A 399,327-nucleotide genomic window follows, 5' to 3' on the forward strand; every position below is an offset into this window, starting at 1 on the left:
CAGTGGTTCTCGGACCTGCGCGACCGGATCGTGGCGGCGTTCGAGGGGCTGGAGGACAGTCATACCGAAGGTCCGCTGTCCGAGCAGGCGCCGGGTCGCTTCGAAGTCACCCCGACCGAGCGCAAGGGCCCCGCGGGCGAGGACCACGGCGGCGGCAAGATGAGCGTGATGCGCGGCGGTCGCGTCTTCGAAAAGGTCGGCGTAAACATCTCCACCGTCTGGGGCGAACTGGCCCCCCGCGCGCAAAAGGCGATGGCCGCGCGCGGCGTGCCGGGGATGGAGGAAGACCCGCGCTTCTGGGCCGCAGGCATTTCGCTGGTCGCGCATATGCAGAACCCGCATTGCCCCGCCGTACACATGAATACCCGGATGTTCTGGACGCCCGGCGCGTGGTGGTTCGGCGGCGGCGCGGACCTCAATCCGTGTCTTGAGTATGACGAGGACACCGCACATTTCCACGCCGAGATGCAGGCCGCCTGCGACGCTCATGACAAGACCTATTACGACCATTTCAAAGCCTGGGCGGACGAGTATTTCTTCATCCCCCATCGCGGCCGCGCGCGTGGCGTCGGCGGCATCTTCTACGACGATCTGAACACCGATGAGTGGGAGGACGATTTCGCCTTCACCCAATCGGTGGGCGCGGCCTTCCTGCCCGCCTTCCAGCCGCTGATCGAGAAACGCCGCGTGCAGGACTGGTCCGAAGAGGACCGCGAAGCCCAGTTGCGTCATCGCGGGCTCTATGCCGAATATAACCTCGTCTATGATCGGGGCACGAAATTCGGGTTGGAAACCGGCCACAATGCGGATGCGGTCCTGATGAGCCTGCCGCCCGTCGCGAAGTGGTATTGAAGGGCTGATGGCCTCATGGGCGCGAGGTGGAGGGGCGCTGCCCCACCCGCGCGCAGGCACGTAAACGGAAAGAAAAGAGGGGCGCTGCCCCTCTTCGCTTACGCGAATTCACCCCGGGATATTTTTGCCAAGAGGACGAGATAGTTGCGCGCCCGAATACTCGGACGCGCGCGCTCGCGGTCGAAATCGCGTGTCAGCCGTTGCGGATCGTCTCGACCATCAGCGCCACGTTCTCCGGATCGGCATCGGGAGTGATCCCGTGACCGAGATTGAAGATATGCGGCCCCTTGCTGAAGGCCTGCACCACGTGGCGGGTCTCGTCGATCAGCGCCTGACCTCCGGTGACCATATGCGAGGATGCGAGGTTGCCCTGTACGCAGCCCGACACCTGGACATGCTCTGCACCCCATTCCGGTGTCACCGAATTGTCGAGAGCGACGCAATCGGCGCCGGTCTTCTGATGGAAGCCGATATAGCCCTCGCCCGCCTCGCGCGGGAAGGCGATGACCGGCAGACCCGGGAAACGCGCTTTCATCTCGGCGATGATCTTGCGCGCCGGTTCGACGGCGAAGTCCTCGAAATCCTGACCCTTGAGCGAGCCCGCCCAGCTATCGAAGATCTTCACGACCTCGGCCCCGGCCTCGACCTGTTTCGAAAGGTATTCGATGGTCGAGACGGTCAGCAGGTCGATGATTTTCACGAAGGTCTCGCGGTCTTCGGCCTTCAGCGCATGCGCCGGACCCTGATCCTTCGTTCCACGCCCCGCGATCATGTAGGTCGCGACGGTCCACGGTGCGCCGGCGAAACCGATCAGAGTGGTCTCTTTCGGCAGTTCTTCCGAGAGGATCGAGACCGTCTCATAGACCGGATTCAGCGTCTCGTGGATGTCATCCTTGGTCTTGAGCTTGGCGAAATCGTCGGCCCCGGTGATCGTCGAGAGGCGCGGGCCCTCGCCTGTCACGAACCACAAATCGGCGCCCAGAGCCTGCGGCAGAAGCAGGATGTCGGCGAACAGGATCGCCGCGTCGAAGCCGTAGCGGCGGATCGGCTGCAACGTCACTTCGGCGGCCAGTTCGGGGGTGTAGCACAGCGACAGGAAATCGCCCGCCTTCGCCCGCGTCGCGCGATATTCCGGCAGGTAGCGCCCCGCCTGCCGCATCATCCAGACCGGAGGGGTCGGCAGCACTTCGCCTTTCAAAGCTCGCAGGATCGTCTTGTCGGTCATTCTGGCGCCTCCTCTTTGCCCCCTTCGACGCGACCTGTGGCGTCATGTCAAGCGCGGGGCTTCTTGCAAGGTCCATCTGTCGCGGATATTCCGGGGCCATGACACAGATGCCCGATGCGAAATCCCCGCTCAAGATCGGCACCCGCGGCTCGCCGCTGGCGCTGGCGCAGGCCTATGAGACCCGTGACCGGCTGATGGCCGCGCATGGCCTGCCCGAAGACGCTTTCGAGGTCGTGGTGATCAAGACCACGGGCGACGACCGGGCGATGATCGCAGCGGACAAACCGCTCAAGGAGATCGGCAACAAGGGCCTGTTCACGAAGGAAATCGAAGAGGCGATGGTCGATGGCCGCATCGATATCGCCGTGCATTCGATGAAGGACATGCCGACCGAACAGCCCGAGGGGCTGGTGCTCGATTGCTATCTGCCGCGCGAAGACGTGCGCGATGCCTTCGTCAGCTTGGAATACGACTCGATCATGGCCCTGCCCGAAGGGGCGACGGTCGGCACCTCCAGCCTGCGTCGCCGGGCGCAGCTTGCCCACGTGCGACCCGATCTGAAACTGGTCGAGTTTCGCGGCAATGTGCAGACCCGGCTGAAGAAGCTGGCGGACGGTGTCGCGGCTGCGAGCTTCCTTGCCTATGCGGGGCTGCGGCGTCTGGGGATGGAGGACTCGGCGCGCGGGCCCATCGCCCCCGAAGAGATGCTGCCGGCTGTCGCACAGGGCGCGATCGGGATCGAGCGCCGGATGGCCGATGCTCGCGCCGAGGCGCTTCTGGCCCCGATCCATGATCTGGTGACCGAGCAGCGCCTGCTGGCGGAACGCGCCTTCCTCGCGACGCTGGACGGCTCCTGCGAGACACCGATCGCCGGGCTCGCACTGATCGAGGGCGACCGGCTCTGGCTGCGCGGTCAGATCCTACGTCCCGACGGCTCCGAGGCGCTCGCGGGCGAGCGCTGGGGCAATATCGACGAGGGCGCCGCTATGGGCGAACACCTCGCGCGCGATCTGCTGTCTCAGGCGGGCGAAGGCTTCTTCGACTGGCGCTGAGCGCCCCGGCACCGGGTTAGCACAGAAGGTGACCCGCCGCGCGGCGCTCGAGCGCCCGCTCCATCTCGGGGATTTCGCCATCGCCGAAGCCGCGCAAGGCGAGGCGTTCCAGCGGGCTAATATCGCACCAGAGGTTTTTCAGCACCTTGTCGCGGCGCTTGCGCGGCACCTCGGCCAGACGCATTTCATAGATCTCGTCGGCCGCCGCCAGAAGACGCGGATGCAGGTTCTCGAGCAGCGGTTCGAAAGCGATGCGGGCGGATTTGGCGTTGCGGAGCCGCAGGATCGCCCCCTCGCCGACGGTCATCGTCTGGATCAGAGTCCAGTCCAGCACATCGGCAGCCCGGTGCGGCGGGATCGGGGCGTGACCGCTAAGGCCATAGGTCAGACAGAGCACATCGCGCTCGTCCCGTGGCATCGCCAGCACGACGCGGGCGCAATCCTGTTCCAAGGCAGTTTCGGCATCCTCCAGCCGCCCGAGGCGCGGTGTCGACACCTGCGATGGCGGCACCTCCGCGCGGACGAAGATATTGCGGATCACATTATCGAACTTCAGTGCGATATGACGCGAGAGCATGACACTTCCTTTTACATATACAACCTCTCCGCCCTGTCTTCTGAACGAGCTTTGCGGCACCGCCGTTCCCTCCCGAGAGCGGTTTTCCGCCGGGCTTTTCGCTAAGTCTTTGTAGGTCCACGAGGAAGGCTTGACGCCTCCCTCTTGCACTTGGTCGCCCGAAAGCGCAAAGCGGCGCCATGCTGCGCCCGATCCGCCTTGTCCTGTCCGATCCCGCCCTGCGCCTCGCCGCCGTGCTGCTCGTGCTGTTCGGCGCCCATGCGGCGACGATGGGGCCCTATGTCTCGGCGCTGGCGATCAAGGTGTTCGGCCTGTCGGATCGCGCCTATTCGGGAGTGCTGATGGTCGCCTCGGTGCTGTCGGTCTCGGCCTCGGTCGGACTTGGCATCCTCGCCGATCAGCGCGCGAACCGCCGGGCCATCGCACTTGGCACCTCGGCGATGCTGATCGCGGGCTCTGGGCTGGTGCTGGCGGGCGACAACTGGGTGGTCTTCGTGATCGCCAACGCGCTGATCCTGCCGCTCTCGGCGTCGATCTTCGGGCAGCTTTTCGCGCTGTCCCGTCTGGCGGCCTCGACCCATCCGGCAGAGGACCGACCCGCGATCCTCTCGACCCTGCGGGCACTTTTCGCGCTGCCCTGGGTCGTGGTGCTGCCGATCTGGTCGGTGATCTTCGATCAGGGGGCGGAGCTGACCTCGATCTACCCGGTGACGCTGACCCTCGGGGCCACGATCCTCGCGCTGACCTTCCTCTTCTGGCCGCGTGACGGGGCGACGCGCTGGCCCGACCCGAAATCCGGGCTGACCTTCCGGCAATCCTTACGCGAGATGGCGAACCTGCCGATCCTCGCCCGCGTCGTGGCGCTTGGCACGATCAACGGGGCGGTGATGCTCTATCTCGTGGTGATGGGCTTGGTCTTCGAGGCGACGCCGGGCCGTGGGGCCGCCGATACCGCGCTCTATGCTGGCCTGATGGCGGGGCTGGAAGTGCCCTTCATGCTGGCGCTGCCGCTTGTTCTGGGACGGATCGAGCGGACGACGATGATCTGGGCGGGAGCCGCGCTTTACGCGACCCATCTGGGACTGATCCCGGTGCTGGCTGCAACGCCCTATGTCTGGTTTCTCGCCCTGCCCGGCGCGATCGGCGGCGCGGTCGTTCTGACCCAACCGATGGCCTATCTGCAGGACCTGCTGTCGAACCGGCCCGGCGCAGGAGCCTCGCTGATGGCGCTGCAAAAGTTGGCAGGCGATGGATTCTCCGCGGCAATCTTTGCCATCGGCACGGCTATTGCGGGTTATGAGCTGGCCGCGGCGGCAGGTGCGCTTCTGGGCGTTGCAGGCGCGGGCGCGCTTTGGGCGATGGACCGGCGCGCGGCGCGGTCCTGACCCCTTAGAAGGCCGGAACCTGCACGCGGTCCAGAAGGCTGCGTCCGCCGTCGACATTGATGATCTGCCCGGTGACGAAGCTCGCCCCCGAGGACGCCAGATACTGCACCGTCTCGGCCAGTTCCGACGGCGGTGCGATCCGGCCCAGCGGCGTGCCTTCGCAGATCGCCTCGCGCCAGTCGTCGTTTTCCTTCAGCGCATCCTGCAGCGAACGGCTCATCACCGAGGCGAAGCTGACACCGTTCACCCTAATCCGCTTGGGCGCGAGAGCCACGGCGAGCGAGCGGATCGCCTGATCTTGCGCAGCGCAGGCGATCGAATAGGCCATCAACTCGGGCTGGGTGCGGTTCGAGGCCAGCGTCGAGACATTGATGATCGAGCCGATCTCACCCTCGGTGCGACCCTCTTCCTCGGCCTGCTTGATCATCCGCTTCGCGGTCATCTGGCTGACCCGCAAAGCCGATTTCATGTTCTGCGACAGCATCGAGTCGAGTACGTCCACCGACGGTTCGAGCGGGTCGCAGGGCGCGAAGGTGCGTGCGCAATTCACCAGGATGTCGATCCGGTCGAACGCGTCCACCGTGGCCGAGAGCAGGTTTTTCACCGCCAGCTTCTCGCACAGGTCGCCCGAGAAATAGCGCACCGGCCCTTCGGTCTTGGCGGTATCGCCCAGTTCGGCGGCAAGCTTTTCTTCATCGATATCGGCGAACATCACCTGCGCGCCGCGATCGACGAAATGGCGCGCGATGGCCTGACCGATACCGTGGGCTGCGCCCGTGACGATGACGGTCTTGCCGGAAACAGAAAGGGACATTGGGTGTCTCCTTGTGGATGTTGAGGCAGGTTAGGCGAGCTTAGCGCCGCTTGCGAGGGGCAAGGGTACGTTTCGGCTCGGCTGTGGCGCGCATGCCCGCAGATTTCCCCGGGGTCTTTCCGGCCGGGATCGGCTTGGCTGCGCGGATGATACGAAAACGGGTGGAGGGGCCGCTGGGCGGCGTGATCTCTTCGATCTCGTGGAACGCGGCGGCGAGCGCGTCGGCATAGGGCAAATGGCGGTTCGCGACCATCCAGAGCGTGCCCGAAAGCGACAGCATACCACGCGCGGCCTGAATGAAGGCCAGCCCCAGCGCCGGATCTGCGCCGCGTGCAGCCCCGTGGAAGGGCGGGTTCATCACGACGGCAGTGTAGCGCTCTTCCGGCGCATGGCGCGTGGCATCCGCCCAAAGGAACTGTGCGCGCGGATCGGAAATGTTGCGTTTCGCGCAGTCCAGGGCGACCGCATCCGATTCCACCAGATCGAGACGCTCGACGCCCTTACGTGCAAGGATGTGCGCCGAGAGCCAGCCCCAGCCGGCGCCGAGATCGGCTACCTTCGCTGGCAGCGTCTCGGGCAGGCATTCGGCCAGAAGCGCTGAACCCTCGTCCACCGCATCCGCGGAAAACACACCCGGACGGGTCACGAAACCTTCGACAGGATGGATATCCTGCGCCGCCCAGTCGCTCAGCAGATCTGGGTCTGCCGCGAACCATGCGATCTTGCCATGGGCCTTCGCGATCGGCGCGGACAGGTCCACCCGTCCCCGCAATTCCTTGAGCAGCGAGTCGATCCCTTCGGTCTTCACCCCGTCGACATAGATCGGCCCGCCAGGAGCCACACGCTGGCACGCATCGGCGATCAGGGCGCGGGCCTCCGCCTTGGCGCGGGGCGCGAAGATGATCGCGGCGGCATAGCTGCCTTCGGCGCTCGGCGAGACGCGAACGCCGCGCTGTGCGAGAACGTCATGATCGGGTTTCTCGGGCTGGATCGCGACGAGGCGATCAACCGGCAGGCCGCCAAGGTCCAGCGTGCCCACGGGCGAAAACAGCGCAATGTCTCCCTCGGGCGGAAGCGCCTCGGGCATCTCGAGAGCGAGCGCAAGTCGCGGATGGCTCATGCAGGGAACCCTCTGAAAGAAACGAGCCCGCCAGATAGGCGGGCGCGACTGAATTTGCAAGGAACCGCTTTGGCGGCGTTTATTCCTTCTCCATCGTGCATTGCAGCGGGTGCTGGTGGCGGCGCGCGAAATCCATCACCTGCGCCACCTTCGTCTCGGCCACCTCGAAAGAGAACACGCCGACCACAGCGAGACCCTTCTTGTGCACGGTCAGCATGATCTCGAACGCCTGTGCGTGGTTCAGCCCAAAGAACCGCTCGAGGATATGCACGACGAATTCCATCGGCGTGTAATCGTCGTTGAGCAGCATCACCTTGTACATCGGCGGGCGCTGCGTCTTCGGCCGCGTCTTGGTCGCGAGGGACGCATCGTTATCGCTGTCGTCCTGGTCGTCGTCGGACATCATGTAAAGAGGCTCGGTCAAGGGCGCTCCGGCATCAGGATTCGTTGAGGGGCTCTGGCGGAATATAGGGTCTTCGTGACATATGAAAAGTCCCTCAACACCTCCAGCGAGAAAGGCGGGACGATGCAGCTGACGGCGATTGGCTTCGATGCGGATGACACGCTTTGGCACAACGAGCGTTTCTTCAAACTCACGCAGGGGCGCTTCACCGAATTGCTGCGCGAGCACGCCGAACCCGATCATCTGGCCGAGCGGCTGATCGCGGCGGAACGTCGCAACATCACGCATTATGGCTTTGGCGTCAAAGGCTTCACCCTGTCGATGATCGAAACCGCCATCGAGGTGAGCGAGGGTCGCGTGCCCGCCACGATCCTGTCGGAGATCCTCGCCGCCGGGCGCGAGATGCTCTCGCATCCGATCGAGTTGCTGCCGCACGCGCGCGAGACGATCGAGGCGCTGTCGGACGACTACCGCATCCTGCTGGTGACGAAGGGCGACCTGATTGACCAGGAGCGAAAGCTGGCGCAGTCGGGCCTCGGCGATCTGTTCGACGCGGTCGAGATCGTCTCGGACAAGAAGCCCCCGGTCTATGCCGAGATTTTCGCGCGCCACGCCGAAGGCGCGGAGCACGGGCTGATGGCGGGGAATTCGCTGAAATCCGACGTGATCCCGATGATCGAGGCAGGCGGCTGGGGCGTGCATGTGCCCCATGAATTGACATGGGCCTTCGAGCATGCGGAGGCTCCGTCAACGCATCCGCGCTTCGCGGAATTGCCGGACCTCGGCGCGCTGCCGGACCTGATCGCAAAAATCACGAATTGAGCCCTGCTTTGCGTGGCGTCACGCTCCGCTAACCTCACGCTTTCGTGCACCCACAACACCACAGATAGACGAATTTCCGCAAAGACCCCACCACATATTGTGGTATTGCATGAATGTCGCAGTGAAAGTGCTTGAAAATAGGGAGTTTTCAGCCTGAGAGAGCCGTGCTACGCTTCTCGCTAATATAAACCCCGGAAACCGGCCGAAGATCGGTACCACCACAAGGGGTCAAATTGAGGCAGTGAAATAGGTGAAGCCGTGACCACGCTGATGCGCTGGGTCCGTGATGGGCTATTCGTAATCCTTCTGACACTCATTGCGCCGATCGCTGCGCAGGCCGCCCCTTACGCGGCGATGGTCATGGACATGCGATCGGGCGAAGTTCTCTACTCCAAAAACGCCGATACGCCACTGCATCCAGCCTCTCTGACGAAGATGATGACGCTCTACATCACCTTCCAGGCTATCGAGCATGGCGAGTTCAGTCTCGACTCGATCGTTACCGTCACCAAGCACGCCGCCAGCCAGCCGCCCTCGCGACTCGGCCTGCGTCCCGGCCAGAAGATCGCCGTGCGCTACCTGATCCGCGCCGCCGCAATCAAATCGGCCAATGACGCCGCCGCAGCTCTCGGCGATTACATCGGCGGCTCGGAGGAAGGCTTCGCCGCGCGGATGAACCGCACCGCCCGGCAGCTGGGCATGAAGAACACCCATTTCGTCAACGCCAACGGCCTGACCCGCAAGGGCCATCTGTCCTCGGCGCATGACATGACGATCATGGGCCGCCACCTGTTCTTCGACTTCCCGCAATACTACAACATCTTCTCGCGCCGCTCGGCGGATGCGAAAGTGCGCACCGTCTATTCGACGAACCGCAAGTTCCTCGCTGCCTACAAGGGCGCGGACGGGATCAAGACCGGCTACACCTCGGCCTCGGGCTTCAACCTGACCGCCTCCGCGAAGCGTGGCGACAAGCGCATCATCGCGACCGTCTTCGGCGGCACTTCGACCGCGCAGCGCAACGCGAAAATGGCCGATCTGCTGGATCTGGGCTTCAAGCGCGCGCCGGCCCACGCGCGCACGATCCGCCCTGCGATCCCGCAATACATCGCGCCTGCGCAATCGCCGATGCTGATGGTGAATCTCGCGCCGAAGAAGAGCCCGCGTCCCGATATCCGTCCGACCGTGCCCAATGCGGATAGCGATGCAATCTCGACCGCGCTCGCCGCTGCGGTGCAGGCCGATCAGGTAGACGAAGTGACCGATATCCCCGAGGACGTGGCCGAAGGCGCTCAGGACGGCGTGGCAGACGCGGAGGACGTGGTCGTCGCCGATGCCGGCACGCTCGGGATCGGCGCGGAGATCACCGCAAGCCCCCGCCCGCAGCGCAACCCGCGCGACATCCAGATCGCGGACGTGACCAAGTCGCTGCCCGCCGAAGTGACCAAGGCCACGCCGCTGGCGCAGGCACAGGCGCATGACGCCGCTGTCGCTGCAGACAAGGCGGGCCAGGACGGCACCGAAAAGCCGAGCGACGTGCAGCTAGCCTCCTACGATCCCGGCGCGTCGGACGGTCCGAAATTCGTTCAGTCCACCAAACCGCAGCCCGAGACGGTCGAGCTGGCCGAGGCGCATACGCTCGACCTCGACGGGAACGGCAAGGCCAACGGCGCCAAGGCCCCGTCCAGCTTCGTGCAGTCGACGGATCCGCAGCCCGAGACCGCGCAGATGGCCGCAGCTCCCGAGAAGCGCAAGAGCGAGATCATCCTCGCCGCGCTCACCCCTCCGGCCCCCGGCCCGGCGCAGAAGCCGCGCGTGGTAGCGCGCGTGTCCAGCTCGGGCGGGCGCAACTGGGGCGTCAGCCTCGGGCTGTTTGGTTCGCGCTTCGCGGCGGAGCGTCACATGCTGACCACCGCGCTGATGGAAAGCGACACACTGGGCGAAGCACTGCGCAAGGTCGCGACGCGCAAGACCGGATACGAGGCGAATTTCGTGGGAATGACCCAGGACATGGCGCAACTGGCCTGTGCAAGGCTCGAAGCACGCGCTATGGACTGCAAAGTGGTCGGTCCCTGAGATTCTTCCTCCCTCGGGGACAAAGAGAGAAAGCCGCGCCTGGTCAGCGCGGCTTTTTCTTATCCGGGGGCCTCATGCGGTCCGCCGCGTGGAGCGCCACGGGGGAGCCTCCGGCGGGGATATTTGAACCAAGGCGAAGGGGGCGCAAGTCTGTCGGGATCACCCCTGCCCTTCTCCGAGCCCTTCGTGCACTCAATCCTGCTTCGGGCGGTCGTCGAACTCGTCGGACAGGATGCGCTCGGCATCGCCTTTCGGGTCGTCATACTGATTGGTCTTGAGCGACCAGAAAAACGCCCCGAGGCCAATCCCGCCGAGCAGTAGGGAAATCGGAATCGAATAGAGAAGAACCTCCATGCGGGGCTCCTTTCAGCGCAGGCGTAGTGAGTTGAGCGACACCGTGATCGAACTGGCCGACATGGCGAGCGCCGCCATCAGCGGCGTCGCAAGCCCGGTCAGCGCCAGCGGCACGGCGAAGATATTGTAGACGATGGAGATGCCGAAGTTCTGCTTGATCCGGCGACGCGCGCGCACCGAGATCGAGGCGGCGTCGGAAACCGGCGCGAGGTCCTTGCCCAGCAGCACGATATCCGAAGCCGTCCGCGCCGCGTCGAGCGCGGAGGCAGGCGAGACCGAGACATGGGCCGCGGCCAGCGCGGCGGTGTCGTTCAGCCCATCGCCCACCATCAGCACGCGGCGGCCCTGTTGGGTGAGATCGTTTACCAGCTGCGCTTTCTCGGCAGGCAAGGCGCCGGCGCGGTAGGCCTCGATCCCGAGGCGCGCGGCGAGATCGCTCACCGCCCCTTCGACATCGCCCGAGACCAGCCAGACCTGCTTGCCCTGCGCCTTCAGACCGGCCACGGCCTCTTCGGCGCCGGTGCGCAGCGTGTCGGCGAAGCGGATCGAGATCGGGGTCGCATCGCCGATCTTGAGATGGGTCGCGGTGGTCGTGCCGTCCTCGGCACCGACCCAGTTCGCACGGCCGAGCCGCACGCGCTGCCCCTGCCAGACGCCCTCGACGCCGTAGCCCGGAACTTCGCGCAGATCGGTGAGCGTGGCGGGGACGCCCCCCTGCCCTGCCGCGGCCTCGTGCAGCGCGCGGGCGAGCGGGTGGCTCGACCCTTCGGCCAGCGCCATCGCGACGGAGAGCGCCTCGGGCGACAGATTGGAGAGGTTCTGCGGACGCGGCGCGCCCATGGTCAGCGTACCGGTCTTGTCGAAGACGACCGTGTCGATCTCGGCCAAACGCTCCAGCGCGGTGCCGTCCTTGATCAGCAGCCCCTTGCGGAACAGCTTGCCCGATGCGGCGGTCACCACCGCAGGCACGGCGAGCCCCAGCGCACAGGGGCAGGTGATGATCAGCACGGCAGCGGCAATATTGACCGCCAGACGGAAGTCACCGCCGGTGATCCACGCCCAGGCGCAGAAGGCGGTGAAGGACAGGATATGCACGATCGGTGCATAGGCTCGCGCTGCCCGTTCGGCGAGCGAGGTGTATTTGGTCTTCGCACTCTCGGCCATCGCGACGAGATCGGCCATGCGGTGCAGCGAACTGTCGCGCCCGGCTGCCGTCACGCGCAGGGTCAGCGGCCCGGTCAGGTTCACTTCGCCGGCGGAGAGCGCCATTCCGGGCAGCACCTGAACGGGAAGGCTTTCACCCGTCAGGAGCGAGCGGTCGCTCTCGGATTGGCCGTCGGTCACTTCGCCATCGGCAGGGATGCGGCCACCGGGGCGCACCCGGATCAGGTCGCCCACAGCCAGTTCGCCCACGGGCACGATGACTTCCTCGCCGTCGCGCAGAACGGTCGCGCGCGGTACTTCCAGCGCGGCCAGTTCCTCGGCCGCCGAACGGGCCACGGCCCGCGTGCGGTAATCGAGATAGCGCCCTACGAGCAGGAAGAAGGTGAGCATCGTCGCCGCTTCGAAATAGGCATGCGCGCCGGAATGCATCGTCTCGAACAGCGAAATCCCGAGCGCGAGCAGGATCGCGAGCGAGATCGGCACATCCATTCCCAGACGCCCGCCGCGCAGGGAAGACCAGGCATTGGCGAAGAACGGCTGGCCCGCGAAGATCGTGGTGGGCAGCGCAATCGCCGCCGAAATCCAGTGGAAGAGGTCGCGCGTCGAATCCTCGGCCCCCGACCAGACCGCGATCGAGAGCATCATGATGTTCATCATCGCGAAACCCGACACGCCGATCCGCATCAGCAGGTCGCGCCCGCGCTTGTCGGCCTCGGTCGCAGACAGCATGCCGGGATCAAGCTCGTGCGCCTCATAGCCGATCTTGTCGAGCGCCGCGATCAGCCCCGCCGGTTCGACATCGCCCGCCGCATCGACGGAGGCGCGCTTCAGCGTCAGGTTGACCCGCGCCGACTTCACGCCCGGCTGTTTCATCAACTCGCGCTCGACATCGGTGATGCAGACCGCGCAATGCGCCGTGGGAAGCGAGAGCATGATCCGCGCGCCCTTGACGTCACCCGATTTCGCCATCTGCTCCGCCGAGGGGGCCGCGATGCAGGCCGGACAGGCCGAGGCCGAGACGCGCTCGTCTTCGAACGGTTCGTTGCGTGTGGGCGAAGCGGGCGACACCGACATCGGTTCAGCCTTTCACGAAGAGGTCGATCCGCTGACGGAACTCCGTGCCGTCTGCGGCTTTCGCGTCGAGATGCACCAGCCAGACGCCCGGAGCAAGGTCGACCTTGGAGGTGAAGATGCCACCGACATAGTCGAAATCGGGGGTCATGTCCTCGCGGACGTGGGTCGTCCGCCCGACCAGCGCCTTGAACTCGGCCACCCGCGCGGGCAACCCGTTCTCGTCGCGGATGACGAAGCTGAGCTTGCCGTCGGAATAGTCCGGCGACACAGTCCAGCCAAGCGCATCCTGCGCGCGTTTTTCTTCGTTGAAGGACTGCGAGGCGACATAGGAATTGTCGACCTCGAGGCCGGGAAACGTGCTGATCGCCTGCCACGCCATGACAAAGTTGACCGCGATGATCACCCCGAAGGAGCCCACCGCGATCATCAGCACTTTTCTTCCGGTCAGCGGTTTCGCCATCTCGGTCATTGTACCCTTCCGTTGAATACGGTCGTTTCCGACACGCGGTCAGTATTGGTCATGTCCTCGATCCACATCGTCAGTTCGGTGCGTTCGCTGGTGGCGATGGACGAACCGGGATCGGCGACAATATAGACCCTTTGGGTCATGGTTTCATCCGCGGGCACCGTCACGGTGGTCCCGTCCTGGCCTTCGAGCAACACGCTCAGCGTGCTCTGGTCGGCCGGATCGGGCGCCTTGACGGAGACCTTGAACTCGGTCGCCTCGCCCGCCTTGTTGCGCAGCCGCAGCGTGTAGATGTTCCGGATCGCGCCCGACGGTTCCACCACGAAGAGCGGATCGCGGTTCGGGGTCACGTTGAAATCGATGGGCGAGCGCATGAACAGCGCGACCACGAGGCCGACCCCGATCAGCGACCACATCGCGAAATAGAGGATGGTGCGCGGGCGCAGGATGTGCTTCCAGACATTGACGACCGGGTTGCCAGAACGCTCGTTCGCTTCGTCCTTCAGGGCCATGTAGCCGATCAGGCCGCGAGGTTTGCCGATCTTGTCCATGACCTCGTTGCAGGCGTCGATGCACAACCCGCAGGTGATGCATTCGAGCTGTTGGCCATCGCGGATATCGATGCCCATCGGGCAGACGTTGAAACAAGCCATGCAGTCGATGCAATCGCCCTGCGTCGGGTCGTGCTGTCCCTTCTTGAGCTTGCCGCGCGGCTCGCCCCGCCATTCGCGATAGGCGATCGTGATCGTGTCTTCGTCCATCATCGCGGCCTGAATGCGCGGCCACGGACAGGCGTAGATGCAAATCTGTTCGCGCGCGAAGCCGCCGAAAGCGAAGGTCGTGAGCGTTGCCACCGCGATCGTCGTGTAAGCGATCGGCGAGGCGCTGCCGGTGAACAGATCGTGCAGCAGCGCCGGCGCATCGGTGAAATAGAACACCCAGGCCCCGCCCGTCGCGACACCGATCAGAAGCCAGAGCACCCATTTGGTGATCCGCTTGCGGACCTTCTCGGCGTTCCATTTCTGGCGCAGCAGGCGGATACGTGCGTTGCGGTCGCCCTCGACCCAGCGCTCGACGAGGATGAACAGATCGGTCCAGACGGTCTGCGGGCAGGCATAGCCGCACCAGACGCGCCCCAGCGCCGAGGTGAACAGGAACAGCCCCAGACCGGCCATGATCAGCAGACCCGCGACGAAGTAGAATTCATGCGGCCAGATTTCGATCATGAAGAAGAAGAAGCGACGGTTCGCGAGGTCCAGAAGCACCGCTTGATCGGGCAGCTCCGGCCCACGATCCCAGCGAATCCACGGCGTGATGTAATAGATGCCGAGCATCACCGCCATCAACACCCATTTCAAGTTGCGGAACTGGCCATGCACACGGCGCGGGAAAATCGGCTCGCGGGCGGCGTAGAGCGGCGGGGGATCGACTGGTTCGGTGGAGCTCACGACTCTCTCCGTTCATAAATCATTCTGCGTCAACGGTTCTTCTGGTATGACACAGTCGTGAAGACTTTGACCTGCGTCAAAAAGACAGGTCTCCCATACAGGAAATCGTCACTGGTTGGTGTTTTCACTCGTCATCGGCATATGCTGCCTGCTTGAAAAGCCACGACATCAGGTGGCGTTGCGCCGGTCGCCTCACGCCCGGTCGCGTTCCCGTGTAATAGCGCTTTTGCGCGCTGTCTTCAAACGGAAGCCGCACCGCCCGGCCGCGACATTTCGTTCGCCCCGGACCAACGTGGTCGCACCCCCGCCGGCCTCCCCGGTCCGCCACCCAGCGCTTCGCGCAGAAGTATCCCGGGCATCGCGGCGAGGTCACAACGGCGTGCAACGGCTGGCACGGCGCTTGTTTTGCCCGGGAACGCCCCCCAACTTAGGCAGCAGGTAACCCTCGACAGACGAGAGGGCCCGCGAAGGGGCCCTCTGGAATTGGGCACCGGCACCCCCAGGAAACGCGCGAACAGGACGGGGTGCCGGTGCGGCCCGCCAGACCGAAGCCCCGCGGGATCTCTCTTGTTTTCGACCGTTACTGGCCGCCGCCCAAGCTGTGAACGTAGGCCGCGACGGCGCGGATATCCGCTTCCGAGAGACGCTCGTTCCAGTTCGGCATCACGCCGAAGCGGGCATTGGTAACCGTGTAGGTCAGCGTGTCGACGTCACCGCCATAGAGCCAGACGGCATCGGTGAGGTTCGGCGCACCCATGGTGTTGTCGCCTTTGCCATTCTCACCGTGACAGGCTGCGCAGTTATCCGCGAAGATCGTCTCGCCTTCCGCAGCCATCGCCTCGTCATGTTCCTGGTCCGAAATCTTGCGGACATATTGCACGACCTGATCGATCTGCTCGGGCTCGAGAAGACCATCTTTCCCGAAGGCCGGCATCTGCGAGAACCGCGCCTCGCCTTCCGGGTCCGTCTCGTTGCGGATGCCGTGGGTCACGGTGAAATGGATGTCCTCCATCGTGCCGCCCCACAGCCATGCGCTGTCGAGAAGGTTCGGATAGCCGTGCTTCGGGTTGCCGCCCGCGCCCGCACCGTGACATTGCGCGCACCAGGTGCGGAACACCGCGGCGCCCGCGTTCTGGGTGTAGTTCTTCAGCTCGGGATCGTTCGAAATCTCGTTGAGATCGACCGAGACGAGCTTCTCCTGGATCGGCTTGTTCGCCGCGGCGACCTTGTCGATCTCGGCCTGCACGTTCGCGCGGGTCGAGGAGCCCAGAATCCCCGGCGTCGCGCCGGATTTGAAGATCGGCCATGCCGGCATCGCGATCGAGTAACCGATCCCCCAGATGACGCAGGCATAGAAGGTCCACAGCCACCATTTGGGCAGCGGGTTGTTGTATTCCTCGATGCCGTCCCACGAGTGTCCCGTGGTCTCGACCTCGTGCTTTTGCTTGCTTGGTCTCTTGCTCATGTTTTCCACGCCTCCTTACAACGTGGCGCCGTCAGTCCTTGGAGGACCGGCTCTCGCCGGCCTCCGAGGCATTGGCGGGTTTGTCTTCGTACCGGAAGGGAATCTCGGACGTATCTTCGTAGGTCTTGCGCGCGCCGGGCCGGAAGACCCAGACGACGACGGCCAGGAAGAAGACGAACATGAAGATCAGAAACCAGCTGTCCGCGAATTCCCTGAAGATATGATAGTCCATTGATCAGCCCCCCTTACCGGCTGGCCACGGGTTCGAAGGTCGAGAAGTCGACCATGGTGCCGAGCACCTGCAGATAGGCCACCAGCGCGTCCATCTCGGAAATGCCCGGGCGACCGTCGAAGTTGCGGACGTTCACCGCGTTGGGATAGCGCTCCAGCAGACCGTCGGTGTCGCTGTTCGGATCGGCCTGGGCCGCGAAGTCCGCCTTGGCGTTCTCGATCATGTCCGACGTGTAGGGCACACCCACCATCGCATCGGTCGCGATCCGCTCGTCGATATGCTTGGAATCGACCATGCGATTGAGCAGGAAGCCGTATTTCGGCATCACCGATTCCGGCACGACCGACTGCGGGTTGGTCAGGTGATCCACATGCCAGGCGTCCGAGTAGCGGCCGCCGACGCGGGCGAGGTCAGGCCCCGTCCGCTTCGAACCCCACTGGAACGGGTGGTCGTATTGCGACTCCGCTGCCAGCGAGTAATGGCCGTAACGCTCCACTTCGTCGCGCATCGGGCGGATCATCTGCGAGTGGCAGACATAGCAGCCCTCACGGATGTAGATGTCGCGCCCGGTAAGCTCCAGCGGGGTGTAGGGACGCATGCCGTCCACGTCCTCGATGGTGTTTTCGAGGTAGAAGAGCGGCGCGATCTCCACGATGCCGCCGATCGTGACGACCAGGAAGGCAAAGATCAGCAGGAGCGTGGCGTTCTTTTCAAGGACGCCGTGTTTGTCGAGAAGTCCCATTGATCTCCTCCTTATTCAGCCGGCACGGCGGCAACCGAACGCGATTCCACGCGCGGCTGACGAGCGACGGTCATCCACAGATTGTAGGCCATGATGATGCCACCCGTGAGGTAGAGCACACCACCCAGACCACGGACCACGAACATCGGATGCATGGCGGCCACGGTGTCGGCGAAGGCGTTCACGAGGAAGCCCTGGCTGTCCGTTTCGCGCCACATCAGGCCCTGCATGATCCCGGCGACCCACATCGACGCGGCATAGAGCACGATCCCGATGGTGGAGAGCCAGAAGTGCCAGCTGACCAGTTTCAGCGAGTAGAGCCCTTCACGCGCCCACAGACGCGGCACGAGGAAGTAGAGCGTGCCGAAGGTGATCATGCCGTTCCAGCCGAGCGCGCCCGAGTGCACGTGACCGATCGTCCAGTCGGTGTAGTGCGACAGCGAGTTCACCGCCTTGATCGACATCATCGGGCCTTCGAAGGTCGACATGCCGTAGAAGCCGACCGACACCACCATCATTCGGATGATCGGATCGGTGCGCAGCTTGTCCCATGCGCCCGAGAGCGTCATCAGACCGTTGATCATGCCACCCCAGGAAGGCATCCACAGGATCACCGAGAAGGTCATGCCCAGCGTCGAAGCCCAGTCGGGCAGCGCCGTGTAGTGCAAGTGGTGCGGACCGGCCCAGATGTACAGGAAGATCAGCGCCCAGAAGTGCACGATCGACAGCTTGTAGGAATAGACCGGACGTTCAGCCTGCTTCGGGACGAAGTAATACATCATGCCGAGGAAGCCCGCGGTCAGGAAGAAACCCACCGCATTGTGGCCGTACCACCACTGCGTCATCGCGTCCTGCACGCCCGAGAAGACCTGCACCGACTTCGATCCGAAGAGCGAGACCGGGATCGACAGGTTGTTCACGATATGCAGCATCGCGATGGTCACGATGAAGGACAGGTAGAACCAGTTGGCGACGTAGATATGGGGTTCCTTGCGCTTGAAGATCGTGCCGAGGAAGACAACCAGATAGGCGACCCAGACGATCGTCAGCCAGATATCGACATACCATTCCGGCTCGGCATATTCCTTCGACTGCGTTGCGCCGAGGATGTAGCCGGACGCGGCGAGCACGATGAACAGGTTATAGCCCCAGAACACGAACCAGCCCAGCGCGTTGCCGCCGAACAGCCGCGCTGCCGAGGTGCGCTGCACCACGTAGAACGACGATGCGATCAGCGCGTTGCCACCGAAGGCGAAGATCACCGCCGAGGTGTGCAGCGGGCGCAGCTTGCCGAAGTTCAGGTAGCCCTGCGCCCATTCGAAGTTGAGCGCCGGATAGGCCAGCTGGAAAGCGATGATGACGGCGACCAGGAAGCCCACGACACCCCAGAAGGTCGTCGCGATCACCCCGGCGCGAACCACGCCGTCGAAATACTCGTTGTGAGCCACCGGCTGGCGGCTCCCCATGGTGCGAAGCACCCAGATGAACGCGATGGCCGCGGCCAGCATGACCTCGACAGCATTCACCTGATAGGCAAGATCGCGCGCGTAGCCGGCCGCAATGGCGGCCAGAACCGCCACAAGACCAAGCGCGATCAGCTTGATATAATCCCACATTTTGTGCGTCCCTTCGTCTGGTCTGCCCCTGCGGCACTCTCTTGAACCGAGAATCCTCCTGGGCCTGACTGGAGTCCTTGTGGTCCGAGGGTATGCACGATGCCTTGATCTGCATCAAATGCTCGCGATCGAACTGCGCCATTCGGTCGCAGTTCTGTGATCTGACAATCACGTCTCTTGATCCGAGTCAAAGTGCGGCCGATCTCTTCGGGTTAGGCTTTGGTCTCACATGCTTAATCGCTTATGGCGCAAGGACAGGACCCATGGCTTACAAGACACTTCTCACGATCGTCACGGATCCCAAGGCGGCCGCGACACAAATCGACACGGCCGTGGCCGTCGCCCGACGGCGCGACGCCCACCTAGACGTGCTCTGCCTCGGTGTGGATCGCACGCAAACCGGATATTACTACGCGGGGGCGACCGCCTTCGTACAACAGGAAACGATGGATCGCGCGCAAGACGACGCACGCAACGCGGAAGCCGCGGTGCGCGCGCGCCTCGAAGCCGAAGACATTCGCTGGGGCGTCGATGCGGTCGTCTCGCAGATCGGGGCGATGGCTACCGTCGTCGGGCAGCGCGCCCGCTTTGCCGATCTGGTCGTGATGGGCCGCCCCTATGGCGAGGGCCGCGGCCCGGAGATCGAGGCCGCAGTCGAAGCCGCGCTCTTCGAGGGCCAGGTTCCGGTCGCGATCGTACCCGACGGGTATAACGGCGACATGCCTGCCAAGCGCGTCGTGATCGCGTGGAACCAGTCGCACGAAGCGATGCGCGCCGTGCGGGCCGCCCTGCCCGTCCTGAAATCCGCCGATCTGGTCGACATCACCGTGATCGACCCGCCCGCGCATGGGCCCGAGCGCTCGGATCCGGGCGGCCAACTCAGCCAGATGCTCTCGCGTCACGGCGTCCACGCCGAGGTTTCGGTGCTCGCCAAGACGATGCCGCGCGTGTCGGACGTGCTCAACCGCCATATCAGCGACAGCGACGCCGATGCGGTGGTGATGGGGGCTTACGGCCATTCGCGATTCCGCGAAGCGATCCTGGGCGGCGCGACGCGCCACATGCTCGAGATGGCCGAGGTTCCGGTGATCATGGCGCATTGAGCGCGCCGCCTTTCAAGACTGTCGACGGCGCCTCTCGGGGCGCCGTTTTTCGTCACTCGGGACCGATCCCGACGCCCTTCCCGTTGCCCGCGCGGCGTCGGACTTGCTTTCGCGGATGTCGTGGAACAGACCCGAGCATTGCGCCATTCTCTGCAATACGGTTGGCAACACTCGGGCCCGGGGCGACAACGAGAAAGACACAAGTAAACGGGATACGCATAACCCTTCCCCGCTGCAGCCTCCTTCCGTTTACCTTACGACAATGTCCAAACCGCGACGGAACGCGTGCGAAATAACGACCTTCTCGCGACATCTGTGTCCGGCACGGAACTCCGGCCGCGCTGGCGGGTTGGCTGGCTGACGAAAGACCGGAGCCCACAATGACCCGCCATATTCTTCCCACCCTTCTCGCCAGCCTCGCCCTGCTGTCTGCCTGTCAGGAGATGACGCCGAAACAGGACGGGACGATGCCGAAGACACTGCCGGAGGGGATGGTCGGACGCTGGGGGCTGACAAAGGCCGATTGCGACGCCTCACGCGATGACAACAAAGGCCTGATGGTGGTGAAGCCGGACAGCCTGAAATTCTACGAGTCGCAAGCCAAGTTGGCAGAAATCGACAGCGCGACCGATCGCGTGGTTCGGGCCACGTGGAATTTCACCGGCGAAGGGCAGAAATGGCAGCGCGATATCGTGCTCACCCTTTCGAGCACCGGCATCTACCTTTCGCGTCAGGATATCTCGCAGAGCGGAATGAAGCCACTCACCTATCGGCAGTGCGTATCCCCCTGACCGGACGTATGCTCAGATAAGGAAACCGCCGTCGCTGTCATCGCCCGCCTCAAGCAGCAGCCGATCCATGTCCGGCACGGTGACGTGGCGCTTACCCTGCAGTTCGATCACCCCGTCGCGTTTCAGCGCGGACATCTGACGACTCACCGTCTCTAGCGTGAGGCCAAGGTAATCGGCCATCGCTTCGCGCGTCAGCGGCAGATCGAACACCATCTGCCGGGCGCTGGGGCTCATGTTGATCGAGGCATCACGCCGCGCCACGATCGACAGGAGCGAGGCGATCTTCTCGCGCGCGGTCTTGCGGCCCAGCAGCAGCATCCATTCGCGCGCGGCGTCCAGCTCGTCGAGCGTCATCTGCAACAGGCGCTGCGCGATATGGGGCGTGCGCTCCATCATTTCCTCGAAGGGCTTGCGGCGGAAACAGCACATCAGGATGTCGGTCGTCGCGGTCACGTTATACGCGGCACGGGTGCGCCCGGGGCGCCCCACGAAATCCGAGGGCAGCAACAGGCCCACCATCTGCGTACGTCCGTCTTCTAGCGTTTGCGTCAGCGTCGCGATCCCTGAGACGACCGAGGCCACGAAATCCATCTGGTCGCCCGCCCAGATGATCGTCTGCCCCGCTTCGAAGCTTCGGTAATATTTGATCTTCTCAAGCTGCTCGAGCTCCTCCGCGTCACATCGCGCACAGACCGCGCGATGTTGGATCGGGCAGTCTCCGCATGCGAGCGAAGCAGGCTGAACGTCATCATGTGCCATATGGATATTGCTTGATCTGGGTCAAATTCTGTCGCGCGTGTTATCTCTAAAGATACGCGCATGGAACAGGAATCGCAACTTACCCGACTCGGACTCTTCGACGCACGGGTGCCCCGCTATACGAGCTACCCCACCGCCCCCCATTTCGCGGGCGATGTCGGCCCCATGGAATTCGCGCATTGGATCGAGGCGATCCCCGAAGGCGCGTCGATTTCGCTCTACATGCACGTGCCGTTTTGTCGTCGGCTCTGCTGGTTCTGCGCCTGCCGCACGCAAGGCACGCAAAGCGAGGAACCGGTCCGCGCCTATGCCGAGACGCTGCTGGCCGAGCTGCGCCTCTTCAAGGAGCGCCTGGCGCCCGGCGTCACGCTGTCGCGTCTGCATTGGGGCGGCGGCACGCCGACGCTGATGCCCCCGGACATGATGCGCCGCCTCGCCGATGCGGTCTTCGACGTGGTACCGATGGGCGAAGGCGCGGAATTCTCGGTCGAGATCGACCCCAACGAAATCGACGCCGCCCGCCTCGACGCGCTCGCCGAGTCGGGTATGAACCGCGCCTCGATCGGGGTGCAGGATTTCGACCCGCAGATTCAGGGCGTGATCGGGCGCGACCAGAGCTATGAGGTAACCAAAGCTGCGGTCGACATGATTCGCGAACGCGATGTCGCGAGCCTCAACGCCGATATCCTCTACGGTCTGCCTTACCAGACACCGACGAAAATCGCGGCCTCGGTGCAAAAGCTGCTGTCGCTCGGCCCCGATCGCGTGGCGCTCTACGGCTACGCGCATGTGCCGTGGATGGCGCGCCGCCAAACGATGATCCCATCAGACCATCTGCCCACCCCGCAAGAGCGCCTGAAGCTGTTCGAGGTGGCGCGCGAGTTGTTCGTGGCCGATGGTTATGACGAGATCGGAATCGACCATTTCGCGCTGCCGACCGACGGGCTCTCGACCGCTCAGAAGGGAGGTCAGTTGCGGCGCAATTTCCAAGGCTATACCGACGATCAGGCCGAGGCGCTGGTCGGGCTCGGAGCGTCCTCGATCTCGCGCTTCCCGCAAGGCTATGCACAGAACGCGCCAGCTACTTCAGCCCATACAGCTGCGATCCGGGCGGATCGCTTCTCGACCTCGCGCGGGCACCGCTTCACTGCGGATGACAAGATGCGCGCGCGGCTGATCGAGGCGCTGATGTGCGATTTTGAAGTGAAAGCGGCAGAGCTGGTGCGGGATTACGGCGCCGATCCGAAGGAACTCGCCGCAATGTTCGCCGCCTGCGCGGAGCATTTCGGCGACATGGTTCAGGTGAACGCAGACGGGCTGCGCATTCCGGCGAAGGCGCGCCCGCTCACCCGCATGATCGCGCGCCATTTCGATGCTTACGATCTGTCGAAAGCCGGGCATAGTTCGGCGATCTGATCGCCGGGGAAGAGGGACGAGGGAGGGGTCGCCGCGCGCGGCCCCTTTTCCTTTGGCCGGCGGTCATCCGGCCACGCGTCCGCCGCGTATCGAATTGCATGAAGATGCGCCGCAAATCCGACCTGCCGACAAAGCTCTGCGCCAGCTGTGGCCGCCCCTTCGCGTGGCGCAAAAAGTGGGCCCGTGACTGGGAGAGCGTGCGCTACTGTTCCGATCGCTGCCGCCGCTCGGCAAAGGCCGCACTGGCGAGGGGGGACATTCGCGGCGGTTGATTTTACATACCGTATGGTATGTTAATTCTATATGACCGTTACTCCAGCCCCCGCGCGCCGCGGCCGCCCGCGCCGCAAGCCCGAGGATCAGGACGCCCGCAAGGCGCTGATCCAGGCAGGGCTCGCCCAATTGACCGAGCGCGGCTACGCAAGCGTCGCTCTCGAAGAGATCACCGCCGCTGCCGGTGTCACCAAGGGCAGCTTCTACCACTACTTCCCGACGAAAGCGGCGTTTGGCGCGGCGCTCATCGACGCCTATGACGCCTATTTCGAAGACAAGCTGCGCCGCGCCTTCAACCGCACGGACATCACCCCACTCTCCCGGCTCACCGCCTTCACCGAAGAAGCGGAGGCGGGCATGGCGCGGTTCGACTTCCGCCGTGGCTGCCTGATCGGCAATCTCGGTCAGGAGATGGGCAGCCTGCCCGAAGAGTTCCGCAGCCGCCTGATCGCGGTGTTCGAGCGCTGGCAAAACCTTACCGTATCGTGCCTGCGTGACGCGCAAATGGCGGGCGAAATCGGCGCCGATCACGACCCCGAAGCACTCGCAGAACTGTTCTGGACCGGCTGGGAAGGCGCGGTTCTGCGCACGAAACTTCAACGCAACCCCGAGCCGCTGCGCCGTTTCACCGACGGCTTCCTGCGACTCGCCCGAAGCTGAAAGGATACCCCATGGTCAAAGCCATCCTGATCGAGAAACCCGAAGAGACTCAGAGCGCCGCGCTCAAGGATATCGACCTGCCCGATCTGGCAGAGGGCGAGGTGGCGGTCGACGTCGCCTACTCGACGATGAACTACAAGGACGCACTGGCGATCACCGGCGCGGGCCCCGTGGTGCGCAGCTTCCCGATGGTGCCGGGCATCGACTGCTCCGGCATCGTCGCGACCAGCAAGCATCCCGATTTCGCCAAGGGCGACCGGGTCGTGCTCAACGGCTGGGGCGTGGGCGAGAAACACTGGGGCGGGCTGGCAGAGCGCGCCCATCTGAAAGGCGAGTGGCTGGTGAAACTGCCCGACGGCATCTCGTTGCGTCAGGCAATGGCGATCGGCACTGCGGGCTACACGGCGATGCTCTGCGTGATGGCGCTCGAGGCGCATGGCGTGATGCCCGAGAGCGGCGAGATCGTCGTTACCGGAGCGACCGGCGGCGTGGGTAGCGTCGCGATCGCTCTTCTGGGCAAGCTCGGCTATAAAGTGGCTGCCGTTACCGGGCGCCCGGAAGAGGAAGATTACCTCAAGCGCCTCGGCGCATCGTCGATCGTTCCGCGCGAGGACGTCTCTGGCAAGCCGCGCCCGCTGAACAAGGAACGCTGGGCCGGTGCGGTCGACGTGGTCGGCGGTGAGGTGTTGGCCAATGTTCTGTCGATGATGGCCTATCGCGGCACCGTCGCAGCCTGTGGTCTCGCGGGTTCGATGAACCTGCCGACCTCGGTCGCGCCCTTCATCCTGCGCGGCGTGACGCTCGCAGGCGTCGACAGCGTGATGTGCCCGATCGAGGATCGCGTCGAAGCATGGCGTCGTCTGGCTGCCGATCTCGACATGGAGAAGCTCGCCGCTATGGAGATGGAAGTCGCCTTGGACGAAGTGATTGCAACCGCGCCGAAATTCCTCGATGGAAAGGTTCGCGGGCGGATCGTCGTTCCGGTCGCACCTGACCTCGGCTGACTACGGTAAGAAATGCTATCCTTCCTGATCCTCGCGCTCGCCGGTCTCGCGGCGGGCGCTTTGAATGCGGTCGCGGGCGGCGGGACGTTCTTGTCCTTCCCCGCGCTTGTCTGGACCGGCGTGCCGCCGATCACCGCCAATGCCACCGCGACGCTGGCGGCCCTGCCCGGCTATCTGTCGAGCGCCTGGGCCTTCCGTCACGAGCTGCGCCACAAGGGGCCGATGGCGCTGCGCACGATCCTGATCGCCGCCGTCGCGGGCGGGTTCCTCGGCGCGCTCCTGCTGCTGATCACGCCCGAAAAACTGTTCGCCGGCGTGGTGCCGTGGCTTCTGCTGCTGGCGACGGCGGCGTTTGCCTTCGGGCCGATGCTGCTGAAGGCGCTGCAACGCTCTGGCCGCACGATGGGCGCCGTGTCCGCCTTCGCCCTGCTACTCGCGGTGACGGTCTACGGCGGCTATTTCAACGGCGGGCTCGGGATCATGCTGCTCGCCGCGCTCGGCCTGATTGGCTTCACCGATCTGCATGCGATGAACGGCCTGAAGAACCTCGTCTCGGCCGTGCTGTCGCTGGTCTCGGTCGTAACCTACGCGGTGGCGGGGCTGATCGACTGGCAGGCGGTTCTGGTGCTGGGCATCGCGAGCGCCGTCGGCGGCTACCTGGGCGCGCATCTGTCAAAGCGGATCACCAATATGGCGCTGCTGCGCGGCTTCATCATTGCGGTCGGGCTGGTGATGGCGGCGGTTTTCTTCGTACGCGGCTAACCCAGCCAGAGCGCCGAGCCGAACATCTTGCGCAACAGTCCCGTCTGACCGCTGACCCCGGCGCGGGCATAGATCTGCTTTGAGGTCGAGCGCGCGGTCTCCAGCGTCCAGCCAAGCCGCTCGGCCGCCTCGCGCAGGCTCGCCCCATCGCATAGAAGCGCCGCGAGCCGCGCCTCGGACCGGTTGAGATCTAGCGCCCCCGCGACACGCGCGACCGGCAGCGCCTCAGCCAGCGGCATGGCGCGCAGATGTCCGATCAGTGCAGGACTGCCCCGCCATCGCCCCGGCGCGAGTCGGAGCACGCCCTGCCCCTCAGGGCCAAGCGGGATCGGCCGGACGACCTCCCCGCCTTCCCCGAGTTTCGCGAGGCTCTGCCGAAAGCGCAGCGCGGCGTCGGGATCGGCGAATTCCGGGCGCGCGCCGATGCGCAGCCGCAGCCAACCTCCCGCATCGAATTCCGCCGCTACGCGCGGATCGAATTCCAGCACCGTACCCGCGGGCGTCAGGACCAACCACCCCGCGCCGAGCGCCGCCGTGGCCTCGGCATCGCGCGCGGCTCGCGCCCGCTCGCCGCCCAGCGCCTCGCGTATCATCACCGCCTGCCCCAGATGCGGCGCGAGCGTCGAGAGGGCCAACGCCTCCGCCGCGCGGAAATCCCGGTTCGGGCGCGCGATCATCAGCACCACGCGCCCCGCCCCCCCTGCCGCGACCTTCAGCGCCCGGAGCGGTTCGGGCCACGCCACTTCACCCGGCAGGTCGATCTGCGAATAGACACGATCCAGTCGCATCGGGTGGAGTCGCGCGGCGTCCGGCAAGGCGATCCTGCCGACCTGCCAGCCCGCGCCCTCCCACTCGGGCGCGAGAATCTGCACCGCCGCACCCTCGGCATGGGCGACCGAACAGAGCCGCTCGAGAAAGCGCACCCAGCCAGCCTTTCCCGCCTCGCTCGCCGCCGCGAAGAGCGCATTGATCAACAGTGTGTTCTCGGACTGCCCCAACATAAGCCGAATTTACCCCCCATTTGGGGGGTTATCCAGCAAAACCCGCCGCCTATATCTCGGAAAACCGCGATCAGACAGAGACCTCCCGCATGAACAAGACCCTGACTCACCTGCAGCGGCTCGAAGCCGAAAGCATTCACATCCTGCGCGAAGTCGTGGCCGAAGCCGACAATCCGGTCATGCTCTATTCCGTCGGCAAGGACAGCGCGGTGATGCTGCATCTCGCGAAGAAGGCCTTCTATCCGTCGCCGCCGCCCTTCCCGCTGATGCATGTCGACACGACGTGGAAATTCCAGGCGATGTACAACCTGCGCGACAAGGCCGCGAAGGATGCGGGGATGGAGCTGATCGTGCACCAGAACCCCGAGGCGAAGGCCAAGGGGATCAACCCGTTCGATCACGGCTCGCTGCATACCGACATGTGGAAGACAGAAGGTCTGAAACAGGCTCTGGACAAGCACGGCTTCGACGTGGCCTTCGGCGGCGCGCGCCGCGACGAGGAGAAATCCCGCGCGAAGGAACGCGTGTTCTCGTTCCGCTCGGCCAATCATCGCTGGGATCCGAAGAACCAGCGCCCCGAGCTCTGGCGTCTCTACAACGCCAAGAAAGCGAAGGGCGAGAGCGTCCGCGTCTTCCCGATCTCGAACTGGACCGAGCTGGACATCTGGCAATATATCCACCTCGAAGGGATCGAAATCGTCCCGCTCTATTTTTCGGCCCCGCGTCCGACGGTGGAACGCGACGGGCTGATCCTGATGGTCGACGACGACCGCTTCCCGCTGCGCGACGGCGAGGAGCCGGTGATGCGCTCGGTCCGCTTCCGCACTCTGGGCTGCTACCCGCTGACCGGCGCCGTCGAGAGCGAAGCGCAGACCCTTCCGGAAGTCATTCAGGAAATGCTGCTGACCACCACCTCCGAGCGTCAGGGCCGCGCGATCGACCACGATCAGAGCGCCTCGATGGAGAAGAAAAAGCAGGAAGGCTATTTCTGAGCCCTCCCCTCCCGAGCCGCACGCGCGCCTTCATTTCCACCCTATCAGGTGAGCCGACATGACGACCAACGATCCGATCTACAAGACCGACGCGCTGATTGCGCAGGATATCGACGCCTATCTCGAGGCGCATCAACACAAGACCATGCTGCGCTTCATCACCTGCGGCTCGGTCGATGACGGGAAATCGACGCTGATCGGGCGGCTGCTCTATGACAGCAAGATGATCTTCGAGGATCAGCTGGCCGCGCTGGAGGCCGACTCCAAGCGCGTCGGCACCCAAGGCCAGGAGATCGACTTCGCACTGCTGGTCGACGGGCTCGCTGCCGAGCGCGAACAGGGCATCACGATCGACGTGGCCTACCGCTTCTTCGCGACCGAGAAGCGCAAGTTCATCGTCGCGGACACCCCCGGCCACGAACAGTATACCCGCAACATGGTCACCGGTGCCTCGACCGCCGATCTGGCGGTGATCCTGATCGATGCGCGCAAGGGCGTACTGACCCAAACGCGGCGCCACTCCTACCTCGTTCACCAGCTCGGCATCCGCCATATCGTGCTGGCGGTGAACAAGATGGATCTGGTGGACTACGATCAGGCGACCTTCGACGAGATCGTGGCCGATTACCAAACCTTCGCCGACAGCATCGGCATCGAAGGCTTCACCGCGATCCCGATCTCGGGCTTCAAGGGCGACAACATCACCGGCCCGAGCGAGAATACCCCCTGGTACAAGGGGCCGTCGCTCCTACCCTATCTCGAAGCGGTCGAGGTGGACGTGACCTCCGATCAGGAGCGCCCCTTCCGGATGCCCGTGCAATGGGTGAACCGCCCCAACCTCGACTTCCGCGGCTTCTCGGGGCTGATCGCGTCGGGCACCGTGCGTCCGGGCGACGAGGTGCGCGTGCTGCCCTCGGGCAAAACCTCGAAAGTGGCGCGGATCGTCAGCTTGGAGGGCGACCGCGACATGGCGGTGGCGGGTGAATCCATCACGATCACGCTGGTCGACGAGATCGACTGCTCGCGCGGGCAGGTCATCGTCTCCGCGAAAGAACCGCTGGAAGTGGCCGACCAGTTCGAGACCACCATTGTCTGGATGGACGAGAACGAACTGCTGCCAGGCCGCGCCTATTGGCTTAAAATCGGCACGCAGACCGTCTCGGCGACCGTGCAGGAGCCGAAATACGAGGTGAACGTCAACACGCAGGAGCATCTGGCGACGAAGACGCTGGACCTGAACGCGATCGGCGTGGCCAACATCACCACCGACCGCGAGATCCCCTTCGCCCCCTATGCCGAGAACCGCGATCTGGGCGGGTTCATCCTGATCGACAAGATGACCAACCAGACTGCGGCTGCGGGCATGATCAACTTCGCGCTGCGCCGGGCCCAGAACATCCACTGGCAGGCGACCGATATCGGGCGCGAGCATCATGCCAACATGAAGCACCAGAAGCCGGCGGTGGTCTGGCTCACGGGCCTGTCGGGCTCGGGCAAATCCACGATCGCCAACATGGTCGAGAAGAAGCTGGCGCGGATGAACCGCCACACTTTCCTGCTCGATGGCGACAACGTGCGCCACGGCCTGAACAAGGATCTGGGCTTCACCGAGGCCGACCGCGTGGAAAACATCCGCCGCGTCGGCGAGGTCGCGAAGCTGATGACCGACGCGGGCCTCATAGTGGTCACGGCCTTCATCTCGCCCTTCCGCTCGGAGCGCGACATGGTGCGCGCAATGATGCAGCCGGGCGAATTCCTCGAAGTCTTCGTGGATACGCCGCTCGAAGTGGCCGAGGCGCGCGACGTGAAAGGGCTCTATGCCAAGGCGCGATCCGGCCAGCTGAAGAACTTCACCGGCATCGACTCGCCCTACGAGGCACCCGAGAACCCCGAGATGCGGATCGACACCACCGCGATCAGCCCCGAGGAAGCGGCGGAATTGATCCTCGCTCGGCTCATTCCGTAAGCGACGACAACGACTGCACCATTTCACGCGAACGTGCGGCCCTCCTGGGGGTTGCACGTTTTCGTTTTGGCCTTGACCTTGCTCGGGGGCGCGCCCCAACCTGCCCGAAATACCGCCAGCAGAAAGAAGCCCGAATGCCGATCGAAAACGTGCACTTCAGCGAACTCGAATTTTCCCGCCGGATCGCGCTCGTACGCGCGGCAATGGCGCAGCGCGAGATCGACATTCTCTTCATCACCAACCCGTCTAACCAGTTCTGGCTGACGGGCTATGACGGCTGGTCCTTCTACACCCATCAGGGCGTGATCCTGCCGATGGAGGGCGCCCCCTATTGGTGGGGCCGCTTCATGGATTCCAACGGCGCGCGCCGCACCGTCTGGATGGAGGAGGAAAACATCCTCCATTACAACGACGCGATGGTGCAATCCGACATCATGCACCCGATGGAAGACCTCGCCTCTCACCTGCGGATCATGGGCTACGGCAAGGCCCGGATCGGCGTCGAGATGGAGACCTATTTCTACACCGCGAAAGCGCATGCAGTCCTCTTCGAAGGGCTGCCCGAAGCGACGCTGCTCGATGCCTCTGTGCTGGTGAACTGGCAGCGCCTGATCAAATCCGACGAGGAGCTGCGTTTCATGCGCCGTGCCGCACGGATCTCCGAACTGGTGATCCAGCGTGCGGTGGAACTGGCCGAGCCGGGGCTGCGCAAGCATGATCTGGTCGGCGAATTGTACAAGACCGCCGTGCAGGGCGAGGAAGACAGCTGGGGCGATTATCCGGCCATCGTGCCGATGCTGCCCTCGGGCCCGGATGCCTCCGCGCCGCACCTGACATGGAACGGCGAGGCACTGAAAGCTGGCGAAGCGACCTTCGTCGAGCAATCCGGCTGCTACCGTCGCTATCACGCGCCGCTCTCGCGCACGATCTTTCTGGGCAAGCCCCCGCAGCATGTCCTAGATGCGAGCGAAGCGCTGACCGAAGGCCTCAACGCCGGGATCGAAGTCGCGCGTGCCGGGAACCGCGCCTGTGACATCGCCCGCGCACTGAACGTCGAGCTGGCCAAGGTCGGCATCGAACGCCCGAACCGCGCGGGTTACGCGGTGGGCTGCTCCTACCCGCCGGATTGGGGCGAGCATACCGTCTCGATCCGCGACACCGACGAGACGATCCTCGAGCCCGGCATGACCTTCCACTTCATGCCCGGCCTCTGGATGGATGACTGGGGGATGGAGACGACCGAGACCATCCTCATCACCGAGGACGGCCCCGCCGAGCCGCTGTGCAACATCGAGCGCAAACTGTTCGTCAAGGACTGAGCCGATGCGGATCGACACCACCCGCGCGATCCTCTCGGACCTGATCGCCTATCCGACGATATCGACCGACAGCAACCTGCCGATCATCCACTACATCGCGGACCGGCTGGAAACCGTCGGCGCGGCGGTAGAGGTCATGGTCGACGAGAGCGGCCACAAGGCGAACCTTTTCGCGACGCTGGGCGAGGCAGGCGATGGCGGGCTGGTGCTGTCGGGCCATTCGGACGTGGTACCGGTCACCGATCAGGACTGGACCAGCGATCCTTTCACCATGACCGAGCGCGACGGCAAGCTATACGGGCGCGGCGCCTGCGACATGAAAGGCTTCATCGCCGCCTGTCTCGGCTCGCTCGATCTGCTGGCCGAGGCCGCGAAAACCCGCCCGATCCATTTCGCCTTCACCCATGACGAGGAAGTCGGCTGTCTGGGCGCGCAGGAACTGGTGAAGCTGCTGGCGAAACGCCCGGTCAAACCGGCGCTGTGCATCATCGGAGAGCCGACTTCGATGCAGGTCTTCGACGGCAACAAGGGCTGCTGCGAATATACCGTGCGCTTCGAGGGGCTGCCGGGCCATAGCTCCGCGCCTGAGAAGGGCGTGAACGCGGTCGAATACGCTGTGCGCTACATCAACCGCCTATTCGAGCTGCGCGCTGAGCTGATCAAACGCTGCCCCGAAGGGTCGCGCTTCGATCCGCCGCAGACGACGCTCAACGTAGGCGCGCTGAAAGGCGGCATTTCTCATAACGTGATCGCGCCGCGCGCCGAACTGGCCTGGGAGATGCGCCCGATCAATGCCGCTGACATGGATTTCGTCAAAGCCGAGATCGCGAGCTACGTCGAAGACACGCTGCTGCCCGAGATGCGCGCCATCGCGCCGGAAGCCGCGATCTCCACCGAGACCATCGGCGAGGTCGTGGGGCTCGAGCCGATGGACGACAACGCCGCGCGCGATCTGGTCTTCGCGCTGACCGGGCAGAACCACGCAGGCTGCGTTGCTTTCAACACCGAGGCCGGGCTGTTCCAGTCGCTCGGAATGGACGCGGTGATCTGCGGGCCCGGCTCGATCGAGCAGGCCCATAAGGCCGACGAGTTCGTCTCGCTCGAGCAGATGGATCAGGCGCTGACGATGTTGGGCAAGCTCGCCAGCGCCCGGAACTGAGTGCGCCTGGCCGCCTCTCCGATCAGTTCAGGCGCTTGCCGGTTTTCGGATCAAAGAGATGCAGATCCTCGGCGTTCACCGACAGCCGCACCTGCCCCACCGCCTGCTTCTCCATATGCACGCCCGGCAGCGCTGCGGTCATCGGCTCGCCGCGCCCTTCCAGCGTTCCGTGCAGAAGCGTATTCGCCCCTAGCGGTTCGGACAGGGTAACATTCAGCGTCAGCGGGCCATTGTCATCGGGATGCAGGTGTTCGGGCCGAATCCCGAGGCTGACGGGGCGATCGGGCAGATCGGTCGGCCCGAGCGTCACATGGCCCAGCATCACCCGCCCGCCGCGCACCTCGGCATCGATGACGTTCATCGACGGGCTGCCGATGAACTGCGCCGCGAAGATGGTCACGGGGCGCTCATAGACTTCGAGCGGGGTGCCGATCTGCTCGGCCACGCCGCCGTTCATCACGATCATCCGGTCGGCCATGGTCATCGCCTCGACCTGATCATGGGTCACGTAAAGCGCGGTCACGCCGAGCTTGCGCTGCAGCTCGCGGATTTCGACGCGCATCTGCACCCGCAGCTTGGCATCGAGGTTGGACAGCGGTTCGTCGAACAGGAAGACCGACGGCTCGCGCACGATGGCGCGGCCCATCGCGACCCGCTGACGCTGCCCGCCGGACAGTTCGCGCGGCTTTCGCTCGAGATAGTCCGACAGCTGCAACAGCTTCGCGGCCTCATCGACGCGGCGCTTGATCTCGGACTTCGACATGCCCGCGATCTTCAGCCCGTAGCCCATGTTCTGGCGCACCGACATATGCGGGTAGAGCGCGTAGTTCTGGAACACCATCGCGATATCGCGATCCATCGGCTCGCGCTCGTTCACGCGGGCCTCGCCGATGCGAATCTCACCCTCTGAGATACTCTCCAGCCCCGCGACCATGCGCAACAGCGTCGATTTCCCGCAGCCGGAGGGACCGACGATGACGATGAATTCGCCGTCCTGGATGTCGATCGAGACCCCATGCAGCACCTCGGTCTTGCCGAAACGTTTCTTGATATTTTCGAGTTCAACGGTCGCCATTGTCTGCCCTTATTTCTCGCTGTCCACGAGACCGCGAATGAAGAGTTTCTGCATCGAGATCACCACGATCACCGGCGGGATCATCGCGAGGATGGAGGTCGCCATGATGACCGGCCAATCGGCGATATCGTCGCCCGACGGGAACATCTGCTTGAGCCCCATGACGATCGTGTTCATCTCGGGATTTGTGGTGATGAGGAGCGGCCAGAGATACTGGTTCCAGCCGTAGATGAAGAGGATCACGAAGAGCGCCGCGATATTCGTGCGGCTCATCGGCAGCAGGATATCGAAGAAGAAGCGCATCGGACGCGCGCCATCGACTCGGGCGGCCTCTGCCAGCTCGTCCGGCACCGTCAGGAAGAACTGCCGGAACAGGAAGGTCGCCGTCGCCGACGCGATCAGAGGCAGGATCAGGCCGGAATAGCTGTTGAGCATCCCGAAGCCCGCGACCACCTCGTAGGTCGGCACGATTCGCACCTCGACCGGCAGCATCAGCGTGATGAAGATCATCCAGAAGAAGAAGCGCCGTCCCGGAAAGCGGAAATAGACGATCGCGAAGGCCGACAGGAGCGAGATCGCGATCTTTCCGAGCGCGATCCCCAGCGCCATCACCAGCGAGTTCACCAGCATCGTCGCGACCGGCACATTCACCCCGGAGAACAGCGCATCCGAGTAGTTCTCGATCAGGTGCGAGCCCGGCATCACCGGCATCGGCGCCTGCGCGATCTCCTGCTGGGTATGGGTCGAGGCCACGAAGGCCAGCCAGATCGGGAAGAAGATCACCAGTACGCCCGCGATCATCAGCATATGGGTCAGCCACAGGCCGGAGCCGCGTTTTTCCACCATGCCCGGGGGCGGTTCGTTGTGCATGTCAGCCATCAGTAATGCACCCGCTTCTCGACGAATTTGAATTGCAGCACCGTCAGGAAGCCCACGACCACCAGCAGCACCACGGATTGCGCGGCAGAGCTTCCGAGATCCTGACCCACGAAGCCATCGGCGTAGACCTTGTAGACCAGGATCGTGGTCGCCTGTTGCGGCCCGCCGGAGGTGATCGTGTGGATCACGCCGAAGGTCTCGAAGAAGGCGTAGACGATATTGACGACCAGCAGAAAGAAGGTCGTGGGCGACAGGAGCGGCAGCACGATCGTGAAGAAGCGCCGCCAGAACCGCGCCCCGTCGATCGCCGCCGCCTCGATCACCGATTTCGGCACCGCTTGCAGCGCCGCGAAATAGAACAGGAAGTTATAGCTGATGCGGCCCCATGCCGACGCCACGACGACGAGGCCCATCGCCTCGTTCTCGTTGAGCACATGGTTCCAGTCATAACCCATCTGGTTGAGATAGAAGGCGACCACACCGATCCGCGTGTTGAACATGAAGAGCCATAGCACACCGGCCACCGCGGGCGCGACCGCGTAGGGCCAGATCAGAAGCGTGCGGTAAGTTCCCGCCCCTTTCACCAGCCGATCCGCCAGCACCGCGAGGAACAGCGCCGGGATCATCGAGACCAGTGTCACAAGGGTCGAGAACACCGCCGTCGTCACAAAAGACGCGCGATAATAGGGGTCGTTGAACAGGTATTCGAAATTGCCGAGGCCCACATATTGCATCGACAGGCCGAACGGATCGGGGATGAACAGCGATTGCCACACCGCCTCGCCCGCCGGGTAGAAGAAGAACACGGCCGAGATGATCAACTGCGGCGCGAGCAGCAGCATCGGCAAGAGCCAGCCCTTGAAGGTTACGCGTTTTTCCATATCGGGATCGGGGCCTTAGAATAGAAATAGCCGCGGGCAGGGTTCTCCCCGCCCGCGGCTGGATTTGGGTTAGCGGTTGGCTTGCTCGAAGCGGCGCAGCAGCTGGTTGCCACGCTCCACCGCGTTGTCGAGCGCGTCTTGCGCTGTCTTGTCACCGGCCCAGACAGCCTCCAGTTCCTCGTCGATGATGCCGCGGATCTGGTCGAAGTTGCCCAGACGGATGCCCTTCGAATTCTCGGTCGGCGCATTCGCGGTCATCTGCTTCACGGCCACGTCAGTGCCGGGGTTCTTCTCGTAGAAGCCCTGCTCACGGGTCAGCTCGGCCGCGGCCTTGGTGATCGGCAGGTAGCCGGTATCCTGGTGCCACTTCGCCTGCACTTCCGGCGACGAGAGGTAGTTCAGGAATTCAGCGACGCCCTTGTAGTGGTCGTCATCCTTGCCAGCCATGACCCAGAGCGAGGCGCCCCCGATGATGGTGTTCTGCGGCGCACCGTCGACGTCACCCCAATAGGGCAGCGGGTGCACTTCGAAGTTGAACTTGGCTTCGGACTTGATGCCCGCGTAACCGGCCGAGCTCTCGGTGAAGAGCGCGCAGGTGCCGGCACGGAAATCGGCACCGCCTTCGTTGCGGCGGCCCTTGTAGACGAACTCGCCCTTCTTGGCCCAGTCACCCAGCGTCTGGATGTGCTTGACCTGAACGGGGCCGTTGAACTCCAGCTTCGCGTCGAGACCGGCGAAGCCGTTCTCCTGGCTCGCGAAGGGCACGTTGTGATAGGCCGAGAGGTTCTCGAGCTGGATCCAGCTCTGCCAGGCGGTGGTCATCGGGCAATCGACGCCCGCTTCCTTCAGCTGGTCGAGCACTTTGCCGACATCTTCCCAGGTAGTCAGCGGCGCATCCTTGGCGACGCCTGCCTTGTCGAGCATGTCGCGGTTGACCCAGAGAACCGGCGTCGAGGAGTTGAAGGGCAGCGACAGCATCTTGCCGTCGGTGGTGGTGTAGTAGCCCTTCACCGCGCCGATGTAATCGTCGGGATTGAAGTCCACGCCGGCGTCTTCCATCACCTGGTAGACCGGCTTGATCGCGCCCTTGGCGGCCATCATCGTCGCCGTGCCGACCTCGAACACCATCAGGATGTCGGGCTGTTCCCCGGCGCGGAACGCGGCGATCCCGGCGTTCAGCGTTTCCGAGTAGTTGCCCTTGTTAGTCGCCACGACCTCATACTGGTCCTGGCTGGCATTGAAGTCCTTTACCTGCTGATCGACGAGCTCGCCGAGACGGCCGGTAAAGGCGTGCCAGAACTGGATTTCCGTTGCTGCATTGGCCGTGAAGGGCGCAATGAGCGAGGCCGACGCAAGCGCCGCACCGAGTGCAAAATTCTTCATGTCTTCCTCCCATATGTAGCGGGATTCATTGTTGGATGGATCTGAGGCCCCGTGCGAAGCCTCCGCGCTACGCGGCGTAGTGTGCGGATGTAACAGGAACAAAACAAGAGAGTGATTTCGGTTTCGCTTTGCCTCTCGGTCGCGCGATCCAGCGCGGTACGGCGGCTTCTCAGCCCTTTCCTGCTAAGCTTTTTCGAGATTCCTCGAAGTTTTGCATGACGCTAGATCACGACTTTGTGAAGCGCATTTTTGCGCGATTCGATCGAAACCGAACAAAAACCGACAGTCGCGCGAAACACACGATTACGATCAGCTTTCCTCGCGGCGCTTTCCCGAATCCCTTAGATTCGCCAAATCATTGAAATGGTTCAACTCGGTCCGGATCATCGTTCGCCGCCTGATCGACTGCCTCACCTTCTTCTACGAGATGCGCCTGAGGGAGATGGACCGTATCGCGCAGGCCAATCAACCGCCGTATCGAAAATCACGCACATGCGCGGGCATCTCGACACCGTCGAGATTGCGCGGATCGGGGATCGGGTCGCCCACCTCCATACGGATCGGGATTACCCCGGCCCAGATCGGCAGCGCGTAATCCTCCTCGTCGTCACTCGGCCCGCCGGTGCGGATCTTCGCCGCGCCCTCGGTGATCTCCATCCCCAGCACGGTCGTCGCCTTCAGATCCTGTTCGTGGTCTGGGCGCAGCGTCTCGTAGCGGCCCGGATAGAGATGGTTCACGAAATTTCCGAGCTTTTGCAGCTTCTCCGCCGGATCCTCCACCTTGAACGCAACGCCAAAGAGCATGACCGAGCGCGTGTTCAGCGAATGATGCATGCCAGAGCGCGCCAGAACCAAACCATCGAGGATCGAGACCGTCAGACAGACCTCTGTCTCCTTTTGACTGCGCAGCGCGCGGCTCGCGGAAGAGCCATGCCAATAGACGTGATCGCCTTCGCGCCATTGCATCGTCGGCGTCACGTAGGGCTTGCCGTCCCGGACATAGCCCACATGGCACATCGGCTGCGCGTCGAGGATCGTGTTGATGCTGTCGCGGTCGAAATGGCCGCGCTCATGCAGGCGGCGCAGGCGGGAACGGTCGGTTACAGGGAGGGTCTCGGTCATGGTCTGCCTCATGTCTGACTTGTGCCCTCAGCGATAGCGGCCTACTGGATCGGAAAACATGTCCAGTTTCGCAAAAATGCAGCAGTCCAATTTAAACACCGCCCTGTTTGGTCTCTCGCTGGATCGAAACTCCGGTCTGCCGCTGCATGCGCAACTGACCCATGTCCTGCGCGAGATGCTGCGCGCCGATCCCGCCGCAGCCGGAGAGCGCCTGCCGCCAAGCCGCGCATTGGCCGAGGAGCTGTCGGTCTCGCGCATGACAGTGACCACCGCCTATGATCAGCTGATCGCCGAGGGCTACCTGAGCACCCGCCCCGGCGGCGGCACCTATGTCGCCGAGGACCTGCCCCATCTCGTTCCTCCTACCCCGCGAAAAGCATCAAGGGCCGCGCAAGGGGCGCCTCCGCCAGCTTGGCTGCCCTTCCAGCCCGGCCTGCCCGATCAGGCGCTGTTCCCGCGCAGGCTTTGGGCGCGCCACCTCGAGCGCGCGTGGCGCACCCCCGATCCCACCCTTCTGGACCGGCCCGACCCGTTCGGCTGGCCGCCGCTGCGGCTGGCGATCCGCGACCACCTCGCGGCGTGGCGCGGCCTCGATTGCGCGCCGGAACAAGTGGTGATTACCGGCGGCGCATGGGACGGGTTCGACCTGATCGCGCGTAGTGCGATCGCCCCCGGCGGGCTGATCGCGACCGAGGATCCCGGCTGGGCGACGATGGGCCATGTGCTGGCCTCCAGCGGCCTCAACGAGCACCCGGTGCGGATCGACGCCGAAGGGCTGGACCCGGTACATCTGCCGCCCAGCACCCGCGCCGTCATCATCACCCCCTCGCGCCATTTCCCGACCGGGGCAGCGATGCCGCTCACGCGCAGGCTGACGCTTCTTGACTGGGCGCGTGACCATGATGCGCTGATCGTCGAGGATGATTATGACAGCGAATTCCGTTATCGCGGCCAGCCCCTGCCCGCGCTGGCGGGGCTCGACGGGCTGCAGCGCGTGATCTACATGGGCAGCTTCTCGAAACTGCTCAGCCCGGCGCTGCGGATCGGCTATATCGTGCTGCCCGAGCGGCTTGTCGGGCCGATGCGGGCGGCGATCGACGCGACGGGGCCGCGGGTTTCGATGGTACCGCAACCGGCGCTGGCGAGCTTCATGGCGAGCGGCGAATTCGCGACCCATCTACGGCGGATGCGGCGCCATTACGCGAAACGGCAGCGCCACCTTCTGAACGCGCTGACAGGGCTCGACGAGTACCTCCGGTTCCAGCCCGATCCGTCGGGAATGCATCTCTGCGCGGGTCTCGGTCCGGCGCTCGTGCCCGCCGGCGACCGCGCGATATCCGAGCGCGCGAAGGCGGCCGGTCTTACCCTGCGCGCTCTGTCGTCGCACGCCCGCCTGCCCGACCCGCCGCAAGGCGTCCTGCTTGGGTACGCGGGTTTCGACGAACCGACGCTAAGCGCCGCAGCAGAGAAGCTGCGGGCACTTCTGACGTCGCTTCCATGACCGCCGACCTCGCAACTCACAACAGGGTGACCTTACGTCGAGAAAGCACTCGCCCTCTTGGCAAGCCCGCGCCGTTTGCCAAAACTAACGCGCGAGTAAAAAACGGGCGCGTGACTTGATCCAAGCGCACGGGAGCGGAGGACAGGATGCGCGGATGGAAAGCGGTGCTCGGCGGGATTGGCCTGCTTGTCATGGCGGCTGTGATTTACGCGATCATCGTGCCTCCGGAACTGCTACGCGTCGGCGCGGGCTATAGCGCGAAGATTACCTGCTCGGCGCTGGTCCTGCAGGACCGCGACCCCGACGAGGTTCTCGAAACCGATGTGCAGGCGCCAGGCAATCCGCTGCTGCGCGCCTTCTGGGTCAGCCCCGATCGTCGGGCGGGCCGCGTCTGGGCGGCTTTCGCCGGGATCATCGCGCCCACGATAGCGGAGCAACGCATGGGCCTCGGTTGCGCGACCTTCCCCGACGGCGATCTGGCCGACGCCCCCGAACAGGCCGCCCCGCCCGCGCCGGGACCGAGCAAGAGCGTCGCTCTCTGGCCCGCGGGATCGAAGACCGAACTGACGGGGCAAGGCCGCTTTGCCGATGTCTTGCAAAACGATGCGCTGACCGGGCCGGGGATGCGCGCGGTGGTGGTGATCAAGGACGGTCATCTCGTGGCCGAGCGCTACGGCGATGGCTTCGATGCGAAGACACCGCTTCTGGGCTGGTCGATGACGAAGACCGTCACCGCCGCCCTTGTCGGCACCGCGATCGAGGCGGGCAAGCTGCGGATGGATCAAAGCGATCTACTGCCCGAATGGCAGGGCGACGACCGGGCGAAGATCACTGTCGCGCAGCTGATGTCGATGTCGAGCGGGCTGCATTTCAACGAGGATTACGGTGACGTCTCGGACGTGACGCGGATGCTCTACCTCGAGCCGGACATGGCGAAGTTCGCAGCGTCGCAGCCGCTCGATCATCCGCCCGGTACGCATTTCAGCTATTCCAGCGGCACTGCAGTCCTGCTGTCGCGCATCTGGCAAAACGCGGTGGGCGACACCTCCACCGCGCTCGCTTGGCCGCGCCGCAAGCTGTTCGGTCCGCTCGGTATGAACTCGGCCACGCTCGAGACCGACGCCTCCGGAACCTTCGTCGGTAGCTCCTACCTCTACGCGACCGCGCGGGACTGGGCGCGTTTCGGACAGTTCCTGCTTCAGGACGGCCAATGGGAGGGGCGGCAATTGCTGTCCGCCGCGTTCGTAAAGCGGATGCATGCGCCCGCGCCGACCGACGGGGTCTATGCGCAGGGCATGATCTGGCTCGCCGGGCCGAGCGATCAGCAGAAAGCGGGCGATGATGCGCGGTTCGGCCTGCCCGCCGACACCTATTGGCTCGAGGGGCATGACGGGCAGACTGTCACCGTGATCCCCTCGGCCGATATGGTCGTGGTGCGGATGGGGCTGACGCCGTCGGACCTGAACTACCGCCCGCAGAAGCTGGTGGCAGCATTGCTGGAGGCGGCAAAGACCACCACTCAGGCCTCGTCGAACATCCCTTCGAACAGCGCCGAAGACAGGTAACGCTCGCCCGAATCCGGCAGCACGACGACGATGGTCTTGCCCGCATTCTCCGGTTCGCGCGCAAGGCGCAGGGCTGCCGCAGCCGCCGCGCCGCAGGAGATCCCTGCCAATATGCCCTCTTCGCGCGCCAGCCGCCGGGCGGTCTCGACAGCCTCATCATTGCTGACCTGCTCGATCCGGTCCACCAGATCCATGTCGAGCACCTTTGGCACGAAGCCTGCGCCGATGCCCTGAATCTTGTGAGGACCGGGGTGCAGCGCCTCGCCCGCGCGGGCCTGCGTCAGAACCGGGCTCGCCTCGGGCTCGACCGCGACCGAGATCAGCGGCAGGCCCTTCTCCTGCTTCAGGTAGCGCGAGACACCAGTGATCGTGCCGCCCGTGCCGACGCCCGCGACGAAGATATCGACCACACCATCGGTATCCTCGAAGATCTCCGGGCCGGTAGTCTTCTCGTGAATCTCGGGGTTCGCGGGGTTGTTGAACTGCTGCAGCAACACGTAGCGGTCGGGATCGGAGGCCGCGATCTCCTCGGCCTTGGCGATCGCCCCCTTCATGCCCTGCGCGCCTTCGGTGAGCACCAGCTTCGCGCCATAGGCCAGCAGAAGCTTGCGCCGCTCGATGCTCATCGTGTCGGGCATGGTCAGCGTGATCGGGATACCGCGCGACGCGGCGACGAAGGCCAGCGCGATCCCCGTGTTGCCCGAGGTCGGCTCGACGATCTCCTTGCCGGGGCCGAGCACGCCGCGCTCCTCCGCGTCCCAGATCATGTTCGCCCCAACGCGACACTTCACCGACCACGCCGGGTTGCGCCCTTCGATCTTGGCCAGAACGGTCGCGCCCGCGCCCTCCGTCATGCGGTTGAGCCGCACCAGCGGCGTGTTTCCGATGCTGAGCGAGTTATCCTCGTAAATCCGTGCCATGCGCGCGCTCCCTTTCAGCCTGCTGCCGTCCCATCAGATAACCAAAGGCGGGCGAGGGAAAGGCGAAAGCGACGCGCGCGGACGACGTACCCTTTCACTGGAGAGCGCGCAGAGACGTCAGGACGTCGTAATTCGGGCAATCCGTCGGGATGGCCTGCGGCCCCTCACCTTTCTCGGCCAGAACAGCGAGGCAGAATTCGGTGCGCCCGCAGGTCGCACAGGTTGTGATCATCTCGGCAAAGTCAGCTTGTGTGAGAAAGCCGTCACGCATCGCTTCGGAAATGTTCACTCCGAGACGCCGCGCCATGCCGCGCGTCACCCAGAAGTTCAGATCGACATCGCTTTGCATTCCCATCATTCCACTCCTTCGGGTTCAGCCTCAATGGTCGCGCGCAGACGCGTCATCATCAGGCGGTTTTCGCAATAGGCGGGAGGTGCTTTCGCGGGGTTCATTTGCGGATCGTGCTCGGCCAGCCAGAGCAGGCAGGCCCCGGCTTCGCGGCACTTGGTGCAGCGGATCAGCGCGTCCTTCCACGCTTCGCCGCTGAGCCGCCCGGCGGCCATCTCCATGCTGAGATCGCCGCCCATCTGCTGGGCCATGCGGTTCATCATCGACGCATGGCGATTGAGGTGCTTGGCAGCGGTCATGGCAGCCTCCCTTGAAACACTCATCCCGGTGATGGGCCGACTCTGCCGCAGGGGCCGTCATTTCGATATGATTCAGATCAAGCGTCGCGTTCCGCTCTGTCGCTGTCGAGGTCATGGCCGACGTCACAGTCCAGATCGGGAGCAAAGCGCGCGGCCAGCGCCTGCGCTTCCTCCGCGATCACCGCGCGGTCGCGCCTCAAGGTCATCGCGGATTGCGAATGGGCGGCTGCGCGCAGCGCCTGATGGGCGGCGGGACGGCCGAAATGAGCGGGATGCATCTCGGCCAGAGCTTCCAGCACCTCCTGCTGGCGCAGCGCGACCTCCAGATGCCCGGCTCCGTCGCGCGCGATCGCGGCGAACGCGTCCTCGGTATACTGCTCGGGCGTCACCGCGCGCACATAGACGCGGTTGAAGACGCAATCGGGGCTCTTCGGTGGATGCCAATCGGCCAGCACACGCACCAGACGCCCGAGAATATCGATACCGGTTCCGGGGTCGTTGATCGCCGGCGAAAGCGCGCGCGAGGCAATCTCGGCCAGCGCGATCAGGCCGAATTGCGGATCCTGGTCGAAATCGCGCGCGTGGTCGATGGTGAAGGCGTCGCGCGCGGCCTCCTCGATCGTCTCGCGGGTCTCGGCGTCGCCCGGCAGCGCGTCGCATCGCACCAGATCGGATGCGCCGTGGACGAATTCGCCGGTCCGTCCGCAAAGCCAGATGTGGCAGTCATGCGTCTCGGCCACCTTTTGCAGCGCCCCCATGTCGACATGCTGCACATGGCCGGTCCGCGTCGACGTGATCCCGAAGACCCCGGGGGGCGGGTCTTCCCATTCCTTGCCGCCGAGCCACGGCCGCTCGCAGCGCGCTTTCAGCGCCGTGCTCGCAGCGTCCTCGACCCGGCTGATCACATCGCCGAGCCGTCCGAACTCGCTCAGATGCTGCACCCAGCGCAACAGCGATATCACCACCATCGCCACCACGCCGAGCGTGACGACCAGCAGGATGAATCGCCCGGAGTCGTCATAGACATCCGTCTCGAGCGCGATGATCCCGACCAGCGAAAAGACGAAAGAGCCGATGAAGCTCGCCAGCACGTTCTGGGTCACGCGGTCGGTCTGCATCAGCTTGATCGCGCGCGGCGTGGCTCCGGTCTGGGCCGAGCTGAACGCGGTGATCATGATCTGCAGCGAAAACGTCGTGACGGTCAGCATCGCGGTGGCGATGATCTTCAGGATCGGCTCCACCGAGCCCGCGCCCATCTTGTAGCCGATATCCGCGGGTACAAGGTAGCCGAAGCCCGCCGATCCCAGCGCGGTCGCGATCCCCAGCACGCCGAAGGCCGTCACCCGCACCCAGATCTCGCGCAGGACAACCCTCAGCCGCCAGCGCAGTCGCGAAAAGATTGTCATAGGTTCTTCGTCCCCGTCCCCTGTTCCCGCGTCCCGGACCCGCCTTTCCCGGCGGCCTCTCTCTCAAATCTCAAGCCCGCAGACCTTGGGCGGGTTCCTCAGCTGCCCGCCGGAATCTTGCCCGCGCGCAGTTGGGCAACGGTATTTCGCACCACGTCGAAGCGCAGCTGGTTGGGCGGGTGAGAACCCAGCATCTTGTCGCCCGGGTCCGGCAACCGCAGGAAGAACTGCGCACCCTTAAGCGGGTCGTAGCCCGCATCCCAGGTGATGATCGTACCGAGCCGGTCGGCCTCAAGCTCGTAATCCTTGGAATAGAGCCGCGAGCCGATTTCGGCCCCGATGCGCCGCGCGCGCTGGATCGTGAGCGGATCGGCGCCCTGTGCCTGCACCGCACGCCCCAGATAAGCCGCCCCCACCGCCGCATCGCGTTCGCGCGCCGCGATATGGCCCGCGATGTGATGCGCGGCCTCGTGGCCGATCACGAAGGCCAGCTCGTCGGCATTGCGCACCTCGGCGATCATCGCGAGTGTCACCCCAATCACCGGACGACCCGAACGATCCATGGTCTGGAAGGCGTTCGCGTCGAGATCGAGCCGGTCATCGACCACGAAAAGGTAGTCGCAATTGAGGTTCCGCGTGCGCTTGCGGCATTCCGACTCGATCTGCGGCTCCATGCGCTCGCCGACATCGACCAGCCGCGTCACCGCCACCTCGGCACGCTTCTTGGCTTCGGGCGAGAGCTCGCTCTCCGGGACGGGCTGCATCGGCGCCATGGTCGGCACGCAGCCCGACAGCAGCGTCGCGGCGAGCGAGAGGGTCACGAGAAGGAAACGGGCGGAAGGCATCGACGGGAAAACACCCCAGAGACAGGATTTGTCCCAGCTTAACGACTTGGCCCGGAGCCGCCTAGTGTCCTCCACGTACTCTCCCGCAAGCGGCGGCGTGATTTCGCTTTTTCGGATCGGCAAGCCGCGCTAGCATGAGGTCATGTTTACCATCGAACACGAATTCGACGCGACCGTGATCACCCTTGTCGACGAAGGGGCGAATCCGCGCGATTATTTGCAGGAGGACATCACGATCAGCTCTTTCGAGGATTGCGTGGTGGTCGAACAGCTCGACGAGCAGACCGAGCAGGTGCAGACGATCACCTTCAGCCATGCCCAGCTGCGGGAGCTGGCGGCGGCGCTCAACCTGCCCGAAGGCGTCTATCGCCTGAAGCAGACCGACAGCACCGCCGAGGACGGCTGAGGGGCCTGCCCAGCCCCGCGCGCCCGCTCAATCGAGACGGAACACCTTGTCGCGCGCGGTCTCGCCCCGGATCAGCGTCAGCCGCGACTTCGCCACACCTAGCGCCTTTGCCAGCAATTTGACGACCGCCGCATTGGCCTTGCCGTTCTCCGGAACGACCGTGACATAGGCCCGAAGCCCCTCTTCCCCGACCCGTATCTCGTTGCGCGACGCTTTTGGCGTCACGCGCAGGGCGATTTCGTTGCCAGGAATTGCGAGGTGGCTGAGATCCGTCATCGTCGCGCAGCATAGGCGCTGCACGATCGCATACAAGACAGTTGCCCATGCTGCGGTTGCAATCACATGCCGAGCGCCCGATATCTGGCGCAACAGACGGAGATTTTCATGACTGAACTGCCCGAAGTGAACCCGGCCGAGCGCAATGACGCGGCGATAGCTTTCCTTCTGACCCGCCGGTCGCGCCCGGCGAAAACCCTCAAGGCTCCTGCCCCCGGCGAGGCAGCGCTGCGCGAGATCCTGACGGCCGCGGCGCGCACTCCCGATCACGGCAAGCTGGAGCCGTGGCGCTTCATCACCATCACGCGCGAGGCCGCGCAGCGGCTGGGTGCCGAAGCCGAGGCGCGCGCCAAAGCACAGGGCCTTCCCGATGAGAAGATCGCGAAGGCCGGCAAGCAGTTCCATGACAGCCAACTTTGCGTCGCGGTAGTGTCCTCACCCAAGGAGAGCGAGAAGGTTCCGCAGGTCGAGCAACTCTATTCGGCGGGCGCGGTCTGCCTGTCGCTTCTGAACGCGGCACTCGCGGCGGGCTGGGGCGCGAACTGGCTGACCGGCTGGGCCGCGCATGACGAGGCCTTCGGGCGCGAGATGCTGGGCCTCAAGGACGGCGAAAGCGTCGCGGGCTTCATCCACTTGGGTACCGAAGGCGTGACGCCGCCCGAACGCCCCCGTCCCGACCTCGACGCGATCACCACGCGGATTTCGGAATGATCATTTCAAGCTATCTGAAAGCCTGGACCGACCTGCTGCGGCCCGGCGCGATGAAAGTCGTGGGCTTCGGCGTGGCGCTGTCGCTGGGCCTTCTCGTCGCGATCTATGTCGCGATGGTGATGCTGATCGGCTGGCTGATCCCCGACAGCTTTTCGCTGCCCTTCATCGGCGAGATCGGCCATATCGACACCGCGCTGTCAATCGTCTCGGCGGGGGTGATCCTCTTTGCATCGGTCTTCCTGATGGTGCCCGTGGCCTCCGCCTTCACCGGTTTCTTCCTCGAAGACGTGGCGGAGATGGTGGAGGACGTCCACTACCCGACGCTGCCGCCGGTGCGCAAACTCACCTTCGCGGAAGGGATGCGCGACACCGTACGCTTCTTCGGCGTGATCCTTGCGGCCAACATCATCGCGCTGATGATCTACCCCTTCGTGATCCCGCTTGCGCCGCTGATGTTCTTCGGGCTCAACGGCTACCTTCTGGGGCGTGAATACTTCCAGATGGCAGCTTTCCGGCGGATGGAACGCGAGGCGGCGCTCGAACTTTACGAACGCAACAAGGTCACGATCTGGGCCGCGGGCGCGCTGATGGCGGTGCCGCTGTCGATCCCGCTGGTGAACCTGTTCGTGCCGGTGCTGGGAGCCGCAGGCTTCACCCACCTCTTCCACGCGATCACCGGTCGCCGTGGATAAGGGGCGGCGCCGAGGCGCCGCTCACATCTCTTCCTTGATGCCCTTGCGGATCAGCAGCCAGTTCACCGGGTAGGCGGTCACGAAACCGGCCATCATCGCGATCTGCATGGCGAACCAGAATTCCGGGTCGGCGGCGTTGATCTCCGCGCCCCAGAGCCCTTTGAACACGGCGAAATGGAAGATCGCCATCATACCGTACATGCCGATCTGCCACGAGGTGAGCGAAGCCACATCGGCCTTCGCCGCCTCCTTGAGTCCCTCGCCAAGCCCGAGCCCGCGCATCGGGGCGATCGAGAAATACTGGAACACGATCCCGATCGCGAGGGCGAAGACGTAATCGAGCCCCCAGACCGCAAAGATCTTGTGCCCCCAGAAATCCGGCCAGCCGAACGCGACCAGAATCACTGGAACGGCGAGCGCGAGGTTCTCGGCCAGAATGTCACCCAAGGTGCAGCCCGCGCCGCAATGCAGTGTCCCCTTCGCGACCGAGACAGGGAAGGGCGCATTGCCATGGCCCGGAAAGCGACTGTGCAACCAGATTACTAGTGGTCCGCCAAACAGCCCGCAAATCGGCCAGACCCACGCCATGATGGCCATGTGAGGCGGGTTTCGACGCACCTGCACGAGAAGATAGATGAACGAGAGCACGCCTACAGCAAGCGATAACCAGCTCAGAACGGTAAACCAGTTTGGTGTCATGGGAGGCTCCTTTCAGCCCCCCAACCCGGCTGATCAGATACGGTTCCCGGCGCGGTCAGCGGCGCAACTGCCCGAAGAAGTCGATATCTTCCAAAGTGATGATCCCCGACAGCAGCACTGCCGCGATGACCGCCCATAGCACGATGGTGACAACGGTGGTGATCTTCACCTTCGCGCCCAGATGCGCCTCGTGCGGTGCGCCTGCGGGAGTGCCCGGCACGACCTCGTCCACATCGCCTTGCGTTTTCAGACGAACCGGCAGGACCATGAAGAAGATCATGAACCAGATCACCGCGAAGAGAATGATGCCGCCCGTGAGACTCATCAGACCTGCTCCAGTTCGATCAGGCAGCCGTTGAAATCTTTCGGGTGCAGGAACAGCACGGGCTTGCCATGCGCACCGATCTTCGGCTCACCGCTGCCCAGAACCCGCGCGCCGTCCGCCTTGAGCTTGTCGCGGGCCTCGAGGATGTCCTCCACCTCGAAACACATGTGATGGATGCCGCCCGCGGGGTTCTTTTCCAGAAAGCCGTTGATCGGACTGTCCTCGCCCAGCGGGTAGAGCAGTTCGATCTTGGTGTTGGGCAGCTCGATGAAGACGACCGTGACGCCGTGATCGGGCTCGTCCTGCGGCGCGCCAACATTGGCACCCAGCGTGTCGCGATACTTGGCCGAGGCCGCCTCGAGGTCAGGCACGGCAATAGCGACATGGTTCAGGCGTCCGATCATCTGGGTCTCCTCCGGTGATATGGATCAAGGGGTAGCGGGGCGCATCGGTTCGCGCAAGCCTGGATGCCCCTGTTCGCGTTAACACGGAGTTAGGCACTTTGCCCCTTACTGGAGAGGACCTGCCGAATCTCGAGAATCCGACGATTTCCATATCGACTGGGGGCCGCCATGAGCGACACGATACCGAACCCGACCCGCACTCCGACGCCGGAGCGTCCGCTGACCGGACTGACGGTGCTGTTGGTGGAGGACAGCCGCTTCGCCTCCGAAGCGGTGCGTCTCCTGTGTCTGCGCTCGGGCGCACGAATCCGTCGCGCCGATTGCCTCGCCTCGGCGGACCGCCACCTCAAGACCTACCGCCCTTCGATCGCGATCGTGGATATGGGCCTGCCCGACGGATCAGGCGGCGATCTCATCGCCGAAATCCGAGGGTTGCGCGGCCCGCATCCGGTGATCCTCGGCACCTCGGGCGATACCGCGCTGAAGGAGGCCGCTCTTGCCGCGGGGGCGAACGGGTTCCTCGACAAACCGATCGAGAGCCTTGCGCTATTTCAGGACACGATCCTCTCCGCCCTTCCCGAAGAGATGCGCCCGCTCGGGTGGCGCCCGCTCGCCGATCTCGTGGTCGAACCGGACCCGCTCGCGCTGCGTGACGACCTGCAACGCCTATCGAACCTCCTGCACGCGGTCGGGGTGGGCATGCCGCTCCCCGCCCTGCCCTATGCGGCGCATTTCCTGTCGAGCGTCGCCCGCTCGGCGCATGACGCGGCACTTGGAGACGCGGCGCAAAGGCTCGGCCGCCGCGGCGGCCCATCGCGCGACGACATGACCCGGGTCACGGAATTGCTCGACGAGCGGATCGCGGCGGCCGGGGCATTCTGACGCGGTCGAGGAACCGCCCGCAAGACTTCGCGTTGCCAAAACGAGTTGAAGCAACCGGAGGACCGCCAGATGAGCTCGATCTACGACGCCATCAAGCAAGATCACGAAAACCACCGCGCCCTGATGAAGAAGATCGCCGATACGTCCGGCGACAGCGCCGCGCGCACCGAAGCGTGGAAAGAGTTCTATTACGACATCAAGTCCCACGCAGCCGCCGAGGAAGAGACCTTCTATTCCAAGCTGATGACCAAGACCTGGGGCCAGGATTCCGCGCGCCACTCGGTCGAGGAACATGCCGAGCTCGACGATCTGCTCGAAGAGCTCAACGAAATGGACATGACGAGCCCCGGTTGGCTCAACAAGTTCCACAAGCTGGAGCATGACTACAACCACCACATGGACGAGGAAGAGGACGAAATCTTCGGCCGCGCAAAGGAAGTGATCGACGACAGCGAGATCGAGGATTACGGCGAGAAATTCGTCGCGCGTAAGAAGAAGGAGATGAAGCTGGTCGACGAAAAGCGGAACGACGACCCTGAAGGCTGATCGGGCTTCCACCTGAGGCTGGCACGGCACCCGCCGCAAAACATTCCGCTGCGGCTGCATCTTTCCTCCGACGCGAATAGAAAAAGGCCCCGCTCGATCCCGAGCGGGGCCTTTTTCTATTCGGACGATAGCGCCGGGATCAGTCTTCTTGAGGAAGAACCCGCAGGCGCAGCTCGCGCAGCTGTTCGTTCATCGGCTCCGACGGCGCGCCCATCATCAGGTCTTCTGCGCGCTGGTTCATCGGGAACATGATGACTTCGCGGATATTTGCGGTATCGGCGAGGATCATCACGATCCGGTCGATGCCGGCGGCGCAACCACCGTGCGGCGGGGCGCCGTATTTGAACGCCTTGACCATACCGCCGAAGCGCTTCTCGACCTCGGAGGCCGGGTAGCCCGCGATCTCGAACGCCTTGTACATCGTCTCGAGCTTGTGGTTCCGGATCGCGCCGGAAAGGATCTCGTAACCGTTGCAGGCGAGGTCATACTGGTAGCCTTTGACCTGCAGCGGGTCGCCTTCCAGCGCTTCCATGCCGCCCTGCGGCATCGAGAACGGGTTGTGCGAGAAGTCGATCTTGCCCTCGTCATCTTCCTCGTACATCGGGAAGTCGACGACCCAGGCGAACTTGAACTTGGTCTTGTCGGTCAGGCCCAGCTCTTCGCCGATTACGTTGCGCGCACGACCGGCGACGCCCTCGAAACTCGACGGCGCGCCGCCGAGGAAGAAGGCCGCATCGCCTTCGCCCAGACCCAGCTGCGCGCGGATCGCCTCGGTCCGCTCGGGGCCGATGTTCTTCGCCAGCGGGCCTGCGCCTTCGAGCGAGCCATCCTCTCCCTTGCGCCAGAAGATGTAGCCCATTCCCGGCAGGCCCTGCTCCTGCGCGAATTTGTTCATCCGGTCGCAGAACTTGCGCGAACCGCCCGTGGGGGCCGGGATCGCGCGGATCTCGGTGCCGTCCTGCTCCAGCAGCTTGGCGAAGATCGCGAAGCCCGAGTCGCGGAAGTGATCCGAGACCACCTGCATCTCGATCGGGTTGCGCAGGTCGGGCTTGTCCGAGCCGTATTTCAGCATCGCCTCGGCATAGGGGATGCGGGGCCAGTTCGGATCGACGGTGCGGTCGTCGCCGAATTCCTCGAACACGCCCTGGATCACCGGCTGCATCACGTTGAAGATGTCTTCCTGCTCGACGAAGCTCATCTCGACGTCCAGCTGGTAGAAGTCGGTGGGCGAACGGTCGGCGCGCGGGTCTTCGTCACGGAAGCACGGTGCGATCTGGAAATACTTGTCGAAGCCGCCGACCATGATCAGCTGCTTGAACTGCTGCGGCGCCTGCGGCAGCGCGTAGAACTTGCCCGGGTGCAGACGCGAGGGCACGAGGAAGTCGCGCGCGCCTTCGGGCGAGGAGGCGGTGATGATCGGCGTCTGGAACTCGTTGAAATCGGCGTCCCACATGCGTTTGCGCATGGATTTCACGACATTCGAGCGCAGGATCATCTTATCATGCAGGCTCTCGCGGCGCAGGTCGAGAAAGCGATAGGACAGACGGGTCTCTTCGGGATATTCCAGCTCGCCGAAGACCGGCAGCGGCAGTTCCTCGGCCTCACCCAGGATTTCGATGTCGCGAACATAGACCTCGATCTCGCCGGTCGGAATCTTCGGGTTGATCAGGCTCTCGTCGCGCAGTTTCACGGTGCCGTCGATGCGGATCACCCATTCCGAGCGCACTTTCTCCATCGTCTTGAACGCCGGGCTGTCGCCGTCGCACAAAACCTGCGTCATCCCGTAATGGTCGCGCAAATCGATGAAGAGCACGCCTCCGTGATCGCGCACGCGATGGACCCAGCCCGCAAGGCGGACGGTCTCACCGGCGTTGGCGGCGCTCAGATCGGCGCAGGTATGGCTGCGAAAGGCATGCATGGGAGGCTCCCGGATCGAGAATTGCGTATAGTCGCGCCGATACACCCGTTGAGAGCGCAAAAGTCAAGCTGTGCGGAGGAACACAGGCACGTCTCGAGCCGATCACGCGCGCGTGGCTCGAAAAAGAGTAAATTTTCGGTTAACTTCAGTGAGAACGGGAACTTTGGTAATTTCACAAAGGTTACCGTCGTGAAGACACACGCTGGAGCCTGCCAGCCCCGGCACGATCCGGAGAGACCGCATGAGAGCTTGGGACTCGCTTCTCGACCGTATGTTGCGCCACCTGATCCGCAGGGGCACACTCGAACTCGTCTATCCTGACGAAACCCTCATACGCTATGGCGACGGCACCGGGAATCCGGTCCGCGTTACCATGAGCAACCCGGAACTGACGAAGAAGATCGTGCTGCGGCCCGACCTCGGTGTCGGCGAAGGCTACATGAACGGCGACTATACGATTGCCGATGACGACCTGCGCGGATTTCTCGCGCTCGCAATCCGCAACCAGACCGGCTCAGGCATGCCATGGTTCGAGAAGCCGCGCGAGGCGAGCCGCTTTTTCGGGCGCCGTTTCGCGCAGTTCAATCCGGTCAACAAGGCCCGCACCAACGTGGCGCATCACTATGACCTGTCGGGCGAACTTTACGATCTCTTTCTCGACGAGGATCGGCAATATAGCTGCGCCTATTTCGAGCGTCCCGACATGACGCTGGAGGAGGCGCAGGAGGCCAAAAAACGCCATATCGCCAAGAAGCTGCTGATCGAACCGGGGATGACCATTCTTGACATCGGCTGCGGTTGGGGCGGCATGGCGATGACGCTGGCGCGCGATTTCGGCGCGAAAGTGGTGGGCGTGACGCTCTCGACCGAACAGCACGCGCTGGCCCGCAAGCGGGTGAAGGAGGCCGGGCTCGAAGACAAGATCGACATCCGTCTGACAGACTATCGCGACGTGACCGACAAGTTCGACCGCATCGTCTCGGTCGGCATGTTCGAGCATGTCGGCGTGCCCCATTACCGGGAATATTTCGCGAAGGTCCGCGAGTTGCTGAAACCGGGTGGTATCTCGCTGATCCATTTCATCGGACGTTCAGGCCCCGGCGGCGCGACGGCCGATTTCATCACCAAATACATCTTCCCCGGCGGCTATTGCCCCGCCATGTCCGAAGCGTCGAACGCGGTCGAACACGAAGGGCTCATCACCACCGATCTCGAAGTGTGGCGGCTGCATTACGCGGAAACGCTGCGCCACTGGTGCGATCGGTTCGAGGCGAATATCGACAAGGCGGTCGCACTCTATGACGAGCGGTTCTGCCGGATGTGGCGCTTCTACCTCGTGGCCTCGGAGATGGCCTTCCGCCATGGCGGACAGGTGGTGTTCCAGTACCAGCTGGCCCATGAGGTCGGCGACGTGCCGCTGACCCGCGATTACCTCTATCGGGACGACGAAGAACAGGAACACAGGCTGGCTGCCGAATAGGCGGGTATCCCCTCACCGGGCCGAAATCGGGTCGCGCCCTCGCCGCGCGCGGCCTTGGCGGGGTTGGGCCCGCGCCTTCGCGTCATCCCGCAACCCGGCTATCGCGTCCTGACCCTCTTGCGACGCCTGACCCTTTGCGTATAAAGCGCCTCAATTTGCGCAGCGACCAGAGGGGATTCCCATGCCGAAGAGAACAGACATCACGTCAATCCTCATTATCGGCGCCGGGCCCATTGTGATCGGGCAAGCCTGCGAGTTCGACTATTCGGGTGCCCAGGCCTGCAAAGCCCTCCGTGAAGAAGGCTACCGCGTCATCCTCGTCAACTCCAACCCCGCGACGATCATGACCGATCCGGGTCTGGCCGACGCCACCTATATCGAACCGATCACGCCGGAAGTCGTGGCCAAGATCATCGAGGCTGAGCGCCCCGACGCGGTGCTGCCGACGATGGGCGGGCAGACCGGCCTCAACACGGCGCTTGCTCTGGCCGATATGGGCGTGCTGGAGAAATTCGGCGTCGAGCTGATCGGTGCGAACCGTGACGCGATCGAGATGGCCGAAGACCGGAAGCTTTTCCGCGAGGCGATGGACCGGATCGGCCTCGAGAACCCGAAAGCGACCATCGTATCCTCGCCCAAGCGTGAGAACGGCACCTATGACGTCAACGAGGGTGTGCGTCAGGCGCTGGTCGAGCTGGAGCATATCGGCCTGCCCGCGATCATCCGCCCCGCCTTCACGCTGGGCGGCACCGGCGGCGGCGTGGCCTATAACCGCGAAGACTACGAGCGCATTTGCCGCTCGGGCCTCGACGCCTCTCCCGTCTCCCAGATCCTCGTCGACGAGTCGCTGCTGGGCTGGAAGGAATTCGAGATGGAGGTCGTGCGCGACCGCGCCGACAACGCCATCATCGTCTGCGCCATCGAGAACGTCGACCCGATGGGCGTCCATACCGGTGACTCGATCACCGTGGCGCCCGCGCTGACGCTGACCGACAAGGAATACCAGATCATGCGCAACGGCTCGATCGCCGTGCTGCGCGAGATCGGCGTCGAGACCGGCGGATCGAACGTGCAATGGGCAATCAACCCCGAAGATGGCCGCATGGTCGTGATCGAGATGAACCCGCGCGTATCGCGCTCCTCGGCGCTAGCCTCCAAGGCCACCGGCTTCCCGATCGCCAAGATCGCGGCGAAACTCGCCGTGGGCTACACGCTGGACGAGCTCGACAACGACATCACCAAGGTCACGCCCGCCAGCTTCGAGCCGACCATCGACTATGTCGTCACCAAGATCCCGCGCTTCGCCTTCGAGAAATTCGCAGGCTCCAAGCCGGAACTGACGACGGCGATGAAATCGGTGGGTGAGGCGATGGCGATCGGCCGGACCTTCCACGAATCCGTGCAGAAGGCGCTCGCCTCGATGGAGACGGGCCTCAGCGGCTTCGACGAGATCGAGATCGACGGCGCGCCGGAGAAGGCCGCCGTCATCAAGGCGATCTCGCAGCAGACGCCCGACCGGATGCGCCTGATCGCGCAGGCGATGCGCCACGGGCTGAGCAATGAGGAAATCCAGCACGCGACCGCGTTCGATCCGTGGTTCCTCGCCCGCATCCGCGAAATCGTCGAGGCCGAGAACGAGATTCGCAAGAAGGGCCTGCCGCTCGACGAAAAGGGTCTTCGCAATCTCAAGATGATGGGCTTCACGGACGCGCGTCTCGCCAAGCTGACTGGCCGCGACGAAGCGCAGGTCCGCCGCGCCCGCCGCAACCTTGGCGTCACCGCGGTCTTCAAGCGCATCGACACCTGCGCCGCCGAATTCGAGGCGCAGACGCCCTACATGTACTCGACCTACGAGGCCCCCGCGATGGGCGAGGTCGAATGCGAGGCGCGTCCCTCCGACCGCAAGAAAGTGGTCATCCTCGGTGGCGGTCCGAACCGGATCGGCCAGGGGATCGAGTTCGACTATTGCTGCTGCCACGCCTGTTTCGCGCTGACCGACGCGGGTTACGAGACCATCATGGTCAACTGTAACCCCGAGACCGTATCGACCGACTACGACACCTCGGATCGCCTGTATTTCGAGCCGCTGACGTTGGAGCACGTCCTCGAAATCCTGCGGGTGGAGCGTGACAACGGCACGCTGCACGGCGTGATCGTGCAATTCGGCGGCCAGACGCCCCTGAAACTCGCAAACGCGCTGGAGGCCGAAGGCATCCCGATCCTCGGCACCACGCCCGATGCGATCGACCTTGCCGAAGACCGCGAGCGGTTCCAGGACCTGCTCAACCGGCTGGGCCTGAAGCAACCGGTCAACGGCATTGCCAGCTCCGACGAGCAGGCCTTCGAGATTGCGGGCCGCGTCGGCTATCCGCTGGTGATCCGTCCCTCCTATGTGCTGGGCGGCCGCGCGATGGAAATCGTGCGCGACCTCGACCACCTCAAGCGCTACATCAAAGAGGCAGTGGTGGTCTCGGGCGACAACCCGGTGCTGCTCGACAGCTATCTGGCGGGCGCCATCGAGGTGGACGTCGATGCGCTCTGCGACGGCGAAAGCGTCCATGTTGCGGGCATCATGCAGCATATCGAGGAAGCCGGCGTCCACTCGGGCGACTCCGCCTGCTCGCTGCCGCCCTACTCGCTGAGCCCCGAGATCGTGGCCGAGCTGAAGGTGCAGACCGAGAAGATGGCCAAGGGCCTCAACGTGGTCGGCCTGATGAACGTGCAATTCGCGATCAAGGACGGCGAGATTTATGTGCTCGAAGTGAACCCGCGCGCCTCGCGCACCGTGCCCTTCGTCGCGAAAGCCACCGACTCGGCAATCGCCTCGATCGCGGCGCGCCTGATGGCGGGCGAGAAGCTGTCGGCCTTCCCGGCGCGCCCGCCCTACCCCGAAGGCGTCGGCCCCGACACGCCGCTGCCCTTCGCCGATCCGCTGACGCTGGCCGATCCGCAAACGCCGTGGTTCTCGGTCAAGGAAGCCGTGCTGCCCTTTGCCCGCTTCCCGGGTGTCGACACGCTTCTCGGCCCGGAAATGCGCTCCACCGGCGAGGTGATGGGCTGGGATCGCGACTTCCCGTCGGCCTTCTGGAAAGCCCAGCTCGGCGCGGGCACCGTGCTGCCTGAAAGCGGCCGCGTGTTCTTCTCGATCAAGGATTCCAACAAGACCGACGATCTGGCCGAGGCCGCCGCCACGCTGATCTCGATGGGCTTCACCATCGTCGCGACCGGCGGCACCGCTGCTTGGCTCGCCGAGCATGGCGTGGAAAGCGAGAAGGTGCTGAAGGTCTATGAGGGCCGCCCGAACATCGTCGACCGGCTGAAGAACGACGAGATCGACCTCGTCTTCAACACCACCGATGGCAGCCAGGCAATCTCGGACAGCCGCGACATCCGCGCGGTCGCGCTCTATGACAAGATCCCCTACTTCACCACCGCCGCCGCTTCGATCGCCGCCGTCGCAGCGATCAAGAGCCGCAAAGAGGGCGAAGTCCACGTCCGCTCGCTACAGTAAGCGACCGCGCCAGTTCAGAAAGACATGTGTCCTCCGAAGCACAAGCTTCGGAGGACATTCATTTCTCACATTCCGGATATTCTACACGCTCAATGACCGGATCGATTTCAACGCGAGCCTCGACAACTTCAACGTCTCGTACCTCAACACCAACCGCGTGTCATTCGGGATGGATTACCGTGTGAACGACGCCTTCACGCTGAACGGCACTGTCGGCCACCTCGACATGGGCTATGGCGGGGCTTCGGACTTCATCTCCATCGGCGCGAAATTCACCTTCGGTCCGAACAAAGGCGCGACATTCGAGCAGCGCGACCTCTTGCGCTATCTGCCTGGACAAGGCAACTCTGCTGCCTGACCGGTCGGACGGCTTATACTCATGACAAGGGCGGCTCCAAGTCGCCCTTTTTCATCCCCGCTGCCCGCGAGGTGCCCCCGTCACGCCCGCTGCGCCCGCCGGGCGAGCCAGCTTTGCCACGCGCCCGGAGACCCCGCGAAAGCGTTCATGTCCACCGTTCCGGGCACGCCTGGCACGACGCCCGTGCCGCTATATTGCCAGAAGCTCCAATCGGCGCCGGGGTAGCGCTCCATCGGGTGCGCGGTGACCGAGCGCAGCCACATCTCGTAGCCCGAGAAACGCGACAGGTCGTTGTCACGCCAGAAGTCGATCGTCGTGTAGATGACCGGTTTCGTGCCGTAATGACGCGTCAAAGCAGCGAGGAAGCGGTGCATCTCGGCGCGGGTGACGTGGGCCGCGGGGCGGCGCTGGCAGGTGCGCGAGGTATGGTTCCACTCGATATCCAGCACAGGCGGCAGATCCCCCCGCCGGCGCGGCACGTTGCGGATATACCAATCCGCCTGCTCTTCGGGGGAACGGCAGAAATAATAGAAGTGATACGCCCCCACCGGCACGCCCGCTGCCCGCGCGCGGGTCGCGTTGATGTGGAAACCGGGATCGGAGTGATCGCCGCCCTCGGTCGCCTTGAGCCACGCGAAGGACACGCCAGCCGCGCGCGCCCGTCGCCAATCGATCTCGCCCTGATAGCGCGCGGCGTCGATCCCGTGGACCGGCAACCGCGCTGGCGCCAGACCTTCCCAGTCATGCGGATCGGTATCGCCGAAGCGCGCGGGGATGCCGCTCGCCCGGTAGTTCGAGGCGGACAACACGGCCGGACGCATCAGCGTGGCCTGTTTGCCGCCCGGCCCGCCACCGCAGCCCGCCAAGGCCAAGGCCGCGCCCGAGACGAAGAACCTGCGTGAAATCCCCATGCTCACTCCCCCGTGATTTTTTCCCAGCCTCTCATGCAAACGCCCGCCTGTCATCGCTGACAAGCGGGCGTCTTTTGACATCGGCGAGGCTTCGCCTAAGGGGTCCGGGTCAGGTCCGTGGGCCGAAATCGGCGCTGGTCAGCACGCCGTCCCCGTTGCGATCGCGCATCGCGAACCACCGATCGGTACCGCCCACGAACTCCACGCGCGAGATTACCCCGTCACCATTCGCATCGAAGGCCCGCAGCCCTTCAGCGGCCGGGACATCCTGCCCCGAGCACATCGCACGGCCCTGACCCTGACGCTTGCCGGGCCCCTGCCCCATACCTTCTGGCATCTGATGCCCCGGACCCTTGCCGGCCGCGCGCTCCATTGCCTTATGCTCGTCGATCATGGCGATCTCCGCTGCGGAATAGGCGTCATCCTCGTTCTCGTCGAACATCGTGAAGATGTCGCCGCGCCGCTCGCGGGCTTCGGACAGCGTGACGCCGCCATCGCCATCGAGATCCCATTGCAGGAGGAATTCTTGCCCCGGCACCTGGGCAGTCTGCGCGAAGCCCGGAGCGGCACCGAGCAGGAGGGCCACGGCGAGGGGCGCGGCAAGAGGGGCGAACCGTTTCATCTGTCTGTCCTTTACAATGTGATGTCGAAAATAAAACGAAACGGCCCGCACCTTTCCGGCGCGGGCCTGACAACATGTCGCAGAGGGGAAGCCTCAGGCTTTCGCTGCGGCCAGCTCGTCCCAGCACGCCAGCGCGTGACCGGCATACATCACACCCGGGCCACCGCCCATCTGGATCGCCATGGCAAGCACGTCGCCCAGCTCCTCGCGCGTACCGCCCGCTTTCATCAACGCCTCTACATGGAACATGATGCAGGGCTCGCAACGCAGCACGACCGCCATGCCGAGGGCGATGAATTCCTTGGTCTTCACATCGAGCGGCCCGTTCTCCTTCACCGCTTTCGACAGCACACCAAAGCCGCCGACTGCGTCGGGGATCGTCTTGTTCATCACGCGTAGCTCGTTGCGCATCTCGTCGATTTTCGCCTTGTAGCTCATCGCAGGTCTCCTTCGCATTTCGTCCCTCGCGGCGTGACACGGGGCGCGGGCGAAATCCTTGACCTGCGTCAATACATTGGCGTGAGCGGGTAACGGCTGATAGCGAGGGGGCTCCGCCCCCGGCGCGGGACACGCGCCTCCCCCGGGATATTTCTCAAGCCCGAAGAGGCGCAAAGCGTCGTCCTCTTCGCCTTGGCGCAAATATCCCCGGGGGTAAATTCGCGCAGCGAAAAGGGGGGCAGCGCCCCCTTCTGCGATCTCCATCGAGAGACAGGCTCAGCCGTCGACGCGGATGCGTGCGTTAGTCGGATCGTGCGGGCTATCCTCGGTCACTTCCGCCGGATAATCGGCACCGAGGATGCGCACGCTCAGCTTGGTGCCCGGCTCGGCCAGATCGGGGCGCACATAGCCCATGCCGATCTGCTTGCCGAAGGCCACCGACCAGCCGCCCGAGGTCAGACGTCCGACCTTCTCGCCGTCCCGCTTGATGACTTCCTTGCCCCATGGATCGGCATCGTCCGGCCCGTCGATCAGAAGCGTCACGCATTTCGAGCGGATGCCGGTGTCGAGCATCGCCTGCTTGCCGGTAAACTCCTTCTCGAGGTCGATGAAGCGGTCGAGACCGGCTTCCTGCGGGGTCGCGTCGCGGCCCAGCTCGTTGCCGAAGGCGCGATAGCTCTTCTCCTGACGAAGCCAGTTCTGGGCGCGCGCGCCGACGAGCTTCATCCCGTGCTTCTCGCCCGCTTCGACCAGCAGATCCCAGAGGTAGCGGCCGAATTCGACGGGGTGATGCAGTTCCCACCCCAACTCGCCGGTATAGGCCACGCGCACGGCACGGACCGGACACATGCCCAGCTCGATATTGCGCATCGAAAGCCACGGGAAGCGCTTGTTCGAAAGAACCGTCTCCGGATAGGCGTCCTTGACGACCTCCTGCAGAATCTTGCGGGCATTGGGGCCTGCGAGCGCGAAGACGCCCCATTGGGTGGTCACGTCGTGGCAATCGACATAGTCGCCGCCCGCCGCGCGGAAATCCTCGATCGATTTGCGCAGGAAGTCGCCGTCGTAATCGGTCCAGGCACCGGCCGAGATCAGGTAGTATTCATCCTCGGCCAGCCGCACGATCGTGTATTCGGTGCGGGTCGTGCCCGCTTCGGTCAGGGCGTAGGTCAGGTTGATCCGACCCACTTTCGGCAACTTGTTGCAGGTGAAGGCATCGAGGAAGGCGGTCGCGCCGGGGCCGCGCACCAAGTGTTTGGTAAAGGCGGAGGCATCGATAAGGCCGGCGGTGTCGCGCAGCGCCTCGGCCTCGGCCTTGGCATATTGCCACCATTCGCCGCGCCGGAACGATCGGCTGTCATGGTCGAAGCTCGAAGGCGCATCCTTGGGCCCGTAGTAGTTCGGACGCTCCCAGCCGTTAGTCTGGCCCATCTGCGCGCCCGCCGCGATCTGGCGATCATAGGCGGGGGCGGTGCGCAGCGGGCGGCAGGCTTCGCGCTCTTCATCGGGGTGGTGCAGGATGAAGACGTGCTCATAGGCCTCTTCGTTCTTGCGCGCCGCGTATTCGGTGGTCATCCAGCTGCCGTAGCGCTTGGGGTCGAGCGAGGCCATGTCGATCTCGGCCTCGCCTTCGACCATCATTTGCGCGAGGTAATAGCCGGTGCCGCCCGCGGCGGTGATACCGAAGGAGAAGCCTTCCGCCAGCCACATGTTGCGCAGGCCCGGCGCCGGGCCGACCAGCGGGTTGCCATCGGGGGTGTAGCAGATCGGGCCGTTGAAATCGTCCTTCAGGCCGACTTCCTCGGAACTCGGCAAGCGATGGATCATCGACATGTATTCTTCTTCGATACGCTCCAGATCGAGCTGGAACAGATCGGCGCGGAAACTCTCCGGCACGTCGTAGAGGAAGCGCGCGGGCGCGTTGCGCTCATAGGGGCCCAAGATCCAGCCGCCGCGCTCTTCGCGGACATACCATTTCGCATCCGCATCTCGCAGCACCGGGTGCTCGGGGTTGCCCTCGGCGCGCCATTTGACGAGCGCCGGATCGGCATCGGTCACGATGAACTGGTGCTCGACGGGAATGGCGGGGATCTTGATGCCCAGCAGGCGCGCGGTGCGCTGCGCGTGGTTGCCGGTGCAGGTCACGACATGCTCGGCGCGGATCTCGATCTCTTCGCCGGAGCCGACAAGGTTGCCGCCCTTCTCGACCATCTTCTCGAGCGTCACGACCCATTCCGAACCGGTCCAGCGATAAGCGTTGACCTGCAGCTTGCGCGCGATCTCGGCACCGTGCTGGCGCGCGCCCTTGGCCATCGCCTGCGTCACGTCGGCGGGATTGATATAGCCGTCCTGCGGGTGGAACAGCGCACCCACGAGGTCTTCGGTGTTCAGAAGCGGCCAACGCTCCTTCATCTGCGCAGGCGTGAGGAACTCGTGATAGACGTCCGCGGTCTCGGCCACGGAAGAATAGAGCTTGTACTCGTCCATCCGTTCCTGCGTCTGCGCCATGCGCAGGTTGCCCACGATCGCAAAACCCGCATTCAGCCCGGTCTCGGCTTCGAGCGTCTTGTAGAAATCGACCGAGTATTTGTGGATGTGGGTCGTCGCGTAGCTCATGTTGAACAGCGGCAGCAGACCCGCGGCGTGCCAGGTTGAGCCCGAGGTCAGTTCGTCGCGCTCGATCAGCAGCGTGTCCCAGCCCGCCTTGGCGAGATGATAGGCGACACCGCACCCGACCGCGCCGCCACCGACGACCAGAGCTTTCACATGGGTTTTCATCGCGGGGCCTCCTTACCGATACGGACGTAGGGGCAGATTGACCCTCATATTCGCGAACGCAATCCGATCCGGGCGACATTCGCGCGACAAAAACGACAAAACCGCACACGCCACGCTTTGGGCGCGCGGCGCCAGCCCGCCATAGCCCGTTCATGAAAGCCCAAGCCTCGTTGGACGGCCCCGAACCGAGCGATGACATGGTCGTGATGCGAGTCGCGAATTCGTGTTTAGTTCCCGCAAAAAGTAAAAATTTTTCCCTTGCATGCACAGGAACTGTGCGCGGGTTCACCAGTTTTCAGTGCATCAGAGGCGGCGGTGACGGAAAGCAAAGCCGACCCGCCTCGCCTAATTCGAAAGGGAGACGAGATATGAAGAAGCTCATCACCACTACCGCAATCGGCCTGATGCTTGCCCTGCCCGCACATGCCGAAAACAAAGCGAATGCCAACGCCAAGGCGGAAGCCAACGCGAACGCTTCGGCCAGCATGTCGGGCGACATGTTCATGAAGTCGATTCCGGATTCCTTCAACGCCTCGGGCCTCATGGGCAAGCGCGTGTACATCTCGAAGGACAAGGTCGACGCCAAGACCGCGGTCAACGAGGCGCAGGACAACTGGGATGACGTCGGCGAAGTCAGCGACGTCGTGCTCGGCACCGATGGTAAGGTCGATGCCGTACTCGTCGACGTTGGCGGATTCCTCGGCATCGGCGAGAAGACCGTCGCGATCTCGATGGATTCGCTGAACCTGGTTCCCGATGGCGACACCGAAAATTCCTATTTCGTCGTCGCTCAGGGCAGCAAGGACCAGCTGGACCAAGCCCCGAAATACGACGCCGAAATGCAGACCGCGTTCAGCTCGGACACGAAGGGCGAGATGAACGGCAACGACAACGGCGAAGACATGCAGAACGCCGATGCGTCGCAGTCGCAAGATTCGGACATGGACGGCGACAAGATGGAAAACGCCGACGCGTCGCAGAAGATGGATAAGGCTGGCGACAACGCGGAAGCCGCTGCCACCGCGACCGCCGCTGCCGCTGGCGCCGCTGCGAACGAAGCTGCCGACAAGACCGCCAAAGCTGCCGATAACGCAGGCGAAGCGATGGACAACGCTGCCGAGAACACGGCCGACGCTGCTCAGAACGCCGCGCAGGACACCGAGCAGGCGATGAACAACGCCGCCGACAAGACCCAAGAGATGGCGAAAGACGCCGCTCAGAACACCAAGGAAGCAGCGAACGAAACCGGCCAAGCCGTCGAGAACGCTGCTGACAACGCTGGCGAAGCGACCAAGGAAGCCGCGAACGAAACCGGGAGCGCGATCGACGACGCCGTCGACAGCACCGCTGCCGCCGTGGGCACCATGGGGCAAGCCGACAAGGAGAGCGGCCAGAAGGTCGACGTGGCTTCGGTCGATCCCGACACGCTGCGTGGTGAAGGCGTCTATGGCCCGAACGACGACAAGGTCGGCGACGTGTCCGAACTGGTTCAGGGCAAGGACGGTAAAGTCTCGGGCGTCGTGATCGACGTGGGGGGCTTCCTCGGCATCGGCGCCAAGCCGGTCGAGATCAAGGCCAGCGAGCTGACCGTTCTGAAGAACGACACTTCGATCACCGTGCATACGGGTCTGACCGAAGAGCAACTGAAGAAGCTTCCGAAATACGAAGCGAAGTAATCTTCGGATGATGTGACGGAGAGCGGGGGCAGCCCCTGCTCCCAGCGAAGGCCCCGGGACTGTCCCGGGGCCTTTCGTCATTTCGGCCGCATTTCGACCTCGGGGTCGTCTGCCGCAAATGAAAAGGCCCCGGATCGCACTGACGCATTCCGCGTGGTGGGAGGTTTGATGAGATATCTCATCGGCGACAAGAGGAACCGAGCGCAGTAGAGCTCGTTGGCCATAGCAAGTATGCGGCGATTTCATCGTCGCCTACTTGCTATGGCGATGTCTCGAAAGCGTGTTGGGCAGGTCGGCTCACGACCAGTTTCATCTGCGGCTTCAGCCGAAGCGGCGGAAAAGACTGAACTGGAAGGACTGGCTTTTGCCCGAGGGAGTCTGATGCAGGTGGTGGCGATGCGCCACGAGTTCGAAGCTTTCTCCAAGCAACTGGGCGAGGTCGTTTGGACTATATCGGGCGACTGGGAGGCCACTACATTTCTCCGGCCCGTCTGGCGCAAAGGTGGCAATGATCGCATGGCCGCCGATGTTCACCGCGCGCGCGAGGTTTTCCAGATAGGCCGCCCGCTCCGCCGCATCGACGAGGAAGTGGAACACTGCCCTGTCGTGCCACAGGTCGTAATGGTGATCAGGGGCCCAAGTGGTGATGTCTGCTGACATCCATTTCACTGTTTCACCGGCTTGTCCCAGCCGGTCTCGGGCTACATCCAGGGCGACCTGCGATAGATCGAGGACTGTGATATCGCGAAGTCCCATCGCGACGAGAGCGCCCGCAAGGCGGGAGGTTCCTCCGCCAATGTCGATGATTGATGAATTCGCAGTTGCGCCAGCCATCTCGATCAGTTCGAGCGAGACCCGTGGATCATCCTGATGCCAACTCAACTGGGCCTCGGACTTCTCGCCATAGACGGTGTCCCAGTGTGCCTTTCTGTCGACCGTCATGTCTCCACGCCCTCCCAACTCATTGCGGCGAAAGCACCCTTCGAAAGACTGCTCCGCCGTCCATCTTCGACCGGAGTAGAAACCAACGCAGGTAACGCCCCAGACACTTCGACACCGGACCTTTGAAGGGCCCCATGAAGTCGTTGTAGCGGGAGTGTAATGCGTTCACATTCTGGGTGTGAAATGCTTTCTGCGTGGCCTGTTTGCCTGGCTTGTTCTTCTTGGTGAGGAGAACGGCGTGCGGCTTGAAGTCGATACGGATGCTCGTCCGCGGATTTTGCCGCATGCGAAGGGCAAGCTTGTGGCCGAGGGATATTGGCTGCATTCATGAAACCGGAAGCAGAAAGGTCTGAAATCACTGATTTTTCTTCATTCACGCAGGCGAATGATGCCGCCGAGAAAAAAGTCTCGGATTTACGACATCTTTTTCGGAACCTGACGCGGCATTTTCCTTAGAAATAATAAAGACCTGCCGTGAGTATCACGACAGGCCCGATCTTTTGGGCCTCCCACCACGCGGAATGCGTCAGGATCGCACCGGGGCCTTTTCTCTGCCACCTGGGGATCAGATCATCGACGGCACGACGAGATCCGGCGGCCGGTGACCGTCGGCGAAGGTCTTGATATTGACCAGTACCTTCTCGCCCATCTCAACACGTCCTTCGACCGTGGCCGAGCCCATATGGGGCAGCAGCACCACGTTCGGCAGCTCGCGCAGACGCGGATTGACGTCCGCGCCATGCTCGAACACGTCGAGCCCGGCCCCGGCCAGCTCGCCCGCCCGCAACGCCCGTGTCAGCGCGTTTTCGTCGATCACCTCGCCCCGCGACGTATTCACGATCACCGCCTCGCGCTTGAGCATCTTCAGCCGCCGCGCATTGAGCAGGTGGAAGGTAGACGGCGTGTGCGGACAGTTCACCGAGATCACATCCATCCGGCTCACCATCTGGTCGAGGCTGTCCCAATAGGTCGCTTCCAGCTCGGCCTCGATATCCGGGTGAACCTTGGTGCGGTTGTGGTAGTGAATCTGCATCCCGAACGCCTTGGCGCGCCGCGCCACCGCCTGACCGATCCGGCCCATGCCGAGAATGCCCAGCCGCTTTCCGCCAATCCGATGGCCCATGAAGGCGGTGGGGGCCCAGCCCTTCCAGTCGCCCGCCTGCATATGCGCGAGCCCCTCGGGAATGCGTCGTGTCACCGCCAGCATCAGCGCGATCGTCATATCCGCCGTATCATCGGTGACGACACCGGGCGTGTTCGACACCAGCACCCCGCGCTGACGCGCCGAGGACACGTCGATATGATCGACCCCGGCGCCGTAATTTGCGATCAGTTTCAGGCGCTCGCCAGCCTGCGAGATCATCGACGCATCGATCCGATCGGTCACGCAAGGCACGAGAACATCGGCGCGCTTCATCGCCTCGACAAGGTCCTCCCGGCTCATCTTGCGATCGTCGTGATTGAGCTCGACCTCGAACAATTCCTTCATCCGGGTCTCGACGACCTCGGGCAGGCGTCGCGTCACGACAACACTCAGGCGCGGTGCAGGCATCTCGGTCCTCTCCTCTCTTCCATCGCGGGGCGGTTGGATGCAAACTGCCCCTCAACGCGGGCAGGCACAAGGCCCGGCAAGAGCAGTAATGGCCGAAATCGACACGCGAGCGCAATTTTATTGCGCACCGGATGTCGCAGACCCGCGGATCAGCCGACGGGCGGGCCGGGATATGAGGCGGATGATGACGGGCAGCAAAATCCTCGCGGCGGTATCCTCAATTGCGATTCTGGTGGGTGCGGTCTGGAGCGTGTCGGGCAATGCCTCGGGCGCGCAATCGAAACCCGACGCGGCACCCTCTCAGACGGCTGCAAGCAGCCAGACCAACAAGCCCCAAGCGAAGCCCGCGGCCGAACCCGATGGCAATGGCCCCGACGTGCAACTGTCGAAACCGCAACATCGCGGCCCCGTCACCCACCTGCCGATCCCGCGCTACGTCTCGCTCAAGGGCTCGAAGGGAAATGTGCGCCGCGGCCCGTCCCTGTCGCACCGGATCGACTGGGTGTTCACCCACGCGGGCATGCCGCTGAAAGTCACCGCAGAATTCGGCCACTGGCGGCGCGTCGAGGATAACGAAGGGCAAGGCGGCTGGATTCACTACACGCTGATCTCGGGCGTCCGGAACGTGATCGTCATGCAGGACATGGTCTCGCTCCATGCCCGTCCCGATCCGAAATCCGCGGTCACTGCCAAGGCGCAGGCCGGAGCGATCGCGCAGCTGGGGGCCTGCACCCACGATTGGTGCGAAATCTCGGGTACGGGCGCGGATGGCTGGTTACCCAAGACGGAAATCTGGGGCGTCGACCCCGACGAGACCCGTGACTGAGACGCTCTCCTGCGCTAGAGCAACGGCGCAAAGGTAGAGGCGGCGGCGATGGCCTATAGCGAAAACGAACACCGGATGAACACCTCGGCGGGTCTGGCCTCGGTCGGCACCGCCGCGCTGCTCGTCGCGATAAAGGCCTGGGCGCTGTGGCAGACCGGGGCGCTCTCCGTGGGCGCCTCGCTGGCCGATAGCGCGGTGGACCTGCTGATCTCGGGCGCGGGGCTGCTGGCGATCCTCTATGCCGCGAAACCCGCCGATGACGATCACGCTTTCGGGCATAGCTCGGCCGAAGACCTCGCGGCCCTCGGTCAGGCGCTGATCGTGCTGGGCGCAGGCGCCACGATCGGCATCACCGGGATACGGCGGCTGATGGCGCCTTCGCCCCCGCCGCTCGCCGCAGAGGGGCTTGGGATCGCGGTGATGGTCGCCTCTGCGGTGATCACCTTCGGCCTGATCTGGTGGCAGGGCCGCGTGGCAAAGGCGACCGGCAACAAGGTCGTCGCCGCCGACCGGCTGCACTATGTGGGCGACCTGCTGCCGACACTGGGCGCGATCCTCGCGCTCTGGCTCTCGCATGCCTTTGGCTGGGGCGACGTGGACAGCATCGTCGCCCTGATCGCCGCCGCGATCATGCTAGCCGGCGCGGCGAAGATCTTCATTGGCGCATGGCACGCCCTGATGGACCGCGCAGCCCCTGACGACGTGATCGAAGGCATCGCCAAGATCGCCCGCGACTGGCCCGATGTGCGCGGCTTTCACGATCTTAAAACCCGCACCGCCGGCGCGCAGATCTTCGTAAACCTGCATATCGAACTCGACGGGGATCAGACGCTGGAGGAAGCGCACGACATCGGCGCCGCGCTCAAACGCGCCATTGTCGCGGCCTATCCGCAGGCCGACGTCATCATCCACAAGGATGTCTATCGGGGCTGAGCGCGGAGGGGGCGCTGCCCCCACGGCTTGCGCCGCCCCCCGGGATATTTTGGCCAAGAGGAAGGCAGATCGTCTTGCTTCCAACTGCCTCAAATATCCCCGCCGGAGGCTCCGACATCACCACTCGCTCAGGCGGCCGGATCAAGCAGCCCGCGACCCTTCAGCAGAGGCTCGACCCCCGGCATCTTGCCCCGGAACTCGGTATAAAGTTCTTCCGGCGGCCGCGAATTGCCCGCAGACAGAACGAAGCGTTCGAGTTTCGCCGCCGTTTCCGGGTCGAACACGTCGCCCGCTTCCTCGAAGGCCTCGAACGCATCGGCATCCATCACCTCGGACCACATGTAGCTGTAATAGCCCGCCGAATAGCCGTCGCCCGAGAAGACATGCGAGAAATGCGGCGTCGCGTGGCGCATCCGGATCGCGTGGGGCATGCCGATCTCGCGAAGCACCTCGGCTTGTTTCGCCATCGGATCTTCCGGGGCCGCACCCTCGTGGAAAGCCAGATCGACCAGCGCCGAACCGAGATATTCCACCGTCGAGAAGCCCTGATCGAAAGTGGCAGCACCCTTCAGCTTCTCGCGCAGCTCCGTCGGCATCGGCTCGCCCGTCTTGTAGTGGCGCGCGTGTTTTTCGAGCGTCTCGGGCACGTCGAGCCAATGCTCGTACAGCTGGCTCGGCAGCTCCACGAAATCGCGTGCGACCGAGGTGCCTGATAGGAACTGATAGGTCACGTTGGACAGCATCTGGTGCAGCGCATGGCCGAATTCGTGGAACAGCGTGCGTGCGTCGTCATGCGACAGAAGCGCCGGATCGCCCTTGGCGAAGTTGCACACGTTCACCACGATCGGCACCGGCGCGCCGCCCAGCTTGCGCTGCGAGCGCATCGCCGAGCACCACGCGCCAGACCGCTTCGAACCGCGCGCGAAATAGTCGCCGAGGAACACGGCCAGAACCTTGCCCCCGCGCGACACTTCCCAGCCACGCACGTCCGCATGATAGAACGGCCCGTCGATCTCCTTGAACTTCAGCCCGAAGAGCCGGTTCGCCGTATCGAAGGCCGCACCGATCATCGCGTCGAGCGAGAGATAGGGCTTGATCTGCCCCTCGTCGAAATCATGCTCTGCCACGCGGCGCTTCTCGGCATAGTAGCGCCAGTCCCACGGCTCCAGATCGCCATTGATCCCGTCGGCGTGCATCATCTCGGCCAGCTTCGCGGCATCGGCCTCGGCTGCGGCCTTCGCAGGTGCCCAGACCCGCATCAAAAGATCGCGCACCGCTTCGGGCGTCTTGGCCATCTCGGGCTCCAGCTTGTAGGCGGCGAAGCTCTCGTAACCCAGCAGCTTCGCGCGTTCCTCGCGCAGCTTGAGCACCTCGGCGGCGATCTCGCGATTGTCGGTCTCGCCGCCATTCGCGCCGCGCGCGGCCCAGGCCTCGTAGGCGATCCGGCGAAGCTCGCGATTGGGCGAGAATTGCAGGAAGGGCACGATCAGAGAGCGCGAGAGCGTCAGGACCGGACCGTCCTGCCCACGCTCCTTGCCCGCCGCGCGGGCGGTATCGACGACAAAATCGGGGAGCCCTTCCAGGTCATCCTCGGCCAGCGGGCGGAACCACCCGCTTTCATCGGCCAGCAGGTTCTGGCTGAACTGCGTGGTGATCGAGGCGAAGCGCTGCTTGATCTCGCGCATCCGCTCGGCCTCGGCCCCTTCCAGCGCCGCGCCGGAACGGGTGAACATCTGATAATATTGCTCCAGAAGCCGGTCCTGCTCCGGGTCAAGTCCGAGGCTCTCGCGGTCCTGCCAAAGCTGGTCGATCCGCGCAAACAGCGCCTTGTTCATCGTGATCTCGGAGGAAAACGCCGCGAGCTTCGGCGCCAGATCGCGCATCAACTCCTGCCGCGCGGGCGTCGCATCGGCACCGGCGAGGTTGTAGAACACGCCCGCGACCTTTTCGAGCGCCTCTTCAGCCAGTTCCATCGCCTCGATCGTATTGGCGAATGTCGGGGCGTCGGGCGAGTCCGCGATTGCCGCGATATTGGCGCGCGCCTCGGCCAGCGCAGCATCGAAAGCAGGCGCGAAATCGGCATCTGAAATCTCGGTGAAGGGCGGCAGTTCGTAGGGGCCGGTCCAGTCGGCGAGAAGCGGGTTGGTCATGGCGGGTCTCCTTTGCATCGCAAGCTAGGACGCACGCTCAGGATTGACCATCCCCCGCGCCGCGCCCTTCGCCGCAAACCGCGCAATCGGCGCGCCGCTTCACGCCGAACTGACGGCTCTCGCCCCAGAGGGCGTCGTAGATCATCAACCGTCCGCGCGCGGATTGCCCCGCGCCGGTGATCTCCTTGATCGCCTCGGTCGCCATCATCGAGCCCACAACGCCCGGCAACGCGCCGACCACCCCCGCTTCGGCGCAGGTGGGCGCAAGACCCGCCGCCGGCGCCTCGGGGAAAACACAGGCGTAACAGGGCGCACCCTTCGCTGGATCATAGAGTGAGAGCTGCCCTTCCCATTGCGTGATCGCGCCAGAAATCAACGGCGTGCCTGTCGCCACGCAGGCCGCGTTCACCAGATAGCGGGTGTCGAAATTGTCGGTCCCGTCTAGGACGAGGTCATATTCTGCAACCAGCCCTTCGGCGTCCTCGGCGCTCAGGCGGCGGTTATAGGGCAGCACCTCGATATGCGGGTTGAGCGCCAGCATCGCTTTCTGTGCGGAGAAGACCTTGGGCATCCCGAGATCGGCGTCGCGGTGGATCACCTGCCGCTGCAGGTTGGAATTCGAGACGACATCGTCATCCACGACACCTATCCGCCCCGCCCCGGCAGCGGCGAGATAGAGCAGCGCGGGCGAGCCCAGCCCCCCGGCGCCGACCACCAGAACCTTAGCCTGTTTGAGCCGCTTCTGCCCCGGCCCGCCGATCTCGCGCAGCATGATGTGGCGCGCGTAGCGGTCCAGTTCCGCCTCGGAAAAGCTGCCCGGTTTGGCGGCTGGCGACTGCGGCTCCTTCGCCTCGGCTCTCGTCCGGATCGCCCCGAGCATCCGGCGATAGATCAGCACCAGCGCGACCACGACACCGAGGCCAATCCACCCCGCAAGCGAACCGCCCAGAACACGCCCGATGGGAGAAAATCCCGGGATCGGCAGATGCGCGACCACCAGCGCCGCCCAGACCAGCACCAGCATCCCGAAGATCGCACGGGCAGACGCTTTCATCACCAGCCCGAGCCCGAGGATCGCCGCCATGAGAGTGAGTCCGAGCATGCCTCAGCCCTTGCCGGTCGAGCCGAAACCGCCTGCGCCGCGTGCGGTGTCACCCAAAGTGTCGGCGACCTCGAAGCGCGCCTGCACCACCGGCGCGACGATCGCCTGCGCGATGCGCGCCCCATGCTCGATCAGATAGGGCTCTTGGGCGAGGTTGATCAGCAGCACCCCCAGCGGCCCGCGATAATCGGCGTCGATCGTCCCGGGCGTGTTGGCCAGGCTGATCCCGTGTTTGTACGCAAGCCCCGAACGCGGACGGATCTGCATCTCGAACCCTTCGGGGATCTCGACTCGCAGCCCTGTCGGAATGATCGCGCGCTGCATCGGGCCGAGCATGACGCCGCGCGCGCGATCCTCGGGCGGGAGATTGGCGCGCAGGTCGGCCCCGGCGGCGCCGTGGGTCTCGTAGCGCGGCAGGGCAATCTCGTGATCGGCCCAGTCTTCGTGCAGAACCTTGATGATCGGTGTGCTCACGTGTCCCTCTCCTGCCCGATGTCGCGCGGGCGTCAATTGCAGATGCCTCCGGCGGGGATATTTGGACCAAGCCGAAAGAGGGGCGCTTCGCTTCGGCTTGGCATAAATATCCCCCGCGGAGCGTCCCTTACCCCGTCGCCGCGCCCAAGGCTGCCGCGATGCGCGCAGCCAACCGCCGCGCAACCTCGTCCTTGCCCGTCCGGTCCCAGCTTTCCGCGCCGGTCTCGTCGATGATCGTCACCGCGTTCTCGGTGCCGCCCATAATCCCGGTCGCGGGACTCACGTCATTGGCGACGATCCAGTCACAGCCCTTGCGGGCGCGTTTGTCCGCCGCAAAGCGCGCGACATCGTGGGTCTCGGCGGCGAAGCCAACCACGAGACCCGGGCGGCCCTCGCCCATCTTCGAAACTGTGGCGAGAATGTCCGGGTTCTCGGCAAATTCCAGCGCGGGCGGCGCGCCGGTGCCGTCCTTCTTCATCTTCCGCTCGGCCGCGTTCGCGACACGCCAATCCGCCACGGCGGCAGCAAAGATCGCGGCCTCGGCAGGCAGCGCGGTCTGCACCGCGTCGAGCATTTCGCGAGCGGTCTCGACCTTGATCACCTTCACGCCCGCAGGGGGCGCAACCGTCGCGGGACCGGTGACGAAGGTGACAGTCGCGCCGAGGTCGCGCAGGGCTGCGGCAATCGCCGTGCCCTGCGCGCCCGAGGAGCGGTTCGCGATATAGCGCACCGGGTCGATCGGCTCATGGGTGGGCCCCGAGGTCACGAGGATATGGCGGCCTTTCAGCGGACCGTCGGACAGCGCCGCACCGATCGCCGCGAGGATCGCCTCGGGCTCGATCATCCGGCCCTCGCCGAATTCGCCACAGGCCATGTCGCCCTCGGTCGGACCTGCGAAGATCACGCCGTCGGATTTGAGCGTCGCGATATTGCGCTGCGTTGCGGGATGCTCCCACATCCGCACGTTCATCGCGGGCGCGATCAGCACACGCTTGTCCGTCGCGAGCAGCAGGGTCGAGGCGAGGTCATTGGCCAGACCGTGCGCCATCTTCGCCATCAGGTCGGCGGTGGCCGCCACGACGACGACCAGATCGGCGGCGCGCGACAGCTGGATATGACCGATCTCGGCCTCATGCGTCAGATCGAAAAGGTCGGAATGCACGGCCTCGCCCGCAAGCGAGGACAGGGTCAGCGGCGTCACGAACTCGGCGCCGGCCTTGGTCAGGACCGGGCTCACCGAGGCTCCCGCACCCCGCAGCAGTCGGATCAGCTCGGGCGCCTTGAAGGCGGCGATGCCGCCGCCGACGATCAACAGGATGCGTTTGCCGGCAAGCATTTGCCTCTCCGTGAAACTCTCTCAGATGGTCTAAGCGCCGGGGCGCATTGGTGCAAGGATCACTTGAAAGCGGCGCAGGGATCGGCGCGCTCGGTCGGGGGCGTCACGATCCAGTCGTCATAGGGCTGTGGGCCGGGATCGGCACCCGGTTCGGCCTCGATCTGGCCGATCGCCACGACCTTCGCCTCCGGGTCCGCCTTGCGCAGAAGCGCGGGGACCGCGAGGTCGGTTCTGGCATGGCCCGAGCCGGTGACCACCGCGACCGGGCCGCCGGTTTCCTTCAGCGCCTTCAGAGCGACCCGGGCGAAGGCGGCGTCGCGGAAGCGTTGCGCGGCGACCATGCCGGGGAGCAGATCGACCGGAAGCGCGTTACAATGATCTTCCTGCGACTGAGCTTCCAGCTTGGCTTGCAACGCGTCGGGATAGGGTTGATCGAGCCCGTAACGCGCAGCGCCCTTGCCGAACACCTCCGGTAGCGGCTTGGTCATCGCGGCGCGCACTGTCTCGCGCGGCTGCGCGGCGCCATAGACTTTCGCATCGCCCAAAGCCTCGAAAATCGGATAGTAGATCGCGAAATCGGGCCAGCCCGAGTTATTCCAATCCAGCGCCTTTTCCAGCGCCCCCTCGTCCTTCAAAAGCGCCGGCGTGATCTTCGCGGCCTGCTCGGGCGTCAACTGCTCGAACACCACAGCGGCGGGCTTCAGCGCCTTGATCGCCCGCGCCTGATTGAGGTGATGGGTGGGGTTGTCGTGAATCTCGCCCAGAACGACAATATCGCCCGACAGCGTATCAAGCTGGTCGGGCGATATTTCCGCAGCTTGAGCGGAACCTGTCAGCGACAGCAGGCAGATCGCGGCGAGAAACTTCCTCATATGAAGAAGCTTTGCACCTCGCCCTGATGTGTTTCAAGCGATTTGCGCATCTTGCCGAAGGCCTGCGCTTCGAGCTGACGAATGCGCTCTTTCGAAAGACCCAATTCTTCACCGAGGCTTTCCAAAGTGCGCGGCTCGTCGATCAAGCGACGCTCGCGGACGATGTAGGCTTCGCGGTCGGTCAGTCGCTCCATCGCCTCGCCCAACCAGACTTTCATCGTCTGGCCGTCATGGGTGTCGGCCACGGTTTCCTCCGGGCTCGCGCCATCGTCTTCCAGTGTGTCGACCCATTCGCGGCCTTCGTCTTCGCTGGACTGCGTCGCGTTGAGCGAGAAGTCGGAGCCGGACAGGCGGCCCTCCATCATCTCGACGTCGGCAAGCGGCACGCCGATCACCTCGGCCACGCGCTGCCGCAGCTGCATCGCGTCGAGCTGCTCGCCCTCTTGCTGAGCCTCGCGGGTCAACTGAGCCTGAACGCGGCGCATGTTGAAGAACAGCGCTTTTTGCGACGAGGTGGACCCGGTGCGCACCATCGACCAGTTCCGCATTACGAATTCCTGGATCGAGGCCTTGATCCACCACACGGCATAGGTCGAGAAGCGCACGCCGCGTTCCGGATCGAACTTGTCGGCGGCCTTCATCAGACCAAGTGACGCTTCCTGAATGAGATCGTTCATCGGGGCGCCGTAGCGGCGGAACTTCGACGCCATCGAAATCGCTAGGCGCATGTAAGCGGTCACAAGACGATGGAGGGCCTGCTCATCCCGATGATCGCGCCACGCGCGCGCCAGTTCTGCTTCGGTGTCAGCGTCCAGGAACTCTGCCCGCATCGCTTGGCGTGGCAGGGTTTCATCGGTCATACCATCAAGTGCCATTTACAATCTCCCTGGGGTGTCCAGCCCAAACCGGCGCAACCTTGAATTGGGTGGCTGCTTTGCCCACCCAATGCGAATGACATGAATTAGTTCCTCACGGAAATGTTGAATTTTGCTTGAAACTTTGTGCGCGTGGCGCACTTGACGACGTTTTCAAGCGAAAAATGAAAGAAATTCATACCCCTACGGAAGGACCATCACTCCTTCTTGAGCACGACATATCATAAGCCTGCTCACGGACACTTGAGAAACTGTAACGCAACGCGTTGATCTTGTGCGCGAAATTGAAGCGAGCGCTGTGCGGATATGCAGAAAATGCAGGTTCTCGTGGAGATTTCGGCAGCTTTCCCCCAGGCGCCTTTCGCCCCTGAGTCGAGGTTCGGGTGCCGCCTCTCGGCCTCGGCGACCGTTAACCAATCCTAAACCATGATCGCGCTACCCATCGACGAGGAGGCGTGGGAGAACCGATGGTCAGCCAGAGCTACACGGTGGCGTTCGAGGGGGTGGAAGCCCGCCTCGTGGAGGTGCAATGCGCGCTCTCCGAAGGCATGCCCGGCTTCGCGGTCGTGGGTCTGCCCGACAAGGCGGTCTCCGAGGCGCGCGAGCGGGTGCGCGCGGCGCTCGGCGCGCTGGGGATCGCACTGCCGATGCAGAAGATCACCGTGAACCTTTCGCCCGCGGACCTGCCGAAAGAGGGCTCGCATTTCGACCTGCCCATCGCCCTGTCGCTGCTGGGCGCCATTGGCGTGGTGCCCCGCGACCGGATCGAGGCACTGGTCGCGGTGGGGGAACTATCGCTCGACGGACGACTGCTGCCGGTCGCGGGCGCCCTACCCGCGGCGATGGCGGCTGCCGCAGCGGACAAGGGGCTGATCTGCCCGAAAGGCTCCGGCGCAGAGGCCGCCTGGGTCGGCGCGACCGATGTAACGGCACCGGAGACGCTCGGCGGCGCAATCGACCATCTCAGCGGTCGCCTGCCGCTGGAGCCTGCGCGACCGGGTCTGATCGAAGCGACCGCGCATCCGCGCGACCTGCGTGACGTGAAGGGTCAGGAGCGGGCGAAACGCGCGCTGGAAATCGCCGCTGCCGGACGCCATCACCTGATGATGATCGGCACGCCCGGCTCGGGCAAATCCATGCTGGCCGCGCGGCTGGCCTCTATCCTCCCCGAGATGCGCCCCGAGGAGATGCTGGAAACCTCGATGATCCAGTCGCTTTCGGGCCTGCTGGCCGAGGGCGGCATCTCGCGCACCCGCCCCTTCCGCGAACCGCACCACACCGCGTCGATGGCGGCGATGATCGGAGGCGGGCGCGGCGCACGCCCCGGCGAGGTCAGCCTCGCCCATAACGGCGTCCTGTTCATGGACGAGTTCCCCGAATTCCCCCGCGCCGTGCTGGAGACTCTCCGCCAACCGATCGAAACCGGAGAAGTCGTCGTCTCGCGCGCCAACGCACATACGCGCTACCCCTGCCGCTTCCTGTTGATCGCCGCCGCGAACCCCTGCAAATGCGGCTATCTCGGCGATGCCGAACGCGCATGCCCCCGCGCGCCCGGCTGTGGTGACGACTATCTGGGCCGAATTTCAGGACCGCTGATGGATCGGTTCGATCTGCGCATCGAGGTGCCCCCGGTGCGCTATGCCGATCTCGACCTGCCCGCCACCGGCGACAGCTCCACAGAAGTGGCGGCGCGCGTCGCTGACGCACGCGAGCGGCAGGCCCAACGCTTCGCGGATCACCCGGAAATCCGCGTCAACGCCGAAGTCGAAGGACGGTTGCTCGAAGATATCGCAACGCCGGATACCGAGGGACGCGATCTTCTGGCGCGGATGGCGGAACGGGTCGGGCTCTCGGCGCGCGGCTACCACCGCGTCTTGCGGGTCGCACGCACGATCGCCGATCTCGATCACGCCGATAAGGTGCGCAAGTCACATATCGCGGAGGCGTTGAGCTATCGCCTCAGCGCTGTGGCAGGTTGAGCATCTTGCGCGCCGCGGCGGCCGCGTCTTCCAAAGCCTCGCGCGCCTCGGGAATCCGACCGTCGAAGAAATGCCAGACATGCGGCGTGTCGGGCCAGCTCTGCACGGTGACATCCGTGCCGAAATCGCGCAGCCTTTCGGCCATGCGCAGCGAGTCGTCACACAGGATCTCGGCCATCGAATGCTGGATCAGCACCGGTGGCGGATCGGGAAATTCCGCGAAAAGCGGCGAGAAGCGCGGATCGGTCGGGTCATGGCCGCGCAGAACCATTTCGCAGGTGTCGCCAAGACGCTCGACCGGCAGCATTGCATCTTTAGAAGCGTTGAGGCGGAGGCTCTCGCCCGAACAGGTCAAATCCGTCCAGGGGGACAAAGCGATCACCCCGGCAGGCGGCGTGCCGCGCTGGCATAGAGCGCTGAGAAGCGCCAACGCCAAGCCGCCCCCCGCGCTGTCGCCTGCGAGCACGATCGCGCTAGGGTCATACCCGGTTTCAACAAGCGCGTCGAAAGCCGCCGTCGCATCCTCGAGCGCGGCGCCCACCGGCGCTTCGGGCGCGAGGCGGTAATCCGGCACGATCACCTCGAGGCCGCTCAGCTTCGCCAAGCGCCCGGTGAGACCGCGATACATCCAAGGGGAGCCGGTGACGTAACCGCCGCCGTGAAGATAGAGAATGACGCGCCCGGCCGCGCATTGTCCCGCGCGCAACGACAGCGCATCACGCCCGGCCAGCCTGATTTGCAGACGACATATCTCCGTGGGCTCGCGCACGATCCAACTGGCCAATCTCTCGGTCCCGCGCCGCATTTGCGCAGGGCCGTGGAACCTGCGCACCATCGGTTTTGCGAAAGCGCGCAGCCAGAGATTGAGTAAAACCAGACGGATCGACATATCAGCTCCGTTTCGCTTCGATCGCCTCCCAGATCCGGGCGGTGATATTCACGCCGTCGAACCGTTCGAGCTCCTGAATCCCGGTGGGCGAAGTCACGTTGATTTCGGTCAGCCAATCGCCGATCACATCGATTCCGACGAAAATCTGACCCTTCTCGCGCAGATGCGGACCGATCCGCGCACAGATTTCTCGATCGCGCGCGGTCAGCTCGACCTTTTCGGGCCGGCCGCCGACATGCATGTTCGACCGCGTCTCACCTTCCGCAGGCACCCGATTGATCGCGCCCACGGGCTCGCCATCGACAAGAATGATCCGCTTGTCGCCCTTCGACACCGCGGGCAGGAATTTCTGCGCGATCAACGGCTCGTTGTTGATGCCGATGAAAAGCTCATGCAGCGACGACAGGTTGCGGTCGTTCGGATCGAGCCGAAACACCCCCGCCCCCCCGTTGCCATAAAGCGGCTTGAGGATGATATCGCCATGCTCGGCCTTGAAGGCCCGGATGGCCTCGAGGTCGCGCGCAATCAATGTCGGCGGCGTCAGGTCGGGGAAGTCGAGAACGAGTAGCTTCTCGGGCGAATTGCGAACCCAGAAAGGATCGTTCACCACAAGCGTCTCGGGATGAATCCGATCCAGCAGATGCGTCGTGGTGATGTAACCCATGTCAAAGGGTGGATCCTGCCGTAGCCAGACGACGTCCCAATCCCCCAGATCGATCTCGGCCTCTTCGCCCAACGAGAAGTGATTGCCCTTCTCGCGGCGCACCGTGAGCGGCCAACCACGTGCATAAACGCGACCCTCGCGATAAATCAGACGGCCCGGCGTGTAATAGAACAGCTCATGCCCACGAGCCTGCGCCTCTTCGGCGATCCGAAACGTGCTGTCAGCCTCGATATTGACCGCTTCGATCGGATCCATCTGGATCGCAACTTTCAAACCCATCCGCGCCCCCTGTTTCAGTGCAATCTTGATGCAATGTGGCGCGCCCGGATGCAACCTCAACCCATCGGCCGGTCACATTCCGAAATAGGCGTTCTCCAGAACCTTGATCTCCCCGATCTCGTTGACCAGCGCGAGATCGAACCGAACCTTGCGATTGCAGTTGGCCGGAGCCGGATGGCGCATCAGGTATTCTTCGACCGAAACGCAGATTCGGCGCATCTGACGTTGCGAAAGACGTTCGGCAGCACGGGCATGGCTGCGCGATTTCTTCACTTCGATGAAGATCAAGGTGTCGCCCTCGCGCGCGATCAAATCGATCTCGCCGCCATATTTGCCGCGCCAGCGATGTTCCGACACCGCGCGGCCTTCTCTCTCGTAATGCAGCATCACCTGTTCTTCGGCGGCGAGACCCGAATGATACGACAGCGATCCACTCATTTCTTCTTCTCCATAGCCAGAGCGGCCTGATAGACCTTGCGTCGCGGCAAACCGGTCGCGCCCACGACGGCATCGACCGCATCGCGAAGCGACTCCCGCTCGAGCGCGGCGCTCAACCGGCGCTCCAGTTCCGCATCATCGACTTCGACCGCGTGCGGCCTGTCGACCACCACCACGATCTCTCCCTTGATCGGCGCATCAGCCACGCCTGCCGCAAGCTCTTCCAGCGTGCCCCGGCGCACCTCTTCGAACCGCTTCGTCAGTTCCCGGCACAGCGCCGCTTGTCTCTCCTTTCCCAGACTATGGGCCGCGTCAGCTAACATTTCCCTAATGCGTTTGGGGCTTTCATAAAAAACCAGTGTCGCGGGAATTTCCTTGAACTCGGCGAGCCAATTCCGCCGCGCGCCTTTACTGTTCGGCGCGAACCCGGCGAAGAGGAAGCGATCCGTCGGCAGGCCCGAGAGCGTCAGCGCCGTCAGCACCGCCGAGGGGCCCGGCGCGCTGTAGAGCGGCAGCCCGGCCTCGATCACCGCGCGGCCGAGCTGATAGCCGGGGTCGGCGACCAGCGGCGTGCCCGCTTCGGAGGCATAAACCACCGACTTCCCGGCCTCGAGCGCGGCAAGGATTTTCGGCCGCATCGCGGCACCGTTATGGTCATGATAGGCGAGCACCTGGCGCCCGTTGAGCGGTACTCCGTGAATCTCCATCAGGTGCCGCAGGCTGCGGGTATCCTCGGCCGCCAGAACATCGGCGGCGCGCAACATATCTAGGGCGCGCAGCGTGATGTCGCGGGCCGCTCCGATCGGCGTGGCGATGAAATGAAGCCCCGGGCTTAACGGCGCAGGCACCCCCTTGGTTCCGCCATTTTGCGCGTTTGCATCAGATACAACACCCTCGCCCATCGCCCGCCTCATCACTTGTGTGGATCGTTTACTTCACGCCTGCTTGTGCGTAGTCTCGATCGCGTCATCCGATCGCGGTTCGCAGGCTTTGCTTCAGTGCCCGGACCGGACGCCAACGCCCAAAAGGACGTATCATGTTTAATCTCATTCGTAACCCCCGCGCCCTCGCTGCGCGAATCGCAGCCCTCCTTGCTCTGGTCTGGCTCGCGGCCTGTCAGCCGGGGCCGATGGGCAATTCCGGCCAGAAGATCGACAGCAGCGCACCGATCAAGGTCGCGCTTCTCGTCCCGTCGGGGTCGGGAAATGCAGGCGATGAGACTCTCGCACGGGCTCTGCAGAATGCGGCCAATCTCGCGATCCAGGACCTGAAGGGCACCCGCATTGACCTGCAGGTCTACAACACCGCGGGCAATCCGCAGCAGGCGGCCGCGATGGCGACCAAGGCTGCCGACGAGGGCGCGAAGGTCATCCTCGGCCCCGTCTATGCGCAATCGGCGAATGCGGCGGGGCTCGCGGTGGCCTCGCGCAACATCAACGTGCTTGCGTTTTCGAACAATACCAACGTCGCGGGCGGCAATGTCTTCGTGCTCGGCCCGACCTTCCAGAACACCGCCAACCGCCTCGTGAGCTTCGCCGCGCGTCAGGGCAAGCAGCGGATCATGGTCGTGCATGAACAGACCACGGCAGGCGAAATCGGCGCGCAGGCGATCCAGACGGCGATCGCACGGTCGGGCGCTTCGCTCGCGGGCGTGGCCTCCTACCCGTTCTCGCAGCAGGGCGTGGTCGATGCGACGCCGCAGATCGCAAGCCGCGTGAAGTCCGGCGACGTCGATGCGCTGTTCCTGACCGCCGATACCGCAGGCGCGCTCCCGCTGCTCACGCAGCTGATGGGCGAGCAGGGAGTGACCCCGCAGACCACGCAATATATCGGCCTGACCCGTTGGGATATCCCGCCGGCGACCCTGTCGCTTCCGGGCACCCAAGGTGGATGGTTCGCCGAGCCCGACCCGGCGCTGCAACAGCAGTTCGTGTCGCGCTACACCGCCGCTTACGGGCAAGCGCCCCACCCGATCGCGGGCCTCGCCTATGACGGGGTCGCGGCGATCGGCGCGCTGGTGAAATCGGGCAATCCGAACGCGCTGACCAAGCAGGGCCTGACCCAGCGTTCGGGCTTCGTGGGCGTCAACGGCGTCTTCCGGCTCCTGCCCGACGGCACCAACGAGCGCGCACTCGCCGTAGCTCAGGTCCGCAACGGGCAGGCGGTCGTGATCGATCCGGCGCCGCGCAACTTCGGCGGTTTCGGCTTCTGATCCGGAGCGCCGCTACAGGAAAGGGCCCGCAAAGGGACGAGATCGCGCAGTGACCAGCATGACAGACACCGCCCCGGCATCGACCGGGGCGCCCCTCCTTCTGGATCAGCAGCGTCTGTTCGACGCGCTTGACGCCGCAACCTCCGGTGCAAGCGATCCCAAGGACATCCGGACCGCGACGGTGAACTTCCTCACCGAGGAGCGCCGCGCCGCCACCGCTGCGATCGAGGCTGATTTCGAGAGGCACCCGCGCGCGGCGCGCGACACGGTCGAAGCCTATGCCCAGATGACGGACGGGATCGTCCGGTCGGTGCTGCGCATCGCGACGACGCGTCTGCATCCAAGCGGCATCCGCACCGAGGCAGAGCGTTTCGCGGTGCTCGCCGTGGGCGGCTATGGCCGCGCCGAGATGGCGCCGCATTCCGATGTCGATCTGCTTTTCCTCACCCCTTACAAGGTCACCCCCTGGGCCGAGAGCGTCATCGAGTCGATGCTCTACATGCTCTGGGATCTGAAGCTGAAGGTCGGTCATTCGTCTCGGACGCTCGACGATTGCATCCGGCTCGGGCGCGAGGACATCACGATCCGCACCGCACTTCTGGAGCATCGCTGCGTCGGCGGCGACGATAAGCTGGCCGAGGCGCTGTCGCTGCGCCTTCACCACGACCTTTTCGAGGGGACCGAGGCCGAGTTCATCGAGGCCAAGCTTGAGGAACGCTCGCAACGCCACCGCCGGCAGGGCGGGCAGCGCTACGTGCTCGAACCGAACGTGAAAGAGGGCAAGGGGGGCCTGCGCGACCTGCAGACCCTCTACTGGATCGGCAAATACATCCATCATGTGGGCCGCGCCCGCGAATTGATGGAGATCGGGGCATTTTCGCCCGAGGAATACGAGACCTTCCACGAGGCCGAGAATTACCTCTGGGCGGTGCGTTGTCACCTGCATCTGATCTCCGGCCGCGCTTCGGATCAGCTGACCTTCGACATGCAGGTCGAGGTGGCCGAGCGCATGGGCTATCGCGATCTGGCGGGCCGCCGCGCGGTAGAGGTCTTCATGCAGGATTACTTCCGCCACGCGACCGCCGTGGGCGACGTGACCCGGATCTTCCTGACCAAGCTCGAAGCGCAGCACGTCAAAAGCGCGCCGATGCTGACGCGGATTTTCCGCCGGCGACGCAAGCTGAAGGCCCCCTATTGCGAAGAGAACGGACGCATCAACGTGGCCGACGAGAAGGCCTTCCTCTCCGATCCGGTCAACCTGCTGCGCCTCTTCGAAGAGGGGCTGCGCTCGGGGATGCTGATCCACCCTGACGCGATGCGGCTCGTCTCGGCCAATCTCGACCTGATCGACGACAAGGTGCGCACCAATCGCGAGGCGCAGCGTATCTTCCTCGATCTGCTCCTGAAGCACGGCAACCCGGAACGCGCGCTGCGCCGGATGAACGAGCTGGGCGTGCTGGCCGCCTTCATCCCCGAATTCGAGCCGATTGTCGCGATGATGCAGTTCAACATGTATCACAGCTACACCGTGGATGAGCACACGATACAGGTCGTCTCGACGCTGGCACAGATCGAGCGCAAGGAGCTGGTGGAGGATCTGCCGCTCTCGTCGCATATTCTCGAAGAAGGCATCAATCGCAAGGTTCTCTATGTCGCGCTGCTGGTGCATGACATCGGCAAGGGACGCCCCGAAGATCACTCGATCCTCGGCGCGAAGATCGCCCGCAAGGTAGCGCCGCGGCTGGGGTTGAACCCAGAGGAATGCGACACCGTCGAATGGCTGGTGCGCCATCACCTTCTGATGTCCGACGTGGCGCAGAAACGCGACCTGTCGGACCCGCGCACGATCCGCGATTTCGCCAAGCGCGTGAAGTCGCGCAAGCGACTCGACCTGCTGACGGTGCTGACGGTCTGTGACATTCGCGGCGTCGGCCCGAACGTGTGGAACAACTGGAAAGCGACGCTGCTGCGCAAGCTGCATTCCGAGACCGCGATGGCGTTGGAGCACGGGCTGGAAGCGGTCAATCGCGAGCAGCGTACCGACGAGGCCAAACGTGCCCTGCGCGAAGTGCTGGAGGCGCAGGACGACTGGGACAAGACCCGCATCCGCGCCGAGCTCGCCCGCCATTACCCGCCCTACTGGCAGGCGCTCGCCACGGTCAATCACGAGATCTTCGCGCGGCTGCTGCGCGATCTGGGCGATAACGAGATCCGTATCGACCTGCATCCCGATGACGATCACGACGCGACCCGCGTCAGCTTCGCTCTCGCCGATCACCCCGGCATTTTCTCCCGGCTCTCCGGCGCGCTGGCGCTGGTCGGCGCGAACGTGGTCGATGCGCGCACCTATACCTCGAAGGACGGCTACGCGACCGCCGTCTTCTGGGTTCAGGATGCCGAGGGCCATCCCTACGAGGCCTCGAAACTGACCCGCCTGCGCGGGATGATCGAGAAGACGCTGAAAGGCGAGGTCGTCGCCCGCGAGGCGCTCAAGGATCGCGACAAGCTCAAGAAGCGTGAGCGCGAGTTCAAGTTCCCGACCCATATCACCATCGACAACGAGGGATCGGATATCTACACGATCATCGAAGTCGATACCCGCGACCGGCCCGGCCTTCTCTACGACCTGACCCGGGCGCTGGCATCGAACAATATCTCGATCTCCTCGGCGGTGATCGCCACCTATGGCGCGCAGGTCGTGGACAGCTTCTACGTGAAAGACATGTTCGGCCTGAAACTCCATTCCAAATCGCGCCAGGAAGCTCTCGAGAAGAAGCTGATGGACGCGATTGCCTCGGGCGCGAAACGGGCGGGCAACTAATATGAAACCAATCCGGCTGGTGCGCGGCTTCCTCACGGTGGGCGGCTGGACCATGGCGAGCCGCATCCTCGGCTTTGCGCGCGACATGATGATCGCGGCCTATCTCGGTGCAGGCCCGGTGGCGGAGGCCTTCCTCGTGGCCTTCTCGCTACCGAACCTGTTTCGCCGTTTCTTCGCGGAAGGCGCGTTCAACACCGCCTTCATCCCGATCTTCTCGAAGAAGCTGGAGGGCGGCGAGGACGCGCAGGGCTTCGCGCGCGAGGCAATGGGCGGCTTGGCCTCGGTGCTGATCGTGCTGACACTGGTGGCTTCGGCGGCAATGCCGTGGCTGGTGCTGGCGATGGCCTCGGGCTTCGCGGGCGATGAGCGGTTCGCCATCGCCACGAGCTATGGCCGGATCGCCTTCCCCTACATCCTCTTCATCTCGCTCAGCGCGCTTCTGTCGGGCGTGCTGAACGCCGCCGGTCACTTCGCCGCTGCCGCCGCGGCACCCGTGCTGCTGAACGTCACCTTCGTCATCGCGATGCTGATGGCCGATCAGGCCGGCTGGCCGGTGGGCGATGCGCTGGCCTGGGCCGTGCCCGTCGCGGGCGTGGCGCAACTGGCGCTGGTCTGGGCCGCGGCATGGCGGGCAGGCTACAAGATCGTGCCGAAACGCCCGCGCCTCTCTCCCGACATGAAACGCCTCGTTCGGATCGCGATCCCAGCGATGCTCGCGGGCGGCGTGGTGCAGGTGAACCTGCTGGTGGGCCGTCAGGTCGCCTCGCATTTCGACGGCGCGATCGCGTGGCTGAACTATGCCGATCGGCTCTATCAGTTGCCGCTGGGCGTCGTGGGCATCGCGATCGGCGTGGTTCTGCTGCCCGACCTGTCTCGTCGCTTGCGCGGCGGCGACACGGCCGGCAGCCGCTATTCCTTTTCGCGTGCGGGAGAGTTCGCGCTCCTCTTCACCGTCGGCCCCGCCGTAGCGCTGCTGGTGGCAGCCCAGCCCATCGTCTCGGTCCTGTTCGAGCGCGGCCAGTTCACCCACGAGGACACCATTGCCACGGCCTGGGCCACCGCGATCTACGGCCTCGGCCTGCCCGCCTTTGTGCTGCAAAAGGTTCTGCAGCCCTTGTATTTCGCCCGCGAGAACACGCGCACGCCGTTCAACTACGCGCTCGTCGCGATGGTGGTGAATGCGGTGCTGGCGATCGGGCTGTCCTTCGTGATCGGCTACCTTGCGGCGGCTGTCGGAACGACGCTCGCCGCGTGGGCGATGGTCGCGCAGCTTTGGCTCGGCGCACGCCCGATGGGGGAAGCCGCGAGCTTCGATCACCGTTTCTACCGCCGCCTGCCCCGCATCGTGATCGCGGCGCTGGTGATGGGCGCTGCGATCTGGGCGGTGACCTGGGCGGTGCCCGGCGCATTCACCGTGCCGGGCCTACGTGCGCTGGCGCTACTGGGGCTCGTGCTGTTCGGGATGGTCGTCTATTTCGGCACGGCCATCGCGATCGGTGCGATGCATATGGCCGATCTGAAAGGTGCGATGCGGCGCGGTCCGGGCGGGGCGTAAGGGCCGCGCCCGACCCTTGGGTGGCACTTTAATCCGTCTCTCGCTGGGCGCTTTATCTCTCATGCCCGAAGGTCGCCAATGCCTGCGCCGACTTCGCCAATGCGCCCTCCCGGTGGGAGGGTCGGGCGCGGCCCGGGGCTAGTCGCCCCTGGCCAGGAAGGCTCACCGACGCCGCAGCCGCTGCAACGTCCGCTGCATTCCGCCGGGCGCCACGAAGAAGCTCAGCACGAAGCCTGCCACGAACCCGACGATATCCGCGATCCAGTCGGGCCGCGCGCCGAAGATCATCGCAAACAGCAGCTGAATGCCCATCAGTGCGCCGATCAACGAGAAGGCCCGGAACTGGTTCGCATTTTCCTGCCCCAGTCGCGTCCACAGAATCCATGTGAACGCCCCGATCAGCCCGTAATCGCCGGGATAGCCGCCATAGAGCCCGATCTGCGTAAAGGGCAGCGCCGCATAGACAAGCGCGCCAAGGATCGTCGCCCCGAAGAAGACGATCGCCACGGCGAGGCCCGAGAACACCTCGCCCACCATCTTGCCCAGCGCCAAGAGGAACACGAGCACGAAGATCGCCTGAGTCACCGAAGCGTTGACGAACGGATAGGTCAGAATTCGCATCATCTGCTCGGGCGGATATTGCCCGGTCTCAACCATCGCGCGCATCACCTGCGGCGAGAAGGCGAATTTCTGCAGCGCGTCGAGCCGCCAGCCCGCCGCCTGCGCCCCGCCGATCAGCCCCGACTGGCCCATCGCGAAGAACAGCTCCGTCGCGATGATCGGCAGCGCCAGAAGCCAGACCACTGGCGGCAGCGGGTTCATCGGGTGTTCGTCATAGCCGTCGCGCATAATGGTCTCCTGCTCGCGGGCTCAGTTGCGCCCTTTGCGCTTTAGCGATAAGCGAGCGGAGAGCGGATTTCCACCCCGGGAGATCCTCAATGGCGGGCTTCCACCCCCCGCAGATCAGGAGCATCAGATGAGCGAGCAAGCGCAACCCCTCAACGCCAATTTCAAACCGCGGATCTTCTCCGGCATCCAGCCCTCGGGCGGGCTCACGCTGGGCAACTATCTGGGCGCGCTCAAGCGCTTCGCCCAGAAGCAGGACGAAGGAATCGAGACGATCTACTGCCTCGTCGACCTGCACGCGATCACGGTCTGGCAAGAGCCCGAGGCGCTGCGCCGCAACACCCGCGAGGCAGCTGCCGCCTTCATCGCCTCGGGCGTCGACCCGAAACGCTCGATCCTGTTCAACCAATCGCAAGTGTCGGCCCATGCCGAACTGGCCTGGGCGCTGAACTGCGTCGCGCGTCTGGGCTGGATGAACCGGATGACCCAGTTCAAGGACAAGGCGGGCAAGAATGCTGAGAAGGCCTCGCTGGGCCTCTATGCCTATCCCGCCCTGATGGCCGCCGACATCCTGCTATATCACGCGACGATGGTGCCGGTGGGCGAGGATCAGAAGCAGCACGTCGAATTGACCCGCGACATTGCGGCCAAGTTCAACCACGACTACGGGACCGAGTTCTTTCCCTCCCCCGAGCCGCTGATCGAAGGCGCCGCTACCCGGGTGATGTCCCTGCGCGACGGCACCAAGAAGATGTCGAAATCCGACCCCTCGGACGCGAGCCGCATCAACCTGACCGACGATGCCGACACGATCGCCAAGAAGATTCGCAAGGCCGTGACCGACCCCGAGCCCCTGCCCTCCGAGATCGAGGGGCTCAAGGACCGAGCCGAGGCGCGCAACCTCGTGAACATCTACGCCGCGCTGGCCGACATGACGCCGACCCAAGTGCTGGGCGAATATGGCGGCGAGGGCTTCGGCAAGTTCAAACCGGCGCTGGCGGAGCTCGCGGTCGCGAAGCTCGCCCCGATCTCGGACGAGATGACCCGGCTGATGAACGACCCTTCCGAGATCGACAATATCCTGGGCGATGGCGCGAACCGGGCCGACGAGATCGCACAGCCGATCCTGGGCCAGACGCTCGAGATCATGGGAATGATCCGCTCGCGTTAAGCGTCGAGAACGGGGGCTCTGCCCCGGGTCGCCGGAGAGCGACAAAACCAAAGGAAGAGGGGGCGCTGCCCCCTCGGGCTATCGCCCTCCCCCCGGGATATTTCGCCCAAGCCGAAACGGATCTTCCTCTTGATGGAAATATCCCGGGGGAGGCGCGCACGCGCCGGGGGCGGAGCCCCCTTCGCGCCTTCCGGTCGCGATCCGGCGAACCAGCAGCGCCCCCCTTGCCGCCGCTCACGGCCCGCACTACGCTTCGTCAACAAGAGCTTACGAGCGGACCTCCCATGCGTATCGGCATTCTCCAAACCGGCCAATCCCCCGACGTTCTGCGCGACAAGGCGGGCGATTATCCCGACATGTTCGAAGCCCTGCTCGCCGGGCGCGGCCTCGAATTCCAACGCTACGACGTCGAGCATATGCACTTCCCGAAAGACGTGCATGAATGCGACGGCTGGCTGATCACCGGCTCCCGTCACGGCGCCTACGAGGATCATCCCTTCATCAAGCCACTCGAGACGTTCATCCGCGACGCCCATGCCGAGAAGGTGCCGATGGTTGGCATCTGTTTCGGCCACCAAATCATCGCGCAGGCGCTTGGCGGCAAGGTCGAGAAATTCTCCGGCGGCTGGGCCGTAGGCCCGCAGGATTACGATTTCGGCGGCGAGGTGATCGCACTCAACGCGTGGCATCAGGATCAGGTGACCGAGCTGCCGCCGGGTGCGACACCGATCGCGGGCAATGATTTCTGCGCCTATCCAGCGCTTACCTATGGCGACACGATCTTCACCGTTCAGCCCCATCCCGAGTTTCGCGACGAATTCGTGGAAGGGTTGATGGACACACGCGGGCGCGGCGTCGTGCCCGACGAGTTGATGGAGGCGGCCCGCACGCGGCTGGGCCGGCCCAACGGCGCGCCCCGGATCGCCGAGCGCATCGCCGATTTCTTCCTCAAGACAAGGGTGCCCGCGCACCCGGAAAGCTGACCGATGAGCGACATGAAGGACTGGACCGACCGCATCCCGCAAGCCGCACGCGATTACATCGAGGGTCGGCGTCTCGACGAGGTTGAATGCATTGTCGCCGACATCGCGGGGGTCGCGCGCGGCAAGGCGATGCCCGCGTCGAAATTCAAGTTCCAGGATCGCTTCTTCCTGCCGAACTCGATCTTCCTGCAGACGATCACCGGCGAGTGGACTGACAACCCCTCGGGCGCCTTCACCGAGCCGGACATGATCCTGACGCCCGATTTCTCGACCGCGACGGCCGCGCCCTGGACGGCGGACTGGACCTTGCAGATCATCCACGACGTCGAGGACCAGCAGGGCAACCCGGTGCCGATCGCCCCACGCAACGTGCTCAAGCGCGTGCTTTCGCTCTACGAGGCCGAGGGTTGGGTGCCGGTCGTCGCCCCCGAAATGGAATTCTTCCTCGTTGCACGCAATGTGGATCCGAACCAGCCGATCATCCCGCCGATGGGGCGGTCTGGTCGTCGCGCGGCCGCCAAGCAGGCCTATTCGATGTCGGCGGTCGATGAATACGGCAAGGTCATCGACGATATCTACGACTTCGCCGAGCTTCAGGGTTTCGAGATCGACGGCATCTTGCAGGAAGGCGGTGCCGGGCAGATCGAGATCAACCTCGCCCATGGCGACCCGGTTGAACTCGCCGACCAGATCTTCTACTTCAAGCGGCTGATCCGCGAGGCCGCCCTGCGTCAGGATTGCTTTGCCACCTTTATGGCGAAGCCGATCGAGGGCGAGCCGGGCTCGGCCATGCATATCCACCAATCGGTGATCGACACCAAGACCGGCGAGAACATCTTCTCGGACGAGAGGGGCGGCGAGACGGAGGCCTTCCTGCATTGCATCGCGGGGCTTCAGACGCACCTGCCCGCGGTGATCGCGCTTCTGGCGCCCTACGTGAACAGCTATCGCCGCTACGTCCCGGATTTCGCGGCCCCGATCAATCTTGAATGGGGCCGTGACAACCGCACGACGGGCCTGCGCGTGCCGATCTCCGGCCCAGCGGCGCGGCGGATCGAAAACCGTCTCGCGGGAATGGACTGCAACCCCTATCTCGGGCTCGCGGCCTCGCTCGCTTGCGCTTATCTGGGCCTCAAGGAAAAGCAGATGCCGAAGCCCGAATGCCTGGGCGACGCCTATATGTCGGCCGAAGACGTGCCGGTGAATCTGGGCGATGCGCTCGATCTGTTCTCGGAAAGCGCCCCGATCCGCGACGTGCTGGGGCCGGAATTCTGCGCCGTCTACGAGGCCGTGAAGCGCAACGAATACAAAGAGTTCCTACAGGTGATCTCGCCGTGGGAGCGCGAGCACCTGTTGATGAACGTGTGATGCGATGAACCTGCTCTTCGCCAATGACCGCAAGGGCGAGCACGCGCCGAGCTATTACGCGGCGACCGCGCTGACCGACCGGCGCTGGCCCGCGTTGACGGGCCGCCACCGGGCGGATGTCTGCGTGGTGGGCGGCGGCTTCACCGGCCTCTCGGCGGCGCTGCATCTGGCGGAAAAGGGCTATTCTGTGCGGCTGCTCGAGGCCCATCGCGTAGGCTTCGGGGCGTCGGGACGCAATGGCGGGCAGGTGGGCTCGGGCCAGCGGCTGGAGCAGGACGATCTGGAGAAAGCCCACGGCCCCGAAATGGCGCGCAGGCTTTGGGATATCGGAGAGGACGCGAAAGCGCTGATCCGCGACCTGATCGCACGATACGAGATGGACGTGGACTTCCACCCCGGCATCGCCCATGCCTGCCGGACGCAATCCGAGGTCGCGCATTCCCACCACATGGCGGAGAAACTGGCCCGCGATTACGGCTACGATCAGGTGGAGCCGCTCTCCCGCGAGGCGCTGCACGCAATTCTGCCGTCGGAGGCCTATCTTGGCGGCGATATCGACCGGGGCGCAGGGCACCTGCATCCGCTGAACTTCGCCCAGTCCCTGGCGCTCGCTTGCGGCAAGGCCGGCGTGGAAATCCACGAGGGCTCGCTCGTCCATCATATCCGTCCCGGCGCGCCGGTGCGCGTGCAGACCGAGCATGGCCATATCGATGCCGATCATCTGATCTTCGCGGCCAATGGCTATCTTGGAAACCTCGCCCCGCGCGTGGCTTCGCATGTGATGCCGATCAACAATTTCATCGTCGCGACAGAGCCGCTGGGCCCGCGCGTGGCCCAAGTGCTGCGCGAGAATATCGCCGTGGCGGACACGAAATTCGTAGTGAATTACTGGCGGCTCTCTGACGATAACCGCCTGCTCTTCGGCGGCGGCGAGAGCTACGGCTACAGGTTCCCCGATATCGTGCAGACCGTGCGCAAGCCGATGCTGGAGGTCTACCCCTCCCTTGCCGATGTAAAGATCGACTACGCTTGGGGCGGCACGCTCGCCATCACCCGCACCCGGATGCCCTATTTCGCACGGCCTTTGAAAAACGCGCTCTCGGCCAGTGGCTTTTCCGGCCATGGCGTCGCGATGGGCACGATGGCGGGCAAGATCATGGCCGAGGCAGTCGCAGGTCAAGCCGAACGCTTCGACCTGATGGCCAGCCTCGACGTGCCGGGCTTCCCGGGCGGATCGCTCCTGCGCAGCCCGCTTCTGGTCGCCGCGATGACGTGGTTCTCGATGCGCGACAAACTGGGGATTTGAGCCGGTCTCGGTTTCGTCATGAAAAGGTCACTGGAGAATTCGCCCCCTGCAGTGTAAGCATTTCTGAAAGTCAGTTTCAGGATATCTTGCCATGCCGCGTGACGGACAGACCGCCCCGAATTGCTACGACGCCGAGGCCATTCCCGAGGCCGCCCGGGCCGAAATCGATCGCCTTCTGACAAGCGGGGACCTGTTCCGCTACACCTCGGAAGACGCGCCGGTCGCCAAGCTGGAAGCCGAATTCGCGGAGTTCATGGGCGTCAAATACGCCGTGGCGGTGTCATCCTGCTCGCAAGCCCTCTTCCTGTCGATGAAGGCGCTCGACCTGCCGCGCGGCGCGCGCGTGCTGGTCCCGGCCTTCACCTTCGCTGCCGTCCCTTCCGCCATCGTCCACGCCGATTGCGTCCCGATTCTGGTCGAAGTCGGCTCCAATTTCCGCATCGACCTCGACGATTTCCGCGCGAAATTCGACGACAGCATCGACGCGGTGCTAATCTCTCACATGCGCGGCCACACCTCCGATATGGACGTGATCATGGAACTGGCAGCCGAGAAGGACGTGCCGGTGATCGAGGACGCGGCGCACTCGCTCGGAACGCTCTGGAACGGCAAGAAGATCGGTACCATCGGCAAGATCGGCTGCCTCTCCTTCCAGTCCTACAAGCTGATCAACGCGGGCGAAGGCGGCATCCTGCTGACCGACGATCCGGAGCTCGCCGCCCGCGCGGTCATCATGTCGGGCGCCTATGAGCATAATTGGAAGAAGCATCCCGGCCTGCAGAACAGCTTCCATCACTGGCAGAACAAGCTGCCGCTATACAATTGCCGGATGCAGAACCTCTCCGCCGCCGTCATCCGCCCGCAGATCGCGGAAGTGGAGCGCCGCGTGAACGATGGTCGCGCCAACCACGACTATGTCGCGGAGCGGCTGAACACGAGCGACTGGCTCGACGTGCCGCCGCCCCTCGGCCCCGAAACCCGCGCCCCGGATTCGCTGCAGTTCAACCTCGCGGGCGACTGGTCCGACGGGGAAGCCCGCAAGATGCAATCGGAAGCGAAAGCGCGCGGCGTCAGCGTGCAGGTCTTCGGCCTCAGCCAAGACAATGCGCGCGCCTTCTGGAACTGGCAGTTCCTCGGAGATGTGCCGGAGCTTCCGAAAACCCGAGAGATGCTGATGCGCGCTTGCGATACGCGCTTGCCCGCGAGGCTCAAGCAGCCCGATCTCGATTACATCGCCGATGCGATTCTCGAGGCCGTCAAAGCCGTGAAGGGCTGATCCGGTCTTCTCCTTGATCGAAATATCCCGGGGGCAAGGCCGTCAGGCCGAGGGGGCAGAGCCCCCCTCGCCTTACGCGACCATCACGCGCGGATAATCGATCTTCGGGCACCGGTTCATCACGACTTTCACCCCCTGCCCTCGGGCTTTCTCGGCGGCAGCGTCATGCGACACGCCAAGCTGCATCCAGATCGTCTTGAGATCGGGCAGATGCGCCAGCGCCTCGTCCACGACCTCCGGCACCGCCTCGGAACGGCGGAACACGTCGACCATATCCACCGCGATCTCGTCGGGGATCGCGCCGAGATCGGCATAGACCATCTCGCCCAGCAGCTGTTGCCCCGCGAGCCCAGGATTGACCGGGATCACACGATACCCCTTGGATTGCAGAAACCGCGCCACTTCGTAAGAGGGGCGCTCCGGCTTGTGGGACATGCCGACCACGGCGATGATCTTGGTACTTTCCAGAATGTCGCGAATCTCGTCTTGCATCTGAAACCTCTCCTTTGTCGCAGCCCTCTAAGAAAAATGCGCCCAAGCCTTGAAGGCTGGGCGCAACAGTGGCGGAACGAGGGACAGTGAACTAGAGACGCAGCGGTTCCGAAGCTGCGCCTCAGACATCGAGATAGGAACGCATCCCGCCGCTTTTAAGGTCCACGCCCTCATGATCGCGATTTTGTGACCATTACCGACTTGCGGATGCATAAAGAGACACCGCGGCGGCATTCGACACGTTGAGCGAACCGAATTCGCCCGCAAAGGGGATTCGCACCAGACGGTCGCAGGTCTCGCGGGTCTTCTCGCGCAGGCCCGGTCCCTCGGCGCCCAAAACGAGCGCCACCGGCTCCATTCCCGCCTCGGACAGCCCGTCTTCGAGCGACATCTTCGCCTCGCCCGCAAGCCCGATCAGCCGGAAGCCCATCTGGCGAAGCTCCTCCATCGCGTCGGAGAGGTTCTTCACCCGCAGATAGGGCTGACGCTCGAGCGCGCCGGAGGCGGTTTTCGCGAGTGCGCCGGTCTCGGGCGCGGAATGGCGATGCGGCGCGATCACGGCGGCCGCGCCGAACACCTCGGCCGAGCGCAGGATGGCGCCGACGTTATGCGGATCGGTGACGCGGTCGAGCAGCACCACACGGCGCGCCCCGAAACAGACATCCTTCAGCGCGCCCCAATCGAGCGGCTTCACCTCGAGCGCCGCGCCCTGATGGACGGAGTCGGTCGAGATCGGCACGAACTTGTCGAACTTGCGGACATCGACGATCTCGGGCTCCATGCCCGACGCCCCGATCGCCTCGGCCAGTTTGTCGGCGGCGTTCTTCGAACAGACCAACCGCAGACGCTCGCGCATCGGGTTCTGCAGCGCATCGCGCACCGCATGCAGGCCGAAGAGCCACACGGTCTCGGCGGCCGCAGCGCGTTTGGCGCGTTCCTTATCGATCACCCAGGCTGGCTTTTTCATCGCGGGTCTCCTTTGGCCCCTACCTGCGCGGAATGACCTCGTTTGGCAAGCTCTGATCCGGAGCGCGATTTTTCGGCAAACTCTCTCTTGACGCCCCCCGCCCCCTTTTGTATCTCCCGCCCAGCGTCGGGTGACGTGCTGCAAGGTGCGGCAGCGGACTGTAACTCCGCCGGGGCGACCCACGCCTGGTTCGATTCCAGGGTCACCCACCACTTCCCCTTTCAGGAACTGGTGACACGCGGCTCCCACGGGGGCCGCTGTGTTGAATAACGCCCATTCGTTGCGCCATTTATTGCAGCACCGCCTTGCGGCTGAACCGTGCTTCTTCCGAACTGCCATCGTCATAAATCAGCTTCACCCGCACCTCGGAGACCGAGCCCTGCGGTTGGCTGACATAGACATTGTCGCCCGAGATCGCGTTGGGCTGGGCTGCGCCCTCGTGGCATTTCTCCATCTTGAACGATTTGGTGGGCGGCGCACCGTTGAAACCGTAGCGAATCTCGCTCAGCCCGCAGCGCCACGCCAGAAGATGGGTGAAGTAGACCAGATCCTTGCCACCGTATTCCCGGATCGCGACCCAGGAGTCGCGGGTCATGCCGAGAATCGGGCGCACTTCGGCAGCGGTGGTAAAATTCTGCGCGTTCGCGGGGCCGCTCAATGCGACACCACACAGCGCCAACGCGGCTAACTTGCTTATCCGTATCACCTTTTACCCCTGAACTTTCTCGCTATACTGCGCTCAAATCCTCCGACAGGCGGCAGTATGGCGGCGAACGACCGGACTTCACAACCCTACAACATCTTCTGTGTTGCACAGGCGGGACGGCTGGAATTCGAAGCGATTCTGTTCGTATTGAGTTTCCGCGCCGCCAATCCGGACTTCGCTGGGCGCTTGCTGATCGCCGAGCCGCAACCCGGCCCGCGCTGGTCCGAGGAGACGCGGATCTCCGGTCCGGTCCGGGCGCTGCTCGAAGAGGTCGGCGCCGAGATCGCGCCCTTCGAGTCGAAGGTCTTCGGCCAGACCTACCCCCATGGCAACAAGATCGAGGCGCTCGCCGCCCTGCCCGCGGGGATGCCCTTCGTATTCTTCGACACCGATACGGTTTTTACCGGGCCGCTGTCGCAGGTCGGTTTCGACTTCGACCGTCCATCAGCCTCGATGCGCCGCACCGGCACCTGGCCCGAGCCGCCGCTTTACGGTCCGGGCTATACCGGCATCTGGAAGTCGCTCTACGACAAATTCGGGCTGGACGGGTTCGAGGAGACGCTCGATCTGAGCCAGCCGGACGAATACTGGCGGCGCTACATGTATTTCAACGCAGGCTGGTTCTTCGGTCCCGACCCGGCGGAGTTCGGCGCCCGTTTCCTGCGCTACGCCCGCGACATCCGCGACGAGACGCCGGATGAGCTGGCCTGCCAATCGCTCGATCCGTGGCTCGATCAGGTTGCGCTGCCGCTGGTGATCCATTCCTTCGGCGGCGGGCGCCCGGGACCCGAGCTCGATGGGCTCGACGGCGATGTCAGCTGTCATTACCGCGCGCTGCCGTTGATGTACGCGCGCGAGAGCGACACCGTGATCGACACCGTCGAAGAACTGACGTCCCCGAACAGGGTCAAGAAAGTGCTGAAGGCTTACGAGCCTGCCAAGAAGCTGATTTATCAGGGTAAGGGCCGGAAGCTGCGCGGGATCATCGCGGAGGAAGGCATGCCACGGCACGAGAAGGCGCTGCGTAACCGGATCAAGCGCGCGAAGCTCTGGATGCGCTGAGCCGCGCGGTCCTTCTCTGGCCTCTTATCACCGAAAACGAATGTGTTTGTCGGCCTCTCCCGGTGCCGCTAACGTCTCGGCAAGAAAAGAGGAGCCCCGATATGTCCGACTACGCATTCGACACCCTGCAAATCCACGCCGCAGCCGATCCCGATCCCGCGACGGGCGCGGTTCAGGTGCCGATCTACCAGACCACATCCTACGCCTTCAAAGACGCCGACCACGCGGCGCGCCTGTTCAATCTCGAGGAAGTCGGTTTCATCTATTCGCGCCTGACCAACCCGACGGTGATGAAGCTGGCCGAACGTGTCGCGGCGCTTGAAGGCGCGGCAGGCGGCGTGACCTGTTCCTCGGGTCATGCGGCGCAGATCATGGCGCTCTTCCCGCTGATGGGGCCGGGGCTGAACATCGTGGCCTCGACGCGGCTCTATGGCGGCTCGATCACCCAGTTCAGCCACACGATCAAGCGCTTCGGCTGGTCCTGCACCTTCGTCGATTTCGACGATCTCGACGCGTTGGAAGCGGCTGTGGACGAGAACACCCGCGCGATCTTCTGCGAGTCGATCTCGAATCCGGGCGGCTACATCACCGACCTTCCGGCGGTGGCGAAACTGGCCGACAAGGTCGGCCTGCCGCTGATCGTCGACAACACGCTGGCCACTCCCTACCTGTGCCGCCCGATCGAGCATGGCGCGACCCTCGTCGTCCACTCGCTGACGAAATACATGACCGGCAACGGCACCGTCACCGGCGGCTGTGTCGTCGATAGCGGCAAGTTCGACTGGTCCGCCTCGGGCAAGTTCCCGTCGCTGAGCGAACCCGAGCCCGCCTATCACGGGCTGAAATTCCACGAGGCGCTGGGGCCCATGGCCTTCACCTTCCACTCGATCGCCGTGGGGCTGCGTGATCTCGGCATGACGATGAACCCGCAAGGCGCGCATTACACGCTGATGGGGATCGAGACGCTGAGCCTGCGGATGGACAAGCACAACGCCAACGCCAAAGCGATTGCCGAATGGCTCGAGAAGGACCAGCGCATCGACTACGTCACCTATGCGGGGCTGGAGAGCTCGCCGTGGCATGAGCGTATGAAGACCGTCTCGCCGAAGGGCGCGGGCGGGCTGTTCACCGTCGCGGTCAAAGGCGGATACGACGCCTGCGTGAAGCTGGTGAACAATCTCAAGCTGTTCAGCCATGTCGCCAACCTTGGCGATGCGCGCTCGCTGATCATCCACTCGGCTTCAACCACGCACCGCCAGCTGACCGAAGCGCAGCAGATCGCCGCAGGGGCCGCGCCGAACGTGGTGCGCCTGTCGATCGGGATCGAGAATGCGGACGACCTTATCGCCGATCTCGATCAGGCGCTGAGCGCCGCAACCAGCTGATAACACAGACGGCGCGCCGCAATGTCGGCGCGCCATCCATGACCGCGGATTGCATTTCCGACATTTCTTGCGTCGTTCCCCGCGTCTGCGCCGTTGAAACGGTGGAAAACCGGCAAATGCCCGCTCCGTCCCCGTCGCGGCGCTTTTCAGAAGATCGAATCTCCTTTACCAAGATGTGAACACTTGGACCGGACCGCCCCGAGGCGCGCGCAGCACCCATGAAACCCGATTTTGCATTGATCCTCTCGCATGATGGCATCGCTCTGGTGCACCGCGCGAAAGAGGGCTGGACGCTTCTGGGCGAGGCCGCGCTCGAAGGGGAGGACCCGATGGCCGAGGTCGCGGCCCTGCGCGACAAGGCCCGGGCGCAGGCTCCGCGCGGCTTCACTTCGAAGCTCGTGCTGCCGGATACGCAGATTCTCTATACCGCGATCTACGCGCCCGGTCCCAGCCCGGCGCAGCGCAAGAAACAGATCGAAGCGGCGCTGGAAGGCATGACGCCCTACCCCGTCAGCGAGCTGGTCTATGATTTCTCGGGCCCCGGCCAGACCGTGCAGGTCGCCGTGATCGCACGCGAGACATTGAAGGAAGCCGAGAGTTTCGCGCAGGAGAACGGCTTCAACCCGGTCAGTTTCGTGGCCGCCCCCGAACCCGGCGACTTCCCCGGCGAGCCGCAATTCGGGCTGACCTCGTCGGTCGCGCAGTACATTCCCGAAGGTGCGCATGTCGAGCCCGACAAATTCGCGCTGATCGTGGCTGTCGATCTGTCCGAGGAGGCAAGCGAGACGCCGGCGGAGGCCGTTCCGTCAGAAGCCACGGAGACGGAGGCCACCGAGGTGGAAACCGCCGCTGCGCAGAGCGAGATGGCGGAGCTCTCCGACGACAGCGCAGTCTCGGAAACCGAACTGGCAGAATTGAGCGCGCTGGATCAGCCGGCGAGAGCGGAGGCCACGGCGGAAGAGGCTGATCTCACGCTGCCGGACGAGCCGGGCGAATTCTCCGAGTTGCTCGATGCGACGAGAGCCGAGCCCGACGCGCAGCAAGGCGCGCCGAGCGAGGACACGCCCGCTGCGGCAAGCGCCGCCGCCAAGGCCGCCGAAGCGGTGGCGGCGGGCGAAATCGCACCCGAGGAAACCGAGGCTGCGGATGCGGTCGAATTTGCCGAGGGCGAGCCGGATGGCGCGCTCTCCGACGACGCGGAGGCGGACAGTGCCGAGGAAACCTCGGACGCAGCCCTCGCCGCTGCTGGCCTTGCGGCCGCACCGGCCTTGCCAACCGCCGCGGAGGCCGATGCCAAACCTGAGGAGGTGGCGCACGACGCGGAGAGCGACCAATCCGAGGCTCTCGAAAGCGACGAGGACGACGACGATCTGCCGAAATCCGACGCCAGCGTTATCGCCGCCGCCTTCGCTTCGCGCCGCGACCACGCGGCGACGGTGACCGTGAACGACACGCCACCGCGGCTCGGCGGGGCCACGCGGCTCAGCCCGATGCCCGATCGCAGCAAGATCGCATCGGGCGACGCCAAGATCACCGCGCCTACACTCGATTTCGACGAGCCCGATCCGCGTTTCACGCCGAAAGAACCGCAGAAAACCGGGGCGAAAGCAGGCAAGGCTACAGCCCCCTCGGCGCGCACGGGGATCGGCGGGACGACCGCGCTCGGCGCGAAATCCGCGACCTCGTTGCTGCGCGAGGAGGCGAAGGACGGGCCGGATGCGAGCACCGCCACCCCGGCCCCGATCGTCGAGCGTACGAGCGACAAGACTGTTTTCGGCGGCACCAAGCGGCCGACGACGGGCGGCAAGCCGCGCCATCTCGGGCTGATGCTCACTGGCGCGCTGGTGCTGGTACTGGCGATCATCGCGCTCTGGACCACACTGCTCGACGATCCCGCACCGGTCGATGCGCCGGTGGACGCCATCGCCGAAGCGCCCGCCCCGGCCGCGGGTGACGCGCGAGAGCAGACCGCCCTTGCCCCGGCCACTCCTGACGTGGCGGCCCCCGAGGCAACGCAATCCGACGCTCAGGCTCAGGCCAACCAATCCGCTCCTCAAGACGAGCAAGTCGCGGCGCTCGCCCCGGCTGATGCGCAACCCGCCCCGTCGGAACAAAGCGACGCGGTCACCACGGCCGCGCCCGACACCGCCGCGCCAGCGCAGGATCAGGCGCCCTCGCAGAACGGCGCCGACGCACAGCCCTCTGACACGCAGCCTGCCGATACGGCTGCGGCAGAGCCGCCCGCCGACGCGCAGGCGACCGCTTCGGACATCACGGCGTCCGACACGGGCGACACCGCCCCCGACACCATGCCCAATTCGCAGGCAGAGACTCCGGACGCCACGGCCGACACGCAAACAGACGTTGCGGCAAACGACACGACCGCCAGCGAAACCGCACAAAGCGACGCGACCGAAGCTCCCGCAACCGAGGCGCAGACCGCGTCGCCTGCGACGCCACCCGCAGAGCTTCCGGCCTTCACCGCGACGCCGCTCGCCCCGCCGAGCGCCGATACGCTGCAGAGCGACACGCAGCCCCCAGACACCCCGCCTGTCACGCCGACGGAGGACGGAGTGGAAATGCCGGGCGGCTTCACGCTTTACGCGGGCGCGCCCGCCGTCACTCCGGGCCCCCGCCCCGAAGCCGTCGCGCAGGCCTATGCCGCGACCCAACCGATCACGCCGGAAGGCACGCTCGGCGCGATCCCGTCGCTGTCGGGATTCCGTCCCGCGGACAAGCCCGCCGACCTCACCGGCGCAACCGCAGCGCCAAATGAGACCGATCCCGCCCCGCAGGCTGATCCGAACGATCAAGGCGCGCTCGATCCGGCGCTTCAGCCCAATCCCGAACTCCAGACGACGCGCCCGACGGCTCGCCCCGACGCGGTGACCAAGCTCGCCACAACGCAGGCGCCCGCCTCGGAATCCGCAGCGGTCGCGAACCCTGAACTCGCGGCACTGCGGCCACCGCGCCGTCCGGCATCGATCCAGGAGTCGGTCGCCGCCGCCGTGCAGGCGCAAGATGAAGCCGTCGCCGAGAACGCCGATCCCTTCGCCGGCGCGACCGCTCTGGCGGTGGCGCGCTCCGCCGTCCCGCCGACGAAACCGCGTAACTTCTCGCGTTCCGTCGAGAACGCCCTTGCCGCTGCGATCGCCGCCGAGCCCGCGCAAACCGTCGCCGCCGCCGCCGCCGCGCGCGCCCCGGTCGCCACGCCCGTCCCCGACCCGCGGCCCGCCGATCTCGACGAGCCGGAACCCACTGCCGCGCCGACGCGCCTGCCGACCTCTGCCTCCGTCGCCAGACAAGCGACCGAGAAGAACGTCATCAACCTGCGCAAGATCAACCTGATCGGGCTTTACGGCTCCTCGTCGAACCGCCGCGCCCTTGTGCGGCTCTCGAACGGGCGCTTCGTCAAAGTGGGGGTGGGCGACCGGCTGGATGGCGGGCGGGTGACGCAGATCGGCTCCAATGCGCTGACCTATAAGAAAGGCTCGCGCAGCCTGACGCTGAAGCTGCTGCAAGAGGGCTAAACGCGCGCGGCGTAATCATTCGCGACCTTGAACCCTTGCGCACGGTCTGCGCTGGATTACGCTGGGACGTAGACGCGTCGCGCCCCTCCCCCTCCCGCGCACCGCCCAAGGAAACAAGCCGCCGATGGAAAGCTTTCTCTTTCAAGCCACGTTGTACCTGCTCGCGATGGTGATCGCAGTGCCGCTGGCCACCCGTGCCGGCCTTGGCTCTGTGCTGGGCTACCTGATCGCGGGCATCCTGATCGGCCCGGTCACGGGGCTCTCCGGCGCCGAGATGACCGACCTGCAGCATTTCGCCGAGTTCGGCGTGGTGATGATGCTGTTCCTGATCGGACTGGAGCTGGAGCCGCGTGCGCTATGGGCGATGCGCGACAAGCTGGTAGGGCTCGGCGGGTTGCAGGTGCTCGTCACGATGATCCTCGTCACCGCGATCGTGATGGCGATGGGCGAGGATTTCCGTGTCTCGCTCGCGATCGGGATGACGCTGTCACTGTCCTCGACGGCGATCGTGTTGCAGACTCTCAACGAGAAGCGACTGATGCAGACGGCGGGCGGGCGGTCCTCCTTCGCGGTGCTGCTGACGCAGGATATCGCGGTAATCCCGATGCTGGCGCTGATGCCGCTTCTGGCCCTGCCCGGCGCGCGGGCGGTGGCCAAGGCTGGGCACGGCGATCACGTCGTGGCGCGCGTGATCGACTCGTTGCCCGCCTGGGGCGTCACGGTGATCACGCTGGCCGCGGTCGCCTTCACCGTGCTGATCGGGCATTACCTCGTGCGCCCGCTGTTCCGGTTCGTGCAAGGCGCAAGGCTGCGCGAGGTGAACACGGCGATGGCGCTGCTGATCGTGGTGGGCATCGCGAGCCTGATGAACCTCGTGGGCCTCTCGCCCGCGCTCGGGACTTTCCTCGCCGGGGTCGTGCTGGCCGACAGCGAGTTCAAACACGAGATGGAATCCGATATCGAGCCCTTCAAGGGCCTGCTGATGGGCCTGTTCTTCATCACCGTGGGCGCGGGCATCAATTTCGACGTCATCACCGCGCAGCCCGCGAATATCTTCGCGCTGGTCTTCCTGCTGGTCGCGCTGAAATCGGCGGTGCTTTACGGGCTGTCGGTGCTGTTCAAGATCCGCGGGCCGGACCGTTCGCTGTTCACGCTGAGTCTCGCACAGGCTGGCGAATTCGGCTTCGTGCTGGTCTCCTTCGCGGTCGGCCAACGGATTTTGCCGAATGCCTTGGCCGAGAAGCTTCTGGTGGTGATCGCACTGTCGATGCTCATCACGCCCTTGCTGTTCATCCTGCACGAGCAGATCGGCCTCAGGCTGCGCAAGCCGCCGGGCCCCGACCCGGACGCGATCGACGAGCAGCAGCCGATCATCATCGCAGGCGTGGGCCGTTTCGGGCAGGTGGTGAACCGTCTGGTGACGATGTCCGGCATGCGCACGACCGTTCTGGACGCCGATCTCAAGACGATCCAGCTGATGCGAACCTTCGGCTTCAAGGGCTATTTCGGGGATCCGACGCGCCCCGACCTGCTCGCCGCGGCCGGCATCAATCAGGCGCGGGTGCTGGTCGCAGCGCTCGACGGGCGCGAACAGACCACGAAGCTCGTGGCCTATGCGCGCCGCATCCGGCCCGACCTTCACATTGTCGCCCGCGCGCGCGACCGGACCCATGTGTTCGATCTGTATCGAGCCGGCGCGAATGACATCGTGCGCGAGATGTTCGACAGCTCCCTGCGCGCCGGGCGGTATGTGCTCGAGAACGCGGGACTGTCGGCCTTCGAAGCCTCGGAGCTGGAGAAACTGTTCTTCAAGCTCGACCGGGCCGCCGTGCGCGACCTGGCGCAGGTCTGGAAGCCGGGCGTGCCGGTCGAACAGAACGCCGAGTACATCGCGCGCACGAAGGAGCTCAACGCAGAACTGGAAGCCGCAATGATGGAGCAGTTCCGCCGCCGCGGCGAGCGCGACGAAAGCGATCGCGAGGCCCCGGGCAACGAAAAGACCGGGCCGGAAGCGTAATCGCGGGCAACGGCTCCCCTGCCCTTCGCCCATGAAAAAACGCGAGGCTCGCAAGCCTCGCGTTGGAAAAGTTCCGCGTGTGTCGCGATCAGGCGGCGCGGCCGACCAGAACCTCGTCTACGGTTTTCGCGGCACGCTCTTCGTCGGTGCCCGAAACGGCGGCCACTTCGCGGGTCAGACGCTCGAGCGCGGCTTCATAAAGCTGGCGCTCCGAGTAGGACTGCTCGCGCTGATCGTCGCTGCGGTGCAGGTCGCGCACCACTTCAGCGATCGCGAGCAGGTCGCCCGAATTGATTTTCTGTTCGTATTCCTGCGCACGGCGCGACCACATCGCCCGCTTGACCTTGGCCTTGCCCTTGAGGGTCTCGAGGGCCTTGGTCACCATGTCGGGCGAAGACAGGCTGCGCATCCCGACTTCGGTCGCCTTGTGCGTCGGCACGCGGAGGGTCATCTTGTCCTTCTCGAAGGAGATCACGAAAAGCTCGAGCTTGAGCCCGGCGATTTCCTGTTCTTCGATGGACATGATCTTCCCTACGCCATGCGCCGGGTAGACGACGAAATCGTTGGGGCGGAATTCGGTCTTCTTGGTTTTGGTCATGCGGTTCGTTTCCTTGCAGCCGGTCACGAACCCCGGTATCCAGCGAGCATACGACGCCCACGGGGCTCTCTAGCTCCGCGTTCGTCAGTCAGTCACGAGATCTCTTTTGCGGGCGAGCGGGCGACGCAAAAGGTGGGGTCGAACTCATTTGTGACAGTAATATAGCAAGAATCGCATGAATTTCAAAGCGCGTAACTGTCGCGCATATGTAATATGATGCGTTTTCAACGAGTTACGCAGGGGATTTTGACAAAATGCCGCAGCGTAAACCGCCCCAACTCCCAGAGAATCGGGGAAAATTGGTCAGAATCACCGACCCGTCAGTCGCCTTCGCCAGGCGCCTCGGAGAAATACTTCTCCAGCTTGCCACTCTCGCCGTCGTATTTCTCGGCTTCCGGCATCGGATCTTTCTTCTGGGTGATCACCGGCCAGAGCTCGGAATACTTCCGGTTTAGTTCGACCCAGGATTCCATTCCCGGCTCGGTATCCGGACGGATCGCATCGGCGGGGCATTCGGGCTCGCAGACACCACAATCGATGCATTCGTCGGGATGGATCACCAACGTGTTCTCCCCCTCGTAGAAGCAATCCACCGGGCAGACCTCGACGCAGTCGGTATATTTGCAGTTGATGCAGTTATCGATGACGACGTAGGTCATTGGTGAAACCCCGATTGAACAGCTTCCTGCCCCGTCCTAGCGGGGGATGAACCCTCTTTCAAGAGAGAGGCCCGGCTTTTCGCTGCGGCATTGCGCACAGCCTATCCCTCCGGTTCGAGCAAGGTGTAAAGCGTCTGAGCCTCGACCGCGGGGCCGCGCCGTGTGCCGCATTCCAGTACCCGCAGCACACAGATTCGTGCGTCTTCGCCCTTGCCGAGCCGCAAGGTCAGCACATCGCCCGGGCCGATCGCCCGACCGGGCTTGTCGATGCGCTGACCGTTGACGCGCGCCTTGCCACCCTGCACCAGCTCCTGCGCGAGGCCGCGGGACTTGCAGAACCGCGCCTGCCAGAGCCATTTGTCGATGCGGATGCGCTCGGGCGCGTCAGCCATGGCGGGACGTTACTTCTTGTCCTTGAGGGCAGCCAGAACCGCGAAGGGGTTGTCCGGATCAACCGGCTTGTCCTTCTTCGGCGGACGAGCCTCGAAGTTGCGCGCGCCTTGCGGTTTGCCACCCTTCTTGCCTTTGCCGTCGCGCTTGCCATCATGCGGCTTGCCGCCGCCCTTGCGTTCGCCACGTTCGCCACCGGGCTTGCCACCCTGCCCCTGATCGCGACGCGGCGGACGGTTGCCGCGCGGACGCGGTGCCCAGGTGAAGGTGTAGAAGACCTCGACCTCGTCGCTGGCCACGTCATCGGCTGCCACCATGTCGCCGCCGGCCTCGGCCGCAGCCTCCGCCTCGGGATGGGTCTCGGCAGGCTGCTCGCCGCCGCCGGCCTCGGCTTTCGCCTCGTCGGCCTGCTCGGTCTTGAGGGCCTCGGCACCGGCTTGCTCTTCGGCCTTCTCGAGATCGGCGGCTTTCACCTTCGCGCGCTCGCCTTTCTCGGCCTTGTAGCCCAGACCGCCCATCAGATCGGCGAACTGATCAAGCGTCATGCCGGTAATCGAGAGCATGTCCGGATTGGCTTCGAACCCGCCGCGGCTATCCTGCGTGCGCAGCAGATCGGCGAGACGTTCGAGCATGTCGATGCGGATCGCCCGCGCGCCGGAGGGGCGGTAGCCCGACAGGCGATAGGTCTCGGCATCGAACGCGTCGATATTCGGGATCGTCACGAGGCCCGGAGGCGGGCTTTCGGGGAATTCATCCGCGCCCGACCAGAGCGAGGCCAGCACGAGGCGCAGACGCGTCGGCGCGGGCTTGAGAAGCGCGGGCATGAAGATCGTGTATTGGCCGAAGCGCACGCCGTGCTTGCGCAGAGAACCGCGCGCGTCCTGATCGAGATCCTTCACCTCGGCGGCGACCTGCTCGCGCGGGATGATACCCAGCGATTCCACCATGCGGAACGCGAAGCCACGGGCGAGACCCGTCAGCTCTTCGTCGCGGCTCATCGCCAGAAGCGGCTCGAACAGGGCGGCAACCTTGCGGTCGATGAAATGCTGTAGACGGCGCGTGACCTTCTCGGCCACATCCGCGCCTGCCTCGTCGTCGACGAAAGCCTGCACGGTCGGCTTCAGGACATCGGGCCCCTTCACCAGCTTGCCGACAGCGGTGTCGCCCCACATCAGGCCGCCCTGCTCGGTAAAATCCATCTCCGTATCGGGCGCATTGTAGAAGCGGTCCGCGCGCAGATTGAACTCGGGCGCGAGCGCCTCATACGCCGCGCGGGCAAGCATCTTCGCCTCGTCTGGCGAGCCGGTCTCGTCCTGCTTGAACCGGAATCCTTCCAGACGGCCCGCGAATTCGCCTTCCACCGTCACTTCGCCCTTGTCGTTCACCTCGGCCACGAGGGTCTCCTTCTGCTTGAGCCGGCGCATCAACACAGAGGTGCGCCGGTCCACAAATCTTTGCGTCAGCGCGCCATGAAGCGCGTCCGACAGGCGGTCTTCTACAGCGCGGGTCGCCTCGCGCCAATGGCTTTCATCATCGACCCACCCTTTGCGTTGCGCAACATAGGTCCATGTGCGGATGAAGGCGAGACGACGCGAGAGCGTGTCGATATCGCCGCCCGTCCTGTCGATACGCTCGATCTGGCGCGCGAGCCAGTCCGAGGGCACGCCCTTGCCCGATTGCAGGAACTCGAAGATGCGCGCCAGAAGCGTTGCATGTTCGGCCTCGGAAATCGAACGAAAATCGGGGATTCGGCAGACATCCCAGAGAAGCTGCACGTCCTTTGGACTGGTGACGCGGTCGCGGATCGCCGGATCCTCGGCCAGCACCTTGAGCGCGCGCGCATCGTCGGCCTCGCGTCCCTTGGTCAGCCATTCGCCGCCATCGCGTTCGGCGGGCCGCGCGTCGAGCGATTGGATCAGCCGGTCCACGGTACCGAATTCGAGCCGCGCGTTGCGCCATTGCAGCCTCTGCAGCGGCGCGAAACGGTGGTTCTCGACCGCCTCGATCACCTCGGGCTGCAGCGGCCGCGCCTCGCCGGTCACCCCGAACGTGCCATCGGTGGTGTGGCGCCCGGCGCGACCTGCGATCTGCGCAAGTTCATGCGGGAAAAGCGGACGCATCCGCCGCCCGTCGAATTTCGACGTGGCCGAAAACGCGACATGGTCGATATCGAGGTTGAGCCCCATCCCGATCGCATCGGTGGCGACCAGATAGTCGACGTCGCCATTTTGATACATCGCGACCTGCGCGTTGCGGGTGCGGGGCGAGAGCGCCCCCATCACCACCGCGCAGCCGCCCTTCTGGCGGCGGATCAGTTCCGCGATCGCGTAGGTGTTCTCGACCGAAAACCCCACGATGGCCGAGCGCGGCTTCATCCGGGAGATTTTCTTCGAGCCGGAATAGGTCAGCTCGGAAAACCGCTCGCGCTTGGTGAACTGCACCTTTGGCACCAGCGCCGCGATCGCCCCGCGCATCGTCTCGGAGCCGAGGAACAGCGTCTCGTGCAGCCCGCGCGCATGCAGCAGCCGATCGGTGAAGACATGGCCCCGCTCGGGATCGCCACATAGCTGGATTTCGTCGATGGCAAGGAAATCCGCTCCGATCCCCGTCGGCATCGCCTCGACCGTGCAGACCCAATATTGCGTCCGCTCGGGCACGATACGTTCTTCGCCGGTGACCAGCGCCACGACCGAGGGGCCGCGCTGCGCGACGATCCGGTCATAGACCTCGCGCGCCAAGAGCCGCAGCGGCAGTCCGATGACGCCGGTCCGATGCGCCAGCATCCTCTCGATTGCGTAATGGGTTTTGCCGGTATTGGTCGGCCCCAGAACGGCCGTGATCCGCCCGCCTTGCATCGCAGCTCCGTTCCAGCTCTCAGAGAGCCGTGCCCTGATGCGCCTCGTCGAGGCGCGCAATGGCGTCTTTCACATCCTGTTGATGCGGATTCAAGGCAAAAGACTTCTTATAGGCCTCAAGCGCGCGCTTGTCGTCGCCCATCTCCTCGAGGATCGCCCCCAGACCTGCAAGCGCGCCCCAATGTCGCGGCTCCAGCTTCAGGGTACGCGCGATATCCGCCGCCGACGGGCCATAGAGCCCGGCCATGAAATAGGCAGTCGCCCGCCCGTTCCAGCCAGCGGCGAAATCGGGCGCGTGATCGGTGAGCGCCGTGAAATGCTCGATCGCGGCCTCGGTATCGCCGGCGTCCAGCGCCTCTTCGCCGCGCTTCAGGAGCAGGTCCATCGCCGCGGATCCCGACCGCGACCACGCCCTGCGGATGTCCGCCTCGGCGCGCGACCAGCCCGGATCGTTGGGATCAGCCAACTCTTTGAAATACGGGTCCAGACCTGCGGTTTCGGCGCTGGCGGGGAATGCCGCCATTGTTCCCAGCATCGCCGAAAAGCAAAATGCCGTGACGACACATTTGTATCTGTCAAATCGCTGCCACATAAATCATGACTGTAATGCAATTGCCGGAGAATGCGAGAGCCCGGCCATCAAAATTGGAGGACGCGATGAGCGAGGTTATCGACAAGGCCGTTGAGGCGCTGCGGGCGAAACTGCCCGATGGGTTTTCTTCGACTGCAAAATTCGTGATCGAAGGCGAAGGCTCGATCATTGCCGACGAGAACGGCGTGCGTGAAGGCGACGACGACGCGGAAGTCGTTCTGACCGCCGATCGCGAGACCTTCGAAGGCATGCTCAACGGCGACGTGAACCCGACCGCGGCCTTCATGTCCGGCAAACTTTCTGTCGACGGCTCGATGGGCCTCGCCATGCAGCTGGGTGCGGCTCTGGCCTGATGGAACGCGCCCCGATTTTCGAAGAGATCGCGCGCGGCCCCGAAGGCGGCGCTGCCTATTGGCTGACGGCGGAAGATGGGGTGCGGATACGCTTCGCACATTGGCCAGCACCGCCCCAACCACGCGGCACGGTCTTTCTGGGATGCGGGCGCACCGAATATGTCGAAAAATACGGCCCTGCGGCCGCGGAATTCGCGGCCCGGGGCTATGCCATGCTCGCCATCGACTGGCGCGGGCAAGGCCTGGCCGACCGGCTTTTGCCCGACGCACCCGAGAAGGGCCATGTCGGCGGCTTGCAGGATTACCAGTGGGATCTGCATGCGGTGATCGACGCTGCGGACGAGCTCGGCCTGCCGCAACCCTATTACATCGTGGGCCATTCGATGGGCGGCGCAATCGCGCTGCGCGCGGTGATGCATGAACACCATCGCTTCAGCGCGGTGGCTTTCTCCGCGCCGATGTGGGGGATCGCCACCTCGCCGCTGCTGCACCCGTTCCGCATCGTGCTGGCAAACCTTCTGGGCGACGGCTTCCTCGCGAACAACTATCCGCCCGGCATGAACGGCACCACCTATGTCTACCGCGACAGTTTCGAGGCGAACCGCCTGACCCGCGATCCCGGGATGTGGGCCTGGCTGCTCGAGCAGGCCGCGAAGCGCCCCGAACTGACGTTGGCCGGCCCGACGATCCACTGGGTCGCCGAGAGCCTGCTGGAATGCGAGGCGCTGGCAGCCCTGCCCTCCCCCGACCTGCCCTGCTATTGCGGCCTGGGCGGGGCGGAGAAGATCGTTCACACGCCCTCGGTCCATGACCGGATGGGGCGTTGGCCAAAAGGCACGCTGGACGTGATCCCCGACGCCGAGCACGAATTGATGATGGAAATCCCCGCAACGCGGAAACGCTTCTACGACGGCTGCACCGCGCTGTTCGACGCGGCGGGCGGGCTGGACGCCCGCGACCCGGTCAAAGCTGAATCTGCGTGAAGCTGTCGCGCAGCGCGTTCGACCAGGCTTCCGACATTTCCGCGAAATCATTGTCGCCCGCCTCGATGCGGCGCTGGCTGGAGATCCGGCACTCGTCCTTCTTGATCACCGCCAGATCGAGCGGCATCCCCACCGAGAGGTTCGAGCGCAGCGTCGAATCCATCGAAAGGAGTACCGCCTTCTGCGCATCGATCAGGTTTGTGTCCGGACGGACCACGCGATCGAGGATCGGCTTGCCGTATTTATGCTCGCCGATCTGCAGGAAGGGCGTGTCCTCGGTGGCTTCGATGAAGTTGCCCTCCGGGTAGATCAGGAACATCCGCATCTCACCGCCCGCGCGCTGGCCCGCGACGATCATCGAGGCCGAGGTCGAAACCCGCTCGGCATCCATCCGGCTGGTGATGTCCTTGCGCACGCCCGCCATCGTGTTGCCGATGATCTCGGCCACTTTCAGCATCGTCGGCGCTTCCATGATCGAGCTGTCGCCCGTCGCGTCGCTCGCATCCGCTGCCTCGCGCAACCGCGCCAGCGTCGTTTGCGTGACCGAGAGCGAGCCCGCGGTCATGATCGCGATCACACGTTCGCCCGGCTCTTCGAAGGTGAACATCTTGCGATAGGTCGCGATGTTGTCGAGCCCGCCATTGGTCCGCGTGTCCGACAGCAGCACCATCCCCTCGTTCAGCAAGAGGCCTACGCAATAGGTCATGTTCGTTCCCTGATCCCTGACAAGCGCGCAATCTATTGCTGGACTTGGTCCAAGGCAACTGTGACGTGCAGTCGCTCCTCGCCCGAGCCTTGGGTGATGCCACGGATCGGCGCGGCTTCGCGCGCATCGAGCCCGGAGCCGAGGCGGATATAGCGCTCGTCCGGGCAGCATTTGTTCGCCGGGTCGAAGCCGATCCAGCCGATGCCCGCGATCCATATTTCGGCCCAGGCATGGGCGGCCTCGTGCGGGGTGCCATCATCGGCCGCGAACAGGTAGCCCGAAACATAGCGCGCAGGCAGATCGGCACAGCGGGCTACCGCGACCAGCGCATGGGCATGGTCCTGACAGACCCCCTCGCCCTGCGCCAGCGCCTCGGCGGCTGTGGTGTGCGAATGGGTGGCGCCCGGCTTGTAGGCGATCGCTTCGGAGATCGCGGCACTGAGGCGATGCGCCCGATCGAGATTTTCCGTGGCCCCTGCAACGGCCTCTTCGGCCAGCGCCGCCAGACTGTCGTCGATCCATGTCGCGACGGTCTCGCGCAGGTACGCCATCGGATGCACCAGCTCGCGGTGACCGCGCAGCACGCCCGAGGTATCGAAAGTTTCGACCTGCCCCGTCACGGTGATCGCGACCTCGTCGACCGGTGGGCGGATCGACCAGCCCTCGATACGGTCACCGGCGCCGTCGCGGAACGACCCGCCCCGGAGACCGCCTTCGACCGAGACGTCCCATTCGATGACGCGCTGGCCCTCGAAGCGCGAGGGGAACATGCGCAGCGACTGCACCGCGGCCCCCATCGGCGCGTCGTAATCATAGGTGGTGACATGGTTGACGGTGAGGATCATCGCGCATCTCCCGACAGGTAGGTTTGCTGAACGAGCGCGGTAAGCTGCCCGATCTCGCCGATAAAACGGGTGAGGAACTCGTGCAGGCCTTCCTCGATAATTTCGGCGACTTGAGTCTGGTTCAGCTCGGTCATCAGCGCCTTGGCCCGCATCTGCGGCAGGCCGGTGCCCGGCTCGACCTCGTAGAAGCTTTCGAGATTGTCGAGGTGGTGCATCGCCTTGCGCGTCGCCGATATCAGCGAGCGCGGGCTGGCCGGGTTGAGGATCAGGAAATGCATGATCTTCGACGCCGTCAGCTCGCCGCCATAGGCCCAGTGGAAGGCGCGATAGGATTGCAGCGCGCGCAGCAGCACCTGCCACTGGTAATTGTCGAGGCCAGAGCCCACCATCTCCACCGAGGGCAGGAGCACGAAATATTTCACGTCGATCAGACGCGCGGTGTTGTCGGCCCGCTCCAGCGCATAACCGAGGTTCATGAAGAAGAACCCGTCATTGCGCAGCATCGTGCCGTCCATCGCCCCACGCAGCAGCGCCGATTGCCGGGCCACCCATTCGCACAGCTCTGTAATCTCCCATTCAGAGCGCGGCTGACGCTCGATCTGGCGGATCTCCTGGAACGCGGTGTTGAGCGTATCCCAGACCTGACCTGTGATCGCCGTACGCACGATGCGCGCGTTCTCCCGTGCACGCTCGACGCAGGATATCACCGAGGACGGGTTGTCGCGGTCGAAGAACAGGTAGCTCTCGATGTTGCGCTGCACCGGATCGCCGTATTTCTCGGAGAAGCCATCGGCAGTGCCTGAGGCTTGCAGCAGGCTCTCCCATTCGGAACGGTAGCCATGACCGGTCGACGGCGTCAGCGCGATCCGCGCGCCGACCTCCAGAAGCCGTGCCATCGTCTCTGCGCGCTCCATGTAGCGCGCGACCCAGAACAGGTTTTCAGCGGTTCTACTCAGCATCCGATCACTCCGCCAAAACCCAGGTGTCTTTCACGCCCCCGCCCTGCGACGAGTTCACGACGAGCGACCCTTCAGTCAGCGCGACGCGGGTCAGCCCGCCGGGGACAAGCTCGATCTTCTCGCCGACGAGACAATAGGGCCGCAGATCGACATGGCGCGGAGCCACGCCCTCTTCCACGAAAGTCGGCGTGGTCGACAGCGCGAGCGTCGGCTGGGCGATGTAGTTCTCGGGATTGTCCTCGATCTTGTGGCGAAAATTCTCGATCTGCTCCTTCGTCGATTTCGGCCCGACGAGCATGCCGTAACCGCCGGAACCGTGAACCTCTTTCACCACCAGCTCGTCGAGATGTTCGAGCACGTATTTGCAATCGTCGGCCTTGGCGCATTGCCACGTCGGCACGTTTTCCAGAAGTGGTTCTTCGCCAAGATAGAAGCGCACCATTTCCGGCACGAAGGTGTAGATCGCCTTGTCGTCGGCGACGCCCGCGCCCGGAGCCGAGCAGATCGTCACACCGCCCGAGCGGTAGACATCCATCAAGCCGGGAATGCCCAGCATCGAATCCGGGCGGAAGCAGAGCGGATCGAGGAAAGCGTCGTCGATCCGGCGATAGATCACGTCGAGCTTCTTCGGGCCTTCGGTCGTGCGCATCCAGCAAAAGCCGCCCTCGCAGAAAAGGTCCGGCCCCTCCACCAGCTCGACGCCCATCAGGTCGGCGAGGAAGGAATGCTCGTAATAGGCCGAGTTGAAATGGCCCGGCGTCAGGATCGCGACCGTCGGCTCGCCCTCGCATTTCGCCGGTGCGACCGAGGCCAAGGTGCGGCGCAGCGCGTCCGAATATCCATCCACCGGTTCGATCCGGTTCTCGCGGAACAGCTGCGGGAACATCCGCATCATGATCTCGCGGTTCTCCAGCATATATGAGACGCCCGAGGGCGTGCGGCAGTTGTCCTCGAGCACGTAGAACTGATCCGGCCCCGTGCGCACCAGATCGACGCCGACGATATGGCTGTAGATGCCGCGCGGCGGGATGAAGCCCGAAACCGCGCGCTCGAACGCATCGTTCTGATAGACCAGCCGCGCCGGGATACGCCCCGCCCGCACGATCTCGCCACGCCCGTAGACATCGAGCAGGAAGGCGTTCAGCGCCCGGGTGCGCTGCTTGATTCCGCGCTCCAACTTACGCCATTCAGCCTGCGTGAAGACGCGTGGAAACATGTCGAAGGGAATCAGGCGGTCCGGGTCGCCGCCCTCGCCGTAGACCGCGAAGGTGATCCCGATCCGGCGAAACAGCGCCTCCGCCTCGGCCTGTTTCATTGCGCGCAGCTCGGAGGGCATTTCGCGCATCCAGCCATCGAGCCCGCTATAGGGCTGACGCACTTTGCCGCCGTCGAACATCTCGTTGAAATACTCTGTCATCGCGCCGGATATGCCCCCCTAGTCTTTTATTTAAGTCTAGGCCGTGTGCCTCGCGAGTAAAAGGCGATGCCCAAAGTTAAGCAACGCGGCGCGCCCGGGGATCGCTCATTTCGCGGCATCTGCCGAAAAATTGTGCAACACCCAGCGAGCCCGCGCCCTTGTCACGGCGGCGCCCCTGCCCCTATCTGGAAAACAAACAAACATACATGAGCCAGACATACATGAGGATGCCCATGACGCTGACACACCGCCGCCCCGTCTTCGATGCGAATGCCAATGCAGGGGCGTTCGGCGATCTGCCCGAATGGGATCTCAGCGATCTCTACCCCGCCCCCGACGCGCCGGAACTGAGCAAGGACATGGCGTGGCTGGAAAAAGCCTGCGCCGAGTTCGCCGCCGATTACGAAGGCAAGCTGGCCGATCTCGACGCGGCGGGCATGGCAGACTGCATCAAGCGCTACGAGGAAATCGACGAGAAAGCGGGCCGCGTGATGTCCTATGTCGGCCTGCGCTATTACCAGAACACGACCGACCCGGCACGGGTGAAGCTGCTGTCCGATGCGCAGGACAAGATCACCACCTACACCACGCCGCTCGTCTTCTTCAGCCTTGAGTTCAACCGCATCCCGGACGCGACCTACGAGGCCGTCTTCGCCGATGAGCGCGTCGCCCGCTACAAGCCGGTGTTTGACCGCATGCGCGCGATGAAACCCTACCAGCTCTCCGACGAGCTGGAGAAATTCCTCCACGACCAATCGGTCGTCGGCGCTGCCGCGTGGAACCGCCTCTTCGACGAGACCACCGCGGCGCTGGAATTCGAGGTGCAGGGCGAGAAACTGTCGCTCGAGGCCACCACGACGCTCCTCTCCGACCACAATCGCGAAAAACGCGAAGCGGCGGCGAAGGAGCTGGCGAACGTGTTCGGCGAGAACATCCGCACCTTCTCGCGCATCCACAACACGCTGGCCAAGGAAAAGGAAATCGAGGACCGCTGGCGCAAGATGCCGACGCCGCAGACCGGTCGCCACCTGTCGAACGACGTGGAGCCGGAAGTGGTGCAGGCGCTGCGCGACGCCGTGGTCGCGGCCTACCCGCGTCTGTCGCATCGCTACTACAAGCTGAAGGCGAAATGGCTCGGCCTCGAGAAGCTGCAAATCTGGGACCGCAACGCGCCGCTGCCGACCGAAGCCCCGCGCGACATCATGTGGGACGAGGCGAAGGACACCGTGCTCGACGCCTATTCCGGCTTCGATCCGCGCATGGCCGATATCGCGCAGCCCTTCTTCGAGAAAGGCTGGATCGATGCGGGCGTGAAGCCGGGCAAGGCACCGGGCGCCTTCGCGCATCCGACCGTGACGACCGTCCACCCTTACGTGATGCTCAACTACCTCGGCAAACCGCGCGACGTGATGACGCTGGCGCATGAGCTGGGCCACGGCGTTCACCAGGTGCTGGCCGCGAAACAGGGCGAGATGCTGGCCAACACGCCGCTGACGCTGGCCGAGACGGCCTCCGTCTTCGGCGAGATGCTGACCTTCCGCAAACTCCTCGCTGCGGCGAAGACCCGCGAAGAGCGCAAGACGCTTCTGGCCGGCAAGGTCGAGGACATGATCAACACGGTCGTCCGCCAGATCGCCTTCTATGATTTCGAGTGCAAGCTGCATGCGGCGCGCGCCGAAGGGGAGTTGACGCCCGAGGACATCAACGCGCTATGGATGTCTGTGCAGGGCGAAAGCCTTGGCCCGGCATTCGAGTTCATGGACGGCTACGAGACCTTCTGGTCCTACATCCCGCACTTCGTCCACTCGCCCTTCTACGTCTACGCCTATGCGTTCGGCGACGGGCTGGTGAACGCGCTCTACGCCGCCTACGAGGCCGCGCCCGAGGGCTTCCAGGACAAGTATTTCGCGATGCTGGAAGCGGGCGGCTCGATGCACCACAAAGAACTGCTCGCGCCCTTCGGCCTCGACGCCTCCGACCCGGCTTTCTGGGACAAGGGCCTGTCGATGATCGAAGGCTTCATCGACGAGCTGGAGGCGATGGAGGAGGCCTGAACTTCTCCTTGATTGAAATATCCCGGGGGGCGCGCAAGCGCGGGGGCAGAGCCCCCTCCCCGACCCGCAACAAAAAACGCCGCGCGAGGTTCTCAACGCGCGGCGTTTTCCGTGACCGGCTCCCCACGAGCGCCGTCAACTCCGACCGGAGCCTTTACCCCTTGCAGGCTCTCGCTCAGATCAGCATGTCTTCCACCTCGAACCGGGTCAGCCGCGGTGCGGCGAGCGGGCCGAACTCGCGCAGCCTGTCCATCTGCGGAAACAGCGCGAGGAACAGTTCCGCCATCCGAGGATCGATCGTCCGCTCGAAGCCTTCGCCTGGGTGGAAGCTCTCGACCTCCATGCCGCCAACCTTGAGCGAGCCGTGATGCTCCAGCACCAGGTGATAGGCGGAGACCGGCGAGATCGGCGCGACCTCGATCACGCTCACCCCGTCGACGAAAGCCGCAATCGGCGCATAGGCCGCCTCGATCCCCAGACGCGCGCGCAGCCGCGCGTCGCGCAGGCAAATCCGCGCATGGGGGCCCAACACCAGATCCTGCGACGGACGACCATGCCCGAATGCCTCGGCGGTGACGCGGATCATCCCCGCGGCCTTGTCCTTCGCGGCGGGGAACATCGTCATCGACCCTTTCCAGGTGACGGTCTCAACCCGCTCGTCGGCGGTCAGGACGCGCATCCCGGGCACCACATCCTCAATCGAGACGGGGCCCTCCTCGGTCGCGATCACAGCGCCGCGCGCCAAGGCAGAGAACGCCTCCTCGAACAACGGAATCGCCGGGGCGACGCGGGAGGTTTCCTCGATGAACCCATCTGCCTCCAGCCACCACGCGGCATAACGGCGCGTCATCGCGGAGGCGCGCAGGGCGCGTTTCGGCGCATTCGGGCTCGCACGCAAAGGGCGCGGCAGAGGCGGTTCGGAACTGTCGGGACGGAGCGCGGCCGCTGCCGTCCGGTGGGGTAGATTCATGCGATAGGCCTTTCGGTCTTCTCACGGCTGCATCGGCCCCCACCGGTTGCAGAGAGACGCTCACAACATGGCTAAAACCGGTGACCCCGTCAAATTTTTGATGCGATTGTCTCACGATCCCCGAGCAGTCGAGACCTGCCCTAACGGCAGGTTTCCCGGGCGCGCACAAACCGCCACAGTCTCACCACATTCAAAGCGAATCACCCGCCTCCAGAGGCACTGGAAGCGGGTGATGAAAATGGCCGGGCGTGGCAGCGCCCGGCCAAGTCTCGCATTGCGATCCGCATGACCAATTGCGATCGCGTTGCGAGAAGGGAGATCATTGTGCGGCGCCGACCCTCCGCGGCGCGGCCGCCGCCGTGCGACGCGTCTGTGCGCTGCGCGCATTGCGCGCCCACGGCATCGGCGTGTCGCATTTACTTGCGGAGTCCAGCGCGGTTTTCATCCAGCGGCGGGTCGGTTGTTGCTTGTTCACGTTGTTGTCCCCTCGTCTCAGGATCGTCTTCGATCCGGTTCAGGACTGTTGTGACCGCGCAATGGGGCCAGCATGGGGCGAGAGTGGGAATTTTTCGCGCAAGGAAACGAACGAATGCGGCAAGGCCGATTGTTTCAGAGCTATCTCATGTGCGGGCGGCGCGCCGCCCGCGCCCCCCAGATCGATCAGAGGCGGATCGCCGAGAGCAGGCGCCCGTAATCGGCCTCCCCCGCATGGGTCGCGCGGCGGTAGGAATAGAAGCGCTCGGGCTCCTGGTAGGTGCAGCGACGCATCCATCCCGCCTCGCCGACGCCCGCCTCGCGCAGCCGGTGCAGCGAGAAGCTCGGCAGGTCGAAATGCGGCTTGCCCGAGGGTCCGGGCGAGAAGAACCGGCTGTAATCCATGTCTTCCATCAGGAACTGCTCCATGAAGTCCTCGCCGACCTCGTAGGAATGGACCGAGATGCACGGCCCGATCACCGCGGTGATGTCCTCGCGATGCGCGCCCAGACGCTCCATCGCGTCGAGCGTGTTCTCCAGCACCCCCTCCATCGCGCCGCGCCAGCCCGCATGGGCCGCGCCGATAACGCCCGCTTTCGGGTCCGAGAACAGCACCGGCTGGCAGTCGGCGGTCAGGATCGAGATTGCGATGCCCGGCACCTTGGTCACCGCCGCATCGGCGCGCGGCGGCGGATCGGTGATTTCTTCGATCACTGCGACATCGGGCGAATGCACCTGATTGACGCCCTGCAGCGCGTTCAGCTCAACCCCCAACGCGTCTGCGGCGCGGGCCCGATTTGTGCGCACCGCCTCGCTTTGGTCCGACGAACCGGGGCCGCAGTTGAGCCCGGCGAAAATGCCCGAGGACGCCCCGCCCTTGCGGGTGAAGAAGGCGTGCTTCACCGCCCCCAGGGCTGGTGAGGTCAGAATTTCGAGCATCGTCGACATCGTGCCCCCCAATGGCTCAGTCGGTGTTTGGGTCGAAGCCCGGCGGCAGCGGCGCATTCGGCGCCACCAGTGCGAGAGCTTGGAACAGGTGACCCATTTCCTCGGGATGGGTCAAGCGGCGATGCGCGGCGATATGGGTCTCGCGCGCGGCCCCGGATAACGCCTGCGCGAGGCGCTGCGCCCGCGCCGTGATGCCCAGCCGCTCCAGCAGAAGGCCCTGCGCGGTCATCGCCGACACCTTGGCCCCGACCCTGTGCGCCGCCTGCGCCAGAGGTTCGAAATCGACATGGGCGGTCAGGTCCGCCTCACCCGGTGTCGCGAAGGGATCGACGGGTTCATGCGCCTTGAGGGCCTGAAACGTGTCGCCCTTGGAATGCCAGTTGCCATAGTCGATCAGCAACGCCGCGCCGCCTTGGCGCGCGATCCGCGCTGCGAGCCTTTCAGTGAAACTCACCGCAGCGGCACAGGTCTCGACCACATTGCCCGGCACGGTGTCAGCCATGCGCGGCTCCAGAGCCTCGAATCGCGTGGGCGGGGCGAGGCCGGGGGTCAGCGCGCCCTCGTCGGACAATCCGATCTGCCGCTCGGCCCAGCCCTGCTCGACCCGTTGGAACTGCCGGATCGGCAGCGCGTCAAGAAACTCGTTCGCTACGAGGAACAGGGGGGAGTCTGGCAGGTCGTCGATGGTCTCATGCCACACCACCTGATGCGGCGCGAGCTTCTGCTTCTGAATCTCGCGCAGGGTCGGCGAGGCTTCGATCAGATGCACCTCTGCCGCGTCCACCATCCCGCGCACCGCCTTCATCGCGCGCAGCATATCGGCCATCAGCGTGCCGCGCCCCGGCCCAGCCTCGGCCAAGATGAACGGCGTAGGCCGCCCTTGATCGAGCCATGCTTGCGCCAGACACAGGCCCAGCATCTCGCCGAACATCTGGGAAATCTCCGGCGCGGTGATGAAATCGCCCGCGCGCCCGAACGGATCGCGGGTCGCGTAATAGCCATGTTCGGGATGCAGCAGGCAGATGCTCATATAGCGGTCGAGCCGCATAGGCCCCTCCGCCGCGATCTGCGCGGCAAGGATGTCGCCCAGCGGGGTCACGATGCTTTCGGCGCGCGCAGTGCGCGGATCACGAAATACAACCCCACCGCGATCATCGGCAGCGACAGCACCTGCCCCATCGTCAGCCCCCAACCGTCCGTGAAGCGGATCACGTGGCCATAGGGATTGCCGAGGGTCACGAACTGCGGATCGCCCTGCCGGAACAGCTCCACGAAGGCGCGCGCGGCTCCGTAGCCCATCAGGAAGACGCCGAGGCTCAGCCCGGGACGCTTCAGCGAACGGCCGAACTTCACCAGCCCCCAGAGGATCAGTCCCAGCAGCAGCCCTTCGAGCCCCGCCTCGTAGAGCTGCGAGGGATGGCGCGCGCAAGACCCGTCCACCTGCCCCGCGATCCCGAGGCAGGTCTGCGCCAGTTCACCGGGGAAGATCACGCCCCACGGCACGTTCGTCGGACGCCCCCAAAGCTCCGGCTTGATGAAGTTGGCGATCCGTCCGAGAAACAGCCCGATCGGCGCCACCAACGCCATCGCGTCGGCGAGTTGCAGCTTCGGCACGTGGTGACGGCGCGCGAACCACCAGCCCGCGACCAGTGTGCCCAGGAAACCGCCATGGAAAGACATGCCGCCCTGCCAGACTTTCACGATGTCGAGCGGATGCGCCAGATACCATGCAGGCTCGTAGAACAAGATGAAACCGAGCCGCCCGCCCAGCACCACACCCACGATCACCGCCGTCAGCAGGTCCTCGACCTTGCCCGGCGCCATCGGCGCGCTGTTCGTCGGCCAGAGCGTATCGCGCTTCATCAGCGCCACGATGATCCGCCATCCCGCGATCAGCCCCGCGATATAGGCCAGCGCATACCAGCGGATCGGCAGGCCCAGACCGGGGATCGTAAGGGCGACCGGATCGAATTGCGGGAAGGGAATGGCCAGAGGCAGCAAGGCGGTCTCCTGTCAGAAATCGCCGCGAGAAAGCCCTGCGCGGGCCGGGAAGTCAACCTTGCCAGCGGCACCGACGCGGCCCATATAGTCAGGGAAGCAGAAATTGACCGCAAGGGGATGCCGATGCAGCCGCCCAACAAGATGTTCGACGAGATGTCCAAGCTTATGACCAACGCGATGGGCGTGGCCCAAGGCGCGAAGGACGAGGCCGAGACGGCGATGAAAAGCTGGATGGACCGGTGGCTCGCCGACCGTGACCTCGTGACCCGCGAGGAGTTCGACGCGGTCCGCACGATGGCGCAGAAAGCCCGCGAAGAGAACGCCGCGCTGAAGGCCCGCATCGAGGCGCTGGAAGGCAAGAAGGAAGACTGAGGTCTTCGCGATGGAATTTGAAAACGCCCGGTCCGAATGGCCGGGCGTTTTTCGTTGGCCCCGTGCGGGGGCGACCGCCCCCGGGGACGGCGCATTGGCGATATCCTCGCGCGTTCGGATATCATGCGGCCTTGCAAGACAAAGCGCCCTCTCGAGGGTCAGGCGCGGCCCTTTGTCAGATTTCCAGACACGTCACCACACAGCGAAATGCCCGCGCCGAGGCGCGGGCAAATCACTAATTCTTCGTTAAAGCCTCCCGGCTTCAGGTGCCTTCCGCCTGATCGTAGGCGTCGATGATCTTCGCGACCATCGGGTGACGCACCACGTCTTTCGCTGTGAAGTAGTTGAAGCTGATCCCCTCGACATGGCCGAGGATACGCTCGGCATCCTGCAGTCCCGAAGGCATCCCGCGCGGCAGGTCCACCTGCGATCGGTCGCCGGTAATAACCATCCGCGAGCCTTGGCCCAGGCGGGTCAGAAACATCTTCATCTGCATGGTCGAGGCGTTCTGCGCCTCGTCGAGCACCACGAAGGCGTTCGACAGCGTGCGCCCGCGCATGAAGGCGAGCGGCGCGATCTCGATCCGCTTCTCTTCCAGCAGCTTCGCGAGCTGCTTGGCGGGCAGGAAGTCGTTCAGCGCGTCGTAGAGCGGCTGCATGTAGGGATCGACCTTGTCCTTCATGTCGCCGGGCAGGAAGCCCAGACGCTCGCCCGCCTCGACGGCCGGACGCGACAGGATGATCTTGTCGACATGCCCGCCGATCAGCATGGTCACGCCCACAGCCACGGCGAGATAGGTCTTGCCGGTGCCCGCCGGCCCGATCCCGAAGGCCAGCTCGTGCTCGAAGAGGTGCTTCACATAGGCCTTCTGCGCCTCGGTGCGCGGCTCGACCTGCTTCTTGCGGGTGCGAATCTCGAACTTGCCCGCCTCGAACATCTCGAGCTGCTCGTCCACCGTGGTCCCGGTGCCACCCAGATCGGCCATGCGCAGTGCGGCATCCACCTCTTCGGCGTCGATCTGCTTGTTCTGTTCCAAGCGCTGATACAGCTGATGCAGCACGGCGGCGGCCTGCGATTGCGCCTCCGGCTCGCCCACCACGGCCAGCTGATTGCCGCGCCGGAGGATGTGAACCTGCAGCTTGTGCTCTATCTGGGCCAGATTGCGGTCGAATTCACCGCAAAGATCGATCAGCAGCCGGTTGTTGGGGAACTCAAGAAGCGTCTCGTGAGCATCCTGAGAGCGAGGCGGGGGTGTGATCGCGCTGAAGCCCAAATACAGAGTCTCCCTAGCTGGTTTGGTAAAGATATGGTGCCTGCCTTGGGGGATTCACGCAAGCACTGGTTTCCCGCCCTCCTAGGCGAGGTATCGAATTTCATCAAACTGAAACGAAAAAACCCAAGCGCGGTTCCGTATGGTCACTTCGCCTGTTTTTTAGGCAAAGACGGGTCGATCTGGTACGCAAGTCGCTGAGCGGGTCGAACATCCGTGGCACGGTTGCCCCGCGCGACAACCCCGAATCGCCAAGCCGCCGAGGGCCCGTCAAAGACGCAGAATCGCGTAGGAAAAGGCAAGCTTTACACAACCTTAGCGGGAAAACTGTCGCGGAAGGCTAAACATCCTCCATGTTTTTCCTGGCATTGTTTTCACATGCCCGGCAAATATCGACAAACTCTCGCCAATTTGGGTTCAATCTGGGCAAACTGCGGGCAGATGGTGCTCGGGTCGGAAGGATCACGAGCACCTATGTTATTCCGCTGCCCGATCAGGAGAGTCTCTGAAGATGAAGACCATTGCAATCACCGCCGCCGCGCTGCTCACCGGTATGGCATTCGCTGGCGCCGCCCAGGCCGGTACGAGCTGCTACACCGGCCCGGTGGGGCGCGATCACGTCAACAACAAGACCGTCTGCGGCCCGACCCGCAAGCAACAGATTCATATCGATTGCTTCCGTGGCCCTTGGCGCGAGACGATCTGGGATCACCCGCAGGGCAGCTTCGTCGATGACCTTGTGGCGTTCGGCTACGATTACGGCGATGCGAACGGCCTCGCGACGCAAATCTGCAGAAACGAGAGCCTCGTGGGCAACCCGGAAGGTCTGCGCAAAGAGCTTCTGAAAGCGATCGCGAACGATCCGCCCGGCCCGAACTGATCGGCGAAGGCTTCCAACAAGAAAGGGCCGCGGATGACGCGGCCCTTTTCAATTGATGCAGTGACGCGTTGCGCGCTCAGATCAGCTCGCCCGCCAGCGAATTTGGCGCCGTACCGGTTATCCGCACCTTCGCCAGGACGCCGGGACCGAGCCCCTCGCCCGAGACATGGACCGCCTGCAGGTAATCGGATTTGCCGACCCACTGGCCGTCCAGACGACCGGGCTTCTCGAAGAGCACGTTAACTTCGCGCCCGATCATGCTCTCCTGACAGGCCCGCTGTTGCGAGGTCAGAAGCGCCTGAAGCTCTTGCAGCCGCGCGTCCGCGACCTCGGCAGGCACCGCGCCTTTCGCGCCAGCCGCGGGCGTGCCCGGGCGCGGCGAGTATTTGAACGAATAGGCCATGCCGTAATTGACCTCCCGGATCAGCGACATCGTGTCCTCGAAATCCTGATCGGTCTCGCCGGGGAAGCCCACGATGAAATCGCCCGAGATCACGATGTCGGGGCGCGCGGCGCGGATACGCTCGATCAGGCGGATATAGCTTTCCGCCGTATGCTTGCGGTTCATCGCCTTGAGGATCTTGTCCGACCCAGATTGCACCGGCAGATGAAGATAGGGCATCAGCTTCGGCTCGTCGCCATGGGCCGCGATGAGATCGTCTTCCATGTCATTCGGGTGCGAAGTGGTGTAGCGGATACGCTCCAGCCCATCGATCTTGGCGAGCGACCGGGCAAGCCGCGCGAGCGACCAGTCACCGCCCTCTCCCTCGCCGTGATAGGCGTTGACGTTCTGACCCAAGAGCGTGATCTCGCGCACGCCTTTCTCGACCAGCGCCTGCGCCTCCCGCAGGATTTTCTCTGCAGGGCGCGAAACTTCGGCCCCCCGCGTATAAGGCACCACGCAGAAGGCGCAGAACTTGTCGCAACCTTCCTGCACGGTCAGAAATGCGGTCGGGCGCGCCTGCACGGGGCGCGCGGGCAGATGGTCGAACTTGTCTTCCAGCGGAAACTCGGTCTCGACGGGGCGCGCGCCATTGTCGGTGCGGGCGACCAGTTCGGGCAGCTTGTGATAGCTTTGCGAGCCCACGACCAGATCCACCAGATCCGAGCGCCGCAAAATCTCGTCGCCCTCGGCCTGCGCGACGCAGCCCGCGACACCGATCTTCAGGTCGGGCTTGGCCTCCTTGAACGGACGCAGGCGCCCAAGATCGGAATAGACCTTCTCGGCCGCTTTCTCGCGGATATGGCAGGTGTTGAGCAGCACCATATCCGCCGCGCCCACATCGTCGGTCAGCTCGTAGCCCTTGGCGCCCATGGCCTCGGCCATGCGCTCGCTGTCATAGACGTTCATCTGACAGCCATAGGTTTTGATATGCAGCTTTTTCGGAGCGTCGCTCATGCCAATCCTCGCGCGTCTTTCCAGCGGGCCTGATACAGCCAAACCGCCCTTTCCCGCAAGGTCGCGCATGGCGCGGGACGTAAAGGCTTGATTTCATGCGGGCCTTCCCCGATCCTGCGACCGAAGACCCCGCGAAAGGGCTAAATCGGGCATGAAATATTCCTCGCTGATCGATTTTCTCACCCGTCAGAGCGCAGCGCTTTCCAAAGGCCCGGTCTGCGTGATCCTAGCCGAGGACGGGGTCGAGTTGGAGAGTACGATCCACCACCATATCGACCTCGGGTTTCCGGTGCTGCTGGTTCTGGGCCATGCCGCGATGGACCTGCCGGACGATCTGGCCGCCGACAGCCCGACGAAAATCCACCGCATCGATTTCGAGTTGAACCGCCGCGACGCAGCCCCTCTCGCGATCAACCCGATCATCGCTGCCGTGCCCGCCGGAACGTGGCTCTATTACTGCTTCAACGCTGAATACCTGTTCTTCCCCTTCTGCGAGAGCCGCACGATCGGCGAGGTGCTGAGCTTCCACACCGAAGAACGCCGCGCCTCGATGCTGAGCTATGTGATCGACCTCTATACCGGCGATCTGGAGGCGCATCCGAACGGCGTCGATACCGAGAACGCGATGTTCGACAAGGCGGGCTATTACGCGCTCGCCCGGCTCGATCCCGAGAACCACGACCACCCGAAGGAGCGACAGCTCGATTTCTTCGGGGGGCTGCGCTGGCGTTTTGAGGAGCACGTCCCCGCCGAGCGCCGCAAGATCGACCGGATCGCCCTGTTCCGCGCCAAGCCCGGCCTGAAGCTGCGCCCCGATCACACGTTCAACGACGAGGAATACAACACCTATTCCTGCCCATGGCACCATAACCTGACCTGTGCCACCGCCTCGTTCCGGGTGGCGAAGGCGCTGAAGTTCAATCCCGGCTCGACCTATGACGTGCACAGCTTCACTTGGGTCAATTCCGAGCGCTTCAACTGGTCGAGCCAGCAACTCATGGATCTGGGTCTGATCGAACCAGGCCAGTGGTTCTGATCCGCCCCTCAAACTGATTCCGAACGGTTCCCCCGTTATCTCTGCGCGGGCGCAGAGCACCCTGCGCAATTCCCTAGTAAAAGAATCGCCTTTACAATTCCGATAATTTCACTCAGGTTATTTCCATCAGCCAGTCGATCCCCGACGAGCCGCATATCGCGAGATGGAGACCGGAGATGAAACGCCCCTCTTCCCCCGGCCCCCGATACCGGGCCGACACGCATGTTGATACCGCCCCCCCGCTGAGCCTGCGCGACATCGTCGAGGCGCTGTGCAGCGGTTTCCCGCCGGGCCAAAGCGCGCTCGAAGCGACGCTCGACCGGATCGAGGGAGGCCAGAGATGAGCATCAATGAAAGCTTCGCCAACGCTCTGCCCGTCCATGACGCGGAGGTGCTGACCGGCAAGGGCAACCTCGCCCATATCGTGCTGGACGGTCAGGTCTATACGCTGCGCATCACCAAGGCGGGCAAGCTGATCCTGACCAAATGAGCGCAGCATTGCGCACCCCGCACATCCCGAACGGCTGAAGCCGCCCGATCGTCCCTCGGGCGGTTTTTTCGTCTCGAAGACGCGTATCACAGTGATCTTGGGGAAAATGGAGCGGGTGATGGGAATCGAACCCACGTCTTCAGCTTGGAAGGCTGCGGCTCTACCATTGAGCTACACCCGCACTCTGGCCTCTCCTTAGCGGTCCACGCCGCGCCATTCAAGCGGGATTGGCAAACGGTTCGCGTAAACCCGCCCCGGAGGCGCGGTTCGAGTTCACCTCTTGGCCCACGCGCCACGCCTGCAGGATGCCCTCGGGCCTGGGCTGCATCAGTGTCGCCGCGCCATGGCCCTCCTCGCCCAGCCATTTCGCCCAGTCGGCTTCTTCGAGGACCAGCGGCTCGCGGTGATGGATCGGGGCGAGCGTCGGGCCTGCCGGCACCGTCACGATGGCGCAGGTCGTCAGCAACTCGCCGCCCTTCTCCCAGTCCTGCCAGAGCCCGCCGAACACCATCGGCGCCCCGTCCCTGCGCGAAACGTAGAAAGGCAGCTTCGCCTCCCCCTCGCGATGCCATTCATAGAAGCCATCCGCCGGGATCAGGCAGCGCCGCGACCGGATCGCCGCCCGGAAGGCGGGCTTCTCCGCCACCGTCTCCGAGCGCGCATTGATCAGCAATGGCCCGTCGGTCGGCGTCTTGTACCAATGCGGGATGAAGCCCCAGCGCATCGCCCGCAACTGCCGCTGCCCCTCACCGGAGACGCAGACCGGCAGGCTCTGGGTCGGGCAGATGTTGAACCGCTCGCCATCGGGCACGTCATTGCCGGGCACCGCCTTGAACAGACGCGCCATCGCATCGACAGGAAGAGTGTTGGCCATACGTCCGCACATGGCACAAAGCTATGCCGCCACGCGCGCGGCGCAAGCCCCACGCTTGACCGGACGGCGCGTTTTCGGGCAAGGGAAAGCCATGTTGATTTACAAAATCCTCCGTCGCCCCGAATGGGATGCATTTCGCGAAGCCGGGCACACGCTCGGCGCTCCGGTCGACCTCGCGGACGGCTATATCCATTTCTCCACCGCCGATCAGGTCGTCGAAACGGCTGCGAAACATTTCGCGGGCGAATCCGATCTGGTGCTGGTCGCCTTCGACTCCACCGCGATGGGCGCCGATCTGAAGTGGGAACCTTCGCGCCGCGATCAGCTCTTCCCGCATCTTTACCGCCCGCTGAATCTCAGCGAAGTCGTCTGGGACCACGCCCTGCCCCTGGGCGCTGCGGGCCATATCTTCCCGAAGGAAATGTCGTGACCACCCTGATCGAGCGTGCGGGCCTCGCGGTTTTTCACAAGATCGACCCGGAAAAGGCGCATGGCCTGTCGCTGCGCGCGTTGCGAATGGGGCTCGCGCCCCTGCCCGGCCCGATCACTTCGCCCCGGCTGAAAACCGATCTGGCGGGGATGTCGCTTCTGAACCCGGTGGGCCTTGCGGCCGGCTTCGACAAGAACGCCGAGGCCGTGCCGCAGCTGATGCGCGCGGGCTTCGGCTTCATCGAAGTCGGCGCCGCGACGCCGCGCGCGCAGGAAGGCAACTTGCCTCCGCGCCTCTGGCGGCTGCCCGCTGACCGCGCCGCGATCAATCGCTTCGGCTTCAACAATCAGGGCATGGAGCCGATCACCGAGCGGCTGGCAAAGCGCCCCCAGGGCATTCCGGTAGGCCTAAATCTCGGCGCCAACAAGGACGCCGCCGACCGCGCGAAAGATTTCGCGACCGTTCTGGCCCATGCCGGCCCGCATATCGATTTCGCAACGGTCAACGTCTCCTCGCCCAACACCGAGAAGCTGCGCGACCTGCAGGGCAAAGCCGCGCTGGCGGCGCTGCTGGCAGGCGTGATCGAGACCCGCGACGGCCTCGCGCGGCGTATCCCGGTCTTCCTGAAAATCGCCCCCGATCTGAGCGCCGAGGAACTGGCCGAGATCGCCGAGGTCGCGCTGGAAAGCGGGATCGACGGGATCATCGCGACCAATACGACGCTTTCGCGCGAGGGGCTGACCTCGCCCAACCCCTCCGATCAGGGCGGCATGTCCGGCGCACCGTTGTTTGAGAAATCGACCCGCGTTCTGGCCCAGCTCTCGCGGCATACTGCGGGCGCCCTGCCGCTGATCGGTGTTGGCGGCGTGGGCTCTGCCGAGCAGGCCTACGAGAAAATCCGCGCGGGCGCCTCGGCGGTGCAGCTCTACACCGCGATGGTGTTCTCCGGCCTCTCGCTCGCTGCAGATATCGTACGCGGCCTCGACGCCCTTCTGGAACGCGACGGCTTCGCCAGCGTTTCCGAGGCGATCGGCACCGGGAGAGACAAATGGCTGTAACGATCTGGCACAATCCGCGCTGCTCGAAATCGCGCGAGACGCTGAAACTTCTCGAAGCGCGCGGGATCGCGCCTGCGGTGCGCGACTACCAGAAAGAGCCGCCGACCATGGTCGAACTGCAGGACGCGCTGATGAAGCTCGGCCAGCCCGCCTCCGCCCTGATCCGCTGGAAGGATACAGACCTCTCCAAGGAGGCCGGCGAGAACGAAATCCTCTCGGCGCTCACCGCCAACCCGAAGCTGATCGAGCGCCCCTTGGTGCTGACCGACACTGCGGCCCGCATCGGCCGCCCGCCGGAAACCGTTCTCGAGATTCTCTGACATCAGGGGCGCGGCCGCACTTCGCCTTGGCCCAAATATCCGGGGGCTCTCCGGAGGAGGTGGGGGCAGAGCCCCCTACCCGTTCAGATCCTTGAGCAGCCGCCCGTGCTTGCGCAGCTCCGCCACCAATTCGCCGAACGTCCGCAACCCCCGCGCCTGCAGCGCCGGCAGCATCTTCAGGAAAGCATCCGCCGTCGCGACCGTATCGCCGATCGCGGTGTGGCGTGCCTCCTCCGGGATGGTGATGCCAAGCCTGTGGGTCAGCGCGTCGAGCGTGTGGCTCTCCGACTGCCCGAACACCACCGCCGACAGCAGCACCGTGTCGAGGATCGGATGATCGAACCGCTCTCCGATCGCGCCTTCCTTGCGATGCAGGAATTCCATGTCGAAGGGCGCGTTATGCGCGATCAGCACCGCGCCCTCGGCGAAACGATGGAAGTCGCGCCCCACCTTGGCAATATCGGGCGCGCCTTCGACCATCGCATTCGAAATGCCATGCACCTCGGTCGAGCCGGGCGGAATCGGGCGTTTGGGATCGACGAGCGTGTCGAAGACCTCGGTATCGATCCGCCGCCCGTTGACGATCCGGACCGCGGCGATCTGGACGATCTCATCGCCCTCGGTGGGCAGCAGGCCGGTCGTCTCGGTGTCGAACACGACATAGGTCAGATCGGTCAGTGGCGTGTCGGCGATCTCGGCGACGCGCTCGCGCGCAAGCAGGTCGAAATCGTAGACCACCGCGCGCGGCACCGGCTTCGGGCGTTTGGTGACATGGCGCGCCTCGCGGAGCGGGATACACAGGCGCGCACGCGTGTCGCCCAGCTTCTCGGGCCAGATTTCGGCGGCATGGGTGGTGAGCACCCGGTGCCCGGTCACATCTTCCAGCCCGGTGTCGAGCGGTTCGGCAAGCCAGCGCTCCAGCTCTCCGATCGGAAGCGGAGCGCCTTCCCATTCCAGCGCGATCAGCGCGCCGGGGCCGTCCTCTGTAATCTCCAGCCGGAAGTCGCGCCGGTCGGTCAGGCGACGCACCAGACCCGCCAGAAGCGCGACCATCTCGAACCCCTCGCAGCGCAGCATCAGCGCGGCCGTGACCGGGAGGATCGCTCCCCCTTCGGCGGCTACCCGCGCGGCCACCGCCTGCCCCAGATCGGAGGCGCGGATCATCGCGAGCGGCCACCAATCGGCGCGGTTCGCCTCGTGGCGCTCGAAAAATTCGTGGATCGCGGCGGAGAGGTGATGCGCCTCGGAATTGGCGGCCTCGCGAACCCGGTCCCGCTCCGGACCCGGGGCGGGGCCGTCGTCGGCGGTCAGGACCCCGATCAGCGATTGCAGCGCGGCGGCCGGGCGGCGGATGCGGTCGAACAGCTCATCCATCAACTGCTCGCGCTGCGCATGAGCGGCCATGTCGCCCGAGACGTCGCGCAGCGTCAGCACGTAGCCCGGGCGCTTCGAGACGTAGTGATCCTCACCCTCCGACAGCAGCCGCATCCGGGCGGCGAGCACGCGCCCCTCCGCCTTGGTCGAACACAGCAGATCCGAGGCCGCATCGGGGTCTTCCGTCGCCAGAAGACGCTCATAGGCATGGGCGATGGGCGGCTGGTTGAGGTAATCGAAAACGCGCCGATCGAGCCCCGGCGCATGGGCCGAGCCCAAGAGCTCCACCGCCTGCCCGTTATAGAAGGCCAGCTGATGATCGGCCGTGCAGAGCAACACGCCCACCGGCACATCCGACAGGAGCGCCTCGAGCCGCTCCTTCTCCTGCGCGAGCCGCGTCGTCTCGCGCTGAACGGCTTCGGTCAGGGCGTTGCGGGTCTCCGACAGATGACGCGTGACGGAGGCCGCGGCGGGAGCCAGATCGCCCAGATGGCGCGCGATATCGACATCCATCTCGCCCTCGATCTCGGCGGTGGTGCGGGCGCGCAGCATCCCCGAGAGCCGCTCGATCGGTTTGGCCACGTTCTCGTCGAACAGAAACCAGATCCAGGCGATCAGCCCAAGGATCGCGAAGCCCGCGACCGTGCCGCCGATCACCATAGCGCGTAGCAAATCGGGATCGCCAAGCCGGGTGAAGCCGAACCACAACCCCGCCACCAGCGCCGCGAGATTGCCGAGCGCGAGCGCGGCGAAGAACAGGAACACCCGGGTGCGCAGGGAGAGCCGGGTGAGATCCATCAGGCCGTCTCCCCGTCGAGAATGCGGTGGACCTCCTCGCGCAATTCGCGCAGTTCGAAGGGTTTGGCGATGAACCCGTCAGCTCCGAGCGCGAGCCCCTTGCGGCGCTCCATCGCGGAGCCGCGCGCGGTCATCATCAGGATTTTCACATCGCCGAGGCCCTTGTCGGCGCGCACGCCTTCACAGATCTCATAGCCCGACACTTCGGGCAGCATCACGTCGAGAAGGACCAGATCGGGACGGGTCTCGCGGATCTTCTCCAGCGCGCCGCGCCCGGTGTCGATCCGGTCATGCTCGTAGCCCTCGCGACTCATCAGGTAGTCGAGCGCGATCGCGATATTGTCCTCGTCCTCCACGATCAGGACGCGATGTTTCCTCCCCCCCGGCATGGTCTCATCCTCCTGCGCATACCGCTTTCAGCCCCGGGTCGTCGGGCGTGAGCTTCAGCCAACCGCCGCCCGACAGCTCTCCGTCTTTCGACAGCGTGGCCCCGTTCACCAGATCAGCGCGGCTGTCGGTCTTGCAGTCATAGACCGTCGGCACCGTCTGCAGATTCTGCCAGCGTCCGATCAGCAGCAGATCGGTCTCGACCAGTTCCGGCTTGCCCGCGACGGGATGTTCCACCTTGCCGCCATCAACCGCCATGAAACGCGTGACCATCGGCACAAGGTAGGTCCAGGGCCGCCACGGCACGCTTTCGTCGATCTTCTGCAGCACGACGACCGTGTCGGGCATCTCGGAGCGCATTTCGGGAAACCACGAATATTCGCTCCAGATCGTATAGCCGATCAGCGCCGCGCCAATTGCTGCCGGCATCACCCATTTCGGCAGCTTCTCGCCGCGGATCCGCTTGCTCAGATGCGACAGCAGAAAGACCACGAGGGCGGCCAGCAGGCCCGCGGCGATGGTCGAGATGAAATCGTTCGTCATAAGCTCTCCTCAGCTCATCGCGCCTTTGCCGTGACCGGCGGCGGATTGCATGGTGCGCACCACCACGAAGGCATCGCGCAGATGCGAGCGTTCGAAATCGGACAGGTCCGACGGCGCAAGATAATTGTCGGGCTTGCGCCCCGAGCGCGCGAGATGCGCCTGGTTCTCCAGTCGCATCGACGCGATCAGATCATAGGCCTCGACCAGATCGCGCGCGCCGGAATGGCTCAGCACGCCGGCATGCTCGGCCTCGATCAGACGGGCGCGGGTGTTCACTTCGGGCAGGCGGCCTTGAAGCGCATAGATGCGGGCCAGATCGGTCACCGGCACGACGCCGTTATGCTTCATGTCGATGTGGTTGCGATGCTCGCCCGAGCGGATCGTGGCGAAGCCCCGGATCAGGCCCAGCGGCGGGTGATGCTTGAGGCTGTTGGCGATCATATGCGCCACGAAGATCGAGTTCTTCGCCGCCTTCGCCAAGGTTTCTTCCTGCAACTGCTGGAACAGCGTCGCCCCGTTGCCGCCGATCGCGCGCAGGTCGAACATCACCGAGGCCAGCATCTGCGCCTCGGGGTTCGGCTTGGCGATCCAGCCGTTGAAATAGTCCCGCCAGACCCGGACCGGCTGACACCAGCGCGGGTTCGTCGCCATCATGTCGCCCGGGCAATAGACGTAACCGCAGGCGTCCAGACCATCCGAGACGATCTTCGCGAACTGGCGGAAATACTCCATATCAGCCTCGGTCACCGCATCGTCGAGGATCAGGCAGTTGTCCTGATCGGAGACGCCTGTCTGCTCCTGTCGGCCCTGCGAGCCGCAGGCCATCCAGAGATAGGGCACAGGCGGCGACCCCAGCGTCTCTTCGGCCATCTTCAGCAGCCGGCGCGTGACTGCATCGGCGATATCGGTGATCAGCCGCGTGATGACCTCATGGGCGTGATGCCCGCCCACGAGCTGCACCAGAAGCTGCGGGATGCGCGCGGTGACGGCGGCCATTTCGGCCACCGTTTCGGCGCCCGCCACATCGCGGATCAGCACGGCCGAACTCACGGCCTGAAAGCGGGTCAGATCGGTCTGGGTGATCATGCCCACGAAGCGCCCGCGATCGGTGATCGGCAGGTGCCCGACGCGCTTTTCCAGCATGACATGCAGAAGGTCCGTCCCCAGCCCGTCGGGCGTCAGCGTCACCGGATCGGGCGTCATCACCTCGCCTACCGGCGTGTCGGGTGCGCGCCCCTCGGCCAGAACCTTGTTCGACAGGTCGCGCACGGTGACGATCCCAACCAGCGCGCCATTCGCATCGGTTACGCCCAGAGAGGAGATATGTGCGTCGCGCATCTGCCGCGCGGCCTCGGTCACGGTGGTCTCCGGCGCGCAGCCCATCGGCTCCTGCGCCAGCAGATCAGCGATCTTCATCGTCGCGATGGAGTTGGTGCGGCTCTCGCCGCCGCGCACCCGGTTGAAGAACCGCGCGAAGGCGGGAGTGTTCTGCGACAGCTCCCGGAATTCGTCGACTGGCAGTTCCAGCAGCACGGTCTCGGCGGTCGTGCGCGCGGTGGTTGCGGCGAGCCCGTCGCGCATCAGACCGCGCTCACCGAATGTGTTGCGCGCACCGAGGATCGAGACCAGTGCCCCGTTCTGGTCGGTCACTTCGACCGATCCGCGCTTGATCAGATAGATGCCCTTGAGCGGCTCGCGATAGGAATAGACGGTCTGCCCGGCGGGCAATTCCCTGCGACGGAAGGAACTGGCGACACGCTCCAGCTCGTTGCGCGGCAGATTGTCGTAAGGGTGGACGCCTTCGAGAAATGCGAGGATCGGGGTCAGATCGGCGGCCATGATCTTTTCCTTCGGGAAGTGGCGGCGCCCCCCGGGGCGCCTGCCGGATTTTCGAGGGGCGGGACGAGGGTGCCCCCGTCCCGCGCCGCTGTCTCAGTGGTCGACTGCCGCACCGGCGCCTTTCGGCACACGGATCGATTCGACGAGCTCCTGGATGTCTTCCGGGGTCTCTTTCGTCGCGTTCGAGACGAAGTATGCGACGATGAAGTTCAGGACCGCACCGATCACGCCGAAGGACGTCGACTTGATCGAGAGGATCATCGGGTTCGCATCCGAGAACATGTTGGTGTCGGGGATGAAGAACCAGCCCTTGTGCAGGAAGATGTAGACCAGCGTGGTGATCAGGCCGGTCAGCATGCCCGCGACGGCACCGGTGTTGTTGATGCGCTTCGTGAAGATGCCCATCATCAGTGCCGGGAAGATCGACGACGCCGCCAGACCGAAGGCCAGAGCCACCGTCTGCGCAGCGAAGCCGGGCGGGTTCAGACCCAGATAGGTCGCGATCGCGATCGCAACGGCCATCGAGATACGGGCGGCCAGAAGCTCGCCTTTTTCCGAGATGCCCGGGTTGATCTGCGACTTGATCAGGTCATGCGAGACCGCCGACGAGATCGCCATCAGAAGGCCCGCAGCGGTCGACAGAGCCGCAGCCAGACCACCGGCCGCCACCAGCGCGATCACCCAACCCGGCAGGTTGGCGATCTCGGGGTTGGCGAGGGTGATGATGTCGCGGTTCACGGTCAGTTCGTTGGTGTCGCCCGCATTGTACTCGATGCGACCGTCGCCGTTCTTGTCGTCGAAGGACAGAAGACCGGTCGCGGCCCAGTTGCGCACCCACGACAGGTTCTGATCGTTCTCGATCGCGGTCATCTCCACCGCCGGCTCGTTCACGCCATTGGGGTAGAAGGTCGAGATCAGGTTCAGACGCGCCATCGCACCCACAGCCGGAGCGGTGAGATAGAGCAGCGCGATGAACACCAGCGCCCAACCCGCCGAGGAGCGCGCGTCGGCGACCTTCGGAACGGTGAAGAAGCGCACGATGACGTGGGGCAGACCGGCGGTGCCGACCATCAGCGTCATGGTGAACAGGAACATGTTGAGCATCGTGTCATGCTGGCCGGTATAGGACGCGAAGCCCAGATCGGAGACCAGACCGTTCAGCGTCGACAGGATCGGCTCGCCGGTGTTCACGTCGTTCGAGAACAGGCCCAGGCCCGGGATCGGGTTGCCGGTCAGCTGCAGCGAGATGAAGATCGCCGGGATCGTGTAGGCGATGATCAGCACGACGTACTGAGCCACCTGCGTGTAGGTGATGCCCTTCATGCCGCCCAGAACCGCGTAGAGGAACACGATCGCCGCGCCGATGAAGAGGCCGGTGGTGTTGTCGACTTCGAGGAAGCGCGAGAACGCGACGCCCACACCGGTCATCTGACCGATAACGTAGGTGATCGACGCCACGATAAGGCAGACCACGGCCACGGTGCGCGCGGTTTGCGAGTAGAAACGGTCGCCGATGAATTCCGGCACGGTGAACTTGCCGAACTTGCGCAGGTAAGGCGCAAGCAGCATGGCCAGCAGCACGTAGCCGCCAGTCCAGCCCATCAGGTAGGCCGAGGTGTCGTAGCCGCCAAAGGCGATGATGCCCGCCATCGAGATGAACGACGCGGCCGACATCCAGTCAGCGCCCGTAGCCATGCCGTTGACGACCGGGTGAACGCCGCGACCGGCGGCGTAGAATTCCGACGTGGAACCCGCACGGGCCCAGATCGCGATGCCGATGTAGAGCACGAACGTCGCGCCAACCACCAGCAGGTTGAGGGTAAACTGATCCATATCCCTCTCTCCTCCCTGAGATTACTCTTCGACGCCGTGCTCGCGGTCCAGTTTGTTCATCCGCCACGCATAGGTGAAGATGAGCACCAGGAACACGAGGATCGAGCCTTGCTGGGCGAACCAGAAGCCGAGATCAGTGCCGCCGATCTTGATGCCTGCCAGCATAGGGCGCAGCAGGATGCCGAAGCCGAAGGACACGATGAACCAGATCACCAGAGAGATCTGGATGGTCCGGATATTCGCCTTCCAATAGGCGTTGGACGAGGATTTGTCCGCCATGAGACTAACTCCCTTTAGTTTCTCTCCAGACGGGCCCCTCATGGGCCCGCCCCTCCCCAAAAATCAGGCCGAGACGCGCTCTACGATCGACCCAAGGCCCGAGGCGATCTCGTCGATGGAGCCCATCGCGTCGATTTCCTCGAGAACACCGAGCGCCTTGTAATGGGCGATCAGCGGTGCCGTTTGCGCGTGATAGGCCTCCAACCTGGCGCGCGCCGTCTCGGCATTGTCGTCGGCCCGGCGCTTGAATTCCGTGCCGCCGCATTTGTCGCAAACGCCCGCGACCGCGGGCTGTTTGAACTCGTCGTGATACCCCTCGCCGCATTTGGCGCAGGTGTAGCGGCCGGCGACGCGGGCGATCATCGCCTCGTCGTCGACCTCCAGGCTGATCGCCGCGGTCACCGACTGGCCGTTCTCCTCCAGAAGCCTGTCGAGCGCCGCAGCCTGCCCGGCGGTGCGCGGGAACCCGTCGAGGATCACCCCTTTGGCAACGTCCGGTTCCGCCATGCGATCTTGCAGGATCGCCAGAACGATCTCGTCCGAGACGAGACCGCCCTCCTCCATCACCGCTTTCGCGGCGAGGCCCGCCTCGGTGCCCTGCGACACCGCGGCCCGCAGAAGATCGCCCGTCGAGAGCTGCACGAGGCCGAACCTCTCTTCGAGCATCCGCGCCTGCGTGCCCTTGCCCGCGCCCGGCGGGCCGAGAAGGATCAGAACCGCAGGCTTGGTCCGCGTCATGGTCGTGCTGTCGGCCATCACTTGTTCCCGCGATTTTCGATCAACTCATCGACGACCGACGGGTCGGCCAGCGTCGAGGTGTCACCCAGGCTGCCGAAATCGTTCTCGGCGATCTTGCGCAGGATGCGGCGCATGATCTTGCCCGAACGGGTCTTCGGCAGGCCCGGCGCCCATTGGATGATGTCCGGTTTCGCGATCGGGCCGATCTCGGTGCGGACCCACTTCTCGAGCTCCTTGCGCAGCTCGTCGGAAGGTTCGACATCGTTCATCAGCGTGACATAGGCGTAGATGCCCTGCCCTTTCAGCTCGTGCGGGTAGCCCACCACGGCAGCCTCGGCCACGGCCTGGTGCGCGACCAGCGCGGACTCGACTTCCGCCGTGCCCATGCGGTGGCCCGAGACGTTGATCACGTCGTCGACGCGGCCGGTGATCCAGTAGTAACCGTCGCTGTCGCGGCGGCAGCCGTCACCGGTGAAGTAATAGCCCTTGTACTGGCTGAAATAGGTCTCCTGGAAGCGCTCGTGATCGCCCCAGATGGTGCGCATCTGGCCCGGCCAGCTGTCCGAGATGCAGAGCACGCCTTCGGTCTCGGTCTCGTCCTGCTTCACCGCAGTCTGCGGGTCGAGCACGACCGGCTTCACGCCGAAGAACGGACGGGTCGCCGAGCCGGGCTTGGTGGGCGTCGCGCCCGGAAGCGGGGTCAGCATGTGACCGCCGGTCTCGGTCTGCCAGAACGTGTCGACGATCGGGCATTTGCCCTTTCCGACATACTTGTCGTACCAGGCCCAGGCCTCGGGGTTGATCGGCTCGCCGACCGAGCCCAGCACCTTGAGCGCGGACAGATCGTATTTCTCGACCCATTCCGGCCCCTGCCCCATCAGCGAGCGGATCGCGGTGGGCGCGGTGTAGAACTGGTTGACTTTGTGTTTCTCGCACACGGCCCAGAAACGGCCCGCGTCCGGATAGGTCGGCACGCCTTCGAACATGACGGTCGTCGCACCATTCGCGAGCGGCCCGTAGACAATGTAGCTGTGACCGGTGACCCAGCCGACATCCGCGGTGCACCAGAATACGTCGCCGTCATGGTAGTCGAACGTGTATTGATGCGTCATCGCGGCATAGACCATGTAGCCGCCGGTCGTGTGCACGACGCCCTTCGGCTTGCCGGTCGAACCCGAGGTGTAGAGGATGAAAAGCGGATCTTCCGCGTTCATCGGACGCGCCGGACAATCAGGCGAGACGTTCTCCATCATCGCCTTCACGTCGACATCGCGCCCGTCGATCCAGGTGGTCTGGTCGCCGGTATGCTTCACCACGAGGCAGCGCACCTTGTCCGAGCAGTGCAGCAGCGCGGCGTCGGCATTGGCCTTGAGCGGCGTGCGGCGACCACCGCGGGGCGCGGTGTCGGCGGTGATCACGACTTTCGCGCCCGAGTCATTGATGCGGTTCGCCAGCGCGTCGGGCGAGAAGCCCGCGAAGACGATCGAGTGGATCGCGCCGATGCGCGCGCAGGCGAGCATCGCGTAAGCCGCTTCGGGGATCATCGGCAGGTAGATCACGACGCGGTCGCCGCGCATCACGCCCTGGCTCGAAAGCACATTGGCGAAGCGGTTCACCTTCTCGGAAAGCTCCTTGTAGGTGATGTGCTGCGCCGGGGTTTCCGGATCGTCAGGCTCGAAGATGATCGCGGTCTGGTCGCCGCGCGTCGCGAGGTGGCGGTCGATGCAGTTCACGCTGGCGTTCAACACGCCGTCCTCGAACCACTTGATATCGACATGGCCGAAGGTGAAATCGGTGTTCTTCACCTTGGTATACGGCGTGATCCAGTCGAGGCGCTTGCCCTCGCGACCCCAGAACTTCTCCGGGTCGGTGATCGATTCCTTGTACATCTCGCGATATTTCGCAGCGTCGGCATGGGCGTTCTCGAAGCCCGGCGGGACCTCTTTGACCTCTGGAACCTGAGTCACCTTGTCTTGCGCAGTCATGAGTTTCCTCCCAGCAATTTCGCCTTGCGGCACGGCGTGTCCGCATGTCGCCCGCGTCATGGTGCAGGCCCTCTACCCCGCGCCACTGTAACTCAAAGGTTAAGATTCATGTAACCCCCTTTATACGCTGTATTTTTTTGTAAATTTTTTGACACCGATTGCGCTAACGCTGTAAATGCACGGAAATGAGGCAGAAAATAGTCACGCTTAATCAAGCGCTTGCCTGTAGCGTTTCATGCGCGCGGAGCCCGCATCTGAAAATCGACCTCATGGTTAAAAGCAGGCGGCAACCAAGAAGAGGGAAAATGGCACCACGGGGTGATTCGGTACGCAATCTGTCGTTACGTCATCCTAAAGCCGACGACGTCGATTGCGGACGGCGTGGCTGAGTCCTAGCATTAGGACGTCCGCGAGGAGTCGCCCATGCCGCAACCAACTCCAACGACCGACCCAATTCGCCCGACGGATGACGAGGCCCGCGCCTTGGCGCAACGCCTGATCCGCGAGGCCCGGTTCGGGGCGCTCGGCACGCTCGACCCGGATACGGGCGCGCCGGTCGTGACCCGCGTCGCCCTCGGGCCCGGCCCTCAGGGGGAACTGTTAATCTTCGTATCCAGCCTCGCGGCGCATACGACAGCCCTTCTGCGGGATCGCCGCGCGAGTCTGCTGTTGGGAGAGCCCGGCTCAAAAGGCGATCCGCTCACCCATCCGCGCCTCTCGCTGCAGGTCGAAGCCCATGCCGTCGAACGCAACACCCCCGCCTTCCCGACGATGCGCGACCGCTGGCTCGCCGATCATCCGAAATCGAAGCTTTATATCGACCTGCCCGATTTCTTTTTCTTCGATCTCCGCCCGACCTCGGCCAGCCTCAATGGCGGCTTCGGCCGCGCTTTTCGCCTGATGCCTGCGGACCTGACATGAAAACGGCGCGCAAGACTTTCATCCCACGCGCCGCATCGCCAATCCGTCCGCCCGGCCCGGATCGGCACAGCCCAAGCACCCCGTCAGATCGGGTTATCCATCCGCAGCGTGACTTGCAGCCGCCCCTTCGCCGCCTCCGGCCAGTTCACCGTGATCTGGTTCTTGGCCGCGCCCTGCTCCACCGCGACATAGGGCATTGCGTCGATCCGCGCGCCCGAGCTATCTCGCACCATCCCCTCGGCGATCAGGCCTTGAACATTGCGCGCCCAGCCCGCGAAGGGCAGGTACTCGCTCGCATCCGCCGTCCAGACCGATTGCGCAGCCGACTGGTTCACCTCGACCATCACCGGGTTCTGCGATATCTCTTTGATCCCGTTGAACATATTCCCTTCGAACACCACATTGCGCACCCGCGAGCGGTCGATATCGGCAAAGCTCGTATCGATTTTCTCGATCCGGTCGACACTGCCGTTGAGCGACTTGAACACGTTGTTCGTCACGCTCAGCCTTTGGATGAAATGCCCCGGCCCATAGGGCCTTATCGAGAGCCACGTGAACCAAGGCGCGACGTTGATGCACACGCAGGTATTGCCCGTCACGGTCAGCCCGCCAAAGCTGTACTCGCTCGCGAAATCCGGCTCGGCATCGTGTTCATTCGTCCATTCGATGACCGAGTTATCGATGTAATTTCCGGTCACCGCCGATTGCACATTGGTCTGCGTGAAAACGAGCCCCGCAACGCGCACGCCGCTGGTTTCCTCGTCGCCCTGAAACCAGTGATTACCGACGATCAGATGCCCAGAGCCATTCAGCACGAAGGTCGTTCCGAAGCGCACGAAGCGTGAGTCGCGGATCTTGCTGTCATTGGCGTTGACGTTCAGCACCATCGACTTGCGATCCTGCGCGGGCACCAGCATCTCGTCCGACAGGAACTGACAGCCATCGATCAGCAGGTCCTGGCACCCGCGCCCGATTGAGGTGATCGCGCGATCCTTGGGTCGCACCACATAGCTGTCGCGGATCTGGAACATCTGCCCGTCGGGCGCCAGCATGATGCAGCTCGCCGCGCCGTTGCAGAGGAATTCCACATTGGCGATGTTGAACCGGTCGAGCTTCTCCATCCCGGAGAAATCCAGCACATATTGGTGACGTGTGAAGGTATAGGTCCGCGTCCCAGATCCGCCATAAAGCGGCTGCGAGAGATACAGCGTCTGCGCGCCGTTATTCTTCGACCTCACATAGACTTCGCGCCCGACGCCGGTGCCGGTGATCCGCGCGCCAACGGGAATATTGGCGATATTGGCGACCGAGGTCAGCTGCATCGACTGGCTCACCGAATAGGTCGCCTGCGACGTCACCACATCATCGTACCAACCAGATCCCGCGATCACGTTGATCTGCCCATTCTGCAGAACCCGGCGGTTCGAAAAGCTCGACAGGTCCGGCGCGATCTCCTCGATGCGGATCGGTTCGGTCACCTCGACGCGACGCCCTTTCAGATCCAGCACGTTATGATCGGTATATCCGAACAGCGCCTGTAGCGCCTTCTTGAACCCAGCCAGCTCATCGCCGAACGCCGCCGCATAGGTCGGGAAGTCGAAAGACGACATCAGCGCCAGCTTCGCCGCCACCGGCATTACCAGCGTACCCACGAACTCTACCGGCGACGAGATCGAGATCGAGCTGCCCAGATAATAATTCCCCTCCGAGACGAGAACCTTGCGCCCGTTCGCCGCCTGATCGGCCGCATTGAAGGCCGCGACGTTGTCCGTGACGCCATCCCCGACCGCGCCGTAATCCTTCACATCGACCCAGCCCATCAGCTCGCGCAGGAAGGCCTCGGTCACATCCTCGATCTCGATATCGTCGATGCGCACGACCCCGCCAGTCGCGCCCGTCAGGTCCAGCCCGAAATGCCCGTAAATCGCATCCAGCCCCCACGACATATCGACACCGTCGCGCGAGCCGGTGCCCACGATCGCAGAAACCTCGACCACCTCACCATAGCTTTGCAGCGCCACCGTCGGCCCCACCTCGACCACGCCGCTCACGTGGCTACCCGATCCCGTCACCGCATAGCCTGCAATCCTCACCTCAGGCAGGTTGCCGCTCACCGCCTTCACCCGCGCCCGGATGCGCAGATAGGCGCCCGGCAGGATCGGCGTGTCGCCCATGTAGCGCAGTTTCTGCACCGTCTGCATCTTGAGCATTTCCAGACAACCGCCGAAATCCGCATCCGCCGGAACCAGCGCGGCATTGCCCGAGCTCTCATAGGTCGTGGAGCCCGGCGTGCCATCTTCACTCGACCATTGATCCAGCCCTTCGGCGAATGCGGGCGGGGTCAGCACCAGCCCTTCGGTAATCGCGACGTTCATCTGCAATCCTCTTGTCCATTTTCCACCCGCGCGCGCCCCGCGCATCGCTCCATGCGCCTCGGAACCCGCCGAAAGCGCCCGCGCTTCGGCCCGAAAAGAGCTAGAAGGAAAGATTAAAGAAGACCTGATACCTCCGCGCGCCGCGCCGCCTCTCCCGCTTCGCAGATGACAGAGTCATGCGCCTGTCATATCCTCGCGCCACATCGGGAGTGCAGCCGAGAGGAGCGCAGATGGTCTACGCCATATCCCCCGACGACAAGACCCCAACGAAAGCCCTTCGCCGCATCGCGCGCAGCGAGCTTGGGACGGCCATCAAACTGGCTGGGAAACCCGATCCTTCGGTTCACGCCCTGCGCAAGGCGATCAAGAAGACCCGCGGCCTGATCCGTCTCTTCGCGCCGCACTTCGCGGATTTTTACAAGGAAAAAGAGACCTTGTCCGAGGCTGCCCGCGGCATATCCGGCCTGCGAGACGACGAGGTGATGCGCGCCTCGTTGATCCGGCTGGGGCGCGAAGGGCCCGATCTTGATGGCGCCTCGGCGGCCCGCACCATGCTCGAAGCACTCCCCGCAACCCCGCCCCCGAAGGAAGGCGATATTTCGACATTCGTCAAACGCGTCACGGAAATCCGCAAACGCGCAAAGGATTGGGAGGTCAGCGCAAAGGGCTGGCCCGCCTATGAGACCGGATTGCACGAGACCCTGAAAGATTGCCGCAAGCGTCTGAAAACCGCCCAGAAATCACACGCTGGCGCAGACCTCCACCATTGGCGGACGCGGGTGAAGCAGCACTGGTATCACACCCGCCTGCTCGCCCCAATCTGGCCCGAGATGCTGCACCCACGCGAAGACGCGCTCGACACTCTGGGCGAGTTGATCGGAGATCATCACGACCTGCATGTGCTCGAGATGAGGGTGCCCGAGCATCTCGATCCCGAAAGGGCCGAGGCGTTGCTTGCATTGATCCGCACCGAATCCGCCCGGCTCGAGGCCGAAGCCTTCACTCTCGGCGCCAAAATATTTGCCGAGCCCCCCGAGCCGCTCTGCGACCGCTGGGGGGCTTGGTTCGAACTCTGGAAAGCCTAGGCGACCAGTTCGCCCGCCAGCGCCCGCTCGATCAGCGCGACGGTCTCATCGACACCGTAAAGCGCGATGAACCCGCCGAAGCGGGGACCTTGGCTCTGGCCCAAGAGTACCTCGTAGAGCGCCTTGAACCAATCGCGCAGGTTGGCGAATTCGTGGTTCTTGCCGACCGCGAAGACAACCGACTGCAGGAACTCGTCACTGTGGAAATCGGCCTCCGGCAGCGGCTCGTCGTTGCCTGCCGCCGCGTTCTTGCGCGCGATCTGATCGAGCGCCGCCTCTTCCGATTTCAGCGCCTTGGCCAGATCTTCCAGCGCCGCCCGCTCTTGCTCGGAGGGCGCGCGGAAGACCAGCGTGGGCTTCACGAAGTCCTCGAAATACTTCAGCGCGAAGCCTGCCGCCTGATCGAGGTCCGGATTGCCTTCCGGGCTCGCCTCGGGCGCATAGCGCTTGATGAACCCCCACAGCCCTTCCTTCTCGGTCGCGCCTGCGACGCTCGCAAGATTGAGCAACATCGCGAAAGGCACCACCATCCGGCTCTCGGGCGGATTGCCGCCATGGATGTGCCAGACCGGGTTGTTCACCTGCTGCTCGATCGGCTGATCGGGATAGGCCCGCAGCTGCTGGTGATATTCGTCCACCGCTTTCGGGATCACGTCGAAATGCATCCGCTTCGCGGTCTTCGGCTTGAGATACATGAAGTAGCTCAAGGACTCCGTCGCGGCATAGGTTAGCCACTCGTCGATCGAAAGGCCGTTGCCCTTCGACTTCGAGATTTTCTCGCCATTCGCGTCGAGGAACAGCTCGTAGGTGAAGTGTTCCGGCGCACGCCCGCCGAGGACGCGGCAGATACCGTCATAGATCGGCGTGTTGGTCGAGTGATCCTTGCCATACATCTCGAAATCGACGCCGAGCGCGGCCCAACGCATCCCGAAATCGGGTTTCCACTGCAGCTTCACATTGCCACCGGTGACCGGCAGCGTCCATTCGCGCCCTCCCTCGTCGTCGAAGGTCACGGTGCCGTCGCGCGCGTTGACTTCCTTCATCGGAACATACAGCACGCGGCCCGTCTCGGGATGGATCGGCAGGAAGCACGAATAGGTCTGCTGACGCTCTTCGCGCAGCGACTTCAGCATGATTTCCATGATCTGATCGTATTCGTGGGCCGATTTCATCAGCATCTCGTCGAACCGGCCCGACTTGTAGTAGTCGGTCGCGCTCGCGAATTCGTACTCGAAGCCGAACGTGTCGAGGAAACGGCGCAGCATCGCGTTGTTGTGGTTGCCGAAGCTGTCGAAATCGCCGAACGGATCGGGCACCGAGGTCAGCGGCTTCTGCTCGTGCTGGCGCAGCATGTCCTGATTGGGCACGTTGCTGGGCACCTTGCGCATCCCGTCCATATCGTCCGAGAAGCACAGAAGCTTCGTCGGGATATCCGAGATCACCTCGAAAGCGCGACGGATCATCGTCGTGCGCGCAACCTCCCCGAACGTGCCGATATGCGGCAGCCCCGACGGCCCGTAGCCCGTTTCGAACAGGACGTAGCCCTTCTCCGGATCGCGTTTCTCGTAACGCTTGAGCACCCGGCGGGCTTCCTCGAAGGGCCAGGCCTTGGATTTCATCGCAGCGTCACGCAAGCTCGTCATTGCATACCTCATGAAGGCGCCCCGTGCGCCCGGTCGCGCCTGACCTATTGAAGCGAAGGGGGACAGTCAATAATTAGCACTCGAACACCATCAAGGAGCTCCGACTTGTCAGACGTTCTCTCCTCGCTTTCGCCCCAAGACGCGCTCGTCGCCGTGATGGTCGCGGTGTCCGCCGCCGATGAGGACGTGACGACCTCGGAACTCGTCGCCATCGAGCGGATCGTGAACCACATGCCGATCTTCGCGGGCTACGATTTCGACCGCGTCTCCCGGGTTTCGCGCTCTGTGTTCACACTGTTCGAAGAGGAAGACGGGCTCGAAGCGCTGTTCGGCCTGGTCCGCGATGCGCTGCCCGAGCATATCTTCGAGACCGCCTATGCGCTGGCCTGCGACGTAGCTGCGGCCGATGGCACGATCCGACAGGCCGAGTTGCGTCTGCTGGAGGAGATCCGCGGCGAGCTGGCGATCGACCGGCTGCACGCCGTCGCCATCGAATGGGGCGCGAAAGTGCGTCACGTCACGCTCTGATCCTCGGCGGCACTTCGGGCGGGAACGCGGCATGTTCACCGCCCGGATCGCGCCTCACCCGTAAATCCCGGCCCAACGTTCCAGTAGCTGGCTCTGCAGGATTTTCGACGCACGCACCCATTGCACCTGCCCCGGCGGGCGCGGCGCGGAGCCCGCGCGCCGACGACGGTCGAGATCGGCGGTGAAGATCGCAAACACAAGCTCGGTGCCATCCGGCGCGGTCATGTAGCCCGCCAAGGTCGAGACGAAATTCAGCGTCCCGGTCTTGGCATCGACGCTGAACGGTTGCGATTTCGAGGCCCTACCCGTCGCATCGCGCAGCTTGAAGGGTTTCATCAAGCTGCGCAGCCCCATCGGTGCGCCAAGATTGCGCAGCGCCGCGACCATGTCCTGCGGCGAAATCTCGGCATCGGCGCGCAACCCGGAATGGTCGGTGAACCGGGCCGAGCGTGCGCCCGTGCGCTGCTGCAGCCATTGGGTCATGGCCTGCCCCGATTGCATCAGGGAACTGCCCGCGCCCAGCCGTTTGCTGACCGTCATGCCCACCGCCTCGGCGGTGATATTGGTCGAGTATTTCATCATCGCGCGCAGCACTGGCACAAGCGGATCGCTGTCATGGCTTACCAGAACCGTGCCGCCGGGCAGATTGCGCGCCTCTTCCGGCGCGGGCAGCGGCGTGCCTTGTGCGCGGGCCAGCGTCTGGAACACGTCGCCCGCATAGGCCGCGGGATGGCGCACCGGCAACCAACGGCTTCCGCCACGCCCCAAAGCCGCCGAGGCGACCGTCCAATGCTCTACCCCGCCGCGATCCGAATAGGTGAACGTGGGTGAGGACCGCTTCGCGATCGAGGCTTTCGCTGTATAGGCCTGAGGCTGCACGTCGCGCCCACGCGCGTCCATGCTCAGCGCCCAGCCGCCCCCGGAGCGACGCCATTGGAAATGCACGCGATTGAAATTCAGCATCAGCCCGGAGATCGACGGGTTGTAGCCTGCGAAAATCGGCTGATCATTTGCGATCTCGCTCTTGTACGGAAGCGCGCCGGCCCAGGTCAGGAACCGCCCCGTGACGCCCTGCACCCCCTTGGCTGCGAGCGACTTCGCCATCGCATTGAGATCGTCGGTCGTCAGCGTGGGATCGCCACCGCCCGCGAGGATCAGATCACCCTGAATCCGCCCGCCAGAGATTGGCCCCGTCGCGATCAACTGCGTACCGAAGCGGAAATCGCCGCCCAGTTGCTCCATCGCGTAAATCGAAGTGATCGATTTGAGCGCGGAGGCGGGCGGCATCGCTTGGCCGGGATTGCGCTCTTCAATGATCTGGCCCGTTTTCAGATCTGCCAAGACATAGCCGACATCGCCGCTCAGCCCCGCCATCCGAACCAGTTCGGCGGCTGCGGGCGCCTGACCCAAAACCGTTTTCGGAGTGACGAAAAGCGCGGCGCCACCCAGCAATGCAAAGCGACGCGATATCGTTAGCGGCATGGCGATTCCCCCTCGGCGTTAGCCCGAGCGTAGCGCGCCCTGCGCCGTCTTCAAGCAGGCGTCGATGCCCCCCAGCCGCCTTTCTCCCGAATTTCCGTGGAGGAAATCGACGACATCGGGATGTTTACGAAGCACCAGCGTGGCGCTGGCCCGTCGAGCAGGCGCTGCGAGGCAACCGCGGGCAATTCGGCCCGCGCATAGATGCGCGCCGCGCGCGCCCAACGCCCCGGCATCCGCCAGCCCGGACGCGCCAGAACGCCGATCGACACGCTTTCTATGATCGTCCGCCAATGGTCCCAGCGATCGAGCTGTACGAGGTTATCCGCTCCCATCAGCCATGCGAAATTCACACCGGGATAGAGCGCACGCAGCGCGGTGATCGTGTCGGCGGTGTAGCGGGTACCGAGCCGCGCTTCGATATCTGTCACCACGACCCGAGGGTCTCCCCCGAGGATGGCCCGTGCACTCGCGATCCGCTGATCTAGCGGTGCAGGCCCATGCGCCTTGAGCGGGTTGCCGGGGCTCACGACCCACCAGACCCGGTCGAGGTTGAAACGGCGCAGCGCCTCGCGCGTGATCAGCACGTGACCTTCATGCGCAGGATCGAACGACCCGCCCAGAAGACCGATGCGCTGTCCGGCGCGGGCAAATGGGAAACCTTGTCTCATGCGCTGCCCTTACCCGAAGGCGACCGGTCAGGAAAAGAGCGTTTTATGCGTATCAGACGCCGAGTTAGGCGGTCGCGGGCGCCTGCGATCAACCTTTTCGGACGATCTCGACCCGAAACGAAGGCATCCGCGCCCTGCTGCCTTCGCCGCATAGGTTGCCCGGTCGACATCGCTCTGCAGCGCCCCGATCACAAGCTTCTCGTAGTCGCGTGACAAAACCGCGCCGACCGATCCGGACACCAGGCACTCCTGGCCCTGATACCATTTCGGTGTCTCGATCTGTTCGATAATCCGCGCCGCAAGAGCCCTGACCTCCGCGTGACTCGGAGCGCCCCGCAACAGCACGAGAAATTCGTCGCCGCCCATGCGCGCAACAAGATCGTCCCCGCGAACGCTTTCGCACAGGTTGCGGGCCACAAGTTGCAACACGTAATCCCCTGCCGCATGGCCCCGACTGTCGTTGATCGCCTTGAAGTGGTCGAGGTCGATCTGCAGCAAAGCGAAATGCGCCGCGTCATTCGTCGCGTGATCGACTGCCTGCGCAAGCGCCTGCGCCATTGCGCGGCGGTTGGCGAGTTTCGTCAGCGGATCGGTCAGCGCCTGTTTCTCTGCAGCTTTGCGGGCCTGATCGAGCCGCCCGGTCAAGGCTCGCAATTCTTCCATCACGAGCGATTTGGCTTCTTCCAGGTAAAGCATTTCCATCGTGAGATCCGCGGCGGAGAAGTCGCGTTCTGTCAGGTCGAACTCCGCCACGAATTCACGCAGGTGAATACCGAAGCTGAAATTGAGGAGCATATCGCCCGCAGTCGCGCCTGCAGATGTCTGCGCAGATAGCCCCACATGGCTGACGAGCGCGCCACGCAGGCTCACCTTAGGATGCATGCGCAGGGTGACATGCAGTACCTCCTCCGCCATCAGCGCACCAAGCGAACGCCAGCAGCGACCGGCCTGACCATCGCATTCGCGTGTCTCGCAATTCCTGCACAAGGTGTCTGTGCAAAGACGATCTGTCGCCCCTCGTCGCGCGACCGCGAAAAATCGTGCGAACGGCGCGCCGAGGATCTGCGCCTCGGGCACACCGAGCACTTTGCGCAACGTGCGACCGACGCCAAGGATGCGCGCCCGCTCATCTATCCAGAGAAACATCGGCAAAAGCCCGGTCAGGAGGGGCAGCCAATAGGCCTGGCCGCCCCGGTCAGGCGGCGGCACAGTCGGTGCAGCCCTCGGGGCAACAGTGGTTTTGGCCGGTGCGCCCATCACACCTCTCCAGTCATGTGCGCTAGGGCGAATTGACGCGCCTCGGCATGGGCGGCGTCGAGCAGTTGGATTGTCACCACCTCTTCCGCCGGCTCGAATATCCTCGGGTCGCGGCCTGCCCTGCGCTGCGGCATTTCAATAAGCGCGAGGCTGCCATAGTCATCCGCCATCGCGCGCAGAATACCCGCCAGCACCGCCCCCCAGCCCGGCACGTCCCCGATGACGCGAAGACGAAACTGGCCCGACTCGGTCGCAACAAGATGAAGATGCGGCAGCTCGAGATCGGGTAACGCCATTCGCGCGCGGTCGTGCAACTCGTTCAGCGAATTCAGGAACCCGCGATAATCGCACCCGCCATAGCGCAACAGGCGCCGCACGGCTTCGCGCGTGCACAGATGCGCGCCAAGGTCCTCGAGCAACTCGGACCATTCACGCCCCAACGCGTCGCAAGCGGCATCAATCAGCCGCAAGGTTTGCGCATCGGCATATTGCAGCAGCGGTTCATAGCCTTCACTCGGCAGCTCCGCGCACCGCCTAACACGCGCGCGGAGCGCCGCCCCGTGGGTGTCGGTCAGGAAGTTTTCGATAGAGCGGTTGATCAAGCCGAGCATGTGCCCTCCTTCCCGCCACGCTAGCGACCAGAAGTTAACAAAGCTCCAAAATCGCTCGGCTCAGCGCGAGAGCGGCAACAGGCGCAGCCCACCGGCCTCGAGCGACATGATCCCGCTTGGGACGACTTTCATCTCGCCGCGCTTGATGGCAGCGATGACAGGTGCCAGATCGACGCGGAAGCGCGGTTCGCCCTGCGCGTCGACCACGCTACCCCACCCGATCGAATCCCAAGCGCCATCCGACTGGCGCAGAACGTAGATCGCATCGCGATCGGGCAGATGCAGCAGGACCATCGCCTCGTCGCCGGGTACATCTTTCAGGAAATCAGCCTCGATCAGGGCGCAGTTCGCCGCAGCGCCCTCGCCAGAGGCGCAAAGCCCCGACGCGACTTCCGGAGCCCGCGCGCGGATCGCATCGAGCAACGCATCCTCGGGCGGCGTCGCTCCGGGCGGCAGCACGAGATCCCGGCGCAACTGGGCGCGCGCAGCACTATCCCCTTCGCCCCCATCCGCCGACGGGCGCAGACGAGCCAAGGCGGTCGCGAGCGCTCGATCATCACCGGCTTGGGCCTCCAGCTCCGAGTAGGCCGACTGCCCGGCAAGCCCCCATTGGTTTTTCAATGCGTAGAGCGGCAGGGCCCCCGCAGTGATCCGCCCGTCGCGATAGAGCGCCAGTTGCGAGCGCGCGGCGATGGCATTCGCATCCAGCACTGGCGTCAGCCACGCCAGAGCCGCGAGAAACAGCACGCCCGCCATCGCGATATTGATCCGCCGCAGGCGCGCCATCCAGCCGCGCCCCAGCAGGACAGAGCCGGCATATCCCAGTGCGTATCCCGCGAGCAGCACGATCAGCACCGCCTGCGCCACGCGCCCCGGCGTCCAGCCCTGCGCCGTAACGCTTTGCCAGCCGGTCCAGGCCGCTGCGCCGACCAGCACGGGCAGCGCCAGCGCCAGCCCCTGAGCCGACAGCCGCAAAACCCGGGCCCGCACTGCGCTGTGATCGTCGCGCTCCACGCCGATCGAGATCAGCGTCACCGCGGCCACGGCCATCGCCAGCAGCGTCTCGATCTGCGAGAACCCGATCAGCGAGACCTGCCCGCGGCGCGCAATGAACCCGGCCACGAAGATCACGGCGACCAGCAGGACGGGCGGCAGCAACAGCCTGAGAAGCCGCAGTATGAGGGTAGGAGAGATCATTTCCTCCAACTCGGTCACCACCGCCAGCCCGAGCCCGAGAATGCCGCCCGACACGGAGAACGCGAATAGTTTCTGGCGCAGAAGCTGACGCAGGAAATCGAGGTCCACGCTTTCGAGCAGGCGCGCCGAGAGATAGAGGACGAGCCAGACCATCCCGAGGAAAATACACGCGGCGGCATAGCGCACGACGATATTCCATGCATGAAGAAACAGCGCTGGATAGTCGTTCCACGCGAGACCGCCACCCCGCGCCACGGCCATCGCGAAGGGCATCGGCAGCGTCGCCAGAACCGCGAGCGCGAGCATCTCGAACGGCATGTATCCCGCCAGCGAGTCGGTCGGAGAATAGCCGAGCGACGCCCACCAGCCGAGCAGCGCGACCGGAATCGCAATCAGCGCCGCCGCACCAAAGGCCTTGCGCCAGCCGATCTCGCCCAGCATCGCCAGCGCGGTCGCGAAGAACACCGTTCCCAGAACCGAGACACCGAATTGCCCGTGGGCGTCGAGCGGCAGCGCCGTCTGCAACTCGCTATCGAGAGCCCAGAAGAACACGCCCGCCAGTAGCCCGAGCAGAATATGTTGCAAACGTAGTTGCATGCGTCCCTCTCCTGTCCTTGCGCGAGGCTCTCGCGCGCATCCGACGCGTCTCGTCAGCCCGCGCGCTGTGCGAGCCAGTCGGGAAGCCCCCCGATATGATCGAGCACGGCATCGGCCAGCGGAGCAAGATCGTCCCGCATCGCTGGCCCGCTCAATACGCCGATCGCGATCATCCCCGCCGCGCGCGCCGCGTGCAGATCATGCTGGCTGTCTCCGACCATCACCACCTCCGCCGGGTCCAGACCGAGCGAGTCCGCGAAGGCCAGAAGCGGGCTCGGCGTGGGTTTCGCGCCATGCCCGCTGTCACAGCCGATGATCAGGTCGAAAAGATCGGTGATGCCCGCCTGCGCCGCATGCGCGCGCGCCGAGGACTCGGCGTCGTTCGTGCAAATACCCAGATGCAACCCGCGCGCGCGCAGATCAGACAGAAGCTTGCTCAGCGGCACCGGCTCCACCAGCGGCACATCATGCGCTGCGCGCTCCAGCTCGATTACCAGGTCGTCGAGCGTGCGCCCCGGCAGATGCGGCAGCAACAATTCTGCCGCCTCCCGGACCGTGCCCGCGATCACCGGCGAGTGCGGCTCGAACTCCACCCGCTCGAGGTCGAACCCGATCGCCTCGGCAAGCCGCGCGGCCTGACTGGTGTCTTCGGCCAACGCCTCGATCTGCAGCTTCGCCCAAGCGCCCCATGTCGCGTCGAAATCGAAAAGCGTGCCATCCTTGTCGAACAGCACCGCCCGTATCTTGCCGCCTGCCATCTGCGATCCGCCCTCCCTTTGCGGGCAGATTGCCCAAAGCGGGGCGTCAGGTCCAGTGGCGCAGATCGCCGCGCCCGAGAACCGCGCGGGCCTGCATCAGCGCCTCGGGCTGCACCCCGAGGTCCTGCGCGCAATCCAGAACCACCTGATCGTCCTGCAGGACATGGTCGAGAACCCCTGCGAGGAAGTCCGGATCGCTCGCCTGCGCACGCAAATCATCCGCGCTCGCCCCGGAATTGGCGAGGAATGCACCGATCAACTCTTCACGGCTGACGAGCCAACCAAGGGTCTGCAATGCGAGCGTGTGAGCGTTTTCTTGCCGCATGGCGGATCCTTCTCTGTCAGGGGAAACGCTTTGTTAACCTATAGATCGCTAAGGTCAAGAAAAGGCGCGTCCAGAAGCTCGCGCATTCGCGATCGCCCTGCCGCAAACCGGAGGACGCAAGAGGTTGTAAGGAGTAGCCTGGAATGCCGGGAACGATCCTCATCGTTGATGACGTGGCGACCAATCGCATCGTGCTGAAGGCGAAGCTGACCGGTGCGCGCTACAACACGCTGCAAGCTGCGAGCGCAGCAGAGGCGCTCGCCCTCGCCACAACGGAACGGCCCCGCCTGATCCTGCTCGACATCACCCTGCCCGACATGACAGGGGAGGCTGTCATCAAACGGCTGCGGAACGATCCACAGACACGGCGCATCCCGATCATCGCGATGACGCAGCGCGACATTCCGCAGCTGCGCGTGGCGCTGCTGGCGGCCGGGGCGAACGATGTCCTCGTCAAACCTTTCGACGAACTCGTGCTGCTCGCACGTCTGCGCAGCCTGATCCGCGCCCATGCCGGCGACGAGGATTCGGCCCTGCGCGAACAAACCTGCCGGGCACTCGGTTTCGCCGAGGCCGCGAATGAATTCGCACCTCCCGCCCGGATCGCGATGATCGCCCCCGACCCGGCCGAGGGGATGCGCTGGAAAGCCGCGCTCGCACCGCGGCTCGAGGCCAGTCGGATTCTGTTGACCAGTTACGAACAGCCCTGCGGCGGCGACCCCGCGCGCCGCCCCCCCGATCTCTTCGTGATCGGCGCGGATCTCGTGCATCGCGGGGACGGGCTGCGGCTGATGTCGGAATTGCGCTCGCATCCAGAAACGCGCCACGCAGCGATCCTGATCGCGTGCATGCCCGAAGCCTCGGAGACGCAAGCGAGCGCGCTCGATCTAGGGGCGGACGACCTTCTGCCCTCGGATATCTCCACGCCACTCGCAGCACAGGAAACGGCACTCCGGATCGGCGCGCAGCTGCGCCGCAAGCAGCTCTCCGATCAACTTCGCCTCTCGGTCGATGAAGGCTTGCGTCTCGCGCTGGTCGATCCGCTGACCGGGCTCCACAATCGCCGCTACGTCAATGCGCATCTGGCTCGCATGTCCGAACGCGCGCGCAGCACCGGCCGCGGCTACGCGGTGATGCTGCTCGATCTCGATCGCTTCAAATCGGTGAACGACACCTATGGCCACGGCGCGGGAGACGAGGTGCTGACCAATATCGCCCGTCATCTGCGCCGCAGCCTCCGCGACGTCGCCCTGATCGGTCGCATCGGCGGCGAGGAGTTTCTCGTGGCGCTGCCGGACAGCTCGCTCGATGAGAGCTATCGGATCGCGGAACGGCTCCGACGTGATATCGAGGAGACGACAATCACGCTTCCGGACGGAAGCAAAATGCAGGCCACGATCTCGATCGGCCTCGCATTCGGCGGCACCCGTCGCGACGACCCACAGCATCTTATCGACGAGGCCGATGCGGCCCTTCTCTGCGCCAAGGGAAGCGGCCGGAACCAGGTCTCACTCGCCCCTCACACGAACGCAGCGTGACGCCTGGAAACAGCATCACGCCACGCATGATGATGAGACGAGCCGAAACTCTTCACTATTTCAGATAGCGGCCAACTCCGACGCGCCGGCCATCGCACCGGCCTCAAGGCTTGTCCTGACGATCCCTGTCGCGGTCTTTCTTGTGCCGGTCGAACCGCGCCGCACCCTCGCGCAGACGCTCGGCGAAGCTGTGGCGGGCCGCCGGGCTCATTGCGTCGAGCCTGTCGAGGATCAGCCGCTCGCCGATATCGACCCGCTGCACGGTCCGCGCCTTGTGCCGCTCGAGCAGCTTGGCCACCTGATCGCGATCCCACGGCTCCGCGTCGATCGCGCTGATAAGCGCCGCCATATCGCTGCGCGCCTGCCGCCGCATGTCGCGGAATTCGGAGCCGCGCGCCTGCGCCGCCTTGCGCAGCGCGTCGCGATCTTCGGGGCTCAGAGCTCCGGTGAAGGCGCCAAGGCTGACATCGCCCACGACCGGGCGCGGCGGATGCCGCTCATGGCCAAGCCAGCCGCCGATGAAAAATCCCAGCAGCAGCAGGTTCAGCACCGCAGACGCTATCAGCGCCCAACGCAACCCCCGGCCATTTCGCGTCTCGGCAATCGCCATCAGAACCCTCCTTCATCGACGAAGGCGAAGGTATCGCCTTCGGGTAGCAGGTTGACCGTGCCGAGGCTTTCGGTCGTGCTGCTGGCGTAAAACGGGCTGAGCGCGCCGATCTCGTCTGCGCCCACAAAGCCGATCCAGACCCCAGCCAGAGCGGCCGTTACCAAGCCGCCCATCGGGGCCCAGCCGCCGAACGCGCCGCGAAGCGCGTCCCAGATACCGGCTAGGACATCGGGTGCTTCGGACCCATCCGCCGGGGCCTGGCGCGCAAAGGCTGCTTGCTCCGCCTCGGCATCGGCCAAAACCCGGGCAAGGAAGCCCTCGCCTGGCTCGGCCCCGCCCGCCGCGCGCGCTTCGCTGAAAAGCTGCTCCAGCGCCGCGTCGTCGAATGCGTCCGTCTCGCGATCCATGCGTTTGTCAGTCATCGCCAAACCCCAATTTCTCTCGCTGCCCCCGAAGCAGCTTGCTCAAAGCGCGCTTTCCCCGCGCTGTCAGACTTTCTACGGCTTCGACGCCGGTTTCCATCGCGGCAGCGATCTCGGGATTGGACAAACCGTCGATATGTCGCAGTGTCACCGCGATCCGCTGTCGTTCCGGCAATTGCTCCAGCGCGGCTTCCAGCGCCGCCACGCGGTCGCGCGCGATCAACTCGTCCAGAGCGCTCGCCCGGTCATCGGCCACCTCGGGCGCCTCGTCCAACCCTACGCCGCGGCGCTTGCGCAGCCGGTCCGTCGCGAGATTGGCAACCACCCGGTAAAGCCATGTCGAGACCTTGGCCTCGCCGGCCCGCCATTCCGGCGCGATCTTCCAGAGCCGCAAAAGCCCCTCTTGCGCGACATCCTCGGCCTCGGCCGCGTCGCGAAGATAGCGATAGGCGAGCCGGTAGGCCAACGGCCCGAAGCGCAACGTCAAAGCCCGCGCTGCCGCCGGGTCGCCCTGCGCGTATAGCTCCAGCAGAGCCTCGTCCGAAGCCTCGTTCATCGCATCCAGTGCCATCGTCATTCCGTCAAAGGCCTAGCCTGCTTTCCCTACGCATGCAATTTGACATGCGACCGGGGCGCACTGCTGCGCCCCGGCTCTTTGTACTGCTCGAAACTCAGTTCGCGGATCGGCCCGAGCCGTCGGCCGGACCGCTGCCCGGCCCCTGACCTTGCCCTTGGCCAGCACCGCCGCCCGGTTGCATCGGCGGCGTGCCCTGAGGGCCATGACCGTTCGGGCCCTGCCCCATCGGACCATCCCCTAGCATCATCCGGCCATAGCCGGGGCCATATTCGTCGCGGTCGTCGTCCCAGCCCATGCGGTCATGGCCGTAGCGATCCCCTTTGCCCATGCGGTCGTACCCATGGTGATCGCCCTTGCCCTTCCGGCCATGCTCGTAGCGGTCGTGCATCCGCTGCATGAACCTCTTGGCCATCTGCATCTCGTCGGCGCTGACCGCCCCGTCGCCGTTACGGTCCATACGCTCGAACATGCGCGTCGGCATCGGGTGGGCCATCAGTTCGGCGGCCGACAACTCGCCATCGCCATTGCTGTCCTGCGCAGCGAAACGCGCCTTCACGCGGGCCTCGACGCGGGTCTTGACCTTCGCCATCTCGAAATTGACGAGTTCTTCTTGCGAGACCATGCCGTCGCCATTCGCGTCGAGCGCCTGCGCGTCGGCGGCGCGCTTGGCTTGGATCTCGTCCATCGTCACCTGACCGTCGCCATTGCTGTCGAAACGGCTGATGTCGAAGCCGAAGCCGCGTCCGCCCCGACCGTCCATCGCACCGGGCTGCATGGTCTGCCCCATACCGTTGACCGGGCCATTACCTTGGCCAGCGCCGGGACCGTTACCCGGTCCGTTAGCTGGCCCCTTCCCCGGCATCGCCTGTTGCCCCTGCATCTGGTTGCCGGTCTGGTTCTGCGCCACCACCGGCATTGCGAGGGTGATCGCGCTCCCGGCGAGGATCGCCGCGACGAGGGTCTGCCTGTTCATGACTTTCATAAGAAACTCCTGTTCTCGCTCCCACGGCACGTCTCGCGCCGTCGATGTCTGTCCCAACGCGGCAGGCGCAGCATTCCGTCGCGAATCTCACACACCCGTGATAGACCCGCCGGACTTTCCATCCGCTCCGGCTGCCGCCATACTGCCCGGCAAACGGGCGGAGAGAGACCGCCACAAGGGAGAGCGCAATGCAGTCGCATGACGAATATCACGATGACCGCCCGCTGGGCCGCTCGATCGGGCGAGGCCTGCGCTGTCTCTGTCCGGCCTGCGGCAAGGGGCGGATCTTGCACAGCTATCTCAAGGTGCGCGACACTTGCCCGTCCTGCGGCGAAGACCTCTCGCACCAGCGCGCTGATGACGGCCCGGCCTATCTGACGATCCTGATCGTGGGCCATCTCGCGATCCCGATGATGGCGGCCTATTTCATCGCTTTCCGTCCCGGCCCGTGGGAGATGATCTGGATTTTCGGCATCGGGTCGATGGTGCTCTCGGCAATCCTGTTGCCGTTGATGAAAGGGATGCTGGTAGGCATCCAATGGTCGCGCCGGATGCATGGTTTCGGCGAGGGCGAGATCGTTCATGACTGACACCAAGCCCCCGGAGGACAAAACTGCGCTGCGCGATGCGGCGAGCGTGATCGTCCTGCGCCGTGACGGGACGACAGCTCCTCGTGTGCTAATGGGTCAGCGCGGCGCTGGGGCCGCGTTCATGCCTTCGAAATACGTCTTTCCGGGCGGTGCGCTCGACGCTACCGATTGGGAGGTGCCCTTCGCGTCTCCGCTGCCCGCGCCCGATCATGCGCGGCTCGAGGCCGATGCGCCCGAAGGGATCGGTGCGGCCCTCGCCGCCGCCGCCCTCCGCGAGCTGTGGGAAGAGACGGGGCTCGTACTGGGCGAGAGAACCAACTGGCCCGGCGCGGTACCGGACGATTGGCAGGGCTTTGCCGATCTGGGCTTTCTGCCCTCGGCGGCCAATTTGCGTTTCGTGTTCCGCGCGATCACGCCGCCAGGCCGTCCGCGCCGCTTCGATGCACGGTTTTTCCTCATCGACGCGGACGCAATCCAAGGCGATCTCGACGATTTCTCGCGGGCCTGCGACGAGCTCTCGCATCTGCATTGGGTGCCCCTGCCGGAGGCGCGCGCGCTGAACCTACCGTTCATCACCGAAGTCGTGCTGGCCGAGATCGCGGCGCTGATCACCACCGATCACGCGCTTGGCGCGCCGCATTCGGTGCCGTTCTTCGATAATCGTGGATCGCGATCGGAGTTCCGGCGGATCGGGCTCTAACGCCCCGCCAGCACAATCACGATCAGCGACACCACGACGAGCGCGATGCCCGCCCCTTCGCGCTTGTGAAGCCGCTCGTGGAAGACCAGCGCCGAGGCAAGCAGCGTGAAGACGATCTCCACCTGTCCCAGCGCGCGCACGAAAGCCGCGTTTTGCAGCGAGAAGGCAGTGAACCAGCCCGCCGAGCCCAGAACGCCGGTGATCCCCACGAGCACCGTGCGCCGCCACGCGCCGAACACGCGGGTTAATTCGCCCGGCTCGCGCAGCCGCAGGTAAAGCCCCATCCCGATTGACTGCGCGAAGGTCGCGCAGGCCAGCGCGACGATGGCGCGAGCGAAGAAGTCGAGCGGCTCAAGCTCCAGCGTCGCGCCGCGATAGAAGATCGAGGACAGGCCGAACAGCGCCCCTGCCCCCATGCCGTAAAGCGCCGCACGCGGGTTGAAGCCGCCTTCGGGCGGCTTGGTCAGGAACAGCACCCCCGCCAGCCCGATCGCAATTCCGATCCAGCCGATGGGTCCGACGAACTCGCCAAGGATGATCGCGGAGAACAGCGCGACCTGCACCGTCTCGGTCTTGGTGAAGGCCACGCCCACCGCGAAGTTGCGCAAGCCGAACAGCGCGACCGTCAGGAAGGTCGCCGCCACCTGCGCCGCGCCGCCCGCGATGACGAAGCCCCAGAAAGGGCCACTTAGATGCGGCCATGGCGTGGCGGTCGCCGCCAGAAAGCCCAGCGCCGTCACCGCCGCGAGCGGGAAGCCGAACAGGAAGCGTGAAAACGTCGCGCCGCCGACCGAGAGTTGCGCTCCCGCCAACAGCTTTTGCAGCATGAAGCGGATGGTCTGCACGGCGGCTGCGAACAGCGTCACCCAAACCCAGAGATGCGCCGGCGCGTCGGTCACTTACCGACCCGCGTCATGTCATAGCCGTTGAAGTCCATGACGTCGTGGGCCGCCTTGATCAGATCGGGCCGAGGGGGGGGCTGCCGCGACAGGATCATCCCCCAACGGCCCGACGGCGTGCCGAGCACAGCCACCCGATAATCGAAATCGACCCAGAGCACCCAGATCGGCTCACCGCCGAACGCGTCCTTCGCCAGAAGCCGCCCGCCCGGTCCGGTGAGCGTGACCGTCTCGTCGACGGCAGCCGGTGTAATCGCGCAATTCGTGCCGCGCAGGCGATAGGCGCTCTTGCCGTCCCACGTCCAGTTTTGCGTGCCCGAGCAGCCCGGAATACCGCTTTCGACGACATGCCACTCGCCAGCGAAGCGCTGCGGATGGAACAGCGAGGCCGAAGAGATCAGCGCCCCCGGCTTGCGGAGCGAGGCGGTCTCCGGCTGAGGCCCACAGCCCGCGAGGGTCAGCGCGAGCATGCCGCCCAGCGCGGCGATCTTCGCCCAGCTCATTGCACGCATAGTTGCATCGGGTAGCCCGCCTCGCTCATCACGTCGTTACAGCCCAGAAGCGGTGTTACCGGAGCGCAGGTCTTGGAGCGCGCGAGGCATTCGCCCTCGCATTCGCTGCCCGCCTGGCAGCTCTTGCCGCTATCGGAGGTCATCTTCACGCAGATGAACGCCCCGTCGCGCGCGACCCAGTTGCCGCCGCGCGCGACGCATTCGAATTTACCGGCATCGATCTTTTCCTGCCCGACCAGCGGCAGTTGCTCTGCCGTATCGCCCCCGTCCGTGGTGCCGAAAGGCTTGCAGGCCGCGAGGGCGAGTGCAGCACCCAGAAGGATCGACGCCGCCCGCATCAATAGGGCATCGGGTAGTGCTTATGGAGCTCCGCGATCTTGTCGAGCAGCTCCTTCGGCAGTTCCACCCCTTCCGCGTCGAGGTTAGGTTTGAGCTGGTCGACCGAAGTCGCGCCGACGATCGGGATCACCGGGAAGGGACGGCTCATCACCCAGGCGATCGCCATCGTGACCGGGTGCAGGTCGAACTCCTTGGCGAGCGCCACATAGCGGTCCGCGATCTCGAAAGCGCGCGGATTGGCCCGCCCACCGAGATTGTTGACCAGCGACCGACGGGTATTCTCGGGGATCACGTCGCCGGAATACTTCCCCGTCAGGATACCGGCCGCGAGCGGCGAATAGGCCAGCAGCGTCACCTTCTCCTGTTGGCCGAGCTCGCCGAGATCGAGATCATAATAGCGGCACATCAGCGAATACTCGTTCTGGATCGACTCGACGCGCGGCCCCTTACCCGCCGCGGCCAGTGCCAGCCATTGCGCGGTGCCCCAGGCGCTCTCGTTCGACAGACCGAATTCGCGGATCTTGCCTTCCTGGCGCAGCGCCTCGAGCGTCTCCAGACAGGCGCTCATATCGTCGAGCACCTCCTGCTTCGAGGGCTGCTTCGACGGATCGAAGCGCCACGTCTTGCGGAAGTGATAGGAGCCGCGATTGGGCCAGTGGAACTGGTAGAGGTCTATGTAATCCGTCTGCAGCCGGGTCAGCGAGTCCGTCACAGCCTGCCGGATCCGGGTCGGGCTGATTACCGGGCCTCCCTCGATCGCGTGCGAGCCTTCGCCGGTGATCTTCGTCGCCACCACGAGATCGTCGCGCTTGCCGCGCTTGGCCAGATAAGTGCCCACGATCTGCTCGGTCCGGCCCAAGGTCTCGGCCTTGACCGGGTTCACCGGATACATTTCCGCGGTGTCGAGGAAATTGATCCCGCGGTCGAGCGCGAAGTCGATCTGATCGTGGCCCTCGGCCTCGGTGTTCTGGCTGCCCCAAGTCATCGTTCCGAGGCATATCTCGGACACCATGATCCCGCTTTGACCAAGTTCCAGCTTGCGCATTCCCGCGCCCCCTCTGTCATTTGATGTTGCGCGGACCCTGCCACCGGGCCGCGGGAAGGTAAAGGCCCCTGACCCGCTCGTTACTCGACCCGATCCAGGTAGTCGGCGTAGCCCTCGGCCTCCATGTCTTCATAGGGCACGAAGCGCAGCGAGGCGGAGTTGATGCAGTAGCGCAGACCGCCCTGATCGCGCGGCCCGTCGGGGAACACATGGCCCAGATGGCTGTCGCCATGTTTCGAGCGCACCTCGACGCGCGTCATCCCGTGGCTGGTATCGGTCAGCTCCACGACATGATCGTCGATCAAGGGCTTGGTGAAGGACGGCCAGCCGCAGCCCGCGTTGTATTTGGTCGAGGAGGCGAAAAGCGGCTCGCCCGAGACCACGTCGACATAGATGCCCTTGGCGGAGTGGTCGTCATATTCGCCCGTGAAGGGGCGCTCGGTGCCGTTTTGTTGCGTGACGCGGTATTGCTCGGGGGTGAGTTTCGCGATCGCGTCGTCGGATTTCTGCCATTTGCTCATGATGGGTCTCCCTTTCGCGCCTGATCTAGGCGGCGGCGGCCGCGAGAAAAGCCCTGCCGCCGCGTTTCACTCGCATGTTTTACGGCGCGCGCCTACCATCCGGATCAGGAGGAGTTTGCCATGACCACGCCCGATCCCCGCGCCGATCTGCCCACCCATCACGTCGAGAACCAGCCGCCCGCGCGCGGCGACGTCGATTTGTTCGGCGCGGATGCGCCTCTGCGCGAGGCCGTCGCGCGGGCGGGCGGTCAGACAGATACGCTGTCGGATTACGGCCGGACCCTTGGCACGACCGAGATGCGCGAGGCCGGGCGCGACGCGAACCGCTACCCGCCCGAGCTGCGGTTGTTCGACATGGGTGGACGACGGCTTGACGAAGTGCGCTTTCACCCCGCCTATCATCGCTTCATGGAGGCTGGAATCGGCGCGGGCTACGCCGCGCTGCCGTGGGAAGGCGCGAAGGGCGGCCACGCCACCCACGCCGCGATGGTCTATCTCGCGAGCCAGGTCGAGCCCGGCAGCTGCTGTCCGATGACGATGACCTATGCCGCGGTGCCCGCGCTCGAGGCCACGCCCGAGATCGCCGCGATCTGGCGCCCGAAACTGACCGCGCGCAGCTACGACCCGCGCGTGCTGCCGGTGGGCGAGAAGACCGGCGCGACGCTCGGCATGGCGATGACCGAGAAGCAGGGCGGCTCGGACGTGCGCGCGAACACCACCCGCGCCGAGCCGGCGGACGGGCATTGGCGGCTGACCGGCCACAAGTGGTTCTGCTCCGCGCCGATGTCGGACGGGTTCCTGACGCTGGCGCAGACCGACAAGGGACTGAGTTGTTTCCTCGTCCCGCGCTGGCTGGAGGGAGAGCGCAACGCAATCCGTATCCAGCGGCTAAAGGACAAGCTGGGCAATCGCTCCAACGCGTCCTCCGAGATCGAATATGAGGGCGCGTTGGCCCATCTTCTGGGCGAGGAAGGCAGGGGCGTCGCCACGATCATCGAGATGGTGCATCACACCCGGCTCGACACCGCGCTCGCGCCTGCGGGGCTGATGCGCGCGGCGATCTCCGAGGCGCATCACTGGGCGACGCATCGCGCCGCCTTCCAACGGCGCCTGATCGACCAGCCGCTGATGCGCGCGGTGCTGGCCGATCTGACGCTGGATTGGGAAGGCGCGCTGACGCTGGGGATGCGCGTGGCGCAGGCCTTCGACAGCGCCCGCCCCGAGGATCGCGCCTTCGCCCGGATCGGCGTGGCGCTGGCGAAATATTACGGCAACAAACGCTGCCCCGTGGTGACCTACGAGGCGATGGAGGTGCTGGGCGGCATCGGCTACGTCGAGGACACGCCGATGCCGATGCTCTACCGCGAGGCCCCGCTGAACGGCATCTGGGAAGGCTCGGGCAACGTGATCTGTCTCGACATCCTGCGGACCCTCGCGAAAGAGCCGCTGGCGGCGGAGATGCTGAGCGCGGAGCTGGACGCGGCGCGCGGCACCGATCCGCGCTATGACGCGGCGCTGGCCGATCACCTCGCCCGCTGGCCTGCGCTCCCACCCGAGGCCGAGGCGCGCTGGTTCGCGGAACGGCTCGCGCTGCTCCTGACCGCATCGCTGTTGATCCGAAATGCACCTGCTGCGGTGAGTGACGCCTTCGTCGCGACGCGGCTTTCGGGCGAGGCAGGCCGGACCACGGGGGCGATGGCGGGCAGCGATGTCTCTGCTATCCTGGACCGGATCGCTGGCTGAGACTGCGGAAGCCTCCGGCGGGGATATTTGGATCAAGGAGAAGGAGGGGCGCGATGAGCGAAGACCGATATCTGATCCGGGCCGATGAGATCGCGGCGATGGAGGGGCTGGCGAAGACGCATTTCCTCAACCCGAATGCGCGGCGGATCAACAAGAGCCTTGGCGATGCGACGGGGCTGACCGGGATCGGGGTGCATATCATCGAGGTGGAGCCCGGCTGCGAGACCACCGAGTTTCACCGCCACCACCACGAGGACGAGGCGATCTTCGTGCTCAGCGGCGAGGCGACCGCGCGGATCGGCGAAGAGCGTCACGCGATCGGGCCGGGCGATTTCATCGGCTACCGCGCGGGCGGCGCGGCCCATACGATCGAGAATACCGGATCGGAAATGTTGCGGCTGCTCGTGATGGGTCAGCGCCTACCCCATGACGTGGGCGACTATCCCGACAAGGCCAAGCGGCTCTACCGCAATGCGGGGATGCCGTGGCAGATCGTGGATGTCGACGCGATCACGGAGGTCAAGGCGGGGGCGAAGAAGTGACGCCCCCAGCCGAGGTTCACGCGTTGAACAGGAAGTGCAGGACGTCGCCGTCTTTGACTTCGTAGGTCTTGCCCTCGACGCGGAACTTGCCGGCCTCTTTCGCGCCCGCCTCGCCCTTGTTGGCGACGTAGTCGTCGTAGGAGACCGTCTCGGCGCGGATGAAGCCGCGTTCGAAATCGCCGTGGATGACGCCCGCCGCCGCCGGGGCCAGCGTGCCCTTGCGGATCGTCCAGGCGCGGGCCTCTTTCGGGCCGACGGTGAAATAGGTCTGCAGGCCCAGCAGGTCGTAGCCCGCGCGGATCAGCCGGTCGAGACCGGCCTCTTCCAGACCCATCTCTTCGAGGAACATCTCCGCTTCCTCGGCGTCGAGCTGCGAGATTTCCTCTTCGATCTTGGCCGAGATCACCACGGTGCCCGCGCCCTGCTCGGCGGCCATCTTGGCGACCGCTTCGGATTTCGAGTTGCCGGTCGCGGCGGAGCCTTCCTCGACATTGCAGACATAGAGAACCGGCTTGGCGGTCAGCAGCTGCAGCATGTTCCACGCTTTGCGGTCGTCCTCGGACACCTCGACGGTGCGCGCGGGGCGACCGGCTTCCAGAGCCTCTTTCGCCTGCTCCAGAAGGCGCATCGCCTCCTTGGCTTCCTTGTCGCCGGATTTCACCTTGCGGGCGAGGTTCGCAATACGCTTCTCGAGGCTTTCGAGATCGGCGATCATCAGTTCGGTCTCGATGGTCTCGGCATCGGCCACCGGATCGACGCGGCCTTCCACATGGGTCACGTCGCCATCTTCAAAGCAGCGCAGCACATGGGCGATGGCATCGACTTCGCGGATATTGGCGAGGAACTGGTTGCCCAGCCCCTCCCCTTTCGAGGCGCCTTTCACGAGGCCGGCGATATCGACGAAGGTCATACGGGTCGGGATGATCTCTTTCGAGCCTGCAATCTGGGCCAGCGTGTCGATCCGCTCATCGGGAACGGCCACTTCGCCGACATTCGGTTCGATCGTGCAGAAGGGAAAATTCGCCGCCTGCGCGGCCGCCGTCTTGGTCAGCGCGTTGAAGAGGGTGGATTTACCCACGTTCGGCAGACCCACGATACCCATCTTGAAACCCATTTCGCCCTCCTGTTTGTGGCTGCGCGCTTCATATTCATTGGCCGCCCCCGGTGCAAGCGCGCGCGAGGGCCGGAATCGTGATAGGCTGGCCTTCGTGTTCAGGGAGGTGACCGCGATGAGTTTCGAACCCTACATCCACTTTCAAGGAAACTGCGAAGAGGCGATGCGTTTCTATGCCGACCTCTTCGGCACCGAGCCCCCCTTCCTCATGCGTTATGGCGACATGCCCGAGGCCAGCGAAGGCATGAGCGATAGCGGCAAGGCGCGGATCATGCATGCGCTGATCAAGCTCGGAGATGGCGCGCTGATGGCATCGGATTGGCCCGAGGGTCGCGATCGTCCGCAAAGCTCGGTTTCGATCTCGCATGTCTCGGACAGCCGGGAGGCCGCGAAGGCGATCTTCGAGCGGCTGATGGATGGGGCCGAGGAGGTCATGATGCCTTTCGACGACACGTTCTGGGCCGACGGGTTCGGAATGCTGCGTGACCGTTTCGGAACGGCGTGGATGATCAACGGCCCCTCGAAGATGTAGGCGCGGTCCGTCGCCGCAGTATGCGCGGGCCGTCGTGGCATTCGATCACGCGCGCGAGGCATTGATTTTCCCGCCCTCTTCGCGCAAACCGCTTCGGGACCAGCCGGAGGGACGCCATGACTCGCATCGACGCCAAATTCGCCAGCCTCAAGGAAGAGGGCAAGAAAGCCTTCGTCTCTTATATCATGGCGGGCGACCCGGATCTGGAGACCTCGCTCGAGGTGATGAAGGGCCTGCCGGCGGCAGGCGTCGACATCATCGAGCTGGGCGTACCCTTCACCGATCCGATGGCCGACGGTCCGACGATCCAGCTGGCCGGGCAGCGCGCGCTCGACGGCGGGCAAACGCTGCAGAAGACGCTCGACATGGCGGCGGAATTCCGCAAGACCGACGACACCACGCCGATCGTGCTGATGGGCTATTACAACCCGATCTATTCGCGCGGCGTGGATCGCTTCCTCGAAGATGCGAAGGCCGCGGGCATCGACGGGCTGATCGTGGTCGACCTGCCGCCGGAAGAGGATGAGGAGCTTTGCATCCCCGCGCAGGCTGCCGGGATCAACTTCATCCGCCTAGCGACGCCGACGACCGACGACAAGCGCCTGCCCAAGGTTCTGCAGAACACGTCCGGTTTCGTCTATTACGTCTCGGTGACGGGGATTACCGGCTCTCAGGCCGCGCAGGCGACCGAGGTCGGCCCGGAAGTCGCACGGATCAAGGCCAAGACCGATCTGCCGGTGATCGTTGGTTTCGGCATCACGACGCCCGACGCGGCCAAGACCATCGCGGGCGTGGCCGATGGCTGCGTCGTGGGCTCGGCCATCGTGAAAGAGATCGCCGAGGGCAAGCCGGTGGCCGAGGTTCTGGACTTCGTGAAAGGCCTCGCGGGCGGCGCGCACTCGGCGTAAGTCGCCGCGCCGCGACTGGCTCAGGGCTTCATGCGATAGCCAATGCGCAACCAGTACCAGCCGAGTCCCAGAACCACGATCAGCGCCACGCCGATCACCGCCAGACCGTGCCACGGTGACGCATCGGACACACCGAGGAAGCCGAAGCGGGCCATGTCGATCAGGTAGAAGACCGGATTGTAATGGGTCAGGATCTGGAAGGCCGGCGGCAACGCCTTGGCCGAGTAGAAGGTTCCCGACAGGAACGACAGCGGCGTGATGATGAAGTTGGTGATCGCCGCCATCTGGTCGAACTTGTCGGCGAACACCGCCGCCAGAATGCCCAGCCCGCCAAGGAAGGCTGCGCCGAAGACGACTGCGGCCAGCGCCCAGAACGGATGTGCGACACCCTGCCCCAGCACGACAAACAGCCCGATCCAGATCACGACCGCCACGATCAGCGCGCGCGCTACCGCCCCGGTCAGATAACCCACGAGGATTTCCCAGGGCGCGAGCGGCGGCATCAGCGTGTCGACGATATTGCCCTGCACCTTCGCGATCACGATCGAGCTGGACGTATTGGCAAAGGCGTTTTGGATCACCGTCATCATCAGGATCCCCGGCGCAATGAAATGCAGAAAATCGACGCCGAGCACGTCGGCCCGATTGCGCCCGAAGGCCAGTGCGAAGACGGTCAGGAACAGCCCGGCGGTGATCAGCGGCGCCAACACCGTCTGCTGCCAGACCGCGAGAAAGCGGCGAATCTCGCGCCAGCCCAACATCCGCAGGCCCATCCAGTTTACCGCGCCAAAACGGCGCACACCGATCTCGTACATCCTGATACTCCCGTTGTTGACCGCTCCCTACACGCTCGCGGCCCGCAGCTCAACGCAGCGAGCGCACAGCCGGTTTCCCGCTTGCGCACGCGCCCGAACCGCCTCGTAGCCCTTGAAAAGCGGGCCCCGCGATTGTATCTCTGCGCTCTCCCGCTAAAATAGGGATTGAAACTGGAATGGCCTGCAAGACGGACTTGCAGGAAACCAAGGAAGGATGCCCATGTCCTGGACCGATGAACGCGTCGAATTGCTCAAGAAGATGTGGACCGAAGGCCAATCGGCCAGCCAGATCGCGAAAGAGCTGGGCGGTGTGACGCGCAACGCGGTGATCGGCAAGGTGCATCGCCTCGGCCTGTCAAACCGCACCGGCGGCGCAGCAGAGCCCGCGAAACCCGAGCCGAAAGCCAAGCCCGAGAAGGTCGAGGCGAAACCCGAGAAGCCCGCCGCGCAGCCCACGGCCGAGGCGCCGGACCCCAAACCTGCCGCGAAACCGGCGAGCCCCGCGCCCGCTCAGGCCGCAGCCCCGTCGGCCGCGCCCGCACGCAAGGCGATCATCCCCGCCGGCCAGCCGCTGCCGCCGCAGCCGTCGGCCAACGAGATCGACCCGGCCGCGCTGGCCAAGGTCGGCGAGGTCGAGAAACACGCCAAGAAGCTTGGCCTGATGGAACTGACCGAGCGCACTTGCAAATGGCCGATCGGCGACCCTGCGACCGAGGAATTCTGGTTCTGCGGCCTGCCGAGCCAATCCGGTAAGCCTTATTGCGAGGCCCATGTCGGCGTCGCCTTCCAGCCGATGAGTTCGCGCCGCGACCGTCGCCGCTGAGGCCGCTTCCCCCGTGATATCGAAGGGCGCCCCGCGAGGCGCCCTTTTCTTTTGAACCGGTCACGCACGCCGCAATCCCGCCGCCCCAACCGACGCTGCCTCGATGCGAGGGGCTTTTCGGGGCGCCCTGCAAAGGCTATATCGCGCGCCATGAGCACGAACCCTCCGAACCTGCGTCCCGATCTCGCGCCCCGCGCGCGCATCACGGATGCCCCCCGCCCCGGTCAGCCGCTGATCGGGATGGTCTCGCTTGGCTGTCCGAAAGCGCTGGTCGACAGCGAACGCATCCTGACGCGACTGCGCGCCGAGGGCTACGCGATCTCGCCCGATTACGCGGGCGCGGATGCTGTCATCGTGAACACCTGCGGTTTTCTCGACAGCGCCAAGGCGGAAAGCCTCGAGGCGATCGGCGAGGCGCTGAACGAGAACGGTCGGGTCATCGTAACTGGCTGCCTCGGTGCCGAGCCCGAATATATCACCGGCACGCACCCGTCCGTGCTCGCAGTGACCGGGCCGCATCAATACGAGCAGGTTCTCGACGCGGTCCATGCGGCCGTGCCGCCCGATCCCGATCCCTTCGTCGACCTCCTGCCCGCCGCGGGCGTGAAGCTGACGCCGCGCCATTACAGCTACCTCAAGATTTCCGAGGGCTGTAACCACAAGTGCAAGTTCTGCATCATCCCTGACATGCGCGGCCGCCTCGTCAGTCGTCCGGCCCATGCGATCGTCCGCGAGGCCGAGAAGCTGGTCGGTGCGGGCGTGCGCGAATTGCTGGTGATCTCGCAGGACACCTCCGCTTACGGCGTCGATATCAAACATGCCGAAGAGCGGGGCCACCGCGCGCATATCACCGATCTCGCCCGCGATCTGGGGTCGCTCGGCGCATGGGTGCGGCTGCATTACGTCTATCCCTACCCGCATGTGCGCAATCTGATCCCGCTGATGGCGGAAGCACAGGAGAACGGTGGCGGCGTGCTGCCTTACCTCGACATCCCGTTCCAGCACGCCCATCCGGACGTGCTCAAACGGATGGCGCGGCCCGCGGCCTCGGCCAAGACGCTCGATGAGATCGCGGCATGGCGCGCGGCTTGCCCGGATATCACGCTGCGCTCGACCTTCATCGTCGGCTATCCCGGCGAGACCGAGGAGGAGTTCCAGTACTTGCTCGACTGGATGGACGAGGCGAAGCTCGATCGCGTCGGCTGCTTCCAGTACGAGAATGTCGAGGGCGCGCGCTCGAACAGCCTTCCAGATCATGTGCCCGACGAGGTCAAGCAGGATCGCTGGAACCGCTTCATGGAGAAGGCGCAGGCGATTTCCGAGGCGAAGCTGCAGGCCAAGGTCGGCTCCGTGCAGCAGGTGATCGTGGATGCGGTCGATGCGGAAGGCGCCACTTGCCGCACCAAGGCGGATGCTCCCGAGATCGACGGCAACCTCTTCATCGATGAGGATTTCGAGAATCTCAGCCCCGGTGATATCGTGACGGTCGAGGTCGACGAGGCCTCGGAATACGATCTCTGGGGACGACTCGTTTGATCCGCATTTTCGCCCTGTCCGCCTTGCTTCTCGGCCTGCTCCCGCTCGCGGCGCAGGCTGGCGAGTGCGCCATCGATGCCGCGCAGGGGCGAGAGATCGCGCAGGCAACCTCGCAACAGCGACAGGCGCAGGGCCTCAACGCGCTCGCGATGGACCCTCAATTGACACAGGCAGCCGCGGCACAGGGCTGCGACATGGCCCGGCGCGGCTTCTTTGCCCACACGGGCTCCGACGGGTCGACCCCGCTCACGCGCGCGGAGCGCGCGGGTTTTCACGCCTGCCTGATCGCCGAGAATGTTGCGATGGGCCAACGCGATGCGGGCGAGACCTTCGACGCCTGGATGAAGTCGTCCGGCCATCGCCGCAACATCCTGCTACGCGGCGTGACGCGGATCGGCGTGGCGGTCGTCCCCAAGCGCGACGGCCAGGGCCCGTGGTACGTGATGGTGCTCGCCAAGCCCTGCTGAGGCGCTCAGGTTATCCCTTCGGTGTCGATATGGATGACCTCGCCGCAATGCTTGCAATGGACCGCATCGGCATCGTGCAGTTTCAGCCCGCAGGTCGGGCATTCGTGACGTACCTTCATTGGCCGGAACAGAACCTGAGCGAGCCGCAGGAAAAGCGTCACCCCGAAGATCATGATCGCGACCGAGATCATCCGCCCCCATTCGCCCTTGGGGGTGATGTCGCCGAAGCCCGTCGTCGTCAGCGTGGTGACGGTGAAATAGAGCGCGTCGGCGTAATTTTTGATCTCCGGGTTGATCCGCACCTGCGTCGAATAGATCAGCCCGGTCATGACGAAGAGGAAAACCAGAAGGTTGATCGCCGCGACGATAATCTCTTCGTGGTGCCGGAATAGAGAGAAATCCGCCCGCAGCCGGGCGAGCAATTGGTAGGTGTGCAACAGCCGCAGCGTCCGCAGGATTCGCAGAAAGCCCAACCCCTGCCCCGCGATCGGCGCAAGGAAGGAGCCGATCGCGATCAGGTCCGCCCAGGTCGGCGCGCGGGTCCAGAACCGCACCTTCTCGCCCGAGATCGCGTAACGGGCGAGGAAATCCGCCACGATCACGACGCCGATCACGGCATCGATCGCGCCTATGGTGCTGGAATGCGGAAAGAACGAGGTCACGATGACGAAGACGATCGTCAAGAGGTCGAAAATCAGAAGCCCGTAGCGGAAGACATGCGCCCGGTGGCTCTCGCCCTCGTAATAATGCCTTAGCGTTTCGAGCATGTTCTCTCCCATAGGTCTCGCTCAGGGATACAGGCTTTGACCGCCCTGTCAAAGCGCATGAAAAAGGCGGCCCCGAAGGACCGCCCCTTTCGTCAAGTCAGGCGATGTCAGGTCAGGAAGCCTTCGGCGCGAAGTGCATCGTCGTGGGTTGCGACGAAGCGCCTTGGGTCACGATGAAATGGGCGTCGCCATAGTTGCCGCGCTGCACGTCATGCTGGATGCGCTGAAGCTGGGCAACGGTGTAGTTGTCGGGGTTGAGCCCAAGCTGCGAAGCCATCTGGGTCTTGCCCGGCGTGGTCTTGCCGAGGCCGGGACCGCCCGGATGCCGGTCCGCGTGGCTGCGGTAGTAGGCCAGCTTGGCAGTATCGCCCTTGCGCGCTGCGTGGAGCATTTTCTGCAACTCGCCCACCGAATATTGCGTGGGATCGACATTGTTGAGACCGGCAAAGGTTTGCAACTCTGCGGCAACTTGCGCTCTGCCCTGATTGGTCGCGTTGACGACCATCGATGACCCTTGGGTTTGCGGCGTCATCGAAGGCGCGATGACACCCAGGTCCGAATTATTGTCAGGCCCGTTATAGGTCGTGGCGGCCGAAGCGAGTCCGGCGGAGCCTGCGGTGAGGGCGAGCGCTGCGATAGCGGTAGTCAGAAGATTGCGGGTCATGATGAAATCCTTTCATCAGCAGGTTGATTTTCCGCGGCACCGTCTGGCGCCGATGACCCCGACTTATGAACCCAATCATCGCACAAAAGGCCGTTTCGGCCCGCTCCCATGTTCACTCAGACACATATACACAGGGAACTCTCGCCCGTTCCAGACGCCGTGAAGTATTTGGAATATATGTGAAAACCAATTTTATCGAAAGAAAATGACACGTTCGCACAAATAGAAACGGCCCCCGCGAGGGAGCCGTTTTCGGTCAGAACACTGCGTCGACCTTACGCGTCACGGCCCATCACGGGCTGCGGCGCCACGTCGACCGGCTGACGGTTGGTGTGGTTGATGACGTATTTCGCCTCGTCGCGATTGCCGTTGCGCAGCGCGTTCTGGATGCGGAACAGCTCGGCGGTGGTGTATTCGGCCGGGTTCAGACCGAGTTGGGCCGCGATCTGGGCCTTGCCGGGGGTCACTTCGCCAACAGCCGAGCCTTTGCTGGCCGACGAGCTTTGCGACATCGAGGGCGCGATGGAGCCGTAGCCGTCACCGCCGGCAGCAGCCAGCGACGTGCTCAGCGCGAGGGCAAGGACGGAAGTCGTGATAAGCGTTTTCATGGTTACTCTCCTATACGAATACGCATGTTGTTCTTCTCACCGAGAGCGAAGCGACAGGGGGAAGCGTCTGTGCCCTCGGCGATGACGCTGATCTAGGACCGTTCGTATTCGCAGGAAACTTGCGATTTCAAACACAGTTCTGCGCATATGCGCACCTTGAAAATTGACAGTTCCGCGACAGAAGCCGCGGGCTCGCCCGTAGGCTCCCGCCACGCCCCCTTTCCCTATCCCGGCTTTCCGCATAGAAGGCGCCCAAACCCCTTATTCCATACGAGGTCGACTATGGCGTCCTATCAATATGTCTATCACATGGATGGTGTCTCGAAGACCTATCCGGGTGGCAAAAAATGCTTCGAAAACATCCGCCTGAATTTCCTTCCCGGCGTGAAGATCGGCGTCGTGGGCGTAAACGGCGCGGGTAAGTCCACGCTGCTGCGCATCATGGCCGGCATCGACAAGGATTTCTCGGGCGAGGCCTGGGCCGCGAAAGGCGCGAAAGTCGGTTACCTCCCGCAGGAGCCTGATCTGGACCCGGCGCTGAACGTGCGCGGCAACGTCATGGAAGGCGTGGCCGCCAAGAAGGCCAAGCTGGAGCGTTTCAACGAGCTGGCGATGAACTACTCGGACGAGACCGCCGAGGAGATGGCCCAGCTGCAGGACGAGATCGACTCGGAGAACCTGTGGGATCTCGACAGCCAGGTCGACGTCGCGATGGAGGCCCTGCGCTGCCCGCCGGACGACGCCGACGTCGAAACCCTCTCGGGCGGTGAGCGCCGCCGGGTCGCGCTGTGCAAGCTGCTGCTCGAAGCGCCCGACATGCTGCTCTTGGACGAACCGACCAACCACCTCGACGCGGAAACCATCGCCTGGCTGCAAAAGCACCTGATCGAATACAAGGGCACGATCCTCTGCGTCACGCACGACCGTTACTTCCTCGACGACATCACCTCGTGGATCCTCGAACTCGAGCGCGGCCGCGGCATCCCTTACGAGGGCAACTACTCCGCATGGCTGGAGCAGAAAGCCAAGCGCCTCGAGCAGGAAGCCCGCGAAGACAAGGCCAAGCAGAAAGTCCTCGAGAAGGAACTTCAGTGGATCCGCGCCGGCGCGAAAGCCCGTCAGGCGAAGTCCAAGGCGCGTATCTCGGCCTATGAAAAGATGGCGGACCAGTCCGAGCGCGAGCGCGTCGGCAAGGCCCAGATCATCATCCCGAACGGCCCGCGTCTGGGCGGCAAGGTGATCGAGGTCGAGGGCATCTCGAAACATTACGGCGACAAGCAACTGATCGAGGATCTGTCCTTCTCGATCCCGCCGGGCGCCATCGTCGGCGTGATCGGCCCGAACGGCGCCGGTAAATCCACGCTGTTCCGCATGATCACCGGTCAGGACAAGCCCGACACCGGCGAGATCACCCTCGGCGAGACCGTCAAGCTCGCCTATGTCGACCAGTCGCGCGACGCGCTGGATGCGAACAAGACCGTCTGGGAGGAAATCTCCGGCGGGGCCGAACTCATCGAACTGGGCGACGCGCAGGTCAACAGCCGTGCCTATTGCGGCGCGTTCAACTTCAAGGGCGGCGACCAGCAGAAGAAGGTGGGTCTCCTCTCGGGTGGTGAGCGCAACCGCGTCCACATGGCCAAGCTGCTGAAAGAGGGCGGCAACGTGCTGCTGCTCGACGAACCGACCAACGATCTGGACGTCGAAACCCTGCAGGCGCTGGAAGCCGCGATCGAAGACTTCGCCGGCAACGCGATCATCATCTCGCACGACCGCTTCTTCCTCGACCGCCTCTGCACCCACATCCTCGCCTTCGAGGGCGACGCCCATGTGGAATTCTTCGAGGGCAACTTCGAGGATTACGAGGAAGACAAGATCCGTCGCCTCGGCCCCGATGCGGTCGAGCCGAAGCGGGTGAAGTACAAGAAGTTCAGCCGGTAAGCGAATGGCGGTTCGCGCAAGATCACTCTTTGTTCTTGCGCGAATCAATTTTCCGTCTAAACCTAGTGGCACCCAATCCCGTGGCGCACACGATGTGGACGCCTGTCTTGGTTAGCCTTTAGCGGGGCTGTGTAGGGGCCCTAGCGGGAACCTGCTAAGGTCGTCCGACAGAACTCTCAGCGGAATGCTCAGAATAATCTGAACGGGGAGCGATCGACGAGGTTGGCCTAAGTGATCATAGGGCGAACCGAACCGCCGGAATTGGGGCGGTATAGAAATACTGAGCGTAATTTAACGCTCATCCGGATGGGCATCGCTCTAGGGAACTCCCCAATGCGATTTTCATTCAAAATAGAAGGACGAGTGTCATACGCCGATATCGTTGGCACTATCTCTCTCGTCCTGACTATCATCGCACTTCTGGTGTAAGCGTCAGGCGGCCTCGGCCGCCTGATTGCGACATCCTCCCCCAACCAAAACCACACACACCAGCCCCATCTCACCTCGCCCCTCGCGCGCCACCTTTCCCAGTTCCCTATTGCCATCTATAGTGTCTGGTAAGGGACAAGACACAAGACAAAGCGGGGACGGGACTTGGCGCATATCATCGTGATGGGCAACGAAAAGGGTGGGTCGGGGAAGTCCACCACCTCGATGCATGTGGCGACCGCCTTGGCGCGGATGGGATGGAAAGTCGGGGCGCTCGATCTCGATCTGCGGCAGCGCAGCTTCGGGCGCTATATCGAGAACCGGCTGGCCTATATGGATCGCGAGGGGCTCGACCTGCCCTGCCCCGATTATCGCGAGCTGCCCGAGGTGGACGCCTCGACGCTGGGCCCGGGGGAGAACCCCTATGACCACCGTCTGTCGACTGCCGTGGCCGAGATGGAGCCGTCCTGCGATTTCATCCTGATCGACTGCCCCGGCTCGCATACGCGGCTGTCTCAGGTCGCGCATTCCCTGGCCGATACGCTGGTCACGCCGCTCAATGACAGTTTCATAGATTTCGACCTGCTGGCGCGGATCGATCCGGTGACGTCGAAGGTGATCGGCCCCTCGATCTATTCCGAGATGGTCTGGTCGGCGCGGCAGCTGCGCGCGAAGGCGGGGTTGAAGCCGATCGACTGGATCGTGCTGCGCAACCGCGTGGGCGCCCAGCAGATGCACAACAAGCGCAAGGTGGGCGCGGCGCTCGAACAGCTCTCGAAGCGCATCGGGTTCCGCGTCTCGCCCGGCTTCTCCGAACGGGTGATCTTCCGCGAGCTGTTCCCGCGCGGGCTGACGCTTCTGGACCTGAAGGACCTCGGCGTCGAGAGCCTCAACATCTCCAACGTGGCGGCCCGTCAGGAAGTGCGCGACCTGATGAAGGAGCTGGACTTGCCCGGCGTCGCGGTCGACTTCTGAGGCCCTCTCCCGGCGCGAAAAGCGGAAAAAACAAACGCCCGCTGGGAATGACCCTCGGGCGTTTCGTCACTGGCACTGGTCTTGCACTAAGGCGCGCGGCTCTTACTGAGGCTTCGGCATCTCGGCGAAGGGCGAGACGCGGCTGCGGCGGGGCGCGGGCATCGCGCCAAGGGCCTTCATCCTCACTTCGATACGGTCCTCCCGACGCTTGAAGAAGCTGAAAAGGGCAATCAGGCGGCTCATTCCGTGTCTCCTTTGCATCGACGCCGTTCTGGCGTCACCCTTTCAGATTTCCGCTCAATTGAGGCGCTTACGTGGCGGGCTGTGGATATGTCGGTGGCGTTGTCGGGACGCTTTCACGGCCTATTACGCGGCGGCAAAGCTGTCGCAATTTGCGACCGGGTCGCGCGCGCGCCGGCGACCGAGCCAGCCAAGCCCCACGAAAAGCCCCAGCCCAGCCAGCATCATCCAGACCGAGGCGGGCAGCGGCACCGTCGCGGGCGTCTCGACCATCATCGCGATCTCGTCCAGCGAGGCGTTCATATAGTAGTAATTCGTCTCGACATCGAACTGGATTCCCAGCGTCGAGCCCACCCCGGCCTGCAGGTAGCTGGTCAGGTCGTAGCTCAGCGCCGTCGCACCCTGTGTCGTCGCATCGCCCGGCTGCGTCGCGAAAATCTGCGAGATCACCGCCCCCGCGTTGTCGATCAGGCTCACGCGGAACTGCTGGTTCGGGTCATCGTAGCCCAAGAGGTAATGGTTCACGATCTGATAGGTGAAGTTGAAGCTGGCGCTGATCACCTGATCGGGCACCGCGAAGAATTGCGTCAACGTCGATACACCGTAGCCGGTCTGCTCGTTCATCACGTCGTAATTGCCCGAAATCGGATCGACGCGCCGCGTCGGCCCGCGCGGGTTGAACCGCCCGTTATTGATCTGGAAGTCATCGGCGAAGGCGGTGCTCGATGTGCTCCAGCCCGAGAGGTTACCGGTCTCGAAATCACCGTTCGTGATCAGGTCCACGGTCACCGCCTGCGCGGCGGAACTGTACAGAACGCTCGCCACAAAGAGGGCAAGGGCGCGTTTCACGAAACGGGCAATGGTAATCCGGAACATCGTTACACTCGATCTCAATGGTGCCGATCCGTCCTTGCGAATGCGGCTTCTTTAACTTTCTTTAACCATTGAAATCGGAACCTACTTGGGCCGGTCCGGGGCAATTTCGCGATGCACCGCCACGATGTCTCCATAATCGAAGCGCCGCCCCTGAGGGCGGCGCAATGGGTGGCAGCGATCTGAAGGGGCGCTTACTGTGCCCAGTCCCACGGCACGGTAAACTCGCCCAGCTTATGGGCCAGCGCGTCCTGATCGCAGTCGCCAGTGGTCGCGACATGCGCCACCAGACCGCGTTTCTTGTCCTCTGTGACCGAGATCACATGCGCGTTGATGCCGGCGTTTTCCAGCTCGCCATTGAGCACCCGCATGATCGCCTTCTTGCGTAGGTCGGGCTTGAAGATCTTGCCCACCGCCGTCTTCGGCAACTCGTCCATCACCTCCAGGTATTTGGGGATCGCGGCGCGCTCGTGGATATTCGCTTTCGCGTGTTCCATCAGCTCCTCGTTGGTGACTTCGGCATCCGCCACCAACTCGACATAGGCGCAGGGCAGCTCGCCCGCGAAACTGTCCGGCTGGCCGATCGCGCCCGCGAAAGCGACGGCCGGGTGGCTCAGCAGCGCGTCCTCGATCTCTGCCGGGTCGAGATTGTGCCCGCCCCGGATGATCAGATCCTTCGCGCGGCCCGTGATCCAGAGATAGCCATCCTCGTCGATGCGGCCCAGATCGCCAGTACGCAGGAAACGCTCCTCGGCGAACAGATCGTGGTTCTTGTCCGGCTCGGTATAGGTCGAGCCCTCGAAGACGCCCGGATTGGCGACGCAGATCTCGCCGACCTCGTCACGTCCGCATTCGTCGAACGTGCCGTTGCGCTTCTTGAGGATGCGCACATGGGTATAGGGCATCGGAATCCCGACGGAGCCCACCTTCTTCATCCCGTCCACCGGATTGACCGACACCAGGCAAGTCGCTTCGGTGAGGCCGTAGCCTTCCGCGATCTCGACCCCGGTCGCCGCCTTGAAGCGGTTGTAAAGCTCGATCGGCAGCGGCGCAGAGCCCGAGAGCGCGGTCCGCAGCGAGGAGATATCGGCATCGACCTTGCGCTGCACCATCGCCGAGACCGCAGTGGGCACGGTGATGAGGAAGGTCACCTGCCAGCGCTCGATCAGCTTCCAGAAATTGTCGAACACCCCCTCCCCGCGATAGCCCGCAGGGGTCGGGAAAATGACATGCGCGCCCGAGGCGATGGCCGACATCAGGATCGGATAGGCCGCGAAGACATGGAACAGCGGCAGCGGGCACATCATCACGTCGTCCTGCTTGAACAGGAGCCGACCACCGAGCCAGCCATTGTAGATCATGCCGGAATATTTGTGCTGCGCGACCTTGGGCATGCCGGTGGTGCCGCCAGTGTGGAAATAGGCCGCGACGCGATCCTCGTTGGGGTTGTCAAACATCAGCCTGTCACCGGGCATCTTCGCGGCTTCGCCGTTGAAGCTCATCACCTTCGCGTTGTGCTTCACCTCGGTCTTGGGACGCACGAAGGGCACGATCCAGCTTTTCGGCGGCGAGAGGTAGCGGTTGAGATCGACTTCGAGCACAGCCTCGACATTCGGCGCAAGCCGCACGGCTTCAGCCGCCTTCTGCGCCACGTCCGTCTTCGGGAACGCCTTCAGGGTGACGAGAACCTTCGCCTTGGTTTCGCGCAGGATCGCGCCGATCTGCTCGGGCTCGAGAAGCGGGTTGATCGGGTTCACGATCCCGGCCGTGGCCCCCGCAAGCAGCACCGTCGCGGTCTCCAGCGAATTCGGAAGCAGATAGGCCACCGTGTCGGTCGGCCCGACGCCCAGATGGCGCAGCAGGTTCGCGGCCTGCGTGACCTTGCCGTGCAGTTGCGACCATGTCAGCGTCTCCGCCTTGTCGGTCGGGCCGGACATGATCTGGAATGACAGGGCCGGACGATCGCCATGGGCCTTGGCGGTCTCGCTGAGAAAACCGTAAAGCGTTTCGGGGCGGTTGCGCGCCTCCCAGGGTTTCTCGGCCTCGACCGCATCACGGTCGGCAACTGTCGCGAATTTCTGCATTATTCTCCTCCCGGGGCCGCCGCGATCCTCCACTGACGGGCCACGCGCAGGATGCGGCAAAAGCGCCCGCCACGGCAAGAGTTACGCCGCCGCCAAAACGTCACGTCACGCAAAATCTGACGTGGGGAAACAAGCGTCCGGGTTCAAGGTGGAAAGGCGCGAACGCCTCTCACGCTCCTTCGGTGAATTGCAGCTTCGCCAGTTCCGCATAAAGACCACCCTCGGCCACGAGACTGTCATGCGTGCCTTGCGCGACGATCTTGCCTTCCTCGAAGACGACGATACGGTCGGCCTTTTTCACGGTGGCCAGACGGTGCGCCACGATCACCGTGGTGCGCGTCTTGGCCAGTTGATCGACCGCCGCCTGCACTTCGCGTTCCGAGGCTGCATCGAGCGCCGAGGTCGCCTCGTCCAGAAGCAGGATCGGTGCGTCGCGCAGGATCGCGCGAGCAATCGCGATACGCTGCTTCTGCCCGCCCGAAAGCATCACGCCGCGCTCGCCGACATAGGTGTCGAACCCGTCGGGTAGAGCCTCGAGGAAGTCATAGGCATGGGCCGCGCGCGCAGCCTCCTCGACCTCGCGGTCGGTCGCATCGGGACGCCCAAAGCGAATATTGTCGCGCGCCGAAGCCGCGAAGACGACCGGATCCTGCGGCACAAGCGCGATCGCCTGACGGAAATCATGCCGCGCCATGTCGCGCAGGTCGTAGCCGTCGATCATGACTTTGCCGGTTTCGGGATCCCAGAACCGCTGGATCAACTGCACGACGGTCGTCTTGCCCGCGCCCGAGGGCCCGACCAGCGCGACCGTCTCGCCCGGCGCGATGTCGAGATCGACATGGTCGAGCGCGGAGGCCTGCGGCCGCGACGGGTAGTGGAAGCTCACATCCTCAAACCGGATCGCGCCGGTCGCCGGCATCGGCAGCGGCACCGGATGCTCGGGGTCTTTCACCGAGTCCTCGCTTTGCAGCAGCTCCACCAGACGCTCGGTCGCGCCGGCCGCCCGCTGCAATTCGGACCAGATTTCCGACAGCGCTCCGACGGAACCCGCGACCATCACCGCGTAGATCACGAATTGCACCAGTTCGCCCACGCTCATCTCGCCCGCGCGCACGTCGCGCGCGCCGATCCAGAGCACGCCCACGACGCCGGCGAAGACAAGGAAAATCACGATCACGGTCATCACCGCCCGCGTGCCGATCCGTTTCTTGGCGGAGAGGTAGGCTTTCTCGGTGACGTCGGAGAATTTCTCGCGAGTGATCGCCTCATGGGTGAAGGCCTGCACGGTCTGCGCCGCCAAAAGCGACTCCGAGGCCGAGCCCGAGGAATTCGCGATCCAGTCCTGGTTCTCGCGGCCCAGCACCCGCAGGCGACGGCCCAGAACCACGATCGGAACCACGACCACCGGAACGACCAGCAGCACCAGCCCGGTCAGCTTGGCCGAGGTGAAGAGCAGCATGATCAACCCGCCGATCAGGATCAGCACGTTGCGCAGCGCGACCGAGACGGACGAGCCGATCACCGAGAGGATCAGCGTGGTGTCGGTGGTGATGCGCGAGATGATTTCGCCGGTCAGGATGCGCTCGAAGAAGGCGGGGCTCATCGAGATCACCCGGTCGAACACCGCCTTGCGGATATCGGCCACGACCCGTTCGCCGAAGCGCGTCACGAGGTAGTAGCGCAGCCCCGTCCCGATCGCGAGCAGACCCGCGATGACCAGCGCGGCGAAGAAATACTGATCCAGCAGCGCCGCGCCCTTCTGGAATCCGTCCACCACGCGGCGCACCGCGAGCGGCAGGATCAGCGAGATCGTGGCGGTGGCGATCAGCGCCAAGAGCGCCCCGAAGGCCAGCCCCTTGTAAGGTGCGATGAAGGGGCCGAGCCCCTTGAGCGCGCCGATCTTCTTCGTCTTGGGCCGGTCATCGGCCGGTCCCGTCGGTCTGCGAGCCATGAATTCCCCCTTGCTTGACGACGGGTTTAGGCGGCGGGGGCATTGCGGGCAAGCCTCGATTGGCAAAGCCTGCGGCACGCGCATGCCCGGACGGCCTCACGATAGCTCACATTTTCGCAGGAAGGCTACGGGCGGCCGGACTCGAACCGGCACGGGCAATGCCCAAGGGATTTTAAGTCCCGTGTGTCTACCATTCCACCACGCCCGCAGCGCGCTCTGGCTAGCGCGGGCGCGGCGGCTTGGCAAGGCCGCTGGGCGCTCAACGCCCCTCGAATTTCGGCGCGCGCTTCTCGAGGAACGCCGTCACACCTTCGCGGAAATCGTGACTCTGACCGAGGCTGCCCTGCAGCTCCGCTTCCAGTTCCAGCTGGGTCGACAGATCATTGCTGTAACCTTCGCGCAGCGAGCGCTTCACCGCGCGATAGGCCGCCGTCGGACCATTGGCCAGATGCGCCGCCCGGCTGCGCCAGTGGTGGTCGAAATCGACCTCGGCGATGGCCTCCCAGATCATGCCCCAATCGGCCGCCTGCCGCGCCGTGATCTTGTCGGCAAACAGAGCCATGCCCATTGCGCGGGCAAAGCCCACCTGACGCGGCAGCCAATAGGTGCCGCCCGCATCCGGCATCAGCCCGATCCGCGTGAAGGCCTGAATGAAGCTCGCCGCTTCCGAGGCGATCACCACATCCGCGGCCAGCGCAATATTCGCGCCCGCCCCTGCCGCAGGCCCGTTCACCGCGGAGACCACGGGCAGCGGGCTCTCGTAGATCGCTTTGAGCATCGGCTCGTACTCGTCGCGCAGCACCCGCTCCAGATCGAGCCCGGCCGCCGAGACGCCATCGCCCAGATCCTGCCCCGAGCAGAAGGCACGGCCCGCGCCGGTCAGCACGATCACCCGTGCCTCATCCTCGGCGCGTTTCACCGCCTCGAGGATTTCCGCGCGCATCTGCGCGTTAAGCGCGTTCATCACATCGGGCCGGTTGAGCGTGATCACCGCGACCTGCTCTTCGACCTCGTAACGGATAACCTTGAACACCATCTGGAAAACGCGCCTCCCTCTTTGTCGCGCGCCCACGATAACGCGGGTCACGCGAAGGGAAAGCGGAACGGGGCGTCACACGCGCAACGCCCACACCGATTTATTCAGAAGATCTCGAACAGGCCCGCAGCCCCCTGCCCGCCGCCGATGCACATCGACACGACGCCGTAGCGCGCACCGCGGCGCTTGCCTTCCAGCAGGATATGGCCCGCCATGCGCGCGCCCGACATGCCATAGGGATGGCCGATCGAGATCGCGCCGCCATTGACGTTGAGCTTATCGTCGGGAATGCCCAGCCGGTCGCGGCAATAGAGAAGCTGCGAAGCGAAGGCCTCGTTGATCTCCCACAGGTCGATATCGTCGATGGAGAGCCCCGCACGCTCCAGCAGGCGCGGAATCGCGAAGACCGGACCGATGCCCATCTCGTCAGGCGCACAGCCCGCAACCGCCATGCCCCGGAACGCGCCCAGCGGCTCCAGCCCACGCCGCGCGGCTTCTTCGGCGGACATCACCACGCAGGCGGACGCGCCGTCGGAGAGCTGGCTCGCATTGCCTGCGGTCACGCATTTGTCGGGGCCCAGCACCGGCTTGAGCCCTTGAAGCCCCTCCAGCGTGGTCTGCGGCCGGTTGCATTCGTCGCGTTCCAGCCGCACCGACTGCTCCGAGACGTCGCCCGTGGCCTTGTCCTTCACCAGCTTCACCGCCTCGACCGGCACGATCTCGGCATCGAAGCGACCGGCCTCCTGCGCGGCGGCGGTGCGCGTCTGGCTTTGCAGCGCATAGGCATCTTGCGCCCCGCGGGTTACGCCATAGCGTTCGGCCACGACCTCCGCCGTCTCGATCATCGACATGTAATAGGCGTCGGACACACCGGGGCTGCGGTAGCGATAGCCGTTCCAATGCTCGTTCTGCACCAGCGAGATCGAGTCGAGCCCGCCCGCAAGCGCCACGTCCATCTCGCCCGTCATCACGCCATGAGCCGCCGCCGCGATCGCGTTGAGGCCCGAGGCGCATTGCCGGTCCAGCGTGACGCCCGCCACGGAGTCGGGCAGGCCCGACGCCTGCGCGATATGGCGCGCCACGTTGACGCCGGTGGAGCCCTGCGTGAGGGCCGAGCCGAAGATCGCATCGGCGATCTCGCCGCCCTCAAGGCCTGCACGGGAGACGGCTGCGCGTACGGCATGAGCGGCCAGAGCCGGGCCTTCGAGATTGTTGAACGCGCCGCGATAGGCCTTGCCGATGGGCGTGCGGGCGGTGGAGACGATGACAGCGTCGCGCATGGGTATCCTCAGATGGTTTCGAGCCCGCACCAGTCCGCGATGAACAGGGCGGTGCTCTGGGTGATGCGACGGATGCTTTCCAGCTCGACGCGCTCGTTGAAGCCGTGGATCGCCTCGGCGCGCGGCCCGTAGACCAGCGCGGGCGTGTCGGCATAGAGCCCGAAGAAACGGGCATCGGTGGTCGCGGTGATCGCCACGCGGTCGAGATCACTCTCGTTGACGCTGCGATGCGCCCCTTCGAGAGCACCAATCGCGGCCTTCGCCGTGGCGGAGTGGTCGTCGGAAAGCGCATAGCCCTCGGCCATGAAGCCGTGCCAGACGATCTCGGGCAGCGAGTTCTTCAGGAAAGCGTTATTGCGCGCGGCGTCCATGATGGTCTCGGTGATCTCGGCGCGTGCGGCGGCGATGTCCTGACCCGGATAGATCGCGATGCGCATGTCGAAGATACACCAGGCCGGAACGGAGGACGCCCAATCGCCGCCCTGGATCTTGCCGATATTGAGGTTGATCGGATGATGGACGTGGGCGAAATCCCCGTGCCGACAACCCGGCGCGTTCCAGCGCTCCTCCAGCCCGTGCAGCGCCTCGATCAGCGGGATTGCGGCCTCGATCGCATTGGCGCCGGTGCCAGCATAGGCCACATGCGTGGGCAGCCCCTTCAGGTGCACCTGCGCCCAGACCACGCCGAGCTGCGCGTCGACCAGCTTTTCCTCGAACGGTTCGGGGATCAGCGCGGCGTCGGCGCGGTAACCGCGCTCAAGGCAGGCCAGCGCGCCGTTGCCGGTGCACTCCTCTTCCACGACGGATTGGAAGAACACATCCGCCCCGGGAGCGAAACCCGCCTTGCGCAGCGCATCGAGCGCGAAGAGGTTCGACACCAACCCCGCCTTCATGTCCCCCGCGCCGCGCCCATAGAGCCAGCCATCGGCGACATGCGGCTCGAACGGCGGCGCGTCCCACATGTCCAGAGGCCCCGCAGGCACCACGTCGATATGGCCGTTGAGGATCAGCGAGCGCCCCTTCCGCGATTGGCTGCGATGGGTGCCCACCACATTCACCGCGTCCTCGTAATCGCCCATCACCGGCGAGAAACCCGGCATGTCGCGGATTTTCTCGACGTCGATCTGCCAGCGATCCACCTCGTAGCCGCGCTCGTCGAGGGCGGCGGCCATGAAGTCCTGCGCGCTCTGCTCCTGCCCACGGGTGGACGGGTGCGCGGTCAGCTCGGAGAGAAACGCGGTCTCGTCATCGAATGCGGCGTCGACCGCCGAGAGGATGCGGGTTTTAAGCTCGGTATCCATGTCATGCCTCAGAATCTGGGAATGTCGCCTTGCGGCAGCGCAAGGGGCGCGCCGGTCGCCTCGCGGATCTCCGCCTCGGAAATGCCCGCGGCCAGTTCGACCAGCGCGAAGCCTTGATCGGTCACGTCCACCACCGCCATGTCGGTATAGATCCGCGCCACGCGCCCCTTTGCGGTCAGCGGCAGCGAGCAGGTCTCGAGCAGCTTCGGATTGCCCTTGCGGTCGCAATGCGTGGTCATCACGACGACACGGCGCGCTTTCTGCGCCAGCTCGATCGCGCCGCCCGCGCCGGGGGAGAACTTGCCCGGGATCTTCCAGTTCGCCAGATCGCCGTTCTGCGCGACCTCGAAGGCGCCCAGTAGCGTCAGGTCGAGCCGTCCCGAGCGCACCAGCGCGAAGCTCACCGCGCTGTCGAAAAAGGCCGAGCCGGGGATCGTCGAGACATAGGCCCCGCCCGCGTCGATCAGGTTCCGGTCGGCGCGTTCCGGCGACAGCGTCGGCCCGATCCCAGTCAGCCCGTTTTCCGAATGCAGGCAGACGGGGAAGTCGGAAGGCAGGTGGTTGACCACCTTGGTGGGCAAGCCGATGCCAAGGTTCACGACCATGCCGGGCGCGATTTCGCGCGCGGCGCGGGCCACCATGCGAGCTCTAGCGTCTGACAATGCCATACTCCTCGGAAATCGCGTCGAGTTTCACGACGTGGTCGACGAAGGCGCCCGGGCTTTCGACCGCGTCCGGATCGAGCCCGCCCAGCGGTAGCAGCTCTTCGGTCTCCGCGATCACGCGGCTCGCGGCCATCGCCATGAGCGGGTTGAAATTGCGCGCGGTCGCGGCATAGGCGAGATTGCCGAAGCAATCGGCGCGCGCGGCATGGACCAGCGCCACGTCGCCGCGTAGAGCGGACTCGACCAGCATCGGACGACCGTTCATCTCGACGATCTGCTTGCCCTGCGCCAATTCCGTATCGATGCCGATATCGGTGAGGATGGCACCGAGTCCGGCGCCTCCGGCCCGGATACGTTCGGCGAGGATGCCTTGCGCGCAGAACTCGACCTCCATCCGGCCCTCGTTCATCGCCGCGATGGCGTTGGCGTTAAGGCCGAGATGGGTGACGATCAGCTTGCGCACCTGTGCACCCGCGATCAGGTGGTCGATGCCCATGCCCGCCTCGTTGGCATCGTTCTTGACCAGAACAAGGTCGCGCTGCCCCTGACGCGCCAACTCGCGCAGGAGCGCGAAGGGGGTACCGGGCACACCGAAGCCGCCCACCAGCACCGTGGCGCCGTCGGGGATCTGCGCCACCACCTCTTCCATCGCGATGGATTTGTCGGGCAGCTTCATGCGCTGACCTCCTCGACCACCGTCAGGTCGTGATTGGCGGCAAAGGCGTCGAGCGCGTCGGTGAGGATCGCGATGATCTCGTCGATCTGCGCCTCGGTCACGATCAGCGGCGGGCATACGAGGAAATGGTCGCCCTCATAGCCGCTTCGCGTGCGACGCGAATAGATGATGAGGCCGCGCTCATAGGCCAGCTCGACGAGCTCGACATGCGCGTTCCACTCTTTCGGCAGAACCTTCATCGTCTCGCGGTCCGAGACCAGTTCGAACGCCAGCAGCAGGCCCTTGCCGCGCACGTCGCCGATGAAGGGGTAGCGATCCATGAGCGCGGTCAGCCGCGCCTTGAGAACATCGCCCATCCGCGCGGCGTTGCCGATCAGATCCTGCTCTTCCATCTCGTCAAGCACCGCGAGACCCGCCGCGCAGGCCAGAGGGTTGCCCGCATAGGTGAAGCCGTGCAGGAAGCCGCCCGCGTCGAGGAGCGTCTCCACAATGTCGTGACGCGCGACCACGGCACCCAGAGGCGCGTAGCCCGCGCCGAAGCCTTTCGACATCGCGACGATATCGGGGATGATCCCCCAATGCTCGGCGGCGAGGAACTTGCCGGTGCGGCCTGCCCCGGTCATCACCTCGTCATAGATCAGCAGGATGCCGTATTCTTCGCAGATCTCGGCCACGCGGGTATAGTAGCTGTCAGGCGCCACCAGCGCACCGGTCGAAGCCCCGCCCACTGGCTCCATCAAAAAGGCGAGTACCGTCTCGGGGCCCTCGGCCTCGATCTTCTCGCGCAGCATCTCGGCATATTTGATGCCGCGCTCTTCCTCGGTAAGGTTGTCGCGATCGAGATAGCAGGTCGGCGCCGGAACCTTAGGCATCTCCGTGAACATCGGCGCGAACTTCCCGGTGAAGATCGGGCTGCCCGTGACGCCGAGCGAGCCCATCGTCGCGCCGTGGTAGGATGGCAGCCGCGAGATCACCTTGTAGCGGCTCTCCTCGCCCTGCGTGACCGCGTATTGCCGTGCGAGCTTGATCGCGGTCTCGACCGCCTCGGAACCGCCGGAGACGAAGAACACCTTGTCGAGCCCTTCCGGCATCCGCGCGGCGACGCGTGCGGCGAGATCCTCGGACGGGTGCGTGCGGAAATGCAGCCGGTAGCCGAAGGTCGAACGGTCCATCTGCGCCTTCATCTTCTCCAGCACGCGCGGGTTGGAATGGCCGATATTCGAGACCATCGCCCCCGAAGAGCCGTCGATATAGCGTTTCCCGTTCTCGTCGTAGTGGTAGATTCCCTCGGAGCGTTCGAGGAAAGGCCGCGGCTGGCGCGACTGATAGAACAGGTGAGACTTTTCAGTCGTCATTTTGCACCTTCGAGATGTTTGCGCAGGAAATTCCGGGTCCGTTCCTGGGTCGGGTTCTTGAAGACCTGCTCGGGCGGGCCCTCCTCGACCACGACGCCCTTGTCCATGAACAGCACGCGGTCGCAGACGGAGGCGGCGAAATCCATCTCGTGGGTGACGATGATCATGGTCATGTGCTCTTGGGCGAGCTTCTTCATGACCAGGTTCACCTCTTCCACCAGCTCGGGATCGAGCGCCGAGGTGGCTTCGTCGAACAGCATCAGCTTCGGCCGCATCGCCAGCGCGCGGGCGATCGCCACACGCTGCTTCTGACCGCCCGAAAGCTGCGCAGGGTAATAGTCGATCCGCTCCAGCATGCCGACGTGATCGAGCTGCTCCTCGGCGAGCTTGTCGGCCTCCTTGTCGGAGATCTTCTTGAGCAGCTTCGGCGCCATCGTGACGTTGTCCCGAACGCTCAGATGCGGGAACAGGTTGAAGTGCTGGAACACCATGCCGATGTCCTGGCGCATCTTGTTTATGTGCTTCTCGTACTGGTTATGCGGCAGGGACTTGTTCACCTGCACCCCGTCGAGCCAGACCTCGCCGCCGGTCAGCGGATCGAGATCGTTGATGGCGCGCAGCAGCGTGGATTTGCCCGAGCCCGAAGGGCCGATGATCGCGACGATCTGGCCGCGCTCCACGTTGAGCGAGATATCCTTGAGCACTTCCAGCGAGCCGTAGGATTTCTGGGCGTGGCGGATCTCGACGAAGGATTGCGTCTCGGTCATGTCGATATCTCCCGGATCAGCGATAGAGGCGGTTGCGGTTCTCGAACCAGCGGATCACCGCCTCCATGCCGAGATTGATGATGTAGTAGAGAACGGCCGCAGCCGCGTAGAACTCAAAGGCGCGGTAGGTCTGGCCGATGGCGCGCTGCGCCGAGAGCGTCAGTTCCGACACCCCGATCACCGAGACCAGCGCCGAGTCTTTCAGAAGCGCGATCATGTTGTTGCCGATCGGCGGCAGCACGTCGCGCACCGCCTGCGGCACCACCACCTTGACGAGCGCTTGCCTGCGCGACAGGCCCAGCGTGCGTGCGGCCTCCATCTGGCCCTTGTCCACCGCGACCATCGCAGTCTGGATCAGTTCGGAATTATAGACCGCGAAGTGGAAGCCGAGGCCGATCACGCCCGCCACGAAGGCCGGAAGGTCGATGCCGATCTGCACCAGCCCGAAATAGATCAGGAAGAGTTGCAGCAGCAGCGGCGTGCCCATGAAAAGCCAGGCGATGAAGCGCACCGGCAGGCGGATGATGGCAGGTGCATAGAGCGCGATCACCGCGAGCAGGATGCCCCCGAAGAAACTCAGCAGCGCCGAGGCGGCGGTGATGGCGATGGTCCACAGGACACCCAGCAAGAGCGTGCCGTAGAAAGGCGGGATGACGGAGAAATCGAGACCCATGGCTCACTCCTTCTCGTGCGGGCGGGAAAGGGGGGCGGATGCGTGGATCATTGGATGCGCACCCTGCGGTCGAGGAAGGCGATGCCCTTGCCCACCGCCGTGATGATGACGAGGTAGAGTATCCCCGCGAGGAAGAACATCTCGAACGGCTTGTAAGTCGAACCGATGTAGCGCTGCGCGGTGTAGGTCAGCTCCACCACCGAGATCGCGGAGACCAGCGCGGTGCCCTTGATCTGAGCGTTGATGTTGACGCCGAGCGGACGGATCATCAGGCGCAGCGCCTGCGGCAGCGTCACCTTGCGGAAGGCCTGCGCCTTCGACAGGCCCAGCGTGCGCGCGGCCTCGGTCTGCCCGCGGTCCACCGCGACGATGGCGCCCCGCATCGTCTCGGTCATGTAGGCCCCGATATTGACGCCCAGCCCGATCACACCGGCCTGAAACGCATCGAGCTGGATGCCGACCTGCGGGCCGCCGAAATACAGCAGGAACAGCTGAATCAGCGCGGGCGTGCCGCGAAAGAAGCTGACATAGGCGCCGCCTATGAAGCGCAAGAGGAAGAAGCGCGACAGCCGGAACGCTGCGCCAATTGCGCCGCAAATGAGCCCCAGCACGATGGTCAGGACCGACAGTTCGACCGTGATCACGGCGGCTTTCAGGAAGTACGGATAGACCTTGAGGATTAGTTCGATATCCACGGCATTCCCCTCAATGATGATCGCGGCGTGGCAGGATCGGCAGCGCGCGTATCTCGCGCACGAGCGCTGTCGTCTCCTCGATCGCCGCTTCCAGGAACGCCTTGCCGGTCTCGGCATCGGCGACGGTCGGATCGCCCATGGTTCCATCGGGCGAGACCGAGGACCACCAGCGCATCAGCATCGCCTTGCCGCCACCGGCCGCCAGATCGAGATTGAAGAACTTGGTGTCGGGATCGTGCAGGTTCTGGCTTTCGGCCTTGTCGAGATCGACCAGATCGGGGTGCAGATGCTTGTACATCGCAGCTTCGAATTCCCCGGCATGGGCGATGCCGCCCACTTCGGATTTGCGCAGGCCCTGAATACGGTCGCTGCACAGGTTCCAATACGATGCCGAGACGCAGATGATGCCGGTGCGGATGACCGTCTTGCGCGCCGCGAGATCGAGGATCGGGTGGTTCGACCCGTGCGAGTTCAGCAGCAGGATCCGGCGGAAGCCGTGATGCGCGAGAGACTCGGTCACATCGCAGACGAAGTTGATCAGCGTCTCCGGCTGGATCCAGATGACACCCGGAAAGTCCTTGTGGTGCTCGTTGAAGCCATAGGGGATCGCGGGCATCACGAATACTTCGTCGGGCGCGGCTTCGGCAACGCCATTGGCCACCGCCATCCCCAGAACCGTGTCCGTATCGAGCGGCATATGCGGCCCGTGATCTTCCGTCGCAGAGACATTCAGGATCACCACACGATCCTTGTCCGCGTCGCGGACCTGCTCCCAGGTCAGCTTTCCATATTCGGCGGTCATCCGTTCCGTGTCCTTTCGGGAATCCATCGAAGATTGCGGGAGGCAGGGCAGCCGTCAGAAGACGGGCTGCCCACCATTCCTTGGGACGCGCCGATCAGCGGATGTCAGCGCCGATCCACTTCATCGCGATCTTCTCGTAGGTGCCGTCTTCCATCATGGAATCGAGCGCCTTCTGCATCGCGTCTTTCAACTCGGGATTGCCCTTGCGGATCGCGATGCCAGCACCGATCGCGTCGGTCTTCAGATCGTCGAGGATGCGGTATTTGTAGTCGTTCTTCTTCATCGCGAGGATCGCCGCGATCGAGTCGTTGATGATCGCGTCGACACGACCGTTCTGAAGCTCGAGGATCAGCTCGGGCAGACCCTTGTAGGTCTTCACGTTATAGCCTTGCTGACGCGCCCACTCTTCGTGCGTTTCACCAAGGGTCACACCGACAGTCACGTCCTTCAGATCGGCAACCGACTTGATCGGGCTGTCGGGCAGGACGAAGATCGCGCGCTTCGTCGTGTAATACGGACCGACGAAATCGACGACCTTCTCGCGCTCGGGGGTGATCGACATCGAGCCGACGATGGCGTCGTACTTGTTGGCCAGCAGACCGCCGATGATCCCGTCCCACGCGGTCGTCACGATCTCGGTCTTCAGGCCCATGCGCTTGGCGATCTCCTCACCGATGGCCGGATCGAAGCCCACGACCTCGTTCGAATCGCTGATGAAGTTGAAGGGCGGGTAGGCGCCCGACATGGCGATCCGGATCACGCCCTTTTCCTTGAGGCTTTCGAGCTCGTCAGCCGCGGCGAGGCTGGGCAGCGAAATGCCGGTGGCGGCGAGCGTGCTGGCCCCGAGGAGGGTCTTGAGAACGGTTCTGCGGTTGGTCATGGATCTCTCCTGTTGGTCATGACTGCGGGCGGCCTTGTTTCCGGCGCGTCCCGCCACGGCGAGCGCCCCATCCGGAGCCTCGTTGACGGGAACGCTTGCATGGCGACCGCCATTGCGCAAATAAATAATTGAAATCTTCATTATAGATCTGGGCTATGGTCAAACCCTACGAACAACGTTTCCCCTGGCATCTCGACTGGAACCTATTGCGGACTTTCATGGTCGTGGTGGAGCAGCGGGGCATCTCGCGTGCGGCCTATCTGCTGGGTCTGAAGCAGCCCACGATCTCGGCCGCGCTCAAGCGGCTGGAGGAACGCACCGGCCATGAGCTGATCATCCGAAAACCGAATGAATTCAAGGTCACTAGGGCGGGAAACCTGCTCTATCAGGAATGCGCGCAGATCTTCGGCGCCGTGTCGCAGATCCCCTCCCTGCTGGAGACCGGCGCAGAGGAGCTGCGGGGCCATATCGCGATCACCACGACGTCACATGTCATCTCCGATCACTACGACGCGGTGTTGCATGATTTCGCCACCGAACATCCCAAGGTGACCTTCTCGATGACCGTGGCCGAGAGCGAGGAAGTGGTGAATCGGGTGCAACAGAATCGGGCGAGCCTCGGGATTTGCCTGCTTCACAAGACCCCCGAGAACCTGCGCGCACAGGTGCTCTACCGCGAATATTTCGGCCTGTTCTGCGGCAAGCGGCACCCGCTTTTCGAGCGCGAGAACATCTCGCTCGCGGAGATCGAGGGCGAGACCTCGGTGTCGTTCCAGACCGAGACCGAGGACGGCCCGCTTCACCCCGTCTCACTGCTCCGCGCGCGGGCCAAGCTCGCGCCGAGCTGGCGCGGGGTGTCGTCGAACCTTCACGAGCTGCGTCGAATGATCGTGGCAGGTGTCGGGATCGGTGCGCTGCCGCTGCATGTCGCGCATCGCGATGTCGAGGCCGGGCGGCTGCGCCAGTTGCCGCCCTATGACGGGTTGCCGATGGTGAATATCTACCTGCTCACCAACCCGCAGCGGAAGCAGTCGAGCGCGGAAACCGCATTCCTCGCGGCCTGTGATGCGATGATGGCCGAGAGCGATCTGGAAGAGCGCACCTATTATTGAGCGCGCGTCTCAGAAGGTGGGCGGTGTCGCGGCCGAGACCACCACGCAGCGCGCCTTGGCCACGTTGCGGAAACGGTGCGGCAGGCGGCTGTCGAACAGGTAGGCATCGCCCGCGCGCAGAAGCTCTGTTGTCTCGCCCACCGTCAGCAGCAACTCACCTTCGATGACAAACCCGCCCTCCTCGCCCTCGTGAGCATAGGCCTCCGCCCCGGTATCGGCGCCGGGCTCATAGGTCTCGTAAAGCAGCAGAAGGTTGGTCTGCCCCGACTTGCCCGCGCGTTTCAGCGAAAGCGCATCGAGCGCCGCGCCGCCCGAGCGGTAGATCCGGCCGGGGTTGATCTCGGTCAGCTCGGAGTGCCGGAAGACGAACTTGCCTGGCTCGGACGGCGTGTCGCTGTCGAAGAACTCCGCCAGCGTCATCTCGAGGATTTCGAGGATCTTGCGCAGCGAGGTGATCGAGGGAGAGGTCTTGTTGCGCTCGATCAGCGAGACAAGCCCGTTGGTCACGCCCGACCGCTGCGCCAGCTCGCGCTGCGACAATCCCTTGTCCTCGCGGATCGCCCGAAGCCGTCCGCCCACGTCGAATTCGCTCACCGCAAGCCTCCTGTCCTTTGCCTGTTCTAGAGTGCGGGCGGGCGGATTTCCAGCGCGCGCGCCGTCGCCCTACGTTTAACAAACTAAACATTGCACAGCCATTCGTTAAACACTAGCGTCACATCATTCCGTGATTCTCCAGCACCTCAGGAGTACCCATGTCCAGCAATGCCGACCTCGAAACCCGCCGCGCCGCCGCCCTTGCCCGGGGCGTGGGTGTGCAGACCCAGAACTTCGCCGTCTCCGCCGAGAACGCCACCGTCACCGATGCCGATGGCCGCGAACTAATCGATTTCGCCGCCGGGATCGCGGTGGTGAACACTGGCCACCGCCACCCGAAAGTCATCGAGGCGGTGAAAGCCCAGCTCGATGCCTTCACCCATACCTGCCATCAGGTGATGCCCTACGAACCCTATGTGCGCCTTGCCGAACGCCTCAACGAGAAGGTGCCGGGGGATTTCGACAAGAAGTCGATCTTCGTCACCACCGGGGCCGAGTCGGTCGAGAACGCGATCAAGATCGCCCGCTCCTATACCGGCCGTAACGCGATCATCGCTTTCGGCGGTGGCTTCCACGGCCGGACCTTCATGACGATGACGCTCACCGGCAAGGTCGCGCCTTACAAGGCGGGCTTCGGTGCGATGATGCCCGACGTGTTCCACGTCCCCTTCCCGAACGCGCTGCATGGCGTGTCGACCGATGACAGCTTCGCTGCGATGGAGAGCCTGTTCAAAACCGATCTCGATCCCACGCGCCTCGCTGCGGTGATCTTTGAGCCGGTGCAGGGCGAAGGCGGCTTCAACCCGGCCCCGCATGATTTCGTCAAACGGCTGCGCACCTTCTGCGACGAGCATGGCATCGTAATGATCGCCGACGAGGTGCAGACCGGCTTCGCGCGCACCGGCACGATGTTCGCGATGGACGCCTATGGCGTGGCCGCGGACATCACGACCATGGCGAAGGGTCTGGGCGGCGGCCTTCCGATCGCGGCGGTGACCGGTCGCGCCGAAATCATGGACGCGGCGAACCCGGGCGGGCTGGGCGGCACCTATGGTGGCAACCCGCTGGGCGTCGCAGCCGGGAACGCGGTGCTCGACGTGATCGAGGAGGAAGACCTCTGCGCCCGCGCCAATGAGCTTGGCTCGCGCCTCAAGCAACGACTGGAGGCGATCCGCGCCAACATGCCGGAGATCGCCGAGATCCGTGGCCCCGGCTTCATGGTCGCGGTCGAGCTGATGACGGACGGCAAGCCCGACGCCGCGCTGACCCAGCGCATCCGTGTCGAAGCGCTCAACCGGGGCCTGCTGCTGCTGACCTGCGGCGTCTATGGCAACGTGATCCGCTTCCTCGCGCCGATCACCATCCCCGACGAGCAGATGGCCAAGGCGCTCGACATCCTCGAAGAGGCGATGACCGCCGCGAAGGAGGGCTGACATGCTCAAACTGAACGACCCGAGCCTGCTGGAAACCCGCGCCTATGTGAACGGCGAGTGGATCGAAACGGGCAAGACGTTTGACGTGACCGACCCAGCCACGGGAGAACTGGTGGCCAAGGTCGCCGATCTCGACGTGGACGCCACGCGCGCCGCGATCGAGGCCGCCCATGCCGCGAAACCGGACTGGGCCGCGCTCACCGGCAAGGAGCGCGCGGGCTACCTGCGGCGCTTCCACGACCTGATGATGGAAAATCAGGACGACCTCGCCGCGATCCTGACCGCCGAGATGGGCAAACCGCTCGCCGAGGCCAAGGGGGAGATCGCCTATGGCGCAAGCTTCCTCGAATGGTTCGCCGAAGAGGCCAAGCGCGTCTATGGCGACGTGATCCCCGGCCACCAGCGCGACAAGCGCATTCTCGTGATCCGTCAGCCGGTCGGCGTGGTGGGCTCGATCACGCCGTGGAACTTCCCCAACGCGATGATCGCGCGCAAGCTGGCCCCGGCGCTGGCGGCGGGCTGCACCTTCGTTGGGCGCCCCTCCGAGCTGACGCCGCTCTCGGCCCTCGCGATGGCCGTTCTGGCCGAGCGCGCGGGCATCCCGGCGGGTGTCTTCAACATCATCCCCGGCGTCGATGCGGCGGGCATGGGCGAAGAGCTCTGCGCCAATCCCAAGGTCGCCAAGATTACCTTCACGGGCTCGACCCGCGTGGGCAAGATTCTGATGCGCCAAGGGGCGGAGACGGTGAAGAAGATCAGCCTGGAACTGGGCGGCAACGCGCCATTCCTCGTCTTCGACGACGCCGATCTCGATGCGGCGGTCGATGGCGCGATGATCGCGAAGTTCCGCAATAACGGACAGACCTGCGTCTGCGCGAACCGGATCTACGTGCAGGCCGGCGTCTATGACGCCTTCGCCGAGAAGCTGACCGCGCGGCTTGCGACCCTGCGACCGGGCAACGGGTTCGAGCCGGGCGTAACCACCGGGCCGCTCATCAACGCGGACGCGCTCGCCAAAGTCGAGGCGCATATCGCGGACGCGACCGAGAAAGGTGCGCAGGTAGCTGCTGGCGGGCACCGCTCGAACCTAGGGCGCACCTTCTTCGAGCCGACGCTGCTGACCGGCGTGACGCAACAGATGCGGGTCGCGCGCGAGGAGACCTTCGGCCCGCTCGCCCCGCTGATCCGCTTCGAGACCGAGGCCGAGGCGATCGAGATGGCCAACGCGACCGAATTCGGGCTGGCGGGCTATTTCTACGCCCGTGACCTCGCCCGCGTCTGGCGTGTGGCCGAAGCGATGGAGACCGGGATCGTCGGCGTGAATACCGGGCTGATCTCGACCGAGGTAGCCCCGTTCGGCGGCATCAAGCAATCCGGTCTGGGTCGCGAAGGCTCGAAATACGGCATCGAAGATTTCACCGAGCTGAAATACATGTGCCTCGGCGGGATCGAGTGACCGCTGCACCTGAGACATCAGGGCGAGAATAGAGAAGCGGCGGGCTTTCCCGCCGCTTCTTTCATTTTAAAACGCGGACTGAAGAGCGCCTGCGCCCGGAGCGCGCCGAAGGCGCAGGGCGCGCGGCGGCCCGTCCCGACGGGCTGGGGCATTGGTGACCGCGCGCGACGCTCATTCGATGGAGGGGCGTGGCTGGAATAAAGCGCGTGCCGTCCAAGGTCGCGATGCGCCACCCCACGGGCCGCCGCGCGCCCTGCTCCCCTACTCGCCCATCAGTTCCTCAAGGCGCTTGCGCTCTTCGTCGGAGAGATCGGGCTGGGCCGGCCCATCGGACACCACGCGGCGCGAGCGGACATAGAAGAACCCGCCAATCAGCGCCACGATCAACGTCGCCGGACCGAGATACCACAGCAGCAGGTTCGCCCCGCGCTTTTCGGGCTCGAACAGCACATACTCGCCATAGCGAGCGGTGATGTAATCGATCACCTGGCTATTCGTGTCGCCCGCCTTGAGCCGCTCGCGCACCAGCAGCCGCAGATCGCGCGATACCTCGGCGTTGGAATCGTCGATATTCTCGCCCTGACAGACCGGGCAGCGCAGCACCTTGGAGATTTCGCGTGCCCGCGCCTCAAGCGCCGGGTCCTTCATGATCTCGTCTGGCTGCACCGCCAGTGCAGGCCCGAGCGAGATCAGCGCCGAGAGAACCAGCGTCACGACAAGAAGGGTTTTCCTGAGCATCGTTCACTCCGCCGGAGAAGCGTGCGCCGAGGTCGCACGCGATTTGCGCGCCCCCGCCGCAACACGGTAACGACGGTCCGACAGGCTCAGAAGCCCGCCCAACGCCATGATGATCGCGCCCGCCCAGATCCAGTCCGCGAAGGGCTTGATATAGGTGCGCACCGCGTAGCCGCCCTGATCCTGCGGATCGCCGATCACGAGGTAGATATCACGCAGCGGCGTGGTGTGTATCGCGGCCTCGGTCGTGGGCATCCGCTGCACCGGGTAGATGCGCTTCTCGGGATGCATCGTCGCGATCTTCTTGCCGTCCTTCTCGACCAGCATCGTCGCCATCTGCGAGGTATAGTTCGGCCCCTTCTCCTTATGCACTTCGGTCAGCGTGATCTGGTAGCCGCCGACGGTGAAAGGCTCGTCAATCTTGGCGACACGGATATCCTCGAGCTGACCGGCGGTCAGCAGGCCGATGCCGATGAAGGTGATGCCAAGGCCGGAATGGGCCGTGGCCTTGCCCCAGTCGGCGCGCGGCAGGCGTTTGAGGCGCCCGAAATTGCGGGCCGAACGCTGCCACAACTCGGTCATGGCGCCGAAGACCAGCCAACTGCCGAGGAACACCGCGACGAGGGCAAGAAGCGAATTGCCGCTCTCGACGGCCCAGGCAAGCCCGCCCAGGGCCAGCGCCAGCACGAAGGCCGGGACCAGGGGTTTCACCACGCGGCCGAGACGCGCGCGTTTCCACGGCATCATCGCGCCGATCGGCAGGATCAGGGCGAGGATCACCATGAAGGGGGTGAAGGCCTGATCGAAGAACGGTGCGCCGACCGAAAGTTTGCGCCCGAAGAACATCTCCGCGACCAGCGGCCAGACCGTGCCAACGAAGACTACGAGGGCTGCGACGGCCAGCAGGATGTTGTTGATCACCAGCGCGGTTTCCCGAGACAGCATCGAGAACACGCCCTTTGCCTGCATCGAACTCGCACGGAACGCATAGAGCGTCAGCGCCCCGCCCACGAAGAGGGCGAGAATGCCGAGGATGAAGATGCCGCGTTGCGGGTCGGAGGCGAAGCTATGCACCGAGGTGATCACGCCCGAACGCACGATGAAGGTGCCGATCAGCGAGAAGCCGAAAGCCATGATCGCCAGAAGGATCGTCCACGATTTCAGCGCTTCGCGCTTCTCGACCACGATGGCCGAGTGCAGCAGCGCGGCGGCCAGAAGCCACGGCATGAACGAGGCGTTCTCCACCGGGTCCCAGAACCAGAAGCCGCCCCAGCCAAGCTCGTAATAAGCCCACCAAGAACCCAGCGCGATGCCGATGGTCAGGAATATCCACGCCGCCAGCGTCCACGGCCGCACCCAGCGCGCCCAGGTCGCGTCCACCCGGCCTTCGATCAGCGCCGCCACCGCGAAGGAGAACGACATCGAGAGGCCGACATAGCCGAGATAGAGGAACGGCGGATGGAAGGCCAAACCCGGATCTTGCAGCAGCGGGTTCATCCCCTCGCCGTTGAAAGGCGGCTCCGCGAGACGCAGGAACGGGTTGGAGGTGAAGATGATGAAGCCGAGGAACGCGACGCCAATCCACGCCTGAACGCTCAGCACACGCGCCCGCAGCCGCGGTGGCAGAGCGCCACCGAACACGGCCGCCGCCGCCCCGAAGAGCGACAGGATCAACACCCAGAGGAGCATCGAGCCCTCGTGGTTCCCCCAAACGCCGGTGATCTTGTAGAGCATCGGCTTGTCGGTATGGGAATTCGCCCAGACCAGCTTCAGCGAGAAGTCCGACACGACAAACGCATGGGTCAGCGCCGCAAAGCTCACCGCGATGAGCAAAAACTGCGCTGTCGCTGCGGGCTCGCCCACCGCCATCCAGCCGCGCCAGCCTTTCTGCGCGCCGACGATCGGCACGATGGCCTGCACGATGGCCACCGCAAAGGCGAGAATCAGGGCAAAATGCCCGAGTTCGTTGATCATGGGACTCCTCCTGTCGCGGGGCGAGAGCATAGAGATATACGGCCTTCGGGCCAAGGAGGATGCGCGCCGATGTCGCAACTTTCCCACGCGAGATCACGGGGCCGTGAATGGCGCACCCCATCCCCAAGGTCTAAGCAAGGCGCGTGAGAGCAAGAGGGAAGCTAAATATGCGTGCGATCGTGATCGGGCCGCTGCTGGCCTTGGGGCTGGTGACGGGATGCCAGTCGGAGCCGGGCGACCCTCTTGAGGCGATCGCACCGAACGCGATCTGGGAAGTGGTGTCGATTGACGGCAAACCGATCCCCAATGGCGTGGAGGTCACCCTCACCCACCCCGAAAAGGGTTTGGTGGCAGGCAAGGCCGGCTGCAATCACTACAACGGCCGGATCTCGGAGAAGGATGGCCGAGTGCGAGTCGGTGAACTGGCGGGCACGCGGATGATGTGCGCCGAGCCCGCAATGGGTGTCGAGAAGGCCTTCCACTCGGCCATGGCCCGCGTCGATACGGTGAAACTGTCGCAGGACCGGCTGGAGCTGATCGCGCAGGGCGAGACGGTGATCGAAGCCACGCAATAAGCGCCTTGACCGAGGGCCCTGCGCGTGGCCCTCTCGGGCGATGTTCCCGATCCGCGATCACAATCCTTCGTACAATACCCCGTGGGTCACATGGGCCCTGATCGCGATCAATATCGTGGTTTATGTCATGACCGCGCCATGGGGCGGCGATCTGCGGGAACTCTGGCTCGACAACGCGCTCTGGCCTGCCGCCGTGACCCATGGCGTCGCGTGGCACGGGCTTTTCACCCATATGTTCCTGCATGCCGGCATCCTGCATCTGGCGGGCAACATGCTGTTTCTCTGGGTCTTTGGCGACAACCTCGAAGATCGGATGGGTCGCGTCGCCTTCCTGCTGTTCTACTTCGCCTGCGGGTTGGCCGCCGCCTTCGCGCAGATCGCAGCGAACCCCGACGCGACCGTGCCGATGGTGGGCGCCTCGGGCGCGATCGCAGGCGTGATGGGAGGCTATCTGCTGCTCTATCCGAAAGCGCGGATCGACGTGCTGTTCTACTTCCTCGTCTTCTTCAAGATCTGGGCCACGCCCGCTTGGCTGGTTCTGGGTCTCTGGTTCACGCTGCAACTGTTCAACGAGCTGACCTCGAGCGCCTCGGGCGGGGTGGCTCACATGGCCCATATCGGCGGCTTCGTGGCGGGCGTGCTTCTGACCCTGCCGCTATGGCTCCGGCTCGGCGGGCCGCTCTTCTGGCGGCTCACCCATGGCCACCCGCCCTTCCCAGAGGCGCGCGAGAGCCAGACCAATATTCCCACAGTCACACGGAGACGCTGATGCTGCCCGAAATCCAGTCGCCCCACCGCCTGATCTGCCATTGCGGCGCGGTGGAGATGGAAGTGACGCTTTCCGACAGGCTCAACACCAAGCGGCGCTGCGATTGCTCTTTCTGCCGTCGGCGGGGCGGTGGCGGTTTCGGCCCCGCTCTCGGGCATCCGCATCTTAAAGGGCGAGGACAACCTGACGCTCTATCAATTCGGCACAATGACCGCGAAGCATTACTTCTGCAAAACCTGCGGCATCTACACCCATCACCAGCGGCGCTCGAACCCGAACCAATACGGCGTGAATGCCGCCTGTCTGGACGGGGTGAACCCGCGCGATCTGGGCCCGGTGCCGTGGAACGACGGCGTCAATCACCCGACCGATCGCACCGACTGATCCTCTCGGATGAACGCGGCCGCGCGCTCGGCGATCATGATCGTCGGCGCGTTGGTATTGCCCGAAATGAGATGCGGCATCACCGAGGCATCGACAACGCGCAGCCCGTCGATCCCACGCACCCGCAGCTGAGGATCGACCACCGACATGTCGCCCTGCCCCATCGCGCATGTGCCGACCGGGTGGTAGATCGTATCCGCCCGCGCCCGGATATCGGCCATCAGCCCTTCATCCGTTCCGTCATGCGGATAGAACCTGCGCCCCCGCCACGGACGAAGCGGCTCCGCCTCGGCGATCTGGTCCAATAGCCGTGCGCCCTTCAGCAGTAGCTCTGCGTCGCGCGGATCGGAGAGATATTCGGGGTCGATCAAGGGCGCCGCGCGCGGATCGCTCGAGGCCAGCCGCAGCGTGCCGCGCGACTGAGGCCGCAGCGGGCAGATATGAGCCGACCAGCCATCGGCCAGATGCGGCTTACGCATGTGCTGATCGACGATACCGACGACGAAATGGATTTGCAGATCGGGTCGGGTGAGGCTCGGATCGCTCCGCAGGAACGCTCCGCCCTCGGCCATGGGCGAGGCGAACAGCCCCTCGCCATGCTTGCGCCACGCGCCCGCCGCCCGCGCCAGCCGCAGCAGGCCGCGCGGGTTGAGGCCTACGACATCGCGCCGGGGCGAGGTGTAGCTGATGACGTAATCCAGATGATCCTGAAGGTTTGCCCCCACGCCCGGCAGATCGAGACGCGGCTCGATCCCGACCTCACGCAGATGATCCTCAGGCCCGATCCCCGACAGCATCAGCAGTTGCGGCGAGCCGAACGCCCCTGCCGAGACGATTACCTCGCGCGCCGCCTCGATCTTCATCCGCTTGCGGCCTTGCCGGACGATTGCCCCCGTCGCACGGCCCTCCGCAATCTCAATCTTCTCAGCGCGCGCACGTGTCAGCACGGTCAGGTTCGGCCGATCCATCACCGGATGCAGATAGGCCGCCGCCGCCGAACAGCGCTCGCCCTTGCGCGGACCGTCCCAGAACTGCGTGACCTGATAGAGCCCCGCGCCTTCCTGTCGTGGTCCGTTGAAATCCTCGTTCGGCGGGCATTCCACGGCTTCGCAGGCCTCGATGAAAGCGCGGCTGATCGCCCGCGGCCGCCGCTGATCGCCGACCTGCAACGGCCCCGCCGCGCCATGCCAGTCCGACGCCCCGCGGGCATTGCGCTCGGAGGCGAGGAACCACGGCTTCACGGTCTCCCAGTCCCAGCCCTCGGCGCCCGCCTCGGCCCAACCGTCGTAATCCTCGGGCTGACCACGCGCATAGAGCATCGCGTTGATCGCCGACGACCCACCAAGCCCCCGGCCCCGCGGCTGGAACCCGCGCCGCCCGTTCAACCCCGGTTGCGGCACCGTGCGTAGCACCCAGTTATGGATCGGCGGCAGCCCCGCCACCATCGTGGCGACCAGCGCAGGCGCACGCACGAAGATGTCGCGCGCCTCGCGCCCCGCCTCGACAAGACAGACGGTCACGGCCGGGTCCTCCGACAACCGCGCCGCCAGCACCGACCCCGCCGAGCCGCCGCCCAGAATGAGATAATCGAAACGCAAGGGCTCCTCCTTCCCTCGTTCGCGAAAAGCCTAACGGGTTTCGGAAGATAGGAAAGGATTACGCTGGGTCGGACGGGTCAGGGACGCGCCCGAGCCTCGGGTGAGAACGGCTAGAGTTGAATGCCCGGATCAGCCGCGAAGCGGCCCTGGCAGCGCCCGACCGCCCCCTCGGGCGGGCGCTTTTTTAACGGCAGCGCGCGGGTCGAGGTCGCCCGGACGTGGCGGGGATAAAGCGCCAACCTCAGAGGGCGACGCCCACCCGGCGGTCTGGCCCCGCCCTCCGCTGCACACAAAAGAAAACGCCCGGTCTCTCCGACCGGGCGCTCCAAACTCTCTCGCCGGCAACCTTAGCTACGCAGCGTGCCGCCGGTGGCTTTGCTCACCTTCTCGACGATCTTCTTGCTCACCGCTTCGATCTCGGCATCGGTCAGCGTCTTGTCGGCGGGCTGCATCCGCACCGTCAGCGCGATCGACTTCTTGCCCGCGCCCATCTGTTCCTCGGCCTTGGCGCCGGCGAACTGGTCGAAGACATTCACGCTCTCGATCAGCTTCTTGTCGGCGCCCATCGCCGCGTTCACCGCCGTCAGCGCCTCGACATCCGCATCCACGACGAAGGCGAAATCGCGCTCGACTGCCTGCAGATCGGAAATCTGCAGCGCGGGTCGCGTCGCGCCTTTTTTCTTCGGGAAGGGGATGTTCGCCAGACGGATGGTGAACGCCACCGCCGGGCCTTTCACGCCCAGCTCGCGCAGCACCTTGGGATGCACCTCGCCAAAGGTCGCCAGCAGGTTCGGACCGAGCGCCACATTGCCCGCGCGGCCCGGATGCCACCACGCATCGAGCTTGCGGTTGATCTGCGCGCGCGCCGGTGCGCCGACCGCAGCCAGCACGGCCTCGGCATCGGCCTTCGCATCATAGAGGTCCACCGGACGGCGCGAGCCGAAGGGATCGCGCGGCGCGGAGTGACCAACCAGAAGCCCCGTCGCCTGCAGAACCTGCTCCCCCGGCTCGCCGCCGTTGAACGCAGGGCCGACCTCGAACAAGGCCAGATCGGCGATGCCGCGCGCCTGATTGCGGGCAGCCGCCTGCAGCAAACCTGGCAGCAGGTCGGGACGCATATGCGTCATCTCCGAGCTGATCGGGTTCTCCAGCTTGGTCGCATCCGCGCCACCGCCGAACAGCTTGGCGGAGGCCTCGTCGATGAAGCTGTAGGTCACGCACTCATTGTAACCCAAAGCCGCCGTGGTGCGTCGCGCCATCCGCTCGCGCTGCTGCATCGGGGTGAGGATCGCGCCGGGCACGCCGGTCGTCTCGCGGCCCATCGGCTTGCCTTCGAGCTTGGTCAGCGAAGCGATCCGCGCCACTTCCTCGACCAGATCGGCCGAGCCCAGCACGTCCGGACGCCAAGTCGGCGGCGTCGCCATGTCGCCCTGCAGCGTGAAGCCTAGAGCTTCCAGCGTCTCGCGCTGCGTCGCCTCGGGAATATCCATGCCGACGAGCGAGATCACCCGCGCCGGGTCCAGCTTGTAAGCGCGGCTGACATCCGGCACCGCGCCGTCCATCACCAGCTCCGACACTTCGCCACCGCACAGATCGACGACCATCTTCGCTGCCAGATCCAGCCCCGGCAGCGTGAAGGCCGGATCGACGCCGCGCTCGAACCGATACCGCGCATCCGAGTTGATCTTCAGCGCACGGCCCGTGGCCGCGATGGTGATCGGGTCCCAGTAAGCGCTCTCGAGGAACACGTCGACCGTGTCCTCATCCGCGCCGGATTCCTCGCCCCCCATGATCCCGGCAAGGCTCTCGACCCCCTTGTCGTCGCAGATCACCATGTCGCCTGCCCGCACGGTGTAGGTTTTCTCGTCGAGCGCGAGGAATTCCTCGCCGCCGGAGGCCTGCTTGATCACCAGGTTGCCCGTCACCTTCTTCATGTCAAAGACGTGGAGCGGCCGGTTCAGGTCATAGGTGAAGTAGTTGGTGATATCGACTAGCGTCGAGATCGGACGCAAACCGATCGCGCGCAGCCGCTTTTGCAGCCAGTCGGGCGACGGCCCGTTCTTCACACCGCGGATCACGCGACCAGCAAACAGTGGGCAGCCCTTGTCCTTCAGCGCCGGGTCGATCGTCACCGAGATCGGCGCATCGAACGCAGCCTCGACCTTCGGCACGTCGAGCGGCTTGAGCTTGCCCAGCCCCCGCGCCGCCAGATCGCGCGCAATACCGCGCACGCCAAGCGCATCGGGGCGGTTGGGCGTGATCGCGATCTCGATCACCGGATCGACCGCCTCGGGACGGTTCTGAGCCAGCCAGTCGGTGAACTTCTGGCCCACCTCGCCCGACGGCAGTTCGATGATGCCGCTATGCTCGTCCGACAGCTCCAGCTCGCGTTCGGAGGCCATCATGCCGTGGCTTTCCACACCGCGGATATTGCCCACCGACAGCGTCACATCGATGCCGGGCACGTAATCACCGGGCTTGGCCAGCACGACCGTGATCCCGGCCCGCGCATTCGGCGCACCACAGACGATCTGCTTCACCCCCTCGTTGGTCTCGACCATGCAGACCCGGAGACGATCGGCGTCGGGGTGCTGCTCGGCGGATTGCACCTTGGCCAGCGTGAAGGTCTCGAGCTTCGCCGCCGGATCGACGACCTCCTCGACTTCGAGACCCAGATCGGTGAGCGCCTCGGCGATCTGATCGACGGTGGCCTCGGTCTCGAGATGATCCTTGAGCCAGGACAGGGTGAATTTCATCGGACTTCCCTCAGGATTTTCTGCGCAGAGCGAGGTCCTTGTAATCCCCCATCTCGAGGAGTTTCAACTCCCGCCAGAGCCGGATCGAGGGTTTTGCCGCGAAAAGGATGGACCCGATCAGGAACAACCACGTCCCCGGGACCATCAGGCTGTCGTAGAAGAAGAAGATCGACCCCACGACGAAACAGAAGGCCGCGCCGAAATCCACGACCGTATAGGCGATCTCGGTGATGGCGACGAAACGGCGCTGCTCGGGGGTCTGTTCATGCTTCGGGGTGTCGAAGAGGCGTTTGTTCTGTGACATTGGAGGCTCCTTGATAGTCCTCTATCAAGCGAAACCGCTCGCAGACCAGTTCCATCTCGGGGTTAAAACCTCCGTTACGCTCGAAATAGGCCTGATGATCGCGCCGCCAGCCGATCAGCGTCTCGTTCTCCCCCTCGGCCAGCGCGAAGTCTTCATCGACATCGCAAAACCGCCGGATCGTGACCTCGACGGTTTCGATCATCACCGCCGGTTTGCCGTCCCAGTCGAGCGCGATATCGCGGCGACTCACGTGTCAAGAGAAGGTGAATATCACCTGGTTGCCTCGAGACGTATGTGAGGGATCATTGTGTTTTCAATCTGGGAAAGCGCGGGATTCATAACGCAGTCTATCGGATCCTCGTCAACCTGACCTTTCCAAATAATATTTTCGTACTGCTCCATTCGATCTGACTGGCGATCGGTCAGTGCCCGGCCATATTCTGTCGCCTGACCACGGATCATTCGTATTCTTCCTCCTAGCGTCACCACTAGACGCGCACGGACTTCGAAGAAGCTGTCAATGGCGTCTGATAGGTTTGCGTCACCAAAGAATGCCTTCGAACGAACCTGGAGATGTCTCAACTTCTCGAAGTCAGTGTCGAGCGCACCGATCTCCCGGAGCCGCCGACGAAAATCAAATGTCCCGTCGTCTTCCTCTCCGTCTGGCGGCCCATACCCTATGGGAGACCGAATGGAGGCAATCTTGTCAGTTAACTCGGAAGCTACCGCAACCAGTTCCTCACCTAGCTCCGCCCGCTTCACTGCAACCTTTTCGCGCCGCCAAGCTTCGAGTTGCCTCCAACCAATCACGACGCCTGCAATCAGGGCAATGTTCCTAAGCCACTCTGTGACGGGGCCGACCCACCAGAAGTCGACGCAGACGTTCTGGCATGCCGTGATCGTCTCCATTAGCGGCTCAACCCACCAGCCACCGTCGGCAGATCCAGCGCGCTGAACCCGTAATGCTTCAGCCAGCGCAGGTCGCTCTCGAAGAACGCCCGCAGGTCCGGGATGCCGTATTTCAGCATCGCGAGGCGGTCGATCCCGATGCCGAAGGCGAAGCCCTGCCATTCGTTCGGGTCGATCCCGGCGGATTCGAGCACTTTCGGATGCACCATCCCCGAGCCCAGGATCTCCATCCAGTCGTCGCCCTCACCAATCTTGAGCGAACCGCCCTCCCACGAGCAGCGGATATCGACCTCGGCCGAGGGCTCCGTGAAGGGGAAATGCGAGGCGCGGAAGCGCAGCTCGACGCCGTCCACCTCGAAGAAGGCCTTGCAGAACTCTTCCAGCACCCATTTCAGGTTCGCCATCGAGATGTCCTTGCCGATCGCCAGACCTTCGACCTGATGGAACATCGGCGTGTGGGTCTGGTCCATGTCCATGCGGTAGACGCGACCCGGCGCGATCACGCGGATCGGCGCGCCCTGCTCCAGCATCGCGCGAATCTGCACCGGCGAGGTATGGGTGCGCAGCACATGCGGCGGGCGGTCGTCACCCTCGTCGCGATGCATGAAGAACGTGTCATGCTCCTGCCGCGCGGGGTGTTCGGGCGCGATGTTGAGCGCGTCGAAATTGTGCCAGTCGTCTTCGATCTGCGGACCTTCGGCGACCGCAAAGCCCATATCGGCGAAGATCGCGGTAACCTCGTCCATCACCTGAGAGACCGGGTGAATCGTGCCCTGCCGCCGCGGACGGCCCGGCAGCGTCACATCGAGCCATTCCTCGCGCAGCCGCGCATCGAGCGCCGCATCCGCCAGCGCCGCCTTCTTCGCGCGCAGCGCCGCGTCGATCTCGTCCTTCAACACGTTGAGCGCCTTGCCCGTGGTCTGGCGCTCCTCCGGGGTCATCTTGCCCAGCTCACGCATCTTCAGGCTGATCTCGCCCTTCTTGCCCAAGGCGGCCAGACGAATCTCTTCCAGCGCGGCCTCGTCGGTCACATCGGCCACGGCGTTCAGGTATTTATCGCGAAGCTCTTGCATATCATTCCCCGGGAATTTGCCTCGGTGACGGGTTAGCCGCGCCGGCGCGCCTTTGCAACCTCGCGCTTGCAGGCAAAGGGCGGATGGGGGCGCTGCCCCCTCTGGCTTCGCCATTCACCCCCGGGATATTTCCATCAAGAGGAAGGTTAGCGGTTCATTAACTGGAATCGCGTTCACTCGGAGATGCGGTACAGGCGGGGACGCCGATGACCGCTCAAGGGGAAGCGCCCGGCCTGCCGCCCGATGATGGGTCCGAGCCGGGCGTTTTTCTTCCTCTTGATCCAAATATCCCGGGGGGGCTCCGAAGGAGCGGGGGGCAGAGCCCCTCCCCGACCGGTCATCCACTCGAAACGAAAAAGGCCGCCCCAAACGGAGCGGCCCTTCCCGAATTCTATCGTCAGCCGATTACGCGGCGGCGGCGGCTTTGGCCTGCTCGACGATCGCGCCGAAAGCTTCCGGCTCGTGCACGGCGAGATCAGCGAGAACCTTGCGGTCCACTTCGATCCCGGCCTTGCTCAGGCCGAAGATGAACTTCGAGTAGCTCAGATCGGCATCGACGGCGCGCACGGCGGCGTTGATACGCTGGATCCAGAGCGCGCGGAAATTGCGCTTACGGGCTTTACGGTCGCGGGTCGCGTATTGGTTCGCCTTGTCGACCGCCTGGGTCGCAGTGCGGAAGTTGCGCGAGCGCGAGGAATAGTAACCTTTCGCCTTCTTGAGCACTTTCTTGTGCGCGGCGTGGGTGACCTTACCGGATTTGACGCGTGCCATTGTTCAAGTCTCCCGAATTCAGCGGTTGTAGGGCATGTATTTCTTGACGATCTTCGTATCCGGCTCGCTGAGCACCATGGTGCCCGAGGTTTCGCGGATGAATTTCGTCGAGCGTTTGATCATGCCGTGACGCTTGCCGGCCGGACCGACCTTGACCTTGCCGGTCGCGGTGAACTTGAACCGCTTCTTGGCAGCGGATTTCGTCTTCATCTTGGGCATTTACAGCTCCTTTGCAGGGTGTGGAAGCGCGACTCGGCATGCCACATAGGCCGGCCGCGCGGGTTCAGAGAGGGCCTGTTAGACGCCGCAGGGCGGTTTGGCAAGGGAAAAATCCGGATCGGTCGAAGGCACCGGGGACCGTATTAGCGATTGACCACGCGGGCCAATGTACGCGCCACCGCTTCGGGCACCATCCTGAGCGTGTAGCCACCCGGACGGGCGTAGAAGGCGATCACGATCAGCGCGCCCGCTACCACGATTCCGACGATGGCCGCCCGCGGGGGGCGGCCATCGGAGAAGGCGGAGATCGCGGCCGGGATCGCGAAGATCGCGATCGCCAGCCCGATCGTCAGCAGGAGATCGGTATCGATCGAAGAAAGATCCATCGCCTGTGCCCTTGTCACCACCCCTTTCGGGAAAGGTTACTCAGGGTCGGTGCGGTAAATCAATCGCTCATCACAGGGCGCGACACGCAGGATGTTCGTGGTGCCCTGCACGTTGAAGGGCACACCGGCGGTGACCACGATCTGCTGCGTCTCGTCGGCGAAGCCGAAATCGCGCGCGGCACGGGCCGCGTTGACCACGGCCTGCTTGAACCGCTCCAGCTCGCCACACGGCACGGCATGCACGCCCCAAGTCAGCGAGACCCGGCGCAGCGTCGCCTCGATCGGCGAAAGCGCGATGATCGGCACACGCGGACGCTCCCGCGCGATCAGCCCGACGGTCTGGCCCGATTGCGTGTAGGCGCAGATCGCGGCGATATCCGTGGTTTCCGCGATCTCGCGGGCGGCAGCCACGATCCCGTCCGCGACGGTCTGGCGGGCCGCATGGCGCGACGCTTCGATCACCTCGCGATAGGTCGGGTCCTTCTCGACCGAGATCGCGACGTTGTTCATCGTCTCGACCGCTTCGACCGGGTAGTTGCCTGCAGCGGATTCCGCGCTGAGCATCACAGCATCCGCGCCCTCGTAGATCGCGGTCGCGACGTCAGAGACCTCCGCGCGGGTCGGCATCGGGCTCTCGATCATCGATTCCAGCATCTGCGTCGCCACGATCACCGGCTTCGCCCAGGTGCGACACTTGCGGATCAGCTGCTTCTGGATCGGCGGAACGGCCTGCACCGGAAGTTCCACGCCCAGATCGCCGCGCGCCACCATGATCCCGTCCGAGACCTTGAGGATATCGTCGAAGCAGCGGACCGCCGAAGGCTTCTCGATCTTCGACAGGATCGCCGCACGGCCCTTGGCCAGTTCGCGCGCTTCTTGCACGTCCTCGGGACGCTGCACGAAGCTCAGCGCGAGCCAGTCGACACCCATCTCGCAAGCGAATTCCAGATCCTTGCGATCCTTCTCCGAGAGCGCGGCCAGCGGCAGCACCACGTCGGGGACGTTCACGCCCTTGCGGTCCGAAATCGTGCCGCCCACGGTGACGGTGCAATTGGCGAAATCATCGCCGCATTCGTCGACCACGAGGCGGATCTTGCCGTCATTCACCAGCAGTTCCGAGCCCGGCTCGAGCGCCTGGAAAATCTCGGGGTGCGGCAGGCAGACACGGTGCGTTGCGCCAGGCGTCTCGTCGAGATCGAAGCGGAACTTGTCGCCGTCCTCTAGCTCGGCGCCATGCGCGGCGAAAGTGCCGACGCGCAGTTTCGGGCCCTGCAGGTCCGCGAGGATCGCGATCGGGCGACCGAACTCTGCTTCGAGTTGGCGGATGATGGCGTGGCGGGCGCGATGTTCCTCGTGGCTGCCGTGGCTCATGTTCAGGCGGAACACGTCCGCGCCTGCAACGAACAGAGCTTTGATGCTGTCATAATCCGACGAAGAAGGGCCCAGCGTAGCCACGATCTTCACGTTGCGAAGGCGTCTCATGCGTCCTCGTTTTCCGTTCAAATTGATGTCATTTCGTGGGCCAAGTAAGCGTATGGCGCAATTTGTCCCGGGCCGCAACTGGCGTGGCGCAATCTTTCCCGTTATCTGAGCCATATCGAGCAAGCGTGAAGAGAAGATGAACGAAAAACAGCCCTATTCGATCACGGGAGAGGCACGCACCGGACGCTGGCTGGTCACGTGCGATCATGCGCGCAACACCGTGCCCGGATGGGTGGGCGGTGGCGACCTGGGCATCGACGCCGAGGATATGGCGCGACACATAGCCTATGACGTCGGCGCGCTGGGGCTGTCGGAGGCACTGGCGGAGCGGCTCGACTCGCCGATGATTGCCAGCGACTTCTCGCGGCTGGTGATCGACCCGAACCGCGGCGAAGACGACCCCACGCTGGTGATGAAGCTTTATGACGGCACGATCGTCCCCGCGAACCGCCATGCCGACGCGGCGGAGGTCGAGCGGCGACTGGACCGGCTCTACCGTCCTTATCATGCGGAATATGCCCGGCTCGCGGCGCGGCGCGAGGATACGGTGATCTGTGCCGTCCACTCCTTCACCCCTCGCCTGCGCGGGCGCCCGCCCCGGCCGTGGGATGTCGGCATCCTGCACGCTCCGGCCGATCCGCGCCTCGCCTATGAGATGATCGCGGCCCTCGAGGCCGAGGGTGATCTCTGCGTGGGCGACAACCAGCCCTATCTTGGGCATCTTGAGGGTGACTCGATCGACCGTCACGCGCTGGCGCATCGCCGCCCGAACGTTTTGATCGAGCTGCGCAACGACCTGATCGCGACGCCGGAGCAGCAGGCGGCGTGGGCGGACCGCCTTGCGCCGATTCTGACCCGCGTCCTGGCGCAGAGCGGACTGTAATCGGCGACAGTGACGACTGCGGGCGCACATCGTTTCCGCCAGACGCATGCGCAGCCACATTTTGATCACATTCCATTGATGCCTTCGTGAGTGCCAGGGCGACGACACGCTGCGCGGCAACCTCGGCGCTGACTACCTCTTCGATGCGGAAGGGGCTAACGCGCTTTATGGCGGCTATGGCGATGACGAACTCTATGCCAGCGATCTGGACGGTGCCCCCGACCTGCTCGATGGCGGCGCCAACAACGACTACCTGAACGGCGATGACGGCGACACGATGATCGGGGGCACCGGGTCGGATTTGTTCGGGGTCGACTGGAACGAGGGCGATGCGCCGGTGACGGTGACCGATTTCGGACAGACCGACCCGATCATGGCCGCACCCGGCGAGGATCGCGGCATCGAGGTCGACGACCTCGCGCAGATCTCCGACTTCACCGTCTCGCAAAGCGGCACCGATTCCATCGCCTCGATCAACGGCCAGACGGTCGCGACGCTCAAGGATGTCGAATATGCCGCGCTGAAGGCGGCGGGCGGCGCGATCTACGCCACCGACGGGATCAATTACGGCCAGCCGAGCTACGCCTGACCGCCACTCGAATCGTATCGGAGGTCGCCGACCACGCGGCCTCTTTCCGTTTTGGTAAAGCGCCCGAAATCCGACCGTCCCGGGACACGGCACCAATCCGCGCCATGCCGGCCGATGGTTAACGACATCTGAACAATGGAGCGGTTTCGGCGTCACAAAGCTTTTGCGCAAGCGATCAAATATCGCGACGATGAGGGCAAGTTCAGGAGAAACCATGCTCGCCTTGTTCATCGCCACCACCATCGCGTTATGCCTTCTCGGCTGGGCCGAGGGTCTGCCGCGCCAGCGTCAGGTTCGCGTCGCCTCTGCCGCTGCAGCGATCGCCGCTGACCCATCGCATGGCGCCCGGTCGGACCAGACGCCCGAAGCGTCGGACGCCTCGGAAGACCTCGACGCTGCCGTGATGTCGCGCATCGAAACCTTGCTGGCGCATTCGAACCAACAGGCCGGCGCCCACGCAAAAGAAAACCCTGCGCCTGCCGCGGGCCCCGAACCGCTCCCGCGGATCGACGGGTTCGAGCCGGGAGACGCGATCGCCCTCGACTTCACCGGCGCTGCGCCGCGCCACGACGACATCACCTTCCGCACCTGCGCCGAAGGCACGCTGGTCGTGATCGACGGCCGGGCCGAGCTCGTCATCACCGGCGTCGCGCCAGAGCAACTCGCGCCCGACGCCTTCCAATTCCGCGCTCATGCGGCGGCCTGAGAGACACCGCCCGCATGACAGGAAAAGACCCCGGTTGGGCTGGCCGGGGTCTTTTCTTTTTAACTACAGGATGTTGCGCCTCGGCGCGGATCAGATCGCGGCCTTGCGGCTCTCGTCGAGATAGATCTCGCGCAGTCGCACCGCGACCGGACCGACCACGCCCTCGCCCACCGTCTCGCCGTCGATCTCGACCACCGGCATCACGAAGGCCGAAGCCGAGGTGAAGAAGGCTTCGTCCGCCGCTTGCGCTTCCTCGATGGTGAAGGGACGCTCCTCGATCTCCATCTGCGCTTCGGCGGCGTATTTCAGCAGCGAGGCGCGGGTGATCCCGTGCAGGATGTCGTGGCTTAGGTGTCGCGTGATGATCTTGTTGTCCTTGACGATATAGACGTTGTTCGACGAGCCTTCGGTGACGAAGCCATCTTCCACGAACCACGCATCATTCTTGCCCGCCTTCTCGGCCGCCATCTTCGCCATGGAAGGGTAAAGAAGCTGCACCGTCTTGATGTCGCGGCGATGCCAGCGCAGGTCGGGCAGCGAGATCACCTTGATGCCCTCTTTCGCCTTGGGATCGTTGGCCAGGTTCGGCTTCGACTGCGTGTACAGCACCACGGTCGGGGGCGTGCCCTCTGGCGGGTAGTGGAAATCGCGATCGCCCGCATTGCCGCGGCTGACCTGGAGGTAGATCATCCCTTCTTCGAGATCGTTACGCTTGACCAGTTCGCGATGGATCTCGATCCATTCGTCGCGGGTCAGATCGCACGTCATTTCCAGCTCCGCCAACGAGCGGGCGAGCCGGTTCATGTGACCTTCGAATTCGAGGATCTTGCCATCCAGAACGGAGGTCACTTCATAGACCGCATCGCCCATGACGAAGCCCCGGTCGAAGACCGAAACCTTGGCCTCTTCCTCGGGCAAATACTCTCCGTTGAGATAGACGATCCGGCTCATGTTCTCGCTCCTTGCAAACTCAGCCCCAGAGTTCCGGCTCCGGCGGCTCGACCACGCTGCCCTTGTAACGCAGCGGCACGTCGCGGTCTTCGGCCAGAAGCAGCGGGCCGTCAAGATCGACGTAATCCGCGCCCTGCGCGACCAGCAACGCCGGAGCCATCGCGAGGCTCGACCCGACCATGCAGCCCACCATGACCTTGAACCCCTCGGCGCGGGCCAGCGCCCGCAACCGAAGCGCCTCGGTCAGCCCGCCGGTCTTGTCGAGCTTGATGTTGATGACGTCATACTTACCGCGGAGGTTGAGAAGCCCGTCGCGCGTGTGGCAGCTCTCATCCGCACAGATCAGCACCAGCCGCTCGATTTCCGAGAGCGCCTCGTCCCCCGCCGCGGGCAGAGGTTGCTCCACAAGGGCGACACCCAGCTTTTTCAACTCGCCCTGAATGTCGAGGAAGGTTTCCATCTCCCAGCCCTCGTTCGCGTCGACGATGATCTTCGCCTCCGGGGCGCCCTCTCGTACCGCGCGCAGACGCGGCATATCCTCGGGAGTGCCGAGCTTGATCTTCAACAGCGGACGGTGCGCATGTTCGGCCGCCGCCGCGCGCATCTTGTCGGGCGTGTCGAGCGAGAGCGTGTAGGCCGTGACCTGCGGTTCTGGCTTTTCCAGCCCCGCAAGCTCCCAGACCGGCACGCCCTTCTTCTTGGCTTCCCAGTCCCACAGCGCGCAATCCACCGCGTTGCGCGCGGCACCGGCGGGCAGCGCATCCTGCAACTCGGCGCGGCTGATCCCCTCGGGCAGGCTCTCGATCTGCGCCGTCACACTGTCGAGACTTTCGCCGTAGCGCGCATAGGGCACGCATTCGCCGCGCCCGATCTTGCCGTCGCGCTCTATGGTCACGCTCAGTACATGCGCCTCGGTGCGCGAGCCGCGCGCGATAGTGAAGACCTGCGCCAGCTTGAACGTATCATGGCTTACCCGGATCATCCGCGCCCCCTTCGACTTGGTCAAAATATCCCCGCCGGAGGCATCCGACGGGTGTCACAGGCGAGACAATCAGATCGCGGCGAGCGCGTCCACCAGCTTGCCCGCGCCGAAGCGGAACGGGTCGGTCGCGGGCAGGCCCATTTCCTCCTCGACTTTGGCCAGATAGGCCTTGGCCTCGTCTTCCCCCATCTTCTGGGTATTGACCGAGATGCCGACCACCTGACAGGCGGGATTGGCGACCTTCGCCAGCGCGAGCGCCATGTCGCTGAGCTCTTGCAGCGAGGGCAGCTTGTAGCCCGGCAGCCCGCGCATATGGGTGCGCGTCGGCTCGTGGGCGAGGATCAGCGCGTCGGGCTGACCGCCATGGATCAGCGCCATCGTCACGCCCGAATAGGAGACGTGGAACAGGCTCCCCTGCCCTTCGATCAAGTCCCAATGGTCGGGATCGTTGTCAGGTGTCAGGTATTCGACCGAGCCAGCCATGAAATCCGCGATCACCGCATCGAGGGGCACCCCGTCGCCGGTGATCAGGATTCCGGTCTGCCCGGTCGCGCGGAAGCTGGCCTTCATGCCGCGCTCGCGCATTTCGCGCTCCATGCAAAGCGCGGTATACATCTTGCCCGCCGAGCAATCGGTGCCCACGGCGAGACAGCGTTTGCCGGTACGCTTCTCGCCGTTCGCGATCGGATATTTCACCGCCGGAATACGCACGTCATGCAACTGACGCCCGCAGGCATCGGCCACGGCGACCAGATCGGGTTCGTCGCGCAGCAGGTTGTGCAGCCCCGACGCGAGGTCGAGCCCTTCCTCCAGCGCCTCGACGAGCACTTTCTTCCAGGCCTGCGAAATCACGCCGCCGCGGTTGGCAACGCCGATCACCAGCGTCTTGCAACCCTTCGCGACCGCCTCTTTGATATCCAGATCGGGGATGCCCATGTCGGCTTGGCATCCCTCCATCCGGTACTGGCCGATGGCGTATTCAGGCCGCCAGTCCTTGATCCCCTGCGCCACCTTCGCGGCCAATGGATCGTGGGCATCGCCCAGAAACAGCAGATAAGGGGTGTCGATCAGCGACATGCGGGTCTCCCTGTGTTTTGTCTTTGTTTGTCGATGATATTAGGACGCGAAGCAAAAATTTCTTGGGGATTTCCGTGCAATATTCACGCAAAAACGGAAGATCCTTCGATAAAAGCGCCATCGCGACGCAATTTCGTGCATCACGCGGATTTCGAGGCGCGTCTGATGCTGCAGTGCGGCCTCGATTCTGCGCCTGCAAAATCGCCTTGCATGCGCCTGCGCAACAATATACCCAATCCGCAACAAAAAACGTAACTTCATTGCGAAAGGCCGCTTCATGAGCTTCCGCGTTCAACCTACGCCCCCTGCCCGCCCGAACCGCTGCCAGCTCTTCGGCCCCGGCTCGAACACCAAGCTCTTCCCGAAAATGGCCGCTTCCGCCGCCGATGTGATCAATCTCGACCTCGAGGATTCGGTCGCCCCCGATGACAAGGCGCAGGCGCGGCGCAACATCATTCAGGCCAGCCACGAGATCGACTGGGGCAACAAGTACCTCTCAGTGCGCATCAACGGTCTCGACACCCCCTACTGGTATCGCGACGTGGTCGAATTGCTCGAAGAAGGTTCCGAGCGCATAGACCAGATCATGATCCCGAAAGTCGGCTGTGCGGCGGATATCTATGCGGTCGACGCGCTGGTCACGGCGATCGAAACCGCGAAGGGCCGCAGCAAGAAAATCTCGCTCGAAGTCATCATTGAAAGCGCCGCCGGTCTCGCGCATGTCGAGGAAATCGCTGCATCTTCTTCGCGTCTGCAGGCGATGAGCCTTGGCGCGGCCGACTTCGCCGCCTCGATGGGAATGCAGACCACCGGCATCGGCGGGACGCAGGAAAACTACTACATGCTGCGCAACGGCGAGAAGCATTGGTCCGACCCGTGGCACTGGGCACAGGCCGCGATTGTCGCCGCCTGCCGCACGCACGGGATTCTGCCCGTCGATGGCCCGTTTGGCGATTTTTCCGACGATGACGGGTTCCGCGCGCAGGCGCTCCGCTCGGCGACTCTGGGCATGGTCGGCAAATGGGCGATCCACCCCAAACAAATTTCCCTTGCAAATGAGGTCTTTACGCCGTCAGATGAGGCGGTCACCGAGGCGCGCGAAATCCTCGCAGCGATGGAAGAAGCCAAGGCACGCGGGGAAGGCGCGACGGTTTACAAAGGCCGTCTCGTTGACATAGCGTCGATCAAACAAGCTGAAGTGATTGTAAGACAAGCTGAAATGATTAAAGATTAAGCCGCGCGCGAACGAATCGCGATATAGTTATCGAATCCCGGAGCGGTTGGGAGGGGAGGCCCGGCCGCATGAGGGAAAAGGAGCGCCCTGGCCCCGTGCCGGGGCGTTTCCGTTTTCTGGAATCGGGCACTCTCGCCGCGTAACCTTCCTTAACAGCCCCGTGCGACTGCCCCGTGACAGACCGCCACCGCTCAGTCCTTGAGCGGCAAACGAATCTCCGTCAGCAGATTTCCGGGCTTCGGCTCGAAGGGATCGTTCAGATAGACCTCGTAGCGATCGAGACCGCGCGGCGCTTCGCCCGACGCGGGATACCACTCCTGCGCCAGCCAGCGATACGCCTCGGGCAACTGGTCATAGGGTCCGGCGATCGTCAGGGTCGCATATCTCCCTGCGGGATAGCGGATTTCCTCGAGAGGCGGGAAGATCACGAACCCCTCGCCCACTATGAAACAGGCATGCGAACGCAGATCCTCCGCCGGGACCGTGCGCGGATTGTCATGCCCGATCATCGCCGGATGCTCGACCTCCGCCCGAGACGGTTCGGGAATCAGCGAAACGAGCCTCTGGAACACCGGCGCCACCGCAGGATAGGGCCCGGTATGCGCCAAACCCGCCAACCGCACCGGCGGCAGCCTCCGTATCTCGACCTCGTAGGCCATCGCACCCTCCATTGAAAGCTAACCGAGCCTCGCCCCGAGCAGTTTAGCGCTCCGCGCGGCCCCGCCTATCTAGCAGGCTCCCGCCACCCGCACATCTGCGATAGGCTGCCCATGCGCCACCCAGTTGCAATTCCCGAGCGTTGAAGACATTAAGGGCCCGAGTTTCCGGATGCGGAGTGATCCATGACCTATCTCGAATTCGAAAAGCCGCTGGCAGAAATCGAAGGCAAAGCCGAAGAGCTGCGCGCGCTGGCCCGGCAAAGCGAAGAGATGGATGTCGACAAGGAAGCGTCGGCCCTCGACAAGAAGGCCGAGACGATGCTGCGCGATCTCTACAAGGATCTGTCGCCCTGGCGGAAATGCCAGGTCGCGCGCCATCCCGACCGGCCGCATTGCAAGGACTATATCGACCAGCTCTTCACCGAATACACGCCGCTCGCAGGCGATCGCAACTTCGCCGACGACCATGCGGTGATGGGCGGCCTTGCGCGTCTGGGCGACAAGCCGGTGATGGTGATCGGCCACGAGAAGGGCAACGACACCGCGAGCCGCATCGAGCGCAACTTCGGCATGGCTCGCCCCGAGGGCTACCGCAAGGCGATCCGCCTGATGGACATGGCCGCCCGCTTCGGACTGCCCGTCGTCGCCCTGATCGACACGCCCGGCGCCTATCCCGGCAAGGGCGCGGAAGAGCGCGGCCAGTCCGAAGCCATCGCCCGCTCGACCGAGAAATGCCTGCAGATCGGGGTTCCGCTGATCTCGGTCATCATCGGCGAGGGCGGCTCGGGCGGCGCCGTGGCCTTCGCCACCGGCGACCGTGTCGCGATGCTGGAACATTCCGTCTATTCGGTGATCTCCCCGGAGGGCTGCGCCTCGATCCTCTGGAAGGATGCCGAGAAGATGCGCGAAGCCGCCGAGGCGCTGCGCCTGACCGCGCAAGATCTCAAGAAGCTCGGCGTGATCGACCGCATCATCTCGGAGCCGATGGGCGGCGCACAGCGCGACCCCAAGGCGACCATCGCTTCGGTCGGCTCTGAAATCTCGCTGATGCTGGCCGAGCTGGAGGGCAAGAAGCCCGCCGATCTCATCAAGGCCCGGCGCAAGAAGTTCCTCGACATGGGCGCGAAGGGGCTTTCGGCCTAAACCGAAACTCCTCCCGAAACGCGAAGACCAGCGCCGGCCTCACGCCGGCTCCGCCTGCCTGCGCATCAGCCCCGCCCCGAGCGCGAGCGCGATTATGACCGCGCCATAAATCTCGGTCGTCAGCCGCAGTCCCAGTTCCGGCACCGCCAGCCCTGCGAGCACCGCAGGCACCCCGAAGGCCGAATATGCCAGTGTGAACAGTGCCGCGAACAGGCCGCCACGCTCATCCGGCGCAGCCAGCGGCGCAAGCGAACGTAACACCCCTGCGAAGCAGGTGCCGAACCCGATCCCGGCGAGAATGACGCTCGCGATATAGAGCGGAAAACTCTCCGTCATCAACGCCGCCAGCGAAAGCAGCGTGCCCAGCACCAACCCGTCCGTGCCCAGAAGCGCAATCCGGCGTGGCGCCAGATTGCGCGTCGCATAGCACGAGGCCGCTCCGGTCGCAGCCAAAAGCGCCACGATCGCGCCCTGCGCCAGCGCTGTGTGAACCTCGAAGACCTGCGCCACGATGGGCGCGCCCAGCGACAGGAACAGCGAGCCGGTCCCCCACCCCGCCACGACGGCAGGCGCGCCCCGCCGGAACGCTGCGCGAATATGCGGCGGGACCGAGACCTGCGGGCGCAGCGAGGCGAGCGTCCCCGCATGGCGCGGCGCGGTCTCCGGCGGCAGCCAGACCAGCAGCGCCAGCACGGCATAGACCAGAGCAAGCCCAAGGAAGGTCACCAAACGCGGCGCGGGCACATAGGCCAGCAATGCCCCACCCGCGAGCGCGCCGAGTGCCAGCCCCGCCAAGGGCGCAACTGCATTCCAGACCGCCGCAAGTCCGGGCCGCGCCGGCGGCTCGTGATCGGTCGAACTCGCGCTCAGCGTCGAGATCAGCAGACCGCTCGCCAATCCTTGCAACACACGCGCCATTAGCAGCGTCGTGGCCGTATCGGCCCGGAGGAATTCGAGCATCCCGACCGCCAGCAGAACGAACCCCACTGAAAGGACGGGCCGCCGCCCGAGGTGGTCGGAGAGCCGCCCGAAGACCAGCAAGGTCACCAGAAGAGCCCCGGCATAGATCGCGAAGATTCCCGTCATCATCGCCGAGGAAAAGCCGATCTGCGCCTGCAGCACCGGGTAGAAGGGCGACGGCGCACTGGCCCCGGCCAGCATCAGCACGAGCCCTGCAAGGGCCAGAACGAAGCCCGCGCGGCTCCGCGTTGGCGGATTTGGAGAGGTGGGGCGCGGGCCGGGACGGGTCTCATCGGTCATCGCTGTCTCCTGATGCGATAGGTTCGAAAATTGTTGAACCTCCACATACTCGACACAGCCGATGGTTCAAGTATTATCGAACCATGAGCACGCCCCCCGAACTTCCTCACCCGCCCGCAGACTCGCTGTCGCTGTCGCAAGTGCTCTTCGCGCTCAGCGATCCGGCGCGGCGCGAAATCGCCCGCAACCTGCGCGAGGGCCCGCTTGAAGCCGCCGCCTGCAGCTCTGCGGGGGCGGGCGTTCCGAAATCTACGAAATCCCATATTCTCAAGGTCTTGCGGGAATCCGGCGTAATACGGAACGAGCCGAATCCGAACGGCCGCGGCCGCCTTCTCACCCTGCGCCGGGACGACCTCGAAGCGCGCTTCCCCGGCCTGATCGACCCGATCCTCGACGCCGATCTACGCGAGGGATGATCACGCCAACGTGTTCCGCGCCCGCGCTTCGCGGCGCCGCCGCACATCTTCCTCTTGGCTAAAATATCCCCGCCGGAGGCTCCCTCCCCCGGCATCCACTCAGGGCTTCGGCAGCTCGAACCCGGCCTCCGCCATGAGCGCATCGGAGCGCGGCTCCACCACCGCTTCGACCGCCGCCAACGTCTGTGGTGCCGAGCCAGCCGCGTCGATCACCGGCAGGAACTCGGTCACCGCCACGCCCGAGCGGATCGGCCAGCCTCGCTTGTTCCAGAACAGCCCGGCATTGGTCGCGGCGGGCACGACCGGCAGCTTCGTGGCCTCCGCCACCACCCCCACGCCCTGCTTGTAACGGCGTTTCTCGCCCGGCGGCACGCGCGTGCCCTCGGGATAGATGATCAGTTGGCCCAGCCCATGCGTCGCACGCGCCTCTTCGACCGCCCCAAGCATCACCTTCATCGCCTCCGACCCCTTGGAGCGATCGATCGGAATGCAGCCCGCCTTGTGCGCGAACCAGCCCATCACCGGCACGTTCAACAGCGCCTTCTTCATCACGAAAGCCCGGCGCGGCAGGTGATTGGCGAGGATAAGGATGTCGAAAAAGCTCTGATGCTTGGCCGCGATGATGCAGTCGCCCTGCGGCGGCGTGCCGCGCAACTCGTAGCGCAAACCCAGATAGACGCGCGCCATCGTCAACAGATGCTGCGTCCAGATCCCGGCCACGCGATGCACCCCGTCCCGCCCCTTTGGCAGCACCTGAAACACAAGGCCCCACGCCCCGATCAGCACCGTCGCGAGCGCAATGTGGACGTAGTAAATTCCGGTCATCAAATGAGTCAGCGGCGTGACCTTTCCGGGTCGGTGCGAAGGATCGGACATCAGCGAAGTCTCCTGAGCATACGCAGCGCGGCGAAACGCGTGGCGGCAAAGGCCACGATCGCGGCGATCGGCGGAATGATCAATGGCCAGAGCCATGCGGCCCCGGAAAAGCCCAAGCCGGTGAGGAAGCCCCCCGCGGCCTCGGTCGAGGGGAGCATCGCCACCGCGAGCATCCCCAACACCGTGCCCGCCACCGCACCGATCAGCCCGCGCGTGGTGAACCGGCGCACGAAGGCCCGCGCGATAAAGGCGTCGCGCGCGCCCACAAGCCGGAGCGTCGCGATCACCTGACCATTCGCGGCCAGCGCGGCCTGCGCGGCCAGCGTGATCATCCCCGCCATCGCGCCGAAGATCAGCAGCAGCGAGAGCAGCCCCAGCGTCCGGATCCGCTGCGCGGCGGCCACCAGCGGGCGCCGCCAGCGGGTATGGTCGTCGAAGATCGCGCCGGGCGCTTCAGCCTGCAGCCGCAGCCGCAGCCCCTCGGCATCGACGCCCGCGCCGGTCTCGGTCACCGCGATCAGCTTCGGCAACGGCAACGCATCCACCGGCAGATCGGGACCGAACCACGGCTTCAGCAGCCCCTTCATCTCGTCATCGCCCAACACCCGCGACGAGGCGACACCCGGCGTCGTCTTCAGCACCTCCTGCACGGCGGCGACCTGCGCATCCATCTGCTCGGGCGGGGCGGAGATGCGGATCGTGGCGGACCGCGCGAGGCTATCCGCCCAGCGATCGGCAAGCCGCCCGGTCGCCAGCGACAGAGCGAGCGCAAAAACCGCCAGAAACGCCATCGCGGCGGCCGTGAACAGGGTCAGCCGCGCGGTAAACCCGGTCGGCGGCACGACACGATCCGGCCCCGTGGTCTCGGATGCGAATGTCAGCATGGTCAGCTTCACAGATCGGCCCCCGCCGTATGCAGATGGCGCTTCGCGATCCGCAGCACCCGCGCCGAGACCTGCGGCTTCGCCTGCCGGATCAGGTTCAGATCGTGGGTCGCGATCACCACCGTCTTGCCCATCTTGTTCAGCTCGACCAGCAAAGACAGCAGCCGCAGCGACATCTCCCAATCGAGGTTCCCCGTCGGCTCGTCCGCAAGGATCACGTCGGGCGACATGATGACGGCCCGCGCCAATGCGACCCGTTGGCGCTCCCCGCCCGACAGCTGCGGCGGGAGCGCATTTGCCTGCCGCTTCAGCCCGACCCACGCCAGCAATTCGCGCAGCTGGGTCATGTCGGGGGTGCGGCGATTGGCCGTCATCGGCAGCGCCACGTTTTCTTCCACCGAGAGGTGATCGAGGAACTGGCAATCCTGGTGCACGACACCGATGCGCTGGCGCAGCCCCGCGATTTCGTCGCGGCTCATCGTGCGCACATCCTTGCCGAACAGAGACAAATGACCCGCCGTCGGCAGCAGTTCCGCGTAGCACAATTTGAGAAATGTGGTCTTCCCCGCGCCCGACGGCCCGGTGAGAAAATGAAATGACCCTGGGGCAAGCGTCAGGGACATATCGCTCAATAGCTCCGCCCCGCTATAGCTCATCGCCACATTTTGCAGCTCGATCACTGCCAGCCCCTCTATTTGGTGCGCGTTTCGCGAATTAAGCGGCCCAAATCATTTGGACATTCCGCCCGCGCTTGCTACAACATAAGACAGTGGTTGGCCAGAACGGCAAAACGCCAACACGGGCAGGGATGGGACAATATGCGGTTGGTTTGCCCCAATTGCGGTGCGCAATACGAAGTGGATGACGCCGTCATCCCAGACGGCGGACGGGATGTGCAATGCTCCAATTGCGGGCATGGCTGGTTCCAGCCGAGCAAGGATATGCTCTCTGCCGACAGCGACCCGACAGGCCCTGCGGTCCCGCCGGCAGGCTGGGATCCGGATCCCGACACCGAAACGGCCTCAGAACCTGAAACCTCCCGAGCCGAGACAGAGGCGCCCGTTGCCTCAAAGGCGACCGAGGAGCCGTCCGAGCCCGCGCCGATGCCGGAGCCCGAACAGCAACCCAGCCACGACACGGCGACCCATCTGCCCGAGCCCGAGCCGGTGGTGACGCAGCAAAGCGACGATGATACCGATGCAGCCGTCGCGGCGATGGTCGCGGCGCCGGAGGTCGAGGAAGATGACGCGGACGAGCCGGGCCTAGGCCCCGCGCCGCGCGTCGGGGCCAAACCGCGCAAACCGCTCGATGACGGGCTCCTGTCGATCCTGCGCGAAGAGGCCGAGCGCGAAGCCGCGCAGCGCCGCGCCGAAGGCTCGAGCGAATTGCAGACGCAAGAGGAGCTGAACCTCGAAGAACGCGAAACCAGCGAAGATGCTGAACGCGCCGCAGAGGCCGCCGCCGCCGATCTGGCGCGCCGTCGCAAACGCGCACAGGATTTTTCCGACCTCCGCGATCCCGACGCCGAGCGCGAAGAAGATCGCGTGGCCGACCTGCTCGGCGAGGACGATGAGGACCTGCAGACGATCCGCGGGCGCGAACGCCTGCCCGATATCGACGAGATCAATTCGACCCTCACCGCGACCTCCGATCGCGAAGGCGACAGCGTCGCCGAATTCTCGCCGGAGATGGCGCGCCGCCGTCGCTCTGGCTTCAGCCGGGGCTTCATCTTCGTGATGGCCGTGACTGCGGTCTTGGCGCTGCTCTATGCTTTCGCGCCGGACATCGCAGCGAAGGTCCCGGCGCTGAAATCGCCGCTGACGCAATATGTCGTCGCGGTGGACGAGGGGCGCATCTGGCTCGACGACCAGCTCCAGATCCTCACCCATCGCCTCTCGCCCGAGACGGCCTCGGACGGCTTCACCGAATAAGTTTTCCTAATATTTCGACGCCGCGCATAAGTTGAACTTATGCGCGCCCGGCATCAGCCCGCATTCGAGAACTGATCGAGCAGCCGCTTGAGGTAATCCAATTCTTCCTCGGGGCGCAGACGATCGGCCGAGCGGCGCCGGATTTCATCGAGCAGGTCCTGCGCCCGGCGATAGACATCCTCGCCGTTGAGCATCTGACGATCCGTGCCGAGCTGGTTGCCCTCGCCCTGCGCCCGGCCCAGCGGATCGCGTGGCATCTCGCGCCCACCGAGTTGTCCAGGTTGGCCCGCCTGCTGATTGCCCTGCTGGCCGGGCTGCTGACCGTCGCGGCGCGCCTGTTCGTTGCGCATCGCCTCGCCCAACGCGCGCATCCCTTCGCGCAACGCCTCGATCGCGTCGGCCTGACGGTCGATCGCCGCCGAATTGTCGCCCTGGCGCAGGGCCTGCTCGGCCTGATCCATCGCGCGCCCGGCGTCGTCGAAACGCTTCTCGGCCTGCTGGCCCGCCTCGTTGCCAAAGCCCGGCAGCAGCCCGCGCTGGCGGTCGAGTTCGCGGCGGAGCGCACGTTGGCGATCCGCGAGGCTCTGGCCGTCCACACCGCCCTGCCCGCCGTTCATGCCGGGCTGGTCGCCCTGCCCCTGACCGTCGCGCTGCGCTTGTCCGTCCTGGCCTTGGCCGGGCTGGTTGCCGGGCTGCTGGCCCTGACCTTGTTGGCCTTGCTCACCCTGCTGGCCTTGTTGCCCCTGCTGACCTTGCTGCTGACCCTGTTGCCCTTGCTGACCTTGCTGGCCCTGCTGACCGTTCTCGGCCTGCTGCTGGCGCTCCTCGGGCGTCATGAACTGGTCCTGCAGGTTGCGGAACGCGTCGTCCGAAAGCTCCTGCTGCTTGCGCAAGGTGTCCTGCATGTCGCGCATCGCCTGACCGCCGGGCATGTCGCCCTGACCGTTCTGGCCCTGCTGGACCTTGAGGTTCTCCATCATCCGCGAGAGCTGATCGAGCAATTCCTGCGCCTCGGCCATCCGGCCTTCCTCCATCAGCTTCTGGATCTGGTCCATCATCTGCTGGATCTGGTCGCCGGTTATGTGCTGGCCCTGCTGCGGCTGCTGCCCAAATTGCGGACCCTGATCCTGCTGTTGCGAGCGTTCGGCGAGCATGCGGATGTAATTGTCGGTGGCCTGTTTCAGCTCCTGCATGAGCTTGGCGATTTCGTCCTTGGAGGCCCCGTTGCGGATCGCTTCGGAAAGCTTCTCCTGCGCCTTCTGCATCGCGGCCAACGCATCGGCCAAGCCGCCATCTTCGACAAGCTCCGCCATCTTCCACAGCGCCTCGGCGATCTCGTCGCGGGCCTCGAGGGACAGGTCGGGATCGTCGAGCCGCCCGATCACGAGGCGGATCATCAGATACACCTCCTCGCGCTTGATGAAGCCCTCGTGCCGGTTCGAGATCGCGCGGAGAAGCTGATCGGCATAGCCGCGGTTGTCGCGCGACCACAGCAGATCGCGGCGCACCTCAATCAGCGCGGCGGCGAGCGGGTCGAAGAAGCGCTTGCCGGGCAGGATGATCTCCTGCGTGCCGGAGGTGCCGGTCTGGCCGCGCCCGTCCTCGACATCGAGCGTAAGCTTCACCGGCAGGTTCGCCCAAGGATGCTTCGCGGCATCCTCGACAAGGCTCTCGGTGAAATCGGCGCGCGAGCCGGAAATCGGCAGCGGAAGATCGTAGATCAGATCGTCGCGCGGCTCGGGCGGGATCTCCAGGCCGTAACGGCGATCGACCTTCGCCAGATCGAGCGAGATCACCGCATGGCCCTTGGTCACGGCGTAGTCGTCCTGCGCGGTGAAGGGCAGGCTCAGCTTACCATCGGCGCGGCGGTCGGGGGTACCGGCCAGCGCGACCGAGGGCGCCTCGTCGGGGCGCACCACCACATTGAAGCGGCGCGCGGCGGGGCCCCTGAACTCCAAAAGCCCGTCGCGAACCGCTTCGAATTCGTGGGTCTCGATGCCGCTGGCGGTCTGCGCCGCACCCTGCTCGGGCAGCGCGGCCGGATTCGAAACGCTCTCGGAGAAGCCGATCGCGCCGGAAGAGCCGTACAGCCGGATCGAGAAGCGGGTGCCCTCGGGCACGATCAGTTCGTCGCCCTCGACCTTGTTCAGATAGAGCCCCGGCTTGCCGGTATAGCGCGGCGGCGCGGCCCAGCCTTCCCAGCTCGGTCCCATCGCGGCCTCGGCAGAGCCTGCAGGCGTCGGCAGCCCCTCGGTCGGATGCAACAGACGCTGCGGCACCCCGAAGATCACCGCGACGACCAAGGCCGTGAGCGCAGTCAAACGCAGCGCATAAGGATCACGGCGGGCGAGATCGGGTTTCGGCCGCGGCGCGCGGGCGGCTTGCGCGGCTTTCGCCATGCGCCGCAGATGCGCCATCCAGAGCGCGCGGGCTGCGGGATCGTTCTGCCCCAGCGCCATTTCGTCGGTCAGCGCGGAAAGTGGGCGGCCCGGCAACGTCGCATCGAGACGCGCGATCGCATCGGTCCGGCGCGGCCAACGCATCCGCCACGCGCCCCAGCCCAAAGCCACGAGCGACGCGATCAGCGCGACCAGCCAGAACCAACGCCCGCCCGGCCCCAGATAGGCGGGCAGCGCGAAGGCGATGGCGGTGGCGATCAGCGCGAGAACGGAGAGAAGCGGCCAGAAGGCGGCCAGCCCTCGCTCGAGGATCATCCCGGCATGGGTCAGCAAAATAGGCCGGGCGAGCGGGGCCAGAGCGGCCTGCCCGTCCTCCTTCGTCGCGGTATCGCGCGAAGCTTTGCTGAACCAGTTCCTGACCGGCATTCTCTCCCTATCCGTTGGCCCTGATTCCCTTCCTACGGATCAGAGCCACTCCGGGATCGTATCGCGGGAGAGCATTTCCTCAAAGCTCGGTCTTGCACGAATGAGAGCGAATTCGCCCCCCCGCACCAGAACCTCGGGGATCAGCGGGCGGGAATTGTATTCCGACGACATGACCGCGCCGTAGGCCCCCGCCGAGCGGAAGGCGACCAGATCGCCCGGGCCCAGCGGTGTCAGGTTGCGCGCCTTGGCGAAGGTGTCGCCGGTCTCGCATACCGGGCCGACGATGTCGTAAGGCGCGGAGTCGGTGCCCGGCTCTGGTTCGAGCACCGGGACAATATCGTGATAGGCGCCATACATCGAGGGCCGCACGAGGTCGTTCATCGCTGCGTCGAGAATGAGGAAATCGCGTCCCTCGCCCTCTTTCAGCCAGATCACCGAGGAGACCAGCAGCCCGGCATTGCCCGAGATCAGGCGGCCCGGTTCGATTTCGATCTCGCAGCCCAGATCGCCCACGGTGCGCTGGATCACCTGCCCGTATTCGATGGGCAGCGGCGGCGCGGAGTTAGAGCGCTCATAGGGAATGCCCAAGCCGCCACCGAGGTCCAGCCGACGGATATCATGGCCATCCGCGCGCAACGTCTCGGTCAGTTCGCGGACCTTCAGAAAAGCCGCCTCGAACGGCTCCAGATCGGTCAGCTGCGAGCCGATATGCACATCGATGCCGACGACATCGATGCCCGGCAGCTTCGCAGCCTCGGCATAGACCGCGCGCGCCTTGGCGATCGGGATGCCGAACTTGTTCTCGGATTTCCCGGTCGCGATCTTCTCATGGGTCTTCGCGTCGACATCCGGGTTCACCCGCAGCGCGATCGGCGCGGTCACGCCCATCGACGCGGCAATCTCGGAAATCGCCAGTAGCTCCGGCTCGGATTCGACATTGAACTGGCGGATGCCGTTTTCGAGAACGTAGGCGATCTCCTCGCGGGTCTTGCCCACGCCCGAGAACACCACCCGCTCGCCCGGCACGCCAGCCGCCCGCGCACGGCGATATTCACCGCCCGAAACCACGTCCATCCCCGCGCCGAGATCGCCCAGCACCTTCAGTACGGCGAGGTTCGAGTTCGACTTGATCGCGAAGCAGATCAGGTGTTCGGTCCAGCCAAGCGCCTCTTCGAACAGCTTGAAATGCCTCTCCAGCGTGGCGGTCGAATAGACGTAGAACGGCGTGCCCACGGCCGCCGCAATCTCGGGGATCGGCACATCCTCTGCATGAAGGACGCCGTCGCGATAAAGGAAATGATCCATGAGAGGTCTCGATTACTGGGCCGAAGCCTGCTGGGATTGCGCGCTGTCCGCCTCGGACGGAGGAACGGGCGGGCCGTCGACACCGCAGGCAGCGAGCGAAAGAAGAAGCGTCAGGGCGAGGGTCAGGGTCTTGGTCATGGAGTCACCGACAGGGTCATGATGCCGACACGCGCCGTCGCGGCGGGATAGACTTTGATGCCGTCACGATTGATGCCGACATGCGTATGCAAGGCCGGGTCGGCGGCGCAGCCGCCAAGAAGGCCGATCAGCACGAAAGGGACCGCGAAGTTCATCCAAGCAGTTCCTTCCAGCGGGCGACCTGCGCGCGCACCTGATCGGGCGCGGTGCCCCCGTAAGACTGACGCGAGGCGACCGAGTTGTGAACCCCGAGCACGTCGAACACGCTCTCGGTGATCGCCGGGTTGACCGATTGCATCTGCTCGAGGCTCAGATCGGGCAGATCGCAGCCCTGCTCCTCGGCCATCGCGACGAGCGAACCGGTGACATGGTGAGCGTCACGGAACGGTAGCCCCGCCTCGCGCACCAGCCAGTCGGCCAGATCAGTCGCGGTGGAGAACCCGCCCGAGGCCGCGGCCTCCAGCTTGTCGGCATTGACGGTCATGTCGCCGATCATCCCGGCCATCGCGGCGAGCGCGAGCATCAGGTTGTCGGCGGCGTCGAAGACCTGTTCCTTGTCTTCCTGCATATCCTTGGAATAGGCGAGCGGCAGCCCTTTCATCACGGTGAACAGCGCGACCGACGCCCCGAGAATGCGTCCGATTTTGGCGCGGATCAGTTCTGCCGCGTCCGGGTTGCGTTTCTGCGGCATGATCGACGAGCCCGTCGACCACTTGTCCGACATCGCGACGAAACGAAACTGCGCGGAGGACCAGATCACCAGTTCTTCGGCAAGGCGCGACATGTGCACCGCGCAAATCGCAGAGGCCGACAGGAACTCCAGCGCGAAATCGCGATCCGACACCGCGTCGAGCGAATTCGCCATCGGCCGATCGAAACCGAGCGCCTCGGCCGTGGCATGACGGTCGATCGGGAAACCTGTGCCAGCAAGCGCCGCCGCCCCTAGAGGAGATTCGTTCATCCGTTTGCGCGCATCAATGAACCGGGATTTGTCGCGCGCGAACATCTCGACATAGGCCATCATGTGGTGGCCGAAAGTCACCGGCTGCGCGGTCTGCAGATGGGTGAAGCCGGGCATGACCCAATCGGCGCCTTCCTCGGCCCGGGTCAGCGCGGCGCGGATCAGCGTGTCGAGACCCGAGATCGCGGCGTCGCATTGTTTGCGCACCCAGAGGCGGAAATCGGTCGCGACCTGATCGTTGCGCGACCGCGCCGTGTGCAGCCGCCCCGCCGGTTCGCCAATGACCTCTTTCAGCCGCGCCTCGACATTCATGTGGATGTCTTCGAGCGCGGTAGAGAACGGAAAGCCGCCCGCTTCGATCTCGGACAAGACGGTGAGCAAACCTTCCCCGATCGCCTCGGCATCCTTGTCGCTGATGATGCCCTGCGCGGCGAGCATCGCGGCGTGGGCCCGGCTGCCGCGGATATCCTGCGCGTAGAGCCGCTGATCATACCCGATCGAGGCGTTGATCGCCTCCATGATCGCATCAGGCCCCGCGGCGAAACGCCCGCCCCACATCGCGTTGGAGGACTTGTTCTCGTCGTTCTGATCGGTCATGGTCGAAGGCCCTTGCTAGGAGGCTATATGTTACGGTTTCTCGTCCTTTATACGGCGCTGGCGCTGGGTGCAAATGTTGCGCAGGCTGCGGATCTCGATGCGGTTAAATCGGGGCAGATGGAATCCCTCGTTACCTATGACGAACCGCTGCCGCTGCCGCCCTTCACGGTGACCGATGAAAGCGGCGACGAGCATTCGATGAAAGATTTCGAAGGCAAGGTTGTGCTGATCAATTTCTGGGCGACGTGGTGTCCGCCCTGCCGCGAGGAGATGCCTTCGCTGAATGCGCTGCAAAAAGAGTTCGGCGAAGATGGGTTTCAGGTTATGACGATCGCCACGGGCGGATCGAACTCGCCCGAGAAAGTCGCCGCCTTCTTCGACAAGGAAGGCATAGACGTCTTGCCCCGTTTCCACGACGACGCCAATTTCGCCGCCCGCGCGATGGGGGTGCTGGGCCTGCCGGTTTCGGTCCTGGTCGACAAGAACGGCCACGAGGTTGCACGAATGATCGGCGGGGCGGAATGGGATTCGCCCGAGGCGAAGAAGGTCATTCAGGCATTGATCGACGAGGATTGAGGCGCGATGACGCCGTGACGCGTGTGGTTTAAGGCGAACCGCTGCGCCATCGCGGTATTCTCGTAGATGCTGTGCTGCGCATTTATACAGTACTTCGCATATACTGTACTTCGCATTCCACCTCACATGGCGCATGCGTTCGGACACCCGATGGCGCCCCGTGGGCTCCGCGCTTCGCGAAACCTCGCGTATTTTCTTTGAGCGATGTGGCACTGCTAGTGCCACATCGCTCTGGACGCTTCATGGCCGTGATGGCACAGCCATAAGCCCTGAGACACGCTCATGCCGCGGTTCTTTCGGCTCGGAGGTAGCGCCCTAGCCAATGCTCGATCTCTTCGGATAGAGAAAGGATAGCCTCGAGCCGTCCCTTGATGTCGTCATGGAAGCTGTCGAGCTGGTCTATTGTGGCCGCGAGCCCACCGTTGGTATCCCGCATGCGGCCGCACTCGACCCGCCCGAGAACCCGGATCGTGTCGAGCCCGAGCAACTGGCGACGAAGATCTCGACTTTGGTCCATCATATCGTCAGCGAGTTCTGCCGCTTGGCGCATCGCGGCATTCGCATCGGCAGTGCCCCTGACGACGAGAGACTGAAGCAATGTGCGCTCCTCGTCTCGGGTATGACCTTCGCGAGGTTGGCTAGGCTGCGCCTCTTCGCCCATGAAATTTTCGCTCATCTCGTTGAGGACACGAGCGCATCCTAGTTGGAACACGGCGCGCGCAACCTGGTAGGCCATCTGGCCACAAAGATTGTCGCGGCCGGCGACGAATTTGCGCAGCCGTTCCGATATAACGGCAGACGAGGCTTTGTAATTTTCCGAGATTGCGGACACAGGCCCCCCGGATGGTTCCAACCGCGAAGCGACAATCCGCATATTGTTGGGCACGGATTGCAGCGCCTCGAAACTGCGCAAAAGTCCGAATTGTTCCTTCGTTAGCCGTCCCATCGCGGTGTTCAACTCGGCCAGCATCCGCGTATTCTCATCGGCAGTTCGACCGAGGCGGCGATCCCGTTCGGTCAGTTCAAGCGCCAGGGCATAGGCCATGAAGGCCGTGTAGTTGGAGTAGCCGCCACGCTCTGCGAAATCGCGCAGCAGGCCCGCGCTCTCCCCCGGGTCGAGGGCCTCTGCCCGCTCGCGCGCAGAGAGCTCGCGATAGAATGAATGAATCCGATCGGAGAGGTCGCTCGTCGGCTTCAGCCGGACGGAAACATAACCGCTCTCGATCGGCATGACGACCGCGAACACCCAGTACCAACCGCCACCTTTCGCCCTGTTTTTCACATAGGCGCCCATGGGATAGCCCTCTTTGATCGCATCCCACAGCACCCGGAACACCGCGCGCGGCGTATCGGGGTGGCGCACGATCTTATGCGGGGCACCGATCATCTCGGACCACTCGAAGCCCGCGGTGCGGCGAAAAATTTCGTTACCCGATTGGATCACACCGCGCGTGTCGGTGCGCGAGTAGAACAATTCTTCCAGCGCGAAAGGCACCTCGCTGGTGCCGCGCATTTCCGGCTGCCCCATTGTCGTTATCGCCCATTCTGTTCCATCAGGACTCACCCTAGGCAACCGGCGGTTACGAACGGCTTAACGCTGCAGAAGAATTTTTTGTTAACCACGAGTCCGATGCCTTTCCCCCTCTTTACCGCTTCTTAGGCGCTTGCGGGGATGCTTGTTGCGAAGGTGAAGGAGGGGCACATGACGATTCGAAACGCGAAAGCCATGCCCGTGCATCGTGACGAAGACAGCCCACTGAGCTTCGCGGCTGCGGAGCAAAGACGACAGTCGATTGCCATGGTGCACGCGGCGATCGATAGGCACGACGTCATGCTGGCCTTTCAACCCGTAATCCAAACCTGTCGTCCCGACCGTCCTGCCTTCTATGAAGGGCTGATCCGTGTGCTCGACGACCGCGGGCGGATTATCCCGGCCAAAGATTTCATGGACGCGATCGAACGCACGGAGGTCGGGCGAAAGCTCGACTGCCTCTCGCTCGAACTCGGTTTAAAGGCGCTTCTCGGGCAACCGAATCTGCGCCTTTCGGTCAACATGTCGGCGCGCTCTATCGGCTACGCGCCCTGGACCAAGGTGCTTAATCGCTGCCTCGCAATCGATGAAACGGTCGCCGATCGCCTCATACTCGAAATTACCGAAAGCTCGGCCATGGAAATGCCTGAGCTGGTCAGCATCTTCATGGAGGACCTGCAGGCCCGAGGTGTCAGTTTCGCGCTCGACGATTTCGGGGCGGGCTACACCTCCTTCCGCTACCTTAGGGATTTCTACTTCGACATCATCAAGGTCGACGGTCAGTTCATTCGCGGCATCTCCCACGATCCGGACAATCAGGCGTTGACGAAATCGCTGCTCGATGTAGCGCGCCATTTTGAGATGTTCACGATCGCCGAAGCGGTCGAGTCGCTGGAGGATGCCGAATATCTGGCGAGCCTCGGCATCGATTGCATGCAGGGCTATTACTTTGGCGCGCCGACGATCCACCCTCCGTGGAGCCAGACGCCCGAGCCGCAGAGGAGGCGCGCATGACCCCGGCGAAAGCGCAATAAACTTGCGCTAACAATTTCCCGAGCGACGGGATTAAGCTTGACCTCTCGCCTCCATCCGCCATGCTGCGCAGCAGCAGAACGGACGCGCTTTCGCGCCCGCTTAAGTGATGAGGAGGATCCCATGACCAATGTCGTCATCGTCTCGGCCGCGCGCACGCCCGTCGGCTCGTTTTTGGGCGCGTTCGCCAATACGCCCGCACATGACCTCGGCGCCGCCGTGATCGAGGCCGTCGTCGCCCGCGCCGGGATCGAGAAGTCCGATGTGTCCGAAACGATCCTCGGTCAGGTGCTGACCGCGGGCCAAGGCCAGAACCCCGCCCGCCAAGCCCATATCAACGCGGGCCTTCCGATCGAAAGCGCCGCCTGGTCCATCAACCAGGTCTGCGGCTCGGGCCTGCGCACCGTTGCGCTCGGCGCCCAGCATATCATGTGCGGCGATGCCGATATCGTCGTAGCCGGCGGTCAGGAAAGCATGTCGCTCAGCCCCCATGTCGCGCATCTGCGCGCGGGCCAGAAGATGGGCGACATGAAGATGATCGACTCGATGATCAAGGACGGGCTGTGGGACGCGTTCAACGGCTACCACATGGGCCAGACCGCCGAGAATGTCGCGACCCAGTGGCAGATTTCGCGCGAGCAGCAGGACGAATTCGCGCTCGCCTCGCAGAACAAGGCGGAAGCCGCGCAGAAGGCGGGTAAGTTCGCCGACGAGATCGCACCCTTCACCGTGAAGACGCGCAAGGGCGACATCGTCGTGGATCAGGATGAATATATCCGCCACGGCGCGACCATCGAGAACATGCAGAAGCTGCGCCCCGCCTTCACCAAGGACGGCTCGGTGACCGCGGGCAACGCGAGCGGCATCAACGACGGCGCGGCAGCAGTGCTGTTGATGTCGGAAGAAGAGGCCGAGAAGCGCGGCCTCACGCCGCTGGCCCGCATCGCCTCCTACGCGACCGCCGGCCTCGACCCGTCGATCATGGGCTGCGGTCCGATCCCCTCCTCTCGCAAAGCGCTGGAAAAAGCGGGCTGGAAAGCCTCCGATCTCGACCTGATCGAGGCAAACGAAGCCTTCGCGGCGCAGGCTTGCGCCGTGAACAAGGATATGGGCTGGGATGTCAGCAAGGTGAACGTCAACGGCGGCGCCATCGCCATCGGCCACCCGATCGGCGCAAGCGGCGCGCGAATCCTCAACACCCTGCTCTTCGAGATGAAGCGCCAAGGCGCGAAAAAAGGCCTCGCCACGCTCTGCATCGGCGGCGGCATGGGCGTCGCAATGTGTATTGAAGGCCTCTAACGGCAAAAAAATGCTGCATCTGCAAAAAGAGCGCGCAACTTTGTTGCGCGCTCTTGTCATTTTCGGTAACAGCGTTTCAAGGGGTAATCCATTGGAGGAGGAATCATGTCGAGAGTTGCATTGGTCACCGGCGGATCGCGCGGCATTGGCGCGGCGATCTCGAAGGCGCTTCAGGCGGCGGGCTACACGGTCGTCGCGAACTATGCCGGCAATGACGAGGCTGCGGCCAAGTTCACCGAGGAAACGGGGATCAAGACCTACAAGTGGTCGGTCGCCGATTACGACGCCTGCGCGGCGGGCATCGAGCAGATCGAATCCGAAGTCGGCCCGATCGACGTTTTGATCAACAACGCCGGCATCACGCGTGACGCGCCCTTCCACAAGATGACCCGCGAGCAGTGGAGCGAGGTGATCGACACCAACCTCAGCGGCATCTTCAACATGACTCATCCGCTCTGGACGAAGATGCGCGAGCGCAAGTTTGGCCGCGTCGTGAACATCTCCTCGATCAACGGCCAGAAGGGCCAGTTCGCGCAGGCGAACTACTCGGCAGCGAAGGCGGGCGATCTGGGTTTCACCAAAGCTCTGGCGCAGGAAGGCGCCCGCGCGGGCATCACGGTGAACGCGATCTGCCCCGGCTATATCGCAACCGAAATGGTCATGGCGGTGCCGGAGAAGGTGCGTGAGTCGATCATCGGCCAGATCCCGGTCGGGCGTCTGGGCGAGCCCGAAGAGATCGCGCGCTGCGTGGTCTTCCTCGTCTCCGACGATGCGGGCTTCATCACCGGCTCGACGATCACCGCGAATGGCGGTCAGTATTTCATCTGATTTCGCCTCTTGGCATTCTCGACGGGGGCCCGCATTTTGCGGGCCTCTTTGTTTTGGCGGGGGCAGGATGACGCGCGGCAAGGCCACTTCGATCGGGTTCACGGCAGTGTTGCTGTGGGCGCTTCTGGCGCTGTTCACCGTGGGATCGGATCCGGTGCCGCCCCTGATGCTGAACGCGCTGTGCTTCGCCCTTGGCGGCGCGGTGGGCATAATCTGGCTGTTCGCGACCGGCGCGCTAGGGCAACTGCGGCATGTCTCGTGGAAGGTCTATCTCGCCGGAACCGCGGGGCTTTTCGGATATCATTTCCTGTATTTCTCGGCGCTACGTCTCGCGCCTCCGGCCGAGGCCGGGCTAATTGCCTATCTCTGGCCGTTGCTGATCGTGCTGTTTTCCGGGCTGCTGCCCGGCGAGCGGCTGACCCTTTGGCATGTCGCGGGCGCGGTACTGGCCTTCGGGGGCGCCGCGCTGATCCTGGGAGGCGGGATCTCCGCCGATCCGGAGGCGCTGCCCGGCTATGGGCTGGCGCTGATTTGCGCGCTGACATGGTCGAGCTATTCGCTGCTGTCGCGGCGCTTCGGCGCGGTGCCGACGGCGGCGGTCGCGGTCTATTGTCTGGCGAGCGCAACGCTGTCCGCCGTCGCCCATCTGGCGCTGGAGCCAACGATCTGGCCACAAAGCGCGGTCGGCTGGGCCTCGGTGATCGGCTTGGGACTGGGGCCCGTCGGGCTCGCTTTCTACACATGGGATCTTGGCGTGAAGCGCGGCGATATTCAGCTGCTAGGCACGGCCTCCTATGCGGCACCGCTGGTCTCGACGCTGGTGCTGGTCGCCGTAGGGATCGCGAGCGCGCGCCCGACCCTGCTGATTGCGGCAGCGATGATCGCCGGGGGCGCGGGGCTGGCGGCGCTTGGCGGTCGGGGTCGGCGCGCCTCGCCCCCTCCGCCGGACATGACCGGGCAAGAGATACCGCGGAAAGGTTCGGCCTGAGTCGGCGCCCTCTCGAACGGCCCCGTTATAATGACACGGGCCGCCCAAAGGACGGCCCGGTTAAACTCGTGGGAGGGCCCTCAGGCCGTTTCGAGGCGGCGGATTTCCTCTTTCAGCCGAAGTTTTTGCCTTTTCATCTGAGCGATTTCAAGATCGTCGACGCCGGGTCTGCGCGCAGCGCGCTCTACCTCCATCGACAGAGCCTCATGTTTCTTGCGAAGTTCGGTGATATGCGAACCAAGCGACATGGCAGTCTCCTCTCCAGTTGTCAGCCCGTCGATTGCAGCACAGCTTTTGAGTCGTGTCACGGAAATGTCGTATAGTGACGGGGCATCTCCATCATTTTCGCGAAATCTTGCGAAAGCACTAACGAGGAATAGGCAATTTTTGACCTTCGCGCAGAATTTCGCGCGCAATATCCGTCAAATCCTCCGCATCGTGTGAATGCATCGGCGCCGCGTGCAAGATCAGCGGCGCGAGAAGCTGCAGCGGCGTTCGCACCCCCTTCCGCGCCGTCACGATCACCCGCCGCGCCGGGCGCCCCACCCGCGGCGCGATCGGCAGGACGGTGATCGCGCCCGCGCGCCCCTGGAGCCCCGCCAGAAGGTCTGCCAGCCGGTCGGCCTGCTGGATGAGCGTGATCCGCCCCTCGGGCTTGAGACGCCGCAACCCCGCGTCGAGCCATGCGCTGATCGGCGTCGCCTCCCGCTGCGCGCGCTCGCGACCGGGATCGGCGGCGGGTGTCCCGTCTTCGGGGCTGAAATAGGGCGGATTGGCGATGACATGATCGAAACTGCGCGCCCGCAATTCGGCGGGCATCTGCGCCAGATCGCCTTCGATCACCTCGAGCGCGATCCCGTTATCCGCCGCGTTGCACCGGGCGAGATCGGCATAGGCGGGCTGCAGTTCCAGCCCGCTTTGCGCAAGCCCCGGCACCCGCCAGCCAAGACACAGGCTCGCCACCCCTGCCCCGCAGCCGAGCTCCAGGACCGACTGGCCGGCCTGCGCCGGACAGGCCGCCGCCAGCAGGACCGGATCCATCGCGGCGCGGTAGCCCGCGCGCGGCTGGGCGATCCGCAACCGCCCGCCGAGAAAGCCATCGACTGTCAGATCTTCGGGCGCGAACCGATCCATGCGCTCAATCCGATTTTATCTCGTTATCGCGCAGCACCGCCTGCGCCATGAACATGTCGCTGTCGCGCACCATCAGGCGGCGCGGGAGAATCCCAAGCGAGCCTTCCAGCACGCTCGTATGGACGTCGAGTTGAAACGTGCTTATACCCTCGCCCTCGAGAAGGGCGGTCGCCATGGCCAGTTTCACCGGGTCCGTGCTGCGCAGTAGCTCTTTCATATCCCTCACTTACGGCCCCTTGCGAGGGCTGTCGAGATGAGGCAGATCGAAGGGATGAACATGAGCCTCGACGACAAGCCCGACAACACAGCGAAACCGCATGACCGGCTCGCGGAAGCCTTGGCCGACGACATGGCGGCGGTGGATGCGCTGATCGCCGAGCGCATGGCCTCGGAGAACGCGCCGCGCATCCCCGAAGTGACCGCCCATCTGGTCGGCGCGGGCGGCAAGCGGCTGCGGCCGATGCTAACGGTGGCGGCGGCACGGCTGTGCGGCTACGAGGGCAATCTGCACCATAACCTCGCCGCGGCGGTCGAATTCATCCATACCGCAACGCTGCTGCATGACGATGTGGTCGACGAGAGCAAGCAGCGCCGGGGCCGCCCGACCGCGAACCTGCTCTGGGACAACAAGTCGAGCGTGCTGGTTGGCGATTACCTCTTCGCGCGGTCGTTCCAGCTGATGACGGATACAGACAACCTGCGGGTTCTGTCTATCCTGTCGAACGCCTCCGCCGTCATCACCGAAGGCGAGGTGCTGCAGCTCTCGGCGGCCGAAGACCTGAACACGACCGAGGACACCTATTACAAGGTGGTGCGCGGCAAGACGGCGGCTCTGTTCTCGGCGGCGACCGAGGCGGGCGCGGTTCTGGCCGGCGCGCCGGAGGAACAGATCGCGGCGCTGCACGATTACGGCGAGAGCCTCGGGATCGCCTTCCAGGTGGTCGACGATCTGCTGGATTATCTCAGCGATGCCAAGACGATGGGCAAGAACGTGGGCGACGATTTCCGCGAGCGCAAGCTGACGCTGCCGCTGATCAAGGCGCTGGCCAAGGCCGACGGCGAGGCCCGCGCTTTCTGGACCCGCACCATCGACAAAGGCGATCAGCGCGAGGGCGATCTGGAGCATGCGTTGGAGTTGCTGAAGGCGACCGGCGCGCTGGAAGAGACCCGCGCGGCAGCCCTCGAGTGGGCCGATCGCGGGCGCGAGCGCCTGCAGATCCTGCCGGAAAGCGAGCTGCGGCAGATGCTGGACGATCTGGCCGATTACGTGGTGGCGCGGTTGCGCTGAGGGGGCACTACCCCCCGCCCTGCGGGCTCCCCACGGGATATTTGGGTCAAGAAGTAGAGGCGCGGCTATGGGGCTGCGCCTTTTGCGTCTGATCGCCGAGCATGCCGGAGGCCCGCCACCAGCCAGGGTGGCGCTGAGCCAGCGTGGCTTCCGCAGCCTGCGCGGCGTCCAGCGTCTCGAACAGCGCGAAACAGGTCGCACCAGAGCCCGACATGCGCGCGAGACGACAGCCGGGGAGCGTCATGAGCGCGTCCAGCACCTCCCCGATCACGGGGGCCGAGGCGATGGCAGGCGCCTGCAGATCGTTACGCTGCGTGGCCAGCCAGTCGATGCAGTCAGGCGCGCCAGTAAAAGTCGGCAGCACCTCGGGCATCGGCGGATTGTCCTTCGAATCTAGCCCCTTGAAGATCGCAGGCGTCGGCACCTCCACACGCGGGTTCACCAGTAGCGCGGGCAGCGGCGGCAGCGACACGAGGTCGAGCGCCTCACCAATGCCGCGCACGCGCTGGGGGCGTGGCGTCAGGCACATCGGCACGTCTGCCCCAAGTTGTGCGGTCTCCGCCGGAAGCGGATGGTCCCAAAGCGCAGCCAGCGCCCGCAGCGCAGCCGCCGCGTCTGACGATCCACCGCCGATGCCCGAGGCGGGCGGCAGATATTTGTCGAGATGGATTTCCGCCCCCTGCCCCGCCGGGCGCGACAGGAGGGACGCGGCTTTCAGCACGAGGTTCGACGGATCGGCAGGCACGCCCGCCGCCTCGGGGCCTGCCACGCTGAGCGACAGCGCGTCGCTTTCGCGCAGCACCAACCGGTCGCCCATCGGCCCGAAGGCCACGAGGCTGTCGAGCAGGTGATAGCCATCGGCCCTCTGGCCGATGACATGCAGCGTCAGGTTGATCTTCGCAGGCGCGAAAGCGTCAATTATTCGCATCGCTCGCGGGCGTTTCGGGGCCGGCCTTGGGGCTATCCTTGCTCGGGCCCTTATCCTCGAGCGGCGGCAGACCCTGCTCCTTGCGCTGCTGGTCCAGACCTACCTCGATCTTGCGGCGGATCGCATCGGGATCGAGTTCCTCGGTGGTCTCCGCGTCGTCGGTCGCGAAGGACAACGCGCGGCGCCACTGGAATTTCGCCTCGCGCTGGCGGCCCACGGCCCAGAGCACATCGCCCAAGTGGTCGTTGAGCAGCGGATCGCGCGGCTCGAGCTCCACGGCTCGCTCCATCTTCTGGGCCGCCTCTTGGTAATGGCCAAGCTTGAACAGCGCCCAGCCGAGGCTGTCGATGATGAAGCCCGCATCGGGACGCTCGGCGGCGGCCTTGCGGATCATGTCGAGCGCCTCGTCGAGGTTTTCGCCCTTGTCCACGTAGGAATAGCCCAGATAGTTCAGCACAGAGGGCTGATCGGGCGAAAGGCGCAGCGCCTCGCGGAAACCCTTCTCGGCCTCGTCCCAATTGCCAGAGCGTTCCTGCGCGATGGCGCGCGAATACCAGACGAACCAGTCCTTCGGCTCGGGTTGGCCGAGCAGGTCGATCGCCTTGTCATAGGCTTTCGCAGCCTCGGCGAAGCGGCTCTCGCGGCGCAGCGTATCGCCCAGAGCGGTCCAGACGCCGACGAGGTTGGGTCGGCTGCGCGACAGGTTCTCGAGCACTTCGATGGCCGCATCGTTGCGGCCCGCGCGCACCATCGATTCCGCGCGCCCGATTTCGGCGGCGTGGTAGATCGGGCTGTCGGGCTTGATATCGGCATAGGCTTCGATGGCCAGATCGTATTGGCCCTGCTGGTCGAGCATCGACGCGGTCAGCAGAGTGGCGTCATCCATGTCGGGCCGGATCATGTTGGCCAGCCGCGAATGCACCAGCGTGAACGTGTCGGGCGCATCGCCGATCAGCGCCTGCGCGACCGAGTAATAGACCTCTGCAACGCCGTCGGACGCATTGCGCACGACGTCGAAGGGCAGCGTGTCGCCCGCCTCCAGCTTGGAGCGGATATCTTTAAGCTGCGGGTCGAGATCCTTGCCGAAGCGATCCTCGATCAGCTTCAGCGCCTCCTTGTTCTTCTCGAGTTGCGAGAGCACCTCGACATGGGCCAGAACGCCGCGACGGGTCGAGGTGATCTTCTCGCCATCTTCGCCCGAGAGGATCGAATCAGCCCCCTCGTAATCGCCGACGAGCGCGAGTGCGAGCGCCTTGTGGAAACCCGCGAAGGCTGCGAGGCCCTGTTGCTTGCCGACCTCGTCGAAGGCAGCGGAGGCGTCGGACATCTTGCCGTCGCCCGCAAGCACCCAGGCCTTGGTCAGCCCGCCCACGAGCGGCCCCGGATCGGCATCGCTGTCGAGCAACTTGAGCGCGGCGCTCCAGTTCTTGTCATGCGCGTCCGCAGCGAGCACGGTCAGCGCCGCGATCTGGCTTCCAGTGCCGGCCTCGACCATCTGCTGCGCAAGCGGCTTGGCACGGTCGAAATCGGCGATCGCGATCTCTGAGACGAGCGTGGCCTCTGCCGTCGTGCCACTGGTATCGCCGCTGGCCATCAACTGGCGGTAGTAATGCGCGGCTTCGGCGAAATCGAATTGCTGCGACGCGATGCGCGCGGCGAGATAGGCCCCCGCCTCCGCAGGGCTCGGGTCATTCGCGGTGTCGCCTGCATCGCCTTTGGCAGCAGCAGTATCGGCAGCCTGCGCGGCATCCTCGGCGCTGCCGGCCGTCGGCGCATCCTGAGCGAACAGCGGCAGGGGCGCGGTGGAGCCCATCAAGAGGGCGAAGAGCGCAAGGCGCAGCGGGGTCTTAAAACTCGGCACGAAACGGTCCTCTCATTCGGGTCGAAATCGAGCGTAACGGGGCGCTGCGGGCATTACAATGAGCCGAACCACCGCACGCGGGAAGCCGCCGTCACAGACACGGCGTTGTGATGGGGGCGAGGAGGGGTGGAAACGAAAAAGGGACCCGCAGGCCCCTTTCGCGATCACATGTTCGGGTAGTTCGGCCCGTCGCCGCCTTGCGGGGTGGTCCAGTTGATGTTCTGGCTCGGATCCTTGATGTCGCAGGTCTTGCAGTGGACGCAGTTCTGGAAATTGATCTGGAACTTCGCGTCGTCGCCCTCGCCGACCACCTCGTAGACGCCCGCCGGGCAATAGCGCTGAGCGGGCTCGTCATATTTCGGCAGGTTCACCGAGATCGGGACCGACGCGTCCTTCAGCTTCAGGTGGCAGGGCTGGCTCTCTTCGTGGTTGGTGAAGGAGAAGCTGACATTGGTCAGGCGGTCGAAGCTAAGCTTGCCGTCGGGTTTGGGATAGTCGATCGGCTTGAAGTTTTTCGCCTCGCCGGTCGCTTTCGCATCCGACTTGCCATGCTTGAGCGTGCCGAAGAGCGAGAAGCCGAAGAGATCGTTGGTCCACATGTCGAGCCCGCCGAGGACGAGCGAGGGGACCATCCCCCATTTCGACCACATCGGCTTCACGTTGCGGACCTTCTTGAGGTCTTCCGCGATCGGACCGGAGCGCAGATCGGTCTCGTATTCGGTCAGTTCGTCGCCCGAACGCCCGCCCTTGATCGCGGCTGCCGCGGCTTCCGCCGCCGCGATGCCGGAGAGCATCGCGTTATGGTTGCCCTTGATGCGCGGCACGTTCACGAGCCCCGCCGAACAGCCCAGCAGCACCGCGCCCGGTACGGTCAGTTTCGGGATCGACTGCCAGCCGCCTTCCGAGATCGCCCGCGCGCCGTAAGCCACGCGCTTACCGCCCTCCAGCAGCTCCGCAACCATCGGGTGATGCTTGAAGCGCTGGAACTCCATATAGGGGTAGAGATGCGGATTCTCGTAGTTCAGGTGCACGACGAAGCCGACATAGACCTGATTGTTGTCGAGGTGATAGATGAACGACCCGCCGCCCGCATTGCCGCCCAAAGGCCAGCCCATCGTATGGGTCACGGTGCCCTCGCGGTGCTTCTCGGGGTCGATCTCCCAGATTTCCTTCATGCCGAGGCCGAATTTCTGCGGGCAGTGACCGTCGGAGAGGTTGTGCTTCTCCATCACCACCTTGGCGAGCGAGCCGCGCACGCCCTCGGCGATCATCACGTATTTGCCGCGCAGCTCCATGCCCGGCTCGTAGCCCGGGCCCTCGGCTCCATCAGGGTTCTTGCCGAATTCGCCCGCGACGACACCGGCCACCCGGTCTCCATCCCAGACGATTTCCGACGCGGCCATGCCCGGGAAAATCTCGACGCCGAGGGCTTCAGCCTGCTCGGCCATCCAGCGGCAGACATTGCCCATCGAGACGATGTATTTGCCATGGTTCGACATCAGGCGCGGCATCGGCCAGTTCGGAATGCGCATCGCTCCGGCCTCTCCGAGGACATAGAAATTGTCCTTCTTGACCGGCACGGTGATCGGCGCGCCCTTGTCCTTCCAGTCGGGGATCAGCTGATCCAACCCGCTGGTGTCGAGCACCGCGCCCGACAGGATATGCGCGCCCACTTCCGAGCCCTTCTCGAGCACGACGACCTCGAGCTCCGGGTCGATCTGTTTGAGGCGGATCGCCGCCGAAAGCCCTGCAGGCCCCGCGCCCACGATCACCACATCATATTCCATCGACTCGCGCGTCACGTCGGTCATGTCTGTCGAACCCCTTGCTGGTCGTCCTAGCTGGCGTCCTGCCTAGCCTACCTCGCGTAACGAGGCAATTGTTACGCTGCGATGCCGCGCAACAATCTTGCGCCAAATTGCGCCGCCTTCCCGAACTGACGAGATCGGCAATTCGCCGCGAAAATCGCGCTGTCCACTTGACTTCCGGGGGTGAGAGCAGATTTAGATGCCCTGAATTGGGGACAGTTCCGAGTTCGGGAGCCTTCCATGGACAAACAACCGATGACGCGCGCAGGTTTTGACGCGCTCAATACAGAATTGAAAAAGCTCAAGTCCGAAGAGCGTCCCGCGATCATTGCCGCGATCGCGGAAGCGCGGGAACTGGGCGACCTCTCGGAGAATGCCGAATACCATTCGGCACGCGAGAAGCAGGGCTTTATCGAAGGCCGGATCAAGGAGCTCGAAGGGCTTCTGGGCCGAGCCGAGGTGATCGACCCGTCGAAGATGTCAGGCGCCGTGAAATTCGGCGCGACAGTGACCATCGTCGACGAGGACACTGACGAAGAGAAGACCTACCAGATCGTCGGCGAACCCGAAGCCGATCTGGAGAAGGGCAAGCTCAACATGAAGTCGCCTCTGGCGCGCGCGCTGATCGGCAAGGACGAGGGCGACTCTGTCGAGGTTCGCACGCCGGGTGGCGACAAGGCTTACGAAATCCTCAAGATCGTTTTCGCCTGACACGGACGCCCCTGCGCGGCTGCCTCTGAGCATGTGCCCGTGCGCCACTGACGGAGAGCCTGAATGGAAGGACCCGCAGAGCAGGACAAGGATCGGTTCGCCATGCCCGGCGGATCGCACCCGCCTGCCGGTCGTCCACGCCTCAAGACACGCTTTCCCGGCGCGCCGGAATGGATCGCGCTGGGGCTGAGCATCCTGTGGGTCTTCCTGGTCGCGGCCTTCTGGTTCTTCGCACCCGGGATCGCGCGCGCCGCGTCGCTGTTTGCCACCGTCAGCCTCGTCGTGGGGATGGCGGTGCCGATCGTGATGGTCTGGGTCGCCGCCGTGACCGCGCGCGCTACCCGCGAGATGCGCGCCGAAACCGCCGCGCTGCGACAATCGATCGAGGCGATGCGTACCGCCTGGCTCAATCAGCAGGCGATGCGTACCGATCAGAATGTCGAGAAGAAGCTCGACGAGATCGCTGCCGTCGCCCGTCAGGCGGAGACCACGATCGCGACCTTCGCCTCGCGCCGCGACGTGCAGGCAAGCCAGCCCTCCGCCGACCGCAAGGCGGCGCTGGTCGCCCCGCCCCCGCCCCGACCCGATGACAGCGAACCGATGCTGGCGCTCGGCACCCCGGCGGAGGACCTTCGCGCGCCGCTCTCGGTCGCCGATTTCGTCCGCGCGCTGAACTTCCCGGATTCGCCCGACGATACCGAGGGCTTCCGCGCGCTACGCCGCGCGCTCGAAGACCGGTCGACGGCAAAGCTGCTGCGCTCGGCGCAGGATGTGCTGAACCTGCTCGCGCAGGACGGCATCTACATGGACGACCTCAAGCCCGACCGCGCCCGGCCCGAACTATGGCGCCGTTTTGCGCAAGGCGAGCGCGGCCGCGAGATCACCAGCCTCGGCGGCATTCGCGATCGCTCGTCGCTGGCGCTCAGCGCGGGCCGGATGCGCGGCGATACGATCTTCCGCGACGTGGCGCATCACTTCCTGCGCCAGTTCGACCGGACCTTCGCCGAGTTCGAGAAGAACGCCTCCGATCAGGACATCGCCGAGATGGCCGAAACCCGCACCGCCCGCGCCTTCATGCTGCTGGGGCGCGTCACCGGCAGTTTCGACTGACGGGCCAGCCCCTCGGGCTTCGCCCTCGCCCCCCGGGGATATTTGAGCCAATACGAAAGGGCGCGGCGGAGCCTTCAGAGCGCGCGGCGCATCAGTTGCACCGAACGGAAATCGAAGACCAGCCGCGTCAGTCGCGAACTGCGCCGCCCCGTCACCTCGAAACCCAGCCGTTGGTACAAGGCGCGTGCGCGCAGGTTCTCGTCGATCACGTCGAGACAGAGCGCCCGGTAGCCACGCCTGCGCGCCTCGTGGGACAGCGCCTCGATCAGCGCGCGCCCGATGCCTGCGCCGCGCAGTTCCGGGTGGACGGCGATCCCGTCGACCATCATTCCGCCTTCGGGCAGATCGTGGGCCAGAAGATGCAGGCAGGCACCGCGCCAGAGCCCACCACCGCGCCCGTAATGGCTGCGCAGATCGGCCCAGCTACCGCCGACGAAGGAGCCGCGCAGCGTGCGAAACCCGACCACCCCGACCAGCGCGCCATCGCCATCGAGCGCCGAGAGCGCGTGGCTCGGATCGATCACCTCGGCGATGAAGCCCAAGGCGCGCCGCTCCGGCCCCATCACGCGGCCGAGCTTGCCGCCGAAGGCCTGCCAGTAAAGCTCCGCCGCCGCTGCGCGATGCTCGCGTGCGAGCCCGTGCCGGATCGACACCTGGGTCACCGGGTCGCCTCAGCCAGATGCGCGGCCGCCGTGGCGAGATCCTCGGGCGTGTTGAGATTGGTGAACGGGTCTGGGCTGCCCTCGAACGCCACCCGCGTCGCCTCCGGGAAGGCCGCACGCAATCGGCGTTCGCCCGAGGCGAACAACTCGGCTATTCGCGCCCGCTCCATGACCGGGCACAGCGCGACGCTCGGGTGGTCGCGACCGGCCGAGGCGGCGTAAGCCGCGCCGCCGGGAGCGCCCAGCCGGGCAACGAGGTCGCGGGGCAGGAAAGGTGTATCGACGGGAACGCTGAGCAGCATATCCGCGCCCTGCTCCGCCGCCCAGTCCAGCGCGCTCAGGAGCCCCGCCAGGGGGCCCTCGCCCTGCCTTTGGGGCGGATCGGGTAGAACGTGGATCGGCGCGAATCGAACCGCCGCACCATTGGCGGAGATCGCGAGCCCCGCCACTTGCGGGCCGATCCGTGCTGCGACATGGGCAAATAGCGGGCGCCCGGCGAGCATCACCATCGCCTTGTCTACGCCGCCCATGCGCCGGCCCTGCCCGCCCGCAAGGATCACCGCGACCACGCGCGGCCCGACTTCTTCGCCAGCGGTCAAGATGATTGCCTCCAATACAATCGCGCGCTTTGCCTTTGCCCGCATCCTTCCCTATCTGTCCCGCAACTGAGAACGGGAGACAAGCATCATGTCGGACATGACTGCGAACGGGACGGCCCCGAAAGGCGCGGTGCGGGCCGCCTATTGGCGCGGATTTCGGCATGGCCTGCCGTTCCTTCTGGTCATCGTGCCTTTCGGCCTCCTGTTCGGCGTGGCCGCAACCAGTGCGGGGCTCGATCTGGTACAGGTGATGGGCTTCTCGGTGATGGTCATCGCGGGCGCCGCGCAGTTCACCGCATTGCAACTGATGGGCGATCACGCGCCGGTCGTGCTGATCCTCGCAGCCTCGCTTGCGGTCAATCTGCGCATGGCGATGTATTCGGCGGCCCTCACCCCGCATTTCGGCAAGGCGAAGACGTGGCAGAAAGCGTTGGTGGCCTATTTCATGGTCGATCAGGCCTATGCGATGGCGGCCAATGAATACGAGGCCGAGCCCGACATGAGCCGCGCCGAGAAGCTGGCCTATTACGCGGGCGTCTGCTCCCCGGTCTGCCCGAACTGGTATGTCGCGACCCTTGTCGGCGCATTGGTCGGCGCGCAAATCCCGCCGGAATTCGCGCTCGATTTCGCGGTGCCGATCACCTTTCTTGCGATGATCGGGCCGGCGCTGCGCACGTTGGCCCATGTCGCCGCGGCGGCCGTCTCGGTCGTGGGCGCACTGGCGCTCAGCTTCCTGCCCTCGGGCGTTGGGCTGATGATCGCCGCCGTCGCCGCGATGGTGACAGGCGCGCAGGTCGAGCTTTGGGTCGCGCGTAGAAAGGCGGTGCGGGAATGAACGGCTATTCGGACGCTTTGGTCTGGGGAATCATCGTCGCACTGGGGATCGGCACCTACTTCCTGCGCTATTCCTTCATGGGGTTTCTCGGCGACCGGCAATTGCCCGAATGGGCGCTGCGCTACCTGCGCTACACGCCGGTTGCGGTGCTGCCGGGACTCGTGGCCCCGCTGGTGCTGTGGCCCGCAGGTACCGGCGGTGAGACCGACCCCGCGCGGATGATCGCGGCCTTCGCGACGCTCGGCGTCGGGATCGCGACGCGCAACACGCTGTGGGCGATTCTGAGCGGGCTCGCAGCGCTTTACCTCTCGCTGTGGCTGGTGTGAGCCGCGGCCTGCGCTGAAGGCGCAGATCGGGGGCTCCAGAGAAGCCACCGAAGCGGCGAACGCGGATTGCGCGAGCAATGACCCGGGGAACCCCCGGTAACTCCATCTTGAGCTTCCAGAGGGCCGCGCCCGACCTCGGGTGGGCGCTTTCCCCGCCTATGGCAGGGTGCTTTATCTCGCAAGCCCGCAAGACACATAGACCCGCGACGACATCGCCAATGCGCCCTCCCCGGGGGAGGTCGGGCGCGGCCCGGGCCGCTTCGCGGCTGATCCGGGCAGCCAGCTTCCAATTCCAATACAAAAAGAAAAAGGCCGTGCCCGGAGGCACGGCCTTCTAACCGTCAAGGTCAGGCGATCTTACTTGATCTTGCCTTCCTTGTATTCGACGTGCTTGCGCGCGACCGGATCGTATTTGTTCACGGTCATCTTTTCGGTCATGGTGCGGGCGTTCTTCTTGGTCACATAGAAGTGCCCGGTGCCCGCCGTCGAGTTCAGACGGATCTTGATCGTCGTCGGCTTCGCCATTGTCTATCTCCTAGCTCCGGGCATCGAAAAAACTACGCACCCGCGGAATCCTTGAAGCCCGCCTTTTAGCGATGCGCGATGCGGAGTCAACCGGCAAACCGGGCCGCAAGCTGAAAATTCTTCGCCCGCGCCCCATAAAGCCGGAAGGCTCTCTCCGCTCAGATCAGCGGCTTGCCCATCGTCTCGTGGATCTGGGCGACTTTCTCCGTCTCGAGGCCCAGCGCGGCAGCCAGATTCGCCAGATATTGCTTCTCCGCCTCGGTATCGACTGTGATCGGAAGAAGCGCTGAGGAATAGACCTGCGACTTCATGTGATCCGAGGTGGCATTGGCCAGAGCGGTGATGTCGATCGGGCCGTCGAGTTCGGCCTTCACGAAGGCGATTTCCTCATCGGAGGCATCGGACAGGTGATCGAGAATGGTCTGCCGCTCTTTGTCGTCGATCTCGCCATCGGCTTTCGCGGCCTGAATCATTGCGCGGATCATCAGCTTGGCCTGATCTTCCATCATCGCGTTGACCGGCGTGCCGGAGGTCACGGCGCCGAGCATTTCCGAGATATTGCCCGCGCCCGTCTTCGCAGCGCCGGTCATGGCGCCGATCAGCGCGCCCAGTCCCGCCTCGGTCGCAGCCGTCGCGGAGGCCGCCTGAGAGCCGAACTGGCCGAACAGACCGCGCACGGTCTCCTTGCCGCCGGGCATGCCCATCTTCTCGGCCCACTCGCCCATCTGGTCACCCATACCGCCGGGTTCGCCCGCCTTGCCGAGCGCGTCCTTCATGCCGTCGAGACCGCCCATCTTGTTGAAACGCTCCACGCCCTTGGCAGCGGCGAAGCCCACCGCGAGCGTGGCCAATGTCTTCACGAAGCTCATATCATTCCCCCGAAATTCGGTTTCCTGTTGCGACAGCTTCGCGCGCGTCGGCGCGCTTGGCTAGAAAAAACTCGTGCGGCCTACAGTTTGGCGATCACGTCGGCGAGCATCTGGCGCACCTGGCTGGCGACTTCCACGAGATCGTCGTTCTCGACCGCCAGCATCGAAGCCACCGGGTCGACCGCGCTGACCTCGATCCCGTTTTCGACCTCGCGCAGGACCACGTTGCAGGGCAGCATCGCCCCGATCCGCGGCGCGAAGCCGATCGCCTCGTAGGCCAACTTCGGGTTGCAGGCACCGAGGATTTTGTAGCGCGGCATGTCCTTGTCGAGCTTGGCCTTCATCGTGGCCGAGACGTTGATCTCGGTCAGCACGCCGAAGCCCGCATCAGCCAATCCCTCGCGCACTTTCGCCTCGACCTCGTCGAATGCCCCGGTCATCACCTTGTCGATCGTATAGCCCATGGCAATCTCTCTCCCCTGTTCGTCTCAGCTTTGTTTGCCTTTGCTTCGAGCGTGGTTAATTCGGTCCGAAACGCAAGTCACGATCATGGCGAGGCCTGTGCTTCAACGCGCGCTCGCTGTGCCGCAATGGCGGGAACCCGTGCGGGTGGGAGCTTGTTCCATGCCCGCGTTTTCTGGCGATAGTGGAAGCGGAATTTGCGCGGACGGCCTGTAAGCCGGATTTTGTCCCGAGGGCTCGCGCCCCCCGTGGATGACCATTCCTCTCGCCCTGCGATTGCTCGCAGGGTCCAGCCGCCAACCCGGATCGCTCGGGGCGAAGCTCCCCTGCCATCACCGCAAGCGGCGCAGCACACGATCCCTATTCGGCGTTGCTCCCGGTGGGGCTTGCCGTGCCGGTCCTGTTGCCAGTCCCGCGGTGGGCTCTTACCCCACCGTTTCACCCTGACCCCGGCCGAAACCGGGGCGGTCTGTTTTCTGTGGCGCTTTCCGTCGGGTTTCCCCGCCCGGGCGTTACCCGGCACCGTTGCTTCATGGAGTCCGGACTTTCCTCGGGCACCCGGCTGCCCGCATTGCGCGGGGCTACGGGCGCTCGCGGCCATCCAGCCATCCGCGCAAGGCAGCAGATAGACATTCGCACTCATGCGGTCAATCGCCCGGATGGGCGCACCGCGCGCGCCCGTAGCCGGGCCGAGAGCGCCAGCCATCCATCACGAGGACGTGAAATTTGCGGAGCGATCCGTGCAATCGCTTGCTTTTCGACCCCGGCACGTCGAGGCTGAGCTTCCATTGAAGTGAAAGGGAGATCACGATGGACAAGGGAGGACTGCGCCTCGGGCTCGCGCTCGCGGCGATGGTTTGGGCGTTGCCCGCGATGGCGAACGAGAAGATCGCGATTCAGGTCAACAGCGCCGACCCACAAGTGATGAACATGGCGCTCAACAACGCGCTCAACATGATCCAATACTACAAGGACCAGGGCGAAGACGTGCAGATCGAGCTGGTCACCTACGGGCCCGGTCTCAACATGCTGCGCGCCGATACCTCGCCGGTGAAAGCCCGGATCGAGGAAATGGCGATGCTGGGCCAGCCGATCCATTTCCGCGCCTGCGCCAACACGCTCGCCGGTATGACGAAGAAGCTCGGCAAGGAGCCTCCGATGGTCGAAGAGGCGGAGATCGTCCCGTCCGGCGCGGCCTACCTCGTCGATCTGCAGCGCGACGGTTACGCCTATCTGCGCCCCTGACGGACGAGAGCGCGGGCAGCACCACGCATCCCGCGCACTCCACTCTGAATTGCGCCCCAGATCGCCCCGCTCGGCCTTCCGTGCGGGGCGGCTTACGTTGCAGGCAGGGCTGTTTGATTGACCCCCCGGCAGGATCGGCTATCCTCTTGACAAACAAGAGCAGTAACGGGCCCGCATGACCGCCCTTTCCGAATATGAGCGCCTCGAGGCGATCGGCATATGGCGTCCCGATGCGGACGCACAACGCCGCGAGGTGATCCTCTCGCTGGGCGACGCGACGCTTGTGCTGTCGGAGGTGCGCTCCGGCACGGCACTCGCACATTGGTCGCTGCCCGCGATGCACCGGCGCAATCCCGGCAAGCGCCCCGCGATCTTCGCCCCATCCGAGGAGCCGGGCGAAGAGCTCGAGGTCGAAGACGAAACGATGATCGCCGCGATCGAGAAGGTTCACGCGATGATCGCCGCACAGCGCCCGCATCCGGGGCGGCTGCGCGGCGTGCTCATCGGGGCTGTTCTGCTGGCAGTCGGCGCGGTGGCGCTGTTCTGGCTACCCTCGGCGCTGGTCGATCATGCCGCGCGCGTCGCACCCCAGGCAAAACGCGTCGAGATCGGGCGTAAGCTGCTGTCGGAGATGGTAAAGATGACGGGCGCTGCCTGTCACAGCCCCGGCGGCGATCGCGCGCTCTCGGCCCTCGCCGAGCGACTGCCCGGACAATCGGCGATCGCGGTCCTGCCGCAAGCGCTCGAAGGGGCGCGGCTGTTGCCCGGCGGGATGACCGTGGTCGGTCGCGACACGATCAACGGGCCGGACACGCCCGAGGTCGTCGCGGGCTACATCATCGCCGCGCAAAACAGCGCCGCCGGAGAACGCCCGCTGCACCGGATGCTCGACCGTCTCGGGCCCGCGGCGGCGCTGCGGCTACTGACGACGGGCGACCTTCCCGAGAGCGGACTGGCCGAGTATGCGCAGGACCTGTTACAGCGTCCGCCTGCTCGCGCCGATGGCGACACGCTTCTGCGCGCCTTCCGCGAGGCCGGGGTCAGCGCGACGCCCTACGCCTACGCGCTCGACCCGACCGGAGAGTCCGTGCTGGGCCTGATCGAGGCCGATCCGTTCAAGGGCCAGCCCGCGCCGAAGCCGGTTCTCGAAGATGCGCAATGGGTGGCCCTGCAGGATATCTGCTCAGCGCAATGAAAAACGGCCCCGAAGGGCCGCTCGATCTTGCTTCGGTCGTCATACTTCCTCAGCGCACGAGCGCATCGGGAAAGCCCGCTCGACGCGCCGAGGCCAGCGCCGAGTTCAGCTTCGCGGTATCGTAGAACGGCCCGGCATAGACCACAGTCAGCTCCTGCGTCTTGGACGTCGCGACCGGCAGGCCCAGCGCCTGCAGACGCTTCGTCGCGGTCGCAACATTCGCGACATTGGCGAAGCTGCCGACCTGCACATATTGCTTGCCGTTCGAGCCGACCGGCGCGACCGATTTGTTCGACACAGTGACGGTCGGCACCACCACGATCCGGGTTCTTGGCACCGGCGGGTGAGAGCTTTCGACATAGACCTGATCGGGCGTCGCGGTGGGCCGTAGCTGCATCGGCGTCTCCTCGGTCCAGCGCGCCCGCATCTGTTCGTTGCCCTGGACGGTGCGTGGACCGCGATAGGGGTTGAGGCGCCCGTCCTCGAAGGCATTCCTCCAGCCGTTCTCCGGCTGGGGCGCGCGGGTTACGATCGGGGCGAGCCCACCGACGCTCACCCTGTGCGACACGCGCGCGCTGTCGCGCGGCGCGGGCGGGGACGCAGGGGTCGGCGAATAGGGAGCGCGCGTTGCCACCTTCGCCCGGGTGGCAGGTTTCGCAGTTGCAGGCTTCGCCGCCAGCGTCACAGTAGGCTTATAGCCGCAGACGATGCCGCGGTCGCTATTCATTCGTGGCACCCAGCGCACGGCACCACCATAGTCGGCGCGCACGAAGACGCAGCCCTCGCTGTCGACATATTGCGGCTCGGTATAGCTTGCCGGGGGCATCTCGGCGGGCGCATATTGCTGCGCCCGCAATTCCGATGCGAAGCCTCCCAGCCCCAGCGTGAGAATTGCGGCCAGACCGACCGCTGCTCCTGCGTTCAATCGCATATACAACCCCTAAACTATCTAGGGGGAGGATAGCCGGGTTTTCCTTTGAGTAAAGGACGTTGCCCTTACTTCGTCCCGAACATCCGGTCGCCCGCGTCACCCAGACCCGGCACGATATAGGCGTGCTCGTTGAGCTTCTCGTCGAGCGCGGCGGTCACGATCGGCACGTCCGGGTGCGCCTCTTTCATGCGCGCGACGCCCTCGGGGGCGGCCAGCAGGCACATGAAGCGGATGTTCTTCGCGCCCTTTTCCTTGATCAGGTCGATCGCCGCGACCGAGGAGTTGCCGGTGGCCAGCATCGGGTCGACCACGATGGTCAGACGATCTTCGAGCTCGCTCGGCAGCTTGCAGTAATACTCGACCGGCTTCAGCGTCTCGGGGTCACGGTAGAGACCGACGAACCCCACGCGCGCCGCCGGCACCAGTTCCAGCACCCCATCCAGCAGACCGTTGCCCGCCCGCAGGATCGAGACCAGCGCGAGCTTCTTGCCCGCGAGGATCGGCGCGTCCATTTCCTGAAGCGGCGTCTCGATGTTCTTCGAGGTCAGTTCCAACTCCGACGTGATCTCGTAGGCCAGCAGCAGGCTGATCTCGCGCAGCAGACGACGGAAGGACGCGGTCGAGGTGTCCTTCTCGCGCATCAGGGTCAGTTTGTGCTGCACCAGCGGATGTTTGACGACGGTCAGATGGTCACTCATGGTCTTGTCCCTCACAGAAAGCTTTTGCCCGGCCCTTGCGCCGGAATGTTCAGATGCGTGGCGAGCGAGGCCGCTAGGTCGACATAGCCCACATTCCCCACGCTGCGCGACCCGATACCCGGGCCCGCGCCCAGAACAGGCACGCGTTCGCGGGTGTGATCGGTGCCGCGCCAGCTTGGATCATTGCCGTGATCGGCGGTGAAGATCGCCAGATCGCCCGGTTGCAGGCGGTCGAGAAATTGCTCCGCCACCGTGTCGAACCATTCCAGCGCGCGGGCATAACCCGAGACGTCGCGGCGATGGCCGTAGAGGCTGTCGAACTCGACGAAATTGGCGAAGGTGAGCGAGCCCTCCTCAGCCTCACCCGTCAGCCGGATCAAGTGATCGGCCAGATCGGCATCGCCCTTGCCCTTGTGCAGATGGGTGATGCCGCGATGCGAGAAGATATCCCCGATCTTGCCGATCGCATGTGTCACGCGGCCCGCGTCATAGGCCCAGTCTAGTAGCGTCGGCGACGGTGCCGGGATCGCGTAATCGCGGCGGTTCGGGGTGCGGGTGAACTCGCCATTCTCGCCGATGAACGGCCGCGCAATCACGCGCCCCACCTTCATCGCATGCAGCGTCGGCGCGAGCCCCTCGCAGAGCTTCAGAAGGCGGTCGAGGCCGAAATGCTCTTCATGGGCTGCAATCTGGAACACGCTATCGGCAGAGGTGTAACAGATCGGCCAGCCGGTGCGGATATGCTCGTCGCCCAGTTCCTCGATGATGTTCGTGCCCGAGGCGTGGCAATTGCCGAGGATGCCGTCGGTCCCAGCGATCTCGCAGGCTTTCGCGACGAGATCCGGCGGGAAGCTGTTCTCCTTGTCCGGGAAGTAATGCCATTCCCACGGCACCGGCACACCAGCCAGTTCCCAATGGCCCGAGGGCGTGTCCTTGCCGGGAGAGACCTCGGTGGCCGCGCCCCAGAGCCCGACAGGTTCAGCCATCAGCCCCGGCGCATCCTCGCCCGAGGCGAGCTTCACCGCAGCGCCCAGCCCCAGACCGGCCAATGTCGGCATCTTCAGCGGCCCCGAGCGGCCCTCCTCTGCCCGTCCTTCGGCGCAGGCCTGCGCGATATGGCCCACGGTATTCGCGCCCGTATCCGGCGCGCCGTCGTTGAAGAAACGATCCGCATCGGGCGCGCCGCCGATCCCGACGCTGTCCATGACGATCAGAAAGGCGCGGCTCATTGCACATCCTCCGGGCCGATACGTTCGTGGATCAGGGGCGGCTCTTCGGGGGCCTCGTCGCTCAGGTCGATCGCAGCCAGAAGGGCCGCTTCGGCGGCATCGGCGTCGCGATCATTCGCGGCATGGATCGTCACCAGCGGTTCGCCCGATGTCACGTCGTCGCCCAGCGAGACGATCTCCCACAGCCCGACCGAGGGATTGATCCTGTCGGTGCCGACCAGACGCCCGCCGCCCAGATGCACCACCGCTTCGCCCACCGCGCGGGTGTCGATGCGGCTGACGAAGCCCGCCCGCGGGGCCTCCACGGCGCGGATCACCGGGGCGGAGGGCAGTCGGTCGGGGAAACGTTCGACGAAATCGCTCGGGCCACCCAACGCGGCGACCATCTTGCCGAACACCTCGACCGCGCGCCCGTTGCTGAGCACCTCGTCGATCCGCGCCGTGCCGTCGACCGCGTCCTTGGCCAACCCCGCGAGAACCAACGCCTCGCCGCCCAGAGCCGCGGTCACGTCCCAAAGCGCCTCGTTCACACCGGTGCCGGTCAGCGTCTCCATCACCTCGATCACTTCCAGCGCATTGCCCGCCGAATGGCCGAGCGGCTGGTCCATGTCGGTGATCAGCGCCGTGGTCTTGCAGCCCGCACCGTTCGCGGTGGCGACGAGGCTCTGCGCCAGCGCCTTCGCATCCTCGGGCCGCGCCATGAACGCGCCCGAGCCGACCTTGACGTCGAGGATCAGCCCTTCGAGCCCGGCGGCCAGCTTCTTCGACAGGATGGAGGCGGTTATCAGGTCGATGCTCTCGACCGTGCCCGAGATGTCGCGGATCCCGTAGAGGCGCTTGTCGGCCGGGGCGATCTCGCCCGTCGCGCCGACGATCGCGCAGCCGACCTCGCCCACGACCTTGCGCAAAGCGCCGATACCGGGGGTCGCGTCATAGCCGGGGATCGCTTCCATCTTGTCGAGCGTGCCGCCAGTATGGCCCAAGCCCCGCCCCGAGATCATCGGCACGTAGCAGCCACAGGCCGCCAGCGCGGGCGCAAGCAGCAGCGAGACGGAATCCCCTACCCCGCCGGTCGAGTGTTTGTCGATCACCGGGCCGGGCATATCCCAGCGCAGCACCTCGCCGGAATCGCGCATCGCCTGCGTCAGCGCCACACGACCGTCGGTGCCGATACCTTTCAGCAGGACGGCCATCGCGAAGGCCCCCGCCTGCGCATCGGAGACCGAGCCGTCGGCCAGACCGCGCGCGAACCATTGGGCTTGATCTGCGCTCAAGCTTTTGCCGTCGCGCACCGATTGGATAATGCTGCGAGCATCCATCAGGTGTTTTCCATATGGCTCATATCGAAGCGACCGGGCAGCAGATCGCCCACCGTCGTATCGAGTCGCTCGCCCTCGGTCGTGGCCAGCGTCACCGGCGTGTCGTGACGCGCGAATTCCGCCAGCTTCTGACGGCAGCCGCCACAGGGCGGGACCGGCGTCGGGCTGTCGGCAATCACGGCGACCTCGGTGATCTCGGTCTCGCCCGCGGCCACCATCGCGGCGATCGCGCCGGCCTCGGCACAGGTGCCTTCGGGATAGGCCACGTTCTCGACATTCACGCCGCTATAGATGGTGCCGGACGCCCCGCGCACCGCCGCACCGACCTTGAATTTCGAATAGGGCGCATAGGCGTTTTCGCGCACCTGACGGGCAGAATCGAGCAGCGACATCGGCGGTCTCCGGTCCGTGGCCGGAGCGTAAAATTTGTCCAGCCGGTTGAGTTCTCCCGATCCTGCGCCGCACCTGCTCCGGATGCAAGCGCTCACCTCGCGCCACCCGTCCGCCTCGCGCGGAGTTCATGCCGCAACGTAATTCGCAGGGGTTGCAATCACTCCCTTCGTGCTATCTAGAACGACGGGAGAATCGCGCGCGAAAAATTAGTTTAGCGCTAAACCAGTTCGGGGAGGATCTCATGGAAGAGGCGCGTCAGGACACCCTGCGTCAGTCGGCACTGGAATATCACGCCAAGCCGAAACCCGGAAAACTGGAAATTCGTGCGACGAAGCCGCTCGCGAACGGCCGCGATCTGGCCCGCGCCTATTCGCCCGGCGTGGCCGAGGCGAGCCTCGCCATCAAGGAAGACCCCGACACCGCGCATGACTACACCGCGCGGGGCAACCTGGTGGCTGTCGTCACCAACGGCTCGGCGGTGCTGGGTCTGGGCAATATCGGCCCGCTCGCCGCGAAACCGGTGATGGAAGGCAAAGCGGTTCTGTTCAAGAAATTCGCCAATATCGACGCGTTCGACATCGAGGTGAACCAGAACGACCCCGAGAAGCTGGCCGAGATCGTCTGCGCGCTCGAGCCCTCTTTCGGCGCGATCAACCTTGAAGACATCAAGGCGCCCGACTGCTTCATCGTGGAGAAAATCTGCCGCGAGAAGATGAACATCCCAGTCTTCCACGACGACCAGCATGGCACCGCGATCGTTGTGGGGGCAGCCGCGACCAACGCGCTGCGCATCGCGAAGAAGAACTTCGAGGACATCAAGATCGTCTCGACCGGCGGCGGGGCGGCGGGCATCGCCTGTCTCAACATGCTGCTGAAACTGGGCGTGAAGCGCGAGAACGTCTGGCTCTGCGATATCGAAGGGCTGGTCTACAAGGGCCGCGAAGCCGACATGACGCCGCAGAAGGCCGAATTCGCGCAGGACAGCGATCTGCGCACGCTCGACGAGGTGATCGAAGGCGCGGACATGTTCCTCGGCCTTTCCGGTCCCGGCGTGCTGAAGCCCGAAATGGTGCAGAAGATGGCCAAGCAGCCGATCATCTTCGCGCTGGCGAACCCGAACCCGGAAATCCTGCCCGATCTCGCCCGCGAGGTCGCCCCCGACGCGCTCATCGCGACCGGGCGCAGCGATTTCCCGAACCAGGTCAACAACGTGCTGTGCTTCCCGTTCATCTTCCGGGGCGCGCTGGATGTGGGCGCGACGACGATCAACGACGAGATGCAGATCGCCTGCGTCGAAGGGATTGCCAAACTCGCGCGGCAGACCACCTCCGCCGAAGCCGCCGCCGCCTATCGCGGAGAGAAACTCACCTTCGGCGTGGACTACCTGATCCCCAAGCCGTTCGACCCGCGGCTGATCGGCATCGTCGCCTCCGCTGTGGCGAGAGCCGCGATGGAGACCGGCGTGGCGACCCGCCCGCTGGAAGATCTCGATGCCTACAAGGTCCAGCTCGACAGTTCGGTATTCAAATCGGCCCTGCTGATGCGTCCTGTCTTCGACGCCGCTGCGACTGTGAGCCGCCGTATCGTTTTCGCCGAGGGCGAGGACGAGCGGGTGCTGCGCGCCGCCAACGCGATGATCGAGGAAACCACCGACACGCCGATCCTGATCGGTCGTCCCGACGTGATCGAGATGCGCTGCGAACGGGCCGGCCTGCCGCTCGATCTCGGCGCGGTCGAGATCGTGAACCCGGAGAACGACCCGCGTTACCGCGACTATTGGGGCACCTATCACGAGCTGATGGCCCGCCGCGGTGTCACGCCCGACCTCGCGCGTGCGATCATGCGCACCAACTCCACCGCGATTGCCGGCGTTATGGTCCATCGCGAGGAAGCGGATTCGCTGATCTGCGGCACATTCGGGCAGTATCTGTGGCACCTGAAATACGTGCGCGAAATCCTTGCCCGCGACGGGCTCCATCCCCAGGGCGCGCTGAGCCTGATGATCCTGGAGGACGGCCCGCTTTTCGTGGCCGACACCCACGTCCATCACGCGCCGACGCCGGAGCAGATCATGGAAACGGTCTGCGGCGCGGCGCGGCACGTTTCGCGCTTCGGGCTGAAGCCGAAGATCGCGCTGTGTTCGCATAGCCAGTTCGGCAATCTCGACAGCGACTCGGGCGAGCGGATGCGCGCCGCGATGAATCTGCTGATCCAGCGCGAGGTGAATTTCGACTTCGAAGGCGAAATGCATGTCGACGCGGCGCTCGACCCCGACACCCGCGCCCGCCTGATGCCGAATTCGCGCTTCGAGGGGGCGGCCAACGTGCTGGTCTTCGCCAATACCGATGCGGCGTCGGGCGTGCGCAACATCCTCAAGATGAAAGCGGGCGGTTTGGAAGTCGGGCCGATCCTGATGGGGATGGGCAACAAGGCGCATATCGTCACGCCCTCGATCACCTCGCGCGGCCTCCTGAACATGTCGGCCATCGCAGGCACGCCGGTGGCGCATTACAGCTGAGTCGCGTTCGCCAGCGAAATTTGCAAACCCCCACGAGGGTGCAAATTACCTGAAAACTCGCCCGCAGTTTGCAAAAGTTTGCGGGCGATTTGTCGCGGTTTCTGCAAATTTTTTGGCAGGGCAACCGATTGTGCGCGGTAACATTCTTGCGTCAGCCGTTTCCGCTCCGTAACACATCTCCAAATTCCTGAGGAGGAGATGTTCGCATGGGCTACAAAGAGGTCTATTCCGCCTGGCAGGCCGATCCCGAGAAATTCTGGATGGACGCCGCCGAGAAGATCGACTGGGACGAGAAGCCCTCGAAGGCCCTGTTTGACGGGAACGCGCCGCTCTACGAGTGGTTCTCGGACGGGATGGTCAATACCTGCTGGAACGCGGTCGACCGCCATGTCGAGGAAGGACGTGGCGATCAGATCGCGATCATGCATGAAAGCCCGATCACCCACTCGACCAAGGGCATCACCTACAAGGAATTGCAGACGCGCGTTGCCTCGCTGGCGGGCGCGCTGAAGATGCGCGGCGTCGAGAAGGGCGATCGCGTCATCATCTACATGCCGATGATCCCCGAGGCGCTGGAGGCGATGCTCGCCTGCGCCCGGATCGGCGCGGTCCATTCGGTCGTGTTCGGCGGCTTCGCAGCGCATGAACTCGCGGTGCGGATCGACGACTGCACCCCCAAGGCGATCATCGCGGCCAGCTGTGGTCTCGAGCCGGGTCGCACAGTGCATTACAAGCCGCTTCTCGACGAGGCGATCGAGCAGGCCGAGCACAAGCCGGAATTCTGCGTCATCTTCCAGCGCGAACAGGAAGTGGCGAAGCTGATCGAGGGGCGCGACTTCTCGTGGCACGGTTTCCAATATGGCGTGAAGCCCGCAGACTGCGTGCCGGTCGAAGGCAACCACCCGGCCTATATCCTCTACACCTCGGGCACGACCGGACAGCCGAAGGGCGTCGTGCGCCATACCGGCGGCCATCTCGTCGCGCTGCAATGGTCGATGAAGAACATCTACAATATCGAAGCGGGCGACCGTTTCTGGGCGGCGTCCGATGTCGGCTGGGTCGTGGGTCACTCCTACATCTGCTACGGCCCGCTGATCGCAGGCGCCACCACGGTGGTTTTCGAAGGCAAGCCGATCGGCACGCCGCATCCGGGCGTATTCTGGCGGATTATTCAGAACAACCGCATCAAGAGCTTCTTCACCGCCCCCACGGCGCTGCGTGCGATCAAACGCGAAGACCCGAATGGCGAGTGGATCAAGCGCTATGCGCTGCACGACCTGCAGGCACTCTACCTCGCAGGCGAACGGGCCGATCCCGCGACCGTCGAATGGGCGCAGAAACATCTTCGCGTGCCGGTGGTCGATCACTGGTGGCAGACCGAGACCGGCTGGGCCATCGCCGCAAACCCGATCGGGATCGAGGAACTGCCGACCAAGGTGGGCAGCCCCTCGGTGCCGATGCCGGGCTATGACATTCAGGTGCTCGACGAGGGCGGCCACCCGGTCGAGGCGGGCCAGCTCGGCGCCATCGCGATCAAGCTGCCGCTGCCTCCGGGCACGCTGCCGACGCTGTGGAATGCCGAGGCGCGCTTCAAGAAGGCGTATCTCGAACAGTTCCCCGGCTATTACGAGACGGGCGACGCGGGCTATGTCGACGAAGATGGCTATCTCTACATCATGGCGCGCACCGATGACGTGATCAACGTCGCCGGTCACCGCCTCTCGACCGGCGCGATGGAGGAGGTTCTCGCTGGGCATCCCGACGTCGCCGAATGCGCCGTGATCGGCGTGGCGGACGAGCTTAAGGGGCAGACGCCGCTGGGCTTCCTGTGCCTCAGTTCTGGCTGCAACCGCCCGCATGAAGAGATCGTCAAGGAATGCGTGAGCCGCGTGCGCGAACAGATAGGTCCGGTCGCGGCCTTCAAGCTCGCCACTGTGGTGGATCGGCTGCCAAAGACCCGCTCTGGCAAGATCCTTCGCGCGACGATGGTGAAGATCGCGGACGGGCAGGAGTGGAAAATGCCTGCCACCATCGACGATCCGGCGATCCTCGACGAGATAACCGAGGCTCTCAAGGGGCTCGGTTATCCACGAAAGTAAGGCAAGCTTATAATAAGCGTCGCTGATTGTGAGAGACGCGAATAGGCACCACTTTAGAAGTTTACGCGAAAGTTAAGAAGCCGCATCCACAATGGGTGCGGCTTTACGTTATTGTTTATGCTATCAAAGATTGATTTGAGAACCGCACCCCGGAATCATCCATCGAGGGGTTATTTTGATGAACCGAGAGCTACCAGACCCCGCTGACCAAGCCCCTCTCGCGACATCGCGATGCGATCGGGGGCCTTTATGGCAGCACGATCTGCGCGCCGCGCTTGCCGATGTGATGTGCGGATTGGACGCGGCGCTCGCCGATCCCGGCGGGCGAGGCATGCATGGGCAACTCCAACGCGCACGCGAAGCGGCGAACGATCTCGCTCAGCTGATCGATCTGGACGACGCGGTGGCGGGTGCGCCCGTGGTCCAGAGCGATGACGCAGCCGATCGGGGCACCCCCTCCGAGACACCGCCCTTGGTCATCGCCGATGCGCTTGAACGTGTGCGCCGTCGCTGGACCAGCGCGGCCTCCGGTCGCGGCATGGCGCTCGCAGTTCATATGTCCCCCGATATTCCGCCGGTGCTGGCGATCGACCGCGTGCCGCTCACCCGCATCTTCGCCAACCTGATGCGCAACGCACTGTGCTATGCGCAGCGTGGCACGATCCATCTGTCGCTTGACTTCGACCAAGCCGAGGGGCTTTTGCTGACCGTGCGGGACGAGGGGGATGGCTTTCCCGCCGAACGCCTCAGCGATCCGGCATGCGCGGGGCAACGCAGCGAGACCGCGACGCTCCGCAGTCCAGAAGGGCAAGGCCTGGGGCTCGCGATCTGCCACGCGCTGGTGGCGGAGGCCGGCGGCCGGATCGAACTCGCCAACGGACTGGAAGGTGGCGCCGAAATTCGCGTGTCGCTTCCCGCCCGTCCCGTCGATATCGGCTCCACGATGCCAGACGCTCCGCTGCCCGATCTCAGCGGATGGAACGTGCTCGTCGCGGACGACAGCGAGACGAGCCGCGCCTTGCTCGAACAGTTCCTGAGCGCGTTGGGCGCGCAAGTGACAGGGTTGAGCAACGGCGGCACCGCCGCTGCCCAGTTATTGACCGAACGGTTCGATCTCGCGGTGCTGGACATCGAGATGCCGGGTCTCCGCGGCACCGAGGTGATTGCGGCTATTCGCCGCTCCGGGCTGCCTTGGGCGGACCTTCCGATCATTCAGTGTAGCGGCCATCGCAGAGCTCAGATGGGTGGGGCCGATGCCTGCCTCCTCAAGCCGATGCTGGGTCTGCAGCCGATCCTGCGCGCTCTGGAAGACGCCGGCTGCACGACGACGGTGCCGCGGGTGACCACACCGCCGCGCGGTCTGCTCGCGCACCTGCGCCTGACCGAGAAGGCGCTGCCGGCAGGGCTCGGGCGCGAGTTGATCGCCGATCTCGAGACGGTACGTCACGGACTCTCGCTCGCGTTGCCCCCTTTCGACCTCTGCGCCCTGCAATTACTTAGTCATAAGCTCAGTGCCGTGGCTGGAGCCGCCGGTGACACACCCCTGTCGCGGCAAGCACGGGCGCTTGACAGCGCTACCCGTCATGGGACTTATGAAGATATTCAAACCCTTGGCCGTGTCGCCCTCATTTTCATCGACCGGCTGATCGCCACCACTCGAAATAATTTGAACACGAAGACTGATTTACAGCATGAGACCCAGTGACTCCGATACGAAGACCCCGGACAGCGAGACGCACGGGGGGACGGACGACCAGCCTTACGCGTCAGGCCGACGCGCGCGGGACGGCGAAGACGCAGAAGCCGATCATTTCCTTCTGATCGAAGATGTCGGATCGCTGCGCGCGATCTACGACGCTTATCTGCGCAATGCCGGCTTCGTCACCCATCTCGCGGCAAGCGCCGAGGAAGGGATGCGCATCTTCCGCGAGAACCCGATCCGCATGGTTCTGCTCGATCTGATGCTGCCCGACCGTGATGGTGATGAGCTGATCCCGGAGATGCTGGCCCTCCGCCCCTACACGGCGATTATCGCGGTAACCGCCGACCGGTCGATCGATCGCGCGGTGCGAGCGATGCAGGAGGGCGCGATCGACTTTCTCGTCAAACCGATCGACGAACCGCGCTTCCGAAGCGCCATCGAGAGCGCGCGCAGCCTGTCGCTGCGAGCGGATGCCAACGATGCGAACGCGGTCGAAGGGACGGTCGGGGAGTTCATCGGCAGCGCGCCGAAGATGCGCGCGCTCTATGCCCGGACGCGCGCCGCCGCCCGCTCGACGGCGCCGGTCTATATCTGGGGCGAGAGCGGCACCGGCAAGGAACTCTGCGCCCATGCGGTTCACAGCACGAGCCCCCGCGCCGACGGCCCCTTCGTCGCGCTTGATTGCGGCGCCCTGCCCGCGGAACGGATCGACAGCGAGCTGTTCGGTCACAGCCGCGGCGCCTTCCCCGGCGCCTTGGAAGACAAACCCGGTGCGCTCCATGACGCAGATGGTGGCACTCTGTTGCTCGACAATATCGGCGAGCTCGCCCCCACCGCGCAGATCAAGCTGCTGCGATTTTTGCAAAGCGGCCAGATCAAACCGCTCGGTGCCAGCCAGGCGATTGACGTCAACGTGCGTATCGTCTGCGCCGCCACCAGTTCGCCGACGGCACTGCTGCAAAGCGGCGCGATCCGCGAAGACCTCTATTACCGGCTAGTGGTGCTCGCGATTGAGATGCCGCCGCTGAGGATGCACCGGCAGGATATCGGCCCTCTGGCGCGGATGGCGCTGGAGCGGTTCGCCTCCGAGGAAGATCGCTGCTTCAGCGAGATCGAGCCCGAAGCGATCGCCCGTCTTGAAGACCGCCCCTGGCCCGGCAACGTGCGCGAACTCATGAACGTGATCCGCGCGACGATCGTCATGCATGAGGGGCCGGTGCTGCGCGCCCATATGCTTCCGGAGTTCGACCCGACGATGGCCGCCGCCGCCGCGCCCGCCGCGCAAGCCGCCGATCCCTTCGCGAACCGCACCCTGGCAGAGATCGAGCGCTCCGCGATCGAAGCCGCGATAGACCGCCATGACGGATCTATCCCGCGGGCGGCGCTGGAACTGGGGGTCGCGCCCTCTACGATCTATCGAAAGCGCGATGCGTGGCTGTCGAAGGACTGAGCGTCAGGCGAATTGCTCGCGCATCAATCGCTCTTCGAGACCGTGGCCGGGATCGAAGAGGATGCAATGCTCGATCTCCGGCTCGGAGCGCACCTCGACCCATTTGACCGGCTTGACCGATCGGCTGTCCGCATCGGCCATGACCGGTCGCTTGTCGGATTCCAGAATGTCGAAGCGCACGAGCGCGGAGGATGGCAGGATCGCGCCCTGCCAGCGACGTGGCCGGAAGCTCGCGATGCCGGTCAGCGCCAGCACGTCGGATCCGATCGGCAAGATCGGCCCGTGGGCGGAGAAGTTGTAGGCGGTCGATCCGGCCGGGGTGGAGACGATCGCGCCGTCGCAGACCAGTTCTTCCATCCGCACCTTGCCGTTGATCGAGATCTTCAGCTTCGCGGCCTGCGGACCCGCGCGCAGCAGCGAGACCTCGTTGATGGCGAGCGCCTCATGCAGCATCCCGTCTTCTGTCTCGGCTTTCATCGACAGCGGATTGATCACCGCCTGCTCCGCCGCCTCCAGCCGCTCTGGCAGATCGTCGGCGACATAGTCGTTCATCAGGAAGCCGACCGAGCCGCGGTTCATCCCGTAGACCGGCAACCCCGTGCCCTCGTGGAGGCATTGCAGCATGAACCCGTCACCGCCAAGCGCCACGATCACATCGGCCGCATAGCGCGGCACCTGCCCGTAACGCGCCACCAGATCCTCGAGCGCCTTCTGCGCCGTCTCGGCATGGGAGGCTGCGAAATGGATATGGGTAAATTGCTTCGCCACCGCGCCGTCCTCCTGCTTGTCCAAGGTGTTGCAAGGGCTTGGACGAAAGACAAGCGTCAATCCGGCGCGGAAATGACCGATTTGGTCGTTTGTCTGCTTTCAGCCCTGCGAAATCTGCGCTAAACGGTCGGCGACCGGATCTTTGCGAGGAATGGCCATGAAAGACCAACGCGATGCGGGCTTCTTCACCGAAAGCCTCTCCAGCCGTGACCCCGAACTGTTCAAGTCGATCACCGATGAACTCGGTCGCCAGCGCGACGAGATCGAACTGATCGCCTCGGAAAACATCGTCTCGAAGGCGGTGATGGAGGCGCAGGGTTCGGTGATGACGAACAAATACGCCGAAGGGTACCCGGGCAAGCGCTACTACGGCGGTTGCCAATATGTCGACGTCGCGGAGAACCTCGCGATCGACCGCGCCAAGCAGCTCTTCGGCTGCGAATTCGCGAACGTCCAGCCGAACTCGGGCAGCCAGGCGAACCAGGGCGTGTTCACCGCGCTTCTGAAACCCGGCGACACCATCCTCGGCATGAGCCTCGATGCGGGCGGCCACCTGACCCACGGCGCCAAGCCGAACCAGTCGGGCAAGTGGTTCAACGCGATCCAGTACGGCGTGCGCAAGCAAGACAGCCTGCTGGACTACGAGCAGGTCCGTGAACTCGCGCTGGAGCACAAGCCGAAGCTTATCATCGCCGGTGGCTCGGCCATCCCGCGCCAGATCGACTTCGCCAAGTTCCGCGAAATCGCGGACGAGGTCGGCGCCTACCTGATGGTCGACATGGCCCACTTCGCGGGCCTCGTGGCGGGCGGTCAGCACCCCTCGCCCTTCCCCTATGCCGATGTCGCGACCACCACGACGCACAAGACGTTGCGCGGTCCGCGTGGCGGCATGATCCTCACCAACAACGAGGAGATTGCGAAGAAGGTGAACTCTGCGATCTTCCCGGGCATTCAGGGCGGTCCGCTGATGCATGTCATCGCCGGCAAGGCCGTGGCCTTCGGCGAAGCGCTGCGCCCCGAGTTCAAGAACTACGCAGCCCAGGTCGTGAAGAACGCTCAGGCGCTGGCCGACGAGCTGATGAAGGGTGGCCTCGACATCGTCACCGGCGGCACCGACACCCACGTGATGCTGGTCGACCTGCGCCCGAAAGGCGTGAAGGGCAACGCGACCGAGAAGGCTCTGGGCCGCGCGCACATCACCTGCAACAAGAACGGCATCCCGTTCGACCCGGAAAAGCCGATGGTCACCTCGGGCATCCGTCTGGGCACCCCGGCGGGCACGACCCGTGGCTTCGGCGAAGAAGAGTTCCGCGAGATCGCACGCCTGATCGTCGAAGTGGTCGACGGGCTCGCAGCGAATGGCGAAGAGGGCAATGGCGAGGTCGAAACGGCCGTGAAGGCCAAGGTCGCGGCCCTGCTCAGCGGCTTCCCTATCTACCCCGAACTCTGATCCGGATCCGAGATCACGACGAAGGCCCCCGCGTTCCGTGACGCATTCCGCGCCGTGGGACACAGTCTGTAGGAGCAGGCTCCGATAAGAATGGCCGCGATGAGAACCATCGCGGCCATTTTCTTGTGGTGAGAGACACGCATCTTACAAGATGGAGGGCTCTCGCAGGATCAGGTCCGGCCCGCCGTCTTCTCCTCGTCGGACGACAAGTCGGTCGGAATACCTAAAATCTCGGGAATCGGCACGACTTGTGTCTCTTTGAGGCCTACTTCCGGTTGGTCTGTCGGTTGGACTACCGCCTGAACCGCAGGAGCTTTCCACGAACGATCCAGCTTGGCGCCTACCTTCGTGCCGGCATAGAGCCAGGGTCGATAGAGGACTCGATAGAGATCAGGCACATCTTCGCCTCCGCCCTTCCGTAGCTTGCGCGCATCCAGACCGTGGCGCATTGCCGGCGTGCGCTTCTGCGGCGAGCGCCGCGCGCGGGGCGGAAGCTGGACATACTCGTCTGTCCCCGGGATGCGAAGGGCACGCGGCATGAGCTTTCCTGCCTTCGCGAAGTCGTCGATTTCCTCGTAGGGGGGCGTATAGACCCTCGGCTCGAAGAAGTTGTAGTTGATCCGGAAGATGTTGATGATCGAGATCAACATCGCAGGATTGAAGATTGCTCCCTGAACATACGATCCTCCGATCCGGGCGCCACCGCTACCGGCTCTGTCCGCCAGGCTGAGGCGCTCGCGAAGCGAGTTCATGAAGGTGCTCGCCGGTTGCAGGGTCGCCTTGTAGACCCAAGGTGCCAGCTCCGCCCGCACATCGGCATCGAGCGGGCCGTCGAACGGGATGTTCTTCAACTCCCGACGCAGATACCGAGGAAGGATCGGGAATCCGACCTTCTTGTCGAGTTCTCCGCTTGCCTGCGTAGGCGCAGACACCCAGAGCTTCGGAAATGCCGGGATCTGGTAGTTCGATCCGGGATACGGGCCGATTCCACGCAGCGCAGGCTCCATATGGTCCGCGATGTAGGCTTCCGTGACGGTTCGTGCATCGGTCTCCAGGGAGAAGCGACCGGCATACATGCCGTCGTTGTGGAACTGACGGCGGTCCTTCTTGTATGCCTTCACTTTCCCGAGCTTCTCCGGCTTCGTCGTCTTCTTCTTGAACTTCATCGCCAACCAAACGAAGCGGTCCGCCCGGATATCCTCTTCGAATACATGCGGAATGATATTGGGAAGGGTAGCTTCCAGCTCGGTCGTCAGGACAATCCGCCCCTTCGGTAGCATCTCCCTGAGCAGAACGAAGTGCGCGGCCTTCGTATAGAAGTCGTCGGTCGTCATTCCCTTGAACGAGCCGCGTTCGGCTCCGGTGTCCGCCGGGAATCCGAACCAGTCTTCAGCGATAACGCGGATGTCCTCCTTCATTCCGTTCACGCGGACGGTGAGATCGTTCCTGGCATTGGCATCGGCCTTCGACTTTTTGGGCATCCGGCGCCGCGCTCGCACGCGGAAGGCCTCCAGTTCATTGACGCAGGCCGAGAAGAACTGTGGTTCATGCAGACGCCCGGTGGGCCGTTGCCAGGAGAACTTCGGGGCTGATCCGAACTTGCTGCCTGGGTAGCTCTGCGAGAGGTTTCTTGGGCCTCCCTGGCCGTCGGTGTAGGTCTCGTTGAAGAGGTCGAGGGGTTTGACTCGTGGGTCGAAATCGACATCCATTCGATAGACATACCCGCTTTTCACGTCCGCCGTGATGGCGCAGTTGAGCTGCGTGTTGCGCTGATCAGTCGCCGTCTCCCAGTTCACTGTGAGGACCATGTCGTCGTGGCTGAGGCAGTGCTCTACCCGTTGACGGCTGCGTTCCACCTTTTCCCGCCAACGGCGGAGCATCTCTCGCTCATACGCGAGGAACACCTCCTCCAACCAGGCGATACGATCGTAGATCCGGGAGAACCCGATCGTCTTGCCGGTGGCCGCTGTGCCGAGCATGCGCTGCATGTCGGTGATGCCGGCGCTGTTCAGCACAGCCCCAAGAATCCGCAGGTTGTCCGCAGTTGTCTTTTGCCCGGCGTGTGGCAGCGAGATCGAGAACCGGGCGCCTTTCTTGCCTTTGCAGGGTTTGTGCAGGACCCTGACGGCCTTCGGTGTGGCCTTCTTTTTCGTGGCCTTGCCCTTGCTGTCGCGGGTCCGCTGATGTGCGCCATTCAGCGAGAACTCGTCTGGAGCCGCAAGGAAGCGGGTGCCACATGCACCACAGCCGGGTCCGTCCAAGATGCCGTTGTGATTGCGAAGGCGGGCGACCTCCTCGTCGAGATGCGCGGGCGATACGAGCGAGAAGGCGCTATTGCAGACCTTTTCTTCGAAGGTATGCCCTTGGCAGCGCACCGTGCGCTGGTCGGCCCATACATGAGGGGCGCGGCTATACTGGAACGCGCAGCTGACCCGCCGATGCTTCTTGTCCGCGCCCGAGAGCTTGTATGCGCCCGGGCCGTGTTTCGCGACGATGTCCAGCTGCTCTGGCGTGAAGTCTGGGCGTTTTTCTTCCCAAGTGCTCCTTCGCTCTGCCGCGTCCGTGAGTGGCCGCCCAAAGTTCCAGCAGTCCGGATTGGCGCAGGTGTTGAGATGATACTTGCCCGCGCCCGGATAGAGCTGGGACAGCTTGAAGTTGAAAGTCGCCAAACTTGCCATTCGGAACCTCGTCTTTCGCGGTTCCGCCTCGAGTCGTTTTTCCGACCAAAGAGCAGATTTTCCGCGGGTTTAGGAGTCTCACGATGCGGAAATCTCCGCGTGTTCTCCGGAGAGAACGGTCAAGCTTGCGGCACAAGAACATTGGCTTTATGTTCGAAAACAGAAGGAAAAAGAGCCGAAAGGGCTCAGTTTTCTGCTGGCAAGGGTTGCAATATGCGTGCGAGACTATTTTCTCGCACATCTTCTGCCTGATGCAGTTCAGGCGCCTTTCAAATCTTTCATTAAATCAATAGCCTGCCGCGTTTCCGCGACAGGCTTGGTTGTGGCTATGTCCCACCGGGCGGAATGCGTCACGCGTTCCGGGGGCCTTTTTTCATGTGGAAGATTGCGGGCGGATCAGATCGCCCCGGTCCAGACCATCGCCGCCAGCAAGGTGCCGCCCACGATCACCACGATCACCGCGATCGACGTGGCGAGGCCAAGCGCCGCAGAGCGCAACCGCTCTGCCGCGCCCAGCGGTTCGAGATAATCGCGGCAGGTCGCGAAGGCCGCCTCCACCCGGCGGGCATCCAGTTGTCGGGCGATCTTGGGGGCCTGCATCTTGCGCTCGGCATCGATCAGCACCAGCGCCGCCTTGCGCACCTTGCGCGGCAGCGCCCGGGCCCGCGAGGCGACCCGCGCCTCGAGCGTCGGCCCCTTAGCGCCCAGCCGCTGCGCCAGAAGCCGCGAGACCTGCCGCACCATCTCGTTTATCTTCTCCGGTCCCATGCGACCCTCTCACCTACGCGGCGTTCGGCACGACCGCACCGGACGCTAGCCGCCGCGCGAGATCAGCGCAACAGCGCGCATGGCCGCAGTTTTTTTCGCATCCGCTCTGGAAGCGCCTGGAAGAGCGATCTAGCTTAGGCCCCATGTTGAACACGACCCTCTACTCCTCCGACAGCAATCCCGGCGCGCGGCCCCTGATCATCGCGCCCGGCCTTTTCGGATCGGCCCGGAACTGGACCGCGATCGCCAAACGGCTGAGCGCGGACCGGCCCGTGATCGCGCTCGACATGCGCAATCACGGCGACAGCTTCTGGGACGACGATCACAGCTATGAGGCGATGGCGGGGGATATCGCCGAGGTGATCGAGGCGAATGGTGGGGTCGCGGACGTTCTGGGCCATTCGATGGGCGGCAAGGCGGCGATGACGCTCGCCCTGACGCGGCCGGAACGTGTCGAGCATCTCATCGTCGCGGATATCGCGCCCGAGAACTACGACCACGGCGACAACCACACTGCGCTGATCGAAGCGATGCAGGAGATGGATATCAGCGATCTGACCTCGCGTTCCACCGCGGACGAGCGGCTGGGCGAGCAGGTCTTCGATCCGGGCACCCGCGCCTTTCTGCTACAATCGCTGGTGCTTCGCGACGGCCCGCCGCGCTGGAAGTTCAACCTTGCGGCGCTGAAGGCGAATATGGACAGCATTCTCGGCTGGCCCGAGACACTCGAGGGCAAACAGTTCGACGGACCGACGCTGTTCCTGTCCGGCGCGGACTCGCATTATGTTCAGCCGGAGATGCACGAGCGTATCCGCGGCTTCTTCCCGCAGGCTCGCTTCGAGGAAGTCGACAACGCGGGGCACTGGCTGCACGCCGAGAAACCCCGCGAATTCGAAGCCGACGTGGCGCGTTTCCTCAACTCCGCGAGCTGAGGAAACCGCGTCCCTTCGTTCAGGCGCCCGGCTTCATCATCCGGCGGAGCAGATGATCGCGCTTGACGTATTGGTGGTAGAGCGCGGCCGCCACATGCAGACCGGCGAGCCACAGGAGGGCCGTCGTCAGGATCGAGTGCGTCTCGGCCGCCCATCCCAGCTGCCCGTAATAGGCCACGAGCCCCGCAATCGGGATCAGGAAGAGCAGCACGTAAAGGAGCCAGTGGATTGCCGCTGCGCCGAACCGCAGAATGGCAGGATCGTTCTCCGGCGGCTCGGGCGTTCCATGGCCTGCGCGCAGCGCCAAGCGCCAGATCGCAAGTACGAGCACAGTAATGCCGATGACGATGTGACCATAGGTCAGAAACCCGGCATCGGCCGATCCGTTCTTCATCAGGTCATGGAAAGTGTGGCCCATCTCGTCATTGAACAGGTACTGGACGATGAGCAGCAGGACGACGGCCCAGTGAAGCCATATCTGCGTTTTCGAATAACCGGGGGCGTAGGACATGTTACCTCTTCAAAATTGGCGAAACGGCTCTGCGCTTCGCCAGACTAGCGCGAGGAAGGCGCAGAGGTTCCGCCCCGTCACGAAGTTGGGATCCCCCCGCGACGACGGCTCGCGCGAATGCGATCAGGCGTTTTCGCGGATCGCCTTGGCGACGAACCACGCGATCGGAAGGGCCACGAGGAAGCCGATTACTGCCGAAACGATGATCGCGTTGGTCGTGACCATATTCATCGTCAATACGGCGATAATGAGGATGCCCGCAAGGGTCGGTCCGGCGAGGGCGTAGATGATACCGAAGAGGCGCATATCTGATCTCCAGTGAGAACACATTTCGGACGTCAGATTGGCCACGATCACGGCGATGTTACCTTGATCCGCATCAAATCCGCCTTCTCGACGCTGCGGCAGGGCGTCGCATCAGCAATCGAGCTGGAAGCGCGCTTCGCCCGTATCGCCGGGCAGCGAGGGCGACCGATAGAGCCCGCCCGCCGAACCCGTGACCTTGCAGCCAGATACCTGTTCCGCCGCGCGGATCAACAGGGGCGGCACGCGGCCCCTCTCTGCCCGGCGCAGATAGCCCATTCGCACGACCTCCGCCCGGTCCCCCTTGAGGAAGACGACGAAATCGATGCCGTCGAGCCTCACCTCGTGCCGCGACGCACCGAGGAACTGCGGCGCCGGGGAAGCGCAGCTCGTGAGGAGGCAAAGAGCGAGGAAAAACGAGGCTCTAGACATGGAAAGGCTCCGGGGAGGGACAACCCGGAGCCTTTCAGAGCTTGATTAACAATGAGTTAACCAGCTCGGGCGGAGTGTGCGGCCCCCGCGAGGGACATAGCAGGGGCCGCAAGACCGTTCTGACAGGGATCATGCCTGGCGGGGCGGCCAGAACGGGTCATTCCTTTTGTTACGCCGCTCGGACCGGAGTCCGGCGAAAATTCGATCCGGGAGGGCGACGACGAATAGGCGCAGAGGCGTCTTTCTTCGGGCTCTCCCTTATGTGTTCGAGGGCAAAACGCCGCTTCTTGCCTACAGTTCCACGGAACCGTAAATTTTTTCGTACGTTGGCCGACAATGGCTTAATAGGAGAGCGTAAGAGATGACGAAATCGGTTCAAATGGCAGCAATGACCGTGATTCTTCTGGGCCTCGCGGCCTGCAACACGGTGCAAGGCGCGGGTCAGGATCTGTCCGTCGCGGGCAGCACGATTGCGGGTGAAGCCCGTCAGGCGCGCTAAGCACGACCGAAGCTTGCCGGAAACATCAAAGGCCCCGGAAATTTCCGGGGCCTTTGCATTTCGAACTTCGGATCGATGCCGTCAGAGATGCGTCCGGCTCAGTATTTCACATGGGCGACGCGATCTTTCATCGACTCGCCCGGGTCCGACGACAGAAGGATTTTCGCGCCCGCCACCAAGGCATTGCCGCTGTCCCAGATCTCGGCCGCATCCGCATCGAAGCGCAACAGCACCAGCTTCGGGTCGTCCTTGCCGTCATACCAGGCGCTGACAAAGGGGTTCCACAGACGCTCGACGATCTCCGGGTCGGTGTTCTCCGTCAGACTGCCGGTGACGGTCGCGAAGACATCATGCCCCTTGTCGACGAAGGTGAACATCGCACCGGCGCCGGGAGCCAGCCCGTCCATCAATTCCGTGTCGCGCGCGGTGAAGAACCACACAGGGCCGGGCTTTTCCTCGACGATCGCCGTCATCGGACGCGGCGCCGCCGTATCGACGCCGGCCCGCGCCAACATCACTGTGCGATCCGAGTCGAGGGCGTCCCAGAAATCTTTCTCGATCTTGGCTTGGTCGGTCATGTCGTTTCCTCCTGAAATAGGTCTGGGAGGAGAACGTGAGCCCGCCTTCCCATGTTCCTCAGAAAGGCCGCCGCCCTGCGCCGCCAGAAACGAAAAGGCCCGGCGCAATCGCCGGGCCTTCAATCAAGAAATTTCGAAGAGGATCACTCGTCCATCTTCAGCGCAGCGATGAACGCGCTTTGCGGGATCTCGACCTTCCCGAACTGGCGCATCTTCTTCTTACCGGCTTTCTGCTTTTCCAGCAGCTTCTTCTTCCGGCTCGCGTCGCCGCCATAGCATTTCGCGGTCACGTCCTTACGCATCGCCGACAGGGTCTCGCGCGCGATCACGCGGCCTCCGATGGCGGCCTGGATCGGGATCTTGAACATGTGGCGCGGGATCAGGTCCTTGAGCTTTTCGCACATCGCGCGACCGCGGGCCTCGGCCCGGTCGCGGTGAACCATGATCGAGAGCGCGTCGACCGGCTCGTCATTCACCAGAATCGACATCTTCACGAGGTAGTCCTCGCGATATTCGGTGATCTGGTAATCGAAGCTGGCGTAACCCTTCGTGACCGACTTCAGCCGGTCGTAGAAGTCGAACACGACCTCGGCCAGCGGCAGGTCATAGACCACCATCGCGCGGCCACCGACATAGGTCAGGTCCTGCTGGATGCCGCGGCGGTCCTGACAGAGCTTGAGCACATCGCCCAGATATTCGTCCGGCACGAGGATCGTCGCCTTGATGCGCGGCTCCTCGATATGGTCGACATAGGTCAGGTCGGGCATGTCGGCGGGGTTGTGAAGCTCGATCACCTCCCCGTCCTTCATGTGGACCTTGAAGACCACCGACGGCGCGGTGGTGATCAGGTCGAGATCGTATTCCCGCTCCAGACGGTCGCGCACCACTTCGAGGTGCAACAGCCCGAGGAAGCCGCAGCGGAAGCCGAAGCCGAGCGCTGCCGAGGTTTCCATCTCCGCCGAGAAGCTCGCATCGTTCAGCTGCAGTTTCTCGATCGCGTCGCGCAGCGCCTCGAAATCGTTCGCATCGACCGGGAAGAGGCCGCAGAACACGACCGGGATCGAGGGTTTGAAGCCCGGCAGCGCGTTGGCGCAGGGCTTCTTTTCATGGGTGATCGTGTCGCCGACCTTGGTGTCGCGCACCTGCTTGATCGAGGCGGTGAAGACACCGATTTCGCCGGGGCCCAGCTCGTCGATATTCACCATCGCGGGTTTCAGAACGGCGAGACGGTCGAGCTTGTAGGTCGCCCCCGTCTTCATCATCTTGATCTGGTCGCCCTTCTTGATCACGCCATCCATGACGCGGATCAGAACGACGACGCCGAGATAGGGGTCGTACCACGAATCCACCAGCATCGCTTTCAGCGGCGCGTCACGGTCGCCCTGCGGCGCCGGAAGACGATGGACGATAGCTTCCAAAACGTCCGGGATGCCCAGGCCGGTCTTCGCGGAAATCTCGACCGCCTCGGAGGCGTCGATCCCGATCACATCCTCGATCTGCTCCTTCACGCGCTCCGGCTCTGCCGCCGGAAGGTCGATCTTGTTCAGGACCGGGACGATCTCGTGATCCGCGTCGATCGCCTGATAGACGTTGGCCAGCGTCTGCGCCTCGACGCCCTGCGAGGCGTCGACAACCAGCAGCGATCCCTCGACCGCCTGCATCGAGCGCGACACCTCATAGGCGAAGTCGACGTGGCCGGGGGTGTCGATCAGGTTCAGCACATAGGTTTTGCCGTCCTTGGCGGGATAGTCGATCCGCACCGAGTTGGCCTTGATCGTGATGCCGCGCTCTCGCTCGATATCCATCGCATCGAGGAGCTGGTCCTTCATATCGCGTTCGGCCACGGTACCGGTCAGCTGGATCAGCCGGTCGGCAAGCGTGGATTTACCGTGGTCGATATGCGCCACGATGGAGAAATTGCGGATGCGATCAAGATCAGTCATGGGCGCGCGTATACAGGGGAAAAAGCGGGCCGGGAAGAGGGATTGAACGCCATCTGCCATTGACCTCGGCCCGGTCGCGTCCGACATATCCCTGAGACACGAAACACGGGAGACGCAAGATGATCTATTCCGTTCCGAACATGACCTGCGGGCATTGCAAAGCCTCGGTCGAAGCCGCGATCGAAGAGGTGGGCGGCAAGGCCGATGTCTATCTGGAAGATCGCGAGGTCGAGGTGGAAGGGCTGCCCGAATCCACCGTGATCAGCGCGTTGAAAGGCGCGGGCTACGAGGCCACCCCGGTCGAAGAATGATCTGGAGGGGCGTCGCGGTCCAGATGTAGTAGGCCCAGCGCCGCGCAACGCGACGGTTAGAAATCGGGTTCCCTCCCCTGTCCCGAACCGGCGGAATTCTGCCTGTTTTATTGCCCGCTTTTTGAATTTGAGTTAGAATCGCGGACAAATGAGCAGGCAGGATCGGCAAATACATGCCGGCCGCAACGACAAAGGGGCAGTAGATGACTTTCAAGACGACACTCGGACTCTGCGCATTCTCGGGCGCCGTGGCGCTCGCTTCGATGGCCTCGGCCGGGCCCATCGACAACGCCTGCCTGAAGGCGGGGCGCGCCAGCAATCCCGGCACCTGTGGGTGCATCCAGCAAGTCGCCGACATGACGCTGAGCCACCGCGACCAGCGCCGCGCCGCCAGCTTCTTCCACGATCCCGACCGCGCGCAGGAAGTGCGCATGTCGGATCGCAAGTCGGATTCGGACTTCTGGGACCGCTACAAGAACTTCGCCTCCACCGCGGAAGGCTTCTGCAAGTAAGCGGTCAGTCTGCGGCGCGCGGTCTACTGCCCGCGCCGCTTTTCTTCCTCATCGGCCAGCAAATCGGCGATCAGCTGATCCGCGCCCGCCTCGATCATGTCGAGGGCTCCCTCGAAATTGCGAGTAAAATAAGGGTCGGGCACATCGCGCGGCCCGTCCGGCCCGTCGATGAACATCTGCACCTGCGCGCGCATCTCGCGCGGCGCCCCGTCCAGAGCATCGCGCAGGTTATTTTCATCCATCGCCAGGATCACATCGAACGCGTCGTAATCGGCGGGCTCGATTTTCCGTGCGCGCAGAGCGCGCATGTCATAGCCGCGCGCCTCCGCCGCCGCGATCATCGGTTCGTAGGGCGGTTCTCCCAGATGCCAGCTACCGGTGCCGGCGCTGTCGAACTCGATATCGAGGCCGGCCGCGGCGGCCTTGTGACGGGTCACCGCTTCGGCGGCGGGCGAGCGGCAGATATTGCCAAGGCAGAGAAAGAGGATACGCATAGGAGGAGTGATAACGGAGGGCAGCGCGATGGCCAAGGTCGTGATTCTGACTGGCGCCGGTATTTCCGCCGAAAGTGGTCTCAAGACGTTTCGGGCGAGTGACGGCCTTTGGGAAGAGCATCGCATCATGGACGTGGCGACGCCTGAGGGTTTTGCGCGCGACCCCGAATTGGTGCATCGCTTCTACAATGCGCGCCGGGCGGCGGCGCGCGCGGCACAGCCAAATCCTGCCCATGTCGCGTTGGCGAAACTCGAGGCCGATCCGGGCCACGAGGTTCTGGTGGTGACGCAGAATGTCGATGACCTGCACGAGCGCGCTGGCTCTCGGAACGTGATCCACATGCACGGCACGCTGTTTGGAGCCTTGTGCCACGCATGCGGCCATCGCTGGCCCGCACCGGAAGCGATGAAGCCGCGTGACACCTGCCCCGAGTGCGGGCGAAAAGCCACGCGGCCCGACATCGTCTGGTTCAACGAGATGCCCTACCAGATGGACCGGATAATCCGCGAGCTGGAAGCCGCGGACCTCTTCGTCTCGATCGGCACCAGCGGCAACGTCTATCCGGCGGCAGGCTTCGTACAGGATGCCGCGATGGCCGGTGTCGAGACGCTGGAGCTGAACCTCGACCGCTCGGCGGGCAGCGAGATGTTCGACATCTCGCGCCAGGGACCGGCGAGCGTGCTCGTCCCGCAATGGGTGCGCGAGCGGCTGGGATAGAGCGGCGGGGCGGCTAACCGCCCTGCCCTGTCCGTTAGTAGCTGTATTCGGCGTAGATCTTGCTCAGATCGCCATTCCACTCGCCGTGATATTTCTCGAGGAGTTCGTCGGCAGGCACGCGGCCGGTCTCGACGCTCTCTTCCAGCGCGTTGAGGAAATGGGTCTCGTCGGGGATCATTCCGCCTGCGCCGGGCTTCGCCCGTGCCGCCAGACCGGATTTCGCGATCGCCACCGTTTCGCGTGCGAGGTCATGCAGCTTCACGCCGTTGAACTCGCCCTGCAGCGCATCGACCGCCGCCGCACGGCGCAGACCTTCACGGGTCTCGTGATCGAAGCCCTTCACCAGATCCCAAGCCGCATCGAGCGCGGTCTGGTCATAGCACAGGCCGACCCACAGCGCGGGCAGCGCACACAAACGCCGCCAGGGCCCGCCATCGGCACCGCGCATCTCGATGAATTTTTTCGCCCGCGCCTCGGGGAAGACGGTCGTCAGGTGATCGGCCCAGTCACTCAGCGTCGGCTTCTCGCCGGGCAGCGCGGGCAGCTCGCCCTTGAGGAAGTCGCGGAAGGACTGGCCCAAAGCATTGATATATTTGCCGTCGCGATAGACGAAATACATCGGCACATCTAGAACGTAGTTCGCGTAGGCCTCGTAGCCCGCGCCCTCTTCGAACATGAAGGGGAGCATGCCCGTGCGCGCATCGTCGAGGTTCTGCCAGATATGGCTGCGCCACGATTTCATGCCGTTGGGCTTGCCATCGAGGAAGGGCGAGTTCGCGAAGAGCGCCGTCGCGACCGGCTGCAGCGCCAGCGCCACGCGCATCTTCTGCACCATGTCGGCCTCGGACGCGAAGTCGAGATTCACCTGCACGGTGCAGGTGCGATACATCATCTGCGTTCCGAGTTCGCCGACGCGGCCCATGTAATCGGTCATCAGCCGGTAGCGCCCCTTGGGCATCATCGGCATCTGCTCCTGCGACCAGATCGGAGCCGCGCCAAGGCCGATGAACCTTACGCCGAGATCGTCGGCGACCGACTGCACTTCGCGCAGGTGGAGGTTCACCTCGTCGCAGGTCTGGTGGATCGTCTCGAGCGGCGCGCCCGACAGTTCCAGCTGCCCACCGGGCTCGAGGCTCACATTCGCGCCGTTCAGCTCCAGCCCGATGATGTTGCCCTGCTCTTCCACCGGCTGCCAGCCAAAGCGGTCGCGCAGACCTTCCAGCATCGCCTTGATCGACCGCGGGCCGTCATAGGGCAGCGGCAATTGCTTGTCCGCGCAATAGCCGAATTTCTCGTGTTCGGTGCCGATGCGCCAATCGTCGCGCGGCTTCTCGCCCGCGGCCAGATATTCGGCCAGTTGCTCGAAGCGCTCGATCGGGCCACCGCCCTGCTGCGGAATGGACATGTCTTTTCTCGCGTCGCTTTATGGAGCGCCACAGGTGGCGCGGGGGCTAGCTCAAGTCAAGCGTGAAACCTGTTTACGGATCCAGAGGCTCTGTGCGGTAGTCTGCTGGTCGAGCGCGGCGGAGATTTTCCCCATATCGATCCCCGGCAAGCTCGCGAAGGCATCGTAGAGCGCATCCGCCCCCGCCGCGTCGAGCGGGATCAGGAGCGCCTCCCCCGACAGGCTGCGAAGCCGCCAATATTGCTTGCCCTGCAGTGTCAGCAGACGGATTTCGGCCAGTTCGCGCAGCGGCAATTCGCCGCCCATCCCGAGCGCCGAGACATTGCTGCCCGGCCCCGCAATGGCGCGCGCCCGGCTGGCTGCGAAATAGGAGATACGACCCTCGTCGATCTCGACCAGACCCGGCGCGCTGGTTTCACGCGCAAAGCGCAGCCGCCGCCAGCCGATCAGCGCCCAGCCGAGCCCGAGCGCCACGGCGACCAGTCCCAGCGGCATCAGGATCAATCCGCCGAGCCAGATCAGCCACGCGCCGAACGCCACAACAACTCCCGCCGCGATCACCTCGCCCCAGCGCTTGAAGCCTTCTGCAACTTCGGGACGGATCACCGCCAGTCTCCCAGCGCCGATTGCCACAATGTGATCGCCGCGCAGACCGCCGTATCGGCGCGCAGGATGCGCGGGCCGAGGCTGACGGGGGTCACGAAATCGCGACTGCGAAGCATCTCGCGCTCGGCCTCCGAGAACCCGCCTTCTGGCCCGATCAGGATCGCCCAAGGTCCCGGCTCCAACCCCGCGAGCGTCTCTGCGGGGCCCACCAAAGCCTCGTCGGCCCAGAGGATGCGACGGCTCGGATCCCAGCCATCCAGCAGCTTCTTGAGACCCTGCAAATCCTCGACCGGCGGCACATAGGTGCCCAGACATTGCTCCGCCGCTTCCTTGGCATGGGCCTGCAAGCGGTCCTGCCGGATGCGCGCGGAATTGGTGAACTCGGTCTGCACCGGCAGCACCTTGGCGCAGCCCAGCTCGGTCGCCTTTTCGACGATGAAATCAGTGCGCTCTTTCTTGATCGGCGCGAAGATCAGCCAGAGATCCGGCGGCGCGAGCTGCGGCGCGGCCTGCTCGACGCAGGCCAGAATACCGCGCTTCTTGTGAGCCTCGACGACCTCCGCCGTCCACTCGCCATCGCGCCCGTTGAACAGCGCAACACGGGCGCCCACGGCCAGCCGCATCACCGCGAAGAGGTAATGCGCTTCGTCCTGAGTCAGAGGCACGGCTTGCCCCGCGCCCAGCGGGTGCTCTACACAGAGCCTGATCTTGGCACGTTCCATGAGGCGGACTTTATGAGCGGAAAACCCGAAACGCCAGAGGCGGCGGAAGACGCAAACGGCACGGTCGCGGATGCTTATCGCGGCAACTGGGTCGACCGGCTGGCCCCGGCATGGACGCGGCCCTATCTGCGCCTGAGCCGCGCCGACCGGCCTATCGGGACGTGGCTGCTGCTGCTGCCCTGCTACTGGTCGATCGCGCTGGCGGCGTCCTCGACGGGCGGCTTCATCTGGTGGGATCTGTGGCTGGCCATCGGCGCCTCCGTCGGAGCCTTCCTGATGCGCGGCGCGGGCTGCACCTGGAACGACATCACCGACCGCGACATCGACGCCGGCGTGGCGCGCACCCGCTCGCGCCCGATCCCCTCGGGACAGGTCTCGACGAAACAGGCGCTGGCTTGGGCTGTGATCCAGTCGCTGATCTCCTTCGCGATCCTGCTGACCTTCAACACCCCCGCGATCATTCTCGGGATCGTCTCGCTCGGTCCGGTCGCGATCTACCCCTTCGCCAAGCGCTTCACCTGGTGGCCGCAGATCTTCCTCGGGATCGCCTTCAACTGGGGCGCGCTGCTGCTGTGGGTCGCGCATACCGGAAGCCTCAGCTGGCCGCCCGTCGTGCTTTATTTCGCGGGCATGGCCTGGACGTTGTTCTACGACACGATCTACGCGCATCAGGACAAGGAAGACGACGCGCTGATCGGCGTGAAATCCACCGCGCGGCTCTTCGGGGACGACAGCGCGAAATGGCTGGGCGGCTTCCTGATGACCTCCGTCGCGCTGATGACCATCGCCGTGATGGGCGCACTGTTGCCCGGCGCGCCGCCGCTGCGCCTCGCGCTCTCGTTGCTCGCGCCCTGGGCGATGGGGTGGCACATGCTCTGGCAGATGCGTCAGCTCGATATCGACGACCCGGACACCTGTCTGAAACTGTTCCGCGCGAACCGCGATACGGGCCTGATCGCTGCGCTGTTTCTCGCCGTTGGCGCAATCGTGTAACGGCGTATCGATTGATCCCCGCGCCCCTGCACCTTAAGGAAACGGGATAAAGATTCCCCTGGGGAGGGCCTGAGACCGATGCGCAGCCGCGCCACCTTGTTGACGATCGCCGCCTTTGTCCTCGCACTCGTCGTCTCCGCAGTCATCGCGGGCGGCGCGGCGACAATTGTCGAAAAATCCACGAAACAAGAAGTGCGCGTCGCGATGGAGGCGCAGGGCTACGGCTGGATGCGTATCCATACCGATGGGCTGCAGGTGATCCTCTCCGGCACCGCCCCGACCGAGGCCGAGCGCTTCCGCGCCGTTTCCGAGGTCGACAAATACGTCGACAGCTCGCGGGTCGTCGACAATACCGACACCCAGATCACGAAGCCGATCACGCCACCCGCCTTCTCGCTGGAAATGCTGCGCAACGAGAACGGCATCTCGCTGATCGGGCTGGTGCCATCCTCGATCGACCGCGAGGCGATCGTGGAGAAGCTCTCGAAAGTCGCAGGCGAGGATGGCGTCACCGACATGCTGGAGAGCGCCGATTACCCGGTGCCCGGCGGTTGGGACGAGGCGATGAAATTCGCGATGACGACGCTCGAGACGCTGCCGCGCTCGAAAGTGTCGGTCAGCGCGGGCAAAGTCTCGGTGGAGGCGATCACCGACAGCCCCGCCGAAAAGGGGCGAGTGGAGACTTCGCTGGCACGCCGCCGCCCCTCCGATCTCAAGCTCAGCTTCGACATCTCCGCACCGCGCCCCGTGATCACCCCCTTCACGCTGCGCTTTCTCATCGACAAGGCGGAAGGCCCGCATTTCGACGCCTGCTCCGCCGATAACGAACGTGCGCGCGACCGCATCCTGACTGCGGCCCGCGCGGCGGGCGCGAAAGGCACGCTGAGCTGCACGATCGGGATGGGCACGCCTTCGCCCGACTGGTCCAAGGCCGCGCAGATGGCGATCAAGGCGCTCGGCGATCTCGGCGCGGGCTCGGTGACCTTCTCGGATGCCGATATCGCGCTGGATGTGCCTTCGACCGTCGATCAGCAGCAATTCGACGATGTCGTGGGTGAGCTGGAATCGAACCTGCCCGGGGTGTTTTCGCTCAAGGCCAAGCGCGAGCCCGCCCCCGATGCGAAAGCCGGCGAGGCGAGCTTCACCGCCACCCGCGACGGCAACGGCCATGTCGACCTGAAGGGCCGCGTGACCGATGCGCGTGAGCGCCAGACCGTCGAGAGCTACGCACGCGCCAAGCTCGGCCATGCCAATGTCCATGGCGCGACCCGCGTCGACAAGGAGCTTCCCGCCGGTTGGCCGGTACGCACGCTGGCCGCCCTAGACGCCCTGTCGGTGCTGCACGAAGGCAAGGTCACCGTGACCCCCGACGGCATCTCGGTCAGCGGCGTCTCGGGCGATCCGCAGGCCTCCGACACGATCTCGCGCATTCTGACGAGCGAGCTTGGCGAAGATGCGCAGATCGACCTGAGCGTGAAATACGACAAGCGCCTCGATGAGCAGCTCGCCCTGCCGACCGGCAAGGAGTGCGTGGCCCGCCTGAACGACACGCTGAAGAAGAAGAAGGTCGATTTCGATCCGGGTTCGGCGCAGGTCGCCGCGGAAAGCCTCGACGCGCTCGACGCGTTGGCGAAGGCGATGAAGAACTGCACCGACTTCAAGATGGAAGTGGCCGGCTATACCGACAATCAGGGCCGCGAGGAAATGAACCTGCAGCTCTCGCAACAGCGCGCGCAGGCGGTGATCCGCGGGCTTCTGGACCGTGGCGTGCTGATCGGCAACCTGGAGGCAAAAGGCTACGGCGAAGCCCAGCCCATCGCCTCGAACGACACCGAAGCCGGCCGCGAGCAGAACCGCAGGATCGAGTTCGTGCTGCTGGACGAGGCGCCGGTGGGTGACGAGGCGCTGCCCGATGCCACGGCAGACGCCACGGCAGGCGCTGACGAGGGGACTGGGGATGGCGCTGGCGAGCCGCACTGGAACGGCGCCGTGACCGATGACGGCGCCCCCGCCACCGAGAACGGCGCGCAGGACAAATCCGGCGATGGGGACACCGCCGCAGAACCGGGGCAACAGCCCCCGCAACAAGAAGAAATTCCGGTCGAGACGCCCGGCGAGAAGACGCCGCGCCCGCAATCCCGGCCGGAGGACCTGTCGAAGGGCTGAAGGGACGCCATATGAACAGAGACGAATTCATCATCGCCACAGCGATCATCCTTTTCGTGGCTTTCGCGCTTGGCTGGTTCGCAAGCTGGCTGATCCACCGCCTCACCCGTGTGAGCCAGGCCGATATGGGCGAGCTGGAGCAGATGGCGCAGGCGTTGCATGAAGCCGAGGAGACCCGCGATCAGGCGCTCGTCTATGTCGAGCAGCGCGAGGCGGAACTGGCCAATCAGCTCAGCCAGACCGAGGCCGAGCTGCGCGCGGCGATGGATGGATTGCGCGACGCGCGTCACGAGGCCGAGGAATTGCGCGCCTATATAGAGCGTACGAAAGAGGCCTGATCTCTCGCGGCTCCCCGCCCGATATTGCCGCAGATTCTCCAAACGCTCATGTCAGGCGGCAGACGCCCGTGGCGCTTTGGCCCGCGCCCCGAAGTTGGTATCGAGTCCCGCCCGCCATGCGCGGCCGATCTGCAAGCCAATAGCTGCGCCATGCTCCAGACTTTTCCCGTGGCGCCCTCCCCTGCCGCACCGCCGGCATATGCGCCGAGCCCATGCCCCGTATCGCAAGCCGCAGCCTGCCCGATGCGATCTGGCCGCTGAGCATCGTCACCTATTTCGTGATCCAGACCCTGTACCGCACCGCGCTCGGCGGTGCGCGCGGGCTTGACGATGCGCAGATGATATGTCCGGGGCAGGTCTTCCGCGCGCGACCTATCCAGGCCATCCCGACTGGACGATCGGACCGGGGCAGCGGTTCGCGGCCCCCTACCCCTTCGCGGATGAGGCGAAGTTCACCCTCTCGGTCGCGCCAATCGTGACGCCGGGCGATCAGCCGCGCTGAGGGGGACGGATATCCGGCAGGGCCGCTTTCACCAGCGGGTGCAGCTCCAGCTTGTCCGCCGCCGCGAGGAACGTGTCGCGCATCGTGGGCGCCCAATTGGCATTGATGTGATCTGCCACGGCATGCGCCTGATCGCCGGGCTGGCTTTCGAAGAACTGTGCGATCTGATTGGCCATCCCGGCGAGTTTCTCAGGCTTCATGCGGTGGCCTCCTGCGGCGCGGTGTAAAGCGCGAGGCCCCGGCCTGCGCGTGCAATCACGGTAAGGCCCGCGTCCCGCGCCTCGCTCACCGCCAAAGCGGTGGGGGCGGAGGGGCCGACTATCACCGGAATACGTAGGGTCGCGACCTTCTGGATCAGGTCGACCGAAAGCCGCGAGGTCATCACCAGCGCGCCGCTCGCCGGGTCTATCCCGCCCCGGATCAGCGCCCCGATCAGCTTGTCGAGGGCGTTGTGGCGGCCGACATCTTCGCGCGTCAGCACGATCCCCTTGCCCGGCTGCCAGAAGCTCGACGCATGGGCGGCGCGGGTTTCGTCCTGCAGAGGCTGATGGTCACGCAGGGTCTCGAGCGCCTCCGAGGCCTGTTCCGGCGTCATGGTAAAGGCGGGCGGGAGAACCGGAGCGAGCTTGCGCCGCGCCTCCTCCAGTTGCTCGATCCCGCAGAGCCCGCAGCCCACCGGCCCCATCGTAGCGCGGCGGCGTTCGGCAAACCGGGCGCCTGCGGGAGCTGCCAGCCAGTTGCGCGCTTCGATCCCGGCCTCGGTCACTTCGAGCTCCTGCCGGGTAATCTCGGACGCGTCCTCGATGAGCCCTTCAGAGAGCGCGAATCCGAGTGCGAAATCCTCCAGATCGGCGGGGCTCGCCATCATCACCGCCTGCGTCACCCCGTCGAAAGACAGCGCCACGGGCACTTCCTCGGCAAGGCGCTGCACAGCGCCGCTGGGCATTTCCCAATCGGTCGCCGTCATTCAGCAGCCTCGACGCGGCGGGTCAACTTGGTCTGCGCGGTGTAGAGCTCCTGCCAGTCCGAGGGCCCGTTCGACAGCCCCACCTGCACCGCCGTCACCTTGTATTCCGGGCAGTTCGTCGCCCAGTCGGAATTGTCGGTTGTGACGACGTTCGCCTGCGTTTCGGGGTGGTGGAAAGTCGTATAGACGACGCCGGGCGAGACCCGATCGGTGATCGTCGCGCGCAAGGACGTCTCGCCCGCTCGGCTGGTGAGCCGGACCCAGTCGCCCTCGCGAATGCCGCGCGTCTCGGCATCATGCGGGTGAATTTCCAGCCGGTCCTCGGCATGCCAGACGGAATTCTCGGTCCGCCGCGTCTGCGCGCCCACGTTATACTGCGACAGGATGCGCCCGGTGGTCAGCAGCAGCGGGAAGCGCGGCCCGGTGCGCTCCTCGGTCGCGACATAGGCCGTGCGGATGAACCGCCCCTTGCCGCGCACGAAGCCATGTTCATGCATCACCGGCGAGCCTTGCGGATGCGCATCGTTACAAGGCCACTGCACCGAGCCCATACGGTCGATCAGGTCGTAGGTCACGCCCGCGAAGGCGGGCGTCGTACGACCAATCTCGGCCATGATCTCGGACGGGTGGGTGTAACTCCATCCCGCGCCCAGCGCATTGGCCAGCGCCTGCGTCGCCTCCCAGTCGGCCAGCCCTGCTTTCGGCGCCATGACCTTGCGCACCGGGTTGATCCGGCGCTCGGCATTGGTGAAGGTCCCGTCCTTCTCGAGGAAGGTGGAGCCCGGCAAAAAGACATGGGCGTAGCGCGCGGTCTCGTTCAGGAAGAGGTCATGCACGATCACGCAATCCATCGCCGCGAGGCCCGCGGCCACGTGATGGGTATCGGGATCGGATTGCAGAATATCCTCACCCTGAATGTAGATCGCCTTGAAGTCCCCCGCGACGGCGGCGTCGAGCATATTGGGAATACGCAGCCCCGGCTCGGGGTCGAGCGTCCTACCCCATTCCGCTTCGAACACCGCGCGCACGGAGTCGTCCGAGACATGGCGATAGCCCGGCAGTTCGTGGGGGAAGGAGCCCATATCGCACGAGCCCTGCACGTTGTTCTGCCCCCGCAGCGGGTTCACCCCCACACCGGGGCGTCCGATATTGCCGGTCATCATCGCGAGGTTGGCAATGGCGATCACGGTGGTCGAGCCCTGGCTGTGCTCGGTCACGCCCAGCCCGTAATAGATCGCCCCGTTCGGCGCGGCGGCATAGGTCCGCGCGGCGTGACGCAGCGCGTCGGCCGGCACGCCGGTCAACTCTTCGACCGCCTCGGGAGAATGGGCCGGATCGGCGGCGAACTCGGCATAATCCGTCCATTCGTCCCAATCGCAGCGCTCGCGGATGAACGCCTCGTCGAAAAGCTTCTCGGTGACGATCACATGGGCCATCGCGGTAAGCACCGCGACATTGGTTCCCGGACGTAGCGGTAGGTGATGCCCCTCGCCCATATGCGGGGTCTCCAGCAGATCGATCCGGCGCGGGTCCACGACGATCAGCTTCGCGCCCTGCCGCAGCCTTTTGCGCAGCCGCGAGGCGAAAACCGGATGGCCGTCGGTCGGGTTCGCCCCGATGACCACGGCGCAATCCACCTGCTCGACGGAGTCGAAATCCTGCGTGCCAGCCGAGGTCCCGAAGGTCTGCTTCAGCCCGTAGCCGGTCGGCGAATGGCAGACCCGGGCGCAGGTATCGGTGTTGTTCGTGCCCATAACCGCGCGGGCGAGTTTCTGCACGAGGAAGGTCTCCTCATTGGTGCAGCGCGACGAGGTGATGACGCCCACTGAATCCTTGCCGTGCTTGGCCTGCGCGCGCTTGATGCCGTTGGCAGCAAATTCCAGCGCCTCTTCCCACGACACTTCGCGCCACGGGTCAGTGATGCTGTCGCGGATCATCGGGTTGAGGATGCGGTCGCCATGGTTCGCATAGCCCCAGGCGAAACGGCCCTTCACGCAGCTATGGCCACGGTTCGCCTTGCCCTCTTTCCACGGCACCATGCGCACCAGCTGGTCGCCGCGCATCTGCGCCTCGAAAGAGCAGCCCACGCCGCAATAGGCACAGGTCGTAACCACGGAACGCTCCGGCACGCCGATCTCGTCGACGGTCTTCTCCTGCAGGGTCGCTGTCGGGCAGGCCTGCACACAGGCGCCGCAGCTGACGCAATCCGAGTTCAGGAAATCTTCCGTACCGGTCGAGATGCGGGCGTCGAAGCCGCGCCCGTCCACGGTCAGCGCGAAAGTGCCCTGCACCTCTTCGCAGGCGCGCACGCAGCGCATGCAGACGATGCATTTCGACGGATCGTAGAAGAAATACGGGTTGGAGTCGTCGCGCGGAATATAGAGCGGATTGGCGCCGTCCGCCGCGCGCGTCTCGACATGGTTCTCGCCCGGCGTGTAGCGCACGTCGCGCAGGCCCACGGCCCCTGCCATGTCCTGCAATTCGCAATCGCCGTTCGCCGCGCAGGTCAGACAGTCGAGCGGGTGATCGGAGATATAAAGCTCCATCACCCCGCGACGCAGCCTGTGCAGCTGCTCGGTCTGGGTTTTCACGACCATGCCTTCGCGCACGGGCGTGGTGCACGACGCAGGCGTTCCGCGCATCCCCTCGATCTCGACCACGCAAAGACGGCACGAGCCGTAAGCGTCGAGCATATCGGTCGCACACAGCTTCGGCACGGTGATCCCGGCCTCGGCGGCGGCGCGCATCACGGAGGTGCCCTCGGGCACGCTCACATCCATGCCGTCAATCACCAGCGTCACAGGCGGGCCCGATTTGGCAGGCGTGCCCATATCGGAGAGTTTCGGCCCGTGCACTCCGTCGGGGATGATGAAATCCTTCATTCCGCAGCCTCCTGTGAGAGCGAGAATTCTTGCGGGAAAAGCCGGATCGCCGAGCGCACCGGGAAGGGCGTGAAGCCCCCCATCGCGCAGAGCGAGCCCTTCTCCATCACTTCGCATAGCTCGTGCAGCAACTCGATCGCCGCCGGGTCGCCCGCCGCCACGCGGTCGAGCGTTTCCATGCCCCGCACCGCGCCGATCCGGCAGGGCGTGCATTTCCCGCAGCTCTCGACGGCGCAGAACTCCATCGCGTAGCGGGCGAGCGCGAGCATGTCGGCGCTGTCGTCATGCACCACGAAACCGGCATGGCCCACGAGGCCACCCTGATCGGCGAAAGCCTCGTAGCAGACCGGCAAATCGAAATCGTCCGGCCCGTGATAGGCGCCCAGCGGTCCGCCCACCTGCACCGCTTTGAACGGACGACCCGAAGCCGTACCGCCGCCGATCTCGTTGACCAGCGTGCCGAGCGACATCCCGAAACCGGTCTCGAACAACCCGCCATGTTTGACGTTGCCCGCGATCTGAAGCGGGATCGTCCCGCGCGAGCGACCCAGCCCGAACTCGGCATAGGCAGCGCCGCCGTGGATCAAGATCCACGGCACGGCGGCCAGCGAGAGCACGTTGTTCACCACGGTCGGCTTGCCGAACGCGCCTTCCAGCGCGGGCAGCGGCGGCTTGGCGCGCACCATCCCGCGCTTTCCTTCGAGCGAATTGAGAAGCGAGGTCTCCTCGCCGCAAATATAGGCGCCCGCGCCGACGCGCACCTCCAGATCGAAGGCCGGCCCCTGCCCCATCAGGCTGTCGCCGATGATCCCGGCCGCGCGCGCTGCCTTGATCGCTGCGTTCAGCGTGCGGATCGCGTGGGGATATTCCGAACGGACATAGATGAAGCCCTTGGTCGCGCCGACCGCAAGACCGGCAATCGCCATGCCCTCGAGCAGGCAGAAGGGATCGCCTTCCATCAGCATCCGATCCGCGAAAGAGCCGCTATCGCCTTCGTCCGCGTTGCAGACGATATATTTCTGCGAGGCCTCTGCCCCGGCGACAGTCTTCCATTTTATGCCGGTCGGGAAGCCCGCACCGCCACGACCGCGCAGCCCCGATGTGGTGACCTCTTCGATGGTCTGCTCCCCGCTCAGTTCCAACGCACGCTTGAGACCCTGCCAGCCCTCGCCCGCCTCATAATCGGACAGCGACAGCGGATCGGTCCGACCGCAGCGCGCGAAAGTCAGGCGGGTCTGTTTTGCGAAGAAGGGGATTTCCTCGACCGGGCCGAGCGCCTTCGGGTGATCGCCGTCTTCGAACAGCGCAGGTACGTCCTCGGGCGTCATCGGGCCGAAGCCGTAGCGCACACCGTCGCGCTCGATCTCGACCAAAGGCTCCAGCCAGATCATCCCGCGCGTGCCGTTGCGGATGATCTCGACCGTTTCGCCGCTCAGACCAGCCGCCGAGGCAATCGCCGCCGCGACCTCATCGGCCCCACAGGCTACGGCAGCGGCATCGCAGGGAACCCAGATCTTCATGCCGAGACCTCCGCAACCAGAGCCTCGATCCGCTCGGGCGTCGCCCGCCCGACCAACTGATCGCCCACCATCGCGGCGGGCGCGCAGGCACACAGCCCGAGGCAGTAGACCGCCTCAAGGGTCACGTCTCCCTTCGTTTCTCCGACTTTCATGCCGAGCGCGCGCTCCAGCCGCGCGATCATCTCCGTCCCGCCCATCGATTGGCAGGCCTCGGCACGGCACAGCTTGATCACATGCTTGCCCGCGGGCGCATCGCGGAAATCGTGATAGAAGGAGACGACGCCCGCCACCTCCGCCCGGCTCAACCGCAGCGCATCGGCAATCGGCTGATAGCTATCGGCGGGCACGCAGCCGTAAGCGGCCTGCACATCGTGAAGAATGGGCAGCAGCGCACCTTCGCGCCCCGCATGATCCGCCAGAATCGCGGCGAGCCTGTCGTCTTCGGTCATTTCCATCCTCCCGGCCCCGATGATGGGGCGAGCATGCCCCGGCCAGCAAGTCACGACTGGTTCAATCGCGAACAGGCGCGGACAGGAACCGTCATCGCCGTGCTTGCGCGGGCAGGGGTGAGCCTCTACATCCCTCACATGAGCCTGATCCAACGTCTCCCCTTCGTCAAGAAATCGCCCTTCGTCGCGGTGATCCGTCTGCACGGTGCCATTGGCATCTCGCGCCCGGGATCGCCCGGCCTGTCGGATGCCGCGATGGCCCCGATCATCGAGCGGGCTTTTTCCCGCGGGAAACCGGCGGCGGTGGCCCTGATGATCAATTCGCCCGGCGGATCGCCCGTGCAATCGGCGCTGATCGCGGGGCGTATCCGCAGGCTCGCGGACGAAAAAGGTATTCCCGTGCATGCCTTCGTCGAAGACGTCGCGGCCTCGGGCGGCTATTGGCTCGCCTGCGCCGCCGACCAGATCTGGGCCGACCCGACTTCGGTCGTGGGCTCGATCGGTGTGATCTCGGCAGGGTTCGGCCTCGACGAGTTCATCAGCCGTCACGGAATCCAGCGCCGTGTGCACACGGCAGGCGGCTCGAAAAGTTTCATGGACCCGTTCCGCCCAGAAAAGGACGAGGACGTCGCGCGGCTGAACAAGCTGCTCGAGGACATGCATGTCAGCTTCAAGGAACATGTCGTGTCCCGGCGCGGTGCAAAACTGGCCTCGGATCGCGACCTCTTTACCGGCGATATCTGGACCGGGCGACAAGCGCTGGCCGAGAAGACCGGCCTGATCGACGGGCTGGCCCATGCGGTACCGAAGCTGAAAGAAATCTACGGCGAGAAGACACGCATCGTGCCCTATGCGCCCAAGCGTTCTCTCTTCCGGCGTTTCGGCGCGCAGATCGGCGGCGAGATGGCGGCGGCGACGGCAGGCGCACTTATCGACACGACCGAAGAGCGCGCGCTCTGGGCGCGATACGGGCTGTAACCCGATGCTCATCAAGGGCATGACCCTCTTCCTGGTCGTCATGGCGGTGCTCGCCATGTTCGGCAAGCTGCGGATGCCGAAGATCAAGGGCCCGCGCGGTCCGGGCCGGCTGTCGGCACGTTGTCCCGATTGCGGACGTCCGAAAATAGGACGCGGCCCCTGCCCCTGCAAGACGACCTCCAAGACCAAGAGCAAGAAGACGGAGCGCCGGTCATGATCTGGGATTTCGGCGAGATCATTGCCGGGCTGGCGTTGCTGGTCGTGGCGGGCGATCTGCTGGTGAAAGGCGCGGTGGCGATGTCGCTGCGCCTTGGCATTCCGGCGCTGATCGTCGGGCTTACTGTCGTGGCCTTCGGCACCTCCGCGCCCGAGCTGATGGTCTCCGTCGCCGCCGTCCTCGACAATGCGCCGAGCATCGCGCTCGGAAACGTCGTGGGCTCGAATATCGCGAATATCCTGCTGGTGCTGGGACTGCCGGCGATCATCTCCGCGATCCGCACCGACCTGCACGACACGCGCGAAAGCTTCGTGCTGATGATGGGCGCGACGATTCTGTTCATTCTCGTCTGTTTCATGGGCCCGATCCGCTGGGCGCAGGGGCTGCTTCTGCTCTTTGCTCTGAGCATCGTCCTGTTCCGGCAGATCCGCGAGGCGCGCGCCCATCGCGCCAATCGCGGCAACGGGAGCGCGGCCGAGACCGAGGCGAATGAAGAGATCGAAAGCGTCGATCCGAAGATGCCGCTCTGGCGGATCGGGCTTTACGTTCTCGCGGGCCTCGTCGGCTTGCCGCTGGGCGCGAACTGGTTGGTCAGCGGCGCCTCGGAGATCGCCAGCGCCATGGGCATCTCGGATGCGGTGATCGGCCTGACGCTGGTGGCGCTCGGCACCTCGCTGCCGGAGCTGGCGACCTCGATCACGGCGGCGATGAAAGGCCGCTCGGACCTCGCGCTCGGCAACGTCGTGGGCTCGAACATCTTCAACCTGCTCTGCATCATCGGCGTTGCGGGGCTGTTCGGCGATATTCCGGTGCCTCGGCAGATGCTGCAGATCGACCTTTGGGTCATGGCAGCCGCCTCGATCGCGCTCGCGCCATTCATCTTCGGCAACCGCGTGATCACCCGCGGCGTCGGTATCGCTTTTTCCGTGGCTTATCTGGCCTATATGGTGGCCCTCTTCATTGGAGGCAGCGCATGAAACGAGCATTGGTGACAGGCGGCGCGAAGCGGCTGGGGCGCGCGATGGCGCTTTATCTGGCCGAACGCGGCCTGGACGTCGCGATCCATTATCACGGCTCCGCGGAGGACGCGGAGGCCACGGCAGCGGAGGCCCGCGCGAAGGGCGTGCGCGCCGAGATCGTCCAGGCCGACCTGCTGGACGAGGCAGCGACGGCGGCACTGGTGCCGCATGCGGCGCAACTGCTCGACGGGCCGCTCGATCTGCTGATCAACAATGCCTCGATCTTCGAATACGACACGATCCGCTCGGCTACGCGCGAAAGCTGGGACCGGCATATTGGCTCCAATCTGCGCGCACCCTTCGTGCTGATCCAGCATTTCGCGGCACAGGCTCCGCAAGCCGACCGCTCAGGCGCGGAACCCAAGGCCCGTGCCCTGGTGGTCAACATGGTCGATCAGCGGATGCGCAAGCTGACGCCCGAGTTCATGACCTACTCACTCGCGAAGATGGGGCTGTGGACGCTGACCCAGACCGGCGCGCAGGCGCTGGCCCCCGATATCCGGGTGAACGCGATCGGCCCCGGCCCCACCCTGCAGGGCGCGCGCCAGTCGGAAGATCACTTCAACCGGCAGCGCGCGGCGACGATCCTTGAGCGTGGCGCGGACCCTGCGGATATCGTCGCAGCGCTGGGATATTTCATGGATGCGCCGGCCGTCACAGGGCAGTTGCTCTGCGTAGATGGCGGCCAACATCTAGGCTGGCGGACGCCCGATGTATTAGGTCCGGAATGAGCCTGAAATCGAATCACAGGCCGAAGTTGTGCACTGCGCGGGGGCCTGTAACGAGACCGTCACAAAAGTATTAATCCTTTCAATAGCTTGGCAAATGTTCAGAAAATTTCTCAATGAAATCAATGCGCTCCGCAATTGCTCAAAAAACGGGCAAACACTCGATCAACCCTTATATTAAGGTCGGAACCCGCGGTCCCACATGTTTGCCAACAGACTTATCCCCAAATTTCGTGGACATGTTTTTTCTTGAAAACGGTCGCGCGAGGTTGCAGCCACGGGGGAGAATCGAAGCCTGCTCATGAATGATGACGAGAACAACAAGGACACCCTCGATCCCCCGGCGGCCACGCGCCCGCAACACGGGCTGACGGGCCATGCTCTGATCGCGGATTACCTCAAGCGTCTCGACGGATCGCCCGGCGTGTACCGGATGCTGAACGCGAAGGGCGAGGTGCTCTATGTGGGCAAGGCGCGCAACCTGAAGGCGCGGGTTTCGAACTATGCGCGGCCCTCGGGACACTCGGCACGGATCGCGCGGATGATCTTCGAGACCGCCTCGATGATGTTCCTCACGACGCGGACCGAGACCGAGGCGCTGCTGCTCGAGCAGAACCTGATCAAGCAGCTCAAGCCGCGCTACAACGTTCTCGCACGCGACGACAAGAGCTTCCCCAACATCCTGATCGCGACCGATCACCCCTACCCGATGATCAAGAAGCATCGCGGCGCGCGCAAAGAGAAGGGACATTACTTCGGCCCCTTCGCGAGCGCTGGCGCGGTGAACCGCACGCTGAACCAGCTGGAGCGGGTGTTCCTGCTGCGCAACTGCTCGGATTCGATGTTCGAGACCCGCACACGCCCCTGTCTGCAATACCAGATCAAACGCTGTTCGGGGCCTTGCGTCGGCAAGATCTCCGAGGAGGATTACGCAGCGCTGGTCGACGATGCGAAGCGCTTCCTGCAGGGCAAGTCCACCACGATCCAGCGCGAATTGGCGGAGCAGATGCAGCAAGCCTCGGACGATATGGAGTTCGAGCGCGCCGCGGCGCTCCGTGACCGGATCAAGGCGCTGACCAACGTGCAGCAAAGCCAGGGGATCAATCCTCGTACCACCGCCGAGGCCGATGTCATCGCGCTCCATCAGGAAGGCGGGCAGGCCTGTGTTCAGGTTTTCTTCATCCGCGCGAACCAAAGCTGGGGCAATCACGACTTCTACCCGAAGACCGGCTCCGGCGCCGAGGCGCCCGAAATCCTGCAGGCCTTCATCGCGCAGTTCTACACCAACCGCCCGCCGCCGAAGCTGATCCTGCTGTCGCACCCGGTCGAGGATGAGGAACTGGTAAGCGAATTCCTCTCCGAGCGCGCCGAGCGCAAGGTCGAGATCACCGTGCCGCAACGGGGCGAGAAAGCCGAACTCGTCGAGAACGCCGCGCGCAACGCCCGCGAGAGCCTCGGTCGGAAGATGTCGGAATCCGCGGCGCAGGCGAAGCTGCTGGCTGGCGTGGCCGAAGCTTTCGGGCTGGAGAAACCCCCGCAGCGGATCGAGGTCTACGACAACTCGCATATTCAGGGCGCGCATGCCGTGGGCGGGATGATCGTCGCGGGGCCGGAAGGATTCATCAAAAGCCAGTATCGCAAGTTCAACATCAAGAACGCGGACCTGACGCCGGGCGACGATTTCGGGATGATGAAAGAGGTGCTGACGCGCCGCTTCACCCGCTTGCTGAAGGAAGACCCAGAGCGCAAATCCGAATCCTGGCCCGATCTGCTGCTCATCGACGGCGGCGCCGGCCAGGTCTCGGCGGTGCGCGAGATCATGGACGAGATGGGCGTGAGTGACGTCGCGATGGTCGGCGTCGCGAAGGGCGTCGACCGCGACCACGGCAAGGAAGAATTCCACCGCACCGGCCAGCGCCCGATCGCCCTGCCCCGGCAATCGCCGGTCCTCTATTACATCCAGCGTCTGCGCGACGAGGCGCACCGCTGGGCCATCGGCACGCACCGCGCGAAACGCGCCAAGGCGCAGATGGCGAACCCGCTGGATGAAATTCCGGGCATCGGCGCGGCCCGCAAACGCGCGCTGCTGGCGCATTTCGGCTCCGCCAAGGCGGTGAGCCGCGCGGCGCCGATCGATCTTATGGAGGTCGACGGCATCTCCGAGGCGATGGCCGAGACCATCCACAATTTCTTCAACGAGAAGGGCTGAGATGACCGATCACAGCCGCCACCCCCGCGCGCTGACCCGCGTGGCCGATCTCGAACGCGACGGGCTGACCGCCTCGGGGGCGCGCGTCGATCTGGAGCGCGTCGCCAAGGAATTCCGCATCCGCGTGACACCCGAGATGCGTGGGGCCATCGCCGATCCGACCGATCCGGTGGCCGCGCAATTCGTGCCCTCCGCGGCGGAGCTGGTGACCCGCCCCGAAGAAATGGAAGACCCCATCGGCGACGATGCCCATTCCCCAGCGCCCGGGCTGACGCATCGCTATCCGGACCGGGTGATCCTGCACATCACCAAGACCTGCGATGTTTATTGCCGCTTCTGCTTCCGCCGCGAGACGGTGGGGGAGAACGGGCCGCTGCCGGAAGACCAATTGACGCAGGCGCTCGACTATATCGCCGCGACCCCGGCCATTCGCGAGGTGATCCTGACCGGGGGCGATCCGCTGACGCTGTCGACGCGCAGGCTCGGCGCGGTGCTGGAGCGTCTTTCCGGCATCCCCCATCTCGACCAGGTCCGGCTCCACACCCGCGTTCCGGTCGTTGCGCCAGAGCGCATCACCGATCAGCTTTGCGCTCTGTTGCGCAAGGCGCCTACTGCGTGGATCGTGCTGCACACCAACCACGCGCAGGAACTTACGCCTGTCGCTCGCGACGCCATCGCCCGACTTGTCGATCGCGGCATCCCAATGCTCTCTCAAACCGTACTGCTGCGGGGCATCAACGACAGTGCCGACGCGTTGGAGGGCCTGTTCCGCGCCCTGACCAAGCTGCGCGTCAAACCCTATTACCTGCACCATTGCGACCTCGCGCGCGGTACCTCGCATTTCCGCACCACCATCGCGGAAGGCCGCGCGCTGATGGCCGAGCTGCGCCGCCGCTGCTCGGGCACCATGCTGCCGACCTATGTGCTCGACATCCCCGGTGGGCATGGCAAAGTGCCGATCACGTCCGACCATTTCACGCCGGGGGACAGTCCCGGAGACTGGCATGTGACCGACCGACGCGGCACGGTGCATGCATATCGCGATCCCGCGACCCGTTAACGCGCCCTCTTCCGCTTTGCCAAGCACGCAGCTAGGTTGCCTCCCATGAAATGGACCCTTCCCAATATCCTGACCGTGCTCAGGCTCTTGGCTGCCCCGGGCGTGGCGGTCATGTTCCTCTATTTCTCGCGGCCCTGGGCCGACTGGCTGGCGCTCGCGCTGTTCATCGGCGCAGCAATCACTGACTGGTTCGATGGCTACCTTGCCCGGGCGTGGAAACAGGAGAGCCGCTTCGGCGCGATGCTCGACCCGATCGCAGACAAGGCGATGGTGGTGATCGCGCTTGTGGTGCTGACCGGCTACTCGGGCATGAACCCCTGGCTGATCCTGCCCGCCACCGTGATCCTGTTCCGCGAGGTCTTCGTCTCGGGGCTGCGCGAATTCCTCGGCGCGGATGCCGGGCGGCTGCGGGTGACCAAGCTCGCGAAGTGGAAAACGACCGCGCAGATGGTGGCGATCGCGGTGCTGTTCCTCGGTACCGGGCTCGCCTATCTCGAACAGGGTCAGGCCCCGCGCGCGGGGGAAGGTGATATCCGCATGGGCGCCACCCCCGCCGATGTCGCGACCCATGTGGGGCTTGCGCTGATCTGGATCGCCGCCGTGCTGACCGCGATCACCGGCTGGGACTATTTCCGCAAGGCCCTGCCCTATCTGAAGGAGCCGAGCCATGATTGACGTTCTCTATTTCGCATGGGTCCGCGAGCGGATCGGCCTGCCGAGGGAAAAGGTCGAGACCGAGGCAAAAACAGTGGCCGATCTGGTCGAGGAGCTGAAAGCGCGCGAGCCGCGCTACGAGGCGGCCTTTGCCGACATCTCGGCGCTGCGGGTCGCGCTCGATCAGGACTTGGCAGAGTTCGATGCGCCGCTCGAAGGTGTGCGCGAGGTGGCCTTCTTCCCGCCGATGACGGGAGGCTGAGATGAAAGTCTCCGTTCAGGCCGAGCCCTTCGATCTGGGCGCAGAGCTTGCCGATTTCGGCACGGGCCGCGCGGATGTCGGCGCGGTCGTCAGCTTCACCGGGATCGTGCGCGACGACACCGGCGCGATGGAAGCATTGGAGCTGGAGCATTACCCCGGCATGACCGAACGCGCGATCGCGGGTATCGTGGATCAGGCGGTCGAGCGTTGGTCCCTGTCGGACGTGACCGTGATCCACCGCCATGGACGTCTCGCCGTGGGCGAGCAGATCATGATGGTCGCCACCGCCGCACGCCACCGAGTCGCTGCCTTCGAGGCGGCCGAATTCCTGATGGATTACCTGAAATCCCGCGCGCCCTTCTGGAAGAAGGAACACGGGCCCGAAGGCACCTCCTGGGTCGCCGCGAAGGATGAGGATGAGGACGCGCTGAAACGCTGGTGATCAGTCGCCCAGCTTTGCGTGCACCTCGTCCAGATCGACCTCGCCCACCGGCATCTTGTTATCCGGATCGTCGAAATCGTATTGGAACAGCTGGAAATCCTTCTTGTAGATTTCCCAGATCAGGTGGCGCGACAGGTCGTCAAAATAATCGCTGACCTTATGCGCACGCTTCGGCCCGTGCCCTTCGGATTCGTTGAACCGCGGCACGTCGGCCAGATCGACCTTCACCGGCGTCTCGACCGCGTCGAGCACCGACTGCATCCCTTCGTTGAATTTCTCGGTAAAGAAGATGTTGTCGTAGCGCCCGCCATTGACGATGAAGGTCGAGATATGGCCCGACATGGACGACCAGTGAATGTCCGGCTCCATCGGGCGGCGCCAGCGGATCGTGTCTCGCGCGAACAGCAAGAAGCGGCGGAACGAGGCGATCTGGTCGAAATCGAAGTTATCTTCCGGCGAGCCGACCTCAATCCCGTACTTCTGCACGAGCTGCGGCACCAGATTTCCGCGATAGCGTTTGCCGTTGCGCTGGATGCCCGCGATCTTGTCGAAGAAGCTCGACAGGATGCGCTGATACGGGTTGCGAACGCAGGTGAAGGCGTAGCTTTTGTGCGCCACCACGTTCTCGGTGATCGGCGTCTGGCTTTCCTCCTGCGACCACTTATGCAGCCCGGTCTTGGAATCGTGGATGTCGCCGTCGAAGAATTTCCCGTGGTCGGAATAGAACATGATCTGCCCGATGGAGGAGCAGGCGCATTTCGGCACGACGCGATACACCATGCTTTCGCTCTCGGTCATCCAGGTTCCGGGAAATCCCATTCAAAGCCCTCCAGAAGGTCGCGCACCCGTGAATGGGTGACGCAGACATAATAAATATCGAGTAAAGAGCAAAGAAACCCTGTCTTTTCAACGCTCATTCCGGCTAACAAGTCGGATAATACCAGCAAGTGACAGCGCATCGTTTCCCGTATGGCCCGAATCGCCTTTATTCTTCTGACCCATAAGGACCCGGACGGGATCATCGCTCAGGCGGAACGACTGACGCAGACCGGCGATTATGTGGCGATCCATTTCGATGCCCGCGCCAAACCAGAGCATTACCGCAAGCTGCGCAGCGCGCTCGATGCCAATCCCAATGTCACCTTCGCGAAAAAGCGCGTCAAATGCGGCTGGGGCGAATGGAGCCTCGTCGCCGCGACCCTGGAGGCGGTAAAAGCCGCCGTCGCCGATTTCCCGCGCGCCACGCATTTCTACATGCTCTCGGGCGATTGCATGCAGATCAAATCGGCCGAATACGCGCATGACTTTCTCGACGCTGAAGAGGTCGATTACATCGAAAGCTTCGACTTCTTTTCGTCTGGCTGGATCAAGACCGGGATGAAGGAGGACCGGCTGGTCTATCGCCACTGGTTCAACGAGCGCAATCAGCCCAAGCGGTTCTACCTTGCCTATAACCTGCAGAAACGGCTGAAGCTATCGCGCGAGGTGCCGCGCGATCTGCAGATGATGATCGGCTCGCAATGGTGGTGCCTGCGGCGGCGCACGATGGAGCAGGTGCTCGATTTCATCAAGGCGCGGCCCGATGTGATGCGGTTCTTCCGCACGACATGGATTCCGGACGAAACCTTCTTTCAGACCATCGTCCACCACCTGATCCCCGAGACCGAGATCCGTGCCCGGACGCTGACCTTCCTCATGTTCACCGATTACGGTATGCCGGCGAATTTCTACAACGACCATTACGACCTGCTGCTCGCGCAGGATTACCTTTTCGCGCGCAAGATCAGCCCCGAGGCGAAGGAGCTGAAGCAGCGTCTGGGCGAGCTGTGGACACGCGAGGGCGTCCAATTCGCCGTCTCGAACGAAGGCCGCGCGCTGCATCGCTTCCTGACCGGGCGCGGTCGCGTCGGCCGTCGCTTCGCACCGCGCTTCTGGGAGGCGGAGGCGACCTTGGGGCGCGCCCGCACGCTGACCCTGATCCTGTGCAAGAAATGGCATGTCGCGAAGCGGCTGGTGGCCGAGTTCCGCAAACGCTCCTCGATCCCCGCGCTCGATTACGTTTTCAACGAGATGGCCCCCCTGCCCGATCTCGGCGGCATCGAGACCAGCCCTGAAAAGCGCAACCGTCACCGCCGCGCCCTGATGCGGATGGTGTTCGACCATGAGAACGCCGACCGCATGGTGATCTGCGTCGATCCGGCCGAGCTTGACGTGATCGAGGATTTCACCCGCGACAAATGCCAGACCCGCATCCTCGAGATCGAGTGCCAGTTCTCCGACGACTATCTCAAGGGGCACGCGCAACGCGTGGGCCTCGCTGGGCATCATACGCCGCCGCAGGTGCTCGATCAGATGCTGCCGACGATCCGCGCCGACCTGCATCATGAATCCGAACGGCTCCGCGATGCCGAGTTCGAGAATTACGCGCTCATGCGCGAGGGCGGCGAGATCGAGGACAACGCACGCGCGCTGGCCCATGCGCTCGACATCCCCTCCGATATGGCGCAGGAATTGGCCGAACTCGACTACATCTTCCGCGACTGAGGAGAGAGGCCATGGCCTATACCTATGACGATCAGAACATCTTCGCCAAAATCCTGCGCGGCGAGATCCCGAACGACACCGTTCTGGAGACCGAGCATACGCTCGCCTTCCGCGACATCGCCCCGAAAGCGCCCGAGCATGTGCTGGTGATCCCGAAAGGCGCCTATGTCGCGCTCGATCATTTCTGCGCTGAAGCCAGCGATGCAGAGATCGTCGATTTCCACCGCACCGTGGCCGAGGTCTGCAAGATGACCGGGGCGAGCCCGGGCGAAGGCGGCGAAGGCTATCGCGGCATTACCAATGCGGGCGAGAATGGCGTGCAGGAAGTGCCGCATTACCACCTGCATATCCTCGCAGGTCGCCCGCTCGGGCCGATGCTGCTGATGCGTTAAGGCTGGCGGCGCGCCCTTTCCCCGGGCGCGCCTGGCAGGTTCAGATGAGCCCGCGCTCTGCGAAGAGCGCCTTCACATCCACTTCCGGACGCGCGCCGTAATGGCCGATCACTTCGGCCGCCGCGGCGCAGCCCATCTTGCCCGCGGTCTCGAGGTTCTGCCCCGTCGCGTAGCCGTAGAGGAAGCCCGCCGCGAACTGATCGCCCGCGCCCGTCGCATCGACCGGCACCACGCGCTTGACTGGAACCGTGGCACGTTCCTCGCCACGGATCAGGATCACGTCGTCGCCCGAGCGGGTGCAGACCACCAGCTCGCATTCCTCGGCCGCCTGCTCCAGCGCCGCATCCAGATCGGTCTGGTAAAGCGATTCCCATTCGTGCTGGTTGCCGATCACGTAATCCATCTGGTCGCGCACCAGGCGACGGAAATCGGCGCGGTGACGGTCGACGCAGAACGGGTCCGACAGCGCAATCCCCGCCTTGCCGCCGCCCCGGTGACAGCCCTGCGCCGCCTTCAGGAATGCGGCCTTCCCGTGATCCTTGTCGAAGAGATAGCCTTCGAGGAACAGAATCTGCGTGTTCTCCACCACTTCGAGGCTGACATCCTCTGTCGAGACCTCCGCCGAGATCCCCAGATAGGTGTTCATCGAACGCTCACCATCCGGCGTCACGAAGATCATCGAACGCGAGGTCGGCAGCTCGCCATCCTTCACCGGCGGGTTCGGGAAATCCGTGCCCTCGCCATGCAGAGCCGCCTCGTAGAAGCGCCCCAGCGTGTCGTCGCGCACCCGGCCGATAAAGGCGGTGGTCAGGCCCAGATTGCCCAGCCCCGCGATCGTGTTGCCAACCGAGCCGCCCGGCGCCTGCGTGCGTTCTTTCATGGCGCCGTACAGCGTTTCGCCGCGCTCGCGCTCGATCAGTTGCATGATGCCTTTCTCGATGCCCATATGCTCGAGAAAGCTGTCGTCGCATTGCGCGATCACGTCCACGACGGCATTGCCGATGCCGACGACCTGATACTGTTTCAAAGGTTTTTCTCCTCGTGTTTCACACGGTCTTATCGTCGAACTGGCACAGATCCACGATCGGACAGGCCTGACATTTGGGTTTGCGCGCCACGCAGATATAGCGACCGTGCAGGATCAGCCAGTGATGGGCGTGGCGCTGGTATTCGACGGGCACGTTGTCTTCGATGGCGCGCTCGACCGCGTCGACATCCTTGCCCGGGCAGATGCCGCTGCGATTGCCGACCCGGAAGATATGCGTATCGACCGCCTGCGCGGGATGGCCGAACCACATGTTCAGCACGACATTCGCGGTCTTGCGCCCCACGCCCGGCAGCGATTGCAGCGCGGCACGCGAGGATGGCACCTCGCCGTTATACTGATCGACGAGGATCTGGCTCAGCTTGATGACGTTCTTCGCCTTCTGCCGAAAGAGACCGATCGTCTTGATATGCTCGGTCACGCCCTCAAGGCCCAGCTCCAGCATCTTCTCGGGCGTGTCGGCCACGGCGAAAAGCTTCCGCGTGGCCTTGTTCACGCCCGCATCGGTCGCCTGCGCCGACAGCGCCACGGCCACCACCAGCGTATAGGCGTTGACGTGCTCGAGCTCCCCCTTGGGATGGGGCTCGGAGGCTTCGAACCGCGCGAAGACCTCTTTCATCGTGGCATAATCGAATTGCTTGGCCATGCTTTCCTAATGCCCGCCACGCGCGCGAAGGGCAAGGCCACGCGAAAACCGCAGCTTTCGGGTCGCGCGCCTGCCGCCCGCGTCCTAGGATCGGGGAAAGCCCAAGAGGTGCGTGATGAACGACCACAGCGACATCGCCGACAGCTACCACTATCAGGTCATCGCCCGCGCGCTGGCCGAGATCGACGCGGCACAGGCGGCGGGCGAGTTGCTGACGCTCGAGGCGATCTCGGCGCGGCTCTCGATGAGCCCGGCGCATTTCCAGCGGCTGTTCTCTGCCTGGGTCGGGGTCTCTCCGAAACGCTACCAGCAATATCTGACGCTCGACTTCGTGCGCGAGTTACTCAGCCAACGCCTGCCGCTCGACGAGGTGGCCGACCGTGCGGGACTGTCCGGCACGGGCCGGCTGCACGATCTGGTGCTGCGCTGGGAAGCGATGACGCCCGGCGCCTTCGCGCGTGGCGGCGAAGGCGTCGCGATCCGCTGGGGACGGTTCGACAGCCCCTTCGGCCCGGTGATCGCGATGGGCACGGATCAGGGGCTTTGCGGCATGGGCTTCACCGCCGAGATGGGCGAGCAGGAGACATTTGACGATCTCGCCCGCCGCTGGCCCGAGGCCCGCTTCACCGAAGACCCCGAGCTGCTGCGCGCCTGGGTCGACGCCGCCTTCTCCCGCCATGGCGAGGCGAAGCTGACGCTGATCGGCGCGCCCTTCCAGATCAAGGTGTGGGAGGCGCTGCTCTCGATCCCCTCGGGACAGGTCACGACCTATTCCGACATCGCCGAGGCGATCGGCCACCCGAAAGCGGTGCGCGCCGTCGGCACCGCCGTAGGCCGCAACTCGATTTCCTTCCTGATTCCCTGCCACCGCGCCTTACGCAAATCGGGCGGATTGGGCGGCTATCACTGGGGTTTGGGCGTCAAACGCGCGATTCTGGGCTGGGAAGGCGCCCGCGCAGAGGCAGATTGAGCGTCGCTCCGCCGCTTCTACCGGCAGATGATGCGCGGAATTCCGCGCTTCGCGAAAAGGGCATGGAACCTGCGCGTTTTTTACGCGTATCTTCCGTCAAGCCTCGAAACATGGGGCGACCAGAGAAGGCAGAGACAGAACATGACCACCGTTCTCAAGACCAAAACGATTCTTCTGAGTGCCGCCGCAGCGATGGCGCTCACCGCTTGTGTGCCGGGCGGCTATACTGGGGCGAACAACCCCGACCAGAGCCCGAACGCAAATCGCAATGCCGGTGCGATCACCGGTGCGCTGATCGGCGGCGCCCTCGGCGCGAAAAGCAAAGGCGACGAGAAGCTGACCAAAGCCGCAGCCGGCGCAATCGTCGGCGGCGTGATCGGCGGCGCGATCGGTTCGCAGCTTGACCGTCAGGCACAGGAACTGCGTCGCGACCTGACCACCAACGGCGTCAGCGTCGTGCGTCAGGGCAACCAGCTGATCGTGACGATGCCGCAAGACGTGCTCTTCGCGACCGACAGCGCAGCCGTGCGTCCCGATCTGCAGCGCGATCTGTACACGCTCGCCGGCAGCCTCAACCGCTATCCGGATACCACCGTCGAGGTCGTCGGCCACACCGACAACACCGGCGATGCGGCCTACAACATGCGCCTTTCGCGTCAGCGCGCGCAGTCGGTGGCCAATGTCCTCATCAATGGCGGCGTCCCGAGCTACCGCGTCATCCCAACCGGTCGTGGCGAGGATCAGCCCATCGCGAGCAACCTCACGCCGGAAGGCCGTCAGGCCAACCGCCGGGTCGAATTCATCATTCGTCCGAACAACTAAATCGCTCATCAGAGCGGGAAAAGGGCCGGGAAATCCCGGCCTTTTTTCATTGCCTACCCCCTGATCTGGTCATACATCTTGACCACATGGAGGGGGAAATGCCGTTTCAGAAGATTGAATCCGAGAAGCTCGCGAATGCCGTCGTGCGACAGATCGAGCAGCTCATCCTGCAGGGCATCCTGCGCCCAGGAGAGCGCCTCCCCTCGGAGCGAGAGCTCTCCGAGCGTCTCGGCGTGTCGCGCCCAAGTCTGCGCGAAGCGGTCGCGGAGCTGCAGGAATCCGGCCTTCTGACGACCCGCGCCGGGGCGGGCATCTATGTCGCCGAAGTGCTCGATTCCGCCTTTTCGCCCGCCCTGATCCGGCTCTTTGCCCGCAACGACCAGGCGCTGTTCGATTACATCTCGTTCCGCCGCGACATGGAAGGATTGGCCGCCGAGCGCGCCGCGCAATGCGGTTCGGACACCGATCTCGAAGTGATCCAGACCCTGTTCTCTCAGATGGAAGCGGCCCATTCAAAGCGCAATCCCACGCAGGAAGCGCAGCTCGATGCACAGTTCCACATGGCGATCATCGAGGCGAGCCATAACGTCATCATGATCCATATGATGCGCGCGATGTTCGATCTTCTGGCCGAAGGCGTGTTCTACAACCGCTCCATGATGTTCAAGAACCGCGGCACGCGCAGCAAGCTGCTCGACCAGCACCGCGCGATCAACGATGCGATCCAGCGCCGCGACGCCAACTCCGCGCGCAAGGCCATCGCGGCCCATATGGAATTCGTCGAGGTCGAGATGGCGGCGATGCGCCGGGCCGAGCGCAATGAGGCCACCGCGCGATTACGTCTCGAACATAACCGCTGAATAAAGAAAAACCCCGGCCCATCGGACCGGGGTTTTCAATGTCACCCGTAAGGGAAGATCAGTTCAGGCGCTGTTCGACTTCCGAAAGCGAGCTGTCGATCATCGCGGCGCGGTCCGACGCGCTCAGCTGCTTGGCGAGCACATCGCCAGCGGCGGCCACGGCGACCGACACGGCGCGGTCCTTGACCTCTTTCAGAGCCTGCGCCTCGGCCGAGGCGATCTGCTCGTCAGCGGCCTTCAGGCGGCGCTCGATCGAGACCTTCAGATCTTCCTTGGCCTTCTCTGCGGCGGCTTCGGCGTCGCGCTTGGCGGCGGCGACGATCTGGTCGGCCTGCCCCTGCACTTCGCGCGCCTTGCGCTCGTAGCTGGCCAGAACCGCCTGTGCCTCGTCACGCAGCTTGCGAGCTTCGTCGAGATCCGAACGGATGTTCGCCGCACGCTTGTCGAGCATCTTGCCCAGCGTCGCCGGCACCTTCGCGTAGAGCACGATGGCCACGAAGATGATGAAGGCGATGGTCACGATGAAATTCGTGTTCCACAGCGAGAAGAACGGACCAGTTGCCGCGAAGGCGGGCTGTGCCGCCACGAGCGGAAGGAGAAGCGAGAGTTTCTTCATCGTCTTACCCTTTCAGCCGTTGTTCGACAGCTGCGTTCACAGCCGCTGCGTCCGAGTTGCCACCCAGAGCCGCGACGATCTCGCCGGCGGTATCCTTGGCGACCTGATCGACCGCTGCAAGTGCGCCGTCCCGGATTTCCGCGATGCGCGCTTCCGATTCCGCGGAGCGTGCCGCGATCTCGGCATCTGCCTTGGCGATGGCCGCGTCGAGGTCCTTCTGGATCTCGGCCTTGGTTTCGCCTGCGATCTTCTGCGCCTGAGCGCGTGCTTCGGCCAGAGCTTTCTCGTAAGCGGCTTCGGCCTCTTCGGCCTTGCGCTTGAAGTCCTCGGCCGCGGCGATGTCACCCGCGATCGTGCCCTGACGGTCGGCGAGAACTGCCTCGATCCGGGGCAGTGCGATGCGCGTCAGCAGCCAGTAGATCGCGACGAGAGCGACCAGAAGCCAGAAGATCTGGTTCGGGTAGCTCGAGAAGTCGAGCTGCGGCATGCCGCCCTGCTGCGCGGAATGTGCCGCGCCTTGGGCCGCATCAGCGGCTGCGTGCGCCGTATTTTGCGTTTCGCTTGCCATGTCGTCCCTCGACCCTGATCACAAATCCCCTTGCGGGTCACGGGATGGGCTCCGAATGAGCCCACCCGCCCTCAAGGAAAAGCGTGCTGGATCAGACTGCGAACATCAGCAGCAGAGCGACGAGGAACGAGAAGATCCCGAGCGCTTCTGCGAAGGCGATGCCGATGAAGAGGGTCGCGGTCTGGCCAGCGGCCGCCGAGGGGTTGCGCAGGGCACCCGACAGGAAGTTGCCGGCAACGTTGCCCACACCGATAGCCGAGCCGCCCATGCCCATGCAGGCCAGACCAGCGCCGATGTAAGCACCCATTTGAACGATATTGCCTTCCATTGTCGTAACTCCTTGAGGTTGGAAGTGGCAGAAACTTGGTGAACTGGTTCGATCCGCTATCCGGTCAGTGTGCCGGGTGCAGCGCGTCGCGCAGGTAGACGCAGGTCAGGATCGTGAAGACATAGGCCTGGATGAAGGCCACGAGAACTTCGAGCCCGTACATCGCGGTGATCGCGAGGATCGACAGCGGGGTCACAGCGAGGCCGACGCCGGAGAACAGGATCAGCGGCGCGAAGGCGGCGAACACTTTCATAACCGCGTGGCCGGCCATCATGTTGCCCGCAAGACGAATGGAGTGGCTGACGGGACGCACGAAGTAGGAGATCACCTCGATGATCGCGAGGATCGGGCGCAGCGCCAGCGGGGCCGAAGCCACCCAGAACAGGCTCAGGAAGCCCGCGCCGTTCTTGACGAAACCGATGACGGTCACCGCAACGAACACCGCGACTGCCAGCAGACCGGTCACCGCGATATGCGAAGTCGTGGTGAAGCCGCGCGGCAGCAGGCCGAGGAAGTTCGAGAAGACGATGAACAGGAAGACCGTGAAGATATAGGGGAAGAACTTCAGCGCGTCCTTGCCCGCCACGTCCTCGACCATCTTGTGGATGAAGCCGTAGGACAGTTCCGCGATCGACTGGGCGCGCGAGGGTACCACGGCGCGGCCACGGGTGCCGATGACCAGCATGAAGAAGATCGCCAGAACGGCAATCGCCATCCACAGCGTCGCATTGGTCGGCGTGTACCAGTGAACCGGACCCTCGCCGAAGAGGGGCTTAACGATGAACTGATCCATCGGGTGGAAGGTCAGTTCACTGCGCATTTCCTGTTCAAGATTTGCCACGGTCGTCTTCCTCTTCATCGGCCATTTCGGCCGCACGCTCTTCGTTCATTTCCTTGGCCGAGCGAAGCATCACCTTCACCCCGGCCGCGAGCCCGAGAAGCGTGAACAGCACCATCATCCAAGGCATCGTGCCAAGCAGCACATCAAGCCCGTATCCGATGCCGAAGCCGATCCCCAGCCCCGAAACCATTTCGATCACCATACGCCAGGCCATGTTCGCCTGGGACAGATGATGATCGGCACGTTGCGGAGGCGGTTCTTGCGTCTTTCTCACTGCCGCAAGCTTCTTCTCAAGCGCTGCGAGGCGCTCGGGATCGGGCTCGTCGGAGCGGTGATCAGGCATGGTTCGGCCCCCACTCAGGTCCCAGCCGTGATAGCCGCGCCCCCAGCCTGAGTCAATTCCGGATAGCCCCTTGAAGGCACCGCGCAACCCATTGATCCGTAACGATTTTGAAAATAGGCATCAATTTCGCGCCGCGCCAAGCTCACGGGAATGCGAGCAATGGCATATTCAACCGATCGGTTGACGTTTGTCGCGTACCGCCCCATCAAGGAGCGATGCTACCGCCGCCCGCCCCTTCTCTCGATGCGATCTTCGCCGCGCTCGCCGACCCGACCCGGCGGACGATCCTGACGATGCTGCTCGAAGACGACATGGCGGTGACCGACGTGGCAGAGCCCTTCGAGATGTCGCTCGCCGCGGTTTCCAAGCACCTCGCGATCCTGACCAATGCCGGGCTGATCTCGCAGGAGAAACGCGGCCGGGTGAAATGGTGCAAGCTGGAGCCGCTCGCAATGTCTGCCGCGACGACATGGATCCAGGGCTTCGGCCAGTTCGAACCGCTGGACTTCGATGCGTTCGAGAAATTCCTCGAAACCGAACTCGCGCAGGTCGAGATCGAACCCGTCGAGCCCTTGGAGACCGGGCAAAGCGACGCGCCGTCGAACAACGCGCCGCAACCCGATTAAATCGAACCCGCCTCGACCATGTAGTTGTTCGCGGTGCACATAGCCGCATCGTCGGACGCGAGGAACAGCACCATCCGCGCGACATATTCCGGCTGGATCAGATCCGGCAGGCATTGATTGCGACGATGATCCTCCAGCGCCTCGGGCGTCGCCCAGAGTGTTTTCTGCCGATCCGTCATGATCCAGCCCGGCACGACCGTGTTGACCCGGATGCGATGCCCGCCCAACTCGCGTGCCATCGTGCGGGTCAGCCCGTGCACCGCCGCTTTCGCCGTCGCGTAGGCCGGGAAACCGCTGCCGGCCTCCCACCACGAATTCGAGCCCATATTGATGATCGACCCCGCCCCTTTCGAGATCATGTCCGGCGCAACCGTCTGGATCGCGAAGAACATGTGGCGCAGGTTGGTGTGCTGGCGTTCGTCCCAGTACTCCGCATCGATCTCGCGCCAGTCGTGGCGGTCGTCGCGCGCGGCATTGTTCACCAGAACTTCCGCGGGGCCAATCTTCTCGCGCAGCTGACCCAGCGCCTCCTTCATCGCGGCGATGTCGCGCAGGTCGCACAGCTCGTACTCGACGCCCAGCCGTTTCGCGACCGCCGCACTCCCCTCCGCATCGCGGTCGAGAAAGCCGACTTTCGCCCCCTGCGCGGCGAAGCCGTCGACGATCAGCGCTCCGATCCCCGAGGCGCCCCCGGTCACGATCACGGATTTGCCCTTCAGGCTCGGATAAGTGGCGAATTCCGGCATCTGTTCCTCCTCTTCTCGACGGGAGCATCGCGCCCGGGGTCGCGACTGTCCAGCCGGTGGCGGCGCGGCCCGCGTCACAAATCCTTCGCCCCTGCGTCAGCGGGCTGTCACAGCCCGGCGTATTATGACGCCCGAAGCGCCCCGAGCCGACGGTCTGCCGCCCGATGCACCGCGCCACCCTCTGGGCCTTCGTCATATCAAGTCTACCTTGGGGGTATCTATGCCACGTCCTTCCCGTTCGATCACGCTTTGCGCGGCGCTCGCTGCTGCCGTTCTCTCCACTGCCCTGTTGGCTCCGGCCCATGCACAATCCGCCTCCGACGCGGGCGTGCTGAAGGTCGCGCTCTGGGGCGACGAGTTCTACAGCAAGGACCCGGAGGAAAAGGCGAACTGGATCGACCAGACCGTCGACTCGATGAACGCACACGATCTCGACTTCACGATCTTCGCCGGCGACACCAAGAGCGGCAGCAGCGAGTGCACCGATCAGGCGATCGGGGCGGACGTGCAGGCGATCTTCAACCGCCTCGACATGCCGACACTCTACGCCCTCGGTGACAATGAATGGGTCGACTGCCACCGGACCAACAACGGCAGCTACGACCCGGTCGAGCGGCTGTCCTACCTGCGCAAGACCTTCTTTGCTGCCGCGAAGTCGCAAGGCCAGAACCCGATCGACGTCGAACGTCAGGGCACGCCGGGCGAAGCTTACAGCGAGAACAGCCGTTTCGAGCGCGACAACGTCATGTTCGTGGCCCTCAACGTGCCGGGCAGCAACAACAACCTCGTCGTGACCGACAAGCAGTGCACCAAGAAATCCGACCGCACGCAGGCCGATTGCGATGCCGCAACCGCGGAATACGAAGCCCGCAATCCGAAGAACGTCGAATGGCTCAAGGAGTCCTTCGCGAAGGCGCGCGAGAATAACGACGCGGGCATCCTGATCGACATTCAGGCCGACATCTTCTTCCCGTTCGAGCTAAGCGACGGCGGCTACGAAGAGGATTTCCTTCCGACCCTCGACGACAAGAACGGCTTCACCGACTTCTACAAGACTCTCGTCGAGGAGACGCATAACTTCGAAGGTCAGGTCCTGTTGGTCCATGGCGACTCCCATTACTTCAAGGTCGACAAGCCGATGATCCAGCCCGATGGCCGCAGCACCGCGAACTTCACCCGCGTCGAGGTCTTCGGCAGCAGCGACAACAGCTGGGTCGAGATGACGGTCGATCCGAAATCCGACGCCGTGTTCTCGTTCCAGCCGGTGGTGCTGAAGCAGTAAGTCGCGGCTGCAGCGGAACAGGGCCGTCTCTCGAGCAACTCACTCCGCCATATCAGCGACGGGCGACGGTTCATTCGTCGCCCGTGTTCCTTTTCCATCCTCAGCGATGCGAAACGTCGCACCCGCAATGTGAAAAGGCCGCCCCCGATGGAGCGGCCCTGATCTTTCGCAATGGCGACAACTTATTTGTGGTTGTCGTCTTCGTCCTCGTCCTCGTTGTCGTCGGGCAGGTTGAAGAAGCTGTCCGCGTCCGAATAGTCGGCATTGTCCGCGGTCTCTTCCTCTTCCTCGGTCTCCTGCTTGAGATCGGAGGAGGAGAAGTTCTCCAGGCCGGCGATGCCCGAGGGCAGACGCGGTTCGTCGGGCATGCCCAGCGACTGCTCGGTCGAGACCAGCTTGCGGCGCTCGTCATCGCTCATCACGCCTTCGGCGGCGGCTTTCTTCGCGGCCTTCTGCACTTCGATATCCAGTTCCGACTGGCGGCAAAGACCCAGCGCGACCGGATCGATCGGGGTCATGTTCTGGATGTTCCAGTGCGTGCGCTCGCGGATCGACTGGATCGTGGGTTTGGTGGTGCCAACGAGACGCGCAATCTGCGCATCGGCCAGTTCCGGATGGAATTTCACCAGCCACAGGATCGCGTTCGGACGGTCCTGACGCTTCGACAGCGGGGTGTACCGCGGGCCGCGACGCTTGTCCTCGCCCAGCGCCGCCTTGTTGAACTTCAGCTTCAGCTTGTGCAGCGGGTCTTTCTCGGCCTTGTCGATCTCTTCCTGATCGAGCTGGTTCGAGGCGACCGGATCGAAGCCTTTCACGCCGGTGGCGACGTCACCATCGGCGATGCCCTGTACTTCCAGCTCGTGCAGGCCGCAGAAATCCGCGATCTGCTTGAAGCTGAGCGTCGTATTGTCCACCAGCCACACGGCGGTGGCCTTTGCCATCAGGGGCTTGTTCGTCATTGCAGCCATCCTTTACATATCTCTCCCGGGCCGAGAAATCGGCTGCGGCGCGAGATTTCCCTGCCGCGGTCCATTTCTGGAAGGGGAATTGCCGCCTCATATAGTCAATCGCGCGTCAGGAGAAAAGAGAAAATGACTCGTTTGAGCCTTCTGACCGCAGCCCTGCTTGCGCTTTCGACCCTCACATCCAGCGTCTCCGCCGAGGGCGAGCGCGCGGGCGATTTCGACTATTACCTCCTCTCGCTCAGCTGGTCGCCCACGTGGTGCGCGCTGACCGGCGACGCGCGCAACTCGCCGCAATGTGACCCGGCGGAGGATCGCGGCTTCGTGCTGCACGGGCTCTGGCCGCAATACGAGACCGGCTGGCCCAGCTTCTGCCGCACGCCGCAGCGCGATCCGTCGCGCCAGCAGACCGCAGCGATGGAGGACCTGACCGGCGCGCCGGGGCTGGCGTGGTACGAGTGGAAGAAGCACGGGCGCTGCTCGGGGCTGTCCGCCACGGATTACTTCGCGTTGGAGCGCAAGGCTTACGAGAGCATCGAAATTCCGCGCGTGCTGGCGAACCTCGACCGCGACGTAAGATTGCCCGCGAAAGTGGTCGAGCAGGCGTTTCTCGAGGCCAATCCCGGCCTCGATGCCGACGAGATCACCATCACCTGCAAATCCGGACGCATCCAAGAAGCGCGCATCTGCCTGACCAAGGAGCTGGAGCCGCGCCGCTGCGGGGCCGATACGATCCGCGATTGCAGCCTGTCGGACGCGCTGATGGAAAAGGTGCGCTGAGGCGCTATTCGTCGAGCGGCGGCTGACGATCTTCCAGCGTCGGGAGCTTGTGTGTCGCCGCGACGTCGTGACTGTGATCTTCCTCCGGCTTGCCCGAGGAACAGATCCACGCTTTCGCCTGCTCGAGCTCGCTGAGATGAAACAGCTTGACCGTGCCGGGGATCATCGGCGCGAAGGCCTGCACGCCCCAGCGGATCCAGTCGACATCGCTGACCAGCGCCACGGCGGCGAAATCACCCAGATGCGACAGGCCCAGCTTGGTGTCGTCCCATGCTCCCTTCGCAGTGTAGCCGTCGAATTCTTCCCCGATGATATAGAGCAGCTTCACCTTTCCCTCGGCGGCGATCTTCTTCTCCACCGCCGGGATGAGGTGTTTTTCGTAGGCTTCCGCACCGATCGTGCCTTTGGCTTCGAAAGCCAGCACATCCGCCGGAAATCCATCCAGAAATTCAAAGCGTCCTTCGCTCATGACTGCCTCCCCTCGTTGGTTCGCGCGCGCCGCAAGCATACACCCGGCGCGCGCTTCACGAAAGTTTAGCCGCCCGCAACTTCCAACACGATCTTGCCAATATGCTCGCTCGTCTCCATCCGGGTATGAGCTTTTGCGGCCTCGGCCAGCGGGAAGCTGCTGTCATGGATCACCCGCAGTTTGCCCGAATTGATCATCGGCCAGACATTGGCGCGCAATTGCCGCGCGATCTCTGCCTTGGCCGCAACCGATTGCGGGCGCAGCGTCGCTCCGGTAAGCGTCAGCCGCTTCGCCATGACCTGCGCAAAATTGATTTCAGCCTTCGGACCGCCGAGGAAAGCGATGAAGACCAGCCGCGCGTCATCGGCCATCGCCTTGATGTTGCGCGCGATATAGTCGCCGCCCACCATGTCGAGCACGAGGTTCGCCCCGCCTTCGGCCTTCAGCACGTCGACGAAATCGCCGGTCTTGTAGTTGATCGCGGTCGCGCCGAGTTCTTCGCAGACCGCGCATTTCTCCGCTGACCCGGCGGTGGTGAACACCCGCGCACCCAGCGCCGTCGCGATCTGGATCGCGGTGGTGCCGATGCCCGACGAGCCGCCATGCACGAGGAACCGCTCGCCCGCCTGCAAGCCGCCGCGCATCACAACGGTCGACCAGACGGTGAAGCAGGTCTCGGGAAGGCAGGCCGCCGATTTCAGATCGAGCCCGGCGGGCACGGGTAACGCATGTTCCGCCGGGCAGGTCGCGTATTCCGCGTATCCGCCACCGGGCAGCAGCGCGCAGACCTCGTCGCCAATCTCCCAATCGGTGACGCCCGGGCCGATCGCCGCGACCCGACCCGAGCATTCCAGCCCCGGCAGATCCGACGCGCCGGGCGGCGGATTGTAGGCGCCCGCACGCTGCAGCGCGTCCGGGCGGTTCACTCCGGCATAGGCCACCTCGATCAGGATCTCGCCATGTCCCGCGACCGGCACGGCGCGGGTCACTTCCTTCAGCACCTCCGGCTTGCCATGTTCGGAAATCTCGACGCAGCGCATCCCGGTCGGCATCTCGACAGGCTCCATCACTGCGCCTCCCGACCCGGCATGTCGGCATTGCCCTTGGGCGCACGGATGCCGCCAAGGAGTTTCGGCAGGAAGGGCAGCTTCATCGCGGCCTCCTTCACCTTCTCGAACTGCATCACGTCCTCGATCCGGCGGTCGAGGAAGGCCCAGGTGTCGCCCTTGCCCTCGCTCTCGTCGCCCATCCAGTAGAGCACCGTTGAGCTGTAGACCCCAGAAAGCGTCATCCGCTTCGTGTACCAGTTGTAATCCTCGCTGACATCACCCAGCGCGCGCCAGATCTTGTCCGACGTTTCCCAGATCAGCTTCGAGCCGGTCGTGGCATTCTGCGGTAGCGCGAAGATCGCGGCGCCACGGCGCACCAGCTCCGGATCGGCCTCTTCCAGACGGAAGCGCACGGCAGTCGCGATCCGGTCGCGGAACTTCAGTCCCGACAAATCCGCCTCTTCCAGACGCTTGAGCATTTCGGCATCGCCCTCGCGGTGATAGGCCACCGCCAGATCGACGGCACCACGCGGACACACGACCCGCGCCAACCCCGGATCGAGCCCCAGATCGGACACTGCGAGCTTGAAGGCAGGCTCGGACCAGCCATCGAAAGGGACATGCGGCTTGATCGCCGCCAACAGCTCGGACCGCGTGCGTTCCATATCGAGATGGTCGTTTTTCATCGCGTTTCCTCTCTCAGCTTTGACGGTAGACAAACCGCCTTTTGGTGACTATATGGAGCGCTCCTGCAAGCAACTGCAACTCTAACTTAGGAAGGTGGTGACACCACATGCAGGTCAGCGTTCGCGACAACAACGTCGAACAGGCGCTCCGTGCTCTGAAGAAAAAGCTTCAGCGCGAGGGTGTGTTCCGCGAAATGAAGCTCAAGCAGCATTTCGAGAAACCCTCGGTCAAAAAAGCGCGCGAGAAAGCCGAAGCCGTCCGCCGTGCCCGTAAACTGGCACGTAAGAAGGCTCAGCGCGAAGGCGCGCTCTAAGCGCACCGCTCCGCGTCTGAAAAGGCGCCTGAAAATGCTGGCGGGCTTGCCCGCACCGATGACCCCCGAGGCTTGGCCGCGGGGGTTTTTGGTTTCTGGAGGACACCGCTACAAGAAAGCGCAATCGCCGCCGCTTTGATCTTGCCTAAAGCGCTGCGCCCCCTACCCTAGCGCCAGCACTTCGCTCTGGCGGGAACCGCTTTCAAATGTCCGATATCCGGCCCGTCCTGCACCTATTTGGCCTGATCGTCACAGCCCTCGGAACCGCTATGCTGGTGCCCGCGGCGCTGGATTTCAGCGACCTCAACCCGAACTGGCAGGACTTCCTGGAAGCGGCGTTCGAGACTGCGCTGATCGGGGGCGCTCTCGCGCTCGCGACCCGCACCAAGAGCGCGAGCGGGCTCACCACGCGGCAGGCCTATCTGCTCACCGCGGCGATCTGGCTCGGCCTGCCGATCTTCGCCGCCCTCCCTTTCATCGAAGGCGCACCGCATGCGACCTGGACGAATGCCTATTTCGAAGCCGCCTCGGGCATCACCACGACCGGCTACACCGTCTTCGAACATCTCGACACGCTGCCACGCGGTGTCGTGTTGTGGCGCGGGATGCTGAACTGGTTCGGCGGGCTCGGGATCGCCTTCGTCGCGATGATCTTCCTGCCGGTGCTCCGCATCGGCGGGATGCGTTATTTCCAGGCGGAAGGCTTCGACACGCTGGGCAAGGTCATGCCGCGCGCCCATAACATCGCGCGCTCGCTGCTCTGGGTCTATGTTTCGCTGACCCTGGCCTGCGCGATCAGCTACACCGCCACGGGCATGACCTCCTTCGACGCGATCTGCTACGCAATGGCGACGATCGCGACCGGGGGCTTCGGCACGCATGACAGCTCCTTCGCGAACTTCTCGCCCGGGTCGCAATATGCGGGCGTCGTCTTCATGCTGGGTTCGGCCTTGCCCTTCATCCGCTATGTCCAGCTTGGCCGAGGCGACCTGCGCCCGTTCTGGGACGACCCGCAAATCCACGCCTTCTTTCGTTGGTTCGGCCTCGCGCTCGCGGCACTCCTGATCTGGCTCTACACCCACGCGCCCGACGGGATCGAGCCGACCTTCCGTTCCGCCGCTTTCAACCTGTCCTCGATCATGACCGGCACCGGCTTCGGCACGGCCAACGTCTCGAATTGGGGCAGCTTCGCGATGGTGCTGGCCTATTGGGTCGGGCTGATCGGCGGCTGCACCGGGTCCAGCTCGGGCGCGCTGTCAGTTTTTCGCTGGCAGGCACTCGGCGCGGTGATCCGCGCCGCCGTGCGCCGATTGCAGATGCCACATCGGGTACTGCAGCCGCGCCTCGGCGAAAGGCTGCTGGAGGAAGACATCCTCTCCTCTCTGATCCTCTATTTTACCGGCTACATCCTGACGCTGGGCCTGATCTCGGTCGGGATTTCGATGACCGGGGCCGATTTCGTCTCGGCCATCTTCGCGACCTGGGGGGCTCTCGGCAATATAGGCTACGGGGTCGGTCCGCTGACCGATCGCACCGGCACGATGATCGACTTCAGCGACACCGCGACATGGCTGCTGACGCTCGCAATGCTGCTGGGCCGGATCGGTATGCTCGCGATCCTCGTCGTGTTCCTGCCGCGCTTCTGGCGCGCCTGACTCTCAGACCGGCATCGCCGTGGTGGAGACCACGCATTTGAGCGAGAAGCTCGACTGGATCTGCGCCACGCCCGGAATGTTGGCCAGCTTCGCCCGGTGCAGCCGCGCAAAATCCTCGGCATCGGCGGCGACCACTTTCAGAAGGTAATCCGCAGCCCCCGCCATCAGATGACATTCGAGCACCTCCGGGACCTGCTGCACACCCTTCTCGAAGGCATCCAGAACCTCGTCGGCCTGACTGGACAGCTTGATCTCGACATAGACCGTCGTCGTCCGCCCCAGCTTGCGCGGGTTCAGCAGGGCGACGTAATCGCGGATGTAACCCTCCTCCTCCAGTCGCTGCACCCGCCGGTGACAGGCCGAGGGCGAGAGGTTCACCCGCTCGCTCAACTCGGCATTGGAGATTCGCCCCTGCCGCTGCAAAACCTCCAGCAACCGACGATCTGTCGCGTCCAGCTTGTCGCTCATGCAAAATCCTGCCGCTATTCACGTATTTTATCGAAGATACGAGCGGCCCACCCCATCCACAACCGCCAAATGGCAAAGCACTTGCTTGTGACGGAGCGCATACTGATCGCAGGACGTTTCCATGTTTTGGAGGAGGACACGCGATGAAGATCGGAACCGTACGCGAAATCAAGGCGCAGGAATTCCGCGTCGGGCTGACCCCGGCCGCGGCGCAAGAGGCGGTCGCCCATGGCCACGAAGTGCTGGTGGAAACCGGCGCAGGCCTGGGCGCGGGTTTCAATGACAGCGATTACGAGGCCGCCGGCGCGAAGATCCTCGGCGATGCGGCAAAGGTGTTCGCCGAGGCCGAGATGATCGTGAAGGTGAAAGAGCCGCAGGCCTCCGAGCGCGCGATGCTCCGCGAAGGCCAGCTTCTGTTCACCTATCTGCATCTGGCCGCCGACCCGGCGCAGACTCATGACCTGATGAAATCGGGCGCGACCTGCATCGCCTACGAGACGGTGACGGCGAAGGACGGCACCCTGCCGCTGCTCGCGCCGATGTCCGAGGTGGCTGGTCGCCTCGCGCCGCAGATGGGCGCGTGGACCCTGCAGAAGGCCAATGGTGGGCGCGGTGTGCTGTTGGGCGGCGTGCCCGGCGTGTCGCCCGCGAAGGTCGTCGTGATCGGCGGCGGCGTCGTGGGCACCAACGCCGCGCGCGTGGCTGCCGGGATGGGCGCGGATGTGACCGTGCTCGACAAGTCGCTGCCGCGTCTGCGCTATCTCGATGACACGTTCGGCGGAACCTTCCGCACCGCCTATGCCTCGAAAGCCGAGACCGAGGCGCTGGTCGCGGCCTCCGATCTGGTGATCGGGGCGGTGCTGATCCCCGGGGCCGCCGCCCCGAAACTGGTAACCCGCGAAATGCTCAAGACGATGAAGCCCGGCGCGGCGATCGTCGATGTCGCGATCGATCAGGGCGGCTGCGTCGAGACCTCGCACCCGACCACCCATGACGACCCGATCTACGAGGTCGAGGGCATCATGCATTACTGCGTGGCCAATATGCCCGGCGCGGTCGCGCGCACCGCGACGCTCGCGCTGTCGAACGCGACCCAGCCCTTCCTGCTCGCATTGGCCGACAAGGGATGGGAGCGCGCCTGTGCCGAGGATCCGCATCTCGCGGCGGGGCTTAACGTCCATGCCGGCAAGGTGACCTATAAGGCAGTGGCCGAAGCGCTCGACTTGCCGTTCGACGCGCCGGACGCGGTGATGCACGCGGCCGAATAAAGGCCACGACGCCAAGAACAACTGCACCCATGACGAGGACGGCCCGGCGCTTTGCCCCGGGCCGTTCTTCTATCTTCAGGCGGCGCTGCGCGCCGCGCCGTCACTTCCGAAGTGCGTCGCGAATTTCGAGCAACACGTCGAGCTGGCTCGGACCGGTATGCACCTCGGGCGCGACATCGTCCGGCTTCTCCGCCGCAGCCTTGATGCGGTTGACCATCTTCACCAGCATGAAGACCACGAAGGCGATAATGAAGAAATTGATCACCGCCATCAGGAACGCGCCATAGGCGAAGACCGAGGCACCTGCCTTGCGCGCCTCTTCAAGGCTCGCCCCGGTGGGAACCTCGCCGGAGAGCACAGCGTAGTTATTCGTGAAATCAACGCCTCCGGTGAACAGACCGATGATCGGGTTGATGATGTCGCCGACCAGCGAGGTCACGATGGCGGTGAAGGCCGCGCCGATGATGATGCCCACCGCCATGTCCATGACATTGCCCTTGGCGATGAAATCCTTGAATTCCTGAATCATTCCAGCCCCTCATTGCGATGCGCGTTCTGCGCGACGACAGGCTACCACGATCTTTGCGTCTGCATAGCCTCAAGCAGCGAGCGCGAGGCAGGCTTGCCGGTTTCGCTTTAGCACAACCTTCGGCGTGCATCCTCGACAAGGCGGCGGGCGACCTGCGCCGCCGTGGACACCGTGTCGCCGCCGGAACGGGACGAGAGAGGCGCGGCGACCGGCAAGGCCGCGAAACCGTCGCTGAGCCGTGCGCGCGCTTCCTGTCTGGCGATGTCGGCGATGGCGTCTGCATCACAGCGGAGCGCCTGCTGGATTCGCTCTGCCACCCCCGAGCAGGGTCCCGCCCCGTCGCCCTCAGAGGGACAGTCAAAGCCGCAGGCACAGCCGAAATGCTGGGGCATTTGTGAGATATTGCGCAGACGCCGCTGCGCAGCACGGATGCGATCGCAGGCCGCGTCGCGTTGGTCGGCGCGCAGGGCAAGCTCCAGCGGCATGGTCTCTGCCACGGCCGCCCGCTCCTCCTGAAGCCCCTCGGCCGCCGTGCGCAGCGCCGCCGCAGTGTCCGCCTCCGCCGTTTCGGCATCGTCGAGGCAGCCCGAAATCATCTCGTCCAGGAAGGCGACCCGATGCCGCGCGATCAACTCGGCGGCCTCCGCAAAGGCGAGATCGGACACCGCCTGCCGTAACTCCTCCAACGCGCGTTCGACCGCGCAATCGCCCGGCCCGTGCAGCGCAGTCAATGCGCGCTGTTCAAGCGCGAGTGACGCGGACCCGAATTCCTGTCCAACCATGGCGGCATCCCCTTTCTGGTAACCGCTTCAGGCTGGCACAACGGAATGAACGAAAGGTGAACTTTCACTCACCTTTCGCCGCCTCATAGAATTTTCAGAGATTTCTCAGTCGTTTGACCGAAGTGCCTTGGTGAGAGCCGGGAACATTTCAGCATTCGACGCGATCACCGAACCCGATTCGAGAACGTCGCGCCCCTCGCGCACTGCTTCCACGAAACCGCCCGCTTCTTTCACGAGGAGAATGCCCGCGGCGATGTCCCAGGCGTTGAGCCCGCGCTCCCAATAGCCCTCGTAGCGGCCCGCCGCGACATAGGCGAGGTCGAGCGAGGCCGCGCCCCAGCGACGAACGCCCGCGCATTGCGGCATCAGCTTCGCAAGGTCCTGCAGCGTCGCCGGAAGGGTCGACTTGCCGCCGAAGGGCACGCCCGTCGCGAAGATCGATTCGATCATCTTGTGACGGCCCGAGACCCGCAGACGCGTATCGTTCATGTAGGCGCCGAGGCCCTTCTCGGCGAAATACATCTCGTCTTTCGCGGCGTCAAACACCACGGCCGCAATGATTTCGCCCTTATGCTCCAGCGCGATCGAGATCGCCCAATGCGGCAGGCCGTGCAGGAAGTTCGTGGTGCCGTCGAGCGGGTCGACGATCCAGCGGCGGGTCGGGTCATCGCCCGCCTCTTCACCGGTCTCCTCGCCGAGCCAGCCATAAGAAGGGCGCGCGCCGCGCAGCTCGTCCTTGATGATCTTCTCGGCTTCGCGGTCGGCCTTCGAGACGAAATCGCCCGGACCCTTCGAGGAGACCTGAAGGTTCTCGACCTCGCGGAAATCCTTGACGAGCGAGCGGCCTGCCTTGCGGGCGGCCTTGATCATCAGGTTGAGGTTTGCGCTGCCTTGCATCTCTGGGCTCCTTCGCGTTTCAAGCGGTCGCCTTACAGGGGTTGCGCGGAAAATCCAAGAGCTTTGGCACGTAAGGCAAACTGAGGAGGGGCTCTGCCCCGCTCGCTGCGCGAGCCCCCGGGATATTCGGACAAGCCCGATGGATCAGGCACGCTGAAGCTTCACCGGCTCGGTGCGTGCAAGCCGCAGGAAATGCGCCATGAAGGGCTGGGTGGCATCCTCGGACCGCGTCGCGGCGTAAAGGCGCTTGGTCAGCCCGTGTTCGGTCACAGGTTTGGTGATGTAGTCAGGCTGGTACTTCACCTCGCGCAGCACCCAGTCGGGCAGCACCGCCACGCCGCGATTCGAGGCGACCAGCATCAGGATCACCGCCGTCAGCTCCACCTGTCGCACGGCTTTCGGCTCCACCCGTGCGGGCGTGAGCAGCTGGGTGAAGATGTCCGAGCGACCGCGGTCGATCGGATAGGTGATCAGCGTCTGATCCGCGAAGTCCTGCGCCTCGATATATGGCTTCGCCGCCAGCGGTGAATTCGCGGCGGCGATGAAGGTCGGCGCGTAGTCGAAAAGCGGATTGAAGGTGACGCCGTCGATCTTTTCCGGATCCGACGATATCACCAGATCGACCTCTTCGCGGCTCAGCGCGGGAAGCGCGTTGAAAGCCAGACCGGGCCGGATATCAACGTCGATATCGGGCCAGGCATGGCGGAAACGCTCCAGCACCGGAAACAGCCAGTCGAAACAGGCGTGGCACTCGATCGCAATATGCAGACGGCCCGCCCGCCCCGACCGCAGCGCGTCGAACTCGGCCTCGGTTGCCGCGATCTCGGGCAGGATGCGTTCGGCCAGCCGCAACAGCTTCTGCCCCGCCGCCGAGAGCTTCAGCGGCTTCGAGCGGCGCACGAACAGCTCCACCCCGGTCTGGTCCTCGAGCCCTTTGATTTGGTGCGACAGCGCCGATTGTGTTATGTGCAGAACGTCCGCTGCCTTCGCGAGCCCTCCGGCATCGTGAATCGCCTTGATTGTGCGCAGGTGACGGAACTCGAGATGCATCTTGCTGTTACACTCATAACCATTTTGAGGATTATGAGTTTGTCTCACAAAGCCCGATCTGGCACAAGAGAGCGAACGAAAGGACAAAATCCCATGACGACGCCCAAGGTCAGTTTCGAATTTTTCCCGCCGAAGACGCTCGATGCGTCGTTCCGGCTGTGGGAAACCGCGCAGGTTCTGGCACCGCTCAAACCCGAGTTCACCTCCGTGACCTATGGCGCGGGCGGCACGACGCGCAAGCTGACCCACGAGGCGGTGGGGACCATCCACAAGAATTACGGCCTCAATGTCGCCGCCCACCTGACCTGCGTGGAAGCGACGAAGGCTGAGACGATGGACATCGTGGACGCCTATGCCGAGGTCGGCGTGACCGAGATCGTGGCGCTGCGGGGCGACCCGCCGCAGGGTGCCAAGCATTTCACGCCGCATCCCGAGGGCTTCGCCTCTTCGGTCGAACTGATCGAGGCGCTGGCCGAGGATGGCCGCTTCACGATCCGGGCCGGCGCCTATCCCGAGCCGCATCCGGACGCCGCCGACAATATGGCCGATGTGCGCTGGCTCAAGCGCAAGGTCGAGGCGGGTGCGACGTCGGCGATCACCCAGTTCTTCTTCGAGCCCGAGACCTTCTTCCGCTTCCGCGATGCCTGCGAGCGCGAAGGGATCGACGCCAAGATCATCCCCGGCATCCTGCCGATCCAGTCGTGGAAAGGCGCCAAGAAGTTCGCGCAAAGCTGCGGCACCTCCATCCCCGCCTGGGTCGAGGAAGCCTTCGAGGCCGCGATCCGCGACGGGCGCGAGCATCTTCTGGCGACCGCGCTGTGCACCGAGCTGTGCGACAAGCTGATCGAGGGCGGCGTGGAAGACCTGCATTTCTACACGCTTAACCGTCCCGGCCTGACCCGCGACGTCTGCCACGCGCTGGGTGTGACGCCTGACACGGTGCTCGAGAAAGTGGCCTGAAAGGGTACTCAAATGGATTGAACGAAGGGGCCCGGCTGGGCCCCTTTCCTTTTTTGGTCGTGGTGCGTCACGCGTCTGACGCTTGTCGCAACGCCCACACCACCGCCGAGAAGACGCTCAGGAAATCGCGCCGGTCGTGATAATGTTTACCCAGCGGAAACCAGTTCAAATCTGCCGACGAGATCGCGCCGATGACTGGCGTCCGTTCTAGGGAGGTAACACATGGGACGTTTCGTGATCACGGGGAGCTTCTCTCCTCAGGCCATAAAGGGCTTCATGGACAGCCCGACGGACCGATGGGAGACCATCGACGCGTTGATAAAGGCGGCTGGGGGGAAACTGGAAAACTACTACATAACCACCGGTCCGAGTGACTTTTTGATCATCGCCACGGGCGACGACATGAAGAAGGTGCTGCCGGCGATCATGGCCGCCGCTGGCTCGGGGTCATTGTCGAAGGTGCAGACGCAGGAGGCCTTCACGACCGCCGACTTCAAGGAGATGCAGAAGGCTGCGGCCGGCATCCGTTCGAACTTCGTGCCGCCGGGCAGTTGAAGCCAGTTCGGTCGCAGGTCGAAACCTACCTCCCCTTTCCTTTCCGCTCGGCGACGATAGCTTAGTGCCGACCCGGAAAAGGAACCAAAGATGCCCGACCAATATTTCGCCGAAGGCCCCGAAGATTTCCTCCCACTCGAGGAGGTGCTTTCGATGCCGGGGCTCGACTACGTCAGGAAGATGGTCACCGGCGACGTTCCCTCGCCCACCGTGCAGAAGCTGATGGCCTATCGGATTACCGAGGCCGAGGAAGGCCGCGTCACCTGCCGCGGGACGCCGGGCCATCCGCAGACCAACGGCTATGGCGGCATTCACGGCGGCTGGTATGCGATGATGCTAGATACGGTGATGACCTGTTCGGTGATCACCGGACTGAAGAAGGGTCAGACGCAGACCACGCTTGAATTCAAGGTGAACCTGATCCGCGCGATCAAGCCCGGCACCGAGGTGATCGGCGTGGGACAGCTCGATCACATCGGCCGGTCAACCGGCGTCGCGCGGGGTGAGATCCGGGGCGCCGAGGATGGACGCCTCTACGCGACCGGCACCGCCACCTGTTTCGTCATGGCGCCTGACCTCTGAGACAGGCTCGGACCGGCGCGCGAGACGACGGATTTCGGGACGCAGGATGCGCGGCCTGAAAATCGCGCGCGAGCCTTCGGGCAAGACCACGCTCTCATGCAGCCCTTCAGAGGGGTCGCGCCCCACGACGCGCGGCGCGCGCAGCCAGAACAGCTTGCCCCAGCCAGTCCAGGTGCCGACCGAGGGCGCATTCGGATCGCGCGGGAACTCCGCCTGCCAACCGGGCGGCAGGCTCAGACCCAGCGATTCCGCCCGCTCCAGCATCCACACGAGCGGAATATTGGCGAGCGGGCGCGCATCCGCGAAATGCCCGAGCATTCCGCCGATATCGCCATGGGCGCCGCGAAACCAGCGCTGCTCGATCCGGGTGGCGGAAGAATCGGCGTCGGAAGCGCCCTCGTCGCTTTCCCACACCAGCGGCTCCAGCACAGAGCGCCTCTCGTCGAGCGCGAGCGCCTGAAACCCGTGGCGCACATGGTCGCTCAGGTGGTGGTCGTGAAAGCGCACGCGCTCCTCGTTGACGATCCAGAAGAACGGCACGCGGATGCCCAGCGCCTGAACCGTATCAAAGGCGCCGACCATCTCGATGTCGACATTCTCGTGGCACAGGCTGTTGCGGAAGCTTTGCAGGACGTCCGCGGGCGTCTCTTCCTCGTAATGGCGCCATGCAAGCCGCGTGTTGCGTTCGATCGCATGCTCCGGGCGCAACAGACCGATCCGCCCGATCATCCCCGCCAGCGAGCGCGCAGCGAAGCCGCCCCTGGAATAGCCGATCAGGAAGATGCGGTCGCCCGGGCGGTATCGCATCGCGAGCCAGCCATAGGCGCGCGAGATCTGCTGATTCACGCCCCAGCCGAACCAGACATCCGACATGTCGTGCCAGTCGCGCCAGCGCAGGCCGCGCCCGTAATAGACCGAGACTTTCGGCGCTGCCCGGCGCAGGAAGCGATAGATCAGCCCGATCGAGGTCAGCCGGTCGGCGCGCAGCGAGCCGAGCGTCCCGTCGAGCAACACGACATGATCGACCGGGCCACGGCCCGCGCCTGCCGCCGAGCGCGCCTCGGCCCGTTCCGGGCTGCGGCGGCGCAGGGCAGAGATCACACGCTCGAAGAGACCGCGCATATCAGCGCTCCACATAAGTTGGGCTTATACTATCCAATGTAGGATAAGTTTCACTTATCTTCAGGGGCAATCGCGGCAGTTTGTTGACCCGATCGTGCCCGCCGCGCTTTTTCGGACCGCGCGCACGGGGTTTTCCTTGTCGCCTGCGCGGGCTAAACAGCCCTCAAGCCGAGCCAAGGATGCCTGACATGACGATGGACAAGACTTTCGATGCCGCGAGCGCCGAGCCGCGGATCTACGCGAAATGGGAAGAGGCTGGAGCCTTCAAGGCCGGGGCCAACGCGTCGCGCGACGAGACCTTCTGCGTGATGATCCCGCCGCCCAACGTGACGGGCGCGCTGCATGTGGGCCACGCCTTCAACAACACCGTGCAGGATATCCTCGTGCGCTGGCACCGGATGCGCGGCTTCGACACGCTCTGGCAGCCGGGACAGGACCATGCGGGTATCGCGACCCAGCTGATGGTCGAGAAGGAACTGGCCAAGACCGGTCAGCCCAAGCGCATCGAACTCGGCCGTGAGAAATTCCTCGAGAAGGTCTGGGAGTGGAAAGGCGAATACGGCTCGACCATCATCAACCAGCTCAAGCGTCTGGGCTCGAGCTGCGATTGGTCGCGCAACGCCTTCACCATGTCGGGGGCTCCCGGCGCGCCGGAAGGCAACGAGGGTAACTTCCATGACGCCGTGATCAAGGTCTTCGTCGACATGTACGAGAAGGGCCTGATCTATCGCGGCAAGCGGCTGGTGAACTGGGATCCCCATTTCGAGACCGCGATCTCCGATCTCGAGGTCGAGAATATCGAAGTCGCCGGTCACATGTGGCACTTCAAATACCCGCTCGCGGGCGGCGAGACCTATACCTATGTCGAGAAGGACGAAGAGGGGAACGTCGTCTTCACGGAAGAGCGCGACTACATCTCGATCGCGACGACCCGCCCCGAGACGATGCTGGGCGACGGCGCTGTCGCGGTGCACCCGTCCGATGAGCGTTACGCGCCGATCGTCGGCAAGCTCTGCGAAATCCCGGTGGGCCCGAAAGAGCATCGCCGCCTGATCCCGATCATCACCGATCAATATCCCGATCCCGAATTCGGCTCGGGCGCGGTGAAGATCACCGGCGCGCATGACTTCAACGACTACATGGTCGCCAAACGCGGCGGCATCCCGATGTATCGCCTCATGGACACCAAGGGCGCGATGCGCGCCGACGGGCTGTCCTACGAAGAATGCGCGGCCCGCGCGATGGAGATCTCCCGCGGCGCGGATTTCACCGAGGCAGAGATCGACGCGCTCAACCTCGTGCCCGAGGAACTGCGCGGTCTCGACCGGTTCGAGGCGCGCGAAGCCGTGATCCGTCAGATCACCGAGGAAGGCCTCGCGGTGACGACCACGAAGACCGTCACCGACGAAGACGGCGTTGAGACCGAAACCACCGTTCCGTATGTCGAAGACAAGCCGATCATGCAGCCCTTCGGTGACCGCTCGAAAGTGGTGATCGAGCCGATGCTGACCGATCAGTGGTTCGTCGATGCCGAGCAGATCGTCGGCAAGGCGCTGGACGCCGTGCGCAACGGCGACACCGTGATCATGCCCGAAGCGGGCGAGAAAACCTATTTCCACTGGCTGGAAAACATCGAGCCCTGGTGCATCTCGCGCCAGCTCTGGTGGGGCCACCAGATCCCGGTCTGGTACGGCCTGGACATGGAAGCGCCCGACTTCCGCGATGACGAAGGCGATGGCACGATCGACCTCGTGGAGATGGGCCGCCTGCTCGTCGAGACGAAGATGGTGCATCGCGACGACCGCTACCACTGCGCCTCGGATTTCGAGAGCGTCATCGGCTGGTTCAAGGCGCAGAATGCCGAGCTGCCGACGCCGCTGAACGTGGCGCGCATCGTTGAAGTGGAAGATCGCCACAAGGCGATCGAAGTGCTGGCCGCGAGCCTCGCGCAATACGAGATGACCGAGGACCCGACGCAGCTAGTCTACCCGGTCTGGCGCGATGCCGATGTGCTCGACACCTGGTTCTCGTCGGGCCTCTGGCCGATCGGCACGCTGGGCTGGCCCGAGGATACCGAGGAGATGCGCAAGTATTTCCCGACCGACGTCCTCGTGACCGGCTTCGACATCCTGTTCTTCTGGGTGGCGCGGATGATGATGATGCAGCTGGCCGTTATGGATCAGGTGCCCTTCCACACCGTCTACCTGCACCAGCTCGTCCGCGACGAGAAGGGCAAGAAGATGTCGAAGACGACGGGCAACGTGATCGACCCGCTCGAGATCATCGACGCTTACGGCGCGGATGCGCTGCGCTTCACCAATGCCGCAATGGCGGCGATGGGCGGCGTGCTGAAGCTCTCTGAGGAGCGCATCAAGGGCTATCGGAACTTCGGCACGAAAATCTGGAACGCGACCCGCTTCGCCGAGATGAACGGCGTATTCGAGGGCCCGGTCGTGACCGAGATCCCGCAGCCCACCCACACGGTGAACCGCTGGATCATCGGCGAGACCGCGAAGATCCGCGAGCAGGTGGACGAGGCCTTCGCCGCCTACCGCTTCAACGACGCGGCGCTCGGGCTTTACGGCTTTGTCTGGGGCAAGGTCTGCGACTGGTATGTCGAATTCGCCAAGCCGCTGTTCGACGGCGAGCATGCGGAGGAAACCCGCGCCACGATGCGTTGGGTGCTCGATCAGTGCTACACGCTGCTGCACCCGATCATGCCCTTCATCACCGAAGAGCTGTGGGAACTGACTGCGCCGCAGGGCGACCGCGCGAAGATGCTCGTCCATGCCGACTGGCCGGATTACAAAGCCGCCGATCTGGTGGACGAGGCCGCCGACCGCGAGATGAACTGGGTGATCGAACTGATCGAGGCGATCCGGTCGTCGCGCACGCAGATGGGCGTGCCGGTGGGTCTGAAACTGCCGATGGTTCTGGCCGAGGCCGATGACGCGGCGCGCGCAGCGCTCGCCAATAACGAGGCGCTGATTTTCAAGCTGGCCCGCATCGAAAGCGTCACCGAGGGACCGATCCCGAAAGGCGCGATCTCGATCCCGGCGCAGGGCGCGCTGTTCGGGCTGCCGCTGGAAGGCGTGATCGACATCGCCAAGGAGAAGGCACGTCTGGAGAAGGCTCTGGGCAAGATGGAGAAGGAAATCGGCGGCATGAAGGGTCGTCTGAACAATCCGAAATTCATCGCCAATGCCGATCCCGACGTGGTCGTGGAAACCCGCGAAAACCTCGCCCGCGCCGAGGAAGAGGCCGAGAAGGTGCGTCAGGCCGTCGCGCGTCTGGCGGAGCTGGGCTGAGCGAGGCTTTTAGCGATCAGGGCCGCGCCTGCCCCTCGGGTGGGCGCGGCCCGGGCCTGGTCGTCCCGCGCCGTGAGCTGAGCGGAGACCTTACTCCGACACTTCCTTCATCGTGAACGCCACGCCCGAGGCGACCACGCAGATCCCCGCATAGACGATCAGCACCATATCCGGCCCCGCTATCGCGAGCGCCGAACTCGCCGCGCCGAAGGCCAGCAGCATCACGCCTACACTCGTGTTCGACACCGCCGTATAGGCCGCGCGATCGTCCTTGGGCGACATGTCCACGAGGTAGGTCGAGCGGCCCAGTCGCACCCCCTGATAGCCGATCATCAGCCCGAACAGCGCCACCGGCGAGGCCCAGATCGTGCCCATCAGCCCCGACCAACTCAATCCCACCGCAAGCGCCAGGAACGCGGCGGCGACCAGCCCGGTGAAGATCAACACCTTGCGCGAGGAGCGATCCGCCAGCCGCCCCCAGATATAGGAACTCACCAGCGAGGCCAACGCCGAGGCCAGCACCATCGCCCCCAGCGCCCCGAAACGGTTGTCTCCGGCATTCGCGGCGAGCAGCACGATATAGGGCGGCGCGAGCGCGGTCGGCAGCAGCAGCACCCGCGCGATCACGAACTTGCCAAGATCGGCATCCTTCCACAGCAGGCTAAGCTCTGACAGGCCAATGCTGCCCTTCGCCTCGCCCGGCTGGTCTTCCTCGCGCAGCGTCGAGAACAGCGCAGCCGCCGCCACCCAGAGCACGGCGGCCAGTGAAATCGCCCCGATCACGAGGCTCATCCGCGGGACGAAACCGCTCATCAGGATCAGCGCGAACAGGATCACCCCGGCCGCAGAAACGCTCGTCGCGATGCCGGTCGTCGTGCCACGCCGCGTGCGGTCCACGGTCTTGCCCAGCACGTCCTTGTAGCTCACCGAGGACAGCGAGCGCGCGATGGCCAGCACGCCCAGCGCGGCGAGCATCGCAAGCCCCGCGGCCATCCCCTGCATCGTCAGCGCAATCACCACGATCGCCGCCGCCGCCAGCCCCTGGATCATGCTACCGGCGGCCCAGGCCCATTTGCGCTGGGGCATCTTGCGGACATGCGGTGCGGTGAACAGCTGCGGCAATAGCGAGCCCGCCTCGCGCACCGGCACCAGCCAACTGACCAGAGCGGCGGGCGCGCCCACCGCCTGCATGAGCCAGCTGAGCACCAGCTTCGGGTCGATCAGCCCGTCTGCCAGCTTGGTCATCGACAGCGATCCGACATGGCGCAAAAAACTGCCGGGTTCGTGCTTGGCGGCGGTGTCGCTCAGCTCTTTCACATTCCCCGGCGCATCGCCGGTCAGCGTTTCGAATAGGGAGGAGGAGAAAGAGGTGTCGCTGGCGCTCATCGGCTGGCTTCCCGAACTTATGTCATTTCACGATATTACGCAGGGAAAAGCGCTTGGCCCAGTCCCCGGTTCCGCCGCGAGGAACCGATCGACGCACCCTCTTGCCGCATCCGCGCTTTGCGCTTACGCCTGTAGCCATGACCGGACCTCGATATACCCGCCTGATCGACAGCCTTCCCGCCACCGTGCCCTTCGTCGGGCCCGAGGAACACGAGCGCCTTGCCGGTCGCCGCTTCACTGCGCGGCTCGGAGCCAACGAGAACGGCTTTGGCCCCTCGCCGCGGGCGATTTCCGCGATGGCGGCTGCGGCCGGCGATGCCTGGAAATACGGCGACTCGACGAGCTTCGATCTGCGTACGGCGATTGCCGCGCATCACGATGTCGCGGTCGAGAACGTTCTGGTCGGCGAAGGGATCGACGGGCTGCTGGGCTACCTGTGCCGCCTGATGATCGAACCGGGCGATCCCGTTGTCACCTCGGAAGGTGCCTACCCGACCTTCAATTACCATGTCGCGGGCTTCGGCGGAGTGCTTCACAAAGTGCCCTATGCCGGGGATCACGAAGACCCGCAGGCGCTGATCGCGAAGGCCGCCGAGGTGGGCGCGAAGCTCGTCTATATAGCCAATCCCGATAACCCGATGGGCACGCATCATCCGAGCGAGACGATCGAGGCGATGATCGACGCGGTGCCGGATGGCACGCTGATGGTGCTGGACGAGGCCTATGTGGAATTCGCCGACGACGGGACCGAGGCGCGCATCGCGGCCGACGATCCCCGGGTGATTCGGATGCGGACCTTCTCGAAGGCCCATGGTCTGGCGGGCGCGCGCGTGGGCTATGCGCTTGCGGCCCCCGGCCTGATCGCGGCTTTCGACAAGATACGCAATCATTTCGGCATGTGCCGCATCTCTCAGGCAGGCGCGCTGGCCGCGCTGCAGGACAAGACGTGGCAGGCCTACATGCGTCTCCTCGTGGCAGGCGCACGCGACCGGATCGACGAGATCGCGCGCGAGAACGGGCTGAGCACCCTGCCCTCCGCCACGAATTTCGTCGCCGTGGACTGCGGGCAGGATGGTGATTTCGCGCGGGCCGTGCTGCAGGAACTGGACGCGCGCGCGGTGTTCGTGCGGATGCCCTTCGTCGCCCCGCAAAACCGTTGCATCCGCGTCTCGGTCGGGCCCGAAGCCGAGCTCGACGCTTTTGCCGCGGCCCTCCCTGACGCGCTGGATGCCGCCCGCGCGCGCTGATCTGCGCGCCCTCCCGGACACAAATCCGCCTACCAAATCGGCAAAAAAGCACCGGCGTCAGCACGTCTCGCCGCAAGGTGAATTGCGCCGACTCGGGGCCGGGCCCATGTTTTGCTCGACAACAGGAGCAGACACATGAGCCGCAAGATCCGCAACGCCCGTATCGCAATGTTGAGCCCGCTGGCCTTCGCGTTGGCCTTCGGTGCCTATGCAGGCAACACCCAGACCAGCCGCGAGATGCGGCTGTCGTCCTCGCGCACCGAGGCGCCGCAGGTCTCGCGGGAAGCCTCGGAAGAGGTCGAACAGCTCACCGACTGGCTGGAGCGTCACGGTCAGGCCTGACCGGCGCCTTTCGCGATCGCACCAGCCGCCGCGGCGATGCCGCCGGGGTTGTGCGGGATTTTCAGCGCCTGCATCCCGGCCTCCATCGTCGCCAGCGCGCCCAGCGTCATATGGGCGTTCACATGACCCATATGGGCGACCCGCAGGAAGTCATTTGCCTCGGGCGTGCCGGGTTCGGCCATGCCGAGCCCGATGCCGAGCGTCACCCCCGCCTCGCGCTCCAACCAGCTGCGCAGCCGCTGCGCATTGCCCGCGCCGATCCGCGCCGCCGTCACCGAATGGGCGCGATGGGCCGGGTTGGCGATGTTGAGCGCGATATCCCCTTCCTGCCCCCAGGTCTCGAAAGCAGCCCAGACGGCGGAGGCGAGCGTCGCGTGACGCGCCCAGATATGGGTGAGCCCCTCTTCCTCGAGGATCATCTTGAGCGACTCGTCGAGGCCGAAGAGGTGATGCGTCGGGGCGGTGCCTCCGAAATACTGGTAGACCATCTCGGGGAAGGCGCGCGGCTGCCAGTCCCAATAAGGCGTGACCATATCGGCCTCGCGGCTCGCCGCCAGCGCCTTGTCGGAGAACCACACAAAGCCCAGACCCGGCGGCACCATCAGCCCCTTCTGGCTGGCGGCGACCATCACATCGACGCCCCAATCGTCCATCCGGAACTCGTCGCAGGCGAGCGAGGCGATGCAATCGACCATCAAAAGCGCCGGATGCCCCGCTGCGTCGATCGCCGCACGGATCGCCGCCACGTCGTTGACCACGGAAGTCGCGGTATCGACATGGGTCAGCAGCACGGCCTTGATCTCGTGATCCTTGTCGGCGCGCAGGGCCTCTTCGACGCGGGCCGGATCGGCGGGCGCCTTCAGGCCGAATTCCAGCCGCTCCACATGAACGCCCATCGTCGCCGCGTTACGCGCCCAGATATTGCCGAAGCGCCCTGTCACGAGGCTCAGCGCCTTATCCCCGCGCGAGAAGACGTTCGCGATCGAGGCCTCCCATGCACCGTGGCCGTTGGCGATGTAGATCGCGACATGGGACGACGACATTGCCACCCGCCGCAGATTCGCCGCGACCCGCACCGAGATCTCCTCGATCTCGCCCTCATAGATGTTGGGCGCCGGGCGATGCATCGCGGCCAAAACACGGTCGGGCATCGTCGAGGGGCCGGGAATTGCGAGGTAAGGGCGACCTTGGGCAAGGCTCATCGGGTATCTCCGTCTGGCACAACGAATAATCGGTAATGCCGCCCGCGCGCGGCGTCAATCTCGCGCCCGGCTTGCACGCAGGCCCCGTCTCGCGGTAATTCACGGACTTAACCGCGCGCTCGAGAGGCGCGCCTATCGCATGGTGCCTCGTGGCCAAGACTGCAAACCCTTACACGTCGAAACACCTCGCCGGCCGGATGTGGCGCGATTATCTGCGCAAGCACTGGCCGATGATCGGGGTGTCGATGGTCCTTCTGATGATCGAAGGCTCAACGCTGGGCGCACTGAGCTGGATGCTCAAACCGCTCTTCGACAAGGTCTTCGTGCAGGGCGAGAGCGAGTTGATCTGGTGGGTCGGCGCCGCGATCTTCGGGCTGTTCGTGGTCCGGGCGACGACTTCGGTGGCCTCGCGCACGGTGATGACCAGCGTCTCGCTGCGCACGTCGAGCGACATGCAGACCGATCTGTTCCGCCACATGCTGCGGCTCGACCAGCGCTTCTACCAGGCCAACCCGCCCGGCGCCCTGATCGAACGGGTGCAAGGCGATACGAGCGCCGTGCAGGACGTCTGGAAGATCTTCATTTCCAGCACCGGGCGCGATGCGGTCTCGCTTATCTCGCTGTTCGCCGTTGCGGTCGCCATCGATCCGGGCTGGACCATGGGCGCCGTGATCGGCGCGCCGCTTCTGATCCTGCCGGTCGCGATGGCGCAGCGCTACATTCGCCGCAAAACCCGGCAGATGCGCGAAAGCTCCTCCGACCGCGCGACCCGGCTCGACGAGGTGTTCCACGGTATCGCTGCGGTGAAGCTCAACGGGATCGAGGACTATCAGGCGGGGCGCTTCGCGCGGCTGGTGGACGAGGTCCGCATCGCGCAGATCAAGACCACCTTCATCTCGGGGCTGGTGCCCGCGATGATCGACATCATCACCGGGCTTGGCTTCTTCGTGGTACTGATCCTCGGCGGTCAGGAAATCATGGCGGGCGAGCGTTCGGTCGGCGATTTCATGTCCTTCTTCACCGCAATGGCGCTGGCCTTCCAGCCGCTTCGCCGCCTCGCGAATTCGGCGGGCTCTTGGCAGACGGCGGCGGCGAGCCTCGAGCGGATTTATCGCCTGTTCGATACCGAACCGTCGATCACCTCGCCCGCGCACCCCGCCGCCCTGCCCGAGACCACGCGGATCGAGTTCGACGGCGTACATCTGCATTACGGCGACAAGCATGTCCTGCGCGGCCTCAGCTTCGTGGCGGAGCCCGGCCAGACCACCGCACTCGTCGGCCCTTCGGGCGCGGGCAAGACCACCGTGTTCAACCTGCTGACCCGGCTCGTCGATCCCGATAGAGGGCGCATCACTCTGGGCGGCACGCCGCTGAGCGATCTCGGCCTTGCCGAACTGCGCCAGCATTTTTCGACCGTGTCGCAGGACTCGGCTCTCTTCGACGAGACGATCCGCGAGAACGTCCTGCTCGGCCGGCAGGAGGTAGATCCCGACCATATCCAGACCGCGCTCGAAGCCGCGCACGTGACCGAGTTCACAGACCTTCTGCAGAACGGCATCAATACCGGCGCAGGCCCGCGCGGCTCGGCGCTCTCGGGCGGACAACGGCAAAGGGTCGCGATTGCGCGCGCCGTGCTGCGCGACGCGCCGATCCTGCTGCTCGACGAGGCGACCTCGGCGCTTGACACCGTCTCCGAGGCAAAGGTGGCGCAGGCGCTCTCGGAGCTCAGCGAGGGCCGCACGACGCTGGTCATCGCCCACCGCCTGTCGACCGTGCGCAACGCCGACAAGATCGTCGTGGTGGTTGAAGGTCAGGTCGTCGAACAGGGCACGCATGACGAACTGCTGGCCAAGAACGGGCCCTATGCGGGGCTGTGCCGGATGCAGCTTCTCGATTGAGTTGGCATTCCCGCCCCGGCTGCCTACATGGGCGGGGAAAGGAGACCTCCATGGCCGAGCGCATTCTCTACGAGATCACTGGCACGGATCGCGAGCACTTCCTGCAAGGGCTGGTGACGAACGACGTGCGCCACGTGAATGACGGGCTGGTCTATACCGCCCTGCTGACGCCGCAGGGAAAATACCTTGCCGATTTCTTCTTGCTAGCGCGAGGCGACGCGATCGTCATCGATATCGACGAAAGCATCGCCGAGGCGACGATCAAACGACTGGGCATGTACAAGCTCCGCGCCGACGTCGCGATCGCGCCCTCGGATCTGAAGGTCTACCGCGGCACAGGTCCGGCACCCGAGGGCGCGCTGACCGATCCACGCCATCCCGACATGGGCTGGCGGCTTTACGGCGACGAGGCGGGCGATGACGGCACCGATTGGGATGCGATCCGGGTCGAGCATTGCATCCCCGAGACCGGTATCGAACTGACCCCCGACACTTTCATCCTCGAAGCCGGGTTCGCTCAGCTAAATGGCGTCGATTTCCGCAAGGGCTGCTATGTCGGGCAAGAGGTCACGGCGCGGATGAAGCACAAAACGGAGCTGCGTAAAGGCTTCGTCACCGTAGGTGTCGAAGGGCCCGCGGAACCGGGTACCGAGATTACCTCCGAAGATCGCAGCGTGGGGCGTCTTTTCACGCGTTCGGGCGATCGCGCGATCGCCTATCTGCGCTTCGGGCGCGCCGATGGCGAGTTGTCGGCTGGCGAGGCCGTGGTCACTTATTTATGACCGCCGCGGATCAACTGTTTCGAAAAGCGCAAGCCCCACGGCGGAGATTTGCGGAACATCGTGACGCAGAGGAAACGACGATCGGCCGCACCTGGGGCACCAAAGGTTTTTTCGCTGCGCCCATCCCGTAAACTTCTAATGTTTACAGAATATTAACCGGCTCTTGATGCGATACGGGTTTCGCGCTTCGCGAATGACAGCCCTTGAATTTCGAGCGCCCGCGCTTAATTCGCCTTCAATGCGATCCTTCGCGAAGGACCAGGTTTTGGAAACGGGCAAAGGTGCTATGCGTCAAGCGCATAGCTGCCATGTGACCCAAGCCATATCGAATCGGGGGCCGAAAGGCCTAGATGGCCCTCACGCCAGGAAACGCAAGAGCAATAACAAAGGACGGAAGAATGCGCGATTTCGTTGACGGCTCGGCCTTCAATTACGAGCAGGGCCAACGAGCCCGCAAACTGTTCGCCGCTGTGGTCCTCGCGGCCTTGGACGATGCGATTGCAGACGACAAGAAATACGGCAATGGCCCCGAGCAGATCGCCCGCTGGGCACGCTCGCGCGATGGCCGTGAAGTTCTGTCCTGCGCCGGCATCGATCCGAACGAGCGCGTCGTCCGGGGTTTGATGGAATTCGTCGGCAAGGGTGTCCGTACGTCGGTCGCGCTGTCGCGCGAAGAAAGCGAACGCCGCCTCGCCGCGATCTCGGACGAGCACGAGGCCGAAGCGGCCTGATCCTGTCAGGCGCCACGGCGACAGTTGAGTACCCAAAACGGCGCGTCCCTCAGGGCGCGCCGTTTTGAATTTTCAAGGGCAGCTTTGCGCCGAGATTACCGCAATCGCGGCTGAAGCGCATGTTCGCGGGGGCAAACAGCGCGCGATCGTCGCCCCTGCCCCGGCTGTGTTGGCGATGGCGCGAGTCAGTCCAGATCGCGGCTCATCAGCGCGCGCTGCACTTCGCGGCGAACCATCTTGCGCAGATTACGTGTGATCTTCGCGCCAAGTGCGCCTTGCAACTCTTCGCGCAGCATCGCCGAGACGATCTGACGAAGTTGGGTTTCGTTCATCGATTGCACCGCCGGATGCAGCGGCGCTTCGGGTTGGTCCGGCGTCGACGCGAGTTCAGCCTCGAGCGCGGCGATCTCGTCGGCTTCGGAATCCTCTTCCAGCGTCGCACGCAATTCGGCATAGCTCGACATACGTGGCTCCGGCTCCGGGATGCGCGCCCCGGCATCGCTGAGATGCAGGCGGCGTGGCGGTGCGGAATCGGTCGGTGGCGCGGTTGTCGCCTCCGGCGCGGCAGCACGACCCGCGTCCGGTTCCGGTGCAAGATCTTCCCAATCCTGTGCCGAAGGCGCCTCCTCCGGTGTCTCAGCTCCCGGCGGGACATCGAAGCCCGAGATGGCCTTTGCCTCGAACGGCGTTTCGCCGAGATTAACGTCTTCCGGCTCCCCTTCGTCTGTGTCGGCCGCAGCGAAATCAAGCCCGGCCAAGGGATCGGTTTCGGCAGGCGCGTCGGCATCCTCGGCCGGGAGCGGCTCTGTGATACCTTCGTCCGCGGCCCCAAACTGATCCGGCGATTGCGGCGCGACGAACCCGGCCACGTCCTCCCAATCGGCAGTGGCAAAAGTCTGCTCCGGATCCGCACCTTGGGACCAGACCGGCGTGAAGCTCTCGGGAAGTTCGGTCAGGGGTGCAGTGCCGGCAGGTTCGAACCTGTCGCCTGTCTCGGATTCGAAATCTGAGCCATCGCGCGCGACTTCCGCCTCGAGTTGCGCGAGCGACCCTTCCAGCCGCTTGAGCTCATCGTCGAACCCGCCCTGCTGCAGTTCCGCCTCCGACGGCCAGGGCTCGGCCTCGGCATCGTCGAATTCGGGTTCGAAATTCTGCGGCTTCCGACGTGCCTCGGACAGTGGCGCGGGCGACTCGACCCCGGCAGGCGCGGCGGCCTTCTCCGGCTGGTCCTGCGCGAAATCCTGCGGTTCGGTTGCCTCTTCTTCAGGCGTCACTCCCGGCGCGGACCATTCGAGATCATGGATGTCGCCCTTCGGCTCCGCCTGCGTGTCGGAGACGAGATGCGCGGGCGTCAGAACCAGCGGATCGGGGGCCGCACGCTCGGCCTTGGAGGCCGGATAACTCTCGGCCATACGCGGGCTGTCCTGCGACACCAGTCGCCGGATCGATGCCAGCACATCTTCGATTTCAGGTCTGGGTCGGGTATCAGCCATAATCACTCCATCCTGCAGCGCGCACGCGCGCCTGTCCAGCCGTGACGGATCCGAAACTGCGAGGGACACCCGGAGGCTGCGATACCCGCGCCACTATGGCGCGGCGGGCGGGCCCCAAGAGCCCGCCGGAACACCGGTTGGTCGTTACTGGCCGATGGCCTTGAGCACACGATCCAGACGCTTGCCCTGCGGGCTGAGCGTAAGGGGCGCGGTGCGGACCGCATTGTAATAAGCCGCGGGATCATAGGTCGGAATTCCAAGCTTCAGGTTTTCTACCGTCAACAGCCCCATAGCGGACAAAAGTTGATAATAAGCTACCTGCAGCGTGGCGGCCGCGTCGATCCGTCCGGCCTGCGCGTCAAGCAGATCCTGTTCTGCCGAGAGCACGTCGAGCGTGGTGCGGGCGCCCAGAAGCGCCTCTTCCTTGACGCCCTGATAGGCGGTACGCGCTGCGGTGATCTGCTGGTCATAAGCCGAGATCTGCGCCTTCGCGATGTCGATCGCCGACCAGGCATTGGCCACGTTCTGCGCGACCGTCACGCCGGCCTGGCTGAGTTGTGCACGGGCCGACTGGTCGTTCGCCACGGCCTGGCGCTGTGCCGAGAGAAGCGCACCGCCGGAATAGAGCGTCTGGCTCATTTCGATCCCGGCCGACTGCGTCTGGATGCCCTGCTCTTCCTGCTTCAGGCCGAGCGAACCGGTGATTTTCGGCAGACGATTGGCGCGGGCGTAATCAACGCCGAGGTCATAGACCGCAACAGTGTGCTGCAGTTGCTTGATGCTCGGATGGCTGCGTAGGGCGATATCGCGCGCGGCATCCAGCGAGCCCGGCAGCGAGGGCCGCTTCGGGAACGCCGCGAGATTGCTCGGGTAGTGCCCGGTCGCGGCCTTGTAGGCCTCGCGCGCGGAACGCAGCTTGCCCTGTGCCGCGGCGAGCGACGCGCGGGCGGAAGCCAGCTGCGCCTGTGCGAGCGAGACGTCGGTCTTGGTGACTTCACCCACTTCGAACCGGTCGTTCGACGCCTTGAGTTCCTCGTTCAGGACGCGCGCGGAATTCTGGTTGATCGCAACCTGCTCGGAGGCCGACTTCACGTCCGAATAGGCCTGGATCGCTGCCAGAAGCACGTTCTGCTCGACCGAACGCAGCCCCTCGCGGGTGGCGAGCACGGTCTCTTTCTTCATCGAGACATTCAGCTTGTTACGGCCGAAATCGAACAGTGTCATCGACGCGCCGAGCGTGGTCGAGGCTTTTTGCGAGATCGTGCGCGTGGCGTCGGCATTGAGGTAATCGTAGCTCGCGGTCCATTGCAGGACCGGGCGCAGATTCGCGACGGCTTGCGCGACGTCTTCATCCGCGGCCCGCAGCGCAGCACGGTTCTGCTCCAGCAGGTTCGAATGGCGATAAGCAGAGACCAGCGCGTCGGCCAGCGTCTCGGCCCCGGCCGTGATCGGCGCCATGGCGGTCGCCGCGACCAAAGCGGTCCATGTCAGTGTCTTGCGCAGCATCGAATGCCCCTCGTTTTCCTGTATCGCCACAGATGCAGGAGTCCCTCTGCCGCCGGGCGCAATTACTTTAAGTTTATCGGCTCGCCGCTCGATTGCATATCCTGCAAAACAGCTAGCCTATTCGATGTGCCTTTCAGAGCACGAATTCACGCGGCTGCACGAAGCCCGGAAGGACCGGTGCGGTGCCATTGAACAGGTCGCGCCAGCTCATCGCTCCGTCGATCTTGTAGCCGATCCGAGCGATGCCGAGGGCGCCTTCCATGAAAATCGCGGCGATCCGACCGCCTTCCTTGAGCTGCTCGATCAGCGCGGGCGGAATGGCTTCCACTGCGCCTTCGATCAGAATTGCGTCATATGGGCCGTGCTGCGCCGCACCCTCGGTCAGCGCGCCGGTCACGACGGCGACATTGTCGGCCCCGGCCTCGGCCAGCGCGGCCTCCGCCTGCGACGCCATGTCCCCGTCTTCCAGCGCGACGACTGCCTCGGCCATCCGCGCGATCACCGCGGAGGAATAGCCGAGCCCCGCGCCCACATCGAGCACCAGATCGTCGGGCTGAATGTCGAGCGCGTCGAGCATCTTCGCGAAATTGCGCGGCTCGAGCAGGACCCGGCCCGGTGCCAGTTCGAGGTTTTCCCCGATATAGGCGGCTTCGCGCTTGGCCGCGGGCACGAATTGCTCGCGCGGCACATGCAGCATCGCCGCGATGATCGGGAATTTGGTCACGTCGTTGGGGCGGACCTGCGTGTCGACCATCACGGTGCGGCGCGTAGCGAAATCTTGCATGTCGAGAACTCTTCGGTAGCAAACCCTTGTGGGCGGTTTTGCCACAGAAGCAGGGCCTGAGCAAGTTATGCGAGAGCCAGATCCGACCTGCCGTCGCGCTCAGGGGCGATGGCGCCCGCGCACAATGCATCTCGGACGCAACTCGCCTCTTGCGCGGGCGCCTGCGATACCGTATCTGACGCCCACACCACGGTGGCGAGTTGGCGGAGTGGTGACGCAGCGGATTGCAAATCCGTGTACACCGGTTCGATTCCGGTACTCGCCTCCAAATATTTTCAATGACTTACGAGCGATTGAGCCGGCGGACGAACGGAAGTTCCGACACCGGTTCCGACATTCATGTTCTGGGCGTGTTCTGTTCTCGCTCGATTTGCACTTGCTTCGCGCGCGCTTTCTGACGAGCGGGACCCGCGTATTTCGCGACCATTGCGCGAGTTTTGTGGCCGGTCACGGCCATTATCAGCTCGTCGCTGCACCCCATTGCAGCGAGCTCTGCCGCTGCGGTGTAGCGCAAGCCGTGCAGATCGTAGGCTTCAGCGCCAATCTTCTTTCGCACGTCCATTACGAGGCCGGCGGCACTCCGGTAACTCGTCACCTTTCCCGCGCTTCCCCACGCACATATCGTCAGCCCGAGCCGCGGCGTCTTGTCCAAGACCGCGCGAAGTTGAGGCGTGAACGGCACCCAGAGGCGCGCGCCCGTCTTTCCCTGCCGCACATTGACGCCATCGCCTTCGATGTCATCCCAGCGCATCCGGAGGACATCGCCAATTCGCTGCCCGGTCCCAACACACAGCTCAAAGACTAGGAGCGCCCGGTCCGGCGCAGCCTTACGAAACTTGACGAGCATCTCCGCGGGCCATGCCTCGCGCGGCGCCCTCGTGGACTGGAGCAGCGAGACACCCTTTGCCGGGTTATCATCGCGCCAGCCTTCATCAATCGCGTGCTCCATCAAGACCCGCAGCACCTGGACAATGTAATTTGCGAAGCGCACTGTCTCTGAGTTCGTGTCGCGGGCCCGGATTACGTCTTTTCGCTGGAGCTTGTCGGCGGGCAGCGGTCCGAGCTTTTCGAGCACCCAGGAAAGAATCTTCTCGTAATCTTTAACGGTGCGCGGCGCCAAGCGCTTGAACCTCTGGCTCTTTCGATACGATGCGACGAGCTCCGTGAATGATCTGCGCTCGGGGATGCTCGACACGGAATTCAGGATCTTCGCGTATTCGATCGCAAATTCCGGCGTCCCGGGCTCAGAGTAGATCCGCTGGGACTTGCTGCCGCGCCGCTCGTAATAGAGCAACCCACCCTTGCGGCGGTAAACGTAGGCGGGCAAATCGCGCTTCATTTCTTCATGTCCACCAAATCAAAAGCATCGCGAGAATCTGGGTGCCCCGCGGGCGAGACCCGGATCTTGCCGTCGGGCATGATCTCAACAGAGCATCCTAATGCGACCCACTCTGCCACGGCGCGGCGCAGGTCGGAAGGTCGCATGAGCGGCTTTGAGTCACTCATTACGCCAACCTCCGCTGGTGGGGACGAGCAAAGGCGCCAAGGCTTGCGCTTCGATATCCTCGAGCAGCGCAAGATTGTGGCAAGCATTGCGGAGCCACCGAACATAGCGGTTCGCCTGCATGATCTCTTCGCGCGACCAGCGCTTCCTGCGCACAAGCGGCTGTTCGGCCCAAAAGCGGACGAGTTCGGCGGCACACGCCAAGCCCTGAACCGCGCGGGCCCGGTCTGAGATGTCCAAGAAAAACCCCGCCACCGGAATTCTTAGGCGGGATATGGTGAAAATCAGCGATTCCCGCATATCATCGCCAAGCCTTGGTGCGCTCAAGGTTGCTCGCATCTGCAACGACGCGAGGCCATGTGACAGGTGATACGCCGCGTCTGGGCCCGCGAGCGTGCGGCGGAACTCGTCTTCGATCATTAAACCCTGCTCGACAGGCTCTACGGTTGCATGGTGGAACATCGGCTTCCCCTTTCACCCCAAAGGCTGTGCCCTCTCGGTGTTCAAGAACAGCAAGAAACGAATATGCCACTGTGAACAGGATCGGCCCCAAGAGGCGCGGCGGCGTGCGGCTCGATCGGGGCAAAAAGTTCGGAGCGGCGGCAAATTTCTACGCCGGTCGGCCGGTGCCGCGCGGTTGCGGTTGAACTATCCACCAGGGGGCGGGGTCGGCCTCTCTAGAGTGGGCCTCGCCACGCTCGCCGATCTGTCGCGTAAAGCGGGTCTACACGGCGATCGCTCGATGATCGGTCAGCGCGCAGGCTGCCCGCCCCCTTACCGAAACGCGCTTGCGACGCCCCGGGGTGTGATTGCCATATGCTCGCAAGGGTATACCGCAGCGAACACACGAAAACTGTCACAGACAGTGCTCGTTGTCCTTGACATTCGCTTACGAACACCCAATCTAACGAACACAAGCAATACGAACGCCCATCATGAAGGACACGCCCCAATGGACATCAAAGAACTCGAATATTTTTTCAAACTCTCGTCGAACTTCAACAAAGCTCGCAGGGAAGGTCAGCAAGACCTCATCGAAGAAGCAAAGAGCGACTTGGAAATGCTCTTGTTGCACGCAGATTCCGACGCGCTGCAAGCGCGTGCGCACTCGCTCTTGGCGATCGCTGCGTGAACAGGGGCGGCGGCCGGACCGCCGCTCTTCTTCTCTGAAATCGAAGGCGTCACGCGATGAGAACTATTCTTTATGCACGGGTTTCGACCCGCGACCAGACGGCCGCCCACCAACTTACCCAAGCGCAAGCGGCGGGCTTCACTGTCGACGAAGTAGTAACTGACGAGGGCGTCTCAGGGATCAGCACGCGCCTTGCGGAGCGACCGCAGGGCCGCCGCTTATTCGACATGCTCCGCGAGGGTGACACCTTGCTCGTGCGCTGGGTTGATCGCCTCGGCAGGGATTATGCCGACGTGAGCGACACCATTCGCGAATTCATGCGGCGCGGCGTCGTCGTGCGAACAGTGATAAACGGGATGGTCTTTGATGGGGCCACAAAAGACCCCATGCAGCAGGCAGTTCGCGATGCGCTGATCGCGTTCATGGCGGCCCTATCGCAAGCGCAAGCCGAAGCGATGAAGGAAGCTCGGCGCGCGGGCATCGCACATGCAAAATCACTGCCTGACGCGAAGCGAAAGTTTCGAGGGCGCAAACCGAGCTATACCCGCGCCCAATTCAAAGAAGCCCAAGACATGCTCGCCCAAGGCGCCGGGTTGTCGGAAATCTCTCGCGTGACCGAACTATCTCGCGCTACCATTTGGCGCATAAAGACAGATCCGGCAGGCTGCGAAGCGGCGCTTGAGCTTTGGGGGGAGTAGCCGCGATATCCCCGGGATTTCTAAATACCAGCGTGCAGACCGTCGGTGACAATTCGTTCTGGTAACTGCATTGGAGCAAACTATGACCTCAAATCGATGGAGCCTAAAGAGGGCCGCAGCGTTCGGGGCGGTTTTATCGCCCGTTGGCCTTGTAGCGCAAAACGCCATGGGAAACGCATCTTTCAACGGCAGCACGGCGCACCTTATCGGCATGGGAATAGGCAGCGCGCTAGGAGGTGCAATCCTCTTCGTGCTGGTGGCGTCAATCCGAAACGCATTTGCCTCTTAGTGTCTTTTGCCAGCGGGGCCGATTTGATTACGGTTTCGCCCCTAGCACAGACGCATAAGTTAAAGTGTCAGACGATTGACTCCGGCCTTGCCCTGCTGGGCGCAAGTAATCCGCACAAGGGTGTGCAGGAAGTCGCGCGCCGCCTTCGTCCAGAGGGCGTCGGCCAGCGCGTTGTGCTCAGTGCTCTCCTGCGGCGGCAGAACCTCGACACCGATCTCGGCGCGCAGCTGCTGGACGTCGCGGCAGAACATCGGCCAACCCGCCGGTATATCAATCATTCGACCGTACAGCTGACAGAGCACCACCCAATCGTAGGCGGCATAGTAGGCCCAGAACTCGGGCGCGGCGCCGGCGAACTGGATCAGCTCATCGGCGATCTCCGCTCGAGGCCGCACGTGGCCATGAAGATGCGGCAGGACTTTCGTAGTCACCCACTCATCCGCCCGAGAACGGTCCGTCTTGGCCGGCTCGGCGTAGTAGGTCGCGCCGTCCTCGCGCACCATTCCGATCGAAAGCAACTCGATCGTGTTACCATCCTCGATAAATTCCGTGTCGAACTATATCCGCATGGCCTCGCTCCCCGCCCAAGCGCTATTGCAAGGCATCAATGGTCGGATCGCTATCTTTCGTCGCGAGGTCCGAAGCCATTGCGTTCGACAGTTCGTTCCCCATCCAGCCTTTCGACATCTGGCGAAGAGCAGCCCGGTTCGCCGGGTTATTCTCGGAAAGGAGCTTTGCCGCGTATTCCGGGTCGATCAGCGCCCGATCAAGCGCCATTTCGTAGGCCTTCGACGCTTGCTTGGCGACCGCACGGTTCGCAAGGCGACTTGCCAGATATGTCACCATGTATAGAGGATTCACGCGTCCGCGGGCGACTTCGTAGCCCTTCGCCTGGACCTCGGCGAGCGTCAGAGTCTTGTTTCTGTGCATCAAGGCGGTGCCAGATGGGTTTGCCGCCGTGCGCTGCGCGGGCTGCACACCCGCTTGGCGAAGCGTCGTGGCAATGTCCCGGATGCGTTGCAGCTGCTCCGGGTCGTCGCGATAAAGGCGCTCTGCCGCAGCTGCAACGCCCGGGTCATCCAAGAACGCCTTCCACTTCTTCGGTGCCCACGCCATCACGCCGTCGGAGCTCATAGTCGCGAGGTTTTGGCCTCGTCCTTCTTGCTCCATCACATCCCAGAACGCGCGGCGTGCGCCTTGGATCGCATGCGGATCATTACCCACGAAGCTCAGAATTTCGTCCATCGCCTCCGCCGGACGCGGGTTGTTGCGGAGCACCTGGCGCATGGCGCGCGCTGCGGTTTCATCTCCATATCGGAGATATTTCGCCACGGCGCTCGTGCCGTTCTCGCCAATGTCCTTGGCGATCCGTTCGGCCGAGGCTTGCGCGCCCTCCGCGGTCGCGCGCTTGGCTGCCGCGGTGCGAAGCTCCTGCTCGAGGCCGGGGAAGCGTTTGATCTGCTCGCCGTAGTCCTGCATGAACTTCTCGGCCCCCGCTGCGGTCGAAAAATCACCGCGCGACAGGATCTCTTGCTTCACCGCTTCGCGCGTCTGGGGCGTCGTGGCGCGGGCGAACAGTTCATCGATATTCTGCGGATCGGAGAACGTGGAAGCCACGCGGTCGTCGCGCATCTTCGGGCGGCCACCTTCGCCCTCTGCGAGAGCGGATGCAATGGGGCTGCCAGGGCGCGCGAAAGCATCGGCCTCGTTCAGCTTCGCCTGTTTCGCCGCCAATAGCGCGTCGCGCTGCTCGGAAGTCATGGCGCCTTGCAGGTAGTCATCGAGCGCAGAGCGCACCCGGCCAATAGCCTCTGCCGCGTTCCGCCCGCCTTTCTCGGCGCGCGGGTCCGCGAGCGCGGCGCGCTGGAGGCGGCTAAGTTCGCTGTCGAGATCCACGACTTCCGTCAGACTGACGGGCGCGCCTTCATCCAAGGAGTTCAGCACACGGTCAATAGTTGCCTCGGGCAGCAGGCCCTTGCGAGTTTCTGTGAGCGTGCCTTTCGCATCGGCAACTGCGGCGCGCAGCGCGTCACCGCTGCCTTGAGCTCCGGAAAAGCCCGTGCTGTTGCGCAAGTTTTCATACGCAGCATCAGTCTGCCCCCGCGCAACATCACGCGCTGCGGCCAAATCCTCGCGGATCGCGCCGCCCCGCTCGGCGCGGGTAGTGTTGACGCCAAATGGCGCGGCCGCGCGGTCGGCCTCCTGCCCGAACATCTGCGCCAGCGCGTCAGCTTCCGACAATCGACGGGAGCGCTCGGCCTGCATGGCATCCGACAGCGCCGCGGAAGGCTGCGTCGGGGCCATTTCCCCTGTTGCGCGCTCCACCGCCGCGTTGTTCGCCCCGAGCGCATCAGTGTAGCGCCCTTGGTTCGGGCCCCGAGCGCGGGCGGCCTCAAGCGCGCCGATCCCTGCGTCGCCTGTCCTGTTTGCCGTTGTAGCGCGAAACCCCGGCACGACGTTTTCGACCGGTGCGGGCTCTCTGAGGGCCGCGACAAGAGGGTCCGTGTTCATTCCAGTGCCAGGCGGGGCATCGACTGACTGTCGCGCCACGAGATCGCTATTGGACGCCAGCGTGTCGGCGACCCGCTCATTCACGACGCGCGAAGCGTATTTCGGGCTACCCGTGATTGCAGACCCGATAGTCCCGACGTGAGACGCGACCCCGCGTCCGATTGCAGTTGCTCCAGCACCGCCGATACCGCCAAGCAACTCGGCCACCCAGTTATCGGGTCCGAAGACTTCGTTCGCCGTCGCGGCTCCGGCTCCGGCGCCGGCTCCCATTGCCAGTTCCTTGGCTGCGGTTTGAGCCGGGGCGGCGGCCATTGGGGCGCCGATATTCTTCGCCACCCCGGGAAGCCATGTTTGGGGCTTAGAGGCCGCGAAAGACTCGAGGGCGCGCACGCCTTCCGCGCCCAAAGCTCGCGCAAGCGCCCCGCCGGCGATGACTGGAACAGCCGCTGCGCCAACGTCCTGCATTGCGCGATCGGCAAACCGCCCGACGCCGCTTTGCGGTTCGTATTTAGGCACGGCGCCGCCATATCGAAGCGCGTTGTCGATGCTGGCCGAACCGCCTACCGGGGCTTCCGACGACAGATAGTCCCCCAGAATCGGAACTTTCGAAAGCGTCCAGTTCGCCGCGTCTACCGGCAGGCCAATTAGGTTCGAAATGCCCTGCCGGAAACCGGAGGCCGCCGAAGCCCCGATATCAAGGGCTCCTGTGCCGAGTGCGCTAAGCAGACCGTCATCGGGCTGCGGAGCGGGTTGCGTCTGAGCCGGAGCGGGCGCTTCTACGCCGCCCCGCCCCGCTTGCACATAGCTCGGAGTGGCGGGTGCCGCCGGGGTCGCGGGCGGTTGCGCCGCGCCTTCCGCCATCGGGAAGTTGGCCCACGGATCGTTACCGGCGGGCTGGACGATGGGGAAATCTCGCCAAGGGTCGTCGGCAGGGCGGATATTGCCGACTGCATCTGCGAGCGGGAAAGCCGCCCAAGGATCGGTCGCATCACTGGATCCAGGACGAACCTCGCCATTTGGCCGATAAGGCTTCGTTTGCTCGATTTCCGCCATCTTGAACCCTCTCACATCATCGCGTTTGTGTGGCCCCTACAAGCTGCCCGGGGCTTGTGTTCGTTGCCAGAGCATTCGCGCCGCACGATTTTGAACACTCAGCCGAACGACTGGTCGGCTAAGCCGTCGTGGGCCCCATCCTGTCCTGGGTCGGGTCGAAGCGAACGCAATTCGAGAATTCGAGAATTCAACTCGTCAGCGCTCATTTCGTGCGGTTGCTTAGGCGCGATGTCGTCTTTCGCGGAGAGATAACCGCCCGCGCGCAAGATCGTCGTTGCACACGTCGCCCGCGCCGGTGCGGGCGCCTTTTTATCCCGGCATACCTCGAGCGCGGCCGTATACGCGGCCTCTGCCCCTTCGGTCTGGATACGCTCGATCAAATCGCGCTTCCGCGCGTTCACATCGCTCTGTGTCATCCGAATGCCTTCCTTTCCGCTTCGGTCGTCGTCTGTCGCTCGCTCTTGTCTGAAATCGAAGCGCGCCGTTTCTCCAACTCTTCTTTCAAGTATTCGATGCGCTCGACGATCTCCGCATAGGCTGGATCGATGGTTTCGCTTGCGGCAGAGACGCTCGAGAAAGCCCGCCGAGCGTCCTCGGCCTCCCTGCGTCGCTGCCGCTCAGCTTGACGCGCCCCCGACGCCCCCGCAGGGCGCAGTCGGTGCCATTCTTCGTAGCGCTCCCGCTCTTTGGGGGTCATTCGCGCCCAGCGCGCCTTGCGCTCCCGCTCGGCTTCCTGGAGGGCGCGCAATTTCGCGTTAAGCCGCGCCTCCGCATTCGGGCTGGACTTGTCCGGCCACACGGGACGGTGCCACCCGTCACCCGAGGGCGTTTTTCCTCCATGCAGCCGACAGCGCCCGTTTGCCAGCGGCAGGTTCTGACATGGCCCGCCGTCCGATCGTCTGGCGGCACCGCATTTCGGAAGACTTGCGCGGCGAGCGTTCCAGCGCGCGAGCGCAGCGTTCGCAATCGCGCGAAACTCGGCCGAGCGGTGATAAGCGCTCCGCCCGCCTTTCCCGCCCCGTTTCATCGGCGGCACCCAATCGAAACGTCCGCATGGGGTATTATAGAACCCCGCCCGCAAGGCAACCTCGAGTGTGGCAAACGTGGCTTGCGCGCGCGTTGAATATAATTCCCCGCTAATTTCTTAGTTAGCTGGGGAATTAAGATTAAGAGAGAGGGAAAGGATATTTCTGTCTCGCGTACGCAAGCCACAATTGCCACACTCATCGCTCAAACTCCCCCTGTGGGTACTGTTTCAGACACCAGCCACTCGTTTCGCGCGGCGCCAGCCCGCGCAATTGCCGCTTGCTTGCGCTTACGCTCGATCTCTTCCGCCGCAGCGCGTTCTTTGAAGCAAGCGTAGACAGCGGGGTTAACGGCCCAGCGTGACGGTCCGTCCGCCCCTCTCTCTGTCGGCCGTATCCAGTCGACTTCCTCCAACCGCCGCATCGCCGATAGCGCTGCTTTCGGATCGCGTAGCGAGCGCTGGGCTTGGCCGATATCGCGCCGCGTAAATTCCGCTTTCTCTGGGTGGGTGAGCAGATAGCCTGCAAAGCTCCGCGCCTCTCTCATCGCGGGCGCCGCGTCGAAATTGCGTTCGTAGAAGGCGAGAGAGTGACGCAGCAGGAACTTGCCAAAAGCGACGGCACGCGCCGCAGTCTGCTCCTCCAGCGGCGCGCCCGCCGGGACAAAGCCCAAAGCTTTCTGGCACCCCCACAATTCTACGGCATGGAACGCGAGCGCGATCCTCGGCAAAATCCCTGCCCATTTCGCGACATGCCCCTCCCAGGCGACCGAAGCGCCGGGATATTTCGCCAACGCTTGGATCTGGCGCTTTGCGTCTTCCAAGGCTCTGTAGGCCGCTTCTGACAGCCGTACCGGATCCGCCCCGAACTCAGCGATCGCCAGATATTTCACGAGCGCGGCATACTCATTCGCCGCCGTGCGGTCCGGTTCGACATCATCACCGCCGGCACGATCGACGCCATCGCCCACCACGAAAAGGAAACGCTGCAGCATCCCATCGGCCCCGAGATCGCGGACGCTCTTGCTGATCCGATCAGGTTGCGTCCCTGCCAAGATGCTGAGAAGCGCGCGCTCGGCCCGCTTCGTTCCGCCCCCGACGCGATCGACCGTAATCCCGCCGCCGTCAAACAGCCTCAAGAGCTGGCTTCGGTCGGCTGTGCCGTTCGCCTTGTAGGCGCCCAGCGCCCCAAATACCTGGGCGAGCTCGTCTGGCGTCTGCATCAGCCCTCTTGGGTTCTCCTCGAACAGCGAAATCAGCTTTTCCATTGTCGCGTCGTCCACGAGCGTACGCGGCAATCGGGGCCGAGCGGCCTGTTGCGTTTTCCGCTTGCCGCGCTGCTCTGCCTCCCAACGCTCCAAGGCGGGCTTTGCAGCGCGGAAGCGTTCGCCATCCAATTCTCTCAGCGGCCGCAGCGCGGCGGAAATGATCGGACTCTTCCCGCCGCCGGGATCATCCACGAGCGCCACCCAGAGGCAGCAAGGGACGCGCCAATCCGTATCGCGAAGCCGCGGACAAATGGTCAGACCGTTACCCAGCGCACCAGCAACAGCGCTCAAAGCCGCCGCCGCGGCGAATGCCTTGGGAACGCCTTTGCGGCGGCTCTCGCTTTCGGCCCAGCGATCGAGAACGGCAGGAAGTGAACCGGCAGGGGGCGAAGAAATATTCAACGGCGCAGCGGCCCCGAAAATGTCCAAAGGCTCGCCCCACTCTGCACCGTCTTCCGCCTCGGCGGGGATCGGCTCAAAGTAAACGGATGGGTCAAGCTGCGCGTTGCGGGTAGGTTGCGCCCGCGCCCAATCGCGCGCCAACTGCCGAGGCGTCAGCTTTTCGTCCCGATCGTCACCAGCTCTCACAGAATGGGGCCAAACATAGGCCAGATGTGCGTAATCTTCGGCACCGTAACGCCCCGTACCCTGAAGCGCGCCCGCCAGCGCAAAACGAAATGCTGAGCCAGATTGATCGGCGCTCTTGATCTGCCCGCCCCAAATCTTCGCGAGCCCCGGATAGGCGCCCAGGTCCTCTTCGAAATGCGCCCTCAGTTCGCCGGGCAGGTCTTGGAAGTCGTTGTTGAGATCGTAACCCGAATGCTCGATGTCGCGCTGGACCTGATAGATTGCCTCGTCATCGCCGGTGCTTTCGTCGGCCTGCATCGGTTTGACCCGGGCTTCGACCTCTGCGGCGTCGATCCGTTCGGCACGCCGCCTGATAACCCGCGCGGGCCTCGCCTCGACATAGCCTTTCGCCCGCTTGGCCGGGGTCGGGATATTCAGAGGACCGGGGAGGCGAAGGAGCCGGTCGACGTTTTGGACTGCGTCGCCGCCCAGCGCCGCACAGAGCCCGCGGCCATACTGCTCGGCCCATTCGCGTGCCGCATCGGTTGCCCTGCGCTTTTCCGCGAATATGGCGAGCGCCTGGTAGCCCCTCCCGCTGTCCACAATTTCACCGAACAGCACCGGAGCGCCTTCAAGTGCCGACTTGATGCGCGCGCGCTCCGCCTCGATCTCGGCCGCGGGGTGCGGGTCCAGATCCACGAACAAGGCGCGGACATTTGCAATGTCGGATTTTCCCGGTTTCGCGTTCCCGAACCCTTCCCGAACTTCGTTCACGGTGTAGTAGAGGTTCCGCTGCCCGCTCCAATGGGAGACCCATTCCGTGATTTCTGCCCAGCTACCTGGCGCGAAGGATCTGGAAATCGGAGCGCCGCCATTGGGATCGATCGCTGCGAGATTATGCCAGCCCGAGGCATCGAGGCGTTTCAGAAACTGGACCGCCTGCTCCGCTGCGTCGTGCGCTTGCCCGCTCGGACTCAAAACCGTATCTTTCATATGCACACTTTCTGGCCGGTTGCTCCTGCACGAGCGCCGGCCTTTCTTATTTCGTGTTGTCGACGACGAGGCGAAGGTGGCGGCGTCTGCGGCTTTCCGACGCTTGCTGCGTTTTGACCCGTCGATCGCGGGCGATTGCAGCTCGGACGCTTTGGGCACTGACGAACACGCGCCGCCCGCAGCCGTCCCGTCGCTCGAAAACCCCTACCGCGGCGCGGTCGCGGGCCCACGCATACGAACGCCCCGCCAATCGCGCCGCGCTCGCCAATGTGAGCCACTCGTCTTTTTCCGACTGCTTCTGCATTGAACCTCCTACGCGGCGGCCGTGTCTCGATGAGACTGGACCCGCTGTCGCGAACGAGCATCGACTTGCAAGTTGTGCGTTCCAAACAAGAACGCTCACCGGATTTCGAACACCTTCCTCAGGAGGCCTCTAGCCTCTTTCGCCAGCCCGGACGAAATAACTCTTGGAAGTGCGTTATCGCTCTGATCTGGAGGTCGCGGCCTTCTTTCGTCTGGGAGTTCACCATGCTGACGACATAGGCCACCGCCCGGCGAACTGATGCGCGATTGAGCGGGGCCCCGGCGCCCCCGAGGCGTTCGGCGGTTTTTTCGAAACAGTAGTTCAAGCTCGCGCCCGGGTACTCGTTTTGAACGTTCAAGAATTCGGCAAAGACGAGAACTTTGGCGGAATCTCCGGGATCCACGGTTGGCTCTTTGCTGCGCTCTGCCGCAGTCGCTTCGAGAAATTCCAGCCGCTGAAGGTCTTGCGCATACGACATCGCAAGTGCGCTATTTTCAGCCAAGCAATCGGCCGCCTCCGCCCCGTACTTTTGCGCGAGATAGAACGGCAAATAGTGTCGCGCGATCAAGTTAGTCGGATGCTTCCAGATCCTTGGGTCATGCTCGAGAGCGAGCAATTCGCCCGTCTCAATCAGGATCTCATCAGAGTACGAAGCGCCCAACTCGCGCAAGCAATCTGCCCGCGACTGATTAGCTTTAATCGCGACATAGCGCGCGGCGAGCTCGGAACCTTTCGGCGGTTCGACAAAAACGGAGCGCCCCATATTAAGCGCCCCCCTTGCCTGCAACCGTGGGCTTGTCCGCTTTCGCGGCCCGTGCCTTGGTAGCACGCTCACAAGGCCGCCAAGTCTCGACCCCATCGGCCAAGCGGGCGACTTCCTCGGAGCGTACCAGCGTGCGCCCTCCGAGCCTGACGAGCGACACCTCGCCAGCGTTCGCCATTTTGTAGAGCGACGACCGCGAGATCCCCAGAACCTTTGCGGCATTGGGGAGGCTGAGAAGCGCGCGGGACCGCCAGTTTTCGACAGCGCTCTGCGAGTTAGAGATTGGGGGTGTAGGCATTCCTCGGCTCCTGAGATGACATGAACTCAAGCCGCTTCAGGAAAGCATGTTCATCAGGAAAGCGAGGTAAGCGCGGCTCGCTTTATAGTCTCATCAGCGTGCGTAGAGGTCAACCGCGTTTGAAGTCGTCCACAATCGTCGAGATGAGCTCGAAAACTCCCGAACCTATCTAACAACACCTGTCTGGAAGAATTAATTAACCTACAAGGTTGACAGGTTCAGCCTCGCAAGGCATGTTGAGGAAAACCACCAGGAGAGCAAGGATGACCACAGAAATCGGGAAGGAGCTGCGGAAACTTCGTATTGATGAGGACGAACGCCTGCTGGATATGTCACAGCGTTTGAATAAGTCCTCGGCTTTCATTTCCGCCGTCGAACGCGGGACGAAAAGCCCGCCCTCGGGCTTTGAAGAACTTGTCATCAAAGCCTATCGGCTTGCTGGGGACGCTGCGGACGTGCTGCGCCGCGCCGCTGATCGGTCTCGGAAAGCATTCACCATCGAGGCTGACAGTCCGCTGGCCCGAGACACGGCTGGGCTCATGGCTCGACGCATGGACAGCCTATCTGATGATGAGCTCAAAAGCATCTTCCAGATCCTCAGCAAGAAGGAAACAAAATGAGTGCTGGTGATGACTACAAAGTGCCGCCCATGAGCTGGGCGGCCATCGGCGGAAGGGCTGAACACTTCCGCCGGCAGTTTGGCCTAGACGCCTTCCCTGAGGCACCGGTAGTCGAGCTGATCGAGCAGGTCCTTGACTACCAACTGGGGATGCTGCGCTTCGAAGTAGGCTCCCATCACGAGATGGGCAGTGCGGAAGGCTATACCTGCCCGAACGGCGAATTCATCATGCTCCGTGAGGACGTGTATGAGAAGGCTTGCGCCGGAGAAGGACGCGCGCGGTTCACCGCCGCTCATGAGCTCGGCCACTGGGCGCTTCATACGAACGTGCCACTGGCTCGGGCGAAGCGTGGGGACGGCACCAAACCCTACTGCCTCGCAGAACCTCAAGCGAATCAATTCGCTGCGCAATTCCTCATGCCGCAGACCTTCATCTACGCAACGGACCGCGAACAGGACTTGGTGGACAGGTTCGGCGTCTCTTGGGACGCAGCCCATCACCGCCTCCGTTCGATCCGCAAGAGTGGGGGTCGGTAAAGAAAGAAGGCTCAGGTTGCCGCCCGAGCCTCCAAACAGATTTCTTCATCGTGCATCAGGGGCTTGACGATGCAGAGCCTCCCGGAAGCGCAAATCAGTCTCCTTCGCAAGGACTGCTCTTAGCGCATTTCGGGCCAAATGGCAAGATACGCCCCGAAGTGGAGAGTGCTATGACCAAGCGTCACACACCCCCTCCTGCTGGCTACCGGTACGTTTTCCGCCCTTGGCGGACGTGCCCGCAAACCGGCGAACGGCTCTACGCGAAAGCGTTTGGGCTGCGGGCTTGGCCCATTCTGGTCCCCGAGTAAGGACCTCAAAGCTTAGATGAGCGGCTGCGCCGCTCATCTTTCCGAAACTTGCCAACGAATGAGGTAATCCCATGGCAAAGAAGAGCATCAAGATCGGCCGTAGCGCCAAAACGGGCCGTTTTACGACGGTGAAGACTGCGCAGAAGAAGAAATCCACGCATGTCGTCGAAACCATCCGGCGCCCCAAATAACCAACCGTTCCTAAAGCTTCTGAGGGGTTTTCCTCTCAGAAGCGACACATCCCCTAGCCCGCAGGTTTAAAAGGGCAACTACGCGGCGCTCTCACTGCCATTCATTCAAGAAGTTGGTTCCGACATTCACCCTAGGTTCGCCATATGTCCGCCGGAACTTTCCGCCATAACTTATTGAAAACAAAAACAATGCGCGCGGATTGCAAATCCGTGTACACCGGTTCGATTCCGGTACTCGCCTCCAAATATTTCAATGACTTACGTCGCGCTTTCTCGTTCAGAAATCGGATGTTGAAACAAGCGTTGAAACTTTCACGTTCCCTTCTTGTTCTGTTCCATTCGATTCCGGGCTTCTTGGGCCTGCTGTGCAAAAAGTCGCTGTCGGACCTCACCACCATATTTTTTCAGCATTTCTACGCCCGAGTGACCTGTGACGGCCTTCACCATTTCGTCGTCGCATCCAGCTAAGTAGAGCTCGATCGTCGCATTCTTGCGTAGACCGTGCGTGACATATTTCTTAGCTTGCGGGTGCTTCATGCTTGCCTTCACCTTACGCATCTCCTCGGCGATCATGCGGTAGCTTACTGGCCGCCCCTTCGCATCTGTGATCACGTTAAGTCCCTTCTTGGGAACCGCAGATAGATACTCCGCCAAGCGTTCGGTGAGCGGGATCCACAACTCCTTGTCAGTTTTGCCTTGCTTAACCCGATAGACGCCCTCCGAAAGGTCGCCCCAACGGATCTTCACCACATCGCCAATGCGCTGGCCGGTCCCGATACAAAGTTCGTAAACAAGCCTTGCTCTCGCTGTCGCAATTTCTTCGAACTCTTCGCGCACATCCTGCGGCCACGGCTCCCAGCCGTCACTTTTTTGCTTCAGGAGAGGAACGCCATGCGCCGCGGTTTTGTCACCGGTTCCTTTAATAAAGCCTTTCAGTCTTGCATGGTTGAGGAGCACCACCATAACCTGAACGAGATAGTTCGCTTGGCGCCAATGATGCCTGTTCGCTTGCTGTAACTCGTAGATGTGCGTTGTTTCGATCTTAGCCGGCTCATAATCGCCCCAAATATCTCGAATATGGCTAATATACTTGTGGTAGTCGCTTTTCGTGCGGGGAGCGAGTTTCTGAAAAGCCTCGCTTTCATAATAGCTTAGAATAAGGGCCTCAAAGTTCCTCTTGGAAGGAGCTGACTTTTCTGCCTTAAGAAGCCGATTATAATGATCCCAGAATTCTGGCGACCCCGGTTCCTCATGCATCATCTCTGACTGGCCGCGAGCCCGGCGAATAAACCGAACATACTCACGATCTTCGTAGACATATTTAGGGAGCGCTCTCCTCGTCATTTCTTCCCCATCCTCAGATCACCGCTGAGGAAGTCATCAGGGTGTTCTTGTTCAATCTTCGTCATGTGGAGGATGACACAGCCATCTGGCTTAATCTCGATCCGCGCGCCGGCCAATCCAGCGTCGGACAATTCGCGCACAAGTGTGGCGACAAGTCTTTTCGAGTGTGCCTGGGGGCTTGTGGCCATCTTCTTTTCCTAGCGATATTCCCTCTTGGGACCTGAATTTCCGAGGTTTTGGCCCCGCACTCCCTATTGTGGTGCTTTGGGGTGAAATACCGAAGAGGTTTCGTTCCTCAATCCACAGGAAATCGTGGACAGGATGTAGCCGCTCCCTACGCCACATGGGCCCAGGCGCGGCTCTTCTGCTTCGGCGTGAGGATTAGCTTGATTGATCTGGAGCTTTGATTTTCTTTACTTCGACCTGGATCGGCAACCATTCTCTTGTGAATAAACCGCGCGGATCGAGCACACGAAGTTTTCTTCAATCACGTGTTCGGAACACGTGGGAGACCTCAGATGACATCCAACTCGAACGCTCCGGCAAAAGAAGATTTCACAACCTTCAGCACGCAAAGGACGGCCTTCGTCGTGCTGCATCAGTAACGCTCCCCACTCCGCCTCGAGTGTCACCCAACTACTTCAGCGTCTGCAAACAAGCTGAAACGCGCGACCAACGCGAAATTCTCGGCAAAAAGCGCACCTTCATGACATTCCCCCGAGGCATCTTTCACAGAAGCGAATAGCACCTCCTGTTTGTGCAGAAGATGAACCTTTGCCGCGCAGCCCCAATATTCGGAAGACAAGCGACGCAACGCCTTCTTCGCGGAAATTCCTCACGCTTCGATCAGTGCCCCGTCGCGGAGATGGATCAGCCGATCGAAGCGGTCGAAGATTTTCTCGTCATGCGTCACGGTGAGAATACAGGCTTCCTGCTCGACTGCGAGCTTTCGCAACAAATCCATCACAAGCTGAGCCCGCACGGAATCGAGAGCCGCCGTTGGCTCGTCGGCAAGAATGATCCGGGGTCGGTTCGCCAGCGCGCGCGCGATGGCAACGCGCTGCGCTTCCCCGCCTGACAGATGCGCGGGCTTGACCCCGGCGCGATGTCCGACCTCGAGATAATCCAGCAATTCGCGTGCCCGTGCTTTCGCCGCCGCAGGCTTCCAGCCCGCGAGATTCAGCACCACCGAGACATTCTCTTCGGCTGTGAGGAACGGAAGCAAGTTATGCGCCTGAAAGATGAAGCCGATCTTGTCGAGACGAAGTTGGCGCAGGTTGCCACGCAGCCATCGGCCGTCAAACACCGTCTCGCCATCAAGCAAGAGACGGCCTGCCGAGGGGTCAACAATGCAGCCGATAATGTTGAGCAGTGTGGTCTTTCCCGAACCCGAAGGGCCGAGCATCGCCACCACCTCGCCCGCATGGATCTGCAATTCGACCACGCGCAATGCATCGACGCGTGTTTCACCCTCGCCATAATGCTTGGCTACGCCTGACACATCGACGAGAAGATCACCAATTGCCATCTCAGCCTCCAATCGCCGTCGCAGGGTCGACCTTGAGCGCGGCACGGATACCGAGCCCGGAGGCCACGATGCAGACACCAACGATGATCCCGGCAAGCACCAATGCGTTGGTGGGCTCCAGCACAACACGGCGAGGAAAATTGTCTTTCACCAGCAAAATCAAAGACAGCCCGATCGCCCAGCCGGAAATTCCCAGGATCAGAGCCTGCTGAACGATGAGACCGAGGATCGTGCGATCTGGTGCCCCGATCAGCTTGAGCGTCGCGATCTGTTTAAGCTTCTCCATCGTCATCGTGTAGATGATCAGCGCTATCACCACTGCCGAGACCGTCAGCAGGATTCCCAGAAACAGCCCGATCTGGCGGCGTGCGCGATCGACGACCGATGCGAGCAAAAGTTCTTCTTGCTGTGCCTGGGTCAGAGCGCCCAAATGCTTCCATTGCCTGATCGTCGTAGCCACCCGCTCAACATCGGCATCGGGCTCAATCCGTGCAATTACTGCGGCGACATTGCTGGCGTCTGGCGACGTAGCGCCACGCGCCGCGCGGACCCTCTCGGCAGCGGGATCGAGTTCGCTTTGCAAAGCCATTGCATCGGAAAGCGTCATGAAGACCGCGGGGTCACCGCCGGAGTTCATCGCATTTTCTGTCAGCCCGACGACGGTAAACCGGTTACGTCCGATACGGATCGTGTCGCCGACCTGAAGCCCTGACTTTCGATCGGCCACCAATTCGTAGTGGCTGCGCCCAAGCCCACGCCCATCAGTGATGGTGAAGGGACCTCCCGGACGACCGCGCTCGTAACCTATAACATATAGCCGGAGCGTCTGCGTCCCGAGCTGTGCCTCGATCGTCTGGTAAGTGATCGCGCCCGCGTCAGAGATCCCCGGAAGGCGCGCCACCGCATCGCGCGTCGCGGAAGGTAGCGAAGACGCCTCGGCAAAGGGCCCCTGAGTATTCGCCTCAACGACCCAGAGATCTGCGCGCGGTGCTTTAACCGCCGCAAGTGCATCCGAAACAAGACCGTTATAAATCCCGATCATCGCCAGCACGACAGTCATCAGTAACCCCAACCCGAAGCAGGTCAGGACAAAGCGAAACAGGCTATGCCGGATATCCTTGAGCGCAAGATTCATTCGTCCACCTCGACGCTCACCTTTCGGCCTTCGACCGCGCCTTTGGGAACCGGCGAAACAACCTCTGCGCCTTCCGGCAGACCGTCCGTCACCTCTGCGCGGCCGAGATCGTCGCGCGCACCGAATTCCAGGGTCGCCTGCGCGAGCGCACCATCCTGCGCGATCCAGACCGTTCCCGAAGCACCGTCGAAGCCCGTGATATCGACCTCGGGCACCATCAACGCCTGATCGCGATGACCAGTCGTGACCAGAGTCTCAGCCTGTTCGCCCAGATACATTTCGGCGGGGCAATCCGTGCAGGCGAGCCAGACCTTGCGCTCCTCGTTGACGCGGTCGCTTTCCAGCCCGATCCGCACGATTTCGCCATGAAACTCTTGTTGCGAGCGCGAACGAAGACGGATGGCGCCCACCTGCCCCAGCGCAAGCTGACCCGCGCGCTCCTCGTCGATATAGGCCTGAATCCAGATCGTCTGCGGATCAATCAGGCTGAAGATCGTGTCACCCGCCTTGACCACCGTGCCGGCCTCGGCCTTGCGCGCAATGATCAAGGCATCATAGGGCGCCGCCAGAACGTGTTTTTCCAGAAGCGTGCGGGCCGATTGCAGATTAGCATCCGCTTCCGCCGCCTGAGCCCGCAGCACCATCAGCTCGGTTTCGGCCACCGCGAGATCGGCGCGCGCCACATCGAGATCGCGCTGGGTTTCCTCCGCGCTCTGCTTTGAGGCGCGATCCGTTCGTGCAAGTTCCTGCTGGCGCGTATTGGCCGCCTCGCGCTGTGACAAAACCGCCTGAGCGCGTGGCAGGGCAGCTTCCGCCTTGGCGAGCGCTGCACGTGCCGCTTCCACCCCCGCATCAGCCTGGGCAACGCGCGCCTGTTGTTCTTCGGGATGCAAACGCGCCAATTCCTGCCCAGCCATAACACGATCACCAGCATCTGCTGACAGGCTCTGCACGGCGCCCCCCAGTTCGAAGCCAACGGCGCTCAGCACACGTGCCTCAACTGTTCCCAAACCATAAATCCGGAGCGTGACATCCGTCTCTGGCGAAAGCACCGTTACCGGCAGCGGACGGTGGCGCAGCACCCAGATCCCAACCGCCAGCGCGACTGCGGCTACACCGACGACAAACCAGCTCTTACGCATCTCTCAGCCATCCTTCCTGCATTCGAGCAAGCGCAGTTGCACATCCAGCAGCGCCAGCCCGGTCTCTTCCATTGAAGTCGTGCGCGGCCCGAGCGCCCATCGGATCGCGGCGCCCTGGACAAGCGAGCTCAGCAGATAAGCAGCATCACGCGGCGTGAGATCGACCGTTATCCGCCCCTGTGCCTGTGCGGCGGCGATGTCCGCCTCAAGCGTTTCATGAAATACGCTTAGGCGCTCCCGAAAAGCCCCGCGCAGAACTTCGTTCTCGGTCGTCAATTCTCGCGAGAACAGGAGCATTGGGATCGCCGGAGTGTGCGCGATCACCCCAAGCTGTGCCGCCACCAATGCGCGCACCCGCTCCAGCGGATCTGACACACCCTCGAGCGCTGCCTCCCAGGCTGCCGCCAGGGTGCCGGTGACATGTTCGGCGACCGCACCCCAAAGCTCCGCCTTGGACGGGAAGTGCCGGAACAGAGCCGCCTGTGTCAGCCCGATCTGTTTCGCGACCGCATTCGTAGTCACGCGATCAGGGCCGATCTGGTCGGCCATCTCGAGGACGGTCGAGACGATTTCTGCTTTTCGTAGATCTGCGGATTTTCGCATCACATGCCCTTAGTTAGTTATTGATTACTTACTAGGGGACAGCTGTCGAAACGTCAACTGGCTCTTTGAACTGAAACCAATCCCGCATTGCCAGCGACCATTGCTCTCGGAATTTACGAAATCGAAAGCGCCCTCGGTGGCCCCTCAGGTGCCCACAAGACCTCGCGCTTCGTCGAACCAGTCGTTGAGCGCCTTGAGTGAGAAAGGAAGGCGACAACCATATCCGCCCGTAAACTCGTCATAAGCATGTTCGTTCAGGCCGTTGATGCCCACGAGGACGGGAATGCCCCGCGTGACCGCCTCCGCGATAACCGGGCGAAACCCGCGCCCTTCAGCTTCCATTTTGCCGAACTTGTTCACCACGAGCAGATCGGGCCCGTCGGCGAGACTGCGTGACACCGCCGCGACGGAGGTCTCGAGCGCGGCGGGATCAAGACGGCATCCGCGAGATCCCGCGCCGAGTGCCTGAGAGATCGATAGAACGGGTCCATTGGGCAGGACCTGGATGTCCATGTCGCAAGCGTGGCTTTGGGGTCGATCGATATTGACCTGCACAACGCCACACACGCGAAGTCCTCGCGAAATCGTCTGTCGCGCAAATCGCGCCATCAGGAAGTCCGCGTCGCCCCGACCGGGGCTTTCGATAGCGGCAATGGGAAACATCTTTTGTCCTTTCCGTTCAATCCGCTGCAGTGCTCAGATGCGGAACATCCTCACCGAAAACACTGGCGCGGGTGATCGTGCAGTCAAGATCGGCAAGCACGCCGTCCTTGAGGCCATAGATTAGTCCGTGAACCTTGACTGGCTCGCCGGCGGCCCAAGCGCGCTGAAGAATTGGTGTCTCAGCAATACGCCGCACGCCCTCGATCACATTGAGCTCCGCCAGCCTGTCGCGTCGGGACTCGATCTCGGCCAGTTGGCCAAGATCGATCGCGTAAGCGCGCGCCAGGCGACGAATGGGCTCGAGCCAGTGATCCGTCAGACCGCCCAGCATATCCTCGGTCGCCGCCTTGACCCCGCCGCAGCCGTAATGACCACAGACGATAATCTCGCGAATACCAAGGCTTTCGACGGCAAATTCAAGCGCACTCAGCAAGTTCATGTCTGAAGAATGCACGACGTTGGCGACGTTCCGGTGGACGAAGACCTCGCCGGGATCAAGCCCCGCAACAACATTCGCAGGCACGCGGCTATCGGCGCAACCAACCCAGAAGAACTCCGGGTTTTGCCGCGTCGCAAGACGTGAGAAATAGCCAGGCTCCTCCGCCTTGCGGCGTTCCGACCAAGTGCGGTTGCGGGTGAAAAGATCGCTCAGCATCGCTTTCGTCCCTATGCCGCCAGATCGACCCCAGAGATATCTGCTCGTGCGGCGAGCTCCGCCACGAAGGCGCGCACTGCGCGTGTCCAGGCTGCCTTCTCCATCGCTTCGGCAATACGCGGACGCACGGTCTCGTATGGCAGTGGAGCGCCTTCGGCGACCGCATCGAGCCGGATCACATGCCAGCCGAAGCGACTGAGCACGGGCTCCGCGGTAAGCTCTCCTTCGCCAAGCGCACGCAGCGCTTTCTCGAACTCAGGAACGGTGTCGCCCGGGCCGAGCTGGCCGAGGAAGCCGCCCTCGCCGCGCGACGAGCAGTCGCTATTCTCCTTGGCTAGACGCGCAAAGCTTTTGGGTTTTTCGATCGCCTCTGTCGCCAAGGCGCGCGCGCGGGCCTCAGCTGTCTCGCGTTGCGCCTCGTTGCGCGGATCGCAGGCGATCAGTATATGCGCGGCTTCCCAAAGCGGCGGGGCGCGGAACCGCGTGGGATCACGGCTCCATTCGACTTGGATATCCTCCTCGGAGGGAGGCGTCACCTCGACGGCATCCTCGAGAAGCGCACGGATCAGAGCCTCGTCCTCGGTCTCGATCTGTCCCGGAGCGACATCCTGAGGGTCGGCGTCAATCGCACGGTGCTCCGCTTCTTGCAGAAGAAGCGCGCGAACCGCGAGCGCATTGGCCGCCTTGCGCCAGGCAATGCCGGGTTTGTCACTCGGGCCGTTATGATGCTGGGCTTCCGCAGCAATCGCCGCGGAAGGGATAGTCTGGCCATTCACGACGACATCGGGAAAGAGCGGTTTGGTCATTACTCTCACTCCGCAGCCGAAGGTCGCTTCGCCGCAGCGATACGCCCCTTATTGATGTCGGCAGCACTGCGCTCAGGCAACTTGGAGCTCCGGCGAGACCGCACGATCTGATAACCGGGGCGCAGCAGCAAATAACGTAGCGGCGCGAAGATCCCCGAAGCTATGTGAACGAGGCGGGTGAAGGGGACCAACAGGAAAATGGTCAGTCCGAGCGCGATGTGCAGCTTGAACACAAGCGCCGCGCCCGCGACATAGTCCGCAGCACCCGGCTGGAACGTCCAGATCATCTGCGCCCATGTCATGAACTTGACCATCTCGTGACCGTCGGAGTGTTGCCAGCTCACCGGAACCGTCCCGAGACCGAGCAGAAGCTGAGCCAGCAGGAGCACGAGGATCGCGATATCGGCAAAGCTCGACGTCAACCGGATACGTTGGTCGGTCCAGCGGCGATAGAGCAGCATCCCGCCGCCGATCGTCGCCATCACGCCCGCGATCCCGCCTGCCACGATTGCGAGGATTTGTTTGGCGCCGTGGCTGACATGGAGCATGTCGAATACCCAGATCGGCGTCAGAAGGCCGACGACATGGCCCACGAAGATCACAAGAACCCCGACATGGAACAGGATCGATGCGATCGCGAAATGACGCTGTCGCAGCAACTGGCTCGACGAGGTTTTCCAAGTGAAGGGATCACGATCGTAACGCGCGATCGATCCCAGGAAGAGCACGGAAAGTGCGATGTAGGGGTAGATGCCAAAGAGAAACGTATTCATCTGAGCCTCCGTCATTCCGCCGCGGTTTTCGCGTGGCGCAGTTTGGGCGGATCCATCTGCGCGAGCATGTCGCGCACCTGCGGACAGCCTGCATTCGGGTCGGGACCGAAGGTAACCTCGGTTTCTTCCCAGATCTTGTCGATCTCCTCGAGATCGTCGGGGGACGGATCAGGTCGCGCGAGAATCTCGGCCACAGCCTCCTCGTCAGCCATCTCACCCGACATTTGCACGAGCGCCGTGAAGATCGCCGCATAGGCGCTCTCGCGCTTGCCCAACCGTTCCCCGACCGCAGCGAGGATATGGGCTGCATCCGCTAGCATATCGCGCGCTTCCTCGGGCGGACGAGCCGCAAGGAACTCGAGCAGCACGGGAAGATGGTCGGGCAGTTCGGTCGTTGCTGGCTCAAAACCTGCCGCACGATAGGTCTCGAGCAGGTCGACCATGGCACCGCCACGATCACGGCTTTCTCCATGGACATGTTCGAAGAGGTTGAGCGACAGGCTGCGCGAGCGGTCGAAGAGCATCACATAGTCCTCTTCGAGCGCGTAGATGTCACGGGCACCGAGTTCTTCGATCAGCGGGCGCAAGTCCCGCCGTGCCGCCGCCGTGAGCCGCGTCTCGGAGGCGAGAACGCCCCCGATTTCCGGCATCGCTTGTTGCAGTTCCTGCGTCGGATAGCTCAGCAGGACCGAGAAGGCCTTGAGCGTGCGATCGTTGAGTTGATGGTCCATCACTGCACCTCCTGCGGCATCTTGAGCGGTCTTTTGGAGCCCCCGAAGAGCGAGCCCTTCGAGATCCCGGTCGAGCAGCCGTTGCAATCGGTGAACCCGGTGCCCGCGCGCAGGTCATAGGCATCCTCGACCTGTTCACGATGGGTCGTCGGGATCACGAAGCGGTCCTCGTAATCGGCGAGCGCCATGATCTTATACATATCCTCGATCACACGACCCGAGAGACCGACACGTGCGGCGATCCCTTCGTCGCGAACCCCGTCGACGGTCTTGGCCCGCATGTAGGAACGCATCGCAAGCATCCGCTCAAGCGCGGTAGCGATCGGCGCCTCGTCACCGGCTGTCAGCATGTTGGCGAGGTAGCGCAGCGGAATACGCAGGCTCTTCACGTCCGGCATCGCGCCATCCATGCCGATCGCGCCCGCCTCGGCGGCGTTCTGGATCGGTGAGAGCGGCGGAATATACCAGACCATCGGCAGCGTCCGGTATTCGGGATGCAGCGGGAAGGCGACCTTCCACTCCATCGCCATCTTCCAGATCGGGCTTTGCTGCGCCGACTTGATCCATTCCTCCGGAACGCCATCGGCTCGTGCGGCCTCGATTACGACCGGATCGTTGGGATCGAGGAACACGTCGAGCTGCGCGTCATAGAGCTGCTGCTCGGAGGGCGCATTCGCCGCTTGCTCGATCTTGTCGGCATCATAGAGCATGACGCCGAGATACCGAATCCGGCCCACGCAGGTTTCCGAACAAACGGTCGGGTTGCCGCTCTCGATCCGCGGGTAGCACAGGGTGCATTTCTCGGATTTTCCGGTCGACCAGTTGTAATAGACCTTCTTGTAGGGGCAGCCCGAGACGCACATCCGCCAGCCGCGGCATTTTTCCTGGTCGATCAGGACGATGCCGTCTTCCTCACGTTTGTAGATCGCACCCGAAGGACACGACGCTGCACAGGCCGGATTAAGGCAATGCTCGCACAGTCGCGGCAGATACATCATGAAGGTGTTCTCGTATTCCCCGTAGATCTCCTTCTGCACCCCCTCGAAGTTGTAGTCCTTCGAGCGTTTCGAGAATTCGCCGCCAAGGATTTCTTCCCAGTTCGGCCCCTTTTCGATTTTCTCGATCCGTTCGCCAGTGATCTTGGAGCGCGGGCGGGCGGTCGGAAAAGCCTTCATCTCGGGCGCGTTGGCGAGATGCTCGTAGTCGAAATCGAACGGCTCATAATAATCGTCGATCGCAGGCAGGTCGGGGTTGGCGAAGATATTCGCCACGATCCGCCATTTCGAACCCTGCCGCGGGATCAGCTTACCGGAACGGGTGCGTTTCCAGCCACCGTTCCAGCGTTTCTGATTTTCCCAGTCGGTCGGGTAGCCGGTGCCGGGCTTAGTCTCGACGTTGTTGAACCAAGCGTATTCGACACCGTCGCGGCTGGTCCAGACGTTCTTGCAAGTCACGGAGCAGGTGTGACACCCGATACATTTGTCGAGGTTCAGCACCATGCCGATTTGTGCGCGGACTCTCATTCTGCTGCCTCCTGGGTAGCGGGCTCATCGAGCCAGTCGATCTTCTTCATCTTGCGGACCACGACGAATTCGTCGCGGTTCGCACCCACGGTGCCGTAGTAGTTGAACCCGTAGGAAAGCTGAGCGTAGCCACCGATCATATGCGTGGGCTTGAGCGTCGCGCGGGTCACCGAATTGTGGATGCCTCCACGCAGGCCGGTCTTCTGAGAGCCGGGCGTATTCACGATCTTCTCCTGGGCGTGATACATGAAGATCGTGCCTTCCTTCATCCGCTGCGAGACAACCGCCCGCGCGGTCAGCGCGCCGTTAACGTTGTAGGCTTCAACCCAGTCGTTATCTTCGATTCCCGCTTTCTTCGCGTCGGTCTCCGAAATCCAGACCACCGGCCCGCCGCGGTTCAGCGTGAGCATCAGCAGGTTGTCGGTATAGGTGGAGTGGATGCCCCACTTCTGGTGCGGAGTGATGAAGTTCAGCACAACATGCTTGTCGTCGCCGGCGAGCACATCTTGCGTCACAGTCTTCAGGTCGACCGGCGGACGATAGGACACGAAGCCCTCGCCGAAAGCGCGCATCCAGAGGTGGTCCTGATAGAGCTGCTGACGACCTGAAAGGGTGCGCCATGGGATCAGCTCATGCACGTTGGTGTAGCCGGCGTTGTAGCAGACTTCCTCGCTCTCGATACCCGACCAGGTCGGGGACGAGATGATCTTGCGCGGTTGCGCGGCGATATCACGGAAGCGGATCTTCGTGTGCTCCTGCCCTTCGGCAAGGTGCTTATGCCCGCGGCCGGTGGGCTTCTCGAGCGCCCCCCAAGCCTTGACCGCAACCTCGCCGTTGGTTTCGGGCGCGAGCATTAGGATCACCTCGGTTGCGTCGATGTCGGTATCGATTTTCGGACAACCTTTGGTGGGACCATCCTCCCATTCGCCATTGAGTTTGCGAAGCGCTTCGACCTCGTGCTTGGTATCCCAGCCAATGCCCTTGCCGCCATTGCCCAGCTTGTCCATCAGCGGACCGAGCGCCACATACCGATCGTAGATCGCACCGTAGTCACGCTCGACAGTGACGTAGTTAGGCGCGGTTTTACCCGGGATCAGGTCGCATTCACCCTTCTTCCAATCGCGCACCTCGGGCTGAGCCAATTCGCCTGCCGTGTCGTGCAGGATCGGCGCCTGGACAATGTCGGTTTCCTGACCAAGAACCTCCGGCGAAACCTCTTGGAATTTCTTGGCGATCGCCTTGAAGATCTCCCAGTCGGACTTCGACTCGTAAGCTGGGTCTACAGCCGCTTGAAGCGGGTGAATGAACGGGTGCATGTCCGAGGTGTTGAGGTCGTTCTTCTCATACCACGAAGCGGTCGGCAGAACGACGTCGGAATAGACTGCGGTCGTCGACATACGGAAGTCGATGCAAACGAGCAGGTCGAGTTTGCCTTCCGGTGCCTCGTCATGCCAAACGGCCTCCTTCGGCTTCGCCCGACCTTCCTCGCCGAGATCCTTTCCGAGAATCCCGCTGTCGGTGCCGAGTAGGTGACGAATGAAATATTCGTGCCCCTTGCCCGACGAACCCAAGAGGTTCGAGCGCCACACATAGAGATTGCGCATCCAGTTTTCAGGAGCGTCAGGGTCCTCGCAGGACATCTGCAGCTCACCGGACTTCAGCTTTTCGGCCACGTAGTCTTTGGGATCCATGCCCGCTGCCTTGGCAGCCTTGGTGACCTCAAGCGGGTTCGTCTTGAGTTGCGGCGCCGAAGGCAACCACCCCATACGCTCGGCGCGTATGTTGTAGTCGATCAGCGAGATGTCCCAGTCACCCTTCGGCGCGGTCGGAGACAGGATCTCGTCCACCCCGAGCGTTTCGTAACGCCATTGGTCGGAATGGGCATAGAAGGCTGAGGTGCCGTTCATCTGACGCGGCGGGCGCCCCCAATCCAGAGCGAAGGCGAGCGGAAGCCAACCCGTTTGCGGGCGCAGTTTCTCCTGACCGACATAGTGGCTCCAACCACCACCTTCCTGACCGACGCAACCGCACATCACCAGCAGGTTGATGATGCCACGGTAGTTCATGTCCATATGATACCAGTGGTTCAGACCCGCCCCCAGGATCACCATGGATTTGCCGTGAGTCTTTTCGGCATTGCTGGCGAACTCGCGTGCGACCGCGATGATCTTGTCGGCGGAGACCCCGGTGATCTTCTCGGCCCATTTCGGCGTGTAGGGCAGGTCCTCATTGAAGTCATGGCTGACCCAGTCGCCCCCCAAACCACGATCGAGACCGTAATTCGCACAAAGGAGGTCAAACACGGTCGCGACCATGGCCTCGCGGCCATCAGCGAGCGTGACCTTTCTAACCGGCACGTTTCGGGTCAGGACGTCAGGGTGTTGGCACTTGACGAAATTCTCCGTAGCGGCGCCGCCGAAATAGGGGAAATCGACACCGACGACATCGTCATGGCACTCTTCCATAACCTGGCTAAGCCGAAGCTTCGCCTCTCCCGTGCTGGCGCGGTCCTCGAGGTTCCACTTGCCCTCTTCCCCCCAACGGAAACCGATGGACCCGTTCGGCACGACCATCGCCCCGGAGGCTTCATCATAGGCAACGGTCTTCCATTCGGGGTTGTTGCTCTCACCCAATCCGTCTGCGAGGTCCGAAGCCCGAAGCATCTTGCCGGGGATGTGGCGGCCATCCTCCTCATCGAGCAGCACGAGCATCGGCATGTCCGAATAGCGACGCGCATAATCCTCGAAATACTCGGCCTGACGGTCGAGATGATATTCGCGCAGGACCACATGCCCCATCGCCATCGCCAGCGCCGAGTCGGTGCCCTGCTTGGGATTGAGCCAGATGTCACCGAATTTCGAGGCTTCCGAGTAATCAGGGCAAATCACGGCGGATTTGGTGCCGCGGTAGCGGGCCTCGGTATAGAAATGAGCGTCCGGCGTGCGGGTTTGCGGCACGTTCGAGCCCCAAATCAGCAGATAGCCCGCATTATACCAATCCGCAGATTCCGGGACGTCGGTCTGCTCGCCCCAGGTCTGCGGCGAGGCAGGCGGAAGATCGCAATACCAGTCATAGAAGGACAGACAGGTGCCGCCCAGCAGAGACAGGTAACGCGCACCTGCAGCGTAGCTGACCATCGACATGGCCGGGATCGGCGAGAAGCCGAAGACGCGATCGGGCCCGTAGGTCTTTGCAGTATAGGCATTGGCGGTCGCAGCGATCTCGGTAGCTTCGTCCCAGCTCGCGCGCACAAAACCGCCCTTCCCGCGGGCCTTGGTGTATTCGGCGCGCAGCAGAGGATCGCTCTGGATGGCAGTCCATGCTTCGATTGGCGACTTGGTCTTGCGCATCTCGCGCCACATTTTCAGCAGCTTGCCACGCACCATCGGGTGCTTCATCCGCGCTGCGGAATAGAGATACCAGCTATAGGAGGCGCCGCGGGCACAGCCGCGCGGTTCGTGGTTGGGCAATCCGGGACGCGTGCGCGGGTAATCGGTCTGCTGGGTCTCCCATGTCACGATCCCCGACTTCACGTAAATCTTCCAGCTGCAAGACCCGGTGCAGTTCACACCATGGGTCGAGCGGACGATCTTGTCGTGACGCCAGCGGGACCGATAGGTCTCTTCCCATTTACGGTCCTCGCGGGTCACCTGCCCGTGGCCGTCGGAGAACTGCTCCAACTCCTTGGATTGCAGGAAATTAAGTCTGTCGAGCAAGTGGCTCATGTCGCGTCTCCTTGCGGAAATGGATTGGAAGCGCGCGCCGCGGGACGCCACGGCGCGCGCCGGTCGCGTCAGCAGGGAACGGAGGCGCCCTTGCGGCTGTAGAAGAACCACGTCACCACCACGCAGAGCGCGTAGAAGATCATGAAGCCCCACAGAGCTGCGTTGGGAGCGCCGGTCAGGCTGATCGACGTGCCGTAGAATTTCGGGATGAAGAAGGCACCATAGGCCGCGATCGCCGAGGTGAAGGCGATGATCGCCGAGCTCTCCAGCTCCGATTGCTTGAGCGTGGCGGCCGCGTCGAGATGCGGGTTCAGACGCGGCACTTCCTGACGCATGATCGAGGGGATCATCTGGAAGGTCGAGGCATTGCCCACGCCGGTCAGGAAGAACAGCGCCATGAAGCAGGCGAAGAAGCCCCAGAAGCTACCGGCGTCACCGGCCGAGGGCAGGAACTGCAGCACCCCCCAGACGGCGACGATCATGCCGACGAAGGTCCAGAAGGTCACGCGACCGCCACCGAACTTGTCGGAAATCCAACCCGTGCCGGCCCGGCTCAGCGCGCCCACGAGCGGCCCGAGGAAGGCGAACTGCAGCACGTCCACCTCAGGAAACTGCGTCTTCATGAGCAGCGGGAAGCCAGCGGAATAGCCGATGAAGCTTCCGAACGTGCCGGTGTAGAGGACGCACATCACCCAGTTGTGGAAGCGCGAGAAAATCACTGATTGCTGTTTGAACGAAGCGCTGGCCGATGCGATGTCATTCATCCCGAACCATGCGGCGATCGCCGAAAGGACGATGAAGGGCACCCAGACGAAACCAGCGTTCTGCAGGAAGAGCTCACCCCCTGCCGACAATTGCTGGGGCGCGCCGCCGAGGGAGCCGAAGACGCCCGTGGTGATCACGATCGGCACGAGGAACTGCATCACCGAGACGCCCGCGTTGCCGAGGCCTGCATTGAGAGCCAGCGCGTTCCCCTTGGTCTTCTTGGGGTAGAAATAAGCGATGTTGGCCATCGAGGAGGCGAAGTTTCCACCACCGAAGCCGCAGAGCAGCGCGAGCAGCAGGAAGATGGCGTAGGGGGTCTCGGGGTTCTGCACCGCAAAGCCGATACCGAGCGCGGGCAAAAGCAGCGTGGCGGTCGAGAAGGCCGTCCATTTGCGGCCGCCGAAGATCGGGATCATGAAGCTGTAGAAGATGCGCAGTGTCGCGCCCGACAGGCCCGGCAGTGCCGCCAGCCAGAACAGTTGTCCGGTAGAGTAGTCGAAGCCGATTGCGGGAAGCTTGGCGACCACGACGGACCACACCATCCAGACCGAGAAGGCGAGGAGAAGCGCGGGGATCGATATCCAGAGGTTGCGGGTGGCGATCGCATGCCCGCGGGTTTTCCAGAACTCCGGATCCTCGGGACGCCAGTCGGTCAGCACGTGGCCGCTTTGACCGGAGGTTGCTGTTGTGGTGGCCATTGGAGTGGCTCCTTCAGAAATGTGCGAGGGGGGCGGGCCACCCAGCGGGAAGCCCGTTGGGTATTCATCAAGGCATGGACTTCGCGAGCGGCTCATCGGGCACATCGGAAAGATACTTCTCTCCTTTGAGACCAGGATGCCGTGCATGTTCCATGCGGCGGATGGCGATGTGCATCCAGACCGTCGAGACGAGGACCAGCACGAAGAGCAACATGAAGGGAGCAGTCCAGACACCGCTTTGGTCGAGCAAGAAGCCGAAGCTGATGGGCAGGAAGAAACCACCCAGTCCCCCGATCATGCCGACGAGTCCGCCAACGGCCCCGACGTGATGCGGGTAATAAACCGGGATATGCTTGTAGACGGCAGCCTTTCCGAGGCTCATCACGAAGCCCAAGATCACGGTCATCACCATAAACATCGTCGCGTTGAGGCCGAAGGTGAACGAGATCGGGCCGTGGATGCCTTCAACTGTGTAGCTGGTCTCGGGGTAGCTCATGACGAACAGGAGCACGAGCGAGACAATGAAGGTCAAATACATGACGAAACGCGCGCCCCATTTGTCGGACATCCACCCACCAAGAGCGCGGAAAACGGAACCAGGCAGGGAGTAGAAGCCAGCAAAGACTCCGGCCGTCGTGAGCGGCAGCCCATAAGCCCCGACATAGTAGCGCGGCAAGAACGAGGCGAGCGCAACAAAACCGCCGAAGACGAAGAAGTAATAGGTAGCGAAACGCCAAACCTGGATATTCTTGAGCGGTGCGAGTTGGTCCCCTGCAGATACCGGTTTGGCGCCAGTCTTCTTGCGTTCCTGTTGCACCGGATCGGTCTTCGCAGTCAGGTAGAAAACCACCGCCGTCGCGGCGAGAACCAGAGCGTAGACTTTCGCAGTGCCTTCCCAACCGAGCGCGACGACGAGGAACGGCGCGGCGAAGTTCGTCACCGCGGCCCCGACGTTTCCCGCACCGAAGATGCCCAAGGCAGTGCCCTGACGTTCTTTCTCGAACCAGCGTGACGTGTATGCGACGCCGACAATGAAGGACCCCCCCGCCAGGCCAAGGCCAAGTGCTGCGATCAGGAAAACCTCGTAGGTGTGAACCGTTGCCAGCAGCCAGACAGCAACAGCCGTAATGAGCATCTGCAGCGGAAACATGATCCGGCCGCCGAACTGCTCGGTCCAGACGCCAAGGAAGATACGGCTGATTGACCCGGTCAGAACCGGCGTCGCGACCAGCAGCCCGAATTGGGTATCGGACAACCCGAGCTCTTGTTTGATCTTCACGCCGATGATTGAGAAAATCGTCCAGACCGCGAAGCAGACGGTGAAGGCGAATGTGCTGAGCCCCAGTGCCCGATATTGGTCCGAGCGCGTGACTCCTTCGAGTGTATGCATTGTCTCTCTCCGAAGTTTGGCCGACGTGAACCGCCGGTCCGGTTGCGGACAGATCAACAGGGAGGGAGACTGGAACTGGTTGATCGAAATCAAACCGATTAGCTGGTAGGATCGAAATAAGTCACCGCTCGGCAAGGATCACGCCGACAGAAAACACCTATCAACCCGCTCGCCAATCGGTGACAATTGACCGCTTGATATTTATCAAGCATCACCGTCAGGCACGATTAGAGGTGAAGCATGGCCATCCGCTTGCGCGACGATGAATCTTCCGAGATTCGCGCGCTACGACTGTTTTCCGGGATCGACGACGAGAATTTTTCTGCGTTGATCCGAGGTGCCTATGTCCAAAACTTTCCGCCGCAAATCGAGTTGTTCACTGAGGGCGAGACTAGTGATTTCCTTCACGTCGTCATCAGTGGGTCGGTGGAATTGTTCGCAACATGGAATGGGCGCGAAACGACGATGGAGACGCTGCAGCCCGTCTCAACCTTCATCGTGGCGGCTACCGTCAAAGCAGCGCCCTACCTGATGTCTGCGCGCACGCTTGAGAAGTCGCGCATCATCTTGGTGCCATCAGAGGATGTTCGTGCAATCTTCGATGCCGACCAGACATTCGCACGCAACGTCGTAACAGAGCTCGCTCAGGGATATCGTGGGGTTGTGCGGAACACAAAGAACCTAAAGCTCCGAACTTCCCTTGAGCGCCTGGCCAACTACCTTGTTCATCGCCACACATGCGAGGATAAGGCAGATGTCTATGATCTTGGGATCGAAAAACGGCGTCTGGCTTCTTACTTGGGCATGACACCAGAAAACCTGAGTCGAGCGATCCGTCAGTTGGAACCCTACGGCGTGCAAATCGATGGAAGCTGCGTTACGATCACCAATGCAAAAGATCTTCGTGCTTTTGCCAAACCTTCTGACCTGATCGACGATCCCTGTTCCTGAAGGTCAGCGCCTTCCCTCGGCCTCGTCGATCGCCCCCTTCACCCAGAGCGAGAAACTCCATGATGCGGGCACGCCCAGCGGCAGCGAGAGCGCCACGAGCGGCGGGATTGCGGGCAGGCCGATCCATTGCCCCATCAGCCCAAACATGAAGAAGTTGATCGCGACCGCCGCCGCGGCGAAGGGATAGGGCAGCAGCATCAGCCGCGACAGGCGCGGTCCCTCAGTGGCTGGTGCCGTCATCGAAGGTGATCTTGTTCCACATTGTATTTCCCCGAGGGCTTGCGCATCGGCAGTCGCTTCCGCTGACCCGCGCGGTGCGCGAAGGCGCGATCTGCTATCTCGACGAGGTGGTGGGGGCCCGCAAGGAAGTGACGGCCGTTCTGCATCCGCTGACCGACGACCGGCGTATCCTGCCGATCGATCGCACCGGGGAAGAGTTGGAGGCCGCACCGGGTTTCATGCTCGTGGCTTCCTACAGCGCCGTTACCAGAACATTCTCAAGACCCTCAAACCCTCGACCCGGCAGCGCTTCGTTGCGATGGAGTTCGACTTCTCCCCGCCGCAACTCGAATGCGAAGTCGTCGCGCGCGAAAGCGGGCCGGCCGAGGACCGCGTGAAATCGCTTGTGCGTCTCTGGCGCCAGTCCCGGCCCCCGAAGCGCGATCTCGCGGTCTCGATCCTGCTCGATGTGTCGCGATCCACCGAAAGCGCGGTCTCGGGCTGTCACAGTCACTACATGACCGACGTCGGACACTCGTATCCTTGACAATTGACAAGCGCTACGGAGTTGATCTCCAAAGTAGTCGTCCGAGAGGTCCGCTATCCGCTGCCTTAACGCGACTCCGAAAAAAGGCGAGGCAGTCGGACAATCGATCTCGCAGCGTTTCACTGGCAGTTTGCGCTCGAGTCGATTTCGCTGAGCCGCACGAAGCCAAAACTAATGCGACATCAGCTCTTACTTTTTTCCTCCTCTTGCTTGCGGCCGTCGTCATTTAGCTCCTCCCAAGCTTCACGAGCCCTCATTTCAAGATCGTGTCCCACTTCGAGCTGCTCCACCTGCGCATTGAACCAACGGACCTCCTCCTCGGTCAGCGGCGCATTGGATCGTTTCCACGAGCGCCGCTCAAACCAAATGGTCGCCCAAAGAGCGATGATCACCAGGACGCCAAAACCTTCGGCAACCAAGATCGCTAGGTCCAAATTCGGGCTCCCACAATCCGCCATTTCAATCTCCCTGTTTCACTGCAGTGGAGGACGGTTTTCGTGCGCGACTAGGCCCTCGATCAGTTTGATCACCGCGCGCAGATCCCACCCGCGCTCGGCTCCTCGCAGCATGTCCGTTAGCGCATCGACCGTATCCGCTGGGAGGCCTCGTGCCGCCCCTTCGCGCCGCGCGAAATACGCCAGATGTGCGCCGGCGAGCGGCGGGATATAAACCACGCGACAGCGGCTTTGCAGCGGCGCTGGAACGGCAAGACGGCTGTTCGAGGTCAGGATCCAGCTGATCCAGCGCATGTCGAACCGCACGCGGAAAAATGGGCAGCTCCAGGTCCGCGCACTGAGGGGTTCCAGCAGCGGCAATAGCGCATTGCTCAGCGCAAAGTTGAAGCCCTTGTTCGACCGCACATCGCCACACTTATCCACTTCGTCGATCACGATGACCGGGTTACCCACGCGCTGATGCAGGATGAGCTCCACAGGCCGGCCCGGATGGGCCGTCGACCAGCCTCGCTGGCTTCCGGCCACCGCGAAGCCCGCCGGTTCATTCGATGCGTCGATCAGTTCTGTCGGCGTGCCGATCAATTCCGCCAATCGACGCGCCCAGTGGCTCTTTCCGATGCCAGGAGGCCCATCAAGCAAGAGCGGCGGCAGACGGAGGGCGGGAGCACCTTTGCGCATGCTTTCACGCATCGCATACCACGCGATTTCTGTCGCACTGGACATCCAAGGCATCTCCTCGTGTAGCGCCGCGGCAATTTCGTCCGCCCTATGCTCGCTCTCAAGCTGAATAAGCTGGACGCCGTTTTGGAGTGCCGAGAGCTTCTTCCGTTCGTCATAGCTGAGATGGCTCATTCTGGAGGCCTGCTGTCGAAGCTCTACGAGCTTTTGAGCGCGGCGGCGGATCTTGTCCCTGTCTTTGCGGGTTGGGGAGATCTGATCCGTCACATCAGACCATTCCTCGCCTCGATCGAGGTTCGAAAACCAGTCTTCATCGATCCCTAGATTCTTGCGGCGCAGTTCCGAGAGTGTCTTAGAGAGCCGGGTCTCAATGTCATTTGCTGTGTCCGACGGGAAGAATCGAATATCGGCAATCTGAAAGTGAACCGAGCGACGCGGGCTGCTCCTGGTGGGGACGGAACGTCTCGTCATTCCAACGACCCTGCAGTTCGACAGATAATCAAGGGTTCACGGCTATGCACGATAGAAAACCTCACCCGTGGTTCGCACGAGCGGCGAGCCGTCCTCCGAGAGAACTCATGAGGTCTGCACTCCGGCGACATTCCACGAACGGGGTCAATACATGCGGCTCTCTTGTCAGGAGCGCTTTTGAGCGTCGTCATTGAAAAAACTCCCGCCACTCATCGTCGGAGAAATTGCAGGAAAGATCGTCGTGAACCTTTTCCAAGGCCAGACGTTCAAACGCAGCTGTGCGATATGCCTCAGCGGTTCTTTCGCTTCGGTGACCACAGGCCTTCATGGCTAACTCGACGCCGCGGGAACCGAAACGTGCGAATTCATCATGGAGCTTCGTTCGCGCCGCGTGCGATCCTGTCCCCAGAACTTGGCTCCAGAGGAAGCTCACGTAATTCTTGTGAGGTGGTGTGTCGTCATAGTTCACAAACAACAATCGTCGTTTCTGGAAACAAGATTCTCGCATTTCCGACAAGTAGATCGGCGCACACCCTTGCAGCACGACTTGATCAATGAAGAAGGCAAAGACTGGATGGATGCGGGACTGAAACCGGCGACCAGTCTTCGATACCTTCAAATCGAATTTGTAGCCAGCTTCGTCCCAGGTAAGTTCCCTGCCGAACGAGATGCGTGTATCCGCGACGCGCAACGGTAGTGCTGCAAACAAAGTGATCGCAAGCGCGGCATTCCGTCGATACTGAGCATGTCGTGGATTTGGCAGCCGGTCGGCTTCTCCAAGCATCTCGAAAGCTATCGCAAACATCTCCGAATATGTCGGCAATGAGAGGACCTTTGTCTCCTTCTTTGGCTGAATCTTGGCGGAACGACGCTCGTGGAAACGAACACGCTCAAGAAGATAATCGAGAACCTCCTCCTTGGCGCCGATGTATCGTGCGAAGTCGCGCACTTGTCGGATCGCAGAATGAATAGTGACCGGTGAGAGTGGGCGCTCTCGGTTGAACAGGGACTTCTCATACTCCCGGGTTGCCTCCAATGTCAGGTCCATCGCCAGACCGCGATCACGTGCGACTTTGGCAAACTCCCGCAACTTCACTTTCGTCGTTGCAATCATGGAAGGCGCAGGAGGATTGGCCGCAACGCCCGGCAAGCCATCTTCCATCGCTGCAAGGGCCTCCAACCAGCTGTGCGGAAGATCACTAATATCCAGGGAGAACCTTTTCTCGCGCGGCTTGTGAGATCTATGCCTGTCTTCTGGGGGGCCGTGCCATCGCGCAATGGCGATGTCCAATTCACGTTCAAGAGGAGAGCGCTCAAAGATTTTCCTGAGCGCCGCTCGCAGCGAGGTCAGTTTACCCCACGTCCAATATTCGGTAGCTTTCGATATAAGGCCTGCATCAATGTGTGCCTCAGCATCCAGTTTCAGTGCAGAAAAAACTCGTCTACAATCGAAATCTGCGCAACCGAAATTTCACGTCTAGCGATCTGTGTCAGAGTTTGATCAATATCCAGTATTTGTGTTAGTCGCCCGCGCTCGATAATTGCCTTTGCCCTTTTCACGCGATGCGTAGATGCGCTTGCATTCTTCATTTGGAAAACCCCGCCATCTCAATAATCTTACCCTGAACTTCGAGAAGCTCTCGCTCTTCATCAATCCAAGCATAATATTTACGAACTACGTTCGGGGTATTACACAAAAGCCGCGCGGCGCCAGCGTAGTCTCCAGGCTGGGCTCGCAAGTAAAGAGAAGCGAGCCCATGTCGAAAATTATGCGGGAACATTTGAAGATGATGATTGCGTGCGTGGCGATGCAGCCAGCCCCGCAAAACTTTTGAAGAAAGTTGGGGAACTCTATAGCCAGGAAAGAGAAAATCCGAATCTTCCGATCCATGAATCTCTGGACGAATTTCATCCAGATACCAGATCAATACCTCCAGCGCTCGCGTTGGACCGTCCACAAGCAATGCCTTGATATCACGCCTATTTTTCACGGAGTGCGCTGGTAGAATTAAATATGCTTGCCTCCGCGCCCCAACGGGAAGAATAAGATTTGCATCCTCTCCCTTATGTCGAAGTTGAAGCATATTCGACACTCGCAGCGGCACCCCCCATAACGCGATCGCGGAAAAGCATGCAAGAACGCCCAGCTGAATAATCCTTCGCTCTTTGTAAGGAGAATTAAAGACTTCCGCTCGTAATGACTGAGCGTCCCTCATGAATGCCAGATGCAAACTTTGAAATGTAAGTTCGGCACGACGATTTCGAAGAAGATGCTGGCAAAACGCTTTTGCCGGTTCAGACATCTCTTGCGCGTCGCGTTGCCCCTTTTTTAAGGTAGGGTTTATCTTGAGCGATGCTCTCATGAAGCTCGTATCAAGGTTCAACCACTCTGCGAGGATGGCGATGTTAGTTATATAGGAACGCATCGTGCGTTCCGAAATGCGGATGTTTCCATCTTGGTCTTGGATCCAAGCCCGAACAATTTCGAGAAATACAGTGCGATCGAAAATCTTCTCAAACGCGAGGATCTCATGTCTGATAACACCGATCATTAATCCGGTCCGAAGATACTTATTGAGAGCCGCCTGGCGCACATTTTGCGCAGCTTTGGAAAGCCCAAAGACCGCTTCCCCACTAATTTCATCCATCTCGCCGGACGAGGCGTTTTCGATCAACTGATGGGCTTGCTGTTGTAGATGAAAGGGAATGTGATCGGGTGCCGACCTCCGCACCCTATCCGGAACCTCCAGGTCGCATGTTGGCAGAGTCCCCGCGATTTCGGATGAAAGGTGTCGATACTCATTCAGCCTGCGCACCGCCTGAGAAATGGTTCGACGACGTTTTGCATCGAGTGCATCAGAGAGGGTAGAGAGCCATGCGCCGTCAAGTTCATGAGGCTGGCGTCCAGCACGTCTAGCTTCTTTTGCAAGCTGCACGATCGGTATAAGTTCCTGGCGCCTGCGGCCAAAGGTTCCATCGACTAGCCTTTCGCATTCGAAAAGTAATTTGCTCCAGAGATCATTGGGGACGACCGTGGTCGCTGTCGTGGCTCCGCTGCTCTTTTTCAGAATGGAAACGACCCTCTGGCGCCAACCTTTGTAGGATTTGAATGTTTTAAAAAGATCGGGGTCATAGTTTTTGCGATGGAAACGCCCCTCAAACGCCACCACATCCGCAGGGATATTAGCGAGACTGTTGACTTGATAGATTTTCAAGCAGCGGCGGATCGTATCTCGGTAAATCTTTTTCGTTCCATCCGTATATTCCGCCTCACATTCAACCCACCGAAGCACATCTGCCATTGTGCCAACTGCGCGATCTTCTTTCTTTCCGGACATGTTCGCTAATTCCACTTTTCTTCGATATAACCGACTGGAAAACTGAACACTCCATTTCTTTGAGACGCCGAAAAAGAGAGAGTGTTCCGTTGTTTTCTCGCTAATACCCACTCTGTTCCTTATTACGCAGGTAGAGCATCGTGCTCGCCTTCGCCGTGTCGCCCCCTGTAGTGTCAACGAGACGCACAGCCTTCCCAAATCGCGGCTCAAGCCACCATTCGAATGGCTCGTTCAAGCGCCACGCATCGACGTGCGCGGGCAGGTAGCGACGAATTCGCGGGCCAAGATCCGCGTGATGCGGCAACCTCCACTTCGGGTCTCTTTCGTTGCCAGCCCGGCGGATCGTGTGTTCCTCGACGCCCGCCATCGCCGCTAGCTGCTTCACCGAAAGAAGTGGCCGCTGGAGCTGTGGCAGCTCTGAAGATGGGATCTGATGAAGTCGCCACAATCGGCGGAGCAGGTCGACGAAATTCACGCGCCCGCCCGGCATCATCTCGCAAGAGAGCTCGCCCACTACTTTCGTGGCGGTCTTGCGTGTAACGCTCAGGTGCTCTGCGATCCTCGATATCGTCATCGGATGATAGCTCGCATATTTGATGGCAATTTTTCTCATGCCATCATTTTTTCACATCACACCTCTAAACGGGAACGCCCAAAGACGGTCAAAAGCCACGAAACAGCAAAAAACTTGTGGATTACGAGGCATCTCCGAACTCGAACAAGAAGGCTCAAAGCGAATTAGGAGATAATTGCGCAATTTTAGCCGAAATCGACCCTTCTATTGCGCAAAAACATATATTTTTTCGCACAGGAAATTGCCATTACTGATACGATTTAATTTTCGATTTTTAGACGAAAGAAACCGGCGAGTAGGCAGGCAAAAGCAATTGCCTTGGCACGGGTTCTCAACCTGGCGATCGGATGTAAGTGACACATCGCTGTATTTAACTGAAGCGTTGGTCGGCGTGGAGACCGTTGTGCTCCTCAAGCCAACAGGATCAAAGCCAGTGGCCGTGCGGCGCGCATGATGGGCGTGCGGTCATCCTTCGCGCCCGCGACGAGCATACGCGCGACCTCCCGGCAGCCCCCTGCCAGTTCTAGGGGCTCGCGTTCGATTTCGACCGTTCCCGGCTGCATCTGGGACAGTCGTAGAGTTGCCGCGAAAGCCTTCCCCTTCATCGTTGCTTTCGCCGCGACAGCAATATTCTGGATATTGGATCCTGAGCCTAAGCGGAAAGTTCATCGATAGAGTCGAGGCGAACATGCAGCTTCACCAGATCTGCTTGGCGCGCCAGGACCTAACGACGTCCAGTATGCCAGAGAGAAAAGGCGAGACTGACAATGACGATCACGCCGCCAGCCAGCATGGACGGCGTTGGCTGAATGCCGGTTCCGGCCCAGATCCAGATTGGGCCGAGAACGGTTTCGAGAAACATCAGCAGGCTCACGTTCGATGGGTGCGTGTAGCGAGATGAAAGCGAGAGCGAGAAGAACGACACGGGGAGCACCAGCCCGCCTGCGAGGGCAATTGCCCAAACGTGCCCCTCAGTCAATGCGCCCGGTTCCGTCAATGCAAGACATGCAAGCCCCGCCAGTGTGGCCCACCACCTACCAGGAGCAGGATCGGCAATTGCGCATTGGCTCGGATGGTAACGAAACTGATCGCCAAACACATCGCGACGCCCAGACCTATTGCTGCACCAAGCAGTGGACTACCGGTGGTCTGCCCGGGATCCGTCCCGAAAACTGCAATGCCGATTCAGGACAGCACGACTGCGGTCGTGACCCAGGTCGTCCAATGTGCCCGTTCGCCCAGAAACATCTAGGACAACAGCGCAGCAAAGATCGGCACGGTGGCAACGCTGAATAAAACAACCGAGACCGGCGCAACCGCGATGTCAAATGCGAAAGGCGAAGCGTTGCAAGATTGACAAAGCAGGACGAGCACACCGGCCCAGCAGATAGTGACACGCAAATCTTTGCGAAGTTGCCGTCGCCGGAAAATCAGCCAAGCCAGCAACGTCGTAGAGCCCATCAGGAGCCCGCGCCAAGCCATCATCTGGCTGCCGCTCATCTCCGACCACCGCATGAGCAGAGTGTCAGGTGAGATCGCCAGCGCCCCAAAGAGGGCGAGGAAGATACCGAACCTGGGGTTGCTTGTCATTTTCGGTTCCAGAAGCGAGGAAGCGCCCAAGCCTTACCGGTCCACTGGTAGCATTCCAAGCTTTGTCGAAGCATCGTTAGGTCTCAAAAGGAACAGAGCAGCATCTCGTCGCTTCCGACCCTTACCTGCCGTCCGCTTCGCGTCCGAGCGCTGCGGTGCAGCGTCTCGAGAGCGGCCATTGGTTCATCGTGCAGCATTTTTGGAGGATGACGGTCTGCTGTGCGGACGAAGCCGACGGTCGCGCCCTCGTCGTCTGGTTGTTGCCCGAGATGCATTATCGGCGCGACCGTTCAGCCGGGAAGCCCGTCGATCCTTTCGATGGCGACCAGGTCGTTGTCCCAGGTCGCGCGACTGGAACAGCAGATATGCGCGTTGGGTCGTATGTCGATCCGGCTGTCAAGCGACCCCGCTGGCACGACAAGCAAACCAATCTCCGGTTGAGAAACAGGCAGCGCGGCCCCGCAGTCGGAGCAAAAGCCCTTAACATGGCGTGAACCGGCGAGCCGGAACGTCTTGATGTTTTCCTCACCTGACATCCATTTAATTTTGGCCGTGGACGAAAACAGGTTTGCCGAATGGGCCGAACCGCTGCCCTTGCGGCAGCGGGCGCAGTGGCACAGGAAAAAGCTCTCGAATTCTCCCGATATGCGGAATTTCACAGCGCCGCACAGGCATTGTCCTATGGCCTGATTGTCGTCCATTCACACTCCTCTCGAGAGACAAGCCCCTGTCGCCAGTCGAATGCATTTTCATTTCCTCCTTGTATCCGCGTGTTGGATCACGGTCAAAAAGGGGCTCGAAGCGGGCTTGCGGCGTCGCGGCGCGGCTGGGCGCTCTCAGTGAGCAAAGATCGTCGCTCTCAGCCCTGAGTTGGACATTGAAGCTGGCGGGTCTGCGCAAATGCTGCTTGATCGAACCCGCCATTCGCGCATCGTGCAGCCGTCGTTCACGTCTTGTAGACGAATGATGCTTCGCCAAGAGATGGTGCTCACTTTAGTCGTTGCGGTGGTTGGTCTCGTCGCGATCACGTTCATATCTTTTCATGTCCGGAAATTCCGGTAGCCAGGCTTCGCGACGAACGACCCAATTCTCATAGGTTGGTTTCAATTGGTCGGGCGCATCGAGGCAACCGAGATGCAGTTCGACCTCATCGCCACTTCGCGCGAAAACGGACGATCCGCAGCGTGGACAAAAATTCCTCCCGGCATAGTCACGCGTGTCGCCGTCGATGTTCACCGCGTCTTCAGGGAAAACGGCGGCCGCGTAGAATAGGGCGCCATGATGTTTGCGACAGTCGAGGCAGTGACATATGCCGACCCGATAGGGGCGGCCCGAAGCCACAATTCGAACATCGCCGCACATACAACCGCCCGTGAAACGCTTCATAATCGTGTTTCCCTTCGATCAAACCTGTGAAAATTCAGCCGCGCGCTGCAGCATCGCCGGTCTCGCCGGCAACATGAACAGCCAGTTTGCCAAGCGTTTGAGCGCCAAATTCGACAGCCCCAAAGCCGATAACCACTGCGCGGCGTGCTGGCGTCGGATGCATCTGGCGCAGGGTGACAACGGTCTTTCCATTATCCTGCTTGTCGAAAGTGACCAGAAGCCGGAACCGGTCAGGATCATCATCGACATCGCGACCGTGATCGGCCTCGATCAGGCTTGGTGCCTCGACCCGCAGAAAATCCATACGGTTCGAGAACCGCGTGCCGTCCGGGGCAATCATGTCGAACCGCCATACACCGCCTGCCCGGATGTCGGCTTCATGCGACTCGATCTGGAAGCCGTCAGGCCCAAACCATTGCACGATCTGCGCTGGATCGGTCCATGCTGCGAAGGCGGTTTCTCGGTCAGCGTCGACGACACGCGAGATGACAATTTCTTTGTCCAAAGGCCACTCAGCCCATGCAGAGACGATATCGGCGGCTCCATCAGTCATCGGATTTCTCCTCCTTTATTCTCTCAAGGTGGGTCTCAAAGCGATCCAGGCGGCTCTCCCATTGCTTGCGGTGGGAGGCCATCCAATCTTCCGCAGCCTTCAAAGCCAACGGGTCCAACGTGCAGACACGGCTTCGCCCCTGTCGTTGCGACACGATAAGGCCAGCGTCTTCCAGAACACCGAGATGCTGTGTGAAGGACGGCAGCGCCATGTCGAATGGCTGGGCCAATTGTGAGACGGTGGCCGACCTCTCGCTAAGTTTCTGAACTACTGCCCGCCGCGTCGGATCGGACAATGCGATGAAGACCTGTTCTATGGGGCGCTTTGAGTTAGGCATGCGCCTAAGCATGTGGCTGCAATAAGGTTAGGTCAATACCTAACCTTGAGAAGCCTGCAGGGGCATAGCCGAGTTCGGTGCGACGCACAGCAACGGGAATGCTCAGCTCAGTGCGGCTTTGCGGGTCCATAGAGAGCAGAAGTTCAGGCAGGGAAGAAAACGTTGGCCTTCGGCCCTTTGCGGCCCTTGATCCCAAGGCGCACCGCTGCGGCGCAGCGTCACCGAACCGGTCCTCCGCCCCTTGCGCAGCAAACCGGTTCCGGCAGAGGTCCACATTGCGGACAAAGCCGCCGCGTCTTGGCTTTGGTCTTGTCCAGATGCCGCGTTACCATGCCGAGGCGGCTCTGACCGCCCGCGAGTTCGTCGAGGTTCTGACCGATTTTCCGCCGTCACTCTCGCCGGTTTCCATCCTTTATCCTGACAACCGGCAGCTCTCCCCCGCCTGTGGATGTTTCGAGATTGGTTGGTGGCAGTGTTCTGAAGGCGCAGGACCCGGGCGGAGCGGCACCGCTGTCAGGGCGGCAGACCGGACCCGCACATGGCCGCGAAGATCGTCTGCAGGTGCCTGCGCATGGCATCCGCGGCGGCGTCGGCCGCGCCCCGTTGAATGCACGCGACCACCTCCTCATGCTGTAGGCTGTGACGTTCGGTGAATTCGGCGACACCGAGTTTTCGGTAAGTGACTTCCCATTCGCGCTGCCAGGCGGCATGGCGGCGCGCGCCCGCGAGATAGTCGAGTAGGCCAAGCAGGATGGGATTGCCTGTTACCTCTGCGATACCACGATGAAAGGCGGCATCGAGCCGTTCGCAGTCGGCCCGGGTTGCGGCACGGCGGCCCCGGTTGACCAGATCGGAAAGATAGGCGATCTCGGCAGGGGTCGCGAGCGCAGCGGCCTCGGCGGCGACGGAGGGCTCGAGGGTCAGGCGCGCCTGCATCAGCTGAAGCGGTGAAGCGCCTTGCACTAGAATGGTCTCGCGCACCGGGTGGCCCCGCGGGCGGGGGCCAAGGAACGTGCCTTGCCCGACATGCCGCCAGAGATCGCCAGCGAGCTCCAGCTCGGCCAAGGCATTGCGCAGCGTCTCACGGCTGCACCCCAACCGTCGCGCCAGATCCCGCTCCGGCGGCAGCTGTCCGCCCGGCGCGATGGCGGCCGCCGTGCAATAGTCGCGCAGCGCTTCCATAACCTTTCGAGTTCGCTTCGTGGTCATTTGCACCCCCATACAGACCAATTTGCAGACCAATCCGGCATCATGCAACAGCGGCGCGGTTTGAAGGAGAACGAACATGCTGACAGGTCTAATACTCGTGCTGGCCGGCTTGGGCGCCGGTGCGCTCAATGCAATCGCGGGTGGTGGCACCTTTCTGACGTTTCCGGCACTCGTCTGGGCCGGTGTTCCGCCCATCATGGCGAATGCGACCGCGACCTTTGCCGCCCTTCCGGGCTATGTGGGCAGCGCCTGGGCCTATCGCACAGATATCGAGCGCGGCGGGAAGCCTCCTCTCGCCCATCTTTTCGGCACGGCGATCGTCGGGGGGCTCGCTGGCGCTAGTCTGCTGCTGGTCACGCCGGAAGAGCTGTTCTCGGGCGTGGTGCCCTGGCTCTTGTTGATGGCGACCTTGGCCTTTGCCACCGGACCGTCCTTCGTTCGGTATCTCGCGAAGTCCGGGCGCGAGACGCCCAGCCCCACCGCACTTGCTCTTGTGTTCGTGGTCTCGGTCTATGGCGGCTATTTCAACGGTGGCCTCGGCATCATGCTGCTCGCGGCTTTCGGCGTCATCGGCATGACCGACCTGCACCGGATGAATGGGTTGAAGAACTTGATGTCCGTGATCCTGTCGGTGGTCTCGGTCGCGACATATGCCATTGCGGGCCTGATCGACTGGGGCAACTTGCTGATCGTCGGCCTGTCCTGCGCCATGGGCGGATACATCGGCGCGGTTCTGGCGCGGCGGGTTAGGAACACGGCCGTGCTGCGTCTGTTCATTATCGCAATCGGCTTGATCATGACCGTTGCCTTCTTTATGCGCCCCGCAGGTTGATCTTTCGTCAAACCGGTGAAACTTTCGGCGATAGCTGATGTTGAGGCGTCGCGTTGCACATTCTGAAGTCACTTGGCCCGGCTGTGGCCCGCGTTCCAACCAAGGAGGCGCTGCGCGCGGGGCTTGGCGCGCTGATCGGATTGGCGCTAACCGGATTGTTCCTGTTGTCGCCGACCGTCGATCTGGACCTCGGTCTTTATCTCGTCGCGCCCTTTGGGGCGTCCTCGGTTCTGCTCTTCGCCGTTCCGAACAGCCCCCTGGCGCAGCCCTGGTCGGCGATCGTGGGCAATACCGTCGCGGCCTTTGTCGGGGTTGCGGTGTGCCTTTTTGTAACGGACCCCGCCTTGCGCATCGCGCTCGCCGTCGGGCTTGCCATCACCGCAACCATCCTGTGCCGCGCAGTCCATCCGCCCGCTGGTGCCGTCGCCATGACCGCGGCCATGTCCCCGGACGCCATCGCGCATCTGGGGTTTTGGTTCGCCCTGACGCCAATTGCGTTCGGAACCATCGCACTGGTTCTGCTGGCAACCCTCTATGCGCGGCTGACGGGACGCCACTATCCTTTCCGGCAATTCGAGGATCCCAATATTCATGGAACCGCAGATCGCAATCCGATCGAGCGACTTGGGCTTTCGGAAGAGGAGCTGACCGGGATTCTCGAACGCTATCGTCAGTCGTTCAACCTCGGCGTCGAAGACCTGGCCCGACTGATCGGGGCCGCCGAACTGCAGGCGGCGGCGCATTCGTCGGGCCCGTTGACTGCGCAAGACATCATGTCGCGCAATCTCGTCACCGTCACGTCGAACGCCCCATTGGGCGAGATCGCGGATCTGTTCCGGCGGCATCACTTCACATCGCTTCCGGTCGTTGGCGTGGATCAAACCTTTCTGGGCGTGATCTTCCAGATGCATCTCATCAGCCAGGCCCGCGACGATGCCCTGCGCCTTGATCGCGGCTTTCGGGCAGCGTTCCGCAGGTTGTTGGATCGGGACCGGGAAAGACCGATGACCGCCGCTGATATCATGAGTGTCGCCAGCCCCCGCGCCACCGGCGACACCCCGATCGGGGCCTTGCTGCCGATGATGGCCGAGGGAGATACAGATGCCGTTCCGGTCCTTGAATACGGCAAGATCGTCGGCATCGTCACCCGGACCGACCTCGTGGCAGCGCTGTCCCGGAGCGCGGCGCGCGCCGGCTCCGCCTGACCGGGGTGCCTGGGACCTGGATGCGGCTCAGACCACGTCTCTCACGGTCTGGATCCCTTTCTCGGTCACGATGAGATCGAGCGGGATGTCACAAGGTTGCGGGAAGATGGTCTGAAGGCGCGCCTCTTGAAACCCGATACCGACGACAAAGGGTTTCGGTTCCAGCGCGGCTAGAGTTCGGTCGAAATAGCCCCCGCCATATCCGAGGCGATAGCCTTCTGTGGTCCAGCCGACGAGCGGCGCAATTGCGATATCGGGCGTGACGATCCGAGCGTGCGGAGGCGGGACGGGAATGTTCCAGTCGCCGCGCGCCATGCGGGTATCGGGCGTCCAGCGGCGAAAGGTGAGCGGGTCCGCGTTGGTGTCGACCAATAGCAGGGCGACGGTGATCGGTCTTGTGACGCTTGGCCATCAGTTGGCGCAGGTCGGGTTTACTCTTGATCGGCCAGTAGGCGGAAAAGACCTTGCCTGGTGCCCCGCCGAAGCCGTCTTTCAATACCTGCCGCAGATGCCGGCCAGCGGCTCGCCGATCTCCTTGCGCTCTGCAACCGACAGAGCCAGACGCGCAGTGCGGCCGCGGTCGGCCTTTCGCCAACGGGCCACGTCGCGGGCCTGTTCGCGATCGACGGCCAGCGAATCGAAATAGTCCGGACGACCTCGGAGGCAGGTCAATGCCGCCTCTGGTCCGACCAATTAGACGGCCACGCATCCTTTTTTGGCGGCCATGCTGGTCGCCGTTCGATGGGCCTTGAGGTATGTCGCGTCGATCATCACGGCCTTTTCTCCGCCGTGTTCCGACGCCAGCCCAGACATCATTCGCGCGAAGATGCCTTTTTCGCTCCGACGCCTCCATCGGCTGTAGAGCGTCTTGTGGGGGCCATAAGCAGCAGGAGCGTCGCACCTGCGCAAGCCATTGCGGCTGACGAAGATAATCCTGCTCAGCACCCGCTTGTAGTCAATTGGGCACTAGCACATCGTGCGGTCATAAGCTTCATCGTCCAAACGGTAGAACAGCTGACCGGCAAAGAGGTATCGCCGGTTGTCGCCAATGCCCTCAAGTAGATACGCGATGGCAACCTAGCGATGGTGGCCCACGACAGCCCACTTAGCAAAGGCACCGATGAGGAGCTCGATAATCTCATCGAAAGGTCCTAAGTATGATAGGCCAGCCGGCCCCCGCGCACAGGTAAGCGCAGAGGCCTATTGATTCCCGACTGTTTTTGTTCTAAATATGATCGCATGACCTTTCATCGAGAGTTGGGTTGAAAAGGCCGTTGGGTGTGTCGCAGCCTCAATGGCCTTTACTTTTGCACGGCGCCGAACGAGGGCCGCGCGCGCTCGAAAACAGGCTGCCGCGCTGCGTTTAGAGATGCTGACGGCGCCCTCGTTGCAGGACCACTGTCATGCGCCCTCATATCGTCGTTCAGTTGACTGGTGCGCCGCCTCTGCGCATCTTCGCCTCGATAGACCGTTTCGTCGTTAGGAGCGCGCGAAGCCAGAAAAGACTGAGTCACGAATTCGGTAGATATGAAGAGGTTGCTTCGCGTAGCAGACATCGGTGTAAAGCGCAGCGAACGACCGCATTCCGCCCGCCCCGAACAACCCGACTCGTCGGTTTTGGCCTTTTGTGGACATTCGCGCGACAGCCATTGCTGCCGCGCAATGCCTCCGAACCAGCATTTGGCGGCGACGTGCAGCATTGTCCGGCAGGCGAAGGCCCCACAGCGGCCAGTTCAGCCGGCCAGCTTATTGCCAGCAAGCCCGCCAGATTTAGCTGATCGGGCGTAAAGCGGCGGGAATGGGTCAGGTCCGATTGTGGTTAGAGGCGTGACGAGGCAGCGACACAGTTCCTCTCTGCACTATCTCGTCAAATGGGTTCCATCCGACAGAAGGATCTCGTCCATCGGCACATCCCAAGGCATCGGGTAGATGGTCGGCAAGACGCAGCCCGAAAAACCTATGCCGACGATCCGCGGTTTTTTCTCAAAACGAACGAGCGTCCGGTCGTAATAGCCTCCCCCGTTTCCGAGGCGATGAAGCGTCGTGTCGACACCGACAAGGGGGACGATCACGAGGTCGGGCGTGCGGAGTTCGCCTGCGGCCGGCACGGGGATGTTCCAGGCGCCGCGCACCATCCGGCACGCCGGGGACCACGTATGGAATTCGAGCGGCGCATCTCGCTCGATGACGACGGGCAACAGAATTTCGGCCCCGGCCTCATGTGCCTTGCCCATCCAGCCCCGCAGATCCGGCTCGCCCCTGATCGGCCAATAGACAGCCGCGGTGATGCGGGCATCGAGAGGAACTATCAGGTCGAGACCGTCAATCAGCCGGTCGGTCGCGCGCTCTCGATCTTCTGCGGACAAGGCCCGCGCGGCCACAAGCCGAGCGCGCTCCGCCCGTCTGAATCGCGCCACATCGCGTGCCGCCTCGGGATCGACCAGGTGCCCATCGACCAGAAGATGGGCAAAGCAGGCGGGGGCTCCTCCGGTAGCATCGTCATCCATATCTATGCCATCCGCTCACGTTTCTGAGGTGGAAAGATCGTATCGTATCCCCAAGTGAAAACGAAGGCGTAGACGAGGTAGAAGCCTGCAAAGGACAGTTCCATCACGACAATGGTCAGCAGGGAAGCGTCGAGCCACCATGCGAAAACCGGCAGAAGCAGGGTAAGCAGCGTCACCTCGAAAAGCACCGCGTGAGAGATCCGAATTGGCATAGTCTTACGGACATCGCCACGACGCCAGAGCAGGAGATGATCGAAGGCCAGGTTGAAAAGATAGTTCCAGGCAGTAGCCGCTGTTGCGCCAAGCACGACCAGCACGCCCATTTCCTCCATCGGATGATCGAAAGCCCAGGCGAAAAGCGGCGTTACGATGAGGAGGCCGATGATTTCAAAGCTCACGGCTTGGCGGATACGGTCTGGGGTGCTGCGCATGGAAAATGTTCAATCGTGGGTCACGCGGTCCAGCGTGCAGAGCTTGTGATTGGGCGAGGTCATCCCCGGGAAGCCTTATGGTGGGACCCGTGCGTCCGCTTTTCAAGCATGGGCGCACGTCGCGCGGTCACGATGTCCAACCTCTCGGTGCGGCCCTCGCCGATCTTGTGCATCTCAAGTGCAGGGCAGCGGAGGACAGCCTCAAGGAAGCTGGCGAGCGCCTCTTCACCTTCAGCAGGCTCGACCCGTCGCAATGGAAATCGGCCAAGACCGCAAACGCCATCAAACGCCTGAACGAGGAATTCCGCCGCCGGATCAAGACCTAGACCGTGCTGCCCTGTGCCGAGACCGTGCCGATGCTGCTTTGGGGGCTACTGGCCTCTTCTTTCGCTATTTCTGTAGACACTTGATCAGCGCTGCTATGGTCAAAACCACCAACACCAGAATAAGAAGGCCGAAAAGCCAACCGATCACCATTTCGAAACTCATTCCATTTTCCATGTCACTCTGGTCCACTGTTTCGTTGTCATGATCTTCGGTCGACGCGCCGCGACGCACGCGGCTATTCGCGACTAACCATCGGCGGGCCGAGCTAATCCACTGCGAACTCCACCGCGAATGAGTGCGGAGACGAGAGCATCCCGATGCCGCGGCCATCGTTGTCTTCCATCACGCTGGGATCTCTCAAACGGCTGTTTGCTGATGCGGTCAGCACAGCGGACGATGTGCGCGGTGCCTCGAGTGGGAGCCGGCCTCACAGTTCGAGCGTGCGTCGAATGGCACCCGCTCCCCACAGCAGCAGGCCGGTGGTCAGCGCGCTGACCCCAACGCTGTGCGCCCATGGCCCCGCAATGCCCGTGTCGCCGAAGGTGATGAGGGTGATGCCGGCCAACGAAAGCCCGAGCCCAGCCATGAGCCGACATTCTCCCGGGGTCGGGCACGGCCTCCGCCCGTCATTGCTCTCCTCCTTCGGCGCGGCGGGATCGCTCCCCGTCACGCTGTTCGCTCCGTTCAAATCGCTGTTTCTCATGGCCTTGCGAACCTCCTTTCGAGATACTCTTTCAGCGCAACGTCAGTCGCATAGATCTATAGCGCGGGTCGGGCGGGCGCCGAATTCTGCCCAATGCGCGGCTTCGAGGTTGCCCACCGGCCCGCGGCGTGTCGGAGCCTGCGGCGGAGTTCCAGGCTCCGCGGTTTTCGGAGCTTCTGACCCCGGCAGCTTCTCCCACGCCACGCTTTGCGGCCAGACGCGATCCAAGAGACGCTGTTGACTGCCGGAAACCCTGCGGCCCGGTAAGCTCGTTTAATCCATATGCCGGTCATCTTCCGGTCGTCCGAGGGAAGCGCGGACTTCAAGTATTGCGCGATTCATAATATTGGGAAAGCAAATATAAATGCGATATGATATTCGCAAATGCGATACATGGGGGATCCATGAACATCGAACATGCCCGAACTTTCCTTGCCGTCGCCGATACCGGCAGCTTCGTAGCGGCCGCCGAAAGGCTTCACGTCACCCAGTCAACCGTGAGCGCTCGTATCCGAGCACTCGAAGATCAGTTGGGCACCAGGCTTTTCACTCGCAACAAGGCCGGCGCGGCGCTGACTGCGGGCGGTGGCCGGTTCCTGAAGCATGCAGCGCAGATGGTGCGAGCCCTCGAACGCGCGCGGCACGACGTCGGCCTTCCTGGACAATTCCGCGCGCGTGTCGTCATCGGTGCGCGCTTCGGCCTGTGGGAAGGGCTGATGATGAAATGGTTCGCCAATATCCAGCGGACCCATCCCCGAGTTTCGTTTCATTCCGAAATCGGCTTCGAGCCTGAACTGATGCAGGCGCTGGTCGACGGGCGGATGGATATCGGAGTCATGTTCACCCCGCAGCGCCGTCCGATGCTCGAGCTCCTGCCATTGCTTACTGAACAGCTGGTGCTCGTCTCTACCGAACCGACCGCTAGCATGCAGCCTGACGGCTATATCCATGTCGAGTGGGGCCCGGAATTCGACAATCAGTTCCGCGCTGGCTTTCCGGAGTTTCCCGGTCCTGCACTCTCGGCCAACATCGCCTGGCTCGGCCTTCAATATCTCAAGCTCAATGGCGGCAGCGGCTATTTTCCCCGGCGTCTGGTCGAACACCAGATCGATAGCGGCGCCCTGTTCCCGGTGCCCGGTGCGCCAGTGTTCGAATTGCCGGCGTGGATCGTGATCCGCGAGGATCGCAACAAAGCGCTTGTTGATCCGATGGTCCAGAGTTTGATGGTTGGCCTTGTGGCGCCTTGATCTGCGATCAATTTCCGCTCTTGTCCTTTCCCAGCGGCCTGTCGCTCGCGTTCGGTATCCTGCTGGAACATTCCCGATCGGTCACCTCGCGTTCGGGCTCGCTGCGTAGTGCTTTCGCGGGATCGAAAAAACTCCTTCCGGCAAGGTTTCGTCCGCCCTTTGGTCGATCGAACCGAGTATGTCTGTCAGAGGCTTCATGCCGCGACCGAGGGTCCATAACTGATCGTTAGACGACCATCCACGCGGGAAGCAGTCGCGCCAGTTCTCTGACCGGCGCGCAAAGCGAGGTGGTGAGCAAAAGCAACCTTGGCAGCTGAGCTCTTGAATTCGTCGTTCACGGCTTCGACTTAAAAGCACGTCAAAACGGGTGTTCCAGGAGATGACGGGCCTGCGCGACCATGCCGTCCAGACGTGCAGCGGCCGTGGGGACATCGTTGAGCGCACCCACACCCTGACCCGCATAGAGTGCCATCGCCTCCAAGTCGCCGGTCGTGGTTCGCAGCGGCGAATCCGTGCTGAAGCGCAGGCGCGGCTGCTCGCCGTCGCGGGCGATGGCCTCGCGCGGAAGACTGTCAGGGTCGTGGCCGAGGTAATGTCCGTCCAGGCTCTCGGTCACGCTATTGGCGATCACCCGCACCGCAGCGCCCTTGGGCCAATTCAGAACGAAAACATCGGTCAGAACCGTGTGGTCGCCGGTGGCCTCCGTGATTCGGGATTTGTGATAGGGATGAGCGAAGGATTCCTCGGTCGCCAGAAAGGCCGTGCCGCATTGCACGCCATCGGCGCCGATGGTCAACGCGGCGGCGAGGCCCTCGCCCGTTGCGATCCCTCCGGAGACGACGACCGGCAGGTCGGTCTGCGCAAGGATTTGCTCGGCCAGCCCGAAAGCCGGGTGTCGTCCATGCACGTGACCGCCCGCCTCGACGCCCTGCGCGATGATCACATCCGCTCCGGCCTCTTCGGCGATCCGCGCGGCCTCGACCGTGCCGACCTGATGCAGAACAAGGCAACCGGCACGTTTCACGCGGGCCACCACGTCAGGCATCACGTCCCAGAAAAAGCTGAAGGCCGGCACGCCAAGATCGAGACAGCAGGCGATCTGCGCATCGAGCAGCGCTGGTTCGGTCGCCGCGGGGATCAAGTTGACGGCAAAAGGTCGGTCAGTCGCGTCCCGCAGCGCAGTAACCTCTGCGGCGATCAGGGCTGGGTCTTCGCGCACCATGCCCAAAATCCCGTAACCGCCCGCATTGGCCACGGCGGCGGCCAGTTCCCAGCGGGAAACGCCGCCCATCCCGGCCAGCAGAACTGGCTGGGCGCACCCCAGCAGGTCGCAAAGCGGTGTGTGCAGCGGGTTTATTGGCTGGTCCGTCATGCTTGCTCCTCCCGTTCTATAACCATTGGCGCAGGTAATCGCGTAACACGACGGCGTTATTATGTGCCTCGTCCTTTGAAGCATAAAGTAGCGTAACGACGTTCTCGCGTGCATATCCGGCGAGCTCGCGGACCAAATCGTCATGAGCGGCAAGTTCCGCCTCATAACGCGTGGTGAACTCCTGCCACCTATCAGGGTGCTCGTGGAACCAGCGCCGCAATTCGTCGCTCGGCGCGATCTCCTTGCACCAGTGAAACAGTCTGGCGCGGTCCTTCGCCATGCCGCGCGGCCAGAGACGATCGACCAATATCCGCTTGCCATCTGACACGCGTGCCGCGCGATAGATCCGCTTGACGCGGATAAGCTCGCCAGGAGCTTCGGAGGTGGGGGGGCTTGCTGACGGCATCAGCTGTCCGGCTTGTCCGTGTCGCCGATCATCTCAACTGCTTTCAGAGCATGGGTCCAAGAGGCGCCGGCGCGCATTTCCGCGGCGACCCAAATCGCTTCCATGACCTGTTCGTCCGAGGCGCCCGCACGCCGGGCGGCTTTGACATGGCTCTCGATGCACCATGGGCACTGCGTTACGTGCGCGACGGCCACGGCGATAAGCTGCTTGCTGCGCGCATCGAGCGCCCCTTCAGTGAACACCGCTTTCGAAAATGCGCGGAAGGCGTCCTCGGTCTTCGGCGCCAAGGCATGACGCCGCTCGAAGAGATCCTTAGTTGGGTTGGGAAGATACATCTCAGACATGGCCTGCGCCTTTGGTTTCGAATTGCGGGAATAACACGTCGTTTTCCAGCCGAATATGGGCTGCCAGGTCTTCAAGAAATTCACCGACCCCGGCATAGAGCCGCGTCCAGCTTTGGCATGCACCGTCCGGCAATGTGAGATCGTTTGTCAATTGCCGGATCTGTCCGACCTCCGCCTCATGGTCGTCGTGATCCGCGCGCATCGCAGCGATCGGCCCGTCCAGCCTCGGTGCCGCGTTGCGAATGGCGGGAAACAGAACCAGCTCCTCCTTCTTCATGTGGACTTCGAGCTCGCCGATCATCCGGTGCAGTAGCGCGGACAGCCCTGCAGGGACATCTGCTTGCCCGGCATGGACGGTTTCCACCTTTTCCGAGAGCGCCGCCAGTTCAGGCAATTGAGTGCGATGCTTGGCGTGATACTCTGCCTCGATGTAGCGGGTGAGGCTGGCGGAATCTTGCGGGGGTAGCGGTCTCGTCATGTTGGTATCCTTTGGTCAGAGCAAAGAGGGGACGGTTCGGGGCGTGGCGTTCTCGACCGCCATATGCAGCGAGCGCGCGATCCGCTCGGCGCGTTCGATGAGATGGGCGGCCCCCTCGGGGGGACAGGTCTCGGTTGCGGTCTCGCGGAACAGCATCAGCCACCGTTCGAAATGATCCCATTCCACTGGCAAGGACGCATGGACCTGCATCGGGGCGCCGTGAAAACGACCGGTCATGAGTGCGACCGAAGACCAGAACTCCACCATCCGCTGCAAATGCGGCGCCCAGTCGGAAATCCTGGAGGCGAAGATCGGCCCGAGAACCGCATCAGCACGCACCTTGTCGTAGAAACGATGCACCAACTGGGTCAGTTTATCCTCGTCCAAACCCGTTTGCGCCATGATCGCAGCGGTCGTTTCGGGGCGCGCGGATATGATCTGTCGATCAGCAGGTGACATGGGATCCCCCGAGAATTTGAACTTGAGGCTCATGCTATCTCCACAAAATAAGCATTGTAAATACCTATTGCGGTGAGTGTAGGATGCCCATGAACTTCGCATTCTCGCAAATTACGGGCGGAGCATTTCGAGCCGGATGGCAAGCGTCCGCGAATCTGGTCTTCCCGACCGCACGCCCTCGGCTGAATCCTTGATGCTCAAGAGGGTGCAGGGGTTACGTTTTCGGACCGTAGCCAGAAGACACGAAACCCTTCAGCACCTCGTCCCTGGCGAAGGTTTGGTCTGGGCTTCCTGCGTGGCGCATCAACACGCGCAGGCCTTTATCGGCGGAAGAGGTGGGGCGAATTGTCGCGGCTCACAATGAATATTTGAATTACTTGCGCGCCTTGCCGCCCTATGCGGGGAGGTCGGACTAAGTAACGGCTTCTATCACGGCGAAGCTGGGTATCGTCGGATCGTCATGGCAGCGACGGCCTGATGCCCGCACCTCTCGTCGCGAAATTCGCGCAACGGGGGTTGTCCAATCGGACCGGCTCACATCAGGTTGTTCGAGGAGCAGAGCGCATCAGGCGAGCGTTGCAAATGCAGGTTCGATGGTCGTTACCGAACAGACCAGCGGGTTCCCTATAGCCCCAGTGGCGCGAGATAGAGCACCAGCAACAGGAGGCACACGCCTGTCAGCGCCACATCGAAGCCGCGCTGCCAAGCGGGCGCCTGCACCAATCCCAGATATTTTCCGAGGATGATCCGCGCCTTTTGCCAGGCAAGTGCCATCACGACCACCGCTGCCGCCCCTGGCCACTTGGCCCAGACCCCCGAGAATGAAAGCAAGGACGAGCCAAGGGTGAGGAGAACAAGCGTGCCGAGGGCGATATAGAGGGACCGGCGTGTCATTGCAGGAGATAGACCACTGGAAAGAGCAACACCCAGATCAGATCGACCATGTGCCAGAACGCGGTCGCATCCTCGATATTTCCCACATGATCGCGCCACGCCACCAGCAGTAACAGGATGATGCCGGCTGCGACATGCGCGGCGTGAAATCCGGTCAGCAGGAAATAGAAATTGAAGAAAGGGTGCGTGTCCCAGACGATGCCGTTCGCAGCCTTGGACGCGAATTCGGCGCCCTTGATCCACAGAAACGCCGCGCCAAGCAACGCGGCGCTAACAAGAGAAACGCGTGCGCCGTTACGTCTACCCGATTGCCTCAGATCCAACGCCAGGGCAGCAAAAAAGCCGCTCGTCAGCAAGATAATCGTGTTGGTCGCAGCGGCAGTCCGGTTCAGCGCATTCTGCGCCTCGGCAAAGCCCGTCGGATCAGTGATCCGCACCGACAAGAAAACGATCAACCCCGCCCCGAAAACCAGCAATTCGCTGATAATGAGAACCCACATCAAAAGATCGCCGGGCAACTCGTCCAATGCAGTTTGAGTTTGATCCGTCATTCAGCAAGACCTTTGCAAGAGCCTTCGGCCCGTCACGACTCAATCGGCTTCAACCTTCGTCGTCATGATCTCTCACTGCACTATTCGAATACGTATTGTAAATACCAATTACCACACACAAGATGACTCGATGCCCTTCTGTCCGTTTCGCCGCGGAACGATGAGACCTGTGCGGCCACCGGCCGCATGGTCGCACATTTAGTTTGAGCCACAGCAAAGAAGCCCGCTTCTGTCTGTCTGATAATAGGGCATGGAACACACAGAAACACTTCGGGCCCTTGGCCTCTTCGATGCGCGCGTGCCGCGTTACACGTCCTACCCGACTGCGGCGGCCTTTTCGCCCGACACAGGCGCGTCCTTTCAACGCCATGCGCTTGAACAGTTGGACCCCAGCGAGCCTGTGTCGGTCTACATGCACATCCCGTTTTGCGAGCGGCTATGCTGGTTCTGCGCCTGTCACACACAAGGCACGAAAACCCTTGGCCCGGTGGAAAGCTATATCGAGGCGCTCGAGGCAGAGCTCGAAATGGTGCGCGCCATCATACCGAACGGCCTGAAAATGGGCCGCCTTCACTGGGGTGGCGGAACGCCCACCATCCTGCCGCCGGAATTGATACATCGTCTCTCGGAATCGATACGCCGTGTGTTTCCACCAGCTCAGGAGTTCGAGTTCTCGGTGGAGATCGACCCGACCATGGTCGATCGCGCGAAGATCGAGGCTCTCGCCTCCGAAGGCATGAACCGCGCGTCGATCGGCATTCAGGATTTCGATCCTGAAGTCCAGAAAGCAATCGGCCGCCTGCAACCGTTCGAAACCACACGCGCGTGCGTCGAAGACTTGCGCGCGGCCGGCATCGCCTCTCTCAACACCGATCTGGTCTATGGCCTCCCGCACCAGAGCCTCGCGCGCATCGAAGACACGATTGAAAAGGTTCTCACCTTTACGCCGGACCGCGTAGCGCTCTTTGGTTACGCGCATGTGCCTTGGGTTTCAAAACGGCAAAAGCTGATCGACGAAGCGGCGCTGCCGGACGATCTGTCGCGCTACCACCTCGTCACGCGCGCTGGAGAACTGTTTGTTGCAGCCGGTCTTACAGCTATCGGCATCGACCATTTTGCGCGCCCCGACGACACTCTGACGGCGTCGCTCGAGGCCGGACGACTGCGCCGCAATTTCCAAGGATACACGACCGACACATGCAGCACCCTCATAGGGCTCGGGGCATCGTCGATTTCGCGCTTTTCGGAAGGTTATGTCCAGAATGCGCCCGCGACCGCCGCGTATCAGCAGCGGATCGCAACCGGTGTTTTTCCGGGCGCTCGTGGCTACCAGTTAAGCCCCGAAGACCAGCTGCGCGCTCGGGCGATCGAGGAGTTGATGTGTCGGTTCGCGGTGGATCTTGACGATTTGAGCCAGGAGTTCGGCACCGATGCCCAGAAGCTGCTACCGTGCCTGACGGAAATGGCCACGCGCTTCGCGCCATTCGCAAGGCTTACGGGAAAGCGCATCGCCATTGCACCGGAAGGTCGCCCGTTAACACGGATGATCGCTTCGGTTCTCGATCAGCACGTGCCCGAGGGTGTGCGCTATTCGCGCGCGTCCTGAAAGTTTGGCGCGCCATCGGAAAATGTCCGCTCTGCTTCAGTGGCACATCTACATGGTGCGGCTGGTGGAGAAACGTGCCTACAAGGCGCAACGCTAGCCGGCTCGTTTTCAGGAAAAAGCAGCCGGGGCGACATCTGGCGACCACTCCGGCTGCGTTGGATCACTCGTCGGGCGTCTCGTTTTGTTGCTTGCGCAACCAAGCCCGCATCGCGGAGATTTCTTGCTGCTGGTCGGCAATGATGTGACGGGCGAGCTCGCGGATTTCTGGATCGGTTCCGCTTGCCAGTTCGATCTTAGCCATATCAAGCGCGCCTTGGTGGTGGGGGAGCATACCCAACACGAAGGCCGCGTCTGGGTCGTCATGCTGAATGCCCGCCATCATGTCCTGGCGCATACTCTTCATCGAGACCTCGTAGGCGGCGGTTACTGAAGCTGCTTTGATCGGCTTCGAAATATCGATCTTTGGATCTTTTCCGCGATCGCGTAGCGTGACTTCAGCCTGTGGTCCGTGAGGATGCTCGGCCGAATACGAATGTGTTGCCATCTGTCCCTCTCCGGCTCGGATTTGCGCCATCGTCTGGACGTCGGTGCCGTAGAAAGCCGCATGCAGACCCCAGTAGGCGGTCGCAAAGATCACCAGTGCAGATGCAAGACCGATCGGGACCCCGAGGAGGGCGCGCCTGATCCAAGACCAGAAGTGCAGCTCACGCGTATGATCGACCGCAATCACGACGATGATGGCCATGATCAGTGCATGCCCGATGAGGTCGATCCGTCCGAAGGGATAGACTGCAGAGTTGAAGATCACGAAGAGCGCTATCGCTGAAAGTCGCCGCACGAGTGGGGTCGCAAGCAGACCGAAGCCCATTGTGAACTCGGCGACCCCAGCCATCGGAATGAACATGTCGCGCGGAATGCCAAAGGTGAGAAAAGGCTTTTCCTGCACGAGCGGATAGAACCATTCAGGATATGCAAACTTCTCGAGGCTCGACCACATCAGCGCGATGGCAACACCCCAGCGGAGGACTTCGAAGCGATGCTTGCGCCATTCAGGACGATCGGCCGCCTCGAGGACCAGGTAAGTCGCCACGGCGACGCCGAGCGCGAGGTAGTCGAGCAGGTGGAAGGGATCGTAGTCGCGTAGAGCGAGCACCCAGAGGAAGATGATACCCGCCGCCGAAAGGGGCTGCGTGCGACGCGAAACGATGCCAAGGGCGATCAGGAGCTGGACCCAGCTTACCCATTCCGCAGGAGTCTGGAGATCAGGCGTGAGGTAAACGCCTCCCACCGCGAAGATAGCAACAAAAAAACCTGCGACGACAATTCGAACGAAATTGTCTAGCTCCAGCCAGAGGGGATTAGAAAGGCTATCCATTGCATCGAGCGCAGCCACTCCGACGGTCGTGCGCTCCACCAGTCGCGTCGCGATGAAAAAGACCAGCACCAACACGATCCCGGACCAGAACCAAGTATCCGTCAGCGTCCGCGTGATAGGGGCCGGAGCTGCGCCGACGATATAGGGTGCGAACCACTTTACGTGGGCTGAGGCCGCAACTGGTGTAAGCGCGCTAAAGATCGCAAGGGAAGCGCCATGGCTCAGCTTGCGGGGGAGAGAGGGTAGCATCATCGTCCCTTTCCGGTGGGGATTGATGGTCAGGTTTTCGAACGGGTCGTCGCAAGGTCGCGCGGAGCCGCAACGGGTGCGTGTGAGGGAAAGGTGCCGCGTGACAGGATCGTGCCGTTCTCATCGACAACGAGGCGTAGCGCGCGACCGCCAAAGTAGAAGGTCAGCCGCCACCGCCCGGCATCGTCGTCGACACCGGCCTCGCATCTGCTTGTGACTTCGCCGTCGCGGAGTTTCGCGAGAACATCGGATGGTGAAAGGCCGAAAGCGCGTCCAACGAGTTCTGCATCGACCGTGAAACCCTCGGTGGTGAAAGACACGTTACGCATCACTATTTCCTTTCAGACCGTAGCCGGAAGAGTGGCCGGCAAGGCGATGTCTGCCAGCGTCGAACGATCGAGTTCCGCCAAAAACGCGGCCTCTGCGGCGTGGAGTCTACCCTTCAGGCCACAGACAGGGGTAATGCAGCACGCGCCGTCAGGAGAGAAACATTCGACAATGGCCTGGTCCTGCTCGAGAAGTCGCACGAGGTCTCCAAGAACGATCTCGTGAGCGGGCTGGCCGAGCATTGCGCCGCCACCGCTCCCGCGCCGCGTGGTCACGAAGCCGTGCCGGGCCAGGCGCTGAATGACTTTATTCAGGTGGTGGCGAGAGATACCGAACTCATCGGCGATCTCGGCCGTCGAGAAGGCGCGCTCCGGCGCGCTGGCCATCCGCATCAGCGCTCGGAGGCCAAAATCTGTGAAACTGGTCAGGCGCATATGGTGCCTCCAACAAACAAGCATCAGAAATGCTTGTTATAGAATTAGCCACGATCGCGCAATGATCTTCGTGTCGAGTCAGTCATATTCAGGCGCGCTCGCGGTCGCTGAGGGCCGTGAGCGGGGCCGGGACGCCGGTGTCGAGGGCGCGCTCGAAATGCAGAAGGGCGAGCCGCGCCGCCAGTCGGGCGAGGTCTGGATCGCAGACGTCGTCCTCCGCCTCGACCGTCTAGAAGCTGGCGACGAGACGCAATGTCTCGCTCAAGTCGAGCACCGTCGTCGTCGCCTTGAGGCGCGGCCGTTGACCGGGCGATCTCTGTTCCAATGTCTTGGATGAACGAACGCCCCGCTGTTCGAAAAGCTAGCTGGCAATCCCGTTGGAAAACAAGAGCACCATATATGCGGCATAGGCGGCCAACATCAGCGCACCCCACACACGACCAATCTTCTTAGTAGCGAAGAGCAAGCCCAGCATTAGGAGAGACGACGCCAGCATGACTGGGGTATCAATCTCGCGAAAGCGTGTGCTGACTTCGATCGGCTGGATCACAACCGTGACGCCGAGGATCGCGAGGATGTTAAAGATATTCGAGCCGATCACGTTGCCGAGCACCACATCGGGGTGGCGCCGGATCGCCGCGACTATACTGGTGGCTAGCTCTGGTAGCGACGTTCCGATGGCCACGAGCGATAGACCGATTACCGCGTCGGGCACCCCGAACTCGCGGGCGATGTTTACTGCCCCTTCGACCAGTAAGTCCGCTCCGAACACCAGAGCGGCAATGCCAACAATGACCAAGAGCGACGCAAGCCAAGGTCGCGGTAGCGGAATGTCTTCGAACTCCTCTGCTTCATGTTGAAATGCCGTTGCCCGGCGGTTGCGTCTTTCCAACCAGTAGCTGGAAAAGAGGTAACCCGTGAGGACGAGAAGCATTGCGATGCCTTCGATCCGAGTGATGATTTCACCCTGAACAAGAGCGTAGGTCGCCAGCGAAACAAGTGTTGCGACCAGCGCCTCGCGCAGAGCTGTTCGCGCCCAGCCGAGGATCGGTGTGATAACTGCTGCCACGCCGACAATGAGCAGAATGTTCGCGATGTTCGAGCCTACAACGTTACCCAAAGCAATCTCAGGCGCGCCGTCTATGGCTGCGTTCACGGAAACAAGCAACTCCGGTGTCGATGTGCCGAAACCGACAATGATCAGACCGATTAGAAGCTTAGATATGCCGAGGCGCTCGGCAATTGCGACCGAGCCACGCACGAGCCCTTCGCCGCCGACAAAAAGGAGAACAAGGCCGGCAGCCACTAGGAGGAGGTCATGCAACATTTCTATTTCTGCCCCAAAGTTGTGCTCGCCTAAGAAGACGTTTCGCCATGACTTAGTCCGCCGGATACAGGAAAAGAATAGGAAGGCTGCATATTCAGGAGCGGACCGGTCGGTATACCGCCAAAGTGCATTGATCCAGCTAGTCTGTCTTTCATCTTTTCCTGAGCTTAGCCTCCTCATCAGCTCTTTCAGAAAACACTCCCGACGTGGGCCGACAATCGTGGTTCTCGGAACGCGTAACTCGGTCATGCTGATATAAGTCGGAGCCGCCCCGAAATTCGGACACTGAAATAAGCTACGATTTGCGGTCTGCTGATCTTCGCCGAGAAGGAGGTCAGAGATGTCGAAACGCACGCAGCACGCGCCCGAGTCCAAGGCAAAGGTCGCGCTAGAAGCCTGAAGGGTGAAGAGACAGCGGCCGAGCTGGCGAGCCGGTTCGGGGTGCATCCGACGATGATCCATCAATTGAAACGGACCCTGCTCGAAGGCGCGTCCGATATGTTCGAGTGCGGGGGGCGCACTGGGGAGCGGATCAAAGTTGGGTTGGACTCTAATCGATGGTCGTGGAAAAATCCCATGGCAGGCCAGGTGGTCAACGACAGCCCACTTAGTAAAGGCACCGATGAGGAGTTCGAAAATCTCATCGAAAGGTTCTCAGTATGATAGGCCAGCTGGCCCCCGCGCGCAGGTAAGCGCAGAGGCGTATTGATTCCCGACTGTTTTTGTTCTAAATTGATTATATAACCTTTCATCGAGAGTTGGGTTGAAAAGGCCGTTGGGTGTGTCGCAGCCTCAATGGCCTTTACTTTTGCACAGCGCCGAACGAGGGCAGCGCGCGCTCGAAAACAGGCTGCCGCACTGAGTTTAGAAATGCTGGCGGTGCCCTCGTTGCAGGACCACCGCCATGCGGCGTCATATCGTCGTTCAGTTGGCTGGTGCGCCGCCTCTGCGCATCTTCGCCTCGATAGCCCGTTTCGTCATTAGGAGCGCGCGCGAAGCCAGGAAAGACCGAGTCACGAATGCTGTCGATATGAAGACGTTGCTTCGCGTAGCAAACATTGGTGTAAAGCGCAGAAAAAGACCGCGTTCCGCCTTTCCTGCTTGGGAGCAGTGAACGGCCCATACCAGTCATCGGCCGGCCTCCTGACCGCCGCGACGCGGCGTCTCCAAACCTGCCGTTCATTTCAAAGAACAGCGATTGTGCAAGTCGGGCAACCGCGCAGCGGACGGAGCAGAGGTTCGTTTCCAGATTTTCGGCTTGCTCTCTACGAGACGCACCAAGCCCATAGAGCAATTGACCGAGGTCGGGTGCGCCGTCCGGGACAGTTATTGTGACCTTCAGATCAGCTACATCTCGAGCCCGATGTCAGCGCGCAAATTGGTAAGCTGGTAGCCGCGGAAGCCGCACACACGGGCTATCTCGATCGTGATCGGGAGCGAGACGACATGACCAAAGAAGGGTCCTCCCCTAAAGTGATTGTAAAGAAGAGTTGGCTTGCTCAGGATCAAAGCGGCGGTCCAGGGATCCACTACCGTAGCGACGCTCCAGAACAGAGGCTCAGACATGGAGACCCAGAAGGATCATCATCGCCTCGAAGCAATCGCTATGGCCACGAAGCGAATGCTGTTGCCGTTGGTCGCACTATCGCTGGGTGTCGGCGGAATAGCCTATCTTACCGGTCGGTCGGATCTGACAGATGTGACATGGGCCGCCGGCACCGTGGTCGCGCTCTTAGCGCTTGTCATCTCGATCGGCGCGCGTATCAGGTGAGGAGAACTTGGCCTCGACCTTATTGCCGCACTGGCGATGGGGGGGGCACTTCTGCTCGGTGAGCACCTGGCGGGTATAATCATCGCTGTGATGTTCACGGGGGGAGAGGCGCTCGAGGACCTCGCCCAACGTCGCGCGCAGCGTGAGTTGACCGCCCTGCTGAGCCGTCTGCCGCGCACGGCAGCACGATATCGGGATGGTGGCGTCGAAGAAGTATCAATCGAGGATATTCAGATCGGGGATCGCCTCCTTGTTCGGCATGGTGAGTGTGTGCCAACTGACGGAACAGTCGTCATGGGGTCCGCATTGCTCGATGAGTCAGCGGTTACAGGCGAGGCCATTCCAGTTCATCGCAGAGTGGCTCAGACGGTGCTGAGCGGTTCCATAAATTCTGGCAATCCCTTCGACCTCAAGGTCTCGGCCGCGGCGGATCAGAGCACCTATGCCGGGATCGTGCGACTGGTGCGAGAGGCACAGAAGTCGAAGGCACCCATCGCCCGGATGGCCGATCGGTTCGCGCTCGCTTTCCTCCCGCTGACACTTGCGCTCGCCGGCGCCGCGTGGATCGTAAGCGGAAACCCTGACCGGGCACTCGCGGTTCTCGTCGTAGCGACGCCCTGTCCGCTAATCTTGGCGGTGCCAGTTGCCATCATTTCCGGGGTCTCGCGCTGCGCTGCTAAAGGGGTTCTCGTCAAGGGGGGCGGCGCTCTCGAAACACTGGCGCGTGTCCGCACGGTCCTATTCGACAAGACCGGCACGGTGACCGCAGGCAGCAACCGCCTCGTCGATTTGAAGGTGCCACATGACGCGAACCCCAAGGAGATCCTGCGTCTTGCAGCCTCTGTGGACCAGGGATCCCAACATGTGATCGCAGAAGCGCTCGTCGCCGCCGCTCGGGAGCGCGGGCTCGAACTCGTGGCGCCTTCGGTGGTGAGGGAAGTTCCCGGAGCGGGAGTCGAGGGTCAGATCGGCGGTAGGCACATCGTTGTCGGCGGTTGGGATTTCGTAGCCGGACAGGTGACGCAGTCCGACTTCAGAACAGAACTCGACCGATGGATTCGGCGATCGGGGACTGTAAGCGTTCTTGTCGCGATAGACGGCGAGATCGCTGGCGCCTTTCTATTTGCAGACGAAGTCCGACCAGAAGCCGGAACCGTTCTACGTCGACTGCGAGATACAGGGACAGAAAGAATCGTTCTTGCAACTGGGGACCGCTCAGACCTCGCGGCGAATGTAGCCTCTTTCCTTGGCGTGGATTATGTCGTCTCCGAGATGAAGCCGGCTGACAAGATCCGGATCGTCGAGGCCGAGCGCGCGACGCGTGGCCCGGTCATGATGGTCGGGGATGGTGTCAACGACGCGCCGGCCTTGGCCGCTGCCGATATCGGGGTCGCTATGGGGGCAAGAGGCGCGGCGGCGTCCTCCGAGGCAGCCGATGTGGTCATCCTGTTGGATCGCCTGGACCGCCTTGCAAGTGCAATAGCCATTGCCCGCCGATCTCGACAAATTGCACTGCAGAGCGTCTACGCCGGAATGGGAATGTCCGGGGCGGCAATGGTTGTCGCGGCCCTCGGGTATCTCACGCCGGTGCAGGGTGCCATCCTTCAGGAGGCAATCGATGTCGCAGTCATTTTGAATGCCCTGCGTGCACTTGGCCCTCCGATCCGGGATCGCCTTACGAAAGCGCAGATTCCTGCCAAGATGCTATCCAAGCTTGAGGAAGAGCATCGGGAGCTGGCGGACGTTCTCGAGACCATCAATGCAGTCGCTGATGGTTCGCGGCATTCAACTGCCGCGGAGCTGCGGCGCGATCTTGAGGCGCTCGAACACATGCTCAGCGAAAGGCTATTGCCACATGAAATGCACGACGATCGAGAAATTTATGCGAGTATTCGCAGAAATTCCGATGATCACGACGCTCTGGCAGGCATGAGCCGAACCCACATGGAAATGAACAGGATGGTCCAGGTGACCTGCCACTGAACTTTCATCCAGCCGCGACCGGAGCCCGGTTGGTGTTGATCCGCACCCCAGAGCTCTACCGCCCTTAGGCAGAGTTTCCCGGCTTTGCTCAGGGTGACGGGCTGGTGACGCCC

At 63.7% G+C, this 399,327-nt stretch carries 399 protein-coding genes, 4 tRNA genes, 1 other RNA gene and 5 pseudogenes (1 of these 409 only partly in view); 153 read left to right on the forward strand and 256 right to left on the reverse strand.

Annotated elements, in window-relative coordinates; genetic code table 11:
- Positions 1 to 852, forward strand: the 3' portion of a protein-coding gene (hemF, locus tag B6V76_RS09320) for an oxygen-dependent coproporphyrinogen oxidase (RefSeq protein WP_075774171.1). The gene continues 48 nt to the left of window position 1, outside the view; 852 of the gene's 900 nt are visible here — the last part of the coding sequence; its start codon lies beyond the left edge, outside the window; it ends in the stop codon at positions 850 to 852.
- A 193-nt stretch (positions 853 to 1,045) separates the two neighbouring features.
- Here hemF and hemE read toward each other — a convergent pair whose 3' ends face one another.
- Positions 1,046 to 2,077, reverse strand: a complete 1,032-nt coding sequence (hemE, locus tag B6V76_RS09325; RefSeq protein WP_088719669.1) for a uroporphyrinogen decarboxylase — start codon at positions 2,075 to 2,077, stop codon at positions 1,046 to 1,048.
- Between the two features lie 98 nt (positions 2,078 to 2,175).
- Between hemE and hemC the strand changes: the two genes are divergently transcribed.
- Entirely contained in the window at positions 2,176 to 3,129 is a 954-nt protein-coding gene (gene hemC, locus B6V76_RS09330; RefSeq protein ID WP_075774169.1) for a hydroxymethylbilane synthase, read from the forward strand.
- A gap of 16 nt (positions 3,130 to 3,145) precedes the next feature.
- On the opposite strand, the gene B6V76_RS09335 is transcribed toward hemC, so the two are convergent.
- The gene (locus tag B6V76_RS09335) at positions 3,146 to 3,706 is read right to left on the reverse strand and encodes a hypothetical protein (protein WP_088727285.1); all 561 of its coding nucleotides are present in this window, start codon (positions 3,704 to 3,706) and stop codon (positions 3,146 to 3,148) included.
- A 179-nt stretch (positions 3,707 to 3,885) separates the two neighbouring features.
- On the opposite strand from B6V76_RS09335, the gene B6V76_RS09340 reads away from it, so the two are divergent.
- Positions 3,886 to 5,091, forward strand: a complete 1,206-nt coding sequence (locus B6V76_RS09340) for a hypothetical protein (protein ID WP_088727286.1) — start codon at positions 3,886 to 3,888, stop codon at positions 5,089 to 5,091.
- A gap of 4 nt (positions 5,092 to 5,095) precedes the next feature.
- On the opposite strand, the gene B6V76_RS09345 is transcribed toward B6V76_RS09340, so the two are convergent.
- The 3 genes from B6V76_RS09345 to clpS form a co-directional block, all read right to left on the reverse strand.
- Complete coding sequence (locus tag B6V76_RS09345; protein WP_075774166.1) at positions 5,096 to 5,905, reverse strand: SDR family oxidoreductase; 810 nt, start codon at positions 5,903 to 5,905, stop codon at positions 5,096 to 5,098.
- A gap of 40 nt (positions 5,906 to 5,945) precedes the next feature.
- Positions 5,946 to 7,025 carry a methyltransferase gene (locus B6V76_RS09350; RefSeq protein ID WP_088727287.1) on the reverse strand — a complete coding sequence of 360 codons (1,080 nt, stop codon included), beginning with the start codon at positions 7,023 to 7,025 and terminating at the stop codon, positions 5,946 to 5,948.
- A 79-nt stretch (positions 7,026 to 7,104) separates the two neighbouring features.
- Positions 7,105 to 7,431 (reverse strand): ATP-dependent Clp protease adapter ClpS, encoded by a 327-nt coding sequence (gene clpS / locus B6V76_RS09355; RefSeq protein WP_088722630.1) that lies wholly within the window; start codon positions 7,429 to 7,431, stop codon positions 7,105 to 7,107.
- Positions 7,432 to 7,551: 120 nt separating this feature from the next.
- On the opposite strand from clpS, the gene B6V76_RS09360 reads away from it, so the two are divergent.
- Both B6V76_RS09360 and B6V76_RS09365 read left to right on the forward strand, forming a co-directional pair.
- Complete coding sequence (locus tag B6V76_RS09360; protein ID WP_088727288.1) at positions 7,552 to 8,250, forward strand: HAD family hydrolase; 699 nt, start codon at positions 7,552 to 7,554, stop codon at positions 8,248 to 8,250.
- A 270-nt stretch (positions 8,251 to 8,520) separates the two neighbouring features.
- Positions 8,521 to 10,326, forward strand: coding sequence for a D-alanyl-D-alanine carboxypeptidase family protein (locus B6V76_RS09365; RefSeq protein ID WP_088727459.1), 1,806 nt, complete (start codon positions 8,521 to 8,523; stop codon positions 10,324 to 10,326).
- 192 nt (positions 10,327 to 10,518) lie between these two features.
- Here the strand turns inward: B6V76_RS09365 and ccoS are convergent, their stop codons facing one another.
- The 8 genes from ccoS to ccoN form a co-directional block, all read right to left on the reverse strand.
- Positions 10,519 to 10,680, reverse strand: a complete 162-nt coding sequence (gene ccoS, locus B6V76_RS09370; RefSeq protein ID WP_075774163.1) for a cbb3-type cytochrome oxidase assembly protein CcoS — start codon at positions 10,678 to 10,680, stop codon at positions 10,519 to 10,521.
- Between the two features lie 12 nt (positions 10,681 to 10,692).
- Complete coding sequence (locus tag B6V76_RS09375; RefSeq protein ID WP_088727289.1) at positions 10,693 to 12,918, reverse strand: cation-translocating P-type ATPase; 2,226 nt, start codon at positions 12,916 to 12,918, stop codon at positions 10,693 to 10,695.
- A gap of 4 nt (positions 12,919 to 12,922) precedes the next feature.
- A complete protein-coding gene (locus tag B6V76_RS09380; RefSeq protein WP_075774161.1) occupies positions 12,923 to 13,387 on the reverse strand; it encodes a FixH family protein in 465 nt (154 codons plus the stop codon).
- Positions 13,384 to 14,832, reverse strand: coding sequence for a cytochrome c oxidase accessory protein CcoG (gene ccoG / locus B6V76_RS09385; protein WP_088725681.1), 1,449 nt, complete (start codon positions 14,830 to 14,832; stop codon positions 13,384 to 13,386). The genes B6V76_RS09380 and ccoG overlap by 4 nt, the downstream gene beginning before the upstream one ends.
- A 580-nt stretch (positions 14,833 to 15,412) precedes the next feature.
- Positions 15,413 to 16,297, reverse strand: coding sequence for a cytochrome-c oxidase, cbb3-type subunit III (gene ccoP, locus B6V76_RS09390; RefSeq protein WP_088722400.1), 885 nt, complete (start codon positions 16,295 to 16,297; stop codon positions 15,413 to 15,415).
- A 31-nt stretch (positions 16,298 to 16,328) separates the two neighbouring features.
- Positions 16,329 to 16,529 carry a cbb3-type cytochrome c oxidase subunit 3 gene (locus tag B6V76_RS09395; RefSeq protein ID WP_075774158.1) on the reverse strand — a complete coding sequence of 67 codons (201 nt, stop codon included), beginning with the start codon at positions 16,527 to 16,529 and terminating at the stop codon, positions 16,329 to 16,331.
- 13 nt (positions 16,530 to 16,542) lie between these two features.
- On the reverse strand, positions 16,543 to 17,271 hold the full coding sequence (gene ccoO / locus B6V76_RS09400; RefSeq protein ID WP_075774157.1) for a cytochrome-c oxidase, cbb3-type subunit II: 729 nt from the start codon (positions 17,269 to 17,271) through the stop codon (positions 16,543 to 16,545).
- 11 nt (positions 17,272 to 17,282) lie between these two features.
- Complete coding sequence (ccoN, locus tag B6V76_RS09405; protein ID WP_075774156.1) at positions 17,283 to 18,887, reverse strand: cytochrome-c oxidase, cbb3-type subunit I; 1,605 nt, start codon at positions 18,885 to 18,887, stop codon at positions 17,283 to 17,285.
- Between the two features lie 263 nt (positions 18,888 to 19,150).
- Here ccoN and B6V76_RS09410 point away from each other — a divergent pair, with 263 nt between their 5' ends.
- On the forward strand, positions 19,151 to 19,990 hold the full coding sequence (locus B6V76_RS09410; RefSeq protein WP_075774155.1) for a universal stress protein: 840 nt from the start codon (positions 19,151 to 19,153) through the stop codon (positions 19,988 to 19,990).
- Positions 19,991 to 20,370: 380 nt separating this feature from the next.
- On the forward strand, positions 20,371 to 20,781 hold the full coding sequence (locus B6V76_RS09415; RefSeq protein ID WP_088727290.1) for a hypothetical protein: 411 nt from the start codon (positions 20,371 to 20,373) through the stop codon (positions 20,779 to 20,781).
- Between the two features lie 12 nt (positions 20,782 to 20,793).
- On the opposite strand, the gene B6V76_RS09420 is transcribed toward B6V76_RS09415, so the two are convergent.
- Positions 20,794 to 21,540 carry a Crp/Fnr family transcriptional regulator gene (locus B6V76_RS09420; RefSeq protein WP_075774153.1) on the reverse strand — a complete coding sequence of 249 codons (747 nt, stop codon included), beginning with the start codon at positions 21,538 to 21,540 and terminating at the stop codon, positions 20,794 to 20,796.
- 60 nt (positions 21,541 to 21,600) lie between these two features.
- On the opposite strand from B6V76_RS09420, the gene hemN (B6V76_RS09425) reads away from it, so the two are divergent.
- The 5 genes from hemN (B6V76_RS09425) to B6V76_RS09445 all read left to right on the forward strand — a co-directional run bounded on the left by hemN (B6V76_RS09425) (position 21,601) and on the right by B6V76_RS09445 (position 25,655).
- Complete coding sequence (hemN, locus tag B6V76_RS09425; RefSeq protein WP_088725679.1) at positions 21,601 to 22,956, forward strand: oxygen-independent coproporphyrinogen III oxidase; 1,356 nt, start codon at positions 21,601 to 21,603, stop codon at positions 22,954 to 22,956.
- A 98-nt stretch (positions 22,957 to 23,054) separates the two neighbouring features.
- Positions 23,055 to 23,228 (forward strand): DUF2256 domain-containing protein, encoded by a 174-nt coding sequence (locus B6V76_RS09430; protein WP_206184202.1) that lies wholly within the window; start codon positions 23,055 to 23,057, stop codon positions 23,226 to 23,228.
- Positions 23,229 to 23,259: 31 nt separating this feature from the next.
- The gene (locus B6V76_RS09435) at positions 23,260 to 23,889 is read left to right on the forward strand and encodes a TetR/AcrR family transcriptional regulator (protein WP_088727291.1); all 630 of its coding nucleotides are present in this window, start codon (positions 23,260 to 23,262) and stop codon (positions 23,887 to 23,889) included.
- Between the two features lie 11 nt (positions 23,890 to 23,900).
- Complete coding sequence (locus tag B6V76_RS09440) at positions 23,901 to 24,893, forward strand: MDR family oxidoreductase (RefSeq protein WP_088727292.1); 993 nt, start codon at positions 23,901 to 23,903, stop codon at positions 24,891 to 24,893.
- A 12-nt stretch (positions 24,894 to 24,905) separates the two neighbouring features.
- Positions 24,906 to 25,655, forward strand: coding sequence for a sulfite exporter TauE/SafE family protein (locus tag B6V76_RS09445; protein ID WP_088727293.1), 750 nt, complete (start codon positions 24,906 to 24,908; stop codon positions 25,653 to 25,655).
- Here the strand turns inward: B6V76_RS09445 and B6V76_RS09450 are convergent.
- The gene (locus B6V76_RS09450; RefSeq protein WP_141104906.1) at positions 25,652 to 26,629 is read right to left on the reverse strand and encodes a helix-turn-helix transcriptional regulator; all 978 of its coding nucleotides are present in this window, start codon (positions 26,627 to 26,629) and stop codon (positions 25,652 to 25,654) included. The genes B6V76_RS09445 and B6V76_RS09450 overlap by 4 nt on opposite strands.
- An 80-nt stretch (positions 26,630 to 26,709) precedes the next feature.
- Here B6V76_RS09450 and cysD point away from each other — a divergent pair, with 80 nt between their 5' ends.
- From cysD to argE, 4 genes are all read left to right on the forward strand, one after another.
- Positions 26,710 to 27,648, forward strand: a complete 939-nt coding sequence (gene cysD, locus B6V76_RS09455) for a sulfate adenylyltransferase subunit CysD (protein ID WP_075774335.1) — start codon at positions 26,710 to 26,712, stop codon at positions 27,646 to 27,648.
- Between the two features lie 58 nt (positions 27,649 to 27,706).
- Complete coding sequence (cysN, locus tag B6V76_RS09460) at positions 27,707 to 29,614, forward strand: sulfate adenylyltransferase subunit CysN (RefSeq protein WP_075774147.1); 1,908 nt, start codon at positions 27,707 to 27,709, stop codon at positions 29,612 to 29,614.
- Between the two features lie 134 nt (positions 29,615 to 29,748).
- Positions 29,749 to 30,933 carry a M24 family metallopeptidase gene (locus tag B6V76_RS09465; RefSeq protein ID WP_075774146.1) on the forward strand — a complete coding sequence of 395 codons (1,185 nt, stop codon included), beginning with the start codon at positions 29,749 to 29,751 and terminating at the stop codon, positions 30,931 to 30,933.
- Between the two features lie 4 nt (positions 30,934 to 30,937).
- The gene (argE, locus tag B6V76_RS09470) at positions 30,938 to 32,092 is read left to right on the forward strand and encodes an acetylornithine deacetylase (RefSeq protein ID WP_088727295.1); all 1,155 of its coding nucleotides are present in this window, start codon (positions 30,938 to 30,940) and stop codon (positions 32,090 to 32,092) included.
- Positions 32,093 to 32,114: 22 nt separating this feature from the next.
- Here the strand turns inward: argE and ugpC are convergent, their stop codons facing one another.
- From ugpC to B6V76_RS09495, 5 genes are all read right to left on the reverse strand, one after another.
- Positions 32,115 to 33,167 carry a sn-glycerol-3-phosphate ABC transporter ATP-binding protein UgpC gene (ugpC, locus tag B6V76_RS09475; protein WP_075774144.1) on the reverse strand — a complete coding sequence of 351 codons (1,053 nt, stop codon included), beginning with the start codon at positions 33,165 to 33,167 and terminating at the stop codon, positions 32,115 to 32,117.
- 9 nt (positions 33,168 to 33,176) lie between these two features.
- Positions 33,177 to 34,013: a sn-glycerol-3-phosphate ABC transporter permease UgpE gene (gene ugpE, locus B6V76_RS09480; RefSeq protein WP_088727460.1), complete on the reverse strand. Its 837-nt coding sequence runs from the start codon at positions 34,011 to 34,013 to the stop codon at positions 33,177 to 33,179.
- A gap of 32 nt (positions 34,014 to 34,045) precedes the next feature.
- Positions 34,046 to 34,927 carry a sn-glycerol-3-phosphate ABC transporter permease UgpA gene (ugpA, locus tag B6V76_RS09485; protein WP_088719653.1) on the reverse strand — a complete coding sequence of 294 codons (882 nt, stop codon included), beginning with the start codon at positions 34,925 to 34,927 and terminating at the stop codon, positions 34,046 to 34,048.
- Positions 34,928 to 34,996: 69 nt separating this feature from the next.
- Positions 34,997 to 36,310: a sn-glycerol-3-phosphate ABC transporter substrate-binding protein UgpB gene (gene ugpB, locus B6V76_RS09490; protein WP_075774142.1), complete on the reverse strand. Its 1,314-nt coding sequence runs from the start codon at positions 36,308 to 36,310 to the stop codon at positions 34,997 to 34,999.
- 465 nt (positions 36,311 to 36,775) lie between these two features.
- Positions 36,776 to 37,432 carry a pyridoxamine 5'-phosphate oxidase family protein gene (locus B6V76_RS09495; RefSeq protein ID WP_199224613.1) on the reverse strand — a complete coding sequence of 219 codons (657 nt, stop codon included), beginning with the start codon at positions 37,430 to 37,432 and terminating at the stop codon, positions 36,776 to 36,778.
- Between the two features lie 58 nt (positions 37,433 to 37,490).
- On the opposite strand from B6V76_RS09495, the gene B6V76_RS09500 reads away from it, so the two are divergent.
- Both B6V76_RS09500 and B6V76_RS09505 read left to right on the forward strand, forming a co-directional pair.
- Positions 37,491 to 38,933, forward strand: a complete 1,443-nt coding sequence (locus B6V76_RS09500) for a PLP-dependent aminotransferase family protein (protein WP_088727296.1) — start codon at positions 37,491 to 37,493, stop codon at positions 38,931 to 38,933.
- Between the two features lie 146 nt (positions 38,934 to 39,079).
- Entirely contained in the window at positions 39,080 to 40,498 is a 1,419-nt protein-coding gene (locus tag B6V76_RS09505; protein ID WP_088727297.1) for a serine hydrolase, read from the forward strand.
- Here the strand turns inward: B6V76_RS09505 and cysK are convergent.
- The 5 genes from cysK to B6V76_RS09530 form a co-directional block, all read right to left on the reverse strand.
- Complete coding sequence (gene cysK, locus B6V76_RS09510; RefSeq protein WP_088727298.1) at positions 40,453 to 41,418, reverse strand: cysteine synthase A; 966 nt, start codon at positions 41,416 to 41,418, stop codon at positions 40,453 to 40,455. The genes B6V76_RS09505 and cysK overlap by 46 nt on opposite strands.
- A gap of 94 nt (positions 41,419 to 41,512) precedes the next feature.
- Positions 41,513 to 41,773: a DUF6455 family protein gene (locus B6V76_RS09515; RefSeq protein ID WP_088719648.1), complete on the reverse strand. Its 261-nt coding sequence runs from the start codon at positions 41,771 to 41,773 to the stop codon at positions 41,513 to 41,515.
- On the reverse strand, positions 41,773 to 42,066 hold the full coding sequence (locus tag B6V76_RS09520) for a DUF6455 family protein (RefSeq protein WP_088725669.1): 294 nt from the start codon (positions 42,064 to 42,066) through the stop codon (positions 41,773 to 41,775). The genes B6V76_RS09515 and B6V76_RS09520 overlap by 1 nt, the downstream gene beginning before the upstream one ends.
- Before the next feature lie 77 nt (positions 42,067 to 42,143).
- Positions 42,144 to 43,472, reverse strand: coding sequence for a DUF2254 domain-containing protein (locus tag B6V76_RS09525; RefSeq protein ID WP_088727299.1), 1,329 nt, complete (start codon positions 43,470 to 43,472; stop codon positions 42,144 to 42,146).
- Positions 43,473 to 43,570: 98 nt separating this feature from the next.
- Positions 43,571 to 44,317, reverse strand: coding sequence for a M48 family metallopeptidase (locus B6V76_RS09530; protein WP_088719647.1), 747 nt, complete (start codon positions 44,315 to 44,317; stop codon positions 43,571 to 43,573).
- A 142-nt stretch (positions 44,318 to 44,459) separates the two neighbouring features.
- Between B6V76_RS09530 and B6V76_RS09535 the strand changes: the two genes are divergently transcribed.
- Positions 44,460 to 44,723, forward strand: a complete 264-nt coding sequence (locus B6V76_RS09535; protein ID WP_088727300.1) for a hypothetical protein — start codon at positions 44,460 to 44,462, stop codon at positions 44,721 to 44,723.
- A 27-nt stretch (positions 44,724 to 44,750) separates the two neighbouring features.
- Here the strand turns inward: B6V76_RS09535 and B6V76_RS09540 are convergent, their stop codons facing one another.
- Positions 44,751 to 44,999 (reverse strand): DUF167 domain-containing protein, encoded by a 249-nt coding sequence (locus tag B6V76_RS09540; protein WP_075774333.1) that lies wholly within the window; start codon positions 44,997 to 44,999, stop codon positions 44,751 to 44,753.
- Positions 45,000 to 45,107: 108 nt separating this feature from the next.
- On the opposite strand from B6V76_RS09540, the gene B6V76_RS09545 reads away from it, so the two are divergent.
- Together B6V76_RS09545 and B6V76_RS09550 are read left to right on the forward strand one after the other, a co-directional pair.
- Positions 45,108 to 45,710, forward strand: a complete 603-nt coding sequence (locus B6V76_RS09545; protein WP_088727301.1) for a nitroreductase — start codon at positions 45,108 to 45,110, stop codon at positions 45,708 to 45,710.
- Entirely contained in the window at positions 45,707 to 46,402 is a 696-nt protein-coding gene (locus B6V76_RS09550; RefSeq protein ID WP_088719645.1) for an EI24 domain-containing protein, read from the forward strand. Before B6V76_RS09545 ends, B6V76_RS09550 begins: the two co-directional genes overlap by 4 nt.
- Before the next feature lie 21 nt (positions 46,403 to 46,423).
- On the opposite strand, the gene B6V76_RS09555 is transcribed toward B6V76_RS09550, so the two are convergent.
- The 3 genes from B6V76_RS09555 to mce are packed head-to-tail and all read right to left on the reverse strand — an operon-like array spanning position 46,424 to position 47,830.
- Complete coding sequence (locus B6V76_RS09555) at positions 46,424 to 47,101, reverse strand: DUF4396 domain-containing protein (protein WP_075774128.1); 678 nt, start codon at positions 47,099 to 47,101, stop codon at positions 46,424 to 46,426.
- 55 nt (positions 47,102 to 47,156) lie between these two features.
- A complete protein-coding gene (locus B6V76_RS09560; RefSeq protein WP_075774127.1) occupies positions 47,157 to 47,426 on the reverse strand; it encodes a DUF1467 family protein in 270 nt (89 codons plus the stop codon).
- Positions 47,426 to 47,830 carry a methylmalonyl-CoA epimerase gene (gene mce, locus B6V76_RS09565; RefSeq protein ID WP_075774126.1) on the reverse strand — a complete coding sequence of 135 codons (405 nt, stop codon included), beginning with the start codon at positions 47,828 to 47,830 and terminating at the stop codon, positions 47,426 to 47,428. Before mce ends, B6V76_RS09560 begins: the two co-directional genes overlap by 1 nt.
- Positions 47,831 to 47,998: 168 nt before the next feature.
- Between mce and B6V76_RS09570 the strand changes: the two genes are divergently transcribed.
- Complete coding sequence (locus B6V76_RS09570; RefSeq protein ID WP_088719644.1) at positions 47,999 to 48,712, forward strand: response regulator; 714 nt, start codon at positions 47,999 to 48,001, stop codon at positions 48,710 to 48,712.
- Positions 48,713 to 48,781: 69 nt separating this feature from the next.
- Positions 48,782 to 49,258: a hemerythrin domain-containing protein gene (locus B6V76_RS09575; RefSeq protein WP_088725667.1), complete on the forward strand. Its 477-nt coding sequence runs from the start codon at positions 48,782 to 48,784 to the stop codon at positions 49,256 to 49,258.
- A gap of 139 nt (positions 49,259 to 49,397) precedes the next feature.
- On the opposite strand, the gene aspS is transcribed toward B6V76_RS09575, so the two are convergent.
- The gene (gene aspS, locus B6V76_RS09580) at positions 49,398 to 51,176 is read right to left on the reverse strand and encodes an aspartate--tRNA ligase (protein WP_075774123.1); all 1,779 of its coding nucleotides are present in this window, start codon (positions 51,174 to 51,176) and stop codon (positions 49,398 to 49,400) included.
- Positions 51,177 to 51,417: 241 nt separating this feature from the next.
- Between aspS and B6V76_RS09585 the strand changes: the two genes are divergently transcribed.
- The 3 genes from B6V76_RS09585 to B6V76_RS09595 all read left to right on the forward strand — a co-directional run bounded on the left by B6V76_RS09585 (position 51,418) and on the right by B6V76_RS09595 (position 56,525).
- Positions 51,418 to 52,656 (forward strand): cyclopropane-fatty-acyl-phospholipid synthase family protein, encoded by a 1,239-nt coding sequence (locus tag B6V76_RS09585; protein WP_088727302.1) that lies wholly within the window; start codon positions 51,418 to 51,420, stop codon positions 52,654 to 52,656.
- 181 nt (positions 52,657 to 52,837) lie between these two features.
- On the forward strand, positions 52,838 to 56,167 hold the full coding sequence (carB, locus tag B6V76_RS09590; protein WP_075774121.1) for a carbamoyl-phosphate synthase large subunit: 3,330 nt from the start codon (positions 52,838 to 52,840) through the stop codon (positions 56,165 to 56,167).
- Positions 56,168 to 56,336: 169 nt separating this feature from the next.
- Complete coding sequence (locus tag B6V76_RS09595; RefSeq protein ID WP_075774120.1) at positions 56,337 to 56,525, forward strand: hypothetical protein; 189 nt, start codon at positions 56,337 to 56,339, stop codon at positions 56,523 to 56,525.
- A gap of 80 nt (positions 56,526 to 56,605) precedes the next feature.
- On the opposite strand, the gene B6V76_RS09600 is transcribed toward B6V76_RS09595, so the two are convergent.
- From B6V76_RS09600 to B6V76_RS09615, 4 genes are all read right to left on the reverse strand, one after another.
- The gene (locus B6V76_RS09600) at positions 56,606 to 57,346 is read right to left on the reverse strand and encodes a GH25 family lysozyme (RefSeq protein ID WP_088719769.1); all 741 of its coding nucleotides are present in this window, start codon (positions 57,344 to 57,346) and stop codon (positions 56,606 to 56,608) included.
- Between the two features lie 199 nt (positions 57,347 to 57,545).
- On the reverse strand, positions 57,546 to 58,058 hold the full coding sequence (locus B6V76_RS09605) for a calcium-binding protein (protein WP_088727303.1): 513 nt from the start codon (positions 58,056 to 58,058) through the stop codon (positions 57,546 to 57,548).
- Positions 58,059 to 58,151: 93 nt separating this feature from the next.
- Complete coding sequence (locus B6V76_RS09610) at positions 58,152 to 58,496, reverse strand: carboxymuconolactone decarboxylase family protein (protein WP_088722382.1); 345 nt, start codon at positions 58,494 to 58,496, stop codon at positions 58,152 to 58,154.
- A gap of 276 nt (positions 58,497 to 58,772) precedes the next feature.
- Positions 58,773 to 61,274 (reverse strand): FAD-dependent oxidoreductase, encoded by a 2,502-nt coding sequence (locus tag B6V76_RS09615; protein ID WP_088727304.1) that lies wholly within the window; start codon positions 61,272 to 61,274, stop codon positions 58,773 to 58,775.
- Positions 61,275 to 61,642: 368 nt separating this feature from the next.
- Here B6V76_RS09615 and B6V76_RS19920 point away from each other — a divergent pair, with 368 nt between their 5' ends.
- Positions 61,643 to 62,950: a PRC-barrel domain-containing protein gene (locus tag B6V76_RS19920; RefSeq protein WP_240497835.1), complete on the forward strand. Its 1,308-nt coding sequence runs from the start codon at positions 61,643 to 61,645 to the stop codon at positions 62,948 to 62,950.
- Between the two features lie 321 nt (positions 62,951 to 63,271).
- Here the strand turns inward: B6V76_RS19920 and B6V76_RS09625 are convergent, their stop codons facing one another.
- Together B6V76_RS09625 and B6V76_RS09635 are read right to left on the reverse strand one after the other, a co-directional pair.
- On the reverse strand, positions 63,272 to 63,892 hold the full coding sequence (locus B6V76_RS09625; protein WP_088727306.1) for a class I SAM-dependent methyltransferase: 621 nt from the start codon (positions 63,890 to 63,892) through the stop codon (positions 63,272 to 63,274).
- 565 nt (positions 63,893 to 64,457) lie between these two features.
- Positions 64,458 to 65,444 carry a D-glycerate dehydrogenase gene (locus B6V76_RS09635; RefSeq protein WP_088727308.1) on the reverse strand — a complete coding sequence of 329 codons (987 nt, stop codon included), beginning with the start codon at positions 65,442 to 65,444 and terminating at the stop codon, positions 64,458 to 64,460.
- A 184-nt stretch (positions 65,445 to 65,628) separates the two neighbouring features.
- Here B6V76_RS09635 and B6V76_RS09640 point away from each other — a divergent pair, with 184 nt between their 5' ends.
- Positions 65,629 to 66,270: an SH3 domain-containing protein gene (locus B6V76_RS09640; RefSeq protein ID WP_088727461.1), complete on the forward strand. Its 642-nt coding sequence runs from the start codon at positions 65,629 to 65,631 to the stop codon at positions 66,268 to 66,270.
- 48 nt (positions 66,271 to 66,318) lie between these two features.
- The gene (locus B6V76_RS09645; RefSeq protein WP_088727309.1) at positions 66,319 to 67,203 is read left to right on the forward strand and encodes a cation diffusion facilitator family transporter; all 885 of its coding nucleotides are present in this window, start codon (positions 66,319 to 66,321) and stop codon (positions 67,201 to 67,203) included.
- 128 nt (positions 67,204 to 67,331) lie between these two features.
- Here B6V76_RS09645 and B6V76_RS09650 read toward each other — a convergent pair whose 3' ends face one another.
- The 6 genes from B6V76_RS09650 to B6V76_RS09675 form a co-directional block, all read right to left on the reverse strand.
- Positions 67,332 to 69,353 carry a M3 family metallopeptidase gene (locus B6V76_RS09650; RefSeq protein ID WP_088727310.1) on the reverse strand — a complete coding sequence of 674 codons (2,022 nt, stop codon included), beginning with the start codon at positions 69,351 to 69,353 and terminating at the stop codon, positions 67,332 to 67,334.
- 37 nt (positions 69,354 to 69,390) lie between these two features.
- Positions 69,391 to 70,455 (reverse strand): HesA/MoeB/ThiF family protein, encoded by a 1,065-nt coding sequence (locus B6V76_RS09655; RefSeq protein ID WP_088727311.1) that lies wholly within the window; start codon positions 70,453 to 70,455, stop codon positions 69,391 to 69,393.
- A 3-nt stretch (positions 70,456 to 70,458) separates the two neighbouring features.
- Complete coding sequence (dut, locus tag B6V76_RS09660; protein ID WP_088727312.1) at positions 70,459 to 70,929, reverse strand: dUTP diphosphatase; 471 nt, start codon at positions 70,927 to 70,929, stop codon at positions 70,459 to 70,461.
- A gap of 127 nt (positions 70,930 to 71,056) precedes the next feature.
- Positions 71,057 to 72,265 (reverse strand): bifunctional phosphopantothenoylcysteine decarboxylase/phosphopantothenate--cysteine ligase CoaBC, encoded by a 1,209-nt coding sequence (gene coaBC / locus B6V76_RS09665; protein ID WP_088722373.1) that lies wholly within the window; start codon positions 72,263 to 72,265, stop codon positions 71,057 to 71,059.
- A gap of 59 nt (positions 72,266 to 72,324) precedes the next feature.
- Entirely contained in the window at positions 72,325 to 73,137 is an 813-nt protein-coding gene (locus tag B6V76_RS09670; protein ID WP_088727313.1) for a ChaN family lipoprotein, read from the reverse strand.
- Positions 73,134 to 74,012: an RNA polymerase factor sigma-32 gene (locus B6V76_RS09675; protein WP_075774107.1), complete on the reverse strand. Its 879-nt coding sequence runs from the start codon at positions 74,010 to 74,012 to the stop codon at positions 73,134 to 73,136. The genes B6V76_RS09670 and B6V76_RS09675 overlap by 4 nt, the downstream gene beginning before the upstream one ends.
- A gap of 467 nt (positions 74,013 to 74,479) precedes the next feature.
- On the opposite strand from B6V76_RS09675, the gene B6V76_RS09680 reads away from it, so the two are divergent.
- Positions 74,480 to 75,991 carry a YifB family Mg chelatase-like AAA ATPase gene (locus B6V76_RS09680; protein WP_088727314.1) on the forward strand — a complete coding sequence of 504 codons (1,512 nt, stop codon included), beginning with the start codon at positions 74,480 to 74,482 and terminating at the stop codon, positions 75,989 to 75,991.
- On the opposite strand, the gene B6V76_RS09685 is transcribed toward B6V76_RS09680, so the two are convergent.
- The 4 genes from B6V76_RS09685 to rsmI form a co-directional block, all read right to left on the reverse strand.
- Positions 75,972 to 76,880, reverse strand: a complete 909-nt coding sequence (locus tag B6V76_RS09685; RefSeq protein ID WP_088719631.1) for an alpha/beta fold hydrolase — start codon at positions 76,878 to 76,880, stop codon at positions 75,972 to 75,974. The two genes, B6V76_RS09680 and B6V76_RS09685, sit on opposite strands and share 20 nt — an antisense overlap.
- A gap of 1 nt (position 76,881) precedes the next feature.
- Complete coding sequence (gene gshB / locus B6V76_RS09690) at positions 76,882 to 77,823, reverse strand: glutathione synthase (RefSeq protein WP_075774104.1); 942 nt, start codon at positions 77,821 to 77,823, stop codon at positions 76,882 to 76,884.
- A 72-nt stretch (positions 77,824 to 77,895) separates the two neighbouring features.
- Entirely contained in the window at positions 77,896 to 78,261 is a 366-nt protein-coding gene (locus B6V76_RS09695) for a YraN family protein (protein WP_075774103.1), read from the reverse strand.
- Positions 78,258 to 79,109 (reverse strand): 16S rRNA (cytidine(1402)-2'-O)-methyltransferase, encoded by an 852-nt coding sequence (rsmI, locus tag B6V76_RS09700; protein ID WP_075774331.1) that lies wholly within the window; start codon positions 79,107 to 79,109, stop codon positions 78,258 to 78,260. The genes B6V76_RS09695 and rsmI overlap by 4 nt, the downstream gene beginning before the upstream one ends.
- 188 nt (positions 79,110 to 79,297) lie before the next feature.
- Here rsmI and B6V76_RS09705 point away from each other — a divergent pair, with 188 nt between their 5' ends.
- Genes B6V76_RS09705 through murJ form a run of 3 tightly spaced genes read left to right on the forward strand, consistent with a single transcriptional unit; the run spans position 79,298 to position 84,849 of the window.
- Positions 79,298 to 80,473 carry a penicillin-binding protein activator gene (locus B6V76_RS09705; protein ID WP_088727315.1) on the forward strand — a complete coding sequence of 392 codons (1,176 nt, stop codon included), beginning with the start codon at positions 79,298 to 79,300 and terminating at the stop codon, positions 80,471 to 80,473.
- Positions 80,474 to 80,531: 58 nt separating this feature from the next.
- Entirely contained in the window at positions 80,532 to 83,294 is a 2,763-nt protein-coding gene (locus tag B6V76_RS09710; RefSeq protein WP_088719629.1) for a [protein-PII] uridylyltransferase, read from the forward strand.
- A 1-nt stretch (position 83,295) separates the two neighbouring features.
- On the forward strand, positions 83,296 to 84,849 hold the full coding sequence (gene murJ, locus B6V76_RS09715; RefSeq protein WP_088719628.1) for a murein biosynthesis integral membrane protein MurJ: 1,554 nt from the start codon (positions 83,296 to 83,298) through the stop codon (positions 84,847 to 84,849).
- A 162-nt stretch (positions 84,850 to 85,011) separates the two neighbouring features.
- On the opposite strand, the gene B6V76_RS09720 is transcribed toward murJ, so the two are convergent.
- Positions 85,012 to 85,698: a rhomboid family intramembrane serine protease gene (locus tag B6V76_RS09720; RefSeq protein WP_088725520.1), complete on the reverse strand. Its 687-nt coding sequence runs from the start codon at positions 85,696 to 85,698 to the stop codon at positions 85,012 to 85,014.
- A gap of 127 nt (positions 85,699 to 85,825) precedes the next feature.
- Here B6V76_RS09720 and trpS point away from each other — a divergent pair, with 127 nt between their 5' ends.
- From trpS to B6V76_RS09745, 5 genes are all read left to right on the forward strand, one after another.
- Positions 85,826 to 86,866 (forward strand): tryptophan--tRNA ligase, encoded by a 1,041-nt coding sequence (gene trpS / locus B6V76_RS09725; protein ID WP_088719627.1) that lies wholly within the window; start codon positions 85,826 to 85,828, stop codon positions 86,864 to 86,866.
- Positions 86,867 to 87,150: 284 nt separating this feature from the next.
- On the forward strand, positions 87,151 to 87,849 hold the full coding sequence (locus B6V76_RS09730; protein ID WP_075774097.1) for a type 1 glutamine amidotransferase: 699 nt from the start codon (positions 87,151 to 87,153) through the stop codon (positions 87,847 to 87,849).
- A gap of 12 nt (positions 87,850 to 87,861) precedes the next feature.
- Positions 87,862 to 89,217 carry a glutamine synthetase family protein gene (locus B6V76_RS09735; RefSeq protein WP_088719768.1) on the forward strand — a complete coding sequence of 452 codons (1,356 nt, stop codon included), beginning with the start codon at positions 87,862 to 87,864 and terminating at the stop codon, positions 89,215 to 89,217.
- A gap of 4 nt (positions 89,218 to 89,221) precedes the next feature.
- Positions 89,222 to 90,523 (forward strand): FAD-binding oxidoreductase, encoded by a 1,302-nt coding sequence (locus tag B6V76_RS09740; RefSeq protein WP_088727316.1) that lies wholly within the window; start codon positions 89,222 to 89,224, stop codon positions 90,521 to 90,523.
- 91 nt (positions 90,524 to 90,614) lie between these two features.
- The gene (locus B6V76_RS09745; protein WP_088727317.1) at positions 90,615 to 91,799 is read left to right on the forward strand and encodes an aminotransferase class I/II-fold pyridoxal phosphate-dependent enzyme; all 1,185 of its coding nucleotides are present in this window, start codon (positions 90,615 to 90,617) and stop codon (positions 91,797 to 91,799) included.
- Positions 91,800 to 91,871: 72 nt separating this feature from the next.
- On the opposite strand, the gene B6V76_RS09750 is transcribed toward B6V76_RS09745, so the two are convergent.
- Positions 91,872 to 92,291, reverse strand: coding sequence for a CoA-binding protein (locus B6V76_RS09750; RefSeq protein ID WP_088727318.1), 420 nt, complete (start codon positions 92,289 to 92,291; stop codon positions 91,872 to 91,874).
- Between the two features lie 193 nt (positions 92,292 to 92,484).
- Positions 92,485 to 93,258 (reverse strand): 23S rRNA (guanosine(2251)-2'-O)-methyltransferase RlmB, encoded by a 774-nt coding sequence (rlmB, locus tag B6V76_RS09755; RefSeq protein WP_088727319.1) that lies wholly within the window; start codon positions 93,256 to 93,258, stop codon positions 92,485 to 92,487.
- 128 nt (positions 93,259 to 93,386) lie between these two features.
- On the opposite strand from rlmB, the gene B6V76_RS09760 reads away from it, so the two are divergent.
- Positions 93,387 to 93,470: transfer RNA gene (locus B6V76_RS09760), tRNA-Tyr, on the forward strand.
- Positions 93,471 to 93,547: 77 nt separating this feature from the next.
- Here B6V76_RS09760 and B6V76_RS09765 read toward each other — a convergent pair.
- On the reverse strand, positions 93,548 to 93,853 hold the full coding sequence (locus tag B6V76_RS09765; protein ID WP_233242987.1) for a hypothetical protein: 306 nt from the start codon (positions 93,851 to 93,853) through the stop codon (positions 93,548 to 93,550).
- A gap of 168 nt (positions 93,854 to 94,021) precedes the next feature.
- On the opposite strand from B6V76_RS09765, the gene B6V76_RS09770 reads away from it, so the two are divergent.
- The 4 genes from B6V76_RS09770 (at position 94,022) to B6V76_RS09785 (ending at position 101,958) form a co-directional block, all read left to right on the forward strand.
- Entirely contained in the window at positions 94,022 to 95,026 is a 1,005-nt protein-coding gene (locus tag B6V76_RS09770) for a hypothetical protein (RefSeq protein ID WP_088727320.1), read from the forward strand.
- Between the two features lie 101 nt (positions 95,027 to 95,127).
- A complete protein-coding gene (locus tag B6V76_RS09775) occupies positions 95,128 to 96,411 on the forward strand; it encodes an O-acetylhomoserine aminocarboxypropyltransferase/cysteine synthase family protein (protein WP_088727321.1) in 1,284 nt (427 codons plus the stop codon).
- Between the two features lie 218 nt (positions 96,412 to 96,629).
- A complete protein-coding gene (locus tag B6V76_RS09780) occupies positions 96,630 to 99,941 on the forward strand; it encodes a hypothetical protein (RefSeq protein ID WP_088727322.1) in 3,312 nt (1,103 codons plus the stop codon).
- 124 nt (positions 99,942 to 100,065) lie between these two features.
- Complete coding sequence (locus B6V76_RS09785) at positions 100,066 to 101,958, forward strand: monovalent cation:proton antiporter-2 (CPA2) family protein (RefSeq protein ID WP_088719619.1); 1,893 nt, start codon at positions 100,066 to 100,068, stop codon at positions 101,956 to 101,958.
- An 88-nt stretch (positions 101,959 to 102,046) separates the two neighbouring features.
- Here B6V76_RS09785 and B6V76_RS09790 read toward each other — a convergent pair whose 3' ends face one another.
- The 5 genes from B6V76_RS09790 to B6V76_RS09810 form a co-directional block, all read right to left on the reverse strand.
- Positions 102,047 to 102,556 carry a CarD family transcriptional regulator gene (locus B6V76_RS09790; protein ID WP_075774088.1) on the reverse strand — a complete coding sequence of 170 codons (510 nt, stop codon included), beginning with the start codon at positions 102,554 to 102,556 and terminating at the stop codon, positions 102,047 to 102,049.
- A 320-nt stretch (positions 102,557 to 102,876) separates the two neighbouring features.
- Positions 102,877 to 103,215, reverse strand: a complete 339-nt coding sequence (gene fdxA / locus B6V76_RS09795) for a ferredoxin FdxA (protein ID WP_075774087.1) — start codon at positions 103,213 to 103,215, stop codon at positions 102,877 to 102,879.
- Positions 103,216 to 103,316: 101 nt separating this feature from the next.
- Complete coding sequence (locus B6V76_RS09800; RefSeq protein ID WP_075774086.1) at positions 103,317 to 103,607, reverse strand: RNA-binding S4 domain-containing protein; 291 nt, start codon at positions 103,605 to 103,607, stop codon at positions 103,317 to 103,319.
- A gap of 9 nt (positions 103,608 to 103,616) precedes the next feature.
- Positions 103,617 to 106,460 carry a helicase-related protein gene (locus B6V76_RS09805; RefSeq protein WP_088727323.1) on the reverse strand — a complete coding sequence of 948 codons (2,844 nt, stop codon included), beginning with the start codon at positions 106,458 to 106,460 and terminating at the stop codon, positions 103,617 to 103,619.
- Between the two features lie 19 nt (positions 106,461 to 106,479).
- On the reverse strand, positions 106,480 to 106,983 hold the full coding sequence (locus B6V76_RS09810; RefSeq protein ID WP_233242988.1) for a tetratricopeptide repeat protein: 504 nt from the start codon (positions 106,981 to 106,983) through the stop codon (positions 106,480 to 106,482).
- Positions 106,984 to 107,117: 134 nt separating this feature from the next.
- Here B6V76_RS09810 and B6V76_RS09815 point away from each other — a divergent pair, with 134 nt between their 5' ends.
- Together B6V76_RS09815 and B6V76_RS09820 are read left to right on the forward strand one after the other, a co-directional pair.
- The gene (locus tag B6V76_RS09815) at positions 107,118 to 107,405 is read left to right on the forward strand and encodes an SCP2 sterol-binding domain-containing protein (RefSeq protein ID WP_075774083.1); all 288 of its coding nucleotides are present in this window, start codon (positions 107,118 to 107,120) and stop codon (positions 107,403 to 107,405) included.
- On the forward strand, positions 107,405 to 108,388 hold the full coding sequence (locus tag B6V76_RS09820; protein WP_088727324.1) for an alpha/beta hydrolase: 984 nt from the start codon (positions 107,405 to 107,407) through the stop codon (positions 108,386 to 108,388). Before B6V76_RS09815 ends, B6V76_RS09820 begins: the two co-directional genes overlap by 1 nt.
- Here the strand turns inward: B6V76_RS09820 and B6V76_RS09825 are convergent.
- The 4 genes from B6V76_RS09825 to B6V76_RS09840 are packed head-to-tail and all read right to left on the reverse strand — an operon-like array spanning position 108,369 to position 112,315.
- The gene (locus B6V76_RS09825) at positions 108,369 to 109,094 is read right to left on the reverse strand and encodes a peptidase (RefSeq protein WP_075774081.1); all 726 of its coding nucleotides are present in this window, start codon (positions 109,092 to 109,094) and stop codon (positions 108,369 to 108,371) included. The two genes, B6V76_RS09820 and B6V76_RS09825, sit on opposite strands and share 20 nt — an antisense overlap.
- Positions 109,095 to 109,126: 32 nt before the next feature.
- Positions 109,127 to 109,939 (reverse strand): transglutaminase family protein, encoded by an 813-nt coding sequence (locus tag B6V76_RS09830; protein ID WP_075774080.1) that lies wholly within the window; start codon positions 109,937 to 109,939, stop codon positions 109,127 to 109,129.
- The gene (locus B6V76_RS09835; protein WP_075774079.1) at positions 109,936 to 110,898 is read right to left on the reverse strand and encodes an alpha-E domain-containing protein; all 963 of its coding nucleotides are present in this window, start codon (positions 110,896 to 110,898) and stop codon (positions 109,936 to 109,938) included. The genes B6V76_RS09830 and B6V76_RS09835 overlap by 4 nt, the downstream gene beginning before the upstream one ends.
- A 4-nt stretch (positions 110,899 to 110,902) precedes the next feature.
- Complete coding sequence (locus tag B6V76_RS09840) at positions 110,903 to 112,315, reverse strand: circularly permuted type 2 ATP-grasp protein (RefSeq protein ID WP_075774078.1); 1,413 nt, start codon at positions 112,313 to 112,315, stop codon at positions 110,903 to 110,905.
- A gap of 233 nt (positions 112,316 to 112,548) precedes the next feature.
- Here B6V76_RS09840 and B6V76_RS09845 point away from each other — a divergent pair, with 233 nt between their 5' ends.
- On the forward strand, positions 112,549 to 114,369 hold the full coding sequence (locus B6V76_RS09845; RefSeq protein WP_088727325.1) for a M3 family oligoendopeptidase: 1,821 nt from the start codon (positions 112,549 to 112,551) through the stop codon (positions 114,367 to 114,369).
- Positions 114,370 to 114,544: 175 nt separating this feature from the next.
- On the opposite strand, the gene B6V76_RS09850 is transcribed toward B6V76_RS09845, so the two are convergent.
- From B6V76_RS09850 to lgt, 4 genes are all read right to left on the reverse strand, one after another.
- Positions 114,545 to 115,339 carry a Hint domain-containing protein gene (locus B6V76_RS09850; protein ID WP_077701304.1) on the reverse strand — a complete coding sequence of 265 codons (795 nt, stop codon included), beginning with the start codon at positions 115,337 to 115,339 and terminating at the stop codon, positions 114,545 to 114,547.
- 660 nt (positions 115,340 to 115,999) lie between these two features.
- On the reverse strand, positions 116,000 to 116,752 hold the full coding sequence (gene pgeF, locus B6V76_RS09855; protein WP_088727462.1) for a peptidoglycan editing factor PgeF: 753 nt from the start codon (positions 116,750 to 116,752) through the stop codon (positions 116,000 to 116,002).
- A 25-nt stretch (positions 116,753 to 116,777) separates the two neighbouring features.
- Complete coding sequence (locus B6V76_RS09860) at positions 116,778 to 117,860, reverse strand: SAM-dependent methyltransferase (RefSeq protein WP_088727326.1); 1,083 nt, start codon at positions 117,858 to 117,860, stop codon at positions 116,778 to 116,780.
- Positions 117,857 to 118,753 carry a prolipoprotein diacylglyceryl transferase gene (gene lgt / locus B6V76_RS09865; RefSeq protein WP_088727463.1) on the reverse strand — a complete coding sequence of 299 codons (897 nt, stop codon included), beginning with the start codon at positions 118,751 to 118,753 and terminating at the stop codon, positions 117,857 to 117,859. Before lgt ends, B6V76_RS09860 begins: the two co-directional genes overlap by 4 nt.
- 132 nt (positions 118,754 to 118,885) lie before the next feature.
- On the opposite strand from lgt, the gene B6V76_RS09870 reads away from it, so the two are divergent.
- Positions 118,886 to 119,134, forward strand: coding sequence for an accessory factor UbiK family protein (locus B6V76_RS09870; RefSeq protein WP_088719767.1), 249 nt, complete (start codon positions 118,886 to 118,888; stop codon positions 119,132 to 119,134).
- Positions 119,135 to 119,396: 262 nt separating this feature from the next.
- Here the strand turns inward: B6V76_RS09870 and B6V76_RS09875 are convergent, their stop codons facing one another.
- Positions 119,397 to 120,407 (reverse strand): PhoH family protein, encoded by a 1,011-nt coding sequence (locus tag B6V76_RS09875; RefSeq protein WP_075774073.1) that lies wholly within the window; start codon positions 120,405 to 120,407, stop codon positions 119,397 to 119,399.
- A 508-nt stretch (positions 120,408 to 120,915) separates the two neighbouring features.
- Between B6V76_RS09875 and B6V76_RS09880 the strand changes: the two genes are divergently transcribed.
- Positions 120,916 to 121,284 carry a hypothetical protein gene (locus tag B6V76_RS09880; protein WP_075774072.1) on the forward strand — a complete coding sequence of 123 codons (369 nt, stop codon included), beginning with the start codon at positions 120,916 to 120,918 and terminating at the stop codon, positions 121,282 to 121,284.
- A gap of 76 nt (positions 121,285 to 121,360) precedes the next feature.
- Here B6V76_RS09880 and miaB read toward each other — a convergent pair whose 3' ends face one another.
- On the reverse strand, positions 121,361 to 122,683 hold the full coding sequence (miaB, locus tag B6V76_RS09885; protein ID WP_075774071.1) for a tRNA (N6-isopentenyl adenosine(37)-C2)-methylthiotransferase MiaB: 1,323 nt from the start codon (positions 122,681 to 122,683) through the stop codon (positions 121,361 to 121,363).
- Between the two features lie 151 nt (positions 122,684 to 122,834).
- Here miaB and B6V76_RS09890 point away from each other — a divergent pair, with 151 nt between their 5' ends.
- From B6V76_RS09890 to B6V76_RS09895, 3 genes are all read left to right on the forward strand, one after another.
- Positions 122,835 to 123,719 carry a hypothetical protein gene (locus B6V76_RS09890; protein ID WP_088727327.1) on the forward strand — a complete coding sequence of 295 codons (885 nt, stop codon included), beginning with the start codon at positions 122,835 to 122,837 and terminating at the stop codon, positions 123,717 to 123,719.
- Between the two features lie 176 nt (positions 123,720 to 123,895).
- Positions 123,896 to 124,063, forward strand: coding sequence for a hypothetical protein (locus B6V76_RS19925; RefSeq protein ID WP_166504575.1), 168 nt, complete (start codon positions 123,896 to 123,898; stop codon positions 124,061 to 124,063).
- Positions 124,060 to 124,209: a hemin uptake protein HemP gene (locus B6V76_RS09895; RefSeq protein WP_075774069.1), complete on the forward strand. Its 150-nt coding sequence runs from the start codon at positions 124,060 to 124,062 to the stop codon at positions 124,207 to 124,209. Before B6V76_RS19925 ends, B6V76_RS09895 begins: the two co-directional genes overlap by 4 nt.
- Before the next feature lie 107 nt (positions 124,210 to 124,316).
- On the opposite strand, the gene B6V76_RS09900 is transcribed toward B6V76_RS09895, so the two are convergent.
- Positions 124,317 to 124,390, reverse strand: a tRNA-Gly gene (locus B6V76_RS09900).
- 36 nt (positions 124,391 to 124,426) lie between these two features.
- Entirely contained in the window at positions 124,427 to 125,095 is a 669-nt protein-coding gene (locus B6V76_RS09905; protein WP_088722354.1) for an SOS response-associated peptidase, read from the reverse strand.
- A 79-nt stretch (positions 125,096 to 125,174) separates the two neighbouring features.
- Between B6V76_RS09905 and B6V76_RS09910 the strand changes: the two genes are divergently transcribed.
- The 3 genes from B6V76_RS09910 to arsC are packed head-to-tail and all read left to right on the forward strand — an operon-like array spanning position 125,175 to position 126,891.
- Positions 125,175 to 125,513 carry a DUF952 domain-containing protein gene (locus B6V76_RS09910; protein ID WP_078520541.1) on the forward strand — a complete coding sequence of 113 codons (339 nt, stop codon included), beginning with the start codon at positions 125,175 to 125,177 and terminating at the stop codon, positions 125,511 to 125,513.
- Between the two features lie 5 nt (positions 125,514 to 125,518).
- Complete coding sequence (locus B6V76_RS09915; RefSeq protein ID WP_088727464.1) at positions 125,519 to 126,571, forward strand: quinone-dependent dihydroorotate dehydrogenase; 1,053 nt, start codon at positions 125,519 to 125,521, stop codon at positions 126,569 to 126,571.
- The gene (gene arsC / locus B6V76_RS09920; RefSeq protein WP_088727328.1) at positions 126,562 to 126,891 is read left to right on the forward strand and encodes an arsenate reductase (glutaredoxin); all 330 of its coding nucleotides are present in this window, start codon (positions 126,562 to 126,564) and stop codon (positions 126,889 to 126,891) included. The genes B6V76_RS09915 and arsC overlap by 10 nt, the downstream gene beginning before the upstream one ends.
- A gap of 75 nt (positions 126,892 to 126,966) precedes the next feature.
- Here arsC and B6V76_RS09925 read toward each other — a convergent pair whose 3' ends face one another.
- The 8 genes from B6V76_RS09925 to acs all read right to left on the reverse strand — a co-directional run bounded on the left by B6V76_RS09925 (position 126,967) and on the right by acs (position 136,667).
- Positions 126,967 to 129,063: an exonuclease domain-containing protein gene (locus B6V76_RS09925; RefSeq protein WP_088727329.1), complete on the reverse strand. Its 2,097-nt coding sequence runs from the start codon at positions 129,061 to 129,063 to the stop codon at positions 126,967 to 126,969.
- Entirely contained in the window at positions 129,063 to 129,452 is a 390-nt protein-coding gene (locus B6V76_RS09930) for a response regulator (protein ID WP_075774064.1), read from the reverse strand. Before B6V76_RS09930 ends, B6V76_RS09925 begins: the two co-directional genes overlap by 1 nt.
- Positions 129,453 to 129,456: 4 nt before the next feature.
- Complete coding sequence (locus B6V76_RS09935; RefSeq protein WP_088725492.1) at positions 129,457 to 129,993, reverse strand: hypothetical protein; 537 nt, start codon at positions 129,991 to 129,993, stop codon at positions 129,457 to 129,459.
- 9 nt (positions 129,994 to 130,002) lie between these two features.
- On the reverse strand, positions 130,003 to 131,832 hold the full coding sequence (locus B6V76_RS09940) for a DUF294 nucleotidyltransferase-like domain-containing protein (RefSeq protein WP_088727330.1): 1,830 nt from the start codon (positions 131,830 to 131,832) through the stop codon (positions 130,003 to 130,005).
- A gap of 93 nt (positions 131,833 to 131,925) precedes the next feature.
- Positions 131,926 to 133,665 carry a sodium:solute symporter family protein gene (locus tag B6V76_RS09945; RefSeq protein WP_075774061.1) on the reverse strand — a complete coding sequence of 580 codons (1,740 nt, stop codon included), beginning with the start codon at positions 133,663 to 133,665 and terminating at the stop codon, positions 131,926 to 131,928.
- 21 nt (positions 133,666 to 133,686) lie between these two features.
- Positions 133,687 to 133,944: a DUF4212 domain-containing protein gene (locus B6V76_RS09950; RefSeq protein ID WP_075774060.1), complete on the reverse strand. Its 258-nt coding sequence runs from the start codon at positions 133,942 to 133,944 to the stop codon at positions 133,687 to 133,689.
- Positions 133,945 to 134,007: 63 nt separating this feature from the next.
- Entirely contained in the window at positions 134,008 to 134,700 is a 693-nt protein-coding gene (locus B6V76_RS09955) for an adenylate kinase (protein WP_075774059.1), read from the reverse strand.
- On the reverse strand, positions 134,700 to 136,667 hold the full coding sequence (gene acs / locus B6V76_RS09960) for an acetate--CoA ligase (RefSeq protein ID WP_077701305.1): 1,968 nt from the start codon (positions 136,665 to 136,667) through the stop codon (positions 134,700 to 134,702). The genes B6V76_RS09955 and acs overlap by 1 nt, the downstream gene beginning before the upstream one ends.
- A gap of 423 nt (positions 136,668 to 137,090) precedes the next feature.
- Here acs and B6V76_RS09965 point away from each other — a divergent pair, with 423 nt between their 5' ends.
- A complete protein-coding gene (locus B6V76_RS09965; RefSeq protein WP_088727331.1) occupies positions 137,091 to 137,588 on the forward strand; it encodes a pyridoxamine 5'-phosphate oxidase family protein in 498 nt (165 codons plus the stop codon).
- An 83-nt stretch (positions 137,589 to 137,671) separates the two neighbouring features.
- Here the strand turns inward: B6V76_RS09965 and B6V76_RS09970 are convergent, their stop codons facing one another.
- On the reverse strand, positions 137,672 to 139,963 hold the full coding sequence (locus B6V76_RS09970; protein ID WP_088727332.1) for a glycosyl hydrolase family 28-related protein: 2,292 nt from the start codon (positions 139,961 to 139,963) through the stop codon (positions 137,672 to 137,674).
- A 230-nt stretch (positions 139,964 to 140,193) separates the two neighbouring features.
- On the opposite strand from B6V76_RS09970, the gene B6V76_RS09975 reads away from it, so the two are divergent.
- Positions 140,194 to 141,048, forward strand: coding sequence for a CHAD domain-containing protein (locus tag B6V76_RS09975; RefSeq protein WP_166504576.1), 855 nt, complete (start codon positions 140,194 to 140,196; stop codon positions 141,046 to 141,048).
- On the opposite strand, the gene B6V76_RS09980 is transcribed toward B6V76_RS09975, so the two are convergent.
- Complete coding sequence (locus tag B6V76_RS09980; RefSeq protein WP_088727334.1) at positions 141,045 to 142,691, reverse strand: lysine--tRNA ligase; 1,647 nt, start codon at positions 142,689 to 142,691, stop codon at positions 141,045 to 141,047. The genes B6V76_RS09975 and B6V76_RS09980 overlap by 4 nt on opposite strands.
- 105 nt (positions 142,692 to 142,796) lie before the next feature.
- Here B6V76_RS09980 and B6V76_RS09985 point away from each other — a divergent pair, with 105 nt between their 5' ends.
- A complete protein-coding gene (locus B6V76_RS09985; RefSeq protein WP_088727335.1) occupies positions 142,797 to 143,219 on the forward strand; it encodes a tellurite resistance TerB family protein in 423 nt (140 codons plus the stop codon).
- 54 nt (positions 143,220 to 143,273) lie between these two features.
- Here the strand turns inward: B6V76_RS09985 and dacB are convergent, their stop codons facing one another.
- The 7 genes from dacB to B6V76_RS10020 are packed head-to-tail and all read right to left on the reverse strand — an operon-like array spanning position 143,274 to position 150,114.
- Complete coding sequence (gene dacB / locus B6V76_RS09990) at positions 143,274 to 144,701, reverse strand: D-alanyl-D-alanine carboxypeptidase/D-alanyl-D-alanine-endopeptidase (RefSeq protein WP_088727336.1); 1,428 nt, start codon at positions 144,699 to 144,701, stop codon at positions 143,274 to 143,276.
- 50 nt (positions 144,702 to 144,751) lie between these two features.
- Positions 144,752 to 145,369 (reverse strand): nicotinate-nucleotide adenylyltransferase, encoded by a 618-nt coding sequence (locus B6V76_RS09995; RefSeq protein WP_088722344.1) that lies wholly within the window; start codon positions 145,367 to 145,369, stop codon positions 144,752 to 144,754.
- Positions 145,370 to 145,396: 27 nt separating this feature from the next.
- Entirely contained in the window at positions 145,397 to 146,626 is a 1,230-nt protein-coding gene (locus B6V76_RS10000) for a GGDEF domain-containing protein (RefSeq protein WP_088727337.1), read from the reverse strand.
- A complete protein-coding gene (locus B6V76_RS10005; RefSeq protein ID WP_088727338.1) occupies positions 146,626 to 147,237 on the reverse strand; it encodes a heme NO-binding domain-containing protein in 612 nt (203 codons plus the stop codon). Before B6V76_RS10005 ends, B6V76_RS10000 begins: the two co-directional genes overlap by 1 nt.
- A 60-nt stretch (positions 147,238 to 147,297) precedes the next feature.
- Complete coding sequence (locus B6V76_RS10010) at positions 147,298 to 149,031, reverse strand: DUF4153 domain-containing protein (protein WP_088727339.1); 1,734 nt, start codon at positions 149,029 to 149,031, stop codon at positions 147,298 to 147,300.
- A gap of 53 nt (positions 149,032 to 149,084) precedes the next feature.
- Positions 149,085 to 149,789 carry an HAD family hydrolase gene (locus B6V76_RS10015; protein ID WP_088727340.1) on the reverse strand — a complete coding sequence of 235 codons (705 nt, stop codon included), beginning with the start codon at positions 149,787 to 149,789 and terminating at the stop codon, positions 149,085 to 149,087.
- A 46-nt stretch (positions 149,790 to 149,835) separates the two neighbouring features.
- Positions 149,836 to 150,114: a DUF3572 domain-containing protein gene (locus tag B6V76_RS10020; RefSeq protein WP_075774047.1), complete on the reverse strand. Its 279-nt coding sequence runs from the start codon at positions 150,112 to 150,114 to the stop codon at positions 149,836 to 149,838.
- 143 nt (positions 150,115 to 150,257) lie between these two features.
- On the opposite strand from B6V76_RS10020, the gene B6V76_RS10025 reads away from it, so the two are divergent.
- Positions 150,258 to 151,652 (forward strand): diguanylate cyclase, encoded by a 1,395-nt coding sequence (locus B6V76_RS10025; protein WP_088727341.1) that lies wholly within the window; start codon positions 150,258 to 150,260, stop codon positions 151,650 to 151,652.
- Positions 151,653 to 151,755: 103 nt separating this feature from the next.
- On the opposite strand, the gene B6V76_RS10030 is transcribed toward B6V76_RS10025, so the two are convergent.
- The 4 genes from B6V76_RS10030 to B6V76_RS10045 form a co-directional block, all read right to left on the reverse strand.
- Positions 151,756 to 152,262: a periplasmic heavy metal sensor gene (locus tag B6V76_RS10030; RefSeq protein WP_075774045.1), complete on the reverse strand. Its 507-nt coding sequence runs from the start codon at positions 152,260 to 152,262 to the stop codon at positions 151,756 to 151,758.
- A complete protein-coding gene (locus tag B6V76_RS10035) occupies positions 152,262 to 152,684 on the reverse strand; it encodes a hypothetical protein (protein ID WP_141104907.1) in 423 nt (140 codons plus the stop codon). Before B6V76_RS10035 ends, B6V76_RS10030 begins: the two co-directional genes overlap by 1 nt.
- Entirely contained in the window at positions 152,677 to 153,261 is a 585-nt protein-coding gene (locus B6V76_RS10040; protein WP_075774043.1) for an RNA polymerase sigma factor, read from the reverse strand. Before B6V76_RS10040 ends, B6V76_RS10035 begins: the two co-directional genes overlap by 8 nt.
- 94 nt (positions 153,262 to 153,355) lie before the next feature.
- On the reverse strand, positions 153,356 to 154,243 hold the full coding sequence (locus tag B6V76_RS10045) for a hypothetical protein (RefSeq protein WP_088727343.1): 888 nt from the start codon (positions 154,241 to 154,243) through the stop codon (positions 153,356 to 153,358).
- Between the two features lie 188 nt (positions 154,244 to 154,431).
- On the opposite strand from B6V76_RS10045, the gene B6V76_RS10050 reads away from it, so the two are divergent.
- Together B6V76_RS10050 and B6V76_RS10055 are read left to right on the forward strand one after the other, a co-directional pair.
- Positions 154,432 to 154,833, forward strand: coding sequence for a DUF983 domain-containing protein (locus B6V76_RS10050; protein WP_075774041.1), 402 nt, complete (start codon positions 154,432 to 154,434; stop codon positions 154,831 to 154,833).
- Positions 154,826 to 155,533, forward strand: a complete 708-nt coding sequence (locus tag B6V76_RS10055) for an NUDIX hydrolase (protein ID WP_088727344.1) — start codon at positions 154,826 to 154,828, stop codon at positions 155,531 to 155,533. Before B6V76_RS10050 ends, B6V76_RS10055 begins: the two co-directional genes overlap by 8 nt.
- Here the strand turns inward: B6V76_RS10055 and B6V76_RS10060 are convergent.
- The 5 genes from B6V76_RS10060 to msrB all read right to left on the reverse strand — a co-directional run bounded on the left by B6V76_RS10060 (position 155,530) and on the right by msrB (position 158,849).
- Positions 155,530 to 156,432: a DMT family transporter gene (locus B6V76_RS10060; RefSeq protein WP_240497836.1), complete on the reverse strand. Its 903-nt coding sequence runs from the start codon at positions 156,430 to 156,432 to the stop codon at positions 155,530 to 155,532. The two genes, B6V76_RS10055 and B6V76_RS10060, sit on opposite strands and share 4 nt — an antisense overlap.
- Positions 156,429 to 156,944: a lipocalin family protein gene (locus B6V76_RS10065; RefSeq protein WP_088727345.1), complete on the reverse strand. Its 516-nt coding sequence runs from the start codon at positions 156,942 to 156,944 to the stop codon at positions 156,429 to 156,431. Before B6V76_RS10065 ends, B6V76_RS10060 begins: the two co-directional genes overlap by 4 nt.
- Positions 156,932 to 157,282 carry a hypothetical protein gene (locus B6V76_RS10070; protein ID WP_075774039.1) on the reverse strand — a complete coding sequence of 117 codons (351 nt, stop codon included), beginning with the start codon at positions 157,280 to 157,282 and terminating at the stop codon, positions 156,932 to 156,934. The genes B6V76_RS10065 and B6V76_RS10070 overlap by 13 nt, the downstream gene beginning before the upstream one ends.
- Positions 157,282 to 158,328 (reverse strand): aldo/keto reductase, encoded by a 1,047-nt coding sequence (locus tag B6V76_RS10075; protein ID WP_075774038.1) that lies wholly within the window; start codon positions 158,326 to 158,328, stop codon positions 157,282 to 157,284. The genes B6V76_RS10070 and B6V76_RS10075 overlap by 1 nt, the downstream gene beginning before the upstream one ends.
- Before the next feature lie 80 nt (positions 158,329 to 158,408).
- A complete protein-coding gene (gene msrB / locus B6V76_RS10080; protein WP_075774037.1) occupies positions 158,409 to 158,849 on the reverse strand; it encodes a peptide-methionine (R)-S-oxide reductase MsrB in 441 nt (146 codons plus the stop codon).
- A 120-nt stretch (positions 158,850 to 158,969) separates the two neighbouring features.
- Between msrB and B6V76_RS10085 the strand changes: the two genes are divergently transcribed.
- Positions 158,970 to 160,592 carry an acyl-CoA dehydrogenase family protein gene (locus B6V76_RS10085; RefSeq protein WP_088727346.1) on the forward strand — a complete coding sequence of 541 codons (1,623 nt, stop codon included), beginning with the start codon at positions 158,970 to 158,972 and terminating at the stop codon, positions 160,590 to 160,592.
- A 53-nt stretch (positions 160,593 to 160,645) separates the two neighbouring features.
- Positions 160,646 to 161,134, forward strand: coding sequence for a cupin domain-containing protein (locus B6V76_RS10090; RefSeq protein ID WP_088719579.1), 489 nt, complete (start codon positions 160,646 to 160,648; stop codon positions 161,132 to 161,134).
- Between the two features lie 16 nt (positions 161,135 to 161,150).
- Here B6V76_RS10090 and ychF read toward each other — a convergent pair whose 3' ends face one another.
- A complete protein-coding gene (gene ychF, locus B6V76_RS10095) occupies positions 161,151 to 162,248 on the reverse strand; it encodes a redox-regulated ATPase YchF (RefSeq protein ID WP_075774034.1) in 1,098 nt (365 codons plus the stop codon).
- Positions 162,249 to 162,363: 115 nt separating this feature from the next.
- Here ychF and B6V76_RS10100 point away from each other — a divergent pair, with 115 nt between their 5' ends.
- Positions 162,364 to 162,780 carry a VOC family protein gene (locus tag B6V76_RS10100; RefSeq protein ID WP_088727347.1) on the forward strand — a complete coding sequence of 139 codons (417 nt, stop codon included), beginning with the start codon at positions 162,364 to 162,366 and terminating at the stop codon, positions 162,778 to 162,780.
- A 116-nt stretch (positions 162,781 to 162,896) separates the two neighbouring features.
- The gene (gene trpA / locus B6V76_RS10105; RefSeq protein WP_088722332.1) at positions 162,897 to 163,688 is read left to right on the forward strand and encodes a tryptophan synthase subunit alpha; all 792 of its coding nucleotides are present in this window, start codon (positions 162,897 to 162,899) and stop codon (positions 163,686 to 163,688) included.
- A 20-nt stretch (positions 163,689 to 163,708) separates the two neighbouring features.
- On the opposite strand, the gene B6V76_RS10110 is transcribed toward trpA, so the two are convergent.
- Positions 163,709 to 164,503 (reverse strand): ABC transporter permease, encoded by a 795-nt coding sequence (locus tag B6V76_RS10110; protein ID WP_088727348.1) that lies wholly within the window; start codon positions 164,501 to 164,503, stop codon positions 163,709 to 163,711.
- 220 nt (positions 164,504 to 164,723) lie between these two features.
- On the opposite strand from B6V76_RS10110, the gene B6V76_RS10115 reads away from it, so the two are divergent.
- The 3 genes from B6V76_RS10115 (at position 164,724) to B6V76_RS10125 (ending at position 167,329) form a co-directional block, all read left to right on the forward strand.
- Positions 164,724 to 165,326, forward strand: coding sequence for a GcrA family cell cycle regulator (locus tag B6V76_RS10115; RefSeq protein ID WP_088727349.1), 603 nt, complete (start codon positions 164,724 to 164,726; stop codon positions 165,324 to 165,326).
- A gap of 150 nt (positions 165,327 to 165,476) precedes the next feature.
- Entirely contained in the window at positions 165,477 to 166,862 is a 1,386-nt protein-coding gene (gene rimO / locus B6V76_RS10120; protein WP_088727350.1) for a 30S ribosomal protein S12 methylthiotransferase RimO, read from the forward strand.
- Complete coding sequence (locus tag B6V76_RS10125) at positions 166,859 to 167,329, forward strand: CAP domain-containing protein (protein ID WP_088727351.1); 471 nt, start codon at positions 166,859 to 166,861, stop codon at positions 167,327 to 167,329. The genes rimO and B6V76_RS10125 overlap by 4 nt, the downstream gene beginning before the upstream one ends.
- Before the next feature lie 5 nt (positions 167,330 to 167,334).
- Here the strand turns inward: B6V76_RS10125 and B6V76_RS10130 are convergent, their stop codons facing one another.
- The 3 genes from B6V76_RS10130 to B6V76_RS10140 all read right to left on the reverse strand — a co-directional run bounded on the left by B6V76_RS10130 (position 167,335) and on the right by B6V76_RS10140 (position 169,368).
- Positions 167,335 to 168,096, reverse strand: a complete 762-nt coding sequence (locus tag B6V76_RS10130) for an ion channel (RefSeq protein WP_088727352.1) — start codon at positions 168,094 to 168,096, stop codon at positions 167,335 to 167,337.
- Positions 168,097 to 168,208: 112 nt separating this feature from the next.
- On the reverse strand, positions 168,209 to 168,760 hold the full coding sequence (locus B6V76_RS10135; protein WP_075774026.1) for a hypothetical protein: 552 nt from the start codon (positions 168,758 to 168,760) through the stop codon (positions 168,209 to 168,211).
- A 275-nt stretch (positions 168,761 to 169,035) separates the two neighbouring features.
- A complete protein-coding gene (locus B6V76_RS10140) occupies positions 169,036 to 169,368 on the reverse strand; it encodes a hypothetical protein (RefSeq protein WP_075774025.1) in 333 nt (110 codons plus the stop codon).
- 282 nt (positions 169,369 to 169,650) lie between these two features.
- Between B6V76_RS10140 and ettA the strand changes: the two genes are divergently transcribed.
- Together ettA and B6V76_RS10150 are read left to right on the forward strand one after the other, a co-directional pair.
- The gene (gene ettA, locus B6V76_RS10145; protein WP_075774024.1) at positions 169,651 to 171,306 is read left to right on the forward strand and encodes an energy-dependent translational throttle protein EttA; all 1,656 of its coding nucleotides are present in this window, start codon (positions 169,651 to 169,653) and stop codon (positions 171,304 to 171,306) included.
- Positions 171,307 to 171,900: 594 nt separating this feature from the next.
- Positions 171,901 to 172,710 (forward strand): division plane positioning ATPase MipZ, encoded by an 810-nt coding sequence (locus B6V76_RS10150; RefSeq protein ID WP_075774023.1) that lies wholly within the window; start codon positions 171,901 to 171,903, stop codon positions 172,708 to 172,710.
- A gap of 102 nt (positions 172,711 to 172,812) precedes the next feature.
- Here B6V76_RS10150 and B6V76_RS19930 read toward each other — a convergent pair whose 3' ends face one another.
- From B6V76_RS19930 to B6V76_RS10225, 16 genes are all read right to left on the reverse strand, one after another.
- Positions 172,813 to 172,953, reverse strand: a complete 141-nt coding sequence (locus tag B6V76_RS19930; RefSeq protein WP_157771605.1) for a hypothetical protein — start codon at positions 172,951 to 172,953, stop codon at positions 172,813 to 172,815.
- Positions 172,954 to 173,076: 123 nt separating this feature from the next.
- Positions 173,077 to 173,826: a VPLPA-CTERM sorting domain-containing protein gene (locus B6V76_RS10155; protein ID WP_075774022.1), complete on the reverse strand. Its 750-nt coding sequence runs from the start codon at positions 173,824 to 173,826 to the stop codon at positions 173,077 to 173,079.
- A 191-nt stretch (positions 173,827 to 174,017) separates the two neighbouring features.
- Positions 174,018 to 175,907, reverse strand: coding sequence for an acyl-CoA synthetase (locus B6V76_RS10160; RefSeq protein WP_088727353.1), 1,890 nt, complete (start codon positions 175,905 to 175,907; stop codon positions 174,018 to 174,020).
- A 169-nt stretch (positions 175,908 to 176,076) separates the two neighbouring features.
- The gene (locus B6V76_RS10165) at positions 176,077 to 177,858 is read right to left on the reverse strand and encodes an ABC transporter transmembrane domain-containing protein (RefSeq protein ID WP_075774020.1); all 1,782 of its coding nucleotides are present in this window, start codon (positions 177,856 to 177,858) and stop codon (positions 176,077 to 176,079) included.
- Between the two features lie 126 nt (positions 177,859 to 177,984).
- Positions 177,985 to 178,066: transfer RNA gene (locus B6V76_RS10170), tRNA-Leu, on the reverse strand.
- Between the two features lie 51 nt (positions 178,067 to 178,117).
- Positions 178,118 to 178,894, reverse strand: a complete 777-nt coding sequence (locus B6V76_RS10175; protein ID WP_088727354.1) for an enoyl-CoA hydratase-related protein — start codon at positions 178,892 to 178,894, stop codon at positions 178,118 to 178,120.
- 104 nt (positions 178,895 to 178,998) lie between these two features.
- Entirely contained in the window at positions 178,999 to 180,174 is a 1,176-nt protein-coding gene (locus B6V76_RS10180) for an acetyl-CoA C-acyltransferase (RefSeq protein WP_088727355.1), read from the reverse strand.
- Positions 180,175 to 180,182: 8 nt separating this feature from the next.
- Positions 180,183 to 181,475, reverse strand: coding sequence for an ArgE/DapE family deacylase (locus tag B6V76_RS10185; protein ID WP_088727356.1), 1,293 nt, complete (start codon positions 181,473 to 181,475; stop codon positions 180,183 to 180,185).
- A gap of 8 nt (positions 181,476 to 181,483) precedes the next feature.
- Positions 181,484 to 182,137 carry a 3-oxoacid CoA-transferase subunit B gene (locus tag B6V76_RS10190; protein WP_240497681.1) on the reverse strand — a complete coding sequence of 218 codons (654 nt, stop codon included), beginning with the start codon at positions 182,135 to 182,137 and terminating at the stop codon, positions 181,484 to 181,486.
- On the reverse strand, positions 182,124 to 182,816 hold the full coding sequence (locus B6V76_RS10195) for a CoA transferase subunit A (protein WP_088727358.1): 693 nt from the start codon (positions 182,814 to 182,816) through the stop codon (positions 182,124 to 182,126). The genes B6V76_RS10190 and B6V76_RS10195 overlap by 14 nt, the downstream gene beginning before the upstream one ends.
- Positions 182,813 to 184,171 (reverse strand): aspartate aminotransferase family protein, encoded by a 1,359-nt coding sequence (locus B6V76_RS10200; RefSeq protein WP_088727359.1) that lies wholly within the window; start codon positions 184,169 to 184,171, stop codon positions 182,813 to 182,815. Before B6V76_RS10200 ends, B6V76_RS10195 begins: the two co-directional genes overlap by 4 nt.
- Positions 184,168 to 184,938: an amino acid ABC transporter ATP-binding protein gene (locus B6V76_RS10205; RefSeq protein WP_088722324.1), complete on the reverse strand. Its 771-nt coding sequence runs from the start codon at positions 184,936 to 184,938 to the stop codon at positions 184,168 to 184,170. Before B6V76_RS10205 ends, B6V76_RS10200 begins: the two co-directional genes overlap by 4 nt.
- A gap of 16 nt (positions 184,939 to 184,954) precedes the next feature.
- Positions 184,955 to 185,611 (reverse strand): amino acid ABC transporter permease, encoded by a 657-nt coding sequence (locus B6V76_RS10210; RefSeq protein ID WP_075774012.1) that lies wholly within the window; start codon positions 185,609 to 185,611, stop codon positions 184,955 to 184,957.
- A 47-nt stretch (positions 185,612 to 185,658) separates the two neighbouring features.
- Positions 185,659 to 186,306, reverse strand: coding sequence for an amino acid ABC transporter permease (locus B6V76_RS10215; RefSeq protein ID WP_075774011.1), 648 nt, complete (start codon positions 186,304 to 186,306; stop codon positions 185,659 to 185,661).
- Between the two features lie 10 nt (positions 186,307 to 186,316).
- Positions 186,317 to 187,108, reverse strand: coding sequence for a creatininase family protein (locus B6V76_RS10220; protein WP_075774010.1), 792 nt, complete (start codon positions 187,106 to 187,108; stop codon positions 186,317 to 186,319).
- A gap of 94 nt (positions 187,109 to 187,202) precedes the next feature.
- The gene (locus B6V76_RS10225) at positions 187,203 to 187,988 is read right to left on the reverse strand and encodes an ABC transporter substrate-binding protein (protein ID WP_088727360.1); all 786 of its coding nucleotides are present in this window, start codon (positions 187,986 to 187,988) and stop codon (positions 187,203 to 187,205) included.
- Positions 187,989 to 188,143: 155 nt separating this feature from the next.
- On the opposite strand from B6V76_RS10225, the gene B6V76_RS10230 reads away from it, so the two are divergent.
- The gene (locus tag B6V76_RS10230; protein ID WP_075774008.1) at positions 188,144 to 189,100 is read left to right on the forward strand and encodes a LysR family transcriptional regulator; all 957 of its coding nucleotides are present in this window, start codon (positions 188,144 to 188,146) and stop codon (positions 189,098 to 189,100) included.
- 9 nt (positions 189,101 to 189,109) lie between these two features.
- Here the strand turns inward: B6V76_RS10230 and B6V76_RS10235 are convergent, their stop codons facing one another.
- Complete coding sequence (locus tag B6V76_RS10235) at positions 189,110 to 189,694, reverse strand: cupin domain-containing protein (RefSeq protein WP_075774007.1); 585 nt, start codon at positions 189,692 to 189,694, stop codon at positions 189,110 to 189,112.
- A gap of 158 nt (positions 189,695 to 189,852) precedes the next feature.
- On the opposite strand from B6V76_RS10235, the gene B6V76_RS10240 reads away from it, so the two are divergent.
- Entirely contained in the window at positions 189,853 to 191,127 is a 1,275-nt protein-coding gene (locus B6V76_RS10240; RefSeq protein WP_075774006.1) for a 4-aminobutyrate--2-oxoglutarate transaminase, read from the forward strand.
- A gap of 1 nt (position 191,128) precedes the next feature.
- On the forward strand, positions 191,129 to 192,583 hold the full coding sequence (locus tag B6V76_RS10245; RefSeq protein WP_075774005.1) for an NAD-dependent succinate-semialdehyde dehydrogenase: 1,455 nt from the start codon (positions 191,129 to 191,131) through the stop codon (positions 192,581 to 192,583).
- Positions 192,584 to 192,844: 261 nt separating this feature from the next.
- Here B6V76_RS10245 and B6V76_RS10250 read toward each other — a convergent pair whose 3' ends face one another.
- Together B6V76_RS10250 and B6V76_RS10255 are read right to left on the reverse strand one after the other, a co-directional pair.
- Complete coding sequence (locus B6V76_RS10250; protein ID WP_088727361.1) at positions 192,845 to 193,321, reverse strand: cytochrome c-type biogenesis protein; 477 nt, start codon at positions 193,319 to 193,321, stop codon at positions 192,845 to 192,847.
- Positions 193,322 to 193,324: 3 nt separating this feature from the next.
- A complete protein-coding gene (locus B6V76_RS10255) occupies positions 193,325 to 195,292 on the reverse strand; it encodes a heme lyase CcmF/NrfE family subunit (RefSeq protein WP_088719560.1) in 1,968 nt (655 codons plus the stop codon).
- Positions 195,293 to 195,459: 167 nt separating this feature from the next.
- On the opposite strand from B6V76_RS10255, the gene B6V76_RS10260 reads away from it, so the two are divergent.
- From B6V76_RS10260 to B6V76_RS10270, 3 genes and pseudogenes are all read left to right on the forward strand, one after another.
- Positions 195,460 to 195,867 carry an META domain-containing protein gene (locus tag B6V76_RS10260; protein ID WP_088727362.1) on the forward strand — a complete coding sequence of 136 codons (408 nt, stop codon included), beginning with the start codon at positions 195,460 to 195,462 and terminating at the stop codon, positions 195,865 to 195,867.
- 40 nt (positions 195,868 to 195,907) lie between these two features.
- Positions 195,908 to 196,636: a rhomboid family intramembrane serine protease gene (locus B6V76_RS10265; RefSeq protein WP_088727363.1), complete on the forward strand. Its 729-nt coding sequence runs from the start codon at positions 195,908 to 195,910 to the stop codon at positions 196,634 to 196,636.
- Positions 196,636 to 197,020: pseudogene (locus B6V76_RS10270) on the forward strand (GFA family protein). The gene B6V76_RS10265 and the pseudogene B6V76_RS10270 overlap by 1 nt, the downstream one beginning before the upstream one ends.
- Here the strand turns inward: B6V76_RS10270 and B6V76_RS10275 are convergent.
- The 10 genes from B6V76_RS10275 to pyk form a co-directional block, all read right to left on the reverse strand.
- Complete coding sequence (locus tag B6V76_RS10275) at positions 196,996 to 198,618, reverse strand: GMC family oxidoreductase N-terminal domain-containing protein (protein WP_088727364.1); 1,623 nt, start codon at positions 198,616 to 198,618, stop codon at positions 196,996 to 196,998. The pseudogene B6V76_RS10270 and the gene B6V76_RS10275 sit on opposite strands and share 25 nt — an antisense overlap.
- 347 nt (positions 198,619 to 198,965) lie before the next feature.
- Positions 198,966 to 201,374, reverse strand: a complete 2,409-nt coding sequence (gene pheT, locus B6V76_RS10280; protein WP_088727365.1) for a phenylalanine--tRNA ligase subunit beta — start codon at positions 201,372 to 201,374, stop codon at positions 198,966 to 198,968.
- A 10-nt stretch (positions 201,375 to 201,384) separates the two neighbouring features.
- On the reverse strand, positions 201,385 to 201,678 hold the full coding sequence (locus tag B6V76_RS10285; RefSeq protein ID WP_075773997.1) for a YrhK family protein: 294 nt from the start codon (positions 201,676 to 201,678) through the stop codon (positions 201,385 to 201,387).
- Positions 201,638 to 201,928 (reverse strand): ASCH domain-containing protein, encoded by a 291-nt coding sequence (locus tag B6V76_RS10290; protein ID WP_346426009.1) that lies wholly within the window; start codon positions 201,926 to 201,928, stop codon positions 201,638 to 201,640. The genes B6V76_RS10285 and B6V76_RS10290 overlap by 41 nt, the downstream gene beginning before the upstream one ends.
- Before the next feature lie 20 nt (positions 201,929 to 201,948).
- Positions 201,949 to 202,587, reverse strand: coding sequence for a hypothetical protein (locus tag B6V76_RS10295; RefSeq protein WP_088727366.1), 639 nt, complete (start codon positions 202,585 to 202,587; stop codon positions 201,949 to 201,951).
- A complete protein-coding gene (gene pheS / locus B6V76_RS10300) occupies positions 202,587 to 203,660 on the reverse strand; it encodes a phenylalanine--tRNA ligase subunit alpha (protein ID WP_075773994.1) in 1,074 nt (357 codons plus the stop codon). Before pheS ends, B6V76_RS10295 begins: the two co-directional genes overlap by 1 nt.
- 405 nt (positions 203,661 to 204,065) lie before the next feature.
- A complete protein-coding gene (gene rplT / locus B6V76_RS10305; protein ID WP_075773984.1) occupies positions 204,066 to 204,431 on the reverse strand; it encodes a 50S ribosomal protein L20 in 366 nt (121 codons plus the stop codon).
- Positions 204,432 to 204,449: 18 nt separating this feature from the next.
- Positions 204,450 to 204,650, reverse strand: coding sequence for a 50S ribosomal protein L35 (gene rpmI / locus B6V76_RS10310; RefSeq protein WP_075773983.1), 201 nt, complete (start codon positions 204,648 to 204,650; stop codon positions 204,450 to 204,452).
- Positions 204,651 to 204,793: 143 nt separating this feature from the next.
- Positions 204,794 to 205,036 (reverse strand): hypothetical protein, encoded by a 243-nt coding sequence (locus B6V76_RS10315; RefSeq protein ID WP_240497837.1) that lies wholly within the window; start codon positions 205,034 to 205,036, stop codon positions 204,794 to 204,796.
- Between the two features lie 36 nt (positions 205,037 to 205,072).
- The gene (pyk, locus tag B6V76_RS10320; RefSeq protein ID WP_075773982.1) at positions 205,073 to 206,518 is read right to left on the reverse strand and encodes a pyruvate kinase; all 1,446 of its coding nucleotides are present in this window, start codon (positions 206,516 to 206,518) and stop codon (positions 205,073 to 205,075) included.
- A 136-nt stretch (positions 206,519 to 206,654) separates the two neighbouring features.
- On the opposite strand from pyk, the gene B6V76_RS10325 reads away from it, so the two are divergent.
- From B6V76_RS10325 to B6V76_RS10335, 3 genes are all read left to right on the forward strand, one after another.
- On the forward strand, positions 206,655 to 207,401 hold the full coding sequence (locus tag B6V76_RS10325) for an N-formylglutamate amidohydrolase (protein ID WP_088722313.1): 747 nt from the start codon (positions 206,655 to 206,657) through the stop codon (positions 207,399 to 207,401).
- Positions 207,402 to 207,678: 277 nt separating this feature from the next.
- Positions 207,679 to 207,990 (forward strand): hypothetical protein, encoded by a 312-nt coding sequence (locus B6V76_RS10330; protein WP_088727367.1) that lies wholly within the window; start codon positions 207,679 to 207,681, stop codon positions 207,988 to 207,990.
- A gap of 214 nt (positions 207,991 to 208,204) precedes the next feature.
- Complete coding sequence (locus tag B6V76_RS10335; RefSeq protein WP_088727368.1) at positions 208,205 to 208,696, forward strand: hypothetical protein; 492 nt, start codon at positions 208,205 to 208,207, stop codon at positions 208,694 to 208,696.
- A gap of 90 nt (positions 208,697 to 208,786) precedes the next feature.
- Here B6V76_RS10335 and B6V76_RS10340 read toward each other — a convergent pair whose 3' ends face one another.
- The 3 genes from B6V76_RS10340 to dgcN form a co-directional block, all read right to left on the reverse strand.
- On the reverse strand, positions 208,787 to 209,647 hold the full coding sequence (locus tag B6V76_RS10340) for a D-amino-acid transaminase (protein ID WP_088727369.1): 861 nt from the start codon (positions 209,645 to 209,647) through the stop codon (positions 208,787 to 208,789).
- Between the two features lie 19 nt (positions 209,648 to 209,666).
- Positions 209,667 to 210,629, reverse strand: a complete 963-nt coding sequence (gene dgcA / locus B6V76_RS10345) for an N-acetyl-D-Glu racemase DgcA (RefSeq protein WP_088727370.1) — start codon at positions 210,627 to 210,629, stop codon at positions 209,667 to 209,669.
- A 69-nt stretch (positions 210,630 to 210,698) separates the two neighbouring features.
- On the reverse strand, positions 210,699 to 211,700 hold the full coding sequence (gene dgcN / locus B6V76_RS10350) for an N-acetyltransferase DgcN (protein ID WP_088722626.1): 1,002 nt from the start codon (positions 211,698 to 211,700) through the stop codon (positions 210,699 to 210,701).
- 283 nt (positions 211,701 to 211,983) lie between these two features.
- On the opposite strand from dgcN, the gene B6V76_RS10355 reads away from it, so the two are divergent.
- The gene (locus tag B6V76_RS10355) at positions 211,984 to 212,940 is read left to right on the forward strand and encodes an L-malyl-CoA/beta-methylmalyl-CoA lyase (RefSeq protein ID WP_088727371.1); all 957 of its coding nucleotides are present in this window, start codon (positions 211,984 to 211,986) and stop codon (positions 212,938 to 212,940) included.
- A 191-nt stretch (positions 212,941 to 213,131) separates the two neighbouring features.
- Here B6V76_RS10355 and B6V76_RS10360 read toward each other — a convergent pair whose 3' ends face one another.
- Entirely contained in the window at positions 213,132 to 213,599 is a 468-nt protein-coding gene (locus B6V76_RS10360; RefSeq protein ID WP_166504577.1) for a GyrI-like domain-containing protein, read from the reverse strand.
- Positions 213,600 to 213,782: 183 nt separating this feature from the next.
- Here B6V76_RS10360 and B6V76_RS10365 point away from each other — a divergent pair, with 183 nt between their 5' ends.
- Entirely contained in the window at positions 213,783 to 214,742 is a 960-nt protein-coding gene (locus B6V76_RS10365) for an acetyl-CoA carboxylase carboxyltransferase subunit alpha (protein ID WP_088719547.1), read from the forward strand.
- Between the two features lie 39 nt (positions 214,743 to 214,781).
- On the opposite strand, the gene B6V76_RS10370 is transcribed toward B6V76_RS10365, so the two are convergent.
- Positions 214,782 to 216,002, reverse strand: a complete 1,221-nt coding sequence (locus B6V76_RS10370; RefSeq protein ID WP_088727373.1) for an MFS transporter — start codon at positions 216,000 to 216,002, stop codon at positions 214,782 to 214,784.
- Between the two features lie 83 nt (positions 216,003 to 216,085).
- On the opposite strand from B6V76_RS10370, the gene B6V76_RS10375 reads away from it, so the two are divergent.
- Positions 216,086 to 216,418: a helix-turn-helix transcriptional regulator gene (locus B6V76_RS10375; RefSeq protein ID WP_075773971.1), complete on the forward strand. Its 333-nt coding sequence runs from the start codon at positions 216,086 to 216,088 to the stop codon at positions 216,416 to 216,418.
- A 99-nt stretch (positions 216,419 to 216,517) separates the two neighbouring features.
- Here B6V76_RS10375 and B6V76_RS10380 read toward each other — a convergent pair whose 3' ends face one another.
- From B6V76_RS10380 to B6V76_RS10390, 3 genes are read right to left on the reverse strand one after another with little or no spacing between them, the layout of a single operon-like run.
- A complete protein-coding gene (locus B6V76_RS10380) occupies positions 216,518 to 217,294 on the reverse strand; it encodes a lysophospholipid acyltransferase family protein (RefSeq protein ID WP_240497838.1) in 777 nt (258 codons plus the stop codon).
- On the reverse strand, positions 217,294 to 218,178 hold the full coding sequence (locus B6V76_RS10385) for an FtsX-like permease family protein (protein ID WP_088727468.1): 885 nt from the start codon (positions 218,176 to 218,178) through the stop codon (positions 217,294 to 217,296). The genes B6V76_RS10380 and B6V76_RS10385 overlap by 1 nt, the downstream gene beginning before the upstream one ends.
- A gap of 8 nt (positions 218,179 to 218,186) precedes the next feature.
- The gene (locus B6V76_RS10390; RefSeq protein ID WP_088727374.1) at positions 218,187 to 218,858 is read right to left on the reverse strand and encodes an ATP-binding cassette domain-containing protein; all 672 of its coding nucleotides are present in this window, start codon (positions 218,856 to 218,858) and stop codon (positions 218,187 to 218,189) included.
- A 138-nt stretch (positions 218,859 to 218,996) separates the two neighbouring features.
- Here B6V76_RS10390 and B6V76_RS10395 point away from each other — a divergent pair, with 138 nt between their 5' ends.
- Complete coding sequence (locus B6V76_RS10395) at positions 218,997 to 220,109, forward strand: zinc-ribbon domain-containing protein (RefSeq protein ID WP_088727375.1); 1,113 nt, start codon at positions 218,997 to 218,999, stop codon at positions 220,107 to 220,109.
- Between the two features lie 53 nt (positions 220,110 to 220,162).
- On the opposite strand, the gene B6V76_RS10400 is transcribed toward B6V76_RS10395, so the two are convergent.
- From B6V76_RS10400 to argH, 5 genes are read right to left on the reverse strand one after another with little or no spacing between them, the layout of a single operon-like run.
- Complete coding sequence (locus tag B6V76_RS10400; RefSeq protein WP_240497839.1) at positions 220,163 to 222,934, reverse strand: DUF4175 domain-containing protein; 2,772 nt, start codon at positions 222,932 to 222,934, stop codon at positions 220,163 to 220,165.
- 39 nt (positions 222,935 to 222,973) lie between these two features.
- Positions 222,974 to 224,239, reverse strand: a complete 1,266-nt coding sequence (gene lysA, locus B6V76_RS10405) for a diaminopimelate decarboxylase (RefSeq protein WP_088719544.1) — start codon at positions 224,237 to 224,239, stop codon at positions 222,974 to 222,976.
- Between the two features lie 12 nt (positions 224,240 to 224,251).
- Positions 224,252 to 224,377: a hypothetical protein gene (locus B6V76_RS20255; RefSeq protein WP_255415012.1), complete on the reverse strand. Its 126-nt coding sequence runs from the start codon at positions 224,375 to 224,377 to the stop codon at positions 224,252 to 224,254.
- Entirely contained in the window at positions 224,374 to 224,532 is a 159-nt protein-coding gene (locus tag B6V76_RS19935; protein WP_157771608.1) for a hypothetical protein, read from the reverse strand. The genes B6V76_RS20255 and B6V76_RS19935 overlap by 4 nt, the downstream gene beginning before the upstream one ends.
- A complete protein-coding gene (gene argH, locus B6V76_RS10410; protein ID WP_088727376.1) occupies positions 224,529 to 225,935 on the reverse strand; it encodes an argininosuccinate lyase in 1,407 nt (468 codons plus the stop codon). Before argH ends, B6V76_RS19935 begins: the two co-directional genes overlap by 4 nt.
- A gap of 27 nt (positions 225,936 to 225,962) precedes the next feature.
- Between argH and B6V76_RS10415 the strand changes: the two genes are divergently transcribed.
- Entirely contained in the window at positions 225,963 to 226,511 is a 549-nt protein-coding gene (locus B6V76_RS10415) for a TlpA disulfide reductase family protein (protein ID WP_088727377.1), read from the forward strand.
- 280 nt (positions 226,512 to 226,791) lie between these two features.
- Here the strand turns inward: B6V76_RS10415 and B6V76_RS10420 are convergent, their stop codons facing one another.
- The gene (locus B6V76_RS10420; protein ID WP_075773963.1) at positions 226,792 to 228,039 is read right to left on the reverse strand and encodes a PAS domain-containing protein; all 1,248 of its coding nucleotides are present in this window, start codon (positions 228,037 to 228,039) and stop codon (positions 226,792 to 226,794) included.
- Positions 228,040 to 228,237: 198 nt separating this feature from the next.
- Here B6V76_RS10420 and B6V76_RS10425 point away from each other — a divergent pair, with 198 nt between their 5' ends.
- The 4 genes from B6V76_RS10425 (at position 228,238) to B6V76_RS10440 (ending at position 232,189) form a co-directional block, all read left to right on the forward strand.
- Complete coding sequence (locus tag B6V76_RS10425) at positions 228,238 to 229,056, forward strand: EAL domain-containing protein (RefSeq protein ID WP_088727470.1); 819 nt, start codon at positions 228,238 to 228,240, stop codon at positions 229,054 to 229,056.
- A 141-nt stretch (positions 229,057 to 229,197) separates the two neighbouring features.
- Complete coding sequence (locus tag B6V76_RS10430; RefSeq protein ID WP_075773962.1) at positions 229,198 to 230,373, forward strand: acetyl-CoA C-acetyltransferase; 1,176 nt, start codon at positions 229,198 to 229,200, stop codon at positions 230,371 to 230,373.
- Between the two features lie 105 nt (positions 230,374 to 230,478).
- On the forward strand, positions 230,479 to 231,201 hold the full coding sequence (locus tag B6V76_RS10435; protein ID WP_075773961.1) for a beta-ketoacyl-ACP reductase: 723 nt from the start codon (positions 230,479 to 230,481) through the stop codon (positions 231,199 to 231,201).
- 67 nt (positions 231,202 to 231,268) lie between these two features.
- Positions 231,269 to 232,189 carry an EamA family transporter gene (locus tag B6V76_RS10440; protein WP_088727378.1) on the forward strand — a complete coding sequence of 307 codons (921 nt, stop codon included), beginning with the start codon at positions 231,269 to 231,271 and terminating at the stop codon, positions 232,187 to 232,189.
- 80 nt (positions 232,190 to 232,269) lie between these two features.
- Here B6V76_RS10440 and B6V76_RS10445 read toward each other — a convergent pair whose 3' ends face one another.
- From B6V76_RS10445 to B6V76_RS10455, 3 genes are all read right to left on the reverse strand, one after another.
- Positions 232,270 to 232,437: a DUF465 domain-containing protein gene (locus B6V76_RS10445; RefSeq protein WP_075773960.1), complete on the reverse strand. Its 168-nt coding sequence runs from the start codon at positions 232,435 to 232,437 to the stop codon at positions 232,270 to 232,272.
- A gap of 118 nt (positions 232,438 to 232,555) precedes the next feature.
- Entirely contained in the window at positions 232,556 to 233,323 is a 768-nt protein-coding gene (locus B6V76_RS10450; RefSeq protein WP_088727379.1) for a methyltransferase, read from the reverse strand.
- 4 nt (positions 233,324 to 233,327) lie between these two features.
- The gene (locus B6V76_RS10455) at positions 233,328 to 233,540 is read right to left on the reverse strand and encodes a DUF2007 domain-containing protein (protein ID WP_075773958.1); all 213 of its coding nucleotides are present in this window, start codon (positions 233,538 to 233,540) and stop codon (positions 233,328 to 233,330) included.
- 36 nt (positions 233,541 to 233,576) lie between these two features.
- Between B6V76_RS10455 and B6V76_RS10460 the strand changes: the two genes are divergently transcribed.
- Complete coding sequence (locus tag B6V76_RS10460) at positions 233,577 to 234,611, forward strand: polyprenyl synthetase family protein (RefSeq protein ID WP_233242994.1); 1,035 nt, start codon at positions 233,577 to 233,579, stop codon at positions 234,609 to 234,611.
- 46 nt (positions 234,612 to 234,657) lie between these two features.
- Here B6V76_RS10460 and B6V76_RS10465 read toward each other — a convergent pair whose 3' ends face one another.
- From B6V76_RS10465 to B6V76_RS10475, 3 genes are all read right to left on the reverse strand, one after another.
- Entirely contained in the window at positions 234,658 to 235,539 is an 882-nt protein-coding gene (locus tag B6V76_RS10465) for a 4-(cytidine 5'-diphospho)-2-C-methyl-D-erythritol kinase (RefSeq protein ID WP_088727380.1), read from the reverse strand.
- Entirely contained in the window at positions 235,526 to 237,400 is a 1,875-nt protein-coding gene (locus B6V76_RS10470; protein WP_088727381.1) for a tetratricopeptide repeat protein, read from the reverse strand. The genes B6V76_RS10465 and B6V76_RS10470 overlap by 14 nt, the downstream gene beginning before the upstream one ends.
- Before the next feature lie 164 nt (positions 237,401 to 237,564).
- Complete coding sequence (locus tag B6V76_RS10475; protein ID WP_088727382.1) at positions 237,565 to 239,211, reverse strand: electron transfer flavoprotein-ubiquinone oxidoreductase; 1,647 nt, start codon at positions 239,209 to 239,211, stop codon at positions 237,565 to 237,567.
- Positions 239,212 to 239,448: 237 nt separating this feature from the next.
- Between B6V76_RS10475 and greA the strand changes: the two genes are divergently transcribed.
- Entirely contained in the window at positions 239,449 to 239,919 is a 471-nt protein-coding gene (gene greA / locus B6V76_RS10480; protein WP_078522518.1) for a transcription elongation factor GreA, read from the forward strand.
- Between the two features lie 63 nt (positions 239,920 to 239,982).
- Positions 239,983 to 241,029 carry a hypothetical protein gene (locus tag B6V76_RS10485; protein ID WP_233242995.1) on the forward strand — a complete coding sequence of 349 codons (1,047 nt, stop codon included), beginning with the start codon at positions 239,983 to 239,985 and terminating at the stop codon, positions 241,027 to 241,029.
- A gap of 74 nt (positions 241,030 to 241,103) precedes the next feature.
- Here B6V76_RS10485 and B6V76_RS10490 read toward each other — a convergent pair whose 3' ends face one another.
- Positions 241,104 to 241,691: a GNAT family N-acetyltransferase gene (locus tag B6V76_RS10490; protein WP_240497840.1), complete on the reverse strand. Its 588-nt coding sequence runs from the start codon at positions 241,689 to 241,691 to the stop codon at positions 241,104 to 241,106.
- Positions 241,688 to 242,290, reverse strand: coding sequence for a molybdenum cofactor guanylyltransferase MobA (mobA, locus tag B6V76_RS10495; protein ID WP_240497841.1), 603 nt, complete (start codon positions 242,288 to 242,290; stop codon positions 241,688 to 241,690). The genes B6V76_RS10490 and mobA overlap by 4 nt, the downstream gene beginning before the upstream one ends.
- 88 nt (positions 242,291 to 242,378) lie before the next feature.
- Here mobA and B6V76_RS10500 point away from each other — a divergent pair, with 88 nt between their 5' ends.
- Positions 242,379 to 243,125 carry an AzlC family ABC transporter permease gene (locus B6V76_RS10500; RefSeq protein WP_240497064.1) on the forward strand — a complete coding sequence of 249 codons (747 nt, stop codon included), beginning with the start codon at positions 242,379 to 242,381 and terminating at the stop codon, positions 243,123 to 243,125.
- Positions 243,122 to 243,451, forward strand: a complete 330-nt coding sequence (locus tag B6V76_RS10505; RefSeq protein WP_075773953.1) for an AzlD domain-containing protein — start codon at positions 243,122 to 243,124, stop codon at positions 243,449 to 243,451. Before B6V76_RS10500 ends, B6V76_RS10505 begins: the two co-directional genes overlap by 4 nt.
- Positions 243,452 to 243,808: 357 nt before the next feature.
- Here B6V76_RS10505 and rpmG read toward each other — a convergent pair whose 3' ends face one another.
- The 4 genes from rpmG to rnpB all read right to left on the reverse strand — a co-directional run bounded on the left by rpmG (position 243,809) and on the right by rnpB (position 245,920).
- Positions 243,809 to 243,976: a 50S ribosomal protein L33 gene (gene rpmG / locus B6V76_RS10510; RefSeq protein WP_036638206.1), complete on the reverse strand. Its 168-nt coding sequence runs from the start codon at positions 243,974 to 243,976 to the stop codon at positions 243,809 to 243,811.
- 158 nt (positions 243,977 to 244,134) lie between these two features.
- Complete coding sequence (locus B6V76_RS10515; protein WP_075773952.1) at positions 244,135 to 244,845, reverse strand: tellurite resistance TerB family protein; 711 nt, start codon at positions 244,843 to 244,845, stop codon at positions 244,135 to 244,137.
- A gap of 80 nt (positions 244,846 to 244,925) precedes the next feature.
- Entirely contained in the window at positions 244,926 to 245,309 is a 384-nt protein-coding gene (locus tag B6V76_RS10520; protein ID WP_075773951.1) for a DUF302 domain-containing protein, read from the reverse strand.
- A gap of 195 nt (positions 245,310 to 245,504) precedes the next feature.
- An RNA gene (gene rnpB / locus B6V76_RS10525) (RNase P RNA component class A) lies at positions 245,505 to 245,920 on the reverse strand.
- Positions 245,921 to 246,117: 197 nt separating this feature from the next.
- Here rnpB and B6V76_RS10530 point away from each other — a divergent pair.
- Positions 246,118 to 246,552, forward strand: a complete 435-nt coding sequence (locus tag B6V76_RS10530) for a DsrE family protein (protein ID WP_075773950.1) — start codon at positions 246,118 to 246,120, stop codon at positions 246,550 to 246,552.
- A gap of 175 nt (positions 246,553 to 246,727) precedes the next feature.
- Entirely contained in the window at positions 246,728 to 247,747 is a 1,020-nt protein-coding gene (locus B6V76_RS10535; protein WP_088719533.1) for a hypothetical protein, read from the forward strand.
- 49 nt (positions 247,748 to 247,796) lie between these two features.
- On the opposite strand, the gene B6V76_RS10540 is transcribed toward B6V76_RS10535, so the two are convergent.
- The 5 genes from B6V76_RS10540 to B6V76_RS10560 all read right to left on the reverse strand — a co-directional run bounded on the left by B6V76_RS10540 (position 247,797) and on the right by B6V76_RS10560 (position 252,316).
- The gene (locus B6V76_RS10540; RefSeq protein WP_141104908.1) at positions 247,797 to 248,678 is read right to left on the reverse strand and encodes an SPOR domain-containing protein; all 882 of its coding nucleotides are present in this window, start codon (positions 248,676 to 248,678) and stop codon (positions 247,797 to 247,799) included.
- 65 nt (positions 248,679 to 248,743) lie between these two features.
- The gene (upp, locus tag B6V76_RS10545) at positions 248,744 to 249,376 is read right to left on the reverse strand and encodes a uracil phosphoribosyltransferase (RefSeq protein ID WP_075773947.1); all 633 of its coding nucleotides are present in this window, start codon (positions 249,374 to 249,376) and stop codon (positions 248,744 to 248,746) included.
- A gap of 11 nt (positions 249,377 to 249,387) precedes the next feature.
- The gene (locus B6V76_RS10550; protein ID WP_088722294.1) at positions 249,388 to 250,605 is read right to left on the reverse strand and encodes a phosphopentomutase; all 1,218 of its coding nucleotides are present in this window, start codon (positions 250,603 to 250,605) and stop codon (positions 249,388 to 249,390) included.
- Complete coding sequence (locus tag B6V76_RS10555; RefSeq protein WP_088722293.1) at positions 250,602 to 251,924, reverse strand: thymidine phosphorylase; 1,323 nt, start codon at positions 251,922 to 251,924, stop codon at positions 250,602 to 250,604. Before B6V76_RS10555 ends, B6V76_RS10550 begins: the two co-directional genes overlap by 4 nt.
- Positions 251,924 to 252,316: a cytidine deaminase gene (locus tag B6V76_RS10560; RefSeq protein ID WP_075773944.1), complete on the reverse strand. Its 393-nt coding sequence runs from the start codon at positions 252,314 to 252,316 to the stop codon at positions 251,924 to 251,926. Before B6V76_RS10560 ends, B6V76_RS10555 begins: the two co-directional genes overlap by 1 nt.
- A 242-nt stretch (positions 252,317 to 252,558) precedes the next feature.
- On the opposite strand from B6V76_RS10560, the gene B6V76_RS10565 reads away from it, so the two are divergent.
- From B6V76_RS10565 to B6V76_RS10580, 4 genes are all read left to right on the forward strand, one after another.
- A complete protein-coding gene (locus B6V76_RS10565) occupies positions 252,559 to 254,835 on the forward strand; it encodes an NADP-dependent malic enzyme (RefSeq protein ID WP_075773943.1) in 2,277 nt (758 codons plus the stop codon).
- A gap of 206 nt (positions 254,836 to 255,041) precedes the next feature.
- Complete coding sequence (locus B6V76_RS10570) at positions 255,042 to 256,934, forward strand: propionyl-CoA synthetase (protein ID WP_088727385.1); 1,893 nt, start codon at positions 255,042 to 255,044, stop codon at positions 256,932 to 256,934.
- A gap of 331 nt (positions 256,935 to 257,265) precedes the next feature.
- Positions 257,266 to 258,639: an ATP-binding protein gene (locus tag B6V76_RS10575; RefSeq protein ID WP_166504578.1), complete on the forward strand. Its 1,374-nt coding sequence runs from the start codon at positions 257,266 to 257,268 to the stop codon at positions 258,637 to 258,639.
- Positions 258,626 to 260,086 carry a sigma-54 dependent transcriptional regulator gene (locus B6V76_RS10580; protein WP_088727387.1) on the forward strand — a complete coding sequence of 487 codons (1,461 nt, stop codon included), beginning with the start codon at positions 258,626 to 258,628 and terminating at the stop codon, positions 260,084 to 260,086. Before B6V76_RS10575 ends, B6V76_RS10580 begins: the two co-directional genes overlap by 14 nt.
- Before the next feature lie 3 nt (positions 260,087 to 260,089).
- Here the strand turns inward: B6V76_RS10580 and B6V76_RS10585 are convergent, their stop codons facing one another.
- Positions 260,090 to 260,854 carry an NAD kinase gene (locus B6V76_RS10585; RefSeq protein ID WP_199224616.1) on the reverse strand — a complete coding sequence of 255 codons (765 nt, stop codon included), beginning with the start codon at positions 260,852 to 260,854 and terminating at the stop codon, positions 260,090 to 260,092.
- A gap of 157 nt (positions 260,855 to 261,011) precedes the next feature.
- On the opposite strand from B6V76_RS10585, the gene glyA reads away from it, so the two are divergent.
- Complete coding sequence (glyA, locus tag B6V76_RS10590) at positions 261,012 to 262,304, forward strand: serine hydroxymethyltransferase (protein WP_088727388.1); 1,293 nt, start codon at positions 261,012 to 261,014, stop codon at positions 262,302 to 262,304.
- Between the two features lie 170 nt (positions 262,305 to 262,474).
- Here the strand turns inward: glyA and B6V76_RS10595 are convergent, their stop codons facing one another.
- Both B6V76_RS10595 and B6V76_RS10600 read right to left on the reverse strand, forming a co-directional pair.
- Complete coding sequence (locus B6V76_RS10595; RefSeq protein ID WP_088727389.1) at positions 262,475 to 264,982, reverse strand: hypothetical protein; 2,508 nt, start codon at positions 264,980 to 264,982, stop codon at positions 262,475 to 262,477.
- Positions 264,983 to 265,378: 396 nt separating this feature from the next.
- Complete coding sequence (locus tag B6V76_RS10600) at positions 265,379 to 265,750, reverse strand: hypothetical protein (protein ID WP_075773939.1); 372 nt, start codon at positions 265,748 to 265,750, stop codon at positions 265,379 to 265,381.
- Positions 265,751 to 265,893: 143 nt separating this feature from the next.
- Here B6V76_RS10600 and B6V76_RS10605 point away from each other — a divergent pair, with 143 nt between their 5' ends.
- On the forward strand, positions 265,894 to 266,682 hold the full coding sequence (locus tag B6V76_RS10605; protein ID WP_088727390.1) for an alpha/beta fold hydrolase: 789 nt from the start codon (positions 265,894 to 265,896) through the stop codon (positions 266,680 to 266,682).
- A gap of 19 nt (positions 266,683 to 266,701) precedes the next feature.
- Here the strand turns inward: B6V76_RS10605 and B6V76_RS10610 are convergent, their stop codons facing one another.
- The 3 genes from B6V76_RS10610 to B6V76_RS10620 form a co-directional block, all read right to left on the reverse strand.
- Positions 266,702 to 267,193 (reverse strand): cytochrome b/b6 domain-containing protein, encoded by a 492-nt coding sequence (locus B6V76_RS10610; RefSeq protein ID WP_088719525.1) that lies wholly within the window; start codon positions 267,191 to 267,193, stop codon positions 266,702 to 266,704.
- A 123-nt stretch (positions 267,194 to 267,316) separates the two neighbouring features.
- Entirely contained in the window at positions 267,317 to 267,499 is a 183-nt protein-coding gene (locus tag B6V76_RS10615; protein WP_075773936.1) for a hypothetical protein, read from the reverse strand.
- 111 nt (positions 267,500 to 267,610) lie between these two features.
- Positions 267,611 to 267,928, reverse strand: a complete 318-nt coding sequence (locus tag B6V76_RS10620; RefSeq protein ID WP_088725432.1) for a hypothetical protein — start codon at positions 267,926 to 267,928, stop codon at positions 267,611 to 267,613.
- Between the two features lie 361 nt (positions 267,929 to 268,289).
- On the opposite strand from B6V76_RS10620, the gene B6V76_RS19690 reads away from it, so the two are divergent.
- Complete coding sequence (locus B6V76_RS19690; protein WP_109171601.1) at positions 268,290 to 268,427, forward strand: entericidin A/B family lipoprotein; 138 nt, start codon at positions 268,290 to 268,292, stop codon at positions 268,425 to 268,427.
- A gap of 98 nt (positions 268,428 to 268,525) precedes the next feature.
- On the opposite strand, the gene B6V76_RS10625 is transcribed toward B6V76_RS19690, so the two are convergent.
- Positions 268,526 to 269,005, reverse strand: a complete 480-nt coding sequence (locus B6V76_RS10625; protein ID WP_075773934.1) for a pyridoxamine 5'-phosphate oxidase family protein — start codon at positions 269,003 to 269,005, stop codon at positions 268,526 to 268,528.
- Between the two features lie 143 nt (positions 269,006 to 269,148).
- Positions 269,149 to 270,948: a translation elongation factor 4 gene (gene lepA, locus B6V76_RS10630; protein WP_075773933.1), complete on the reverse strand. Its 1,800-nt coding sequence runs from the start codon at positions 270,946 to 270,948 to the stop codon at positions 269,149 to 269,151.
- Between the two features lie 119 nt (positions 270,949 to 271,067).
- On the opposite strand from lepA, the gene B6V76_RS10635 reads away from it, so the two are divergent.
- Together B6V76_RS10635 and B6V76_RS10640 are read left to right on the forward strand one after the other, a co-directional pair.
- The gene (locus B6V76_RS10635) at positions 271,068 to 271,259 is read left to right on the forward strand and encodes a heavy metal-associated domain-containing protein (RefSeq protein WP_075773932.1); all 192 of its coding nucleotides are present in this window, start codon (positions 271,068 to 271,070) and stop codon (positions 271,257 to 271,259) included.
- A 203-nt stretch (positions 271,260 to 271,462) separates the two neighbouring features.
- Entirely contained in the window at positions 271,463 to 271,771 is a 309-nt protein-coding gene (locus B6V76_RS10640) for a hypothetical protein (RefSeq protein WP_075773931.1), read from the forward strand.
- 23 nt (positions 271,772 to 271,794) lie between these two features.
- On the opposite strand, the gene B6V76_RS10645 is transcribed toward B6V76_RS10640, so the two are convergent.
- On the reverse strand, positions 271,795 to 272,265 hold the full coding sequence (locus B6V76_RS10645; protein WP_088727391.1) for a low molecular weight protein-tyrosine-phosphatase: 471 nt from the start codon (positions 272,263 to 272,265) through the stop codon (positions 271,795 to 271,797).
- A gap of 28 nt (positions 272,266 to 272,293) precedes the next feature.
- On the opposite strand from B6V76_RS10645, the gene B6V76_RS10650 reads away from it, so the two are divergent.
- On the forward strand, positions 272,294 to 272,983 hold the full coding sequence (locus B6V76_RS10650) for an NAD-dependent deacylase (RefSeq protein ID WP_088722287.1): 690 nt from the start codon (positions 272,294 to 272,296) through the stop codon (positions 272,981 to 272,983).
- Positions 272,984 to 273,017: 34 nt separating this feature from the next.
- Here B6V76_RS10650 and B6V76_RS10655 read toward each other — a convergent pair whose 3' ends face one another.
- Genes B6V76_RS10655 through B6V76_RS10665 form a run of 3 tightly spaced genes read right to left on the reverse strand, consistent with a single transcriptional unit; the run spans position 273,018 to position 275,716 of the window.
- Positions 273,018 to 274,388, reverse strand: coding sequence for a glutamate--cysteine ligase (locus B6V76_RS10655; RefSeq protein ID WP_075773928.1), 1,371 nt, complete (start codon positions 274,386 to 274,388; stop codon positions 273,018 to 273,020).
- 51 nt (positions 274,389 to 274,439) lie between these two features.
- The gene (locus B6V76_RS10660; protein WP_088727392.1) at positions 274,440 to 274,994 is read right to left on the reverse strand and encodes a hypothetical protein; all 555 of its coding nucleotides are present in this window, start codon (positions 274,992 to 274,994) and stop codon (positions 274,440 to 274,442) included.
- On the reverse strand, positions 274,991 to 275,716 hold the full coding sequence (locus B6V76_RS10665) for a 16S rRNA (uracil(1498)-N(3))-methyltransferase (RefSeq protein ID WP_075773926.1): 726 nt from the start codon (positions 275,714 to 275,716) through the stop codon (positions 274,991 to 274,993). Before B6V76_RS10665 ends, B6V76_RS10660 begins: the two co-directional genes overlap by 4 nt.
- Before the next feature lie 12 nt (positions 275,717 to 275,728).
- Here B6V76_RS10665 and ubiA point away from each other — a divergent pair, with 12 nt between their 5' ends.
- The 4 genes from ubiA (at position 275,729) to B6V76_RS19940 (ending at position 279,715) form a co-directional block, all read left to right on the forward strand.
- The gene (ubiA, locus tag B6V76_RS10670) at positions 275,729 to 276,709 is read left to right on the forward strand and encodes a 4-hydroxybenzoate octaprenyltransferase (RefSeq protein ID WP_075773925.1); all 981 of its coding nucleotides are present in this window, start codon (positions 275,729 to 275,731) and stop codon (positions 276,707 to 276,709) included.
- 78 nt (positions 276,710 to 276,787) lie between these two features.
- Positions 276,788 to 278,875: an OmpA family protein gene (locus tag B6V76_RS10675; protein ID WP_088727393.1), complete on the forward strand. Its 2,088-nt coding sequence runs from the start codon at positions 276,788 to 276,790 to the stop codon at positions 278,873 to 278,875.
- Between the two features lie 11 nt (positions 278,876 to 278,886).
- Positions 278,887 to 279,213, forward strand: a complete 327-nt coding sequence (locus B6V76_RS10680; RefSeq protein ID WP_075773923.1) for a hypothetical protein — start codon at positions 278,887 to 278,889, stop codon at positions 279,211 to 279,213.
- 343 nt (positions 279,214 to 279,556) lie between these two features.
- A complete protein-coding gene (locus B6V76_RS19940) occupies positions 279,557 to 279,715 on the forward strand; it encodes a hypothetical protein (RefSeq protein WP_166504579.1) in 159 nt (52 codons plus the stop codon).
- On the opposite strand, the gene B6V76_RS10685 is transcribed toward B6V76_RS19940, so the two are convergent.
- From B6V76_RS10685 to B6V76_RS10705, 5 genes are read right to left on the reverse strand one after another with little or no spacing between them, the layout of a single operon-like run.
- On the reverse strand, positions 279,703 to 279,915 hold the full coding sequence (locus B6V76_RS10685; protein WP_088722284.1) for a formate dehydrogenase subunit delta: 213 nt from the start codon (positions 279,913 to 279,915) through the stop codon (positions 279,703 to 279,705). The two genes, B6V76_RS19940 and B6V76_RS10685, sit on opposite strands and share 13 nt — an antisense overlap.
- The gene (gene fdhD / locus B6V76_RS10690; RefSeq protein WP_088727394.1) at positions 279,912 to 280,682 is read right to left on the reverse strand and encodes a formate dehydrogenase accessory sulfurtransferase FdhD; all 771 of its coding nucleotides are present in this window, start codon (positions 280,680 to 280,682) and stop codon (positions 279,912 to 279,914) included. Before fdhD ends, B6V76_RS10685 begins: the two co-directional genes overlap by 4 nt.
- Entirely contained in the window at positions 280,679 to 283,564 is a 2,886-nt protein-coding gene (gene fdhF / locus B6V76_RS10695) for a formate dehydrogenase subunit alpha (RefSeq protein WP_088727395.1), read from the reverse strand. Before fdhF ends, fdhD begins: the two co-directional genes overlap by 4 nt.
- Entirely contained in the window at positions 283,561 to 285,084 is a 1,524-nt protein-coding gene (locus B6V76_RS10700) for a formate dehydrogenase beta subunit (RefSeq protein ID WP_088727396.1), read from the reverse strand. Before B6V76_RS10700 ends, fdhF begins: the two co-directional genes overlap by 4 nt.
- A complete protein-coding gene (locus B6V76_RS10705; protein ID WP_075773918.1) occupies positions 285,081 to 285,533 on the reverse strand; it encodes a formate dehydrogenase subunit gamma in 453 nt (150 codons plus the stop codon). Before B6V76_RS10705 ends, B6V76_RS10700 begins: the two co-directional genes overlap by 4 nt.
- Positions 285,534 to 285,671: 138 nt before the next feature.
- Here B6V76_RS10705 and B6V76_RS10710 point away from each other — a divergent pair, with 138 nt between their 5' ends.
- The 9 genes from B6V76_RS10710 to B6V76_RS10750 all read left to right on the forward strand — a co-directional run bounded on the left by B6V76_RS10710 (position 285,672) and on the right by B6V76_RS10750 (position 293,102).
- Positions 285,672 to 286,511 carry a S49 family peptidase gene (locus B6V76_RS10710; RefSeq protein ID WP_088727472.1) on the forward strand — a complete coding sequence of 280 codons (840 nt, stop codon included), beginning with the start codon at positions 285,672 to 285,674 and terminating at the stop codon, positions 286,509 to 286,511.
- Between the two features lie 4 nt (positions 286,512 to 286,515).
- A complete protein-coding gene (locus B6V76_RS10715) occupies positions 286,516 to 286,728 on the forward strand; it encodes a hypothetical protein (RefSeq protein WP_075773916.1) in 213 nt (70 codons plus the stop codon).
- Entirely contained in the window at positions 286,725 to 287,705 is a 981-nt protein-coding gene (locus tag B6V76_RS10720) for a calcium/sodium antiporter (protein WP_088719512.1), read from the forward strand. The genes B6V76_RS10715 and B6V76_RS10720 overlap by 4 nt, the downstream gene beginning before the upstream one ends.
- Positions 287,702 to 288,478, forward strand: coding sequence for an SDR family oxidoreductase (locus tag B6V76_RS10725; RefSeq protein WP_088727397.1), 777 nt, complete (start codon positions 287,702 to 287,704; stop codon positions 288,476 to 288,478). Before B6V76_RS10720 ends, B6V76_RS10725 begins: the two co-directional genes overlap by 4 nt.
- A 298-nt stretch (positions 288,479 to 288,776) precedes the next feature.
- Entirely contained in the window at positions 288,777 to 290,684 is a 1,908-nt protein-coding gene (uvrC, locus tag B6V76_RS10730; protein ID WP_077701319.1) for an excinuclease ABC subunit UvrC, read from the forward strand.
- Position 290,685: 1 nt separating this feature from the next.
- Positions 290,686 to 291,744, forward strand: a complete 1,059-nt coding sequence (locus B6V76_RS10735; RefSeq protein WP_088725421.1) for a lysine-2,3-aminomutase-like protein — start codon at positions 290,686 to 290,688, stop codon at positions 291,742 to 291,744.
- A 45-nt stretch (positions 291,745 to 291,789) separates the two neighbouring features.
- Positions 291,790 to 292,419: a CDP-diacylglycerol--glycerol-3-phosphate 3-phosphatidyltransferase gene (gene pgsA, locus B6V76_RS10740; RefSeq protein WP_075773912.1), complete on the forward strand. Its 630-nt coding sequence runs from the start codon at positions 291,790 to 291,792 to the stop codon at positions 292,417 to 292,419.
- Complete coding sequence (gene moaD / locus B6V76_RS10745; protein ID WP_075773911.1) at positions 292,412 to 292,660, forward strand: molybdopterin converting factor subunit 1; 249 nt, start codon at positions 292,412 to 292,414, stop codon at positions 292,658 to 292,660. Before pgsA ends, moaD begins: the two co-directional genes overlap by 8 nt.
- A 1-nt stretch (position 292,661) precedes the next feature.
- Positions 292,662 to 293,102 carry a molybdenum cofactor biosynthesis protein MoaE gene (locus B6V76_RS10750; protein WP_088727398.1) on the forward strand — a complete coding sequence of 147 codons (441 nt, stop codon included), beginning with the start codon at positions 292,662 to 292,664 and terminating at the stop codon, positions 293,100 to 293,102.
- On the opposite strand, the gene B6V76_RS10755 is transcribed toward B6V76_RS10750, so the two are convergent.
- Entirely contained in the window at positions 293,103 to 293,921 is an 819-nt protein-coding gene (locus tag B6V76_RS10755; RefSeq protein WP_088722273.1) for a sulfotransferase family protein, read from the reverse strand.
- 150 nt (positions 293,922 to 294,071) lie between these two features.
- Between B6V76_RS10755 and B6V76_RS10760 the strand changes: the two genes are divergently transcribed.
- Together B6V76_RS10760 and B6V76_RS10765 are read left to right on the forward strand one after the other, a co-directional pair.
- Positions 294,072 to 295,646, forward strand: a complete 1,575-nt coding sequence (locus tag B6V76_RS10760) for a DUF5928 domain-containing protein (RefSeq protein ID WP_088727399.1) — start codon at positions 294,072 to 294,074, stop codon at positions 295,644 to 295,646.
- Between the two features lie 11 nt (positions 295,647 to 295,657).
- Complete coding sequence (locus B6V76_RS10765; RefSeq protein WP_075773907.1) at positions 295,658 to 296,038, forward strand: HIT domain-containing protein; 381 nt, start codon at positions 295,658 to 295,660, stop codon at positions 296,036 to 296,038.
- A 40-nt stretch (positions 296,039 to 296,078) separates the two neighbouring features.
- On the opposite strand, the gene B6V76_RS10770 is transcribed toward B6V76_RS10765, so the two are convergent.
- Both B6V76_RS10770 and nth read right to left on the reverse strand, forming a co-directional pair.
- Positions 296,079 to 297,065 carry an adenosine kinase gene (locus tag B6V76_RS10770; protein ID WP_088727400.1) on the reverse strand — a complete coding sequence of 329 codons (987 nt, stop codon included), beginning with the start codon at positions 297,063 to 297,065 and terminating at the stop codon, positions 296,079 to 296,081.
- 19 nt (positions 297,066 to 297,084) lie between these two features.
- Positions 297,085 to 297,729 carry an endonuclease III gene (gene nth, locus B6V76_RS10775; RefSeq protein WP_088727401.1) on the reverse strand — a complete coding sequence of 215 codons (645 nt, stop codon included), beginning with the start codon at positions 297,727 to 297,729 and terminating at the stop codon, positions 297,085 to 297,087.
- 115 nt (positions 297,730 to 297,844) lie between these two features.
- Between nth and B6V76_RS10780 the strand changes: the two genes are divergently transcribed.
- From B6V76_RS10780 to B6V76_RS10790, 3 genes are all read left to right on the forward strand, one after another.
- The gene (locus B6V76_RS10780) at positions 297,845 to 298,699 is read left to right on the forward strand and encodes a methylated-DNA--[protein]-cysteine S-methyltransferase (RefSeq protein ID WP_088727402.1); all 855 of its coding nucleotides are present in this window, start codon (positions 297,845 to 297,847) and stop codon (positions 298,697 to 298,699) included.
- A gap of 141 nt (positions 298,700 to 298,840) precedes the next feature.
- The gene (locus tag B6V76_RS10785) at positions 298,841 to 299,521 is read left to right on the forward strand and encodes an OmpA family protein (RefSeq protein WP_075773903.1); all 681 of its coding nucleotides are present in this window, start codon (positions 298,841 to 298,843) and stop codon (positions 299,519 to 299,521) included.
- A 98-nt stretch (positions 299,522 to 299,619) separates the two neighbouring features.
- A complete protein-coding gene (locus B6V76_RS10790; RefSeq protein WP_075773902.1) occupies positions 299,620 to 300,381 on the forward strand; it encodes an FCD domain-containing protein in 762 nt (253 codons plus the stop codon).
- A gap of 58 nt (positions 300,382 to 300,439) precedes the next feature.
- Here B6V76_RS10790 and B6V76_RS10795 read toward each other — a convergent pair whose 3' ends face one another.
- From B6V76_RS10795 to B6V76_RS10815, 5 genes are all read right to left on the reverse strand, one after another.
- Complete coding sequence (locus B6V76_RS10795) at positions 300,440 to 300,997, reverse strand: F0F1 ATP synthase subunit B (protein WP_075773901.1); 558 nt, start codon at positions 300,995 to 300,997, stop codon at positions 300,440 to 300,442.
- Positions 300,998 to 301,001: 4 nt separating this feature from the next.
- On the reverse strand, positions 301,002 to 301,565 hold the full coding sequence (locus B6V76_RS10800; protein ID WP_075773900.1) for a F0F1 ATP synthase subunit B': 564 nt from the start codon (positions 301,563 to 301,565) through the stop codon (positions 301,002 to 301,004).
- A 91-nt stretch (positions 301,566 to 301,656) separates the two neighbouring features.
- Positions 301,657 to 301,893 (reverse strand): F0F1 ATP synthase subunit C, encoded by a 237-nt coding sequence (locus B6V76_RS10805; protein ID WP_038144344.1) that lies wholly within the window; start codon positions 301,891 to 301,893, stop codon positions 301,657 to 301,659.
- A 64-nt stretch (positions 301,894 to 301,957) separates the two neighbouring features.
- Positions 301,958 to 302,713, reverse strand: coding sequence for a F0F1 ATP synthase subunit A (locus B6V76_RS10810; RefSeq protein WP_233243003.1), 756 nt, complete (start codon positions 302,711 to 302,713; stop codon positions 301,958 to 301,960).
- A 7-nt stretch (positions 302,714 to 302,720) separates the two neighbouring features.
- On the reverse strand, positions 302,721 to 303,077 hold the full coding sequence (locus tag B6V76_RS10815) for an AtpZ/AtpI family protein (protein ID WP_088727403.1): 357 nt from the start codon (positions 303,075 to 303,077) through the stop codon (positions 302,721 to 302,723).
- Positions 303,078 to 303,292: 215 nt separating this feature from the next.
- On the opposite strand from B6V76_RS10815, the gene B6V76_RS10820 reads away from it, so the two are divergent.
- Positions 303,293 to 303,703 carry a metalloregulator ArsR/SmtB family transcription factor gene (locus B6V76_RS10820; RefSeq protein WP_088722268.1) on the forward strand — a complete coding sequence of 137 codons (411 nt, stop codon included), beginning with the start codon at positions 303,293 to 303,295 and terminating at the stop codon, positions 303,701 to 303,703.
- Here B6V76_RS10820 and B6V76_RS10825 read toward each other — a convergent pair.
- On the reverse strand, positions 303,700 to 304,449 hold the full coding sequence (locus B6V76_RS10825) for an SDR family oxidoreductase (RefSeq protein WP_088727404.1): 750 nt from the start codon (positions 304,447 to 304,449) through the stop codon (positions 303,700 to 303,702). The two genes, B6V76_RS10820 and B6V76_RS10825, sit on opposite strands and share 4 nt — an antisense overlap.
- A gap of 220 nt (positions 304,450 to 304,669) precedes the next feature.
- On the opposite strand from B6V76_RS10825, the gene B6V76_RS10830 reads away from it, so the two are divergent.
- A complete protein-coding gene (locus tag B6V76_RS10830) occupies positions 304,670 to 305,731 on the forward strand; it encodes a hypothetical protein (protein WP_206184204.1) in 1,062 nt (353 codons plus the stop codon).
- A 182-nt stretch (positions 305,732 to 305,913) separates the two neighbouring features.
- Here B6V76_RS10830 and B6V76_RS10835 read toward each other — a convergent pair whose 3' ends face one another.
- Complete coding sequence (locus tag B6V76_RS10835; protein WP_075773894.1) at positions 305,914 to 306,690, reverse strand: cell cycle transcriptional regulator TrcR; 777 nt, start codon at positions 306,688 to 306,690, stop codon at positions 305,914 to 305,916.
- Positions 306,691 to 306,822: 132 nt separating this feature from the next.
- On the opposite strand from B6V76_RS10835, the gene B6V76_RS10840 reads away from it, so the two are divergent.
- Complete coding sequence (locus tag B6V76_RS10840; RefSeq protein ID WP_088722265.1) at positions 306,823 to 307,473, forward strand: ribonuclease T2; 651 nt, start codon at positions 306,823 to 306,825, stop codon at positions 307,471 to 307,473.
- A gap of 4 nt (positions 307,474 to 307,477) precedes the next feature.
- Here B6V76_RS10840 and B6V76_RS10845 read toward each other — a convergent pair whose 3' ends face one another.
- The 3 genes from B6V76_RS10845 to B6V76_RS10855 form a co-directional block, all read right to left on the reverse strand.
- Positions 307,478 to 307,942, reverse strand: coding sequence for an STAS/SEC14 domain-containing protein (locus B6V76_RS10845; RefSeq protein WP_166504580.1), 465 nt, complete (start codon positions 307,940 to 307,942; stop codon positions 307,478 to 307,480).
- Positions 307,943 to 308,007: 65 nt separating this feature from the next.
- Positions 308,008 to 308,994, reverse strand: coding sequence for an NAD(P)H-quinone oxidoreductase (locus B6V76_RS10850; protein WP_088727474.1), 987 nt, complete (start codon positions 308,992 to 308,994; stop codon positions 308,008 to 308,010).
- 14 nt (positions 308,995 to 309,008) lie between these two features.
- Entirely contained in the window at positions 309,009 to 309,677 is a 669-nt protein-coding gene (locus B6V76_RS10855; protein WP_088727406.1) for a COQ9 family protein, read from the reverse strand.
- 107 nt (positions 309,678 to 309,784) lie between these two features.
- Between B6V76_RS10855 and rpsU the strand changes: the two genes are divergently transcribed.
- Both rpsU and B6V76_RS10865 read left to right on the forward strand, forming a co-directional pair.
- Positions 309,785 to 309,991 (forward strand): 30S ribosomal protein S21, encoded by a 207-nt coding sequence (gene rpsU, locus B6V76_RS10860; protein ID WP_011748553.1) that lies wholly within the window; start codon positions 309,785 to 309,787, stop codon positions 309,989 to 309,991.
- Positions 309,992 to 310,197: 206 nt separating this feature from the next.
- A complete protein-coding gene (locus B6V76_RS10865) occupies positions 310,198 to 311,646 on the forward strand; it encodes a TrkH family potassium uptake protein (protein WP_075773892.1) in 1,449 nt (482 codons plus the stop codon).
- Positions 311,647 to 311,649: 3 nt separating this feature from the next.
- Here B6V76_RS10865 and B6V76_RS10870 read toward each other — a convergent pair whose 3' ends face one another.
- Positions 311,650 to 312,114, reverse strand: coding sequence for an Lrp/AsnC family transcriptional regulator (locus B6V76_RS10870; RefSeq protein ID WP_075773891.1), 465 nt, complete (start codon positions 312,112 to 312,114; stop codon positions 311,650 to 311,652).
- Between the two features lie 143 nt (positions 312,115 to 312,257).
- Between B6V76_RS10870 and ald the strand changes: the two genes are divergently transcribed.
- Positions 312,258 to 313,382, forward strand: a complete 1,125-nt coding sequence (gene ald / locus B6V76_RS10875; RefSeq protein WP_088725415.1) for an alanine dehydrogenase — start codon at positions 312,258 to 312,260, stop codon at positions 313,380 to 313,382.
- A gap of 100 nt (positions 313,383 to 313,482) precedes the next feature.
- Here the strand turns inward: ald and mscL are convergent, their stop codons facing one another.
- The 4 genes from mscL to B6V76_RS10895 all read right to left on the reverse strand — a co-directional run bounded on the left by mscL (position 313,483) and on the right by B6V76_RS10895 (position 316,640).
- Entirely contained in the window at positions 313,483 to 313,911 is a 429-nt protein-coding gene (mscL, locus tag B6V76_RS10880) for a large conductance mechanosensitive channel protein MscL (protein WP_075773889.1), read from the reverse strand.
- A gap of 107 nt (positions 313,912 to 314,018) precedes the next feature.
- Positions 314,019 to 314,693, reverse strand: a complete 675-nt coding sequence (locus B6V76_RS10885) for a hypothetical protein (protein ID WP_088727407.1) — start codon at positions 314,691 to 314,693, stop codon at positions 314,019 to 314,021.
- A 105-nt stretch (positions 314,694 to 314,798) separates the two neighbouring features.
- Positions 314,799 to 315,590, reverse strand: coding sequence for an inositol monophosphatase family protein (locus B6V76_RS10890; RefSeq protein WP_088727408.1), 792 nt, complete (start codon positions 315,588 to 315,590; stop codon positions 314,799 to 314,801).
- A gap of 144 nt (positions 315,591 to 315,734) precedes the next feature.
- Positions 315,735 to 316,640, reverse strand: coding sequence for a LysR family transcriptional regulator (locus B6V76_RS10895; RefSeq protein WP_075773886.1), 906 nt, complete (start codon positions 316,638 to 316,640; stop codon positions 315,735 to 315,737).
- A 93-nt stretch (positions 316,641 to 316,733) separates the two neighbouring features.
- Between B6V76_RS10895 and metF the strand changes: the two genes are divergently transcribed.
- The 3 genes from metF (at position 316,734) to B6V76_RS10910 (ending at position 318,737) form a co-directional block, all read left to right on the forward strand.
- Positions 316,734 to 317,600 carry a methylenetetrahydrofolate reductase [NAD(P)H] gene (metF, locus tag B6V76_RS10900; RefSeq protein WP_088725413.1) on the forward strand — a complete coding sequence of 289 codons (867 nt, stop codon included), beginning with the start codon at positions 316,734 to 316,736 and terminating at the stop codon, positions 317,598 to 317,600.
- A 222-nt stretch (positions 317,601 to 317,822) separates the two neighbouring features.
- Positions 317,823 to 318,155, forward strand: a complete 333-nt coding sequence (locus B6V76_RS10905; protein WP_075773884.1) for a GYD domain-containing protein — start codon at positions 317,823 to 317,825, stop codon at positions 318,153 to 318,155.
- Between the two features lie 90 nt (positions 318,156 to 318,245).
- Positions 318,246 to 318,737 carry a PaaI family thioesterase gene (locus B6V76_RS10910; RefSeq protein WP_088727409.1) on the forward strand — a complete coding sequence of 164 codons (492 nt, stop codon included), beginning with the start codon at positions 318,246 to 318,248 and terminating at the stop codon, positions 318,735 to 318,737.
- Here B6V76_RS10910 and B6V76_RS10915 read toward each other — a convergent pair.
- Positions 318,639 to 319,859 carry a DUF2235 domain-containing protein gene (locus tag B6V76_RS10915; RefSeq protein WP_088727410.1) on the reverse strand — a complete coding sequence of 407 codons (1,221 nt, stop codon included), beginning with the start codon at positions 319,857 to 319,859 and terminating at the stop codon, positions 318,639 to 318,641. The genes B6V76_RS10910 and B6V76_RS10915 overlap by 99 nt on opposite strands.
- Before the next feature lie 188 nt (positions 319,860 to 320,047).
- On the opposite strand from B6V76_RS10915, the gene B6V76_RS10920 reads away from it, so the two are divergent.
- Entirely contained in the window at positions 320,048 to 323,167 is a 3,120-nt protein-coding gene (locus tag B6V76_RS10920) for a valine--tRNA ligase (protein WP_088725411.1), read from the forward strand.
- A 90-nt stretch (positions 323,168 to 323,257) separates the two neighbouring features.
- Here B6V76_RS10920 and B6V76_RS10925 read toward each other — a convergent pair whose 3' ends face one another.
- Complete coding sequence (locus tag B6V76_RS10925; protein ID WP_088727411.1) at positions 323,258 to 324,553, reverse strand: MFS transporter; 1,296 nt, start codon at positions 324,551 to 324,553, stop codon at positions 323,258 to 323,260.
- Between the two features lie 137 nt (positions 324,554 to 324,690).
- Between B6V76_RS10925 and B6V76_RS10930 the strand changes: the two genes are divergently transcribed.
- Together B6V76_RS10930 and B6V76_RS10935 are read left to right on the forward strand one after the other, a co-directional pair.
- On the forward strand, positions 324,691 to 325,800 hold the full coding sequence (locus tag B6V76_RS10930) for a pyridoxal phosphate-dependent aminotransferase (RefSeq protein ID WP_088727412.1): 1,110 nt from the start codon (positions 324,691 to 324,693) through the stop codon (positions 325,798 to 325,800).
- A 135-nt stretch (positions 325,801 to 325,935) separates the two neighbouring features.
- Positions 325,936 to 326,142 (forward strand): hypothetical protein, encoded by a 207-nt coding sequence (locus B6V76_RS10935; protein WP_075773878.1) that lies wholly within the window; start codon positions 325,936 to 325,938, stop codon positions 326,140 to 326,142.
- Here the strand turns inward: B6V76_RS10935 and B6V76_RS10940 are convergent.
- On the reverse strand, positions 326,133 to 327,344 hold the full coding sequence (locus B6V76_RS10940; RefSeq protein WP_075773877.1) for an aminotransferase class V-fold PLP-dependent enzyme: 1,212 nt from the start codon (positions 327,342 to 327,344) through the stop codon (positions 326,133 to 326,135). The two genes, B6V76_RS10935 and B6V76_RS10940, sit on opposite strands and share 10 nt — an antisense overlap.
- A 197-nt stretch (positions 327,345 to 327,541) precedes the next feature.
- Here B6V76_RS10940 and B6V76_RS10945 point away from each other — a divergent pair, with 197 nt between their 5' ends.
- The 3 genes from B6V76_RS10945 (at position 327,542) to B6V76_RS10955 (ending at position 330,755) form a co-directional block, all read left to right on the forward strand.
- Positions 327,542 to 329,242, forward strand: coding sequence for an ABC transporter ATP-binding protein (locus tag B6V76_RS10945; RefSeq protein WP_088727413.1), 1,701 nt, complete (start codon positions 327,542 to 327,544; stop codon positions 329,240 to 329,242).
- 50 nt (positions 329,243 to 329,292) lie between these two features.
- Positions 329,293 to 330,024 carry a folate-binding protein YgfZ gene (locus B6V76_RS10950; RefSeq protein WP_088727414.1) on the forward strand — a complete coding sequence of 244 codons (732 nt, stop codon included), beginning with the start codon at positions 329,293 to 329,295 and terminating at the stop codon, positions 330,022 to 330,024.
- A gap of 398 nt (positions 330,025 to 330,422) precedes the next feature.
- Positions 330,423 to 330,755 (forward strand): DUF6280 family protein, encoded by a 333-nt coding sequence (locus B6V76_RS10955; protein WP_075773874.1) that lies wholly within the window; start codon positions 330,423 to 330,425, stop codon positions 330,753 to 330,755.
- Positions 330,756 to 330,940: 185 nt separating this feature from the next.
- Here B6V76_RS10955 and B6V76_RS19945 read toward each other — a convergent pair whose 3' ends face one another.
- From B6V76_RS19945 to B6V76_RS10970, 3 genes are all read right to left on the reverse strand, one after another.
- The gene (locus B6V76_RS19945) at positions 330,941 to 332,248 is read right to left on the reverse strand and encodes a hypothetical protein (RefSeq protein WP_088727415.1); all 1,308 of its coding nucleotides are present in this window, start codon (positions 332,246 to 332,248) and stop codon (positions 330,941 to 330,943) included.
- A 144-nt stretch (positions 332,249 to 332,392) separates the two neighbouring features.
- The gene (locus tag B6V76_RS10965) at positions 332,393 to 333,754 is read right to left on the reverse strand and encodes a TolC family outer membrane protein (RefSeq protein ID WP_075773872.1); all 1,362 of its coding nucleotides are present in this window, start codon (positions 333,752 to 333,754) and stop codon (positions 332,393 to 332,395) included.
- Positions 333,755 to 333,887: 133 nt separating this feature from the next.
- Positions 333,888 to 334,538: a protein-L-isoaspartate O-methyltransferase gene (locus B6V76_RS10970; protein WP_088719483.1), complete on the reverse strand. Its 651-nt coding sequence runs from the start codon at positions 334,536 to 334,538 to the stop codon at positions 333,888 to 333,890.
- 194 nt (positions 334,539 to 334,732) lie between these two features.
- On the opposite strand from B6V76_RS10970, the gene B6V76_RS10975 reads away from it, so the two are divergent.
- Positions 334,733 to 334,806, forward strand: a tRNA-Cys gene (locus B6V76_RS10975).
- Positions 334,807 to 334,875: 69 nt separating this feature from the next.
- Here the strand turns inward: B6V76_RS10975 and B6V76_RS10980 are convergent.
- The 3 genes from B6V76_RS10980 to B6V76_RS10985 are packed head-to-tail and all read right to left on the reverse strand — an operon-like array spanning position 334,876 to position 336,504.
- Entirely contained in the window at positions 334,876 to 335,877 is a 1,002-nt protein-coding gene (locus B6V76_RS10980; RefSeq protein ID WP_088727416.1) for a tyrosine-type recombinase/integrase, read from the reverse strand.
- Complete coding sequence (locus B6V76_RS19950; RefSeq protein ID WP_166504581.1) at positions 335,874 to 336,044, reverse strand: hypothetical protein; 171 nt, start codon at positions 336,042 to 336,044, stop codon at positions 335,874 to 335,876. The genes B6V76_RS10980 and B6V76_RS19950 overlap by 4 nt, the downstream gene beginning before the upstream one ends.
- Positions 336,037 to 336,504: a hypothetical protein gene (locus tag B6V76_RS10985; RefSeq protein WP_088727417.1), complete on the reverse strand. Its 468-nt coding sequence runs from the start codon at positions 336,502 to 336,504 to the stop codon at positions 336,037 to 336,039. Before B6V76_RS10985 ends, B6V76_RS19950 begins: the two co-directional genes overlap by 8 nt.
- A 490-nt stretch (positions 336,505 to 336,994) precedes the next feature.
- Between B6V76_RS10985 and B6V76_RS10990 the strand changes: the two genes are divergently transcribed.
- Together B6V76_RS10990 and B6V76_RS10995 are read left to right on the forward strand one after the other, a co-directional pair.
- Positions 336,995 to 337,174 (forward strand): hypothetical protein, encoded by a 180-nt coding sequence (locus tag B6V76_RS10990; RefSeq protein ID WP_088727418.1) that lies wholly within the window; start codon positions 336,995 to 336,997, stop codon positions 337,172 to 337,174.
- Between the two features lie 56 nt (positions 337,175 to 337,230).
- Positions 337,231 to 337,872, forward strand: a complete 642-nt coding sequence (locus B6V76_RS10995; RefSeq protein WP_088727419.1) for a recombinase family protein — start codon at positions 337,231 to 337,233, stop codon at positions 337,870 to 337,872.
- Positions 337,873 to 338,220: 348 nt separating this feature from the next.
- Here B6V76_RS10995 and B6V76_RS11000 read toward each other — a convergent pair whose 3' ends face one another.
- From B6V76_RS11000 to B6V76_RS11035, 8 genes are all read right to left on the reverse strand, one after another.
- A complete protein-coding gene (locus B6V76_RS11000; protein WP_276206136.1) occupies positions 338,221 to 338,703 on the reverse strand; it encodes a 3'-5' exoribonuclease in 483 nt (160 codons plus the stop codon).
- A gap of 49 nt (positions 338,704 to 338,752) precedes the next feature.
- Positions 338,753 to 341,725 carry a hypothetical protein gene (locus B6V76_RS11005; protein WP_088727420.1) on the reverse strand — a complete coding sequence of 991 codons (2,973 nt, stop codon included), beginning with the start codon at positions 341,723 to 341,725 and terminating at the stop codon, positions 338,753 to 338,755.
- A 98-nt stretch (positions 341,726 to 341,823) separates the two neighbouring features.
- Complete coding sequence (locus tag B6V76_RS11010; RefSeq protein WP_166504582.1) at positions 341,824 to 342,141, reverse strand: hypothetical protein; 318 nt, start codon at positions 342,139 to 342,141, stop codon at positions 341,824 to 341,826.
- Positions 342,138 to 342,524: a hypothetical protein gene (locus B6V76_RS11015; RefSeq protein WP_088727421.1), complete on the reverse strand. Its 387-nt coding sequence runs from the start codon at positions 342,522 to 342,524 to the stop codon at positions 342,138 to 342,140. Before B6V76_RS11015 ends, B6V76_RS11010 begins: the two co-directional genes overlap by 4 nt.
- A 431-nt stretch (positions 342,525 to 342,955) precedes the next feature.
- Positions 342,956 to 345,577: a DUF3987 domain-containing protein gene (locus B6V76_RS11020; protein WP_088727422.1), complete on the reverse strand. Its 2,622-nt coding sequence runs from the start codon at positions 345,575 to 345,577 to the stop codon at positions 342,956 to 342,958.
- A 46-nt stretch (positions 345,578 to 345,623) separates the two neighbouring features.
- Positions 345,624 to 345,881, reverse strand: coding sequence for a hypothetical protein (locus B6V76_RS11025; RefSeq protein ID WP_088727423.1), 258 nt, complete (start codon positions 345,879 to 345,881; stop codon positions 345,624 to 345,626).
- Between the two features lie 118 nt (positions 345,882 to 345,999).
- Entirely contained in the window at positions 346,000 to 346,644 is a 645-nt protein-coding gene (locus B6V76_RS11030; RefSeq protein ID WP_088727424.1) for a hypothetical protein, read from the reverse strand.
- A gap of 1 nt (position 346,645) precedes the next feature.
- Complete coding sequence (locus B6V76_RS11035; protein WP_088727425.1) at positions 346,646 to 346,942, reverse strand: helix-turn-helix domain-containing protein; 297 nt, start codon at positions 346,940 to 346,942, stop codon at positions 346,646 to 346,648.
- 263 nt (positions 346,943 to 347,205) lie between these two features.
- Here B6V76_RS11035 and B6V76_RS11040 point away from each other — a divergent pair, with 263 nt between their 5' ends.
- The gene (locus B6V76_RS11040; RefSeq protein WP_088727426.1) at positions 347,206 to 347,562 is read left to right on the forward strand and encodes a transcriptional regulator; all 357 of its coding nucleotides are present in this window, start codon (positions 347,206 to 347,208) and stop codon (positions 347,560 to 347,562) included.
- Positions 347,559 to 348,098 (forward strand): ImmA/IrrE family metallo-endopeptidase, encoded by a 540-nt coding sequence (locus B6V76_RS11045; RefSeq protein WP_206184206.1) that lies wholly within the window; start codon positions 347,559 to 347,561, stop codon positions 348,096 to 348,098. The genes B6V76_RS11040 and B6V76_RS11045 overlap by 4 nt, the downstream gene beginning before the upstream one ends.
- Positions 348,099 to 348,909: 811 nt before the next feature.
- Here B6V76_RS11045 and B6V76_RS11050 read toward each other — a convergent pair.
- The 15 genes from B6V76_RS11050 to B6V76_RS11120 form a co-directional block, all read right to left on the reverse strand.
- Positions 348,910 to 349,941, reverse strand: a complete 1,032-nt coding sequence (locus tag B6V76_RS11050) for a tyrosine-type recombinase/integrase (RefSeq protein WP_088727427.1) — start codon at positions 349,939 to 349,941, stop codon at positions 348,910 to 348,912.
- The gene (locus B6V76_RS11055; RefSeq protein WP_078549130.1) at positions 349,938 to 350,129 is read right to left on the reverse strand and encodes a hypothetical protein; all 192 of its coding nucleotides are present in this window, start codon (positions 350,127 to 350,129) and stop codon (positions 349,938 to 349,940) included. Before B6V76_RS11055 ends, B6V76_RS11050 begins: the two co-directional genes overlap by 4 nt.
- A 647-nt stretch (positions 350,130 to 350,776) precedes the next feature.
- A complete protein-coding gene (locus B6V76_RS11060) occupies positions 350,777 to 351,481 on the reverse strand; it encodes an ABC transporter ATP-binding protein (RefSeq protein WP_240497842.1) in 705 nt (234 codons plus the stop codon).
- Positions 351,471 to 352,604 carry an ABC transporter permease gene (locus tag B6V76_RS11065; protein ID WP_088727428.1) on the reverse strand — a complete coding sequence of 378 codons (1,134 nt, stop codon included), beginning with the start codon at positions 352,602 to 352,604 and terminating at the stop codon, positions 351,471 to 351,473. Before B6V76_RS11065 ends, B6V76_RS11060 begins: the two co-directional genes overlap by 11 nt.
- The gene (locus B6V76_RS11070; protein WP_078572405.1) at positions 352,601 to 353,746 is read right to left on the reverse strand and encodes an efflux RND transporter periplasmic adaptor subunit; all 1,146 of its coding nucleotides are present in this window, start codon (positions 353,744 to 353,746) and stop codon (positions 352,601 to 352,603) included. The genes B6V76_RS11065 and B6V76_RS11070 overlap by 4 nt, the downstream gene beginning before the upstream one ends.
- Positions 353,747 to 353,749: 3 nt before the next feature.
- Entirely contained in the window at positions 353,750 to 354,295 is a 546-nt protein-coding gene (locus tag B6V76_RS11075; protein ID WP_240497843.1) for a TetR family transcriptional regulator, read from the reverse strand.
- A gap of 198 nt (positions 354,296 to 354,493) precedes the next feature.
- Positions 354,494 to 355,012, reverse strand: a complete 519-nt coding sequence (locus tag B6V76_RS11080) for a DUF2478 domain-containing protein (protein WP_078604893.1) — start codon at positions 355,010 to 355,012, stop codon at positions 354,494 to 354,496.
- Between the two features lie 16 nt (positions 355,013 to 355,028).
- On the reverse strand, positions 355,029 to 355,667 hold the full coding sequence (locus B6V76_RS11085) for a carbonic anhydrase (RefSeq protein WP_078604894.1): 639 nt from the start codon (positions 355,665 to 355,667) through the stop codon (positions 355,029 to 355,031).
- Between the two features lie 11 nt (positions 355,668 to 355,678).
- Positions 355,679 to 356,473: a peptidylprolyl isomerase gene (locus B6V76_RS11090; protein ID WP_088727429.1), complete on the reverse strand. Its 795-nt coding sequence runs from the start codon at positions 356,471 to 356,473 to the stop codon at positions 355,679 to 355,681.
- Positions 356,474 to 356,478: 5 nt separating this feature from the next.
- Entirely contained in the window at positions 356,479 to 357,246 is a 768-nt protein-coding gene (gene narI, locus B6V76_RS11095) for a respiratory nitrate reductase subunit gamma (protein ID WP_088727430.1), read from the reverse strand.
- An 11-nt stretch (positions 357,247 to 357,257) separates the two neighbouring features.
- The gene (gene narJ / locus B6V76_RS11100; RefSeq protein WP_078549142.1) at positions 357,258 to 357,977 is read right to left on the reverse strand and encodes a nitrate reductase molybdenum cofactor assembly chaperone; all 720 of its coding nucleotides are present in this window, start codon (positions 357,975 to 357,977) and stop codon (positions 357,258 to 357,260) included.
- Complete coding sequence (narH, locus tag B6V76_RS11105; RefSeq protein ID WP_078549144.1) at positions 357,977 to 359,500, reverse strand: nitrate reductase subunit beta; 1,524 nt, start codon at positions 359,498 to 359,500, stop codon at positions 357,977 to 357,979. The genes narJ and narH overlap by 1 nt, the downstream gene beginning before the upstream one ends.
- Entirely contained in the window at positions 359,497 to 363,225 is a 3,729-nt protein-coding gene (locus tag B6V76_RS11110) for a nitrate reductase subunit alpha (protein WP_078522421.1), read from the reverse strand. Before B6V76_RS11110 ends, narH begins: the two co-directional genes overlap by 4 nt.
- Before the next feature lie 68 nt (positions 363,226 to 363,293).
- A complete protein-coding gene (locus B6V76_RS11115) occupies positions 363,294 to 364,688 on the reverse strand; it encodes a NarK family nitrate/nitrite MFS transporter (RefSeq protein ID WP_078522420.1) in 1,395 nt (464 codons plus the stop codon).
- A 67-nt stretch (positions 364,689 to 364,755) separates the two neighbouring features.
- Positions 364,756 to 366,078: a nitrate/nitrite transporter gene (locus tag B6V76_RS11120; RefSeq protein ID WP_088727431.1), complete on the reverse strand. Its 1,323-nt coding sequence runs from the start codon at positions 366,076 to 366,078 to the stop codon at positions 364,756 to 364,758.
- A 240-nt stretch (positions 366,079 to 366,318) separates the two neighbouring features.
- Between B6V76_RS11120 and B6V76_RS11125 the strand changes: the two genes are divergently transcribed.
- Positions 366,319 to 367,029, forward strand: a complete 711-nt coding sequence (locus B6V76_RS11125) for a cyclic nucleotide-binding domain-containing protein (protein ID WP_088727432.1) — start codon at positions 366,319 to 366,321, stop codon at positions 367,027 to 367,029.
- Between the two features lie 3 nt (positions 367,030 to 367,032).
- On the opposite strand, the gene B6V76_RS11130 is transcribed toward B6V76_RS11125, so the two are convergent.
- Positions 367,033 to 367,269, reverse strand: coding sequence for a hypothetical protein (locus B6V76_RS11130; RefSeq protein WP_088727476.1), 237 nt, complete (start codon positions 367,267 to 367,269; stop codon positions 367,033 to 367,035).
- Positions 367,270 to 367,328: 59 nt separating this feature from the next.
- On the opposite strand from B6V76_RS11130, the pseudogene B6V76_RS20155 reads away from it, so the two are divergent.
- Positions 367,329 to 367,696 (forward strand): annotated as a pseudogene (locus B6V76_RS20155) (AAA family ATPase); the annotation flags it as partial.
- 281 nt (positions 367,697 to 367,977) lie between these two features.
- Here the strand turns inward: B6V76_RS20155 and B6V76_RS11140 are convergent.
- The 12 genes from B6V76_RS11140 to B6V76_RS11195 all read right to left on the reverse strand — a co-directional run bounded on the left by B6V76_RS11140 (position 367,978) and on the right by B6V76_RS11195 (position 378,386).
- Positions 367,978 to 368,229 (reverse strand): hypothetical protein, encoded by a 252-nt coding sequence (locus B6V76_RS11140; protein ID WP_141104909.1) that lies wholly within the window; start codon positions 368,227 to 368,229, stop codon positions 367,978 to 367,980.
- Between the two features lie 39 nt (positions 368,230 to 368,268).
- Positions 368,269 to 369,399 (reverse strand): AAA family ATPase, encoded by a 1,131-nt coding sequence (locus B6V76_RS11145; RefSeq protein ID WP_088727434.1) that lies wholly within the window; start codon positions 369,397 to 369,399, stop codon positions 368,269 to 368,271.
- A gap of 187 nt (positions 369,400 to 369,586) precedes the next feature.
- Positions 369,587 to 370,561 carry a hypothetical protein gene (locus B6V76_RS11150; RefSeq protein WP_088727435.1) on the reverse strand — a complete coding sequence of 325 codons (975 nt, stop codon included), beginning with the start codon at positions 370,559 to 370,561 and terminating at the stop codon, positions 369,587 to 369,589.
- A gap of 424 nt (positions 370,562 to 370,985) precedes the next feature.
- A complete protein-coding gene (locus B6V76_RS11155; RefSeq protein WP_141104910.1) occupies positions 370,986 to 372,848 on the reverse strand; it encodes a tyrosine-type recombinase/integrase in 1,863 nt (620 codons plus the stop codon).
- Positions 372,838 to 373,350, reverse strand: coding sequence for a hypothetical protein (locus tag B6V76_RS11160; RefSeq protein WP_078572432.1), 513 nt, complete (start codon positions 373,348 to 373,350; stop codon positions 372,838 to 372,840). Before B6V76_RS11160 ends, B6V76_RS11155 begins: the two co-directional genes overlap by 11 nt.
- Positions 373,351 to 374,035: 685 nt before the next feature.
- The gene (locus B6V76_RS20160) at positions 374,036 to 374,410 is read right to left on the reverse strand and encodes a hypothetical protein (RefSeq protein WP_240497844.1); all 375 of its coding nucleotides are present in this window, start codon (positions 374,408 to 374,410) and stop codon (positions 374,036 to 374,038) included.
- Between the two features lie 149 nt (positions 374,411 to 374,559).
- Complete coding sequence (locus tag B6V76_RS20165) at positions 374,560 to 374,901, reverse strand: hypothetical protein (protein WP_240497845.1); 342 nt, start codon at positions 374,899 to 374,901, stop codon at positions 374,560 to 374,562.
- Between the two features lie 290 nt (positions 374,902 to 375,191).
- Positions 375,192 to 375,602, reverse strand: coding sequence for a GFA family protein (locus B6V76_RS11175; RefSeq protein ID WP_078523501.1), 411 nt, complete (start codon positions 375,600 to 375,602; stop codon positions 375,192 to 375,194).
- Positions 375,603 to 375,894: 292 nt separating this feature from the next.
- On the reverse strand, positions 375,895 to 376,287 hold the full coding sequence (locus B6V76_RS11180; protein WP_078523502.1) for a GFA family protein: 393 nt from the start codon (positions 376,285 to 376,287) through the stop codon (positions 375,895 to 375,897).
- A gap of 34 nt (positions 376,288 to 376,321) precedes the next feature.
- Positions 376,322 to 376,840 carry an SRPBCC family protein gene (locus B6V76_RS11185; protein ID WP_088727438.1) on the reverse strand — a complete coding sequence of 173 codons (519 nt, stop codon included), beginning with the start codon at positions 376,838 to 376,840 and terminating at the stop codon, positions 376,322 to 376,324.
- Positions 376,833 to 377,189 carry a metalloregulator ArsR/SmtB family transcription factor gene (locus tag B6V76_RS11190; RefSeq protein ID WP_346426010.1) on the reverse strand — a complete coding sequence of 119 codons (357 nt, stop codon included), beginning with the start codon at positions 377,187 to 377,189 and terminating at the stop codon, positions 376,833 to 376,835. Before B6V76_RS11190 ends, B6V76_RS11185 begins: the two co-directional genes overlap by 8 nt.
- A gap of 501 nt (positions 377,190 to 377,690) precedes the next feature.
- Positions 377,691 to 378,386 carry an FCD domain-containing protein gene (locus B6V76_RS11195; protein WP_240497846.1) on the reverse strand — a complete coding sequence of 232 codons (696 nt, stop codon included), beginning with the start codon at positions 378,384 to 378,386 and terminating at the stop codon, positions 377,691 to 377,693.
- Positions 378,387 to 378,462: 76 nt separating this feature from the next.
- Between B6V76_RS11195 and B6V76_RS11200 the strand changes: the two genes are divergently transcribed.
- Both B6V76_RS11200 and B6V76_RS11205 read left to right on the forward strand, forming a co-directional pair.
- The gene (locus B6V76_RS11200; RefSeq protein WP_088727440.1) at positions 378,463 to 379,218 is read left to right on the forward strand and encodes a sulfite exporter TauE/SafE family protein; all 756 of its coding nucleotides are present in this window, start codon (positions 378,463 to 378,465) and stop codon (positions 379,216 to 379,218) included.
- 53 nt (positions 379,219 to 379,271) lie between these two features.
- Positions 379,272 to 380,423 (forward strand): HPP family protein, encoded by a 1,152-nt coding sequence (locus B6V76_RS11205; RefSeq protein WP_088727441.1) that lies wholly within the window; start codon positions 379,272 to 379,274, stop codon positions 380,421 to 380,423.
- 27 nt (positions 380,424 to 380,450) lie between these two features.
- Here the strand turns inward: B6V76_RS11205 and B6V76_RS20170 are convergent, their stop codons facing one another.
- From B6V76_RS20170 to B6V76_RS11225, 5 genes and pseudogenes are all read right to left on the reverse strand, one after another.
- Positions 380,451 to 380,795, reverse strand: a complete 345-nt coding sequence (locus B6V76_RS20170; protein WP_276206135.1) for a 5-formyltetrahydrofolate cyclo-ligase — start codon at positions 380,793 to 380,795, stop codon at positions 380,451 to 380,453.
- A 120-nt stretch (positions 380,796 to 380,915) separates the two neighbouring features.
- Positions 380,916 to 381,095 carry a hypothetical protein gene (locus B6V76_RS20175; RefSeq protein ID WP_240497848.1) on the reverse strand — a complete coding sequence of 60 codons (180 nt, stop codon included), beginning with the start codon at positions 381,093 to 381,095 and terminating at the stop codon, positions 380,916 to 380,918.
- Positions 381,094 to 381,383, reverse strand: a pseudogene (locus tag B6V76_RS11215) (IS5/IS1182 family transposase); the annotation flags it as partial. The pseudogene B6V76_RS11215 and the gene B6V76_RS20175, both read right to left, overlap by 2 nt.
- An 899-nt stretch (positions 381,384 to 382,282) precedes the next feature.
- Entirely contained in the window at positions 382,283 to 382,930 is a 648-nt protein-coding gene (locus tag B6V76_RS11220; protein WP_088727442.1) for a 5-formyltetrahydrofolate cyclo-ligase, read from the reverse strand.
- A 2-nt stretch (positions 382,931 to 382,932) separates the two neighbouring features.
- Positions 382,933 to 383,361, reverse strand: coding sequence for a PACE efflux transporter (locus tag B6V76_RS11225; RefSeq protein WP_088727443.1), 429 nt, complete (start codon positions 383,359 to 383,361; stop codon positions 382,933 to 382,935).
- Positions 383,362 to 383,438: 77 nt separating this feature from the next.
- Between B6V76_RS11225 and B6V76_RS20260 the strand changes: the two are divergent.
- Positions 383,439 to 383,684: pseudogene (locus tag B6V76_RS20260) on the forward strand (transposase); the annotation flags it as partial.
- A 431-nt stretch (positions 383,685 to 384,115) separates the two neighbouring features.
- Here the strand turns inward: B6V76_RS20260 and B6V76_RS11235 are convergent.
- Positions 384,116 to 384,391, reverse strand: a complete 276-nt coding sequence (locus B6V76_RS11235) for a hypothetical protein (protein ID WP_088727444.1) — start codon at positions 384,389 to 384,391, stop codon at positions 384,116 to 384,118.
- Between the two features lie 404 nt (positions 384,392 to 384,795).
- On the opposite strand from B6V76_RS11235, the gene B6V76_RS11240 reads away from it, so the two are divergent.
- The gene (locus B6V76_RS11240) at positions 384,796 to 385,638 is read left to right on the forward strand and encodes a LysR family transcriptional regulator (RefSeq protein ID WP_078523313.1); all 843 of its coding nucleotides are present in this window, start codon (positions 384,796 to 384,798) and stop codon (positions 385,636 to 385,638) included.
- Between the two features lie 358 nt (positions 385,639 to 385,996).
- Here B6V76_RS11240 and B6V76_RS11245 read toward each other — a convergent pair whose 3' ends face one another.
- The 7 genes from B6V76_RS11245 to B6V76_RS11270 form a co-directional block, all read right to left on the reverse strand.
- The gene (locus B6V76_RS11245; protein WP_075777504.1) at positions 385,997 to 387,010 is read right to left on the reverse strand and encodes a nitronate monooxygenase; all 1,014 of its coding nucleotides are present in this window, start codon (positions 387,008 to 387,010) and stop codon (positions 385,997 to 385,999) included.
- A 16-nt stretch (positions 387,011 to 387,026) separates the two neighbouring features.
- Entirely contained in the window at positions 387,027 to 387,416 is a 390-nt protein-coding gene (locus tag B6V76_RS11250) for a DUF488 family protein (protein WP_078523314.1), read from the reverse strand.
- Positions 387,416 to 387,760, reverse strand: coding sequence for a carboxymuconolactone decarboxylase family protein (locus B6V76_RS11255; protein ID WP_078523315.1), 345 nt, complete (start codon positions 387,758 to 387,760; stop codon positions 387,416 to 387,418). Before B6V76_RS11255 ends, B6V76_RS11250 begins: the two co-directional genes overlap by 1 nt.
- Entirely contained in the window at positions 387,753 to 388,238 is a 486-nt protein-coding gene (locus B6V76_RS11260) for a hemerythrin domain-containing protein (protein ID WP_078523316.1), read from the reverse strand. The genes B6V76_RS11255 and B6V76_RS11260 overlap by 8 nt, the downstream gene beginning before the upstream one ends.
- A gap of 15 nt (positions 388,239 to 388,253) precedes the next feature.
- Positions 388,254 to 388,730: a group III truncated hemoglobin gene (locus B6V76_RS11265; RefSeq protein ID WP_240497849.1), complete on the reverse strand. Its 477-nt coding sequence runs from the start codon at positions 388,728 to 388,730 to the stop codon at positions 388,254 to 388,256.
- Between the two features lie 591 nt (positions 388,731 to 389,321).
- Positions 389,322 to 389,471: a hypothetical protein gene (locus B6V76_RS19955; protein ID WP_166504583.1), complete on the reverse strand. Its 150-nt coding sequence runs from the start codon at positions 389,469 to 389,471 to the stop codon at positions 389,322 to 389,324.
- Positions 389,472 to 389,587: 116 nt separating this feature from the next.
- Positions 389,588 to 390,142, reverse strand: coding sequence for a cytochrome c oxidase subunit 3 (locus tag B6V76_RS11270; protein ID WP_088727445.1), 555 nt, complete (start codon positions 390,140 to 390,142; stop codon positions 389,588 to 389,590).
- A gap of 250 nt (positions 390,143 to 390,392) precedes the next feature.
- Between B6V76_RS11270 and hemN (B6V76_RS11275) the strand changes: the two genes are divergently transcribed.
- Positions 390,393 to 391,748 (forward strand): oxygen-independent coproporphyrinogen III oxidase, encoded by a 1,356-nt coding sequence (hemN, locus tag B6V76_RS11275; protein WP_088727446.1) that lies wholly within the window; start codon positions 390,393 to 390,395, stop codon positions 391,746 to 391,748.
- Positions 391,749 to 391,908: 160 nt separating this feature from the next.
- Here hemN (B6V76_RS11275) and B6V76_RS11280 read toward each other — a convergent pair whose 3' ends face one another.
- Genes B6V76_RS11280 through B6V76_RS11290 form a run of 3 tightly spaced genes read right to left on the reverse strand, consistent with a single transcriptional unit; the run spans position 391,909 to position 394,133 of the window.
- A complete protein-coding gene (locus B6V76_RS11280) occupies positions 391,909 to 393,375 on the reverse strand; it encodes a DUF305 domain-containing protein (protein ID WP_233243203.1) in 1,467 nt (488 codons plus the stop codon).
- Positions 393,376 to 393,401: 26 nt separating this feature from the next.
- Positions 393,402 to 393,701 (reverse strand): DUF6522 family protein, encoded by a 300-nt coding sequence (locus B6V76_RS11285; protein ID WP_088727447.1) that lies wholly within the window; start codon positions 393,699 to 393,701, stop codon positions 393,402 to 393,404.
- A gap of 12 nt (positions 393,702 to 393,713) precedes the next feature.
- On the reverse strand, positions 393,714 to 394,133 hold the full coding sequence (locus B6V76_RS11290; protein WP_088727448.1) for an Rrf2 family transcriptional regulator: 420 nt from the start codon (positions 394,131 to 394,133) through the stop codon (positions 393,714 to 393,716).
- Between the two features lie 61 nt (positions 394,134 to 394,194).
- Between B6V76_RS11290 and B6V76_RS19960 the strand changes: the two genes are divergently transcribed.
- A complete protein-coding gene (locus B6V76_RS19960) occupies positions 394,195 to 394,470 on the forward strand; it encodes a hypothetical protein (RefSeq protein WP_088727449.1) in 276 nt (91 codons plus the stop codon).
- 24 nt (positions 394,471 to 394,494) lie between these two features.
- On the opposite strand, the gene B6V76_RS11300 is transcribed toward B6V76_RS19960, so the two are convergent.
- Entirely contained in the window at positions 394,495 to 395,460 is a 966-nt protein-coding gene (locus B6V76_RS11300; RefSeq protein WP_088727450.1) for a calcium/sodium antiporter, read from the reverse strand.
- 340 nt (positions 395,461 to 395,800) lie between these two features.
- Here B6V76_RS11300 and B6V76_RS20180 point away from each other — a divergent pair.
- A pseudogene (locus tag B6V76_RS20180) lies at positions 395,801 to 395,952 on the forward strand (IS3 family transposase); the annotation flags it as partial.
- 310 nt (positions 395,953 to 396,262) lie between these two features.
- On the opposite strand, the gene B6V76_RS19720 reads toward B6V76_RS20180, so the two are convergent.
- A complete protein-coding gene (locus tag B6V76_RS19720) occupies positions 396,263 to 396,592 on the reverse strand; it encodes a hypothetical protein (protein ID WP_141104912.1) in 330 nt (109 codons plus the stop codon).
- A gap of 432 nt (positions 396,593 to 397,024) precedes the next feature.
- On the opposite strand from B6V76_RS19720, the gene B6V76_RS20070 reads away from it, so the two are divergent.
- Together B6V76_RS20070 and B6V76_RS11315 are read left to right on the forward strand one after the other, a co-directional pair.
- Positions 397,025 to 397,231, forward strand: a complete 207-nt coding sequence (locus tag B6V76_RS20070; RefSeq protein WP_206184207.1) for a hypothetical protein — start codon at positions 397,025 to 397,027, stop codon at positions 397,229 to 397,231.
- A gap of 21 nt (positions 397,232 to 397,252) precedes the next feature.
- Positions 397,253 to 399,214 carry a heavy metal translocating P-type ATPase gene (locus tag B6V76_RS11315; RefSeq protein WP_276206137.1) on the forward strand — a complete coding sequence of 654 codons (1,962 nt, stop codon included), beginning with the start codon at positions 397,253 to 397,255 and terminating at the stop codon, positions 399,212 to 399,214.
- Positions 399,215 to 399,327: the final 113 nt, after the last annotated feature.

The sequence above is a fragment of the Thioclava sp. IC9 genome, assembly GCF_002213225.1.
Classification (GTDB): domain Bacteria; phylum Pseudomonadota; class Alphaproteobacteria; order Rhodobacterales; family Rhodobacteraceae; genus Thioclava; species Thioclava nitratireducens.

Excerpts from the sequence above, each read along its gene's own strand:
- pheT (WP_088727365.1), bottom strand. The coding sequence starts at position 201,374 with ATGAAATTCACCCTGTCCTGGCTCAAGGATCATCTCGAGACCGAGGCC.
- B6V76_RS10815 (WP_088727403.1), bottom strand. The coding sequence starts at position 303,077 with ATGCCTGATCACCGCTCCGACGAGCCCGATCCCGAGCGCCTCGCAGCG.
- fdhF (WP_088727395.1), bottom strand. The coding sequence starts at position 283,564 with ATGAAGGATTTCATCATCCCCGACGGAGTGCACGGGCCGAAACTCTCC.
- B6V76_RS09640 (WP_088727461.1), top strand. The coding sequence starts at position 65,629 with ATGACGGGCAGCAAAATCCTCGCGGCGGTATCCTCAATTGCGATTCTG.
- B6V76_RS10160 (WP_088727353.1), bottom strand. The coding sequence starts at position 175,907 with ATGCAGAAATTCGCGACAGTTGCCGACCGTGATGCGGTCGAGGCCGAG.
- B6V76_RS10355 (WP_088727371.1), top strand. The coding sequence starts at position 211,984 with ATGAGCTTCCGCGTTCAACCTACGCCCCCTGCCCGCCCGAACCGCTGC.
- rplT (WP_075773984.1), bottom strand. The coding sequence starts at position 204,431 with ATGGCACGCGTCAAATCCGGTAAGGTCACCCACGCCGCGCACAAGAAA.
- B6V76_RS09445 (WP_088727293.1), top strand. The coding sequence starts at position 24,906 with ATGCTATCCTTCCTGATCCTCGCGCTCGCCGGTCTCGCGGCGGGCGCT.
- pgeF (WP_088727462.1), bottom strand. The coding sequence starts at position 116,752 with ATGCTCGAAATTCTGACCTCACCAGCCCTGGGGGCGGTGAAGCACGCC.
- B6V76_RS10445 (WP_075773960.1), bottom strand. The coding sequence starts at position 232,437 with ATGTCGCTTGGTTCGCATATCACCGAACTTCGCAAGAAACATGAGGCT.
- B6V76_RS10200 (WP_088727359.1), bottom strand. The coding sequence starts at position 184,171 with ATGACGACTGAAAAGTCTCACCTGTTCTATCAGTCGCGCCAGCCGCGG.
- B6V76_RS20255 (WP_255415012.1), bottom strand. The coding sequence starts at position 224,377 with ATGACCAAGACCCTGACCCTCGCCCTGACGCTTCTTCTTTCGCTCGCT.
- rlmB (WP_088727319.1), bottom strand. The coding sequence starts at position 93,258 with ATGAAAAAGCCAGCCTGGGTGATCGATAAGGAACGCGCCAAACGCGCT.
- ccoS (WP_075774163.1), bottom strand. The coding sequence starts at position 10,680 with ATGGAGGTTCTTCTCTATTCGATTCCGATTTCCCTACTGCTCGGCGGG.
- glyA (WP_088727388.1), top strand. The coding sequence starts at position 261,012 with ATGAAAGACCAACGCGATGCGGGCTTCTTCACCGAAAGCCTCTCCAGC.
- B6V76_RS11260 (WP_078523316.1), bottom strand. The coding sequence starts at position 388,238 with ATGACGAGACCGCTACCCCCGCAAGATTCCGCCAGCCTCACCCGCTAC.
- B6V76_RS09775 (WP_088727321.1), top strand. The coding sequence starts at position 95,128 with ATGTCCGACTACGCATTCGACACCCTGCAAATCCACGCCGCAGCCGAT.
- B6V76_RS09830 (WP_075774080.1), bottom strand. The coding sequence starts at position 109,939 with ATGATCCTCACCGTCAACCATGTCACCACCTATGATTACGACGCGCCG.
- B6V76_RS11265 (WP_240497849.1), bottom strand. The coding sequence starts at position 388,730 with ATGAGCCTCAAGTTCAAATTCTCGGGGGATCCCATGTCACCTGCTGAT.
- B6V76_RS09975 (WP_166504576.1), top strand. The coding sequence starts at position 140,194 with ATGGTCTACGCCATATCCCCCGACGACAAGACCCCAACGAAAGCCCTT.
- B6V76_RS09575 (WP_088725667.1), top strand. The coding sequence starts at position 48,782 with ATGAGCTCGATCTACGACGCCATCAAGCAAGATCACGAAAACCACCGC.
- B6V76_RS19945 (WP_088727415.1), bottom strand. The coding sequence starts at position 332,248 with ATGGCTGATACCCGACCCAGACCTGAAATCGAAGATGTGCTGGCATCG.
- ald (WP_088725415.1), top strand. The coding sequence starts at position 312,258 with ATGAAGATCGGAACCGTACGCGAAATCAAGGCGCAGGAATTCCGCGTC.
- B6V76_RS10800 (WP_075773900.1), bottom strand. The coding sequence starts at position 301,565 with ATGGCAAGCGAAACGCAAAATACGGCGCACGCAGCCGCTGATGCGGCC.
- B6V76_RS09500 (WP_088727296.1), top strand. The coding sequence starts at position 37,491 with ATGTCCAGTTTCGCAAAAATGCAGCAGTCCAATTTAAACACCGCCCTG.
- B6V76_RS09615 (WP_088727304.1), bottom strand. The coding sequence starts at position 61,274 with ATGAAAACCCATGTGAAAGCTCTGGTCGTCGGTGGCGGCGCGGTCGGG.
- B6V76_RS10065 (WP_088727345.1), bottom strand. The coding sequence starts at position 156,944 with ATGCGTGCAATGAGCTGGGCGAAGATCGCCGCGCTGGGCGGCATGCTC.
- B6V76_RS10555 (WP_088722293.1), bottom strand. The coding sequence starts at position 251,924 with ATGGATGCTCGCAGCATTATCCAATCGGTGCGCGACGGCAAAAGCTTG.
- B6V76_RS10530 (WP_075773950.1), top strand. The coding sequence starts at position 246,118 with ATGGACAAGGGAGGACTGCGCCTCGGGCTCGCGCTCGCGGCGATGGTT.
- B6V76_RS11270 (WP_088727445.1), bottom strand. The coding sequence starts at position 390,142 with ATGACGGATCAAACTCAAACTGCATTGGACGAGTTGCCCGGCGATCTT.
- dgcA (WP_088727370.1), bottom strand. The coding sequence starts at position 210,629 with ATGATCCGGGTAAGCCATGATACGTTCAAGCTGGCGCAGGTCTTCACT.
- B6V76_RS10840 (WP_088722265.1), top strand. The coding sequence starts at position 306,823 with ATGACTCGTTTGAGCCTTCTGACCGCAGCCCTGCTTGCGCTTTCGACC.
- B6V76_RS09770 (WP_088727320.1), top strand. The coding sequence starts at position 94,022 with ATGGCGGCGAACGACCGGACTTCACAACCCTACAACATCTTCTGTGTT.
- B6V76_RS11115 (WP_078522420.1), bottom strand. The coding sequence starts at position 364,688 with ATGGCCACCACAACAGCAACCTCCGGTCAAAGCGGCCACGTGCTGACC.
- B6V76_RS09645 (WP_088727309.1), top strand. The coding sequence starts at position 66,319 with ATGGCCTATAGCGAAAACGAACACCGGATGAACACCTCGGCGGGTCTG.
- B6V76_RS10780 (WP_088727402.1), top strand. The coding sequence starts at position 297,845 with ATGAACGACCACAGCGACATCGCCGACAGCTACCACTATCAGGTCATC.
- B6V76_RS11225 (WP_088727443.1), bottom strand. The coding sequence starts at position 383,361 with ATGCGCAGCACCCCAGACCGTATCCGCCAAGCCGTGAGCTTTGAAATC.
- mscL (WP_075773889.1), bottom strand. The coding sequence starts at position 313,911 with ATGATTCAGGAATTCAAGGATTTCATCGCCAAGGGCAATGTCATGGAC.
- B6V76_RS10945 (WP_088727413.1), top strand. The coding sequence starts at position 327,542 with ATGTGGCGCGATTATCTGCGCAAGCACTGGCCGATGATCGGGGTGTCG.
- miaB (WP_075774071.1), bottom strand. The coding sequence starts at position 122,683 with ATGAGCGACGCTCCGAAAAAGCTGCATATCAAAACCTATGGCTGTCAG.
- B6V76_RS11175 (WP_078523501.1), bottom strand. The coding sequence starts at position 375,602 with ATGGACGACAATCAGGCCATAGGACAATGCCTGTGCGGCGCTGTGAAA.
- lysA (WP_088719544.1), bottom strand. The coding sequence starts at position 224,239 with ATGGATCATTTCCTTTATCGCGACGGCGTCCTTCATGCAGAGGATGTG.
- B6V76_RS10115 (WP_088727349.1), top strand. The coding sequence starts at position 164,724 with ATGTCCTGGACCGATGAACGCGTCGAATTGCTCAAGAAGATGTGGACC.
- B6V76_RS10830 (WP_206184204.1), top strand. The coding sequence starts at position 304,670 with ATGCCACGTCCTTCCCGTTCGATCACGCTTTGCGCGGCGCTCGCTGCT.
- B6V76_RS10265 (WP_088727363.1), top strand. The coding sequence starts at position 195,908 with ATGTTCCCGATCCGCGATCACAATCCTTCGTACAATACCCCGTGGGTC.
- B6V76_RS10285 (WP_075773997.1), bottom strand. The coding sequence starts at position 201,678 with ATGTCACAGAACAAACGCCTCTTCGACACCCCGAAGCATGAACAGACC.
- B6V76_RS10040 (WP_075774043.1), bottom strand. The coding sequence starts at position 153,261 with ATGACGATGGCACTGGATGCGATGAACGAGGCTTCGGACGAGGCTCTG.
- B6V76_RS10185 (WP_088727356.1), bottom strand. The coding sequence starts at position 181,475 with ATGGATACCGAGCTTAAAACCCGCATCCTCTCGGCGGTCGACGCCGCA.
- B6V76_RS10535 (WP_088719533.1), top strand. The coding sequence starts at position 246,728 with ATGACCGCCCTTTCCGAATATGAGCGCCTCGAGGCGATCGGCATATGG.
- B6V76_RS10675 (WP_088727393.1), top strand. The coding sequence starts at position 276,788 with ATGCGCAGCCGCGCCACCTTGTTGACGATCGCCGCCTTTGTCCTCGCA.
- B6V76_RS10750 (WP_088727398.1), top strand. The coding sequence starts at position 292,662 with ATGAAAGTCTCCGTTCAGGCCGAGCCCTTCGATCTGGGCGCAGAGCTT.
- B6V76_RS09995 (WP_088722344.1), bottom strand. The coding sequence starts at position 145,369 with ATGAGACAAGGTTTCCCATTTGCCCGCGCCGGACAGCGCATCGGTCTT.
- B6V76_RS10700 (WP_088727396.1), bottom strand. The coding sequence starts at position 285,084 with ATGAAGATCTGGGTTCCCTGCGATGCCGCTGCCGTAGCCTGTGGGGCC.
- pgsA (WP_075773912.1), top strand. The coding sequence starts at position 291,790 with ATGAAATGGACCCTTCCCAATATCCTGACCGTGCTCAGGCTCTTGGCT.
- B6V76_RS10055 (WP_088727344.1), top strand. The coding sequence starts at position 154,826 with ATGACTGACACCAAGCCCCCGGAGGACAAAACTGCGCTGCGCGATGCG.
- B6V76_RS10295 (WP_088727366.1), bottom strand. The coding sequence starts at position 202,587 with ATGGAGACGATCACGGCATGCCAGAACGTCTGCGTCGACTTCTGGTGG.
- B6V76_RS11050 (WP_088727427.1), bottom strand. The coding sequence starts at position 349,941 with ATGACGAGGAGAGCGCTCCCTAAATATGTCTACGAAGATCGTGAGTAT.
- B6V76_RS10715 (WP_075773916.1), top strand. The coding sequence starts at position 286,516 with ATGCTCATCAAGGGCATGACCCTCTTCCTGGTCGTCATGGCGGTGCTC.
- B6V76_RS10915 (WP_088727410.1), bottom strand. The coding sequence starts at position 319,859 with ATGCGCGGTCTCTTCGAGCGTGTGATCTCTGCCCTGCGCCGCCGCAGC.
- fdhD (WP_088727394.1), bottom strand. The coding sequence starts at position 280,682 with ATGACGGCGACCGATTGGGAAATGCCCAGCGGCGCTGTGCAGCGCCTT.
- B6V76_RS11035 (WP_088727425.1), bottom strand. The coding sequence starts at position 346,942 with ATGCCTACACCCCCAATCTCTAACTCGCAGAGCGCTGTCGAAAACTGG.
- ubiA (WP_075773925.1), top strand. The coding sequence starts at position 275,729 with ATGAGCGGAAAACCCGAAACGCCAGAGGCGGCGGAAGACGCAAACGGC.
- murJ (WP_088719628.1), top strand. The coding sequence starts at position 83,296 with ATGAAACCAATCCGGCTGGTGCGCGGCTTCCTCACGGTGGGCGGCTGG.
- B6V76_RS11120 (WP_088727431.1), bottom strand. The coding sequence starts at position 366,078 with ATGCATACACTCGAAGGAGTCACGCGCTCGGACCAATATCGGGCACTG.
- B6V76_RS19940 (WP_166504579.1), top strand. The coding sequence starts at position 279,557 with ATGTCCGGGGCAGGTCTTCCGCGCGCGACCTATCCAGGCCATCCCGAC.
- B6V76_RS09560 (WP_075774127.1), bottom strand. The coding sequence starts at position 47,426 with ATGAGTCTCACGGGCGGCATCATTCTCTTCGCGGTGATCTGGTTCATG.
- ugpA (WP_088719653.1), bottom strand. The coding sequence starts at position 34,927 with ATGGAAAAACGCGTAACCTTCAAGGGCTGGCTCTTGCCGATGCTGCTG.
- B6V76_RS09730 (WP_075774097.1), top strand. The coding sequence starts at position 87,151 with ATGCGTATCGGCATTCTCCAAACCGGCCAATCCCCCGACGTTCTGCGC.
- ychF (WP_075774034.1), bottom strand. The coding sequence starts at position 162,248 with ATGGGTTTCAAGATGGGTATCGTGGGTCTGCCGAACGTGGGTAAATCC.
- B6V76_RS10045 (WP_088727343.1), bottom strand. The coding sequence starts at position 154,243 with ATGAAAGTCATGAACAGGCAGACCCTCGTCGCGGCGATCCTCGCCGGG.
- B6V76_RS10005 (WP_088727338.1), bottom strand. The coding sequence starts at position 147,237 with ATGCTCGGCTTGATCAACCGCTCTATCGAAAACTTCCTGACCGACACC.
- B6V76_RS10905 (WP_075773884.1), top strand. The coding sequence starts at position 317,823 with ATGGGACGTTTCGTGATCACGGGGAGCTTCTCTCCTCAGGCCATAAAG.
- B6V76_RS10890 (WP_088727408.1), bottom strand. The coding sequence starts at position 315,590 with ATGCAAGGCAGCGCAAACCTCAACCTGATGATCAAGGCCGCCCGCAAG.
- fdxA (WP_075774087.1), bottom strand. The coding sequence starts at position 103,215 with ATGACCTACGTCGTCATCGATAACTGCATCAACTGCAAATATACCGAC.
- B6V76_RS10400 (WP_240497839.1), bottom strand. The coding sequence starts at position 222,934 with ATGCCGGTCAGGAACTGGTTCAGCAAAGCTTCGCGCGATACCGCGACG.
- B6V76_RS10225 (WP_088727360.1), bottom strand. The coding sequence starts at position 187,988 with ATGACCAACCGCAGAACCGTTCTCAAGACCCTCCTCGGGGCCAGCACG.
- B6V76_RS11055 (WP_078549130.1), bottom strand. The coding sequence starts at position 350,129 with ATGGCCACAAGCCCCCAGGCACACTCGAAAAGACTTGTCGCCACACTT.
- trpA (WP_088722332.1), top strand. The coding sequence starts at position 162,897 with ATGACTCGCATCGACGCCAAATTCGCCAGCCTCAAGGAAGAGGGCAAG.
- narH (WP_078549144.1), bottom strand. The coding sequence starts at position 359,500 with ATGAGAGTCCGCGCACAAATCGGCATGGTGCTGAACCTCGACAAATGT.
- B6V76_RS11130 (WP_088727476.1), bottom strand. The coding sequence starts at position 367,269 with ATGACGGCACCAGCCACTGAGGGACCGCGCCTGTCGCGGCTGATGCTG.
- B6V76_RS11150 (WP_088727435.1), bottom strand. The coding sequence starts at position 370,561 with ATGGAAGATGGCTTGCCGGGCGTTGCGGCCAATCCTCCTGCGCCTTCC.
- B6V76_RS10455 (WP_075773958.1), bottom strand. The coding sequence starts at position 233,540 with ATGAAAGAGCTACTGCGCAGCACGGACCCGGTGAAACTGGCCATGGCG.
- B6V76_RS09980 (WP_088727334.1), bottom strand. The coding sequence starts at position 142,691 with ATGACGAGCTTGCGTGACGCTGCGATGAAATCCAAGGCCTGGCCCTTC.
- B6V76_RS09365 (WP_088727459.1), top strand. The coding sequence starts at position 8,521 with ATGCGCTGGGTCCGTGATGGGCTATTCGTAATCCTTCTGACACTCATT.
- B6V76_RS10500 (WP_240497064.1), top strand. The coding sequence starts at position 242,379 with ATGTCGGACATGACTGCGAACGGGACGGCCCCGAAAGGCGCGGTGCGG.
- B6V76_RS19950 (WP_166504581.1), bottom strand. The coding sequence starts at position 336,044 with ATGAGTGACTCAAAGCCGCTCATGCGACCTTCCGACCTGCGCCGCGCC.
- B6V76_RS09950 (WP_075774060.1), bottom strand. The coding sequence starts at position 133,944 with ATGGCGGACAAATCCTCGTCCAACGCCTATTGGAAGGCGAATATCCGG.
- B6V76_RS10650 (WP_088722287.1), top strand. The coding sequence starts at position 272,294 with ATGGCCAAGGTCGTGATTCTGACTGGCGCCGGTATTTCCGCCGAAAGT.
- B6V76_RS10035 (WP_141104907.1), bottom strand. The coding sequence starts at position 152,684 with ATGACTGACAAACGCATGGATCGCGAGACGGACGCATTCGACGACGCG.
- B6V76_RS10325 (WP_088722313.1), top strand. The coding sequence starts at position 206,655 with ATGAACGAAAAACAGCCCTATTCGATCACGGGAGAGGCACGCACCGGA.
- B6V76_RS10965 (WP_075773872.1), bottom strand. The coding sequence starts at position 333,754 with ATGCTGCGCAAGACACTGACATGGACCGCTTTGGTCGCGGCGACCGCC.
- B6V76_RS20070 (WP_206184207.1), top strand. The coding sequence starts at position 397,025 with ATGGAGACCCAGAAGGATCATCATCGCCTCGAAGCAATCGCTATGGCC.
- B6V76_RS09345 (WP_075774166.1), bottom strand. The coding sequence starts at position 5,905 with ATGTCCCTTTCTGTTTCCGGCAAGACCGTCATCGTCACGGGCGCAGCC.
- B6V76_RS10070 (WP_075774039.1), bottom strand. The coding sequence starts at position 157,282 with ATGCGGGCGGCGTCGATCCTTCTGGGTGCTGCACTCGCCCTCGCGGCC.
- B6V76_RS11235 (WP_088727444.1), bottom strand. The coding sequence starts at position 384,391 with ATGAGAAACAGCGATTTGAACGGAGCGAACAGCGTGACGGGGAGCGAT.
- B6V76_RS11040 (WP_088727426.1), top strand. The coding sequence starts at position 347,206 with ATGACCACAGAAATCGGGAAGGAGCTGCGGAAACTTCGTATTGATGAG.
- B6V76_RS10220 (WP_075774010.1), bottom strand. The coding sequence starts at position 187,108 with ATGACCGCCGAATATGGAAAGCTGACCTGGGAGCAGGTCCGCGACGCG.
- B6V76_RS09440 (WP_088727292.1), top strand. The coding sequence starts at position 23,901 with ATGGTCAAAGCCATCCTGATCGAGAAACCCGAAGAGACTCAGAGCGCC.
- B6V76_RS09685 (WP_088719631.1), bottom strand. The coding sequence starts at position 76,880 with ATGTCGATCCGTCTGGTTTTACTCAATCTCTGGCTGCGCGCTTTCGCA.
- B6V76_RS10655 (WP_075773928.1), bottom strand. The coding sequence starts at position 274,388 with ATGTCCATTCCGCAGCAGGGCGGTGGCCCGATCGAGCGCTTCGAGCAA.
- B6V76_RS11180 (WP_078523502.1), bottom strand. The coding sequence starts at position 376,287 with ATGAAGCGTTTCACGGGCGGTTGTATGTGCGGCGATGTTCGAATTGTG.
- B6V76_RS09935 (WP_088725492.1), bottom strand. The coding sequence starts at position 129,993 with ATGACGAACGATTTCATCTCGACCATCGCCGCGGGCCTGCTGGCCGCC.
- B6V76_RS10600 (WP_075773939.1), bottom strand. The coding sequence starts at position 265,750 with ATGGGACCGGAGAAGATAAACGAGATGGTGCGGCAGGTCTCGCGGCTT.
- B6V76_RS10110 (WP_088727348.1), bottom strand. The coding sequence starts at position 164,503 with ATGTACGAGATCGGTGTGCGCCGTTTTGGCGCGGTAAACTGGATGGGC.
- B6V76_RS10180 (WP_088727355.1), bottom strand. The coding sequence starts at position 180,174 with ATGCGCGACGCTGTCATCGTCTCCACCGCCCGCACGCCCATCGGCAAG.
- ettA (WP_075774024.1), top strand. The coding sequence starts at position 169,651 with ATGGCGTCCTATCAATATGTCTATCACATGGATGGTGTCTCGAAGACC.
- B6V76_RS09845 (WP_088727325.1), top strand. The coding sequence starts at position 112,549 with ATGACGCTGACACACCGCCGCCCCGTCTTCGATGCGAATGCCAATGCA.
- B6V76_RS10025 (WP_088727341.1), top strand. The coding sequence starts at position 150,258 with ATGCCGGGAACGATCCTCATCGTTGATGACGTGGCGACCAATCGCATC.
- B6V76_RS09410 (WP_075774155.1), top strand. The coding sequence starts at position 19,151 with ATGGCTTACAAGACACTTCTCACGATCGTCACGGATCCCAAGGCGGCC.
- B6V76_RS10085 (WP_088727346.1), top strand. The coding sequence starts at position 158,970 with ATGACCACGCCCGATCCCCGCGCCGATCTGCCCACCCATCACGTCGAG.
- B6V76_RS11065 (WP_088727428.1), bottom strand. The coding sequence starts at position 352,604 with ATGAATCTTGCGCTCAAGGATATCCGGCATAGCCTGTTTCGCTTTGTC.
- B6V76_RS10315 (WP_240497837.1), bottom strand. The coding sequence starts at position 205,036 with ATGGATCTTTCTTCGATCGATACCGATCTCCTGCTGACGATCGGGCTG.
- B6V76_RS09970 (WP_088727332.1), bottom strand. The coding sequence starts at position 139,963 with ATGAACGTCGCGATTACCGAAGGGCTGGTGCTGACCCCGCCCGCATTC.
- B6V76_RS10395 (WP_088727375.1), top strand. The coding sequence starts at position 218,997 with ATGCGGTTGGTTTGCCCCAATTGCGGTGCGCAATACGAAGTGGATGAC.
- B6V76_RS10330 (WP_088727367.1), top strand. The coding sequence starts at position 207,679 with ATGATCGGGGGCACCGGGTCGGATTTGTTCGGGGTCGACTGGAACGAG.
- B6V76_RS10735 (WP_088725421.1), top strand. The coding sequence starts at position 290,686 with ATGACCGATCACAGCCGCCACCCCCGCGCGCTGACCCGCGTGGCCGAT.
- B6V76_RS09340 (WP_088727286.1), top strand. The coding sequence starts at position 3,886 with ATGCTGCGCCCGATCCGCCTTGTCCTGTCCGATCCCGCCCTGCGCCTC.
- B6V76_RS11070 (WP_078572405.1), bottom strand. The coding sequence starts at position 353,746 with ATGCGTAAGAGCTGGTTTGTCGTCGGTGTAGCCGCAGTCGCGCTGGCG.
- hemC (WP_075774169.1), top strand. The coding sequence starts at position 2,176 with ATGACACAGATGCCCGATGCGAAATCCCCGCTCAAGATCGGCACCCGC.
- B6V76_RS10990 (WP_088727418.1), top strand. The coding sequence starts at position 336,995 with ATGGACATCAAAGAACTCGAATATTTTTTCAAACTCTCGTCGAACTTC.
- B6V76_RS09550 (WP_088719645.1), top strand. The coding sequence starts at position 45,707 with ATGATCATTTCAAGCTATCTGAAAGCCTGGACCGACCTGCTGCGGCCC.
- B6V76_RS09535 (WP_088727300.1), top strand. The coding sequence starts at position 44,460 with ATGTTTACCATCGAACACGAATTCGACGCGACCGTGATCACCCTTGTC.
- carB (WP_075774121.1), top strand. The coding sequence starts at position 52,838 with ATGCCGAAGAGAACAGACATCACGTCAATCCTCATTATCGGCGCCGGG.
- B6V76_RS10795 (WP_075773901.1), bottom strand. The coding sequence starts at position 300,997 with ATGAAGAAACTCTCGCTTCTCCTTCCGCTCGTGGCGGCACAGCCCGCC.
- B6V76_RS09395 (WP_075774158.1), bottom strand. The coding sequence starts at position 16,529 with ATGGACTATCATATCTTCAGGGAATTCGCGGACAGCTGGTTTCTGATC.
- B6V76_RS10575 (WP_166504578.1), top strand. The coding sequence starts at position 257,266 with ATGCATGGGCAACTCCAACGCGCACGCGAAGCGGCGAACGATCTCGCT.
- B6V76_RS11025 (WP_088727423.1), bottom strand. The coding sequence starts at position 345,881 with ATGCAGAAGCAGTCGGAAAAAGACGAGTGGCTCACATTGGCGAGCGCG.
- B6V76_RS10165 (WP_075774020.1), bottom strand. The coding sequence starts at position 177,858 with ATGGCTCGCAGACCGACGGGACCGGCCGATGACCGGCCCAAGACGAAG.
- B6V76_RS10855 (WP_088727406.1), bottom strand. The coding sequence starts at position 309,677 with ATGAAAAACGACCATCTCGATATGGAACGCACGCGGTCCGAGCTGTTG.
- B6V76_RS09945 (WP_075774061.1), bottom strand. The coding sequence starts at position 133,665 with ATGGATCAGTTTACCCTCAACCTGCTGGTGGTTGGCGCGACGTTCGTG.
- B6V76_RS10930 (WP_088727412.1), top strand. The coding sequence starts at position 324,691 with ATGACCGGACCTCGATATACCCGCCTGATCGACAGCCTTCCCGCCACC.
- B6V76_RS10015 (WP_088727340.1), bottom strand. The coding sequence starts at position 149,789 with ATGGCAGGCGGCAAGATACGGGCGGTGCTGTTCGACAAGGATGGCACG.
- B6V76_RS10550 (WP_088722294.1), bottom strand. The coding sequence starts at position 250,605 with ATGAGCCGCGCCTTTCTGATCGTCATGGACAGCGTCGGGATCGGCGGC.
- B6V76_RS10100 (WP_088727347.1), top strand. The coding sequence starts at position 162,364 with ATGAGTTTCGAACCCTACATCCACTTTCAAGGAAACTGCGAAGAGGCG.
- B6V76_RS09870 (WP_088719767.1), top strand. The coding sequence starts at position 118,886 with ATGCAGCCGCCCAACAAGATGTTCGACGAGATGTCCAAGCTTATGACC.
- B6V76_RS09610 (WP_088722382.1), bottom strand. The coding sequence starts at position 58,496 with ATGAGCTACAAGGCGAAAATCGACGAGATGCGCAACGAGCTACGCGTG.
- B6V76_RS09805 (WP_088727323.1), bottom strand. The coding sequence starts at position 106,460 with ATGCAAGGCGGGCGGATCACGGCCGTTCTGGGGCCGACCAATACCGGC.
- B6V76_RS10755 (WP_088722273.1), bottom strand. The coding sequence starts at position 293,921 with ATGGGATTTCCCGGAACCTGGATGACCGAGAGCGAAAGCATGGTGTAT.
- ugpE (WP_088727460.1), bottom strand. The coding sequence starts at position 34,013 with ATGGTGGAAAAACGCGGCTCCGGCCTGTGGCTGACCCATATGCTGATG.
- B6V76_RS09335 (WP_088727285.1), bottom strand. The coding sequence starts at position 3,706 with ATGCTCTCGCGTCATATCGCACTGAAGTTCGATAATGTGATCCGCAAT.
- B6V76_RS10505 (WP_075773953.1), top strand. The coding sequence starts at position 243,122 with ATGAACGGCTATTCGGACGCTTTGGTCTGGGGAATCATCGTCGCACTG.
- B6V76_RS09380 (WP_075774161.1), bottom strand. The coding sequence starts at position 13,387 with ATGACCGAGATGGCGAAACCGCTGACCGGAAGAAAAGTGCTGATGATC.
- B6V76_RS10940 (WP_075773877.1), bottom strand. The coding sequence starts at position 327,344 with ATGAGCCTTGCCCAAGGTCGCCCTTACCTCGCAATTCCCGGCCCCTCG.
- B6V76_RS09925 (WP_088727329.1), bottom strand. The coding sequence starts at position 129,063 with ATGGATCTCACCCGGCTCTCCCTGCGCACCCGGGTGTTCCTGTTCTTC.
- uvrC (WP_077701319.1), top strand. The coding sequence starts at position 288,777 with ATGAATGATGACGAGAACAACAAGGACACCCTCGATCCCCCGGCGGCC.
- B6V76_RS10360 (WP_166504577.1), bottom strand. The coding sequence starts at position 213,599 with ATGGCCTACGAGGTCGAGATACGGAGGCTGCCGCCGGTGCGGTTGGCG.
- B6V76_RS11285 (WP_088727447.1), bottom strand. The coding sequence starts at position 393,701 with ATGCGTAACGTGTCTTTCACCACCGAGGGTTTCACGGTCGATGCAGAA.
- B6V76_RS09465 (WP_075774146.1), top strand. The coding sequence starts at position 29,749 with ATGCCGATCGAAAACGTGCACTTCAGCGAACTCGAATTTTCCCGCCGG.
- gshB (WP_075774104.1), bottom strand. The coding sequence starts at position 77,823 with ATGGGTTTGAAAGTTGCGATCCAGATGGATCCGATCGAAGCGGTCAAT.
- B6V76_RS10845 (WP_166504580.1), bottom strand. The coding sequence starts at position 307,942 with ATGAGCGAAGGACGCTTTGAATTTCTGGATGGATTTCCGGCGGATGTG.
- B6V76_RS09905 (WP_088722354.1), bottom strand. The coding sequence starts at position 125,095 with ATGTGCGGACGTATGGCCAACACTCTTCCTGTCGATGCGATGGCGCGT.
- B6V76_RS09505 (WP_088727297.1), top strand. The coding sequence starts at position 39,080 with ATGCGCGGATGGAAAGCGGTGCTCGGCGGGATTGGCCTGCTTGTCATG.
- B6V76_RS09650 (WP_088727310.1), bottom strand. The coding sequence starts at position 69,353 with ATGACCAACCCGCTTCTCGCCGACTGGACCGGCCCCTACGAACTGCCG.
- B6V76_RS10625 (WP_075773934.1), bottom strand. The coding sequence starts at position 269,005 with ATGACCGACCAAGCCAAGATCGAGAAAGATTTCTGGGACGCCCTCGAC.
- pheS (WP_075773994.1), bottom strand. The coding sequence starts at position 203,660 with ATGCAAGAGCTTCGCGATAAATACCTGAACGCCGTGGCCGATGTGACC.
- B6V76_RS09570 (WP_088719644.1), top strand. The coding sequence starts at position 47,999 with ATGAGCGACACGATACCGAACCCGACCCGCACTCCGACGCCGGAGCGT.
- B6V76_RS11280 (WP_233243203.1), bottom strand. The coding sequence starts at position 393,375 with ATGATGCTACCCTCTCTCCCCCGCAAGCTGAGCCATGGCGCTTCCCTT.
- B6V76_RS11010 (WP_166504582.1), bottom strand. The coding sequence starts at position 342,141 with ATGACACAGAGCGATGTGAACGCGCGGAAGCGCGATTTGATCGAGCGT.
- ccoN (WP_075774156.1), bottom strand. The coding sequence starts at position 18,887 with ATGTGGGATTATATCAAGCTGATCGCGCTTGGTCTTGTGGCGGTTCTG.
- mce (WP_075774126.1), bottom strand. The coding sequence starts at position 47,830 with ATGATCGGACGCCTGAACCATGTCGCTATTGCCGTGCCTGACCTCGAG.
- B6V76_RS09555 (WP_075774128.1), bottom strand. The coding sequence starts at position 47,101 with ATGACACCAAACTGGTTTACCGTTCTGAGCTGGTTATCGCTTGCTGTA.
- B6V76_RS10515 (WP_075773952.1), bottom strand. The coding sequence starts at position 244,845 with ATGAGCTTCGTGAAGACATTGGCCACGCTCGCGGTGGGCTTCGCCGCT.
- B6V76_RS11185 (WP_088727438.1), bottom strand. The coding sequence starts at position 376,840 with ATGACTGATGGAGCCGCCGATATCGTCTCTGCATGGGCTGAGTGGCCT.
- B6V76_RS19930 (WP_157771605.1), bottom strand. The coding sequence starts at position 172,953 with ATGAGCCGCCTGATTGCCCTTTTCAGCTTCTTCAAGCGTCGGGAGGAC.
- B6V76_RS11290 (WP_088727448.1), bottom strand. The coding sequence starts at position 394,133 with ATGCGCCTGACCAGTTTCACAGATTTTGGCCTCCGAGCGCTGATGCGG.
- B6V76_RS09815 (WP_075774083.1), top strand. The coding sequence starts at position 107,118 with ATGAGCGAGGTTATCGACAAGGCCGTTGAGGCGCTGCGGGCGAAACTG.
- B6V76_RS10920 (WP_088725411.1), top strand. The coding sequence starts at position 320,048 with ATGACGATGGACAAGACTTTCGATGCCGCGAGCGCCGAGCCGCGGATC.
- hemE (WP_088719669.1), bottom strand. The coding sequence starts at position 2,077 with ATGACCGACAAGACGATCCTGCGAGCTTTGAAAGGCGAAGTGCTGCCG.
- rimO (WP_088727350.1), top strand. The coding sequence starts at position 165,477 with ATGAGCACGAACCCTCCGAACCTGCGTCCCGATCTCGCGCCCCGCGCG.
- narI (WP_088727430.1), bottom strand. The coding sequence starts at position 357,246 with ATGAATACGTTTCTCTTTGGCATCTACCCCTACATCGCACTTTCCGTG.
- aspS (WP_075774123.1), bottom strand. The coding sequence starts at position 51,176 with ATGCATGCCTTTCGCAGCCATACCTGCGCCGATCTGAGCGCCGCCAAC.
- B6V76_RS10175 (WP_088727354.1), bottom strand. The coding sequence starts at position 178,894 with ATGGTGTTCAAGGTTATCCGTTACGAGGTCGAAGAGCAGGTCGCGGTG.
- ccoP (WP_088722400.1), bottom strand. The coding sequence starts at position 16,297 with ATGAGCAAGAGACCAAGCAAGCAAAAGCACGAGGTCGAGACCACGGGA.
- B6V76_RS10665 (WP_075773926.1), bottom strand. The coding sequence starts at position 275,716 with ATGGAACGTGCCAAGATCAGGCTCTGTGTAGAGCACCCGCTGGGCGCG.
- B6V76_RS10995 (WP_088727419.1), top strand. The coding sequence starts at position 337,231 with ATGAGAACTATTCTTTATGCACGGGTTTCGACCCGCGACCAGACGGCC.
- B6V76_RS10610 (WP_088719525.1), bottom strand. The coding sequence starts at position 267,193 with ATGTCCTACGCCCCCGGTTATTCGAAAACGCAGATATGGCTTCACTGG.
- B6V76_RS09430 (WP_206184202.1), top strand. The coding sequence starts at position 23,055 with ATGAAGATGCGCCGCAAATCCGACCTGCCGACAAAGCTCTGCGCCAGC.
- rpmG (WP_036638206.1), bottom strand. The coding sequence starts at position 243,976 with ATGGCGAAGCCGACGACGATCAAGATCCGTCTGAACTCGACGGCGGGC.
- B6V76_RS09680 (WP_088727314.1), top strand. The coding sequence starts at position 74,480 with ATGGTCAGCCAGAGCTACACGGTGGCGTTCGAGGGGGTGGAAGCCCGC.
- B6V76_RS09735 (WP_088719768.1), top strand. The coding sequence starts at position 87,862 with ATGAAGGACTGGACCGACCGCATCCCGCAAGCCGCACGCGATTACATC.
- B6V76_RS09625 (WP_088727306.1), bottom strand. The coding sequence starts at position 63,892 with ATGACGGTCGACAGAAAGGCACACTGGGACACCGTCTATGGCGAGAAG.
- B6V76_RS10725 (WP_088727397.1), top strand. The coding sequence starts at position 287,702 with ATGAAACGAGCATTGGTGACAGGCGGCGCGAAGCGGCTGGGGCGCGCG.
- B6V76_RS11160 (WP_078572432.1), bottom strand. The coding sequence starts at position 373,350 with ATGAGAAAAATTGCCATCAAATATGCGAGCTATCATCCGATGACGATA.
- B6V76_RS10050 (WP_075774041.1), top strand. The coding sequence starts at position 154,432 with ATGCAGTCGCATGACGAATATCACGATGACCGCCCGCTGGGCCGCTCG.
- B6V76_RS10870 (WP_075773891.1), bottom strand. The coding sequence starts at position 312,114 with ATGAGCGACAAGCTGGACGCGACAGATCGTCGGTTGCTGGAGGTTTTG.
- B6V76_RS11245 (WP_075777504.1), bottom strand. The coding sequence starts at position 387,010 with ATGACGGACCAGCCAATAAACCCGCTGCACACACCGCTTTGCGACCTG.
- B6V76_RS10195 (WP_088727358.1), bottom strand. The coding sequence starts at position 182,816 with ATGAAGCTGCCCGACAAATCCATCGCGATGGAAGAGGTGGTGGCGCAG.
- B6V76_RS10540 (WP_141104908.1), bottom strand. The coding sequence starts at position 248,678 with ATGCGATTGAACGCAGGAGCAGCGGTCGGTCTGGCCGCAATTCTCACG.
- B6V76_RS09835 (WP_075774079.1), bottom strand. The coding sequence starts at position 110,898 with ATGCTGAGTAGAACCGCTGAAAACCTGTTCTGGGTCGCGCGCTACATG.
- B6V76_RS11020 (WP_088727422.1), bottom strand. The coding sequence starts at position 345,577 with ATGAAAGATACGGTTTTGAGTCCGAGCGGGCAAGCGCACGACGCAGCG.
- ugpC (WP_075774144.1), bottom strand. The coding sequence starts at position 33,167 with ATGGCGACCGTTGAACTCGAAAATATCAAGAAACGTTTCGGCAAGACC.
- B6V76_RS10365 (WP_088719547.1), top strand. The coding sequence starts at position 213,783 with ATGACCTATCTCGAATTCGAAAAGCCGCTGGCAGAAATCGAAGGCAAA.
- B6V76_RS09600 (WP_088719769.1), bottom strand. The coding sequence starts at position 57,346 with ATGCGTCCGGCCGTGTTGTCCGCCTCGAACTACCGGGCGAGCGGCATC.
- B6V76_RS09525 (WP_088727299.1), bottom strand. The coding sequence starts at position 43,472 with ATGACAATCTTTTCGCGACTGCGCTGGCGGCTGAGGGTTGTCCTGCGC.
- argH (WP_088727376.1), bottom strand. The coding sequence starts at position 225,935 with ATGACCGATCAGAACGACGAGAACAAGTCCTCCAACGCGATGTGGGGC.
- B6V76_RS10950 (WP_088727414.1), top strand. The coding sequence starts at position 329,293 with ATGGCCGAGCGCATTCTCTACGAGATCACTGGCACGGATCGCGAGCAC.
- B6V76_RS10485 (WP_233242995.1), top strand. The coding sequence starts at position 239,983 with ATGGAAGGACCCGCAGAGCAGGACAAGGATCGGTTCGCCATGCCCGGC.
- B6V76_RS10970 (WP_088719483.1), bottom strand. The coding sequence starts at position 334,538 with ATGCAAGATTTCGCTACGCGCCGCACCGTGATGGTCGACACGCAGGTC.
- lepA (WP_075773933.1), bottom strand. The coding sequence starts at position 270,948 with ATGACTGATCTTGATCGCATCCGCAATTTCTCCATCGTGGCGCATATC.
- B6V76_RS11080 (WP_078604893.1), bottom strand. The coding sequence starts at position 355,012 with ATGTTTCCCATTGCCGCTATCGAAAGCCCCGGTCGGGGCGACGCGGAC.
- B6V76_RS11075 (WP_240497843.1), bottom strand. The coding sequence starts at position 354,295 with ATGGCCGACCAGATCGGCCCTGATCGCGTGACTACGAATGCGGTCGCG.
- B6V76_RS10465 (WP_088727380.1), bottom strand. The coding sequence starts at position 235,539 with ATGCGAATAATTGACGCTTTCGCGCCTGCGAAGATCAACCTGACGCTG.
- B6V76_RS11045 (WP_206184206.1), top strand. The coding sequence starts at position 347,559 with ATGAGTGCTGGTGATGACTACAAAGTGCCGCCCATGAGCTGGGCGGCC.
- B6V76_RS10415 (WP_088727377.1), top strand. The coding sequence starts at position 225,963 with ATGTTACGGTTTCTCGTCCTTTATACGGCGCTGGCGCTGGGTGCAAAT.
- cysN (WP_075774147.1), top strand. The coding sequence starts at position 27,707 with ATGACGACCAACGATCCGATCTACAAGACCGACGCGCTGATTGCGCAG.
- B6V76_RS10785 (WP_075773903.1), top strand. The coding sequence starts at position 298,841 with ATGACCACCGTTCTCAAGACCAAAACGATTCTTCTGAGTGCCGCCGCA.
- B6V76_RS10570 (WP_088727385.1), top strand. The coding sequence starts at position 255,042 with ATGGGCTACAAAGAGGTCTATTCCGCCTGGCAGGCCGATCCCGAGAAA.
- nth (WP_088727401.1), bottom strand. The coding sequence starts at position 297,729 with ATGGCCAAGCAATTCGATTATGCCACGATGAAAGAGGTCTTCGCGCGG.
- B6V76_RS19935 (WP_157771608.1), bottom strand. The coding sequence starts at position 224,532 with ATGAACTTCGCGGTCCCTTTCGTGCTGATCGGCCTTCTTGGCGGCTGC.
- moaD (WP_075773911.1), top strand. The coding sequence starts at position 292,412 with ATGATTGACGTTCTCTATTTCGCATGGGTCCGCGAGCGGATCGGCCTG.
- B6V76_RS10155 (WP_075774022.1), bottom strand. The coding sequence starts at position 173,826 with ATGTTCCGGATTACCATTGCCCGTTTCGTGAAACGCGCCCTTGCCCTC.
- narJ (WP_078549142.1), bottom strand. The coding sequence starts at position 357,977 with ATGGACCATCAACTCAACGATCGCACGCTCAAGGCCTTCTCGGTCCTG.
- B6V76_RS09670 (WP_088727313.1), bottom strand. The coding sequence starts at position 73,137 with ATGAGGAAGTTTCTCGCCGCGATCTGCCTGCTGTCGCTGACAGGTTCC.
- B6V76_RS10935 (WP_075773878.1), top strand. The coding sequence starts at position 325,936 with ATGAGCCGCAAGATCCGCAACGCCCGTATCGCAATGTTGAGCCCGCTG.
- B6V76_RS10835 (WP_075773894.1), bottom strand. The coding sequence starts at position 306,690 with ATGACGAACAAGCCCCTGATGGCAAAGGCCACCGCCGTGTGGCTGGTG.
- B6V76_RS09840 (WP_075774078.1), bottom strand. The coding sequence starts at position 112,315 with ATGACAGAGTATTTCAACGAGATGTTCGACGGCGGCAAAGTGCGTCAG.
- B6V76_RS19920 (WP_240497835.1), top strand. The coding sequence starts at position 61,643 with ATGAAGAAGCTCATCACCACTACCGCAATCGGCCTGATGCTTGCCCTG.
- B6V76_RS10440 (WP_088727378.1), top strand. The coding sequence starts at position 231,269 with ATGACGCGCGGCAAGGCCACTTCGATCGGGTTCACGGCAGTGTTGCTG.
- B6V76_RS09740 (WP_088727316.1), top strand. The coding sequence starts at position 89,222 with ATGAACCTGCTCTTCGCCAATGACCGCAAGGGCGAGCACGCGCCGAGC.
- B6V76_RS10710 (WP_088727472.1), top strand. The coding sequence starts at position 285,672 with ATGAGCCTGATCCAACGTCTCCCCTTCGTCAAGAAATCGCCCTTCGTC.
- B6V76_RS10580 (WP_088727387.1), top strand. The coding sequence starts at position 258,626 with ATGAGACCCAGTGACTCCGATACGAAGACCCCGGACAGCGAGACGCAC.
- B6V76_RS10260 (WP_088727362.1), top strand. The coding sequence starts at position 195,460 with ATGCGTGCGATCGTGATCGGGCCGCTGCTGGCCTTGGGGCTGGTGACG.
- B6V76_RS11240 (WP_078523313.1), top strand. The coding sequence starts at position 384,796 with ATGAACATCGAACATGCCCGAACTTTCCTTGCCGTCGCCGATACCGGC.
- B6V76_RS09520 (WP_088725669.1), bottom strand. The coding sequence starts at position 42,066 with ATGACCGCTGCCAAGCACCTCAATCGCCATGCGTCGATGATGAACCGC.
- B6V76_RS10140 (WP_075774025.1), bottom strand. The coding sequence starts at position 169,368 with ATGAAAACGCTTATCACGACTTCCGTCCTTGCCCTCGCGCTGAGCACG.
- B6V76_RS09635 (WP_088727308.1), bottom strand. The coding sequence starts at position 65,444 with ATGCCTGCACCGCGCCTGAGTGTTGTCGTGACGCGACGCCTGCCCGAG.
- B6V76_RS10075 (WP_075774038.1), bottom strand. The coding sequence starts at position 158,328 with ATGCGCAAGCTGGAACTTGGTCAAAGCGGGATCATGGTGTCCGAGATA.
- dacB (WP_088727336.1), bottom strand. The coding sequence starts at position 144,701 with ATGCCGCTAACGATATCGCGTCGCTTTGCATTGCTGGGTGGCGCCGCG.
- B6V76_RS09375 (WP_088727289.1), bottom strand. The coding sequence starts at position 12,918 with ATGTCGGTGTCGCCCGCTTCGCCCACACGCAACGAACCGTTCGAAGAC.
- arsC (WP_088727328.1), top strand. The coding sequence starts at position 126,562 with ATGGCTGTAACGATCTGGCACAATCCGCGCTGCTCGAAATCGCGCGAG.
- B6V76_RS10000 (WP_088727337.1), bottom strand. The coding sequence starts at position 146,626 with ATGGGCGCACCGGCCAAAACCACTGTTGCCCCGAGGGCTGCACCGACT.
- B6V76_RS09800 (WP_075774086.1), bottom strand. The coding sequence starts at position 103,607 with ATGGCTGACGCGCCCGAGCGCATCCGCATCGACAAATGGCTCTGGCAG.
- B6V76_RS09675 (WP_075774107.1), bottom strand. The coding sequence starts at position 74,012 with ATGGCACTTGATGGTATGACCGATGAAACCCTGCCACGCCAAGCGATG.
- B6V76_RS09360 (WP_088727288.1), top strand. The coding sequence starts at position 7,552 with ATGCAGCTGACGGCGATTGGCTTCGATGCGGATGACACGCTTTGGCAC.
- B6V76_RS19960 (WP_088727449.1), top strand. The coding sequence starts at position 394,195 with ATGATCTTCGTGTCGAGTCAGTCATATTCAGGCGCGCTCGCGGTCGCT.
- B6V76_RS10910 (WP_088727409.1), top strand. The coding sequence starts at position 318,246 with ATGCCCGACCAATATTTCGCCGAAGGCCCCGAAGATTTCCTCCCACTC.
- B6V76_RS09955 (WP_075774059.1), bottom strand. The coding sequence starts at position 134,700 with ATGGCCGACAGCACGACCATGACGCGGACCAAGCCTGCGGTTCTGATC.
- B6V76_RS09415 (WP_088727290.1), top strand. The coding sequence starts at position 20,371 with ATGACCCGCCATATTCTTCCCACCCTTCTCGCCAGCCTCGCCCTGCTG.
- B6V76_RS20165 (WP_240497845.1), bottom strand. The coding sequence starts at position 374,901 with ATGACAAGCAACCCCAGGTTCGGTATCTTCCTCGCCCTCTTTGGGGCG.
- B6V76_RS11090 (WP_088727429.1), bottom strand. The coding sequence starts at position 356,473 with ATGACCAAACCGCTCTTTCCCGATGTCGTCGTGAATGGCCAGACTATC.
- cysK (WP_088727298.1), bottom strand. The coding sequence starts at position 41,418 with ATGGCACGGATTTACGAGGATAACTCGCTCAGCATCGGAAACACGCCG.
- B6V76_RS10245 (WP_075774005.1), top strand. The coding sequence starts at position 191,129 with ATGCTCAAACTGAACGACCCGAGCCTGCTGGAAACCCGCGCCTATGTG.
- B6V76_RS19720 (WP_141104912.1), bottom strand. The coding sequence starts at position 396,592 with ATGACTGGTATGGGCCGTTCACTGCTCCCAAGCAGGAAAGGCGGAACG.
- B6V76_RS10765 (WP_075773907.1), top strand. The coding sequence starts at position 295,658 with ATGGCCTATACCTATGACGATCAGAACATCTTCGCCAAAATCCTGCGC.
- B6V76_RS09435 (WP_088727291.1), top strand. The coding sequence starts at position 23,260 with ATGACCGTTACTCCAGCCCCCGCGCGCCGCGGCCGCCCGCGCCGCAAG.
- B6V76_RS10385 (WP_088727468.1), bottom strand. The coding sequence starts at position 218,178 with ATGCTGACATTCGCATCCGAGACCACGGGGCCGGATCGTGTCGTGCCG.
- B6V76_RS09540 (WP_075774333.1), bottom strand. The coding sequence starts at position 44,999 with ATGACGGATCTCAGCCACCTCGCAATTCCTGGCAACGAAATCGCCCTG.
- B6V76_RS10335 (WP_088727368.1), top strand. The coding sequence starts at position 208,205 with ATGCTCGCCTTGTTCATCGCCACCACCATCGCGTTATGCCTTCTCGGC.
- B6V76_RS10255 (WP_088719560.1), bottom strand. The coding sequence starts at position 195,292 with ATGATCAACGAACTCGGGCATTTTGCCCTGATTCTCGCCTTTGCGGTG.
- metF (WP_088725413.1), top strand. The coding sequence starts at position 316,734 with ATGACGACGCCCAAGGTCAGTTTCGAATTTTTCCCGCCGAAGACGCTC.
- B6V76_RS10760 (WP_088727399.1), top strand. The coding sequence starts at position 294,072 with ATGGCCCGAATCGCCTTTATTCTTCTGACCCATAAGGACCCGGACGGG.
- B6V76_RS11085 (WP_078604894.1), bottom strand. The coding sequence starts at position 355,667 with ATGCTGAGCGATCTTTTCACCCGCAACCGCACTTGGTCGGAACGCCGC.
- B6V76_RS09585 (WP_088727302.1), top strand. The coding sequence starts at position 51,418 with ATGAGAGCTTGGGACTCGCTTCTCGACCGTATGTTGCGCCACCTGATC.
- B6V76_RS09850 (WP_077701304.1), bottom strand. The coding sequence starts at position 115,339 with ATGAATCTACCCCACCGGACGGCAGCGGCCGCGCTCCGTCCCGACAGT.
- greA (WP_078522518.1), top strand. The coding sequence starts at position 239,449 with ATGGACAAACAACCGATGACGCGCGCAGGTTTTGACGCGCTCAATACA.
- B6V76_RS10450 (WP_088727379.1), bottom strand. The coding sequence starts at position 233,323 with ATGGATCGGTTCGCGCCCGAAGATCTGACAGTCGATGGCTTTCTCGGC.
- B6V76_RS09930 (WP_075774064.1), bottom strand. The coding sequence starts at position 129,452 with ATGCCGGGGGGGAGGAAACATCGCGTCCTGATCGTGGAGGACGAGGAC.
- B6V76_RS09785 (WP_088719619.1), top strand. The coding sequence starts at position 100,066 with ATGGAAAGCTTTCTCTTTCAAGCCACGTTGTACCTGCTCGCGATGGTG.
- B6V76_RS10135 (WP_075774026.1), bottom strand. The coding sequence starts at position 168,760 with ATGACCCGCAATCTTCTGACTACCGCTATCGCAGCGCTCGCCCTCACC.
- B6V76_RS09595 (WP_075774120.1), top strand. The coding sequence starts at position 56,337 with ATGGATTACCGTGTGAACGACGCCTTCACGCTGAACGGCACTGTCGGC.
- B6V76_RS10720 (WP_088719512.1), top strand. The coding sequence starts at position 286,725 with ATGATCTGGGATTTCGGCGAGATCATTGCCGGGCTGGCGTTGCTGGTC.
- B6V76_RS09810 (WP_233242988.1), bottom strand. The coding sequence starts at position 106,983 with ATGGCGGCATTCCCCGCCAGCGCCGAAACCGCAGGTCTGGACCCGTAT.
- B6V76_RS10340 (WP_088727369.1), bottom strand. The coding sequence starts at position 209,647 with ATGAGCCGGATCGTCTATCTCAACGGAGAGTATTTGCCCGAGGAAGAG.
- B6V76_RS10635 (WP_075773932.1), top strand. The coding sequence starts at position 271,068 with ATGATCTATTCCGTTCCGAACATGACCTGCGGGCATTGCAAAGCCTCG.
- B6V76_RS10560 (WP_075773944.1), bottom strand. The coding sequence starts at position 252,316 with ATGTCGCTGCTCGATTCTGCCCGTCAGGTGCGCGAAAACGCCTATGCG.
- B6V76_RS10430 (WP_075773962.1), top strand. The coding sequence starts at position 229,198 with ATGACCAATGTCGTCATCGTCTCGGCCGCGCGCACGCCCGTCGGCTCG.
- rpmI (WP_075773983.1), bottom strand. The coding sequence starts at position 204,650 with ATGCCCAAGATGAAGACGAAATCCGCTGCCAAGAAGCGGTTCAAGTTC.
- B6V76_RS10210 (WP_075774012.1), bottom strand. The coding sequence starts at position 185,611 with ATGGGTCTCGATTTCTCCGTCATCCCGCCTTTCTACGGCACGCTCTTG.
- B6V76_RS19925 (WP_166504575.1), top strand. The coding sequence starts at position 123,896 with ATGAAACGCCCCTCTTCCCCCGGCCCCCGATACCGGGCCGACACGCAT.
- B6V76_RS11220 (WP_088727442.1), bottom strand. The coding sequence starts at position 382,930 with ATGGATGACGATGCTACCGGAGGAGCCCCCGCCTGCTTTGCCCATCTT.
- B6V76_RS10030 (WP_075774045.1), bottom strand. The coding sequence starts at position 152,262 with ATGGCGATTGCCGAGACGCGAAATGGCCGGGGGTTGCGTTGGGCGCTG.
- B6V76_RS10605 (WP_088727390.1), top strand. The coding sequence starts at position 265,894 with ATGTTGAACACGACCCTCTACTCCTCCGACAGCAATCCCGGCGCGCGG.
- B6V76_RS09605 (WP_088727303.1), bottom strand. The coding sequence starts at position 58,058 with ATGAAACGGTTCGCCCCTCTTGCCGCGCCCCTCGCCGTGGCCCTCCTG.
- msrB (WP_075774037.1), bottom strand. The coding sequence starts at position 158,849 with ATGAGCAAATGGCAGAAATCCGACGACGCGATCGCGAAACTCACCCCC.
- B6V76_RS09780 (WP_088727322.1), top strand. The coding sequence starts at position 96,630 with ATGAAACCCGATTTTGCATTGATCCTCTCGCATGATGGCATCGCTCTG.
- B6V76_RS09705 (WP_088727315.1), top strand. The coding sequence starts at position 79,298 with ATGTTTAATCTCATTCGTAACCCCCGCGCCCTCGCTGCGCGAATCGCA.
- B6V76_RS10020 (WP_075774047.1), bottom strand. The coding sequence starts at position 150,114 with ATGCGGCAAGAAAACGCTCACACGCTCGCATTGCAGACCCTTGGTTGG.
- coaBC (WP_088722373.1), bottom strand. The coding sequence starts at position 72,265 with ATGCTTGCCGGCAAACGCATCCTGTTGATCGTCGGCGGCGGCATCGCC.
- B6V76_RS10925 (WP_088727411.1), bottom strand. The coding sequence starts at position 324,553 with ATGAGCGCCAGCGACACCTCTTTCTCCTCCTCCCTATTCGAAACGCTG.
- B6V76_RS10230 (WP_075774008.1), top strand. The coding sequence starts at position 188,144 with ATGGTCAAACCCTACGAACAACGTTTCCCCTGGCATCTCGACTGGAAC.
- B6V76_RS10955 (WP_075773874.1), top strand. The coding sequence starts at position 330,423 with ATGCGCGATTTCGTTGACGGCTCGGCCTTCAATTACGAGCAGGGCCAA.
- B6V76_RS10475 (WP_088727382.1), bottom strand. The coding sequence starts at position 239,211 with ATGACCGACGTGACGCGCGAGTCGATGGAATATGATGTGGTGATCGTG.
- acs (WP_077701305.1), bottom strand. The coding sequence starts at position 136,667 with ATGACTGCGCAAGACAAGGTGACTCAGGTTCCAGAGGTCAAAGAGGTC.
- B6V76_RS10895 (WP_075773886.1), bottom strand. The coding sequence starts at position 316,640 with ATGCATCTCGAGTTCCGTCACCTGCGCACAATCAAGGCGATTCACGAT.
- B6V76_RS09745 (WP_088727317.1), top strand. The coding sequence starts at position 90,615 with ATGCCGCGTGACGGACAGACCGCCCCGAATTGCTACGACGCCGAGGCC.
- ugpB (WP_075774142.1), bottom strand. The coding sequence starts at position 36,310 with ATGAAGAATTTTGCACTCGGTGCGGCGCTTGCGTCGGCCTCGCTCATT.
- B6V76_RS09750 (WP_088727318.1), bottom strand. The coding sequence starts at position 92,291 with ATGCAAGACGAGATTCGCGACATTCTGGAAAGTACCAAGATCATCGCC.
- B6V76_RS09895 (WP_075774069.1), top strand. The coding sequence starts at position 124,060 with ATGAGCATCAATGAAAGCTTCGCCAACGCTCTGCCCGTCCATGACGCG.
- B6V76_RS10790 (WP_075773902.1), top strand. The coding sequence starts at position 299,620 with ATGCCGTTTCAGAAGATTGAATCCGAGAAGCTCGCGAATGCCGTCGTG.
- B6V76_RS19690 (WP_109171601.1), top strand. The coding sequence starts at position 268,290 with ATGACGAAATCGGTTCAAATGGCAGCAATGACCGTGATTCTTCTGGGC.
- B6V76_RS11145 (WP_088727434.1), bottom strand. The coding sequence starts at position 369,399 with ATGACGAGACGTTCCGTCCCCACCAGGAGCAGCCCGCGTCGCTCGGTT.
- B6V76_RS10850 (WP_088727474.1), bottom strand. The coding sequence starts at position 308,994 with ATGCCGACCGGGATGCGCTGCGTCGAGATTTCCGAACATGGCAAGCCG.
- B6V76_RS09350 (WP_088727287.1), bottom strand. The coding sequence starts at position 7,025 with ATGAGCCATCCGCGACTTGCGCTCGCTCTCGAGATGCCCGAGGCGCTT.
- B6V76_RS10885 (WP_088727407.1), bottom strand. The coding sequence starts at position 314,693 with ATGGTTGGACAGGAATTCGGGTCCGCGTCACTCGCGCTTGAACAGCGC.
- B6V76_RS10595 (WP_088727389.1), bottom strand. The coding sequence starts at position 264,982 with ATGGCAAGTTTGGCGACTTTCAACTTCAAGCTGTCCCAGCTCTATCCG.
- B6V76_RS09655 (WP_088727311.1), bottom strand. The coding sequence starts at position 70,455 with ATGCTCGGACTCACTCTCATGGCGGCGATCCTCGGGCTCGGGCTGGTG.
- B6V76_RS09880 (WP_075774072.1), top strand. The coding sequence starts at position 120,916 with ATGAAGACCATTGCAATCACCGCCGCCGCGCTGCTCACCGGTATGGCA.
- B6V76_RS19955 (WP_166504583.1), bottom strand. The coding sequence starts at position 389,471 with ATGGCACTTGCCTGGCAAAAGGCGCGGATCATCCTCGGAAAATATCTG.
- trpS (WP_088719627.1), top strand. The coding sequence starts at position 85,826 with ATGAGCGAGCAAGCGCAACCCCTCAACGCCAATTTCAAACCGCGGATC.
- B6V76_RS10810 (WP_233243003.1), bottom strand. The coding sequence starts at position 302,713 with ATGCGCAGTGAACTGACCTTCCACCCGATGGATCAGTTCATCGTTAAG.
- B6V76_RS10460 (WP_233242994.1), top strand. The coding sequence starts at position 233,577 with ATGAGGCAGATCGAAGGGATGAACATGAGCCTCGACGACAAGCCCGAC.
- B6V76_RS10370 (WP_088727373.1), bottom strand. The coding sequence starts at position 216,002 with ATGACCGATGAGACCCGTCCCGGCCCGCGCCCCACCTCTCCAAATCCG.
- rpsU (WP_011748553.1), top strand. The coding sequence starts at position 309,785 with ATGCAGGTCAGCGTTCGCGACAACAACGTCGAACAGGCGCTCCGTGCT.
- B6V76_RS10205 (WP_088722324.1), bottom strand. The coding sequence starts at position 184,938 with ATGACCGAGACGCAATCCTTCGTCGAGATCCGCCACGCCCAGAAATCC.
- B6V76_RS11300 (WP_088727450.1), bottom strand. The coding sequence starts at position 395,460 with ATGTTGCATGACCTCCTCCTAGTGGCTGCCGGCCTTGTTCTCCTTTTT.
- B6V76_RS10010 (WP_088727339.1), bottom strand. The coding sequence starts at position 149,031 with ATGCAACTACGTTTGCAACATATTCTGCTCGGGCTACTGGCGGGCGTG.
- B6V76_RS10375 (WP_075773971.1), top strand. The coding sequence starts at position 216,086 with ATGAGCACGCCCCCCGAACTTCCTCACCCGCCCGCAGACTCGCTGTCG.
- B6V76_RS09515 (WP_088719648.1), bottom strand. The coding sequence starts at position 41,773 with ATGGGAATGCAAAGCGATGTCGATCTGAACTTCTGGGTGACGCGCGGC.
- clpS (WP_088722630.1), bottom strand. The coding sequence starts at position 7,431 with ATGATGTCCGACGACGACCAGGACGACAGCGATAACGATGCGTCCCTC.
- B6V76_RS10615 (WP_075773936.1), bottom strand. The coding sequence starts at position 267,499 with ATGCGCCTCTTCGGTATCATCTACGCCCTCGCCGGACCGACCCTTGCG.
- B6V76_RS09790 (WP_075774088.1), bottom strand. The coding sequence starts at position 102,556 with ATGACCAAAACCAAGAAGACCGAATTCCGCCCCAACGATTTCGTCGTC.
- B6V76_RS10435 (WP_075773961.1), top strand. The coding sequence starts at position 230,479 with ATGTCGAGAGTTGCATTGGTCACCGGCGGATCGCGCGGCATTGGCGCG.
- B6V76_RS11200 (WP_088727440.1), top strand. The coding sequence starts at position 378,463 with ATGCTGACAGGTCTAATACTCGTGCTGGCCGGCTTGGGCGCCGGTGCG.
- B6V76_RS11190 (WP_346426010.1), bottom strand. The coding sequence starts at position 377,189 with ATGCTTAGGCGCATGCCTAACTCAAAGCGCCCCATAGAACAGGTCTTC.
- B6V76_RS10640 (WP_075773931.1), top strand. The coding sequence starts at position 271,463 with ATGACTTTCAAGACGACACTCGGACTCTGCGCATTCTCGGGCGCCGTG.
- B6V76_RS11255 (WP_078523315.1), bottom strand. The coding sequence starts at position 387,760 with ATGTCTGAGATGTATCTTCCCAACCCAACTAAGGATCTCTTCGAGCGG.
- B6V76_RS09545 (WP_088727301.1), top strand. The coding sequence starts at position 45,108 with ATGACTGAACTGCCCGAAGTGAACCCGGCCGAGCGCAATGACGCGGCG.
- B6V76_RS10980 (WP_088727416.1), bottom strand. The coding sequence starts at position 335,877 with ATGAAGCGCGATTTGCCCGCCTACGTTTACCGCCGCAAGGGTGGGTTG.
- B6V76_RS10130 (WP_088727352.1), bottom strand. The coding sequence starts at position 168,096 with ATGCTCGAAACGCTAAGGCATTATTACGAGGGCGAGAGCCACCGGGCG.
- B6V76_RS09890 (WP_088727327.1), top strand. The coding sequence starts at position 122,835 with ATGAAATATTCCTCGCTGATCGATTTTCTCACCCGTCAGAGCGCAGCG.
- B6V76_RS10425 (WP_088727470.1), top strand. The coding sequence starts at position 228,238 with ATGCCCGTGCATCGTGACGAAGACAGCCCACTGAGCTTCGCGGCTGCG.
- B6V76_RS10645 (WP_088727391.1), bottom strand. The coding sequence starts at position 272,265 with ATGCGTATCCTCTTTCTCTGCCTTGGCAATATCTGCCGCTCGCCCGCC.
- B6V76_RS09765 (WP_233242987.1), bottom strand. The coding sequence starts at position 93,853 with ATGACCCGCGACTCCTGGGTCGCGATCCGGGAATACGGTGGCAAGGAT.
- B6V76_RS11030 (WP_088727424.1), bottom strand. The coding sequence starts at position 346,644 with ATGGGGCGCTCCGTTTTTGTCGAACCGCCGAAAGGTTCCGAGCTCGCC.
- B6V76_RS11250 (WP_078523314.1), bottom strand. The coding sequence starts at position 387,416 with ATGCCGTCAGCAAGCCCCCCCACCTCCGAAGCTCCTGGCGAGCTTATC.
- B6V76_RS10420 (WP_075773963.1), bottom strand. The coding sequence starts at position 228,039 with ATGGGGCAGCCGGAAATGCGCGGCACCAGCGAGGTGCCTTTCGCGCTG.
- B6V76_RS09825 (WP_075774081.1), bottom strand. The coding sequence starts at position 109,094 with ATGACCTATTGCGTAGGCCTCTTGCTGAACGAGGGGATGGTGCTGCTG.
- B6V76_RS09965 (WP_088727331.1), top strand. The coding sequence starts at position 137,091 with ATGCCGCAACCAACTCCAACGACCGACCCAATTCGCCCGACGGATGAC.
- upp (WP_075773947.1), bottom strand. The coding sequence starts at position 249,376 with ATGAGTGACCATCTGACCGTCGTCAAACATCCGCTGGTGCAGCACAAA.
- B6V76_RS09940 (WP_088727330.1), bottom strand. The coding sequence starts at position 131,832 with ATGGCCGCCGATCTGACCCCGATCCTCGCATTTCTCGAAGGCGTCCAC.
- B6V76_RS09710 (WP_088719629.1), top strand. The coding sequence starts at position 80,532 with ATGACAGACACCGCCCCGGCATCGACCGGGGCGCCCCTCCTTCTGGAT.
- B6V76_RS09420 (WP_075774153.1), bottom strand. The coding sequence starts at position 21,540 with ATGGCACATGATGACGTTCAGCCTGCTTCGCTCGCATGCGGAGACTGC.
- B6V76_RS10685 (WP_088722284.1), bottom strand. The coding sequence starts at position 279,915 with ATGAAGCCTGAGAAACTCGCCGGGATGGCCAATCAGATCGCACAGTTC.
- B6V76_RS10380 (WP_240497838.1), bottom strand. The coding sequence starts at position 217,294 with ATGTCCGATCCTTCGCACCGACCCGGAAAGGTCACGCCGCTGACTCAT.
- B6V76_RS11005 (WP_088727420.1), bottom strand. The coding sequence starts at position 341,725 with ATGGCGGAAATCGAGCAAACGAAGCCTTATCGGCCAAATGGCGAGGTT.
- B6V76_RS10820 (WP_088722268.1), top strand. The coding sequence starts at position 303,293 with ATGCTACCGCCGCCCGCCCCTTCTCTCGATGCGATCTTCGCCGCGCTC.
- B6V76_RS10565 (WP_075773943.1), top strand. The coding sequence starts at position 252,559 with ATGGAAGAGGCGCGTCAGGACACCCTGCGTCAGTCGGCACTGGAATAT.
- B6V76_RS10240 (WP_075774006.1), top strand. The coding sequence starts at position 189,853 with ATGTCCAGCAATGCCGACCTCGAAACCCGCCGCGCCGCCGCCCTTGCC.
- B6V76_RS11110 (WP_078522421.1), bottom strand. The coding sequence starts at position 363,225 with ATGAGCCACTTGCTCGACAGACTTAATTTCCTGCAATCCAAGGAGTTG.
- B6V76_RS09720 (WP_088725520.1), bottom strand. The coding sequence starts at position 85,698 with ATGCGCGACGGCTATGACGAACACCCGATGAACCCGCTGCCGCCAGTG.
- argE (WP_088727295.1), top strand. The coding sequence starts at position 30,938 with ATGCGGATCGACACCACCCGCGCGATCCTCTCGGACCTGATCGCCTAT.
- B6V76_RS10805 (WP_038144344.1), bottom strand. The coding sequence starts at position 301,893 with ATGGAAGGCAATATCGTTCAAATGGGTGCTTACATCGGCGCTGGTCTG.
- B6V76_RS11125 (WP_088727432.1), top strand. The coding sequence starts at position 366,319 with ATGGCCATCCGCTTGCGCGACGATGAATCTTCCGAGATTCGCGCGCTA.
- B6V76_RS09495 (WP_199224613.1), bottom strand. The coding sequence starts at position 37,432 with ATGACCGAGACCCTCCCTGTAACCGACCGTTCCCGCCTGCGCCGCCTG.
- B6V76_RS10985 (WP_088727417.1), bottom strand. The coding sequence starts at position 336,504 with ATGTTCCACCATGCAACCGTAGAGCCTGTCGAGCAGGGTTTAATGATC.
- B6V76_RS10865 (WP_075773892.1), top strand. The coding sequence starts at position 310,198 with ATGTCCGATATCCGGCCCGTCCTGCACCTATTTGGCCTGATCGTCACA.
- B6V76_RS09820 (WP_088727324.1), top strand. The coding sequence starts at position 107,405 with ATGGAACGCGCCCCGATTTTCGAAGAGATCGCGCGCGGCCCCGAAGGC.
- B6V76_RS10250 (WP_088727361.1), bottom strand. The coding sequence starts at position 193,321 with ATGCTCAGGAAAACCCTTCTTGTCGTGACGCTGGTTCTCTCGGCGCTG.
- hemN (WP_088725679.1), top strand. The coding sequence starts at position 21,601 with ATGGAACAGGAATCGCAACTTACCCGACTCGGACTCTTCGACGCACGG.
- pyk (WP_075773982.1), bottom strand. The coding sequence starts at position 206,518 with ATGAGACGCCTTCGCAACGTGAAGATCGTGGCTACGCTGGGCCCTTCT.
- hemN (WP_088727446.1), top strand. The coding sequence starts at position 390,393 with ATGGAACACACAGAAACACTTCGGGCCCTTGGCCTCTTCGATGCGCGC.
- B6V76_RS10090 (WP_088719579.1), top strand. The coding sequence starts at position 160,646 with ATGAGCGAAGACCGATATCTGATCCGGGCCGATGAGATCGCGGCGATG.
- B6V76_RS10825 (WP_088727404.1), bottom strand. The coding sequence starts at position 304,449 with ATGCCGGAATTCGCCACTTATCCGAGCCTGAAGGGCAAATCCGTGATC.
- B6V76_RS09530 (WP_088719647.1), bottom strand. The coding sequence starts at position 44,317 with ATGCCTTCCGCCCGTTTCCTTCTCGTGACCCTCTCGCTCGCCGCGACG.
- B6V76_RS10520 (WP_075773951.1), bottom strand. The coding sequence starts at position 245,309 with ATGGGCTATACGATCGACAAGGTGATGACCGGGGCATTCGACGAGGTC.
- B6V76_RS09695 (WP_075774103.1), bottom strand. The coding sequence starts at position 78,261 with ATGAGTGGATCGCTGTCGTATCATTCGGGTCTCGCCGCCGAAGAACAG.
- B6V76_RS10620 (WP_088725432.1), bottom strand. The coding sequence starts at position 267,928 with ATGTCTAGAGCCTCGTTTTTCCTCGCTCTTTGCCTCCTCACGAGCTGC.
- B6V76_RS10680 (WP_075773923.1), top strand. The coding sequence starts at position 278,887 with ATGAACAGAGACGAATTCATCATCGCCACAGCGATCATCCTTTTCGTG.
- B6V76_RS09910 (WP_078520541.1), top strand. The coding sequence starts at position 125,175 with ATGTTGATTTACAAAATCCTCCGTCGCCCCGAATGGGATGCATTTCGC.
- B6V76_RS11195 (WP_240497846.1), bottom strand. The coding sequence starts at position 378,386 with ATGACCACGAAGCGAACTCGAAAGGTTATGGAAGCGCTGCGCGACTAT.
- B6V76_RS10705 (WP_075773918.1), bottom strand. The coding sequence starts at position 285,533 with ATGACCGAAGACGACAGGCTCGCCGCGATTCTGGCGGATCATGCGGGG.
- ccoO (WP_075774157.1), bottom strand. The coding sequence starts at position 17,271 with ATGGGACTTCTCGACAAACACGGCGTCCTTGAAAAGAACGCCACGCTC.